The organism is Bacillus cereus group sp. BfR-BA-01350, from assembly GCF_022663775.1.
In the GTDB taxonomy this organism is placed as follows: Bacteria; Bacillota; Bacilli; order Bacillales; family Bacillaceae_G; genus Bacillus_A; species Bacillus_A paranthracis.
The window spans coordinates 346,029-681,892 of the sequence record NZ_JAKUGD010000002.1 but is presented as its reverse complement, the minus strand read 5'-3'; the positions used below and the strand labels follow the sequence as shown (position 1 = coordinate 681,892).

Sequence of the window (335,864 nt, the reverse complement as noted above, 5' to 3'; positions counted from 1 at the left end):
AGCAACGGGAGTAACAGGAGCAACAGGAGTAACGGGAGTAACAGGAGCAACAGGAGTAACGGGAGTAACAGGAGCAACAGGAGCAACAGGGTCAACAGGAGCAACAGGGTCAACGGGAGTAACAGGGACAACAGGAGCAACGGGAGTAACGGGAGTAACAGGAGTAACGGGAGTAACAGGGGCAACAGGAGCAACAGGAACAACAGGTCCAACTGGCGTTATCGGCCCCATAACAACAACTAATTTATTATTTTACACTTTTTCAGATGGAGAAAAACTTATATATACAGATTCAGATGGGCTAGCTCAATATGGTACAACTCACATATTATCTCCTAATGAGGTTTCGTACATTAATTTGTTTATTAATGGAATACTTCAACCACAGCCATTATATCAGGTTAGTACTGGCCAGCTAACTTTATTAGATAATCAACCACCATCACAAGGTTCTTCAATTATTTTACAATTTATCATTATTAATTAAAAAAGACAGATTCTTAAATAAGAAGGATCTGTCTTTTTGCTCTACATTAAAATAGTTAAAACTAAGTGACAATAAATTCGATTGTAATTGGAATTCCACCGTCTAATGCATCTCCGCCAGGAATTGTAATAGCACCAGTAGGTCCAGTAGTAACACTGGAGTTCACACTAGGTTGAAGAATGCCGTTTACATATAAGTTGTAATACGTAAAAGTCGGAAAAGCAGTTGCAGTAGTGCCAGCATCGTTTAAACAAGCTGTAGCAGCAATTGCAAAAGCTGCACCTGTTCCTGTACCAGCTCCTAATGTAGATGTGAATCTTCTAGATGCCATAAATGGTTGAATAATTGGCAATTATTTTTCACTCCCTAAATTATTTTTGAACAAAGTATGGGATAACTTGTCCAATATATTGTATGAAAGTTTTTGATAATAGAAACGGCTTCATGATAGTAGAGGGAACACAATTTTAGTAAAGGTATTGTTGTTACTTGGTGGTTATATGCTAATGCTTAGTTTTTATACTCAAGTTAAAATGTGCTTTTGGACCTAAGAGATAAACGTGGAAAAATAAAATAAACTCTTAAGTTTAGGTGTTTAATCTAAGCAGTCAATTATTAAAAACATATAATTAATATGTGAGTCATGAACATAATTAAATAATGTTTTCAAGCTTAATTATCGTTCATGTTTCCTATTTTAAGCGGAACAAATAACTCAATTACTTTTTTCGATTGGATCTTTTTTAACTCTTATAATAGGAAAACACTCAACTATAAAAATAAGTAAGGAGGAAATAAATGAAACATAATGATTGTTTTGGTCATAACAACTGCAATAATCCGATTGTTTTCACACCAGATTGTTGTAACAATCCACAAACAGTTCCAATTACTAGCGAACAATTAGGAAGATTAATAACTTTACTAAACTCTTTAATTGCGGCTATTGCAGCGTTTTTTGCAAATCCAAGTGATGCAAACAGATTAGCTTTACTCAATTTGTTTACTCAGCTATTGAACTTGCTAAATGAATTAGCACCTTCTCCAGAAGGAAATTTCTTAAAACAATTAATTCAAAGTATTATTAACTTACTTCAATCCCCTAATCCAAATCTAAGTCAATTACTTTCTTTATTACAACAATTCTTCAGTGCTCTTGCACCATTCTTCTTCTCTTTAATTCTTGATCCTGCAAGCTTACAACTTCTATTAAACTTATTAGTTCAACTAATTGGTGCTACTCCAGGAGGAGGAGCAACAGGTCCAACAGGTCCAACAGGTCCAGGAGGAGGAGCAACAGGTCCAACAGGTCCAACGGGTCCAGGAGGAGGAGCAACAGGTCCAACAGGTCCAACAGGTCCAACAGGAGCGACGGGTCCAGCAGGTACTGGTGGTGCAACAGGTTTAACAGGAGCAACAGGCCCAACGGGAGCAACAGGTCTAGCAGGAGCAACAGGTCCAACGGGAGCAACAGGTCTAGCAGGAGCAACAGGCCCGACAGGAGCAACAGGTCTAGCAGGAGCAACAGGCCCGACAGGAGCAACAGGCCTAACGGGAGCAACGGGAGCAACAGGAGCAACTGGTGGCGGAGCTATTATTCCATTCGCTTCGGGTACAACACCAGCTGCGTTAGTTAACGCGTTAATAGCTAATACAGGAACTCTACTTGGATTTGGATTTAGTCAGCCTGGTATAGGATTAGCTGGTGGAACAAGTATCACGTTAGCGTTAGGTGTAGGTGATTATGCATTTGTAGCACCACGCGCAGGTGTTATTACGTCATTAGCAGGTTTCTTTAGTGCAACAGCTGCATTATCTCCATTATCACCTGTTCAAGTGCAGATACAAATATTAACTGCACCAGCTGCAAGTAATACGTTTACAGTACAAGGCGCACCTCTATTATTAACACCAGCATTTGCTGCGATAGCAATTGGTTCTACAGCATCAGGGATCATACCTGAAGCTATTCCAGTAGCAGCTGGGGATAAAGTATTATTATATGTTTCCTTAACAGCAGCAAGTCCAATAGCTGCAGTAGCTGGATTTGTAAGTGCAGGTATTAATATCGTCTAGTTTACTGTAATGTCTGTTAGAAATTTGAACTGGCATTTGTATATAGCCCTTCCTAATTGTATTAGGAAGGGCTATATTTTATGGAAAGATAGGCGATAAATCAATTGAGAAAGTACTCTTTGTTAAAAAAATCAAAATTTATGATTTATAATCTATTGTTTATGGAATAAGTTATAGGATATGAAAAATTATCTATAAATAAAAAAGATGAATTCTATTAGAAATAGAATTCATCTTTTAAATAAAAGGGAAGTACATTATTTATCGTGAGCGTTGCAATGTTATTGTTCAAATTAATAATAAACTATTTGTTTTTATTACAGTTACATCCTTTTTTCTTTACATAGCCTTGCTCGGCTAAGTCTCTTTGTGATTGGGAATTGGAAGATTGAGAATTCGAAGACTGAGAGGATGTTGATGAACTACTATTTTTATTATGAGAGTAGTTTTTTCGATAGTTATAATTACTCATAGTACTATCACCTCCAATTAAATATATAAATATTATATGTATGTACTCTATTGATTGTTACGATAATAAATAGGAATGGGTATACAATAAAAAAATCTCCTACGTATTTCCCGAGGAGATAAATAATTGTCCCTTCACAATATGAATTAATATCCCCAGTAAAGAGGGAAATAATATGAATCTGGATAATATAAATTTTGTTGTGGATTAGGAGGCTGAGTTGCAGGGGGTATCGTTCCGCGGTTCTGATTACAATTTGCTGGAGGACCAATTACTGTAGTGGATTGAATAGGGGATACCGCTTGTTTCCATTGTTGTTCATCGAGACAGTAAGTATGAGCCATTATATTAGCGGGAGTTAATCTTAAAATATCAGAACCAAAAATAACTTCTGGTGTTGGGGCATCGAAAATTGCTAATAAATGAGTATTATCTGCTGTAGCAATTTCATAATGCCACCACGCTTGTGGAATGTTGGCAACTTGCCCTGGTTTTATCGGTAAGTTTAATATTTGATTCGTAAATGGATTCAGTAAAGAAACAACCGCAGATCCTGAAATACAGTAAACAAGTTCAGCTGCATTTTGATGAATATGTGGTTCTACAACATTACCTGAACTTAAATAAATATCTAATAAAGAAGTGTTTTCTAACGTATTTAATTGTTTCATGCCAAGTACGTTTATATAATTTTGAGCATCTTTCTGAAAAAAATTACTTTTATTTAAATCATAAGTGAAATTAGTTGAGGGGGAGGTGTAGTCGATATTAGAAGTCAATTGTATTACCTGCCTTTCTATTAGTAAGTAAGGTTATAAAATTAGGATATGTGTCTAGTATTTGTTATGTGCAGTTGTTGGTATCATAATAAATTTGCCTATTCCATAAAGAATATGGGTTGTATTTCGCATTTTGAATAACAGACCAATCCTTTTTCATAGAGGTATTGGTCTGTTATTCAAGATAGCTTTTGCTGAATAATTAATTGTGCTTTAGCGGTATTGGCGTAATTTAGCCACTCTAATGCCAAGTTTTGTTTTAAACCAAAATGGATTTCTATGATGTCAAAATGAGATACCTTTGTTTTAAGTGGAACAGGTATACCGTTTACTTTTGCATTTTTCATTTTATGTGCAATTTTTGGAAATGCAGAGAAAGTAAAATCAATAATTGTAGCACCATCTGGTAAATAAATAGGTTGTAAATCTGAAGTATAAGCCGTTATGGTATTTTCAAATAGTTCGTACGATACTAGATTGTGGAACGCAATTGGATCTGTAGTTAATAAATTGTTATGCACAATTGTATCATTCATTATTTTATAAGATATGGATTGGACATTTGCAGTTCTATTATTTAATAAAGAAAAAATGCCGTTATCTTTTAATGTTTTTGCTAATTGTGTTTGAATGATAATTGTTTGTTCATTACTATTCATATTGACTTTAGTTTTTAAATTGTTATTAAAATAGCTATTTTCAAGTGCTATATTGTCTTCGAAATAGTTTATAGTTGGATTGTATAATTGATGTATCATTCCAAGAATTTTATAGCAATCTAGTACACTTGTAGTTGTAATACAAATTTGCGAAACCTCTGATACGTTTTGTATTTCTTGTAATTGTGAGTAAGCAGTATAAATCGGAGGGAACTCATAGCTTATTTCAAATGAAAGGTTAGTATCAAAAAAAGAATGAATTCCTTTGCTTAAATCGGTTATATTTTTTTGAAGATGTGGAACATATCCCGTTAAGAATTTAAGTACCTTGCTATATCTTTCTTTATGTAAATATTGAAAAGCAAGATTTTCTAATTCATACTGGATTGTATATAATCCAAGTCGCTTTGCAAGTGGCGCAAAAAGTGTTAATGTTTCATTCGCATATGCTACTTGTTTCGCGGGTTTTTTAACATTCAAAGTTTTTATATTATGAAGGCGATCTATAACTTTAATAATGCCAACACGTATATCATGTTGAGAGGATAATAGTAGTTTTTTAAAATTAATTGCTTCGTATAATACTTTGTTTTGATCTTGTTGTTTTTTCCCTTTTGTTAATCCATTTACAATATATCGAATAGTCGCACCAAAATGTGATTCGATTTCTTCTAGAGAATATTCGGTATCTTCTACAACATCGTGTAATAAAGCAGCAATCAATGTTGTAATGTCAGCTTTATAATTTAGCAGTATTTCTGTAATTGCGAGAGGATGAATAATATATGGTTCTCCAGTTTGACGGTATTGTCCATCATGTGCTTGCTCTGCAAAATATATAGCTTTTTTCAAGAGTTTTAATTCATTAGATTGTAGATAATTTGCCTTTTGTAATAATACCTCGCTCATATAAATCCGTCCCTTAAAATTATTTTTAATAGTAATTCAATATAATAGAATAAATCCCCTTTGAAATTATTTTAATTATGTAAAAAATAAAGGTGTTGAGATGAAACTATATTCGTATATCCATTCATACTTTGGATTGATGGAAAAAAGTAAAGAACGTGTTAATTTAATATTACATCAATCATTAATAAGGGGTGAAGGTTCATGTCATTTAGTGAAATGATTAGAAATGAAGTGCTTGGCTGGGCAGGTGTCTCTGAAAAACCGCATCGATTTGGCGGCATTGAAATAAATTATGGCAAGAAAGAACTTGGTCATCTGCATGGAGATAAGTTAGTTGATTTACCATTTCCAAAGTTAAAGCGGGATGAATTAGTAAAACAAGGATTGGTCAAACCACATCACGTATTACCTGAATCAGGATGGATAAGTTATTATATAAAGAGTGAAGAGGATATACCATTTGCAATTGAGTTATTTCGTATGCAATATGACCGAATAAAAAATAATGAAATAAAATAGATGAGTAAAAATATATTTTTATGTCACATCCCTCCTTAATCGTTCGTCTTGTATGTAGAACGATAAGGAGGGATTTTATTATGAAGAAATTTGATGTAGCCATTGTTGGTGGTGGGCTTGCTGGATTAGTAGCATCTATATATTTAGCGAAAGCTGGAAAGAAAGTTATTGTATTAGAAAAGTCCAGTCACTTAGGTGGTCGAGGGATGACTATAAATAAAAATGGCATTTGTATGAACCTTGGTGCACATGCTTTATATAGAGGAGGGGAAGCGTTTATAACTTTTAATGAGTTAGGTATAAATCTTCCAGGTGGAATCCCATCTACAAAAACACACGGAATATGGAAAGGAGATATTTTCACCATCCCAACAGATTTTCGCTCAATTTTATCAACACCGTTACTTTCATGGTCTGCAAAAGTACAGTTCGCTCGGCTTATGATTCATTTAGGAAATTTAGATGTAGGAAAAGTTCCCCAAATGAGTCTAACTACATGGGCAGAAAATGAAATTAAAGATCCAATGGTTCGAAATATATTTTATGCATTATGCCGAACAACGACATATACGTATGCTCCTACAATACAATTAGCATCTTCAGTACTAAATCAGATACAGCTTTCTATGAAAGAAGGAGTACTTTATGTAGATGGTGGTTGGGAGACGATAATAACAACTTTAAGGGATATAGCGAATACGAATGGTGTGCAAATTCTAGCTAAAAAGCATGTTTTGAAAATAGAGCATTGTGAAGGGGAACAAAGAATATACTGTTTTGACGATGCAGTATTTGAAGCAGATGCAGTTATTGTAACAACCCCACCGAAAGAGGCTTGTAAAATGATAAAAGGTGCTGAAGGAACAAGTTTGCAAAGGTGGAGTGAACAATCAGTACCGGTTACCGTTGCTGCATTAGATATTGGTTTGAGACGATTACCTAATCCGACACATCAATTTGCATTAGGGTTAGATCAGCCTATATTTTTCACGAATCAATCAAGAGCAGCTAAATTAAGTGATGATGGATCAATTGCAGTGAGTTTAATTAAGTACCATAATCCTGTACTAGAGATGAAACATACTCATGAAGATAAAGAACTGTTAGAAAGTACAATGGATTTGCTACATCCAAATTGGAAAAGAGAAGTTGTTGCACAGCAATATTTACCGAAAATAACAGTAGTATATGATTTTCTTCATATAAACCGAGTTGAAAAACCAGGTCCTAATATACCTGAAATGCCAGGTGTTTATGTAGCAGGAGATTGGGTAGGGCATGATGAAATATTAGCTGATGCTGCAGTGGCAAGCGGAAAACGTGCAGCTTTACACATTTTAAAGCATTCCGAAAGTGAGGTAGTTCATCATGGAAACGGAGCAGTTATATGAAGCATATCAACCATTATTATTTTCATTAGCATACAGAATTCTTGGGAGTGTTATGGATGCTGAGGATATCGTTCATGACGTTTTTATCTCGTTAAATAAAATAGAGGACGTTCAATCTATAGAAAATATGAAAGCATATTTATGTAAAATGGTAACAAATCGATCCATTGATAAATTACGTTCAGCAGCACATAAACGGAACGTATATGTCGGAATGTGGTTACCAGAACCATTTGTGGAAGAGACTGATGACCCATCAGAGTCATTTGTAATGAAAGAATCAATTTCTACGGCATATTTATTACTTTTACAACAATTGTCTGAAGTAGAGAGGGTTGTTTTCATATTAAGAGAAGTTTTCGATTATGAGTACGAAGAAATCGCTTCGATTGTTGATAGGAGTAGTGCGAATTGCCGGAAAATCTTTCAACGTGCACGAAAAAGTATTTTAGATAAGCCGAAGCAGTCAAAGTTAAGTACGAAACAAATGGCTGCTTATGTGGAAAAGTTTGTATCATCATTACAATGTGGAGATGCGCAAGGCATGTTAGAAGTATTAAAAACAGATGCGATATTGAAAGCTGATGGTGGTGGCAAAGTTACAACTGCAATTCATCCAATCTATTCTGCAGATAGAATTATTCGTTTATTCTCTGGAATTAGAAGTAAGTTCCCATCAGCGTACAATGTTGATTATAAGATAGTAAATGGTGCCCCAGGTGTTATTGTTAAAGTGAAAAACAAAGTGACTTATGTACTTTCATTCACATTTGAGAATGAGAAAATCTCAAATATTTATATGATGGTTAATCCTGAAAAACTTATGCACTTAAATAGAATAGTATAAAAAAGACGCATTTCTTTAGAAGTGCGTCTTTTTATTATTTCTCTAACATTTCAAGGGGTACGTCTTTTTCGCCAGCTACCTCAAATTTAATTTCCCCGTCTTCTTCATAAATACGTGAAATAATCGGTATAGTAATCATTAATTTTTTATGCTGCTTTCGCTTTCGAGCGGCATCTAAGCTAATCACGTTCATTGTAAGCATCCTTTCTTCTAATAAATATATAAACAAAAGAAAATGCGTCCGGAAAGGGCGCTTAATTGAATTTGAAATACCGATTCATTTAAATGAGGTTTATATGATTTAACAACTGCAATTGAAATAAAAATAGTATGAATGGAATAATTGCACGTAGAAATTAACTTTACCAAAAAACGAAACAATATGCTATAAAAAATTTCAAATCTTTATCATATAACGAGAAAAAGGTTTTCGTTTCGCATATAATGAAAGTAGACGGGCAACGAGAGCTTTCTCATCATATTGCTTTGGAAAGGCGATGAAAAGAATGGATACGTTAGATTCATTATTACTTCAACTTGAACAATATGGAGAAGAGCATGATCGAAATAAAAAAACACGGGAAGAAAAATTACGGAATATTTCTCGTGAGATGGGGCAGTTTTTATCAATTTTAGTAAAAGGGTGTAGCGCAATAAACATTTTAGAAATTGGAACTTCTAATGGTTATTCTACATTGTGGTTAGCTAATGCGGTAGAAGAAACAAATGGAAATGTAACAACTGTGGAGCTTTCTTCAGAACGAGTTGGAGAGGCACTTGTCAATTTTGAAAAGGCAAACTTGTTGCAAAGGATTGATGTTCATAATCAAGAAGCAGGGGCATTTTTAGATGCGCAACTAGATCATTCATTTGATTTTATTTTCCTAGATTCAGAGCGTACGCAATACATGTGGTGGCTTGAGCATATAAAACGCATTTTACAACCAAAAGGTCTTCTTGTTGTCGATAATGCTACTTCTCATGCGAGTGAATTAGCTGAGTTTATAAAAATGATTGAAGAAGATAAAATGTTTGAAACAGTGTTATTGGCATTTCAAAATGGTGCATTTGTAGCGCGTAAGAAGCAATAGGATTGAACGCAATATAATTATCACATTGAAAAAGGGTGTATGTCAAAAGATTGAGTACAGTAGGATGGGAAGGACGTAATTTATATATGTAACATACGAAGAATCCGCCTTCAGCATGTCGGTCTCTAGGTCTTAAGTCTGAGGAAAATTATGTTGTTTACAGGTATACTTATAGTAAGAAACAGGGAATGACTGCATAAGCAGGTATTTCTTGAAAATTGATTTCATATAGGCTGTTTGCACATGAAATACAATATATTAGATGAAATATAGTGCACATAAATTCGCACATATAAATAAAGGAGCGATTTTGTTGACTGAACTCGAGAAAAAAGAACCCGTATCAATTGTGAAAGATAATAATGTAGAAGTAGTAGTTGATACAGTTATAAAAGATGAAGAACTTGATGAATTAAATAAAGAAGCCGATCTTTATGTACAAAAATTAAATAGCGAGCAAAATACAGATTTATCGAAAGTATTGTCTCAGCTAGGAGATTTAGGGGATAAAGAACAACAAGCAGCAGGACAAACGTTATCAGCATTAAAACGTCCTGTCACAGCGATGATGAACGGGAAAAATGAAGAAATCCCGAATACATTGTTAGAATTACGAAAAGTAGTATCAGAACTTGATCCAAATTCATTAAAAGCAAGTGGTATGAAGAAAATTATGTTTAAAGTATTCAAGAAAAATCCACTTGAAACATACGTGCATAAATACCAATCTATAGATAAGCAAATTGAGGAGATTATAAGATCGCTTCTAATTGGCCGTGACAACTTACAAGAAGATACTGTTGGCCTAGAGATGCTTAAGGAACAATCGCACGATAAAATTCATGCGCTCGATAAGCAAGTATACTTAGGAAAAAAACTGGCAGGCATGCTCGAAGCTGAGAAGCAAAATCCCGAACGTCAAAGAGACATTCCATTAATTAACGATGCATTAGAAAAGATTCTAGTGCGTACACGTAATATGCAGCAAGCGAAAAGTGTGTTATTACAATCTATCGCATCTGTAGACATTATTAAGAAAAATAATGAAAAGTTAACAGAGGCAATTCGTAATGCAATTACGATGACGCAAAACGTTGTAACGGTTTCCGCTGCGATTCAGCTAGCATTAACGAATCAACGTAAAACAATTGATGCAGTGAATGCAACAAATGAAGCAATTGAATCCATGGTATTAAGTAATTCCCAAGCGTTAAAACAAAATACAGAAGAAACAACAAAACTTCTTGAAAATCCTGCAATTAGCATGGATAAATTACGCGAATCATTCCAAAATGTATTTGCTGCAATTGAAGCTTCTGAAAAATCGTCAGAACGTATTATCGAGTCAAGTAAGAAGTTTGTTATTGAACTAGACACATTTAATGATGAAATGAAACAAAAACTCATTCAGCGTCCAAGGAAATAACAGACTTTTAGAGGAGGTGAAAAAATGAGTTTCATTCAAACCGTATTAGTACTATTGGGTACATTACTTTTAATCGCTTTTACTGTTGTTGTTTTAGTTGTATATTTCGGACGTAAACTGTATTTTTCATGGACGAAGCCATATAAAAGAGCGCATGATTCTTTAGATAAGTTATCGAATAAATCATTACCGTTTCTACAAGAATTTACACAACATCCCCTTTTTTATCGCTGGATTCGTACGGAAGGAAAGAAAGAACAACATATATTAAACACGCTTTTCTGTGCATCGGGTCAACGTACGAGAGAGCAAGTATTCTCAATGTTACCGAAAGAAAAACAGAAAAAAGTACATGTAATGGCAAAAACAACGAAAAAACTTACAAATGAAGATATTGATGTAGCGGCGATGAAAGTAAAAGATTTTTTAAGACAAGAAACGCAGCAAACAGTAAAACCGACAGATTTATCGTTTTATAAATTGTATTTTTATGATCGATATCCAGATGCATTAAATACAATTCAAGCGTATAAACGCTCAATAAATCCTTCATTACAACGAACGGTTGATGATATTACAATTTCAGTATTAAATGCTTTGCCATATTATCAAGAGCAGCGTATGTTTGAACAGCAACATAAACTTGAAACGTTCTTAATGAAAGATTTAATAGCGATGCTATCGTTAGTCGTACAATTACCACCTTCACAACGGCCAGAAAAAGAAGAAGAATTAAAAATCTACTTGCAAAATTTTCAAAAAGAAATGGAAGAAGTAGAGCGAGATATTCGTGACTCGATTGATCACGATTTGAATGTGAAGATGAGAGCAGCGACTGAGAAGTTTAAAAATAAATAAAAAAGGCGCCTTAAAGCTTTAATACTTAGCTTTAAGGCGTTTTTTATTAGCTGTTATTTTGCTTTAACGGTAGTATGACTAGATGCAACACTTTCATTATGCAATCGATCAACCGCAGTTACTACATACGTATATGTTTCTCCAGGAATAGCCGTTTTATCTACATAAATTTCTCCAGGCTTTGTCTTTCTTACAGTAGTAAGTAAATTTTTCGGATTTTCTATATTCACTTCACTTTTTCCATTCACGCGGTAAATAGCGTAATAAGCAGAATCATTCTCTCTATTATCAATGATACCTACAGCAATACCTTCATCTCTTGGAATAGCACCTTTTAAAGTCGGTTGTTTTGGTGGATCATGATCAAGCCAAGGCATAGAGGGGATTAATGCAGGATATTTATATATGTCTTTTGAGAGTCTATCTTTAATTCCTAGTGGATTGTTATTAATATCTTTCAAGCTAAAATGCATACTACCTTTTATTTCAGGATATAACCGATTTAATTCAATTTGTCTTGGGTATTCTTCTGGATCAGACCAAGCTGGGACAGAATTATTATTAATTTTATAGGCTGCCTGACCGATGTAGAGGTGAATCGGTTTATTATTTGTTTCTTTTACCCACCAATCTACTAAAATGTCATATGCAGCTGGTGTGAAACCAATATTCCAATAGATTTGCGGAGTAATGTAGTCAATATATCCTTTTTGTATCCACTCACGTGTATCAGCGTAAAGGTCATCATAGTTCCTTTGACCTGCAGTTGTGTTAGAGCCAGTTGGATCGTCAGCTATATTTCGCCATACGCCGAACGGACTTATGCCAAACTTTACATATGATTTTTCTTGTTTTATAGCAGTATTTAAATCTTTTACAAGTTCATTTACATTGTTACGTCGCCAATCCTCTATATTTGTAAATCTACCGTTATTATACGTTTCGTACGTTTTTTGATCGGGGAATTGTTCACCTGCTACTTTATATGGATAAAAATAATCATCCATATGCAGCGCATCAATGTCATAATTTTGCACGATTTCTAAAGCACCTTCAGTTATAAATTTTTTCACTTCTGGAATACCGGGATTGTAATATAACTTCCCGCCATAAGGTACAATCCAATCGGGGTGTTGTTTTGCAGGGTGATTATTTGATAATCGATTTATATCAGTGTGATTCATCGTTATTCGGTATGGGTTAATCCATGCGTGGAATTCTATATTTCTTTTATGTGCTTCATCGACCATAAATGCGAGTGGGTCATAACCAGGATCTTTTCCTTGTGTGCCCGTAATGTATTCAGACCAAGGACCGTAATTTGAAGGATAGAAAGCATCAGCGGTTGGTTTGATTTGTACAACGACTGCATTCATACCGGTTTTTTTTACATCGTCTAATAATCTAATAAACTCTTGTTTTTGATTTTCGATGGGTAAGCCGGTTTTTGAGGGCCAATCAATATTAAGAACAGATGCGATCCATACAGCACGTAATTCATGTTTTTTATACGTAGTATTAGCTTCAGCATAAGTAGAGTGAGGGGAAATGAAAGTGAAAGGAATAAAAAAGATGACGATACAACATATCATTAATAAACGTTTAACAATCATTTATACGCCTCCCTATTATGTGGTTAACTATTATGATATCCGAGATGAGGTTGTTCTTACAATTGAGAAAAATAAATATTGAAACATTAATTTAATAGGAAAAATATTTTTACTGAAATTTACTTTCATTATAACTAAATTCTTTCACTACTTCATATGCTTGTTAGTAAAGTGAAACTTCCTTTCATTTGAAGGGGAATAAATTATAAGTATAGGAGGATTCATAAATGAAGGTTTTGTTCGTTTGTTCTGGAGGAATGTCCAGCGCAATTGTTGTAAACGCTTTAAAAAAGGAGGCGGAGAAAAAGGGTATGAACATGGAAGTGCATGCGATTGGAACAAATGAGGTAGAGGAAGAAGTAAAGAATGGCTGGGACGTTGTAATGGTTGCACCTCAAGTTAGACATCGATTTGATTCTGTTAAAAAATTCGCAGAAGAGGAATCTATCCCGTGCGGTATTATACCGCCGCAAGCATATACACCTCTTGGTGGACCGACTTTATTAAAGACTGTAAATGATTTAATTCGTTAGGGGGAACCGTTATGAATAAGTTTGTCACGTTTCTCGATAAAAACTTATCTGGACCGATGGCAAGACTTTCTGAACAGAGACATTTACAAGCAATCCGTGATGGAGTTATTTCAGCATTACCATTTATCATCGTAGGAAGTTTCTTTTTAATCGTAGCATTTCCACCATTACCGAAAGATAGTTTCATATCTGTTTGGGCATTAAAAAATCAAACAAGTATATTAATACCATATCGCCTAACGATGTTTATTATGTCTTTATATATAGCATTTGGAATAGGATATAATTTGGCGAAAAGTTATAAATTAGATGCTTTATCGGGAGCTCAGCTAGCAGTATGTTCACTGCTATTAACATTAACTCCTGAATTAATTGATAAAAAAGGATTTATGCTTCCGATGACAAATCTCGGAGGTCATGGGTTATTCGTGACAATGATTGTTTCTATTTTATCAGTTGAGATTTTAAGATTTTGTAAGAAGAACAACGTAACGATCAAAATGCCAGAACAAGTACCGCCGTCAGTATCACGTTCGTTTGAAGCACTTATACCTGCTGCATTCGTTATTATTATTATGAGTCTTATTACAGTTGTTTTTAAAGTTGATGTACATTACGTAGTGGATAAATTAGCCGCACCGTTAGTCAAAGCTGGTGATAGTTATTTTGGCGTTATAATACCTGTATTTTTAATTACATTCTTCTGGTCCTTCGGAATACATGGTGTAGCGGTTGTAGGTACTGTGGCGAGACCGCTTTGGGATGTATATTTAGGGAAAAATGGTGAAGCTGTAGCAAGTGGTGCGAGTCAATTTCCATTCATTGCACCAGAACCGTTTTATCAATGGTTTATTTGGATTGGTGGTTCGGGTGCAACGTTAGGGCTTGTGTTAGCGATGATCGTATTTGGTCGATCAAAATATTCGAAGGCATTATCGAGAACTTGTATTGTGCCTGGGATTTTTAATATTAATGAACCAGTTATATTCGGCTTGCCGATTGTATTGAATCCAATTTTAATTATTCCTTTCGTCATTACGCCGCTAGTAACAGCGACTATCGCTTATGCTGCAACTGCAATGGGATTTGTAACGTCAACTCATATTATGCCGCCATGGACATTACCAGCTCCAATTGGTGCATATTTAGCTACAGGAGGAGATTGGCGTGCAATTGTATTAGTCTTAATAAATATAGCAATATCATTCCTTATTTATTTACCATTCTTTAAAATGTACGACAAAAATATGCTTGAAATTGAGAAGAATGGTGAAGGGGAATCTGTTAATCCATAATCTTTATGCTTTATTTTGTGAGTGATAGGCTTTTTGTCTATCACTTCTTTCACATTAAGTTGAGAGAGGGTGAATTGAATGAATATAAAATTTAGTTATAAAGGTGTATTTTTATTATTATTTGGAGTGATATGTGCGAATTTACTTTTTGTGCCTATATTAAGAATGCTACATCTATCACAAATGCATAGTATATGGCTCGTTACAAGCATTGCGGCAAGTATTTTGCTTACAGTAGTTGTTTCTTTCATTGATGGATCGTTTGCATCGAAAGCTCAGTTGTTTTTTAGATTTATATTGTTTTCGATCGGTTGTACATTTGTAACTTACATGATTGTTTTTTAGTAAATAGGAGGTCATGCATGTTATGTATATTGCAGGGGTAATGTCCGGTACTTCATTAGATGGAATAGATGTAGCGCTCGTTCGTATAGAAGGGAGTGGTGTAGAGTCTAAGGTCGAACTCATCCATTTTACTACAGTTCCATTTTGTAATGATATAAAAAGTGAAATACAACAAGCGTTATCAATAGAAAATTCAAATGTCGAACTCATATGTAGTTTGAATTTTAAGCTCGGTTTATGTTTTGCCAATGCTGTAAAGGAAGTTTGTAAAGAGGCCAATTTTTCTTTGGAACAATTAGATTTGATAGGTTCTCACGGACAAACGATTTATCATCAGCCGAAACAAGATGGTAATAGGATACCTTCCACATTGCAAATTGGGGAACCTGCAGTAATAGCATACGAAACGAACACGACGGTTATTTCAAATTTCCGAACGATGGACATGGCAGCAGGAGGACAAGGTGCACCACTTGTGCCATATTCAGAGGTCATTTTGTATCGTGATCCAAGTAAAAATAGACTACTACAAAATATTGGTGGGATTAGTAATGTTACAGTAATACCAAATCAACAAAGTGATCAGAACGTTATAGCTTTTGATACTGGTCCAGGGAATATGATAATTGATGAAGTATGTCAAAGGTTATTTCAGTTGCCATATGATCAAAATGGTGAAATTGCAAAACAGGGTAGAGTTGTAGATGAAATTTTGACATATTGTATGAGTCATCCATTTTTGAAAATGAATCCACCGAAATCAACAGGTAGAGAACAGTTTGGAGAAAAATTTGCAAGTGAATTATTGAAGCGGTTTGAAAAGCATAGTAAAGAAAATATATTGACGACTGTCACGATGTTTACTGCAAATTCAATTGTTCATCATTATAAGAAGTTTATCTTGCCGTATTATGAAATCGATGAGGTGATATTAGGCGGTGGTGGCAGTTATAATAGCACACTTGTTGAAATGTTGCGAAATGGATTGAAGGATGAAAACTGCGCAATATTCATTCAAGAAGATATAGGCTATTCTTCAGAGGCGAAAGAAGCTATCGCCTTTGCAATTTTAGCAAACGAAACGCATCATTGCAATCCGAGTAATGTGCCAAGCGCAACAGGTGCAAAGCAATCTGTAGTTTTAGGGAATATAACATTCCCTCCGGTATGAAGAAAATGAGGTGAACATATATGAAGTATATGATTGGAGTAGATGGTGGCGGAACGAAGACAGAAGCAATTGCCTTCGATCAAGACGGAAAGGAAATTATAAGTGGTAAGAGCGGTTTTGGAAATATATTAATAGATTTTGAAGAAGCTCTTGTGCATATTATGGAAGCGATTGATCAATGCCAGAAAAATGTAGTGAAAGGACATTGCGTTTGTATTTGTTTAGGATTAGCAGGTATAAGTGGCGCAAATATAAATGAATTAACATTACGTCTAAAACAGAAGTACGGAATACAAATTGAAGTTTTTAATGACGCAATGATAGCACATGCCGCTGCTTTAAAAGGGAAAGATGGAATATTAACCATTGGTGGTACAGGTGCAATTTGTATTGGAAAGAAAGGAAAAGTGTACGAGTATAGTGGGGGATGGGGACATATTTTAGGTGATGAAGGAAGTGGATATTGGATTGCATTACAAGCTTTAAAGAGAATGGCAAATCAATTTGATCAAGGCGTTACACTTTGTACATTAAGCTTAAGGATTCAAGATGAGTTTCAATTATTAACATCGTCTCATATAAAAAGACTAGTTTATAGTTCTTCAAAAGATAAAGTTGCAGCAATCGCACCATTAGTTATTCGGGAAGCTAGAAATGGGAATGATGCTGCACATGAAATTATGATGCAAGCTGGAAATGAATTAGGAAGGATTACGGTAAATGTTTATAACAAGATGCAGTTTGATTTATCAACTTCAATTGCAGTAAGTGGCAGCATATTACGTTTCATTCCTGAAATATATGATGAATTTAAGAAATGCTGTGAGAAAAGCATAGGAAAAGTTACATTTATATCACAATCACAATCTGCAGTGAAAGGAACATATTATTTAATGAAAAATACATATTTTAAAAAATAGCTGTATGAGAATTTTTGTATGATTTGTAAATATATGATGTTAAAATGTATAAAGGGATGTGGATAGAAACGTACAATATACATAGTTCTTGAATATTGTATAAGTACTCCTACGTAGAAAGTGAATGATTACATGATTAATAGTATGCAATTTTTGTATTTGGTCGCTTCTTATTTATTTGGAAACATATTGACTGCTTATATAGTAACGAAATGGAGACATAACGTTGATATTCGCGATGAAGGAAGTGGTAATCCTGGCGCAAGAAACATGGGGCGCGTATATGGAAAAGGGTATTTCGTTGCTACATTTTTAGGTGATGCGATCAAAGGGGCAATCGTAGTTTCTATTGCAAAATACCTTTTTGAAGATTCTACATTCGTAATGCTAACATTATTGGCTGTAATAATTGGACATATTTATCCAGTTTTATTTAAAGGTAAGGGCGGTAAAGGCATTTCAACATTTATCGGAGGACTAATCGCATTTGATTATTTGATAGCGCTTACCCTCGTTGCAGTTTTCATTATATTTTATTTAATCTTTAAAGGATTTACGAAGCCAGGACTAATTACAATTGCTTGTTTACCACTTTGCATGATTTTGTATTCTTACTCAATTGTTACGACTATTTTAAGTGCACTCATCATTGTACTTATTTTATATGTAAATCGCGAATGAAATAAACATTTAATAAGTGGGGTTAATCTCCACTTATCATTTTTTATTAAATAGATAAAGGAGATAGGGCATGGGGTTAATTTATAAAGTTGCTGATCAAGTTTGGGAATTTGAAAGTATACATAAATTGAATTATAAAACATTTGTAGAAGAAATTCCGCAACATGAAGAAACGAAAGATCGTGTTCGTATAGATCGTTTTCATGAAGAAAATACATATTTAATTTGTTTAGATGACGATAAGTTAGTAGGTATGGTTGCGTTGCGAGGAAAACGACCATTCTCGTTAGATTATAAAATTTCAAATCTAGATTTTTATTTGCAAGTACATGGAGAAAACGTATATGAAATTCGTTTACTTTCAGTAGAAAGTGAATATCGAAATGGAAGAGCGTTATTAGGTTTAATTCGCTTTTTACATCGTTATTTGCTTCTAAATGGATATGAATTGGCACTCATTTCTGCAACAACACGTGAACTACCTTTATATGAGCAAATGGGATTCAAAGCTTTCCATACGTTAGTTGGTACAGAAGCAGCAGCATTCCAGCCAATGTATGTTACCCCTGCTATGTTTGAAGCGTCGAGTGTTGGGGGAATTATGACGAAAGAGTATACGTTTTTACCCGGCCCAGTAGATATTGAAGAGAATGTTCGAAAGGCATTTTCTACTAAGCCTATTTCACACCGTTCTAAGTCATTTCAAGTGACGATGGATAATGTAAAGAAACGATTACTTCAAATGACAAAAGCAAAACGTGTGCAAATCATGTTAGGAACAGGGACATTAGCGAATGATGCCATTGCTTTACAGTTACGTTCTTTAAAAGGAAAGGGGCTCGTATTAACAAATGGGGAATTTGGTAATAGATTAGTCGGGCATGCAACACGCGCGCAATTACATTTTGATACGTATAAAAAAGAAATGGGGGAACCATTTCTTTATACAGAATTAGAAAAAGTAATGGAAAGTGGAATTTATGAATGGCTTTGGTTTGTTCACCATGAAACATCTACCGGAATGTTAAATGATTTAGACGAGCTAAATGCTCTAAGTAACAAGTATCAACTGAAACTATGTGTAGATTGTATCAGTTCGATTGGAGCAATACCGATAGATTTAAAGGATATATATTTTGCAAGCGGTGTTAGTGGAAAAGCGATTAAATCATATACAGGATTATCTTTTGTTTTTCATAACCATATTGTAAAAATAAATGAAGCAGTACCGGCCTATATGGACATTGGTATGTACGAAGAAAATGAAAGTATTCCATATTCTCATTCATGGAATTTAATTTATGCTTTGCAAGAAGCATTGAAGAGATTTGAAGATGAAACAGCATTTGTAAAAATAAAAGAGACATATGATTATATAGAAGAAGCTATTACGACTATAGGATTAAACCTTGTTTCACCTAAAGAACATGCCGCGCCAATTATACTTACGATTCAATTAAGCGAAGGCCAGTCCTCTAAAACGATAGGTGATGAGTTAGCATTACAAGGATATATTGTCCATTATGAATCAGCGTATTTACAAAAGAATAACTGGATCCAAATTGCATGCCTAAATCATTACAAAGAACGTGATATGAAAAGGATGTTGAATTGTTTACAAATGTGTGTATTACAGAGTGAGGTACATATATAAAGACTTTTTCTTAATATAGATGGTTTCGTATAAAGGAGTTGCTACATACGAAAAATTAGGAATAGAACATTGGAAGAGGTGTTAGTATGATAACTAAAAAACTACCATTACATATAGACGATATTAAAAAAGCTCAAAGCATTCTGGATAGAAATGCTCGTAAAACTCCATTAGTAAAATCATTTTATTTGACTAGTAAAACGGGTGGAGAAATTCACTTGAAATTAGAAAATATGCAATTAACAGGTTCGTTTAAATTCCGTGGTGCGTTTAATAAAATGTCACAGCTGACAGATCAAGAAAAAAAGAGAGGAGTAATTGCTTGTTCTGCTGGTAATCATGCGCAAGGAATTGCTTTATCTGCTCATTTACTCGATATTAAAAGTAAAATTGTAATGCCGATTTCTGCCCCTCAAGCGAAAGTTGATGCAACGAGAGGATATGGATCTGAAGTGGTTTTACATGGTGAAACCTTTGATGATGCGAAGGCAAAATGTGAGGAGATTATTAGAGAAACAGGTGAAACATACTTACATCCATATGACGATGTAGAAGTAATGGCTGGTCAAGGTACAATAGGATTAGATATTCTTGATGATATGTGGGATATTGATACGGTCATTGTACCAATTGGTGGAGGAGGAATTATTTCTGGAATTGCTGTTGCATTAAAATCTTTTAATCCGTCGATTCATATAATTGGTGTCCAAGCAGAAAATGTTCATGGGATGAAGGCGTCTTATGACAAAGGTACAATTATAGAACATTATGAGGCACCTACGATAGCAGATGGTTGCGCGGTAAAAATACCAGGAAATTTAACTTTTGAAGTTGTAAAAGAATTAGTAGATGATATTGTAACAGTATCAGAAAAAGAGCTGGAAGTAGCGATGAAAGACTTATTGCAACGCGGGAAAGCTGTTGTAGAAGGTGCAGGCGCATTAGCTACTGCTGCTCTACTTGCAGGGAAAGTGGATACATATATTAAAGAGAAAAAAGTAGTAGCAGTTATATCTGGTGGGAACGTAGACTTACAGCGCATATCGAGTGTTTGTGAACAATTTTTTGTGGCGAATGAAGTGAAATAGTTTTATGAAAAAGGAGCTAAATGAAATTATATTAGCTCCTTTTTCATTATGTTTGTGCGGGAGTAAATAATGACTCCATTTTTACTTTGCTCTTTTCTCGAATTTCAGCGTCTGCATGGCGCATCACGTATTTATGAGCTACAGCGATCGCCAAAACATCATCTAATAAGCCAATCCCAATAATAGCAGCTATATCTGGAATAAAGTCGATTGTTAATACGTAATAGGATAAAGCGGCTAATATGATGAACTTCGCTTTAGTAGGTAACCCTTTTTTTCTCATTGTGTAATATAAAATAATACTTTCATATACGCTAGATTTACCGAGGTTTGCTGAGCTTTTCTTGAATTTTTTCCAAAGTGTCTGTTTCTCCACATAAACACTCCTTTTACAAAAACATAGATTTTTTAAAAGGATAGACAAAGAAGTGAGGAAATAATCAATTTTATTGTTTTTCTTATTGTATATTTCCATGAAAATAGGGAATTACCTGTTCAAAATAATAGAATGTTGGGTATGTAACGACTCACAGTGTATATGTTCGTTCCAAGTAAAGGTACTACGTAGATAACGTTTTGTGGTAATACGTATTAAAGTTAATTTTTTACATTAATCTCTGCATTCGTACAATGTTAAATTACTTCTAAATAATCTATTGGTGAGAAATTTGGTAATTCTTGAATAGCCCCCTTTACTCGCTGGTGATTCATAAGCTTCTAATGTGATTCTGTTATTAATCGATTAGCCACTTCTTCTAGCATTTCAGGTGTTACTTTGTTTTGAATTATTTTTCCTCTCTTTTCTCCCATCTTCTTGAAAGTAGTCACTTCGGTGATGGCTTTTTTATTTTCTCAGATGAAGCCGATGAGTTTGAGTTTTAGAATTTTATCGTGGTATTATTTATGTAACAAGGGGATGTTGTAAGAAAAAATACAATTTGAGGGGAAGATGAGAATGGGAATTTATAACTATGAAGCGAAAGAGGATTTGCAAGTAGGGGAAGTTTGTTTAGAACGAGATATTTATGAAATTATTAATTTTTACAAGAAAGGATCAATAGTTTTATGTGATTCAGTATCTCGTTTCAGTGCGAATTCAGACAGAATGTTTGAAGTGATAAAAAGGATAGAAACATATATGCATAAAAATGAAGACTATACATATCAGGTTTCGGATAGGCCTAAGTTAATTTATGTAGTTGAGCAGGTAAGATAAGGAAAGCATTCATAACGGATGCTTTTTTCTTTGTTATATAGAAAGTACACATTAAACGTAAATTAGAACGAAATGTATGTAGATGATTTAGTTTTTATTAAACATTTATTAAGCGGTATGGGGGAAGAAAAATGAAAATAATAGAACTACCAATTGAATTCGAATTTAATGAGCAAAAACAATGTATTTATCCAAGTTTAATTATAATACATAATGAATTAACATTAGTCGATACAGGATATACAAATTTTTTACCTTTAATTGAAAATGCAATATTAAAACATGGGTATGAGCTGAAAAACTTAAAAAATATAATTATTACTCATTATGATGATGATCATATAGGATCTTTATATGATTTCAAAGTGAAATATCCTCAAGTTAATATTATTTCGAGTGAAATTGAATCCAGCTACATTAATGGTGATAGAAAATCAGAGAGATTAGTTCAAGCAGAAGAAATGTTAGAACGTATGCCAAATGAAGAAAAAGAATTTGGTAAATGGTTTATACAACAGTTAAAAAATATAGGACATATTTCCGTCGATGAAAAAGTACATGATGGCCAAATGATTTTGAATAATGAATGTCAAATAGTAGCGACTCCAGGACATACTTCGGGGCATATTTCATTATATTTCCCGAATTTAAACTGTGTAATTACAGGAGATGCGGCTGTTCAAGATAATCATGAATTAGTAATAGCTAACCCAAGTTTTTGTTTAGATTTAGAAAAAGCGGAAGAATCTCTAAAAAGAATTAAAAACCTTAAAGCAGCAACGTATTATTGTTATCATGGAGGAAAGCTCATGATATAAAATATTAAAAAGCTGATCTTTCTTATATCGAAAAAATCGGTTTTTTAATTCATAGATTCCGCAATTCTAATCAAATCATTAACATTGTAGTTCAATCCCTTCTGTTATATAGGACTGCATTAATTCTTTATCATTTTTGAGCAAAGCATGTTTGAATTCACTGATTACATCTGTTTGAGATTTTGCCGTTATAATTGTGGTGGATTGAAAATATAGTAAGTAAAATATGCAAAAGATCCTTATGAATGTAGTTGTCAATTTTATCACCCTATAACTATATTTCCGTAACATTGAAATATATATGTACAGGAGGGGGAGAAGATGAGTTTATTATTTGATGTAATAGCAGATATCATTTTATTTTTCCCTCAAAATGACATGAAATTAAAACATCATATTGCCAAATTAAGCGAATTTGAGTGGTTTCGAAAGTTACACGAAGATACAAAGTATACAAGATTAATTTGGAGTAATAGAAAAGTTAAGAAGTTCATTTTGTCTTCTACTAACATGGAAGCATTAATAAATTCTGAGAAAAAACAAAAAGAACTTGTCCAACTAGTACATGATGAATATAAAAAAAGAAGATAAGAATTTTTTTATTTTTCATATTTGGGGAAACAAATGGTACAATGAAAGCTAATGTGAAAAATAAGGAAAAGAAGTGGTCAATGTGAAAAACTTTTTAGAATTAGGAATTAGTGAAACGTTTAATCATACATTACGTGAAAATGGAATTACAGAAGCAACCCCAATTCAAGAGCAGGCAATTCCTGTTATACTGTCAGGTAAAGATATTATTGGGCAGGCGAAAACAGGAACGGGTAAAACGTTAGCATTTGTGTTACCGATTTTAGAAAAAATCGATCCAGAATGTAGCGATGTTCAGGCTTTAATTGTTGCACCAACTAGGGAACTAGCACTGCAAATTACAACTGAAATTAAAAAAATGCTTGTGCAAAGAGAAGATATTAATGTTCTAGCGATTTATGGTGGGCAAGATGTAGCGCAACAATTGAGAAAGTTAAAAGGTAATACACATATTGTTGTAGCGACACCAGGACGATTATTAGATCATATACGACGTGAAACAATTGATTTAAGTAATCTGTCAACGATTGTACTAGATGAAGCGGATCAAATGCTTTATTTCGGTTTCTTATATGATATTGAAGATATTTTAGATGAGACACCTGGCAGTAAACAAACGATGTTATTCTCAGCAACGATGCCAAAAGATATAAAAAAATTGGCGAAGCGTTATATGGATGAGCCGCAAATGATTCAAGTACAAAGTGAAGAAGTAACGGTAGATACAATTGAGCAGCGTGTCATTGAGACGACAGATCGTGCAAAGCCAGATGCACTTCGTTTTGTTATGGATCGTGATCAGCCATTTTTAGCAGTTATTTTCTGTCGTACAAAGGTTAGAGCGAGTAAGCTTTATGATAATTTAAAAGGACTAGGTTATAATTGTGCTGAACTTCATGGTGATATACCTCAAGCGAAACGTGAAAGAGTTATGAAGAGTTTCCGCGAAGCTAAAATTCAGTACCTAATCGCAACGGATGTAGCAGCTCGTGGACTTGATGTAGATGGTGTAACGCACGTATTTAACTATGATATCCCTGAAGATGTAGAGAGTTACATTCACCGCATTGGCCGAACAGGACGTGCAGGTGGATCAGGTCTTGCAATTACGTTCGTTGCAGCGAAAGATGAAAAACATTTAGAAGAAATTGAAAAAACGCTTGGCGCACCAATACAAAGAGAAATAATCGAACAACCGAAGATAAAACGTGTAGATGAAAATGGAAAACCGCTACCAAAGCCGGCTCCGAAGAAATCAGGCGAGTATCGTCAAAGAGATAGCCGTGAAGGTTCAAGAAGTGATTCAAGACGTGGTTCGAGAAATGGCTCAAGAAGTGATGCAAGAAATAGTTCAAGAAATGAAAACAACCGATCATTTAATAAGCCAAGTAATAAAAAAGGTAGTACAAAGCAAGGTCAGCAAAGACGTGGTCGTTAAATAGTTATAATTGTAAAGAGTCGCAAAATATTGTGGCTCTTTTTTTGTTTGTATAGAACAAGGATGATAGCAAGAAAAAAACGGAAATTTCATTCACCGTATTTAAAACTTACAAAGGAAAGTTTATAGTCCAAAACCAGTAGAACAAGGGTATTACAACCATGTCGTAATTCAAGAACAAGTGCAACTTACGTATGGACAATATTTAATCGAAAAAAATCGAGAGAAAGCAATTCGTACTAGCCCCTCTGATGATGATACGAATTATGAAAAAATCAATTGGTATAACGATATAAAAACATCTTTTGCAAACAAAGAATTGGCCGATTTGGTGAAAGAAATTTGTAACTTTGTTAGTTTTGTTCGATGGGAACTCGAGATGCACAACTGCCATCCTTATTGGGAAATTGCTTACTACGGCGATGAAGGTAATGTAGTGTGAAGTTAACAGAAGGGATAGTATGCGAAATAAGAAAAAGGACTAGCAGTCGTACCTGCTGTCCTTTAATAGGAGAAAAAATAATCTTGTTTAGAACTACGCATAAACAGAAAATCTGCTTGTGATTAGTTTTACCCTAAATATAAGTGTCTATACAAAAAAAGGGATAAGTAAAAAATACTTATCCCCGGAAGGGAAATCCCAAGCACCAAAATGGCTCGTATTGGTCTGCAGGTTCAAAAGTAGTATATGTAAAACAAAAAATCTCATACAAAAAGCAGACAACGATTTTGGTTGTCTGCCCGTGAGTTCAATGAGTTAGCTAATTGTGATAAATTGCATCCCCATTACGAGAAGAGTGAAGCTGCTAGTTCAAACAGCTTGTTGGTATTATTTTCGATTTCTTAAAAAATATACAGAGAAAGCAGATAAGTGAAGAACCTACCTGCTTCTGCTGTAACAAAAGAAAGAAGTATTAGCCGTGGACACGGCGGCTTGAAAATAGTATGTATTTTTATTTAAAAAATATTCAAGGGGTGAAGAAACATGTTTAATAAATGGTGTTGTGAAATTAATCAGCTAATTAGTAAAACAAAGAGAAAAACAATGAGCAAATATAACAATAAAAAGGTAAATGTTTAAAAGAGTGATGAGTATAAAGTGATACAAAATAGTTATATTAAAGCTTGATTTTCATAAAAAATAAAGCACACATATAAGTGTGCTCTTATGAACGCTTTAGATTTGTGTGACTACATAGTCACCATACAATAAAATATGCTTGTTTGATATAAATGTGTGTCAAATCTATAACATATATTTTGGGGTGTATAAGGAATATTAAATGTTAATTAGCCAAGCATATTGTTTTTATTAACGAATTTGTGCAACTGTTAAAGCGGCAGAACGAATATCTACTGTACCAATTACTTCAACGGGTACAATTTGAATTAAATCACCAGGGTTTAAGTTTATTAGAATGACACCGCTGGATACATCTACTTCACCAGTGCCAATGATATTAGAACGGACTGCGGTTCCTGATCCTGCAATAATATTAGTTGATGAGTTTAGTGTTAAGAAAAAGCGCGCTGCTTCCGGGGCTACTGGAACATTATCGAGGCTGATTGTTAATGTATAACTGATTTGATAAATACCAGCTACTTGAATTCTAATACCAGTTCCTGTACTAATTGTATCATTGATTACAGGGACAGTAATGTTTGGATTTGGGCCCGTACTAGGTAGTAGTAGTGGCGTGAATAGTGTGGCAAATTGAGGTGAAGTAGCATTAAAAGCAAAACCGAGAGCTGGTAGTGTACTGGGGGCTTGTGCTCTACAATTAAAGTTTGTGAGCTTACGACTAGATGATCGCATATTTTCACTCCTTTCTTTCATTTAGATTGCGTGAGTAACAACCTCACGTTTTGGACAAGCACAATACAATATATGAAAATTTATAGTGAATAGTGCAGAGGTGTACTGTTATGGGTAACACTAATTGCCTATTGTACAAAGGAGATACTACGCTTACAGAAATAGTTTGTAACCTAAAGTTGAAAAAATAGTATGAATAGAGTTGAAAATGCTATTTAGAAATGAAAGGAAACACAATAAAAAGGAACATACATATAAGCATGCTCTTTGACAAGAAAGGTAGAGTTTTATGAGTGGATTCCTCCATACAATAATATATGCTTGTCCGGTTAATAGTTGAGAAAGGGCGAATGCATATGGAACGAATAGAAGTGAATAACAAAATAAAAATTTCATTTTATAGAAAAGGAGAATGGATATATGGACTAATCGGGAAAGCGTAGTTAAAGACTTCTTTAAGAGGTAAGGACTGGATCAAAATAAAAGAGCAGCTAGCACAAGCTAACTGCTCAATACAAGGAGATACAGAGAAGACTACTTTACATGAATGTTGGCATACAGCCTACATTCAGTATTGACCGAATATTTATTTTAAATCCAATTTATTTAAAGTAAACATCCCAACAGATAAAATGGCTGCGCCTGCTACAGAACCTAGCCAGTCTCTCCAGCTTAATGTATTTAAAGATGCATCTGTTAAATCCATAATTAAGAAGATAGCAAACATTAATACACCAAATGCTAAGCATCCCCAAAATGTTTGCAAATATTTAATCATCTTATTTCGGAACTTGCTCATATAAATCACCCTTATTAATAATTTATATTTTTATAAATAAATTATCGCATGTGCAAAAATTAAAAGTATGAAATATGCAAAATTACATATTGGAACTTAACAAAATAATCCATTCATAAGTAAATAGATCGAACAGAGGGAAACCGTTTCGTATGAATCAATTGTCATTTTTTGAAGTCATCGATGAAAAGGAGATGCGTAGATTTGTGGTAAAGGAGCTGAAAAACTACAAAGTATTGTGCGTTTGAATGAAGAATCAAGAAAAATAGGATCAAGCGGGGGCATCGTTCTTTTCCTCAAATGAAAGGTGACGGTAAGAAACATGAGATACATTTTAAACAAATTAAACGGAAGTTAAAAAATAAAAATTTATAAAGGAAATAGAAAGTAGGGAGTTGTATATATACGATAATAGGAAACTTTTTACTAACTAAGCATATAATTTAAATAGACCGACAGTCGGTCTGATGGGAAGGGGAACTTGAATGCGAATAGTAAAGGAATATGAGGAGCGTAGAAAAGAAATTTTAGAAACGGCTGAACGTTTATTTATTACGAAAGGTTATACGAAAACAACAGTAAATGACATTTTAAAAGAGATAGGGATAGCAAAGGGGACTTTTTATCACTATTTTAAGTCAAAAGAGGAAGTAATGGATGAAATTATTATGAGGATTATTAAAGAAGATGTTGCTAAAGCGAAAGTAATCGTTTCTAATCCAAATATACCAGTATTAGAAAAGTTATTTCGAGTTTTAATGGAGCAATCTCCAAAATCAGGTGATATAAAAGATAAAATGATTGAGCAATTTCATCAACCAAATAATGCAGAAATGCATCAAAAAAGTTTAGTGCAATCTATTATTCATTTATCTCCTGTATTAACAGAAATTTTAGAACAAGGAATTGAAGAAGGGATATTTTCGACTTCATATCCACAAGAAACGATTGAACTATTACTATCTTCAGCGCAAGTCATATTTGATGATGGGTTATTCCAATGGAAGCCGGAAGAAATGATGAGGAGAGTGAAAGCTTATATTAAAATGATGGAAGTATCTGTTGGAGCGAAAGAAGGATCTTTTAATTATATGCTGGAGGTTTTAATGAAACAGAGGTGATAGTTTTTCTGTTTGTGTATTATAGACCGACAGTCGGTCTAAATTAAAGGAAGGGTGTGATTATGATATCTATTAGTATAAAACCTTCGATGCAAGATTTTTATTTAATGGTGAGTGGGCAAATTATTACTATTTTGGGTTCAACACTTTTACGTTTTGCTCTGTCATTATATGTGCTAGATTTAACAGGGCGTGCTGATATATTCGCAGGATTATATGCGATAACGAGTATTCCGTTTTTGCTAGCTCCTCTTGGCGGAGCGATAGCAGATCGTTTCAATCGCCGTAATTTAATGGTTATTTTTGATTTCATAAATACTGCGATTGTATTAAGCTTTATAGTTTTGTTATTTACTGGATCTGTATCTATTCTATTGATTGGAACAATTATGTTTTTACTAGCAATCGTTAATGCAATGTACGCACCAGTTGTAATGGCAAGTATTCCGCAATTAGTTCCAGAGAAAAAGTTAGAATAAGCGAACGGTATCATAAATGGTGTGCAAGCATTATCTAATATAGTTGCTCCTGTATTAGGAGGAATATTGTACGGCATAATTGGTTTGAAAATGCTCTTGATAATAAGTTGTCTTGCTTTCTTTTTATCTGCGATTTTAGAAATGTTTATTACAATACCTTTTATAAAGAGAGTGCAAGAAAGCCATATCATACCGACAATTGTAAAGGATATGAAAGAAGGGTTTATATATGTTTTAAAACAACCATTTATTTTGAAGGCTATGTTACTTGCAGCTTTACTAAACTTAATTTTGACACCGTTATTTATTGTTGGAGGACCTATTATTTTACGAGTAACTATGCAGATTAGCGATACGATGTATGGAATCGGGATGGGGTTAATTGATTTTGCCACCATATTAGGTGCATTGTCAATCGGTTTCTTTGCTAAAAAGTTACAGATGAAAACATTATATTATTGGATGCTTATTATAGCTCTATTAGTAATACCGGTGGCGCTATCGGTCACACCATTTATTCTTAATTTAGGACACTATCCACCATTTATCCTCTTTATACTTTCTTCTATTTTAATTGCAATGATCATGACAATTGTATCCATCTATGTGATTACTGTAGTTCAAAAGAAAACACCAAATGAGAACTTAGGAAAAGTAATGGCAATTATAACAGCGGTATCCCAATGCATGGCACCGATTGGGCAAGTCGTTTATGGTTTTATGTTTGAAGAATTCAGTATGAAAATTTATTTACCTATATTAGTTATTAGTTTCATAATGTTATTAATAGCAGTTGTGACGAAGAAAATACTATCGAATGAAGGGAACTAGCTTTATATGATTAGGAGAATGTTAAAAAGAAATTTCTCTCAAAATAAAATGATAATTACTATTTTATTTATGTTTATCATGTTATCAAGTCTTTTAATGGCTAGTGCTTCAAGTAATGTTATAAATCTATTGAACTCAATGGATCAATTGGTTAAAGTATCAAACGCACCGCACTTCGTACAAATGCATGCCGGAGAGGTAAATCAAAAGTCAATTGATTCCTTTGTAGAAAAAAATCCGTTTGTAAAAAAACAGCAAACGGCTGAGATGGTTCAAATAAATGGATCTAACATTTTTATTAAAAAGAAAAATCAAGCAGAACATAATAGTGTAATGGACATTAGTTTCGTGAAACAAAATAGTAAGTTTGATTTTTTATTAAATTTAAATAATGAAGTGGTCGATGTTAGGAAAGGGGAAATAGGTGTACCCATTTATTATATGCAAAAATATAATTTGCGTATGGGAGATAAAATATGGGTTATTAAAGATAATAATGAACTAGAATTTACGATTTCAGCATTTGTTCGTGATGTTCAAATGAACCCATCAATCGTTAGTTCAAAACGATTTGTAATAAGCAATAAGGATTTTGAAAGAATAAAAAGAAATTTTGGAGAAAGCGAATATCTTATTGAATTCCAGCTAACAGACGAAAATAAAATAAATGAATTTGAAAATCTATATAAGTCATCGAACTTACCACAAAAAGGTCCCTCTATTACGTATTCACTATTTAAAACACTCAATTCATTAACAGATGGAATAATAGCTGCAGTACTTATCATAATAAGTGGATTATTAATGTTAATTGCAATGTTATGTATTAGATTTACGATCATTACTTCGATGGAAGAAGATTATCGAGAAATTGGTGTTATGAAAGCAATTGGGATTCATAACAAAGATATTCAAAAATTATATATAACAAAATATATTGTGATTTCAGCTGGTGGATGTATATGTGGATATATACTCTCACTATTTGTTACAAAAATCTTCACTTCAAATATCACCCTTTATATGGGGGCGGCAAATAAAAGCATTTTACACAATATTGTGCCATTCATAATTACAATATTGTTATTTTTAGTCGTTATCCTGTTCTGTCGTATTATTTTGCGGAATTTTAGGGGGATTACAGCAATAGACGCTTTACAATCAAGAGATAAACTAGGAAAAAGAAAGATTAGAAAATCTTTTTCACTCAAACAAACTAAATTTACAAATGTAAATGTATTTATTGGTATACAAGATGTTATAAAAAGATTTAAGTTATATCGTGTATTAAGCATCGTATTAATAATAGCTGTGTTTATGATTGTTGTACCCGTTAACTTTTTGTATACGATTCAGTCACCGAATTTTGTAAATTATATGGGGACAGGAAAAAGTGATATTCGAATAGATTTACAGCAAACTGAAAATATAGAGAAACGTTTTAAGGGTGTTATTTCATATGTAAAAAATGATAAAGAAGTAGAAAAATATGCAACATTTGTTACGAGTACATTTAAAATGGTAAACGCTGATGGTACACATGAAAACTTACATGTAGAAGTGGGAGACTTCACTACATTTCCATTAGACTATATGCAAGGTAGGGAACCAAAAAATGAAAATGAAATTGCTCTTTCTTATATGAACGCAAATGAATTAAAAAAGAATGTAGGGGATCATATCGTTTTATTTGTTGATGGGAAAGAGAAAACACTAACGATTAGTGGTATGTATCAAGATGTAACGAATGGTGGGAAAACAGCTAAAGCTAGTTTTTCTAATAATAATGAAAATATATTATGGTATGTAGTAAATGTAGATATGAAGCCTAAAGTGGATTTGCAAGAAAAAGTGAAGGAGTATAAACAAAATTTTAGTTCTGTAAAAATAACAGATACAAATGATTATGTAACGCAAACTTTAGGAGAAACAATTAAACAATTAAGACTCGTGACACAAGTGGCTATTTTGATTGCGATATCGATATCAGTTTTAATTACTGCAATGTTTTTTAAAATGTTATTAGCAAAAGATTCTTCGCAAATTTTAATTATGAAAAATATCGGTTTTTCTAGTAAAGATATTCGTATACAGTATCTAACACGTTCTATTGTCATTGTATTATTAGGCATTGTGATAGGGACATGTATAGCTGCTACGTTTGGTGAAATGTTAGTAAGTTGGTTAGGGTCTTTTATGGGAGCTGCTCATATAAAGTTTGTCGTGAATCCTATCGTTTCTTATGTAATATGTCCAGCTATATTATGTATATGTGTGACTGCAACAACGCTTTTCAGTAGTTTTACTATGAAGCAAACAAACGATGTAAAGCCAAATGGGGAGTAGGGGTGTATCACTTGAAAAAAATTTTAGAAGTAAAGCAAGTAAACAAAACATATTCAATGGATGGAAATACAAATTATCACGTGTTAAAAAATATAGATTTAGAGATTTATGAGGGAGAATTTGTATCGGTCATGGGGCCTTCTGGTTCTGGGAAATCGACGTTACTATATAATATTAGTGGAATGGATCAAATGTCATCAGGAAGTGTAAAAATTGATAGTAAAGAATTATCATGTATGAAAGAAGAAGAGTTAGCAAAATTACGCCTTACCGAAATCGGATTTATTTTTCAGCAGAGCAACCTTCTTAGAAACTTGAACCTATTTGATAATATCATCTTGTCAGCATATTTAGCGAAATGTGAGAGTAAGAAAATAGTAAATAAACGTGCTCTAGAGCTAATGAAGAATATGGGGATAAGTGATATAGCATCTCATTATATAACCGAAGCATCTGGGGGGCAATTACAAAGAGTCTCTATTTGTAGAGCGCTCATTAATAATCCAAATATTATTTTTGCAGATGAGCCGACTGGTGCTTTAAATTTAAAATCAACAGAAGAAGTAATGCAAATATTATTAAATATTAATCGTGGTGGAACGACCATTATGTTAGTCACTCATGATGTGAAAGTAGCAGCAAAAACAGAAAGAGTGCTCTTTATGGCGGACGGAGAAATTGTTAGTGAGTTACAGTTAGGTAAGCTTAGGAATGATGATTTAAAAGGGCGAGAAGAGAAGTTGTTAAACTGGTTAGCTGTACTTGGATTTTAAAGAGAAAAACTCCTATTGAATGTAGGAGTTTTTTCTTTGTCTTAAAGTTCTAAAAGATATATAATAATTTTCTGAATATTAAAATTGGAGGGGTGCAAATGAAAAATGAAACGTTGCACACGCAAGAAGATATTATTAAAATGCTGGATTCATTATTAAGACCAGCAGAACCATTTTGGAATGAATTTTATGCGAATAGAGAAAAAGATGTTCCGTTTTTTGAAAATGTTCCAGATGAGAATCTAGTTTCGTATATACAAAAAAAACGGGTTTCAAAAGGGAAAGTACTGGAACTTGGATGTGGTCCGGGTAGAAACGCAATTTATCTAGCAAATGAAGGGTTTGATGTAACAGCAGTAGATTTATCTATAGAAGGCATTAACTGGGCGAAAGAGAGGGCGTTAGCAAAAGGAGTAGAAATTGAATTTATTTGTGATTCAATTTTCAATTTAGAGGTTCAAAATGAATTTGATTTTGTATACGATTCGGGCTGTTTGCATCATATTCCACCACATAGAAGAGTAAATTATGTGGATTTAATTAAAAACGCATTGAAATCAGGTGGTTATTTCGGATTAACGTGTTTCGCGGCAGGTGATTTAGATGAGCGAAATGGATCAGAAATAACAGATTGGGACGTATATAGAGGATGGAGTTTACAAGGAGGTCTTGCTTATTCGGAAGAAAAACTAAGAGAGATATTTAAAGGATTTGAAGTGATTGAAATTAGAAAGATGGAACAGATTGAACAACCAAATACTATGTTTGGAGAATCATTTCTTTGGACAGCATTATTTAAGAAGAATTAAGAAAGTAGATAATTGACAAACTCATCGTTTTTATGGACAATACATTTATGAGAATGTATGTTCGTTTTTGTTAACCGATGTATATTTTGCATAAATACATAGCAAGGGGTTGTCTCTAAATGAGTAACACAAATCAAAAAATTACTACGTTTTTAATGTTTGAAGGCAAAGCTGAGGAAGCGATGAACTTTTACACGTCGCTATTCGATCAATCAGAAATTGTAAATATCTCTCGCTACGATGAAAACGGACCTGGTAAAGAGGGTACTGTAATTCATGCAACGTTTACGCTAAATGGCCAAGAGTTTATGTGTATTGATAGTTATGTAAATCATAATTTTACGTTCACTCCAGCTATGTCTCTTTATGTAACTTGTGATACGGAAGAAGAAATTGAAACAGCTTTTAATAAACTAGCGGAGGATGGAGCAGTACTTATGCCTTTAGGTGCCTATCCGTTTAGCAAAAGATTTGGTTGGTTAAATGATAAGTATGGTGTGTCTTGGCAGTTAACGCTTGCGGAATAAATTGTAATTGATTTGTTTAATGGGTGTAGTTAAGAGGTTGAAAATTTAAATAACAAATAAAAAGGTGTTCCAACCGTCAACAAGTTTGGAATGCCTTTTTATTTGTTTAAATGAATTTGTGTTTTTTCTATTTAGAATATTTTATTTTTCTTACTACTTTTTATCTATTAATATAAATATAGAAAAATATGTATTAATTATTGGTTAGGTTAATAGAAAAAAAGCATAAATAGTAAATGATCTTACACTTAAAATGTAACAAGATAGCTAGGGGGAATAGTTATAATGGATACAACTTAACAAAACAGTAATGCATGGGATAAAAAGGTTGAAGAAGGTTCTAGATATACACAACCTGTAAGTAGCGAGGTTATTGAAAGAAGTAAAACAGGTGAATGGGAAATCACAGTTACCACAGAAAAATCAGTTCCTAGAGATTGGTTTCCAAAATCATTAGATGGATTAAAGATACTTTGCTTAGCGTCAGGTGGAGGGCAACAAGCACCTGTTCTAGCTGCTGCTGGGGCGGATGTAACAGTTACTGATATATCAAGAAAGCAGTTGGAACAAGATAAAAAGGTAGCAGAACGGGATGGGTTAACTTTAAAAACAGTTCAAGGAGATATGTCAGACCTTAGTGATTTTGAGGATGAATATTTTGATATTGTTGTAAATCCTGTTTCTAATTTATTTGTAAAAGATGTACATCTTGTATGGAATGAAGTTTCAAGGGTTTTAAAGAATAAAGGTATTCTCATTTCTGGATTTACAAATCCGTTACTATGGATTTTTGATGATAATCAAGAACAAAAAGGTATTCTTGATGTAAAACATTCAATCCCTTCATCGACATTGGATTATTTACCAAAGGATAAAGTTCAAGATTACATCGATTCAAATCAAACAATAGAATATGCGCATACACTGGAAGATCAAATCCAAGGCCAAATTGAAGCGGGTTTTATTATAACAGGTTTTTATGAGGATGATTTTGGTGGAACAAGGATATTAGATAAGCATATTAAAACATTTATTGCTACAAAAGCTATAAAGTTAAAGGTTGATTAAGAATTTTGACTTGTCACACGAGACGTTAGTCGAAGAAGGTTCTTAAAATAGTATATATAAAAAGAAAAGGGTGGAACTTTCCATCCTTTTCTTTTTATATAATTAGGTTATGCTTTTTATATTAAGAATTTTGTTGGCCGAATCTTTTCCCAAGTTTAGCTAGCAGTTCAGGCTGATCCCCTTGGCTCATTACAACTTCAACAAAGGTAAGTTGATCCTTATCATTACTTATTTTAGTTAAGACTTCTTGTAACTCTATTTCATTTTCCACTTTACATGTTAGGCTTTTTTCTTCTGTTCCGAATACGTTCGCTAGTTTTGTGTACTCCCACATTTGTATGTCATTATATGGTTCAATTTGACCATGAATTGCACGTTCAACAGTATAACCATTGTTATTAATTAAAAATATAATCGGTTTTAAATTTTGACGAAGCATGGTCGATAACTCTTGGACAGTTAATTGGAAAGAACCATCGCCAATAATTAAAATGTTGCGCCGCGATATATTAGCGAGCTGTGTACCAAGTAGAGCAGGTAATGTATAGCCAATCGATCCCCATAATGGTTGCGCTACATATGTAGTGTTGTTTGGTAAAGGGATAGCGGCACTACCAAAGAAAGGTGTTCCTTGCTCTGCAAGTAAGACGTCGTTTTCCTGTAAGAAATGGTACATTTGCTGCCAAAAGCGTTTTTGTGTAACCATTTGTGCTTTTGGATTGAACTCTTCTGTCATAGATAGCGATTCTGAAATAAATGGCTTAATATCAAGCGTTTCTTCATTTCCATGCTTAATTACATCACTTAACTGTTGTAAAACATCTTTCATTACAACTGGCCCGTATTTTTTATCTGTAATTTTCACAGTGTAGGGATGAATTTCAATAACTTGTTCTTTCGTAAAACCTTGTGTGAAGCCACCTGTAATAGTATCAGTTAACTTCACACCAATACTAATAATACAGTCAGATTCATCAATTCTTTTACGCAAGTATGGAGAACTTACATCACCAGTATAAATCCCTATAAATTGAGGGTGTTTTTCTGGAAATATTCCTTTTCCCATACTTAACGTTGCAATAGGAAACCCTGTTTTTTCTACAAATTGATATAAATATTCTTTAGCATGAAAACGATCCACTTCAAAATCAGCTAAAATAATAGGTTTCTTTGCACTATTTATTTTTGAAATGGCATGTAGAAGCATTTTATCCAGTGTTTCTTTATTACTTAAAATCGGTTTATGTAAAATTGGTTCTGTAGGTTTATTAATTGGTTTATTATACACATCAATCGGCAAATTAATATGAACAGGGCGTTTTTCATTCCAACATGCACGTAACACACGGTCAATTTCCTCAGCAGCATGTTCTGGGGTTAAATTAGTTTGTGCAACGGTAATTTCTCGATACATATTGGAAAAGTGATTAAACTTTCCGTCGCCTAACGTATGATGAACGAGCTCTCCATTTTCCATTACAGTTGTTGTTGGCGTACCTGTTATTTTTATAACGGGTACATTTTCAGCATATGAACCAGCAATTCCGTTAATGGCACTTAATTCCCCAACGCCAAAGGTGGTAATAAGAGCACCGATTCCTTTTATACGAGCATATCCATCTGCAGCATATGCCGCATTTAATTCATTACAATTACCAATCCACTCTACATTTTCATGTGCTATTACATCATCTAAAAAAGCCAAATTATAATCACCAGGGACACCAAAAATATGTTCAATTCCTAATTCGCTTAGTCGGTCTAATAAATAAGTACTAACAGTATATTGCGTTTTCAAGTGAATCATCTCCTCGTTGTTTTGCTGTCTTGTAATAAACGAAAGTAGCTCTAGAGTATGGATTTAAAAATTCATTACGAGAATGTGGTATAATTTACATACAGGGGGAAAGTAGATGACACAACATAAAGAAGAACAGATGAATGAAGCATTAGCCTTATTTTACTTTGCATATAAAACATTTACTGAAAAGCCAGATGAAATTATAAAAGAGTATGGTATTCAAAGAGTACATCATCGAATTTTATTTTTTATCGCACGCTTTCCAGGGATAAGTGTAAATGAGTTATTATCACTACTAGAAATAAGTAAACAAGCTCTTCACGGACCATTACGACAACTTGTGGAAAAGAGCTTAATTGAGAGTAATGAAGCTACACATGATCGCCGTGTGAAACAGTTATCTTTAACAGAAAAAGGTGCCGATTTAGAAAAGAAACTGAGTGATGTACAAAGACAACAAATGGGTGCCATTTTTTCAAAATTTGGTGAATCGTGTGAAGAAAATTGGCATCAAGTTATGAATGAAATGGCACATAGCCGATCAGGTTTTGATGCTTGGATATCGAAAAGGGAAGTTGCAATCGATCAAAAATAAAAAGAAATATATCTGTTTTTATAGTTTGAAAAAGAACAAATTTTATCCATACATTTGGCAACTATGGAGCTATCATAGAGTGAATGGATAAAAAGATACATTACTAGATACTTTATACGTGTACGCAATGGAACAATAAAATTCACATTTCCGAGAGGGGAATTATAATGATAAAACTTGTACTTATTCGTCACGGACAGAGTTTATGGAATCTTGAAAATCGTTTTACTGGATGGACAGATGTAGATTTATCAGAGAATGGATTAAGTGAAGCGAGAGAAGCAGGAGCGATATTAAAGAAAAATGGATATACTTTTGATGTAGCTTATACATCTGTATTAAAACGAGCAATTCGGACGTTATGGATTGTACTTCATGAAATGAATCTTGCCTGGGTACCAGTACATAAATCTTGGAAGCTAAATGAAAGACATTATGGTGCATTGCAAGGTTTGAATAAAGATGAAACCGCGCAAAAATATGGTGAGGAGCAAGTTCATATTTGGAGAAGGAGTATTGATGTAAGACCACCTGCTCTTACTGAAGATGATCCTAGGTATGAAATGAATGATCCAAGATATAAAGCACTGAAAAAAGGTGAGTTTCCATTGACAGAATGTTTAGTGGATACGGAGAAAAGAGTACTTGAGTATTGGCATTCAGAAATTGCGCCGAAATTAAAGAATGGTAACAAAGTAATCATTTCATCGCATGGTAACACAATTCGCTCGCTAGTAAAATATTTAGACAATCTTTCAAGTGATGGTGTTGTTTCATTAAATATTCCAACGAGTATTCCGCTCGTGTATGAATTAGACGAAAATTTACGTCCGATTCGCCATTATTACTTAAGTATGGATGGAGAAGTACCTGAAGGAGAAATTCCGAAACATATTACTTTTTAACATGAAAATTTGAAACCCATGCTTGTCTACATATACAATGTAGATTCAGGATAAAAGACGTGGCACCTTCTAATGTATATGCAATGTAGCTAAATTTAGAAGCTTGTCCACGTCTTTTGTCATAAAGAGAGTTGCTTGTGCATGTAATGATATCGTGAGTAGTTTTTGAATGGAGGGTGATGTCATTGGTGATCTCTAACATTCGAATCGGCTTATTTATTTTAGCAATCGTTTTTCTAGTACTTGTTTTCTTTTATTGGAAAAACGAAGAGTTGTACGAGGAGAAGAAGCAACGTATTAGAAAGACTTGGTATGGGTTGTTTATAATATCAGTCACCGTGTATTTCATGATAAAAGGAATTGATTTAACCCTCTGGAAAAATCTTTTAATGTTCACTGCAATGGTTATTTTCGTTGATATTGCATTTATTTTAACACCTAATATTTCAGAAATATGGGGAGCGAAATTTAGCGATATCGGCAAGACAGTTCAATCGATAAAACGGTCATTAATTGCTTCTAAAGCAAGAGGAGAAATATACACAACAATCATTCAAAATGTCAATCCAGCAGTGTTCGGTACGATGGAATGGCATACGGAGGAAGAATATACAAAAAGCTTAAACGCATTTTTAGATTCGTATGGGGAAAAGATTGGAGCAAAAATTGTTGTATTTGAAGCGGTAAAGGAATTAAATACAAACTTTCGCGGTATCCGTTCTCAATTTAGTACGATTATTCCATTAGAGTACATTGAGCAATTGAATGAGCAGAAAGCAGTACAAGTAGAAAATGTCGGAATTATACCAGCAAAAATAGTGAGTGATGTTTTCATTGTCATTGATGGGAAGAAAAATAACCTGCAAGATCGAGATTTTGAAAATGTATATAATTTAACAATACATCATAGTTATTTTAGTAAATAAGGACAGAAATTTTTTCTGTCCTTTTCACTTATACATAAAGGTAAAGCGAATTTAGACAAACTTGTATAAAATCGGACAATCATTCCTACACTAGCACGTAGAGGTGATTGTAGTGATAAAAAATAATGACAATGATTTTTTTAAAGAAGACAATGAAGATACAACGGATTTCTCGTTAATAAAAGGAGATACATTACAGCAAGTAGAAGATTTAGAAGAAGAATTAAAAAGAAAATGATACGTGTACAGGCTGTCTACATTTACGATATAATATAAATAGAAGGTTGTATCTTTTTGAAAAGGGGGAGAAGAGATGGCTGAGGTAAATGTACAAAAGTCTTCGTTTTTTAAAGAAAAAAAAGAAGAACCGAATACAGATTTCTCTCTTGTGAAAGGTGCATTAACGGAAAATATAAATCGATTAGAGAAACTGATGAATAATAGCAGTTCAAAATATATACGGGTGAAAAAAACAAAAGAAAATGCATAGAGCATTTTCTTTTGTTTTTTATTTAGCATTTAATTTTTCTTTTACTTTTGCAGGTAACTCAGCTTCCTGAACCTCTTCATATGACTTCACTTCAATTGATGAGATTTCATTTTTGCTCTTATCATCTTGATTTACATAAAGACATAAAAATGCATTTTCATTTAATTTCTGTTCGTTTGATGCTTTCTTACTTCTAAATGTAATTTGTTTTTTTACTCCGTCTTCGTCATAAGCAGGCAGTGTGTAGTTTCTTAAGTTTTTACCTTCAACTTTTTCGATAGTTCCCTCGCCTTGTATCTGTACGTAATATACATCTTTACCAATTCGATTTAGTGATTCTCTCTCACAGTCAATAGTAAAACTAGAAAATAATAAACATAGTGTAATAATTGCTACAAACTGTTTCATTTTCTTTATCTCCTTCAATTTGTTTCTTTACACAGTATATGATTATTGTGAAATGAGAAAAATCGATATAAATTACAACATCCTTACAATGTTGTAATAGTGTTGTACATAAAATGAACATCATATTAAAAGTTAAAAGAAAAGTAAAATTATGAATCATGGTATAATGATAAAAGACTTACATATTATTTTGTTATTTTGAGAGGAGCTTAAAAATGTATTCTACTTTAGAACAATTAACAAAGCACCCTGTATTTTATCATTTTGCAGAAATTTCAAAGATTCCTAGAGGATCAGGTAATGAAAAGGAAATTAGTGATTTTCTAGTTGGCTTTGCGAAAGAGCGTAATTTAGAAGTGATTCAAGATGAAGCATTAAATGTCATTATTAAAAAAGAAGCAACTGCTGGTTATGAAAATGTACCAGCTATTATCATTCAAGGTCATATGGATATGGTTTGCGAAAAAAATCAAGCAACCGTACATGATTTTGAAAAAGATCCAATTGAATTAAGAATTATCGGGGACATGTTATATGCAAATCAAACGACTTTAGGAGCTGATAATGGTATTGCAGTTGCATATGCATTAGCTTTATTAGATTCAAAAGACATTCCACATCCAGCACTAGAAGTAGTTATTACTACTGAAGAAGAAACGACAATGGGCGGAGCTTTCGCTGTTGATTCAAATCATTTTGAAGGAAAGATTTTTATTAATATTGATTCTGAAGAAGATCATAAATTACTTGTAAGTAGCGCAGGTGGAGCGAAAGCTGTTGAAACAATTCCAGTAATTTGGGATGAAGCTCCATCGAATACGGATGCATACCGATTATATGTTGGTGGTTTAAAAGGCGGACATTCGGGTATGGAAATTGATAAACAACGTGGTAATGCGAACAAAGTATTAGGACGAGTATTACATGATTTATCAGTAAATATTCAATTTGATATAAGTGAAGTTCACGGTGGATTAAAAACGAATGCAATTCCGCGTGAAAGTGTAGCTACAATCGTATTACGTACAGAAGATGTAGAGAAAGTAGAAGAAAAACTAGAATCATGGACACGAGTATTACAAGAAGAAATGCGTGCTGTTGATCCAGATGTTCATGTTACACTTACAAAATTAGATGAGAAAGTAGAAAAAGTATTTGCTAAAGAAACACAAAAGCAACTTATTTCATCATTATTCTTAATTCCGAACGGCATTCAAAGTATGAGCATGGATATTAAAGGTCTAGTAGAAAGCTCAACAAATTTAGGTGTTATTGAAACGTTGCAAGATGAAATTAAATTACGTAACGAAGTGAGAAGTTCTGTAAGTAGTTTAAAACAACATATTGCAGATGAGATTAAATGTATTGCCGAATTAGTTGGTGCAACATTTGAAATCGAGTCAGAGTATCCAGAATGGCCATACAATCCGAATTCACAAATTCGTAATTTATTTGAAAAAGTGCATCAAGAAAAATACAATAAAGATGTTGAAATCTTCGCTGTACACGCTGGGATTGAATGTAGTGTATTCGTTCAAAAGATGCCTGAATTAGATGCAATTTCATTCGGTCCAGATATATTCAACGTCCATACCCCAGATGAACATATTAGTATTTCTTCTGTTGTGAATAACTGGGGATTCTTCGTTGATGTAATGAAAGGTACGAAAGAATTAGCTAAGTAATAATGATGAAATGAAAAATAGCCTATAAAATTTTATAGGCTATTTTTTTGTATAGAGTTTTATTAGAAATTCGTTTTTATGTAAGTATTTCATTTTTGCTTTTATTTCTAAAAGAGATTGTAGCAAAGATTGCTCCGGATATCGCTCCGATTAAAGTCGTAAAAATTGCACTCCATGCTGCAAATGACATTATTACCACCAGTGTATATAGTAACATCGAATGTATCTCCATGCTTTAAGTCACCAATTGCTAACTCTTCTATAAAATCTGCATTATGATGTAATAAAAAATAGTTTTGCCACCGCCAAGTATCTAAAAATCGTGATTCTTTTTGTGTAGGTTGCGATTCAGCAGAGGCAGGTGGGAGCGTACCAATTGTATTTGAATATAAAAATCCTCCAACAGTCAATGCGCCAATAATGGTTGATTGCCTTAAAAATTTCATCTTTTAGACCTCCTAATTAATAAAGAATTTAGAAATCGTTTTTGTAAAAAACTAGCTGTGAAATCTAAAGGATGATAATATCTTCTATAATCATATTAACATTTATAGTAGAGATATGGTTCATAATAAAGGGGGAATACATATGTGGAAGCGATTTGTAGCGATTGGTGATAGTTTTACAGAGGGGATAGGGGATGAAGTTGAGGGTATAGCATTAAAAAGCTGGGTAGATCATTTTGTCCAACTGTGTGTAAACGATATAGAATATGCTAATTTTGCAAAGCGTGGGTTAGTAACGAAAGAAATTCGCTCGCAACAATTGGAAAAGGCGTTAACTTTTAATCCGGATTTGGTTAGCCTCATTGCAGGTGCAAACGACGTATTAAAAGGACGTTGGAATCATTATGCATATAAGGAAGATATGAAATGTATGATAGATACATTAAGTAAAACAGGTGCCGATATTATGATAGCAAACCTTCCAGATTTTACAGTCAGACTTCCATTTTCTACAGAAAAAAAACAAGTGTTAAAAGAACAATTATTAGAGGCAAATGAAGTTATACGTTCACTGAGTAGAGAGTATCAGCTTCATCATATTGACTTTTGGAATCATCATGTAGTTAATGACAATACGCTTTGGTCTAAGGATTTCATTCATCCAAACTCAAAAGGATATGTAAAAGTTGCTGAACTGATCTTTAGTAGTTTGCCTGTACATGATGCTTCTAAATAAGCTTTTGAATGAACTAATCCCTTGCGCGGGGGGGGGGGGTTCATATTTTCTGTTGCAGAACCCTTAGTATAAGGGTTCTTTTTGGTAACAAAAATCTAAAAAAGATACAATTGGAGAACTCGAACTAAATGGAACAAATGAAACTTGTATCTTGTCTATATATTGAAACCATAATAAAAGTGAGGGTAGTTTTATGTTTATTCAAATAAGTTTGAGGTGTGGAAATGGAACAGACGTTTATTGAAAAGTGTAATCATGATGAGCTGGACGATGTTATAAAAGATTATTGGCAAGATGTATGGAATTATTCATTTATTATTACGAAAGATCCACACTTATCAGATGATATTACGCAAGATGTATTTATAAAGGTATTTAAAAATTGGAATTCATTTCGAAAGGAGTCATCTATTAAAACGTGGATATTAAAAATCACAAGAAATACGGCAATAAACTATTTGAAATCATCTTATTTTAAAAGAATATCTTTAATAGGTTTTTTTAGTGACGATAAGCAATCCCAGTCGGCAGAACAAGAATTTTTTAAGCAAGAAGAAATGAATGATGTGTGGAAAGTTGTATTAAAGCTACCTAAAAAGCACCGTGAAATAATCATATTGGATGCAAAATATGAATTATCTTATGAAGAAATGGCTGAAACGTTAGGAGTATCCATTGGAACTGTAAAATCTAGATTAAGTAGAGCAAGAAGTAAGGTTTCAAAATTAATAGGGGAGGGTAGTAGTGATGAAAAGTAAAAAAAATCCTGACTGGTATAGTAAATTAAAGAACGGACCAATGGAACACCGTAAAGATGAAGAAGAATACGTTTATAAAATAAAGCAATCTATATATGAAAGTAATGAGGGAGGTTCTCCAAAACATACAAGACTGTTTCGTAAAAAAGCATTGCCAATTGTAGTGGTTTTAGCTTGTACATTTTTATTTTTTATTGTTCAACAACCTTGGCTTGATGATAATAAATCACCAGTACAAAGTAGTACACAAATTAAGCCTAAAACAAAAGATGAGTCTGCTCAAGATCCATCACTAAAACAATTTATGAATGAACTATATCAAAGTACGAACTCAAAAAATGAAAATGAGCTGTACAAAGCGTTAAATGATGAAGTTCTTTTTAAAGGGAAGAGTTATAAGAAGGATGAATTGAAGTTTGATGAAGATATTTTTCATGAGTTGCAAGTCGCTCTTACAATGGGAGGAGAATTTGCAAATGATACAAAACAAGTATACAGAGTACCAAGTGGATTGACAGAAAGTAACCAACCAAAGCAAGCACACTTTATATATGCAACTGTTACTGGAAATAAAACGAAAATTTTAGCTGAACCAAAGCGAGAATCTCAAGTTTTATATGAAGTATCTAATGAAATGGTAAAAGCTTGGATTCCAGAAAAAGTGCAGAATGATGAATATATAAAAATATCGACAATTAACGGTAATACTGGATATGTACAAAAAGAGTACGTTTTAACTGACATTAAATACTCATTTATGTTTGAAAAGAATAATGAAGGTGAATGGAAAATAATAAATATAGATTCTATTTGGTAAAAAAGGAAGGTTCACTTTAATGAACCTTCCTTTTTGTTTTTATTCTCTTTTTGAAGAGTATTCCAGGACTCTAAAATTTCTGATGTAACGAGAGCAGCAATGTTTTTTTCTGAATTACTACCAGGAATAACGACAGAAACGGCAATCTGTGGATCTTCGGTAGGAGCATATGCAATGAATAGAGAATGATTGATCATTCTTGCTTGCTCATTCGGAAAACCTGTAATACCTGTTTTACCAGCGACGTCGAAGGGCAACTTTTTAATCTCCTCTATATTTTGACTCATTCCACCTTGTACGACACTCCAAAATTTCGTCGGGTAACGATTTGAACTTTCTAAAATTGGTTTAAACTTTTTTGTTTCTTTACCATCTTGACCAATAATAGCACTTACAATTTGAGGTTTATATTTATCACCTTTACTTGCTAAAGTTGCTGCATATTGAGCGAGTTGAAGCGGAGTATGCACTTCGTTTCCGCCCCATGAAGCATTTAATAAAGCGGAGATTCCATTTTCAAACTTATTGGAAGGGTGGAATTCATATTGTCCGTCTTCTTCAAAGGGTAAATCAATCCCGGTTTTAGAACGTAGGCCGAATTGCATTAAATAATCTGTCCATATATGTGCCACTTTTTCTATATTGCCATTATGTTGGTTAAATAATGGAAGAGCTACTTTTGCTGTCATAAATGTGTTAGATGAATTAATGATAGCCTGCCTCGGTGTAATCTCACCTGTTGGTGTTCCGGGTGCATTTGTAATGTTATTTTGATTATCATACTCAAAAGTACCGTTATCTAAATACGTATCTTCAGGTTGAAAAAGCTTTTCGTTTAATCCAATTAAAATAGTAAGTGGCTTTATAGTAGAAGCCATATTTACATAAGATTCACCATATTTTAATTTTTGAATTGCTTTATTTTGCGAAAGTGATTTTATGTTATTTATTTTAGTTGTTACATGTGTATGTAATATATTTGGATCAAAAACTGCTGAGTTGGCCATAGTTAAAATCGCGCCAGTTTTTGCATCGCTCACTACAGCATAACCACCTTTAGCATCAGGTGTTTTCTTAATTTGAGATTTTAATGCCTCTTCCGTTTTTTGTTGCAACTTAAAATCTAAAGCTAGCCGGATATCTTTTCCGTTTTGTACTTTTCGAATGCTCCATAAGAACTCTTTATTATTCATTTTAAAAATAAGAGTTTTACCCGGTTTTCCTTTTAAATCATCTTCATATTGCAGCTCAATCCCACTTTTTCCAACCGGCATATGCTTTGAATTAAGGTTATTTTCTACATACCCAATTACCTGTGAACCAATTTCATGTTTAGGATAATATCGAATCCATTCATCTTTAATTATTACATTATTCGGTTTGTTTTTGTTTATGAATGCAAGTTCATTCTCAACTATATCAGAGTATAACGGTATATCATGCATAGTCTGTTTTTTACAAGATTGTTGTAATTGAGATTTTAGGCTCTCTGAAGAAATATCATGTTGAAACTTACTTGAAAATTGATCGAAAAAAGCTAATGTGTTTGATGTATCTTGTTTCGATAGCTTTTCATCATTAGAAGTACAATATAGAGACTTAACTTTCTTATTTGTAGCTAGTATTACACCATTTTGATCAAAGATTTTTCCTCTTTCGGCTGAAGAAGTTGCGATAGTAATTGAAATGAAGTTGATTTTAAATAGAATTAGTAAAATCAAACCTACAATAGAAAGAACCGCAAAAAATCCCCATTTTTTTATTTTTGTATGTAACATAAAATCCTCCCTTTTGTAGCCTACTTCATCTTATAGTTAATTATTTTTTTTGTAAATGTGGAACAACTTTATTATTTAGATTGTCTATTAAGTACTACAGCATGAAGAAAGGAATAATCAGTATGAAAAGTTACTAGTCAGCCTATGGGTAAATATATTATGAGTCACATTGCAAGCGACAAAAAACAAGTGAGAAAAAAGGAAGGGAGATGTATTAATTACGCGGCTATACAAAAAGGAATTAATACTTACAAAGATTTAGAAAAAAAGATAAGACACTATTCATAACCGAATAATGGTTTCAAATATATAGGGAACGTTTAAGTATTAGTGAGGAGTTTCGGAAGAATTATATGGAGGATTTATGAAAGAACAAAAAGGAAAGAAACAGAAGACATATATATCTATTCGGTTAAATATCATGTTCCTTTGCATATTTTTACTATTCTCAGCTATTATTATGCAGCTAGGGAAAGTACAAATTGTGGAGGGAGAGGCTTATAGGAACCAAGTGGAAAGTAGTCAAAATGCAATAACTAGTATTCCAGTTCCACGTGGACAAATTTTAGATCGAGAAGGGAAAACAGTCGTTAATAATAAACCTCTTCGCACAATTACGTATACAAGGGTAAAGGGGATTACGAGTGAAGCTATTTTAAAAACAGCAAAAGACTTGGCGGAAGTACTTAAAATGCCCGAACAAGACATAAATAAATTAACCGATATCGATAAAAAAGATTTTTGGATGCAGTTGAATTTGAAACGTGCGGAGACAAAGATTACTAAAAAAGATATAGAAACGTTTAAAGAAAAGGGTATAGAGGGAAAAGAGTTAGATAAAAAAATAGAAGACTTAAGGCGAGGTCGCGTTACAGAAGTAGAATTGGCAGAATTAACAGCACAAGATTTAAAGGTGTTAGCTATTAAAAGTAAAATGAGTTCGGGTTATCAACTAACACCACAAATTATTAAAAAGGATGTAACAGATGAAGAGTATGCGCGGATAAGTGAAAACCTTGCGAAATTTCCAGGAGTAGATGCGACGGTTGATTGGGAACGTAATTATGTAAACGGAAATTTATTTCGTTCTGTATTAGGAAATATTACGAGTAGCGAAGAAGGTTTGCCAAAAGAAAATTTAGATTCTTACTTAGTACGCGGATATAACCGGAATGATCGTGTCGGAAAAAGTTATATTGAACAGCGATATGAAGATGTATTACATGGTACAAAAGAAGAAGTGAAAAATGTTACTGATAAAGCAGGAAACATTATAAACACCGAAATAATCTCTAAAGGAAAAAGTGGTAACAGTATAACATTAACGATTGATATGGAATTACAAAAGAAAGTGGAAGAAAGTATAGAGAAAAATTTGAGAGCTTTTAAGAGTTCTGAGCCGCTGCTCGATCGAGCTTTTGTCGTCATGACGAATCCAAATAACGGACAGATTTTATCTATGGCAGGCAAAAAGATTGTAGAAAAAGAAGGGAAAACAGAGATTGAGGATTTGGCATTAGGCAATATGACAACTTCGTATGAGCTAGGTTCTGCTGTAAAAGGTGCTACTTTATTAACGGGATATGAGACAGGAGCAATACATTCAGGAGATCAATTTTATGATGCACCGATGAAATTTAAAGGTACACAAGCTAAGAAATCGTGGAATGTATCTGGATTTGGTAATATTAATGATTTACGAGCTTTACAAGTATCTTCGAATGTATACATGTTCCAGACAGCTTTAAAAATTGCGGGAGTTAATTACGTACCAAATGGCTCATTGGATATTAAACAAGGAGCATTTGATACGATGCGCTATTATTTCAAGCAATTTGGTTTAGGCGTCCCAACAGGTATCGATTTACCGAATGAAATAATTGGACAAACTAGAAAAGTAGATAGTCAACCTGGGTTTTTACTAGACTTTTCCATCGGTCAGTATGATACGTATACGCCGTTGCAATTGGCACAATATATTTCAACGATTGCTAATGGTGGATATAGAATGCAACCTCAAATTGTACAAGAAATACGAGAACAATCAATAAAAGACGAGGTTGGTAAAGTTATACGCTCTATAGAACCTGTCGTATTAAATCGAGTTGATATGAAGAAAGAACATATTGACCGGATAAAAGAAGGGTTTAGATGGGTATTCCAAGAAGGGGATGGAACTGGCGTAAAGTACTTCAAAAATGCGCCATATAAACCCGCTGGAAAGACAGGGACAGCCCAAACTGTATATGGCGGAGATGATCCAATTGGTAGAAATGCAAAAGGAGAACGTATGGAATGTTATAACTTAACGTTAGTCGGATATGCTCCATATGATAATCCAGAAGTAGCGTTTTCTGTAGTAGTCCCATGGCTTCATAATGACAAAAGTGGAATTAATTCTATAATTGGAAAGGAAGTTTTAGATGCATATTTTGATTTAAAACAGCAACGTATACATGGTGAGGGTGCTAGTACAGATAGTCCTAATCAAAATTAGTGAAATTTGATTACTTTTCTCAGGGGAAGAGACCCTATTTTATATAAAGCATTTATAAGTAAAAAGATGAGGTGTGAAATAAGGGGTAGCGTCGATCATAGTTGCTACTCTTTATTTTGTTAATAACACCGATATTAGTTATAAAGTTTTTTAAGATAATGGAACAAATTTATTTCGGTGATTGTCTATTATATGTAAGTAAAAAAAGTGTTAAGAACTTGAAAGGAATGATGATTTTGAAAAATAAGAGGATGCTAAAAATAGGAATATGCGTTGGTATATTAGGTATAAGTCTTACAGGTCTAGAAACTTTTAAAGGAGGAACATTGCAAGTTGAAGCGAAAGAAAAGACTGGACAAGTGAAACATAAAAATCAGGCGACACATAAAGAATTCTCTAAACTTGAGCAAAAATTTGATGCTCGATTAGGTGTATATGCGATTGATACTGGTTCAAATCAAACAATCTCTTATCGACCTAACGAAAGGTTTGCCTTTGCATCAACTTATAAGGCTTTAGCAGCAGGAGTATTACTACAGCAAAACTCTACTGAGAAATTAAATGAAGTTATTACTTATACGAAAGAAGACTTAGTGAATTATTCACCTGTTACAGAGAAATATGTAGATACTGGAATGACACTAGGAGAAATTGCGGAGGCTGCTGTTCGTTACAGTGATAATACTGCAGGGAATATTTTATTTAACAAAATAGGTGGACCGAAAGGGTATGAAAAAGCGCTTAGACAGATGGGGGACCGGGTTACTATGTCTGATCGTTTTGAAACAGAATTAAACGAGGCTATTCCAGGAGATATTCGTGATACTAGTACAGCGAAAGCAATTGCTACGAATCTTAAAGCTTTTACGGTCGGAAATGCACTTCCTGCTGAAAAACGTAAGATACTTACAGAGTGGATGAAAGGAAATGCGACAGGAGACAAACTTATTCGTGCAGGCGTGCCAACTGACTGGGTAGTTGCAGATAAATCAGGTGCTGGAAGTTACGGGACACGAAATGATATTGCGATCGTTTGGCCACCAAATAGAGCAGCTATTATCATCGCAATTTTATCTAGTAAAGATGAGAAAGAGGCTACCTATGATAATCAACTAATTAAAGAGGCGGCTGAAGTTGTAATCGATGCTATTAAATAATACTCTCTTAGTTATTTCAGTTCTTTACCATATGTTATTGGATGTATAAAATTAGAAAACGATTCTTTTTCGTATGAAAAGAATCGTTTTTGTGTTTTTATTATTAAGAGGATAAAGGTAAAATAAATATATATGACGTATCCGATGTGAAATTTCATGTACTGTACTATATTCAATAAAAATCAAAAATGTATCATATAATTCTGTTAACATAAAATAAGTGTTTTATGAAAATAAAAGGAGAGAATATGAAGAGAAATATTAATAGAATCATATTGTTTATTGGCATATTAGTAGCTTTTATTACTTTTTTATATTTACAGAACAATTTAATAGGTATAACTGAGGTTAAAATAACCTCTAGTAAAATACCCTCCTCTTTTAAAGGGTATAAAATTCTACAAATTTCAGACTTACACAATAAACAATTTGGCGATAAACAAGATGTGTTAATTCAAAAAATTGAAAGCATAGACCCAGATATTATTGCGATTACGGGTGATTTAATTGACAGTAAATCATACGATGCAGAAGTTAGTATGCAATTAATACGAGAAATTGTAAAGAAGTATCCTGTATATTTTGTGACAGGAAACCATGAACAATGGTCTGGAAAGTATAACCGTTTAGAAAAAGAGTTGAAGAAATATGATGTCAATGTTTTAAGGAATGAACATGTAAGCATTCGAAAGGGTGAGCAAGAAATAAACTTGCTAGGTATTGATGATCCAGAGTTTGGTACTGGAAACCGTGATGAAGGAAATATTATAATAGATGAAATTAAAAAAGCAAAAATTGAAATGCAGCCAGATAGATATAATGTATTATTATCCCACAGGCCTGAATTTATAAAGGAATATACGAATGAGAGGTTGGATTTGGTTTTATCGGGACATGCTCATGGAGGGCAAGTTAGATTGCCATTTATTGGCGGGTTAGTTGCTCCAAATCAAGGTGTTTTACCTAAATATACAGCAGGTTTATATGTAGAACAAAATACATCAATGGTAGTGAGTAGAGGATTAGGAAATAGTATCATTCCGCAAAGAATTTTGAATAGGCCAGAGATTGTAGTCGTGCAGCTAAATTAAGTTGTACGATTTTTTTATACAATAATGAGTAAAGGTGTTTTATGTATTTTGCAGGAGTTAACATTACAATTTTGTTAAAAATTTTCTACGTTACATAAAGTAACAAAATTTGACCCTGATTGTTTGTTATAGTGTAAATAATCAAAAAACTTAAAATTTGTCGAGTGAAAATTGTGATAAGTAATTCATGTAAAAAACTTAAAGGGGTGTACACATGCATAAAGAATACGAAATTGAAGAGTATACGGCGATTGAGGAACAAATACATTATTATTGTAAATGTTTATTAGTAACTCATCCTGATCAAATTATAAAGTATTTAGAAAAAAGATTAGAAAAATATGCAGAAACATTACAATATGCACATTTATATCCCGACACAGTTATATTACCGTTACAGCAATTAGTTATCGAATATTCTTTAGATGTTGCTAGAATTAGAAAGTATATGAATTTAAAAACGTAAAGTAAAATTTATAGTTTAAATGAAACAGAGTCGACTTTAGGAAATGAAATTCTAATGTCGACTCTGTTTCATTGTTTAATATCGTCGAGTGAAAATACATACTAATCAATGAAGTTTGACATATAATTACGCAAGAGTAAAATAAAAGTGAGTACTCACTCATTTTAGAGAAGGGGGAAGAATATGTGAAGCAACCTGCCATTATTTTACGGACTGTATCAAAAAGTTTTGGGAAAAAAGAAGTTTTACACAATCTTTCATTACAAGTTGAAAAAGCAGAGATATTTGGTTTAGTTGGGCCTTCAGGTTCAGGGAAAACGACTCTTATTAAATTGATTGCGGGTATTAATGAGGCAACGGAAGGTGAAGTGATTGTTAATCATACTAATATGCCTAATTTAAATGAAATGAAAAGAATTGGTTATATGGCTCAGGCTGATGCATTATACGAAGAATTATCAGCATATGAAAATGCAGATTTTATGGCAACGATGTATGGATTAAAGGGAAAGCATAAAAAAGAAAGAATTGAAGAGGTTTTTGATCTCGTACAATTATCACAACATATGAAAAAGCAAGTGCAGCATTTTTCAGGCGGGATGAAGAAGCGTTTATCATTAGCAATAGCACTCCTTCATGAACCAGAAATATTAATTTTAGATGAGCCAACAGTGGGGATAGATCCGCTTCTTAGAAAAACGATTTGGGAAAAATTTTATGATTTGAAAAAGAAAGGCACTACCATTATTGTAACAACACACATTATGGACGAAGCTGAATTTTGTGAACGCCTAGGGTTAATTAGAGAAGGAAAGCTAGTTGCGAATGGAACACCTGAAGAATTGAAAAAATGGGTATCATCAGGACGAATTGAAGATGTCTTTTTGCTGGAAGAGGTGACTCTATCATGAGAGTTACCGGTGTAATCATTCGTATTATTCGCCAATTTTTTCGAGATAAACGTTCGTTAGCGATGATGTTTGGGGCACCTATGTTATTACTTTGGTTATTGTCACTAGTGTTTACACAAAAAGACTATGTACCGCATATTGCTGTTGTTGATATGCCCGCTCAGTTAGTAAAAGTGATGAAAAATCAGGAAGCGTCAATTTATGAATATAATATAGAAAAGGCAATGTCTGAGCTGGAAAATCAAAAGGTAGATGCAGTCATTCGTTTAGAAAATGGAAAAATGAATATTGTATTAGAAGGTAGCGATTCGTCAAAAAATCGTGCTGTACTTCAAATATTACAAAAAAGTACAGAGAAGAACGATATATCGATTATGAAACCTGAAGTGAATTATTTACATGGCTCTAAAAACTTTACAATGTTTGATGGACTTGGTCCTGTATTAATCGGTTTCTTTACCTTTTTCTTTGTATTCATTTTATCAGGGGTGTCTTTCGTAAGAGAACGTTTAAGTGGTACTTTAGAAAGGTTATTATCAACTCCAATTAAAAGATGGGAAATAGTTGTAGGATATATTATTGGTTTTGGGATCTTTGCATTTATACAATCCATTATTATCGTAAGTTTTTCAGTTTACATTTTAGACTTGTATGTAGCTGGCTCCATATGGCTAACGCTACTTATTACATGTATGCTTTCTTTAACGGCATTAACTTTAGGGACGTTTTTATCGGCATACGCAAATAATGAATTTCAAATGATCCAGTTTATACCGCTTGTCATTGTGCCACAAATTTTCTTTTCTGGTTTGTTTCCAATTGAATCGATGAATAAGTGGCTTCAAATGTTAGGGAAATTATTTCCACTCACATATGGCGCTGACGCAATGAGACAGGTGATGATTCGAAATCAAGGATTTACAGAGATTGCATTAGATCTTACCGTATTATTACTTTTTTCAATATTATTTGCAGTAGGAAATGTATTTGCTTTAAAGAAACATCGCAAAATATAAAAATGACAAAAAGGGGCTTTATAAATGCAGAAAGATTGGTTGGAGGAATTAATAGCTGCAACTAACACAGATAAACGAAATGAACGTCAAATGCGTATATTAGAGGCGGCTGTTGATATGTTTGGAGAAAAAGGTTATGCTGCAACTTCAACAAGTGAAATTGCAAAACGGGCTGGTGTAGCGGAAGGAACAATCTTCCGCTACTATAAAACGAAAAAAGATTTATTATTAGCAGTCGTCATGCCGACATTAACAAAGTTTGCTGCACCATTTTTCGTACAAGCCTTCGCAAAGGAAATATTTAAATCGGAGTATGAATCGTATGAAGGGCTTCTAAGAGTTATTATTCATAATAGATTTGAATTTGCAAAAAAGCATTTTCCAATGATAAAAATATTAATTCAAGAAGTGCCATTTCAGCCAGAACTGAAAAATGAGATACAACAACTAGTAGAAACAGAGTTGCTTTCCCATTTTAAAAAGTTAATTGCAAAGTTTCAAGTAGAAGGGGAGATTATTGAGATGCCCCCATCTTCTGTTTTACGACTTACTTTATCAGCTGTATTAGGTTTATTATTAACACGGTTTTTATTATTGCCTGAAGAAAAATGGGATGATGAAACTGAAATTGAAAATACGATTCAGTTTATATTGTACGGATTAACGCCACGAAATTAATCGTCGAAGTATGAATTACATATGTTACATTTAAGTAAAATAATAAATCGCCTTTAAAAAGGCGATTTATATTTGTTATATTTTTGATAAATAAGTACTTGTTTACTAAAAACATTCTAAATTAACGTACTTCTTTGTCTCTTCTTCTAAGACCTAATAATCCTGCTAGTCCTAATAAACCGAGCCAAGCCCAATTATTATTTCTATCACGATTATCATTTAAATCATTTGTTGTATTTACATTTCGAGTTCTTACATCATTATTAACTCTGTCTAAGTTATTGTCATTCACTCGAGTTGAAATGTCAGTGTTATTAACTCTATTCATATTAGTTCCATCGTATTCAGCATGGGCAGATGTACCTAAAAACATAATAGAAAGTGCTAAAACACTTACAATAGATGATAATTTCTTCTTCATAACGATCCCTCCTTTCTTACGTGTTAATTTCTCCAGAGTATGTGTATATTATTCGTTTCACAGTATTTAAACCGTCATTATAGAGGGCGCATTTATAGAAAATAGAGTTGAATGATTGCAAATATATCATTTGCTATATTTGCAATTATAAAATTAAAGGAATCAAACTTTGCTTAAAATGTTAATATTAGTACAATTTATATTATACGGACTAGCACTAAGGAGGTAATGAAATGCGGCAATTTGCAAAACCTACAATCGTTGTAAGTAAATGTTTAGAGTTTGATGCTTGTCGTTATAATGGAGAGATGATTCCGGATGTAACAATACGAAATTTGCAGCCATTTGTTACATTTATACCTGTTTGTCCAGAAGTCGAGATTGGATTGGGGACTCCTCGTGAAACGATACGAATTGTAGAAGAAAACGGTTTGAATAGACTTGTGCAACCGTCGACACGAGAAGATGTAACTGAAAAAATGGAGCAGTTTTCAAATGACTTTTTACAAACGTTATCGGATGTGGATGGTTTTATTTTAAAAAATCGTTCGCCAAGTTGTGGTACGCGTGATGTGAAAATTTATTCTAGTTTTGAAAAAGCGCCAGCAAAGGGAAAAGGATCTGGCTTATTTGGCGGAGCAGTAGTAAAAAATTTTTCGCATCTTCCAATTGAAGAAGAAGGCAGATTGTCGAATTTTATTATTAGAGAGCATTTCTTTACAAGGTTATTTACAATCGCATATTACAAGATGATTAAACGTAATAAAAATATGAAAGACCTCGTATCGTTTCAGTCGGATAATAAATATTTATTTATGGCATATAATCAGGTGAAACAAAAGGAATTAGGGCGTATTATTGCAAATCAAAAAAATGAAACGATCGAAGTTGTATTTGAAAACTATGAGAAGAATTTATATGAATTATTTATGCGCACACCCCGCTATACATCAAATGTAAATGTATGTGAGCATATTTTTGGATACTTTAAAACAAAGCTGAAAAAACAAGAAAAAGATCATTTTTTAAATTTAATACAAAAGTATATAGAAAAGAAAATTCCGCTTAGTAGCTTACTTGCAATTTTAAAATCATGGGCTCTTCGATTTGATGAAAAGTATTTATTAAGACAAACATATTTCGAACCATATCCTGAAGCTTTAGTAGAGATTTCAGATTCAGGTAAAGGTAGAGATTATTAAACATAAAATTACATAATTCGACAAGGAAACTCCTATGTTGTTGTAGAACAATGTAGGAATTTTTTTGTGCATTAGTACAGAATCTGTTTTAAAATTAAATTATGACAGAATTATAACAATTATCTAACTAATGTTCTTGTCTTTTCATTCGTAATGTTTGTAGTAGAAACTCGCACGCTGTCGAAACTCAATATTCGATAAGGGGTGTGTAGCGGAATGGAATTTACTCTAACTCGCGAAAAACAAATGATTAAAGAAATGGTACGTGACTTTGCTGAAAAGGAAATCGCACCAAAAGCTGTGTATTATGACAAAACTGCAGAGTTTCCATATGAAACATTTCAAAAAATGGGCGAACTAGGATTATTAGGCATCCCATTCCCAGAAGAGTATGGAGGTTCAGGTGGCGATACAGTATCGTACGCGTTAGCAGTTGAAGAAATTGGTCGTGCTTGTGGTGGGACAGGATTAAGTTACGCTGCAACAATTTCATTAGGTGCTTCTCCAATTTATTATTTCGGTACAGAAGAACAAAAACAGAAATATTTAGTTCCAATGGCATCAGGCAAAACTTTAGGTGCTTTCGGATTAACTGAGCCGAATGCTGGATCTGATGCAGGTGGCACACAAACGAAAGCTATATTAGACGGAGACGAGTATGTTATTAGTGGTGAGAAGTGTTGGATTACAAATGCAGAGTATGCAAATACAATTATTGTAACCGCTGTCAACGGTGTTGAAGAGAATGGTAGAAAACGTATTTCTGCATTTATCGTACCGACTACTAGTGAAGGGTTAACGATTTCAAGCCCTTACGATAAGATGGGCGTACGTGCTTCTAATACTTGTGAAATCGTACTTGATGGTGTACGTGTGCCGAAAGAAAATATACTTGGTGATGTAAATAAAGGGTTTAAACAATTCTTATATACACTTGATGGAGGACGTATTTCAATCGCAGCATTAGCTGTTGGTATTGCACAATCTGCATTTGAACGTGCACTGCAATATGCGAAAGAACGTCAACAATTTGGAAAATCAATTTCTAATTTCCAAGCGATTCAATTTAAATTAGCTGATATGGCAACTGAAGTAGAGCTAGCGCGTAATTTAGTACATAAAGCAGCTTGGTTAAAAGATAACGATAAACCTTTCGGTAAAGAAGCGGCTATGGCAAAACTTTTCGCATCTGAAGCAGCAAGCCGTATTGCAAATCAAGCAGTACAAATTCACGGTGGATATGGCTATATGCGTGAATATGAAGTAGAACGACATATTCGTGATGCAAAACTATTAGAAATTGGTGAAGGAACTTCTGAAATTCAACGTCTCGTAATTGCTAGACATTTAGGATGTAGATAAAAAGGAGGAATCACTATGTTTCAAAAAATATTAATTGCTAATCGCGGGGAAATTGCAGTTCGTATTATGAAAACTTGTCAAAAACTTGGCATTCGCACTGTTGCTATTTATTCTGAGGCAGATGAAAATGCCTTGCATGTAAAAATGGCAAATGAAGCTTACTTAGTAGGTGGGCCACGTGTCCAAGAAAGCTATTTAAACCTTGAAAAAATTATTGAAATAGCTAAGAAGACAAATGCTGAAGCAATCCACCCAGGGTATGGATTATTATCTGAGAATCCATCTTTTCCGGTTCGTTGTAAAGAAGAAGGAATCGTATTTATCGGTCCATCAGAAGAAATCATTACGAAGATGGGAAGTAAAATCGAATCACGTATTGCGATGCAAGCTGCAGATGTGCCAGTAGTTCCGGGTATTACTACAAATATTGAAACTGCTGAAGAAGCAATTGAAATTGCTAAACAAATTGGTTACCCATTAATGTTGAAGGCATCCGCAGGCGGCGGAGGCATTGGAATGCAGTTGATGGAAACTGAGCAAACGCTCACCAAAGCATTTGAAAGCAACAAAACAAGAGCACAAAACTTCTTCGGTAACGGAGAAATGTATTTAGAGCGCTATATTGCAGATGCACATCATATTGAAATTCAGCTTTTAGCAGATACACATGGTAACACAGTGTATTTATGGGAGCGTGAATGTTCAGTACAGCGCCGAAATCAGAAAGTAATTGAAGAAGCACCTTCACCATTTTTAGATGAAGGTACACGAAAAGCGATGGGTGAAGTTGCTGTACAAGCTGCTAAAGCTTTAGGATATACAAATGCTGGTACAGTTGAGTTTCTAGTAGATAATCAGAAGAACTTCTATTTCTTAGAGATGAATACGAGATTACAAGTAGAGCATCCAGTTACAGAAGAAATTACTGGTTTAGATCTTGTAGAACAACAACTTCTAATTGCATGTGGTGAAAAATTATCGTTTACACAAGATGATATAAAACGTAGTGGTCATGCCATTGAGGCACGTATTTATGCAGAAGATCCGAAAACTTTCTTCCCATCACCTGGGAAAATTACAGATTTAACGCTTCCAACAAACGTACGTATTGATCACTTTTTGGAGAATCAAGTAACGATTACACCTTTCTATGATCCAATGATTGCGAAAGTCATTGCTCATGGTGAAACGCGTGAAGAAGCAATTTCAAAATTACATGATGCTTTAGAAGAATTAAAAGTAGAAGGTATTAAAACAAACACGCCAATGCTACTTCAAGTATTGGAAGATGATGTGTTCAAAAGTGGTATTTATACAACGGGTTTTGTAACGAAACAACTTGTTAAAAAATAAGATTTAACAATACTAAGGGGGAAAAAATGATGACGAAAGTATATGCATCGATGGCAGGAAATGTATGGAAGATTGTTGTAGGAGTAGGAGATACAGTAGAGGAAGAGCAAGATGTCGTCATTTTGGAATCTATGAAAATGGAAATTCCAATCGTTTCAGAAGAAGCTGGCACAGTTATGAAAATTAATGTGCAAGAAGGCGATTTTGTAAATGAAGGAGATGTATTACTAGAAATTGAATAGGGAGATATAGGGGGAAGCGAATTGAAACTACCTAATTTTGCTGTCATTAAAGAAGTCGGGCCACGTGATGGCTTACAAAATGAAAAAAAGATTGTTGGCACAAAAGATAAAGTAAAATGGATTCAACTACTTACAGAGGCTGGATTATCGTACGTTGAAGTTTCCTCATTCGTTCACCCTAAATGGGTCCCTGCATTAGCAGATGCAAATGATGTGTTTTCAGAGCTGAAAAGGGACCCAAATGTTACATATGCAGCGCTTGTTCCAAATCAAAATGGTTTGGAACGAGCTTTTTTGCAAAATGTAGATGAGGTGAATGTTTTTTTATCAGCAAGTGAATCTCATAATAAAAGTAATATTAATAAATCCATTAAAGAAGCATTAGTTGTAATTGAAGATATAACAAAACAGGCGTTATTTGAAGGTAAAAAGGTAAGAGGCTATGTTTCTACTGTATTTGGATGTCCTTATGAAGGGGATATAAGCGTCATAGCAGTTGACGAATTATGTGATCAACTATTTTCATACGGCATTTATGAAGTGTCTCTTGGTGACACAATCGGAGTAGCGAATCCGTTACAAGTAGAGCGAGTATTAGAGCATTTATTAAAGAAATATGATGCTTCGCAGTTTGCAATGCACTTCCATAATACGTACGGAATGGCTCTTGCGAATGTAGTAAAGTCTTTAGAATACGGTATTACAACATTTGATAGTTCTTGTGGTGGTCTTGGCGGCTGTCCATATGCACCCGGAGCATCGGGCAATGTTGCAACTGATGACTTAGTTCATATGCTCCATAAGTTAGGGGTCCAAACGAATATTGATGAAGAGAAGTTATTGAGAGCGAGTCAATTTATTCAAAGTAAGTTAAATATCCAATTACCGAGTCATGTGTATAGAGCGCTTCAACATAAAACGATAAGTAGGTGAGAAGATGCTACAATTACAAAATATTTCAGTTGATTATGTAACACCGCACGTTGTAAAGATTTCATTAAATCGTGAAAGACAAGCAAACTCATTATCTTTAGCGTTATTAGAAGAGTTACAAAACATATTAACTCAAATAAATGAAGAGGCAAATACTCGTGTAGTTATTCTAACAGGTGCTGGTGAAAAAGCGTTTTGTGCTGGTGCTGATTTAAAAGAACGTGCTGGCATGAATGATGAACAAGTTCGCCATGCTGTTAGTATGATTCGTACTACTATGGAAATGGTTGAACAATTACCACAGCCAGTTATTGCTGCTATAAATGGAATCGCACTTGGTGGTGGTACGGAATTAAGTTTAGCTTGTGATTTTAGAATTGCGGCTGAATCTGCAAGTCTTGGTCTTACTGAAACTACACTTGCAATTATACCAGGAGCAGGTGGTACGCAGCGTTTGCCAAGATTAATTGGTGTTGGTAGAGCAAAAGAATTAATTTATACAGGTAGACGTATTTCAGCACAAGAAGCGAAAGAATATGGTCTAGTAGAATTTGTTGTACCAGCTCATTTACTTGAAGAGAAAGCGATTGAAATAGCAGAGAAAATTGCTAGTAATGGTCCGATTGCTGTTCGATTAGCGAAAGAAGCAATTTCAAACGGTATTCAAGTTGATTTACATACCGGATTACAAATGGAAAAACAAGCGTATGAAGGTGTAATCCATACGAAAGATAGAATAGAAGGATTACAAGCATTCAAGGAAAAACGCACACCAATGTATAAGGGGGAGTAAATATGATAGATCAAAAAGAACAATCGAATACATTTGAAGAACGAGTTGAAACGATTAAACAAGGCGGCGCACCAAAATATCATGAACAAAACAAAGCGAAAGGTAAACTATTCGTTCGAGATCGCTTAGCTCTTTTATTTGATAATGGTGAATATGTAGAAGATGCATTATTTGCAAATTGTGAACAAACAGGATTACCTGCTGATGGTGTTATAACGGCAACGGGTAAAATACATGGTCGCACAGCATGCGTGATGGCAAATGATTCAACTGTAAAAGCAGGATCATGGGGCGCACGTACAGTTGAAAAGATTTTGCGTATTCAAGAAACGGCAGAGAAATTACGTGTTCCGTTATTTTATTTAGTTGACTCTGCTGGAGCGCGTATTACGGATCAAGTTGAAATGTTCCCAGGGCGCCGCGGCGCAGGAAGAATCTTCTATAATCAAGTGAAATTATCAGGTAAAGTTCCGCAAGTATGCTTATTATTTGGACCTTCTGCAGCTGGTGGCGCATATATTCCAGCCTTTTGTGACGTTGTTATGATGGTAGAAGGAAATGCTTCTATGTATTTAGGATCTCCTCGTATGGCTGAGATGGTTATCGGTGAGAAGGTAACTTTAGAAGAAATGGGCGGAGCTCGTATGCATTGCTCTGTATCAGGATGCGGAGATGTTTTATGTAAAACAGAAGAAGATGCAATTACACAAGCAAGACAATACATTTCATATTTTCCAAACAACTACTTAGAAAAGACTCCATTGGTTACACCTCAAGAACCGAAACAATTCGATAAAACGTTAGAAGAAATCATTCCAGAAAATCAAAATGCTCCTTTCAATATGAAAGATCTTATTAATAGAGTTATTGATGAAGGTTCTTTCTATGAAGTGAAAAAATTATTTGCTCAAGAACTCATTACAGGTTTAGCACGTATCGATGGTAAGCCAGTAGGTATTATTGCAAATCAACCGCGAATGAAAGGCGGCGTATTATTTCACGATTCAGCTGATAAAGCAGCGAAGTTTATTAATTTATGCGATGCATATCATATTCCATTATTATTCCTTGCAGATGTACCTGGATTTATGATTGGTACAAAAGTAGAACGTGCTGGTATTATTCGTCACGGTGCAAAAATGATTTCCGCAATGAGTGAAGCAACTGTACCGAAAATTTCTATCGTTGTTCGTAAAGCATATGGTGCTGGTTTATATGCGATGGCAGGTCCAGCCTTTGAGCCAGATTGCTGCCTAGCATTACCGACAGCTTCTATTGCGGTAATGGGTCCAGAAGCCGCGGTCAATGCTGTATATGCAAATAAGATTGCAGCTTTACCAGAAGAAGAGCGTGATAGCTTCATTGCTGAAAAACGCGAAGAGTATAAGAAAGATATTGATATTTACCATTTAGCATCAGAGATGGTCATTGATGGTATTGTTCATCCAAACAATTTAAGGGAAGAGTTAAAAGGACGATTCGAAATGTATATGAGTAAATATCAAGTATTTACGGATCGTAAACATCCTGTTTATCCAGTTTAAAAGCCCTATTTAGGGCTTTCTTGCTCAAAAAGTCAAGGAGGGGAAAACATTGAAACAAGCAGTTTGGTTTCCAACAGAAGAGTATAAAGAAAAAACGCGTTTATATGGTTGGATGAAATCATTAGGCTATGAAGATTATGAAACGTTTTATAAAAAGTCAATTGAAGAAACAGCTTGGTTTTGGGGAGAAGCTGAGAAAGCAGTTGGCTATCAATGGATGAAACCTTATACAGAAGTGCTAGATTTAGAAAATGGTACGCCGTTTGCACAGTGGTATAATGGCGGAACATGTAATGTTGTAGAATCGGTTTTATCACGCTGGCTTGCAGACGATGAAACAAGAACACAACCAGCACTTCAGTATGAAGGGGAAAATGGAACTTCAAAATCATTTACATATGAAGAGCTTGATAGCTGGGTAAGTCGTGTTGCAAACGGTTTGAAACATGCAGGTATTGAAAAAGGTGACCGTGTCACAATTTATATGCCGATGATTCCAGAAACAGTTGTTGCGATGCTAGCGGTTATGAAGATCGGAGCAATTATTTCACCAATATTCTCAGGATTTGCGTCTGATGCAGTCATGACACGTGTGCAAGCGGCAGGATCTAAAATGATTATTACTGCAGATGGTTTTTCACGCCGAGGTAAAGTTGTTTCATTAAAAGATGAAGTAGATAAAGCTTGTGAAAATTGCCCAACTGTTGAAAAAGTTGTTATTGTTCGCCATGCAGGAAATGATTTTACACCACATAATTATGATTTCTCATGGAGTACGTTAGAAAAAGAAAAGCCATTTGTACATGCTGAAGAAATGCATAGTGATGATCCATTAATGCTCATTTATACATCAGGTACTACTGGAAAACCGAAAGGGACAGTACACACTCATGCTGGTTTCCCTTTGAAAGCAGCATTTGATGCAGGGTTTGGGATGAATATAAAACAAGGCGACCGCGTATTATGGGTAACTGATATGGGATGGATGATGGGACCATTTTTACTATTTGGCTCTCTCATTAATGGGGCAACAATGGTTATGTACGAAGGCGTTCCGGATTTCCCAGAAGCAGATCGTTTATGGGAGACAGTTGATAAATATAAAATTACACATCTCGGTATATCACCAACATTAATTCGTGCGTTAATGGCAAAAGGTGATGAGTATGTAAATAAACATTCGCTTAAGAGTTTAGAAGTATTCGCCTCAACAGGTGAGCCTTGGAATCCAGATCCTTGGATGTGGCTATTTGAAACGGTTGGAAAAAGTAATGTACCAATTTGTAACTATTCAGGCGGGACTGAAATTTCTGGTGGGATTTTCGGAAACGTCCTCATTAAACCAATTGCACCGATTAGCTTTAACGCTTCTTTACCAGGAATGGCCGCGGTTGTGCTCGATGATCAAGGTAATCCAATTCGTGATGAAGTTGGAGAATTATGTTTAGAGAAACCTTGGGTTGGTATGACGAAAAGTTTCTGGGAAGACGATGAGCGTTATGTGAACACATATTGGTCACGTTTTGAAAATAAATGGGTTCATGGTGACTGGGTGGTTTATGATGGTGAGCAATATATTATTACAGGACGCTCAGATGATACGCTAAACATTGCTGGAAAACGCATTGGACCTGCTGAATATGAATCTATTCTTGTGAAACATAATGATGTCATAGAAGCTGCCGCGATTGGTGTACCAGATGATGTAAAAGGTGAAGTTTGTCATTGTTTTGTAGTATTAAGAGATCATGTAACATTCACAGGAGAATTAAGGAAAGAATTAATGAGTTTAGTAAACTCTCATATTGGAAAAGCATTATGTCCAAAAGATATTCACGTTGTAGAAGATTTACCGAAAACACGTAATTCTAAAGTAATGCGACGCGTCATTAAAGCCGCTTATTTAGGAAAAGAATTAGGCGATTTATCGTCACTTGTGAATCCTGAGGTAGTTCCTTTTATTCAGGGGTTGCAGTCTAGCAAACTATAAAACTAGGAATGAGCTCTATTTAATTAGAGCTCATTTTTTGTATTAAATAATTATAGGAGAAAAATAGAAGTTGAAAACAAGAAGGGAGAAAGTATTGAGGGAGAATAATGAAGAAGTAAAAGATAGACGTTAAACTATGATGCTGTTTATATAAATCTAATTATATAAGTATTTTGCACCTCTTAAATTGAAAAATATAAAGAGCAGTCCGATTCTCTTAATAATTTCTAAATTTAATTAAGGTTGAGTGATGTTCGTTGTAATGCAACTAGCTAAAAACTTATCATTAAATGTAAGTGAACCCTCAACAGTGAATGGCATTGTAATTGTTAGATTCTTACTCACATAATCAAATCCAATTTCTTGTTCACACTCGCCGCAATTAACTGAAGAAGATATTAGTGTGCCAGATAAAATATTATAAACAATGGTTAAGCAAACTGGCTGAGTTAATCCTGGTAAAACACAAGGCATTGTATTTTAACCTCCTTTTCTATTAACAGGAAATGTAACAGGTTCGATCTTTGGAAAGTATTAATAGATTAGATTATAGTGTAGAAATAAAAAATATTGTACAACAAGATTTAAAATGAAAATAAAGTGTATGTTTTTTATTAATTTAGGAAGGGGAGAGGGAAAATAGAAGTTATACTTTTATTTTCCCCTGAAAAATTACTTAGATTAAGGTTGTGTTAAATTCGTTGTAACGCAACTTGCCTGGAATTTGTCATTGAATATAAGAGTACCTTCACCAGTAAATGGCACTCTAATAACTAGATTCTTACTAGTATAATCGAATTCCGTTTCTAGAGTACAACGTCCACAATCAACAGTAGAAGATATTAGTATACCCGATGAAACATTATAAACAAGCGTTAAACAAAGAGGCTGAGTTAAACCTGTAACAATACAAGACATCTGTTTACACCTCCAATGCTACTTATTAATAATAGTAAATGTAAATAGGACAACTTTTGAAACGGTACATGCGGAAAAATTACAACAAATAGATAGAATATTTTTTGTAATAGAAAGAAAGTTTTGAAGTAGATTTAAATAGTAATTTGATAGATCTTTCTAAAAAAATAGCTGTAACTCATATTTTCTATAGATACATACTGGCGTCTAATTATTGGTGGCCAGTTTTAAATTTTTAAATACAATTACTAAAGAGAATTTTTTTTGGGTTTTACATATATGAAGGGTTTAAATTAAAGGTAGAAACGGTAATGGATTAGTTTTTAATTAAAATAAAAAGATTTAGTACAAAAGTTTGTTTTTTCTTTTCTATGTTTTTGCCTCGTACACTTTGAAGCTAGTGGACATACTATATTAATAGAAATGACTAGGGGGTGAGATTTTGGGATCTCGTTATAGTAATTCTAGAAAAAAGTGTTCATGTAAACAGTGTTCAGGCAAACAGGATGATTGTTGGGATGTTTTTGAAGAGTGTAAAAAAGAACATGAAGAGCAAAATAAGGCATGTGACTGTTGCTGTGTACAAGGAATTAGAGATGAGCTGAGAAAGTTAGTAAACAGATCAGTGCGTATTACAACAGGGACTAATAATTATGCAGGAACTGTTTCTTCCGTCACTTGTGATGTTGTAAAGCTTGCTAATAGTGCTGGCGTAGTTACAGTAATTATTTCAGTTTGTAAAATTGAAGCGATTGAACCATTGTTAACATAGGAAACATAGCATAATTAGGTTATGTTTTTTGTAAAGCCATTCTTATGAATGGCTTTATTTTCATTTCGTATAAAAGGAGAATATATTCTATATATAGAAATAAGTTTGAGGATATATAGAATGGTGTATGAAAGGAGAATGAAGTTGATTAAACTAGAACCCTTTAAACGATCCGATTTCAAACAATTAATAAATTGGATTGATTCCGAAGGTTTTTTAATACAATGGTCAGGAAATGCATTTACATATCCCCTACATGAACAACAATTAGAAAAATATATAGAAAGTGAAAATACACTTGCATTCAAAGTAATAGATGAAGAGACTAAAGAAGTAATTGGTCATATTTCACTTGGGCAAATAGACAATATAAATAAATCTGCAAGGATTGGTAAAGTACTAGTTGGTGATACGAGAATGAGAGGACGTTCCATAGGGAAGCATATGATGAAAGCAGTACTTCATATTGCATTTGATGAATTAAAACTACATAGAGTAACGCTTGGTGTTTATGATTTTAATACGTCCGCCATTTCTTGTTATGAAAAAATAGGATTTGTAAAAGAAGGTTTATTAAGAGAGTCAAAAAAAGTAGGGGAAACGTATTGGAATTTATGGGAAATGAGTATTTTAGAATATGAATGGAGAGCTAAAAAATAATTGTTTCCTATAATTATGTTATGTTAATTAAAAGGGGATTGGGGGAAAATGATGAATAAAAAGACGAAAATCATTACAATTGCAGCTGTTTCAGGAGGAGGTAAAACTACTGTTACAGAAGGGTTAACTCATAAGTTAATGAATTCAAAAGCACTATATTTTGATAGCTACAGCTTTGATAACTGTCCTGCAGATATTTGTAAATGGATTGATGATGGAGCAAATTATAATGAATGGGTACTCACACCATTAATTAAGGATATTCAGCATCTTATACGAGATAGTAATATAGATTATATTATTGTAGATTATCCTTTTGCATACTTAAATAGTGAAATGCGACAATTCATTGATGTAACTATATTTATCGATACGCCTTTAGATATTGCGATGGCTAGAAGAATTTTACGAGATTTTAAGGAAGAAACAATGAGTGAAATACATAATGATTTAAAGCATTATATAACATATGCTAGAAAAGGCTATTTGGAGGCGCTTCATACTGTAAAGCCAAATTCAGATATTGTTTTGGATGGATCTTTATCTGTAGATGAAATACTTAATCAAATTGAAGAGGAACTGAATCGAAGAGAAGTGATCGTCAATGGTTAAATGTATAGAGGGATATGTACAAGTTGATGATTTTAAAATGTATTCAAGTATTCAAAAAGATGAGCCGCAATATATAATAGATGCTGTAAAGTGGATAATCGAGGTAGGGGAGAGATAAATGTGTACACTTTATTTCGATACAATTGGCAAGTAAGAGATGATTGGTTTAAGTGGTGTGAGCAACTTTCAGAGGGAGAATTACTCCGCAAACGTGTTGGTGGTGTTGGAAGTATTTTAGAAACACTATTTCATATTGTTGATGTTGAGTATAGCTGGATTAATGCGCTTCAAGAAAAAGAAGATCGGGCACCGCAGTTTAAAGAGTATCAATCAATCCAGAAAGTGAAAGCGCTATCTAATTTATATAACAGAGAATTAGAAGAGTTTTTACAAGTATGGTCTGCTAACTTAGAAGGTAAAATATTAAAAGCTTCGTGGGCAGATAAAACATATACATATGGTGAGGTCTTAAGGCACGTAATTGTACATGAAATTCACCATATCGGTCAGCTATCTATATGGGCGAGGGAGTTAAATCTTCGGCCTGTTTCAGCGAATTTAATTGGGAGAGGACTATAGATTTATAAAACGGCTTGCACTGTAAATGCAAGCCGTTTTATATATATAAGAAGATTTCCTAGTTGAAATCCTCGGATTTTTTCTGACGTATATGTAAGAACATTAAAATTGTTATAATGAAGAAAATTAACAATGTTTGTATAATCAAATTTTTAAATTGAAGCAAAACTGCCCAAGATGTAACAGCATCTTTAAACGCTTGGAGTGCAGAGTATGAAGAAGGATCAAAGCCGTACTGAAGTAACTTTTTTGTTTCAATAAAAGTACTGTTTTCATTTTTGGCGTCTAATATTACTGAAATAAGTCGAGTATCTCCTCGTTTTGCTGTACTGACAAAACTATAATTACCATTAGTTGAAAAACTAGTTTGTAAGCCATCAACACCTTGGTGTTTAATGTTTTTATTAAGGGAATATATCATTTTATTGGTGTTGAAAACTTTCGTATCTTTGAAGGTGAACTGGTAAGAGGTTAGTTTTGTAACGTTCAGTACATCTGGAAAGTCTGTTACTAATTGTGTTGCTAGTTTAGCAACTTCAATTGCTGTTGTAGTTGAAAGTTTATTTGTATCGTTATTCATTCCAGTAGCGTTTAGAAACGGAGATGATTGTGATAACTTTAGGTGTTTTGCTTTTTCATTCATTAACTGTGTGAATTTATCTTCGTTTCCAGCGATGTGTTCTGCAAGAGCAAGTGCGGAACGATTATTTCCTGTCAATAACAGTGTATGAAGTAAATCACGAACCGTCGTTTTATCTTTCGAAGTTACTTGTATAGGACTCGTTTCTGTTCGGAAAACTTCGTTACTTATTTTTACTACTTCATCTAACTGTATAGTTCCTTCATTTAGTTGTTCCAGTGTGATATATTCAGTCATTAATTTAGATAAAGTAGCCGATTGTATAGGAGTTTCTTCATTTTTTGTATAAACAACTTCACCTGAATGAGCATCTATTAAAATAGCTGATTTAGCTTGAATAATTGGGCCATTTACATAAAGATAAAAATATAAAACGATAAGTGCAGTAATAACAAAAGATAATAATAAAATTGTGAATTTTTTTAAGAATTGCATAAGCGATCCTCCTATTATGACATCGATAATAATATTGTAAAAAGGAATGCTTAATTAGGAAGAAAGAAAAGGTAAAGAATTTCTAAAGAATTATAAAGGATTATTAAATTTTGGATGTTACTGGAAAATAAAAGGTCCAATTTCTTATATTGTAAGAAATTGGACCTAAAATTAAGCTGTATTAACATTTATATGGTTGTAGTTTTACAGTGAATGTTGTTTTTTTGTCATCACTATACACTTCAATTGTTCCTTTATGCAATTCGACAATACTCTTTGCAATTGCCAATCCGAGTCCAGATCCACCAGTGTTTGTAGAGCGCGATTTCTCAACGCGATAAAAACGTTCAAAAATATGGGGTAAATCGGTACTTGGAATAGGTTGGCCGTAATTGGTTATATCGATTGCAATCATATTATTACTTTCATAAGCAGTAATATCAATATAATCACCATCGTTACCGTAAGCGATAGCATTAATAATTAGATTTTCAAATACGCGCACTAATTTGTCTCCATCAGCTAATACCATTAACTTCTTTGATGGGAAAAAGGGGCGACAATCAATATTAGCCTCTTGAAGCTGTATTCGAAATTGAACGGTTAATTGTCCGAGAAGTTCTACAATATCAATAGGGACAGAATATAAACTTAATTCTTTATTTTGAACACGTGTATATTCAAACAAATCATTCATTAACGCATTAAGACGAGTTACTTTATCGTAAATGACTTGTATATAATGCCGTAATTCTACTTCATCTCTATAATTATCATGGTGGATTAAATTCACGTATCCAACTATAGAGGTAAGTGGAGTACGTAAATCATGCGATACATTTGTAATCAGTTCGCTTTTTGCTTGTTCTGCCTGTCTTTCTTCATCAATCGAGACTTTCAATTGTTCAACAATTTGATTAACCCCGCTTGCTAACTCTTCTAGATAATTATGGTTTACGATAGAAACTTTATGATTGAAGTTCCCATTTGCAATATAACGAATCTCTTCTATCATTTTTTTAATACAAGTTTCATAGTAAAGCTTTCTTTCATGACGATAAAAAATGTATAGGTAGGATGAGAAAATAGAAAATAAAAATAAATAAGAGACAATCATCATCCATAGAGATTCTTTTATTCCTTTATATTTTTCATAACCAAAAATTCTAATGAATTCTTTGCCAAGTTCGCTTAACGTAAGCGAACTCTCAATTACACTCGTAACGAGGCGATATATAATTAATTCAGTAATAGGAGTGAGTGTGATAGCTAATAAGAGCCAAAAAATAAGTTTCCATTTCGGGATATCTTTTAATATATCAAATGCTTCATTTCTCAATTTTATAGCCTACTCCCCAAACAGTATGAATAAATTTTTCTCCATTCATTCCTGTTTCAAGCTTATCTCGTAAATTACTAATGTGGACCATTACAGTTTTATTTGAACCATAACCATCTTCATTCCAAACACGTTCAAATATTTCTTCAGAACTAAATACTCTTCCTGTATTACTCGCAAGTAAATATAAAATATCAAATTCAATAGATGTAAGCTTAATATATTCGCCATTTACTTTAACGGTATGATTATGTTTGTGTATTTCAGCAGAACGAATGCGAATCATACCATCTTCATTCTTTTGGGAAGTGGCATTTTGGAAGGATGATCGTCGTAGCAAAGCTTTCACTCTAGCTACTAATTCTAATGGATTAAATGGTTTAATCATATAATCATCGGCGCCTGTCATAAGTCCTAATATTTTATCCATATCTTCTGCTTTTGCACTCAGCATAAGAATAGGTACAGTATTATTTTCACGAACTTCTTGGCAAACTTCTAATCCATTTCGTTTTGGCATCATAATATCCAAAATCATAAGGTCAACTTCATATGTAGAAATCATTTGTAATGCTTCATCGCCATCATATGCTTTATAAATGTTATAGCCTTCATTTCGCAAATAAACAGCAAGTAATTCAACAATTTCTTTATCGTCATCAATAATTAATATATTTTTATTCATTATGTAGTTCCTTTCCTTACAAATCATTAACATTACTATAATATCAAACATTTATGTACTTGTAGCGATGATTCTGTATAAAATTTCATGTAACGTATTAAAAAAGGGATTACAACATTTATAACGAATACAAAACACAAGGATATTAAGATTATATATTATATTGAAAGTTAGTTTTAAGGAGGATTTACTATGTTATATAAGGAGATATATTCATTTTCTCCAACTGGAAAAATAGAAAATGATATTAAAGATTTTTTATTAAAATACAATCAGAAGCCTACATATAAACATTCAATTCGTGTAGCAAATGAGGCGAGGAAAATTGCAAAAATGTTTTATGAAGATGAAGAAAAAGCAGCAATCGCGGGATATTTACATGATATTAGTGCAATTTTTCCAAATGAAGTACGGATTGTAGTTGCTGAAGGATTCGGAATAGAGACATTAGAAGAAGAACGAAAATTCCCAATGATTATTCATCAAAAACTTTCTAGAGTACTCGCAAAAGAGATATTTAAAGTGCATGATGAAGAGACTTTAAATGCAATTTGTTGCCATACCACACTGCGTAAACATGCAACGAAGATGGATTTAGTGTTATTTGTTGCTGATAAAATAGAATGGGATCAAAATGGGACACCACCATACTTAGTAGAAGTAAAAAAGGGGTTAGAAAAATCTTTAGAACATGCAGCTTTTGCATATATTTCATATTTGTGGGATAGAAAAGACACGTTGAAAGTTTTACACCCTTGGCTAGAAGATGCATATTGGCAGTTAAAAGAAATTGTAGAGTAGAAAGAATATAAAATACAGTTAAAAGAATATATGAATGAAATATTTACTGGGGTTACATTAGTACCATACATATAATAAACACTTATTTGAAGATATATTTTCAAAAGAAGATAAAGTGTTTTTAATAGCAAATGCTTATTGACTTAAAAAGGGAAATATAAAAAATCCACAGAAAATAAATATATAGTCTATTTATTCAAAAAGAGATTTAAAATATCATACAAGACAAGAAACAATACTTGTTTATTTGAAGATGAAGAAACTGACTTGTATTGTACATATCAATTTTCATTAAAATATTTCGCTGGTGATATAAAGTATAAACGACTTATTAAAGCGGCGAATCATGAAGATTTACCAGGTCTTTATCCTCGTTTAGGACGCAAAAAAAGAAATTTCTTATCCAGATGTATTTCTCATAAATGCAACAAAAGATATTATCATGTTTATGTATGATGATAGAGGAAGTGAAGTAATTTCGAAGAATAAAGAAACAATACGAAATTTATATGAGAAATATAAAGAGTGGATTCCAGATTATAAAAGAGAAAGCATAGATAAATTATTTAAATGACAGTGAGGGAAGTGAAGTTTGTAATGAAACGTATTGCAATCGTAGCCGCTTGGGAACCTGAACTTACGTATTTGCATCAATCTTATCCAAGTGAACGCATTGAAAAAAGAGCCGCTTGGGAATTTCATTTTCATACTATAAATGATCTGGAAATTATTTCAGTTATAACTGGTGTTGGGAAGGTAAGCTGTGCTAGTTGTGTACAATTATTAATTAGTGAGTTTCAGCCGGATGAGTTGTTTATGACAGGGATATGCGGGAGTTTATCAAATAAGGTGAAAAATGGTCATATTGTAGTGGCACTGAACGCAATACAACACGATGTCACTGCTGCTGGTTCGGGCGAAGATGTTTTTAACTTATATAACGGTAGAACAGCACCTATTGAAACAACAAAATCACTTGTAAGAAGAATAAAAAAAATACGATCTTATGACCCGATTCATTTCGGTACATTTTTATCTGGAGATCAACGTATTCGTAGTTCAGAAATGAGATATTTACTGCATACTGTATATGGAGCATTAGCGGTTGATCAAGAAGTGGCAGCTTTTGCTTATGTGTGCCAAATCAATAACAAACCTTTTCTATGTTTAAAAGCTGCTTCAGATCAAGCGAATGATAAAACGAAAGAGGAACAAAAAATCTTTAAAATGTTAGCATGTGAACGAGCGTGTGAGCATTTAATTGCTTTTTTACGTGTATATGAGATTAATGTAGTAAATCATAGATAGTAAGAGGGGTTAATATTGGAAAGTACAAATAAAATAGCTATTTTGGGTGCAAACGGAAAAGCGGGGAAATTCCTTGTAAAAGAAGCGCTAGATAAGGGGTATCAAGTAAAAATATTAACAAGAAATTCTAATAATATCAAAATAACAAATGAAAATATAGAGATCATTAATGGAGATGCACGTGATTTTGCTTCAATACGCAAATTACTTAAAGGGTGTGGAGCTGTAATTAATGCAGTAGGTCAACCTAAAAATGAATCTTATATTTTTAGCACAGTAACGAAGCATATTTTAGAAGCAATGAAGGAGTTTGAAATAAAAAGATATATTGTAATTTCCGGAGGCTCTTTAAATGTTACAGGAGATCAAAAGGGAATTGTAAATAAAATTGGAGCTACCTTATTTAAAGTTTTTTTATCAAAAATGATGCAAGATAAATATAAAGAATTACAAATTATCCAAAGTAGTAAAGTAGATTGGATAATTGTTAGATTACCATTTGTTATAGAGGGAAATGGTATTGGACGTATAAACGAGAGTTTAGTAGATATGCCAGGAATCAAAATTCAAAATAGTGATATTGCACCATTTGTTATAAAACAAATTAATAGTGATAGATATGTAGGGAAGTGCCCGTTTATTTCAAATTAAATGGTAGGATTAAAAATTAAAGAATGATGGGTAGAGTGGAGCTAGTACATTTTATGTATTTGTATGTTAAGTTTAACACGAGTAAGTGGGGGATAATTTTATATGATTCAATATAAAAGATGCAGTGAAGTAAATATAGATTTAGTGTATGAGGCTTTTAAGGATGGGTTTTCAGATTATATTATTAAGATGGAAGTCTCAAAAGAGGATTTTATAAAAAGATTTTTTGGAGCAGAAGGGAATTCGTTAGAACACTCGTTTCTTTCTTTAGATGGTGACAAACCAGTTGGTGTAATACTTAGTGGTATTAAGATTTATGAAAGTATAAAAACAATGCGTTGTGGAACATTAGCTATTCACCCTAGGTATCGCGGTATTGGTGTGAGTCAAAAGTTATTTGAACTGCATAAAGATGAAGCGATTCAAAACGGGTGTAAGCAACTTTTTCTTGAAGTCATTGTAGGTAATGACCGAGCGATTCGTTTTTATAATAAATTAGGCTATGAAAAAGTGTACGATCTATCTTATTATAATTTAAAAGATATGACTAAAATAATACATAAAGAATGTAAAGGAATTGAAGTAAAACAATTAGAATTTGCAGCTTTTAAAGTTGAAATTCAGAAATGGTTACACTTCCATATAAACTGGCAAAATGATATGGATTATATCGAAAAAACAAATCATACATTTTACGGTGCATATGTCAATAATGATTTAAAAGGTGCTATATGTATGAATGAACAAGGTAAAATTAGTTTTCTTTTCGTAGACAAAGATTATAGAAATCGTAGTATTGGATCAAAATTATTACAAGTAGCAAGAGATGAGTTGAATTTAGAAAGTTTATCAATTGGATTTCCAAATAACAATTTACTAGAAGGATTTTTAAAGAAAACCGGATTTGAAAAGAATCCTTTAGCACAATATGAAATGTATGTATTGATATAATAAGCGGGAGAATTTATTCTTTCGCTTTTTATTTTTGTACTATATTGATATTTTACTTTGTATAATATTCTTTTTTTATGTAGAATAGATAGGATGGGAGGGGATGAAATGAATAATGGATTAAAGTTTAAGATTTTTGAATTGCATTGTTTCGTTCAAAAGACTTATTCTGATATGAAAATAGCATGTGATATTGCTATTTATCAAGAAAACACTTCTAAATATTTAATTTCATTAGGTTTTTTAAATAAATCATACATGACTTATATAGAAACAAAAAGATTTTATCGTGAAAATGAAGAGCTTGTAAGTGTAGAATTTGATAATTTCTTTGATACATATGATATATTAGAACAGGAGTTAAAAAAAGTTATTTCAACTGAAGATAAGAATCCTTCATTGTTACATAGTAGATTTGATCAGTTTCAGCAGAAAGTTGAAAATATAAATGACCTAATAAAAGTAATGCAAAATGCTCGTTAATGAATGCTTTTTCTGTTTTATATAGAAATTATGCATTAAAAATATATTAGGGATATTACATATTGAAGAGGTGACTTTTGTTGATTACAGAAGTCATCTTTTTACATTAGAAATAGATTGTATAAATTTTAGTAATTTCATATTTTAGGAAATCATAAGAGGGAAATAACATGAAAAATAAAAAAGAAATAGCTATAGTTGCATTAACAACAGGATTAGCTTTAACAAGCATAGTACCATACGAAATAGGTTATGCGGAGGAAACGGATCAAATGCAAGTTGATATTCAAGAGGATTCGTTCCGTACAGGTGAACTTACAAAACCATCACAAAAAACGCCAGAGAACGTAGTGAAAGATGCACTTAAGGAAAAGACGGAACATGCTTTGTCACCAAAACAAGTGAGTGGAGACAAAGGGGTAGATTACGAAGTTGTTCAAAAACGTGGTTCTTATGATGGGACTACACTTGTTCGTATGCAACAAATATATGAAGGTAAAGAAGTATACGGACACCAATTGACTGCTCATGTAGATAAAAAGGGTATTATTAAAAGTGTTTCAGGGGAAAGTGCACAAAACTTAGAAAAAGAAGATTTAAAGAATCCTATTAATTTATCAAAAGAAGAAGCAAAACAATATATTTATACGAAGTACGGAAATGATATTCAATTTATTTCTGAGGCAGAAGTTAAGGAAGTTATTTTTGTTGATGAAAATCGTGGGCAAGCTACAAATGCATATCAAGTTACATTTGCAGCTGCCACACCAAACTATGTATCTGGAACTTATTTAGTGGATGCTCATAGTGGTGATATGTTGAAAAATATGGTGCAAGAGTCAGATTTAAAAGTGAATGAAGAGCGTGTTGAAGCTATTCAGGAGAGTAAAAAAAGTAATTTTAAATCATTAACCGGGACTGGAAAAGATGATTTAGGAATAACTCGTACATTCGGTATTTCTGAACAAAGTAACGGGAAATATGCGCTTGCTGATTATACAAGAGGGCAAGGAATTGAGACGTATGATGTAAATTATAGAGATATTACTTTTGAAGAAAAATATTATCCTGGTATATTAACAACTAGCACATCAACAACATTTAATGACCCAAAAGCGGTAAGTGCTCATTTCTTAGCGGCAAACGTATATGATTTTTATAAAGACAAATATAAGCGTAATAGTTTTGATAATAAAGGGAAAAAAGTAGTTTCAGTTGTACATGCATGGGATTCTGGAGAAACAGATGATCCTAAAAATTGGGGGAATGCATTTAGCGCTAATATTAACAATGTTAGTATGCTTATATATGGTGATCCAATGGTTAGATCGTTTGACATAGCGGGTCATGAATTTACACATGCGGTTACATCTAGTGAATCTAATCTTGAATTTTTTGGAGAATCTGGAGCAATTAACGAGGCGTTATCTGATATTATGGGAACGGCTATTGAGAAATATATAAATAATGGGGAATTTAATTGGACAATAGGAGAACAAAGTGGATCAGTTCTCCGTAATATGAAAAATCCATCTTCAGTCAAATTCTTTAATGGAGTACCGTATCCAGATGATTATAGCAAATACAGTGATTTAAACGGAGAGGATAATGAGGGCGTTCATTTCAACTCAAGTATTATTAATAAAGTCGCATATTTAATTGCACAAGGTGGCATTCATAACGGTGTAACTGTAAATGGTATTGGTGAAGATAAAATGTTTGATATTTTCTATTATGCAAATACTGATGAATTGAACATGACTTCTAATTTTTCTGAATTAAGATTAGCGTGTCTTAAAGTTGCAGCAAATAAATATGGGGCAAATTCCATTGAGGTTGAAACGGTCCAAAAAGCTTTTGATGCAGCAAAAATTAAAGGAACAGTGAAAGAAAACGAAAAAACTGAGGCAAACCAAGTCCCAGAGTTAACGGTACCGCCAACAATTACACTACGTGTCGGTGATAAGTTTGACCCAATGAGCAATATAAAAGCTATTGATAAAGAAGATGGTGATTTAACAAATCGAGTAGAACATAAAGGTGATGTAGACACTTCTAAACCAGGCAAATACATTGTGGATTACTCTGTCGTTGATTCTCAAGGTGGGAAAGTAACGGTAACACAGACTGTAATTGTAGAGGGAGATGGAGAAACATCAGATCTAAAACCTACATTAACAGTTCCTATTGCAACGACAATTACTGTAGGAGAATCATTCGATCCGATGGCAAAAGTAAAAGCTATTGATAAAGAAGACGGCGATCTTACTTCTAAAGTAAAAGTTGAGGGGGAAGTAGATACCTCTAAAGTCGGTACTTACATAGTAACGTATACAGTTACAAATTCTAAAGGCCATGAAGAAATTGCGAAACAAACTGTAACAGTCACAGGTAGAGAAGAAGTTAAGAATGACATACCAATACTAAAAGTACCTTTTACAACTACAATTACTAAGGGAGATGAATTCAATCCAATGGTAGGTGTATCAGCTACGGATAAAGAAGACGGTGATCTTACTTCTAAAGTAGTATATAAAGATATTGGAGATACCACTAAAGCTGGTACTTTTGAAATAATATATAGTGTCACAGATTCTGTAGGTAATAAGGTACATGCAATACAAAAAGTATTAGTGAAGGATACAGACGCTAGCAAAGCTAAAGTTAGTACTAATAACAGCAATAACGGTAATATCCAAAACAACAGTAATTCCGATAAAAAAGAATCTACATATAAAGAGCTTCCAAACACGGGGGGCAGTACAACTAATAGTACAACAATGGGCTTATGGATGGTTTTTGCAGGTATAGTGTTCACTTTAGTTCGCAAATTTAGAAAAATATAAAAGTAGATAGTACAGCTTATTCGTTTGAAGAATAGAGTACAAAAATAATTGTGCATCATGAATTGTTTCCATAACTCATTTTTGTTAAACCAATCACCATTTTTTCTTAATTTATTTTAGAAGGTAGAATAATAGTAAACATAGAATATATTAATAATTAAAATGTTTACGAAGTGAAGGTGATGGCAATAAAACAAGACGAAATTAAAGTAGTAGTCGGAGCAGGGGTGTTTAATAATAATCCTGGATGGATACAAACGCAAGAAGATGAACTTAATTTACTAGATAAAGCTACGTGGGAAGAAAGATTTGAATACAATTCTATTTCAGCTATCTTAGCTGAGCATGTATGGGAACACCTTACGTTTGAAGAAGGTGTAAGAGCTGCTGAAATTTGCTATGAATTTTTAAAGCAAGAGGGGCATATTCGGTGCGGTGTTCCTGATGCATTTTTCCGAGATGAGGCGTACCAAAAGATAGTTCAAATAGGTGGACCTGGCCCAAAAGATCACCCAGCAGCAAGTCATAAAATTGTTCATACCTATAAAACACTAACGAAAATGTTTGAAACTGCTGGATTTGAGGTAGTTTTACTTGAATATTGTGATGAAAATGGTCAGTTTTATTATAATGAATGGGATGCAAACGACGGTGTTATTTTCCGTTCGAAAAGGTATGATTCTAGAAATAAAGGTGATAAACTTGGTTTTCCATCGTTAATTGTTGATGCGATTAAACGATAAGTTTTTCAAGTAAGTAGATTTAGTACAATAATTGCATGAGTCATAGCGTTTCTTTATATGCTGTAATTCTATGTTCGATGAAAATGAGAACGCAACATAAGGGGAATTCCTTAAAGCTACATAATATGAATTAAATTGAGCATAAGAAATATAATACTAATTATAAAATTGGCAGAAAGTATTCTTTCTGCTTTTTATTTTGCAAAGGGGACGAATATAATATGCAACCTATAAAACAAGTGGCATTAACATGCATTACTCATGATCCAACAGGGAGCTTATTATCTACAATAAAAGAGCTAAAAGAGAAATTAATACATTTAAATTATCATAAAAAATATATAACAATTAGTAATGTAACACCTAAAGAAATTGTAAAAGAACTAGAGGAATGTAAATTCCATATAAATATAGTAGAAAAATCAGGGGTAGGGAACGCACGTAGGGATTGTTTGAATTTTGTTAGTGACTATGATCATGATTACTATCACTATTGTGATTTTGATCGTTTGCTAACTTGGATGAAAGAATATCCAGCTGAGCTCGATACGTTCATTCAGAATATAGTAGATGTAGATTACTTAATCATTGGCAGAACGGATCGAGCTTTTCAGACACATCCTGAAGAATGGCAAGTTACAGAAACAGTATCAAATAAAATTATGTCATTACAATTAGGGAAACAAGTAGATATTACAGCAGGTTCATGTGGGATTTCAAAACAAGCAGCTGATTACATAATAAAATATTCTAAATGCAGAATGACTGATGGTGAATGGCCGATGATTATAAAAGAATTTACCGATTTTAAAATCGGGTATATTGCAGCAGATGGTTTAAAATACGTCAATAGTCTTAATCAAGATAATATTACTGATCCAATAAAAGCATGGTCAACCAGATTAGAACTTGCATATACAATAAGTCAATCAATTATGAATATAACAAAAACTAATTAAACTAAGTGGGTGAATAGATATTTCTTTTTTTTATAAAATTGTGTAAAATAGAACATACATTCGTATTTGAAAGGGGATAATTAATAATGTTAGCTGTAATAGATAAACAAGATAATGAATACGTAGTACAATTTGATCGTCATTTTTCATATTCAATAGAAGAAGTTTGGTCAGTTTTAACAGAAAACAGTAAGTTAAAAAAATGGATGTCTAATTTGCAGATTGAAAGCCTTAAAACAAATGGTGTAATAAAGTTCGGCATGATGGATGGTTCATTTATAAATATTGATATTATAGAGTGCCAACAAAACTCAGTGCTTGAATTTACTTGGGATAAAGATCGGGTCCGATTTGAAATACATAAAGAGGAAAATGGTTCTCTTTTACTTCTTAAAGAATACATTCATGAATTAACTGATCATACACCGAAAGATATAGCAGGTTGGCATATTTGTTTAGATCTTTTTTCTGCCATTTTAGAAGGAGAAGAAAAAGAATTTTCTAAAGATAAATGGCAACAATGGTTTGAAATATATAAAGATAAGGTCCTTGAATTAAGAGCGTAATCAACTTAAAGGTTATATTCATTGTGTAATTATTATATTGCAAATATGATTTTAATGAGAAATAAGAATAGAGGTTAATATGAAAGTAAATCAATTAATTGCTAATAACATCAATAAATTAGATACAGTCATTCCATTTAATAAGTCGTTTGGAATTGCTGGTTTATCGGGATCGGGTAAAACAACTTTTTGTCAAACGATTGGTGAAGAATCAAAAAAACGATTAGTTTCTTTATTGCCAAAGGCTGAATATCAATATTTATTTCCTAATATCATGGAAACGAATTTTAGTGCGATTAAGATGGAGGATATGCCTTTAGTACTTTTTCTAGGAAAATCATCGATTTCTTCCAATCCACGTTCAACGATAGGTACACATACTGGTGTTTTCACTGAAATTCGCGAAAAACTTGCTGACGTATTTCATCTTTCTCCTGAGGTTTTTTCATTTAATAATCAGTTAGGTTGGTGTTCTGGTTGTAAAGGGCGAGGTACTACTAAAAATATTGAGTGTAAAAAATGTAAGGGAAAACGTTATAGTGAAGAAATTGAACAACATACTATAGATTTATTTGCTAAACCACATACCATTTCAAATATTAATGATTTAAGTGTTGAGTCTATTCTTTCGTTAGCGGAAGAGCTAAATATTAGTGAAGCGAAGCAACATATACTGCAAAATATAATTAATATGAACATTGGTTATTTAACATTAAATCGAATAATGGGTACATTGTCAGGTGGAGAGTTAACACGACTGTATTTGGCTGAATTTATGGCAGTAAGTGAAAATGCCGTAATTATTATTGATGAGATTTCAGTTGGACTTGATCATGAAACATTATTACAAATATTAGCGGAGATTAAGCAATTAGGATGTAAAAATCAAATTTGGCTCATTGATCACTCAGATACAGTACTGGATACAACAGATGAGCAATTGTTCTTTGGACCTGGTAGCGGAAAATATGGTGGACAAATTGTGAAAGAATCACCAAGGCCAAAACCAATACTGTGGGATTTAAATAAAGAATTTCCAACAGAATATTATACATTTCGAGAATTATATTGCCGTAATATCCAAATGGCGGAGTTTCAGATCCCTAAAAATAGGCTTGTAACAGTTACAGGAGAATCTGGTTGCGGGAAATCTACCCTTGTCAATGAATGTTTAGCTACAGATTTCTTGAAACGATATCCAAAAGATAGACTAGTTATGGTAGGGCAAGATCGCAATCAATCCATTACAAGTCGATCAACTGTAGCAACTTTTCTAGATATTAAAAAGAAACTAACAAAGTATAGTGAAGAAATTGATGATATTTTTGAGCGTTCGATTGAAGATATTATTGATGAACTTCCAAATGAAGATATTGCGTATAAACGCTTGAGCCTACTAATTAAATTAGGGCTTGGCTATTTAACATTAGAACGAAAAACACAAACATTATCAACAGGTGAGTTTCAATGTGTTCATTTAGTTTCGGAATTATTTGCAAAGACAAGAAATCCACATACATTATTTATTTTTGATGAGCCTTCAAAAGGTTTATCACAAAATATTTTAAATCAATTTATAGACAGTGTTAGAGGAATATTGCAAGATGAATCAGTCTCTATCATTATGATTGAGCATAATAGTTACATGTTAGAAAGCTCTGATTATATTGTAGACTTTGGGAAAAGACAGATTGAAGCTATCAATCATCTTGAAGTAGTAAGTCATGATGATTATTATCGTCAGAGAACCACTGTGAATAATGTTGAGCAAATCCATATTACTTCAACACTTAAGCCTAAAGAAGGCGTTCACTATTTAGAAGGAAATCATATTAACTATTTTAAAAATGCTGAAAATGTTTATAAGGGTGGTATTTTAAAAAGTTTATCATCAATGGCGCGTTTAATTTATGGTGAGTATGAATCTAATACAATTGCACCGGTTATTGCTATTGATCTTGAGAGACATTTATACAGTCAATATAGTTTTTTATATGAGGTTGGTGGAATAATTAATCATATTGTAGCTGCTCATCCAACTAATAAAGATACGAGAAGTTTTGATTTCTATTCACAGGACAATCATTGTCCATCTTGTTCTGGACGTCTTCAAATTGAAGTTTTCGATAAAGATATTACAATCCAAAATAAAAACGTTCCATTTTGGGACGGTTTATTCGATCCAGAAATCATGAAAGTATTAAAATTTTATCAATATGAGAAAATAGAGTTTCTATTCGAAGAAATTAAAAATGAACTTGGTCACGATTTGTCAAAGAGCTATAATGATATGTCAGAAGAAGAAAAGCATACGTTTTGGTATGGATATTTTGAAAAATCATTTTATGATAAAAAAGGAAAGACGCGCAGAACATGGGTAGGATTTAATACGATTATTGGTGGATATATTGTTATTTCAAAAGCACCTGTTAAAGAAGAAATTAAGGCTTCTAAAGAAATGGTAACATGTCCAATTTGCGAAGGGACGGTTTTAAACCATCATAAACCACTTAAATTTGGCAGCTCAGATATTCGTGAGATTATCAATCAACCAGTTAATGAAGTGTTGAAATTAGTCGGTGATTTACCTGAACTTCATAAATTGAAATCTATTGTTGGTGGCGATATGAGATTGACAGAAGATGTTTCTTTATTGCCAAGAAAAGCACAAGTTGCATTGAAAATGTTTGAGTTAGAACAGGCAAGCTTTTCAAACTATGAAATGGTGTTACAAAATGTCTTACCATTCTGGGATGAAATAAAAGGGAATATCGAATCCATTAGTGTTAATAATCTAGTGACTGTTTGTGATTTCCCAAATGTTTATGAAACGAGAGAAAACATGATAGATAAGTATTTCACAAATGGTAAATATAAAAAACTTACGTATGTATATGAAGCGTTTGGATACAAAAAGTTAGTTACCCAAATTAATAAAATTAAAAAAAGCAATCCATGTCCATTCTGTAAAGGAAAGAAAGTTATTACTGAAGATAATTTGCATGATGGTGTGTTTAAACTAACAATTCCATGTGTAACTTGTAATGCAAGTGGTATTAATGATGAAGGACTAAAAGAAGTTGTTGAGGGTGTGGATGTACAAACATGGTTAACTGGAAAAGTTAGTGATGTTGTGGATGAGAGCTTATTAACAGAAGCTGTTGCGCAAATACCAATTTTTAATCGTATTCGTGAGTTGGATAAACGAGATATGATGGCGGTTTATGAGTGTCTTGAGCGTAATCAGTAAAGTTTTATTAGCTTATGTATTATTAACATAACTTATATAAAATGTATATTCTTTATAATATATATTAACGCAGTATGATTAATACAAGGTAATGAAAGAAGATTCAATTTCTTAATGTTAAAATTAAGAAATTGAATCTTTTATTATTTTTATGTGCTGCATACAATGTTTTTTACTAAGGAAAGAATTATGGAAAGGAGGAGAGATGGAAAACTAAAAGGGATAAACAGTTGATATATTATGTAATTATTATATTATAAAAGTGATGAATAAGGTCGAAAACATTTCATAAGTTATAGTTGTTGCTTATTAATATTTTTGTTTTATTGTCTGATTTTTTAAATTTAACAGAAATATATACTTGAATGAAGTATATATTTCTGTTAAATTTATCCTATGGATAGAACAAGCTTAATTAAAGGTCATTTAGAAATGTGTGTATTATCTATTTTGTCGAAAAAGAAAAGTTATGGATATGAGATTATGAAAGAACTTGAAGTATACAATTTAAAATTGAAAGGAGTAGGAAGTATTTACCCCATTTTAACTAAGCTGAAAAATCAAGAGTGGGTTAATACTTATCAAGAAGTAACAGGCAGTGGTAAAGTTAGAATTTATTATGAGATTAATGAAAATGGAAAATTACGTCTTGAGAAGAAAATTAATGAGTGGTTAGAATTGCAATCGGACATTCAAGCACTATTAAAAAGCGGTTTGAAAGGAGACCTTCTGAAATGAGGAATAGATTGATAGGTAAAGAACAGCAATTTTTAACAGACGTACTAAAAGAATTAAAGAAATATGATATAAGTTTAGAAGAGAGGGAAAATATAAAGCGACAAATATTAGAACATATTCAAGAATGTCGTGAACACGGTGAAGATAGTATAGATGATTTAGGTACACCTCAATTATTTGTTCAAGATTTTTTAGAAATAAATGAAATTGATTTACAAGTTAAAATGAAACAACTTCAAAATGAAAAGGACAAATTCAACAAATTTATGTTACGTGGCATATTCATCTCAGTTATTACTTACCTCAGCTCGCAAAGTATATTTTCAATATTTTTAACTGAATCATTTAATCCAACTAATAGTAAAAATGCATTTCAGTATAATCTTTTATATCGCATATCAGAGAATCAATGGTGGAACGCATTATTAATAATGACTAGTTTGACACTCTCTGTAGTAGTATATATTAGCTTAGTAAGTTATAAAAAAAGAAAGCATCTAAAGTATAATGAAGAATGCGATCTATAAAGTCTTTCTAATTTGTATTCTTTGTAATGTATTTATGCTATGTATCACACATCCAAAAGTTTACGCTGAGCAAAATGTTAAAGTTACATTAGATAAGTATATTGAAAAATTTATAAAGGAACAGAATATTCCAGGAGCTGCTGTTGCAATTGTACATAATAAAGATGTATTCTTCACAAAAACGATGGGGGTTACTGGAGAATCTGAAAAAAAGGTAACTAGTAAAACGCCATTTGCAATCGGCTCAATAAGTAAATCTTTAACAGCTTTAGCTATCGTGAAATTAGTAGAAGATAAAAAAATAAAATTAGAGGATCCAGTTCAACGATACCTCCCCTGGTTTAAACTAAAAGATTCTCAAATATCCTCAACTATAACAATCCAACATCTACTAACTCATACAAGTGGAATAAGCACATATGAGGGCTTATTATTATCAGATAAGCAATCCAAAAGTTCTACAGCATTAAAAGAAAATGTAATGAAGCTTTCAAATGTAAAAGTAACTGCTCCACCAAGTGAAAAATATCAATATAGTAATGCGAATTATATGGTTTTAGGTGCACTTATTGAAGAAGTTACAAATGATACATATTCCTCATATATGGAAAAACATGTTTTTCAGCTATTAAATATGAATGGTGCGGCAGCAAGTAAAGAAATTGCATATGAAAAAGGCTATTTAAAAGGTTATCAGTCGTGGTTTGGCATACCAAGAAAAAGTGTAGTGTCCTATGATAATGCCGGGGCACCGTATGGCTATATTACTGCAAATTTAGAAGATATGATTCAATATATTATGTTTTTGAATCGTCCAGAGGATGCTCAATTATTAAAGCAAGAAAATATGCATCTTTATCTATCACCACTTTATAAAATAAATTCAGAAAAAAGTTATGGTTTTGGATTAAGAACAACAAATATAAATGAAAGTGAAACGATGATTTGGCATTCAGGATCAACGCCCGATGCTCGTGCAGAATTATTTACTTTAAAAGAAAGTGGCTGGAGTGGAGTAATTTTAACAAATAAAAATCATGTATTAGAAGAAACAGCACTATCAGTATTGAAAAAGGGGATTATTAGTATTTTGAATGGAGAAGAACCGGTTGATATCCCTAAAAAAATACCATTAACACAAATTATTTTGTTGGTAGTTACACTCATACTTTTCATAATATCAATTATGTTAATTAAAAAGTATAAACATATGAAAACTGTAAAAAAGGTAATTTGGTTATTCATAGGGAGTCTATCTCTACTATTATCTATTATTTTTATCCCACTGCTTACTTATAGTACGAGTTCACCTTGGCGTACGATTAAAATATTTGCGCCAGACGTAGCTTTATTTACAAGTATTAGTGTAACTTTATTAGCTGTTAACGGACTAATATCAATTTTTATAGCTTTAAGAAGGAAGTAAGTATAAGGGGAAAGAATGAAAGAAATATAAGTTAAGTGTTAGAAACAGTTGACTCTCACACAATGTCATTGTTTAAGATGAAGTTGAACTTCGAAGTAGATGTAATTTATAGGAGGAAATCATGTTTAAAATAGGAGACTTTTCAAAACTATCTTCCATTAGTATTCGGATGTTGAGACACTACGACAAAGTGGAATTATTACAACCAGTAAAAGTCGATGAGCTGAGTGGATATCGATTTTATTCAGCAGACCAATTAAAAAAAGTAAATCAAATTCAAACGTTAAAAAATATGGGATTTAATATCGCTACCATTAAAGAAATAATAGAATGCGATAATATAGATAGCATAAAAGAGCAATTTTTAAATCGTAGTGTTCAAATTAAAGAAGACATGTATAACCTCCAAAAACAATTACGTCTCCTCGAAGACTCAATGAAAACGATGAGAGAGGATGTTGTTGAGATGAATTATCATGTTTCAATAAAAGAAATTCCAGAAAGATATGTAGCCAGTGTTAGAAAGGTTATTCCATCATATAATTGTGAAGGCGATTTATGGACCATGTTAATGCAAGAAATTCATATGAAAAATATTAATATGGCCCATCCGAGTTATAGTATCGCTGTCTTCCATGATCAAGAATACAAAGAAAATGATGTAGATGTAGAAATACAGCTAAATATCTTAGGAAAGCATGAAAATACAAAAGATGTTTATTTTCAAAAAATAGAGCCAATCAAAGTAGCTTCTGTAACAGTAAGCGGAAGTTATGAACAAATGACAAACGTAAATGAAGCAGCCGCAAAATGGATTGAGACAGAAGGTTACGAATTAGCAGGCCCGATGTTTAATATTTATCATGTGAGTCCAGCAATGGAGTCGGATCCTAATAAGTGGGTTACAGAAGTTTGTTATCCAGTTAAATGATTGTAAAGAAAAAAGGCATATCATAATGCCTTTTTTCTTTATAAACTTATCCGTAATTGCAATTAACCAATCATAGTTATCTTTCCTTTCATCATAGTTTTCGTATTGGACTATATAGTGCAATAAAAACTTCAACTAGCTTCGTGAAAGCAGCTAAAACAAATACAAACACTGGATTATAAGCTGAAATAATGCCTCCCGCTAATGCTCCGAGTGGCATAGCTAATCGTGTAAGTACACGTGAAAATCCTAAAACTCTCCCTTGCATATTTGATGGAACTGTTTCCTGACGAATTGTGGCTACAATTGTATTCCATGCAATATTACAAGTCATTGCAACACCGAAAGCAATTCCGGGAGCGAGCCAATATGTGCTCCAAAGTGCAAAAGTTAAGCCAATTGCCCCAACAAATAAGAGTAAAGGGATCAGTATACCGCGCTGTAACCTCTTTTCTAAAGGAACTGCAATCAAGCTTCCTAAAAGACCACCTATTCCAATTAATGAATAATTCACCCCACTTTGTTCTGGGGTAAGTTGTAATGTGGATAATAAATAATACATGAATACACCTAAAACCGCACTTGCTCCAAAGTTTCCTATCATAGCTTGAAAAGATAAAGCTATATTTAAGCGATCATTTTTGAGCCATGTAAATCCATTAACCAAATCAGATAGTACATTTTGAAGTGTATTTTTATCTTCACATTTTTTATTTGTGGTTTTCATAGACGGTAATAACATCACAGCAACTAATGTTGCAATAAATGAAAGAACATTAATCCAAAGCAACTGAAAGCCGCCAAAAAAAGAAATGAAAACCCCAGCTATCATTGGACCAAATAAACTAGCCAATTGATTGACCATTTGATAGAAAGAATTGGCCTTCGTTAAGGATTCTCCAGCAATTTGCGGAATGACTGTAACAGTTGTTACATCAAAAAGCATGGACATAACTGCTAAAATAAAAGTAATTATGTACAAGTGCCATATTTCTAATAGATGTAATGAATGTAGTATTGGAACAAGACTAACTAAAATAATATTAGTAATATCCGCTACCAAAAGTAACTTTTTTCGATCATAACGATCAATTATTACACCAACTAAAGGGCCAAATAAAACGATTGGCAATACGTTAATAGCAAATAAAGAACTCATAATTACAGCTGAACCGGTTAATTGATAGGCAATCCAAGGTAACGCAAAAGTATACAATGAGTCTCCAATTCGTGAAATGAGTAAACCAAAAATAAAAATCTTGTATTCTTTAGAAAAAGTTGTCTTTACGGTAAGGCTACGTTCTTGTATAAATTTCACACTGTTTATACCACCTTTATTATAGAGGAATTTGAAAATAATCCGTCCAATACTTGTTATATATATAATTCTGTAATTTTTTTGTGAATCCTACTTTTTACATATATTTAAAGAAGGAAATAAAAATGAAGAATGTAAAAGCAGTCTGTACTGTTTTAGATAGTATGTGTAGGGGGATTTAGATTGTACAGATAAATAAACTATAAAAAAATTATGTAAACTAATTATGCGGATGAAGTAAAATTTTCTTATAATTTGTAATTTATAATATATAATGGAAATTAAGAACGGTTATTTGAAAGGAGTGATGTGTTATGAGCAAACAGAAGAAAATAAAATATGAGGTAAAAATAGTTTGAGAATACGTATCATGCCTCTATAAACTACGTACGCTCAAAGCTAGGAGTAGCGTATGATAAATATTAAAATTGGAAAAAATCAATACCCATTAACATTAGCTGAGGACCATAATTTTGATTGGTTAAAGGATGTAGAAGTGTTTACTGTTTTTGATCAGCAAGATTCAGGAAATATTAGTTTTGGTATTATTGAAAATGGAAAACGTTATTTTTTGAAGTATGCAGGTGCACGCAATTTAGAATATAAAGGAAAGGTAAAGGACGCGATTCAACGATTAATGAAGGCGAAAGAAGTGTATGAACAAATTCAACATCCTTTACTAGTTCCATATATTAATCCCATTCAAATGCAAAATGGATTTTGTTTAAGGTTTCATTGGATTGATGGGGAATGCATGCACAATCATTGGGGCTTTACACCGTTTGAAAAGCATCATGCACCAAACTCGCCTTTTGTTAAGCTAAGACAATTATCCGTTAAGGAGAGGCTTAACATATTGACACAAATTTTTGAGTTTGCGGCCTATGTGGAGTCATTAGGATATGTCATGGTTGATTTTTATGACGGTAGTATTTTATATAATTTTGAGCAATCAAAACTTACGATTTGTGATATTGATTTCTTTCAAAAAAAACCTGTATTCAATAAAGTTGGGGAGGATTTTTGGGGAGCAGGTCGTTTCAAAGCACCTGAAGAATATGAACTGCATGCACAAATTACAAGCGAAACGAATGTGTATGTGTTAGCCGGAATTGCTTTTGCTTTTATTGGCGGGAAAAATGATAAAAGCTATGAGAAATGGGAGAGCACACTAGAATTATATAATATGTGTAAAAAAGCTCTACATAAAGAAAAAAATAAAAGATATCGCACTGTTCAAGCGTTTTATGAAGATTGGCTGGCATATATTGGGGAAATTGATGGATCTTTTTCACAAAGAATCAATAGCATAAGCGTTAACAGAGGGGAAAATACAAAATGAACGAATTAGAGTACAAAAACTTTTATGATAAAGTAGGAAGAGTAAATGGATGGGATTTTAGTAAAATAAAATGTGAAACTGTAGGAGATACATGGGACTTTTATGGAGAAGTGAAAGAAAGATGTAAACTATCAGACACTCTACTTGATGTTGGTACAGGTGGAGGGGAAAATGTACTTAACATAGCATCTTCAGCTAAATTGCTAATTGGAATTGATAATTCTAATGGTATGATTGAAACAGCACATTCCAATTTTAAAAAATCAGGAGTACAAAATGTTGAGTTTTTTCAAATGAATTCTGAAGCGTTAACGTTTCCGCTTGCCCATTTTGATATCGCTTCTAGTTGTCACGCACCGTTTATAGCATCTGAGTTAGCAAAAGTAATGAAACAAGGTGCTTTTTTCTTAACACAACAAGTAAGCGAACATGATAAATTAAATCTTAAGGAAGCATTTGGGCGAGGACAATGCTTAGGTGAAAGAGATGGCACATTAAAAGAAAAGTATATGAGTGAACTTAATAGTGCAGGATTTGAACTCGTGCAAGTACGTGAATATGATGTGACTAATTATTACAGAACCCCTGAAGATCTTATTTTCTTATTAAAACATACGCCTATTATTCCTAATTTTGGAGAAGAGGCAGAAGATTTTACTATTTTACAAAGTTTCATTGATGTTAATAGTTCTGAAAAAGGGATTCGTACGAATTCCAAAAGATTTATGATTATTGCTGTAAAATCTTAATGTATTTTATTGTAAAAGCTGCTTTTCGTTTAAGGAAAGGCAGCTTTTTTGTATGGAAACAATGCAGGATAAACTTAAATATTCATACTAAAGATGTAGTTTTCATTTGAAAACTACATCCTTCCGTTTGATTCTATTTATTTATAAATGTAATACAATACGAATAGGTAATAAGAAACAAGGGGGTATGCAACGTGATTACACATATATCAGATATAAAACTACAAACGGTTTCGATAGAAGGGGTAAAACAAGTTTATAAGGACATATTATCTTTACCTATAAAAAAAGAAACAGCATCGTTTATTCAATTTGAAGTAACGCCATACACTACAATTAGTTTTCAAGAGGTATACGAACCAATCGCACCTGCGCATTTCGCTTTTGAGATTCCATATTCAAAATTTCATGAAACAGCAAGATGGCTAAAAGAGTCTGGATTACTTATTTCGAAATGGAAAGATGGTCATATAATTGATGAAGAGAGCGGTCGATTCAACTTATATTTCAGAGATGGAGATGGAAATCTTCTCGAAATTATCGCGCATAGTTATGTTAAAGAAGATGTATTAGTACCACATTCACCATTAAACGTTTTATATGTAAGAGAAATCGGTCTTCCTGTTAAAAGTGTACCTGTATTTACAGAATGGTTGAAATCAAATCTAAATATGAAAACGATGGAAGATGGGGATATTTTCAACTTTGTTATAGGGGGCACAGCATATATTGTTGCATCTTGGTGGCAGCGACCTTGGATTCCGATTGCGATGAAAGCTTTACCACCGAAAGTACATGTTTCTTTTGGAACACCAGATCAAGCATTTTTACAACGCATACAAAATAATTTGAAGAAAAATAGTGTTCCATATGAATGTAAACATAATGAAGTATCATTTATTCAGCAAGGGTATTCATTTACTATCTTGCATACACCAAATCTCCATGCTGATATTCCAAGTAAATTAAACTTACCGCTTTCTATTTAAGGATGGAAAGCGGTAAGTTTTTTTGTATAGTCGTGAAGAAGGTTTTAGCTAGGGTTATAGTGAATGTAAAGAGAAGTATAAGATGTTATTCTAATTTATGTTAAGGGGAGAAATGAAGTGGTTTTAGGTAATCCAATTGCAAAAGGGAATACAGCGGAAATTTATCTATATGATAATAAGATTGTGAAATTATTTAAAGAATATCTTCCAGATACAGAGTCTATGAATGAAGCAAAAAAACAAAAATATGCTTATTCATGCGGGCTGCCAGTTCCAAACGTATTTGAAGTGACAAAGATACAAAATAGACAAGCAATTATTATGGAATATGTAAAAGGGGAGAACATTGGTGATCTCCTGCTTAATAATTTGAATGAGGCAGAGCGTTATATCGGCCTTTGTGTAAATGAGCAAAAAAAGATCCATGCTATACGTGTGAATACAGATGAAATGGAGTTAATGAGGAAAAGGTTAGAACGTCAAATTAAATCTGTACATCAATTGGCTGAAAACAAAAAGAAGAATATATTACAAAAATTAGATTCTATTACATTTGATTTTAGGCTATGTCATGGAGATTTTCATCCATTTAATTTGATTTTGAGTAAGGAAGAGAAAGTGAAAGTTATAGACTGGGTAGATGCTAGTTCTGGTGATATTCGGGCAGATGTATTTCGAACATATTTATTGTATGCTCAGACTTCTTTAGAATTAGCTGAAATGTATTTACACTTATATTGCAAAAATACTAGTTTGTTAAGAGATGAGATTTTTCAATGGGCTCCTATTGGTATTGCAGCTAGATTTTCTGAAAAATTATCACCGCAAAATGAAGTGTATTTGAAAAGATTATTGAATCAGTATTTATAAGTCATAAAAAAGGTTGTTAGCTAATTAATAAACGCTGTTGTTTAACTAAAGTTTCCTTGTAGTTAAACAACAGCGTTTTTAAACATTAATATAGGCATATTTAGTTTCAATCTTCATCCTATAAAGGTTCATTATCCGTACTTGTTCCGCAGTTAATTCTTCTTTATCCCAATACATATGCATTAAGCTATATTCAAAAATCTCCTTTAATTTAATAAACAATGGAAACTTGTCTATCATCTCTTTTGGAAGTTCATTTTCTTCTTGATATCCTTCAAATATTGCTTTTGTAATAGAATGCTCATAGTCAACGATATTCCCATTTCCAACAAATGAATATTCTATCGCACTATAAATAGGAACTGCTAAATCAAATATGTAAAAATGTTTTTCACAGTCTTGAAAATCAATCATCGTTAAGTTTGAATTGTTTTCAACTAAAATGTTTTCTAACCATAAATCTCCGTGAATTAAGCCGTAATTTGAAGTGGATTTTTGTAGCTCTTTTATAGAAGTTAAAACGTCAGATGCAATTTCTCTTATAGCAGTTTCTTCTTGAGGGATATACTTAAGAAAATTATATTCTTCATTTCTATACCAATCGTTTATATGTTTAGCCGGTTTAGTCTTTTCAAAGCTTTTAGAAATACGATGTAATTTTCCAATTTGTTTACCAAGCTTTTTAAATATTTTAGAATCCCATTCATACTTTGGTAAATGTATACCAGGCGCAGCTTTATATAGTATGGCAAAAATCTCTTTATCTAATGTTAACTTTTCTACAAAATTCCCTTGCAATGAAGGGATGATTGGTGGAACAGCTAAACCGTTTTGGTATAAAAAATTCGTATATGTAACTTCTTCTAATTGTTCTTCATACGTTTTATAGTTTGTAATTCTAATGAAGTATGTACCTTGTTCTGTAAGACATTTATACATTTCATTTGTTATTGGTGTAATGTTAATAAAATTCAACGGATATAGTTCATTTATGAATTGAAGTATTTCTTTTTCTAGTTTGTTCATTGTAACTTCCTTTCTAAACTTTTATTTTTTTAATTAGAGAATTAAAAGAATCTTATTTTACAAAATTCGAGTTTAATTTTCGAAATCCTTTAAAATGAAATATGATGTAAATTGACCTTTAATAATTAGTTAGGTCTTGCCAGCATACGAATTAACACTAAATTGAAAAATGAATAGAAGGTATGTCAAAATAAGATAGATGAAAAAATAAAATCAATACTTATATATAAATTTTAAAGATATTACAGAAAGTCTTATGTTATCAAACACAAGAAATATCAAAAGAATGAAACGCACTTCTCTTATACTTTTATATAAGGAGTGAAGGAAATGAATGAACATATACAGCAGATGATTGATTGGATTGAGCACAATTTGAAAAAGGGATTTTCATTAGATGAATTATCTCGTTATATGGGGTATTCTTCTTATTATTGCTCTTTTAAATTTCATCAAGTAACGGGTTTCAGTATTAGACACTATATTCTTCTTAGAAGGTTGTATTTATCTACAGAAGATTTAAAGAATGGTAGGAAAATAATTGAGATCGCATTGGATTACGATTACTCTTCCCAAGAGGCTTATAGTAGAGCTTTCAAAAATGTTTTTGGAATCAATCCAAGAGAATACCAACTTAGCAAAATGCCTATTCAATCATTTGTTAAACTCAATTTAAATAAAGAAGGGGTGTTTCATATAAATATTTCTAGAAAAATAGAGGTTGATCAGTTACGAAATAGGAAAAGTGAGCTATTCGATAAAGAGGTACTTAACATATTAAATGGTCAAGTTATGTATGAAGAATTTAAAACGGATAAGCTAATGGGGGAGTCTGATTATGTGCCATTTAACGAAGCGATGTGTGTAAATCCCGCTACTAAACAAGTTTTTAATGAAGAGTTTATTAAAACAAGAGCAGAAGGACATAACAGTTCAATAGAAAGTTATACAAAAAAGGTTATAGATCCATTAGAAAAACTTTTTACGAAAAAGTATAAATGTATTGTTTTATGGTTTGGTGAAGATATGTTTTGCCAAATGAATCTACTTACAATACTTTCATACCTTGAACAGTCTTATTATGAAGGGAAAGTATATTTGAATAGCTTCAGAGAGAATGAATTTAAAGTAAGTCAAACTGAAATAAAGTTAGAAAACTATCACTCTGCATATAAAGAAGTGCTCGTGAATCATGAAAAACCATCTGTTGAAACATTGCCAGTAATGTATCAGGCTATAGACTTATTTTTAGAAATGCTAAAAGAAGATAATGCTGTAATGAAATTTATCTCTAAAAATAAAGATTTATCAACTCGTGAATTGTTAACAAAGTTGTTTCAACTTTTTCCAACAATCGGATATGGAGATACTCAGTATATAGAGCTGATTAATAAAATAAAGAAGAAAACTACACCTAAAATATAAGTGTAGTTTTCTTCTTATAATTGCTCAAGTAATTCTAATTCTTTTTCTACAAATAGCATTAATTCTTTAATTGTTTCACCAGAAAAATCAAAACGAATACCGGCTGCTTTATACACTTCTTTTATAGATTGCGAGCTTCCTAGTGATAATGCCTTTTTATAATTTTCTAGTGCTTGCTTGGGATCCTCTTTATATTGTTTATACATTTGTAATGCACCAAGTTGGGCGATCGCATATTCAATATAATAAAATGGTACTTCAAAAATATGGAGTACAGGTAACCAACTCGTTGCTATCCAGTTTTCGTAGCCATCAATGTGTATGACGTTAGACTGATAATGTTTTTGAAGTTGTAAGTATTTTTCATTTCTTTCTTCAGAAGTATGAGTTGGATTTTCATATAGCCAGTGTTGAAATTGATCGACAATAAGCATAACAGGTAAATATGAAATAACATCTTTAAAGAAGTTAATTTTTGCTTGTTTTAAATCTTTTTTATCTGTATAGAAGGTATCCCAATAATTAAGCGAGAATAACTCCATTGTCATACTAGCTAGTTCAGCTGTTTCAGCTGGAATTTCTATATACTGTCGTATTTCTAATGGTTTTATGAGTTCGTTATGAATACTATGACCCATTTCATGTATAAAAGTGATAATATCATCTTGTGTATAATTTAAGTTCATAAAAATAAATGATAATTGTGAAGTTGGTAAGTACTCACAAAAGCCTCCAGCTGCTTTTCCTTTGCGGCTTGTTAAATCAAGACAATCGTGTTTATACATTCGGTTTAATAGTGTTGAAAATTCAACATCTAGTTTATTAAAGATATGAGTGCTCTTTTCAATTAAATCATTTTCAGTTGCAATTGGTTTAAGTACTTTTTGATCTGGAGTTACAGCTGATACATCCCACGGGCGAAGCGCATCCACTTGCAGTTTCTCTTTTTTCTCTAGTAATATTTTATCTTTAAGAGGCACAACATACTTACGTATGGATTCAGCTAGTTCATAGCAATCTTTCGCTGAATAATCAAAACGCTCGTATTTTTTGAACATATAATCGCGATAATTCTCTAGTTGAATATTTTTTGCTTTTTGATGGCGAATTTCAATTAATTGATTTAATATGTTTTGGAGTTCTTTTTCAACAGATAAAAATTGTTCAGAAATAATGGTTTTTGCCTTTTTACGGATGTCACGATTTGAATCTTGTAAATAGGATTGTAATTCTGTTATCGTTTTTTCTTCTCCGTCCCAAATTCCAATTAATCCTCCAGTGATTTCAAAGTACTCTGTGACTAATTTGTCTTCCTTTACTTCTAATTCAATATTTTCCTCACAAAATAACTTTTGAGCATTTTTTATTTTTGCATCCAACAAACCATATACGTTAGAATCTAATTCCATTCGAAAAGGTGACTTTAAATATTTATTATCCAATAAATTTTGGTACCGCTTTAAAAGTGGCTTTACAAATTGTTGATCATGTTCAAAAGTATCTTTTATTTCTTCATCATCCGTATTACATTGAAAGGCAATATAATGTGATCTTAATTGTTCTTCGATTTCCCAAATCACTTTTGACTGCTCTTTTAACCAGTTTTCAAGTTCTAGTTTTGAAGAAATCACTTCATTTAATAAAGTAGAAAGAGTATTTTCTAATTCTAGAACGTTACTAATATCAATCGTATTTAAGCGCTGCATTACATATCCCTCACTTTTCATTTATTCATAGAGATATTCTATTTATTAATTGTAATTTCCTTGTTAAGAGGAGGGAATGTGAAATAATGTTAAAATTAAAAATGATAGAAAGGATGTATTTTTTACTTTATAATGACTGTGAGAATGAGGGGCCTTTTAAATACTTCTATAAGGGAGTGAAAGAATGTATAAGTATTTACATATTTTAAATGATATAGAAAAAATGATTCAACATGGAGAGATAAAAGAAGGACAAAAATTACCATCAATACGGTCACTCGTTGCGCAATATGAATGTAATAAGGCAACAGTTATACGTGCGCTTTATGAATTAGAAAAGCGTCACATTATATATTCTGTCCCTCAAAGTGGATACTACGTTGTTAAGAAATCTGGGAGTACTATAGAAAATAAAGAGATAATTGATTTCGCTTCTTCAGCACCAGATCCAGATGTTTTCCCATATTTAGATTTTCAGCATTGCATTAATAAGGCTATTGATACTTATAAAAATGATTTGTTCGTATACGGAACACCGAAAGGGTTACCATCTTTAATTCCAGTCATTCAAAAACAGTTGGCGAATTATCAAGTGTTCACGAAAGAAGACAATATTTTTATAACGTCAGGCGTGCAACAGGCACTTGCAATATTAACTTCTATCTCATTTCCAAATGAAAATGAAACAATATTAGTTGAACAGCCAACGTATCATTTATATATAGAATATCTAGAAATAAATAAAGTTCCAGTAATCGGTATTAAACGTACGAATGAAGGTATTGACTTAAATGAATTGGAACGTATTTTTCGAACAGGTAAAATAAAATTCTTTTATACAATACCAAGATATCATCATCCACTTGGAACCTCTTATTCTAAAGGTGAGAAAGAAAAAATCGTACTATTGGCTAAGAAATATAATGTATTTATAGTAGAAGATGATTATTTAGCAGATTTAGAAATAGATTCAAAAGCCGATCCGTTATATAGCTTGGATTATGGTAATCATGTTATATATTTAAAAAGTTATTCGAAGATTATTTTTCCAGGTTTACGGGTTGGAGTTGCGGTCATTCCACCGTCCATTGCAAATGCTTTCTATACATACAAAAAGATACTAGATATTGATAGCCCCATGATATCTCAAGCTGCTTTAGAAATTTATATAAAGAGTGGCATGTTCGAACGCCATAAAAATAAAATTAAATCTTCCTATGATAATAGATCTAAAAAACTAGCAGAAGCATTAGAAAGAATGCATAGTGAAAACCCGCTTTTATTCACACATAAAAAGCAAAATACAATTGGAATCCATACTTGTTTAGAAGTACATAAAACAAGTATTTCGGACATGTTGATACAAAGACTAAGTGAAATGCAAATCAGTATTGATACGATTGATAAGAATTATGTGAGAGGTTTTCCGAAACAAAGACTATTAAAGTTGAACGTATCGAATGTAAAGGAAGATAGGATTGAAGAAGGAATTCGTAAAATAATGGAGGAAATCAAACAAGTGGAACGTCTAAATTTTCAATTTAAAAAAGAATAAAATGAATAAGGAAGTTTGTTGTGAGACGCAAAGTAATTCTCTAGTTTGTGTGTATCGCTGTAATAATTGGAGCTATAGTTGTGACTAATTATGATAAAAAAGATGATCAATGCATTGCGGTTGGTAAGTATTCAAGAGGTATTATCATAGGTCAAAATAACGAACCTATATTTAATGTGAAAATTTATAAAGATTCTATTAAAGGTAAGAAACGCAGTATTTCAAATGCAGAAGGTGAATTTGAAATACTAGATGGGGTATGTGGTGAGATTGTTTTACAATTCGTTACTCCAGATGGAGAAATCTATACGAGGAAATATGATAGGAAGCATATACCAAAAGTTATAAAGCTTAATTAGAAACATAAAGGTGAATAAGATGAAACCATTACGGAGAAAAGTAGCAGTTGTGGTCGGAGCAATTATATATGTAACTGGATAATTATATATTTTTTAAGAGCACTCTTAGCAAAGGGTGCTCTTTTTCATCATAAATATTTACTTAGCATCTTTTTAAAGTGATTTTTATCATAATTTACATATTGTGTAGCTGTATTTCGTATTGGATCTCCCGCGTAAAATCTTTCGTATAATTCGTGTCTTGATCCTAATGGGCTTCCAATAATATCCCAGGCTAACTTAAATAATTTTGTGCGTTGCTCGGCATCTATATTTGTTCCTTTTAAGTGCTTTTTCAATAAATTAGCTATCGGACTCTGGAAATCAATCGAGCTTGAAGGAAGTTGAATGAAGCCACCTGCTCCAATTAATTGTAAAATTTCTATTGCACGGGGATAATATTTAGAACCAAGATTCCTTGCAGTTTCGATATATTTAAAGTTTGGTAAATAAGTTTTTGTTTCATTTGTAGTACCTTCAACTTCCGCAGCAATTAAAAGTGCGCGAATTGTTTCGATTTGCATAATTAATTCTCCAAGTTTTTCTTGAACATGCAAATAAGTGTGAGCTCCAATTGCTTCAGCAATTTCAAAAGCAATCGCAGTTATAAATTCTAGCTTTATTAGTAATCGTACTATAGCTTGATGATAAGCTAAACTACTAGAAGCTGTATCTGATTTTATAGCCCAAATTGCTTCTGGATTATTATAAAGTAAAACACGTTCCCAAGGGACAAATACATTATCAAAGATTAATAGTGCATCCATTTCATCATACTGTGAGCTAATAGGGGAATCAACTGTGCTTGAAGTTGTATTTGCATATGGTTCTCTACAAACCATATGTAATCCTGGAGAATTGGCTGCCACGATAAGAAAGTGAGCTAAATCTTTTTGAGTGTCAGTCAGTTTTGTTAATGGGTAGATTAATAAATCATTTGAATAAGGAGAAGCAGTTCCTATCATTTTCGCACCACTTAAATAAATTCCATCAGAAGTTTCTTTTGTAACTCTTAGCAACCCTAAGTCATTTGCATTTAACATTGATTCTGTTGAGCGATTTATTTGTGGATCACGTTGGACTACACTTAAAAACAAGTGATTATCCCTAGCTTTTTCATAATAAGATGCGATTTTATCTGGAAACTGTGCATCGAACTTTTTATAAAAATCTCTTGATACGTACCAGCCAGTAAGTCTCGATCTTGCGTAATCAGATAGTCTACTCATTACACCGTCTGTAGCATAACTCCATGTTTCAAATGCAGTTCTTCTCATTAATAATTCATTATAGGAATTGGGAACTAAAAATGATTTATGAACAAAGTCTTTCGTTTTTGGGCTCACATATCCAATAGAATCTCTCTGTTTGGGATCATCAAATAACGAAAATAAATTAGAAATAGTACATAGTGTCCCCGCAAAATTGTTGTCTGTAGTTACATCTACTTTTTTTCCATAGAGCCAAACATTTCGACCATCTTGTAAGCTCTTTATATAGTGATCCTTTAAATTTTGCATATTTCCTCCTTTTAAAGATTACTCATATATTTGTACATCTTTTAATGGTGGTGAATATACGTGGAATGTTATTGCTGTTGAATCTGTAGCATTATACATTTTATGCACAGTATCTTTTTTTACGGTGAAAATATTTCCCTCTGTAAACTCTTCAATCCGTTTGCTATTTTTTTCGTACGTAATATTTTGTAGCGTACCATTGACTATTAATATACATCCTATAGATATTCCGTGATCATGAATAAGAGTCTTTGCTTTGCTAGGGAAATTTAATACTAAAATCTCCACAAATTCAGACTTATAGATAACATTTCTTCCGTATTCAAGGTTAATTGGTGAAGTAATAAAAGGAGATATTTTATGAAGTGTAATATTTAATGATTGAATAGCGGATATTAGATTGGCCGTATCGTAGTCATATAAGTTATGAAACGCTTTTTTGATGTTATGAATCAATTGCATGTAAAACTTCCTCCTAAGCATGTACATTAAAAGAAAAAGTAATCTAATATTATATAGAGCGTAGTGAATTCCATAATATTGTATTGAAACATTAAAAAAAAGTGACTTCTTTTACTTAGGAAGATTATTTAATTTGAAAATTATGGTAATTAATTCCATTAACATGATATGCTTGAACTATATACTTTTTTATTGGAAAGGTGATGAAATAAATGGCAGTTCTTTTAGTGGAAAATTTATATCAAATGTCTATTGTTTTATTACTTCTATGTTCATTTTGTTTTTATAGATATTTAAAGAAAATAAAAAGGGAAAGAAAGCTTACAGATTTTGAAATTACGATGTATATCATGACGCAACTTGCGTATTTCATTTGGGCGGCAACAACTTTTCTTAAAATGTTATCAGAATAGTTAATTTATGGTTAATTGTTTATTAGGTGCTGGGCAGAAATGTACGGTAAATAAAGGAAAAGGACAAAGATAGGCTTATAGATTAGGTAAATAAATATAGTCGGTATCTAGATCGATTACAATATCACTTATAATGTCTTTACAAAAAGAGCGGGGAAGACATTCATAATTATGTCGAACACAAAACAGATCGATGACACCACCGTTAGAAATCCCCTCATGTTTTACATTCAAATACATCCTTTTTAATTTCGTAATTGAAACGCATTGTCCAGCTACATACTCATTTATACCATATCCATCAAATTCAATTATCATATTATCACTGTTGGGTGCTAGCCAACGTTATAGCTTAAATTTTAGATGAATTTATTATACATTGTTTGAAATGTAGTGAGAATATATTTTTATAAAATGTGAGGGTTATAAATGGAACAAAATAAATTAGTTTTAGAAGGACCAAAACGTCTTAAGTGGGAAACGCGCGAAATTAAGTCTATACAGAATGATGAAATTAACGTTAAAACAATTGCAGGTGCAATAAGTATTGGAGCAGAGTTACCACAGTATAAAGAATCGGATGTTTCAGATACAAATCCTATTTATCCAAGAAAAACTGGATATGAAAGTTATGGTGAAGTGATTCGAGTTGGTAATAAAGTAACGAATTTAAACATAGGCGATAAAGTAGTTTCTTTTTATGGACATGAAACGATAGGAATAGTTAAGGGACATAAAGTGATTCGAGTTCCTAATTCAATAAAACCTAAAGTTGCTTTATTATCTATTCTTTCGTGTGATGCTGCTAAAGGAGTATTAAAACTAAATATGCGACAGGATGAAAAAGTACTTATAACTGGAATGGGAGTTATTGGTTTACTCGCTTGTTATTTTTTAAAATACTATGTAGGTGTTAAGCATGTAGATGTTGTTGAACCTAATAAAAATAGAAGAGATTTTGCAAAGAATTTTGGTGCGAAAAACATATATGAATCAGAAGAACAAATAATAGAAACATATAATTACGGTTTCGAATGTTCTGCTACAAATATCGGATTTCATACATTACAAAAAGCACTTAACAGTAATAGTGAAATATGTATACTTTCTGATGGGAATTTAGAGGAACTAACATTAACCGCTGATTTTTATGAGAAAGAACTGCGGATCATTGGTTCAAGTGACGGATATAATTATCAACAACATGCAGATTGGTTTTTTAGTCAAATAAAACAAACACCATGGATAGAAGAGATTTTTCAACATGAAATACAACATACAGGACTCATTCAATGTTTTGAGGAATTAAGTCAAGGAATAATTACCCCTTTAAAAGTATTTGTCTCATATGAATAATGAACAAAATGACCAGGTACTTGTCACATAGCCCACATATGTTTAGACACTAATATGATAGCAGAGCGCGGAGTAACATGTACGTGGATTCTTTAATAGGTACAACGGGTTGTGAAAACAGAGAATGGTTTTTGCTCTTTCATTATGTACAAATAGTATATTATCTTTCTCAGTGTACATATTAAGTAAAGAGTTTAATATCAAACATAAAAGGGGGGATAATATGAATGAAAATAAGAAAAATGAAGAATTGATTAAATTTAAGAAACAATGGTTTAATGAAGATAATCAACCAGTAGCTGGAATAGAGTTAGCTTTACCGCCTGATATAGGCAGCATGTTAGACTCCAAATCAGTTGATGATGAAAGTGAAGAAAGTAATAATGAATAAGTTTAATCTATATGCATCCATTCGGGTGCTTTTTATTTTTTTGACAATGGAAGATGGAACATCAAATCCTTATTGAAAAAAGGTTGGTCAAAATAGATTCTTTTTCAGTATATGTAAGTTTGATTTTTACAAAAAAGTTTAATTAAAATACATTTAGAATGCAATATGAAATGGGAATGCTAGTAACATTCACCATTAAAGGATTGGGCTATTATGAATATGATTTTTGAAAGCATTATTTTAATTCTGACTGGGATTATTGCATTAAAAATGACAGGTAGTAAATCTGTTAGCCAAATGACAAGAGCTGAAATTATTATAGTAGTATCAATTGCACGTATTATTGTGGAGCCTGTATTAAGTCGGAAAGTAGGCCCATCTATATTTGCAGCTGTAATATTTGCAGGCGTCCTTCTTATCATTCATTTCTTTGAATTGAAATCAAAGAAGATGGAACAATTCCTAAATGGCAGTAGCATTATAGTAGTAGAAAATGGAGAGATTGTAAAAGAGAATTTGATGAAGGCGAAAATGTCGGAACAACAACTATATATGCAATTAAGAGAAAAAGGGATTCATGATTTAAAGAGTTTACAGCAAGTTACAGCTGAACCGAATGGGCGGATTGGTTACCAATTAATAGAGAAAGCTCAACCGATAACTTTAGAAATGTTAGAAAAAGTAATAGATCAGTACAATATAAAAAGATAATTTATCTTAAGAAAAATCAATGCTACAACGGAAGTATTGGTTTTTCTATTTTTTTACACACTAATATAGGGGAAATAATAAGCCAATCTTAAAATTAGATATAGGCTTATTATTATGCTATATTCAATGAACCTATAGTGAATGTGGTAAAAAATTAATTTGGCATAGGTAACCGCAGCACTAAAATTTATAAGTTTTTAATGTGATACTAAAAATAGGATTAGAACAAGGAGATAGAATCATAATGGAATTTTGGGAATCAAGCTTTATTGAGAAGCAAACAATGTGGGGGTTTGAACCTACAGAATCTGCAATTTTGACAAAAGATTTTTTTGTGGAAAACAATGTTAAAGACATATTAGTTCCGGGTATTGGCTATGGAAGAAACGCAAAGGTATTTATCGAAAATAGTATAAATGTAACAGGTATTGAAATTTCGAAAACAGCGATTGATTTAGCAAGAGAAAACGGACTAGAAGATGTTAGTATCTATCACGGTTCAGTAAACGAAATGCCTTTTGATAATAAACTGTATGATGGGATATTTAGTCATGCACTTCTTCATTTGTTGAATGAACAGGAAAGAGAGAAATTTATTAAAGATTGTTATAATCAGTTAAAACCTGGTGGATATATGGTTTTTACAACTGTTTCTAAAAAAGCTCCAATGTACGGAAAAGGAAAACAGTTGGAGCAAGACTATTATGAGATAATGGAAGGCGTAAAAATGTTCTTCTATGATTCTGAATCTATAAAACAAGATTTTAAAAAATATGGACTAGTACAAGTTTCGGAAATTGATGAACCAAATAAGAATATGGTCAATAAACCTTCAATCAATTTCTTAAAGATAACATGTCAGAAAGAACTATAACGAAAAGTTATTAAGAATGATTAAAGATGTTTATATATTGATTATGCACAAATAAAAAGGACAAGCATATAATAGAAATACCTATTAACTTTAAGTAACCGTAACTTTCGTTAATAGGGTATCTCAAAATCCCCAAAAGAGCACTTGCGGAAACAAGTGCTCTTTTATTTTTTGTTTATTTAAGATGAATAAATTTCGTTAAACCCGTATGGGGTTTTAAACCATTATTTTGTATAAAGTGGTAAAATAAATAGGGAAAATGTTTAAGGGGGCGGGACATTTGAAACTAAAAGAGCTGGCGAATTTGTTATTGATTAAAGAAACTATTGGCAATATGGATGTAGAAATTACGGGGTTAGAAATGGATTCTAGAAAGATAACTGATGGAGATCTATTTATATGTGTATCAGGTATCGATGGTTTTCTTGAAGATCGACATCAATTTGTTGAAGATGCAGTGAAGAATGGTGCTGTAGCGTTAATTGTAGAAAGGGATGTAAATATTGAGATACCTAAAATAATTGTTAAAGATGCTAGATATGCTATGGCAGTTATTGCGTCACACTTCTATGGTTATCCATCTAATAAAATGAAGCTAATTGGAATTACAGGTACAAATGGGAAAACAACTACTTCCTATTTACTTGAAAAAATTTTAAGTGATTATGGATATCACATGGGGCTCATGGGGAATAACGGAGTGAAAGTTGATTCAAAATGGTATCCTACTGATATTAATACGCAAGAACCTCCAACACTTCAACGGAATTTGCAAATGATGAAAAATCAAAATGCAGATTATTGTGTTATGGAAGTTACGTCACAAGGTTTACATATGGAAAGAGTGAAAGGATGTAACTTTAAAATAGCTGTTTTTACAAATTTAACGCAAGATCATTTGGATTATCATGGAACATTTCATGAATATAAGCATGTAAAAGGTCTTCTTTTTTCAAGATTAGGAAATGATTTATCTACTACGGATAAAAAAATAGCTGTTTTGAATGCAGATGATCCATCGGTAGAATACTTTAAAAAAATTACTTCAGCTGAGGTTATCACATATGGAATACATAATAGAGCAGATGTTCAAGCGAAGAACATAACTTTAAGCCCAAAAGGAATTCGTTTTTTAGTTTCGTCTTTTAATGGAGAAATAGAGGTTAGTCTTAATCTTGTAGGTCGTTTTAATGTTTATAATGCATTAGCAGCAATAACAGTTGCAATGGTTGAAGGTATTCCGCTTACAAACATTTGTGATAGCTTATCTAACTTAAAGAGTATTGAAGGTAGAATGGAAATTATAGATGAAAATCAAGATTTTCTTGTAATAGTGGACTATGCTCATACACCGGATGCGTTAGAAAATGTTCTCTCTACAATTAGCGAGTTTTCAACAGGTAAAGTTATCACTGTTTTCGGTTGTGGTGGAGATAGAGACACAAAAAAACGATCTATAATGGGCGGAATTGCTGGAAGTTATAGCGATTTTGTTTTTATTACTTCTGATAATCCACGTTCGGAAGATCCGCAGGCAATAATGAAAGATATTGAAAAAGGATTTTTGCAAAATAATAATTTGAATTATAAAGTAGAAGTAGATCGTGAACTTGCAATAACTCACGCAATAAACATGGCATCTTCTAATGATATCGTTTTGATTGCAGGCAAAGGGCATGAAACGTATCAAATTTTAAAAGGTTCAACTATTTATTTTGATGATAAAGAAAAAGCTCGACAAGCAATTATTAATAAATGAATGAATTCAATTAGTAGCTGAATAGTATTTCTAATAAAAATAATATTTTAGATGAAGCTAAAACTAATAACTGAGCAATTTTATGAAGAATTTATAATTGAAAGGTAAGGATATTTCTATGAATGTATGAGGGGAAAACCTTACCTTTTATAGTTTTATTTCTGAACAACAAACGTAATAGCATTTGTTTTTAATTGAATATGCCTTCCATCGCGAACAATAGCATAGACTAATTCTTTTATTTCAACTTTAATTTCTTTCCATTCCTTATAAATACTTTTTAATAGATGTATCATATCTTCAGTAGGAAGGTTAATTTCAATTAAAGCATCTAATTCTTCATCCGTATGTAAGTCAATTTCTTGTATGTTCGAGTTAATAATTAAACAATTAATACCGCCACTTTTTGTACCTTCTTTCATAGAATGGAGCACGTTTTTTAAATCTTCTTCTGATTGAACATGCTCTAAACTTGATACTGCAATGATATAATCATATGTATCAGGTTGGATGTAGTAGTTTTCAATTGCTGCTTGTTCGGTTTTAATATTATTAATTACACCATATTTTCTACTATAAGTTTGTAATTTTGTTAAAGCGGAATCAAGTAAGTCCACACATGTAATAGTGCCACTAGTATTTTGTATCTTTTGTGCAATGGGAATACTATTTCTTCCGACGCCAGAGCCGAGATCAAGTACTTGCAAGTTGTTTTGTCCTTCAAAGTGATCCATCAAGTCCATAACTGTTTTAACTGGTTTGTACAGCCAAGAGCCAGTTTCAAATAGTTTATATTGTTCATAACAAAGGTCGTGATATTTCTTTTCTGCTTGTCTTATGTAATTAATACGATTCATAGTGTTTCAGCTCCAATATTATTATTGCAAAATGAATGGGTAGGACAACCTTTTACATTTGTTTGAATTCGAAAAATACCACCAGCATGTGGATATTGCTTTAATTCGTCATCCGTCATTCTTGTTCTGGCTGTTGTAACATATAGGTCGGTTAAATTGGGCCCTCCAAATGTACAAGATGTTACATATAGCGCTGGAATCGGGATACTTAACATTTGTTTTCCAGTTGAAGGGTTCCATCTAGTAATCTTTGAACCTCCCCAATGAGCAATCCATAAGCAACCTTCCTCGTCAATTGTCATACCATCAGGTAGACCGTCATTTTCGGGGAAAATGATTACATCACTTGGATTACGAATTACTCCAGAGCATATATCATAATGAAAACGAACTACTTTTTTAGTAGGTGTATCGATATAGTAAAGGTATGTGTGGTCAGGTGACCAAGCTATGCCATTTGATGTATTTACATGTGAAACTTTTTTCTCTACCTTTAAATTATTATTTAAACAATACAAGGAACCAGCAGCATTAATACCGTATGTATCTGTAGTACCTGCCCAAAAACGTCCTGCCGGATCGCATTTTCCATCATTAAAACGATTATTAAATAAATGTGGTTCAGGGTCAAAAATATGTGTCAGTTTTTCTGTTTTTACATTAATAGAATAAAAGCCGTTTTCCATAGCTAGGAGCAGTACGTCATCTAAATATGGAACAACACAACCAATTTGTTGATTGAGAGCAATTACTCGGTTTGTATTAGCGGTAGGACTAAATATGCATAATTGTTTCTCCGCAATATCAACCCAGTATAAAAGTTGCTTTTTTTCATCCCAACATGGTCCTTCGGCTAAACTTGCTTTTGCATCTAAAATTAATTCTATATTACTGTCCAAGATGTTCACCTCGCTTTATAAGATATTTATATAATTCGATAAGAATAGAGGTAAACCTTTTAATCAGAAGATATTAAGATTTGTACCATGGAATAGTGATTTTCTTGAGTGATTAAAAAATGTATAAATATGGAGAGGAAAATGCATATGATGTTTTATGAAATTGTTTGCTTTTCTTGTAAAAATATATTTCGTGTTTATGAAGGTAGTGAAAAATATAAGCGATTTAAAGAGAAACCAAAAGGGGTATATTGTTGTGATGAGTGTAGCCACAAAATTCAATTAGAAGCGATAAAGAATTTTTTTAGATAATTATATAATTTTATTTCGGAAAAGTTTGACAATAATAGCGTTATAAATTATCATATGAAAAAACTAATATTTAAAATGGCATGGAAGAGAAGAGTAGTTAAGAAAGAATACGTACAGAGAGCTCTGGTAGCTGAGAAAGAGCAGTATACATCTTAATGAAAAAAGACTTGGAGCTGCGCAAGGAACTAATTTATTTAGGGATGGTGCGACGGGATCTCCCGTTATAGAGATAGGGTATAAGCATATTTTGCCGTACCTGAAGAGGTTAATATGGTGACATATTGACAAACTGAGGTGGTACCGCGAAGCTAACAACTCTCGTCCTCAAGATGAATAATCTTGGGGGTGGGAGTTTTTTTATTGTATAAAACTGAAAATCTGAAAACAAAAAACAATTGAGGTGAGTAACATATGCATTGGGCGTATGAAGTAGCACACGAATTAATTAGAAAACATCCAAACAAAGAAACTTTTGTTTGCGCATCTGGAATTAGTCCATCTGGTTCTGTTCATATTGGGAACTTTCGTGAAACCGTAACGACTTATTTTGTTGTAAGGGCGCTTCAAGATTTAGGGAAAAAGACTCGTTTTATATTTTCATGGGATGATTACGACAGATTTAGAAAAGTCCCTAAAAATGTTGATTCATCTTTTGTAAAGTATATCGGAATGCCATACTGTGATATACCAGATCCGTATGGATGTCATAATTCATATGCCGAGCATTTTGAAAAAGAGTTTGAGGAATCGCTTCAAGTATTTGGGATTGAAGTGGAATTCATATATCAACATGCTGAATATAGAAGTGGAAGATATAACAAAAACATATTGGAGGCTTTATATAAAAGAAAAGAAATATATGATATTTTAATGAGTTTTAAAACTGGAGAGTGTAGTGAAGAAGAGCGAGAGGGCTTTTATCCGGTTACATTATATTGTGAGAAATGCGGGAAAGATGCGACAACGATTACACATTTTGATGAAGTATTAAAAACAGTTCGGTATGAATGTGAATGCGGAAATCAAACTGAATTATCGGTATTAAATACAAATGAAATGAAACTGAATTGGAAAATCGATTGGCCGATGAGATGGATGATAGAGGATGTTGTTTTTGAGCCGGGCGGAAGAGATCATTCATCAGAAACGGGTAGTTATAATGTATCAAAAGAAATTGCGAGAAAAATATTCAATCGTGAAGCGCCTCATTACATTGCTTACGATTTTATTGGAATTAAAGGGCATCATGAAAAAATGTCTAGTTCCTCAGGGAATAGTATTACACCTAGCGAGTTGCTAAAAGTGTATTTGCCCGAAGTGATTCTATTTATGTTTGCAAAATATAGGCCAGACGCAGCGTTTCATATCGGTCTTGATGAAGATGTAATTCGCAATTATACAGAATATGAACGATTGAAAGATAGTTATGAGAATAAAATGCTCAAAAATGAAGATTTATTTGATGCAATTAAGCTTTCTAGAGTAGATAGCGGATTTAAAGAATATCCGAAATTTAATCAAGTAGCAGGAATATTGCCGCTATTAAATTTTAATTCACCCATTTTACAAGGTACATTAGAAGAAATAGATAGAAGTTATGCATTAGATGCTATGATTGCGATAAGTAATCGTGCAGAGCATTGGATAAGAAACTTTCAATCCGAAAAATTAATTGCGGTAAATCAGGAGAAAAATACAGAGTTTTATAACACATTAGAGGGAAAGCAGAAAAAATGGTTAGTAGAAGTTTGTAAAATATTGCGTTCAAATAAAGATTATTCAAACATAATGGAGCAATTTTATTCGATTTGTCATCATGAAAATAAAAAAATAATGAAAGGAAATCAAAAACAATTATTCACTATTATATATAAACTCATTATGAATCAATCAAATGGTCCTCGTATACCATTATTAATACATGTGGTAGGTATAGAAAAAACCATTGCATTATTAGATTTCTAAAACAAAGTTAAAAGTAACGCAAGTACCCAAAATTCTAAGTACTTGCGTTCCAAATTTTACTACCGTGAATACAATTTCGGACATTCATCACCACTAGGTTCATAAAAACAGTGACTTTTAAACTGTCCTACAAATGGCTGATTATACCATTCAGGCGGACAAGCTCCAACTGGACGGAAATACCAAAGAGCCCATCGTGCAGGCCAGCGCCACTCACCTTGTAAAACTTTTCGTGCGATTTCTTTTTCTGATTCACGAGCGCGTTGATAAAAATATCCGTATTGCACTGCTTCGAATCCACCAGGGCTTTGATATACAGCATCACGTACGGTACGGAGTTGTTTAAAATCTAAGCAATCACAAAATACACGATTTACTACTACGCAGCCAACAAGTTGTTCACCTTGTCGACCTTCGCCTTCAGCTTCAGCACGCATTAAACGAGCTAGTAAATCAACATCGCTTTCGTTATATGGAATAAGGGGCATAGTGATACCAACTTTCTTTACCTGTTATAGTAAAGAGTGTATGTATGAAAATAAGCTAAGTGCTTTTCTATATGTAAATTCATTAATTATTAAAAGGAGCTTTTATGAAAAAAGCTAATTAGTAATTGTAGACTAATATAAAGAGGAGAGATAATATGCATCGAATTCAGAAAGACCATATCATTTACGCAATGTCACCAGAAAATAAACCATGTATGGAAGTAGAAATTGGGAGTCGCCTTATATTTGAAACATATGATTGCTTTGAAAATCAAATTGATTCTGAAGATGTTGCGTTTCAAGAATTAGATTGGAACCGAATTAATCCGGCGACTGGACCTGTATATATCAGTGGTGCAGAGCCTGGTGACATATTAGCCGTAACGATTGAAAAGATTCAAATTGCAGAGCAAGGTGTTTTAACTACAGGTATGAATCTTGGTGTAATGGGTGAAGAGCTACATGAAAATACAGTGAAAATTGTCCCAATACATAATAAACATGTTTTGTTTTCGAATGAACTACAAATCCCAATTAATCCAATGATCGGTGTAATTGGAACTGCTCCAAAAGAAGAGAGTATTTCATGTGGCACACCGCATGATCACGGCGGGAATATGGACTGTAAAGAGATAAAAGAAGGGACAACATTATTATTACCTGTAAATGTTCCTGGTGCTCTATTAGCATTAGGTGATTTACACGCAGCGATGGGTGACGGTGAAATTGGTGTTAGTGGAGTAGAGGTTGCTGGTGAGGTGACGGTAACAGTTCATATTATAAAAGGAAAGAAATGGCCATTACCAATGGCTATTCAAAAAGAAAAAATAATGACGCTTGCTTCAGAGAAATTGCTAGATGATGCAGCGAATCGTGCTGTACGTAATATGGTGACATTTTTACATGAAGAATTAGAAATGTCTAAAGCTGATGCAACACTTTTATTATCAGCTGCCGGCGATTTAAAAGTTTGTCAAGTTGTGGACCCGCTTAAAACGGCACGAATGGAACTAAGTTTGGACTATGTGGAGAAGCTAGGTTTTAATTTGAGTAAATTTCATATTAAGTAAGAATAATAGAAGAAGGATGCTTTTGTATAAAAGTATCCTTTTTAAATTTACGAATTAAATAAAAAAAGGTATTATTTATTTTATATAATTGTATATACGATTGCGGATCGATAAAGGAGTAAATAATGGTTAAAATTATGATTGTAGAAGATGATATGAAAATAGCAGAATTATTATCAACACATGTTGCGAAATACGGGTATGAAGGAATTATTGTATCTGATTTTCAAAATGTATTAAATATTTTTTTAGAAGAACAACCAGAGTTAGTTTTATTAGATATTAATTTACCGAGTTTTGATGGGTACTATTGGTGTCGTCAAATTCGCGGAGTTTCCACGTGTCCGATATTATTTATTTCAGCTCGTGAAGGTACGATGGATCAAGTTATGGCGTTAGAAAACGGTGGTGATGATTTCATTTCAAAGCCATTCCATTACGAAGTTGTAATGGCTAAAATTCGAAGTCATTTAAGACGTGCTTACGGAGATTATGCACCGAAAGTAGAAGATCGGATGGTTGAGCAACAGGGACTTTGTTTATATCCCGAAAGGCTTGTATTGAAGCTTAGGAACCAAGAGATTGATATAACGAGAAACGAAGCTATTTTATTAGAAATGTTAATGAAAAATTATCCGCGTGTAGTGAGTAGAGAGGTGTTATTAAATAAATTATGGGATAGCGAATCCTATGTTGATGATAATACATTAAGTGTAAATACGACACGTGTGCGAAAGAAGTTAAAAACGTTACAGATTGAGGATGCGATTGAAACGATTCGTAGTGTTGGATATAGATTGCACATTACTTGGGATACGGGTGTGGAAAAATGATAAGGCTGTTTATACGTGATCATATACCACTTATTTGTTTTACAGCAATTCAACTACTATCCATATTTCTCGTATATTGGTTTGATGGACATAAGCATATTGCGACGGCATTGTATGCAATGTTTTTAGGTGCCTTTTTTATGGTAGGCTATTTAGTATTTCGTTACTTTACTCATCGTACTTTCTATGAACGATTAGCAAACCCGATGCAATCTTTAGATGAATCGGTTCAAACATCTGATTTTGCAGCTATATCTGCTGCTCTTCAACACTTGCTTGAGGTACAGTATCGCCATTATCAAAATCAGCTTCAAATACAAGAGAGAAAAAATAATGATCATTTAACCTTTATGAATCAGTGGATTCATCAAATGAAAACACCTTTATCTGTCATAGAATTAATTACACAAGATGAAGTTGATCCACGCTTCGAAAGTATAAATGAGGAAACAGATAGACTGAAAAAGGGGTTAGAGATGGCATTGTATGTTGCACGTTTAGAAGCATTTACACAAGATTTTTATGTAGAAAAAGTACAGCTACATAAAATAGTGAATGATTCTGTGCATGAACATAAACGTTTCTTTATCCGGAATTTTGTGTATCCAGAGCTTAAAGTTGAAAAAGATATTACTGTAGAAAGTGATGCAAAATGGTTACAATTTTTAATTGGACAAATACTATCGAATGCGATTAAATATTCATCTGGTAGTAGAGAGAAGATTAAAGTGAAAGCTTGTAAGGAAGGTAATACAGTCATACTTGAAATTGCTGATAACGGTGTAGGCATACCGAAGCAAGATTTACCTAGAGTATTCAAACCATTCTTTACAGGGGAAAATGGCAGAGATTTTAAAGAATCAACTGGAATGGGGCTATATCTTGTATATGAAATTACGAAACAATTAGGACATAGTGTAGAAATCCATTCAGAAGTTGGTAAAGGTACCGTTGTACGTATTAAATTTTTTAATGTGTAAAAATAAGTAATCTAGGCTAAAGAACTTTGGAGATAAGTTTTTTAGCCTTTTTGTATAGCGGTTATATGAAATGGTAAAACGTCATATTAGTATGTATAATGACACACTAATAAATACGATTGTTAAATTTGAAGGATTTAATAAAAAGCTGATAAATATTTTTGTAAGAAAAAAGCCACCCCTTTGAAAGAGATAGCTTCATGGATCTATCCTATGTATAAGTATAATGTTCGAATACGTGATATGTTTTGTGGATTATAATACAATTAGTCTTTTGTTTTTTCATGATACAGTATTGTAATTAAGTAAACAAACTTAATAATTTATACCCAATTAATCCTAAAATAGTGATAGGAATCATCATTAAGAAAGAAGACACACGATAAGCATTAGAGCGTTCTAATACAAGAATCAAGATAATTCCGACTATCACTTCCGTATATCCAACAGGTAACATGTGACTGTAATCTTCAAAGTTTAATAGAATGTGAAGTCCGTCCGTTACAAAAACTCCACTTAAAAGTGCGCTTCCGAATTTATGAAGTGAAGTTGTCGTATCTTTCCATAGAAAACCTGCAATTCCAAAGATAGTTCCTCCTATACATGCACATACAATCCATACAGATATAAAATAAATAGAGTGAGCTACATTTTTAATAACTATTGCATAACCATAATAGCCTAATACCATACCGAGTAGTGCAAGGATACCAGAAAGCATAGCTGTACGCTTAGAATAACTAAGGCTAGCCACGAAAAAGGATGGAACTAACCAAACGCTTCCTAAGTTAGCTAATGAATGCCAATTTCCTGGAAGTATACCTTGACCTAATTTAGTTAGTATACCAACAATTATCCCTACTACAATCGGGAGGAGAACGATTCTTAAAAATATATTTAATTTTGTGATTTTTAATGTCCTGTCCATAAATTCAATCCTTATATTAATATTTTCTGCAACTATATAATAGCTTATTAAAGGGTAGTAATCAATGATAATTTATTGAAAAACAATAAGTTATTATTGGGTAACGAATAATATTTTATTTTTATATAATAGAGAGTTTAGAAGTTTTTTACTGGGGAATTCTAAAGGACGTATTACAATCAATGTAATTTGTGCTTGTTCAATATGAAGTTAAAGAATGATAAATAAGCCTAAAAGAAAGCAATCTTTTTAACAGCACAAATAATTGCATTTACTCATACAGTATTAGTATGGTACAATATGGTTATTAATGACGGAAAGGAATGATGGGTGGACGATGATTAACTAATCTTATTTTTAAATGTTGAAATTCAATACATTTCAATTTCTAAAAAATAGGATTAGTCTGCCCAATTTCCAAACAACGGTATTGCTATTTATGTTGCGCAATAGCTTATTTGGGTATAAATAATGTAACGACTAATCCTGCCAAATTTATTTGGGAGGATTTTTTTATTCTCCCTTAATGAAAGGGATCGGTATTATGAAAGAACTATTAAAATTAAATGATGTTTATGTTGAAATAAAGGAAAATATGTTGTTAGAGAAAATGAATGTGACAGTAAAACAAGGGGATGTTATCGGATTAATTGGTAAAAACGGTGCTGGTAAATCAACGTTACTTCAATTAATAAATGGGAAGATTGAGCCTTCAAAAGGTACTGTTGAATGGATGCAAATGAACATGACAACAGCATATGTTGAACAAGAAAAAGAATCTTTTGTTAGTAAGGATATAATTGCAAAAGAAGCAGAGCTTCTTGCGAAATGGGGCGTCCCAACGAATGATTTTTTTACTTTAAGTGGTGGTGAAAAGCTAAAAGTTCGATTAGCAAAAGGATTTGCTGAAAATCCTAATGTCTTAATATTAGACGAACCGACAAATCATCTAGATGAGATGAGTACAGAATTTCTCATTAAGCAAATTAAAAATATGAAAGGTACAGTTATCGTCGTATCACATGATCGATATTTTTTAGATGTTGTCGCGACTAGAATATGGTCAATTGAGGATAAGAAATTAATTGACCATAGTGGTAATTATACAAGTTATATGAAAGCACGTGAGCACAAAAGAATGACACAGCAGCGTGAATATGAAAAACAACAAAAAAAGATAGAACAAGTAGAAACTCATATAAAAGAATTAAGCTCATGGTCACAAAAGGCACATGCGCAGTCCACAAAACAAGAAGGTGTGAAAGAGTTTTATCGTGTAAAGGCGAAGCGAATGGATGCGCAAGTAAAATCGAAACGAAAACGTCTTGAAAAAGAGCTTGAGAAAACGAAAGTTGAACGTGTGAAAGAAGATTATTCGGTTGAATTTTCTATTCAAGCGAATAAAAAAGTAGGGAAACGTTTTTTAGAAGTAAAACAATTACGGAAAGAATTTAATAATCGGATATTATTTGAAAACGTTAATTTTACAATTCAGCACGGTGAGAAGATTGCGATTGTTGGCCCAAACGGTAGCGGGAAAACAACTTTACTGAAGATGATTATGGGAAACGAAACTGCTGAAGGAGAAGTATGGATTTCACCTTCAGCAAACATCGGTTATTTAACACAAGAAGTATTTGATTTACCGCTGGAAAAAACACCAGAAGATTTATTTTTCAAAGAGACGTTTGAAGAAAGAGGAAAAGTCCAAAATTTAATGAAACATTTAGGGTTTGAATCTTCCCAATGGAAAGAGCCGATTCGATATATGAGTATGGGTGAACGAGTAAAATGTAAGCTAATGAATTATATTTTAGATGAAAAAGATGTACTTATTTTAGATGAACCTACGAATCACCTTGATCTTCCTTCACGTGAACAGCTTGAAAATACATTAGCTGAGTATAACGGAACACTCGTTATCGTTTCTCATGATCGATATTTTCTGGAGAAAACAACTAATACAAAGCTTGTGTTTGTAAACAATACAATACAAAAGCAGCTCGAAGAACCTACGAAAACAAGAGACGAAATCGAAGAGCTACGTTTAACATTAGAAACAGAGAGACAAGAAGTATTAGGGAAATTAAGCTTTTTAACTTCTAAAGACAAAGAATATAAAGCACTGGATGAACGATTTATGGAACTTACGAAGCAGATTAAGGAGCTTTAATGTAAGTAAGGAGGATTAACATGGGAGAAGAGAGTTTGACTAAGTTATTTAGAATAGATTGTGGAGATCTATACCTGCAAGAGTTTACGATTACAGATGCAGAGAGTATTTATAACATATCCAATCAACCGGAAATAGAAAAGTTTTTGCCAGACTGGAAATCAACAAAAGAACAAAGGATTAATTGGGTTGTAAATTATGAAATACCAGAAAATAAAGCGTTTCTTCATGCAGTGAGAACTACGACTAACATAGATGATCACATATTAAAACTAGGAATATTTAAGAAAACCACAAATGAATTTATTGGATGGTGCTGCACAGGTATGAAAGATGAACTCCCTGCACCGAACAGAGAAATTATGTATGCAGTTTCAAGTGAATATCATAATAATGGTTATGCAACGAAAGCAACGAAAGGACTGATTAACTATTTGTTTGAAAAAACGAATGTAGATCTCCTTAACGCAATTGCTTTAATTAACAATGTAGCATCAAATAAAGTTATTGAAAAATGTAGATTTACTTATTTGGGTCAACAGACGATAGAAAATCAAATGCATAACCATTATGTATTGAGTAAATCCGAATGGATAAAAAATAGTGCTCTGTAAAAGGAATTGAAACGAAATTATAAAAAAGCTTAGAGTTTTAACTCTAAGCTTTTTTACATTCATTTTATAGCTGTTAACATATGAAAGCTACAATTGAGATGACTTATTGATGGAATTGCTTTTCGCCAAAACAGTGGCATCAAGCTGTAAATGTGATAACCATAAAAAAATCATTTACGAAAAGGGGATTGGAATGTTTTGTCGAATGAATAAAATTATGGAAATACCAATTTTTTACTTTAATTATCCTGCAAGTGAATTTCTTTAAGCACAAGTAGAAGAATGCAAGGGGAGAGTGGGATGGTATAAGGAAGAATTCTATCTTAGTCAAAAAAATATATTGTGGTAAGTCTAGTGAGAAAGGGGCATATAAAACTTACGGTTGAGTGCTAGTGGGATAAAATGTTTAATCTATGAAATAGTCTAAATGAAGGAGGAGATGCATATCATTATTTGGTTTCGCCACTTACCACAGATAAGTATGGATTTTTCAGAATGGACGCCTTTTATACAGAGTAATTGGTACCGAAAACATTATATGCAGTTTGTATATTTACTTCAGATAATCATTTTTATGATACCTTATTTTTTTGAAACAGGTTTCACTCATATTAATATATTTTATCTTATCATAATAGGTATCTTTGTCTTCATCATTCACGAATGTCTACATATTTTTGTCATAAGTAAAAAAGGTGATGTTAGCTTAACATTTAGTGGAATATTCTTTTGGTTAAATACAAATGCAATCTTATCTAAAATGAGATTTTGGATCTTTATGAGCCTACCCATTGTTGTATTATCAGTAGTTCCTGCCGTGATGTCGTTCTTTGTATCAGGAAATATCAAATCAATCATGTTATTTATATGTTGGTTAAACACATTCATTTCGGCTTCAGATATTTACAATTCAATATTAATTGCAATTAAACCGAAGAACGCTGTTTTTTGCAATGGCTATTATCAAGTGAAATAGTATTTTATTTGTACCTAAAATATGCTTCAACTAAATACAATAGTTAAAAATATAATATTTGAAAGTAAAAAGGCCGATAAAGCAATCGGTCTTTTATTATTATAATAAAGATTAGAAAATAGCATTGTATTTCAAACCACTATGCAAATATTATAAAATAGTTATACATCGATTATAGTTTGAAATTAGTTTTATTATCAGTTTTTTCAGAAACCTTACAAGCGTGTAAGATAAATGAAAGACGAATCAATATGAGCTGTAAGACAATTCATTTACACTCTGTTATGAGACGTGCAAATGAAGGGAGAATATACATGGAAATTTTACATGCAAAAAGTATTAGTAAAGTATATAAAGGGAAAGTACCTTATAAGGCATTAGTTGATATTGATTTATCAATTCAAGAAGGTGAATTTGTAGGGATTATGGGGCCATCTGGTAGTGGGAAAACAACGTTATTAAATATGGTATCTACTATTGATTCTCCATCATCTGGAGAAATTTTAATAAATGGCACAAATCCTTTCCAATTATCATCAGAAGATTTAGCGTTATTCCGCAGAAAACAATTAGGATTTGTTTTTCAATCATTTAATCTTCTTAGCACACTTACTGTAAAAGAAAACATCGTATTGCCAATGACTTTAGATGGTGTTTCTGTGAAAGAAATGAACAAACGAGTGGAAGAAATTGCAGAGAAATTAAACATTACAGAAATATTAAATAAAAGAACGTTTGAAATATCAGGGGGACAAGCTCAAAGAACGGCAATCGCTCGCGCAATCGTTCATAAGCCGCAATTATTACTCGCAGATGAACCTACAGGGAATTTAGACTCTAAATCTTCAAATGATGTAATGGAGATGCTTGATACTCTAAATAAACAAGAAAAAGCTACGATGATGTTAGTTACTCATGATCCGTATGCAGCGAGTTTTTGCAGCCGAGTAATCTTTATTAAAGATGGTCAACTATATAATGAAATTTATTGTGGTGAAAGTAGGCAAGCATTTTATCAAAAGATTATGGATGTCCTTTCTTTGTTAGGAGGGAAAAGTCATGACTTTTCGTCAGTTCGCATTTAATAATATTTTTCGAAATAAGCGTACATATGCTGCTCATTTTTTAAGTAGTGCATTTTCTATTATGATTTTCTTTACATATGCTCTTTTATTATTTCATCCTGATTTACAAGGGGAATTAAAATCAACAAGTGCAACAATAAGTGCATATGGTACGATGGGATTTACAATTTCGCAAGGTTTGATTTTTGTATTTTCATTTTTCTTTATTCTATATTCAGTTAGTTCATTTTTAAAAACTCGTAAGAAAGAATTTGGTATATTAATGATGCAAGGTATGTCAATGAGACAATTTAAGAAATTATTATTAATTGAAAATATGTTGATTGGATTTGGTTCAATTTGTATAGGGATTTTCATTGGACTCATATTTTCTAAACTAGTCTTATTGATAAGCGCAAGTGTATTAATGATTAATAATGGTTTGCCTTTTTATACACCAGTGAAGGCTGTATTATTAACAATTATCACTTTTCTTTTCTTATTTTTCATTGTTTCACTATTTACATTTAAAATGGTAAAAATAACGGAACTTGTGGAACTTATTCGAGCAGAGGAAAAACCAAAACCTGAGCCGAAATCTTCAATTTTATTATCACTGCTTTCTTTAATTAGTATAGGATATGGATATTTCTCAGTATTTCGCTTCATTTCAAATTCCAGTTTTACTACACTCGGAATGGGTGTCCTACTAGTAATTATAGGAACGTACTTTTTATATACACAGTGTAGCGTGTATATATTACATCTTGCTAAAAGGAGAGAATCTTTCTTTTTAAAGAGAACAAATATATTAACGATTTCTGAATTAATTTACCGTATGAAAGATAATGCAACAATGTTTTTTATAGTTTCTATTGTTTCAGCAGTTGCATTTACAGCGATTGGTACAACAGCTGCAATTGGAAGTAAAGATTTAGTAAGGATGACAAATCCGTATACATTTTTATATGGGGATTTTGAAAACGACAAAGCATTAAATAAAAATCTTTCTATTATAAAAAAACATCTTGCTGATGCTAATATTCCATATCGAATGGCTTCAGCTTCATATATATACACAGAAAGTAATGTAATTGTAATGAAGTTAAGCGAATATAACGATCTTGCTAAAGCACTTGGATATCAACAAGAAACAATTGAAAATGAAGGTGAAATTTTATTAATTCCTGGAGTCGTATCACAAAAACACGAATTTAAAAATGGCGACTATAAAAAAAGTATAGAAGTCATTCAAGGTGAATGGACAAAGACATTTCAAGTGGAAAAAGCTGTAGAAAATTTAGTTTTACCACATGATACTAGAAAAATATATATCGCTGTTCAGGATCAAGTATATGATGAAATACCTATTACTAGTGATCCAAATAATATTCATATTCCATATCGTACTTACGGATTTGTTGTAGACGATTGGATAAAAACGAAGAGAATTTCAAACGAATTAATTAGTACATTCGCGAAAGAAGAAGGTAGTTTTCAATTTCGAGCTTTAACTCTAGATTTGTTAAGTGCGAAGCAAACGAATGGACTATTACTTATGGCAAGTGTTTTAGTCGGAATCGTCTTCTTTACATTCGCTGCTAGTTTTATCTATTTCCGATTATATACGGATTTGGATCGTGATCAACAGCAATATAAAATGATTTCGAAAATGGGATTAGGTAAACGAGAGCTAAAGAAAGTTGTAACGAGACAGTTATTATTAATGTTCTTCTTACCGATTATCATTGCAGTGATACATACCGTAGTCGCTTATATGGCATTACAACAATTACTCGATTTTTCTATTATGAATAGTTCTATCGTAATTTTAATTTCATTTATTTGTATACAAGTTTTATATTTCTTTATAACCCGTTGGCGTTACCTGCAAAAGCTTTATAAGGTTATGGATCAATAGAGTTTATTAGCTTGTAAGACTATATGAAAGTATGTGAAAAATCAATTGTATGATGAAAGGAAACGCGATGAAAAGAACTCTAACTATTTTTATGTTAATGATACTATTATTAATAAGTTTTAGTGCATGTTCTAAAAAGGAGAATCTATTTCCTGCAAACGGTATATTAATCATTGGAGATGAAAATAAAATTTCACCAATTATTAATCGTTATCAGGAAATTACGAAAGAAAATGAAGTGTTTTCTGTAAAAAAAGGTAAATTTGGAAATGGGCAGGTATTAATTTTAAATGAGTCTACAGCACAAGCATTGATTAAAGCTAAAGTTTTTCGTGAAAGAGACAATGGCTCTAATTATATACCTGTAAATACGTTACCAAAATTTCCAAAAGAGGGTTCGCTACTGTTTGCACAAGACGACGAAAAGACTTTGAAAAGTATTAAACTAGAAGGGAAAGAGATTCCTGTCATATACAATAGTGACGCTTGGATAGGTAACAAGCGTATTTATCCAGCACAATGGTATGTAATTGTATCGAAAAACAATGTATATGAGAAAATAAAAGCAAATGAAACAAAAATGCATCTTCTTCAATTTAAAAAATCTATAGGTGACGAAAAACCTAAAATGTCGACAGATAATGCATTGGTTAACGAAAATATCAAAGTAAAAAAGCTAATTAAAGGTTTGGAAGGAGAAGTATCTTTTCAGTTTGTAACGATTGGAGAAAAATCTTAAAAAAGAGTTCGAGCTTGATAGAAACTTTATCAAGCTTGAACTCTTTTTAGTTTATAGACTATTCATATAAAAAAGATTACATTACTTCATTTAATCGAGTCTCGTTTGTTTCCTCAATCGCATTAGTATTTTGAGCCGAATTATTTTGAGCTTCTTTTTCTTTACGAACTTTTTGTAGCATTTCAAGGATGATCCATAAAGGAACACCTTTATCTTTTAACATCTTCCATAAATCTAATTCGTTAAATTTATGCTCTGGCTGTTTCATTTCTTTTTCGGATGAACGAATATCGAACTTGATGGGATCAGTTACTTTCTTACTTTCAAGTTTAGTAGAAGAGATAGTATTATGCTCAAGATTAGATGGAGTTATTTTAGTAGGTTGAGACAATGTATGAATATTTGATCCGATTTTCATGATTTTTCCTCCTTTTGAAGCAATGAGATTAGTTTTCTTATGGTTTTTAAATCTTTTTAACATGAGGAAACTATATCTAATTATAAATTCAAATAAACAGATTTACAAGTTGTATTGTAAAAAGTAAATATTTATCAACATTTGTATATGTTTTCTATATATACAACGTATATAAAATACTTTACATTATGTTTAAGTTATTAAAGCATGCTGTATAGCAAAAAAATGTAAACGTTTTATTAGGGGGGAGAAAGTATGGGGAAGTTATTTTTTAAAATATGTTTTTTTGCATTAGTGGCTGTTTGTTCATTGGTAGCGAAAATAACATATGCTGAAGAGAGACAACAAAATAATTATCCGATCATATTAGTGAATGGATTTGCTGGATGGGGTAGAGAGGAAATGCTAGGGGTTAAATATTGGGGTGGTGTTCATGATATACAGGAAGATTTGAAACGCAATGGTTATACAGTTCATACCGCAGCTGTTGGGCCAGTTTCTAGTAACTGGGATCGTGCATGTGAATTATATGCCCAAATTAACGGTGGAATAGTAGACTACGGTGCCGCACATGCTGAGAAACATGGACATAATCGTTTTGGCAGAACTTATAGTGGTTTTGCGCCGAATTGGAGTGAAACAAATAAAGTTCATTTAGTTGGGCATAGCATGGGTGGACAAACGATTAGAACATTAGTACAGCTATTAAAAGAAGGCAGTTTTGAAGAAAAAAATTATGTGAAAAATCACCCAAACAACAAAATATCACCACTATTTGAGGGCGAGAAATCATATGTTCATAGTGTTACAACATTAGCAACTCCTCACAACGGTACAACACTTGCGGATGGTAGTCTTCTACTACCGTTCGTTAAAGATTTACTCATTACAGCTGCAAGTTTTGGAGGAAACGATAATTTATCACTATATGATTTTAAATTGGATCAATGGGGGTTAAAAAAGAATACTGGAGAGTCCTTTTTCCAATACAGTAATCGTATTCTAAATAGTTCAATTTGGAAAAATACAAAAGATATAAGTCAATGGGATTTAAGTACAGATGGTGCAAAGGAGTTAAATAATTGGGTAAAGACGCAACCGAATGTGTATTACTTATCCTATAGTGGACATGCATCACAAGCGGCACCTATAACGGGTTTACATTTTCCTCATATAACGATGAATAAAGTGTTAATGGGGAATGCATTTTTCTTAGGTTCCTATGCAAGGTATGAAGAAAATCGTCCATTAATTGATACTACTTGGTGGCAAAATGATGGTGTAGTAAATACAAGTTCTATGATTGCACCTTCTTCTAATGCTACTGTAAATAATAACGAGTCATTACAGATTGGGAAATGGAATCATATCGAAACGAAAGCAAATTGGGATCATCTCGACATGGTAGGACTTAGTGTTTCAGACACGTTAGGTTTTTCTAGCATTCAAGAGTTTTATAGAGCAATTGCTGAAAAGTTATCACGTTTACCGAAATAGGTAATAATAAAGCGCTCTCGATGGAATTCGAGGGCGCTTTATATTATATTGAAAGAGGGATTTGGTAGAAAAATATGGGGGGATATTATGAAAATTAAAGTTGTACTATCAGGATATGGAACAGTAGGAAGAGAGTTTATAAAATTACTACATGAAAAATGTTCATATATATATGAAACATATGGTATAGAGTTAGTTGTAAGTGGCGTATTAGGCAGAAATGTTGCAATACATAATGAAGATGGATTATCTATTCATCATTTATTAAGATATGGTGGTGGTAGCTGTGCAATTGAAAAATATATTGAACATCATCCAGAGGAACGTGCAACAGATAACATAAGTGGTACAGTGCTGGTAGAATCAACAGTTACAAACCTTAAAGATGGAAATCCAGGGAAGAGATATATAAAACAAGCGATTGAGAAAAAAATGGATATAGTAGCAATTTCAAAAGGTGCGCTAGTTACAAACTGGAGAGAAATAAATGAAGCTGCAAAAATCGCAAATGTACGAATTCGCTACAGTGGGGCAACTGCTGCGGCATTACCAACACTTGATATTGGTCAATTTAGTTTAGCTGGTTGCCATATTGAAAAAATAGAAGGAATATTAAACGGGACAACAAATTATATTCTTTCGAAAATGAATGAGGAAGATATTACATTTGAAGAAGCACTGAAAGAAGCGCAAAGTAAAGGAATTGCTGAAACGAACCCAATATTAGATGTAAGTGGTTCTGATAGTGCGTGTAAATTGTTACTTTTGACAAACAGTTTAATGGGAACAGAAAATACGCTTACCGATTTACATATAAAAGGAATCGAACATGTTACACAACAACAAATTCGAAATGCTAAAGAACATAATAAATATATTAAATTAATAGCTTCAGCATATAAGGATAAGGATGGTAAAGTGGTTCTTCATGTGGAACCACAAGAAATAAATAAAGATCATCCGCTAGCAAATGTAAATGGGACAGAAAAAGGGATTACGTTCTTTACAGATACGATGGGCCAAGTTACTACAATTGGTGGTGCATCAAATCCACGCGGAGCCGCAGCAGCAGCTTTAAAAGATATAATTAATTTATATCGTAAAGATTTGTCACGTATTAACGGGGAGTAAAGTTAATAATTGATTAAAGTTGTATTTTATAAAACCGTACCGCCCTTTATAAAAAATACCTATGCAGTGGACCTTTTGAGAATGAAATAAATATGCAAAAATAATTGCAGGGGGTAAGAATTTGTTTAAAGATTTTAAAGTTGTGAAAGATCGTCCCGTTTATATTCAATTAAAAGATTATTTAAAGAAGATGATTATGAAAGGGCATTTGCTTGGGAATCAAAAAATTCCCTCAACAAGGGAACTAAGTGAATTACTTAGTGTAAGCAGAAACACTGTACTCGCTGCTTATGCAGATTTAGAGCAAGAAGGGCTCATTTATGCAGTTAAAGGAAAAGGAAATTTTGTTGCGAAGGTTGATATATCGAACACTTCGTCTGTTGAAATAGATTGGAAAAATAAACTTAATACAGTTACCTTATTAGCTGATGAATTAGATTTAATGAAACATGGTGTTCGCTGGGAAAAAGGAATGATTGTTTTTAACAGCATCGCTCCGGATGAAAAGCTATTTGATGTGGAAAATTTCAAAAGAGCTTTTCTTACTCGTATGTCCATTGAAGGTGATGTCGTATTAAACTATGGATACGCAAAAGGTTATAGACCGTTAATGAATTATCTACTTCATTATATGGAAATGAAAGGTGTAGATATATCGAACAAAGATATTTTAATTACAAATGGATTTACAGAAGGATTAGACATTGTAATATCCTCGTTGTCAAAGAAATCAGGTCGAGTTATTTGTGAGAATCCAACTCACCATGCTGCGCTGAAGCTATTCCGCTTACACGGCCTTGAAGTTCATGGTATTGATATGAATGAAGATGGTATTGATACGAATCAAGTTGAAAAAAGCTTGCGTGAAAAAGAGTTTGATTTTGCGTATTTAATTCCTTCCTATCATAATCCAACCGGCATTGTGACGAGTTCAGAGAAAAGAACGGAATTGATGAGATTATTTTCAAAATATAAGATTCCTATTATAGAAGATGGATTTAATGAAGAGTTACGTTATTCAGGTTCACATTTAGCACCATTATTAACTTTTGCTGGTGCTGGTAATAATGTGATTTATATTAGTAGCTTTTCAAAGGTACTTTTCCCTGGCTTGCGTGTAGGCTGGATCATTGCAGATAAAGAACTAATTCATTATTTAGAAAGTGTGAAAAGAGCAAGAACGATTCACACATCTACTTTAGATCAAGCTGTTCTTTTTCAATATTTACATGAAGGATATTTTGAAAAATATTTAAAAAAGGCAAGGTCTGTTTATAAGAAAAAATATGAGTTAGCTGTTGGGGCGTGTAACGAGTACATTCCGTTTCAAAGAATGACCGGTGATGGTGGACTTCATTTATTTATAGAGTTAGAAGAAAAAATTCATGCCCGCACACTTTTGCAAAAGTGTTATGAGCAAGGGGTTACTTTTTCTCCTGGAGATGTGTTTTATTCTGATGGAGGAGGAGCGAACACGTTTCGATTAGGATTTTCACGTTTGAAAGAAGAAGAAATAGTTCGGGGAATCAAAATAATCGGTGATACAATAAAGTGAAACTTTAATCAGTGGGGGGGTCATCCCCCACCTAACTGCATTGCTTCCGCTGAATTTTGAGGTGGGGGTCTTACTGCCCGTTAATGCGGGATAAAAAACGAAATTTGGAGTTGAGGAAATGAGAATTGGCGTTATTATGGGAGGAGTATCCTCTGAAAAACAAGTATCCATTATGACTGGAAATGAAATGATTGCAAATTTAGATAAAAATAAATATGAAATAGTACCAATTACGTTAAATGAAAAAATGGATTTAATCGAAAAAGCGAAAGACATTGATTTTGCATTGCTCGCATTACACGGAAAATACGGAGAAGATGGGACAGTTCAAGGAACGCTTGAAAGTTTAGGTATTCCTTATAGCGGGAGCAATATGTTATCTAGCGGTATATGTATGGACAAAAACATGTCAAAAAAGATTTTACGTTATGAAGGAATAGAAACACCAGATTGGATTGAATTTACAAAAATGGAGGATCTAAATCTTGATGAATTAGATAAGTTAGGATTTCCATTAGTGGTAAAACCAAACTCTGGTGGTTCAAGTGTTGGGGTAAAGATTGTCTATGATAAAGACGAACTAATTTCAATGCTGGAAACTGTGTTCGAATGGGATTCTGAAGTAGTAATAGAAAAGTATATTAAAGGTGATGAGATTACATGTTCCATTTTTGATGGAAAACAGTTACCTATCATTTCAATTCGACATGCGGCTGAGTTCTTTGATTACAATGCGAAATATGATGATGCAGGTACTATTGAAGAAGTTATCGAACTTCCAGCTGAACTTAAGGAACGTGTAAACAAAGCGTCACTGGCTTGCTATAAAGCATTAAAATGTAGTGTTTATGCAAGGATTGATATGATGGTGAAGGACGGTATTCCATATGTAATGGAGGTTAATACATTACCAGGGATGACACAAGCAAGTTTACTACCAAAAAGTGCAGATGCAGCGGGAATTCATTATAGTAAACTATTAGATATGATTATTGAAACTTCATTAAGAGTAAGAAAAGAAGAAGGGTTTTAAGTAGCGGCATTATGAATACTTTTGACAGTAACAAGAAGTATGTTATGATGAATACGATACGAAAATAAAATATTTATCCACTAGGGGGGCCTATTATAGGCTGAGATCAAATTGGAATTTGAGACTCTTAGTACCTGATCTGGTTAATGCCAGCGTAGGGAAGTGGGAAAGACATTGCTGTTTCATGTATAAATATTGTCAATTTCACTTTCTTTACGTCTGTAAAGAAAGTTTTTTTGTTTTACAGATTTAATAATGGTGGGTAAATACTTAAATTTCATACATAATTGGAGGGATTTACATGACTTTTTCACAATCATTACGTAAAGAAGTAGACTCAATTTGGGAAGCTAGTTTTCATCATCCTTTTGTAAAAAAACTTGGTGAAGGAACGTTAGATTTAGCTAATTTTCGCTATTACGTGCTTCAAGATTCATATTATTTGAGTCACTTTGCTAGAGTACAAACATTAGGAGCTGCAAAAGCGCTTGAATTAGAAACGACTGCTCGCATGGCACATCATGCTCAAAATACATATGAGGCGGAATTATCTTTACATGAGAACTTTGCGAAGAAACTAGGGGTTACACAAGAAGAAAAAGATAATTTTATCCCTGCTCCAACTGCATATGCATATACTTCACATATGTATCGTGCTGCGTATGAAGGACATTTAGGCGATATTATTGCAGCAATTTTACCTTGCTATTGGTTGTATTATGAAATTGGTGAGCGTTTAAAAGAGTGTAAGCCAGAAGAGCCAATTTATAAGGAATGGATTTCTGCTTATGGATCCGATTGGTTCCGAACACTAGTTGAAGAGCAAATTACACGATTAGATGCAATAGCTGAAAAAGTAACAGAGGCAGACCGAAATCGAATGAGACAACATTTTATTATTAGTAGTCAATATGAATATTCATTTTGGGAAATGGCTTATACTTTAGAAAAGTGGCCAGTGAATACAGAAGTAAAAGATGTAATTGGATAAAGAATGGAAGTAATGTTATAGATAGGTAGGGATCATGCCTATCTATATATTTTTTCTTGTCAAATTTGCGTAAAGTCAATCGTGCTGTGGATATGACGAATTGGCATATCGATAAGTTAGCTAATTTAATTTTCTATGCATTAACTGGATAAATTTTTGCCACATTTATCCCACTTTAATGGGCAGTAAGACCCCCACCTCAAAATTCAGCGTAAGCAAAGAAGTTAGGTGAGGGATCAACTGCCCATAAAAGTCCGATTGGTGAGGGCTGATAATCAGTGTGGGATGAAGAAAACCCCCACTGATTAAAGTTTCGCTTTATTCTATACTCAAACACGTTAACATATTTTGTTACTAATCCAACTTCAGATGCATAACGTAATGGAATGAAATTCTACATTGAGCGTAAAGGATACGGCATCATGGTTATTGAGAATTGAATTGAACTTAGTAACCATGAAGATATAACACTAGAATTCAAATTCTATAATTTCTATTTATAAAAATGAGCCCATAGTAAAAATAGGTACATAAACAAGGTGCATCATCTAGTGATAAGTCATACTTTGTTGGTGTATGTATTGAACTTAGTTTATAGCGCTATTGCTACTTAGATTTAACGAACAGAAATATAGGAAACCATCTATGAGGTTGTATTTTATAAACGGAGGTTATGAAAATGAATCAGTTTCAACAAGAACTACAAACGTTAAGTCTTAATGATTACCGGTCTGGAGATATTATGTATTGGGATCAGCAAAACCAATATCCATATTACTATATTGAAGATGCTGCTCGTCGTTGTGGTGGCTGTGGTCGTTGTGGAGGTTGCGGCGGTCGTTGTGGTGGATTTCGTTGTGGTGGGTTCCGTTGCATTGGTTGCTTCGGTTGTTTTGGCTGTGGAGGTTGTGGCGGCTGTGGAGGTTGTTCTAATTGTTTTAATGGTACTTCTGATACTATTATAATATATGAATATTAACTACATTTATCCCACTTTAATGGGCAGTAAGACCCCCCCACTAATTAAATTTTCACTTTATTAATTAAAAAACATTAGATTTATACATGTACATGTCGACAAAGAATATAGCCATCGCTAATGGGTATGTTCAATTATTCAAGTGAAAGAGTAATAATAAGATATATATGTGTAAATCAAAATGAGATAGATAAAGCAATGACTAGATTTAAAATCGAATCATTGCTTTTTTCTTATGTTTTTACCATCAAAAATCTGTCTAATTAAGGGATCAATTGTGGATTGCTAAAGAAATTATTACAAATATGTAAGGTTAGTGTAATGTTAATCGATAGTAAATTAAGATACTTGAGTGTATTTTAAATAGGATTAAAAAGTACTGTTTATCTATAAAATATTGGGTAAATAATATTTAATTAGGAAGTGTATTAAAATGATTGAATTTAAATCTATTATCCATTCGTACAAACTAAAGAGAAAAATAGCTAAAGATTTATACGGAAACAGAGATGAATTGACAATGTTATTAAATGAACTTAATAACATGAAAAGTACTGTAACATCTGAAAAGAAGAAAAATAATATATTATCTCGTTTAGAATTAATTTATCAAAATATGAAATTAGATAAGCTGTATCCTCTTCCAGTTTCTATTAATAATAAATTATTCGAGCGAGTAGAAAAAGAATCTCTACATACTATTGAGGATGGTGTAAACTGTCTACATTACATGTTAGATATGAATTATGAGAAAATAAAACAATATGGATCGAATACAAGTAGGTCATTTGTTCCGTTATCGCAGTCTTCCATTTGTCTTGCTGATTGTATTTGTTTTACAGGATTTGTATTAGGTTTACTAGGAGCAATTTCATTTGGTGGATTCATGTTATCTATATGTTCAATTACATAGAGGCTGATATTTGTAAAGAAGAGCACCGAGTTAAGGTGTTCCTTTTTGTTTTTTTGTAAAATTATTGTAAATGATGAATACATTACATTATTTATATTATATAATTCGAATGTATTAAAATATAGTTTTTAATGAGTCTGTATATGATCATTACTTTTTATTTTTCAATGAGCTGTTTCAATAATATATGATTCAGAGAAATGTTTTTTACTTTTCTTTTAAATACTTGATTTAAATGGAGTAAAGTAAGCGCTAGTTTTTTTGACAATTAAGACAAATAAAGAGAGGAAGTAATCATTTTATGGACAAACTAAGACTGTTAACATTTGAAAATATAGTAGAACCTCTTTTAAACGAAAACGTATCATTTATATATTTTCCTATTGAATGGCTTGATATTGTAGAGATACATTATAAGACATTTTTATTAACGAGTAAGTTGAAACGATTAAATGAAAGATTGTATGATATGTTTTCTGATATATTATTTATTCAGCATAATCCATATGTATTAAATGAAAATACACCATGGATTGTATGTAAAGAGCCTATTAGAAAAGAACAACTTGATTATATTTTTCAAAGTTGGTATGAGATTATTCATGATTGGAAACCTAATAAATTAATAGAATCGCCAAAATATGAATGGCATTACGATTTAATTTCTAATTTAACAGTACTACATGATAAGGAAGTATATTCTAAATGGGTGCCCGCTTTAATTTCACATATTTTTTGTGAACGTCCTGTACAATTAGAAAATATAAATGAAGAAGATATATATTTTTCTCCTCTTAGATCACAAAATATTTGTGAGGCGATGTCAGAGCCTATTAAAGATGAAAAAACACAAGACTATTTCGCCTATGTATTTCGGTTCGAATATATAACGCGCGGAGGAGAGAACATTCCATTATTAAATGTTTCAATAGGAATTCGGAGATTTTATCAAGAATATAACCATCCAGACATTCCTTTGCTATTAAGACGAAAACGGGGCATGATATTAATTTCTACTCCAGAATTTGCATTGAATAATAAGAAATTACGATTTGTAAAACTAAAAGTTCAGCAGGCTACAAACGGCATCAAATGGATTAAGATATTTAGAAATTTAAAAGATGATTTTCGTATAGGTGGAGAAGTTGAATTAGATCATATTCTTCAATATCCGAAAGATTATATGCTAGGAGCAAATCTTAGAGTATTGCTTCCATACAATGAGAGAATATATAAAGTTCAAGGTACTAAAATAAAACAAGGTATAAAAGTAAAGGAAAGAGAGTATCTATTTAAAGCGTTTCAGCAAAAATTCGCTTATTTTACATTAATACCAGAATGTAAGAAACTAGAAATAAATAATGAAAACGAAATATTCCCTTTAATTGCTCCAAAAGGATTAGAGACTATAACGTTAGAAATATGGTCTGAAAAAATATCGATGGAAGTAGAGCAAGCGTTATTTGAAAGCGAAATGGTGTTAGCTCAAATCAGTGAGTCATCATATGTATTACATGCAGACTCTCCAGTATTGTTAAAAATAGTAAGATGTAATATTGAAAAAGTATTGCAAAATCCATATAAGATGCAATATTGCCAGAAGTATAAAACGGATTTAGTAGAGGATGTTATAAAAGCGGTTTATGCTACTGCAGGTAAGCGCAATGATGCGACATTGGCGTTAATTGCAATGAAAAATTGTGATGGACGTGAAAAAATTGATCCAAAGCAAATTGTTAGAGAAGGATTTGCACGAACAAACCGTATTTCAGCATTTATTAATTTATTTATAGGCCAAAGTGTATCTCGTAAAACGATTATAAATGGTATTTTTAGTTTATTAGAACAAAGAGGATTTTTAAAACGTAGTTGGAATAAGATAAATTTACCTTGTACATATGTTAATTTATCAATTGAACGAATCTCGAAATTTGATTTCTTACCCATTTTTTCACAAATAAAAGGAAAAGAAATTTCATATAAATTATATGGGAATACAGAGTGGCAAACGATTGATTATTTATTGTTAAATGTAAATAAACATAATGCCTTTTTACCGCAGCCTTCAAAAAGAAATGATATGGGCATTCAATTTAAACAATTTGTTTCTGAAACATTAACGGAAGTTTTACAACATGCAAAAGAACAAAATGAGCAAGTATACTTCATAATAGATGCGAATGTAAGAAAACATTGGATAAAAGATTTACAAAATGAAAAAATTGATATAGATACTTTCCCTGACATTGTTCCAGATGTGCTAAAGGTTCCAAACTTAAATGCTGTAAGAATAAATGCATCTTTTGATGTGCCAAAATACGGTGTGATAGAATGTGATGATGTACTGGATAGTACAAGTTTATATATAGATCAAAAAGGAATGTATTATAGCACTGGTGAGTATTCGTCTAATGGTAGTGAAACCTTACATCGATATATACTTGAAATATTCCCGCTAGGTGTAAAAGCTGTTGAAAGGAACTATATTGCCAAAATGGTACATTACATGTGCTGTAATTCAAGTATGCTTTTGAAAAAGAATATACACATGCCATATCCCATGCATATGGCGAAAGTAACAAAGAGCTATATGACGGATATAGATGCAAGAGAGTTTAAAGAGTTTGATGATGAATTGGATGTAGATATTATAAAAATAGAAAAGAAAGATTCAATTATTCGGATTTAAATAATAGTAGACAAATCCTGTTCATTATATCGGTCAGGATTTGTCATTTTTTCATGTAAATAAGGATATCTTTTGTCATGTATCTTTTCTTTTACATATTTACTTTATTTCCATACAGGATTAAGATGTTTTTTAGAAATAAAAAAACTACATCATACGGAAAAGCTATATGAATTGACTCAAAAGAAATTTGAAAGGAATGAGGAATTGTGAAGAAATTAGATGTGCTATTCATGCTATTGAGCGGCCTCTTTCCAGTTGCAGGAATTTTAAAGCAAATCCCACTAGAACAATCTTTATATATTGGAGGCCTTTTATTTTTTACTAGTTTCGGTAGTTATTTTGCGAAAAAAATATATTCACGTATATGTAGTTGGATAGCGTATGCGCCATTTATTACATTATTGTTAATCATTTGGCATCAAGATATTTCAACAAGTTCAATCATAGCGAATGCGAAAATCGCTGCTTGTATCGCTTTAATCCCATGTTTATTCCGTTTTCGTACATATGGGCTTACTTTCGGTTTATTCGCATTATGGGCCGCTTTACTATGGGATATTAAAGAAGTGCAATCGTTAGTCATACTTGAACGTATGTCGAGTTTAATGACAAGTAATTTCAAATATCTTATGCTTTTAGTTGGTGGACTTATATTAGGTGGATTAATTGCTATGTTATTACACCGTAAAGAAGAGGATTATAAAGAAAATATAACTTTATTTCAACAAAAAAAGAAACGTAAAAAGCAATCATTTCAGATTCCGATCCCAAGATTACCGAAATTTAAGTTAAAATTATTTAAGTTTGGTGGCAAAGTATCGAAACAAAAAACGCCTGAAGAAATACGTGAGCATAATTACGAAGAACCAACTGCAGTTGCAACATATGAAATGGCAGAGCAAATACCTCAATATAAAGAAGAGACTGCTCAAGGACAAACGAGGATGGAACGTCGTAGAAATCGGTATAATGCATAATAAAGTTTAAAAGCCCCTTAATGATTAATCAATTTTAAGAAAAATCATTAAGGGGTTTTATGTTATTAAAAATAGATTGCTAAGGTGAAATTTATAGCATACTCTAAAGTTGAGGGCTTAAATAAAATAATAGGAGGACAAAATGTTTATTATTACATATATTTCTGTCTGTATATTATTTTTAGTTAGCTTTTTACATGTTTATTGGGCTTTTGGAGGTAAGTGGGCGACAAATAGTGTCATTCCAACAAAAGCTGGAGAAAAGGCATTTACACCAGGTACAGGGATGACTTTGTTCATTGCGTTATTACTAAGTATGGCCGCAATAATTTTATTACAACAAACAAATATTATTCCTTTCGCATTTCCTAATATTATTGTTCAAATGGGATCCTGGGTTTGTATGGTTGTTTTTTTTTAAGAGTAATAGGTGAATTTCATTATTTTGGTATCTTCAAACGAAAAAAAGATACGCGTTTTGCTAGAATGGATACTGTTTTATTTATACCACTTTGTGCATTTCTATCTTTATCATTTTTACTAGCAATTATAATGTGAATAAAAAATAGTATCAGCTTTTTTCATATTAAATATAAACGTAAATTGGCAAGTGTAAAAGTGTAAAATCTAGTATTAAATAAAAAGGATGTAAGCGCCTTTTTATCGAATTATAGATTATTATGAAAGGCGGGTGCACGATGAAGTATGTAAAAGTCAGTATGAATGGCGGAAGTGAACATAAATTCTCGATGACTTTAGAACGGTTTGAAGAACTTATTACAACAGAGAATGGACTATTAGAAAATAAATTAGTTAGTATTGAAAATGTAATGATTAATCCTACTAATATATCTTCTGTAGTTGAAAAAATTGGTGTACCGGCTAAGTTTATGGAAGCTTAAAAATCGGTACATAAAAAAACATCCACGGGGGATGTTTTTTTATGTATAAATATGTTAATTGTACAAGGAATTTATGAGGAGAATTTATAGTGATACTTCGTACATGCACAAAAAATAAGTACAAGCATATATTAGATAGTGGGACAAGACCTTCGTGTCCTACTTAATACTCAGAAAAACCTCTATCACATGAGAGCATCTGATTGCAGGGTGCTCTTTTTTTATCCCACTTTATCCGGATCTTTAACTTTTAATTTTAAACATATCTTTGATGCTCATAAATATTAAAAATAAAATAATAGCAAAAATTAAGTTAGATAAATAGAAATCTTGATGAAATATTAATTCAAAGATGACATCAAAAGCAAATAAAAAGGCGATAGTAGGTAATATACAAATAAATATAAATCTCCAATTTTTTAGATAATGTTTATAATTAGGAAATACTTTCTCCATAAACATAGCTCCTATATTTTTATTTTCTATATAATTATACATTTAAATAAAAAGATTTACAAAAGGTTATTTAGCAATCTTTCTAATACATGATTTGACTAAAAAACTTTTAAAGATTAACACTTAAATGATACACTATAATCTACGTTATTTTTGAAATGAATAGAGGGGTTTACATGATAGATAAAATTAAAAATGCTGTAGAGGATATGCACGAAGATGAAGCAAAACACTTACTTCAAAGTATTCTAATCCAATTAAATTTATTAAAAGAAAACTATAGTGAAGATACTATTAAAAATTTGATGGATATTCCTAAGCAACTAACGAGTAATACATCTTATAAAAGAAATGTAAAAGAAGTCTCACACGTACATATTGCATTTGATGATTCAACAGCTGGATGTTTAAAGCATATGCTTGGTCAAGAAGAACGATTGGAAGAGATGGTTGTTGCTTTTTCTGAATTCTTTTCAATTGGGCCGATAAATAAGTTACATATGAATGAAGGGCAACTAGCAAGACAGGAATGGTTAGTAAACAACTTAAATGCTTATGAAAATTATTTTGAAGAAGAGTATTTACCAAGGTTTTTAGAAACTATGAAAGAACTATACGCTATTCCTAGTGAAACGCCTATTACAATTTGGAAAGCCGATAACGCACATGAACATGTAGGTCTATGTTTTGTAATGGCGCAATTAAAAGATAAGAAAAATATTCGCGTTATGAATACATCTGAAGCAAGTAAAGAAATATTAAAACTAGAGTATGTTATTCGTGGAACAGGAGAGTTACCACCTGAAAGTTTAGCTCTAATTCAAAAAAGTTTTGTAAAATTGCCGTATTTAACTGTAGAGAATCGTCTGCAGTTTGAACATGAGTGGGATAGTCTCTCGAAAAGTACGGGATTTTTAAGAGTTTGGACAGACAATGAAGTGCGTTCTGTACAAGAAAATTATTTTGATCAATTTATTATTGAATGTGCGAAAAGTATAGGTGCTGATCAAGAATTCCTAAAAGCTCCTAGAGTAATTGGTGAAGCACTTGGTCTTGTAGAGCAATCAGTTGGCGATACGTTTTTAGAATATCGCTTAAAGGAATTAATTAAACAAGAAGTATTTGAATTTGAAGGTTCATTAGATGAAATGCGTTTCTATAGTGTGAAATTAAGAAAATAATACATCTATTCCGTTTATGAAGAAGCTCGTATTTTTAAAATACGAGCTTTATTTTTGGTTGAATTTAGGCTATACATAAGCTTCCCATAGAGGACATATCACATATGAATGATAAAGGTAATGAAAAGAAGGTGATTTGTTAATATGTATAACCAACAAAATTATCCATATGATCAAGCGATGTATTATAATCCACAAAGCTACGGGTATGAATCTACAAATGAAGTGAGAGATATGGAACAAGAAGATTATAGACCAGATGATGCGGAAGATGCTCCAACGTCACCACCTCCGTCACAAGCGCCGTCGTTACCGTCTACATTTGCTTCTCCTGCACAACCAGGTAATATGAAATCATGGATGTGTAACTGTTTAGGAAGGTGGGGCTATTTACGTTTACATCGTCCTGGACCTTTCGGAAGAGACTTATGGTTCTTTCCGACTGAAGTGAGAAGAAACGGAGTATCAGGTTACACGTGGCAAGGTGGTCGTCGTCGTAAAGTAAGTTATCGCTATCAACAAATTAGTAATTTTATGTGCTTCGCATAAAGAGAAGTGAGGGAGTGAAACGATTTTACTTTCTCACTTTTTTATTTTTCAATATACGAAGTAAGGTTTTGATTAAAAAGTTACAATTTTCACGTTTTTATTAGCGTATAATGCATATGTTGGTTGTTTTTTTAAAACAAATGAGAGTGAGGGAATACAATGTCAATGAAAAATAAAGTTAGGCTAAGAATAGAGGATGGCATTAATTTAGCTTCAGCGCAGTTTAAAGAAGATGCATATGAAATTTATAAAGAATCCCGAAAAATGCAACCTATCTTATTTGTGAATAAAACAGAATTAGGTGCAGAGTGGCTTATAACAAGATATGAAGATGCTTTGCCGCTTTTAAAAGACAATCGCTTAAAAAAAGATCCTGCCAATGTATTTTCTCAAGAAACATTAAATGTGTTTCTTACTGTTGACAATAGTGATCATTTAACGACGCACATGTTAAATTCAGATCCACCTAACCACAATCGTCTGCGATCACTTGTGCAAAAAGTTTTCACACCGAAGATGATTGCACAACTGGGAGGAAGAATTCAGGATATTGCAGATGATTTATTGAACGAAGTTGAGCGAAAAGGTTCATTAAACCTTGTGGATGATTATTCATTTCCTTTACCAATCATTGTAATAAGTGAAATGCTCGGCATTCCAAAAGAAGATCAAGCGAAATTTAGAATTTGGTCGCATGCTGTCATTGCTTATCCAGAAACGCCAGAAGAAATAAAAGAAACTGAAAAGCAACTATCTGAGTTTATTACATACCTTCAATATTTAGTTGATATGAAACGAAAAGAACCGAAAGAGGACTTGGTTAGTGCTTTAATACTTGCAGAAAGTGAAGGACATAAACTTAACGCTCGGGAACTATATTCAATGATAATGTTACTAATTGTTGCAGGGCATGAGACAACGGTAAATTTAATAACAAATACGGTATTAGCACTTCTTGAAAATCCGGATCAATTACAGTTATTAAAAGAAAATCCAAAGTTAATTGATGCAGCAATTGAGGAAGGATTACGATATTATTCTCCGGTTGAGGTTACAACTTCAAGATGGGCAGATGAACCTTTTCAAATTCACGATCAAACAATTGAAAAAGGAGATATGGTTGTCATTGCCTTAGCTTCTGCAAACCGCGATGAAACCGTATTTGAGAATCCAGAAGTATTCGATATTACTCGCGAGAACAATCGTCATATTGCCTTTGGTCATGGTAGCCATTTCTGCCTAGGTGCTCCACTTGCTAGGTTGGAAGCAAAAATTGCTATTACTACGTTATTCAATCGGATGCCTAAACTACAAATAAAAGGGAATCGAGAAGAAATCAAATGGCAAGGTAATTATTTAATGCGTTCTTTAGAGGAATTACCATTAACATTCTAGAATATTTATTGTAAGACATGCATACATAGAAAATGATTTACATAGAGTATGTATGTGTAATTTAAATTCGAAACGGAAGGGTGAAAACATCCCAATGATCAACTAATTCTATTTGTAAGAGATCTTCGTTAAAAAACGAAATATTCTTCTGAATAGGATTAGTCTGTACATTTATAGAAAAGGGATGTATTTCGCTCTGCGAAAAATATAGTCTTTTCATATGATTTGTGCTGCCTCCTGTTCAGAACATGAAATAGGAGGCCTTTTTATGTCGATAAATGTAGAAATGAAACAAAATAATGGGGTATCACAAGTATTGAAGAATAGATTTGTACAGGGAATTTTAGCTTCAGCGTTATTTTTACAAATTGGAATATGGGTTCGGAACTTTGCGGTATTACTTTACGTAATGGAAATGACAAAAGGTGATGCTTTTGCTATTTCGATGATTTCAGTGGCGGAGTTTGCTCCAATTTTCATCTTTTCCTTTATTGGTGGAACGTTTGCTGATAGGTGGAAGCCGAAAAAGACAATGATATGGTGTGAAACGTTAAGTTCTATTTCAGTATTTGCTGTATTAATTACTCTAATGTTTGGAACGTGGAAAATCGTATTTTTTGTAACGCTTATTTCTGCAATCCTTTCGCAGTTTTCTCAACCATCTGGAATGAAATTATTTAAACAACATTTATCGGCAGAACAAATTCAATTAGCAATGTCTATTTATCAAACAATATTTGCGATATTTATGGTGTTAGGACCGATTCTTGGAACATTTATTTTTCATAGTTTTGGAATTTATATTTCAATCATTATTACAGGTATCGCTTTTTTACTTGCAGCAGTTGTGTTGTTATTTCTTCCGAAAGATCTTGAGAATGATAATGAGAAAAAAGAAATCACTTTATTACAGGAAATGCTTGATGGTATTAAATATGTGAAAAAGAAAAAAGCATTAACTTTGCTAGGGCTTTGTTTTATGGCAGCAGGACTAGGTATAGGTTTAATTCAGCCATTAGGCATATTTATCGTAACTGAGCAGTTAGGGCTGTCAAAAGAGAGTTTACAATGGTTATTAACAGTAAATGGTGCAGGAATGATTGTTGGCGGTGCTTTAGCGATGGTATTTGCAAAAAACGTTGCGCCGCAAAAAATGTTAATTATCGGTATGCTCGGTCAGGCCATTGGCATTGGTATTATAGGTTATTCGACAAATTTATGGGTAACACTTACAGCACAACTTTTTAGTGGGTTAGCTCTTCCATGTATCCAAATAGGTATTAATACGCTCATTATTCAAAATAGTGATACAGATTTTATTGGTCGTGTAAATGGCATTTTAAGTCCACTATTCACCGGTTCAATGGTAGTAACGATGAGTATTGCTGGCTCATTAAAGGAGATGTTTTCATTAAGTATGATGTATGAAGGAACGGCTTTCCTATTTATAATTGGATTATTGTTTATTTTACCTATATACAATTTAAAGCCAACGATAGCAATAGAAAGTGAAATAAGTGGTAAAGGAAGTGCTATACAAAATGAATCCTAATCCCAATGTTAAGTACCCTATTGAAGGAAATGAAAATGTCCAATTTATAAAAAATACAATAACAAAAGCTAATATACTCGTTGGAGACTATTCATATTATGATGCGAAAGATGGAGAAACATTTGAAGATCGAGTATTACATCATTATGAATTTCTTGGAGATCGCCTTATTATTGGAAAGTTTTGTTGTATTGCAAGTGGAGTTACCTTTATTATGAACGGAGCGAATCATCGGATGGATGGATTTTCGGCATATCCATTTAATATATTTGGAAATGGGTGGGAGAAGCATACACCTAGTTTGTCTGATCTACCTTACAAAGGGGATACAGTCATAGGTAATGATGTTTGGATTGGTATGGATGCAACAATTATGCCCGGAATCAAAATAGGAGATGGTGCAATCATTGCAGCTAAATCTGTTGTGACTAGAGACGTTGCACCATATACAATTGTTGGTGGAAACCCCGCGAATAAAATAAAGGAACGATTTACAAATACAATAATAGAGGAATTACTGCAAATTCAATGGTGGCATTTTGATATTGAAAAAATAACTGAAAATATAGATGCCATTGTACAAGGGCATATAGAGCCATTAAGAAAGCTAAAAATGGAATAAAAAATGCATAACAAAGAGTATCATACCTCCGAATTTTGTTAATGATAATAGAACGAGGAGGTGTGATACTATGGCACAAGACGTTTTATGTGAAGTAAACAATTGTAAATTTTGGGCTAACGGCAATAAATGTAGCGCAGACGCAATTTATGTAGTAAGTCATAAAGGAAAACAAGCATCGACTACAGAAGAAACAGATTGCAAAACTTTCGATCCGGAAGTATAAATTTTTGAAGGGTAGCCAAATCGTGGTTGCCCTTTTATTAATTATAGTATTGATAATAAATCTCATTTTCATTCATTGTTTTTAACTTTTCTTTTATTTTTTCATATTTTCTTCATAAGTGATGTAATCCAGAGCAATTCATGTTCGATACGTGATTTACTAAATTCAATGACTTCTGTAATAAAAGATGAGTTAGCATCTAGAGATTGAATAGCAGTAAGTTGTTTATGTAGTATGTCTTGGCGTATTGTTAAAATTTCTTTTCTAGCTTCATAATCAAGTTTTTCAAATAGCGCGATACGAACAAGAAATTCTATATTGTTTGTCGCAAGTTTTTCGGGAAACTCGCGCAACATTTCAGAAAAGATTTCTTCTCCTGTTTTAGTTATGTCATATATATTTCGGTTTGGTTTACCGACTTGTGTATGTACCTTTTTCGTTATAGCCCCCATATTCTCAAAACGTCGAAGAGAAGGATAAAGCATATTATGATTTAATTCAAAATTCTCTCCTAACCGATTTTGGATATTTTTCTTAATTTCATAGCCATATTTTGGCCCTGACGTCAATTCTGCCAGCAATAAAATATCAACATACATAAAAATCCCCCTTATTTATTTCTCAAGTTCTCCTAGGAAAAATCCCCTTTAGTATATGTTAAAATAACATATGTTAGATTATACAACTTTGAATTACCGACCTATCACTTTTATTGTAAAAGAAAAGGGAGGAAAGGACTATGGCTTCGCCTGAAAATGTGATTTTAGTTCATGAAATTTCAAAGCTGAAAACGAAAGAGGAATTGTGGAATCCGTATGAGTGGTATCAATTTATGAGGGATAATCACCCCGTACATTATGATGAAGAGCAAGATGTTTGGAATGTATTTTTGTATGAGGACGTAAATCGTGTTTTATCAGACTATCGCCTGTTTTCAAGTAGAAGGGAGCGAAGACAATTCTCAATCCCTCCTTTAGAAACTCGAATCAATATTAATTCTACTGATCCACCAGAACATCGCAATGTACGTTCTATCGTTTCTAAAGCATTTACTCCAAGAAGTTTAGAACAATGGAAACCTCGAATACAGGCTATCGCAGATGAACTTGTAAAAGATATTGAAAAGTTTAGTGAAGTTGATATCGTTGAACAGTTTGCTGCCTCTTTACCTGTTACCGTCATATCCGATTTATTAGGAGTGCCAACAACTGACCGTAAAAAAATTAAAGCATGGTCTGATATTTTATTTATGCCGTATAGTAAAGAAAAGTTTAATGATCTGGATGTAGAAAAGGGGATAGCACTAAATGAATTTAAAGCATATCTTCTACCAATCGTTCAGGAAAAGAGATACCATTTAACGGATGATATTATCTCAGATTTAATACGAGCTGAATATGAAGGCGAAAGATTAACTGATGAAGAAATTGTTACTTTTTCATTGGGTTTATTAGCGGCTGGCAATGAAACAACTACAAATTTAATTATTAATAGTTTTTACTGTTTCTTAGTGGATTCACCAGGAACATATAAAGAATTAAGAGAAGAACCTACATTAATTTCAAAAGCAATTGAGGAAGTATTACGCTATCGTTTTCCCATTACATTAGCTAGGAGAATTACAGAGGATACAAATATATTTGGCCCTTTAATGAAAAAGGATCAAATGGTGGTTGCGTGGGTAAGTGCAGCAAATTTAGATGAGAAAAAGTTCTCGCAAGCCTCTAAATTTAATATACACCGAATAGGAAATGAAAAGTATTTAACATTTGGTAAAGGTCCTCACTTTTGCTTAGGGGCACCACTTGCACGTTTAGAAGCTGAGATTGCATTAACTACCTTTATAAATGCTTTTGAAAAGATAGCATTATCTCCATCGTTCAATTTAGAACAATGTATATTGGAAAATGAACAAACTTTGAAATTCTTACCTATCTGCTTAAAAACTCAATAAACTGTTCAGCAAGGTACTACTGTACCTTGTTTTTTATTTCTCAATTGTAAAATTTTAGTGGGTTATTTAGTATGGAAGTGTGTGAATAAGAGTAGAGGAGGATGCTTATGTTAACATGTAATGGAAGTAAGACGTTCCAAACATTTATTAAAGCTGTAACGGATTTAGTAAATAGCAATTTATTAGAAGATCAAATTGTTTGTAGGATTGAAAAATTATTAGAAAAACTTTTAGAAAAGAAAACATGGCTTCCGTTAGAAAAACAGAAGGCGAATTCAGCTCAATATGCACGACACTTGCTATATGAAGATCCTTTAAATCGCTTTGAAGTATTAGCTCTTGTATGGAAAGATGGACAATCGACTCCTTTACATGATCATGATGGCACATGGGGAGTAGAAGGCGTATTTACAGGAAGAATAATGGTGCAGAACTTTATACAAACGAAGCAGCTTGAAAATTCACTTGTTTATTTAACTCATACAGGAAATCTTTATTTGGGAGAAGGAGAAACAGATAAAGTCATTCCACCAGCTGATTGTCATATTCTTGAAATAGCAGAAAATGAAAGCGTTGTCACTATTCATGTTTACGGAAAACGTTTAGAAAAGTTTAAAATATATGTCCCGACTGAAGAAAAGAATGTGTACATGTGTGAGACGAAATATATTAGTTATAGTTCATAGTTTAAAATCAGAAGCTTTTCTTTAAAAAGAAAAGCTTCTGATTTTATTTTTAATTATTTCTTGACCTGAAACGCTTTTCATAAATTATAAATAAGGAGTACTTCACGAAATCAGTATGAAAACGATACCTTTCGTTTAATATAAATTCGTGTATATATAGAAAGTGGTGAAGAAATAATGAAATTAATCGCAATTGATTTAGATGGAACCCTTCTTTCGGGGAATAAAATGATTAGTAAAGAGAATGCAGAAGCGATTCGAAAATGCCAGGAAGCGGGCCATGTTGTAGCAATTTGTACAGGACGTTCTATAGTTGACATTGAACGATTGTTGCTAGAAGTGAATTTAGAGTGTCCAATTATCGCTGAAAATGGTGCGCTTATATATAAAGATAAAAAAATGATGAAACGATATCCAATTCAAAATATGCAAGCACTTGAGATTGTGAACTATCTTGAAGAGAATGGTTTATATTATCAGCTTTATACTGACAAAGGTGTGTACGTACCAGATTATGGAGTAGAGAGTGTACGTAATGAAATCGATTATGTGAAAAATTCAAATGAAAATATCGATTTGAAAAAGTTGGAAACGATCGCAGCATTATACCTTGAACATACAGCGTTTCTTAGTGCAGAAAGTTGTAAACCAATTGTAGAAACTGATATACACGTGCATAAGCTTTTACCATTTTCTTATGACATGGAAAAATTAAAAAAGTTAAAAGAAACGTTTCTGCATAATACGGATTTAGCAATTACATCTTCATATTGGCATAATTTAGAGATTAATCACCGAGATGCTCAAAAAGGAAATGGATTATATACTTTAGCAGAACATCTAAATATTCCAGTTGAAAATACTGTAGCGATAGGTGATGGGCTGAACGATGTATCTATGATGGAAAAAGCAAATATATCAATTGCAATGGGAAATGCAGTTGAAGAAATAAAAGCGATGTGTCAATACGAAACATTGACTAATGAAGAACACGGTGTCGCACATGCTTTATATAAATATGTAATGTAATATAAAAAGAAAAAAAGAATCTAAATAGATTCTTTTTTTCTTTTTATTAGGGGTAAGGTATTCTATGAGGTTCATAGAAGCCTTATTACATTTTATTATATAGAATATATTGGAATAAATGTTTATATTTTTCATGCTAATTGTGAAAATTTTATGAACTTTATATTTAATGTATTTTTATACTGCTACTAGTGCGTATGAACCCATGTCAAAACTTAACGAATGAAAGGACGTTAAGGAGAGTTTTTGCAACAAAGAAGATCATGATTGAATCGAATAATAGTCAATCGGAGATGAATAAAACTTACTAATTAGAGTTTTAAATTGGACGGATATTCTTTTCTGATTTTAATTGAAAAATAAAATTTATTCGAATAATTATTCTTCAGCTATATACCTATAGGCACATTCTTCGTATAATGGAGAAGTATGAATTTTAAATTTGTATGAATTTTACATATTGAGGTGAAAAAGGAATGAATGCGCGGCTAATGGAACTTATTGATGTGAGTACAATAGAAACCATGGCAGAACAATTTTATCAATTAACCAACATATCACATCAACTTCTTGATGCTGAAAAAGAATGTATATTTTCATTTGGAATAAATGAAAAGAAAATATGTAAACTTCCCAAAATTGAAATCCCCATTTTTTTATACAATCAATATTTAGGATCTTTTGTTGTATGGTCTCAGAAAAGCGAAATTTTCAATTGCCAAAAATACTTTGAAATGCTTTCAAATCTAATTATAGATGGAGTAATGAAATGCTTTCAAAGTAAAAATACAACGTTACTTACTCGAAAAGAGGAGGAACTACATACAATTTTACAAAACATGCCTGTTATGGTTGATGCGCTTGATTATAATGGAGACTTTGTTTTGTGGAATCGCGAATGTGAAATTGTAACAGGATATACTGCGGAAGAGGTAATTGGAAATCCAAATGCACTTCGATTACTGTATCCTGATCATAATTATCGTCATGAGATACAAAAGAAATTTTTGACTCGTGGAAAGAATTTTAGAGATTGGGAAATGCGCTTAACATGTAAAAATGGTGAAATTAAAACGATAATGTGGTCCAATATATCAGAACAGTTTCCTGTAAGTGGATTTAGCTATTGGGCTGTTGGTGTAGATATTACACATTTAAAAGCAATAGAAGAGAAATTAAAACAACAAACGTCTGAATTGGAATTAATTTTTCAAGCTTTACCAGATTTATGTTTCTTAACAGAAGATGATGGAACAATTATTGATTATAAAGCAGGATCCCCCACAAAATTTTACGTACCCGCAGAAGCTTTTATGGGAAAAAAGTTTTACGAAGTATTACCATCTACAGTAGCACAAAAATTTCAAGAAGCAATTTGTCAAGTGAAAGAAAAAGGAACAAATGCAATTATTGAATATCCACTTACAATTAATGGAAGTATCGATTTCTTTGAAGCTAGATGTTTACCTTTATTGCATGATAAAATTATGATTATTGTACGGGATATTACAGAGCGAAAAAAGACAGAAGAATTGCTAAATAAATCAGATACACTTGCAGCAATCGGTCAATTAGCAGCTGGTGTAGCTCACGAAGTTAGGAATCCATTAACAGTCATTAAAGGGTTTATACAGTTATTCCAAATTAATAAAGAAGATCAAGAAAAATATTTTGATCTAATGCTTTCTGAAATTGAAAGAATAGAAGCGATTCTTCAAGAGTTTTTGTCGATTGCTAAAACAGACGAAATAAGTACCGAAAAGAAAAATATTTATCAAATATTTAAAAATGTCGTCTCATTAATAAATACAAAAGCAATTATGACAAATATTCAAGTTGAATTATATACAGATTCCAAAGATATAATCATTGAATGCTCAGAAAATCAACTGAAACAAGTATTTATTAACATTTTGCAAAATTCGATCGAAGCTATGCCAGATGGCGGAAGAATTTCAATTCACATAAAAGAAATAGGTAAAGATGGTATCATTATTAGTATAATTGATAAAGGAATAGGAATACCCGAAGAAAGAATTAAAAGATTAGGTGAACCGTTCTATAGTACGAAAGAAAAAGGTACCGGTATTGGATTGATGTTAAGTTATAAAATTATTGAAAGTCATCAAGGGAATATAAGTATTATGAGTGAGGTTGGTGTCGGGACAACAGTAACGATTTACTTGCCAAAAATTCAGAGTAAAAAGCCTTTATCAAATTATGATGATAGATTAGAATCAATACGTTCAATTATTAACTCTTAAATTATTAAATACCCAATAACGAAAAGTTAAGCTTTTTGTTATTGGGTATTTTTGTATTTAATTTAGAAAACTTTACCTTTTCTTTAGATTTGCTTTAATTTCTATTAAGTTTTTATCAATATATTAGTATTTGTGCAAGGTAATGTATAGAAAATGTGCATTACTTTTAATATATAGATTCAATTATTAATAGAAATACAGTAAGGAGGAGATTATGACAAGGTGAAAAAACAAGAGAAAAAAAGTGGTAGAGCAGTAACAATGCGTTTAAATATTCTATTTTTTTGTGTATTTATATTATTTTCTGCCATGATCATACAATTAGGTAAAGTACAAATTATCGATGGTGAGACGTATAAAAATGAAGTAGAGAAAAGAGAAAATGCAACCGTAAGCCTTTCTGTCCCGCGTGGAAAAATATTTGATCGAGAAGGGAATCCAGTAGTTGATAATAAATCTTTACGTACAATTACATATACAAAGATGAAAGGTGTAAAATCAGAAGAAATATTAAAAACAGCAAGACAACTTGCAGACATAATTGAAATACCACAAGAGGATATAGATAAACTAACTAAGACGGATAAGAAAGATTTTTGGATGCAATTAAACCCGACACTAACCGAAAAATTAGTATCTAAAAAAGAAATAAATAAGTTCAGAGATAAAGATATTACCGGGAAAAATTTAGATAAAAAAATTGAAGAGTTAAAAAGAAAACGAGTTACGGATAAAAATCTTCAGGATTTAACTGATAAAGATATAAAAGTGTTAGCTATTAAAAGTAAGATGACTTCTGGTTATCAAATGGCTCCTCAAATTATTAAAAAAGACGTTAGTGAAAAGGAATTTACTATAATTAGTGAAAGTTTGGCGAATCTCCCAGGTGTAGACGTGTCGGTTGATTGGGAGAGAGTGTATGTGAATGATGGATTATTCCGATCCGTTCTTGGAAATGTTTCTAATTCCGATGAAGGATTACCAAGTGAACGATTAGATTATTACTTGGTACGTGATTATAGCCGAAATGATAGGGTTGGAAAAAGTTATATCGAGCAGCAATATGAAGATGTACTTCATGGTACAAAAAAAGAAGTAAGAAGCGTTGCAGATAAACAAGGTACTACAATTAGAACGGAAACAATTTCTGAGGGAAAGAGCGGTAAGAACTTAACCTTAACAATAGATATGGAATTACAGAAAAAGGTAGAAGAAAGTATAGAAAAAATATTAAAGGCATATAAAGGATCAGAATCCATGTTGGACCGTGCTTTCGTTGTAATGATGAATCCGAAAAACGGACAAGTATTATCAATGGCTGGCAAAAGACTTATAGAAAAAGACGGGAAAACAGAAATTGAAGACTATGCATTAGGTACAATGACTAGTTCATATGAGCTGGGATCAACAGTTAAAGGTGCCACAGTTTTAACTGGATTTGAAACGAAAGCTATAACACCAGGTACTTATTTTTATGATGCACCTATGAAGTTTAAAGGTACTAGGGAGAAGAAGTCTTGGAAAGAGTTTGGAAATATTGATGATTTAAGAGCGTTACAAGTCTCTTCAAACGTTTATATGTTCCATACAGCATTAAAAATTGCAGGTGTGGATTATGTGAGAAATAGTTCATTAAATATTAAACAGGAATACTTTGATAAAATGAGGTACTATTTTAGACAATTCGGATTAGGTGTTCCAACGGGTATTGATTTACCGAATGAGACAGCTGGACAAATAGGTAAAAAAGATAATCAACCTGGTTTCTTATTAGATTACTCAATTGGCCAGTATGACACGTATACACCACTTCAGCTTGTACAGTATATTTCAACAATTGCAAACGGCGGATATCGAATGAAGCCACAAATTGTTCAAGAAATAAGAGAGCAAACTTCGCAAAAAGATGAGATTGGTAAAGTTGTGCATGCAGTAGAACCAATGGTTTTAAATAAAATAGATATGAAAGAGGAATATATAAATCAAGTAAAAGAAGGGTTTAGAAGGGTATTCCAAGAAGGGGATGGAACAGGAGTAAGGGCGTTCCAAAAAGCATCTTATAAACCAGCAGGTAAAACAGGAACAGCACAGACAGTTTACGGTGGAGAAAGTGATATTGGAAGAAATGAAAAGGGCGAGAGAAGAGAATGTTATAACTTAACGTTAGCAGGGTATGCGCCATATGATAATCCAGAAGTAGCATTCTCTGTAGTTGTGCCGTGGGTTATGAATGATAAATCTGGTATTAACTCTGATATTGGAAAAGAAGTTTTAGATGCTTATTTTGAATTGAAAAATAAGAGATTGAATGGAGAAACTTTACAAATAGATAGCTCTCAAGAAGGTTAAAACATATGAAATAATATAGAAACTAGAGTCGTTTAATTTAGGGATAGATTCAAAATGGGTGATAGAAAGGTAAAATCATTCTATCAATTGTTCACGTTTTATAAAAAAAATCATATATTGATAGCATAGGACAAGCTGAAAAGCTTATTCTAACCTCACAGAACACTCCTTATCACGGTTAGGCATCTACTTATGTAGATGCCTTTTTTAATTAAATAACTGACAATTATTTATCAATCTAAAGTAGCAAGTATATTAGGACTATTAGGGGAAGATTGACGGTAATCATTACAGTATGATTATTAAGAGCGTTGAAATGTAAGGAGTGAGAAAGAAGTGAGAAATATTTTAATGGTTAATTTTCCAGCAGAGGGACATGTAAACCCGACATTAAGTTTAGTCAAAGCCTTTACTGAACGGGGGGATCACGTACACTATATTACAACAGAACACTTTAAAGGCAGAATTGAAGATTTGGGAGCTACTGTATATACTCATCCAGATTTATTAAAGGATATTTCTATTGATACTGAAACTTCATATGGATTGAACTCTTTCTTTCATGTACATGTTCAAACTTCTTTATATATATTAGAAATTACGAAACAATTATGTGAAAGCATTAATTTTGATTTCGTAATTTATGATATATTTGGTGCTGGAGAGTTAGTAAAGGAGTATTTACAAATTCTAGGCGTAGTTTCTTCTCCTATATTTTTAATTCCTACTGAATTTTTGGAGATTTTACCTTTTCATCCTAATGCAGAAATACCATTCCAACCTGATGAAATTTCTGAACAGTTACTATATCGAATGGAACATGAATTTGGAGTAAAGCCTAAAAACAATCTTCAATTTATGCATAACAAGGGAGATATTACTCTTGTGTACACAAGTCGCTATTTTCAACCTAATAGCGATTTGTTTGGAGAAAATAACATTTTTATTGGACCAAGTATTTCAAAGCGTAAAACAAATGTAGAGTTTCCACTTGAATTGCTTAAAGATAAGAAAGTTATTTATATTTCAATGGGAACACTGCTTGAAGGGATCGAACCATTCTTTAATGCATGTATTGATGCTTTCTCAGATTTTAATGGATTAGTTGTAATGGCAATTGGCGATAGAAATGACCGTTCTAAAATTAAGGAAGCGCCAAACAATTTTATAATTGCTCCATACGTACCTCAATCAGAAGTATTAAGTGAAGCAGATGTTTTTATTACACATGGCGGTATGAACAGTGTACACGATGCTATTCATTTTAATGTCCCATTTGTCATCATTCCACACGATAAAGACCAGCCAATGATAGCACAAAGATTAACTGAGCTTGAAGCAGCGCATCGGTTATTGAAAGAGAATGCTAATGTGCAAACGTTAAAAGAAGCGGTAACCGATGTTCTTTCAAATGAAAAGTATAAGCATGGAATACGAAAACTGAAAGATAGTTTTTTAGATTGTGGTGGTTCAAATGAAGCAATCACAGTGATTACATCTCTTTTAAATAAATAGTGTGGGTAATATAAAAGCATAGAGGCGGCACCTTTATGCTTTTATATTATTATCCCGCAAACTGCACAGCAGTATTTGCATGTAAAAAAGCAGTATCAAAAACAGGAACAGTAAGGTCGTTTTGGGAAATGAGCAACGGTATTTCGGTGCAACCTAGTAGTATACCTTCTGCGCCATTTTGAATTAATGATTTTGTAATTTGTAATAGCTTTTCTTTTGATGTTTCTGAAATAATCCCTTTACTTAATTCATTTAAAATTACATGATGAATAAAATTTCTGTCCTCTTCATTTGGGATGATTGTCTCAATGTTATAGTTTGCTAGACGTGATTTATAGAAGTCTTGTTCCATCGTTTGTTTCGTACCCAATAGTCCGATACGCTTAATATTCTGTTCTACCATTTCTTTAGCACTTACATCACCAATATGAAGAAGCGGGATGGATATTGCACTTTCTACTTCTTCAGCAAATAAATGGACAGTATTAGAACACATTAATAAACAGTCAGCTCCAGATTTTTCAACTTTTTTTGCAACTGTGACTAATTCGTTTTTCACTTCTTCATATTGATGATTTTGTAATAAAGTAGTTACTTCACCAAAGTCCATGCTATATAAAACAAGCTTTGCATTTTGGTCATATTGAGAGAGTGTAAGTGTATTAATATGTTTATAATATAATGATGTAGATTCCCAACTTAGTCCGCCAATTAAACCGATTACTTTCATCGTACATTCCTCCCGTAACTATTTTAAATTCATTATTTCATAATTCCGATAAGAATACAATGATTTAAATGTACTGTTGAACAAAAAATAAAAATAATTAGAAAAGTGTTGAAATTTATACTTCTTAATGCCATAATACGAATTACAAATTAATACTTATCCAGAGAGGTGGAGGGAACGGCCCTATGAAACCTCAGCAACCCCTATGTCAATGTATAGGAAGGTGCTAATTCCGCAGAGAACACGTTGTGTTTTTTGGAAGATAAGAGGATTCTTGAACGTGAAAGAAAATGGCCTCTTATGTAAGAGGTCATTTTTTGTTGTATAGAAAGGGAGTGTCGATGCATAATTCATTTTCAAAATAAATATAGAGTAATAAAAGTTGACTATTAAGAGAGGGGAATTGTAATGAACAAATTATCAACAAAATTAGTAGTAGCAATCGGAATTGGATCCGCATTATACGGGATATTAGGACTTTGGGGATTTACTATTGCACCAAATACATTTATTAAACCTGCATTAGCTATTTTAACCGTTTTTGGAGCGTTATTTGGTCCAGTGGCAGGACTGTTAATAGGACTTATCGGTCATACCTTAACAGACACAATCGCTGGTTGGGGTATTTGGTGGGGATGGGTTATTAGTTCAGGCATTATTGGCTTTGCAATGGGGTTCATTCAAAAAAGAGTTGGCTTTAGTGTGAAAAACGGGACATATAATAAGGGGGATATTTCTTATTTAGCCATTACTGGCTTAATTGGAATTGTCATTGCTATTATATTTGCTGGGGCATTCGATATTATTGTGATGGGAGAACCGTTTGACAAAATTGTTATACAAGTGTTAGGTGCAACAATTGCTGACGTTATTGTATTTTTAGTTCTTGGATTGCCAATTACAATAGGCCTAGCTAAATCGAATAAGAAACATACACATTTAAAAATTGAAAAGTAGGGATATTAAAATGCAACCAATTATTTCTTTTGAACAATTCAACTTTCAATATAAGCATGCAGCGCAGCCTACTGTTAAAGACATTACATTTCATATATATCCTGGAGAAAAAGTGCTAATTGCTGGACGAAGTGGTTCAGGGAAATCAACGTTAGCTCATTGTATGAATGGGCTAATCCCATTTTCTTATGAAGGGACTAGTACTGGTAATATTTTAATTGCTGGAAAAGATCCGAGGAAAAAGAGTGTTTTTGAACTGAGTAAACATGTAGGCACAATTTTGCAAGATCAAGATGCACAATTTATTGGTCTTACAGTAGAAGAAGATGTAGCCTTTTATTTAGAAAATGAATGTGTAAATCAGGATGAGATGAAAAAGATTGTCTCGGAGTCATTAAAAAAGGTAGGGATGCATACTTTTCATAAACAAAGTCCGCATGAACTATCTGGAGGGCAAAAACAAACTGTTTCTTTAGCGGGTTTGTTAACAACAAATGCTCCTATATTATTGTTCGATGAACCGTTAGCAAATTTAGATCCAGCTAGCAGCTTACATACAATTGAACTTATTAAAAATATACATAAGCAATATAATAAAACAATTGTAATTATTGAACATCGAATAGAAGAAATGTTAAATCTGGATTTAGATAAGATCATTTTAATAGAGGAAGGGGAAATTGTTGCGATAGGGACACCAGATGAGATTTTAGCGTCAAATATATTACCCTCAATCGGATTAAGAGAACCTATGTACATAGAAGGATTAAAAAGATTACATTTTGATAGTAATAATGACGTAATATATCCACTTGAAAATCTTCATAAGGAAAGTATTAGTGGTGTAATAAAAGAGTGGATGGAGAAAAAAGCTTTTTGTAAAGATACTCCTACAAAAAAAGAATTATTGAAAGTAGAGAATTTATTATTTTCATATCCTAATAAACAAAAAGTATTAGAGAATGTAAATTTATCCATATATAAAGGAGAAATTGTAGCACTTTTGGGCCATAACGGAGCTGGAAAATCAACATTAGCTCATAGTCTTATAGGAATAAACAAAACAAAAAATGGCAGGATTTTAATTGATGGAGTAAATATCAATTCTTGGTCTATACGTAAACGCGGTGAGATTATATCTTATGTCATGCAAAATCCAAATCATATGATTACACAACCTACTGTTATAGAAGAGGTTTCATTCACATTAAAATTAAAAAAGGTTTCAAAGGAAGAAATTAAGTTTAGAGCGGAGGAAGCGTTAAAAATTTGTGGTTTGTATCCATTTCGAAATTGGCCAATTCAGGCGTTAAGTTATGGGCAAAAAAAGAGATTAACGATTGCATCTGTACTAACAACAAATCCAAAACTTATTATTTTAGATGAGCCCACAGCCGGACAAGATCATTATCATTATAAACAATTTATGACGTTTATTAGAAAACTAGCTGCAAAGGGAATGTCTTTTATTTTCATCACACACGATATGAATCTCGCATTGGAATATGCGGACAGGGCGATAGTTTTACACGAAGGGAGAATTATTGCGAATAATACCGCGTCTACTGTATTAGGGCATCCAGAAACATTAAAAAGAGCGAACTTAAAGGAGAGTTCTTTATTTAAACTCGCTAAATTTAGTGGTATTGCAGATCCTGAAAGATTTATGAAACTTTATTTTGATGATATTAGGAGGGAGGAAGGTGTATAATACATATTTTCATCGCATGGACGAGGCAGTGAAATTATTGTTATTTATTTTTTGTATGACACTTACTTTTTTATTTTTTGATTTTCGCATATTGCTATTCGTATTTATGATTGGATGTATCGGACTTCTCGTTGCTAAAATTCCATTTCGTAAAATTTTTATTGTTTTTACTGTTATATTTACATTTAGTTTATTAAATTCTGTCATGATCTTATTTATTACACCAACCCATGGATCGGAATTAACGGGATCGTATACTTCATTTGTGTATATTGGATATGCAACAATTACATACGAAACCTTATTTTATGCAGCTACACTTTCGTTAAAGTATTTTACGTTATTACCATTTACACTTATTTTTATTTATACGACTAATCCAAGCAAATTTGTGAGTAGCTTAAGTAAATTTCGAATTCATTATAAAATTACTTATGCGATAAATATCGCATTACGTTATATACCTGATATACAGTCCGAATATAAAGTTATTAAACATGCCCAAGAGGCGAGAGGAGTAGCTTTTGAAAAAGGAGAAGCAAGTTTATGGATTCGCATGCAAAACCGTGTCTTAATTTTCTGGCCTTTAATTATTCATTCTTTAGAGAGAATCGATACAGTTTCAAACGCAATGGATTTAAGAGGATTTGGAAAGAAGGATACACGTACGTGGTTCTATACAAATAAAGCGAAAAGTGGAGATTTCATTGCTTTATTTGTAGGTGTTTTTATTTTAATTGCTGCAGTATATTTAAAGTTACATGTATTTCAAAATTTTTGGTATCCATTTTAAAGCACTCTAAAATGAGTGCTTTTACTTATTTTTATATAGACATGCTCAAAAAAGGGATATTTACATAATGTATAATACGAACCAGTTAAAATGATCAACTACCTATTAGTTTTCAAACCAAAAGGAGGAGAAAATATGAGTTACGGTGGTTCTTGTGGTTTTGGTGGAGGTTTCGCTTTATTAGTTGTGTTATTTATTTTATTAATTATCGTTGGATGCAGCTGCTGGGGCGGAGGGTACTAATTTTTAATTAGTCTCCACAAATGTAAACTAAAAAAACATAGAAGATACTTCTGTATCGAAACAAATAAAAAAGGAGCGATTATGCTCCTTTTTTATTTGTTGTTAGATGAGTTTTTATTACATTTCGGGAATGTAATTGTCAAAGTAGTTCCTTTATTAATAACGCTTCGGATTTTTAAACTACCTTGCATCGTTTCAATGATTTTCACAGCAACCATTGTACCTAAACCTGTACCTTTCGTTTTTGTACTAAAATACGGTTCGCCAAATCGATTTATTTGCTCTTGTGACATACCAATTCCGCTATCTTCAATTCGTATGATAACTTTATTATTACTAATAGAAGAGGAGATATTTAAAGTACCGCCATTAGGCATTGCTTCAATACCATTTTTTAATAAGTTTAAAAAACATTGCTGAAAGTGCTGTTTATTACCAACTATTGTTGCCGTAGAGAAATTTTTTGTAATATGTATTGTATTCATATTACATAAAGGTAAGATCATATTAATAACTCGATTTAATTCTTGTTCTACTGAAATCTCATCTAATTTTTCTGAAGCAGGTTTGGCAAACGTTAAATAATCATCAATAATTCCTTGGGCGTGATGTAATTCTTCCAGTATATGCTTAATATACTCGTCTCTTGATTCTGGAGTTAAATTTGGTGTTTTTAAAAGTTGTGTAAATCCTTTTACAACAGTTAAGGGATTTCTTACTTCGTGCGATATACTAGCAGCGAGTTGGCTAACAATCTCCATTTTTTCCATTTTAATTAACTTCGATCGCATGCATACTGCATCTTTTAAAACTTCATTAAAATAAACTACAAACAACATTAAAACGGTTGGTAATATTATGAAATAAATGATGTACAAATTATTCACTTCAAAATCTGATAAAGTTAATACAATTACAGTTGTAAATATTGCTAAGAAAAATGTTAAAAACATTGCATAAGCTACTTTAATTTTTCTATTATACGTATTAAATTTTGCGGATGCGAATGCTGTAATGATAAACATTGTTCCATACACTACTATTGTTAACATACTAAATCCATAAAATGAAAATCTTGTAATTAATAAAATAGCAAACAATGTTATACCGACAGGGAAGCCACCATAAAGCGTACCTACTATAACCGGTATTTGTCTTAAATCATGAATACAATTTTCATCCATATAGATAGGATAGCGCATACATAAAATAAGAGGGATACTCGTACAAAGTATAATAAGTAGTTTTTTATATTTCTTCAAATTGCGCCCGCTATCATATATAAAATAAAAAATAAATATGCTACTTAAAATGTATAGAAGGTTATTTAACACGTGTTGATTGATATACACAAAGTTCATAATATTTGCCTCGTTATTTTTAATTTCCTTTTCATATATATTATCATGATAATAGTATAAACTATATATTTGTTTGAATAATATAGGTTTATATCTTTTTAGTATTTTACACGTTTACCCACTCTTCATAAAATTCTTTAACTGATGCATATCGTTCGGTTCGGTTTTCATTTACTGCGCGATACGCTATTTCATATAAATCCCTACTTGCTTCCCATTTTGTAAAGGAGCGATCTTTTCCACCACCTAAAATTGCGAAAGCCATTGCCCCCATATTAAATACATTTGTTCTCGAATCAATTATAGCGTTTAGCTCAAATTCTTCAGGAGACATAAAACGTGAGGAACCCCATAATCGTCCCATTTTATTCACAAATGGTTTTTTAGAATATAAATCAATATCACAAACCTTTGTCTTATTTGTATGGAAATCATATAAAATACTACCATCATAAAAATCTATCGCTACATAGTTTTTCTTTTCGACATATGTATGGAAAGAAAAAATGGAATTTAAAGATTGAATCCGTTTTATAACAGGTAAATGCTTAAATTTATAAAATGGAGAGTTTGGATTTTTATATTTGTCAGGAGGCGGGAAACTCCAATGCGAATGAAGACATTCACCATCAAACCAATCAAAAATTAATACATATCCAGATTGAACTGGAAAATGATCGATTAGTTTTATAAGTGAGTCATGCATTAATTCCTCGTATAGGGAAACTGAACTTTTTAATCGTTCAATAGCGTCTTTCATTGTTCCTTCATATGCAATTGTTCGTGCCCCTGCATATTTAATAAATTTCTTATGTCCGTCTCTTTCTACACCGAAAGATAGATTTCCTGAATCTTGTTGGTCAAAAACCGCAAATACGTTTCCTAATTTCAATAGCCAATCAAAATTATGATGTTCTTTTAACTGGAATGTAACTTGATTCAACTGAATTTCAACTGGAATATCTTTCATATTATACCTCGCATTTATTATAATTAAGTTATATCTTTCAGTATTCGACACATTTTGTAAAAATCCTATGTGAATCACATAAAATTTTGTGAATATAGTAATAAGCAATTATAAGAAGGTGGATAAAATGGAACAACAAATCGTTATTAAACCATATGAAAAAGAGTGGCACGAAGAGTATTTAATAGAAAAAGAGAAATTTATTTCTTTATTCGGGGAAGATTGTATTGCTATTGAACATATAGGGAGCACATCTGTACAAGGGCTAGGAGCGAAACCTTTAATTGATATGATGATTGGCGTAACAGATTTGCAAATTATCGAAAAGTGGATTGATGATCTATTAAAAATTGGATATGAGTATGTTCCAAAAGAAACATCTAATTGGCGTTTTTTTAGAAAGGGAAAATGGAGAGCGGGTACCCATCATTTACATGTTTATATTTATAATAGTGACGAATGGAAAAACAATCTTTTATTTCGAGACTTTCTAATAAAGCATGAATGGGCACGTAAAGAATATAGAGAACTAAAAGAGAGACTTGCAGCTACATATCCTTTTGATCGTGTTTCTTATACAAATGCAAAAGCACCGTTTATTCAAAAGATATTAGAATTAGCTAAAACTCAAAAGAATTAACATTACAGATTTTTTCTTTTGTCATAACGATATACATTATTTCTAATTATTGGAGACGGATTAGTTTATTTATTTCGATATTTCTAGTAAATTAAAAATATTAAGGGGGAATTAAACAATGAAAGCAATTGTACATCAATATAAAAAAGGGGTAGAGGGGTTACAAAATAAATTTTTATCTGAAACACATCCTAATGCCGGGGAAGTAAAAGTAAAGTTAAAAGCAGCAGGATTAAATCATAGGGATTTATTTATTATAAACAATAGAAAAGAAATGGATCTACCGTTAGTAATAGGGTCAGATGGTGCAGGTATTGTTACAGAAATAGGAGAAGGTGTTTCAGCTGATTTATTGCAAGCCGAGGTTATTATTAATCCTAGTATTGGATGGGAGAATATTGCCGAAGTACCAGAGTTACCAGAGGTGTTAGGGGGACCAAAAGATGGAACGTTTGCTGAATATGTAATAGTGCCCGCTGAAAATGTAGTGGAAAAACCGTCATATCTTACTTGGGAAGAGTCTGGCGTTTTGGCTTTATCGGCACTGACTGCATACAGAGCGCTTTTTACAAAGGGTAGATTGAAGTGTGGAGAACATGTTTTAATTCCAGGGATAGGCGGCGGTGTAGCGACATTTGCCATGTTATTTGCAAAAGCAATTGGCGCAAAAGTAAGTGTTACGTCAAGGGTAGAAAACAAAAGAAAGTTTGCCGAAACATATGGCGCAGACTCTTCTTTTAATAGTTCTGGAAATTGGGAAGAGAGTTTATACGGGGAAAAAGTAGATTTAATAATTGATAGTATAGGTCCAGCAACATTCTTAAAATATTTTGATGTATTGAAACCAAATGGGAGAATTGTTAATTTTGGTGCAAGTTCAGGAGATAAAATAGAATTGCCTTTAAGGGCGTTATTTTATAACCAAATTGATATTATGGGAACATCTATGGGTAGCCGTGAGGAATTTAATGAAATGATTAGGTTTATAGAGAAATATAAGATTAAACCAATTATGGATCAAGTATATTCGTTGGAAGAAGCGACTCAAGCGTTAAGACGTATGGAACAAGGCGAACAATTCGGTAATATTGCACTTCGTATGTATTAAAAATATGATTTCTTAACTAGTATATTGAAGTAACTATGTTATGTATTCTATACATAAAAAGCATATGATTCGTATTGTTTTAAAGGTTTTTCAGCTTTATACATAATTGGCCGTTATAATTAGTCTTAAGATTGTCAAATAAGTGATAGTAAAATGAGAATTTGATGAGAAAAGTTTCAGACCATTTTCATGTTGATGTTGTATACTGTGTAAATCAAGAAAGCTTTTATGCAAGGAGAGAGTATTATGAATTACACAGTATTTCAATGGTTTAATAATTTCGCTGGATCTTCCAAACTATTAGATTCGCTAATGATTGCTATTACAAATAGTGCTGCATATGTAGCGATTTTATTTATGTTTATCTTATGGTTTAACAATGGAAAGAAAATTAATGCAATAAAAAAACAATATACAGTGTTATATACGACACTTTCAGTCATTATCGCATTACTAGTAAATGTTGTGATACATGCGGTATATTACCATCCACGTCCGTTTGTATCACATGATGTACATCAATTAGTACCACATGCAGCAGACTCATCATTTGTTAGTGATCATTCAGTACTTGTATTTTCCATTGCATTTGTATTTTTGCTTAGAGGAGAAAAACTTAAATATGTCGCTCTTATTTGGGCAGTATTAGTCGGTGTTTCACGTATGTACGTAGGTGTTCATTATCCTTTAGATATACTGGGTGCTGCTTTCTTAACATTTATCACAAGTGGCTTAGTAGTGCAAAGTACACGTCCGTTTGAGCCGATAGCGAAATTTGTATTTAAAACGTACGCGTTGGTAACGAAACGTATTCCTTTTTTAGCGAAATATAATCATTTAGCTTAATTATTCATAAATAACTATAAGTAGGGTTGTTTAAAAGTTCTCCTTTGGAAATCCAGAGGAGAACTTTTTATTATGCATAAGATAAGGGCAATATGTATTAAAAGAGTGACAAAATAATACTGAGTTAGCATTAAAAGTCCTTATGGAATTTGTAATTTATAATAAAGCAACCATCCTGTAATGGAATATTCATAAATTTCACGCACCGTAATATAAATAAATAAAAAAATAGAAACAATAACTACTTCCAGACTGTTTTAAAGGAATTAAAAGGAAATGTTCGAAACATATAGTAGTGAAAGTAAAAACTACATATTTTGTAGCACATCTTTGTAGTAATTAATGGTGAAAGAAAGGAGCGAAATATGCATAAACTTCAAACGAATAAAGGCGCGCGCTATTTTATGATTGCTTTTATTGTTTTGTTTCTTATTATGCTTTTGCGTTTTTTCTATATTCAAGCAGTAGGGGTCGTGCATAATGTGAATGTAAAGGATCTTGCAACTGAACAACATAATAAAAATGGTATTTTGGAAGCAAATCGTGGCACAATATATGATCAAGCTGGAAAAGTGTTAGTTCAAGATTCCACAACGTATCGTATTGTTGTGAATTTGAAAGGTAATGGCAAATTGAAAAATAAAGATGAAACCGCAGCGCAATTAGCTGATGCGCTTGAAATTAATAAAGAAGATGTGTTAAAGAATTTCCATGAAGGGCGTACGCAAGTTGAAATCGGAAAAGTTGGTCGAAATTTAACGAGAGAAAAGAAAGAACAAATTAGAAAATTAAAAATCCCGGGTGTATCTTTTATGCCTGAGAAAGCAAGGGTGTATCCGAATGAAGATTTTGCATCTTATATACTTGGTTTTGCTAGACCAGACGATAAAGGAAATACAGAAGGGAAATTTGGACTTGAAAAAAGTTTGGATAAATATTTGCGCTCGACAAACGGGAATATAGAGTATGTGGGAGGGCGAGGAGGTATCCCGCTTACAAATGATATAGGAAAAATAGAACCTGCTAAACATGGAAATAACGTATATCTTACGCTTGATAAACAAATTAATAGTTTTTTAGAAGAAGCGATGAATAAGGCGCAAGATCACTATGATTCTTCTATGTTATTAGGTATCATAGCGGATCCAAAGACGGGGAAAGTGTTAGCTATGTCTAGTAAACCTAGTTTTAATCCTAATAAAGGGGATATTGAATATTTTTTAAATGATCCAATCGCCAATGCATATGAACCAGGTTCAACGATGAAAGTATTTACGTTAGCCGCAGCAATTAATGAAGGGGTATATAACGGAAAAGAATATTTCCAATCTGGAAAATATGCAGTTGGTTCATCTGATATAAAAGATCATAATGGTGGATTTGGATGGGGATCTATTACATTTGATGAAGGTTTTGAAAGATCATCAAACGTAGCTTTTTCTATTTTAGAAGATCAGTTATTAAAACCAAATAAATTTAAGCAATATATGAACAAATTTGGTTTCAATCAAAAAACTGGAATAGATTTACCTGGTGAAAGTAAAAATACTTTACTATTAAATACAAAAATTCAACAAGTAACAACTTCTTTCGGACAAGGTTCTACAGTAACTCCAATTCAATTAATCCAAGCCGCTACTGCTATAGCAAATGACGGGAAAATGATGCAACCCTATATCGTTGACAAAGTTGTAAATCCAACAAACAAGCAAGTTATTATGGAAAATCAACCGAAAGAAGTTGGCAATCCGATAAAAAAAGAGACTGCGGACAAGGTAAGAGACTTAATGGAGCGTGTTATTACGTCTTCAAAAGGTACAGGTACAATGTATAAAGTCGATGGTTACCCAATAGGAGGCAAGACAGGAACAGCCCAAATTCCGAACCCTGAAAATGGACGATATATGGAAGGTAAAGAAAATTATATTTTTTCATTTTTAGGTATGGCTCCAATTGATGACCCAGAGTTAATTGTATACTTAGCTATTAAGCAGCCGAAGTTAAAGGGAGATGAATATGGAGCTCAGCCACTCGCTGAAATATTTAAACCAGTTGTGAAAAATAGCCTTGAATATTTAAAGGTGAGACCATACACAGAAAAACAAATGGCCGATGCAACGAAAAAATCCCAATTAAAAGTACAAAACTATGTGAATCAATCAATGGGTACGGTAGAGAATAATGTAAAAAAAGAGAAGCTCCAACCAATAGCTTTAGGAGAAGGGAAAATAATAAAACAATATCCGCAGTCTGGCGAAGTAATGAGTGAAGGAGATCGAATATTTTTATTAGGAAACAATGCTACAATGCCCAATTTACAAGGTTGGTCCATGCGTGATGTGATGTATTTTTCCAAACTATTAAAATTAGATTTAAAAACTTCAGGTACGGGATATGTAACAAGTCAAAGTATCAAAAAAGGACAAGCTATACAAGAAGGCGATATATTAGAACTAGAATTAGAGCCACCGTTACAACCGTTAACAGAGGCAAATACAAATTAATTAGGATATGTGAAGAGTCTATATATAATAGACTCTTTTTTTATAGTTCAAGTAATTTCACGCACCGTAATTTTTATAAAAAATAATAAATAAGATTTTTAACAGTTACTAAAACAGAAAAACCTACATATATTGAAATTAGAACGACTGTTCAAATTTTTGTATGAAACGACGGAAGGAGTCTAAATTGAATAAAAGACGATACGATAGCGATTTAGCCAAAGAAATAATAGCAGAGAAGGCGACAGAATTATTTTCCTTAAAAGGATATACAAGAACTTCAATTGATAACATTGCAAAAGCCTCTGGTTATAGTAAAGGACATATATATTACCATTATAAAAATAAAGAAGAATTATTTGTTTATTTAGCTAAAGACAGTATGAGAAATTGGCACGATAAATGGGAAATAGCAGAAAAACAGTATACAAACGCTACTGGGAAATTATATGGGATAGCTAAATTTGTACTTTATAATTACAAAACGCCATTATTAAGAGCAGGACAAGAACTTGCCTCTGATCCGAGCGCGAACCCTTCTACAATTCAACAACTCTATGGTTTAGCTGTTATCCCTTTAAAAACATATCAAAAAATTTTGGATGAAGGTATACAAAGTGGTGAATTTTATATAGAAAATGTTGAGGATTCAAGTCTTTTATTAGGTTCATGGCTAGGTGGATTATGTCAATTCATTCATTCATTTGAAACAGAGAAATTAGAAGTTTTATTTAATGAAGCCATTACGATTTTTTTACTCTCTATTTCAAACAAACATGCGTAGCATTACAAGCGAATTAGAACGATTGTTCAAATCTTTACACTCGTCCGTTTTCATTATATGTATTAACAACAGGAGGTTTTTTATATGGATGAACAAAGAGTCGCAATTGTAACTGGCGGAGCTTCTGGTATCGGTAAAGCTTTAGCTATTCAATTAGCAAATAAAGATATATTTGTAATTATCGCAGATATTAATGAAACAAGTGGTCAAGAGCTTGTGAATAATATAAAAAATAATAATCAACTAGCTAGGTTTGAATATTTAGATGTTACTAACGCTGAATCCGTAGAGGAACTTATTATAAAAATAGTTAATGAGTTTGGTAGAATTGATTATATGTTTAATAATGCTGGAATTGCTATGTATGGAGAAGTATTCGATATGTCTTTAGATAATTGGAAACATATTATTGAAATAAATTTATTAGGAGTAATTTACGGGACACAATTGGCTTACCAATTCATGAAAAAACAAGGATTTGGTCATATCATTAATACTGCGTCTGCAACAGGTTTAGGACCTGCTCCACTTTGTACCGCGTACGCAACAACAAAACATGCTATCGTCGGTTTAACCACTTCATTACATTATGAGGCAGAAGAATATGGTGTAAATGTAAGTGTGCTTTGTCCAACTTTTGTAGATACACCCATATTTGAAAAATCAATTGCAATTAATATGAATAAGGGCCAAATTATAAAACAACTAAAAACAAATAAGCCGATTTCAGCAGACAAGTTTGCTGAAATTGCACTGAAAGCTATTCATAAAAATAAATTAGTTATATGTCCAATGCCGTTTAAAAAAACAATGGACGTATTCTTTACCTTATTTCCTTATCTTCATAAAAAGCTAATGCGTTTCATATGCCGAATTGGTCGAAAAGCAAAAATGACCCAACTATAAATATCTGATTATTTTTTATTTACAGTTAAATGCAAATGTGATAATATGGAAAAAATCAAATGCAGTGAAGAGAAGAGTAAATAAGATGAATTTTTCACAGAGAGCTCCATTTAGCTGAAAAGGAGTAAAAATTCTTTATTGAACCAAGCCTCTGAGCAGCGCATCGGAATCTATTAATAGAGGGTGGTGTGACGGGAGCTCCCGTTATAGAGCTATGGTATAAGCATGAATGAAAATGCAGTACCAGATAAGGTTAATATGGTGACATATTAACAAACTAGGGTGGCACCGCGATGGTAAATCTCGTCCCTAAGACTAAAAGTCTTGGGGGTGGGATTTTTTTATTGGTTTAAAACAATTTGGAAAGCGGGGGCCAAAAATGAAAAACTTACTTAAAGATTGGAAATATCCTTTATTACTACTGTCCGGAGTTGGTATTGCAAATTTAGGGGCATGGATTTACTTAATAGCACTGAATGTACTTGTCTATCATATGGGCGGTTCAGCCTTAGCTGTTGCTACTTTATATGTAATTCAACCATTGGCTGCTCTATTTACAAACGCTTGGTCAGGAAGTATGATTGATCGTTTAAATAAACGAAAATTAATGATCCACCTCGATATATATCGCGCGGTATGTATCGCTATTTTACCTTTACTTCCATCACTTTGGATCGTTTATGTATTTGTATTCTTTATTAGTATGGCAAATGCAATTTATGAGCCAACTGCGATGACGTATATGACGAAATTAATACCAGTGGAACAAAGACAACGTTTCAACTCATTGCGTAGTTTAATAGGGTCTGGGGCTTCTGTAATTGGTCCAGCGATAGCGGGGGCATTGTTAATAGTAAGTACACCAGAGTTTGCTATATATATGAATGCTATAGCATTTCTCTTATCAGGAGTAATTACATTGCTGCTACCTAATCTTGATAAAAAATCTGATAGTCATACATCAAATGACACATTATCTTTAGCTGTACTAAAAAAAGATTGGAACATCGTTTTAAATTTTAGTAAAAAATCTTTGTATATCGTTTTCGTGTACTTCTTATTCCAAGGGATGATGGTGTTAGCTGCCGCAAATGATTCACTTGAATTGTCATTTGCGAAAGAAGTTTTATTGTTAACAGATAGTGAATATGGCTTTTTAGTTAGTATTGCTGGAGCTGGATTTATTTTAGGAGCAATAACAAATACAATTTTATCAAAAAAACTAACACCTTCATTGTTAATTGGAATAGGATCATTATTCATCGCAATAGGTTATATCATTTATGCTTTTTCAAATGGGTTTTTAATAGCTGCTATCGGATTTTTTATTTTATCTTTCTCTATGGCATATGCAAATACAGGGTTTAATACCTTTTATCAAAATAATGTCCCTGTCCATATAATGGGACGGATTGGGAGCATATATGGATTATTTATTGCAGGTATCACCATTTTAATTACGATTTTGTTCGGAGTTGCCACTCAATTTATTTCTATACAATTTGTAGTTATTGTAGGGTCTTTAGTAATGCTACTTATTACTATCATATTGTGTGTGTTTACTTTATTGCCATCACATTCTAAAGTGCATTCTTCTGAATCAATACATTCGAAATAATTCTCTTAGTTTTGATTTAAATCTTACGATGTTCAATAGGAGGGTTATCCCTCCTATATATGGAAATATAAGAAAGGAGAACAATATTGATAAACGAGGGTGATTTTGTAATGAAAACTAAAGATCAAATAGATAACATTGTAAAAGAAACATATCGTCATATAGATTTCTCTGGAGTTATTTTAGTGAAAGAAAAAAAGGGCATAGTCTATCAAGAGGCGTTTGGTTATGCAAATCGAAATGAGTGTATAAACAATACGCTACAAACTAGGTTTGGAATTGCCTCTGGGTGTAAAATATTCACAGCTATCGGTATCTGTCAACTTGTTGAAAATGGGGTAATTACTTTTCAAACAAAGTTAAAAGAGTGTTTAAGTGTTAACTTTCCAAACTTTAATGAAGATATTACAATACATCACCTTTTGACGCATAGTTCCGGTATTCCAGATTATTTTGATGAAAGTATTATGGATAACTTCGAAGATCTTTGGAAACAAACACCTATGTATTTATTAAAAAGTTTAAAAGACTTTTTACCATTATTTCAAAACAGAGATATGATGTATGCACCAGGAAGTAAGTTTCACTACAACAATGCAGGTTTTATCATACTGGGATTAATAATCGAAGAACAGACAGGACTTAAATTTACGGAGTATATAGAAAAAAATATATTTAATCCAATTGGTATGAATCATTCGGGCTATTTTTCTTTAGATAGATTACCAAGGCAGACAGCTCTCGGATATATAAAAGATGAAATTAGCCAGACATGGAGAACAAATGCTTACTCTATTCCGATAAAAGGTGGTTCTGATGGTGGAGCTTTTATTACTGCGTCAGACATGCTGAAGTTTTGGGAAGCGTTATTTAACTATGAAATTATAAGCCAAGAATATACAAAAATACTTTTAACTCCTCACATCCAAGTAAATAATAATCAATCTTATGGCTATGGAATATGGATTGAAACAAGAGAAAACAAGGTATTCAAATATCATGTAATGGGATATGACCCAGGTGTCAGTTTTCGCTCGGCCGTATATCCAGACTTAGGGATTACATTAGTTATTCCGTCAAATAAAGGAGCAGGACCCGAAAAATTAATGATAGAAATAGAAGGAGCTTTTTAATTATATGGATATAGAAATTAGATCGTATAGAAAAGAGGATGAAACCGGTTGGATACGTTGCCGTGTGTTATCTTTTCTAGATACAGCATATTATGATAATGTACTTAGAGAGAAAGAAAAATATGAAAATCAAATTGTGGGTTTAATAGATATTGAATATGAATTAGAAGAACGTACATTTTGTTCAAGAGGAACTGGTCTTGGCGGTATGATTTGGCATATTGCAGTTCATCCGGATTTCCGTAGAATGAAGATTGGTAATCAACTATTAAATGAAGCAGAAAAGTTAGCAAAAGAACTTAACCTAAATCGCCTGGAAGCCTGGACTAGGGACGACCTATGGGTACATGGATGGTACGAAAATAACGGATTTGTAAACGTAAATTCATATTTACATGTATATTCCGATCATACAGATGAGATAAAAGGTGTAATAAAAAGTAATATAGATCAGTTATATCCAGTTCAAACATTTGCTCATTATACAGGTGAAAATAAAGAAGAAATAAGAAAACAATTTAAACGAGTTCATGATTGTTTTTGTTTTGAAAAGAATTTTAACTAACAATTTATAAGGGTTAAAGGATATATCTGTTTTAAATAAATATGACTGTTGCATGATGTGCCATAATAAATAGACAAGATATACTCAAAAAATATATAACGAATTAACAAAAACTGTAAATACATTCATTACTTGTTTATCGATGTTGTGAACGGTAATACTAAATAACATTGAACTTTTATAACAAGGGATGATAATATGATATTCATTTACACGGATTTCGGTGGAACGCATTCAACTGCACTTGCTGCAGCTTATCATTTAAATAAATTACCAACGGATCGTAAACTAACAAAAGAAGAAATATTAAATGTAGATTACTTTAATAAATTGAAAACCGAAGATATGGGGAAAATTATTTTTCATGGAATAGATGAAAATGGTAATCCGGTTTATACGATTGGATGCGGTGCATCAAAAGTCGTTGTACCTGCGATGAAACATTTAGGAGAGATTCTGCAAAAACATTATCAAAGTCATGAAAAGATTATTTTTTCTAATACATCACCAACAGTGCCTTTACCAATGACTTTTGGCGGTCTGTTTTCTAGAAGATTTCATATTGACTTTATCGGTGTACCACTACTTATATGGGGTGCAAAACTTAGTTGCGATAACGTACAAAGACTTGTTAGTTATACGAAAGAAGCCGGACGATTAACAAATGATTATGTTGTGATTTTAGATAATGAAACTTTTAAATAACGTAAGATAAAAAGAAAATCAAGCAAATTTCTTGATTTTCTTTTTAATTTGTGAAAAAGACAAGAAATATTCACATTTATCATCTATCTACTATAGCCAAAACAATAAAGTCCTGTTACTATTACAGGGATATTCTCTTTTCATAACATAAATATATAGAAAAATTAGAAAAGAGGAATTGAATTAAGGGAGGAACAACATGAAGCGTGTTGCTTGGATTACTGATAGTACAACTGCGAGTTTTACAACAGAAGGAGATAATTTTGTTATCCCAATTGAAGTTATTATTGATGGTGTGTCGTACAAAGATTGTGAAGAAGGTGTGCGTGAGCGCGTTTATAATGCTTTAAACGAAGGTAAAACTGTCACTACATCACAACCTAACATAGGGGAAATGGTAGAGTTATTTTCAAAATGCAAAGAAGAATATGAAGAGGGATTTGCAGTTGCTATTAGCGGAAAAGTAAGTGGAACCTATCAAAACATGAAGTTAGCTGCAGAAATGGCAGGTTTCCCATTAACGGTATTAGATAGTGAAACAACAAGTTATCCAATGGATGAACTAATTAGAAAAGCGAAATCGTTATACAATGATGGTATGACTTTACAAGATATACACAAAACATTAGTAGATGAAAAAAGAAGACCTTTCCATGTATTCCCGAAAAGTTTAAAAGGCCTTTATGCAAGTGGACGTGTAAAGGGAGTTCAATTTTTACTTGGAAGTTTATTAAGTGTCAACTTAATATTAGAAGTAAAAGGTGGAGAGCTTTTACTTGAAAAGAAAGTACGTAAAATCCAAAAATGTCGAGAATACATTAAAAATGAACTTGAAAAAGAATTACCAAAAGTACTTCACATGTTCCATGCTAACGATAAAGATGGAGCTGAAGAATGGATTGCAGATATTAGACAAGCATTCCCTGAAATGGATTTCAAATTATATCCATTACCAATTTCATTTGCGGTACATGCAGGTGAAGGTACAATAGCAATTAGTTATTAAGAAGAAAACCCGTGAATAATTCGCGGGTTTTTTTATTTGAAAATGTGGAAACACCACGTCTACATTAAACAAAAGAATTCATTTTATCGTTTCGAGGACTAACCGATCACTCGACTTGATTAAAAATATAAACCTTTGCCTACTGGCTGAACAGTTTCTAGTACGATTTCAACCATTTCTTCATTAATTAGAGTTCTTATAATCCAAGCTGAGAGTTCTTGAGCAGCAAAACAACCCGCAGCAGTTGAAATGTTTCCTTCTTTTACGAAACTTTTTTCAATAACGTCTACACCAAATTCTTTAAGTTGTTCTACTGCAGATGGATATGTAGTTGCTTTTTTGCCTGTTAGCAATTTTTTAGCTCCTAATAGTAGTGAACCAGAACACATAGATCCTATTAATTGTTTTTGAGGATCTATGTGAATGCTATTAATATATTGTTGATTTTTATATAAATCTTGTATACCTTTACCGCTTGCAAATATTACAGCGTCAGCAGAAGGAAGATCAGAGATACTTCCTGTCATGGGAATGCGCAAGCCAGACATGGATATATGAGTTTCTTCCGTTCCTAAAAGATGGACATCCCAATCAGAAATACCGCCGACTAAACGTACACGATTTAATAAATCCCATGGTAGAAAAACATCTATATCAGTAAAGTTATCGAAACAGACGATTGCAATTTTCATTTCCTAACCCTCCACTTATGTATATCATTTTATTTATAATATAAACATCTCCTTTTTATGTTCTATATCAAGTTATAAATCCCTGTATATTACACGCAGGTGAAGGAGAAGAGGTGTAGTGATTTTTTAACTCCTCTAAACATAAACAGGTATAATATCTTTTTCTTTGTTTCTATCGATTTTTTTGTACAAAACCAAGATCTGTAGTAATAACTAGTAAGGTATTTGGGATGAAAATCTTTAAAATTATCAAGGAAATAGGTGTAATTTATCACACATACAAATAGAAATAAAAACGTCATCCTTTCTTATATATAGATTAGCAGCAATCAATAAATTATATGATTTTTATAATTTCCGTAAAAAATTTTTGACGTATTTATTTTTTCAATATAAAATAATATCCATTCATCCAAATTTAACCAACATTATATAAAAGATATATCTTTTTAGTTTTAGGGGAAAGGTTAATATGGAAGCAAAGAAACTAGTTACGCTCGCAGTACTATTTATGTTATTACGCATGTCAGTTCAATTAACTAGAATTCTTCAAGGCAATTCCAGCAACTGAACGAAATCGGAATGGATATTATTTTTGAAGAAAAAGTTTCTGGAACAACAAAATTTAAACTTCTTAAAAGATATATGGTTGGATTTCTCAGAAGAACATCTCTACAGTCAATTCTTAATTACGGTTATGGCAGGTGTAAACCAATTAGAACGTGATCTTATCCGTATGTAGCAGCGTGAAGGAGTTGAACTGGCTAAGAAAGAAGGAAAGTTTAAATGTCGGTTAAAGAAGTACCATAAAAATCATGCAGGAATGAATTATGCAGTAAAGCTCTATAAAGAGGGGAATGGGACTGTATATCACATATGTGAAATTACAAATGTGTCTAGGTCCTAATGATATAGAAAGCCATTGGAAAGGAACAGTTGATGAGTTATACCAAAAATCAGAAATATATAATAGAAAATAAGTTTCATATAGAGGTGGAATTATATGCCTAAAATTGACAATATGCTAGCAATTCTATGGATGCTTCGTTCAGGTAAAAAAATTACTGCAAAGCAAATTTCAGAAAATTTAGAGATAAATATAAGGACTGTGTATCGTTATATTGATACAATTTCAACTAGTGGCGTACCTATAATTTCAGAACCAGGACATAACGGTGGATACACTTTATTGAACAATTTTATAGAGGCTCCTCTTTTTTTTGATTTTGAGGAGCAAACTTCACTATATCACGCTGCTGTTTTTGCAGAAGAAGCTGGATATTATGGAGGTGAAGCATTAAATAGGGCCATTTCAAAACTAAGTAAATACTCAAATGAAGAGCAGGAAACAAAGATAAACCAACATTTAACTAGTCTTGAAGTAATAAGTCAATTAAGTCCACTCTCTATAGAAACTTTTTTGAAGGAGTTGGAGCAGGCCGTAGCTGACGGGTACTCAGTAAAAATTCTTTACTATAAAAGTGGCGAAAAGCAATTAAATTATAGATTGGTCGATCCATACAGAATTATCTATTGGAATAATAAGTGGTATGTGATTGGATTTTGTCACCTTAGGAATGATATCCGTAGTTTTAGAGTAGATCGAATTGAAAGTCTAATGCTAACCGAAAATAAGTTTAACCAGCCAGAAAATTTTTCAGCAAGTGACTTTTTTATAAAAAGTCTTCTTCCAACTATAGAAGATAAGGAAAGTATTATTTCTTTGGTTATTAATGGGGATAAAAGTGTATTGGCTGATATTTGCCAACATTGGTTTTTAGGACATTATTTACAAGAACGGACTTCAAATCAAGCAGTTTTTCTTCTGGACAAAGATATGATACATAAATATGTACCTTATTTACTTTTACCGTACAATAAATCTATCAAAGTTATTGAGCCAATAAGTCTTAAGAATAGAATTATTGAAGTTCTATCTGAATTAATAAAATTTCACCAAGTATGATAACTTCCCTGACGTTAACTGTCAGGGAAGTTATATTATAATAGCTACATAAATTGAGATTGGAGTGTTATTGGATGCAAACAAAAAAAGCTTTTCTATATGTATTTAATACAATGTCAGACTGGGAATATGGATATTTAATTGCTGAACTAAACTCAGGAAGATATTTCAAAAAAGATTTAGCACCTTTAAAAGTAATTACAGTAGGAGCTAATAAAGAAATGATAACTACTATGGGAGGACTGAGCATAAAACCAGATATTTTCCTTGATGAATGTATTCTTGAGAGTAAAGATCTTTTAATTTTACCAGGAGGGACTACTTGGAGTGAAGAAATTCATCAACCTATCTTGGAAAAAATTGACCAAGCTTTAAAGCGTGGCACTATTGTTGCTGCGATTTGTGGTGCAACTGATGCTCTCGCAAATATGGGATACTTGGATACTAGAAAGCATACAAGTAATAACTTAGAATATACTAAAATGGTATGTCCTAACTATAAAGGAGAAAAGTTCTATGAGTTGGGATCTGCGGTATCTGATGCGAATTTAGTTACTGCATCAGGAATAGCTCCTCTGGAATTTGCAAGGGAGGTACTGAAAAAAATAGATGTATTTACACCAGATGCATTACATTCATGGTATAACCTAAATAAGACTCATAAACCTGAATACTTCTTCCAGTTAATGAATTCAATAAATAAATGAAATAACTAAAAAGCTCAATTTCTCTATTTTGGTTTGCAGAGAAGTTGGGCTTTTTAATTTGGAATTCCCTTATCGTTGTAAATCGGCATTTTCCTGACGCTACCCCAGCCCATCAAGCTAAGGTTTTGAAGTACCCCCAAACCGAAAAAATAAGTTGTTTTCGGGCAAAAATACACGGGGTTTTCATCTTGGGGGTGTAATTTCTTAAATTGATAGGCATGGGGCGGTACCCCTTGTAGCGTTCTTTCTCGTAATTCACCATGTTTTCCAAAGAAAATAGCGAAATGCAAGCCGATGAACAGATTTACAAAATGACGAGAAAAGTGACAAAACTGTAAGAATGCACGAATGTTTGTAAGAAAGTTCGATGTTTTCCTTTTTCTTTTTTTATTATAGTGAGAAAGAAGAAGGAGGGATTTGAAAATGTCTTTTTCTCAATTCAATAATGGTATTTTTCGAACAATTAATGATTTAGGTAAACAATAGGTCTCATTTTTTCAATTTCTAATTGGAATTTAATTGTAGTTTGTTTTATATAAATAAATAAACATAAAACAAACTATTTTCAAACTCCTTAGAAATTTAATTTAACCTTCGTGAAATATAATAAATATAAGGTGGTGTTTATATGAAATATATTGTTGAAACAAATAATCTAACTAAAAAATATAAAAAAAGTAGTGTAGTTAGTCGTGTAAATCTAAAAATTCCTGAAGGTGAAATTTATGGATTTTTAGGACCCAATGGTGCTGGAAAAACAACTAGTATTAGAATGTTATTAGGCTTAATTAAAGCGACTGAAGGTAATGTTACAATTTTTGGTAAAGATTTAAATAAAAATCGTTTATCTATTTTATCTGATGTTGGAGCACTAGTGGAAAATCCTTCTTATTATGCACATCTCAACGCAATTGAAAATTTAGAAGTTTATAGACTTTTAAGAAATATACCAAAAGAAAAACTACATTCTGTTTTAAAAACTGTCGGATTGCAGAATGCAGCACACCAAAAAGTTAAAGAATACTCTTTAGGCATGAAACAACGTCTTGGCCTTGCCATTGCATTACTTGGTGATCCTAGATTATTAATTTTAGATGAACCGACAAATGGACTTGATCCCCAAGGGATACATGAAATGCGTGAATTAATAAAGAGCCTTGCTAAGGAAAGAGGCATTACTATACTAGTATCAAGTCATTTATTAAGTGAAATAGACCAGATGGCTACATATGTTGGGATTATTTCAAAGGGACGGCTCATTTTCCAAGATAAAATTGAAATTTTACGACAACATTCACATAATTCAATTAAGATTTTAGTTAATAAACCTAAGGAAGCATGGAAAATCATTCTTGCTAGTGGTATACCGTCAGTGGTGGAGGAGGATAAAATTATTATTTCTAATACTGATAATACAGCTATAGCTAAGATTGTGAAAGCTTTAGTAGCAAATGACATATCTGTATTCCGTATTGAAGAAGAAAAAAATTCACTTGAAGATATTTTCCTAAACATCGTAAAGGAGGAACAAAACGATGTACAAATCCCTCTTAGCATCTGAATTTCTTAAATTAAAGCATAAGTGGGTTTGGTTTTTAATAATGATAGCCCCAATAGGTGTTATTATACTTCAAGCAATAAATTTTAGTTTAAGATACGATTATTTGATAGAAAAATATAAAAATGATTTGTGGGGAGGGCTACTTTCAAATGTTCAGTCTCTTTCCCTTCCAGCAATACTACTAGGGATTACAATTATTACTTCTATAATAGCCCATTTAGAACACAGCTCTACTTCTTGGAAACACCTTTTAATACTACCAATAGAAAAAAGAAAAATATTTATAGCTAAATTTATATTAAGTTTTATTTTATTATTTATATCTTGCTCCATTCTCTTTATAGGGAGTATTTTTTTAGGTATAGGATTAGATTTTGGATATTCTATTCCATGGTCAAAAGTAATAAAAATTAGTTTTTTCCCTTACTTTTCTGCCTTACCAGTTTTAGCATTACAATTATGGTTATCTATTGTTTATAAAAATCAAGGAATCACATTAATAGTGGGAGTTTTAGGTACAGTATTAGCACTATTCTCAGAATCCTTGCCAGATTGGATTATATGGAAATTACCCTTACTTGCAAGTAAATCAAATACAACTACACTGTTAGGGGCTACAGTTGGGGTTTTACTAATTTTAATAACAACATTTGATTTTGTAAGAAGGGATGTGGATAAATAATGCTAAATTTAAGATTATTTTTGGCTGAATTCCATAAGATTAAAAAGACAAAAATCTGGCTACTATTATTTATTAGTCCCCTTTTAACAGGGATGTTAACTTACCTAAAAGTGAGTGATACATTAGCATCTTTAGATAATTGGGAAATTATTTATTCATTTGCTTCAATAATACACGCTATGATCTTTCTCCCATTATTAACTGGAATTTTTACTGCTTTTATCTGCCGTCACGATCATTTACATGGTGGGTGGAAACAATTACTAGTTCAGCCTATAAAACGTTATCAACTTTACTGTACTAAAGCTATTTTTGTGCTATTTTCTATAATTATTACTCAACTTTTATTCCTTTTAGAAATAATTATAGTAGGTTCTATTTGCGGGATAACAGGCCCTTTTCCTACAACATATATATTTAAATCTTTAATAGGTGGAATATTTACAACATTACCTTTAATAGCACTTCAAATGTGGCTTTCCGCAATATGGTCCAGCTTTGCTGCTCCAATGGTAGTATGTGCTGGTCTAACGATACCTGGTATAATAATTAGTCAGTCTGAACGATTTGGTCCAATTTATCCATGGAGTCAACCCCTTTTAGCTATGTTACCTTCAGGTAGTGAAACAGGGCTATTATTTATTTCTACAAAAAGTATATTAATTGTATTGATTTGTTTTATTGTATTGTTCGCAGGGGGACTAATCAATTTCAATAAAAAAACATATTAATGTAAATACTAATGATTTTATATAATTACTTTAATATACAAAGATGATTACTAATGAAAATAATTACTTACCTTTTAGCTATATTAACTCTAATTGTTATGATTGCTACCATTATTTTCGATATTAATTTACCATATAAATTAATTCACTGGTTAAGTATTTTATTAGCTCTAATTGTTATTATATTAGGTTTCTATAGTAATAAAAATTCTAATTTTAATAAATAAATTAGAAGAAAAATATAAAAAGATTTCATCATAACGGATGAAATCTTTTTATATTTTTTCTCACTAAAATCTCCTATTACCATCAGGCTAAGAAATTCGTAGTTACATAAAACGAAATAACGAGCTAAATTCTTATAAATCACTAGCCTTAGAGAAGTAATTTTTTCGTTATGGGGGTATTTAAGAATCTTAGCTTGATAGCGATGGGGCGGTACCCCTAAATAAACATTTTCTTTTTATACACGTAGTTACTTTGGGAAGGTAGCTTATTTTTTCTTTTTGAGGTAGTTTCTTTTTCTTAAGCTGATGGATATGGAGTTTCCGCCCTAAGTTAAATAAATTTTGGCTTAAAAACAATTAATTTTAACAACGTTAGGAGTATTTCATGCAGCACAATGCTATTTGTGTTGTAATGCATGAAGAAAAATTACATTAGAAAAGAGCTAAAATTCATCCTTTTAAGGGTAAATAGACTCTTAAAAGGATGAAAAAAAGAAACACTGAAGTAAAAAACCTATGTGTTTCTTTTTGATTAATATATTTACTGAACTTTCCGGCACAGATGTTCCTTCAATCCTATTATAAAAACGATTTTGAAAGTAAGTAATTTGTAAGTAATGGGTAAGAAAAAAGAAATTTTCATTGTTTATGATAAAAATATAAAGAGGCATGAAAGGAGAAACAGGTATGACCTATTTATGAAAAATAAACCAGTAACAAGAGTTTTTTAAGGGAAAGAAGTAATTTCTAGGGTTAACATACAAGTGGAAAAAGAGAATTTTACCGTTTGTTAGAACACAACAGCATTTGTAAAAATAATACTGAGTAAGATAATTGCAAATCCACTCTTGTCCATTTGTCTTTAATTAAGATGAAAGTTGTGTGACTAGTTTAAAACAGTAAATAACTACCGATAAAATATGAATAGAAAAGAGGAACATCTTTATGAAAAAGCATTGGCAGATTACATCTACAGGTTTAGTCCTTTTGATGACTGGAAGTTCTTTGCTATATACAACACCAACTTCAATTGTAAAAGCAGAGCTCACTCAAAATGTATCTAGTTCGTTACAAACAAGTAATCAAAGCGATCGTACTTCCGTTAAGAAAGCAATGCGGAATTCACTCCAACTTGGATACCCTGGAATACTCGCTCAAATTTCTAAGGGTGGTAAAAATTGGAGCTATGCTGCCGGGATAGCGGACCTGAGAACCAAGAAGCAGATGAAAACAGATTTTCGCTTTCGCATTGGCAGTACGACGAAGACATTCATTGCAACAGTTCTACTTCAATTGGCTGGAGAGAACCGCTTGAATCTAGATGACTCCATCGAAAAATGGCTGCCTGGCGTCATTCAAGGAAACGGATATGATGCTAACCAGATTACGATTCGGCAAATATTGAATCATACAAGTGGGATTGCTGAATACTTAAAGTCAAAAGACTATGATATTATGGATACAAAAAAATTGTATACGGCTGAAGAATTAGTAAAGATGGGAATTTCTCTTCCACCAGACTTTGCTCCAGGTAAGGGCTGGTCTTATTCAAACACAGGATACGTAATACTGGGTATCCTTATTGAAAAAGTAACTGGAAACAGCTATGCGGAAGAGGTTGAAAATCGGATTGTTGAACCGCTCGAATTGTCGAATACATTCCTACCTGGTAATTCAACTGTTATTCCAGGTACCAAACATGCCCGTGGATATGAAAGATATGACGGAGAAAGTGAGCTAAAAGACGTTACTTATTCTTACCCAGGTAGTTCGGATGGAGATATGATTTCTACTGCTGACGACTTAAACAAATTCTTCTCTTACTTACTCAGTGGCAAATTACTGAAGGAACAGCAACTAAAACAAATGCTTACTACAGTTCCTACAGGAATTGCTGAAATCGGCAGATATGGTCTTGGAATCTATGAAACTAAACTTCCAAACGGTGTCTCGATATGGGGACACGCAGGTGCCTCTCCAGGGTTTTCTACTTTTGCTGGAGGCACACTTGGAGGCAAGCATACATTAGCCATCAATTTGAATGGCCATGAAACTAGTTATAGTCCTTCTGATCCTTTTAAAAATATTTTACTTGCTGAATTTAGCAAGTAGTCAAAAAGGAAAGTAAAGTAAATCTTTTTATAGATAAAAATATACCTTTTTGGTTCAAAAAAATAACCTCTTTTTAAAATTTTTTTGAAATTAAGGTGGTAAATGCTATCAAGCTAATATTTTAAAATATCCTCATAACGAAAATTTTCTTCGTTTTGGGGAACTACCAATTTCTTAAGTGGATGGGTATGTGGTACTACCCTGTGATTTGAACCATAACTTTGCCATTTTGGCAAGGTTATGGTTCTTTTTGTTTACGGCAAAGTTACAATTCCATTTTCTTTAGAAAATTAGATGAACCTCTTTATTCACTTCGTTGCCAGATTGAAATTTTGTTTAAAACGTGGAAATCATTTTTTGAAATTGATGAATGTAAAAATATTAAAAGAAAACGCCTAGAGTACCATTTATATGGACAACTCATCGGCATTCTCCTCTGTTCTTCTACGATGTTTCAATGCGACAGTTTTTGCTTGAAAAACAAAGCAGGAGCCGAGTGAATATTGAGGTTTAATATTTTTGATACTCATAATTTGACATACATAAAACCAAAAGTTGCATGTTATATTATTAGGCACAACAATATAAATAATACCATTTGTTCATTCCGTAAATAATGTTGATAAAAAAGGGGAAAGGATTTTTAAAGATAAAAATAGAAATCTATATAAAAAAATATTTAAATGGTAGGGATGTTATGAAAATCGGTAAGTTTGGAGAAGTAAATAACTTAAGTATTGATACAATTAGACATTATATGGATCTCAGTCTCATTATCCCTGAAAAAAAGGGGGGACACTATTTTTTTGATGAGTATTGTCAAACAGATTTAGAACTTATTTTATATTACAAAGACCTAGGATTTAGCTTGAATGAAATTAAAGAACTATTTTTTTATAAAAATTTAGCGAAATCTATGAATTACGAAAAAGATACTTTTTACCAATCTTTATTTAAACTGAAATATGACAAGATGGAACAGGAAATAGAACTTTTGGAGAAGAAACGGGATAAATTAAAGGGAGTGTTACATGATTTATTATTAACAAATGAAACTTCCAATACAATAATAGGGATAGATTTAAGTGTACTACATTTACTCACATGTTCTAAGTGTAGCAAAAAATTAATTCTTCAAGATGGAATTATTAATAACAATCAAATTATTGAAGGAAAGTTAATTTGTAATTGTGGAGAAGAATACATTATTACTTCAGGAATTATATCTGCTGGTAAATTATTTAAAACAAATGAGCAAACGTCACTTGAAAATATTATTTCGGATTATATTCATGAAACTGATAATGCATATTTGGAAAATATGCATAGAGAAGGGGAATGGGCGAAAAAGAAACTAATACATTTAGATTTAAATAACAAATTAATACTAGATATAGGATCAGGACTTGGGTTCTTTTTGAGGAGCATTTATGAAGAACTATCCGAAGATTGCCTATACATCGCAGTAGATAGAGATTTCAATAAACTTTTATTTTTAAAAGATGTATTAGCGAGAAAAAATCCGAGAAGAAATATTCTCTTTATCTGTGCGGATTTTTTGAACATCCCTATTCAAAATCGGTCAGTAGATATTGTAATTGATCACTCTGGTACGAGCAATTATAGTTTTGAGCATGAGGATTTTTTACTTCACGAATTAAACCCACTTTTTAAATCCGATTGTTATTTATTAAGTTTATTTATTTTATTTAAAAATTTCAGCTTAAATAGCCAAATTACAAATAACTTTCGAGCAAATTTTACACTTTCAAAAATAAAGAAAGAACTCCAAAATCTACAGTTTCAATCCATTGATGAAAGTACTTCAAATTATTTGAAACGAGGCGGAAAGTACGAGGATTTCTTTGTTCAAGGTGAAGAAATTTATACATATTCATTTTTCGGAAAAAGATGGGGTTAACCCCATCTTTTATTTATTTCCCCTTAAAATTATTCAAATCGTACATATTGCGATTGGGTTGACCCAAGAACTTACAATGTACGTAATACAAAATTAGACAGGGGGAAAAGTTATGGCAAGTTTACGGTTACATATAGAAAATAAAAAAAGAAACCAAGAACTAAGAAATATTTGTTTATATGCAATTGCAAAAACAGTATCAATATTCGGTAGCTCTATTTATAGTTTCGCATTAGGATTGTATGTATTACAAATAACCGGATCTGCTTTAAATTTCGCGATTACGCTTATTTTAGGAACGATTCCAATGATTGTTATGAATCCATTTGCCGGTGTAATTGCTGATAAGGTTGATAAAAAGAAACTCGTCGTTTGTATGGATGTACTAAGCGGATGCTTATTAATAACTGTTTATATATTAAGCAACTATTATGGGTTAAACTTATTCATCATTTATACTACTACCTTTCTGATGACAGTATTTACAACATTTTTTGTAATAGGTTTAGAGGCTGTAAAACCAAATATCGTCTCTAAAGAAAGACTAATGAGTCTTAACTCTATAAGTAAAATTATCGATTCTATATCTTTAATTCTAGGGCCTATGTTAGGGGGCATTGTTTTTGCAGTCTTTGAGATGAACACTTTTATAATCATTAACGGTATTTCATTTATCCTTTCGGCTATATCCATATTGTTTATCAACTTTAAATTGTGCGAGCAATACATAAATAAGGAATGTTCAATAAGGGAAATTAATTTTATGAAAGATATAAAGGAGGGATACTCTTACTTAATGGAGCGGGAGAGCTTAAAAAATACGTTTCGTATTTTAATTTCACTTAATTTTTTTCTAGGATTTTCTGTAACTGTTCCATTGCCATACATTATGAATACAGTTCTCAATATTAGTTCTAAACAATTTGGTTTGATCCAAGGGACTTTTCCAATAGGTATGATAGTTGGTGCAATAATAGTAAAAAAGATAACGAATCGTTTTTCTTATTCCTATCTATTGAAAAAAACAAGTTTTATGATGGCAATTTTTATGATAGTTTCAGGTGTACCTGTTCTATTCAAAAGTATTGAAGTGAATAAAATTGTATTTGTGACCATGTACTGCGCCATTATGTTCTTTTTAGGGTTAATGATAGCATTAATCGATATCCCTTTAATTTATTTTATGCAAAGAGAGATTCCAGATGAATATAGGGGCAGAGTGCTTAGTATTGGATTAAGTTTAGGTAAAATGATGCAACCGATAGCACTGGTATTATCAGGTCTATTATTAAATCATATTCCATCCTACACGCTTCCAATTGGAGGAGGAATCGTATTTCTTATTTTAAATCAGGCTTACTCAAATAAATTGAATTTAGAAATTCATTCAAAAGGGTATAGTGTTGAACGTAATTAAATAATATCGAAATAGCGCAGGATCATCATCCTGCGCTTATCTATCGTAATTCAGCTGTTTTTCTAATAACAATCTTATCAATATCGTCTTCTTCATCACCAATAAATAACCCGCGTTCTTTTAAATACGCCTCAAAATATAAATCTGCTTCTGCACGTTCATCATACGGTTTTATAGATAGAACGAAACCTAATTTGTTTTGTTCCTCTAAATGAGAAGTGGAAATGTATGCCGGTACATTGTGGCGTAAAAAAAGTTCTTTAACCGGAATAATCATATCTTTCATTAATTTCGTTAACATACCCATTTCAAACTCGAAATTAAAACGATCTATACTACATAAATCGGCGAATACTACACCAATAAAACCTGTATTATATACTTCTTGATATTCTACTTCCTCGTTACCGTAAAAATTCTTTTCGATTAAATAATTTATAAAGTAAGCAACACCGTCACTTTGTTCAAAAGGCTTCGTTGAAAGAACAAATCCGATTTTCTTTTGTTTATGTAAATATACACATGACATGTATGCTGAAATATTATGTTCTTTAAATAGAGAACTCGTTGCTCCAGAGAGACCATCTAGTACGTGATGCACAATTTGAAGTTTTTTACGAGCGAAATAATAGGATTTCTTTTGTAACTCCAATGTATCAATAAAGACAGAGCCGATAAAGCCTGTATTTGAAATGATAGGTGTTTGCTTTTTTCTTCCTCTGCGCTTTGTTTGAGCCATTGTAAAAATCATCCCTTCATGTACAATTAAAATAAAAAAGAACGTTTGTTCGTATATGTATATTTTACTATTAAAACGCTCTAAAGTAAAGGGTTTTTGAAGAAAAAACAACAAAAAAGACACCTGTAAAAGGTGCCTTAAACGTTGTAAGGAAGAGGGTTCATCCCAACTATTTATATTATGATACAGAAACAATCTCTTCAGTATCTTCTACATCTAAATGACAGTCCATTGTACGAACATCTTGATCTTCATGACTTCCGAAATAAATAGTAATTTTCATATGTATCGCTCCTTTATTCTAGGAATACCTAAAATAATTACTAGTAATGTTAATATTTATTATATACCACTTTTTTCATTCCGACAACGTTATATCGTTTTTTATTCTTTTAGGGCGCAAAGAGTAATGTAAAGAGATATTTTTATAGAAATAGGTACATTTCTTATATGTTATATTTAATACTGAAGTATTCAAATACAAATTTTATGAAAGGAGCAAAATGAATGAATTTTAAACAGTTATTAATAGATAATTTTACATATAAAACTTCATATATTCCGCGGCAGGCACTGGGAATGAATGTGAAAGAAACGAAGGATTACATCGCTGTCGACTGTGGTTTACCTGCAGATACATTTAATATCATTACTTTACTAAACAATAATGTAACGGAAGATATCGAGAAATTATATAAGGAGGTAGCGTACTATAATCAAAAGAAATATCCAATGAGTGTTTGGTTTTGGGATGATAGGTACGAGCAGACTATAAAAAGCGAATTAATAAAACTGGACTTAAAAGAAGCAGAACAGAATATTGCAATGGTCGCAGAATTAAATACAATTCATCCGACAATAAACATGCCAGTAGGTTTTACAATACAAAAAGCATCTTCACCAGAACAAATTAAAAAGTTTGGAGAAACGTTAGCTAATTTGTTTGGTTCATCAGAGGAAGGTATACATGTACAAGCATTCTACAATCAAGCTGCGTCTTTCGACTTATGGAATAGTGGGAATATGAACCTGTACTTAGGACTTTATAAAAATGAAGTCATATCGGTTGGTTCATTAGTATGTACAAAAGATAGTATTGGTATTTATGATATAGCAACGAAAGAAAGCATGAGGGGAAAAGGATTTGGCTCTACTATGTTTCATTACTTGCTGCAAGAAGCAAAGGAATTAAACGTTGCTCAATGCGTATTACAAGCTTCACCTGATGGGATTAATATTTATAAAAAAGCTGGTTTTCAATCTGTTGGACAAATGACTGTATTTGAAAATCGACATTTATTTGAATAAATTATCCAAGCCAAATTGCTTTCATGTAGGAGTCAATACATCATTATGAAAAAGATATATATCGTTACAATCATTTTCGCCTTTATAGCAATAGGTACTTTTGTTTATCATAAAGTAAATGAACTTAAGTACACGAAAGCTATTAATCAATCAAATCACATAAAAAATATTGCACATAGAGGCGCCTCTGCGTATGCGCCGGAACATACAATACCAGCTTATACATTAGGACAACAATTAAAAGCAGATTATATAGAAATAGATCTTCAAATGACAAAAGATGGACATTTAGTAGCTATGCATGATGAAACAGTAAATCGTACTACAAACGGTACAGGGCTAGTTAAGGAACATACATTAGAAGAATTAAAGCAATTAAAGGCAGGTTCTTCTTTTAATGAAAAACATCCAAATTTAGCAAAGAAAGAATATGAAAATGCTAAAGTTCCAACACTGGAAGAAGTAATTGAAGTGTTTGGGCATGACGCGAACTATTATATTGAAACCAAATCACCTGATGAATATCCAGGAATGGAAGAAAAGTTATTAGAAATTATCAATCACTATGAAATACAGGATAAAGTTATTATTCAATCATTTAGTGAAGAAAGTTTGCAAAAGTTACATAGTTTACATGTTAATATACCTCTAGTCCAATTACTATCTTACAAAAAGGCAGTTCAATTAACTGAATCAGAGATAAAAAAGTATAAAACATACTGCATCGGTCTTGGTATGAACTACAAATATATTGATGCAGCTTATGTAAAGAGAATAAAGAAACATGGATTAGAAGTTCATCCATTTACTGTAGATAATGAAACAGACATGAAAAAGCTAATTTTATGGGGAGTTGACGGGATGTTTACGAATTATCCGGATCGTTTACATTCATTATTAAAGTCTTAATTAAAGATATTATTTTTAATGTCATAGTTTATAGAGGTTTTCGAGTAATATATAATTAAATTAATTTAATTTAGTTAAACTAAAAAGGAGTGTAAGTAGGATGAATATATTAGCTGTTGTTCCACGCCTTTATGTTTCAGACTTACAAACTCATCTAGAATTTTACAAAATACTATTAAAGCAAGAAAAACCACACGAATTTCAAATGAACGGAACTCATGTGATTAGATTTACAAATTTACTTTTAATTGAAGAATTAAAAGTAACAGTTAAGAATCATGTTGCTGCAACGATTGTAATTGATGATCTCAACGAAGTAAAAGAACTAATCTTAAACTATAACGGCGTAATGATTACTGAACCAATACAAGTACCCACAGGTATGAAAATGATAATTCGTCATCCGGATGGTAATATTATTGAATACATAGAGCCTACATTAAAATGAAATTCGAAAAAGAATCCAATACTTTTATTGGATTCTTTTTATTTAGCTCTAAGTGACTAACTTAAAGCAATACGATTTTGAATTTATAAATAAAATATTACATTGAGTATGATTTTTCATAATAATCATCAGAAAGTAACAAAAATGTAATGAATTTTAACTACGCTTTTTATATTTTTTTGATACACTGGCTACGAGAGGAATACCGATTAATGTAGGTAAAAACCAAAACCATATAGGCGGCAATAAATTAATTATGGGAATATGAATACCTACGTTTACTAATAGTGCGGTAACGGCACCGATATAAGAGCCTAACATACCTCTAATATGGTGGTGAAGCCAATTTTTCCAACGTTTTTTTCGTGCAAGGTAGCCATAAATCGCAAAAGCATAAGAGAAAATTGCTACATAAAATAAATATGCGATTTTATCCCAGTTTATAATGGATAATATAATTGCAATAAGGGTGATCACAACATAGGATGCATGATATATTTCACCCCATTCCGTATGTTTTCCTTTCTTCTTTTGAGCAACCATCGCTACAATACCGGTAATTAAGCATATTGTTCCAAATAATATGTGGATGGTTAAAAGAATGTTAAAAATGCTCATAATAATTCCTCCTTTTTTATTTTTATAGTATTGCAGTATAGGAGAAAAGTTGAAAAACATCGTTTGTTCGTCTTAATATATTGAAATAAAGGTACTCTTAGAACAAATTTAAACGGACAAATTTTCTTGAATTTAGTGAAACACGTATTACGTGAAATGAAGGAGAGACTTCCATGTTTACATCTATTACATATTTACAATCAGGGAATGACAAGCAACAAAAAGTATATGATGTTTTAAATAAACTAAACATAATGGAGGATTTAGCTTTGTATAGCCCTGTTCTTTGCGGGACAATTCCTATAAGAATTGATACGCTTCAATCTGACTTAGATATAGTAATGGAAGTACATAACTTTGATGTTTTTGAACAAGAAATGAGATCTTTATATGGCTCTTATGAAGGGTTCAGAATAAAAAAGAAAAAAATTAAAAATACCGAATCGATAAAAGTAAATTTTGAATTTGAAGGTTTTGAATTTGAATTATTTGCTCAGCCTAAGCCAGTTCGTAACCAAAATGCATATAGACATATGATAGTAGAGCACATGTTATTAATGCAGCATCCCCATATAAGAGAAGAAATTCTTCGCTTAAAAGAGAATGGTTTAAAAACAGAACCTGCTTTTGCTCAAGTATTAAACATTAACGGGGATCCTTATGAAGGACTTATTGTGTTGGGGCAGGGAATGCATCTATGGTAAAAATAAAGAAGCTCCTCATTTAATGAGGAGCTTCTTTATTTTATTTTTCTTAGTTACAATTAGACGAACTATCATTATTACAACATATGCAAAAGGTATTTTGAATAAATAAGGTGAAAAAGATAGAAGCGTTCGGAGTACCATTTGTAACAATTAAACTTTTGAAATCTTCTACTTCATATAACTTTGTTTGTCCAGCAGTAATGACATCTGTTATTGGTTCGCGTATTGCCTGACTTTCAATTGAAATGAATAATGGACCATTTGGAGATGTACTGAGTGGAACAGATAATTGAATAAGAGAGTTGTTTGGAGTGTTTGTATAACTTTGATATAAAGTCACATTTTTTTCTCCTGCATTTAATAAATATTCTAAAGGCGTATTTTCTCCCGGTCCCCCTGCAATATGAGTTGAAATAAAACATTCTTTTTTTGCGATGCGAGAAGATTTATAGGAACTATTCATATATTTCTTTTCCTTTCTATATAGGTTGTCCATATATTATATGAATTATTAATAGTAATGTTTGGACAAATTAAATAACTAGCGGGACAAAAATATAGATTTATTCACATCGATCATAATTTCATTTTATAAGATTTTCAAGAGATTGTAATATCAGGTCGTTTTAGTGCCAAAAAGGTGATGAAAATATTTTGATATCTATTATTTGTTGTACTATTAGATAAAAATTGCTGAAGAACGTATTTGAAAATTACGAAAGACAAAATATAGAAGATAAAGAGTTAATTATTATCTCAAATAAAGATGATTTAGAATTTGAAGCTTGGGAATCAAGAGTATCCAATTACAAAAGTGTGCAGATCTATAGATTACCAAAATGTCTTACTTTAGGGGTATGTTTAAATTATGGAATATACAAAGTAAAATATGATGATTACTACTCGGAAGACTATCTAAATCATCTGTTTCTTTTTTTGAATATTTTTATATTGTAAATACCAGTGGGTTAATGGAACATCGTTAAAATATAAATCTCCATGAATTTAGCAGTTAATTTTTAGGGGAAATGTTCTTAATACAATTTTACGTTTTCATTAATAGATAAAACAATATTCTCATAAACTATATAATCCATTAAGTGTTCAATATTACCTTTAATTTGGCTTTTATATGCTGATAGTAAATTTAATTTTTTTCTAAGTAACTCATAGGGAAGCATTACATTGGACTTATTAAAAACGTATAAATTCTCAAAATTTTGCTCATGTAAAATTTTTGATAGAGATTTATGCTGACTATGTCCATACTCACCTTGAAGATTATGTGTAACAATACAATTATAAGTGTTTTTTCGCAAAACTTTGTTTAAGTCTTTTAATAATTGAGCTTTATCAAACTTTCCATCAAATTGATCAGGATAATCCCATATTTCACAAGACGCACCTACTAGCTTCATTGCTTTAAAAAATTCAAATGCTCTAAGGGGATAATTTCCGTTTGTCAAACAAATGACTTTCCATCCTAGTTCTTTCAATAGTGCAGCACCACCAAAAATTGATTCATCATCCGGATGGGCTACAATCATTAATTTATCTAGCATTCCCTATCGCTCCCATGTCTAATGGTTATTCACTATTAATAATTCTTTAAAAGCCAAAGGTTCTTAGCTTTAGTACTTAAAAATTCTCTGAAACGGAGTATACAAAAAATATTTTATTTAAAATTCAAATCAAAATATTCTTTGGCTTTCTTTGCAATATTTCCCCATGAAAAATAATTATTTACATGTTCTTGCCCTTGTAGTGAAATGGTTTCTAATTGATCTGTTTTTACTATTTCTTTATTTAGTATAGATGAGAAATTCTCATGGGTCGCGTGAACATAATGTTTTCCACTTTGAAGATACATTCCTTTAACACCAACAGCAGTCGATACTAATGGAATCCCAGCTGATAAAAACTCTAAAGTTTTAATTTTTGTTCCAGTTCCAAAAAATGCTGGATTAATAGCTATATCAGATTCCGAAAACAATTTTAGTTTCTGTTCTTCATTTACTTCGCCCATAATTTTTATATTTGGTAATGTACAATTAGAGAATTGTTTTCCGCATTGCCCCGCTATAATAAAATCAATCGTCTCACATTTTAGAGCTAAATGTGAGATTATAAAATTAACGATATCAATATTAGGTTCATGCATACTCCCGATAAAAAGTGCTGTTTTCCTAGAGCTGATACTATCAGCTTTCTTTCTTTTATACCATACATTAGGATTTACGCCATTCGGCACTAGTTTAATATTCTTCGGACTAACATTAAATGAATTAATAAAACTATTTTTGTCTTCCTCAGAAGTCGCAAAAACTAAATTTGCATTTTCAACAAGGTATTGTTCCATCCGTGTAACATATTGTATATACTTACGTGCATTTTTTCCGTGCCAAACTTCTTTAGCGAATATAGCTTCGTGATTATGGCTGTTGTATACTCTTGGTTTATCCCTTAAATCGAAATTTATATCATACTTAAGTGTAAAGGGTGATTCATGGATAATAATATCAGTGTTTTTGTAAAATCTATTATAATAATCAAGAAATATAGGTGGTGTCTTTTTTATTAATGCACAACTTAAAGCGGCATGCGTAGAAAATCTGGGCTCCATCTTTTCTGAAATTAATTGTTCATCGATTTTATGTTGTTCGTCATTGGTAGGAATTTTTACTTCTCGAAATGTAGGTGAGTATTCAATTTCTTCTACTTCAGGCATATATTTTTGTGACAATAAAGTCACGTCATAAAATTTACTTAGTTGATTATATATATGAAAGTATCGAAGTACTCCACCAGTATTAGGAGGAAGGATAGTCGGGAAGTGATTCAAAACTAATAGTTTCATTTTTATACACCTCTGGCAGTTTAACTATATGGATATTAAAAGTGACACATAGTATATATGGTATTTCAAAAGATTAATTTTGCTACATGAAATGCATCAGGAGAAGATATTAATCACTTTTTTTGTGTCCATTATTTTGGGAGCTACATAAACTGCAAATAACTGAATTTTTCAAGAGGTGATTAGAGTATGAATACTATCCCTGAAAATATCCAAGATCTATTCAACAACATTGTTCAAATACGAAAAGAAGAACAATATAAACCTATATCGGAACTATTAAAAATAGCAGAGTATAACAAAAAATTTTTACTTGGATTAAGAAAAAAATTTAGTAACAACTTCAAAGAAAATGTCTCCATTGTAACTTGCACAAATAAACCCCAATTTATAGAAAATATATTGTTGAACTACGCAAATCAAACGTGGCAAAATAAAGAGCTTATACTCATATTAAATAAAGATGATTTAGATATTAATTATTATCGAAAAAAAGCAAACCGGTTTGAAAATATTCACATATTCCAAATTCCTGAAGGGACATCTTTAGGGAATTGTTACAATCTTGCAGTAGATAAAGTGAATTATGATTTTATTGCTACATTTGATGATGATGATTATTATGCCCCTAATTATTTAACTGATTTGATGTGTGCTTTTCAGTATACGGATGCTGATATAGTGGGGAAATTAACATATTTTATATATTTTGAAGAAAAGGATATTCTGGCACTTCGCAACCCTTTTCAAGAATATAAATTTTTAAATAAAACCTCGTTTTTAGATGGTGGGAAGAAGATTGTTAAGAAAAAGGTTTTTGATTCGGTAAATTACCGCGATGTATCTTTATTAGAAGATGTTTATTTTTGTCAAGATAGTATGGAAAAAGGATTTAAAATTTTTTCGGCAGATAAATATAATCTTGCCTATTTAAGGAGAAGTAATAAAGACAATCATACTTGGAAAGAGCAAGATGAAACAATTTTAAAATGGTGTTCAATTATTTCAAAGACCCCGCCATATAGGCATAATATATTAGTATAAAAAGTTAAAATAGTTAGGAGAAGTTAATAATGAAAATTCGTAAAGCTGTAATTCCAGCCGCAGGACTAGGAACTAGATTCTTACCCGCGACTAAAGCTTTACCAAAGGAAATGCTTCCAATTGTTGATAAGCCAACAATTCAATATATCGTTGAAGAAGCTGTAGCATCTGGTATTGAAGATATTTTGATAATAAGCGGACGAGGAAAGCGTGCAATTGAAGATCATTTTGATAAATCATATGAACTTGAAGAAATATTGCTAAAGAGTGGGAGAGATGAAATTCTAGAAGATGTAAAAAGAATTTCTAGGCTTGCAAACATTTATTATATTCGTCAAAAAGAACCAAAAGGTCTGGGCGATGCAGTTTATTGTGCGCGTAGCTTTATTGCAAATGAACCATTTGCTGTATTATTAGGTGATGATATTATTCAGTCTAAAACTCCTTGTCTAAAACAATTAATGAATATTTATTTGAAATTAAAGTCTCCCATAATCGCTGTTCAAAAGGTTCCATTAAACGATGTTTCAAAATATGGAATAGTAGTACCAGAAAATAAAATTACCGAAAATCTTGTTCTAGTAGATACATTAATAGAAAAACCACCTTCCCATACATGTATCTCTAATTTAGCAATTATGGGAAGGTATATATTAACTCCTGACATTTTAGAAATAATTCCTAAGCTACCGCAGATTAATGGCATGGAAATCCAACTAACAGATGCGATCCGTATTATGGCTGAACAACAAAATGTTTATGCATATTATTTTGAAGGAGAAAGGTATGATATTGGAGATAAATTTGGATTTATTAAAGCAAATTTAGAGTATGCAATGCAAAGACCTAAATTAAAAGAAGAATTGATGGCGTACTTAAAAATATTAATGGGTAATAATTAATGAGAATAAAAAAAACTGGAAAAATCACAAAAAATATTAAGCTAATTCGTTATTAACTTTTTGTATATATTGATCAGGGACGGTCATGCCAGTAGTTACTAATTTTCCGTCTGGAGTAACATTATGATGGTAACTAATGATATACGGGTGCAAGGATTCCGCCCATGCTTGATATGAACCATTGATATGAATATTAAATTCAGCGGGTAATAAATCCACATTTATTTTTTGATCAGCAAGTGCTAAAGAAAGTGCAAATTGATCTGTATAATATTTATTTTGACCAATAATATTCCACTTTTCATTCGAGAAAAACAAATCAGTAATTATATTAGCGTAATGTATCCATGCATCTCTAAGTGGTTTTACATGTTTTCTAGGTATAAATAGTACAGCACTATTAGCATGTATCTCATTTTCAACTTTAGGTATAGTCAAGTTGAAATAGTTATATAAATATTTCCATTCATCAATAGTAAGGGGATCTAATAAAGAATCACAACGTCGAATACGAGAAGTATATATTTCAGATGAAAAATCACGTGTAATAACAGTATCACAATCTAAGGCTATTAAAACATCATAATCAGCTTCTATTTCTAACATTCTAATTTTATTACAATGACGTTGTAGTTTACTATTATATGGTTTCACTATTCTTACTTGTACACCCATCGTAATTAATTTCTTATAAACTGGCTCATCAACATTATCAACAAAGATTGCTAATAATTTTGCGTCTGCTAATTGACCACCAAATGCTTTTAATGTCTTAAATAAAGTTAAAATTCTAAAATGAAACATTTCATTATTTTCGCCTAAACATGTAACTAGAATTTTTGACAAAATAATCCCTCCTGCATTCGGAAAAATAAATTTACTTAAAATCGATTTTGATTGCGCCATATTATTACTATTCAGTAATAAATAAAAGCAGAACGTTATTAATAAAACAATTGGAGGAATATATATGCATATTATTTTGTTGTCAGGGGGAGCTGGAAAACGGTTATGGCCGTTGTCAAATAATGTTCGTTCAAAACAATTTTTAAAACTATTACCATCAAACCTTAAAGCTGACAACCGAATTTCTATGATCCAGCGAATATGGCAGCAACTATGTAAAGCAAATCTTTCCGAAAACGCAATAATAGCAACAAATAAATTGCAAGTGGAGATCATTCAAAATCAATTAGGAAATAATATCCCACTTGTAATTGAGCCAGAACGACGTGATACGTATCCTGCCATTTTATTATCCTCAATATATTTAAACTCTATAAAAAAAATTAGTCATGATGAAATTGTCATTGTAATACCTGTTGATTTTTATGTGAAAGATGATTTTTTTAAACTTATAAAATCTGTTTCATCTTATCTTAAAGATTCTAACGGAGATATTGCTTTAATTGGAATTAAGCCTATATTAAATGCTGATAGATATGGTTATATAATTCCAAAGCACCCTGCAGTAATTAAAAAAGAATATCAATTAGTTGATTCTTTTATAGAGAAACCAAATACAAAACAAGCTAAAGATTTAATTGATAAAGGTGCCTTTTGGAATTCTGGTATATTTGCATTTAAACTCGGATGTATTTTAGAACATATAAAACAAAAAAATTATCCTTTTGATTTTGATGAAATGGTTCAGTTTTATAATAAATTACCCAAAGACAGTTTTGATTATGAGTTTGTTGAAAAAAATCATAATATTATTGTTATACCTTACGATGGTGAGTGGAAGGATCTAGGGACATGGAAAAGTTTAACGGAAGAAGTAAATAGCCAAGTACTTGGAAAGGGACAAATAAGCTCTAACGCTGAAAATGTAAATATAATAAATGAATTAGAATTTCCAATTTCGGTTGTAGGGGTATCTAACATAGTTATAGCAGTGTGTTCTGATGGTATTCTTATAGCAAATAAAGAAGAAAGTGAGAAAATAAAAAGGGGATTTGGTCAGTTCGATTCACGTCCAATGTATGATGAGCGCCGGTGGGGATCGTATAGAGTATTAGATTATTTTACATCTCAAAATAAAAAGGAAGTATTAACAAAAAAAGTTTTTGTTGCGTCTGGAAAAAACATTAGTTATCAAAAACATTTTCACAGAGAAGAAATATGGACAATTGTGTGTGGAACAGGGCTAGTAGTGGTAGAAAAAGAAATTTGGTCCGTCAAACCTGGTGATGTGATCAAAATTCCTGTTGGCACTTTGCATAGTATAAAAGCAACTACCAATTTAGAGTTTATTGAAGTTCAAATGGGTTCGAAACTGAGTGAGGAAGATATATTCCGTCTTTTTTATGAATGGGATGAAGTTGAAAAATACTGTATGAATATCGAAGAATAGAAGTTTTATTTTAGATAAATCTATTATATTTATAATATATTGCATTGTATTAAAAGGTTTAAAGAAGGTGAGAATGTGAGAAGAAATCATGATTTTAGCGATTCAGGTAAAAAGCGGCTAGAAAAAGTCGAATCGATCTTTACTATCCATAAACCATTCCCACAGCAAGTTACTTATCCGGGAGTTGTGAAACCTAATCATATTAGCCAAGAAGAGCTAAATGAATCAGTAAAAAGTTATTATAATCATTGGAAAATGAGTTATTTAAAAAACGACCTATCCTCATTACCAGGTGGCTATTATGTAAAAGGTGAAATTACTGGGAATCCAGAGGGGTTTACTCCACTTGGAACCTCAGAAGGACAAGGATATGGGATGGTTATAACAGTTTTAATGGCGGGTTATGATTCTGCTGCACAGAGTATTTATAACGGCTTGTTTAAGACTGTAAAAACTTTTAAAAGCTCTAAAAATTCAAATTTAATGGGATGGATTGTTACTGATGATAAAAAAGCTTTTGGATATTTCCCTTCAGCTACAGATGGAGATTTAGATATCGCATACTCATTACTCCTGGCACATACTCAATGGGGATCTACAGGGGCAATAGATTATTTAAAAGAAGCTCAGCAGATGATTACAGAAGGAATAAAAAAGAGTCTTGTTACAATAAATAATCGTTTAAACTTAGGAGACTGGGATAAGGACACTACTCTAAATACAAGATCATCAGATTGGATGATGTCAAATTTTAGAGCGTTTTATGAATTCACAAATGATCAAATTTGGCTTAATACCATTGATAATTTGTACAACATATATGAAGAGTTTAGTACTAAATATTCTCCGAATACAGGACTTGTTTCAGATTTTGTAGTAGACAGCCCTCCGCAGCCAGCCTCTGAAAATTTTTTAAATGAATCAGAGTATACAGGGGCATATTATTATAACGCTAGCCGTGTACCTTTAAGAATAGTGATGGACTATGCAATGTACGGAGAAAAGAGAAGTAAAATCATTTCAGATAAAATTTCAACTTGGATTCGAAATCAAACAAGTGAAAATCCATCAAATATTGTAGATGGATACCAACTAAATGGATCTGTTATTGGTAGTTATGCAACTGCTGTATTTGTTTCTCCATTTATCGCCGCAAGTATTACAAATACCAGTAATCAAAATTGGATAAATAGCGGCTGGGATTGGATGGAAAATAAGAAAGAGAGTTATTATAGCGATAGTTATAATTTATTAACGATGCTGTTTATTTCAGGTAATTGGTGGAAGCCAGTACCAGAGAATAGGCAAATCTAGACTCTAATAATTAGGGATTTACTAATTGAAATAATAAGCATTTGAACTTTTTAGCAAAAAAGATACTCTTTTGTTGAGATTTATACTTTTGTAAAGGGAATTTTAGGATTGACAGAGATTCTTTTATGACGAACTTATTTTATTAGGATAGAACATGGGATTATGGAAAATAAGTTTATCAAAAACTCCCCTATAGATAAAAGAGGAGTTTTTATTATGTCATTAACTTACGAATTAATTCACTCAACAATTTAATCCCGTTAGTCATTTGCTCTGAAGAAGCATATCCATATGATAAACGAATATACCGGTCTGATTCTTCTTCATATATACGTCCTGGGTTTAAAAGAACTCCTTTTGATAGTGCCTCTGAAAATAATTTCTTCATCGGAATGCTAGGTATTACCTTTAGCCATATAAATAATCCACCACTAGGTATATCCCAGGTGGCAATATCTGCACAATACTTATGTAAAGCTCGTATCATTATTTGTCTTCTTTCTTTTAGTTTAATTCTTACGTTCGCTACATGTTCCTCATAAAACCCTTTATTTATCCATTCAGCAGCAACTCTTTGGGATAAGGAGCTTGATCCATAATCTGTTTGCATTTTTATATCTGATAATCTATCAATAACGGGTTCTGGACCGATAACCCATCCAATTCTAAGTCCTGGGGTAAGCGTCTTAGAGAGACTACCAATATATAATATATGTCCATGTTTATCCCTTGATTTTAAAGGATCTGGGGGCGGTGCATCAATCCATAACTCGCGGTAAATATCATCTTCAATAATAGGTAACTGTTCCTTTTCACATATTTTTAATATTTCTTTTCTCCGCTCTTTAGACATTAATATGCCTGTTGGATTTTGAAAACAAGGAATTGAATATAAAATGTTTTTCTTCTGACTGTATTTAATTCGTTTTAATAACTCGTTAGGTAATATACCGTGAGGATCCATAGATATACCAGATAGATTTATATTTGCTGATTGAAATACATGAAGTGAATATAAGTAAGAAGGTTGTTCAAGTAAAACGGTAGACTCTCTATGTAAAAGACCAATTGATATTAATTGCAATGCTTGTAATGCACCCGAGACGATTAATATGGAACCCGGTGATGCATGTATTCCAAATGATTTTACGTATTTACTTATTGCTTCACGTAACGGATAAAACCCTTTTTGTTCCTCATATCCAAAATAATCTAATTCCTCACTTACTTTTTTCATAATGGACTGCATCGTTTCTAACGGAAAAAGATGAGGAGCAAGTTCGCCTTTACTAAGATGGATAAGTTTGTTATTTGCTTCTGCTTCATTTATTTCTCGTACTATTAACTTGCTTGGTTTATGAATACCGGCTTTTACATATTCACTCCAATCGGGCGGGGGATTCGTCGCTAATAATGACCATGTATTATTCGTTACAATTGTTCCTGCTCCAATTTTCCCTTGAATCAATCCATCAGCCATAAGTTCATCTAGTGCAGTTATTACAGTGCTGCGATTTACTTGAAATAATTTCGCTAACTGCCTTTGACTAGGAATCTTACTTCCAATTGGCCATTCTCCATTTTCAATTTTTTCTTTCATATAGTCTACTATTTGCTGATACTTAGGCGTTTTTTTACTAGTTGTCATCAAAAAACTCCTTCGCTCACTTGAAAAATGCCAAGTGGTTGGTTTTTACGATAAAAAACTGGTTGAAGACATTGTATCAACTATTAAATATGATGGGAAGAAATAATTGGTAATTATAAAGTGGTTGGTTTGAAGGGGGAGAGAAAACATGAATTATAAAAAATGGGATTATCGAATTATATGTGCTCATTCTTTTACAATTTTAATTTGGGGAACCGCCTTTCCGGCAATTCGTATGGGTCTTGAATCTTACACACCTGAACATCTTACTTTACTTCGTTTGTTAATCGCTTCATTCATACTTCTTTTGTTTTCGTTTATATACAAACTACGATTACCTGATCTAAAAGATATTCCAGCGATTTTTTTATTTGGTGCTTTAGGATTTACTTTTTATCACATCGCATTAAACTATGGTGAAAAAACAGTAAATGCTGGATCGGCAAGTTTAATCGTTTCAGTTACTCCTATAGTAACGGCAATTCTTGCTTTTGTTTTTTTAAATGAAAAAATGAAAGCAAATGGATGGATCGGTGGTGTAATTAGCTTTATAGGAATTGCTTTCATATCATTTAGTCAAGGGGGGGCTATTCAATTTAATAGCGGGGGATTATTTATATTATTAGCAGCCGTTTCAGAAAGTCTATTTTTCGTTTTTCAAACATCGTACTTAAAAAAGTACGGCTTCTTGCCATTTACCATATATACAATTTTATCTAGTACGGTATGTATGCTTATTTTCTTACCGGGAATGTATCAAGAAATACTGGTGGCTCCTCTTGAAGTGAATTTGAGCGTTATATATTTAGGTTTATTTCCAACAGTACTCCCGTATATTGCATTGGCCTATATTATATCTTATACTGGTGCTTCCGAGGCAACAAGCTCTCTATATTTAACGCCAGTAATTGCTTGTTTTATAGCTTGGGTATGGTTAGGTGAAGTACCTACTTTTATTTCGGTAGTTGGTGGAGTAATTACTATACTTGGAGTTTTAATAGCGCATGTATCATTAAAGAAAGATATTCGAAGTGAAAAGTACAGCGATATAACTGGATAAATTCTATTTAGAAGTGATAATTCCCTGTTTTTTATAATTAAGAAACAGGGAATTTTTTCACTACGTTGAATATGTAAATATATTCTTAATAAAGGGGTTTAAAATATTGAATATCCAGTTAAAGGTTGTTACGAGAGAGAATTGGGAAGATGCTTTAAAGCTGCAAGTTAAAGATAATCAGACGAAATTTGTTCCATCTGTAGCAGTCTCACTTGCTAAAGTATATATAAAACCAGATGGTGAAAATGTAGAATACCAACCATTTGCGATATACAACGGCGATCTAATGGTTGGTTTTGTTATGCATGCTGTTGTAAAAGAAACAACTGATATGTATTGGATAAATGGATTTATTATCGATCAAAATCAGCAAGGGAATGGCTACGGAAAAGCGGCCTTACAGGAAAGTATCTATTTAATAAAAAATACGTTTAAGGCTTGTAAAGAAATTAGATTAACAGTACATAAAGATAATATCTCTACAAAGAAATTATATGAATATTATGGTTTTCGACCATTAGGGCATGATTATGATGGTGAGGAAGTTTATCGTTTATTCGTTTAACTATGATGTAGTAAAGGTGTGAAATGAATTATGCAATTTACTGAAGTGAAAATTGAAGTATTCATCCCTGAAGAATACATTGAAATGTTGAGGAATGAGTTAAATAAAATTGGTGCTTGTAAAACGGGAGAATATGATCATTGTCTGTCCTATAGTTCTGTGAAAGGATACTGGAGACCGTTAAAAGGCGCATCACCTTTTAACGGGGAAATTGGTCAGATTTGTGAAGGGCAAGAATGTAAAATTGAAATAAAGTGCAAACGGGATCTTGTAAAGGATGCACTTGAAGTTATTAACGAAATTCATCCGTATGAAACACCTATGATTTATATTATCCCGATATTAAATGACTATTTTAATCAAATATAAAATAAATGAATGGGAGGAATAGCAATTGAGCAATAAATTTCATCATATTGTACGAGCTGTTATGATAAAGGATAAAAAATTGTTAGTAGCTGAATATATTGGCCATCATTATTTTCTACCAGGTGGTCATGTTGAAGTTGGCGAATCAGCTGAGAGTGCATTAATAAGAGAACTAAGGGAAGAGCTCGGAGTAAATTGTAGTATAAAACAATTTTTAGGAGTCATAGAAAACCAATGGCAAGATAAAGAAATGCTTCATCATGAAATCAATCATATTTTTGAGATAGATTCAGAAGAATTACATATTGATTTCATACCAAAATCTAAAGAACCCCATTTAGCGTTTCACTGGATAGATTATAATCGAGACGCTTTACATACTTATAAAATCATGCCAGCACCTTCCGTTAAAGAGTTACTAGAAAGAAAATTAAGTGATGAACTACTAAACTGTTGGATTAGCAATTTTTAAATACCTCTATTAATAGTAAATCTGTCCAGCAAAAAGTGATTAAGAAAATAGGCTGAAAAACAAGGTACATCACCTAGTGTAAGTTCATATTTTGTTGATGTACGTATTCAAGTATATAGCCATTTGTTTCTACTTTGTTTATTGAAATTTATTAACTTCAATATGTGGACGGAATTTATATTTATAAATGGAGGGGTTTCATAATGAATCAGTTTCAACAAGAACTACAATCATTAAACCTTAATGATTATCAAACTGGTAATGTTGTGTATTGGGATCAACAACAAAGTCAATATCCATACTACTACATTCAAGACGATGCACGTCGTTGCGGCGGATGCGGAGGTTGTGGTGGACGCTGTGGCGGCAGATGTGGTGGTTGTGCAGGTCGTTGCGGCGGATGCATAGGATGCGCTGGATGTTTCGGTTGCTTTAATTGCTGGAACTGGTGGATCATTTAAGTATAGAACATCAAAAATATTTTGCTTGAAGGAAAGGTGTGAAAACTATTTTGCACTTTTCTTTCAAGCTGTAATTTTGTGTATATCAAGGGGGATTTATTTGTATACATATGATAAGTTAATTTCTTGGGTAGAAAATATAAAAGAACAAAACCATAGCTCTGCAGCAGCGCTTTGCATAATGAAAGATAACAAAATTGTACTGGAGCATTATAGTGGCTATCACTCAAATACATCTACAAGCAAGAAAGTAACAGCATCTTCACAATTTAACGTTGCTTCTGCTAGAAAAAGTTATTTAGGATTAATGATAGCGTATGCGCTTTACGAGGGGAAAATAAACTCTATTGATGATGAAGCGATAAAATATTTTAAAGACTTTGATCCTGTATTGCTTAGTAAAACGACGATAAGACATTTAGTAACACATTCGCACGGATTAGAAGAAACGAATGACGGGATAATTTTTCGTGAATTTGAACCGGGGCAAGGATGGGCGTATAGAGATATTAATGTAAGAATGATGACACATCTTATTTATCAGCTATATAGAAAAAGTTTTCCTGAATTGTTAAAAGAGCGTGTGTTTAAACCTGCTAATTTCCAAGAAACAGGATGGAGAATACAGCAAGATGACAATTTAGTTGCAGTTGTTGATGACCCAAATAAAGACGCAATTCGTGAAATTGGTACAGTAGATGACGGTACTGAAAAAAATCTGTTTGTCTCCGCTAGAGAATTTGCACAGTGGGGCAATCTTCATCTAAATCAAGGTATGATAGATGATAAACAAATTGTTCCAAAAGAAGTTATAAAAATCGCTACGAGTTTGCAGAGTCCAACATATGCAAATAAAGAGCTACCACAAAATGGCTTGTTTTGGTTCGTTCAAAATGAACCTGCACAATTAAGTGAACTAGGCGAACGTGTACCAAAAGGCTCGTATCAAATATTAGGAATTACGGGACCAACTATATTAGTAATACCTGAATATAATGTAGTTGTTGCGAAAATGTATAATAAAAGATACAACTACGGCGGTGATAATTATTTATATTATTTACGTGAATTTAGTAATTTAGTCGTTGATACATTTCGTAACAGTAATAGGGCATAATTACTCCTATATCGAAAAGGAGTGAAAGAAAATGAAAGATAAAATAAATAAAAATAAAAAGCAAAACATTAAGGATGTAAATACAGAACAAAATGCAATTTATAGCGATCCAAAAGATGCAGCTAATATGCAAACGGTACCGCAGCCGAAAGATTTTGATGAAATTGAATATTAATTTTTCGTTTATCCGACCATATGATGAATCAAAAATACATCTTAAGTCCCATCACATGATTGAAAACTTTTGGTACTCTATATACATAAGCATTTGAAAATGTCTTATCTTAACAAAGCTTTCTTTAAGTAAATCTAATATAACCTGCAGAAAGACACTTCATAATGGAGTGTCTTTTTGTGTACATGAATTCAATTTCCATTTTTCATGCAGTATCTTGCTTTTTATGATGGTTATACTAACTGTGAAAATTCATGTCACGATAAAAGAAGGGGACAGTTAGTATGAAACAAACTTCTATAAATCCGTTACTAATTGTTCTAGGTACAATCATTGTTCAAATTGGCCTTGGAACAATTTATACATGGAGTTTATTTAATCAGCCCCTTGTAAGTAAGTTTGGATGGAACCTTAATTCAGTTGCTATAACTTTCTCCATTACAAGCTTTTCTTTATCATTTTCAACATTATTTGCAGGAAAGTTACAGCAAAAATTAGGGCTTCGAAAACTCATCGCTACTGCAGGGATTGTGCTGGGACTCGGTTTAATACTAAGTTCACAAGTTTCCTCCTTACCATTACTATATTTATTAGCTGGTGTAGTAGTTGGTTATGCCGATGGAACTGCTTATATTACATCATTATCTAATTTAATTAAATGGTTTCCGAATCGGAAAGGGCTTATTTCAGGTATATCTGTATCAGCATATGGAATGGGCAGCTTAATCTTTAGATATATAAACGGAAATCTGATCGACAGCCTTGGTGTATCACAAGCCTTTTTATATTGGGGGATTATCGTCTTACTTTTAGTATTAATCGGATCGTTCTTCTTACGTGAAGCAATAGTAAGTAACACTGTAGCTGAGACTTTACACAATGATTATACACCTCGTGAAATGATGCGAACGAAACAAGTATATCTTTTGTTTTTTATGCTATTCACATCGTGTATGGGCGGTCTATATTTAATCGGTATGGTCAAAGATATCGGAGTGCAGCTCGTTGGACTTAGCGCAGCAACCGCTGCTAATGCCGTCGCCATGATTGCGATTTTTAACACTGTAGGTAGAATCGTTCTTGGAACGTTATCAGATAAAATAGGTCGAATGAAAATCGTTTCTGCAACGTTTATTATCATTGGATTGTCAGTCTTTACATTAAGTTTCATTCCGCTAAATTACGGCATATATTTCGCATGTGTAGCAAGTGTTGCCTTTTGCTTTGGCGGTAATATCACTATATTCCCAGCTATTGTTGGAGATTTCTTCGGATTAAAAAACCATAGTACAAATTATGGGATTGTATACCAAGGTTTCGGATTCGGTGCACTTGCAGGATCATTCATCGGGGCGCTTCTTGGAGGATTTGAACCAACCTTTATTATAATCGGCGTTCTTTCTGTTATCTCTTTCATTATATCTATTTTAATTCGTCCACCAAAAGCAGAAAAGAAAAAAGAAACACAACATTTATATCGAAAAGTAGCTTAAGTTTAAAAAGAGTCCTCATAAAGGGCTCTTTTTATATTACACAACATTTAATTTTCCCTTTTTAGCCATTGTGTAGGAAGAATACACTTACTTAATTTAAAATGAAATGATTTGAGAAGCAATAAAGTGGTTTATTTATTAACGAAACAAGTAGCAGATAAGTAAAATATTCATATTGTTTTATAAAAGAATCAAAATATTGATAAAAAACTACAGTTAATCCGCTTCGCTAGTAGGCATACATTTCATTATAAAGGTAGTTGGCTTATTTTGGTTACAACTATAATTTCTTCTTTTATTGCATTTACTTCAACAAATATTGATGATATTTTTATACTCCTTGTTTTATTTTCACAAGTAAAGACAGGAGTATGTAAGGAAGAAGATAGAACTTTCCAGGGAAAAACTAAGATAAAAGAACTTTATATTGTTATTGGACAATATTTGGGGTTTAGTGTAATTATTTTTCTAAGTATTATTGGTTCCTTAAGCTCTTTTTTCATTCCTATATCGTGGATCGGATTATTAGGATTCGTGCCAATTTATATGGGGATTAAAGGACTATTCTCACTTCGTTCTAACAAAAGTAATATTATCGTTCCAATCGTTCTAATTGGTTTAGGAATGTTCATTCTTTTTCGCAGTAATACAATAGAATTATTTTACTAATACGTTCAAACTAACGGAAGTTTTAATTAAAAAGAATCAAACGTGGTAAAAAGCCGTACTACAAATAAAATGTAGTACGGCTTTTTACAATTTTAGCGAAATGAAACAGTGCATTACGACTATTGAGTTAGACAGGATATTACGATTATTAAATTGAATAGATACTTTAAAAGGAGCGTGATGATTAAAATGAAAATAGTAAAACAATGGATCCAAGAAGATAGTGATTACATAAGAGAAAAAGTAATTGAATATAATCAAAAACATATTTCAGATGAAGAGAAAAAGCCTTCAGAAAAAATTAGTTTTATAGTGAAAAATGAAGATGAAGAAATAGTAGGTGGAATAACTGCAATTACATTTTGGCATCACGTACATGTTGATTTCCTGTGGGTTTCTGAAGAATATAGACACGAAGGTTATGGAACCAAGTTAATAAAACTTATTGAAGAATTTGCAATTGAAAAAGAGTGTAGGCTAATCAATTTAGATACTTTTAGCTTTCAGGCACCTGCTTTTTATAAAAAACATGGATATAAAGTAATTGGAGTAAGTGAAGATCACCCTAAAGGGCATAATCGATACTATTTTGAAAAAAGGTTAGAAAATATATAGAATCCCAAAATCAATCAAACCATAAAGAGCGTACGCTGAATAATTACTTTCAAAATACGCTCTTTTTTATTTAGAAATGAAGGGGTATCGATTATTACCTTTACTAAGGACAGATAAATGAAATACTCAATTAACTTTTTTATATTTTAAAACGAATAAATGGTAGAATGTAACAAAGATAGAAAATTCCCATTATTAGAGGTGGACTTAGATGAAGAAAGTAAATGTTACATATGCACTTTTATACGATAAAACAAACGAAAAGATCTTAATGGTTAAAAACAAAGGGAAGAATGGTTCTTATTACACACTACCAGGTGGCGCGGTTAAATTGGGAGAAACGTTAGAAGAGGCAGTCATTCGGGAAGTGAAAGAAGAAACTGGTCTACATATAACTGTAAAGGGTATTTGTTACATTAGCGAAGCTTTTTTCGAGGAGAGAGGACACCATGCAATATTCTTTAATTTTTTAGGTGAAATAATCGGCGGGAAAACAAATATAACAAGGCCAAAAGAAATTGAAGAGATTACTTGGATGGAATTACATAGAGCAGAACCGCATTTACGTATACCAGAACACTTATTAAATATATTACAAAGGAAAGAAACAGTACCTTACTTTTTTAACGGAACAATCATTCATCAATCTTCATAAAACTATCATTTCATGTAAGGCGGGGAAAAAATGGAGTTTATCGTTAATCATAAACATTTCACTCAAGCACTTTCAGAAGTAAGTAAAGCAATATCTACCAAAGCTATAATTCCTATACTATCCGGTATAAAAATAACTGCAGATCAATCTGGAATTACTTTAATCGCAAGTAATTCAAATATTTTCATCGAAAAATTCATCCCTAGTTCCATGGATGACGAACAAATTACGACTACCTTAAAAGCAGGAACAATTGTTGTACCTGCAAAATACTTCATTGAAATTATAAAGAAAATGCCAAGCGATATAGTAATAAAAAGTAAGAATGAGCAAACAATTACCATACAATCAGAAGAAATCACATTAAACTTAAATGGTTTTCCAGCGAATGAATTTCCTAACGTACCACAAATAGACGATCATGCAGAAATACAAATAGAAACAAAACAATTGATTGATGCGTTTAAACAAACAGTCTTTGCAGTAGCGAAAAATGAATCTAGACCCGTTCTTACCGGCGTACATATCGAGTTAGACCATAACAAATTAATATGCGCTGCAACTGACTCTCATAGACTAGCTATACGTGAAACACTAATTTCTACTAATATGAAAGCGAATTGTATTGTACCAAGTGCAACCATTAATGAGCTTTTAAAATTAATGAACAGCAATTTAGAATTCGTTTCTATTTATCTATCAGAAAGTCACATTATTTTTACATTCGGCACAACTACGTTATATTCACGACTAATTGAAGGGAAATATCCTAATATTTCTACTCTCATTCCAAATGAATTTCAAACCGTCATTAACATAGATAGACAAAGAATGTTACAAGGGGTAGATCGATCAAGCTTATTAGCAAGTGAATGGGCAAATAACAATGTTAACTTAGAAATTGTAAACGAATCTACCATTCAAATTTCTTCTAACGCTTCTCAGATTGGAAAAATATCTGAGACTCAACAGATAGATGTAATTCAAGGTAAAAAACAATTCAATATATCTTTCGATGGACGATTTATGTTGGATGCTTTAAGGGCAATAAAAGAAGAAACGGTTACTTTAAGTTTCAGCGGTTCTATGAGACCGATATTAGTTGAAGCAGGGACACACTCTGCAGCAATCCATCTTATATCTCCAGTAAGAGCTTATTAAAAACGGAGGAAGGAATCAAATTATGTACAAGCACACTTTATGTTTCATAAAAAGAAATGAAGAGATACTTATGCTAAATAGAAAATATGACCCTGTAAAAGGGTTATGGAATGGTGTAGGAGGAAAGATAGAAAAAGGAGAAACACCTCTAGAAAATGCAATTCGTGAAATAAAAGAAGAGACTAATATAAAAGTTACGCATGATCAAATTCAATTTAAAGGCATTATTAAATGGGAGAATTCTTCATATTCTGGCGGAATGTATGTTTATCTAGTAGAGTTACTTCATGAATTTATATATCACACTCCAAAAAAAGTCTCAGAAGGAATTCTAGATTGGAAAGAGATTTCTTGGATTCTTAGTGACTATAATTACGGCGTAGGAGAGATGATACCTAAATTTTTAGTTGAAGTGCTCCACAATGAATTAATATTAGAACATAATTTTATTTTATCTAATCATAAATTAATAAATTATAGGAATCAGAAATTGGTTAAGCAGGATAGGTTACTTACTTCTTTATATAATACTATTTGCTTATAAATAACAAACTAAGAGAAAATGAAAATTTCAGATAGGAGATTCGATATGTGGACAACAAATATTATCAAAACTCCAAGAGGAAAGTTTGAATATTTTCTAAAGGGAGAAGGACCTCCACTTTGCGTTACTCATTTGTATAGTGAGTATAATGATAATGGAAATACTTTTGCAAACCCATTTACTGACCATTATAGCGTATATTTAGTTAACTTAAAGGGATGTGGCAATTCAGATTCGGCTAAAAATGATTGTGAATATAGTATGACCGAAACGATTAAAGATTTAGAAGCGATTCGAGAAGCTTTATATATTAATAAGTGGGGGTTTGCTGGTCATTCGACAGGAGGGATGTTAGCTCTTGTATATGCGACTGAAGCACAAGAAAGTTTAACGAAAATAATTGTTGGTGGCGCAGCGGCGAGCAAGGAATATGCATCTCATAAAGATAGTATATACTGTAGTAAAAATGTAAAATTTAATAGAATCGTATCAATTATGAATGTATTAAATGATGATAGTACAGTACAAGAAGAAAGAAAAGCATTAAGTAGAGAGTGGGCACTTATGTCTTTTTATTCTGAAGAAAAGCTTGAAGAGGCATTAAAATTGCCGAATAGCGGAAAGACAGTTGGCAATCGGTTAAATTATTTTAGAGAAGTTGAATATAAAGATTATGATGTTCGTCAGAAACTTAAATTCATAAAAATTCCAAGCTTTATATACTGTGGTAAGCATGATGCACAATGTCCCTACATATTTTCCCGTGAAATAGCAAATTTGATCCCGAACGCAACATTAACTAAATTTGAAGAAAGTAATCATAATCCATTTGTTGAAGAAATAGACAAGTTTAATCAGTTTGTCAACGATACATTATAATCAATAAGTAAAAAGCGAATCTTTTATATAAGACAGATTCGCTTTTTATTATAATTAGACTTTTTGCCACCAAGCATACCTAGGATAGTCTGTAGATTTTAACGTAATAGATTCGCCAATTTGAGGTGTTGTAATATTTCAGAAAGAAAGTCTAAGTCTAGATCAATTAAAAGATCGAAAGCTAAAAGCTGCTGTTAAGCAGAGAAAACAAAATTTCCTTAAGGAATATATGAAAAATAAATGTATCGCTAAAACTTGTTCCATTTTAGAAATAAAGGAACCAACTTTTAAAAGTTGGTTAAAAAATGATAATCAATTTAAAAAAGACTATGAAAGAATTCATTCATTATAAAAATGTAAAAAACCTTAGTATATCTATGCTAAGGTTTTTAATTTGGGATTATTAGAGGACACTCATTTTCGTTTATAGAACTTAATAAATACATAGATTTTACAATGAATTTATTAGTAAGGGAGGGAATATGAAATGTTCACTAATAATAGTCCGGAGAATATATTACATACAGCTTATGAAGCAAAAATGATTTCGTCTGGAGATAATTCGCCATCTATAAAAATAAAAGGAACAAAACTTCAATATTTACTTGTATTGATTCATCTTGGTTTTGAGTCAAATGCTATAAAAATGATGTTAAATTGGACGAATGATGAATTTGAAAAGCGCGTTAATTTATTAGAAGCAGAGGGGCTATTGAAACAAATAGGAGGGAGGTACTATCCAACGTGTATGATTATAACAGCTTGTGAAGGAGAAAAGCTTTATAACCTTTGTGAACCTCTAATTAAACCAACACTTAAGATCTTTGAAAACTATTCAAGTCATATTGAAGATATTTCAAAAAGAATCGACACGTTTAATCATTTATCTAGAGAATCTTATAGTCTTTTATTGTATAGTGGTGTGTTATTAGATTTTGGACAAATAAATTACATTGAAGAAAACTATTTAAAAAAGAAACGACCTTTAAGAAATAAGAAACGATATTATTATGCTATTCAAGAACAAGAACTAACAGATATAGAGGCTTTCGGGATGTATGGTAATACGTATTTAGATTTAGGAGAAGTTCAAATTGGTCTTTATGGAAATTCTCGATATTCAACATTAAATTTAATAACAGCAAACAACGAAATATTTGAAGAATATTTTCAAAACACTAATACTGATATTAATTATAAGAAAAAACAATTAGTAAAAGGTTTCGTAGCAGCAGATAGACAAAAAAACTTACATTTAAACGTAGTTTACGAAAAATTAGGCTTATATCAAAATTCACAACCTGTTATCCCTGTATTTAAATCAACAGACTTATTTATACTTAACGAAATTGCAAACACAATCAGTGAAGATTTAGTCTTATTATTCAACGAAAACGATAAACCTTTAAAACAATACTTTGCCAGCAGCAGATACTCAAAAGAAATTACTTATGAAGAGTTTTTTTATCTGGTGGTATCACTTTTTCTATACAAAAGTAACTGAAGAATTAATAAAACAAGGTGTAATTAGAATCAGTTCTCATAAGAACCAGACATATATAATTTATTAAATTTGACCTTCATATAAGTAACAGGAGGGTAGGTATATGACTGTTGTATGCTTAATTAGACATGGTGAAACTGAATGGAATGCTGTTGGAAAGCTTCAAGGCCGTGAGAACATTGATCTAAATAAAAGCGGTAAGCAACAAGCCGAAAAATGCGGTTTGTATTTGCGCGAAAACCGATGGTAAGTAGCATCTATTATGATCAAGAACAATGGAAAATACATACATATAACAAAATTGATCATTTACAAACAGATAATCAATAAAAATATATAGAAAATACGATATAAAAGGAGAGAAGAATCTTGCAAAAGAAATTTATCAATCCAGAAACGATGCCACCAACTTTTGGATACTCACATGTAGTGGAAGTTAGTAACGCTAAACGAACGATTTACATATCTGGACAAGTAGCAATTAATACAGACGGTCAAATTGTTGGAATTAATGATTTAGCTACACAAACACGACAAGTATTTGAAAATATTAAAATCGCATTAGAAGCGTCAGACTTAAATTTCAATGATGTAGTAAAATTAACATTTTTCTTAACAGACATTTCTCAAATGGCCGTTGTTAGAGATATTCGAGATCAATACATTGACACTAATAATCCACCAGCAAGTTCAGCTGTAGAAGTTAGAAAGTTAATTAACGACAACTTATTAATTGAAATCGAAGCAATTGCTGTAGCAAACTAATTTTAAAAACGTATTCGCAATCATATCAATACAATTCGTTTAATGTGTTCATTTTAAACGAATTGTATTTTTTATTATTTAAAGTCTAATTTATATAGCGGATAACTACACAATCAATCACACATTACTAATTCGGTGAAAAAAGGGGAGCATAACACCCGATACTAATTTTTAATAAGTTTATTATTTTTAGTAAGTTAACATAATATATATTATAGGTAGTTATAAAACCAAAGCAATATCAGGTATCAAAACCCAAGTAAACTATACTTAATGAGACGAAACAGAGATTTTTAGTGAGATTCACATAAAATCTTCTTTAAACGCATTTATACAGTTTTTTATCTTTTTTTAGTTATAAATTCATCACAGCAAATCTTAATCGATTATTGATTAAGATTTAACGAATCAAAAACATTTTTGATCAGTAACAATTTTTTTATGCGGAAAAATCTTTTTACAAAATATAAATTAATAATTTTATTTTATGTTGTACTTTATAAATTTATTGCTATTTACACACGTTTTACAACTTTACATTATTTCTTGTTATTTCTGTTATTTACGCTTGACTTTTATTATTCGTATTATCTTACACTCTAGTTAACATAACGTTTATTTTTAACATAAAAAAATCTCCCTCACCTTCAGGAAGATTTTTTAGCTTGCTAGTATTTCATTTATATCTTTTTAGTAGCAATCCCAGTTGTAAATAACATTGGAAAAATTTAGATTTAACAAATCTTCTTTTTTAATAAAGAAATTAGCAACACCAGAATCTCCCCACATAATATTTAATGAGTCGTCTGTATCGATTTGTAGTAATAATATATCATGTTGTTGGTATTTTTCTTCCCATTCCCTTGGATCTGTCTGTGTGAAAAATGGATAACCACCAATTTTATGTCCGAAATCTTTACATAAATCATCATACAGTTCGCCTAATTCTGTATTATTTTCTTCATCAACAATTTCTTCCCAATCAATATCCTCACTAAACATCTTTTCAAATCGATAATCTCTAGATGTTATGGGTTGATAATCTAATTCAAATTGTAATTTTGCTGCTTCAGGTATGATAAAGTCTTCTATTTCTAAAATGTTTAAATAACTAAAATCAGTAATTACCTTATTTAAATCTTCAGTAATTGTAGAATGATAAATAATTCGAAAGTCTTTTTGGATTGTTGGGTGATCAAAATCTGCTCCATAAAGCTCATCATCAGTACTTACGAAAAACTGCAATATTCCTTTTTGGGGCATATATTCAATATGCGGAATTTCTTCAAAATTTAACTGCGCAAGTAACATCATAGGTTGTCCATTTGAATCTTTAGGATGCTCTTGATCTATAGGTAAATACGGATAACCACCAAACTTACTCTCAAAAAGAGTTGTCTCTGCTTTCGTTCCAGTCACTTTAATATACGGTTTTACACTTTCTTCTAAAATAGTACGATACTGTTCTAGTTCTTTCGGAATTTGAAGTTGATACGTATTTTTCATCACATTTGCCTCCCTTTCATAATGAATTGAAAATGCCTTACTTAATTATATAGCAAGAGATAGCTTCATTAAAAATTGTTAAAAGTCCGTTTTCACCCTCGTTTTTTGCGCACTTGGTGGACAAAGTAGATTATGTTCTAAAACTTTTTTATTAATAGTTCGAATTAAATTCGCTGCTTCTGCAGTATTTGTATTTTCTTTTAGTTTTTCTTTTAAGTCATCAATTTCCTTTGAAATCTCAATCCACCTAGGTAAAACATGATTATTTTTCAAAGTTCTATACAGTTGTTTTTCAGGATTGTACGAAAGATCTTTATCAAGATTCAGTGGTTTCCCTTTGCCAGGTAAATGATCAAAAGACCCTTTCTTTTCCGCTTCTTTAACGATAGAACTAATATGATCCTCATACGTATAGGACCAAACTTTCTCATCTTTTACTAAAATCTCTTGCTTTTTTAGTTTTTTATCTAGTTCTTCTTGATTCATAGATTCTCTCTCCTTTTTATTTTTTAGTGTCGTTTTTGTAAGTTCTAATGCCCTTAATCCATCGAATAGTTTTTCTCGCCATCACACGCTATCATGTCCGCCTTGGAACTCTTCATAAGTGGTTTGGTATCTATTTTCTTTTAAAGCTTTATATAGGCGTCTATTAGCCGTTAAAAGAGGTTCATTTTCAAGTTCACCTACTGCTATGTAAGAATATAGATGAGTCGCATTAGAATTTATTGATGAAATTTGATTTTCAATCCAAGGAATTGTATTTTCATAATCATCCTTTTTCCAATGTACGGATCCAGACATTGACAACACATTTCCGAAAATATATGGATTTTGAAGTGCTGCATAAAAAGCTGCTAGGCCACCAAGACTGAAACCTGCAATTGTTGTATGTTTTGCTTTTTGATACACATGATATTTAGTTTGAATCCATGGAAGTAATTCCTTCGTTAAAAATGTATTCATTTTATCGTTATAAGTTAGCTCTTCTAATCGATCAACAGGATCTATAGCAACAGCAATACACGATGGGATTTCTTTTTCATAAATTAAATAATTAAGTGTTTTTGTGATTGAAAGGTCATTAATGAATGAATTCCCATCAAATACAATGAGAAGTTCTTGAAGATGTGAAGTGTGAGAATAATCATGAGGCGTATAAATATGAAGTTTACGTGTGTTATTTAAAATTGAACTATAAAAAGAATATGTTTCAATCTTTCCGGATGGATAATGATTTGAAGGGAAACGACTGCTATACTGCACTTCTATATCTATTTTTAACACAGACGCTTTATTGGCACCTTCTCCAAATACATTTTCATTGAATCGGTCTAGTCGGTACTGTTCACTACGCTTTATCCAATCATTTTTGAAAAAATCATTTACTGTAAAATAATAAGTTGAAATGAACCTCTTATTCGTCCTAAACGTAACATACCAAATATCTGTCTGTAACAATCGTTGTAATTGATTTACAGACAGATCCCAACCAGGAAAACTACCGACTACATAAACATTTTCAGTATTTTGATCACCTAACCATATATACGTTATAAGTTTATACTGATTATCTATAGGACATTGTTCTACAAGTGGTGTATGATTTGACTTGATTTCATCCAAAAAAGTATAAAGAGCTTTTTCGTTTCCATTCTTTAATTGATTTTTAAGCTTCTCTAACGTAGGGCTGATTATTGTAGTCACCTCTCCTCCTCCTTTGTAGTATTCTATATGTAAGTTTTTTCATTAGAATCCCTATATAAAAGTAGTCGTAATTTATGTGTTTAGAGCAGTTATTGATTAGAAAAATGATCAATTGCTTGAATAGAAAGTTCCAATGATTTTATTCTTCTTTCTAAAAGAGTTCTTTGAGGACTCCCGAGCTTTGACTTAACATAAATCTTTTCAATTGATGGAAGCAAACCAATTAGAACATTTCGAGCGTCTGCTAAATCCTCTTGCGTGTAATGGTGGGTTTCTTGATTCCAAATACTTTCTAACATAGCTAAGCCGATACTAGCTGCTTTGAGTCTTTTTTTCACTAAAGTAGTGTTTGAGCCTTTTTGAGTCATCTGAGATAGCGCATTTTCAAGTTTACGGATTGTTGACTGTAAAGATTTAATTGATTCTACTTTATCTACATTTGATACGTTTTCCATATTAAACCTGTCCCTTCTTTGTTGCTAAATTAGTTTTCTTGATATTTGATCATACCATTAAGAAATGAATTTTACTCGAAATATTTGAGTTGGACATGAATTTAAAGGGAAACAACTAACAAACTTCTCTCTCCTCCCTCACACCTATTCTATATGTACTTCTTTTTTCTCGTTAAAATACCTACATGGATAAGTTGTAAATATTGTATATTTTATGAACAAAAAACGTACAAGCAGCATCACTTGTACGTTTTAATTTTTATTCAGTAAGATAATAAAGTAATAGCTTACGGGTCTTTTCATAATTCATGAAATCTCTATATAAAATGGGATACTTCATAATCTCTGTTTCTAGAAAACAATATTGTGGAAACCATTCAAAAAACGATTTCCTTAGCCATTTTATTTGATTGAACACAATCTCCTGTTCATTGTTATTAAGTACGTAACTTAAAGTACCTGCTGTATGCATCCAATAATAATTTAAATCAGCGCTTATACAATCATCTTCTGTAAACATATTATTAAAATCTTTTCGTATTTTTCGAATGTCACAATTCGGAAACGGTTTATACAGCAGACTAGGCATTTTCTGCAATTCATTAAAAATAACCCTTTTTCCTAACTTCAACTTTCCACCCCTTTATTTATCTATCCAATTTAGTAAGTTTTTATAATGATATTGAGCATCTGTATAGCCAAGATTATATAAATTAACGAGCTTTTCTTTACTTCTTTCTATTCCGCTTATTGGAAGCTGTACGCTAGGCTGAATAATATAAAAGTTGTCTTTTTGTTTTATTTGATTCATATAAGATATCGTCTCATTATAAAAACGATAATGTTCAACTAAAGATTCTGCGATATTCGGATATTTCCTATATAAAATTTTAGCTAGGCCAGAAAATTTATTTCGCTGTTTCTCATATCCTTCTGGTTTTGTCATAATTACAACGTTCTTTTCATAACCATCAGTTTGAGCTTTTAAAACTGGTATAGGATCTATAATCCCTCCATCTAGTAATTTGCGATTATCATATTCTACAGCAGGCGCTATAAACGGCACTGAGCTAGATGCACGAATGATTTTTAAAATGTCATTTCCGTGTTCTGCTTTATTATAATAAATAGCTTGTCCTGATTCGCAATCAGTCGTCCCTATAACAAACTGTTCATTTGAGTTTAAGAAAGTTTGAAAATCAAATGGGACAATTTTATTAGGTACTTCATCAAATAAAAAGTCCATTCCGAATAATTCACGTTTTCGAATCAAATTTCGATAAGATATATAACGGTGATCTGCAACTAACTCTGTATTTACTTTTTTATTTCTCCCTTTTTGACGTGACAAATACGTTGCTCCCATACAAGCTCCAGCGGATACGCCAACTACATAAGGAAAGAATAAGTTCTTTTCCATAAAATATTCGAGTACGCCTGCCGTATATAAACCTTTCATTCCTCCGCCTTCTAATACTAAACCGATATTTTTCATGCTATATCCCTCTGCTTCTTTTTTCTTACTTTCATATTAGCATAAGATATTAAGATGAGGTTATATAAATGAATTGCAATAATAACCAGAAACTACTAAAGTAATATCATAATTTCTTAGTAAATAGCATGGTACAATATAAGTAACACATTCCACAAATAATGGAGGAGGAATTTCCTATGGGTTTATTTAGCGGTATTTTAGGAAATGCATCAAATACGAGTACAGAAAGTGTAGAACGTGATTTAGAGAAGATTATGTTAGACGATGAGAAAGTTGAACATGCTTATAAATTAATTCGTGATTTAATTGTATTTACAAATCGTCGTCTTATTTTAGTAGATAAACAAGGAATATCAGGTAAAAAAACTGAGTATCATTCAATCCCTTATAAAAGCATTACACAATTTAGCATTGAAACAGCTGGGCATTTTGATTTAGATGCAGAACTTAAAATTTGGGTATCTAGTTTGAGTACACCAATTACGAAAGAATTTAAAGGTGACGATAGTGTTTTAAGCATTCAAAAAGCGTTAGTAACATATACGACGAAATAACGCTTTTCTGTATGTTTATTCATATATAAAATTACTAACCCGAGTATTTTGGAAGAATATTCATCGTTTTTGTATATTTAATCTAAAATAACATAAAAAGGTAAAGCGTATTTTAAACGCTTTACCTTTCTTTTTTGTAATAAATAAGTGTAGTTTTATCATTTAATTTCTTAGTTTCTTCTGTTCTTTTATATCCCATCTTTTCGTATAGAAAACAATTTCTTTCTTCTTCTAAAATCGTAGCAAGTTCAAAACTTCGTGCTTCTGGAAACATCTCTTCAATTAAAATAAGTACCTTCTGAGCAATTCCTTTCCCTTGATAGATTGGATGAATAAACATTGGACTAATCCAAAATTTATAAGGTAGTTCTTTTTGGGATATACATATCGCTCCAACAAGTCTCGAATCTATTATCATCTTATAAAAATTACTGCTGGGATTATTTATTCTAAAAATAGTTTTTTCAATAGATTCATTTGCTGGGTTTGTTTCGTAGTCTTTATATTTATGTAATAAAGAGCTAAATGAGTCTATTTGCATTTGAAATAAAACTGCTGCATCACTTTCTGTTGCCTTCTCTAATGTAATCTCCATCTACCAATTTAGTCGTTTTCTTAATGAAGTTATATGAGCTGTATGATGACGACCATGCCATGCATATAGTCCAATTGCAACAGCAAGTTTTGTTTCACCAGTCTCTGGATGATTAAATGTCTTTTCTAAATCTTCAAGTTCTAAAGAATATAAAAGGTTAACCCATCTTTTATGTAATGACTCTAACATTACTAGTGAAACATCTACTGGTAATTTAGAATCAGGTAATTCTGCCCACTTTTCTTCTTTATATGGTTTAATCGTTGGATTCTTTTCTGTTAGTGCTAATTTAAAGCGTATATAGCTATTCATGTGGCTGTCAACAACGTGATGGACTACTTGACGAACTGTCCATCCACCAACGCGGTACGGTGTGTCTAACTGCTTCTGATCTAAATCTTTAATAGCTTTCGTTAGTTCATTAGGTAAATCTTCAATTTCTTGAATCCATGTATCTATCATTTCTTCCGTTATAGGACGTTTGTATGTAAATTGCCCAATTGGATATCGTAAATCATTCATGAATAAGTCCCCCTTCTTATAAGCGCGAATTATTTCTCCAAATATAATGTACAAAATTCACCTGTTCCCCATTTAATTGTACAGATGTTGTATCTGCTTCGTTTTGATAAGAAGAAAATCCGCTTTTTTCTAGTACAATTTGTGATGCAAGATTATTAGAAGTTGTTTTAGCATGAACCTCATTAATTTTATTATTTTTCGCTACGTCTAAAATTAATTTTACGGCTGCTGTTGCAACTCCTTTTTTAGTAAATTTTTCTCCGACCCGATACCCTAGCGAGCTAATTCGAGTTTCTGTATCTATATCTACTAAATTTATTCGTCCTACAATTTCTTTTTCTTCATTACGAATTAAATAAAAATAAGAATTTCCATCTGCCTGTTCTATTAATAAATCGTCTAGTAGTTTTTGGAAATATTCAAATTCAAAATATTTTGAGCCACGATTTGGTACCATTGTTTCAAAAAAAGATTTATTCGTAAGTTCAAACGTAAATAAATCCTTAGCATCGTGTTTCTTTAATTGTTCTATGTATATTTTCATTTCGATTACCCCTTCTATATCTACTAACTGTTATATATTCTTTTTTAATCAACTATTTTCCTGCTATTTCTTTTGTTTTAGTAACACAGCAAGTAGTACTTTTGGATGAAATAGGTGAAATGGACTACGAATTAAATTCATCACTCGTACTAACCGAATATAAACATCAGAATTACTTGCGGATAGTCGATATATTTGTTTTGTATACCATAGCTGAAATTTTTGTTTTGTAGTTAATGCTCTCTGTAGCTGCGGGTGACGTGATATTTCCGTTGTTGTCATATCCCAAGGGGTTTCTATTATAGTAGCTGCCTTTTTATAAAATTGTTGTGTAAATGTTTTATCAAGTTGTTTTCTACCTTGCAGAAGCAATTGCAACTGGTGAGCTTCCATAGCAGCAACTGATACGCCTTGGCCGAAAACGGGATCAAAACGACAGTGTGCATCTCCAACGACTAATAATCCTTCTGGCATATTTGTAGTGAGATCAAATCTCCGACGTACTTGATAAGGAATTTTATACGTTTTGATATCTGAAATTGCCACAGCTTTGTTAAGAAAATCTGTAACATTAGAAATTGATAAGTTTTCAGCAAAATCATAAAACTCATCATCTGTTTGTGGTGCTTTCTCATTTGCGTATCCACTGAAAGTAACAAAATAACGATTATCTTCTATCGTTTGAATAAGAACGCCATAAGGATTATCAGGGAAACTCGGAGACATTAGCATATTACAGCAGTCTAATTTCTCATTTTCTTTAAGTTTGAACATTTTCGTTGCGTAAAATAAATCAATACGAACTTTCTCTTCTTGTATTTCAATTCCGTATTCTCGTAACCACTCTATACTTTTTGAGCCAAATCCACTCGCATCAACAACAAGATCTGCATGAACTTCTTCTTGTGTATCAGTCTCTAAATATTTAACTTTTACTCCACACATTTTGTTAAGCTTTCCATCTACCAATAACCCTTTAACTAATGTTTCATATTTAATAGTAATATTTGAAATTTGATGTATTCGTTTTTGAATATGCCATTCTAGCAAAGGACGACTCTGTTGAATCATATGTACTTCCCCTATGAATGGCTGTTTCCATAAACCAAATTGATGCCATTTTAAATCACGAGTAAAGTTATTTACGATACTACCTGCTTCTATTAATTCATCCGTAATATTAGGAAACAATTCTTCAATTGCGTTTTCTCCACCTTTTAATAACACATGAGGATGATTACTTTGTGGAACTCTTTTTCTCGAAGACTTTCCATCCCATCTTTCACCAGCTTCTATAATAATTACTTCTTTAAAAGAAGTTGATAATGCTTTTGCTGCGAACTTTCCTGCCATACTTCCACCAATAACGATAGCCTTATTAAACATGTTTTCCCCCTTAATAAAAAGAGACCCTGCCTTGTATGAATGAAACAGGATCTTAAACGAATTAACTTCTTTATCATTATACTTAAAATACATCAGTAAATTGCAACGTTAAAATTAAAATACCTAATCCCCATACGTAATACGCGAATACTTTTAAGGAGTGACGTTTTAAATATTGAATCATCCATGAAACGGCTATGTATCCAAAAAACGCTGCTGATAACGCTCCAATAATTAAAGATGTACTAGAAATAGATTCTGCTTTCCCTTGAAAAACATCTGCAAATTGCAAAATGATAGCTCCAACAATAGCTGGTGTCGACAGTAAAAAAGAAAAGTAAGCCGCAGTTTCGCGGTCTAACTTCCTCCATAATGCAGCGACGATTGTCATACCAGAACGAGAAATTGCCGGAAAAATAGCTGCCGCTTGAAATGAACCGATGATAAATGCGTCTTTATATGTTATGTCATCCATTTTTTTACGACCATTCTTTTGTTTATCTGCCATGTAGAGAAAGAATCCGGTCACTAAAAACTCCCAACCGATTGTGATTCCTGTTTTTGAAATATCTTCAAAGAAGTCTTTAAACAATAAACCAATTACAACTGCGGGTATCGTCCCAACAATAAGTAAAAACATCAGCTTTGAAAACGGATTTTTGATTAAATATATAAATTCTTTTTTGTAATAAATAAACACCGCAAGTAAAGTCCCGATATGCAGCATCGTATCTAAAAATAAGCCTGCTTCATCTAATTGAAACAAATGCCTTCCTAAATAAAGATGACCTGTACTACTTATCGGTAAAAACTCTGTTAAACCTTGTATGATCCCTAATATAAAAGCTTCTAACCAATTCATGATGGTCCCCTTTCTTGTTTGCTTGTACCAATATATGAAGGTTAAATTTTCGATATGAAAAAAACTGTATTTCTCTATGAATTTACTTTTAATTCATGGATATATATGTAAAAAGGGATAAGGAGGCTTACTATGTGGAAACATACAAAATTCGGCAATGTATTACTGTGGATAGGACCTATCCTTGTATTTGTAGGGTTATGTATGACAAATGTTATTTCTGATATTCCTTTCTTTTTTGGAAAACATAAAACAATTGGAATTGTACTTATATGTATAGGTGTAGTTTGTTTTATTGCTGCTAATCATTTAAAAAAAGGAGAAAAATATGAGGACTAAATCTAAATAAAAAACAATCCCAGTATATGTACTAGGATTGTTTTTTTATTACTTATTTATAGAATACTTTATCAACGTTATATTTCGCTTTGTATTCGTTAATGATATATGTTTCGTAAATTTCTCTTTCTGTTGGATCTTCTACGATACATGCATCAATGCGGTATACTTCATCACGGTGATTTTTAATTGGTGAAACATTGTCTTCGAAATGCTTCTTAATACGTTGTCTAATTTTACGAGCTTTACCTACGAAAAGAAGTTCGTCATTAATATTGTAAAACATAAAAATGCCGCCTTTATCTCTAGGGAACAAGTGGAAGTCGATAAAACCATTGATTGGCGTAATTCTTGGCTCGTCTCCTCTAATAACTTGTTTACGTTCAGTAATTGTAACATCAACTTCAGGGATACTAATTTTAATCAAGTTCATTCACGTCCTCTTTTATTATAAAGATAAATAATAGCATACATATGTAAGAAAAGCTACGTTCAGAGCCATATTTCATTTTATAATTCAAATATTATAGGTGTATCATATAAACTCTTCTTCCAAATCATATGATCACTTGATTCTCCCCAATAATCCTTCAGTACATAACTAGGCTCTCCAAACTTCTTCGTCCATATACTTTGCGCTTTTTTGTATCCACTATCTAAACAGTACTCTGTTATACCTTTGCTAAGTAACGTAAGAAATATTGCATTTAGTAGTAAACTCCCGATACCCTTTTTTTGATACTCCGGCAGTATAAAAACAGTTCCTATTTCATACAAATCCTTAAGTACACCGCCTGTACAACTATTAATCAATGTACTTGCTGGACCAACTTCGATTGTACCAATGATTTTATCGTTATTTGTATCTATTGCTAATAAAAAGTAACGTTTTTCTCCATTACTATCAAAATCTGTTTTCAAATATTGCTTTTTCATGTTAATTTCATTTTCTATGTCATCCAATAGTTGTGATAATCCTTCGTCTTTATATGTATTCGTAATAACTATACGGAAAAATAAGTGTAGTTCCTCTAAATCATCCGAATTTGGTCTCCTAATTGCAACGTTATACATGTTTTAAGTCTCCATTCTATACAAGTGTTAAAACCATACTCTATATACTCTATTCAACAATATTCTACAAAGCCCTGCATAGATCCAGCAGTATAGAAAGCTCAGTATAAATATTGATAAAATAATTTTTATATCCATAGTTGTATGAATAGTAGGACCAAGTACGGGAAAACGGAAAATATCGAGAACTATCATAATTCCTATAAGTAGACAAATTGCAGAAAAGGAAACAACCCAAATTCTCCTCTTGAATTGTATAAAGGAAAGCCCTAAGGCCATACCTAATAAACCTGTAGTAAAGGGAAAAACAATTAGTTCACTTGGCTCAATAATAAATAATAGGAGAATAGTAAGGAAATAAGAAAGTACTCCCTCACGAATAGAGTAGCAAATCGCCAAAAAAATTGGTAACGTCGCAAAAGGGCTAATAAATAACCCTATACCAGGAATTAAGTTACCTGCTGCTTGAAACATGGTGGCCAAAGCACTCATCAAAGCTGTAATGACTACTTTATTTGCTAGGGACAATTTTTTTATATGAACAAAGTCCCCATTATTCTTTATCATAAGTTGACACCAATAACGTACAAATCGATTCATCAAAATACCCCCTAAAGATATTTAATTCATCACTCTCTATTTTATTCATACACTATTGGTTTATGAGCTGTTTTCTACTTGTTTGTTATGAGTACTATACAATAAAGGGCTTTTAGGGGGAGAACTTGTACGTTTTAAAACAAAGTGAATTCCTTGTATGATTAAACTACGAGTGTATATCGTATTAAGGGATAATCTCAAAAATGGTACCTTTGTTAAAATCAGTTACTTTCATAGAACCGTAAACTCCTAAATATAACCTAGTTTGATCCAAATTTGTTCCTAAACTCATATAATAAGCTGCTTGCGCACCAAAATCATAATCAGTTTCAATAACATGAAAATCAGTATGTTTACCATCTGTACCTGCTCTAGTATATGCTAATACACCTTTAACTGGCGGCCGAGACTCTTCTTTCTTAGCAAGGTCGGTAAACACAACGCTACCATGTAAATTCGGGATTGCAGTTCCCATATATGGCTGAACTCCTGTTAGAGAAGTCCCGCCAAACTTATCTGGTCTCGGGTCTTTATGAAAATAACTAATGAGTGGCTGAATTCGCTTCACTGATGTTTCTATTGTTTCATTATAATAAGTCATTGTTCTTTCGTCTAAAGTAGGATTCTCTGTACAGTGCCTTATAAAAGAAGTAGGTAATTCTCCTTCCCATCCTCTCCAACCAAAATTAATAAATCTATGTTGATTGGAAGTGAGTCTCATTACATGCATTTGAACAAGTTCGGTAACCGGTATTGGTTTATATTGAACAAATGAAAAAATAGACTCTACAATATCTTGCCCGACATTACCGGCGTATTTGATATATTGATTATAAAATCTTTGGAATGAAATACCGGTTATATTACGAACACCTTTCGCAATTAATGTAAGTGTTTCTTGTATAGATAGAGGAAGTTCATTAAAGCGTGTAACGACTGGAGGATTATTTATGAATGTATTTTTACTTACATCGATTTCAATAATTTTACCTGCTATTTCTAAATCATCTTGGCTTAAATTGAACGGATCATAACCCGAGCCACCATCTCCATTTGTAAAGACAAGTTTCCCCGTCTCTGGAGAAAAGTTTAAAGTATTTACTCCATTATGATTAAAAAATGGGCGTTTTATATTAAGTAATGTTCTACGTTTTTGAGGGTGACCGTTTGATTGTAAAATCCATTCTTCAATTGTATCGATATGATCATATTTCGTATCTCTATTTAGCCATTTTAAATTTAAAGTTTTCGGGTCACAAGGATTCGGTTTAAATTGTTCAGAAAGTGCACCTGGTCCTTGGGTTCCAGCGACAGAATAATGAAGATAAAATAAACCGTTTTGATAAAATTGTGGATGAAATGCTAGTCCAAGCAATCCTCGTTCATCATAACCACTACTAGAAACGCCTTCTTCAGATGTACCTAAATTTATAATTCGTTGACGAATATTTAAAAATGTTTTTATGACACCATCTCCTATGTAGAAAACCTCTCCTAATTGCGTTGCGATAAATAGCCTTTCAGCCGATTCACCTGGAAGAATAGCTGTTTTTATTACTGTGGGTAAATTTATGTTATGAACAATGGGTCGTAAACGAACTTTAACTTTTGTCAATTAACTTTACACCCCTTTTTATTCTTTTTAATAGAAGAGTATGATTAGAGGGATCTTATTAGTATCAAAAAGAGAAATTCCTTTTTATTACAATTTTGTATATAATATAATTATAAATAAACTAGGAGGGCTACTTATGACACTTTTACTACAAATCATCTTACCGCTTATATTTGCACTATATTTATTTACCCTCTATCGTAATACAACTATTGGAAAAGCTGCTTTTCTTTTAGCGGTCATTATTGGGATTTTTGGATTAGAGAACATTTTTCAGCATGCTAATCTAACAGATCATACTATTTATCCATATTGGGGCAGTTTGAAGGCTGTTGTTATTATTTTATCAGTCGTATTTCTATTTAAAAAAGGTGGTTTAACAGGGAAATATTGATTTATAATGCTGTACATATTTTATTGTTAAACTGCTTTTAATTTATAAAAAAGAAATATTTATGTAAAAACACGAAGGGATGTGTTACATATGTCTATAAATATTATTTCTATAGTTTCTATAATAATATGGATTATGTTGATTACAGAACTTATAAAACCTTCAAAAGAACAGAATGGACGAAAAATAGTAATGTTATTAACTGCTGGTTGCGCATCAACATTTATTTTAACGGTTTCATTTATTCAAAATATCCCGTTTTGGAATTGATAGTGATCTAACTAATAAAAATATGTATACATAAAAAGATTAGGACCGTACATATTAGACATATCTAAAATGTACGGTCCTTTCGTTTGTTATTGGTTCAGTTATTAGTATGTAATCCTTTTACAATTTGAATTTCTTTTTAAGCTTCTTATATCTTCTATACGAACGTCTAACAATGTTTAACATAAAATACGGTATTTTAACAGGGAAAGGAAAGTTATAAATGAAAGGCAAATAAAATGTAAAATATGCCTTTTCTAAATCTTTCCACTTACTATCTTCTTTTGTTTTTAAGAAATCAGATACATCGACTACATATCCCCTTCCTTTTTCCATCATCACATTTTTCCCGTGAACATCGCAGGGGGTTAATCCTTGTTCTCTTGCATACTCTAAAGCTTTATTGATATCAAGGATCACCTGCTTAGGGATTTTAATCCCTTTATGAACAGCATCGTATAAGGTAATTTCTTTTAACCGTTTCAATACTATGAAATTTTCTCCTTTATAAATAAGCTTTGAATAAGAAGGATGATTTCCGATTCTGCGGTATACTTCTGATTCTTTTTCAATGCCTTCTCCTTCTCGTGCGTAAACTTTCACTACCCAATCTTTGTATTCTTTGTGCATGAATACTGCGGCATAATTACCTTTCCCTAAACACTTCCAAAGTATGGGAATATCTTTAACTACTACAGGCTCGGATTCATCCTCGCTTCTTATGCTTATCTCTTTTAATAATTCATTCTTTATCAATCCCACAAAACAATTTATACTCATCATTTCCACTCCGGTTTTGCTAAAAGTGGGCCTGCCCACATTTTAACGAAAATATACACTAAGCGAATTTTAGCATAAAACTGGTCATCTTTCTTCTTCAAATAAAAAGATGACTCGTTTTATTTGAACTGTTGAATACTTAATATGTATTCCGCTATACAGAGCCAAAAACCATACAATAAAAAAATATTTCTAACTATTTTTATTTTTCCAGGGGTAACTGTATAGAAAACAACTTGCTACATATGAAGAATAGCAAGTTTTTTAATTGTTCAATTCTTATTCCACTAACGTCTTTGCTAATATTTTTACTATTTTAATAGTCTTTTGTTTAATTCCCACAATGCTGTTTTGTTGCTATCCCATTTCAAAAACTTTACTGCCTCCTCAAAGCATAACCATTTATAATTTAAATGTTCTTTAGATAATGAGATGTTTTTGGTAGGTACTTTAACTCCAAAGGAAAATTCTTTTATTACATAAACCTCATCTCCCCAAAGAAATCCTCCAACTACATCCTCTACTGGTAGTGAAGACACAGAATCTAATTGTATATATGAACATTCTCTTGTAATACCAGCTTCTTCAAACGCTTCCCGTTTTGCTGATTCAATAGGAATCTCACCATCTTCTCCACCACCAGCTATCCCTTGCCAATAACCATAATCACTTCGGTTGAAAATCGCATATTGAATAGAATCGTCAGTTTTTATATAGGGGAATATTAATACTTGATATGGTGCTCTCATTGCTTAACCTCCTCTCCAAAAAAAGCTTTAAATAAATAGAAATAAAGAGCAAACATCACAATTCTACATTAATAATGCAAGTTTATGGTGTCGGCTCTTTATTTTTAAAGAATTTCATTTTTCGTAAACAGTCTTACTCTTAACGGAGAAAAAACTACTTATTTCCTATCGAATTTGCTTAGTGTATTTTTTCATACCCGATGTTATTCAATTGCGCCCGCAACGTCATAATCATTTAAATCTAACTCAATTGGTTGTCCCAGCGCTAACTTAGCAAGTTCTGAACCTAAATATGGACCTGCAGTTAAACCTGAAGCACCTAATCCGTTTGCAACGAGAATACCTTCAAAGTTAGGAAGTGGGCCAATTACAGGTAAGAACCCTGGAGTAAATGGTCTGAATCCAACTCTCGTTTCAAGCATAGTAGCATTTTCTAAGCCAGGTGCAACTGTTAATGCTTTATGGAATACTTCATGTAAACCACCAGCCGTAACACGATGATCGAAGTCAGTTTCATTTTCATGGGTAGCACCAATTACGACATGGCCATTGTCAAATGTTAAAATGTATTGATCATTTGGCGGCATAACAACGGGCATATTTTCTGTTGCTGTATTTTCCATTTGCAAATGAACAATTTGTCCTTTTTGGAATGTAACTAAGAAGTTAATTCCTAATGGGTTTAAGATTTCGTTCGCCCATGCACCTGCAGTTACAATAACCTTTTCTGCTAAAATTGTTTCATCGTTTACTTTAACTCCCGTAATTTGACTACCTTCACGGACTAATACTGCATTGCCTTTTATAAAAGTTGCACCATGTTTTTTCGCAGCACTTATTAATGCATTACGTAATAACCTTCCATTTACTCGTGCAGCACCACTAATATGAACAGAACTATATTCTTCTGATAATGCTGGGAATAATTTTTTCGTTTCTTCAGCTGATAAACGCGTAATTTCACCAATCTCTGGTGCATCTTCACGGCGCTTATAAGCTCGCTCTTCCATTTGATCTAGTTTTTTCTCATCAGTATGTAAACTAATTGCACCTACACGGTTATAACCTGTATCTGTTTCACCGTCTTCTTCTAATTGCTGAATTAACGAAGAATAGTAACGTGCACCGCCTTTAACGATTTTATACCATGCTTTATTACGACGTTGTGAAAGCCATGGACAGACAATACCTGCTGCAGCATCTGTTGCTTGACCTACTTGTTGACGATCCACGATAGTAACGTTTGCGCCAGCTTTAGCAAGATGGTAAGCAGTAGACGCTCCTAAAATACCAGCTCCAACTACAATATACGATTTCATTTCAAACACCTTTTCTCTTTTGCTAATTATTTAAATATAAGAACATACTTTAGTATACTGAAAGGAATCCTTTTTACAATGTGCCAAGCTCAATTAATTGTTGCATCATTGTGAATTACCTAGTTTTACTTTTTCTTTTTACGAAATAATTCAATTGTTTTATATCCTTGTGAAAGAACTTCGATCATTTTCTCAAGACGTTTTTCACGTGTTTTTTCTTGTTTTACAGAAAATAAATTACGTGCCCAATCTTTTTGATATCCAGGTGTTAAACTTTGATAAAACCTAAGTTCATTTGGATGATTTGCTAGCAATGCTTCGACATCTTGAATTCGATCTGCATAATCAGCTACACATTGGCTCATTGCAGGCGTTTTCGTCACTTTTTTCTTCTCGCGCTTTAAACCTACAACGGTAAAGATGTCATCCATACTTACCATTCGAGCAAATTTAATTTCGCTTTCGCCCACATATCCATCTTCTCCAACGTTTAATGCTGGAAACATCTCATCACGGTGAATAAAAGTACTGTAGCGAGAATTACCCTTTTTCGGATATGCGAAGAATATGTATCATTTTTCAATTAGTAATTCTTCATTACTAATAATAAAATTTGTTTGTTTCACCATTTCATCTAGTGTTTCTACAAAAATAAAAATAGCATCGTGTTCTTTTGAAAAAGTAGTTTCTTTCCCGGTAAAAATGTCATAATCACTTGGTTCATTAATTACGACCATATTTGTATACTTATTAAGCTTTAATTTATCGATTATTGACATAAAAATCTTCCTTTACATTTAAAATTCATTGTTTATCCTTTTTTATACTGTTCTAGTGTATTATATCTATTAAGAAAATCAAACTTTAATAATTGTTTTAAATTAAAATAACCGATTCTTCATAAGAACCGGCTAGCTATTTGTTTTATCATAACTCAATAGCAAATAAAGTATATAAAAGCTCTTTATATTGATCTTCTGTAATTTCACGTTTCGCTTTTTTACCATGAATCATTTCAGTTAAACTAGTATTTGTTAAAGAGACATGGCCAGAGTTCGTCAATTTGACTGCAATTGGTCCTTTATTGAAAATAGATTTCTCATCTTCTACTACTCTTTTTTGAACATCATTCACTACTACCTCATCAATGATACGATTATAAAAAGCGTGACATACTTTCCATTCACCGTTCGTATCTTTTCTTTCTAGAACGTAATTCCCTTTACTCGTATCTTTTCGTCTCACTCGATACGTACCATTTTTAGAAGAAACAGACTCACCAGTAAAAGGTACAGGGACTAGAGGTACTAGTGAAGCAATACCTACATCAATTACGTATCGTACTTTATCATAATTTAGAATAATAGTTATATGTCCATTCTCAAGTGCCCATGCGTTTATATCATTTTTATATACGGTACCTAATGCGAGTTGTACATCATAACCACAATCTTTTAAAAAGTAATAAAAAAGCGTATTTAATTCATAACAAAGTCCACCGCGGGATCTGCTTAAAATTTTATTCTGTAAATTTTCCATAGTAATTGTATTCGTGTTACTTGCTATAACATCTAAATTCTCAAATGGTATAGTGTGTGCAAATGCAAAAAGAATTGTATTTAATTCTTCAAACTTCACTTTAGTACGCTTTGCAAGATTCAATCTTGTAAAAAGCTTATGTTGTAGACTTGTCATAGTCAGCACCCCTTAAAATGTATAAGTTAAACTAGTATATGCTGATTGTAATTTTGATGGGGTACTGAAACAATGTACATTTCGTTTAACTGTACCGGTACAAAAAGTCTAACCAACAAGATTACTTAAGATAAGAAGCTACGAATACAAATGTAATAGTTTGTCTATAGGTAAATTATTATGATCGCTTAAATCAACAAAATACTGAAGTTGCCACATTTGGCTCTTTTTAGCTTGATTACTGACAGGATTATCCCATATAGGATAAATCCTCATAGCCATCTTGCCTTTTTGATTTTGTGTTCTCAAGATTTTTTCTTTAAGAAGAATATCTTTAGGGAAAATAAATTGTCCTAGTTTGTTATCATCTATACAAGTAATAACTAATAAGTCAGGAGCAGCGTCATAAGAGAATGCTTGATTTTGCATATTGTCATCTTTCTCCCAAAAAGAAACAAATTGTCCAATTTTATTAGGAGTAATTTTTGATTTTCTAAAACGAATGGTTTTGTTATTTAAGTGAAATAAACATCCTGCATATTCTGCGTTTTGCTTTTCTTCTTTTAGATTCGTAATTATTAAATTGTTAGGTTTGTAAATTATGTTGTTTAAGTTTTGTATCGTATCATTATAACTGTTCAAGAAAACTCCCCCTTTATTCATTTCTTAGTTTAACACAAACATCAGTTCTTATATGTTTTAAATAATAAGCCATATGAAAAAGAGGGGAATTTAACTGAGGTATTATTATTGCTTTAATGTACTTAGTTTTTCAATTGCTTGTTGCTCAGTTGATAAATAAAAAATATCATTTCCTTTATTACATTCATAAATGAAGTCTTGTAAACTTTTACTAGTGTACATGGAGAAATCTCCAATGATTGCGATCTTTACTTTGTAATTTATAAACTTTTGAAGAACATCACCCGCAAGGCGTGTTTTTAGATCGAAAAAATCTTCACTTATTAATGATTTATGGATGATAATATGTTTTGCATCTACCTTATATTGAACTGTTGCCATAGTATCTAATGCAGATTGAACATCGGATATTAACACCCTATCATGTCTTATGATCGCAATATTTATTCCGTCAACTACCACTTTCTTTATTTCCATAGTCTCACCCCTTTATAATTTACACAGTATAAGTAAAATTGTTTTACCAAACTTCGTATTAATCATAGATTATATTAGCCGCAGCTATTAAAATCGCCTCTATTTTTTATTACTAATACGGTCAATGAAATTAATTTTACTTGTTAAAAAAATATTGTGGCGTAACATAACTTAACAAGCTATCCAAAGTGTTAATCTCGGCATATGGTTGTATTTTGGTAGTATTCTTGATTTTCTGAGGGTTAAACCATACACCTTTTATATTTGCATTTTGAGGACCAGCAATATCCTTTTCTAAGTCATCTCCAATAAATAATACATCTTCTGGTTGCACATCAAGTTTATTTAATGCTAGTTCAAATATACGTTTATCCGGTTTACTCAATCCTACTTCTTCAGAAATAATGATCGTATCAAAGTAATTGTTTAAATTTGTGTTAATTATTTTAGCCTTTTGCCTTTGAGTTGAGCCATTTGTTATAATTCCAACTTCAAAGTGCTTCTTTATATGATTTAAGAAATGAATAGTATTTTGATCAAGTAAAAAACATTTAGGGAAATTATTATTCCAAAAATCTTGGATATAATTGCGTGGCAATCTATACTTCGGCGGAAATTCATCAAACAACGATTCTAAAACTATCGTTTTATCACTCATGCCATATTCTCTTTTATCATATTCTTTGAATTTCCGTAGCATATTGTTTTTAACTGTATCACTAACATCCTCATAACACTTTTCTAAAACAAATAAAAACAATGTATCTACTGCCATATCCCTATTAAGTAACGTATCATCTAAATCAAACAGCATAGCTTTATAACTCATCAAACAAATTCACAACCTTTCTATTTTTCCTAGTTATTATCAAAAGTAATAAAAAAGTAATTAATATCCAATTACTTGTAATAGAACAATATTCTAAGAGTTAAATCAAAACCCTTTTTCTGTTTGTTAATTGATGTGAAAGTACACGATTTCGACTAAAGTAGTAGATGGTTTTTTTGTTTTAATTTAGAACTTTCAGATTAATTCAAAACTATTTTGTGATAAGCTATACTTAAAGATTCAATATAAAGGATGATTCGTATGCAAATTAGACCAAAGGCAAGTGAATATAACTCCTATTATGCAACGTATGTTAACTTAGTATTAGACGGAAATATCATACAAATTTTAGCACAACAAATAGAGGAAACGAATCTTTTATTAAAAGAGATTTCTGATAGTGAGGGACTTTTTCGATATGCTCCTACTAAATGGAGTATAAAAGAAGTAATCGGCCATATTGCAGATACAGAACGTGTTATGGCGTATCGCTTGTTATCTATCGCTCGAGGCGAGACAGTAGAACTTCCAGGCTATAACGATGATATGTATGTTCTCAAAGCTACTTTTGATAAGCAATCTATGCAAGATCTTCTTGAGAATTTAATAGTTGTTCGCCAATCTACCTTGCATTTACTGAAAAGCTTAGATCAAGACACTTGGTTACAAAAAGGATATGCGAACAAATCTGAAGTTACAGTTCGTGCATTAGCATACATCATAGCTGGACATGAGCTTCATCATCTACAAATTATAAAAGAACGTTATCTAGGTTCTAATGCATATCCAGTAAGTTAATACTTGAAGAAAAAGAGTCCCATTTATATAGGACTCTTTTTCGCTATTTATAAAATTCACCACATAAGATACAAACTAGCCCTTATAAGGGTACCGTCGCATATCCATCAACTTAAGAATTCAGAATTACCCCAAAACAAAAAAATGCACTTTTTGTTACAAGTTAACACAAAATTCCGTTCTGAAGGTACTAAAAAATTTAGCTTGATAGTGATCGGATAGCGCCAGGATTTTGCGCTTTTACAAAGTTAAAGATAAAAAGTCTTTTGTATCAATGTTTTTTAGTTAGTTCCAATAGAGGAAAGCCTATTGAGACAAGGCTAATATAACGTGGAATAAGGCTTTTGAATGTCTCATATGACTCATTTCAAAATTCAATCCGCCTTTTCGGGACGGGACCCCATTCTGAAGAATGTCATTGAAATGTATCAATAGATTCTAGTGCAGCAAAATAAATTGTGCTATGATGTGAACAAATATAAAGCTATCTAACGGAGGGGTTCACATGCCGCATGTTGTGTTTCGTGGAATTACTACTGAACAATTAAAACACATAAGCAAGCCATTAGTAGAAGAGCTCGCAGAGATTTGTGAGTGTGGTACGGATAATTTTACATTGGAACTACCAAGTTCTACGTTTGTATTTAATGGAGAAGAAATAGAAGCGTTTCCTCTTATTGAAGTGAAATGGTTCGAGCGTGGACAGGAAATTCGTGATCGATTTGCCAAGGCCATTACTACATATGTAATGGATTTTGGACTTCCAGAAGTAGAGGTTGTTTTTACGGTTTTCACAGAATCAGCGTATTATATTAACGGGAAGCATTGTGCAAGTTAGATCTATTCGAAAGATTTTTGTAACCATTAAAAGGGGTAGAACCACATCACTATCAAGGTAATAAGACAAAATCTCCCCTAAAAAGAAAAAGGCGTTATTCTTTCTGAGAAATCATAGGAAAGGATAACGCCTTTATATCAATATGACGGTATCCTATATGAAAAATTAACATCGTTCCAAATTTATATATTGGGGTCACGCCACATGTCTATCAACTGAAGAAAATAAGTTACCTCAAAAACGATAAAAATACACGTCGGTGCTAACTAAATGTTTTGCGATATGGTCTTCATTGTTATCTAAATAGTAGGTAATAAACTGTTTTATTACCTAGACGTACTACCTATTCCTTTTCGTCTTCTTGGATGTAAATAAGTGTATTGATATCTCGGCCCATTCAGCTTGTGAAGAATAGTAATGAGGATGATAAAGGATTGTACTCACAATCCTTTTGATTTGTTTTTGGATGGTAAAACATGTTTCTCTACTCTTTCATATTGAGTAAGTAATTGCCTAATAAAAGATAATTTCGGTACTAACCAATGCGAAAATACCGCTGAAATACATCCTATTAAAGCCCCTACTGCAACATCAAAAGGATAATGAACCCCTACCCAAATCCGTGAGATCGCTACACAAAATGCAAGTATAAGCCATAACCATCCAGTTTTTTTACGAACAAGCCAAAACGAAAAACAAATCGAAAAAAAGAGAATTGTATGGTCACTAGGAAATGAATTATCTACAGCATGGTCGACAAGTTTATTAACATGAGGCAATACTGCAAACGGTTGATAATTCAGATGGAATTTCCCTGCTATTTTTCCAATCACCTCAGCAATTACAAAAGCAACCATCGCTTGAATAACCATCATTCTACTTTTTCTGGACCTAGTAAACCAATAAGCTAAAATAATTAAAGCAAACATATATACCATATATTCTGCCAAAAATACTATGGCTGGGTTTAGGAATGAATATTGTTTACCTAAATCATTAATGGCTCGAAAAATATCAATATTGAATTGAGAAAAAGACATTTTAAATCTCTCCTTTTAGTAAGGTGTTTTACTGAATGCCATATACTTTCATTACGTGAATAGTTTTGGTTATTGTACTCATCTAGAAATAAAAACTTCTTATGACATCGCTTTCTTCTTTTTCACTTTAATAAAAAAAGAAAAAGGAAAACATCGAATTTCCTTACAAATATTCGTGCATTCTTACAGTGTTGTCATTTTTTCGTCACTTTGTAAATAGGTTCATCGTCTTGCCTCTTGCTATATTCATAAACTCTTATATCTACAACTAAGGAAACGATAATTACACATAAAAAAGAGAAGAACCTTGATAAGTTCTTCTCTTTTTTTATTGAATTGTAATATAATTACAGTATGTGAAATTATACTATTTTAACTTTAAAAGCGAAGTGAAAACAACCTTCTTCACTCCGCTTTTGGCATTTATTTAATCGGTTTCCCTGTTTTTAAAACTAAAGAACTTAGCGCAGGAACTTTAATTTTATTATCATGGACAACATAAAGTGGTTTACTTCCCGCCTGCTTCCCGTCTACTAGTACTTTCCAAGGACCTTTCGATGGAAGTGAGATTTCAACGGATTCCCTATTTGCATTATGAGCCACCGTAAAGTATTCATTTTTATTCCCTTCTATTGTATAAGCTACAGTATTTTTCGGAGCATCAATAAATGATACATGTGTTTTTATTTGCTCTGCAGATGTCATTCGAAAAGCTGAGTACTTTTTGCGTAATTCTATTAAACCTTTCATATAATCTACTTCATTATTAAACGCTGCACGGCGCAACCAGTCCATCTGGTTAATTGAATCTGGAGATTTGTAACTGTTATGATCACCATATTTCGTGCGCATAAACTCTTGTCCCGCATGTAAAAACGGAATACCTTGTGATGTTAATAAAATTGAAGAAGATAATTTATGCATTTGTTTTCGCACTTCTTCACTGTCACCTGGATTAGTCAACTCAAGTTTATCCCATAATGTATGATTATCATGCGCTTCCACATAAGTTAGTACCTGCTCTGGATCTTGATAAGTCGACGTATTTCTATCATAGTCAATGCCTGCCATAATGCCTTTTTTAATACGGTCTTCCATGTTTTCCTTTCCATTTACAAATCCATTTTCTTTCTCTTCAAACACACTACCTTTCAATCCATCACGTATATTATCGTTAAAATGGGCAATTCCTTTCATTTTCGCTGCATTTTTTTGATTTGCTTTCAACTCAGCTGCAAGGGGTGTATTTAAATCCCAACCTTCTCCATGCAGTATAATAGAAGGGTCAATTTGATTAACAGCTTTACGTATTTCATTCATCGTTTCATAATCATGAATACCCATTAAATCAAAACGGAATCCATCTAAATTGTATTCTTTTGCCCAATATGTGACGGAATCTACCATGAATTTCCTCATCATTTTTCTTTCTGAAGCCGTATCATTTCCTACTCCAGTTCCATTTGCAAATGTTCCATCTTCATTGTAACGATAATAATAACCTGGAACCAACTTATGGAAATTAGATTCAGCAGCGTTATACATATGGTTATATACGACATCCATCACAACACGAAGATTATTATCATGTAGTGTTTGAATCATTTGTTTTAATTCAGTTATTCGAACAGTTGGCTCATATGGATTTGTAGAATAGGACCCCTCTGGAACGTTAAAGTTTTTTGGGTCATATCCCCAGTTATATTGTGGTTCGTTTATCTTCTCTTCATTTACTGAAGCATAATCAAATATCGGTAAAAGCTGAACGTGTGTAACACCAAGATCTTTCATATGATCAAGTCCCGTTTTCACACCTTCAGGCCCTTTTGTTCCTTTTTCTGTTACTCCTAAATATTTCCCTTTCTGCTTAATCCCACTTTCAGGTTGGATAGAAAGATCGCGTACATGCAATTCATAAATAATAGCATCTTCCGGATTTTTTAATTTAGGCTTTTTGTTAGTGTTCCATCTTTTCGGATTTGTTTCTTCTAAATCAACAACCGCACCTTTATCTCCATTTACAGAAGCAGCACGTGCATACGGATCAACGGCTTCTGTCCACTTATCACCAATTTTCACCTTATACGTATAATAGAGACCTTTTTGATTTCCTTTAAGTTCTGCTTTCCAGGTGCCCTTTTCACCTTGTTGCATATTTATTTCAGTACCTATTTTATCGTTCCATTTTTTATATATAACTAATTTTGCTTCACTCGCAGTAGGGGCCCATACACGGAATTTTGTATGTTGTGGTGTATATATATTACCTAAATCGTTGCCACCGTAATAAAATAATTTATCAAACTCCTCAGTACGAATTACTTTACCGATTTCAGTATTCGTATCAGCTAAGTTTTCTATTTTAACTTTGTATGTTTGTTTTAAATCAATTTTCTGGTCCGTAATTATTTTAACCTTATTCGTAATATCTCCACTGTTTATATCATAAGGACTAATACTCTTAATTTTAATGCCTTCCATTTCAATTTTCTTTTCCTTAATATGAAACGGGACATTCGTCGTTACAGTAATTTCATGGAAACTATCAATAGTTGCTTTTTGAATTGAGAGATCCGATGACGGCTTAGAATTATACACTTTTTCATCACCCGAAAGAATCCATACTTCAGCACGACCGTCTTTTATATTTTCAATCCAACGATCCCCACCATCTTTTTCCCACTCATTTGTACGAATGATAAATCCTAAACGGTTATAATCACCATCTATATTAATCTTTGCGTACTTTCCAAATTCATCTTCACCAGTAAATTCATATGATTTTCCATTTGCATTTTCTCCCCATATCCAAAGGTTCCAGTCTTTTGTATTTCCAGACTGCTCTTTGTAATGAATGATAACTTCAGTTGTTTTTGAATTTGAAACTGCCTTTACACTTTGAAAAGAGAAAACAGATGATAACATAACGATTATAGTAAGCAATAAAACTGATTTGTTAATTAATCTTTTTGTCATTTGCACCACATACACCCTTTCTTTAAATAGTATGAACGATTTATTATGCCTGTACTACATTACACAATTTAAATTAATCTAGAAATCTCTTTTGCTTCACCCCCGTATTAGTTATTTTCACATATGTATTTCAATGATCTTTTCGATACGAAAACGTTTGCATTAATTGTTAAAAAAATAGTTTATTTGTGTCTTCATATATTTGTAAATACGAAAAGGTCAGGGAAATTATTTTAAAGCAACCGTTTGTTATCGCTTTCATTTTATAGCACTTTCCATCAAGAGGTCAATATATTATTAATTTTCTGTTTTTATATACTATAAACCTTAAATCTTTGTCGCAACTTCTTAAAGGTAGAGTGCCTAATTATTGCTTAGTAAGTTTATTTTTCAAATACATTAGTATGAAAAAAACAGCTAATATCCTTAAAACGACATTAGCTGTTTTTCATAATGTAATAATATATGAATAAGAACTATATTTCTAACTTACTTAATTTTTGCTGCATCAAATGCCTTTTGTACCGCTTGAACTTCAGCTGAATTCGCACCATATTTATTAGTTGCCACTCGAATACATGCTGATCTCAATTCTTTGAAGTTAGAAGTCATGTTTAACTCATCTGTATTTGCATAATAGAAAATATCAAACATTTTATCTTCACCAATTCCTTTAACAGTTACTCCGTTATGAGTTCCGCCTTTTGCAATGAGATACGCAACTTTATTAATAATGCTTGAATTAAAATGAACGCCACCTTGATCCCATCCATTAAAATCATTGAATTCGCTGTAATCATCTGGATAAGGTACTCCAAGTGAAGATGGAACAGAAGCTGGGTTTTCCATATCACGGAAGACAGATCCAGTTTGTTCTCCCATCGTCCAATTAAAGCTTCCATTATTTACGTATTTCTCAATAGATGTTCCCATAATATCAGATAGTGCCTCATTAATCGCACCAGATTCACCGTAATATTCAAGATTAGATTCACTAGAAGTAACAGCATGTGTAAATTCATGCCCAGCTACATCATATGCTTTGACGATAGGATCCCCATATACAAGCATACTACCATTATTAGCACTTAACGCATTCTGCCAATTTTTCGGATCATTCGTATCTCCAGAATCCCAAGCATGTACAACTGAAACTACCTTTTGTCCCTTATTATCAAAGCTATTACGGTTGTATTTATCTTTATAAAAATCAAAAACTTTTGTTGCTAAGTAATGAGCACTTACTGCTTTTGGATCGTTAAATGTTGTTGAAGTACTAGTTGCTAATGTACCAGGATAATAGCTTTCTTCTTTCGTAATATCTCTGTAATTCACATCATATGTTTCAATCCCTTGCCCTCTTGTATAATCAGCCAGAGCATATTTGCCATTACTTTGTTTAGAAATACCAAATGAACGAGAGATCCCTAAATCATCTTTTCCAGTGCCCGTTAATGATGTAAGACTGCTTTTTTTACTTTTCTTTAAGGCTCCAACTAGTTTTTCGCTTGCTTTCAAGTTAGACTCTTGCACCATATTTTTTAACATATCACCATTTTGTGCATTTACTAAATATGTTCCAGAAACATAGTTTGGCGTGGCAGCTTCAAATGTAACCTGGTACGCATTGCTAGCTTGGCCATTATTTTCATCAACAAAAATAACTTCCTTAACTTCTGGCTCAGAAATAAAATTGATATCGTTCCCGTACTTCGTATAAATATATTGTTGTGCTTCATCTTTTGATAGATTGATAGGTTTTTTCAATTCTTCTTGTTTTAAATTTTGTGCGCTATCACCTGAAACACTTTTAATAACACCGTTATGATCTACGTGTGCAGTTAATTGATGGCCATATACTTCTTTTCCTTCATATGTTTGTTGTATACGTACAAGTGTAGTCCCATCATATGAATCACGTTTTTGAAGAACTTTATAATCTACTCCAGTTTCTCCATTGACTTGCTTTGAAGAAAGGGCTTGTTCTGTTTTCTCCTTAAGAGCATCTTTTACTACATTCTCTGGTGCCTTTTGTGACGGTTGTGTAAGTTCACCTGAACGGAATGATTCCTCCTGAATTTGAACTTGTAGTTGATCTGTTTCCTCTGCATGACCTACTCCGTATGGTGCTACTGCTGTTAAAGCTAAACCTGTTGTTAATGCTACCTTAGTTAACGTCTTTTTGTTTTTCATTTTTTCACCTCGTATAATTTTGAAATAGAAAGCTTGTACAAAGTATACTGCCTGCTCCTGTCGAAAAAAAGGGAAAATACACAATTTATGTAACATTATGCAAAATTACATAATGTAAGGGCGATAATACAAATAAAGAACAACTTATATATGTGCATGAATTTCAAAAAAAAGAGCACTTTAAGGTGCTCTTCAAATACGATTATAAATTATGCATTGTGTCATTTATTAGTATATGCTCGTCTCATTCAATTGTTTATTTGGTGATTTCGCTGCACAATAACTTATAAAAATTAGTTATCTCATACATTGAAATTCTTCGTTACTATTTGATTAGTAAATAAAAGAGATAGTTAAAATAATGTAAGAAATAAGCATTATAAAAGCAAACCAATAGATAAAGATATCACTCGACATGTATTGTGTTATTCTTTTTTTCATATAAATTTGTTTTACTTATTTACTTTTTCAGGATTAATTTGAAATTGACCTTTCCAAGATCCAGCTATTTTTCCTATTTTATTTATGTTTACATCTAATGTTAAAGGCTGTTTAAAGGAACCTTTTCCTTCAGGACCTTCAACAAATGTAATGACGCCTTCTGGTCTGTCTTTATCACGAATGCCTACATGCTCTAACTGTTTTCCTTCTGACAATAATTCAAATGGTGAATTGTCTTCACCTTGAATAAATGATAATTGTGAAAACATACCATTTCCTGTGTTATATTCAGGATTTTCTTCTTGTTGTCCATTTACTTTTCCATCGCTTTTTATATCTAATCCATTTGTATCAAATTCAAATGGCATTAGAGTTCCATCGGCTTTCTCCACTCTATAATGAACAGATATACGTGCATCTGCCACATATAATTCTTTAAAATGTACAGTTATCCCTTGATCTGTTATCTTTTCATCAATAGGTATAAACTGCCCGTTCAACATACCTTCTTGTTGTACACTGTTTTCATCTTTACTTCCTTCATTCACAACCGTATCATTTAATACTTCATTAGCAAAGTAAGAAGCAATATTAGTTGCTGCAACTTGAACTTGCGGAATCATAGCTATAGTAAAAATGCCTACCGCAGCAACCGACGTATACATGAACCGTTTTGATTTTTTATTCATATTTGAAAATACTCCCTGCTTTCTTTCTATTGTTTGATTTGTACTAAGTACATTATTAGTCTGGTTATAACCATTAAATGTTTGCCATGCTTTTTCGACATCAATATTTATTTCTGGAGTCTCATGAAGCTTCTCCTCGGCTAGTGTTGAATGTTCCCATTGATTTAATTCTGTTAGCTCAATTAATAAATTTTGACACTTCTTACATTTGTCTAAATGCTTTGTAAATTGTTTTCTTTCCTCACGCGAAAGTTCGCCATCAATATATGATTGAATGGATCCCATTTCATAACAAGTCATTTATTTCCCCTCCATTTGTTCAAAAGTTTTTCGGAACTTAAGTTTAGCTCGTGCCAACAATGTTCCAACAGACGAATTGTCAATCTGAAGTACTTGCGCGATTTCTTTATATCGAAACCCTGAAAATTTCATTAATAATATTGTTCGATCTTGTTCTTTCATTTTTTGCAACACCATTTGTACTTTTGTAATTTCTTCTTTTCTAATCCATTCATCATCTAGTGACGAATCAATTTGAACTTCTTGATACTGGGTTTCTTTATCGATTCTTGCCTGATGTCTCTTTTCAGAACGAATGTAGTTATAGGCGACATAAGTAGAAGACTTTATAAGCCAACCACGTAAATTTTCTATTGATTTCCAATCTGAATGATACAGTTGCAAAAACACCTCTTGCGCTAATTCCTCAGCAACTGTCTGTTCTTTAATGATCCATATTATTTGTTTAACAACATACGCATAGTTTTGTTTAAACAACGCTTCAAATGTTATATGTGAAACATTCCTCTCTTCACTTTTTATTGTTTGCATGTAAATAAAACCTCTCTCTCTTTTGATGCCTGCATTATAGAGAAACCAGAATGCTCATTTTTGTGACAAAAAAATAATATTTTTTATTATGTACTACTACGTACATTCATGATATAAACGAATATTCATATTAATTAAAGTAAAAATTTTTCTCAATAACAACATAAAACCCACTCTCAACTATTTTTAAGAGTGGGTTTAATACTATTAAAAAACAATTTTTTAATACCGCTTATAATTTATACTACTTATTATTTGTTCTTTTTTATTGGCACAAATAAATCAACCTTTAATTTTCCTTCTAGGTCTTCTGCAACATTGTTCATACAAAACTCTAAATTATCCCTATCATAATCTGCACTATATTCACTATTTGGTAAACACACTGCGTACATATATCGATACACTTCACTTAATTTATGAGGTTCATCATAGAATTGGTATAGAGCGTATAGACCTCCATCTACACTTTTAAATTGCACACCCTCATGTTGTTCTTTTTCAAAGTTTTCAGGTATGGTCACGCAAGCATCATGTCGGCACATATGGCTTGCAACAAGTTCAGGATTATCTAATGAGATTCCGATAAATGATTGCTCCGGTGGATAAAGCTTATTTTCAATAGACCAGTTCAATAACTTCCCCCAATGATCTTGTGGTTCAAAGTAACTACCAGTTCTTCTTATGAATGCCACTTCTAATGGTCGTAATTCTTTTACAACTACTTTCATCTATATCATCCCCTTATTAAGTATCTATTCAATTTATTTATCTTTCAATTTGATAAATCCCTTTTAAATAAACAAATTTCTTAATTGCATAAATCTTAATTGAAATAAGATTATTTACTACTAAAGTTGTATGTACTTTCATACTTTTACTCGATTCTATATTCTTTTTTAACAGCTATAGTAATGATAAGAAATTGTAAGAATAAAGGAGGATTTAAATTGATTAAAGGAATATACGAAGCACACTTACCGGTTAGCAATTTAAGAAACTCAATTGAATTTTATGAAAAACTAGGATTGAAGTTAGCTTGGAGCGATGAATCAACAGCATTCTTTTGGATTGAGGAAAGGAAAAGTTGGCTAGGATTATGGGCGGGCTCTGAATGTGAAACGAAATATCATCCTTCTTTACGTCATATTGCATTTAGAGTTTCATATGAGAATTTAAAAGAATCATTAAATTGGTTACACTCACTTCAAATTAAAGCTGTTCCGTTTGGGAGTAATGAATCTATTGAACCCTTTGTCCGTCCACATCAAGGTAATGCATCTGTTTATTTTATTGATCCAGATGGTAATAGCTTAGAACTTATTTGTCATATTGTTGTACCTAATGCACTAAAACATATAACTGATAAATTATCCTTTAAAGATTGGGAGACACTATTAGCTGACACATTTGAATGAATATTAACTATAAATCATAATGGATCACCCTTGTTTTATAACATGTATAACAATCCCGACTAATAATGTCCTATCAATTTATCATTAAATAAATGTAAAAAATGCCTCTATTCATTCATTTTTCATGCGTATGTATGTACATTTGTTAATTTATTCGATATATTATGTGTATTGAATGATTACGAAAAGCTTATAGGTCGCTAAAAAACACCTTATATTTTTATATCCATGAAAACTACAAAATGTATAAAATTCCATTTGTCAAATGAATTTAATGCGGAAGGAGGTTTGTGGTTACTTCATCGGGATATAATAATCAGTTTTAAACTGATAAAAATATAGGAGGCGACATTATGTTTCGTACGATTTCAAATTTCATGAGAGTAGCTGAGATAAGAAGGAAAATCCTTTTTACATTAGCGATGTTAATTGTTTTTCGAATTGGCACGTTTATTCCAGTTCCTCATACTAACGCAGAGGTATTAAAAGTACAAGATCAAGCTAACGTTTTAGGTATGCTAAACGTATTTGGCGGAGGAGCACTGCAACACTTCTCAATCTTTGCTGTAGGTATTACACCATATATTACAGCTTCCATCATAGTACAATTACTACAAATGGACGTTATACCTAAATTTTCGGAATGGGCAAAGCAAGGAGAAATGGGCCGTAAGAAATCAGCTCAATTCACTCGATACTTTACAATCATTCTCGCATTCATACAAGCCATTGGGATGTCTTATGGCTTTAATAATATAGCAGGTGGACAATTAATTACAGATCAAAGCTGGACTACATACTTATTTATTGCGACAGTTTTAACTGCAGGTACTGCATTTTTACTTTGGTTAGGCGAACAAATTACCGCTAATGGAGTAGGTAATGGTATTTCAATGATTATCTTCGCAGGACTTGTAGCAGCGATTCCAAATGTTGCGAATCAAATTTATTTACAACAATTTCAAAATGCAGGCGATCAATTATTTATGCACATCATAAAAATGGTTTTAATTGGTCTCGTAATTTTAGCGATCGTTGTTGGCGTTATCTACATACAACAAGCCGTACGTAAAATTCCAATTCAATATGCAAAAGCTGTTTCAGGAAACAATCAATATCAAGGAGCAAAAAACACTCATTTACCTCTTAAAGTAAATAGTGCTGGTGTAATTCCAGTCATCTTTGCTTCCGCATTTTTAATGACGCCGCGTACAATTGCGCAGCTCTTCCCTGATTCAAGCGTATCAAAATGGTTAGTTGCAAATCTTGATTTCGCACATCCAATTGGAATGACACTTTATGTCGGTCTTATCGTTGCTTTCACATACTTCTACGCATTTATTCAAGTAAATCCTGAACAAATGGCAGAGAATTTGAAGAAGCAAAATGGATATGTGCCTGGTATTCGTCCTGGTAAATCAACAGAACAGTATGTAACTAAAATTTTATACCGTTTAACATTTATCGGCGCGATTTTCTTAGGTGCAATTTCAATTTTACCACTCGTATTTACGAAAATTGCTACATTACCACCTTCTGCACAAATTGGTGGTACAAGCTTACTAATCATTGTCGGTGTAGCACTTGAAACAATGAAAACGTTAGAAAGTCAGCTTGTAAAACGTCATTATAAAGGGTTTATAAAAAAAGCGAATTAAGTAAAAAAACACAGTTGGTTATTTTTCCAACTGTGTTTTTAATTCTACTGCATCTAATTTTTCTACTAATGTACCAATGCCCTTTTCCAAGTTCATTATTTTTTCTTCTAACGCTCGAATACGTTTATTGCTCTCATCTACATCATTATATTTCAAACTGTTATTAGAGACTTTGAACTGCTCTCCTAATTCGGAAGTGATATCTTCAATTGTTGATTTTTCATTATTACTGGTTGTATTTGATTTTAATTCAAATTGAATTTCATATGTATTTCCAGTTAACTCTTTAGCTATTTGCGAAATTAAATCTTTATAAGACTTTTTAACCCACTCTTGTTGGAATTCGTTTTCAAAATAAATGATCAATGAATCTTCATTTATTCTAGCTGTCGTTTCTTTGACCCAAGTTTCATATGACGGTCTCGAAATTTTTAATTGCATTTTATCTTTTATTTTATTCCAAATTGTTTTTGATTCCTCTTGTCCGGAAGTACGTTGATTATTTTGCGCGTGATGGATCTGTACTTTAGAAGTAGCGCTTGATCCTATTTCGAACCAAATTTGATATTCTTCATTAGTAATTTTCTGTATGGTACTTGAAATTATATTTTTATACTCCCCTTCAAGCAAATCACGATGAAACGCATCTTCACAAAAGATTATTACTTTATTATCTTTTATCGTAGCGTTTGTATTTCTAATCCATGTCATAAATGTTTTCTCTGCTATTTTAGTTCTTAATGCTTTCTTTACTTCATCCCAGCTACTAAGCTTTTCTTTTTGGACATCTTTCAAGTTAGATGGTTCGCCATTACATAGATCAAACTGAATTTCAAACGTCGTATTAAACATTTCTCTTAATGTATTAAATACTAATTCTTTATAATGAGATTCTAACCAGTCACGTGCAAATTCATTTGGACAATAAATTGTTAATATATCATCCTCTAAATAAACAGTAGTATTAGTAAACCAAGTTTCATATGATGGTTTTGAAATTTGCGGTCGAATTTTTTCCTTTACTTCAGTCCAATTTATTTTCATAATAACTCCCCTCTTCTTACAGATCTCTTTCATATAGCTTAATAGTATTACGCCTTTCCAATAAATAAAGTCAATCCGTATCATGAATAAAATGAAAGCAGCCCTGTTATATGCAGGGCTGCTACTTTATACAACTACATTTCCTTCTCAAATAATCTTCCTTGTTTGAAATAAGACCGGAGTGTGGATCGATTAGCTAAAAATACACCAACCAAAATGAAACAAGCACCTATTCCCATTGTAGGGTTTAAAGGTTCTCCTAATATGATATATCCTACAATAATAGCAATTAATGGAGAGACATATAACCAAGTTGACGGGAATACAGGATTTGTTTTTGATAAGAGCCAATAATATAATCCGTGCCCACCAATTGATCCGATAAAGATAAGATATAAAATAGGCCATTGTACACTCCATGAAGTTAATATAGTTACATTTGGCTGTTCTACAATTATTGATACAATTAGTAGTAAAATCCCTCCATAAAACATTTGAATACCGTTAATAAGAAATGGTGATACACTTTGTAAATCCGAAAGTATTTCTTTTGAGCGAATAGAGCCTATTCCGTAAAAAAATTCTCCTATTATTAATACAAAACAAGCGATACTCCATATGAAACTTACTTCTTGGTGCATTCCTGGTAAAGAAACAAAAACAACGCCTATTAGTGCAATAATTAAAGCTAGCAGTTGCTCCTTTTGTAGTTTTGACTTATTTCGCTTCGCTTGTAATAACAAAATCATCATCGGTCCCGTAGCAGAAAGCACAGCAGCTAACCCTGAAGAAATATATTGTTCCGCCCAGTACAAAGTAGCGAATGTCATAAACGTTAAGCAAAAACCAGCATACATAATACGTTTTGAAAATACATGTGGCATAATTTCTTTTCGCTTTAACTTAAATATAATCATCAGAATTACACCTGCTAAAAAGAAACGAATTCCTGCTGAAAATAATGGGGGCGCTCCTGCTTCAATTCCGATTTTTATTGTTAAAAATGTTGTTCCGAAAATAATACATACTAAAATATAATTAAAAATGACCATTACTCTTCCTCCTTTTTACTCTTAACATGAGTATAGAAGGTATAGTGTATAACAGTGTATCTATGTATATAACAGTTGCCTAAAATTGTAGTTGATTCTCTTTATATTTTTCGCTTAAATTAAATAAAAACGAAAAAGGTGAAACCATGAAGATTGTACTGCGTAAAGAATCCAACATACCGTACTACAAGCAAATATATATGCAAATCGTTGAAAGAGTACAAAGTGGCATGCTTTCGCATGGTGACTCACTTCCATCTTTACGCTCTATGGCCGAAGATTTACAGATTAGCCTATTAACTGTTCGTAAGGCGTATAAACAGCTAGAAAAGAAAGAATATATACGCATTGAACAAGGTAAAGGTGCTTATATACATAAACATGTAAAGAAAGATTCCAAACCAATTCCGTATAAATGGCAACAAACGAAAACCATTAATGTTATGCGATCTCAATATGCAATGAATCAGCACCGGAAATATTACGATTTTTCACAAGCGATTTTATATCCACGTCTATTGCCAAATCCATTCTTGGCAGACGAAATGCATAAAATACTTAATAAAGACCAGATGATCCTAGCAACCTATGGGCCAGTTCAAGGTGATTATGAACTACGGGTTGAAATAACAAAATACTTACATGAACACCAGAAATTAGTGACAGACCCATCTCAATTATTAATTACAAGCGGAGCACAACAAGGAATTGATTTAATTGCTCAAACACTATTAAAACCTGGTGATATTGTGTTAGTGGAAAGTCCGTGTTATAGTGCTGCGCTTGATATTTTCATCAATAAAGGTGCTCAAATTATACCTGTTTCTCTAGATAATCATGGGGTTCGATCCGATTTAATCGATGATATTTGTCAAAGTAAAAATCCCGTTTTATTGTATACGAATCCAACTTTCCAGAACCCGACAGGTACAGTAATGAGTAAAGAACGAAGAATGGAACTTATAGAACTAGCGGAGCTATATGAGTTTTTTATAATTGAAGATGATTCTTTCGGAGAAATATATTTTGAAGATGCTATTGTTCCCCCTCCTATCAAAAATTTTGATACAAACGGTCACGTACTATATATAAAAGGATTTAGTAAAACGTTAGCACCAGGACTGCGTATCGCATCTCTTATTGCCGATGGCCCTATTTTCGAATGGTTATATGCTGTAAAAGGTTCGATGGATATCGGTAGCCCTTTATTAACACAAAAAGCACTTCTACCGTTTTTACGTGCAGAACGTATGAAACATCATTTAGAAAAATTACGTACAGCTTTACAAATTAGACGTGATATAACGATTGATATGTTATCACCACTTAAAGAAATACAATTTGAAATACCTGATGGCGGCTTTAATTTATGGATTACTCTTCCTAATTCGATAGATCCTTTTACTTTATTACAAAAAGCAAATGAAGTAGATGTTTCTTTTTTACCGGGAACAGCTTGTCTATTACATAACGATATAACTCATAACCAATTCAGGATTAGCTATTCTATGTTAAATGAAAAAGATATGTTGATTGGTTTAGAGAAATTACACGATACAATAAGAAACTATACACTTTAAAAGCATATGCACAATCCTTGTAAGCTAACAAGTAAATACCCCAAAATATTTTTATTTTGGGGTATAAAGAAATTTTGAAGTATGCTAAGTCATTACTATTCCACTTTCATTACCACCTTACTTCTAACATGTTTATCTTCACTCAAAATATAAGCTTCTCTAACGCCTTCTTCATTTTAATACCTCGTTATTCTTAACAACCAGTTTTAAAATTTGTCTTTCTTTTCATTCTTCAACACTACTATATTGATTTATAACAATTGCTTTCATGTCCTCTCCCTTGCTGTTTATTTTAATAACATACAATTATTTCTCAAAATTTTTCCCCTTAAATTATCATAAACTTATTTTTGGGGGTAATTATGAAAAAAACAAAGCAAATCTTATGCAACGTAGAGTCATTCAAAATTGTATTTTAAATTAAATTCAAAAGAAATGGAGAGAACTCTATGACCGAAAAGATATTTAAAATAAACGGGATTGATATATGTACAGAAAGTTTTGGGAATCCTAAAAACCCAGCTATTTTATTAATTATGGGTGCAACATGTTCAATGATTTATTGGGATGAAGAGTTTTGTGAATGGTTGGCTAACAGCGGTAAATTTGTTATTCGTTTTGATAACCGTGATGTGGGACGCTCTGTCGCATATGAACCTGGAACTTCTAATTATTCCGTTACGGATATGGCTGAAGATGCAATTGGGGTACTAGATGCTTATCATATTGACAAAGCGCATCTATTTGGTATGTCTTTAGGCGGTATGATCGCTCAAATTGCTGCTGTAAAACATCCCGAAAGAATATTAACATTAACATTACTAGCTACAAGTGTGATAGGCTCTGACAATAACACACTTGACTTACCCCCGATGGATGAAAGAATTTTAACACATCACGCAAATGGCACGCATTTAGATTGGACAAATGAAAATATTGTAGCAGAATATTTAGTTTCAGGGTCCCGTCTATTATGCGGGTCCAAACGCACATTTGATGAAAAAAGAGTCTATAATCAAGTAAAACAAGAAATTGAACGAGCTAACAATTTATTAAGCATGTTTAATCACGCTTTACTTCAAGGCGATGATGCATATGAAGGGGTGCTTCACTCCATACAAGCACCTACATTAGTCATTCACGGAACAGACGATACCGCACTCCCTTTTGAACATGGTCTCGCACTTATCGATGAGATTCCTAACTCAGCTCTATTAACTCTTGAAGGCGCTGGACATGAGATTCATCCTGATGACTGGGAAGACATCATTCATACTGTTACTGAACATACAGCTAAAATAATAGAAAAATAATGAATAGGAGGGGCACGCCGCAATTTGTGTCCCCCCTATCTTTACATGTAAAAACGCCCATCACTGTATCCGTATGTATAGTGATGGGCAATACTTATATTTTTCTATGTTTAAAAAAACGGACAATCTAATTGATCAACAGCTTCCCATGATTTTTTTTTTATATTATCGGTGGATTTATTTGCTTCTAGTGGTAAGCTTTTAAAAGGATTAACTTCTACTTTTAATAAAGATGATGGCTCAACGTATAACGAGAAAACATGGCTACTTGGTATAGCTTTTGACACATCAATATCTCCTACTTGTTTAAAAAGTTGCTGCGCTGCAAAGAAAAAGAAGTTGGTTGGATTTGATTGTTTATTCAGCCATGCAAGCATTTCAGGTGATACTGACTTATGAATATTAATTTTTACTCGGTCACCACGTTTATATCGCCTAGATCGCATACTTCCACCAACTAACTTATTGTTAAGTTTGTAAATCCTAACTCTTTTTGCTTATGCTCTCTATATTTTGGCGAACAAGTGTAGACTAATAATCCACGTGCATTTGTAAATAATGGATTATCTACAAAGATTACATTTGTTAAACGCCCTTTTTGTTTTAAAATCATTTTCAGGCTATTTTTTATGATAACTGCGCCCCCGCCATAAATAAAAACATATGGATCGTCTTTCATATCATCAATTTTGTTAATAATATCCGTTGCAACGCGCGCTGCTAAACCTAATAGTGCTGGTTGTGATTCCTCAACTAATAATGCATTTCTAGGGTGTTTATCATTTAAATAAATTTGATTAAATTCTGTAATACTATCAATTGTCTTTGTTGGATACTTCCGGTTCCATCTCGTAATAATTTGTAGTAACGTTTCTTTCACACCGTACGATAAACCCTTACTTAGTTGTGGTCTAAAGTTTACACCTAGTGAAACGACTTCTTCTGTCGTTCCTGCACCAATATCAAAAGATAATAATGTTTTATCAACAAAATCAATTTCTGACACTTTATTTTGTTCACATTCTATTTTATGTTTTACAACATTTCCTTCTTCATCATATACAATGCCCCACGTCCCAGAAGCACCCTCAGGTAGGCATTTGCAATATTCGATGGAAATATTAATTGTAACATCACGTCCGTTTGGATAATGGAACACAACCTTATGATTCCCCATATAACGTTTCGCATTTTCCGCCGCTATTTCTTGTGTAATAAGCTGCATAGGGAGAGCAACAGATAAATCATATCGAATGTTAATATGGCTAGAAGTTGGACTTTGACGCATAGCACTTACCGCTAAACCAGATAGAATCGTAATAACCATTAACTCATCAGTTGACTTATTCGATTTCTTCTCAACCTCAGTACCTTTTAATTGATCTTGAATGACTTTTTCTCCAACAATATACCGCACATTATTTAACATTAACGATGGAGAACTAATGGTCACGTCAATGTGATTTTCTAATTCAGATAATGAAACATCTCCCTCATCTAACAATCCTGTAGGCTCTCCTATATATAAAGCATATATACTCGGAATAAAAATAGGATCTTGCCCTTTCACCATTAACTTCAAACCGTTATTTCCTGCATCAGCACCAGCTTTTAAAAGAATAGACATAACTACCCCCTAAATTAATCTGACATCCCTTCCAAATATATGCGAGCCCATTCTTTTACATTCAAATGTAATGTAATTTTTTATTAATCTTAAAGACAAAATATTGTATTCTTAACCCCTGTATGTAAAAAACATTTGACAGAAAACCTTTCCAATTTTATACTATGAATGTAAAAAGTTTTTTACAAAAATGGAGGTGTCATTTCTAAATTGAACCATAAAAAATTTATTTTCATGATTACCGTTTTATCATTACTTGGAGTGCTTATACATGGAGTTTATAAATACATCACTGAAGGTGAAATTTTAGGTGGCACAATTTTCACTAGTGCTATAATAATTAGCTACCTTATCAATCATATTACATGGGGAGATCCCCACGGTGTATCAAAAGAAAGTCAGGATGAAATGGGACAACAAATTACATATAAAAGCTCTAAAATTGCATATTTTACGCTCGTAGTTGTAATGTTTCTTATATTACTCTTCTCTGAAGGGTTTTCTATGGGAGCTAATTTAGATGGGGTTAAAAACTTCCCTCTTTTTATTGCACTGTGCTCTTCATTCTTTATTTATCCTATCATTGAACTCATTGTAGCGAAACAATATAAATAAAAAGAAGAGGTTTTCTATAGACGGAAAACCTCTTCTTTTTATAGTTATATACTCTCTACAATCGCTTTTAATTTATTCACAGTCCGCCAATTTCTTACTGTAGCTGGTGTATGCAACTTCTGAAACTGGTTCATTAATTTAGAGTTTCGAATGCTAGTTTTGAAAAATAAATACACAACTTTTTCATGTATATAACAATCTTCATTCATATTTTTATATATAAGCAACTGATCTTTTTCTTTTTTAGAAAGTTCATGTGCTAAGAAGGCAATATGTATACTTTCGCCTTCTCGCAATGAATTGACTTCATAGAGGCATCTTTTTGTAATGTTTATAAATTCCTCATGTGTTCTTAACATAACCGGAACATCAAAACCAAAAACACTTTTAATTTCAGACTGTATTCGTTCCTTTAGAAATGTTATATCTTCCTCAGATTTAAATACGATATTCCCACTTTGAATATATGTTTTCACTTGTTTCAACCCTATTGATTCAAAAGCTTGTTTTAAATCAGCCATTTTGACTATCTTATGCCCGCCTACATTGATTCCTCTTAGTAATGCAATATAAATTGTCATATCAATCCTCCACATTTTAATGAACTGAGCAATTAAGTTGATTTTCACTCTCATATTTCTCGAATATTTGTTTTAATTCCTCTAACATATCATGTATAGATAATATCTCAAATAAAATGATAGATTCGCTTGAAAAATGATGATGATATTGATTCGGTTTACAATGTGCTAAATCATTTTTATTAGTCCAAAATTGCTTATCTAATTCATCAATCAGTTTAAAATGTTCCTTATCTATTTTTTCACAATGATTTCTTAATATAGAAATTATAGAATGAATTGTTCGTCGCAAAACTTCTTTTTCATTTTGTGACCAATCACATGTTTCAATTGGTGCTCGAGCTAAATTATCTATATGATAAATAATTTGCTGTAATAAATGAAGTTGCTTTTGTACAAGTAAAAAGCTTCTCATTTCTTTTTTTGTATGTCGATGGTATTTCCAATCTTTTTGCTCATATTGAACAAATTGTACTGCTTTATGTAATAATACAGTTAATTTAGAAAGATTATAGGTTGTCTCCTTTTTTATAACTTTCCCATCCATTAACGCAGTAAGCCATTCCTCCATAACATTTGCCGTTTTAACAAATAGCTCCTCTGTACATCCCGAAATTGTTTTAACATAGTGTGGTGGCAAAATAAAAAAATTGACTACAGTAGACACTATAATACCAGTAGATGTAGTAGCTAATCGAATTAAAAATGCAGTAAAATAATGATCTGCCGTAATGGGAATCATTGCAACAGCAGTTAAAGTTGCGACTAACGTTCCAGCGTGTAGCCTTAGTTTTTGACATGTAACGATTGTAAACATTGCCGCTAACGCATAAGAAAGAGCCTGATGACCTAGGAAAAATGTGAAAGTCATTGCATACGCCGATCCAATTGTTGAAGCTGGAAAACGAACTAGTCCTTTTTTTATAGAATCCGTTGCTGTTGGTTCAATCGTTACAATTGCCGTAATAACAGCAAAAATAGTTGGTATATTGAAAAATTCGCAAACTAGAACTGTAAGAAAAACCGCAATTCCTGTTTTTATCACCCTTCCACCAATAATATTCCATTTTCTAACTTGATTCATTTGTATTTCCTTCATTTCTATTTCGTTTATTTATATATTTTACAACATATATTGTTCTAAATAAAAAAACTTACTACTTTGCTATGCAAGAGTAAGTTTTTTTATTGTTATTTCATAATAGGTAAATGCATTATAATTTGTTGACCAATTGGTCCCATTCTTCTAAGCCCTTTATCTTGGAAACCAACTTTTTCATATAAATTTTGTGCTGGAATATTTTTTTCATTCACAGCAAGTACAACTTCATTTTTTATCGGAAAATAACGTTGTACAAACTCTTGTAATAATGCCAGTGATTTTTTAGCATAGCCTTTCCTTTGCCTATTGTGATTTATAGAAAACGAAGTTAAAAGTAAAGCGTTTTCATTTTCTGTGAATTCCTGTACTCTATCTCCTGTTTGCAATGCAAAAAGACCAACAGGTACCCCATTGTAATCTAAAATAACAATGACATTTTTTGTAGGATCATTTTTTGCTTTTTTCAATAATTCAGCTGGGTCCGACGTAAATTGAACTTGTTCACTTGGTAAAGTAAATGTTTCTATAACTTCTTTATATTCCTCTTTATACGGAACTAATTGAATCTCCCCTGTATGTATGTTCATGCTAAACTCTCCCATTTTCAACTTATTAACTTAAGCCTTGCTGCACTTTAGAATGTACTTTTCCATCTAAAAAGGTAATTTCAACTAATGCAGTTGGATTGCTACCCTTCCAAGCAAAAATTTGCTTAATTTGTGTAGAATGTTCTACACCTTCTTCTATGAGTAAATCCCCTTCAAAACCAATTAAATCTTTCACTTCTTTATAAGTCATTCCTTCATTTATATTTGAAAAATGATTTATATTGATATATTCTTTCTTCTGATTTTCCATCACAGTAGAAGAAGTCGCTGTTTGCTTTTTTACTTCTTTCTTCTGTTCACATGCTGTCATACTGAAACCTAAGCATAAACTACATAATATTAATGTGCTTTTTTTCATCATAACAGTTGTCCCTCCCATCATAATTAAACCATATATTCCCTTAAAAATAAACTGAATATTTAATATTATATTGAAAAACCCTGTACAATTTAGTACAGGGTTACTGTTAAATTTATTTATTTAAATGATTATTTGATTGGTCATTCTGTTCTTTTCTCAGTTCTTGCTCTTCATCTTTTGGTAATTGTTTATCATTATCTTTTATTGGATTCGTTTCTCGATTTTCAATCATGTCATTTGGAACTTGTGGCATTACTCGGCCAACAATTGCTGCTAACTCATCCAGTATACCTTCACCTGTTTTTCCTTTTTTAATTTGCTTTCCAATTTGTTTCAGTCTTTCATACGTATCAACATCTGCTACAACAACTGCATTAGCACCATCAGGATCGTTTTTCAAACTTTCTGCAACAGAGTATTTAATGGATTCAACACGAGTTCGATCAAGTTTCGCTTTTACATCAATTCCTACGATAGCATATTTCCCAACTACTACCGCTGTCGCATCATTCACACCTGGCACACTTGCTGCTAAAGATGCTAGATGGTCCGCCGCTTTTTCATTTGGCTTATTTGACTTGTTCGTATAATTAACATTTTTCATCGAAACATTTTTTTGCTCTGACTTTTCGTTTGGACTATCCTTTTTTCCAATACTACATCCAGTTATTAAAAAACAAACCATCAATATATATATTAAGATTTTCATTATTCTCACCACTTCACCATTAAAGTTTAATCATAAATTTTTTCAACAGCTTGCATTTTCTTCACTTTTTCTTCTGCTCCGCTATTTGCATTAATGAAGATTTGGTACGTATCTTTCCCTAACGTACCTACAAATTCATAGCAAAGTACTTCGTTATGCAAATCGTTTACTATCATTGCTTTTCGCTCTTCCATTACCTTTACATCAGGGTTTATTTTCTTTCTTGCTTCTGCTGCGGTTAGCTTTGCCGAAGGGATTGTTCGTTTTTGATGTGATGCTAAATATTCTTTCGCCGAAAATCCGACGATAGAACCGTCATCTAAAGCAATTTTCATTTGAATTGCCTCTGGATAAATTCGTACGCCATTCTCATTTACTACATACGTAAATACTCCAACATTATCATATTGTGAGCTATCATAAAGCTCCATATTATGAAACTTATGTTCCTTTAAGAATTTCAAACCTTTACTTCCTGCATCGTTTAAACTAATTTTCTGTTCTTTAATTTCTCGATTATTCATAACCCAAATTGGATATCCGCCTTTTCCGGTAATATCCATATAAAACTCATTATTAGTTGCCTCGTCTTTAATTTTCACACTATAGAAAGATTCTTTCGCACCTTTTCCGCTTTTCTCGACTTCTACTTTTTCATTTCCTTTTAAATTTAAAAACGATTTTGCAATTTTCGCCGCTTCATCTTTTGAAATTGCTTTTCCTTCTGCTGCAAATCCACCTTTTTTATTTTTTTGTGCACTTGTAAAGGTCGGTCCGAAGTTTGTAGATGAATACGATGTTACATTTTTTTCTACTGTCTTTAATCCGTCAATAATTGTATTGTCTGCAGGATCACGATTTGATGCGAGTGCCATCTCAACATCCATCCAACGTAAATTGTTTTTCAAAACAAGATGTTGCACTTTTCTTAGTTCATCTTGTATATTTCCGGCATTTGAGTATAAAGTTTGCAACGTTTTGTATTCTTGATCATTTAATGGTTCTTTTTCTAAATCACGAATGGCTGCACGGTAACTAAAATCACCGATATTCGCTAAAAATTCTTCCGTTTTATTAAAAGGCATTAATGTTAAAGGAAGTTGTCCTACATCCGAACGTGCTTCCGATGTTAATCTCCATACATCTGCTAATGCAGGCGATAAAGATGCGCGAGAATTCATCGCAAGCGTTGTTCCAATTTTATCGTGCAATAAATCAACCTCATACGCTAAATCATGAAACGCACGTTGATAGCTATTTTCTGCTCGAATTAATACTGCATTCTTTTCTTGGTGCTCTTTATAGCCCCAGTATCCAGTTCCAACTACACCAACTGTTAATAATACGATTATAATACCTCGTAACATAGTTCCACCTCCGCTCTATTTACAGAAAATATGTTTCCCGATCTTTTTAATTTGTGGACGAGTCCAAATCCATTTACTTGTTGCAGTATCTGGATTGAAATAATACAATGCGTTTCCTGTTGGATCCCATCCATTAATTGCATCTAATACAGCCTTTTTCGCGGTTTCATTTGGCGTTAAATATATTTGTCCGTCTGCTACCGCTGTAAATGCTCTTGGCTCAAAGATTACACCCGAAACGGTATTTGGAAATGATGCACTTGTAACACGATTTAAAATAACCGCAGCGACTGCAACTTGTCCTAAGTACGGCTCCCCACGAGACTCTCCATATACTGCGTTTGCCATGAGCTGAATGTCGTTTTGGGAATAACCATTTGGAACATTTGTCCCTTTATTTTGAGGTGGTTTATTTTCTTGTACTGTACCACCACTATTTCCTTTATTCGTTGTCGTTCCTTTATTAGCAGTTGACTTATCATACTTTGTTGCCTTCACGAGCATTTGCTTCGTTTTAGCTCCAGCTAAACCATCAACAGGTAAACCGAATTTCTCTTGAAAATTTCGAAGTGCCCAGTATGTACCCCAGCCGAAAACACCATCCACTTTTCCTGTATAAAATCCGTTATATTTCAAACGAGATTGCAGTTCAATGACATCTTCGCCAGATGCTCCCCTTTGAATGACTTGATTAGAAAAGGCTTCTACATTTTTTAGTTGTATACTACTGACCATGAAAGACAGTCCTATGAACGCAAGCAAAACTGCTATTTTAAAAACAGCTTTTTGGCGCATAATTTTCCCTCCTTAATTACGGAAATGATTTCTTGGTTATGTTTTGTAAAAGCCTCGCTTTTATGTAAAGACGACAAAAAAATCCAAACTAATATCGTAGAAAGAAAATGTAAACAATATAAAAAAGGATAAAAGGAGTTCATTATGAAGAATTTGTTAAAGCGTGTCGCACTCGTCCTTCTGTTCCTGACAACATGTTCAAATGTATATACAGGCTCATCAATTGTTCATGCACAGCCGCCATATGCAAAATGGGGTAAGCTTGCTGTAGAAAAGACGAAAGAACAATACCCGAAAGCTGATATAATTGATTATCTTCATATAGGTAGAAAACCGAAAACCGTTCAAATAACAGTTGAAAAATTTAAATTATGGCTACGTGAGGACGGAAAAGAATATGGTGTTTTTGTTGATGTAGAGTTTGAAACGAAGACAGAGAAATTTATTAAGGTATCGTTTCAGAAGACGAGTAGATAAAATAAAAACCTCACTGTTTACATTATAAACAGTGAGGTTTTTATTTCTAAATTACTTTCAATTGTGAAGAAATGAAACAATTGAAATGGATTGAATAGATCTACTTGTACCCTTATTGAAAATTGCAATTCTCTTGTATATGCTCAATAAATAACTTTAATGGAACGAGCCCACGTTTAGGCATATGACTACTTATTACAGCAATGACCTCTAACTGCGGAATGATAACGATGTATTGCCCTCCATATCCCATAGCAAAGTACATACAATACGGTATGTGAAATCTTTCGTTATTCAATACCCACCAGTGATATCCATATGCCCCGACATGTTCATACGTTTCAAATAGAGGTGTACTTGATTCTTCTAACCATTTCGATGATACAATTTCATTCCCCTGCCAAATTCCATTCTGCAAACATAATATTCCGAGTTTTAATAAATCTTTAGATTTCATTTTCATACCGAAACCACCGACATATATTCCCTGGGAATCTTGTTGCCACTTATATTCTGTAATCTCTAACGGATTAAATAAGTACCTTTTCGCAAACTGCTCTGTCGACATTCCAGTAGCTTTTTGGATAATGTAGCTAAGCAAATGCGAAGAACCTGAGTTATAATTCATTTTTGTAGCGGGTTCTTCAATTATTGGTTTTTCTAATATATATTGCACCCAGTTCGCTGATTCTACAAAGTCATTCGGGAATACTACTCCATTTCCAAACTCTTTCCACTCCTCACCAGTAGTCATTGTTAATAAGTGATAAAGCGTCAAATCATGTTTTCCCTCAGGTACATTTTCAATCCACTCTGTAATCGGTGTATGTATATCATTTATATAGCCTTTATCAATTGCAATACCAATTAATAAAGATACGATACTTTTTGTAATCGAATTTATTTTATATAAGTTATTTGCACACTCGGGTGTTTTATAATACTCAGTTGTTAATTCCCCTTTTTGATAAACAAGAAATGTATTTACTTTTTTCTTTTCAAATTTATTTTCTAGCTGCTTGAAATCCAATACTTTACCTCCAATTAAATCATTACCTAATTTATTATATCTTGTAGCTTTAATTAAAACATACTTGTGTTCAAATAAAAAAACAAACCTGCCAGTAATGAACTGACAGGTTTGTTTTTATAATTTCGTGCGAACATTCCAAAGCTCTGGGAAGAAACGTTGATCAAGTACTCGTTTTAAATAAGATACACCAGAAGAGCCGCCTGTTCCCATTTTATGTCCGATAATGCGTTCTACTGTTTTCATATGACGGAAACGCCATTGTTGTAGCCAATCTTCAATATCGATAAGTTTTTCAGCAAGCTGATATAAATTCCAATATTTTTTCACATCTGCATACACTTCTAACCATGCTGCTTCTACTGTTGCATCTTCTTCGTATGGCTGCGTAATATCACGATTTAACACGTCTTTATGAATTGGGAATCCTTCTTTTACAAGAGCTTGAATTGCGACATCATACAAACTTGGTGCATGTAGCGCTGTATGAAGTCGAGCGTGTAATTCTGGATCTTTTTCATAAATTTTCAATGCATGCGGCGTTTTATAACCAAGTGCATACTCAATCATACGATATTGATACGATTGAAAACCTGAAGCTTGACCGAGCGAGTCACGAAATTCAATGTACTCGGATGGTGTTAATGTCGCAAGAATATCCCAAGATTGAATAATTTGAGACTGAATTTTTGATACACGTGCTAACATTTTAAAAGCTGGTTGTAATTTATCTTGTTTAATAGATTCAATTGCTGCATGTAACTCATGTAAAATAAGCTTCATCCAAAGCTCACTTGCTTGGTGAATAACGATGAACAACATTTCATCATGGTGGTCTGACAATCTCTTTTGAGAAGATAGTAAACTATCTAATTGTAAATATTCCCCGTACGTCATATTCTCTTTAAAGTCCGTATGAATCCCTTTTTCCATAATTACCTTTTCATTTTCTTTCATATTAGCCAAACGCCCCTTTTATATATTTCTACTTATATTGGTCTAATAACTGCTCGAACTGGACTTCCATCTGCATCTGATAAGGCAAGTGGTAATGCGATTAGTTCGTAATCGCCATCTGCTACATGATCTAGTACGACATTTTCTAAAATGTGTATACCATGTTTAAACAATTGATGATGCGCTGCTAATTCTTTATCATCTAATGGATCAACTGATGGTACATCCACCCCAATTAAACGTATACCTTTTTCTGAAAGAAACGGTGCTATATCCGCACGTAAATGCGGGATTATATCTGGGAATTCATTCGCTTTACAATGTGAAGATGTGCGTAACAACAAGCGTTCTACGCCTTCTAAATGAAATTTCTCTAATTCCTTTTTCCCAATGCTTTCAAGATTAGAAACGTCAATGATTCGCGTAGGTCCGACATAAACTTGAATATCTAAATCTAACACTTTCTTTCCATCATTATCAAAATGAAACGGTGCATCAATATGAGTGCCTGTATGAATACTCATAGTTAACTTTCCGACATTTACTGAGCCACTCTCTTCTTTTGACCATGATACTTCATACGAGAACGGTGTATCCCCTGGCCAAGTAGCAATATCATTATTTAGCGGTTGTGAAATATCAATCCACTCTGATGTTTTCATACTTATGCCACAACCTCTCGCTTATTTTCAAATTGCTTATACTCTTCATCTTTCATAATTTTCTTTAAAATCATAACAGACTGCCATACTTCTTCGTACGTATTATATAAAGCAACTGGCGCAAGTCTCACTCCATTTGGCGCTCTAAAATCTGGAATTACTCCATTTGCTTTTAACGCTTTACATATACGTGCTGCTTCTGCATGCTCTAAATAAATATGCCCGCCTCGTTTTTCATCCTCAAATGGATTTCCAATTGTAAATCCGAAATTTTTTAATTCATGATCAATCAAATTAAGCATGTATCTTGTAATATGTAATGATTTTTCGCGTAAACGTTCTATACCAGCATCTTTAAAAATTTCAAGAGAACCGATTAAAGGTGCAGTACTTAATACATGTGGTGTACCAATTTGATAAGCACCTGCATGATCAGCAGCTGTTAATGTATGTTCCATATCAAACTGCTTATCTTTTCTAGAACTAAACCAACCTGATAATCCAGGAAGTCTATTAAAATGCTTTTTATTTACATAAAGCCCTGCAACGCCACCAGGTCCCGCATTTAAGTATTTATAATTACACCAAATCGCGAAATCAACATCCCACTCTTTGAAATGATGCGGAATAGAACCGATTGAGTGACATAAATCGAACCCGATATGAATACCACGCTTATGTGCTTCCGCTGTTAAACGTTTCATATCAAGAATTTGGCCGCTTCTATACAGTACAGAAGGCAATAAAATTAAAGCGACATCATCTGTCATCGCATGAATAATATCATCTTCAGAAAGTGTTCTACCGTCTCGGCTCTTCACTCGTACTAAATGCTCATCTGGATCTAGGCCCTTTAATCGAATTTGACTTTGAAGTGCATATATATCGGACGGGAATGTTAATTCATCAGCAAGAATTTTTGTCCGAATTCCTTTCGGCTCATAGAAAGTTGCGATTACTTGATGAATATTCGTTGTCGTGGAACCGGTTACAATAGTTTCTTCTGGTAAAGCTCCAATAAGAGGTGCAGTCAATTCACCTAATTTCTCCGAAAGGAAAAACCACGGATGCTCACCCTCGGTCCAGCCGTCAATGCCATACTCTTTCCATGAATCTAGCAAAGTAAGTAACGATTTCTCTGCTCTTTTTGAAAGTAGCCCTAATGAGTTTCCATCTAAATATATTGTTCCTTCTTTTTTATAAAATTCAGTTTGAAAATCTTTCAGTTCATCATGTTTATCACATTCAAGCGCATACTCATAAGTTGGTTGAAATGGTTCTTTATACATGGTGTCACCTTCTCTTAATTTTCTTTTTATTCTAACTAATTGAAATATATCACCTTAGTTGATATAACGTCAATGATATTATGTCAGTTGACTTTATATATGAATTTCTTTTACAATACAGTTATATTTTCAGATATTTCAGTATAAAGAGGTGATTCTTTGAAAAACACTACTCTTTCATCAAGAAAACACCGCTCCTTAGAAACAAAGAAGAAACTATTACACTCTGGTTACACTATTTTTATTCGTAACGGATTTCAAAAAACGACAATTACACAAATTATTAAATACGCTGAAACCGGTTATGGCACGGCATATGTATACTTTAAAAACAAAGATGATCTCCTCATCGTTTTAATGGAAGATGTTATGAATCAATTTTATAATATCGCTGAGCGCTCTTTTTCGCCTCAAACGACAGAAGAAGCACGTACAATGATTCAAAATCAAGTTAAAGCATTTCTACAATTAGCAGAGAAAGAACGAGCAATTTTACAAGTTGTAGAAGAAGCGATCGGGTTATCAAAAGAGATACGTCAAAAATGGGATGAGATTCGAGAAAGATTTATAAACAGTATTGCGCAGGATATTACGCACTCTCAAAAAAGTGGATTAGCACATACTGAATTAAATAAAGAAATTGTAGCGCGTGCTTGGTTCGCTATGAATGAGATGTTTCTTTGGACTATTGTGCAAAATGATAAAAAGATCGACTTAGAGGAGATTGTGCATACGTTAACTGAGATGTATACGACCGGGTTATATAAATAGCACACCTTCAATAAATAAGGTGTGCTATTTTACATCTATAAAAATATTTTATCAGGGTATGGTAGTGCTAAAGGAGGCTTTTCAGATAATGAGAAATATTGTAGTTTTAAAGATTCACCATCTATTGATTTCAGTTTCCCACTAGTAATTTCACATTCAAACACAACAACAATATATTCTACTTGATCGCCATTCGGATATGTATGGCGATACTCTTCTCCTCCAAACACCCCTTTTTGTTTTTTTACTTGCACTTTCAATCCTGTTTCTTCCCACACTTCACGAACTACCGCTTCTTCTGGAGTTTCTCCAGGCTCAATTGCTCCAGCTGGCAAGCTCCAGTATTCTCCGCCAGGATATTGAAATAAGATTTCCCCTTGCTCATTTTTAATAACAGCAGCTACACTCGGTATTAGAATTAGTTCATGGCCTAATTGTTCGCGAATCTTTCTATAATATAATGAGATTGACATATATTTCACCCCTTTTAAATCCAATTCGAAACAATACTGATTCATAGACTCCTGGCTAGGTGTTTTTAACTTTGCCAAAACGGTAGAAGTAATGATAAGAAAGAAGATGTTGCATAAAACACATAATTTTTTTCAACAAAACCAAATACAGTACTATAATTTATTTGAGTTTGCATTCGTGCAAACTTTATTTATAAGACTTCTACTATGCATAGAAAAGAGGATATTTGTTTCTAAATGAAATAAATAATCCTCTCTTTCTAAATGAAATAAATAATCCTCTCTTTCTAATACTTAAATTCACGTATAATATCTATATTTTGTAATTAAGCGTCTATTTTAGTAATAGCATTCTTCATTCGCTTTTTACCCCTAAGCCAGGTAATGGTGATAGAGGCAATAAGAATGAATCCAAGATAGCCCGTTATAGGATATATAGTTCCTACTAATTTAGTGAATCCGATAAAACTAGCACTAAATGCCACAATTCCAAATAGAACAACAAACATTTTAAATGTTGGTAATTCTGGTTTTATAACCCTTGCTGTGAAAGCATATAACATTCCTACTGCAGTATTGTAAATCATACCTAATAATACAATAGACATCAGCATGCCAAATATTGGAGAAATCTCATTAGCCAAAAATAGTATAGGCATATCTACGTCTGTAATTTTATTTAGTTTAGTGAGCATACCAAGATTAATAAGTAAAATAAGGATGCCTAATCCTATACCACCGAATATCCCTCCAAGTCCCGCTTTTTTTTCATCTTTTATCGTTCCTCCCATCACGATAAGCATAGCAGCACCTGCGGCAATGTTATATGAAACGTATAATAACGCTCCTAATCCCCAATTAGATGCAGCTGCGTTTTGTTTATCTGCAATTTGTTGCAATTCATTAAAACCCATATCCATTGTAATAAAAGAATAAACAGCAATGATGATAACAAGCACAAGTAAAAACGGTGTAACAAGCCCAATTATCGAAATAACCCTTTGAATATTAAAACAAACTGTTACAATAGTTAATACAGTCATAATGATATTACCGATAATACTTGGAATACCAAACTGCTGTTCAAAAATCGAACCTGCCCCAGCCATCATGACAGCTGTTACACCAAATAAGAAAAATGTTATGATTATATCAACAACTATACCGAGGTATGAGCCGCAAATGTAGTAAATCACATTTTTATGAGAATTTGTCTGTAAACGACTGCCCAGTTGAGTTAAATTCATTCCTAAAAATGCAAAAAGAATAGTTGCAACACATGCTCCCAGAATACTTACCCATCCGAAATTTGTGAAAAATTGTAAAACCTCCTGTCCTGAAGCAAATCCTGCTCCGACAATTAAACCAATAAATGCCCCTGCAATTCGAGTACTTTCCTTCATACTTACCTCCTTTTTAATCTGAATTTTCTGATAAATTAATGTGAATAAAGACCAGGAGGAACACGTCCTCCCTTTAGCTATATTAAATATATTTTTTTTCAAAAACTGTAAATCGCTTAATCATTTCTCGATCTGGTTCATAGCCAATCCCTGGTCGCTCTGGAATGATAATCATTCCATTTTCAACAACTACCTCAGGTTCTATAATGTCTTGCTCCCAATAGCGAGAAGATCCTGCAGTATCGCCAGGCATAATAAAGTTTGATAATGTTGTTAAAGCAATATTATGTGCTCTCCCTATACCCGATTCCAGCATACCACCGCACCAAACTGGAATACCTTGTTCCTGGCACAAATCATGTATTTGTTTAGACTCAGTTAGCCCTCCAACTCTTCCAATTTTTATATTGATAATCTTACAACTTCCTAGTTCAATTGCTTTTCTAGCATCCTCATAAGAATGAATACTCTCATCCAGACAAATTGGAGTTAAAAGTTCCCTTTGCAACTGCGCATGATCAACGATGTCATCTGAGGCTAAAGGTTGCTCAATCATCATTAAATCAAATTCATCAAGCTCTTTTAATCGTTCTATATCTTTTAGTCGATAGGCAGAATTGGCATCAGCCATCAATGGAACATTAGGAAACTGTTTCCGGACTTCCCTGATCACCTCGACATCCCAACCCGGTTTTATTTTTATTTTCATTCTTTTATATCCTTCATTAACATACTCATCAACCAATTGAAGTAAATCGTCAACCTTTTCCTGGATGCCAATACTAATCCCAACTTCTATTGCTTTCTTCTCTCCACCAAGGGCGAATGCGAGCGGAATTCCTTTTTGCTTTGCATATAAGTCCCAAATAGCACCCTCAATAGCAGCCTTTGCCATATTGTTCTTACGAATATATGATAGGCATTCAAATACTTCCTGTGGATGTTCAATTTCTTTATTGAGTATACTAGGAATAATAAAATCTTCTAACATATGCCAATTTGTCTTTAGAGTTTCTTCGTTATACCAGGGCGAATGAAATGCAACCGATTCTCCCCATCCGCTAATACCGTTTTCATCCTTCGCTTCAAGCAAGAGAAACTCTTTGTCTTGGAATGTTCCAAAACTTGTCGTGAACGGCGCTTTCAATTGCATTTTTATACGTCGTAAAATAATCTCTTTTACTATCATTTTTCATTTCCCCCTCTATATTTAGATAAGTATAAGTGTATTTTTATCCTCCGCTATTGAATCCTTCTCATAATTCCGTTCTTCTCTAAGTCTTGTTGCTTGACAAAAACATAATAGTGCACAAGTTCATTAGTATCTTTTATTAATGAAACAGCAACATACTGATATGAAAATAAAGTTTGAAAGATTTCCCTCGTTTTAAAACGCCAATCAATTGCAAGTTCATAATCTTTATTTTTCACTTGTTGAAAGCTAGATGGTACCGGTACTAATATAGGTTGATCCATAGTAGCAATACAATGTAGACCTTGCTCAATATTTATAAGTTTTGGCAAATGATTCTTCGATTGTATCCACTGAAAAATATGTTGCGCTTGTTTCATATAATCCTCTTGCCGTTTAGAAATATGAGAACTATTAATCCACCATTCAACTTTAAAACGATCCGAAGGAAGTCCCCGATTCAAGTTATCTTCCATTTCTCCATAGCAATTTTCCATATATGTAGAACAAAAAGCACGTAACTTCGATAAATTTAAATAAGCATTTCGTGTTTCAAGTGGATCATACGTCCATGTGATTAAGTTATATCCCTTTTCATAAGCAAGTTCTTTTTGAACTTGTTTTAGTCTAACTCCAACTCCTTTTCCTTGATGACTTGGATGAATACCAAGCATGTGGGAACATAGATAGTTTTGTCCTTCAAGAAAACCAGGAAAACTGTAGCAAAATCCAATCATTTCCTCATTTATAAAAGCTCCTAGTAAAAGACCTCCATTTTGGGAAGCTGTAATTGTTTGGTGAAGAGGAATTGGTTCCATATTCCATACATCTTTTTCAAGATTTTGCACAAACTTCATCTCGTGATAACTGTTTAATTCACGTATTTCAATTGGTGAATTCACGCTAACTCCCCCGTTTTATATGCTTTTATTGTATTTAATACTGTCCTTGCTAGAATTTCTATACCAGTATATATAGCATTTTGATTAAAGGTCATCTGCGGATGATGAAGTCCTGGCTGCAAATCGCACCCTAATCCCAACATAGTTGCTTTAACGGTTGGATTTTTTAACGTATAAAAATGAAAATCTTCCCCACCTGAAGTAATTATAGGCTCTCGAAGCAGTTGTTCACCTAAGGATTCCACAATCGCTTTTTTCATGAAATGCTGAGCTTCTTTATTTACCTCAGCGGCAGCTACACTCGCTTTTGTTTCTAGCTCAATTTCAACCCCATAAATCTTTTCCATACTCTTAACAATATTCTCGATTTTTTCGGTAAGTTCATTCATGACTCCATTTGTTTGCGCACGCAAATCTATACTAAATGATGCTTTACCTGGAATAATATTTCCTGCCTCACTCCCGGCATAGAACTTTGTCATTTTCGCGGTGTAAGGCACCATCGGGTCTAAATGAATGCTTTTCATTTCATTAATTATAGAAGCCCCAATTTCAATCGAATTTTGCCCCAGATGTGGTCGTGCTCCATGTGCATCTTCACCATGGATTTCACCTACTATAAATTTTGCTGCCCCATGATAAATTGCAGGTATAGCTTGACCATCTTGTAATTCTTGAATTGGTCTAAGGTGAACACCATATAAAAAATGCACATCATCCAACACGTTTTTTTCAATCATTTTTAATGCGCCTGTTCCCTTTTCTTCCGCAGGTTGAAAAATGAATTTAAGTTTAACAGTGGAAACATCTAACTTTTGAAATAAAAGCATTGTACCAAGAACTATGGCCATATGTGCATCGTGACCGCAAGAATGTTTCGCTTGAAATTGACCATCAACCTCTTGCCAGAGCGCATCCATATCTGTACGTAAAGCAATGCAAAAGTCTCCGGTTCCTACCTCACTGACAAGACCTGGACAATCATCAAAGGTTTGCACAATAAAGCCCCGTTCTTGTAAAAAACGTTGGATATATGCCGTTGTTTTATATTCCTTCCAACTAATTTCTGGATGATTATGTAAGTATTCGTAGACTGAATCAATCGTCGACTTAAGTTCTTGTATATATTCCTTCAATTTTTCTTCTCCTCACTTTATACAAAAAAGTAATCTCCATTCAGCTTTTCATATCGGTCCTTACGCTTTTCAAATCGCTCTTTATCTTTGATAGAAACACCGGCAACAATAGCATTCAAAAACGAAAACAGTACCGGAGTAGCATCAATCGTTGACCTCTCAGATGAATACATGGAAAAAATAGCATCTGCATATTCCCTAATTGGAGCAAGTGGTGAATCAGTAATTCCAATCACAAAAGCTCCTTGCTCCTTAGCCATCTCAGCCACTTTAATTGTTTCTTTCAAATAACGATGAAACGAAATAGTAATTAAAGTTGATCGATGATCCATCTCGCTTAAAGTACAAAGCAAATCGTTTGTTTCCGGATGAAGAATTTGAACATTTCCCCTCACTAAACCAAGAGTCATTGTAAGCCAATTAGCTGCAGAAAAAGAAGATTTTAACCCTAAAACATAGATTTTCTCCGTTTTTATTAATTGATCAACAACCTGTTCAATCTCATTTTCATCAATATTATTGATTGTTTGTTGTATATATTGACAATCTCGTTCCATGACTTTTGCATAAAAATGAGGTTGTTCAGCTAACTCGAGTTTGCTAGAAAAGTATTGTCCAAGACTGCTTTGCATTAAAAGCAGTTGCTCCCGAACCATTTTTTGAAGTTCAGAAAATCCCGATAGTTTTATAGAGTAACAAAAACGAATCACCGTTGTTTCACTGACTCCAACTTGCTCACCAATCTCACTTGCTAATTTAACAGCAAATTCGCCTGGTTGTTCTAATAAATATTTAGCAACTTTTTGTTGACCTTTAGAAAGTTGATTATATTCCTGTTGAATAATTTTTTTCAGATCCAAACATGTCATCCTTCCTAAATGAATTTAAAACTTCTATCAATCGAAAACACGAAGTCTAAACTTCACATTTGCGATTGATAGAAGATTAACACATATTACTAAAAAATTCAATAATAATTCTGAAAATTTAATCTTTTATAATAATCTCTCCTATTTTTTTATCATTACCTTAAGGGGTACCGCCACATTTCTATCAAGATAAGAAAGATAAATCCCCAATTACTGAAATATTTAACGAGAAATCTTCATAAAAATAAACCATTACCCAAAATGTTAAGTAATGGTTTATTCAATCGTTCCTTCATATGCGATTATAAAACGTTCTAGTGCTTCAATTGCATACACATCTAAAAAGTTAGTCGGTTTAAAATATGGTATTCTCCTAAAAACAATAAGCACAACTGAAGACGAATAGCTTCCTCTCCATTCAAACATTTCACACTCTTTAAGAGGTTTTCATGACGAAATTACATCGAGTGTAATACTGTAATCTATTTTAAGAAATCGCGGTATTGGTTCATCAGTTGTATATTGATAGCTCCTTAAATTACAGGTGCCAACTAGCGTACTTTTTCTTCATTCGGTCTACTTACAATTCCAAAAATAAATTTATATTCAATCCTCCTCTTTTTAACCTTTTTAAATCCTTCTTTCGTATCTAAAATTAAACACGTTTTCCGAAACCATATTCGTACATATAACGACTCAAAATAAATAGGTTTTATAATTCCTCGTTCTTCAAATTCAGTTCCATCTTTATTTTCAGTTTCTGTTCGAACGAACCACTTATTTCCGATGCCAATTTCAATATACTTCACATAAGTACCCCTTTCGGAAATTAATTTCTAACTATTCTATTATTTCCCCGGTAAGCGCACATTCCGACAGAACATGAGCCCATAAAGAAAAAGTAGATTACAAAAATCTACTTTATAACTTATATTTTTGCATCCGTTTATAAAATGTACTTCGAGGTACATCTAAAAGTTTTGCAGCTAACGAAACATTTCCATTCGTCTTTTCTAGCGCTTCAATCATACTATCACGCTGTATTTTTTCACGGAAATTCAATGTATTCTCTGTTTTATTTTCTGTTTGCAATTCAAGCTGATGTTGATTTCCCATCATTGTTTGTAATAAAAAAGAGATTTGTTTTTCGCATATTTCCCGTCCTTGCGACAAAATGTATATGCGTTCTAATACATTTAATAATTCCCGAATATTTCCGGGCCATGTATGCAGCGCAAATTGATTACAAATACTTTTTGGAAATACAATATTCCAATTCTTTCGTTCACAAAATTGTTGTATGAAGTACGGAATATCCTCTTTTCTTTCTATTAACGATGGAACATATAGTGGATAAACATGTAAACGATAATATAAATCTTGACGAAATTTCCCTTCTTCTACTAATCGCAATAAATCTTTATGTGTCGCAGTAATAATACGAATATTTACCGGTACCTCTTTTGAACTGCCAATTGGGGTTACTGTTCGTTCTTGTAAAACACGCAATAATGCGATTTGCATCTCTGGTGGCACTTCACCAATTTCATCTAAAAATATTGTTCCTCCGTCTGCTTGTTCGAATTTCCCTTTATATCCTTGGCGCCGTGCACCTGTAAATGCTCCTTCAGCATAACCGAACAATTCACTTTCCATTAATTCTTTCGGTAATGAACCGCAGTTAACAGCTATAAAAGGGCCATTTTTTCTTGGACTATTTTCATGAATCGCTCTCGCTACATATTCTTTTCCTACACCTGTTTCACCACAAACATATACACTTGCGTCAGTTGGTGATACAAGCTTAATTTCTTCTAATGTATGTTGAAATGCACTACTTGTCCCAATTACTCCAGGAAAAGTGATGCCATTTATAAATGGGGACGTCGAAAATGATTTTACTTGTTTATTTTCCTTTACATAAATACATTTCCCAATCATTCTATTATTACTGTATACTGGAACTTCTAATTTAGTTTTCAATCCATAGTGCATTAAATCTGCAAGTTTCATTCGTGACCAATTACATACTCGTTCCCGAACCCTCTTGCTCGCAGAAACGATAACATCACGATGATTACAAATTACAACTTGTTCATCACTATCAATTACATCTAAAAAACGATGGATTAAATGCAGTTCATTTTGATGTACTCGAATACTACATTCACGTTCAATCGCATGTGCAATCGAAGTTACCATTCCGAGCATATATGGATGCGAAAATTCAATTGGACAGGAGAAATCTAGAACACCAATTAATTTCCCATCATCGTTATGAATGGGAGCAGCCGCACAGCTCCAGCTATGAGATGCGACAGAATAATGCTCTGTACCACTTATCATAATAGCCTCTTCAATCTCAAGCGCTGTTCCTATCGCATTTGTACCAACAGCCGCTTCCGTCCATTTCACACCTTCAATGAAATTAATCTGTTTCGCTCGTTGCAACGTTTGTTTATTTCCACTTAACGATAGAACGTAACCGTCTGGATCGATTAATAATGCCATCATTTGCAGTTCATCAATGGTTTTTCTCATATTTTGTATTTGAGGTATCGCTATATCTAAGAAGATTTCACTCTTTTTCTTTTGGTCTTGAAAAATATCAGAAGACAAAATTTTCTGACCTTTATTCATATGAGGATTCACATTTGCTTGTTTACATCGATACCATGACTCTGAAATTCTTTCGTTTATACGGTTCGAATCAAGGACACCTTCATCAACAAACTTTTTCCATGTATGTAAGTAAAACGGTGAAGCTAACATTGTATCATCTCCCTACTTATTGTTTTGGAGATCTGTAAAAAACATACTTTTATTATAAAACTGAATAAAAGCGTTTTCAACAAAACTAGAAAGACGACACAAATATGTTAATAATTTGAATATCTTAATACGCTTCTTTATTCTTTTTTAGTAGCACTATGTTTTGTACAATGGACGCAAAGAAAATACATAACCAAAACCACATTTGTGGATTACCATTTATAAAGAAAATAATTACGGCTATTGCAAATAAAATAGTAGCTGCTACACTAAAATATAATTTTGTTTTCATTCCCACCATCTCTCACCTCTCTATCACTTTATAGTACATACTAACTCTTCATTTTTCATCTCTACTATGTACTCCTGTAAAACATATTCTCTTCCGCCATGCTTTTCATACCATTCATGTATTCTTCTAGCATGCTTCTCGTCATTTCTAATCTTTGATTCTATTTCTTTATACTGTTCATAACTATCATATTCCCATATGGCAAACACTTCGCTCGTACCATTCTTATTATCTTTCATCCAGCGTCCTATTAGCCTGGAACCATACTTTAACTGATTAGGTAAATTCGTGTTATTAAAATGCTCATTAAATATTTCTACAAATTCATTCTTTACTATATAGTACTTTCTTCTGTAAAACATATATTTTCACCTCTTTTATGAACAGACTCAAATACACCTTCCCATTACTACCGTATTATAATACTTCCCATCCGACAGCCTTTTATCATTTTTTAAAATACCTTCTACTTCAAAACCTAATTTTTTATATAGCTGAATGGCTTTTTCATTTGTCTCTAATACTTGTAATGATATCTTTTTAATCTCATTTTCATCAGCCCAATGAATAGATTGTTGCAATAGACTCTTACCTATTCCATATCCCCAAACCTCTTTTAAAATACAAACGCCAAATTCTACTTTATGAGATAATCTCTTCAAATTTGAGCCTTCGCATCTTGAAAATCCAACGATTCGATCATGTACTTCCGCAACTAAAAACAGGTTCTTACTCTCTTCACTATCTGTTTTTATTATGTTTTGGAATCCTATCTTATCTATAAATCCCTCTCCAGCTTCTCTATCCATATTTTCAGTTTCTCCATCGATCTGAACTCTAATTTCCGATAACTGTTCCGCATCTGTTTCAGCTGCAGAACGAATTGTATAAACTAATCCATTTATGTGAAACTCTTGCCTTTTTATAATCATGTTAAACTCCTTTTAAATGCAGTCTATTGATGCTATTATAATTTCTTTACCTTGTTTCTCAAATTCTTGAATCGTTTCTTTACTAGCCTCCGAATCTGTTATTATAAGGTCGATTTCAATCAGTGACTCTCCTTTTATAAAGTAGTCTATTCCAAGTTTATTATGAGGAGCTAAACAAATATTTCTTCTAGCAATCTTACTTACTGTTTTACTAAAAAAAGCAACTTCCGGTGTTGCAGTACTTATACCGTTTAATGAAATGCCACCACCTGTAGAGAAATTAAGATCAATAGAAAATCTACTTATCAACTCTGAGGCAAGTGTATCTGTCATATTTCCTGATGGTTTCACCATTCCACCAATTAAGTACGTATCAATGTTCTTATATTCCCGTAACGTACTAGCAATTTCTAAAGCATTCGTAATAACTGTAAATGATGTTTCAGGTAAATATTTTAACATGGCATAATGAATAGAAGCTCCACCAATAAAAACGGAATCTCCTTTTTGTATATAAGAAGCTGCGATTTTTGCAATTGCATCTTCATATACAGAACCATTACTATAACGTTTCAATGGCTTGGCAGCTAAATTCCTTACTCTAGCAAGTTCAATTGCACCTCCGTGTGTTCTTTTTAATAAGCCATCCTTCTCCATAATAGACAAATCTCTTCTTATTGAATCGATAGACATATCGAAACTTTCCGCAAGATCCTTTGCAATTACCCTTCCATTTTTCTTAAGTAACTCTAAAATTTTCTCTCTACGCTCTTCAGTAAACATGTGTTCACCGCCATTATTGAAGACTCTGAAATCTTATCCTTATTTTAATTATATGCATGTCTCTTCCGCTTTACAATATTTTCAATTCTTATTCACTCCGTTTTATTCAGCTTTTTCCCTCTTTCTATTCTCTTAACTGGATAACGAAATAAATGTATATTTACATATTCCACAAACACACTTCCATTTATCTTCCTATTGATGTAAAATTATTCCTATGTTTTACTTTTTAACACAGAAAGGAATTACTATGAAATCTATAATGAAAGTAACTTGTACAGCACTATTATTTACAGGACTAATGGCAGGATGTAATGGGAATACTGCACCAAAACAAGAAAAGGGCGCTCTTGAAAAGAATGCAATGCGTTATGGTGAAATAGTTAAAAACGAATACTATAGAGCAACTGTTGAAAATGCAAAGTTTGAAAAAATAGACAAAGAACGGCGCATTACTACTCGTGTTATGATTAATAATGTTCGAGACGATGGACAAACTATTGATCTTTCGGAAATAAAATATTTCATACAAGATGAAAAAACTGGTCAGAAATATGAAGGTGAAGCACATCCGATATATGACGAGCACTATAAAAATGTTCCACATGAATTCTCTTTAACTACTGACGTTGTATTTGAACTGAAAACTTCACCAAAAGATTTAAATAATATGTATCTATACATAGATAGCAAAGCTGCACCGTTAACAGATACATATTGGAAGCTGGATCATTTAGTATCTAAATAAAAAGACCAGTCTTAAATGACTGGTCTTTTTACACTCATGTATCTATTTTTCATTAACATTTACATTGATTTACTAATAACAACTTGAATTACATCAGCTAAACCAGTGTGCCCTTTCCCTTCAACTCGCTCTTGTTCCCCATTAAAGAAATGAATTACCTCATGTTCTTCACACCAAGTAAGAATATCAATTGGATCATACAGCATATCAATATCTTTTGGCCCACCAGTACCATAATTGATTTGTTTTTTGGAGTAAACTTCAAACATTATTAATCCACCAGGCCTTATCGTTTGTATCATTTTATCTAATATCATTTTTTGATGATCATTATGAAAATGTCCAAATACCATAATTGCCGCATCATATTCATTTACTGGCAAACTATCAGCTAATAAATCTACTTTTTGTGTGTGTACGTCTACGTTATGCTTCATAGCCAATTTTTTTGTCTTTTCTAATCCATCTTCCGAGTAATCAATAGCTGTCACTTTATGTCCTTGTCTTGCTAGAAATATAGCATTTCTACCTTCTCCCTCTGCGAAAGCTATTACTTTATTATGATTTGCTAAACGAAATGCTTGTTCTCTAATAAATGTATTAGGTTCTTCCCCGTAAAAATATTCATCTGATTTATATCGATCATTCCAAAAGTTATTCATCATCATCTCTCCTTCTTCATATCATTTTCTAGTTAGAACCGCTCATCTGTAATATCACTATTAATAGCTATTGCTGCTTTATTCCCATGTGATGCAGCAATAATTAATGAGGATGGTCCTTGAATCATTGTTTCTCCTGCTAAGTAAATATTTTTTTCTGAAGTACGTCCAAAATCATCAATTACAAAAGTTCCATTACTTTGCAACTCACAACCAAGTTGTTCTATAAATTGATTTGGTCTAAAGAAAGTAGGTACTATAAATCCTCCAGCCCTTTCAATCCGTAAACCTGAATAAAACTCTACTTCTTTTAAATAACCTTCTTCGCCTTGTAGTGCACGTATAGGTTCTGTAATAACAGGTATATTTTTATTAGACAGTTCATCCATAATAGCTTGACTTAGCTCATTACCATTTGTTGCGATTACCAAATCGGTAGACCAATTATAAACTAATTTTGTCATATGCAACGTATAATCTTCGTTTTCAGAAATAATAATGAGCGGTTGATCTTTTAATTCCCATCCATCACAATACGGACAGCTAAATAAACTTTTCCCATAGTATTCTCGAACATTAGGAATAGATGGGAATTCTTCCTGTATACCCGTCGCTAATAAAACTCTTTCTGCCAAATATTTCGTGTGATCTTTGGTCACAATTTCAAATAAACCAGTGGATTGTTTTGTTATCATTACAACTGCTTTTTCATAATAATGAACTGATGGATACTTCATCAATTCATTTAATCCTATTTCCTTAAACTCTTCAGGTTTAATCCCGTCACGCGTAATAAATCCGTGAGAATTTTGTGTTACACGATTCCTATTCGTTTTATTATCAAATAACGCTATTTGTTTACGAGCTCTTCCTAAAACTAAACTCGCATTAAGTCCGGCTGGTCCTGCACCTATTACTGCACAGTCTATATATTTCATAAGCAAATATCCTCCATGAATGAATAAATTTAACTATAATTAAAGATATTAAAGAGTTCTTTTATCTTTAATATCTTTAAAAATAAAAGCGGATTAAAAATCCACTTTTATTTTTTTCGCAAGATCTACAATTTTTTGATTTCGTAACTCTTCTTCCATTTTCTCTTCTGCTGCGAGCATTGCTTCATTAATTAAACATCCAGGTTTTTCATGTAAACAACATTCAAACAATGATGTTTTACCTTCAATCGCATGTATAATATCTAAAAATGAAATATCTTCCCAATTATGACTAAGCGAATAACCACCTTTTGGACCAGATGATGAATGTATCATCCCTTCCTTTGTTAACTTAGTTAGTATTTTAGACAAGTACGTTGATGAAACATTTTGCATTTCTGCTAATTGGTGAACGCTAACTAACTTATTGGGTGTTGCCTTTGCCAGAAAAAGCATTGTATGAAGAGCATAATTTGTAGCTTTAGAATATTTCATAGTACAGCTCCTATTGTAGACTTCATATATCTACAATAACTTTATTTCTGTATCCTGTCAAACATTTGTAATACTCCATGCAAAATTATCTCTCTTCAAGTAATACATCGGCTGCGCAAATCGTTACTTCTCTAAATGGATAGTCAAATAAAACCCCTAGTTCAAAACCCTCTCCAGCAAGATCTATTTCATGACTTAACCACCAAGAACCTTCAAAATTTTCCGGAATAGAACATTTCGTTACTCCTGTAAAAGTTACTTGTAGTTTATCAAATTCACTGAAAGTACCACTGCAATCTAAAGTTATAATTAGCGTAGATTCTGATTTTCTCTCCACTGATTTGACTACACTGTCATGTAGTGAGTATTCATGTAGTTGAACGACATTCTGCGCGAGCTTTTCTTTTATAGACTTATAATTATCTATATAGGCTTGCTCTAAATCATTCATTCTTTTCTCATAATCTTTTGTCCACTCAAGCATAAGTCTCTTTAATTTTTCCGTTGGGTATTCTGAATTAATTGTATTGTCATGAATGTATGGATGCAGTGATTTAGGGAGGAACTTTAATAAATCTTCTTTCTTTTCTTCCACGTCTTCTCTCAAACTTTGCTTATAATCTATTCCTACCTTTTCGCTCTCTCGCAACATCTCTTCCCATTCTTCTACTGTTTCTGAAAAAATTAAAAATCCAGACACTTGCATTTCTTTATACCAATCTTTATTGAAATATTTCAATAGCTTCCCTCCTAAAACATTTTAACATCCAACAAAAGCGATACATCTATTTATTATATCATTCCAATAACTATTTTTTCTAAAGAAAAAATGCAAAACTGTAAATATTCCGCCTTTTATTTCTAAAACTTCAGAATATTTACAATAGTAGATAATTAGAATACATTTTACTAGTACAAAGATTCACATGTACAAAATCTAAACAAAAAGGGATGGTTATATGTTGAAGAAATTAGTAGCAGGTACATTAGTAGCGGGATTTGCATTAACTGGAGGACTAGGGGTAGCAAGTGCTGAAGAAAAAGGTAACACAATTAAGTCTTTTGATTATTTAAAAGTGGATGAACAGAATGTTAATTCACTTACAAAATTAAGTGATCAGGATAAGAAAGATATCCAAATTACTATGGTATTACCAGAGCAAAATGAAAATGGAGATTGGCTAGCTTATGGTTTTACTAGCCGCGAAACATTAGATGCTTATATTGAAAAGGATAAAAAAGTACTTAAAAATAAAATTAATCCTTTAGGTAGCGGTGCTGGTAGTACTGATTTTTATGAACATAAAGATAAAGGTGGCCAATATATTTACTGGAGCAGCGGCTTTAAAAACTTACCATCTAGCTGGAACGACAGAATTTCCTCTGTAAGTACAGCATCACCTTCAGCAAGTTATTCAACGACACTTTGGGAGCATACTTCAACACAAGGCTATGGAAAAGGTGTTGTATTCAAACATGCGGATTGGTACGGTAAAACTGCTAATTTAGCTGCTGATTGGAACGATATTACTTCAGCGATTGACGTAAAAAAATAATAGGATATTCAATTTTTTCTGTAAAAATTCAAACCACTATTCTCTTATTCATTTAGAGAATAGTGGTTTATTATATTTCCATCTAAGCATGTACAGCATGTCCTACCGCTTGCAATAGCGCTTCATGAATCGCTTCAGATAAAGTAGGATGCGCTGCAATATAATCTCTCATAATATCGGCAGTAACTTCTGTATGAATCATTACAGTTCCTTGTCCAATCAGTTCGGTTGCACGTGGACCAATAATAGAAATCCCTACAATTTCTTGATATTTAGGTTCCACAATGACTTTTACTTTACCCGTTTGTTCTCCAATAATAAGCGCTTTTCCATTTGCTGTAAAAGGAAATTCTCCAATTTGTATGTCACCGTACTGCTCTCTTGCATCTTTTTCTGTTAAACCGACACTAGCAATTTCTGGAGCTGTATATATACAGCGAGGTACAGCATGGTAGTTTACTTTTACATCTTCTCCACTCGCGTGTAATGCTGCCGTAGTTCCTTCATGGAAGGCAACGTGAGCAAGCTGGATTCCACCAATCACATCGCCTGCTGCGTAAATATGTGATACATTGGTTTGCATATGTTCATTCACAGAAATTCCTTTATTTGAATATTGAATGCCTGCTTTTTCTAAATCTAATTGTTGTACACGTGGTTTTCGGCCGACAGAAACGAGAACAAATTCTGGATTAACTTCTTGGATACTTCCTTCATATTCAAATGAAGCCTGCTTCTTATAATTATTTAATCCTTTTAAAGCTGCTCCTGTAAATATTTCTACACCATCATTTTCTAGTTTCCCTCTTAAAATGTGTGCGATATCTTCATCTTCACCTGGTAATAATTGCGGCGCCATTTCAACAATCGTAACTTTTGTTCCAAGACGACTATAAATACTTGCAAACTCGCATCCTATTACACCACCGCCAACGATTAATAATGATTTTGGTATATAATCTATGGACATTGCATGGCTGCTATTTAAAATCCACTTTCCGTCAAATGGAGCAAAGGGTAATGCAGTCGGTTCTGAACCTGCCGCTATAATGAACTGTTCTCCATCTACTACATCTTCTTTATCACCGTATATAACTCGCACACGATGATCCGTTTCAAATTTCGCTTTACCTTGTATAACTTTTATTTTATTTTTCTTCATTAAATATTGAATTCCTTGAACGAGCTGCGTTACGATTTGTGATTTCCTCGCCTGCATTTGCTTCCAATCAATTGATATACTTCCATTATTGAGTGTAACTCCATAATGATTCGCTTTTCTCACAATGTCATGCACTTCTGCACTTTCTAACAATGATTTTGTAGGCATGCACCCAACATTCAAACAAGTCCCGCCAAGATCAGCTTCATCAATAAGAGTGACATCTTTTCCATTTTGAGCTGCGGTAATTGCCGCTACATAGCCAGCAGGTCCGCCACCAATAACGACTAGTTTACTCATTCTCTCACCTTCTCTTTATAAAAGAATTGTTACAGGTTCTTCTAAATAACGTTTAATTGTGCGTAAAAATGCAGCTGCTGGTACACCATCTAATACACGATGATCGAATGTTAAACTTAAAGGTAACATACTGCCTTTTTTTATTTTCTTCCCTTTATATACTGGAACATGTTCAATTGCACCTACACCTAAAATACCAGTTTCAGGTGTATTTAATACTGGCGTAAAATATTCAATACCGAAGCTACCTAAATTACTAATTGTAAAGGTTGTCCCTTGCATATCATCACTACTTAAACTACCTTCTCTTGCTTTTTGTGCAACGTTTTTAATTTGTTTAGATAACTCTACTAAAGATAGATTATTAGCAAAGCGAATAGCTGGAACGACTAATCCTTTTTCTAATGCGACTGCCATGCCTAAATGAACATGTTCAAATTGATAAATTGTATCATCCATATAAGCACTGTTCATTTCTTTATGCTCTCCAAGCGCTAATACAACAGCACGAGAAACGAAATCCGTAATAGTTAGTTTGTTATCGTATCGTTTTTGTACAACTGCCGCTATTTCTTTATGTAAAGCAACTAAATCTGTAACATCTACTTTCATCGTTAATGTTAATTGCGCACTATTTTGTAAACTTGCATGCATACGGTTTGCGATTGCTTTCCGCATACCAGTAACAGGAATTACTTTACTTTCTTCTTGTTCAAGTACTTCTGGAATTGTTACTCTTTCTTCAATCGCTTTTAATACGTCTACTTTTGTAATCCTTCCGCCAGGGCCTGTACCAACTAATGCTTTGATATCTAGATTTTCAGACTTTGCAATTTTCTTCGCTACAGGTGAAATTTTGATTCTTTGCTTCGCCACTTCTTTCGCATATGGTTCTGGATGTTGGACCTTTTTAGGCTCTAGATTAGGTGCTTTTTCTTCTACAACATTTATACTTTCATTGATTTCTACTTTTTCGTTCAGCTTACCGATATAGCAAATGACAGTGCCAGGTGGAACTCCCTCATCTTCACTTACAGCTATATCAAGTACAGTTCCATCAGCTGGTGCTTCTATCTCTGTTTCAATTTTTTCTGAATTAATACTAGCAATTAATTCTCCTTTTGCCACATTATCACCCGCTTTAATATTCCAGCTCGTAATAATACCCTCTTTCATCGCCATCCCTAACTTCGGCATTACAACTTCTACAGCCATATTTCTCTCTCCCTTCTCATCGTTTCATTACACATGTAATAAAGATTGGTCTCCGATCATTTCTGATACAGTTTCAATTACTTTCTCTGGCGTTGGTAAATATAACTTTTCAAGTGGTGGCGAGAACGGAACTGGTGTATGTGGTGCTGTAATTCGTTTAATAGGTGCATCTAACAAATCAAATCCTTTATCCGCTACAATTGCCGCAATATCTGTTGCGATACTACATCTAGGGTTTGCTTCATCAATAACAATCAGTCGATTTGTTTTTTCAACAGATGCTAAAATCGTATCTTCATCAAGTGGTGATAAAGAACGCGGATCAATCACTTCTACTTCAAGTCCTTTTTTCGCTAATTGCTCAGCAGCCGCAAGTGCTGTATGAACTTGTTTTCCAATGGCGACGATTGTTACGTCAGAACCTTCTCGTTTAATATCTGCTTTACCTAATGGAATTGTGTAATAACCTTCTGGCACTTCACCTTTCATATTGTAAAGTGTTTTATCTTCAAAGAAGATTACTGGGTCATCATCTTCAATTGCCGCTAATAATAAGCCTTTTGCGTCATATGGAGTAGAAGGAACGACAACTTTTATACCTGGAATGCTCGTAAATAACGCATACAAACTTTGTGAATGTTGTGCAGCTGCGCTAAAACCTGCACCATGCATCGTACGTACTGTAACTGGCACTTTCGCTTTACCACCGAACATATAGCGGAACTTTGCACCTTGGTTTAATACTTGATCAAGACAACTACCGATAAAATCATTAAACATTAATTCAGCAATCGGACGTAGTCCTGTTGCCGCAGCTGCCATTGCTGCTCCCATGTAACCCGCTTCTGAAATTGGTGTATCTAAAATACGATTTCGGCCAAATTCTTGTACAAGGCCTTTCGTAACACCAAGAACACCGCCCCATGCTTCATCATCTTGCAAGTGATCAACTTGTGCACCACCTGCAACGTCTTCTCCTATTAAAATTACGTTTTCATCACGACGCATTGAGATTTTCATCGCTTCATTAATTGCAGTTGACATACTTACTGTTCTAGTCATTATTTTTCACCCTCCTCTTATTTGTAAGAAACGTATACATCTTTTAATAACTCTTCATCCTCTGGATATGGACTATTTTCACTAAATTCAATTGATTTTTGAACCGCTTCATCTACTGCTTTTTCCATATCTACAAGCTCAGATTCAGTTAATAAAGCTTCATGAATTAAATGCTTACGGAAATTCACAATCGCATCTTTTTCATTTAAATGTTCTTCTTTTTCTTCTGAAGTTTTATACGTTTGTGCTTCACCTTCGAAATGACCGTAATTACGATATGTCATACATTCAATTATTGTTGGACCACCGCCATTACGCGCACGTTCTACTGCTTCTTCAGCAGCTTTATATACAGCTAGAAGATCCTTTCCATCTACTTGAACACCTGGAATGTTATAAGCTTTCGCACGATCCGCAATAGAATCACAACTTGAAGCATATTCAAATGTCGTTGCTTCACCGTAACCGTTATTTTCAGCGATAAAAATAACTGGTAACTTCCAAATCGCCGCTAAGTTAACCCCTTCATGAAACGTACCTTCATTATTTGCTCCATCACCGAAGAAACAAACACTTACATCTTTTGTTCCTTTATATTTAGCTGTTAATGCCGAGCCGCAAGCAAGCGGGAAACCACCGCCTACAATACCATTTGCACCAAGCATTCCTTTATCTAAATCAGCAATATGCATGGATCCGCCTTTACCTTTACATAATCCTGTCGCTTTCCCGAAAAGTTCAGCCATCATACCGTTTAAATCACAACCTTTTGCGATACAGTGTCCATGTCCTCTATGCGTACTTGTAATACTGTCACTATCCGTTAAGTGGGCACATACACCAACTGCTACAGCTTCTTCCCCAGCGTATAAATGGACGAAACCTGGCAGAACGCCTTGCGCGAATAATTCATGCACCTTATCTTCAAACTTACGAATCTCTAACATTTTTTCGTACATCCAGCGAGCTTGTTCTTTCGTAATTCCATTCCCTTTACTTTCAGTTGTTTTTAACATGTTCAGCCCTCCTATTTTCTTGTTCATCTTTTATATTGCAAGTACCGTGCCAATTTCCAATCCTTGATTTAATAGGTTTTCTCTCTATGTTGAAAATAAAAAAGTGGACAAAATGAGACATTAGTCTCGTTTTGTCCACTTTTGTTCACCTAATTTGAAAATTATTATCTTATTCACCATCAAAACTCTTCTGTAATTTTCGGATGTAAATAATTTGACCGATATGATATGCATTATGAGTAGTTACATTGGCTAGCACTTCCCACCACTTTGCAGAAACAGGAAATCCCACTACATCGCTTTCAACCTTTTCTTCATTTATGAGATTTTGCCATAGTAACAGTTTCTCTAGTAGTTTTTCTCGTAATTCATCGAAAGTTTGATTATTTGAAAGCATAAAACTTTTGTTATTATCTCCAATAGCGGGCACAGCATTCACATTCGATTCTTTATATCTAGTTTGCCACGTAGAATTCCAATACAGTAAATGTTGTACAATTTCAGCTATACTATTACTCTCTTCATTCGGTTTCCAGAAAGCTTCCCTCTCAGATAAACCCTTAACTGCATCTGAAAACGGAATATACCAACTAGGATCGTTCGCATTCGCTAATAACTGATCTGCTAATACATCTTTCACATGGGCCATCTCTCTTCCCTCATTTCATTATCATATTAATATACACTACTCTATATACGCTAATTTCCTATAATCCCCTTTTTTACATACAAATTGGTTTCATAATGCATGTAAGAAAAATAGATTTTCTTTTTATAACTCGTTATGATAAAAGAAAAAGAAAGCGAGCGACCAATGAATAAAAAAATCGCGGTTATTACAGGAGCTTCAAGTGGGTTCGGTCTTTTAACAACAATTGAACTTGCAAAAAAAGACTATTTAGTTATCGCTACAATGAGAAACCTTGAAAAACAAGTGAACTTACTATCTCAGGCCACTCAATTCAACTTACTGCAAAACATTAAAATTCAACAATTAGATGTAACCGATCAAAACTCTATACATAACTTTCAATTATTTTTAAAAAACATAAACAGAGTAGACCTCCTTATTAATAATGCAGGATATGCAAATGGTGGCTTTGTAGAAGAAATTCCAGTAGAAGAATACCGTAAACAATTTGAAACGAATCTTTTTGGTGCTATTTCAATCACTCAGCTTGTTTTACCATATATGAGAGAACAAAAAAGCGGAAAAATCATTAATATAAGCAGCATTAGTGGTCAAGTCGGATTCCCTGGTCTATCTCCTTACGTTTCTTCCAAATATGCATTAGAAGGATGGAGTGAATCCCTTCGTTTAGAAGTGAAATCTTGTGGAATAGATGTTGCTTTAGTGGAACCAGGTTCTTATAACACGAACATTTGGGAAGTTGGTAAACAATTAGCAGAAAATCAATCTGAAACTACTTCTCCATACAAAGAATATATGGGTAAAATACAAAAACATATTAATAGCGGCAGTGATACATTTGGTAATCCGATAGATGTTGCTAATAAAATTGTAGAAATTGCTGAGTCTAAGCGTACGAATTTACGTTATCCAATCGGTAAAGGTGTAAAATTTATGATCTTTGCAAAGAAAATTCTTCCTTGGAGATTGTGGGAATATCTTGTTTTGAGAAGCTTTAAGAAAATGTAATAGACTTAAAAAACATTTTGAATGAGGTGCGAATTAAATGTTAGGTTTACCATATGGAAAAGTGTTTTTAACTCCGTGGACTGAAGAATGGGAATTTGAGTTTATGAAAGAGAAACAATTCATTGAGAAACAAATTGGCGAACATATTTTAGCCATACACCATATTGGTAGTACTGCTATTCCACAATTAAGTGCAAAGCCAATTATTGATATTGCAATCGAATTAGAAGATTATAACGATGGTTTAAACTGTATTAACAAGTTAGAACTGCTAAACTATAAATATAGAAAAGATGTACTGCCTGAACGATATTATTTTAATAAAGGTGAACCAAGAACTCATCAAATTCATATGTATGAACAAGGGAATACATATTTAATAGAACAATTACAATTTCGAGATTACTTAATAGACAATAAAACTGCTCGTATACAGTATGAACAATTGAAGATTCAACTTTCACAAGCTAATCCTAATGATAAACATCAATATGCAGAGGATAAAACAAATTTTATTACATCGATATTAGCTAAAATACATGCTTAAATACATGCTTAAATACATGCTTAAATTAAATAAGAAACCATTTAGTAGTAAATGGTTTCTTATTTATTAGTTATCTCATTATTTGTACCATCAATAATAAAATCTGCAAATTCATGTGGCTTATGACTTTCTACATACATATCTTCAGCAACCATCCAATTGTTTTCCCACATATCACGCGTAGCTTCCCCGTCTCTAGCAATTCCTCTTTTTATACGTGTTTCACGAGGACAATTCACCCATATTTTTAAATCATACATTCCCGCTAGCTCCTGACGTGTTGCATATACACCTTCAATAATTACAATACCACCGGCAGGAACAATATGGGATCCAACTAAAGAATCCTTTTCCCAATCATAACGCTTATAACGCCCTTCTAGTCCATTACTAATCGGATTTAAAACTTCTTTTAAAAGGCGTTTCCAGTCAAAATCTGCACCAATTGATTTATTCGTAGGATTTTCATTTACAATCTTTGCAGATGGTAAATAAAAATCATCCATATGAACAATCGTTACAGTTGAAAAATTACTTTTTATTTTATTTGCTAACGTACTTTTACCTGCACCGCCACAGCCATCAATACCTATTATTAGTAGTGACTGTTCTGTACATTTTTCTTCAGCCCATTTTAAAATTAAGTCTAAATCCAAACTAACCCATCCCCTTATATCTCTTACATTCCGTTATTAAAGTTTTACGTTGCTGGTGGAACGAAATAAAATAGTATCGAGAGCATCAATATAAAAGAAACCATTCCCGTTATCGAAAGTATATATTCTTTTGATTTTCTATCATATTTCCATTCCATCCATGCTCTTAAAGTCCATGATATCCCTAAATAAGTGAACATGACATAAGCCATTTTAGCGTTTTCAAATTTAAACATATAATAACAACTACTTATTACATAAATAATAATAAGTCCTATTTCTAATTTTACATGTAAACTATTCACATGCTTATATCCAAAGAAGCCTCTTTTCTCAATATTTAATTTTCTTCTTAAAAACTGTTCTATAAAGTAACCACCTATGCCAAGTCCAATAATAATAAGCAAAATTGTAGAAATACCCATCGCTCCCCCTCCTATTACCTTATTTATCTTTAGTAATAAAGTGGACTATATTACGTTTATTCTCTTCTAAATAACTTACAATTCCTTCAGGGTATGTTGGTTTCTCCTTTAATTCCTCTATGCTCCTCCATATTAATATAATATCCTCATATTCTTTATGTCTTATTTCATTTGTAACTCTCTCTTTAACAGTTCCCCAATGTATCAATGTACAATGATGTCCTTTTTCGTTGTTTCACTCGAAAATATGCTCATTTACAACAGCTAGCTCTTGAACATCAATCTTCAAATCGTATTCTTCCATTAATTCTCTTATTATCGCTTCTTTTGCTGTTTCACCAAATTCAATAGAGCCTCCTGGAAAACGATAAAATGATTCATTTTCATCGCATTGAACGAGCACTTTTGAGTTATCTCCATTATCAATAATGACTTCTACACGCAATACAGATCTATTCATTATTTTCCTCCTTTAAATCTTTAATTGAAAATTTATTAAAGAAAGAAATATATAATTAATCCAGTTATTATTAGCCCTGTAACTGCAAATAATGAAATCAAGAACTCGCGCGATTCCTTATCATATTTCCACTCCATATATGATTGAAATCCATATAACGTGATAAAAAACAAAAGAGGTACATACCCCATAAATATACGGTTTGGAAAAAAAGCACTTATCGCAATAACAACTATATAAGAGAAAATAATAATTCTATTCCCCCATTTATGTGTTTTATTCACATATTGATTATCCCATCCCTTTTGTTTCGGGATGTTTAATCTTTTTCTTGCTATTTTTTCAAAAACGAATATACATAGTACCCATAAAATTAATAGAGTTATTTTGGTAATTGACAGAAAAACCTCTCCTTTTATTTTCTTACTTTTATTTTCTCCGGCTGATCACTCGGATACGTAGCACTCATTTTGTTCTCTATGTCCCAACTAATAATCGTCGCACTATCTCTTCCTAATTGCTGGTGAACGTGTTCTAAAATATTATGGATATTTACTTTAAGTACGTTATTATTTCTATTCATATCACTATACAGATTTACAGGAGTTTCATACCGACGTTCCCCGCATTCTAATACCCCATCTGTCACCATTACAATTCGATTGTTCCCAGTACGTAATTCACGAATTCCTGATGAATAGCAAGGAACAGGTAAATCAAAAGTATTTACGTTACCAATCCATTCGTAAAAATGACGTTGATTTAGTGCGTATTGTCCTAATTTGTGTAATTCATCATGAAATACATACACTAAACAGTCTCCGATAGATAACCACCATATGTAGTTTTCTTTTCTTACACATAGTAAGCAAGCTGTTTCACCTTTAATTCTTTTGCACTTTTCCTTAAATGAAGAAGATTGTAAGATTGTAAGAATATGATTTTCAATAGATCGAAATACTGTATCAATCGATTCATTCATCATTTCTTTTATATTTTCATATTCTTTTTGAATTGTATTTACTACTAAATCAACACTTTCTGCACTATTATGTCCATCTAATATAGCTGCAAATTCCCAATCACCATTTGACCAAACTAACGCACCATCTTCATTCTTTTTTGCTCCGGCACTAATATTCCCACCATATGTACCGAGCACGATATCACCATATTGTTTTACTGAAACTTCATCTAAACACATTTCACTACTTCCAACCCATAAATATTGTTTATTATTTGTTGTATGCATATTCACTCACCATATACTTTCGCAATCTTTCACATAGTTTTTTAATTTTTTCTGCGTCACCATAAGGCGCACCCATCCATTTCGCTACTTCAGTCGGTGACCAAAACTCTTTTGGTGTATTTGCATAACGCGGTATGATGTGCATATGCATATGTGGTACACCATTTCCTGAAACAAAAGTGTAAATATGTTCTGCACCTTCACTTTCTTTTAGTGCTTTACTTACTCTACTTGATATAAGTCCGAACCTTTTCGCTTCTTCATCTGTTAGTTCAGCAAGACCAGGTACATGTCTTTTTATATCTATCATTACATAACCAAGATACGTTTCTTCGCTATCCCAGTGGACATGTCCAACGTAAACGAGTTCATCTTCGTAAATAGCTCCACCTGGAACTGTAATATTTCCTTTATGTTTTTCACAAATGAAGCAATTTTGTTCTTCTTGATTATTTGTTGACATATCCATCACCATCCTTTTTATATATAATATCATAAAAAAAGGAAAAATAGGATTTATATTCCGAAAATTCATTCTTTTAATGCAACAATTTTGAATTGAATTTACAGCTCATTTTTTCTTCAAAACCACAACTCCAATTACAATCCCAATCACAATTCCGATTACTAAATTATTTGTAAAATAACCTTGGACTACACCGATTACAACCCCTATACCGACGCCTATTGCCAAGGTATCATTACTTTTTTTCTTTTTAGACAAAATAGCATCTCCTCTCATCATTTCTTCCAAAATAATATCTATTTACATGACGTCACTGTCTCCTAATATATTCGCTATTCCAATTAATAATTTCCAAAAAAATGTACTTTATTACTTATACTTTCCCACCACATAATCCTCTTCTTAAGAAGAGATTTTCAAGTCGCTATTATATTAAATAAACATATCGTTATTCATCGAAGAATTAAATCAATGAAATAACAACAAAACCAAGTTTTTGTATCAGCTGAAGGTAATCTATTCAAACAAAAAAACACACTTTGTATAATAAAGTGTGTTTTCCTTTTATCTTCTTTTTTGATGAAATCCTTGTGTAATGCGGTCTAATATAATCGCAATGACAACAATAGCTAGTCCGGCTTCAAATCCCATTCCGATATTAACTTGTGTTACAGAGCGGTATACATCAACCCCAAGACCTGGTGCTCCTACAAGAGATGCTGTTACTACCATAGATAAAGAAAGCATAATGCTTTGATTCACACCAGCCATGATCGTTCCAGTTGCGAGTGGTAATTGTACTTTAAATAATTTTTGTGATGCGGTTGAACCAAATGCATTCGCTGCTTCTATTAAATCTTCTGGAACTTGTCTAATTCCTAAATCAGTAAAACGAATTGTCGGTGGCATTGCAAAGATTACTGATGCAATAATCCCAGGTACTACTCCTACTCCGAAAAATGTAATCGCAGGAATCAGATATACGAAAGCCGGCATTGTCTGCATAAAATCTAATGTCGGTTTTAAAAATTTTGAGAAACGCTCATTTTGAGATGCTAATATCCCAATTGGAATTCCAACAATAATTGAAATAATAACGGAAGTAAGTACGAGTGCTAATGTTTGCATCGTCTGTGCCCAGTAGTTAATATTTAAAATAAATAATAATCCGATCAGTGTAAAAATAACTAAAGATACTTTTCTCGTTGTGTACCAAATGAGGAAACACAGTAAAATAATCATCAATATGGCCGGTATTATTATTAAAAAATTAGTGAGTAAATCAACGAATCCTCCAATAATATAAGAGAATCCTCGGAATAAGCCTTCAAAGTGCTCATATAAACTTGCAACAAATGAATCAACCCATTCCCCTAATGGAATACGCGGAATACTATTCATCGTCTTTCACCTCTTCCTCAATGTTTCCTGCAAGAGCTTGAATGACACTTTCACGTTTAATGATTCCTCTAAGTCTTTTCTTCTCATCAATTACGGGTAACGGATATTTCATCTCTGCCATTTTTGCATACGTTTCCTCTAGTAAAGTATCTAAATACACGTGCGGAATATCGTTAAGTAATAAATCGGCAATCGGCCACTGTTTTTGAACGGCTTTACTTGCATCATCCGCAGTTAATATACCTAAAAATTCATACTTTTTATTAACAACATACACAGTAGAAACCCCGGCGTTCCTCATAATTTGAAGTGCTACACGTGGTCCACGATCAATTAATAAAGTCTCTGGTCGTTTTAGTATAGATTCCGCTGTAATTACTTTTCCTAAATTCACATCCGCCACGAATTTCTCGACAAACTCATTGGCAGGACTCATCATAATTTCTTCTGGCGTTCCAATTTGGACAACTTCTCCGTCTTTCATCAATGCAATTCGATCACCAATTCGAAGGGCTTCATCTAAATCATGCGTAATAAAAATAATTGTTTTTTCCATTTTATCTTGTAATTCTAACAGTTCATCTTGCATTTCTTTTCGAATCAGTGGATCTAATGCACTAAATGACTCATCCATAAGTAAAACATCCGGATCATTCGTAAGCGCTCTCGCAATGCCGACACGCTGTTGCATACCACCACTCAGTTGGCTTGGATAATTATCTTTATGATGGTCTAATCCAACTAACTTCAAGGACTCTAACGCTTTTCTCTCTCGTTCCTCTACTGGAACTCCTTGTATTTCCAACCCATATGCAACATTTTGCAAAACGGTACGATGAGGGAATAGAGCGAATTTCTGAAATACCATGCTCATTTTCGTTCTTCTTACTCTCCGTAATTCTTCCTTGCCCATCGTCGCGATATCTTCACCATCTATGTATATATGGCCCGCTGTCGGTTTAATTAATTGATTTAACATACGAACTAACGTAGATTTCCCGCTACCTGACAAACCCATAATAACGAAAATTTCTCCAGAGTATACTTCAAACGTTGCTTTTTTCACACCAACGTTCATTCCTGTCTCTTTCAAAATTTCCGATTTGCTTTTTCCTTCTTTTAATAAGGTAAGCGCTCTTTGCGGATGTTTCCCGAATACTTTTGTTACGTTTTCAACACGTACCTTTGTATTATCCATGTCACTACTCCTTTTCTACCCATCTATTCACATAGTGTTGCGATTTTGCAAAGAAATATTACATAAAAATAACATTTATAAGATTTCTTTAAAATTCTTTTTTCCGTTCATAATAAGAATGCTTACTTATACATTTATTTAAAGAGGCAAACGTTTCTTAGGAGGTTTTCGATGCGAAAGAAAATTTGGTTTATATGCCTTGCATTATTTATTACTATGATTTTCACTTCATGTAATACAACAAATGCAAATTCGAAAGGAAAAATTAAACTTGGTGTAACAAGTTGGAAAGAAAATATTGCAACTGCAAACATGTGGAAGGTACTACTAGAACAAAAAGGCTACAAAGTTGAACTCATGTATTTAGAAAAAGCGGCAATTTGGACTGGTGTTGCTCGCGGTGATGTTGATGCTAATTTAGAAGTATGGCTACCCGTTACGGATAAACCACTAAATGATCGTTATAAAGATGATATTGTCTTAAAATCAAAATGGTATGAAGGAACCGGACTAGGTTTAGTTGTCCCTTCTTATGTGAAAAACATAAACAGCATTGAAGATCTAAATGCACATAAAGATGAACTAGATAATAAAATTGTCGGAATTGAACCTGGCAGCAGTCTTATGAACTTAACGAATAAAGCGATGAAGGAATATGATATAAAGCTAAAACTTGTCCAATCTTCTGAAGCTGCTTTGATGAGTGAACTAAAAAAAGCATATACGAAAAAGAAACCAATCGCTGTTACGCTTTGGAATCCACATTGGGGTTTTTCAGAATTTGACTTAAAATATTTAAAAGACCCTAAGAAAGTATATGGTGAAAAAGATGACATTTATTACTCCGTTCGTAAAGGTTTCGAAAAAGATCATCCGGATATCATAAAATACTTCGACAAATGGAAAATGAACGATGAACAACTTGGTACATTAATGGTCGAGTTAAATAAAACGAAAGATCCCGAAGAAGCGGCGCGAAAATGGATTAAAAAGAATCAAGCGTTAGTCGATGAATGGATAAAAGATTAATAAAACAGGCTAGAGAATATACTTTACTCTCTAGCCTGCTTTCTGCTATTTTTTCGTAACAACATCATCTACAATCCCATATGCCTTCGCTTCTTCTGCAGTCATAAAATAATCTCTTTCTGTATCATGTGCTACTCTTTCAATCGGTTGCCCTGTTTTTTCTGCAATCATTTTATTAATATCATGTTTTAACTTTAAAATTCTTTTTGCTGTGATTTCAATTTCCGTTGCTTGCCCTTGTGCGCCACCAAGCGGCTGATGAATCATAATTTCACTGTTAGGTAGCGCAAATCGTTTTCCTTTTGCACCTGATAATAATAACAATGCACCAAATGATGCTGCAAATCCCATGCATAGCGTTTGTACATCTGGTTTAATGAGATTCATCGTATCTAATATGGCAAAACCTGCTGTCGTTGATCCGCCTGGACTATTAATGTATAAAAATATATCTTTCTCTGCATCTTCTGCTTCTAAAAATAATAATTGAGCTACGACACTACTCGCTACTTGATCATTTATTTCTGAACCGATAATAACAATACGGTCTTTTAATAACCTTGAGTATATATCATAGGAACGTTCTCCTAATTTCGTTTGTTCTACAACATATGGAATTGCATTCATTTTAAATCCCTCCAATAATTGTTATGCAACGCAAAGCATACAACTGTAGGAAGAAGGTTGTTTCACATTAAATAATAAGACTGGCTGTTTAGATGGTAACTTAGTAAAATCTATTGTTGGAAGCAGTTTCGTTAATAATTCCGGTCTCTCTTCTCGAATAGACGTTACTACAACTTCCATATCATCTGTGAATTCAACTATCTCTATCCCTTCTTCACTTACAGTTTTCAACCTATTTCTACTCCGAAACAAAGAAGCTTTTACTGCCCCTTCCGATACGGAACATACTTTAGCAATATCAGCGATACTATATTGAAAAACATCTTTTAATAATAAAATTGCGGATTGCTGTACATTTAATGAAGATAATACTTTCCCTACCATTTCATGCAAATCTGCAATTTTTTCATGTGGTTCTTCAAAAGTAATTTGGTCTCTTATTTTTTCATGAACTGATTTTGACTTTATTTGATCTAACCAACGATTTCTAGCTATTTTATACACGAGCGTCATACAAATATCTTTATTACTATATTTTTGAAGCACTTTACAAACTGTTTCTTGGGCAAGATCTTCGCCATCCCATTTATTTTTCGTTAAAAATGTACAGTATCTTTTCAACTCTCCGTATTGCTCAATTAAAAAAGTTATATTTGAATGATTCATATCGATATGATTTTTCAAAATATGAGTTACTTTTGTGCACAAAATAACCACTCCTTTTCAGCGCTTACTTAATTAACGATTCAACAAATAAAAAAGTTACGGGGCATATAAAAAAATTATGTTTATGTTCAATAATTCGCGGTCATAAATATGTTATGTACAATTTTACGTGAGGAGGAACAAATTTGCCAAAATTAACAATTGAAGGTGCGGGAACTTTTGATGTAAAAGAAGGAACAAAGTTAGTATTAGCGATTGAAGATAACGGTGTAAACATACTCCATCGTTGCGGCGGAAAAGCACGTTGCACAACTTGTAGAGTAGAAATTATAGCCGGTGATTTTTGTGAAGCGAGTGCGAATGAAAAAAATGCGATGACAGAAAAAGGAATTGAAGATCATTTACGATTATCTTGTCAAATGCGTGTACATAAGGATATAGTAGTTCGTCCGGTACTTACAGTTGAAAATTCAGGCCTTGATGCTGGACCACGTCCGGCGGAGTAAAGCGATGGATTTAAAACAGATAGCTGGTGAATATGCTGCAACCTTCGTAAAAGATGGTATGAAGATTGGTCTTGGCACAGGATCAACTGCATACTGGACGATACAAAAATTAGGTCAACGTGTAAAAGAGGGATTATCAATTCAAGCTGTCCCGACATCAAAGGAAACGGAAGCATTGGCACAGCAGCTAAATATTCCGTTGATTTCGTTAAACGACGTACAAAGTCTTGATCTTACAATTGATGGAGCTGATGAAATTGATTCTAATTTACAGCTTATTAAAGGAGGCGGTGGTGCATTACTTCGCGAGAAAATTGTAGCCTCCTCCTCGAAAGAACTTATCATTATCGTTGATGAATCAAAAGTTGTGACAAGTTTAGGGACTTTTCCATTACCTATTGAAATCATACCTTTTGCATGGAAACAAACCGAACGTAAAATTCAATCTTTAGGATGTCAAACAACGTTACGCTTAAAAAATAATGAAACGTTTATCACCGATAATAATAACATGATTATCGATTGTATATTCCCTAATCATATACCTACTCCTTCCGATTTACACAAACGATTAAAAATGATTACTGGTGTAGTTGAAACCGGATTGTTTGTTAATATGACTAGTAAGGCGATTATTGGAACAAAAAACGGGATACAGGAATTATAATGAATGCTGACTCTTACAGTCAGCTTTTTTATATTTTCTCGTTATTACGTAACATTATGATATACTATGAAAACAAAAGTACATCACACTAGAAAGGATTGAACAATTTGCACTCCAAACTCATAACAGAACTTACAGATTTAGAAACTGCCTTTCATATTCGAAAAGAAGTATTTGTAAAAGAACAAAATGTCCCACTTGAAGATGAATTCGATATGTTTGATGAAATCGGGGAGGAATGTAAACATATTTTAGTTTATTATAACAATCTTCCTGTTGGTACAGGTCGTATCCGATTTGTTGATGGAATTGGAAAATTAGAACGTATTTGTATTTTAAAAGACTATCGTAAATACGGTTTAGGCAAAGTAATTATTCAAGCGTTAGAAGAAATTGCTCGTGAAAAAGAATCTACAAAAGTAAAACTACACGGTCAAACACAGGCTGAAGGATTTTATAAAAAACTAGGTTATCAAACCTCTTCTGATGTATTTATGGAAGATGGCATTCCGCATATACTTATGACGAAAATGTTATCATAATAAAAAAGGCAGTATATGAAACTACTTTATGTATTCATATACTGCCCTTTTTTATTTGTAGAAAAATGAATTCTCAAGATGTCCTTTTGCATCAAAGCCCATTATCTCTTAGTTCATACCAAGGTAAAGCTTACACTGTTTTCCATAATGATAAGGCATAAATCCAGTTTGGATCCCCATTTCCTTTATAACTTTGGACTGCTTCATATACTTTTCCCTCGTATAGAACTCTATCTCCCTTTTCATATGCTTTCTTTGCATCCCATTCTTCATATGAAACGCTTTCAGTTTTTGTAGTAATTATGAATATATCACTCTGTATAGATTCATTTCCAGCTACATCAACAGCTTTCACTACATATTTATAAGTAGTATTAGAGAGTAAATTTTTATCCATATAAGAAGTTGTATTAGATGTTGCAATCTTTTTCATTGCCCCTTCTGTTTCTCTATAAATATCATAATGGTCTACACCAATATTATCGTCAGATGGACTCCACATTAAATCCACACTTGACGCTGTCGTTCCCATACTATGTAATCCTTTTGGTTGTGTTGGTGCTTCTGTATCAGGAGCCTCAACTGCCGTTTTTACTGTAAGCTTTTCACTTTCTTTCGAAGCATTTCCAGCCGCGTCAATCGCTTTTACAGTATAAGAATATTCCGTACTTGGTTGTAATTTTTTATCAATATAATGAGTGCCCGGTACTGTGTCGATCATCTCTCCGTTACGGAAGATTTGATATCCTTTTACCCCTACATTATCCGTAGAAGTGGTCCATGCTAGTTCAATACTATGCGCTGTTACTTTTTGTGCCTGTATTCCATTTGGAATACTTGGAGCCTCTATATCTGGTTTTACGTCATTGATGAGATTAACATCAATAACATTATAGAACGCATTTGCTGTATCGGCTACATCCCATACTGCTAAAATCACATGATATCCACTACGATCAGTAGGTACATTGATTTTGTGAGTTAAATGATTTGAGGCTGCAGACCCATCATGTTGTACAGTTCCAATTGGTTCAAAATCTGCTCTTGTGAGCGCTTTATTTGGATTCCATCCTTTTTTTGTAATATAGTAATGCCATTTGCTCGTTAAGTGAGGCGCTGTATACTTCCAAGTAAATGTATTTTCCCCACCAGTGATTGTATTTTTAAACCAACGATCGGCTGTTTGTTGATCTAAAATACCACCAAATTTACCACCTGCAGAAGCGATTTTCCCATCAACTGGGCCACCTTGCGGGAAGCCTTTTGGAGCTTCTAAACTTTGTGGTTCATACATAACACTTCCACAATTTACATTTAGTGCACCATAGGCTGGACTACATAAAGCAGATCGGCTGCCAGGTTTTTCAACAAAACCATGCGCGTATGCATTTTGAGGAATAAGTGTCGTGCCAATAATTCCAGCTGTTAATGCAACAGCTCCTAGACTTTTTTTGTTCATTTTCATGTTTTGTAGTTGTTTTAATAATCGATTCTTCATATTTCTGTCCCCTTCTTGTTATAATTTGTAGTGTAATGTGGGCTTCGATGTAAAAGAATAACAAGAGACAATCTTGTATCGATGTATGTGTTAGTTATACATACACCGCAGTGAAAATATATTTCTTTTTATGTGAAATATTTCACTTAACGAATATATCATGACATAGAAATCACAAAAACATGTGCAGAAGTTGTGCAGAGACTGTGAAAGCATTACTAACTTGTAAAACTATGGCCTGAATTTTTAAAACTGAATATTCAACCTTTCAATAAAATTGATTCTTTGCAACATATAACAGAAGAGTGTCTATATCATTTCATATAGACACTCTTCTCATGTATAATCTTTCATTTATCACTGACCTATAAATGTAAAAATCTCATCAACAGCTTCCTTATAGCCACCAGATTTTTGGAAAGACTTCTTCAAATGCAATGCAGCTTCTTTATATGATGGATTATTTAATACAAGTTCTACACTTTCACGTAGTTGTTCCCCAGTTAATTCTTTCATAGATAACTTAATCCCAGCTCCTAGATTCTCTACTTGCTTTGCGATTACTGGCTGATCTGCACTTTGCGGAATTACAATGAGTGGAATCCCGTTATTTAATCCTTCATGTGTACTGTTCATTCCGCCATGTGTAATAAACAACTTTGTATATGCAAGGAGTTTAGTTTGTGGTACATAGTTTTTCACAATGAAGTTTTTAGGAATAGTACCTAAATCACTTATTTTCGTTTTATTACCAATAGACATCATAATAGTATGCTCACTATTTTCAAACGTCTTCATACAAAGTTTATAAAAATCAAGCGCTTCATTAAAAACAGTACCTAGTGAAATGTAAATCAAGCTTTTTTCTTCAATTGCAGTAAAATCAAAGGCTTCATTTTTCACTTGCGTAGAGATAGATGGACCTACAAATTTAAATGTTTCATCAAACATATCTCCAAAAGGTTGGAATTCCCTTATTGTATACACAATAGTAAGTGGCGCTGGATTACAGAAAACTTCATACGGTGATTTTATTTCAACACTATATTTTTCCGCAACCTCCTTAGTTAATCGTTCATAATCATTATGTATTTTATCTTGAACTTCCACTGGTATATTTTTAGACAAATGGTCTAACATTTGTTCAAATGATTTTTCATCCTGTGCAAAAGATGTACAAGAATTTATTGCTGGAAGCTTTAAAATTTGAGCAATTAAACGACCGCAGCCAAACATCGAATCATGAATCATATAATCAAAATGTTCCCCTTCAATTTGTTCAAGAACACTTGGTATAATAACATCTGCTGTATGTAGAAGGCCGTTTATTCTTTCCTGTAAATAATTTCGGCCACCGGAAAGAAATGCTTTTATAAACCTTTGGTCGTCAATTGTTCTTACAATAGCCCCTGTTTTTTCAATACGTTCTCTGAAAGCTTCTATTGAAAAATAAACTACCTCTTCCCCACGCGAAACTAATTCTTCTACAACTTGCAACGTTGGATTTATATGTCCTTCTGATCCAGCATTAATAAATAAAACACGTGCCACTTAAAACACTCCTTACTTTAAATCTTATCTATATTATTTTGCTCTTATAATTTTTCTAAATGGACTTAGCGAGCCTAAATCCAAGGTCATCTATGTAAATTACAACTGGTTTGTTTTTATCTTTGGATAAATTTGATGTATGATTCGTAATCGCATCATATAATTCCATCGTTACAACATACTTTGCAAGAAGAAACGAATTAACTTGGGCTTTCCATTCTTTCTTTATTCGATCATCTCTTAATTCTACTTTTCCTGCTGGAATTTTCACCATATTAGAATCAACTAGCCTAATAAATCTATCCAATTCTATACCCCCAGGTTATTTCTTTTTATAATCTAACCATTTATAGCACTGTACTTCTCTAAAAATAGTCTTACTTCATTTGTAGATTTTAAAATAATAACATCTTTTTCCTTACTCAATTGATTTAACCTTTTTAAAATTGAAGGTCATTTCGTTTTAGGATATTCCCATATCCATTTGAAAAATTGCAAGTCAAACCTTTCCTCACATCCAGCACCCATATCCGGTCTTGTTTTATTCCGATATTGTATAACTCTTTTAATAGCTCGATAAACACATATTGTTCTATGAATATCAAGAAAGATAATTGTATCAGCTGCGTTCATTCTTATGTCCATTGTCCCGCCATAATTCCCATCAATAATCCATTCATCTTCTTTAACTAATTCATTTTGAACCTTTCTTTGCTTCACTTTCGGTACACCTTCCCAATTCGGTTTCCAAAATAACGCATCAAGATGATGCACTTTTATACTTAATCTATTACTTAACTGCCTGGCTAATGTAGATTTTCCTGAACCACCAGAACCTATTAATATTATTTTTTTCATATTCATACACCCCTTTCTATTGATTCTTCAATAGCTTTTTTATTTAAAAAAATCCAGAAGAACATCTCTTCATTTAACTTTAATAAATCTTTTAACTGAACAAAATAAGTAATAAATATAACTTGAATAGAAAGCATAACATACCAAATGGATTGTAGTTCTTCTCTCGTTAAAATGTTTTGTTTATTATATCCTTCAAAGATTGTGCTGATAATATGTTGCCACTTCCCTCTTAATACTTCATCACTATATAACTCACTCAAAATACTCGTACAGCAATAGCATAAATCGAATACTCTTACATTACTTTCCAATATTTCAAAATCTATAAAACCTTGAAATTCATTATCTTTAAAGATTACATTTGATAAGTGCATATCGCGATGAATAATTTGTTTTCGTAATGGGTGAACTGTTTCCTTGAAATCTATATGTATTTGATTCATTTTTCGAATTACATCCTGATGAACATACTCATTCTTTTCTAAAATAGGTAAAGCCCATCCGTATACTACTTTATATAAATCTCTTTTTACTAACTCGTTATTATTATTCACCGAATTAAGCGCTTGATGTAGATTAGCTATTTCTACTCCAATTGTACTTCCTAGCTCTTTCAAATTTTCCGTATCTTTTATTTCAAGTACACTTCCAGCAACATATTCGTACAAACAATAATACTTCTCTCTATAAAATACATACTTTTCACTATTACTCGTTTCCACTAACTTTTGTACTTTAACCCCTTTTTCATCAAGCTGTTCTAATACATGTATTTCAACTAATAGCTGTTTTATCGATCCCTTTTCCTTCAAAATATAAGATTTATTATTACAATGAATCTTTGTTACGTTTGCTTTTATTTCAGTAGCTGTGACATCTTTATCTCCAAACCAAAAATTTGCAATTTCTAATATGTCCTCCATAAACAAATACCCCTTTTACAAATCTCTTATTTCCTCTGTAAAATAAACTCAAAAATAAACCCTACTCCAACACCAATTGTATAAGCAACTAAATCACTCCACAAAAATCCGTACCCTAACACAAGTCCACCTAAAGTCGTTGCACGAATATTATCTATCCATTCCGCGTGGTACAATTGGCTCATTTCAATCCCGTAGCAAAACATTAAACTAATAAAAGCCAATTTCTTCATTTCTATTTTAGGAAATAAAAATCCAAATCCAATGAAAATCATTAACGCCCATAAAGCATCACCTAAATAATCATTTAATAGAGCCGGCAGCGCAAAAGCAAATTTTCTTGAACTAAGCCCTAAAATAATAACAAGGATTGTAAACATTGCGTATAGTAATCTATTTCGTTTCGTATTCATTTCAAAACTCCTAATTCCTCATTTATAACTGCAAAATAGCTAGTAAAATATAATCATTTTACTAGCTATTTATTAACTGCTTTAACAATAAGAAAATGTGGATTTGTATTTAAATAGTAATAAGATTTTTCATTTACTTCTTTCATCTTTTCAACTGGCCTTGGTTCGACCATTTTTTCTAACATAAAATAATTTGTTGTTTCATTAATAATAGCTTGAAGTGACCTTCTAAAAAATTCAACTTCAATTGTAATGTTTGGTTTAACCCAAGTATCTACTAATAATTGTTTTTCGAAATAATTTTTACAAGTAAACTTTGTAAAGTCCATAAAAGGATGATGAATGGAGTATATAAATTCTCCACCTGGCTTCAGTACTCGACGAAACTCCTGAAATACTTGATTCCAATTTTCTAAATAATGAAGGGTTAACGAACTCACAATAACATCAAAAGTATTGTCTTCAAATGGTAATATTTCTTGTAAGTCATGACAAAGAAACGTTGCTTTATCACCTGTACATTCCTTTGCAGCTTTTACCATTTCAGAACTTACGTCAATTGCAGTTACATTTGCTCCTCTTTCTATAAATTGAGATGTATACCATCCAGCTGCACATCCAGCATCTAGTATACTCTTCCCGTCTAAATTCTTTGGAATCATCTCCATCATCGCTGGTCTTTCATAATAGCTGTTATATGGATTTGCCACATCTAGATTTTCTTTATATGTACTCGCTAATTTATCATATGTACCTTTTATCGTGTCTTTCAACACACCCACCCCTTATACATATTAATCTAATAACTCTTGCTGCTTTTTCTTTGAAAATGACTGCAGAACTAAATCATACGACCAATCAATCATCTTATTAATTTGCACTTGTTCTACATCTTTATGTATATACACTGTATTCCAATGTTTTTTATTCATCTGTACTTAATTAGTTTTTTTCCTTTGATTAATACCAATCCGTGGATGCATAATATATTTATTTTAGCACAAAAAAAAGGGAGCCTCGCCCCCTTTTTTGAAATTTATGGTAAACGAATTTCCATTTTTGAGAAATTCCCTTTAGAAATCAATTTTCCTTGTTTGATTAACTGCTGCACGCGGAAGTTTAAATAAGTATCGCCCATACGTTGTTCGTTTTTCACCATTACTTCTCCAACGATGACAACAGCTTGTTGGTACTCTTGGGTAACCTGTTCTAATATAGCTGTGTCATAATAATCTTCTGATTCCGTAACTATTTTTCCGTTTTCCAACACTCTCAGTAATCCGTTAGATTGCGAGTAGTTTTCCCAATCCTGCACTAATTCTTGAACCTGTTCTTGAGACAACTCTTTTTCCATTTGAATTGCACCTAGGATAAACTCGGACGGCACTTCTGCCAAACTTTTAAGCGTATGAGACAGTTCCTTGCCTTGTTCATCTTGAACTTTGTAATCAATGCGGCGGCTGAAATCTGTAACATTCACTTCTGAAAATTCTATGCCTTTGTCTTGAAGTAGTGCTACTACATAACTCACTCCAACAACGTCTGAAGCATTTTCTCCGTACCATAAAACTACCTTGCTATTACTTGGAACCTCTTCTATTTTTGGGTTTTGCTTTAGTTTTGCTTCCACCCATTCCACATAGTCTAAGTTTGATTCTTGCCCTGTTGATGTCAACACCTCTTTAAGCCATTTCTTCCTAGCTCGCATTCCGTCTGTAAAATTTAACGACCCTATTGAAAAATCATCATTCACGCAAATAATTTTTTCATTTCTTTGTTGGAAAGCGTGCTTTAAATTCCCAAATGCTGAATCTCCAAATACAATGTGTGTAACAGTCATAATGTCTAGTCTCCTTGCTCATTCAATGTGATTTTGTTTCCTTAATAACAGTATAAGCACGGCATTACAAAATAACTATCGTACTTTTATTACATTTTTGTAAGATAAAAATACACCGCCGTTCAATAGCGATGCATTTTTCGTTCTAATATTTTTACAAGTCTTCTGTTTTGAACTCCGTATAACCTTATTCATATGATACCCCGGAATGATTGTTTCTGGATACTCTTCTCTTACTCTTAGCGCAAGTTCTGGATCACATTTCAATGTAATTGCAGCTTTTTCTCCTTCTTCATGGTTTACTATTGCAAATATTTTATTATTAAGCCTCATACATGTTGCATTCCAACCATCAGGAGAATCTTCTGTCGCTTTTCTTTTCGATAAACAATACGCTCTTGTCGCAATCATTCTAATTGTCACCTCTTATTCTTTCACTATTTGATTACGGTGCATCACAATTTGTTTCGTCACTTGAAATTGCTGTTGACCATAAAACTTTATAAGTTTCTCTCCACAAAATAGGCTCACAATATTGATATGAGATATCTCTTCAAGCAACATTGTAAGCATCTTCTCACCAATACCTTTATTTCTTACACTTTCATGCACAACAACATCTTCTAGGTACGCTCGAAAAACACCATCTGAAACAACTCTAGCAAAACCGATTAACTCATTTTCTTTCCATACCCCAATTGCTATACTGTTTTTTAACATTTTTTGAATATCGATTTCTTTTCTTTCTGGCCACCAACCGACAGAATCATAAAGCCTCTTTAATTTTTCTGAACAGATTGGTTTCTCATCTTGTAATTTATATGTGTACATTTTCTTTCTCCCATTTAACATAATATAAATTATTATAAACGATTTTATAAATTTATATTATGGATTTTACAATACAAACAATTCTCTAATACCTTTCCTATCCCCTCTATTAAGTTAGATTATTTCAAATTAACGAATTTATGGAAATACAAAACAACTAATAAAATATTTACCTATTAAACTTTGAATCACTTGTAATAAATAGTAAAGTTAATAAGGTAAAAAATACATTAAGTGAGGCGATTTTTTGAAAAAGTTTAGTTTATTACTAACAGCATTTGTCATGATTTTAACATTGTTCATTCCAAATCTTACAAGTGCTAAAGCTTTCCCAGATGTCCAATCTAATCATTGGGCATTTAAGGAAATTAACTATTTATCAGATAAAGGTATCATTAAAGGCACACCAGAAGGAACTTTTAAACCGGGTGATGATGTAACTCGTGGACAAATGGCCTTAATGCTAGATTTATCATTAAAATTAGAAAAACCATCTAGCTATAATCATATTTTTTCCGATGTAGCCAAAGGTATCTATTACTATGATTCTGTACATAAGTTAGCACATAATAACATTGTACAACGTGAAACAAACTATTTCCCTGACCGTTCATTAACTCGTGCAGAAATGGCAGTAGTACTAGTTAAAACTTTTAATTTGAAACCTACAGGTGCAGACGTCAATTTCCCTGATGTTCCATCTAATCATTGGGGTTACAATTATGTCAAAATTTTAGCTCAAAATAATATTACAGCTGGATTTCCTGATGGTACATTTGGTCCAGGCGTAAAAGTAACTCGTGAACAGTTCGCTGCATTTTTAGCTCGTGTATTAGAACCTAGTTTCCGTCCGGCTCTTCCTAATCCTAAAGGCGAATTAGAAGTTCATTATATTGATGTAGGACAAGGTGATGCTACTTTTATTAAATCTCCAAGTGGCAAAACGATCCTTATTGACGGTGGTAACAACGGAAAAGGTAAAGTAGTAGCAAATTATTTAAAAGGATTAGGATTCCAAACTATCGATTATATGATTGCTACTCATCCTGATGCCGATCATGTAGGCGGATTGGATGAAGTACTTTATGCTATGAATGTAAAAAACGTTTACGCACCTAAAGTAAGCCATACGACACAAACGTTTAAAGACTTTTTAACTGCAGTAGCTAACAAAGGGTTAACTATTAAAGAAGCGAAGTCTGGAGTAACTTTACCAATAAATGGTTTAAACTCACAATTTTTAGCTCCTGTTAAAGAATACGGTAACGATCTAAATGAGTGGAGTGCTGTATTAAAAGTAACATATGGCAGCAAATCTTTCTTATTTACTGGTGATGCTGAATCTAAAAGTGAAAAAGATATGGTTGCAACATATGGTTCTAACCTAAAATCTGATGTATTAAAACCTGGTCACCATGGAAGTAAGACTTCTTCTTCTCAGCCATTTTTAGATGCAGTGAAACCAAGTATCGCTGTGATCAGTGCAGGTGCAGGTAACCAATATGGCCATCCCACACAGGAAACTTTAGCAAAGTTAAATGCAATGTCTGTTAAAGTATATAGAACTGATTTAAATGGAACTGTAATTATTAATAGTGATGGTTCTAACATTTCTGTAAGAACGGAGAGATAATTATGAAGAGAGGTATTATTGACCGTTTTGAAGGCGAACTAGCAGTTATTGAAGTGAATAACGTAACAATTGATGTACCTAAATCCAAACTCCCTTCCACTGCAAAAGAGGGTGACGTTCTTATAATAGAGGATGATACGTATACGATCGATAAGGACGAAACAGATAAAAGAAGACGTGAAATACAAGATTTAATGAATAAGCTATTTGAATAGTAAAAAAAGAAAATCCTTGTAATACGAATCGAACTATTTCTTCGCATAATTGCATCAGATTGATTAGTTTCTATAAACTAAAAAAAGCATCGCCTTATTGGCGATGCTTTTAAAATCCACTTTTTTGTAAAACACGAATACTATAACCTCTTCTCTAAAAAATGTTGGCTATGTCCTTTCGGATGATCTTCAACAACACCATATTCTCGGTAGCCATGCTTTTTATAAAACTCTGGCGCTTGAAAACTAAATGAATCTAATAATATTAATCTACAACCTTTTTCCTTCGCAATATCTTCAATTTTATGTAATAGTTGACTACCATAACCATCATGACGAACTGAATCATCAACCCATAAAAAATCTATATGAAGATGATAAAAATACATCGTTCCTGTTACACCGCCAAAGATTTTCCCAGCCTCATCTTTCAGAACAAAACTTACTTGTTCCATCGGCTGTTTTGCTTCATCTGTTAAAATAGACATGTTATATTGAATGACTTTATTCTTTATATATTCTCCTTCTATGCGAGTACCATTCTCTATGCGTTTCATATATCTCTTCCTTTCAACTTAGTAAGCTACCTCTCATTTTTACTTTTCCTTTTTAAAATACTAATAAATACGAAACCACCATAAATAACAAAGCATGAAAAGCCAATTATACCTGGTACAGAAACATAGCCTATTCTTATGTAACTTATAACTGCAAAACAAGCGATAGACAGTAAAATAGATGGCCAAAATAAAAGAGCTGTTTTTCTTCGTCTCTCTTCCTTCTCAGAAACACGTGTACCAAAAAGTAATACAATACAAATGAGGATCGCTGCAAAATAAATAGTATCTAATGACAAATTGTGATCGTATAGTGCGATACCCACTTCAAGAGCAATAATCGTTACAATTAACATAATGATTGTTGATGTCTTTAAGTTTCTTTTCAATTACTCACTCCTAGCATGCTTTCACTATATTCTTTGTATATGTACTTCAAAGCTACTGCAAAAGCTTCATCTACCTCTTTATTTTCACGTCGATTAGGTAAATCTTTTCCCCCAATAACATAAAGAAACGGGAATTTGTTAAATATTCCTAACGATTACTTTTTGCAGAATAAATAGCTATCCCAACATGATCAGATTGTATCTCTTTCATTTTTTGAATGACAGTTTCCATTTTCATTCCTCATTTCATATCGTTTTATCACTTTCAATAATTCAATATAGAATGTAAAAATCCTTTTTAGCAGATTATATCGGCTACTACAATAAGAAAAAGGTAGCATGAATTACTCCTTGCTACCTAAAAGATACATGTTTACGAAAAACCTCTATTCTTCTAAAGGATTTTTAGGACCATTAAGCTCCAATTGATAAAAAGCTAAATCTAGCCATTTATTAAACTTATAACCAGCCTTTTTAATCGTCCCTGCATGAACAAATCCATAGTTTTCATGTAAAGCAATACTTTTCTCATTTTCCGCATCAATTCCAGCAATTAAAGTCATATATTCTCTTTCCCGTGCAATCGCTATCAGTTCTTTCATTAAAGATGTCCCAATTCCTCTATTTCTATATTCCTTATTAACGTATACAGAATGTTCAATTGAATATTTATAGGCAGGCCAAGCTCTAAATGGGCCAAATGTCGCAAATCCTACTATTTTATTATCTAGTTCGTGTACTAAGATTGGATAAGCTTCAGCCTTTTTTTGTCCATACCAATCGATTCTATTTTCAAGGGTTACGGGTTTATACGTATATACAGCAGTTGTATTCAGTATTGCATCATTATAAATATCTAAAATGTATAGTACATCTTTTTCCGTTGCTTCCCTTATCATCGTTTTCTTCCTTTCATATACGTTCTCTTTTTAACTACCTATTTGTTACACGAACACTAGCTTTTCGAAAGCCATCATAAATGTTTAATGCAGCAGATAAAACGTAAATAAGAATACCCCCACCAATTAGCCACTTTTTTAGTTCTTCAGGAGAAATAGTGAACACATTTGCCACAAACGTAATAAATCCATCGGTAAATATGTGCGGATTTACTACAATTATAATGAATACTATCGTTCCAACTATTTGAAGAAGAGCATTCCCGATTGCCAATCTTTTTGTCCATTGTCCCTGTACTAATTTATAAAGAGATATCGCTATTTCAAAAACAATTATCATCACAACGATTGGCCAATACTGAAGTAACACATCTTGATTAAACGTTGGCGCGACAAACTTCAATCCACTTCCCGTACCACTGTATACGCCAACGAGATGATTCGCATAAAAATAAAGTGTACCCCATATTGCCGTCCACATTAACCCTCCAAAAACTTCAAACTTGGAGATTGCTTTTTTCTTCGGAATGTACGAAATGTTTTTCAAATCATCTGGCGTCCACTTTTTTAGACTTGTCGTCAACGGCTCGGTATCTTTGTTTTTATCCGTTCTTTCTAAAATAGCAAATACAAGTGTTAACCAGAAAAATACATGGAGGGCTACTTCAAAAATTTCTCCAATGCCTTTACCTATTAATTGTAAAATAACATTTAATACTGCTTGATCACCAGTATAACTTAAAAAATTTTCTGCAACCATTGTAATGAGTGCGATAACAACTGCAATTGGAATGATCATTTTTAATAATGTCGTATATACATCAAAATAACGCGGTCCAATTAAATGCATCGGTCTATCCAAATATCCATTAGCTAATGAAACCGGACTCCCCAATTTTTCAAGAACTCTTTTTTCATCATCTTCATTATAATCATCAGGCAACATATCCTCAATTGTTGACCGTAGCTCAAGAATAATATCTTCACGATTTTTTTCAGGTAATCTCTTCGCTACTTCCTCGACATAAATATCAATTAAATTCATTCTTGTCCTCCTCCTTTAATAAGTTATAAAGTTCTTTCGAATCCTTTATCCATTCCTTTTTCAACTGTTGGAATATCTCTAATCCGTATTCACTCAAAACATAGTACTTACGAGGCCTACTCTCTGTTTTATCCCAACTACTCGTCACTAGCTCTTGCTTTTCTAACCGGCGAAGTAGTGGATATAAAGTACTTTGATCAATTGCGATTCCTGATTTCTCTAATAATTGGACAAGTGAATACCCATACTGCGGCGTTCTTAATTGACTTAAAACCGCTAATGTTAATGTACCTCTTCTTAGTTCAGTAATTAATGAATTTAATAAAGCATCCATGTGTTCACCTCATTTCCATTACTATATGTCATACAGTATGTGTTTTATACTATGTATCGTACAGTATTAGTGTGAAAAAAACAACAATATTTTACCAAAAAACGGATAATAAAAAGCACAAACTATATGATTTGTGCTTTTCTAACTAAATTATTTACTTGTAACACGCTTACCTTTGTAACTCTGGTAATATAAATTCCCCTTTTCCCTTAGGGAATGGAACAACATCTATAATTGCATCTATATTAATTGCTCCGTAAACATGCGGATATTCTTGGCCGTTAGAAGCAAGTTCATATTTTATTTCTGCTTTTACAACGGCTGGATTAATTGTAAGTAATAAAACATCTTCTTCATGAACGAAATGTTTTTGAGCAACGTTTAAAGCTTGTTCTAAAAATGAACAGTGGATAAATCTCTCTTCTATTAGTGATTTTTCATTAATTTCTCCAGTTGTTTTTGCGATTTCCCAATTTCTTTTTGTTATTACTTTTGTAATCATTATCATGTCCCCTATATTTTTATAAAATAAGATGCTTCTCTATTAAAAAACCATTTGAATTTTTACTTCTTAATTAATGGAGATGCTTCCCCGCTATGGAAAATCCATAAATCATGAAGCGACCTTGTACATCCGACATATAATAACTTCGCATCGTGTTTCGTATTTTTATAATGTTCTTCATCGACATCAATGAGTAGAACAGCATCAAATTCTAACCCTTTCGCTAAGTATACAGGTACTACCGAAATGCCCCCTTCATATTTACTTTGATCTGCTTCAATGACGTTTACAGTCAATCCTGCATTCGTTAATTTCTCATACATATCGCGGCATTCATCGTCTGTTCTTCCGATTACCGCAATTGTTTTCACATCTGCATTTTGTAGCTGTTTTAATGTCTTCAAAATTTCAGTAAACTGATCTTCTGTATGAATTACTTTTACTTCTTCTCCACTACGGAAAACTGGCATTGCAAGCCCTACAGGGATTTCTGCATTTTTTATTATCTCATTTGCGAATTCAATAATTTCTTTTGTAGAACGATAACTTCTCGTCAGTTCATAATAACCGGTTTCTTGGAAGACTTCCTTAAACGCACTCCACTCTTCAATCCCTTGATAATCATAAATCGCTTGAGATAAATCACCTAATATAGTGAAAGAGTTACCTAGTGTAATTTCTTTTAATACATAAACTTGGAATGGCGAGAAATCTTGCGCTTCATCGATAACGACGTGATGAAACTTTTGTCCAATTTCAATACCTGTGATGCGGTGATGTATGTATATTAAAGCAGATAAATCTTCTACATACACTTCTTTTTTACGACAATTCTTTTCTGTTTCTTTAACAAGTTCTTCAGGTAATACTTCGAGTATTTCCTTACTTTTTAATATTGAACTATACAGTGAAAGAGCACTCATTTTCGGCCAAAACTTCATGTAAGTGTTCAGTCTTTTAGTTGCTTCTTTTTTGAGTAATTTTTTCTCGTTTGTTTCTCCATACTTTTTCAGTTCAATTTCAATCCAGCGTTTCATTCGGCCGACTAGACGTTCTCTTCTTTTCTTTAATGGATAGTGTTTATATTCCACTTGCATCCACTTTTTAATATCTTCCACTGGAATAACAGCTTTATCCCATGCCTCAAAATTAATTGTTGGTACTAGTTCTTTTTCAATTTGAACCATTTGCTCTTCAATAAAGGACTTAAATTCTAGCGTACCTTTCAATTTACCAAGCATAACCTTTCTTTCATCACGATTAATAGAAAATGCTTCTTTCAACTTTTCTTCTGTCTGCTTCAGTTTCACCGAATCATCTAATGTACGTAATGCCCAGTCCAGAAATGTTGTTTGACTAATATTCCCTACACCTAATTCAGGAAGTACACTCGAAATATAGTCTAAAAACAGACTATTCGGAGCGAAAACAATCATTCGCTCCGCTTCTAATTGCTCACGATATTCATAAATTAAAAAAGCAAGGCGATGTAAAGCGATTGTTGTTTTACCGCTTCCTGCAACCCCTTGAATAAGTAATGGTAAGTTTCTTTCCGCACGAATAATATCATTTTGCTCCGATTGTATCGTCGAAACAATATCCTTTAGTTTATTATCTTTATTCTCACCTAATCGATATAGAAGAAAATCATCGGCATGCGAGACATCTTCATTTCCTTTTACATATGTATCAACAACACGTTCTAATTCTCTTTTTCGAATAGAGATGTTTCGCTTTAAATAAACATCACCTTCTACTAATCCGTCTGGTGATTGATAAAACGCTAATTCATCACCGCCGGTAAATGAATAAAACATACTTGCGACAGGTGCCCGCCAATCAATTACAATTGGTTTCATCGTATCTTTATCTGAAACACCTACCTTACCGATGTAGATCGGCATAACTTCTTCCTTGCCATCCTCTTGAAAATCTAATCTTCCAAAGTACGGTTCTTGTACACCAATACGTAAGTTTTGTCTATTAGACTCCCTCATACTTTCAAGAATTTGCTCTTTAAAATCATCGCCATAATAAACTGGAATTTTTTCAAGCTGTTCTAATTGATCATCCATCGTACGTAATGTATCTTTCATTTTTTGTAACTCTTCTTCAAAAATGTTGTTCATTAGATGATTCCCTCCTGTCCGTTCTAATTTTTCAGTCGAAATATAATTGTATTAAAAATCCAATTATAAAGTCAAGGACTTAATTTGTTTTTTCTGAAAAAACTTACTTTTCACCTTTCTAATATTGAAATTCAAATGATATTTTTACATGATAAGAATATATAACATCTAAAACATACAACTACACATATAATAAAGTGATTTATACAAAAGCTGCTATTTTCTATTGATAAAAGGACTTTATACTATCTAACTAAGTTCCCCTTACATACTCTCCAGCTTCTTTTCTAGATATCTATTATTTCATTTATAAAATAACTAAAATCACAAAAACAAAAATAAAAGTAAAGGAGTCTATTCAAAATGACTGCTACCAAAAGAAAACCCATTAAGTTACATTTACTTATTTTTGTGTTCATTGTATTGGCAAGTGGCTGGATTGGCGTAATTCTAGATTCTTTTCTAACAGATCAGCCTGAAGGAAACTCTTTAGGCATGGGACTGTGGCTAATATTACCTTTCCTCTCATGTATTTTCCTTAGAGTTATTAGCCGAGATTGGAATGATTTTGGTATAAAACTAAATTTGAAGGCAAACTTTAAATGGTACTTCGTTGCGATACTAATTTATCCGTTCGTTACAGTAATAACGATAAGTTTAGCACTTATTTTTGGAGTAGCTAACATAACTAGTTTTGAAATATATTCGTTATTGTCACTCATATTCATGTCTACTATTGGTAACTTTATTAAAAATATTTTTGAAGAGTTTTCATGGCGCGGTTATTTAACTCCTAAGCTCATTGAACTAAAGTTAAACGATTGGTTTATTTATATTATTTCTGGTTTAGTTTGGGCTCTTTGGCATGCCGCTTATTATTTAGTCTTTTTACCAAATGAATATTTTGAATCTATTTCAAGGTTACATATGCTTTTATCAGGCTGTATACTTATGGTTTCTTGGTCTATTATGTATGTTGAAATATATAGACTTACAAAGTCAGTATGGCCATGCGTTATCATGCATGCAATTGAAGATGCCGTTCCTACTGTTTTAGTTACAATAACAGGGATCATTACACTTACTAACAGCAGTGATTTTTGGTTAAACCCTATTAGCGGAGTCGTTGCTACTATTATATTTCTTGGAATTGGGATCGTACTAAGATCTATGAGAATAAAAAAAGAACGACAATTAAATACGAAAGATAATCAATTATTCACACTATAGAAGCAAAAAGAGTAAGGAATTAATCCTTACTCTTTTTTACTTTTATTCGATATGATAAACATTCATTTAAAGACGCTTGCTCTTTATATTTCCTCTCTTCAAAGTCATACGCTCCTCCTGGGAAAATCCCAACTATACTGAAACGAGCCTCTGCACATAAATTACTAATCTCATCTATCGTATAGCAACGTAAAGATTGTGTCACGATATCATTTGAAGAATCCTTTTCCCACCAGTGGTCCAGCATCCTAGCATTTTCACTATCATATTCATATTTTCGCATTGCAGAATAAATCGGCATTTCTTGTCCATTTGCTTTTTCCCAATATAATGGTTGATAAATATCAATAAGTGCACACCCATCATCTTTCAACCAATTATGGATTCGCTTTAATAAAACCAATTGTTCTTCATCTGTTCCCACACCAAATCCGTCTAAATAACTAACAACATCAAACTTTTCTTCAAAGTTAATTTTATAAAAGTCAGCACAATGAATCACAATGTCGTTAGTAGAATGTTCTTTAGCAAACATAACTAACTCTGGTACAAGCTCAACAGTAGTCATTTTTACATTCAAATTAGACATCGCTCTTGCAAAACCACCATTTCCAGCTCCTAGTTCTAACATCGTTTGAAATGGATATCCAATTTGTTCTTGTACTTCTTTCGCAACTTCCTTTAACCAATTTTCATTTTTTATATCATAGCTTAGTAATTCAAATTGTTTTTTATAAAATTCTTTTACATTTAATTCGTTCATTATTATTCTCCTCCTGTACGTTATTTTTCTACTACAGGTGAGAAACTAAATTTCTGATACCCATGAAAAATCCTCCTTTTGATTTCCCTATATTTACATTTTATCTAAATAATAAGAATTTTTAAAGCACCAAAAATAAAGGAGCAGATAATGGAAAATTCCACTATCTGCTCTATGGCTGCTATTATTTCCCTTGTTGATACTTCAACCAATCACCAGAAATGATAACTTTCTTTAGCATATTTTTATCTTGAGCGATATACACATATGCCTCTATTTCCCTATCACCATCAAATACTATTTGTGTGATTCGTTCATATAAATCCGTCTCTGCATTACCTGTATATTCTTCTAGTTCGTCTAACTTACGCAATATGTCATCATTTACTTCATAAACTTCTCCATACACCTTTTCTTCATTCGAATAAGTCATCGCCGGATACCCTTCGTTTGTATCAAATAATTCCCCATACGTCCATGCTTTGTCTGCAATGCATATTGCACTTTGCATATAATGAGCATTCGTTTGCTTTTTTCTTAACGTGCCATATACAAAAACGTGATGCATTAATCCCTATCTCCTTTACATGTCACTACTTTCTAATTTGTAAATAAGCACGAATCATAAAGTAACTCACTTCATTCGGAAGTTGTTCCTTTATAGATTTCAAACCACCCTCAGCATTTTGCACAGCAGTTTCAATCAGTTGTTCGTATTCTGCAGGAACAAAACTGTTCCAGTCTACTTCCATTCCATCTTCAAAACAACGAATTAAATGATTTTCAATCGTTTGTCTTGATAAGCCACGTTCTTTCGCAATTTCATCTAGATCAATACCTTGTTTATACATTTCATACGTTTCCAAATGAGAATTTGCTGACGCTTTCCCTGATTTCTTCCGCTCTGTCACCACTTCTGTTTTAATAGTTTCAGCATAGTTTGGGTTTTCCTCAATAAAGTGCTGAACTGCTTGTAAGAAATGAGAACCATACTTCACAAGTTTGTGTTCACCAATCCCTTTCACAGTTAAAAGTTCAGAATCGCTTTGCGGCATTTTTGCACACATATCTTTCAACGTTTGGTCAGAGAAAATAACGAATGGAGGTACCCCTTCTCCTTGCGCAATTTCTTTACGTACTTCGCGAAGTACTTCAAATAAAGGATGATCTTGAACGATTTGTCTTGTCTCTACTCGTTCTTTACGTAAAACATTCTCTTTACCAAGTAACACTTCTTTCCCTTTTTCTGTTACTTTTAATGTCGGATACGTACCGTGTTCAACTGCGATTAACTCATCTGAAATTAAAAACTCAATAAATTCACTGACTTCTTTTACGCTACGATTTGATAGTAAGCCATATGTTGGTAAAGTATGAAAATTAAATTCAATCACTTTCTTATTTTTCGAGCCAGTTAAAACTTGGGCAATCATTTGTTTTCCAAATCGTTGGTTTGTCCTAATCATACAAGATAAAACCATTTGCGATTCTCTCGTCACATCGATACTTTCTCGGTCGTCTGTACAATTACCGCAGCGGCCACAATCTTCTTTTGGTTCTTCTCCAAAGTATTGCAAAATAAATGATTGTAAACATTGTTCTGTATGACAGTAGTCAGTCATATTTTGCAGTTTTTCAAGTTCATTTGAAAAACGAGACTCTCCTGTCGATTGATCAATTAAAAAGCGTTGTACTTGTACATCTTGAGAAGAATAAAGCAATATACATGCACTATCTAATCCGTCACGGCCAGCACGTCCTGCTTCTTGGTAATAACTTTCCATATTTTTTGGAAGTTGATAATGGATAACGTAACGAATATTCGATTTATCAATACCCATCCCAAACGCAGATGTGGCTACCATTACACTCACTTCATCACGTAAAAAGAGTTCTTGTTGCTCATTTCGATCGTTATCACTCATACCGGCATGATATTTTGATACAGAAACTCCCGCTTTCATTAAATCCTCATACAACTGATCAACTACTTTTCTAGTAGCTGCATATATAATCCCAGATTCCTTTTGATTTTGACGAATATAATCCGCTAAATATGCATTACGATCTTGTCCTTTAATAACAGAAAATGATAAGTTCTCGCGCTCAAACGTTGTCATAATCGTGTTTTCTTGATTAATTCCAAGCGTGTTGCAAATATCATCACGAACTTGTGGTGTTGCCGTAGCAGTTAATGCTAATACGATCGGCTTTTCTGGAAGATAATCTAATATACGGTGTATATGTAAATAACTCGGACGGAAATCATGTCCCCACTGCGAAATACAGTGCGCCTCATCAATGGCAATCATCGGGATTTTCATATCGATCAGTTGGTCAACAAACTCCATTGAATCAAGTCGCTCTGGCGCTACATAAAGTAACTTATAATGGCCCTGTTTCGCTAATTGAATTCGTTGATTCGCTTCTGTACTCGAAATAGAACTATTAATATATGTAGCTGAAATACCATTTTGTACTAATGTATCTACTTGGTCTTTCATAAGTGATATTAAAGGCGATATAACTAACGTTGTTCCTTCAAATACTAATGCGGGAATTTGATAACAAATTGACTTACCACCACCTGTAGGCATAATACAGACAGTATCTTTCCCATCTAATACATTTTTAATTGTTTCATCTTGTCCTCTTCGGAATGACGAATAACCGAAATAAGACGCTAAAAGTTCTTGTGCTTTTGTAAACAAAAAAGAGTCACCTGCTTTTCTTTATCTTTCATCTACTCCTATTATATCATCTCTTATGCATCATGAAAGTGATGAATACATGACTATCAGCCTGCTTTTTCATTACTTTATGCTTCTTTACGTTTTAGAGAATGATTAGTACTATAATAAATTTTAAAATAAATACACATTTTATTAATTCTCCTTGAATACTACTAATCTTATACATATGAATTCAGGAGGTTACTATATGAAGCACCATAATATTAGTTCCATCAAACAGAAAACAGTACCGAATAAACTCCAATTCTCAAATCATGATGCGTGGAAATATGAATCATATTATAAATACCAGCCTTTATTGTCTTATAGAAAACTTTTTCACTTTCTTTCTCAACTTTTTAAACGTTAATACGTGGGCGAAATGTATCCATTCACAAAAATTTTCTCAATATAAACCTTATAGACTTTATACAATACCGTTGATATCATATGAAATATTCTGTTGGATAAACCCCTTAAGTTGACCTGCTTATATAAGCAGGTCTTTTTTGATTATCTTATATTTCAGTACACTTTTTGTTGTGCTTCTAAATCTTTTCTCCATTTTATAACCATACTCCACTCACAACAAATGGTGATAATCACAAAAGTAAACTATAAATGCTCAATATTTAATTATTCAATTCTTTTTTTCTCAATACACAAAACGATTTTCAATTGTTATTATAAAAGTACTCCAGATGAGTTTTTGCTCATCGACATTATCTAGTGAAAGGGCTCTGCCGCGGGAAGCAGGTCCTTTCACTTTATTAAAGACTCACTTTCAATTGGACACATTTACCAGGTTTTTTTAATAGAATTTTATGATAATATTACGTAGTCGAGTCCGACATCTCGGCAATACCCTTTTGAGGCTCTGCAACTTCCCTTGCAGAGCCTCTTTTACTTTATATTCATTTTATTTATATATAACGCAATAAAATTACTCATCTTTTTCCATATCATTTTTTGAAATTAATCTAGGACACGTAACTAAAAATAAATTTTCATCATACTTTGAGTTATACATGTTCAAAGGAGTGTTACTATTTATGTATTCATATTGGCAATCGTATTACTCCCCCTATCATAATCCTTATGTAAACTTTGATGTATCTGTACGTAACTACCGAATTAGTAAAAACGAGAATTTTTTAAAAGGTTACATGCGTTCTTTATGGGAACAACATGTCGCTTGGACGAGATTAGCTATTATAAGTATTGTTTTCAATTTACCTGACGTAAACGTTACTGTTGGACGGCTTCTTCAAAATGCAACACATATGGGACTATCTCTTGAACCATTCTATGGTGAAGATGCAGTGAAAAAATATAGTGCATTAATTAAAGACCACTTAGTAATTGCAGCGGATCTTGTTAAAGCCGCAAAAGCTGGTGACCAAAACGCAGCTGCCGCTATAGAGAAAAAATGGTACGCTAACGGTGATGAAATTGTAGCGTTTCTTACTAGCATCAACCCATATATACAAAAAGAAGAATTTACACAAATGTTTTATGAACATCTAGCATTAACAAAAGCAGAAGCACTGGCATTTCTAAATAAAGATTATGAAGCAGGAGTAAAATTGTACGATAAAATTGAAAAAGAAGCTTTAGAAATGTCCGACATGATAACAAACGCAATCGTACAGCAATTCCCGCAAGTATTTCAATAACAACAAGCCGGTTTGAAAAAACAAATCGGCTTGTTAAGCTTTCTATTAAGGATATTTCACCATGCTCTTTACATTTAGCTTATATCGATATATTTTATTAATATCCGTTTTTTATAGGAGGAAATAGTTTGATTAACGCCATTGGTCTCGTATTTATACTTACAAATAAACATGAGAAAAAGAAGAAAGTATATCTGAATGAAAAATTTGCATTAATAGACATTATTGATTCTAAGGAAGTAATTGATGATGAAGGGTACCCGCTAGTAGAACTAACATGTAAATACAGTATATATTTAGATGAAAAATACTACTGTAAATCTCTTGATGATTATACTGGACAAGTCTTTCCATTCTTAAGTGCTAAAATAGGAAAAGGACTTCTAAGAAACTTAAACTACTACTTTTCTTATGTTGATGCCTATGATAAGAAACCACCAGTTAAAGAAATAAGACCACTTATGAAACAAGTAACTAACAGATAGCAAAAAAAAACAAAAAAAGAAAGCATCTAACTCTGGATGTTTTCTTTTTTATTGAAAACTCATTAAATTTCATCCTCTTCTAAAAGTATGTATCCAAGCATATTTTAAATTAAAAACATTGGAGGATTAGACTGAATGAAATACTCAGAAACTATTGTAAGTAAACGACTACGAATGCTTAAAATGACGGGTATGTTTTTCATGCTAGTGTTAATAGCATGGATTGGATATACAAAATTACTTTATGAAAAAGGCTTTCTTCAAGAAAAAAAGAATTCAGTAGAAGTAATGAACACTAGCATTACAGGAGAAATAGAGCAGCTTTTTCATATCAACTTACAAGGCTATCGAAAAACGAACCTTGATGCTGTTATAGAAGCAAGTAAAACAGATCCAAGCGAACTATCCCTAATTGAACTAGTCAACAAATCCTGCTCGCGAGATTGCATAGGCGAACCAGTCACATATGTAAACTCAAACAATGGATATATCTTTTATAAGGAATCTAATGGAACTAATGTAGCTATAACAGTTAAAAAGAAAGACACATGGATAATTGTAAAGAAATCTGTTCAAGATGGAATATAATCTCCCCCAAAAAGAGTACGTATCGTACTCTTTTTTATTATTAATACCCTTCCTCTTCATGCATACAATGGCATTTCGCTTTTGTTTTACAATGACATTTTTCACACTCACACTTTGGTTTCTCTTTGCAACAACACTCGTGAAAATCATTGCGTTTACATCTACATCTCCCAAACATCAAATCATCCCAAAATTTATTACAATCTTGAAAATGTCCACAATGACAAGTATTTCTCATAAATATGCTTCCTCCTTGATAGAATTCATCATATTCTATGTTTGAAAGTATACAAAGGCTTGTTTATTAGTCTATTTTCTCCATATTATAAGTAGAGTTAAAAGATTACATAAAAATAAAAAACCGTCACATGACGGCTTTTTATTTAGCAAACTATTCTTTTGTATAAAAATATTTAAGTCCTTTAGCATCTAACCACGCTGTCGCTCGATCTAATTCATTCCCTTGGCGATATGCTGTTTCAAATCTAACTAATCCTTGTTTATCTCCATATGAGATAATACGAGATTCATACCCAAGAGCATCCATCATTCCTAACATTTCTACTACTAACGCTGTACCAAATTCATACGTAACAACTTTACTAAATTTATTCACTATAATTCCAACTCCTTCTTGTTTTGTCGATTGTTCAACAGTTTGATTAGTAAACCAAACTAACGGCTTCTTTCCCACTAACTTATTTAAATCACATTTTCCTATGCCAGCTACATTCCCTGTTTCTGTGTATTGCCAAATATCACATGGGTAGGCTGGTTTGTTACCACCATAACGAGGAATCCATACAAAATCACAATTGACATTTGCCATTCCAAATGGATCATACATATGATGAGCAATATATAAACCAACCTTCTTAGCTCCTAATCTGCGTAATTCATCAATAAAAGCTTGTGCACCCGCTCTCATATCGTTCATTGTTTTTACTTCTACGTCAGCTACCCAAACTGTTGCATTTTTATCACCACGGTTCCAAAAGTCTCTCGCCTCTATCCGTGCATCCTCTACTGAAACGAAACGACAGAACGCATAATTACCAAACGGAATATTTTTTGCTTTCATTGCTTGTACATAATTTTTATATAAAGGATCTATATAATTTGAACCATCTTGCACACGTGCAATTACAAAATCTAATTGTGGTGCTGCAATATCCCAGTTAATGTCGCCATTCCATTTCGAAATATCTACAATATAACCCATTATTTCACATCCTCTTTTTCATTATTATATTCAAAGCTTGTTTTTTTGCTATTATCATCTAATAAATAGTATGAGAAGTATTGTATTATTTAGTAATAATTTAAAATTCGGCTTATGTATTGAGAAAATAAAATATTATTACGGGTTTAATAAGTAAAGACTTACAAAGCTCTAAACTATAATCAGTAGGAGGCCACAAGCAGTGCAATTCCCAGCTAATTTCTTAGCTTCATCCGAATTTTGAGGTATGAATTTTACTGCCCATTAAAGCGGGATACACAAAACCACCTTTCTGATAGGTGGTTTTGTGTACTACTTTACATATACATTATCCATATTTATAGTTACATAATTATTAATTACTTAATATACTTGTTAGCTAAAAATAAGACAATTTTTAGTTTTTAATCAAACTAATTTTCGTTTTATCTCAAATACTCATAGTACCATTTACGTGCATCTAACCAAGCTGTAAATTTATCGATATTTCCGGACGGATAGCCATTCGTTATAGCATAACCAATGCCATCTTTCTGAACGACAATTTGTCCATCAATACCCGCATCAACCATCGCCTGAGCCAAAGCTTGTAAATTGCTAAATGCTACACCACCAGTTTTTACTTTGAGCAAGTCCGTTGCACCTCCTCCAGTTTGTCCTGTAAGAGCAAATACAATAGAATTAGCGATTTTATCAACATTCCATTTTGCCATGTCGGATTCATTATCAATAAATCCTAATTCAATAAGAATAGCCGGTGCCTTCGTTCCATTTAATACCGCTAAATCTGTACGTTGTTTCGCACCTCGATCACGCCATCCAATATCTTTTGCTAGTTGAGCTGATATTTTAGCCGCCAAATCTTTCTGATCATAATACAAAACCTCAACACCCTGTCCATTTCCATCACTTGCATTAAGATGAAAAGAAATAACTAAATCCACAGCATGGGAATTGCTATTCCGAATGATATTATTTAAATTTTGTGATTGAGTTGTCCCTACCTCGTCCGTATCGTCATAAACCGTGTGTCCTAGGGATCTTAACTTAGCCGCCACAGCATCTTTAACTTGCCTATCTAGAACATGTTCTTTCCGATTCCCAAAATTAGCACCTTGAACAATACTATTGTGTCCTCCGTGCAAACTATATCTGGCCATTATTTATCAACATCTCCTTTCTTAATATCATATTCAAAACTTGTCTTATTGCTATTCCCACTTACAATCTTAACTGTACCCATACATCCTACATTTTCTAAAAGTGAAGGCAATTCGTTTTCGTTATAAAAAGTGGTGACACGAACAAAAAGCATCACCTTTTTGGCGATGCTTAAAAACTCTATTTTACGTTTTAGCTCCCTAAATACAGTTTAAGATCATGGTGACCGAAACTATACTTATATTTCCTCCTCTTCCTTCACTGCCCCTTTTAACCTCTGCAACATATACCCAATCCCTTTACATCCTTCTAACGGATATGTAATCATTTCTTCTGGATATAGCTTTGTTACTACTTTTTTATGCTTTTTCCCTGCAAGTAAGACGATTTCGTCAAACTGTAGTAAACTTTTATCTACCATCTGTTTTTGTAATTGCTCTATACTTATTACCTTATCGCTCTTTGAATCAAACGCAAGATCATAGTTTTCTAGTACAATATCATTTGGCCTTAAAAATCCATGCTTCGCCGATAATATAACCCAACTCTCAAAAAACATTGTTGCATATGCCTGACATGCTTTTCCGAACGGGCTAATATATACATCTTTTGCCTCCATCGGTCCGTAATCAGGATACTTATCCCAAATTTTCTTCTTTCCGCATGGAATTATGCATAACCTTCTCATCGTTTTTACTTACCTCACTTCTAACTTTTTAAATATAAAAATAGAGAATTCTCTACTTCTTCATACTCAGCTTCTATCTCTCCAATCCCCACTACGTTCCAACCATTTTTTGTTTCTATCGGTTTTTCATTCATTATAATATGAACTTGTGTCATATTTTTAAAATCTTCTTCAAATGATGCTAAAACAGGCTGATTTATCATATATGTTTTATTATGTATACTTACACTTAAAAATGTTTTATGTAATACTTTATTTCCGTTTAACTTTACATTCATTGGATTAAACGAATTTAATTTTATATCCCCTACAATATACAGATCATACCCTTCTTCACCATAGAATTGCTTAATCTCCTTATCTCTTTCGTTTTGAACAAAATGAAGGATTTGCTTCGTTTCTTTACTTATTGTAATTTCATTATTTAAACTCAAATCCACATTTATATTTTGTTTTAAAAAAGCATATAACGATTTATCACTATTAAAGAAACTTATTTTCCATTCAGGGAGGATTTCATCTAATAATAAACATAAAAGCATTCCTGAACTATAGCAGCTCTTTCTCATGTTACAATTAGCATCATATACATCTAAAATGAGGCCGCTATATTTTCGTAATGTGTCGCTTTCATCACTTTTACATACTGCATTGTAGGCATTCATTTCAACATACCAAGCAGGCCCCTCTATACTTTCAACCATATACTCATATGTTATAAAAGCTTCTCCCATAACACTAACTCTTTGCTCTCTTAATTCAATAAATTGCTTAATATAATTATTTTTCTCAGCTTGTGACTTGCAATGAACCGCATCATATAAACAAATTCGTTCTTTATTTCGCAATTGTATATTTTCTTCTATTATAGGATATTGAAATCCTAGAGATTCATTTGGAAATCTACTTTCTTTATTCAAATATTGATAGCAATGAAAAAGTTCATGCACCACAATCGCAAGTAAACTTGCATAATCTTTATATCTATTCATATTTACGATGGCAGTTGGATAATCTTTGAATAGAATGCAAGTATCACCTTTAAATTGTTCCTCCCACTTTAAAACTCTATACTCATCATTATCTTTCAAAAATAGAGGATGATGAAATACATACACATGTTCATCATCATATAATGCAAATGCAGCCCTCTTAAAACCAGGCCATAGCCCATTTAATAAATCCATATTTACTTCTTTTTTTATTTGGTTTAGTATATTGTTCATTATATGTAACACCCCTATATCATTCTACATACACCTATTCTATTCCACTTAAAAACAACCCTTTTATTTACATAATTATTAGAAAAACATATATTTTATCTCAAACTATAATGTATTATACAAATATACATGTGATGATTTTATGAAAAGGAGGTGAACAAATGAAAAATATAACCCCTGCACTAGTACTTTATATTATTGTTTGCATAATCGCTATGATTGCTCCATCATCCCAAGGCTATAATCATATTGGCTGGAAATTGTTTGTTGGGCAAGCGTATGCCCTACCTATTTTCCTAATTACAGCTATTATTACATTTTATATAAACAAGAAAAAATCTACGAATAAACAGTTATAAGGATAGCGAATGCTATCCTTATTTTAATTCATTGATTAAATCCAAAATAACACTTGCAGTACTTTCTATCCTTTCTTCCGAAAAATCAAACGTGACACCTGTTTTTTCATATATTTCTTGTATAGATAAATTCCAATCTGCACTCGCACCTTCTTTAAAGAAAGCAATCGCTTTTTCTGGGTCTTCCCGGTAAATTTGAAACAATTGCATTGCTCCTATTTGTGCAATTGCATATTCAATTTTATAAAAAGGAAACTGAACATAGTGAAATGACTCTATCCAACTTGCACCAATTTCATCCTCTAATCCTGCAATGTCGACTGTTGAATATTGATATCTTTTGCATATTTCGGCGTATTTCTTATCACGTTCTTCTGGTGTATGGTTTGGATTCTCATAGATCCAGTGCTGGAATACATCTCCCGCAATTGACGACATTAATAAAGACAAAACACGATATATTTGTACGCGTTGCACTTCTTTATATTCATCCTCTTGCTTATAAAAAACATTCAGCTTATCCATTACTAATAACTCAAGACTGAGGGAATAAAGTTCAGCCACCTCTTCGCGCAGATATCTTTCCTGCATACTACTATCGTTTTTAAATTGTTTATAAAAATGAAATGCATGCCCCACTTCATGTATAAGTGCATTAATTGCATAAAATGAAGGACTAAAATTAGAATACACAAAAACCTCTTTACTATGAGGCAAGGTAAAACAAATAGCTCCTGGTGCTTTATTTTCACGTTCTTCTACGTCAATGCATCCAGCTTTCCTTATATGAATAAATTTCTCATAAAAATATAAATCTGTCGTCCGAAACATTTCTTCCACCCCATCCAATAAATTAATAGCATTTTGGAATGGGGCTTTTGGTAAATTACATGGAGAAAGATCCCAAGGGCGATACGTTTTTACATCGAGATTCTTTTTAGAAATACTTCCTAACTGTTTCCAAATTGGTACAACATACTTTTCTATAGATTCATGGAGCTTATAGCAATCACTGTAATCTCTGTTTTTTTGTTTAAAAGCATATTCACTATAATTATTAAACCCTGCATTTAAAGCTATCTCATTCCGCAATTGTATAAGTTCATTCATAATACGATCCACTTCTGGTTTCACTACACTCCTTGCTTCACATAAAGCGTACCAAGCTTTTTCGCGAATAGCTCTATTTGGGTTATCTAGCTTTGCTTTAACGTGTGCATACGTCTTTTGCTCGCCTTCCCAATTAATTGTTATGTTAGACATTATTTCTCTATACTTCGTAATGCACTCTTGCCCTTTAATAGAAAGAGCAATGTTTTTTTCATTAAACATTTTACTCTTTACAAATCTTGCTTTTTTCATAAATCCATATTTTCGCTCGTCTAATAAGTCAGAAAACGGACACTCTATAAATTTTTGGTCAAACTTTGCATTGTATCTTTTTAAAAGTGGTTGAATTGTATTTTGATTATACATATGTAAATCACGCATATTTCTGTTATCTGTATCTCTATACGTGGCGATTAAACTACTTGTTATCTTCTCTTCTATTTCAGCGTTTACACGCAATTCATCGAAAAGCCAATTTTCTAATTCTAAAACAGAAGTAATATTTCGCTCTAAAAGTGACTGTAATTTACTCTCCAAATCATTAAACATACGCAACTCTCCTTTTAAAATTCTAATTTTCTGTTTTTTAGAGAAAGAAAAAGACAAGTAGCCAATCTGACTACTTGTCTTTTTGTTAAATCATACTCAATAATATTAAGCTTGGAATGCTTCTGTTAATACTGGTACGATTTGTTTTTTACGAGATACTACACCTTTTAATGTAGCAGTATTGTTTTCTAGGGATACATTGTATGCTTTCTCAACAACGTTTGCTGCTTTACCGATTGCAAGACCGACAGAATCGTTAGTTAAGATATCAGTTACAACAAATAAGAATAGGTCTAAACCTTTTTCTTCTACTACTGCAGAGATAACTTTTTCAAGTTCTGCTTGGTGTACAAGAACGTCGTTCGTATCAACAGCGTTTACTTGTGCAATTTCAACTTTCGCATTACCCATTTGGAATTCTTTAGCGTCAAGAGAGATTAATTGCTCCATTGTTTTTCCGCTTAAGTCAGCACCAGCTTTTAACATTTCTAAGCCGTATTTATCAGCATCTACACCAGCGATTTCCGCTAATTCACGAGCTGCTGCTACGTCTTGCTCTGTGCAAGTTGGAGATTTGAATAGTAAAGAATCTGAAATGATTGCAGATAACATTAAACCTGCAACTTCTTTACGAATTGTAATGCCGTTTTCTTTGTACATCTTGTTTAAAATTGTAGCTGTACAACCAACTGGCTCACAACGGTAGTAAATAGGATCGCTTGTTTCAAAGTTAGCAATACGGTGATGGTCAATAACTTCTAACACACGAACAGATTCGATATCGTTAGCACTTTGTTGACGCTCGTTATGGTCAACTAAAATAACGTTGTCCACTTCGTTTGCTACTGTCTCAACAAAACGCGGTCCTTCTACTTTAAAATAGTCTAACGCAAATTGAGTTTCACCGCTGATTTCGCCTAAACGTACAGGCTCAGCATTCATTCCTAATTCTTTTTTCAATTCTGCATAAGCAATTGCAGAACAAATTGCATCTGTATCTGGGTTTTTATGCCCGAAAACTAGTACTTTTTCCATGTTTTCCACCTCTTCATGAAAAGGATATCTTAAAGAAGCAAATATGACAATATTTAAAGCATAATTTTTTATAAATAATTGCACTTTCTTCTATATTTTTCATCGTTTTTTATAAAAAAGATCATCTAAAGTGAATTAGATGATCGAAATGTATACTTTATTTAAAATAATGTAGGAACTTGCACTACATGATTTAGCACGTTATTTGATGCTAAACCGTTATTTACAAGGTTAACATCTATAACTTGATAAAATGCATTTCCAGTATCCGCTATTTCCCACACAGCTAAAATAAGGTGATATCCATTTCTATCAGTGGGCACATTTGCTTCATGTGTTACAGAAGTTCCAGGTCTAGCTCCTCCATCATTTTTCACATAGAAAGGCACTAAATCTAAATCAGATCGTGATAGTGGTTTATTTGGATTCCAATCTTTTTTCGTAATATAATATTTCCATTCTTTCGTACTATGAGGTGCGGTTAGTTTCCACTTAAATGTATTCGTCCCGCCGTTTAACGTAACTTTTTTCCACCTATCAACTGTTTGAACGTCTAAAGCAGGGAAATGGCCAGCTCCTGCGATTTGTCCATCAGAAGGTCCTAATTGCGGGAATCCACCTATTCCTTCTACACTTTGCGGCTCATATTGAATCGGACCACAATTTACATTTACCCCTTGCTTACATAAATAAGAACGGCTCGCTGGTGATTCTACGTATCCATGAGCTGAAGCTTTTTCTGAAAAGCCGAATGTTAACAATCCTGTAAGTAATATCCCACCACTTAATATAACTTTCTTCACCTTCTGTAAACCTTTCGTTTTCATCTCGTCATCCCCTTTCCCATAATAAAGCGAAAATAACTATAGTTGCCTAGTCATCTTCTCTACATCCATTATAAGTCGAGGAACATTACGAAAAGAACCCTCTAAAAACTTTCTCAAATTCAATTCGTACATTAAACAAATTCAAATAGCACAGCTAGATAAATATAGTGGTGTTATTTGAATTTGAGCATAATAGCTATAAAATTTTATAATAAATAACTGTTGCATCTAAATTACCATTTGGAGAAATTGCGTATTCTGGTATTTTTCCAGCTTCTTGATAATCTAATGATCTATACAATTTATTCGAAGGATCTCCTTCTCTAGTATCTAGCACTAAAAGAGTCCTGTTTTCTTGCTTCGCTCGTTCCTCTGCTTTGCGCATAAGTGAACGTCCAATGCCATTACGTCTAAAGTTTGGATGAGTCATTAACTTACAAATTTCAGCTCTATGAATCCCATTAGGCTTTGTAACTAAATGTAATTGAATACTCCCTGCCACTTCATTATTTATTTTAGCAGCATATAAGATCACTTCTGGTGCTAAAACAGTTTCCCAATACTTCGCTGATTCTTTTTGTTCCAGTGGAGGTAAAAAACCAATTGACGCTCCATCATCTACAACCGTTTTCAAAAGGTTAGAAAGCTCTTCCATATCATCTTTTATTTGCTTAACCTCTTCAATTACTAAATTTTGCATTACTAATCCCCCTTTTGTTTCATTGTACCAATTTTTAAAGCAGGAATAATGATATACTAAGATGAAATTCTTTAAAACATGATTTTTTAGGGAAAGGATAACGATATGAAATATATAGTAGATAGAACATATGCAAAAGAAGTACTCGAATGGGCATATGAACAAAACCCCGGTCCTTGGTTTGAACATTCAATAAATGTTGCTCAGGCAACTGAAAACATAATTATAGAACTTATTAAAAATGGGTATAACCTAGATGCTGATATAGCATATAATGCTGCCCTTTTGCATGATATCGGAAGATACAAAGGTTTTACCAAATCGGTCATTCATTCCTATGATGGTTATATGTATATGAATGATTTAGGGTATACAGGAAACGCTGTTATTTGTGTTACACACTCATTCCCATGCAAAAATGAACATATAGATATCGCAGCGGAGTGGAGTCTCGTTCCTGACCATATGAGAATCCAGTTAGTTGAAATATTGAATGAACATTGTAACTACGATTTATACAATAAAGTAATTACTCTTTGTGATGCTCTTGCTGACGCGGATGGTTTTACTACACTGGAAAGAAGATTGATTTCCGTTGGTTTACGTCATGGTACAACGTCTCATACTACATCATTACATTGGAAAGGGTTTTATGCAATTAAGAAAGAATTAGAAGCTTTAATCGGTAAAAGCATATACACAGTTCTTCCTGATGTAGAGAATTCGATTTATGAAGATATAAAATATTAAAATGAATACAAATTTAACTTCACATAAAAAACGTTTTAAACATAAAGTTTAAAACGTTCTTTTCTATTCAATGCTTATGATTTTTCAGTTCTGTTAAACACTCTTGCACTAAAGTTACTGCTTGACTCATTGCAGCTCCACCAGCAAATGCTGCTGATACACCACACGCTTCCAGAATTTCTTTATCTGAACACCCTTGATCAAGACAACCTTTTGTATGATAAACGGTACAATATTCATCTTGCGTTGCTAGACTAATTCCTAATGCGATAAGTTGTTTTTCCCTTTTTGTTAAAGAACCCTCTTGAAAACAAGCTTGCGTGAAAGCATTATATGTTTCAGCAATTTCAGGAATTTGGTTTGTAAAACTACCGATTCCTTCTTTATAATGATGTAGAACGTCATTTACTGAACTATGATGTTGTTCGTGTTCCATCTTATTATTACCCCCATTCAAATTATCTGTACCTACTGTAGTATGTGATGAAAAGGAGGCAATATACCTCGTTAAATGGAATGAATATTCAGTTTATTTAAACTACAGTTTCAGACTATCATCCACTACCGCTTGTTCTTTAACGTTTTTTCTTTGAACCTCTTTACTTCTTTCTTCCCAAAATGTTAAACCTTCAATCCCTACATTTTTAGGATCAAATACTGGATCTTTCCCTTCTTTTTTCTGTGCTTCATAATCTTTTAACACTTTTAATGCGATTTTACTTAATAGTAGAATCGCAATTAAGTTTAACCATGCCATACTACCAATTCCTAAATCCCCAAGATTCCATAAAAGCGACGCTGATTCTATGCTACCGATGTAAACCATAATTAAAAATCCAATTTTCAAAACTGGTTTTAACCAGCTATATTTAAGCTCACGATCTAAATAAGTAAGTGTCGTTTCAGCGATATAGTAGTATGCGAGTAAAGTTGTAAATGCGAAGAAGAAGATTGCGATTGAAATGAATAATGGACCAAACCCAGTCATAACAGTTTCAACTGCTTGTTGTGTATAGATTGGACCAGCATCAACATTCCCTATATTTTTTACAATAGCGCTTTTCCCTTCCGGTATAACATTATACATACCTGTTATTAAAATCATAAGAGCTGTCGCTGTACATACGATAATTGTATCAATGTATACAGAAAAAGCTTGAACTAACCCTTGTTTTGCTGGGTGAGATACTTCAGCCGCAGCAGAGCTATACGTCGCTTCTCCAACGCCAGCTACATTTGAAAATACAGCGCGCTTTACGCCCCATGCGATTGCTGCACCAACGATTCCACCAAACATTTCATTTACACCGAAAGCACTTGAGAAAATTAAAGCGAACATACTTGGAATTTCTGTTACATTCGCAATTAATACGATACATGTAACAATTACATAACCAATTGCCATAAATGGAACGAGCATTTGAGAAACGCCTGCAATTCTCTTTACGCCACCAAAAATGATTGCTGCTAATAATATGACTAACAATATACCAGTTATATATTTGCTAATCCCATTAGAGTTTTCGAATCCAACTGCGATACTACTAGATTGAATACCTGGTAATAAAACACCATATGAAAGTGTTACAACGACCGCTACAATGACAGCAAACCATTTCATGTTTAAGCCTTTTTCAATGAAATACGGTGTACCACCGCGATATTCATTTCCAACTTTACATTTATATATTTGAGATAATGTTGATTCGACAAAGGCACTAGCTGCTCCTAAAAGAGCCATTACCCACATCCAAAATACAGCTCCAGGCCCGCCGAAAGCGATAGCTGTTGCGACCCCTGCAATATTACCTATTCCGACCCTACCTGATAAGGCTAAACAAAATGCTTGAAAGGATGAAATTCCCGTCTCCGAGCTCTTCCCTTCAAATAATAGTTTAATCATCTCTTTAAAATAACGAATTTGTAGAAAACGAGTTACAATAGTAAAATACACCCCTGCCCCTAATGCGAAAATAACTAGCCCTATACTCCATACTTGCCCTACTAACCACTCTACTAATTGCTCCATCCAAATCCCCCTTATCATTCTTTTGAAAACTATTTTATATATAAGAAAACGGACAACTATTATTAAATCTTCCAGTTGTCCGTATCTCTTATTATTTCATCCCTCTATTTATTAACAGTTAGATTCTCTATTACTTTATATTTACCCAAACACTCTTCACTTCTGTGTAATTATCAAGCGCATATGAACCTAACTCACGACCGATTCCAGATTGTTTAAACCCACCAAATGGTGCCGCTGCATTTTCTAAGTTATAATCATTAATCCATACTGTTCCTGCCTTTAACTTATTGGCAACTTGATGTCCTGTTTTAATATTTTGTGTCCATACGCCCGCAGCAAGCCCATATGACGAACGATTTGCTCTTTCGATTACTTCTTCCGTTGAATCAAATGAAAGTACAACGACAACAGGACCGAAGATTTCTTCCTTAACTATCGTCATATCGTCCGTAACATCTGTAAATACGGTTGGCTGTACAAAATAACCTTTTTCAAATGCACGTTCACCACCAGCAGCAACAGTCGCGCCTTCAGCTTTTCCTTGTTCAATGTAATGTAGTACACGCTCTTGTTGCTTTTTAGATACGAGTGGACCCATTTCCGTTTCCTTCTCCATACCTGCTCCAAGTTTCACGTTATTCGCCATTTTTACTAGTTCATTTACGACTGTTTCGTAATGTTTTCGATGAACGAACACGCGAGATCCAGCACTACAATTTTGGCCGTGATTATACATAATACCTTGGAATGCACCGTTAATCGCTTCTTCTAAATCAGCATCTTCTAAAATGATATTTGGCGATTTACCACCAAGTTCTAACGTTACATGTTTAATTGTTTCTGCAGATTGACGCATAATATATTTTCCTGTAACTGTTGAACCTGTGAAGGCTACCTTATCAATATCATGATGGTTTACAATTGCAGCTCCCGCTTCAGGGCCGAAACCTGGCACAAAGTTTACAACACCATCTGGAAAACCTGCTTCTTTAAAAAGTTTCGCTGTATATAATAACGATAAAGGAGTTTGCTCTGCTGGTTTTAATACGATCGTACAACCTGTTGCTAGTGCAGCTCCCATTTTCCAAGAAGACATAACGAGCGGAAAATTCCAAGGAATAATTTGACCTACAACGCCAACAGGTTCATGGCGTGTGTAATTTAAGTAATCTTTTGAAATCGGAATGGTTTGCCCGATAATTTTCGTAGCCCATCCCGCATAATAGCGATAATTTTCTACAGTCGCTGCAATATCATCATCCAGTGCTACTTGATATGGTTTCCCGTTATCTAAAGCTTCTAACTGCGCCAATTCTTCTCCATGCTCTTCAATTAAGTCTGCTAATTTATAAATAAGATGTGCTCTTTCAGCAGTAGTCATTTCTGCCCAAGGTCCTGATTCAAATGCAGATCTTGCCGCTTTTACTGCGACATCAATATCCTCTTCTTGTGCTTCGCATACGATAGCTAAAACATCTTCAGTTGCTGGATTGTATGTCTCAAATGTCTTTCCACTAATGGAAGGAACAAATTCACCATTAATAAACATTTTAATTTCTTCATTTAAAAACGCTTTCACTTTTGGTTTTAGTTCAATGTTTTTCGTTAACATTTATGCTCTCCTCCTTATTTAAACAGCTGCATGAGCTGCAATTTTTGAAATAATCGTTTGAAGTTTTTGATCTTCTTCTTCAGTTAATCCGAGTCTCGGATAACGTGAAGGTCCTCCAGCTTGCCCGTGTAATTCCATTGATCGTTTCACAATTTGCACATACTTTCCTGATCCTTCAAGAAACTCGCAAAGAGGTAAAATAGCGTCGTTTATTTCCCAAGCTTTTTCTAATTCACCATTATGAAAATGCTCATACATTTTCGTAACAAGTCCCGGTACGATATTACCTGCTACTGAAACCCAGCCCGTCGCACCAACTAAATAAGATTCCATAACTAAATCTTCAGATCCACAGAATACTTGAAACGCACCTTCGCCTTGTCTTACTAAATCTCTTGCTTTTCGAATATCTCCGCTAGATTCTTTAATATGTGTAACATTTTCACACTCTTTTCCAATACGTAGCATGAGTTCTGTACTCATATCAACACCAGATGTAAACGGATTATTGTATAACATAATTGGTATATTTACAGCGTTTGAGATTTCTTTAAAGTGAAAATAAATTTCCTCTTCTTTTGGCTTACAATAGTATGAGTTAATAATTAATGCGCAGTCCGCTCCGTGCGTTTCTGCATGTTTTGTAAATTCAATCGTTTCTTTCGTCGTTTCTGCTGCAGTTCCAACAATAACCGGAATACGGCCATTAACTTCTTTTAATACTGTTTCTACCATTTTAAATCGTTCTTCTTTTGACAAACTAACAAACTCTCCTGTGCTTCCGTTTATAATAATGCCAGCCACTTTTTGCTCAATAAAGTAGTTTACGTTTTGTTTTACACCGTTCCAATTAATTTCTTGAAACTCATCCATCGGTGTGATTAATACTGGAAATGCCCCTTTAATTGTTTTCATATTTATCTCTCCCCTTACCATTTTATTTTAATAAAAATCCTGCTGGAAATGGATCTGTAGGGTCTAGTAGAAATGTCTGCACCCCTGTAATAAAACCTCTACTTTCAAAACGGAAAATGTAACCCGTTTCTTCCCTTTTCACTTTTTCAACTGTTATAAAGCTATTAAATATACTTTTATTTATAAAAGGTTTATCCGCTATACTATCGTTTTTAAATAACGTATGAACAAATGACACAATAGTAGAGACAAACCCCGGCGAACGTACGATAAAGCTATCTTCATGAAAGGTAATCGACTTTATATGGTTCTTCTCTTTCTGCGAAGGCTCTACTAAAATAAGCCTTTTTATTAGCGACTGTTTTTGTATAGTTTGGAGTGTAGCTTCTCCCCATTTTTTCAACTCAGAAATGTTTTCAATACAAATTTCTGGAGAATACGCACCTTTTTCTACAACTGCGTATACTTTATCTGCCTGTATAAGAGAGTAACTTATATTACCAACCTGTAAATTTTTCTCAATCAAATAACATAGTTTACTTTCAAACGAAACAGATACAACTTCATCATTCTCTACATACGCATGGACTGAAAATATGCCAGATAACGTTTCGATTTTGTATTGATTCGTCTCTCTCTTTTTTAAATAGCCGCTTTCTAGTAACATCGTTATGACTGCGACAATACCTCCGTAATGGAGAGGAATTGACCCTTCATGATTAAAAAATAATACAGCTGCATCGACTTCCGGATGAATAGAAGGAACGACGATACATCCATTTAAACCGATAAAACCACGCGGTTCATTTAATAAAAGCTGCATTTCTTCTGCTAATTCACCTGAAAATTGTTCGTTTAATTGTTCTAAATTGTAGTAGTACTTGCATGGTACATCTTTGATTACACGGAATGCCTCTCCATTTACGTGTACGTCTACTGCTGTATACATTTTTTGAATGTTCATTTTACATCCTCCGTTTCATGTTCCATCGGCGGAATTAGCAAAAAGCCTTCTTTCAGTGGATCCTTTTCATTGTAAAAAAATCTATGCATCCCCATAAGCCAAGCTGAACCTGTAATTTTCGTTACGACAGCTTCAATATTTTCAACATTTGTCGTATTTATGACACAACCTTTAAATAAAGAGCCAACGATACTCTCGTGAACAAACTCTTCATCAATCTCAATTTTTTGGTTAGCATATAATACCGCTAACTTTGCTGATGTTCCTGTACCACATGGAGAACGATCAATTCCTCCAGGCGGAACGACAACTGTATTTTTCACATGCGCACTTTCATGTGTAGGATCTGTATAAAACTCCACATGGGTTAATCCTCTAATAAACGAATGCTCTGGATGAATGATTTCAAATTTCTCATTAATGATATTTCTTATATGAATTGCCTTATCTATGATTGTAGATGCGTTTTCTGGTACTAACTCTAACCCTACTGATTTCGCATCGATAATGGCATAAAAATTCCCTCCATACGCAATATCCGCCTCTACAGTTCCAATGTCTTCGACGTCTACAGTAATGTGTTTCAGTAAAAAAGCTGGTATGTTACAAAAGGAGACTTCTTTCGCTTTTCCATCTTGAACAAAGATATCCACTTCAACTAAGCCGGCTGGCGTGTCTAACTTTAACGAGGTAATCGGTTCAACTACCGGAATTAAACCTGATTCAATTAAAGCTGTACATACACCAATTGTATCGTGACCACACATCGGTAAATATCCACCTGTCTCTATGTAAATAACACCAATATCTGCTTCAGGATGACACGGATCTGTTAATAGTGCTCCGGACATTACATCATGACCACGCGGTTCATTCATTAACAATTTGCGAATCCAGTCATACTCCTTTTTCATATGTAACATCTTCTCTGCCATCGTCTCGCCTATTAACTTAGGCAGGCCGCTAATCAATGTTCTCGTTGGATTCCCACCCGTATGTGTATCAATCGTCGTAAAGACTCTTTGTGACCTCATCCGTTTAACACCCTTTCTGTAAAACGACTCAAACGAAGTGGTTCAATAGGAATGATTGTTTCTTTTTCGTTTAATAACTCTTCAATCACTTTTCCTGTAACTGCGGCAAGACTAATGCCATCCCCCTCATGCCCTGCTGCTATAAAGTAATTTGGGATATGTTCCACACGTGAAATAATCGGCAAATGATCTTCTGTCCACGGGCGTAATCCAGCATATGAACGAATCACCATCATATCCGCCATTTTCGGATAAAAATGTATTGCTCTGTTCGCAATACATTTAATAACCTCGTTATTTATCCTCGTATGAAACCCTACAAACTCTCTACTACTACCAATTAAAAAATTTTGGCTTTCTGTCGGCTCAAACACAAGAGCTACCCCATATTTTTCAGTTAAAGCATCCACTTTTCGTTTTCCGCCAAATTTAGAAATTAAATAACCAAATTCCATTACTTTACGGCAACCAACGTGTTGTTGCCTTGAAGCTACAATAATATGCCCTTTTCTCGGTTCAATTGGGATATTTACATCCAACATTTGTCCGATTTTCGGAGCCCACACACCCGCTGCGTTCACCACTTGCTTCGCAGTAAACGTCCCATTTGTCGTTTCTACAATAAAGGAACCGTCTTTATCTCTTTTCATTTCTTTTACTTCCGTATGATTAAAAGCCTTCGTACCATATTTCTTCGATTCTGCAAGAAGTGAAAAAGCAAGAAGATATGGATTTACAGTCGAATCTGTTGCGCATTCTAACCCGCCTAATAAATCATCTGCAAAAAATGGCGATTCCGCTCTTATATCTTGCCTATCAAGCATTCGAAACGGTAAACCCGCTTCTTTTTGACGATTCACCCATTGCTGCGCTGCTTCCATCTCTTCATCCGACTCACATACGAGAATACTTCCTGGTGCCCTATATTCAAATGAGTGCTCTAACTCTTCACTTAAATCCGTTACTAATTTTTGACTTACTAACGACATTTGACTATCAAATCCTGGGTCTTTATCAATAGCCAAAATATTTCCATCGCAGCGTGAAGACGTCCCGCTGACAAATTCTCCTTTTTCAATGATTGTTACGTCTCTTCCGTATTTTGAAGTGTAATAAGCGATCGAGCAGCCAATAATACCGCCGCCAATTATTAAAACGTCGCAGTGCCTCACAAAATACTCCTCCTTCCCCTAAAGCTCTCACTTTCTTTTATGCAATTGACGTGCCAACTGTACATATATACAATTTTTACAAATAATATTTTTACTTGTAAAAATATTTTAAATTTATCGCAAATAAGTGTATTATTTTTTTATCACTGTCAAAATTTTTATACATAATAGGAGGACAATATGGCATTCTCATTTCCCTCAATAAAAGAATTTCTAAAAATTTTATCCATTGATCATACATACTGCTTGCAACATATTGAGCAAATTAACGGAAAGTATTATTACCGCCCTTCTACTACAGAAAAATATAACTGCGCAGTAATATATGAAGATGAATCATTCACCGCTTTAATTGACGCGTTTTCCAATGAAATAGTCGTTATCATAATGAACGAAAATAAAGAGCCTATATGCTGTATAACAGCTCAGCAAATCATCCCGTTTCTTGTTAAGTCATACAATGAACTCCATTCTTTTTATAACACCGTAATACAAACAACGGATTCTTCCGTTACAGTCATCGATGATAAAGAACGCGTTTGCACCTGGACAGATGGCGCCGAGAAGATCTTTTCAGTCAAGCATAATGAAATTATTGGGCAACCTATCACTCGTTTTTTTGACTATAAAGATTTGGAAATTTTGCAATCATTACATGACGGAAAAAGTATAATCGCTCAGTTCCATCAACCTCGTCCAGATTTATTCGTATTAATTAACTCAAATCCAGTTTATTGTAACGGTGAAATTATAGGAGCAGTCGTTTCAGAAACTGACGTTACAAATCAAGTCGCATTAAATGAAAAACTATTCAATATGTCACATGAAATGCACCGTTTAGAACAAGAAGTAGCAAAGTATAAAGATGAATCAGATCCTTTTCTTGCGATGAATGGAAAGAGTCCTGTTATACAAAGAACAATACAATTAGCTAGAAAAGTTTGTTCGGTGAAATCAACTGTTTTAATACTCGGTGAAAGTGGTGTTGGAAAAGAAGTATTTGCGAAAGCAATTCATGAAGCTAGTGAGGCAGCGAAGGCACCTTTTATTTCGATTAACTGTGGTGCCATTCCAGAGGCGTTATTTGAAAGCGAATTATTCGGGTATGAGCGCGGGGCGTTTTCTGGTGCAAATAGTAAAGGTAAGAAAGGTAAAATAGAGCTCGCCCAAGGCGGCACATTATTTCTTGATGAAATAGGAGAAATGCCGCTCGATATGCAAGTGAAACTTTTGCGCGTACTACAAGAACGAAAATATTACCGAGTTGGTGGAGAAAAAGAGATTCATATTGACTTCCGTATTATCGCTGCTACCAATCGTGATTTACAAGAAGAAATGAGAAAAGGCACGTTCCGAGAAGATTTATACTATCGCCTAAATGTAGTTAGTTTGCATATTCCACCGCTGCGCGAAAGACGCGAAGATATTATTGAATTAACCTATTCTTTCCTAAACGATTTTTCAATAAACTATAACAGACCCATTCGCGACTTACCTTCAAGCATTATGCATGAACTGCTTCATTACAATTGGCCAGGTAATATTCGCGAGCTCCGTAACGTTATTGAAAGACTTGTCGTATTTGCGACTGACGGTATTATAAAACAAGAATATTTACCATTCCATACAACTGAAACGTTAGACGAACATTCGACTCATTCCCTATTACTCAGCAACAATAATACAATCCTCTCTTTACAAGAAGAGATGGAGGAACATGAGAAAAAAGTCATTGAGAGGGCTTTACGCATTTTGAATGGGAATAAATTAGAATGTGCGAAACAGCTTGGTGTTACGAGGGCTACTTTATATAACCGTTTAAAAAAACTTGGATTACAATAAACCTTCCCTCCTCTATATTGGCATAGTTTTTGCATTATATAATTTGTGCAAACCGAACTAGAGGAGGAATACATATGACGAATAAAGACCACTTAATTGTTTGTCGATGTGAAGAAGTTACATACGGTCAACTTCAATCGACAATTGCTGATTATAAATGCTCGGCAAGAGAATTAAAACTAAGAACACGTGCTGGCATGGGATTTTGCGGTGGCCGCACATGTAGAATGATGATAGATCGAATGATTGAACATGCAAATCCAGGCGTAACTACAAATGATATTCCATTGAAATATCAACCACCGGTACGAGCAGTTACTTTTGGATCGGTAGGTGAAAGTAAATGAGTAGAATTACACATCACCCTATTTTAGGAAGTTTACATAATAGTAATCGCATTACTTTTCAATTTAACGGTCAACAATATGAAGCATATGAACATGAAACGATTGCGGCCGCTTTACTTGCAAACGGAATAAGAACATTAAGAGTGCACGAAGATAACGGGACACCGCGAGGTATTTACTGTAATATCGGACATTGTTCTGAATGCCGTGTCACTGTAAACAATCAAGCAAACGTACGATCATGCTTAACTGTTGTAGAAAACGGTATGGTTGTTGATAGTGGTAAACAGCATCCAAATATCGTTAGAGAGATGGTGAAAAAGCGATGAATGATGTCATAATTATCGGAGCTGGACCAGCGGGTTTATCAGCCTCTATCTCTTGCGCTCGATTTGGACTGAATGTACTTGTTATTGATGAATTTATGAAGCCTGGCGGGAGATTGTTAGGACAATTACATCAAGAGCCTTCTGGAGAATGGTGGAACGGAATAGAAGAATCGAAGCGACTTCACGATGAAGCAAAATCACTTTCAGTTCATATTCGATGCGGTATTTCCGTCTATAATTTAGATAAAGATGAAAGTTGTTGGTTCGTACATACGAATATCGGTACGTTAGAAGCACCGTTCGTTTTACTTGCTACTGGCGCTGCTGAGTACTCCATTCCCCTTCCCGGTTGGACACTTCCAGGAGTCATGTCAATCGGGGCAGCCCAAGTAATGACAAATGTTCATCGCGTTCAAGTTGGGGAAAAAGGAATCATTATTGGTGCTAACATTTTGTCATTCGCTATTTTGAATGAATTACAATTAGCAGGCATCAAAGTTGAACATATCGTCCTTCCTGAAAAAAGTGAATTAAGTCAACAGGCTGGAGAACCGGAAGAAGTTTTAAATTCTCTATTACATGCTGCACACCTTGCCCCGTCACCTTTATTACGTATAGGTAGTAAATTGATGAAATATAATTGGGCTAAACAAGCTGGATTAACCTTCTATCCAAACAGCGGAATGAAAATAAACGGTACACCTCTTCACCTTCGAAAAGCAGCGCTTGAAATTATCGGAACAGATCAAGTTGAAGGTGTACGCATTGCTAATATTGATACGAAAGGAAATATCGTAACTGGATCGGAACAAATATATGAGGCAGACTTCGTTTGTATTGCCGGCGGCTTATATCCTCTTGCTGAACTAGCTGCTGTAGCTGG

338 protein-coding genes, 21 pseudogenes, 2 riboswitches and 2 other annotated features (1 of these 363 only partly in view) are annotated in these 335,864 nt (G+C 32.7%); of the genes and pseudogenes, 204 read left to right on the top strand and 155 right to left on the bottom strand.

What is annotated here, in order from left to right:
• The coding region (locus MR147_RS07695; protein ID WP_242303898.1) for a DUF4183 domain-containing protein at positions 1–487 on the top strand (487 nt) is incomplete at its 5' end.
• Positions 488–548: 61 nt separating this feature from the next.
• Here the strand turns inward: MR147_RS07695 and MR147_RS07690 are convergent.
• Positions 549–839 carry a DUF4183 domain-containing protein gene (locus MR147_RS07690; protein WP_001121647.1) on the bottom strand — a complete coding sequence of 97 codons (291 nt, stop codon included), beginning with the start codon at positions 837–839 and terminating at the stop codon, positions 549–551.
• A 446-nt stretch (positions 840–1,285) separates the two neighbouring features.
• Here MR147_RS07690 and MR147_RS07685 point away from each other — a divergent pair, with 446 nt between their 5' ends.
• On the top strand, positions 1,286–2,563 hold the full coding sequence (locus tag MR147_RS07685; RefSeq protein WP_074608355.1) for an exosporium glycoprotein BclB-related protein: 1,278 nt from the start codon (positions 1,286–1,288) through the stop codon (positions 2,561–2,563).
• A 618-nt stretch (positions 2,564–3,181) separates the two neighbouring features.
• Here MR147_RS07685 and MR147_RS07680 read toward each other — a convergent pair.
• Complete coding sequence (locus MR147_RS07680) at positions 3,182–3,814, bottom strand: cupin domain-containing protein (protein ID WP_074608357.1); 633 nt, start codon at positions 3,812–3,814, stop codon at positions 3,182–3,184.
• Positions 3,815–3,993: 179 nt separating this feature from the next.
• Entirely contained in the window at positions 3,994–5,382 is a 1,389-nt protein-coding gene (locus MR147_RS07675; RefSeq protein WP_074608358.1) for an HD domain-containing protein, read from the bottom strand.
• 204 nt (positions 5,383–5,586) lie between these two features.
• Between MR147_RS07675 and MR147_RS07670 the strand changes: the two genes are divergently transcribed.
• The 3 genes from MR147_RS07670 to MR147_RS07660 all read left to right on the top strand — a co-directional run bounded on the left by MR147_RS07670 (position 5,587) and on the right by MR147_RS07660 (position 8,142).
• Positions 5,587–5,904 (top strand): luciferase domain-containing protein, encoded by a 318-nt coding sequence (locus MR147_RS07670; protein ID WP_071679605.1) that lies wholly within the window; start codon positions 5,587–5,589, stop codon positions 5,902–5,904.
• 80 nt (positions 5,905–5,984) lie between these two features.
• Entirely contained in the window at positions 5,985–7,295 is a 1,311-nt protein-coding gene (locus MR147_RS07665) for a phytoene desaturase family protein (RefSeq protein WP_242303897.1), read from the top strand.
• Complete coding sequence (locus tag MR147_RS07660) at positions 7,273–8,142, top strand: sigma-70 family RNA polymerase sigma factor (RefSeq protein WP_070806012.1); 870 nt, start codon at positions 7,273–7,275, stop codon at positions 8,140–8,142. Before MR147_RS07665 ends, MR147_RS07660 begins: the two co-directional genes overlap by 23 nt.
• Positions 8,143–8,176: 34 nt before the next feature.
• On the opposite strand, the gene MR147_RS07655 is transcribed toward MR147_RS07660, so the two are convergent.
• Entirely contained in the window at positions 8,177–8,335 is a 159-nt protein-coding gene (locus tag MR147_RS07655; RefSeq protein ID WP_001100983.1) for a hypothetical protein, read from the bottom strand.
• A 304-nt stretch (positions 8,336–8,639) separates the two neighbouring features.
• Between MR147_RS07655 and MR147_RS07650 the strand changes: the two genes are divergently transcribed.
• The 3 genes from MR147_RS07650 to MR147_RS07640 all read left to right on the top strand — a co-directional run bounded on the left by MR147_RS07650 (position 8,640) and on the right by MR147_RS07640 (position 11,517).
• On the top strand, positions 8,640–9,233 hold the full coding sequence (locus tag MR147_RS07650) for an O-methyltransferase (RefSeq protein ID WP_074608364.1): 594 nt from the start codon (positions 8,640–8,642) through the stop codon (positions 9,231–9,233).
• Between the two features lie 313 nt (positions 9,234–9,546).
• Complete coding sequence (locus MR147_RS07645) at positions 9,547–10,659, top strand: toxic anion resistance protein (RefSeq protein ID WP_000137402.1); 1,113 nt, start codon at positions 9,547–9,549, stop codon at positions 10,657–10,659.
• Positions 10,660–10,683: 24 nt separating this feature from the next.
• A complete protein-coding gene (locus MR147_RS07640) occupies positions 10,684–11,517 on the top strand; it encodes a DUF3974 domain-containing protein (protein ID WP_074608366.1) in 834 nt (277 codons plus the stop codon).
• Positions 11,518–11,570: 53 nt separating this feature from the next.
• Here the strand turns inward: MR147_RS07640 and MR147_RS07635 are convergent, their stop codons facing one another.
• Complete coding sequence (locus MR147_RS07635; RefSeq protein WP_074608368.1) at positions 11,571–13,130, bottom strand: glycoside hydrolase family 10-like protein; 1,560 nt, start codon at positions 13,128–13,130, stop codon at positions 11,571–11,573.
• A 227-nt stretch (positions 13,131–13,357) separates the two neighbouring features.
• Here MR147_RS07635 and MR147_RS07630 point away from each other — a divergent pair, with 227 nt between their 5' ends.
• From MR147_RS07630 to tdcB, 8 genes are all read left to right on the top strand, one after another.
• Complete coding sequence (locus tag MR147_RS07630) at positions 13,358–13,663, top strand: PTS sugar transporter subunit IIB (protein WP_000865887.1); 306 nt, start codon at positions 13,358–13,360, stop codon at positions 13,661–13,663.
• An 11-nt stretch (positions 13,664–13,674) separates the two neighbouring features.
• Positions 13,675–14,958, top strand: coding sequence for a PTS sugar transporter subunit IIC (locus MR147_RS07625; RefSeq protein WP_242303896.1), 1,284 nt, complete (start codon positions 13,675–13,677; stop codon positions 14,956–14,958).
• A 78-nt stretch (positions 14,959–15,036) separates the two neighbouring features.
• Entirely contained in the window at positions 15,037–15,303 is a 267-nt protein-coding gene (locus tag MR147_RS07620; RefSeq protein WP_001021954.1) for a hypothetical protein, read from the top strand.
• 22 nt (positions 15,304–15,325) lie between these two features.
• Entirely contained in the window at positions 15,326–16,474 is a 1,149-nt protein-coding gene (gene anmK, locus MR147_RS07615) for an anhydro-N-acetylmuramic acid kinase AnmK (RefSeq protein WP_242303895.1), read from the top strand.
• A 20-nt stretch (positions 16,475–16,494) separates the two neighbouring features.
• Positions 16,495–17,394 (top strand): BadF/BadG/BcrA/BcrD ATPase family protein, encoded by a 900-nt coding sequence (locus MR147_RS07610; protein ID WP_074608374.1) that lies wholly within the window; start codon positions 16,495–16,497, stop codon positions 17,392–17,394.
• Positions 17,395–17,526: 132 nt separating this feature from the next.
• Positions 17,527–18,075 (top strand): glycerol-3-phosphate 1-O-acyltransferase PlsY, encoded by a 549-nt coding sequence (gene plsY / locus MR147_RS07605; protein WP_000610858.1) that lies wholly within the window; start codon positions 17,527–17,529, stop codon positions 18,073–18,075.
• 70 nt (positions 18,076–18,145) lie between these two features.
• Positions 18,146–19,729 carry an aminotransferase class V-fold PLP-dependent enzyme gene (locus MR147_RS07600; protein ID WP_074608376.1) on the top strand — a complete coding sequence of 528 codons (1,584 nt, stop codon included), beginning with the start codon at positions 18,146–18,148 and terminating at the stop codon, positions 19,727–19,729.
• 86 nt (positions 19,730–19,815) lie between these two features.
• A complete protein-coding gene (gene tdcB / locus MR147_RS07595) occupies positions 19,816–20,817 on the top strand; it encodes a bifunctional threonine ammonia-lyase/L-serine ammonia-lyase TdcB (protein ID WP_074608377.1) in 1,002 nt (333 codons plus the stop codon).
• A 46-nt stretch (positions 20,818–20,863) separates the two neighbouring features.
• On the opposite strand, the gene MR147_RS07590 is transcribed toward tdcB, so the two are convergent.
• On the bottom strand, positions 20,864–21,193 hold the full coding sequence (locus MR147_RS07590) for a YkvA family protein (RefSeq protein ID WP_000415077.1): 330 nt from the start codon (positions 21,191–21,193) through the stop codon (positions 20,864–20,866).
• A gap of 579 nt (positions 21,194–21,772) precedes the next feature.
• Here MR147_RS07590 and MR147_RS07585 point away from each other — a divergent pair.
• Together MR147_RS07585 and MR147_RS07580 are read left to right on the top strand one after the other, a co-directional pair.
• Positions 21,773–22,033, top strand: a complete 261-nt coding sequence (locus MR147_RS07585; RefSeq protein WP_139302805.1) for a hypothetical protein — start codon at positions 21,773–21,775, stop codon at positions 22,031–22,033.
• Between the two features lie 131 nt (positions 22,034–22,164).
• Entirely contained in the window at positions 22,165–22,851 is a 687-nt protein-coding gene (locus MR147_RS07580; protein WP_242303894.1) for an MBL fold metallo-hydrolase, read from the top strand.
• A gap of 87 nt (positions 22,852–22,938) precedes the next feature.
• Here the strand turns inward: MR147_RS07580 and MR147_RS07575 are convergent.
• Positions 22,939–23,142, bottom strand: a pseudogene (locus tag MR147_RS07575) (hypothetical protein); the annotation flags it as partial.
• Positions 23,143–23,172: 30 nt separating this feature from the next.
• Between MR147_RS07575 and MR147_RS07570 the strand changes: the two are divergent.
• From MR147_RS07570 to MR147_RS07560, 3 genes are all read left to right on the top strand, one after another.
• Complete coding sequence (locus MR147_RS07570; protein WP_074606342.1) at positions 23,173–23,442, top strand: hypothetical protein; 270 nt, start codon at positions 23,173–23,175, stop codon at positions 23,440–23,442.
• A 73-nt stretch (positions 23,443–23,515) separates the two neighbouring features.
• Positions 23,516–24,880, top strand: a complete 1,365-nt coding sequence (locus MR147_RS07565; protein WP_074606344.1) for a DEAD/DEAH box helicase — start codon at positions 23,516–23,518, stop codon at positions 24,878–24,880.
• Positions 24,881–25,061: 181 nt separating this feature from the next.
• Positions 25,062–25,322: a hypothetical protein gene (locus MR147_RS07560; RefSeq protein ID WP_074606346.1), complete on the top strand. Its 261-nt coding sequence runs from the start codon at positions 25,062–25,064 to the stop codon at positions 25,320–25,322.
• Positions 25,323–26,192: 870 nt separating this feature from the next.
• Here MR147_RS07560 and exsF read toward each other — a convergent pair.
• Together exsF and MR147_RS07550 are read right to left on the bottom strand one after the other, a co-directional pair.
• Entirely contained in the window at positions 26,193–26,696 is a 504-nt protein-coding gene (gene exsF / locus MR147_RS07555; protein ID WP_001257912.1) for an exosporium protein ExsF, read from the bottom strand.
• A 586-nt stretch (positions 26,697–27,282) separates the two neighbouring features.
• On the bottom strand, positions 27,283–27,495 hold the full coding sequence (locus MR147_RS07550) for a hypothetical protein (protein WP_000033167.1): 213 nt from the start codon (positions 27,493–27,495) through the stop codon (positions 27,283–27,285).
• Positions 27,496–27,980: 485 nt separating this feature from the next.
• Between MR147_RS07550 and MR147_RS07545 the strand changes: the two genes are divergently transcribed.
• The 7 genes and pseudogenes from MR147_RS07545 to MR147_RS07515 all read left to right on the top strand — a co-directional run bounded on the left by MR147_RS07545 (position 27,981) and on the right by MR147_RS07515 (position 35,449).
• Positions 27,981–28,616, top strand: coding sequence for a TetR/AcrR family transcriptional regulator (locus tag MR147_RS07545; RefSeq protein ID WP_074606348.1), 636 nt, complete (start codon positions 27,981–27,983; stop codon positions 28,614–28,616).
• Positions 28,617–28,678: 62 nt separating this feature from the next.
• Positions 28,679–29,926: pseudogene (locus MR147_RS07540) on the top strand (MFS transporter).
• A 6-nt stretch (positions 29,927–29,932) separates the two neighbouring features.
• Entirely contained in the window at positions 29,933–32,272 is a 2,340-nt protein-coding gene (locus MR147_RS07535; protein ID WP_074606350.1) for an ABC transporter permease, read from the top strand.
• Positions 32,273–32,283: 11 nt separating this feature from the next.
• Positions 32,284–33,045 (top strand): ABC transporter ATP-binding protein, encoded by a 762-nt coding sequence (locus MR147_RS07530; RefSeq protein ID WP_139302693.1) that lies wholly within the window; start codon positions 32,284–32,286, stop codon positions 33,043–33,045.
• Between the two features lie 98 nt (positions 33,046–33,143).
• The gene (locus MR147_RS07525) at positions 33,144–33,854 is read left to right on the top strand and encodes a class I SAM-dependent methyltransferase (RefSeq protein ID WP_000787476.1); all 711 of its coding nucleotides are present in this window, start codon (positions 33,144–33,146) and stop codon (positions 33,852–33,854) included.
• A 119-nt stretch (positions 33,855–33,973) separates the two neighbouring features.
• Positions 33,974–34,381 carry a VOC family protein gene (locus MR147_RS07520; RefSeq protein WP_044791804.1) on the top strand — a complete coding sequence of 136 codons (408 nt, stop codon included), beginning with the start codon at positions 33,974–33,976 and terminating at the stop codon, positions 34,379–34,381.
• Positions 34,382–34,753: 372 nt separating this feature from the next.
• Positions 34,754–35,449, top strand: coding sequence for a class I SAM-dependent methyltransferase (locus MR147_RS07515; protein WP_242303905.1), 696 nt, complete (start codon positions 34,754–34,756; stop codon positions 35,447–35,449).
• Positions 35,450–35,570: 121 nt separating this feature from the next.
• Here MR147_RS07515 and MR147_RS07510 read toward each other — a convergent pair whose 3' ends face one another.
• Positions 35,571–37,256 carry an alpha-keto acid decarboxylase family protein gene (locus MR147_RS07510; RefSeq protein WP_242303893.1) on the bottom strand — a complete coding sequence of 562 codons (1,686 nt, stop codon included), beginning with the start codon at positions 37,254–37,256 and terminating at the stop codon, positions 35,571–35,573.
• Positions 37,257–37,362: 106 nt separating this feature from the next.
• On the opposite strand from MR147_RS07510, the gene MR147_RS07505 reads away from it, so the two are divergent.
• From MR147_RS07505 to spoIISB, 5 genes are all read left to right on the top strand, one after another.
• Positions 37,363–37,845, top strand: coding sequence for a MarR family winged helix-turn-helix transcriptional regulator (locus MR147_RS07505; RefSeq protein ID WP_074606355.1), 483 nt, complete (start codon positions 37,363–37,365; stop codon positions 37,843–37,845).
• Between the two features lie 167 nt (positions 37,846–38,012).
• On the top strand, positions 38,013–38,750 hold the full coding sequence (gene gpmA / locus MR147_RS07500) for a 2,3-diphosphoglycerate-dependent phosphoglycerate mutase (protein WP_074606357.1): 738 nt from the start codon (positions 38,013–38,015) through the stop codon (positions 38,748–38,750).
• 188 nt (positions 38,751–38,938) lie between these two features.
• The gene (locus tag MR147_RS07495; RefSeq protein ID WP_139302696.1) at positions 38,939–39,676 is read left to right on the top strand and encodes a type II toxin-antitoxin system SpoIISA family toxin; all 738 of its coding nucleotides are present in this window, start codon (positions 38,939–38,941) and stop codon (positions 39,674–39,676) included.
• A 112-nt stretch (positions 39,677–39,788) separates the two neighbouring features.
• Positions 39,789–39,914 (top strand): D-alanyl-D-alanine carboxypeptidase, encoded by a 126-nt coding sequence (locus MR147_RS07490; protein WP_139302694.1) that lies wholly within the window; start codon positions 39,789–39,791, stop codon positions 39,912–39,914.
• A 75-nt stretch (positions 39,915–39,989) separates the two neighbouring features.
• Entirely contained in the window at positions 39,990–40,166 is a 177-nt protein-coding gene (gene spoIISB / locus MR147_RS07485; RefSeq protein WP_000852620.1) for a stage II sporulation protein SB, read from the top strand.
• Positions 40,167–40,184: 18 nt separating this feature from the next.
• On the opposite strand, the gene MR147_RS07480 is transcribed toward spoIISB, so the two are convergent.
• Entirely contained in the window at positions 40,185–40,574 is a 390-nt protein-coding gene (locus tag MR147_RS07480; RefSeq protein ID WP_074606363.1) for a YxeA family protein, read from the bottom strand.
• 215 nt (positions 40,575–40,789) lie between these two features.
• Between MR147_RS07480 and pepD the strand changes: the two genes are divergently transcribed.
• On the top strand, positions 40,790–42,259 hold the full coding sequence (pepD, locus tag MR147_RS07475) for a beta-Ala-His dipeptidase (RefSeq protein ID WP_048554381.1): 1,470 nt from the start codon (positions 40,790–40,792) through the stop codon (positions 42,257–42,259).
• A gap of 188 nt (positions 42,260–42,447) precedes the next feature.
• Here pepD and MR147_RS07470 read toward each other — a convergent pair.
• Positions 42,448–42,705 (bottom strand): annotated as a pseudogene (locus tag MR147_RS07470) (DUF5065 family protein); the annotation flags it as partial.
• Between the two features lie 142 nt (positions 42,706–42,847).
• On the opposite strand from MR147_RS07470, the gene MR147_RS07465 reads away from it, so the two are divergent.
• The 3 genes from MR147_RS07465 (at position 42,848) to MR147_RS07455 (ending at position 45,016) form a co-directional block, all read left to right on the top strand.
• Positions 42,848–43,441 carry an SGNH/GDSL hydrolase family protein gene (locus MR147_RS07465; RefSeq protein ID WP_242303892.1) on the top strand — a complete coding sequence of 198 codons (594 nt, stop codon included), beginning with the start codon at positions 42,848–42,850 and terminating at the stop codon, positions 43,439–43,441.
• Positions 43,442–43,665: 224 nt separating this feature from the next.
• Positions 43,666–44,199 carry an RNA polymerase sigma factor gene (locus tag MR147_RS07460; protein ID WP_000438317.1) on the top strand — a complete coding sequence of 178 codons (534 nt, stop codon included), beginning with the start codon at positions 43,666–43,668 and terminating at the stop codon, positions 44,197–44,199.
• Entirely contained in the window at positions 44,189–45,016 is an 828-nt protein-coding gene (locus MR147_RS07455) for an anti-sigma factor (RefSeq protein WP_074610992.1), read from the top strand. The genes MR147_RS07460 and MR147_RS07455 overlap by 11 nt, the downstream gene beginning before the upstream one ends.
• 11 nt (positions 45,017–45,027) lie before the next feature.
• Here MR147_RS07455 and MR147_RS07450 read toward each other — a convergent pair whose 3' ends face one another.
• On the bottom strand, positions 45,028–46,794 hold the full coding sequence (locus MR147_RS07450) for a peptidoglycan D,D-transpeptidase FtsI family protein (RefSeq protein WP_074610990.1): 1,767 nt from the start codon (positions 46,792–46,794) through the stop codon (positions 45,028–45,030).
• A 364-nt stretch (positions 46,795–47,158) separates the two neighbouring features.
• Between MR147_RS07450 and MR147_RS07445 the strand changes: the two genes are divergently transcribed.
• The 7 genes from MR147_RS07445 (at position 47,159) to MR147_RS07415 (ending at position 54,610) form a co-directional block, all read left to right on the top strand.
• Positions 47,159–49,291 (top strand): peptidoglycan D,D-transpeptidase FtsI family protein, encoded by a 2,133-nt coding sequence (locus MR147_RS07445; protein ID WP_074610988.1) that lies wholly within the window; start codon positions 47,159–47,161, stop codon positions 49,289–49,291.
• Positions 49,292–49,521: 230 nt separating this feature from the next.
• Positions 49,522–50,448 carry a class A beta-lactamase Bla1 gene (bla, locus tag MR147_RS07440; protein ID WP_396022879.1) on the top strand — a complete coding sequence of 309 codons (927 nt, stop codon included), beginning with the start codon at positions 49,522–49,524 and terminating at the stop codon, positions 50,446–50,448.
• 248 nt (positions 50,449–50,696) lie between these two features.
• Positions 50,697–51,539, top strand: a complete 843-nt coding sequence (locus tag MR147_RS07435) for a metallophosphoesterase (protein ID WP_074610376.1) — start codon at positions 50,697–50,699, stop codon at positions 51,537–51,539.
• A gap of 214 nt (positions 51,540–51,753) precedes the next feature.
• Complete coding sequence (locus tag MR147_RS07430; RefSeq protein WP_000548624.1) at positions 51,754–52,005, top strand: hypothetical protein; 252 nt, start codon at positions 51,754–51,756, stop codon at positions 52,003–52,005.
• A gap of 185 nt (positions 52,006–52,190) precedes the next feature.
• Positions 52,191–52,916, top strand: a complete 726-nt coding sequence (locus tag MR147_RS07425) for an ABC transporter ATP-binding protein (RefSeq protein ID WP_074610374.1) — start codon at positions 52,191–52,193, stop codon at positions 52,914–52,916.
• The gene (locus MR147_RS07420) at positions 52,913–53,932 is read left to right on the top strand and encodes an ABC transporter permease (protein ID WP_001266741.1); all 1,020 of its coding nucleotides are present in this window, start codon (positions 52,913–52,915) and stop codon (positions 53,930–53,932) included. The genes MR147_RS07425 and MR147_RS07420 overlap by 4 nt, the downstream gene beginning before the upstream one ends.
• Before the next feature lie 24 nt (positions 53,933–53,956).
• A complete protein-coding gene (locus MR147_RS07415) occupies positions 53,957–54,610 on the top strand; it encodes a TetR/AcrR family transcriptional regulator (protein WP_074610371.1) in 654 nt (217 codons plus the stop codon).
• Positions 54,611–54,731: 121 nt separating this feature from the next.
• Here MR147_RS07415 and MR147_RS07410 read toward each other — a convergent pair whose 3' ends face one another.
• Entirely contained in the window at positions 54,732–55,031 is a 300-nt protein-coding gene (locus tag MR147_RS07410; protein WP_000728162.1) for a WGxxGxxG family protein, read from the bottom strand.
• Positions 55,032–55,264: 233 nt separating this feature from the next.
• On the opposite strand from MR147_RS07410, the gene MR147_RS07405 reads away from it, so the two are divergent.
• The 8 genes from MR147_RS07405 to MR147_RS07370 all read left to right on the top strand — a co-directional run bounded on the left by MR147_RS07405 (position 55,265) and on the right by MR147_RS07370 (position 64,450).
• Positions 55,265–56,233, top strand: coding sequence for a YbgA family protein (locus tag MR147_RS07405; protein ID WP_074610369.1), 969 nt, complete (start codon positions 55,265–55,267; stop codon positions 56,231–56,233).
• 216 nt (positions 56,234–56,449) lie between these two features.
• Positions 56,450–57,595, top strand: coding sequence for an acyl-CoA dehydrogenase (locus MR147_RS07400; RefSeq protein WP_000397274.1), 1,146 nt, complete (start codon positions 56,450–56,452; stop codon positions 57,593–57,595).
• 15 nt (positions 57,596–57,610) lie between these two features.
• Entirely contained in the window at positions 57,611–58,948 is a 1,338-nt protein-coding gene (locus tag MR147_RS07395; RefSeq protein ID WP_242303891.1) for an acetyl-CoA carboxylase biotin carboxylase subunit, read from the top strand.
• 26 nt (positions 58,949–58,974) lie between these two features.
• Positions 58,975–59,190, top strand: a complete 216-nt coding sequence (locus MR147_RS07390; RefSeq protein WP_001985297.1) for an acetyl-CoA carboxylase biotin carboxyl carrier protein subunit — start codon at positions 58,975–58,977, stop codon at positions 59,188–59,190.
• Between the two features lie 21 nt (positions 59,191–59,211).
• Positions 59,212–60,123, top strand: a complete 912-nt coding sequence (gene mvaB / locus MR147_RS07385) for a hydroxymethylglutaryl-CoA lyase (protein WP_000775434.1) — start codon at positions 59,212–59,214, stop codon at positions 60,121–60,123.
• A 4-nt stretch (positions 60,124–60,127) separates the two neighbouring features.
• Positions 60,128–60,916, top strand: coding sequence for an enoyl-CoA hydratase (locus tag MR147_RS07380; RefSeq protein WP_242303890.1), 789 nt, complete (start codon positions 60,128–60,130; stop codon positions 60,914–60,916).
• A gap of 2 nt (positions 60,917–60,918) precedes the next feature.
• Entirely contained in the window at positions 60,919–62,460 is a 1,542-nt protein-coding gene (locus MR147_RS07375; RefSeq protein ID WP_000566937.1) for an acyl-CoA carboxylase subunit beta, read from the top strand.
• Positions 62,461–62,509: 49 nt separating this feature from the next.
• A complete protein-coding gene (locus MR147_RS07370) occupies positions 62,510–64,450 on the top strand; it encodes an AMP-binding protein (protein ID WP_074610363.1) in 1,941 nt (646 codons plus the stop codon).
• A 237-nt stretch (positions 64,451–64,687) separates the two neighbouring features.
• On the opposite strand, the gene MR147_RS07365 is transcribed toward MR147_RS07370, so the two are convergent.
• Positions 64,688–64,924 (bottom strand): hypothetical protein, encoded by a 237-nt coding sequence (locus tag MR147_RS07365; RefSeq protein WP_001112248.1) that lies wholly within the window; start codon positions 64,922–64,924, stop codon positions 64,688–64,690.
• Positions 64,925–65,810: 886 nt separating this feature from the next.
• Between MR147_RS07365 and exsK the strand changes: the two genes are divergently transcribed.
• The 5 genes and pseudogenes from exsK to MR147_RS07340 all read left to right on the top strand — a co-directional run bounded on the left by exsK (position 65,811) and on the right by MR147_RS07340 (position 67,991).
• Entirely contained in the window at positions 65,811–66,140 is a 330-nt protein-coding gene (gene exsK, locus MR147_RS07360; RefSeq protein WP_000535712.1) for an exosporium protein ExsK, read from the top strand.
• A 120-nt stretch (positions 66,141–66,260) separates the two neighbouring features.
• Positions 66,261–66,800 (top strand): GNAT family N-acetyltransferase, encoded by a 540-nt coding sequence (locus MR147_RS07355; RefSeq protein ID WP_242303889.1) that lies wholly within the window; start codon positions 66,261–66,263, stop codon positions 66,798–66,800.
• Positions 66,801–66,851: 51 nt separating this feature from the next.
• Positions 66,852–67,412, top strand: a complete 561-nt coding sequence (locus MR147_RS07350; protein ID WP_242303888.1) for a nucleoside/nucleotide kinase family protein — start codon at positions 66,852–66,854, stop codon at positions 67,410–67,412.
• A 49-nt stretch (positions 67,413–67,461) separates the two neighbouring features.
• Positions 67,462–67,530 (top strand): annotated as a pseudogene (locus MR147_RS07345) (alpha/beta hydrolase); the annotation flags it as partial.
• Positions 67,531–67,532: 2 nt separating this feature from the next.
• Positions 67,533–67,991, top strand: a complete 459-nt coding sequence (locus tag MR147_RS07340) for a DinB family protein (RefSeq protein WP_242303887.1) — start codon at positions 67,533–67,535, stop codon at positions 67,989–67,991.
• Positions 67,992–68,049: 58 nt separating this feature from the next.
• Here MR147_RS07340 and MR147_RS07335 read toward each other — a convergent pair whose 3' ends face one another.
• The 3 genes from MR147_RS07335 to MR147_RS07325 form a co-directional block, all read right to left on the bottom strand.
• Positions 68,050–69,066, bottom strand: a complete 1,017-nt coding sequence (locus MR147_RS07335) for a D-alanyl-D-alanine carboxypeptidase family protein (protein WP_242303886.1) — start codon at positions 69,064–69,066, stop codon at positions 68,050–68,052.
• Between the two features lie 181 nt (positions 69,067–69,247).
• Entirely contained in the window at positions 69,248–70,405 is a 1,158-nt protein-coding gene (locus tag MR147_RS07330; protein ID WP_001243301.1) for a sensor histidine kinase, read from the bottom strand.
• Positions 70,395–71,090, bottom strand: a complete 696-nt coding sequence (locus tag MR147_RS07325; protein ID WP_001038815.1) for a response regulator transcription factor — start codon at positions 71,088–71,090, stop codon at positions 70,395–70,397. Before MR147_RS07325 ends, MR147_RS07330 begins: the two co-directional genes overlap by 11 nt.
• 192 nt (positions 71,091–71,282) lie before the next feature.
• Here MR147_RS07325 and yqeK point away from each other — a divergent pair, with 192 nt between their 5' ends.
• The 15 genes and pseudogenes from yqeK (at position 71,283) to MR147_RS07250 (ending at position 87,270) form a co-directional block, all read left to right on the top strand.
• Entirely contained in the window at positions 71,283–71,891 is a 609-nt protein-coding gene (gene yqeK / locus MR147_RS07320) for a bis(5'-nucleosyl)-tetraphosphatase (symmetrical) YqeK (RefSeq protein WP_242303885.1), read from the top strand.
• Positions 71,892–71,903: 12 nt separating this feature from the next.
• A pseudogene (locus MR147_RS07315) lies at positions 71,904–72,465 on the top strand (DUF3885 domain-containing protein).
• Complete coding sequence (locus MR147_RS07310) at positions 72,462–73,199, top strand: phosphorylase family protein (RefSeq protein WP_000218304.1); 738 nt, start codon at positions 72,462–72,464, stop codon at positions 73,197–73,199. The pseudogene MR147_RS07315 and the gene MR147_RS07310 overlap by 4 nt, the downstream one beginning before the upstream one ends.
• A gap of 15 nt (positions 73,200–73,214) precedes the next feature.
• Positions 73,215–73,850 (top strand): SDR family oxidoreductase, encoded by a 636-nt coding sequence (locus MR147_RS07305; RefSeq protein WP_242303884.1) that lies wholly within the window; start codon positions 73,215–73,217, stop codon positions 73,848–73,850.
• 102 nt (positions 73,851–73,952) lie between these two features.
• Positions 73,953–74,801, top strand: coding sequence for a GNAT family N-acetyltransferase (locus MR147_RS07300; protein WP_242303883.1), 849 nt, complete (start codon positions 73,953–73,955; stop codon positions 74,799–74,801).
• A gap of 108 nt (positions 74,802–74,909) precedes the next feature.
• Complete coding sequence (locus MR147_RS07295) at positions 74,910–75,284, top strand: hypothetical protein (RefSeq protein WP_076873935.1); 375 nt, start codon at positions 74,910–74,912, stop codon at positions 75,282–75,284.
• Positions 75,285–75,454: 170 nt separating this feature from the next.
• Complete coding sequence (locus MR147_RS07290; protein WP_242303882.1) at positions 75,455–78,130, top strand: M4 family metallopeptidase; 2,676 nt, start codon at positions 75,455–75,457, stop codon at positions 78,128–78,130.
• A gap of 182 nt (positions 78,131–78,312) precedes the next feature.
• Positions 78,313–78,873, top strand: a complete 561-nt coding sequence (locus MR147_RS07285) for a class I SAM-dependent methyltransferase (protein WP_242303881.1) — start codon at positions 78,313–78,315, stop codon at positions 78,871–78,873.
• Between the two features lie 221 nt (positions 78,874–79,094).
• The gene (locus tag MR147_RS07280) at positions 79,095–79,832 is read left to right on the top strand and encodes a hypothetical protein (protein WP_074611004.1); all 738 of its coding nucleotides are present in this window, start codon (positions 79,095–79,097) and stop codon (positions 79,830–79,832) included.
• Between the two features lie 86 nt (positions 79,833–79,918).
• On the top strand, positions 79,919–80,398 hold the full coding sequence (locus MR147_RS07275; protein ID WP_074611006.1) for an SRPBCC family protein: 480 nt from the start codon (positions 79,919–79,921) through the stop codon (positions 80,396–80,398).
• A 79-nt stretch (positions 80,399–80,477) separates the two neighbouring features.
• Positions 80,478–83,648, top strand: a complete 3,171-nt coding sequence (locus tag MR147_RS07270) for an ATP-binding cassette domain-containing protein (protein ID WP_242303880.1) — start codon at positions 80,478–80,480, stop codon at positions 83,646–83,648.
• A 396-nt stretch (positions 83,649–84,044) separates the two neighbouring features.
• Entirely contained in the window at positions 84,045–84,386 is a 342-nt protein-coding gene (locus MR147_RS07265) for a PadR family transcriptional regulator (RefSeq protein WP_070171693.1), read from the top strand.
• Positions 84,383–84,913: a DUF1700 domain-containing protein gene (locus MR147_RS07260; protein ID WP_074608813.1), complete on the top strand. Its 531-nt coding sequence runs from the start codon at positions 84,383–84,385 to the stop codon at positions 84,911–84,913. Before MR147_RS07265 ends, MR147_RS07260 begins: the two co-directional genes overlap by 4 nt.
• On the top strand, positions 84,894–86,339 hold the full coding sequence (locus MR147_RS07255) for a serine hydrolase (RefSeq protein ID WP_074608812.1): 1,446 nt from the start codon (positions 84,894–84,896) through the stop codon (positions 86,337–86,339). Before MR147_RS07260 ends, MR147_RS07255 begins: the two co-directional genes overlap by 20 nt.
• Before the next feature lie 121 nt (positions 86,340–86,460).
• Positions 86,461–87,270 carry a MerR family transcriptional regulator gene (locus MR147_RS07250; RefSeq protein ID WP_074608810.1) on the top strand — a complete coding sequence of 270 codons (810 nt, stop codon included), beginning with the start codon at positions 86,461–86,463 and terminating at the stop codon, positions 87,268–87,270.
• Positions 87,271–87,361: 91 nt separating this feature from the next.
• On the opposite strand, the gene MR147_RS07245 is transcribed toward MR147_RS07250, so the two are convergent.
• Positions 87,362–88,588: an MFS transporter gene (locus MR147_RS07245; protein ID WP_074608808.1), complete on the bottom strand. Its 1,227-nt coding sequence runs from the start codon at positions 88,586–88,588 to the stop codon at positions 87,362–87,364.
• 412 nt (positions 88,589–89,000) lie between these two features.
• Here MR147_RS07245 and MR147_RS07240 point away from each other — a divergent pair, with 412 nt between their 5' ends.
• From MR147_RS07240 to MR147_RS07225, 4 genes are all read left to right on the top strand, one after another.
• Entirely contained in the window at positions 89,001–89,930 is a 930-nt protein-coding gene (locus MR147_RS07240; protein WP_242303879.1) for a serine/threonine protein kinase, read from the top strand.
• Complete coding sequence (locus tag MR147_RS07235; RefSeq protein ID WP_074608805.1) at positions 89,927–90,679, top strand: class I SAM-dependent methyltransferase; 753 nt, start codon at positions 89,927–89,929, stop codon at positions 90,677–90,679. The genes MR147_RS07240 and MR147_RS07235 overlap by 4 nt, the downstream gene beginning before the upstream one ends.
• 194 nt (positions 90,680–90,873) lie before the next feature.
• Positions 90,874–91,668: a VOC family protein gene (locus tag MR147_RS07230; RefSeq protein ID WP_074608803.1), complete on the top strand. Its 795-nt coding sequence runs from the start codon at positions 90,874–90,876 to the stop codon at positions 91,666–91,668.
• Between the two features lie 117 nt (positions 91,669–91,785).
• Positions 91,786–92,538: an aminoglycoside phosphotransferase family protein gene (locus tag MR147_RS07225; RefSeq protein WP_074608802.1), complete on the top strand. Its 753-nt coding sequence runs from the start codon at positions 91,786–91,788 to the stop codon at positions 92,536–92,538.
• Between the two features lie 78 nt (positions 92,539–92,616).
• Here the strand turns inward: MR147_RS07225 and MR147_RS07220 are convergent, their stop codons facing one another.
• Positions 92,617–93,564, bottom strand: coding sequence for a phosphotransferase enzyme family protein (locus MR147_RS07220; protein WP_242303878.1), 948 nt, complete (start codon positions 93,562–93,564; stop codon positions 92,617–92,619).
• Positions 93,565–93,894: 330 nt separating this feature from the next.
• Between MR147_RS07220 and MR147_RS07215 the strand changes: the two genes are divergently transcribed.
• Entirely contained in the window at positions 93,895–94,989 is a 1,095-nt protein-coding gene (locus MR147_RS07215; RefSeq protein ID WP_080493746.1) for a helix-turn-helix domain-containing protein, read from the top strand.
• Between the two features lie 14 nt (positions 94,990–95,003).
• On the opposite strand, the gene MR147_RS07210 is transcribed toward MR147_RS07215, so the two are convergent.
• Complete coding sequence (locus MR147_RS07210) at positions 95,004–96,695, bottom strand: M3 family oligoendopeptidase (protein WP_074608798.1); 1,692 nt, start codon at positions 96,693–96,695, stop codon at positions 95,004–95,006.
• 184 nt (positions 96,696–96,879) lie between these two features.
• Between MR147_RS07210 and MR147_RS07205 the strand changes: the two genes are divergently transcribed.
• Positions 96,880–98,250 (top strand): aminotransferase-like domain-containing protein, encoded by a 1,371-nt coding sequence (locus MR147_RS07205; protein WP_074608796.1) that lies wholly within the window; start codon positions 96,880–96,882, stop codon positions 98,248–98,250.
• Positions 98,251–98,297: 47 nt separating this feature from the next.
• Positions 98,298–98,609 carry a carboxypeptidase regulatory-like domain-containing protein gene (locus MR147_RS07200; protein WP_175574536.1) on the top strand — a complete coding sequence of 104 codons (312 nt, stop codon included), beginning with the start codon at positions 98,298–98,300 and terminating at the stop codon, positions 98,607–98,609.
• Positions 98,610–98,737: 128 nt separating this feature from the next.
• On the opposite strand, the gene MR147_RS07195 is transcribed toward MR147_RS07200, so the two are convergent.
• Both MR147_RS07195 and MR147_RS07190 read right to left on the bottom strand, forming a co-directional pair.
• Positions 98,738–100,168 carry a 4-hydroxyphenylacetate 3-hydroxylase family protein gene (locus tag MR147_RS07195; RefSeq protein ID WP_074608794.1) on the bottom strand — a complete coding sequence of 477 codons (1,431 nt, stop codon included), beginning with the start codon at positions 100,166–100,168 and terminating at the stop codon, positions 98,738–98,740.
• Positions 100,169–100,186: 18 nt separating this feature from the next.
• A complete protein-coding gene (locus tag MR147_RS07190) occupies positions 100,187–100,630 on the bottom strand; it encodes a cysteine dioxygenase (protein ID WP_074608793.1) in 444 nt (147 codons plus the stop codon).
• Between the two features lie 212 nt (positions 100,631–100,842).
• On the opposite strand from MR147_RS07190, the gene MR147_RS07185 reads away from it, so the two are divergent.
• Positions 100,843–101,043 (top strand): hypothetical protein, encoded by a 201-nt coding sequence (locus MR147_RS07185; protein WP_000279698.1) that lies wholly within the window; start codon positions 100,843–100,845, stop codon positions 101,041–101,043.
• 75 nt (positions 101,044–101,118) lie between these two features.
• Here the strand turns inward: MR147_RS07185 and MR147_RS07180 are convergent, their stop codons facing one another.
• The gene (locus tag MR147_RS07180; RefSeq protein ID WP_049111239.1) at positions 101,119–101,361 is read right to left on the bottom strand and encodes a hypothetical protein; all 243 of its coding nucleotides are present in this window, start codon (positions 101,359–101,361) and stop codon (positions 101,119–101,121) included.
• Between the two features lie 111 nt (positions 101,362–101,472).
• Between MR147_RS07180 and MR147_RS27345 the strand changes: the two genes are divergently transcribed.
• From MR147_RS27345 to MR147_RS07155, 5 genes are all read left to right on the top strand, one after another.
• Positions 101,473–102,399 (top strand): zinc-dependent alcohol dehydrogenase, encoded by a 927-nt coding sequence (locus MR147_RS27345; protein WP_074608792.1) that lies wholly within the window; start codon positions 101,473–101,475, stop codon positions 102,397–102,399.
• Positions 102,400–102,622: 223 nt separating this feature from the next.
• Entirely contained in the window at positions 102,623–102,790 is a 168-nt protein-coding gene (locus MR147_RS07170; RefSeq protein WP_014893697.1) for a hypothetical protein, read from the top strand.
• A gap of 213 nt (positions 102,791–103,003) precedes the next feature.
• Positions 103,004–103,501, top strand: a complete 498-nt coding sequence (locus tag MR147_RS07165) for a DUF421 domain-containing protein (RefSeq protein ID WP_001055958.1) — start codon at positions 103,004–103,006, stop codon at positions 103,499–103,501.
• Positions 103,502–103,745: 244 nt separating this feature from the next.
• Positions 103,746–104,375, top strand: a complete 630-nt coding sequence (locus MR147_RS07160; RefSeq protein WP_000397617.1) for a class I SAM-dependent methyltransferase — start codon at positions 103,746–103,748, stop codon at positions 104,373–104,375.
• Positions 104,376–104,634: 259 nt separating this feature from the next.
• On the top strand, positions 104,635–106,134 hold the full coding sequence (locus MR147_RS07155) for a UDP-N-acetylmuramoyl-L-alanyl-D-glutamate--2,6-diaminopimelate ligase (protein ID WP_242303876.1): 1,500 nt from the start codon (positions 104,635–104,637) through the stop codon (positions 106,132–106,134).
• A 155-nt stretch (positions 106,135–106,289) separates the two neighbouring features.
• On the opposite strand, the gene MR147_RS07150 is transcribed toward MR147_RS07155, so the two are convergent.
• On the bottom strand, positions 106,290–106,991 hold the full coding sequence (locus tag MR147_RS07150; protein WP_074608788.1) for a class I SAM-dependent methyltransferase: 702 nt from the start codon (positions 106,989–106,991) through the stop codon (positions 106,290–106,292).
• A complete protein-coding gene (locus MR147_RS07145) occupies positions 106,988–107,890 on the bottom strand; it encodes an SMP-30/gluconolactonase/LRE family protein (protein WP_139302823.1) in 903 nt (300 codons plus the stop codon). The genes MR147_RS07150 and MR147_RS07145 overlap by 4 nt, the downstream gene beginning before the upstream one ends.
• A gap of 141 nt (positions 107,891–108,031) precedes the next feature.
• Here MR147_RS07145 and MR147_RS07140 point away from each other — a divergent pair, with 141 nt between their 5' ends.
• Both MR147_RS07140 and lysS read left to right on the top strand, forming a co-directional pair.
• Entirely contained in the window at positions 108,032–108,202 is a 171-nt protein-coding gene (locus MR147_RS07140; protein WP_000551046.1) for a DUF2197 domain-containing protein, read from the top strand.
• A 72-nt stretch (positions 108,203–108,274) separates the two neighbouring features.
• Positions 108,275–108,531: a binding site (T-box leader), on the top strand.
• Between the two features lie 82 nt (positions 108,532–108,613).
• On the top strand, positions 108,614–110,167 hold the full coding sequence (gene lysS / locus MR147_RS07135) for a lysine--tRNA ligase (protein ID WP_074608785.1): 1,554 nt from the start codon (positions 108,614–108,616) through the stop codon (positions 110,165–110,167).
• Between the two features lie 59 nt (positions 110,168–110,226).
• Here the strand turns inward: lysS and MR147_RS07130 are convergent, their stop codons facing one another.
• The gene (locus MR147_RS07130; protein WP_001128419.1) at positions 110,227–110,655 is read right to left on the bottom strand and encodes a cell wall hydrolase; all 429 of its coding nucleotides are present in this window, start codon (positions 110,653–110,655) and stop codon (positions 110,227–110,229) included.
• A 155-nt stretch (positions 110,656–110,810) separates the two neighbouring features.
• Between MR147_RS07130 and MR147_RS07125 the strand changes: the two genes are divergently transcribed.
• The 3 genes from MR147_RS07125 to MR147_RS07115 all read left to right on the top strand — a co-directional run bounded on the left by MR147_RS07125 (position 110,811) and on the right by MR147_RS07115 (position 113,538).
• The gene (locus tag MR147_RS07125; RefSeq protein WP_242303875.1) at positions 110,811–111,725 is read left to right on the top strand and encodes an acetamidase/formamidase family protein; all 915 of its coding nucleotides are present in this window, start codon (positions 110,811–110,813) and stop codon (positions 111,723–111,725) included.
• Between the two features lie 125 nt (positions 111,726–111,850).
• Complete coding sequence (locus MR147_RS07120) at positions 111,851–112,558, top strand: response regulator transcription factor (RefSeq protein ID WP_074608781.1); 708 nt, start codon at positions 111,851–111,853, stop codon at positions 112,556–112,558.
• On the top strand, positions 112,555–113,538 hold the full coding sequence (locus tag MR147_RS07115) for a sensor histidine kinase (protein ID WP_074608779.1): 984 nt from the start codon (positions 112,555–112,557) through the stop codon (positions 113,536–113,538). The genes MR147_RS07120 and MR147_RS07115 overlap by 4 nt, the downstream gene beginning before the upstream one ends.
• Positions 113,539–113,839: 301 nt before the next feature.
• Here MR147_RS07115 and MR147_RS07110 read toward each other — a convergent pair whose 3' ends face one another.
• Positions 113,840–114,466 carry a DUF6518 family protein gene (locus tag MR147_RS07110; RefSeq protein ID WP_074608777.1) on the bottom strand — a complete coding sequence of 209 codons (627 nt, stop codon included), beginning with the start codon at positions 114,464–114,466 and terminating at the stop codon, positions 113,840–113,842.
• 544 nt (positions 114,467–115,010) lie between these two features.
• On the opposite strand from MR147_RS07110, the gene abc-f reads away from it, so the two are divergent.
• The 6 genes from abc-f (at position 115,011) to MR147_RS07080 (ending at position 121,953) form a co-directional block, all read left to right on the top strand.
• Positions 115,011–116,639, top strand: coding sequence for a ribosomal protection-like ABC-F family protein (abc-f, locus tag MR147_RS07105; protein ID WP_242303874.1), 1,629 nt, complete (start codon positions 115,011–115,013; stop codon positions 116,637–116,639).
• A 20-nt stretch (positions 116,640–116,659) separates the two neighbouring features.
• Positions 116,660–117,253 carry a GNAT family N-acetyltransferase gene (locus MR147_RS07100; RefSeq protein ID WP_242303873.1) on the top strand — a complete coding sequence of 198 codons (594 nt, stop codon included), beginning with the start codon at positions 116,660–116,662 and terminating at the stop codon, positions 117,251–117,253.
• Between the two features lie 439 nt (positions 117,254–117,692).
• Positions 117,693–118,229 (top strand): DUF3267 domain-containing protein, encoded by a 537-nt coding sequence (locus tag MR147_RS07095; RefSeq protein ID WP_000547457.1) that lies wholly within the window; start codon positions 117,693–117,695, stop codon positions 118,227–118,229.
• A gap of 314 nt (positions 118,230–118,543) precedes the next feature.
• Positions 118,544–119,314 (top strand): ABC transporter ATP-binding protein, encoded by a 771-nt coding sequence (locus MR147_RS07090; RefSeq protein WP_074608773.1) that lies wholly within the window; start codon positions 118,544–118,546, stop codon positions 119,312–119,314.
• A complete protein-coding gene (locus tag MR147_RS07085) occupies positions 119,289–121,214 on the top strand; it encodes an ABC transporter permease (protein WP_242303872.1) in 1,926 nt (641 codons plus the stop codon). The genes MR147_RS07090 and MR147_RS07085 overlap by 26 nt, the downstream gene beginning before the upstream one ends.
• A gap of 67 nt (positions 121,215–121,281) precedes the next feature.
• Positions 121,282–121,953 (top strand): lipoprotein BA_5634 family protein, encoded by a 672-nt coding sequence (locus MR147_RS07080; protein ID WP_074608819.1) that lies wholly within the window; start codon positions 121,282–121,284, stop codon positions 121,951–121,953.
• A gap of 76 nt (positions 121,954–122,029) precedes the next feature.
• Here MR147_RS07080 and MR147_RS07075 read toward each other — a convergent pair whose 3' ends face one another.
• Positions 122,030–122,371, bottom strand: a complete 342-nt coding sequence (locus MR147_RS07075; RefSeq protein ID WP_242303871.1) for a DUF3914 domain-containing protein — start codon at positions 122,369–122,371, stop codon at positions 122,030–122,032.
• Between the two features lie 255 nt (positions 122,372–122,626).
• On the opposite strand from MR147_RS07075, the gene MR147_RS07070 reads away from it, so the two are divergent.
• The 12 genes and pseudogenes from MR147_RS07070 (at position 122,627) to MR147_RS07015 (ending at position 135,041) form a co-directional block, all read left to right on the top strand.
• A complete protein-coding gene (locus MR147_RS07070; RefSeq protein WP_242303870.1) occupies positions 122,627–123,868 on the top strand; it encodes an esterase/lipase family protein in 1,242 nt (413 codons plus the stop codon).
• 87 nt (positions 123,869–123,955) lie between these two features.
• Positions 123,956–124,999 carry a homoserine dehydrogenase gene (locus MR147_RS07065; RefSeq protein WP_070172271.1) on the top strand — a complete coding sequence of 348 codons (1,044 nt, stop codon included), beginning with the start codon at positions 123,956–123,958 and terminating at the stop codon, positions 124,997–124,999.
• A 121-nt stretch (positions 125,000–125,120) separates the two neighbouring features.
• Positions 125,121–126,554 (top strand): MocR-like pyridoxine biosynthesis transcription factor PdxR, encoded by a 1,434-nt coding sequence (gene pdxR, locus MR147_RS07060; RefSeq protein ID WP_242303869.1) that lies wholly within the window; start codon positions 125,121–125,123, stop codon positions 126,552–126,554.
• A 118-nt stretch (positions 126,555–126,672) separates the two neighbouring features.
• On the top strand, positions 126,673–127,587 hold the full coding sequence (gene ddlB / locus MR147_RS07055; RefSeq protein WP_242303868.1) for a D-alanine--D-alanine ligase: 915 nt from the start codon (positions 126,673–126,675) through the stop codon (positions 127,585–127,587).
• 72 nt (positions 127,588–127,659) lie between these two features.
• Positions 127,660–127,765, top strand: a riboswitch (TPP riboswitch).
• 123 nt (positions 127,766–127,888) lie between these two features.
• Positions 127,889–128,578 (top strand): thiaminase II, encoded by a 690-nt coding sequence (tenA, locus tag MR147_RS07050; protein ID WP_242303867.1) that lies wholly within the window; start codon positions 127,889–127,891, stop codon positions 128,576–128,578.
• Between the two features lie 679 nt (positions 128,579–129,257).
• Entirely contained in the window at positions 129,258–129,557 is a 300-nt protein-coding gene (locus MR147_RS07045; RefSeq protein WP_001071397.1) for a heterocycloanthracin/sonorensin family bacteriocin, read from the top strand.
• A gap of 68 nt (positions 129,558–129,625) precedes the next feature.
• Positions 129,626–129,824 (top strand): annotated as a pseudogene (locus MR147_RS07040) (site-specific integrase); the annotation flags it as partial.
• Between the two features lie 166 nt (positions 129,825–129,990).
• Positions 129,991–130,470 (top strand): homoserine dehydrogenase, encoded by a 480-nt coding sequence (locus MR147_RS07035; RefSeq protein WP_175570699.1) that lies wholly within the window; start codon positions 129,991–129,993, stop codon positions 130,468–130,470.
• A 301-nt stretch (positions 130,471–130,771) separates the two neighbouring features.
• The gene (locus MR147_RS07030; protein WP_242303866.1) at positions 130,772–133,159 is read left to right on the top strand and encodes an RNaseH domain-containing protein; all 2,388 of its coding nucleotides are present in this window, start codon (positions 130,772–130,774) and stop codon (positions 133,157–133,159) included.
• Positions 133,160–133,368: 209 nt separating this feature from the next.
• Positions 133,369–134,139, top strand: a complete 771-nt coding sequence (locus MR147_RS07025; protein ID WP_242303865.1) for a DUF3959 family protein — start codon at positions 133,369–133,371, stop codon at positions 134,137–134,139.
• Positions 134,140–134,281: 142 nt separating this feature from the next.
• Positions 134,282–134,697, top strand: a pseudogene (locus MR147_RS07020) (DUF3995 domain-containing protein).
• A 140-nt stretch (positions 134,698–134,837) separates the two neighbouring features.
• A complete protein-coding gene (locus tag MR147_RS07015; RefSeq protein WP_000878375.1) occupies positions 134,838–135,041 on the top strand; it encodes a hypothetical protein in 204 nt (67 codons plus the stop codon).
• Positions 135,042–135,284: 243 nt separating this feature from the next.
• Here MR147_RS07015 and MR147_RS07010 read toward each other — a convergent pair whose 3' ends face one another.
• Positions 135,285–135,497 (bottom strand): hypothetical protein, encoded by a 213-nt coding sequence (locus MR147_RS07010; protein WP_000416564.1) that lies wholly within the window; start codon positions 135,495–135,497, stop codon positions 135,285–135,287.
• Between the two features lie 176 nt (positions 135,498–135,673).
• Between MR147_RS07010 and MR147_RS07005 the strand changes: the two genes are divergently transcribed.
• The 6 genes from MR147_RS07005 to MR147_RS06980 all read left to right on the top strand — a co-directional run bounded on the left by MR147_RS07005 (position 135,674) and on the right by MR147_RS06980 (position 141,022).
• A complete protein-coding gene (locus MR147_RS07005) occupies positions 135,674–136,678 on the top strand; it encodes a DUF1835 domain-containing protein (RefSeq protein WP_242303864.1) in 1,005 nt (334 codons plus the stop codon).
• Between the two features lie 144 nt (positions 136,679–136,822).
• Complete coding sequence (locus MR147_RS07000) at positions 136,823–137,227, top strand: hypothetical protein (RefSeq protein WP_242303863.1); 405 nt, start codon at positions 136,823–136,825, stop codon at positions 137,225–137,227.
• A gap of 159 nt (positions 137,228–137,386) precedes the next feature.
• Entirely contained in the window at positions 137,387–138,622 is a 1,236-nt protein-coding gene (gene cypA, locus MR147_RS06995) for a cytochrome P450 (protein WP_242303862.1), read from the top strand.
• Positions 138,623–138,890: 268 nt separating this feature from the next.
• Positions 138,891–140,174, top strand: coding sequence for an MFS transporter (locus MR147_RS06990; protein ID WP_242303861.1), 1,284 nt, complete (start codon positions 138,891–138,893; stop codon positions 140,172–140,174).
• Positions 140,164–140,796, top strand: a complete 633-nt coding sequence (locus MR147_RS06985) for a Vat family streptogramin A O-acetyltransferase (protein ID WP_074610343.1) — start codon at positions 140,164–140,166, stop codon at positions 140,794–140,796. Before MR147_RS06990 ends, MR147_RS06985 begins: the two co-directional genes overlap by 11 nt.
• Before the next feature lie 70 nt (positions 140,797–140,866).
• Positions 140,867–141,022 carry a DUF1540 domain-containing protein gene (locus MR147_RS06980; protein WP_000046091.1) on the top strand — a complete coding sequence of 52 codons (156 nt, stop codon included), beginning with the start codon at positions 140,867–140,869 and terminating at the stop codon, positions 141,020–141,022.
• A gap of 101 nt (positions 141,023–141,123) precedes the next feature.
• Here MR147_RS06980 and MR147_RS06975 read toward each other — a convergent pair whose 3' ends face one another.
• Positions 141,124–141,621, bottom strand: a complete 498-nt coding sequence (locus MR147_RS06975; protein WP_074610341.1) for a PadR family transcriptional regulator — start codon at positions 141,619–141,621, stop codon at positions 141,124–141,126.
• Positions 141,622–141,761: 140 nt separating this feature from the next.
• Here MR147_RS06975 and MR147_RS06970 point away from each other — a divergent pair, with 140 nt between their 5' ends.
• The 6 genes from MR147_RS06970 to MR147_RS06945 all read left to right on the top strand — a co-directional run bounded on the left by MR147_RS06970 (position 141,762) and on the right by MR147_RS06945 (position 150,819).
• Positions 141,762–142,976, top strand: a complete 1,215-nt coding sequence (locus MR147_RS06970) for a cytochrome P450 (protein ID WP_242303860.1) — start codon at positions 141,762–141,764, stop codon at positions 142,974–142,976.
• A gap of 107 nt (positions 142,977–143,083) precedes the next feature.
• A complete protein-coding gene (locus MR147_RS06965; RefSeq protein ID WP_074610336.1) occupies positions 143,084–143,662 on the top strand; it encodes a cysteine dioxygenase family protein in 579 nt (192 codons plus the stop codon).
• A 177-nt stretch (positions 143,663–143,839) separates the two neighbouring features.
• Positions 143,840–144,691 (top strand): Cof-type HAD-IIB family hydrolase, encoded by an 852-nt coding sequence (locus tag MR147_RS06960; RefSeq protein ID WP_242303859.1) that lies wholly within the window; start codon positions 143,840–143,842, stop codon positions 144,689–144,691.
• 476 nt (positions 144,692–145,167) lie between these two features.
• Positions 145,168–146,955 (top strand): PAS domain-containing sensor histidine kinase, encoded by a 1,788-nt coding sequence (locus MR147_RS06955; protein ID WP_074610851.1) that lies wholly within the window; start codon positions 145,168–145,170, stop codon positions 146,953–146,955.
• 222 nt (positions 146,956–147,177) lie between these two features.
• Positions 147,178–149,304 carry a peptidoglycan D,D-transpeptidase FtsI family protein gene (locus MR147_RS06950; protein WP_242303858.1) on the top strand — a complete coding sequence of 709 codons (2,127 nt, stop codon included), beginning with the start codon at positions 147,178–147,180 and terminating at the stop codon, positions 149,302–149,304.
• Between the two features lie 336 nt (positions 149,305–149,640).
• Entirely contained in the window at positions 149,641–150,819 is a 1,179-nt protein-coding gene (locus MR147_RS06945) for a macrolide family glycosyltransferase (protein WP_074610855.1), read from the top strand.
• Between the two features lie 49 nt (positions 150,820–150,868).
• Here the strand turns inward: MR147_RS06945 and MR147_RS06940 are convergent, their stop codons facing one another.
• A complete protein-coding gene (locus MR147_RS06940) occupies positions 150,869–151,549 on the bottom strand; it encodes an aspartate/glutamate racemase family protein (protein WP_074610856.1) in 681 nt (226 codons plus the stop codon).
• A 153-nt stretch (positions 151,550–151,702) separates the two neighbouring features.
• Positions 151,703–151,818: riboswitch (SAM riboswitch) on the top strand.
• Positions 151,819–151,957: 139 nt separating this feature from the next.
• On the opposite strand from MR147_RS06940, the gene MR147_RS06935 reads away from it, so the two are divergent.
• The 4 genes from MR147_RS06935 (at position 151,958) to MR147_RS06920 (ending at position 155,253) form a co-directional block, all read left to right on the top strand.
• The gene (locus MR147_RS06935; protein WP_074610858.1) at positions 151,958–152,506 is read left to right on the top strand and encodes an ECF-type riboflavin transporter substrate-binding protein; all 549 of its coding nucleotides are present in this window, start codon (positions 151,958–151,960) and stop codon (positions 152,504–152,506) included.
• A 10-nt stretch (positions 152,507–152,516) separates the two neighbouring features.
• On the top strand, positions 152,517–154,217 hold the full coding sequence (locus tag MR147_RS06930; RefSeq protein WP_242303857.1) for an ABC transporter ATP-binding protein: 1,701 nt from the start codon (positions 152,517–152,519) through the stop codon (positions 154,215–154,217).
• A complete protein-coding gene (locus MR147_RS06925; RefSeq protein ID WP_139302923.1) occupies positions 154,210–155,010 on the top strand; it encodes an energy-coupling factor transporter transmembrane component T family protein in 801 nt (266 codons plus the stop codon). Before MR147_RS06930 ends, MR147_RS06925 begins: the two co-directional genes overlap by 8 nt.
• Before the next feature lie 135 nt (positions 155,011–155,145).
• The gene (locus MR147_RS06920; RefSeq protein WP_000120182.1) at positions 155,146–155,253 is read left to right on the top strand and encodes a YjcZ family sporulation protein; all 108 of its coding nucleotides are present in this window, start codon (positions 155,146–155,148) and stop codon (positions 155,251–155,253) included.
• A 92-nt stretch (positions 155,254–155,345) separates the two neighbouring features.
• Here MR147_RS06920 and MR147_RS06915 read toward each other — a convergent pair whose 3' ends face one another.
• Both MR147_RS06915 and MR147_RS06910 read right to left on the bottom strand, forming a co-directional pair.
• A complete protein-coding gene (locus tag MR147_RS06915) occupies positions 155,346–156,614 on the bottom strand; it encodes a sensor histidine kinase (protein WP_242303856.1) in 1,269 nt (422 codons plus the stop codon).
• A 106-nt stretch (positions 156,615–156,720) separates the two neighbouring features.
• Entirely contained in the window at positions 156,721–157,584 is an 864-nt protein-coding gene (locus MR147_RS06910) for a serine/threonine protein kinase (RefSeq protein ID WP_074610864.1), read from the bottom strand.
• Positions 157,585–157,711: 127 nt separating this feature from the next.
• Between MR147_RS06910 and MR147_RS06905 the strand changes: the two genes are divergently transcribed.
• From MR147_RS06905 to MR147_RS06855, 11 genes are all read left to right on the top strand, one after another.
• The gene (locus MR147_RS06905; RefSeq protein ID WP_074610866.1) at positions 157,712–158,224 is read left to right on the top strand and encodes a GrpB family protein; all 513 of its coding nucleotides are present in this window, start codon (positions 157,712–157,714) and stop codon (positions 158,222–158,224) included.
• 118 nt (positions 158,225–158,342) lie between these two features.
• Positions 158,343–159,332 carry a zinc-binding dehydrogenase gene (locus MR147_RS06900; RefSeq protein ID WP_242303855.1) on the top strand — a complete coding sequence of 330 codons (990 nt, stop codon included), beginning with the start codon at positions 158,343–158,345 and terminating at the stop codon, positions 159,330–159,332.
• 246 nt (positions 159,333–159,578) lie between these two features.
• Positions 159,579–160,178 (top strand): undecaprenyl-diphosphatase, encoded by a 600-nt coding sequence (locus tag MR147_RS06895; RefSeq protein WP_076871259.1) that lies wholly within the window; start codon positions 159,579–159,581, stop codon positions 160,176–160,178.
• A 365-nt stretch (positions 160,179–160,543) separates the two neighbouring features.
• Complete coding sequence (locus MR147_RS06890) at positions 160,544–162,682, top strand: penicillin-binding protein (RefSeq protein WP_242303854.1); 2,139 nt, start codon at positions 160,544–160,546, stop codon at positions 162,680–162,682.
• A 187-nt stretch (positions 162,683–162,869) separates the two neighbouring features.
• On the top strand, positions 162,870–163,466 hold the full coding sequence (locus MR147_RS06885) for a TetR/AcrR family transcriptional regulator (protein ID WP_001042679.1): 597 nt from the start codon (positions 162,870–162,872) through the stop codon (positions 163,464–163,466).
• Positions 163,467–163,550: 84 nt separating this feature from the next.
• Entirely contained in the window at positions 163,551–164,372 is an 822-nt protein-coding gene (locus MR147_RS06880) for an SDR family NAD(P)-dependent oxidoreductase (RefSeq protein WP_074610870.1), read from the top strand.
• Positions 164,373–164,427: 55 nt separating this feature from the next.
• Positions 164,428–164,686, top strand: a binding site (T-box leader).
• 65 nt (positions 164,687–164,751) lie between these two features.
• Positions 164,752–165,990 carry an MFS transporter gene (locus MR147_RS06875; RefSeq protein WP_074610872.1) on the top strand — a complete coding sequence of 413 codons (1,239 nt, stop codon included), beginning with the start codon at positions 164,752–164,754 and terminating at the stop codon, positions 165,988–165,990.
• Between the two features lie 110 nt (positions 165,991–166,100).
• Positions 166,101–167,123, top strand: coding sequence for a serine hydrolase domain-containing protein (locus MR147_RS06870; protein WP_074610875.1), 1,023 nt, complete (start codon positions 166,101–166,103; stop codon positions 167,121–167,123).
• Between the two features lie 4 nt (positions 167,124–167,127).
• Positions 167,128–167,688, top strand: coding sequence for a GNAT family N-acetyltransferase (locus MR147_RS06865; RefSeq protein WP_242303853.1), 561 nt, complete (start codon positions 167,128–167,130; stop codon positions 167,686–167,688).
• Between the two features lie 198 nt (positions 167,689–167,886).
• A complete protein-coding gene (locus MR147_RS06860) occupies positions 167,887–168,393 on the top strand; it encodes a DUF3189 family protein (protein WP_000576325.1) in 507 nt (168 codons plus the stop codon).
• Positions 168,394–168,592: 199 nt separating this feature from the next.
• Positions 168,593–169,399, top strand: coding sequence for a DegV family protein (locus tag MR147_RS06855; RefSeq protein ID WP_000831945.1), 807 nt, complete (start codon positions 168,593–168,595; stop codon positions 169,397–169,399).
• Between the two features lie 119 nt (positions 169,400–169,518).
• Here MR147_RS06855 and MR147_RS06850 read toward each other — a convergent pair whose 3' ends face one another.
• A complete protein-coding gene (locus MR147_RS06850) occupies positions 169,519–170,091 on the bottom strand; it encodes a DJ-1/PfpI family protein (RefSeq protein ID WP_242303852.1) in 573 nt (190 codons plus the stop codon).
• 543 nt (positions 170,092–170,634) lie between these two features.
• Between MR147_RS06850 and MR147_RS06845 the strand changes: the two are divergent.
• From MR147_RS06845 to MR147_RS06800, 10 genes and pseudogenes are all read left to right on the top strand, one after another.
• A pseudogene (locus MR147_RS06845) lies at positions 170,635–170,998 on the top strand (recombinase family protein); the annotation flags it as partial.
• Between the two features lie 96 nt (positions 170,999–171,094).
• Complete coding sequence (locus MR147_RS06840) at positions 171,095–172,057, top strand: helix-turn-helix transcriptional regulator (protein WP_242303851.1); 963 nt, start codon at positions 171,095–171,097, stop codon at positions 172,055–172,057.
• Positions 172,058–172,131: 74 nt separating this feature from the next.
• Positions 172,132–172,764 (top strand): type 1 glutamine amidotransferase family protein, encoded by a 633-nt coding sequence (locus MR147_RS06835; protein WP_001193576.1) that lies wholly within the window; start codon positions 172,132–172,134, stop codon positions 172,762–172,764.
• A gap of 628 nt (positions 172,765–173,392) precedes the next feature.
• Positions 173,393–174,325, top strand: coding sequence for an ABC transporter ATP-binding protein (locus MR147_RS06830; protein ID WP_070172453.1), 933 nt, complete (start codon positions 173,393–173,395; stop codon positions 174,323–174,325).
• On the top strand, positions 174,300–175,007 hold the full coding sequence (locus MR147_RS06825) for an ABC transporter permease (RefSeq protein WP_074611014.1): 708 nt from the start codon (positions 174,300–174,302) through the stop codon (positions 175,005–175,007). Before MR147_RS06830 ends, MR147_RS06825 begins: the two co-directional genes overlap by 26 nt.
• Complete coding sequence (locus MR147_RS06820) at positions 175,007–175,738, top strand: ABC transporter permease (protein WP_078438517.1); 732 nt, start codon at positions 175,007–175,009, stop codon at positions 175,736–175,738. The genes MR147_RS06825 and MR147_RS06820 overlap by 1 nt, the downstream gene beginning before the upstream one ends.
• Before the next feature lie 1,172 nt (positions 175,739–176,910).
• Positions 176,911–178,077 carry a serine hydrolase domain-containing protein gene (locus tag MR147_RS06815; protein WP_074609431.1) on the top strand — a complete coding sequence of 389 codons (1,167 nt, stop codon included), beginning with the start codon at positions 176,911–176,913 and terminating at the stop codon, positions 178,075–178,077.
• A gap of 305 nt (positions 178,078–178,382) precedes the next feature.
• Positions 178,383–178,581: pseudogene (locus MR147_RS06810) on the top strand (IS4 family transposase); the annotation flags it as partial.
• Between the two features lie 193 nt (positions 178,582–178,774).
• Positions 178,775–179,998, top strand: a complete 1,224-nt coding sequence (locus tag MR147_RS06805; protein ID WP_242303850.1) for a methyltransferase domain-containing protein — start codon at positions 178,775–178,777, stop codon at positions 179,996–179,998.
• A 112-nt stretch (positions 179,999–180,110) separates the two neighbouring features.
• Positions 180,111–181,415, top strand: coding sequence for an MFS transporter (locus tag MR147_RS06800; RefSeq protein ID WP_242303849.1), 1,305 nt, complete (start codon positions 180,111–180,113; stop codon positions 181,413–181,415).
• 40 nt (positions 181,416–181,455) lie between these two features.
• On the opposite strand, the gene MR147_RS06795 is transcribed toward MR147_RS06800, so the two are convergent.
• The gene (locus tag MR147_RS06795; protein WP_000079437.1) at positions 181,456–182,154 is read right to left on the bottom strand and encodes a hypothetical protein; all 699 of its coding nucleotides are present in this window, start codon (positions 182,152–182,154) and stop codon (positions 181,456–181,458) included.
• Positions 182,155–182,661: 507 nt separating this feature from the next.
• On the opposite strand from MR147_RS06795, the gene MR147_RS06790 reads away from it, so the two are divergent.
• The 3 genes from MR147_RS06790 to MR147_RS06780 all read left to right on the top strand — a co-directional run bounded on the left by MR147_RS06790 (position 182,662) and on the right by MR147_RS06780 (position 184,819).
• On the top strand, positions 182,662–183,462 hold the full coding sequence (locus MR147_RS06790) for a GNAT family N-acetyltransferase (RefSeq protein WP_242303848.1): 801 nt from the start codon (positions 182,662–182,664) through the stop codon (positions 183,460–183,462).
• Between the two features lie 45 nt (positions 183,463–183,507).
• Entirely contained in the window at positions 183,508–184,371 is an 864-nt protein-coding gene (locus MR147_RS06785) for a glycerophosphodiester phosphodiesterase (protein ID WP_242303847.1), read from the top strand.
• Between the two features lie 100 nt (positions 184,372–184,471).
• Positions 184,472–184,819, top strand: coding sequence for a VOC family protein (locus MR147_RS06780; RefSeq protein ID WP_242303846.1), 348 nt, complete (start codon positions 184,472–184,474; stop codon positions 184,817–184,819).
• Between the two features lie 156 nt (positions 184,820–184,975).
• Here MR147_RS06780 and MR147_RS06775 read toward each other — a convergent pair whose 3' ends face one another.
• On the bottom strand, positions 184,976–185,437 hold the full coding sequence (locus MR147_RS06775; protein ID WP_242303845.1) for a DUF2306 domain-containing protein: 462 nt from the start codon (positions 185,435–185,437) through the stop codon (positions 184,976–184,978).
• Between the two features lie 173 nt (positions 185,438–185,610).
• Between MR147_RS06775 and MR147_RS06770 the strand changes: the two genes are divergently transcribed.
• The gene (locus tag MR147_RS06770) at positions 185,611–186,141 is read left to right on the top strand and encodes a DUF4269 domain-containing protein (protein WP_242303844.1); all 531 of its coding nucleotides are present in this window, start codon (positions 185,611–185,613) and stop codon (positions 186,139–186,141) included.
• A gap of 49 nt (positions 186,142–186,190) precedes the next feature.
• On the opposite strand, the gene MR147_RS06765 is transcribed toward MR147_RS06770, so the two are convergent.
• From MR147_RS06765 to MR147_RS06755, 3 genes are all read right to left on the bottom strand, one after another.
• Positions 186,191–186,607 (bottom strand): hypothetical protein, encoded by a 417-nt coding sequence (locus tag MR147_RS06765; RefSeq protein WP_242303843.1) that lies wholly within the window; start codon positions 186,605–186,607, stop codon positions 186,191–186,193.
• A gap of 571 nt (positions 186,608–187,178) precedes the next feature.
• A complete protein-coding gene (locus MR147_RS06760; RefSeq protein WP_242303842.1) occupies positions 187,179–187,706 on the bottom strand; it encodes a PIG-L family deacetylase in 528 nt (175 codons plus the stop codon).
• A gap of 113 nt (positions 187,707–187,819) precedes the next feature.
• Positions 187,820–189,001: a glycosyltransferase family 4 protein gene (locus MR147_RS06755; protein WP_242303841.1), complete on the bottom strand. Its 1,182-nt coding sequence runs from the start codon at positions 188,999–189,001 to the stop codon at positions 187,820–187,822.
• A gap of 189 nt (positions 189,002–189,190) precedes the next feature.
• Between MR147_RS06755 and MR147_RS06750 the strand changes: the two genes are divergently transcribed.
• On the top strand, positions 189,191–190,045 hold the full coding sequence (locus tag MR147_RS06750; protein WP_242303840.1) for a glycosyltransferase family 2 protein: 855 nt from the start codon (positions 189,191–189,193) through the stop codon (positions 190,043–190,045).
• 29 nt (positions 190,046–190,074) lie between these two features.
• On the top strand, positions 190,075–190,947 hold the full coding sequence (galU, locus tag MR147_RS06745) for a UTP--glucose-1-phosphate uridylyltransferase GalU (RefSeq protein ID WP_270699570.1): 873 nt from the start codon (positions 190,075–190,077) through the stop codon (positions 190,945–190,947).
• Positions 190,948–190,983: 36 nt separating this feature from the next.
• Here galU and MR147_RS06740 read toward each other — a convergent pair whose 3' ends face one another.
• Positions 190,984–191,793 carry a hypothetical protein gene (locus MR147_RS06740; protein WP_242303839.1) on the bottom strand — a complete coding sequence of 270 codons (810 nt, stop codon included), beginning with the start codon at positions 191,791–191,793 and terminating at the stop codon, positions 190,984–190,986.
• 124 nt (positions 191,794–191,917) lie between these two features.
• On the opposite strand from MR147_RS06740, the gene MR147_RS06735 reads away from it, so the two are divergent.
• A complete protein-coding gene (locus MR147_RS06735) occupies positions 191,918–193,303 on the top strand; it encodes a sugar phosphate nucleotidyltransferase (protein ID WP_242303838.1) in 1,386 nt (461 codons plus the stop codon).
• Between the two features lie 135 nt (positions 193,304–193,438).
• Positions 193,439–194,617, top strand: coding sequence for a family 8 glycosyl hydrolase (locus MR147_RS06730; RefSeq protein WP_396022878.1), 1,179 nt, complete (start codon positions 193,439–193,441; stop codon positions 194,615–194,617).
• Between the two features lie 214 nt (positions 194,618–194,831).
• Here the strand turns inward: MR147_RS06730 and norG are convergent, their stop codons facing one another.
• Positions 194,832–196,268, bottom strand: a complete 1,437-nt coding sequence (gene norG / locus MR147_RS06725; RefSeq protein WP_472927053.1) for an efflux pump transcription regulator NorG — start codon at positions 196,266–196,268, stop codon at positions 194,832–194,834.
• A 145-nt stretch (positions 196,269–196,413) separates the two neighbouring features.
• Between norG and MR147_RS06720 the strand changes: the two genes are divergently transcribed.
• From MR147_RS06720 to MR147_RS06635, 18 genes and pseudogenes are all read left to right on the top strand, one after another.
• Positions 196,414–197,325: a DMT family transporter gene (locus MR147_RS06720; protein WP_242303835.1), complete on the top strand. Its 912-nt coding sequence runs from the start codon at positions 196,414–196,416 to the stop codon at positions 197,323–197,325.
• A 106-nt stretch (positions 197,326–197,431) separates the two neighbouring features.
• The gene (locus tag MR147_RS06715; RefSeq protein ID WP_242303834.1) at positions 197,432–197,890 is read left to right on the top strand and encodes a GNAT family N-acetyltransferase; all 459 of its coding nucleotides are present in this window, start codon (positions 197,432–197,434) and stop codon (positions 197,888–197,890) included.
• A gap of 30 nt (positions 197,891–197,920) precedes the next feature.
• Positions 197,921–198,259 (top strand): divalent cation tolerance protein CutA, encoded by a 339-nt coding sequence (gene cutA / locus MR147_RS06710; RefSeq protein WP_001160783.1) that lies wholly within the window; start codon positions 197,921–197,923, stop codon positions 198,257–198,259.
• A gap of 25 nt (positions 198,260–198,284) precedes the next feature.
• A complete protein-coding gene (locus tag MR147_RS06705; protein ID WP_242303833.1) occupies positions 198,285–198,731 on the top strand; it encodes an NUDIX domain-containing protein in 447 nt (148 codons plus the stop codon).
• Between the two features lie 203 nt (positions 198,732–198,934).
• Complete coding sequence (locus MR147_RS06700) at positions 198,935–199,192, top strand: heterocycloanthracin/sonorensin family bacteriocin (protein ID WP_076874565.1); 258 nt, start codon at positions 198,935–198,937, stop codon at positions 199,190–199,192.
• Between the two features lie 100 nt (positions 199,193–199,292).
• Positions 199,293–200,309, top strand: coding sequence for a serine hydrolase domain-containing protein (locus tag MR147_RS06695; protein ID WP_242303832.1), 1,017 nt, complete (start codon positions 199,293–199,295; stop codon positions 200,307–200,309).
• A gap of 31 nt (positions 200,310–200,340) precedes the next feature.
• Complete coding sequence (locus tag MR147_RS06690) at positions 200,341–200,484, top strand: hypothetical protein (protein WP_000653324.1); 144 nt, start codon at positions 200,341–200,343, stop codon at positions 200,482–200,484.
• A 284-nt stretch (positions 200,485–200,768) separates the two neighbouring features.
• Positions 200,769–201,977, top strand: coding sequence for an L-lactate MFS transporter (locus MR147_RS06685; protein WP_000815154.1), 1,209 nt, complete (start codon positions 200,769–200,771; stop codon positions 201,975–201,977).
• Between the two features lie 270 nt (positions 201,978–202,247).
• On the top strand, positions 202,248–202,646 hold the full coding sequence (locus MR147_RS06680) for a cadmium resistance transporter (protein ID WP_242303831.1): 399 nt from the start codon (positions 202,248–202,250) through the stop codon (positions 202,644–202,646).
• Positions 202,647–202,835: 189 nt separating this feature from the next.
• On the top strand, positions 202,836–203,261 hold the full coding sequence (locus tag MR147_RS06675) for a GNAT family N-acetyltransferase (protein WP_242303830.1): 426 nt from the start codon (positions 202,836–202,838) through the stop codon (positions 203,259–203,261).
• Positions 203,262–203,472: 211 nt separating this feature from the next.
• On the top strand, positions 203,473–203,916 hold the full coding sequence (locus tag MR147_RS06670) for an NUDIX hydrolase (protein ID WP_074609454.1): 444 nt from the start codon (positions 203,473–203,475) through the stop codon (positions 203,914–203,916).
• Positions 203,917–203,946: 30 nt separating this feature from the next.
• Positions 203,947–205,077 carry a DNA polymerase III subunit beta gene (gene dnaN, locus MR147_RS06665; protein WP_074609456.1) on the top strand — a complete coding sequence of 377 codons (1,131 nt, stop codon included), beginning with the start codon at positions 203,947–203,949 and terminating at the stop codon, positions 205,075–205,077.
• 22 nt (positions 205,078–205,099) lie between these two features.
• Positions 205,100–205,621, top strand: a complete 522-nt coding sequence (locus tag MR147_RS06660) for an NUDIX hydrolase (RefSeq protein ID WP_242303829.1) — start codon at positions 205,100–205,102, stop codon at positions 205,619–205,621.
• A 45-nt stretch (positions 205,622–205,666) separates the two neighbouring features.
• A complete protein-coding gene (locus MR147_RS06655) occupies positions 205,667–206,500 on the top strand; it encodes an alpha/beta fold hydrolase (RefSeq protein WP_242303828.1) in 834 nt (277 codons plus the stop codon).
• 136 nt (positions 206,501–206,636) lie between these two features.
• Positions 206,637–206,852: pseudogene (locus tag MR147_RS06650) on the top strand (endonuclease); the annotation flags it as partial.
• A 135-nt stretch (positions 206,853–206,987) separates the two neighbouring features.
• A pseudogene (locus MR147_RS06645) lies at positions 206,988–208,071 on the top strand (hypothetical protein).
• Between the two features lie 36 nt (positions 208,072–208,107).
• Positions 208,108–208,251 (top strand): annotated as a pseudogene (locus MR147_RS06640) (histidine phosphatase family protein); the annotation flags it as partial.
• A gap of 122 nt (positions 208,252–208,373) precedes the next feature.
• A complete protein-coding gene (locus MR147_RS06635; RefSeq protein ID WP_074609468.1) occupies positions 208,374–208,769 on the top strand; it encodes a RidA family protein in 396 nt (131 codons plus the stop codon).
• 690 nt (positions 208,770–209,459) lie between these two features.
• On the opposite strand, the gene MR147_RS06630 is transcribed toward MR147_RS06635, so the two are convergent.
• From MR147_RS06630 to MR147_RS06605, 5 genes and pseudogenes are all read right to left on the bottom strand, one after another.
• Positions 209,460–210,275 (bottom strand): YwqG family protein, encoded by an 816-nt coding sequence (locus MR147_RS06630; RefSeq protein WP_242303827.1) that lies wholly within the window; start codon positions 210,273–210,275, stop codon positions 209,460–209,462.
• Positions 210,276–210,353: 78 nt separating this feature from the next.
• A pseudogene (locus tag MR147_RS27145) lies at positions 210,354–211,979 on the bottom strand (DnaJ family domain-containing protein).
• An 89-nt stretch (positions 211,980–212,068) separates the two neighbouring features.
• Entirely contained in the window at positions 212,069–212,434 is a 366-nt protein-coding gene (locus MR147_RS06615) for a hypothetical protein (RefSeq protein WP_000432681.1), read from the bottom strand.
• A gap of 259 nt (positions 212,435–212,693) precedes the next feature.
• The gene (locus tag MR147_RS06610) at positions 212,694–213,065 is read right to left on the bottom strand and encodes a YxiJ-like family protein (protein ID WP_242303825.1); all 372 of its coding nucleotides are present in this window, start codon (positions 213,063–213,065) and stop codon (positions 212,694–212,696) included.
• Positions 213,066–213,077: 12 nt separating this feature from the next.
• On the bottom strand, positions 213,078–213,929 hold the full coding sequence (locus MR147_RS06605; protein ID WP_074568999.1) for a patatin-like phospholipase family protein: 852 nt from the start codon (positions 213,927–213,929) through the stop codon (positions 213,078–213,080).
• Between the two features lie 179 nt (positions 213,930–214,108).
• On the opposite strand from MR147_RS06605, the gene MR147_RS06600 reads away from it, so the two are divergent.
• Entirely contained in the window at positions 214,109–214,486 is a 378-nt protein-coding gene (locus MR147_RS06600; RefSeq protein ID WP_000522480.1) for a PH domain-containing protein, read from the top strand.
• A 121-nt stretch (positions 214,487–214,607) separates the two neighbouring features.
• Here MR147_RS06600 and MR147_RS06595 read toward each other — a convergent pair.
• From MR147_RS06595 to MR147_RS06575, 5 genes and pseudogenes are all read right to left on the bottom strand, one after another.
• Positions 214,608–215,081, bottom strand: a pseudogene (locus tag MR147_RS06595) (GNAT family N-acetyltransferase); the annotation flags it as partial.
• Entirely contained in the window at positions 215,082–215,603 is a 522-nt protein-coding gene (locus tag MR147_RS06590; RefSeq protein WP_000999078.1) for a YfiT family bacillithiol transferase, read from the bottom strand. It lies immediately after the preceding pseudogene.
• Positions 215,604–215,619: 16 nt separating this feature from the next.
• Positions 215,620–216,147 carry a GNAT family N-acetyltransferase gene (locus MR147_RS06585; RefSeq protein WP_242303824.1) on the bottom strand — a complete coding sequence of 176 codons (528 nt, stop codon included), beginning with the start codon at positions 216,145–216,147 and terminating at the stop codon, positions 215,620–215,622.
• A 63-nt stretch (positions 216,148–216,210) separates the two neighbouring features.
• Positions 216,211–217,533 (bottom strand): FAD-dependent oxidoreductase, encoded by a 1,323-nt coding sequence (locus MR147_RS06580; protein ID WP_242303823.1) that lies wholly within the window; start codon positions 217,531–217,533, stop codon positions 216,211–216,213.
• A gap of 82 nt (positions 217,534–217,615) precedes the next feature.
• On the bottom strand, positions 217,616–218,395 hold the full coding sequence (locus MR147_RS06575; protein WP_242303822.1) for an undecaprenyl-diphosphate phosphatase: 780 nt from the start codon (positions 218,393–218,395) through the stop codon (positions 217,616–217,618).
• Positions 218,396–218,527: 132 nt separating this feature from the next.
• Between MR147_RS06575 and MR147_RS06570 the strand changes: the two genes are divergently transcribed.
• On the top strand, positions 218,528–218,734 hold the full coding sequence (locus MR147_RS06570; protein ID WP_074610899.1) for a hypothetical protein: 207 nt from the start codon (positions 218,528–218,530) through the stop codon (positions 218,732–218,734).
• 52 nt (positions 218,735–218,786) lie between these two features.
• Here the strand turns inward: MR147_RS06570 and MR147_RS06565 are convergent, their stop codons facing one another.
• From MR147_RS06565 to MR147_RS06550, 4 genes are all read right to left on the bottom strand, one after another.
• A complete protein-coding gene (locus MR147_RS06565) occupies positions 218,787–219,167 on the bottom strand; it encodes a nucleotide excision repair endonuclease (RefSeq protein WP_001048949.1) in 381 nt (126 codons plus the stop codon).
• Between the two features lie 77 nt (positions 219,168–219,244).
• Positions 219,245–219,808 (bottom strand): GNAT family N-acetyltransferase, encoded by a 564-nt coding sequence (locus MR147_RS06560; protein ID WP_242303821.1) that lies wholly within the window; start codon positions 219,806–219,808, stop codon positions 219,245–219,247.
• Positions 219,809–219,835: 27 nt separating this feature from the next.
• The gene (locus tag MR147_RS06555; protein ID WP_242303820.1) at positions 219,836–220,408 is read right to left on the bottom strand and encodes a YybS family protein; all 573 of its coding nucleotides are present in this window, start codon (positions 220,406–220,408) and stop codon (positions 219,836–219,838) included.
• A gap of 184 nt (positions 220,409–220,592) precedes the next feature.
• Complete coding sequence (locus tag MR147_RS06550) at positions 220,593–222,023, bottom strand: PQQ-dependent sugar dehydrogenase (RefSeq protein WP_242303819.1); 1,431 nt, start codon at positions 222,021–222,023, stop codon at positions 220,593–220,595.
• A 136-nt stretch (positions 222,024–222,159) separates the two neighbouring features.
• Between MR147_RS06550 and MR147_RS06545 the strand changes: the two genes are divergently transcribed.
• Together MR147_RS06545 and MR147_RS06540 are read left to right on the top strand one after the other, a co-directional pair.
• On the top strand, positions 222,160–222,417 hold the full coding sequence (locus MR147_RS06545; protein WP_074610906.1) for a hypothetical protein: 258 nt from the start codon (positions 222,160–222,162) through the stop codon (positions 222,415–222,417).
• Positions 222,418–222,507: 90 nt separating this feature from the next.
• The gene (locus MR147_RS06540; protein ID WP_074610907.1) at positions 222,508–222,687 is read left to right on the top strand and encodes a hypothetical protein; all 180 of its coding nucleotides are present in this window, start codon (positions 222,508–222,510) and stop codon (positions 222,685–222,687) included.
• 120 nt (positions 222,688–222,807) lie between these two features.
• Here MR147_RS06540 and MR147_RS06535 read toward each other — a convergent pair whose 3' ends face one another.
• The 8 genes and pseudogenes from MR147_RS06535 to MR147_RS06500 all read right to left on the bottom strand — a co-directional run bounded on the left by MR147_RS06535 (position 222,808) and on the right by MR147_RS06500 (position 229,178).
• A complete protein-coding gene (locus tag MR147_RS06535) occupies positions 222,808–223,470 on the bottom strand; it encodes a serine/threonine protein kinase (protein ID WP_175574546.1) in 663 nt (220 codons plus the stop codon).
• Positions 223,471–223,778: 308 nt separating this feature from the next.
• Positions 223,779–224,216, bottom strand: coding sequence for an NUDIX hydrolase (locus tag MR147_RS06530; protein ID WP_074610911.1), 438 nt, complete (start codon positions 224,214–224,216; stop codon positions 223,779–223,781).
• A 203-nt stretch (positions 224,217–224,419) separates the two neighbouring features.
• Positions 224,420–225,535: an NAD(P)/FAD-dependent oxidoreductase gene (locus tag MR147_RS06525; protein WP_074610912.1), complete on the bottom strand. Its 1,116-nt coding sequence runs from the start codon at positions 225,533–225,535 to the stop codon at positions 224,420–224,422.
• 125 nt (positions 225,536–225,660) lie between these two features.
• Positions 225,661–226,314, bottom strand: a pseudogene (locus MR147_RS06520) (YdeI/OmpD-associated family protein).
• 148 nt (positions 226,315–226,462) lie between these two features.
• Positions 226,463–227,230 carry an arylamine N-acetyltransferase family protein gene (locus tag MR147_RS06515; RefSeq protein WP_074610916.1) on the bottom strand — a complete coding sequence of 256 codons (768 nt, stop codon included), beginning with the start codon at positions 227,228–227,230 and terminating at the stop codon, positions 226,463–226,465.
• 138 nt (positions 227,231–227,368) lie between these two features.
• Complete coding sequence (locus tag MR147_RS06510) at positions 227,369–227,872, bottom strand: MepB family protein (protein WP_175574547.1); 504 nt, start codon at positions 227,870–227,872, stop codon at positions 227,369–227,371.
• A 105-nt stretch (positions 227,873–227,977) separates the two neighbouring features.
• Complete coding sequence (locus MR147_RS06505; protein ID WP_074610919.1) at positions 227,978–228,349, bottom strand: DUF4180 domain-containing protein; 372 nt, start codon at positions 228,347–228,349, stop codon at positions 227,978–227,980.
• Between the two features lie 136 nt (positions 228,350–228,485).
• Positions 228,486–229,178 (bottom strand): HAD family hydrolase, encoded by a 693-nt coding sequence (locus tag MR147_RS06500; protein ID WP_139302926.1) that lies wholly within the window; start codon positions 229,176–229,178, stop codon positions 228,486–228,488.
• 261 nt (positions 229,179–229,439) lie between these two features.
• Between MR147_RS06500 and MR147_RS06495 the strand changes: the two genes are divergently transcribed.
• Together MR147_RS06495 and MR147_RS06490 are read left to right on the top strand one after the other, a co-directional pair.
• The gene (locus MR147_RS06495; RefSeq protein WP_074610923.1) at positions 229,440–229,976 is read left to right on the top strand and encodes a DinB family protein; all 537 of its coding nucleotides are present in this window, start codon (positions 229,440–229,442) and stop codon (positions 229,974–229,976) included.
• Between the two features lie 505 nt (positions 229,977–230,481).
• Positions 230,482–230,814 (top strand): DUF1904 family protein, encoded by a 333-nt coding sequence (locus MR147_RS06490; RefSeq protein ID WP_001120954.1) that lies wholly within the window; start codon positions 230,482–230,484, stop codon positions 230,812–230,814.
• Between the two features lie 440 nt (positions 230,815–231,254).
• Here MR147_RS06490 and MR147_RS06485 read toward each other — a convergent pair whose 3' ends face one another.
• The 6 genes from MR147_RS06485 to MR147_RS06460 all read right to left on the bottom strand — a co-directional run bounded on the left by MR147_RS06485 (position 231,255) and on the right by MR147_RS06460 (position 239,715).
• Complete coding sequence (locus MR147_RS06485) at positions 231,255–231,854, bottom strand: undecaprenyl-diphosphatase (protein WP_000010584.1); 600 nt, start codon at positions 231,852–231,854, stop codon at positions 231,255–231,257.
• Between the two features lie 423 nt (positions 231,855–232,277).
• Positions 232,278–234,836, bottom strand: coding sequence for a type I pullulanase (gene pulA, locus MR147_RS06480; RefSeq protein WP_074610926.1), 2,559 nt, complete (start codon positions 234,834–234,836; stop codon positions 232,278–232,280).
• Positions 234,837–235,319: 483 nt separating this feature from the next.
• The gene (locus tag MR147_RS06475; RefSeq protein WP_242303818.1) at positions 235,320–237,023 is read right to left on the bottom strand and encodes a M4 family metallopeptidase; all 1,704 of its coding nucleotides are present in this window, start codon (positions 237,021–237,023) and stop codon (positions 235,320–235,322) included.
• Between the two features lie 452 nt (positions 237,024–237,475).
• Positions 237,476–238,453: a DUF4179 domain-containing protein gene (locus MR147_RS06470; RefSeq protein ID WP_074610986.1), complete on the bottom strand. Its 978-nt coding sequence runs from the start codon at positions 238,451–238,453 to the stop codon at positions 237,476–237,478.
• On the bottom strand, positions 238,454–238,984 hold the full coding sequence (locus MR147_RS06465; protein WP_074610985.1) for an RNA polymerase sigma factor SigX: 531 nt from the start codon (positions 238,982–238,984) through the stop codon (positions 238,454–238,456). It abuts the gene before it with no gap.
• Positions 238,985–239,235: 251 nt separating this feature from the next.
• Complete coding sequence (locus tag MR147_RS06460; RefSeq protein WP_242303817.1) at positions 239,236–239,715, bottom strand: AraC family transcriptional regulator; 480 nt, start codon at positions 239,713–239,715, stop codon at positions 239,236–239,238.
• A gap of 219 nt (positions 239,716–239,934) precedes the next feature.
• On the opposite strand from MR147_RS06460, the gene MR147_RS06455 reads away from it, so the two are divergent.
• Complete coding sequence (locus MR147_RS06455) at positions 239,935–240,402, top strand: VOC family protein (protein WP_074611000.1); 468 nt, start codon at positions 239,935–239,937, stop codon at positions 240,400–240,402.
• Positions 240,403–240,755: 353 nt separating this feature from the next.
• Entirely contained in the window at positions 240,756–242,060 is a 1,305-nt protein-coding gene (gene secY / locus MR147_RS06450) for a preprotein translocase subunit SecY (RefSeq protein ID WP_078438494.1), read from the top strand.
• 18 nt (positions 242,061–242,078) lie between these two features.
• Here secY and MR147_RS06445 read toward each other — a convergent pair whose 3' ends face one another.
• Both MR147_RS06445 and MR147_RS06440 read right to left on the bottom strand, forming a co-directional pair.
• Entirely contained in the window at positions 242,079–243,104 is a 1,026-nt protein-coding gene (locus MR147_RS06445) for a DnaA N-terminal domain-containing protein (RefSeq protein ID WP_242303816.1), read from the bottom strand.
• A gap of 134 nt (positions 243,105–243,238) precedes the next feature.
• Complete coding sequence (locus MR147_RS06440) at positions 243,239–244,156, bottom strand: DMT family transporter (protein ID WP_000234361.1); 918 nt, start codon at positions 244,154–244,156, stop codon at positions 243,239–243,241.
• Positions 244,157–244,302: 146 nt separating this feature from the next.
• Between MR147_RS06440 and pdxR (MR147_RS06435) the strand changes: the two genes are divergently transcribed.
• Entirely contained in the window at positions 244,303–245,736 is a 1,434-nt protein-coding gene (pdxR, locus tag MR147_RS06435) for a MocR-like pyridoxine biosynthesis transcription factor PdxR (RefSeq protein ID WP_074610826.1), read from the top strand.
• A gap of 449 nt (positions 245,737–246,185) precedes the next feature.
• Positions 246,186–247,049 (top strand): BCA family alpha/beta fold macrolide esterase, encoded by an 864-nt coding sequence (gene mle / locus MR147_RS06430; RefSeq protein WP_074610828.1) that lies wholly within the window; start codon positions 246,186–246,188, stop codon positions 247,047–247,049.
• A 110-nt stretch (positions 247,050–247,159) separates the two neighbouring features.
• Here the strand turns inward: mle and MR147_RS06425 are convergent, their stop codons facing one another.
• Entirely contained in the window at positions 247,160–247,495 is a 336-nt protein-coding gene (locus MR147_RS06425; protein WP_001257754.1) for a hypothetical protein, read from the bottom strand.
• Positions 247,496–247,506: 11 nt separating this feature from the next.
• Entirely contained in the window at positions 247,507–248,676 is a 1,170-nt protein-coding gene (locus MR147_RS06420) for a ParM/StbA family protein (RefSeq protein ID WP_000025611.1), read from the bottom strand.
• 210 nt (positions 248,677–248,886) lie between these two features.
• On the opposite strand from MR147_RS06420, the gene MR147_RS06415 reads away from it, so the two are divergent.
• On the top strand, positions 248,887–249,291 hold the full coding sequence (locus MR147_RS06415; protein WP_071735896.1) for a hypothetical protein: 405 nt from the start codon (positions 248,887–248,889) through the stop codon (positions 249,289–249,291).
• A 44-nt stretch (positions 249,292–249,335) separates the two neighbouring features.
• Here MR147_RS06415 and MR147_RS06410 read toward each other — a convergent pair whose 3' ends face one another.
• The 7 genes from MR147_RS06410 to sleB all read right to left on the bottom strand — a co-directional run bounded on the left by MR147_RS06410 (position 249,336) and on the right by sleB (position 254,814).
• Complete coding sequence (locus tag MR147_RS06410; RefSeq protein WP_074611048.1) at positions 249,336–249,872, bottom strand: DUF1697 domain-containing protein; 537 nt, start codon at positions 249,870–249,872, stop codon at positions 249,336–249,338.
• Between the two features lie 16 nt (positions 249,873–249,888).
• Entirely contained in the window at positions 249,889–250,956 is a 1,068-nt protein-coding gene (locus MR147_RS06405) for an aromatic acid exporter family protein (protein WP_242303815.1), read from the bottom strand.
• 107 nt (positions 250,957–251,063) lie between these two features.
• Positions 251,064–251,561, bottom strand: a complete 498-nt coding sequence (locus tag MR147_RS06400; protein WP_074611027.1) for a GNAT family N-acetyltransferase — start codon at positions 251,559–251,561, stop codon at positions 251,064–251,066.
• 25 nt (positions 251,562–251,586) lie between these two features.
• A complete protein-coding gene (locus MR147_RS06395; protein ID WP_074611029.1) occupies positions 251,587–251,943 on the bottom strand; it encodes a hypothetical protein in 357 nt (118 codons plus the stop codon).
• A 112-nt stretch (positions 251,944–252,055) separates the two neighbouring features.
• Positions 252,056–252,652, bottom strand: a complete 597-nt coding sequence (locus tag MR147_RS06390; protein ID WP_074611031.1) for a YhcN/YlaJ family sporulation lipoprotein — start codon at positions 252,650–252,652, stop codon at positions 252,056–252,058.
• A gap of 26 nt (positions 252,653–252,678) precedes the next feature.
• Positions 252,679–254,019 carry a germination protein YpeB gene (gene ypeB, locus MR147_RS06385; protein ID WP_074611033.1) on the bottom strand — a complete coding sequence of 447 codons (1,341 nt, stop codon included), beginning with the start codon at positions 254,017–254,019 and terminating at the stop codon, positions 252,679–252,681.
• Positions 254,020–254,034: 15 nt separating this feature from the next.
• Positions 254,035–254,814, bottom strand: coding sequence for a spore cortex-lytic enzyme (sleB, locus tag MR147_RS06380; RefSeq protein ID WP_242303814.1), 780 nt, complete (start codon positions 254,812–254,814; stop codon positions 254,035–254,037).
• Positions 254,815–254,958: 144 nt separating this feature from the next.
• Here sleB and MR147_RS06375 point away from each other — a divergent pair, with 144 nt between their 5' ends.
• Positions 254,959–255,291: a YqzG/YhdC family protein gene (locus tag MR147_RS06375; RefSeq protein ID WP_074611035.1), complete on the top strand. Its 333-nt coding sequence runs from the start codon at positions 254,959–254,961 to the stop codon at positions 255,289–255,291.
• Positions 255,292–255,403: 112 nt separating this feature from the next.
• Here MR147_RS06375 and MR147_RS06370 read toward each other — a convergent pair whose 3' ends face one another.
• The 4 genes from MR147_RS06370 to kynU all read right to left on the bottom strand — a co-directional run bounded on the left by MR147_RS06370 (position 255,404) and on the right by kynU (position 259,229).
• Positions 255,404–256,321 carry a serine hydrolase domain-containing protein gene (locus tag MR147_RS06370; protein ID WP_074608711.1) on the bottom strand — a complete coding sequence of 306 codons (918 nt, stop codon included), beginning with the start codon at positions 256,319–256,321 and terminating at the stop codon, positions 255,404–255,406.
• Between the two features lie 117 nt (positions 256,322–256,438).
• The gene (kynA, locus tag MR147_RS06365) at positions 256,439–257,278 is read right to left on the bottom strand and encodes a tryptophan 2,3-dioxygenase (RefSeq protein ID WP_074608709.1); all 840 of its coding nucleotides are present in this window, start codon (positions 257,276–257,278) and stop codon (positions 256,439–256,441) included.
• Positions 257,279–257,310: 32 nt separating this feature from the next.
• Entirely contained in the window at positions 257,311–257,940 is a 630-nt protein-coding gene (gene kynB, locus MR147_RS06360) for an arylformamidase (RefSeq protein ID WP_074608708.1), read from the bottom strand.
• Between the two features lie 2 nt (positions 257,941–257,942).
• A complete protein-coding gene (gene kynU, locus MR147_RS06355; RefSeq protein WP_074608706.1) occupies positions 257,943–259,229 on the bottom strand; it encodes a kynureninase in 1,287 nt (428 codons plus the stop codon).
• A 159-nt stretch (positions 259,230–259,388) separates the two neighbouring features.
• On the opposite strand from kynU, the gene MR147_RS06350 reads away from it, so the two are divergent.
• A complete protein-coding gene (locus MR147_RS06350; protein ID WP_074608705.1) occupies positions 259,389–260,000 on the top strand; it encodes a TetR/AcrR family transcriptional regulator in 612 nt (203 codons plus the stop codon).
• A gap of 35 nt (positions 260,001–260,035) precedes the next feature.
• On the opposite strand, the gene MR147_RS06345 is transcribed toward MR147_RS06350, so the two are convergent.
• The 13 genes and pseudogenes from MR147_RS06345 to MR147_RS06285 all read right to left on the bottom strand — a co-directional run bounded on the left by MR147_RS06345 (position 260,036) and on the right by MR147_RS06285 (position 270,754).
• Positions 260,036–260,473, bottom strand: coding sequence for an NUDIX hydrolase (locus MR147_RS06345; protein WP_074608703.1), 438 nt, complete (start codon positions 260,471–260,473; stop codon positions 260,036–260,038).
• Positions 260,474–260,799: 326 nt separating this feature from the next.
• Positions 260,800–261,876, bottom strand: a complete 1,077-nt coding sequence (locus MR147_RS06340; RefSeq protein WP_074608701.1) for a YkvI family membrane protein — start codon at positions 261,874–261,876, stop codon at positions 260,800–260,802.
• Positions 261,877–261,958: 82 nt separating this feature from the next.
• A complete protein-coding gene (menC, locus tag MR147_RS06335) occupies positions 261,959–263,065 on the bottom strand; it encodes an o-succinylbenzoate synthase (RefSeq protein WP_074608700.1) in 1,107 nt (368 codons plus the stop codon).
• Between the two features lie 53 nt (positions 263,066–263,118).
• Complete coding sequence (locus tag MR147_RS06330; protein WP_074608715.1) at positions 263,119–263,925, bottom strand: GNAT family N-acetyltransferase; 807 nt, start codon at positions 263,923–263,925, stop codon at positions 263,119–263,121.
• Between the two features lie 41 nt (positions 263,926–263,966).
• Positions 263,967–265,106: a M20 peptidase aminoacylase family protein gene (locus MR147_RS06325; RefSeq protein ID WP_074608698.1), complete on the bottom strand. Its 1,140-nt coding sequence runs from the start codon at positions 265,104–265,106 to the stop codon at positions 263,967–263,969.
• Positions 265,107–265,123: 17 nt separating this feature from the next.
• The gene (locus tag MR147_RS06320) at positions 265,124–265,966 is read right to left on the bottom strand and encodes a MurR/RpiR family transcriptional regulator (RefSeq protein ID WP_000364407.1); all 843 of its coding nucleotides are present in this window, start codon (positions 265,964–265,966) and stop codon (positions 265,124–265,126) included.
• A 291-nt stretch (positions 265,967–266,257) separates the two neighbouring features.
• A pseudogene (locus MR147_RS27140) lies at positions 266,258–266,421 on the bottom strand (ABC-F type ribosomal protection protein); the annotation flags it as partial.
• Between the two features lie 105 nt (positions 266,422–266,526).
• Positions 266,527–266,784 carry a DUF3977 family protein gene (locus tag MR147_RS06310; RefSeq protein WP_074608696.1) on the bottom strand — a complete coding sequence of 86 codons (258 nt, stop codon included), beginning with the start codon at positions 266,782–266,784 and terminating at the stop codon, positions 266,527–266,529.
• Positions 266,785–266,896: 112 nt separating this feature from the next.
• Positions 266,897–268,747 carry a sigma-54-dependent Fis family transcriptional regulator gene (locus MR147_RS06305; protein ID WP_074608695.1) on the bottom strand — a complete coding sequence of 617 codons (1,851 nt, stop codon included), beginning with the start codon at positions 268,745–268,747 and terminating at the stop codon, positions 266,897–266,899.
• A gap of 124 nt (positions 268,748–268,871) precedes the next feature.
• Positions 268,872–269,039 carry a hypothetical protein gene (locus tag MR147_RS06300; RefSeq protein WP_242303907.1) on the bottom strand — a complete coding sequence of 56 codons (168 nt, stop codon included), beginning with the start codon at positions 269,037–269,039 and terminating at the stop codon, positions 268,872–268,874.
• A 23-nt stretch (positions 269,040–269,062) separates the two neighbouring features.
• Complete coding sequence (locus MR147_RS06295) at positions 269,063–269,401, bottom strand: NIPSNAP family protein (protein ID WP_071728964.1); 339 nt, start codon at positions 269,399–269,401, stop codon at positions 269,063–269,065.
• Positions 269,402–269,428: 27 nt separating this feature from the next.
• A complete protein-coding gene (locus MR147_RS06290) occupies positions 269,429–269,971 on the bottom strand; it encodes a GNAT family N-acetyltransferase (RefSeq protein ID WP_074608693.1) in 543 nt (180 codons plus the stop codon).
• A gap of 12 nt (positions 269,972–269,983) precedes the next feature.
• Positions 269,984–270,754, bottom strand: a complete 771-nt coding sequence (locus MR147_RS06285) for a DeoR/GlpR family DNA-binding transcription regulator (RefSeq protein WP_074608691.1) — start codon at positions 270,752–270,754, stop codon at positions 269,984–269,986.
• A 250-nt stretch (positions 270,755–271,004) separates the two neighbouring features.
• On the opposite strand from MR147_RS06285, the gene MR147_RS06280 reads away from it, so the two are divergent.
• On the top strand, positions 271,005–271,502 hold the full coding sequence (locus MR147_RS06280; protein WP_074608689.1) for a hypothetical protein: 498 nt from the start codon (positions 271,005–271,007) through the stop codon (positions 271,500–271,502).
• 59 nt (positions 271,503–271,561) lie between these two features.
• On the opposite strand, the gene MR147_RS06275 is transcribed toward MR147_RS06280, so the two are convergent.
• The 4 genes from MR147_RS06275 to MR147_RS06260 all read right to left on the bottom strand — a co-directional run bounded on the left by MR147_RS06275 (position 271,562) and on the right by MR147_RS06260 (position 274,336).
• Entirely contained in the window at positions 271,562–272,167 is a 606-nt protein-coding gene (locus tag MR147_RS06275) for a class I SAM-dependent methyltransferase (protein ID WP_074608687.1), read from the bottom strand.
• 29 nt (positions 272,168–272,196) lie between these two features.
• The gene (locus MR147_RS06270; protein ID WP_242303813.1) at positions 272,197–273,102 is read right to left on the bottom strand and encodes an NAD(P)/FAD-dependent oxidoreductase; all 906 of its coding nucleotides are present in this window, start codon (positions 273,100–273,102) and stop codon (positions 272,197–272,199) included.
• A gap of 93 nt (positions 273,103–273,195) precedes the next feature.
• Positions 273,196–273,597, bottom strand: a complete 402-nt coding sequence (locus MR147_RS06265; RefSeq protein WP_074608684.1) for an Rrf2 family transcriptional regulator — start codon at positions 273,595–273,597, stop codon at positions 273,196–273,198.
• Positions 273,598–273,682: 85 nt separating this feature from the next.
• A complete protein-coding gene (locus MR147_RS06260) occupies positions 273,683–274,336 on the bottom strand; it encodes a DUF4085 family protein (RefSeq protein WP_242303812.1) in 654 nt (217 codons plus the stop codon).
• 220 nt (positions 274,337–274,556) lie between these two features.
• Here MR147_RS06260 and MR147_RS06255 point away from each other — a divergent pair, with 220 nt between their 5' ends.
• Positions 274,557–275,153 carry a hypothetical protein gene (locus tag MR147_RS06255; RefSeq protein ID WP_000914447.1) on the top strand — a complete coding sequence of 199 codons (597 nt, stop codon included), beginning with the start codon at positions 274,557–274,559 and terminating at the stop codon, positions 275,151–275,153.
• Between the two features lie 82 nt (positions 275,154–275,235).
• Here MR147_RS06255 and lpdA read toward each other — a convergent pair whose 3' ends face one another.
• From lpdA to MR147_RS06230, 5 genes are all read right to left on the bottom strand, one after another.
• The gene (gene lpdA / locus MR147_RS06250) at positions 275,236–276,615 is read right to left on the bottom strand and encodes a dihydrolipoyl dehydrogenase (protein ID WP_074608680.1); all 1,380 of its coding nucleotides are present in this window, start codon (positions 276,613–276,615) and stop codon (positions 275,236–275,238) included.
• A gap of 15 nt (positions 276,616–276,630) precedes the next feature.
• A complete protein-coding gene (locus MR147_RS06245; RefSeq protein ID WP_242303811.1) occupies positions 276,631–277,830 on the bottom strand; it encodes a dihydrolipoamide acetyltransferase family protein in 1,200 nt (399 codons plus the stop codon).
• Positions 277,831–277,857: 27 nt separating this feature from the next.
• Positions 277,858–278,892 (bottom strand): acetoin:2,6-dichlorophenolindophenol oxidoreductase subunit beta, encoded by a 1,035-nt coding sequence (gene acoB, locus MR147_RS06240; RefSeq protein ID WP_074608677.1) that lies wholly within the window; start codon positions 278,890–278,892, stop codon positions 277,858–277,860.
• Between the two features lie 17 nt (positions 278,893–278,909).
• Entirely contained in the window at positions 278,910–279,908 is a 999-nt protein-coding gene (acoA, locus tag MR147_RS06235; RefSeq protein ID WP_000921306.1) for an acetoin:2,6-dichlorophenolindophenol oxidoreductase subunit alpha, read from the bottom strand.
• A 169-nt stretch (positions 279,909–280,077) separates the two neighbouring features.
• Positions 280,078–280,557, bottom strand: a complete 480-nt coding sequence (locus MR147_RS06230; protein ID WP_000951609.1) for a DinB family protein — start codon at positions 280,555–280,557, stop codon at positions 280,078–280,080.
• Between the two features lie 165 nt (positions 280,558–280,722).
• Between MR147_RS06230 and MR147_RS06225 the strand changes: the two genes are divergently transcribed.
• Together MR147_RS06225 and MR147_RS06220 are read left to right on the top strand one after the other, a co-directional pair.
• On the top strand, positions 280,723–281,568 hold the full coding sequence (locus tag MR147_RS06225) for an oxidoreductase (RefSeq protein WP_217695697.1): 846 nt from the start codon (positions 280,723–280,725) through the stop codon (positions 281,566–281,568).
• A 37-nt stretch (positions 281,569–281,605) separates the two neighbouring features.
• Positions 281,606–282,115 carry a GrpB family protein gene (locus MR147_RS06220; protein ID WP_074608673.1) on the top strand — a complete coding sequence of 170 codons (510 nt, stop codon included), beginning with the start codon at positions 281,606–281,608 and terminating at the stop codon, positions 282,113–282,115.
• A gap of 59 nt (positions 282,116–282,174) precedes the next feature.
• On the opposite strand, the gene MR147_RS06215 is transcribed toward MR147_RS06220, so the two are convergent.
• From MR147_RS06215 to MR147_RS06175, 9 genes and pseudogenes are all read right to left on the bottom strand, one after another.
• Positions 282,175–282,771 carry a uridine kinase family protein gene (locus MR147_RS06215; protein ID WP_242303810.1) on the bottom strand — a complete coding sequence of 199 codons (597 nt, stop codon included), beginning with the start codon at positions 282,769–282,771 and terminating at the stop codon, positions 282,175–282,177.
• Between the two features lie 44 nt (positions 282,772–282,815).
• Positions 282,816–283,196, bottom strand: a complete 381-nt coding sequence (locus tag MR147_RS06210; protein WP_016717673.1) for a DUF4181 domain-containing protein — start codon at positions 283,194–283,196, stop codon at positions 282,816–282,818.
• Between the two features lie 19 nt (positions 283,197–283,215).
• A pseudogene (locus tag MR147_RS06205) lies at positions 283,216–283,656 on the bottom strand (NUDIX domain-containing protein).
• A 35-nt stretch (positions 283,657–283,691) separates the two neighbouring features.
• Positions 283,692–284,030 (bottom strand): DUF4181 domain-containing protein, encoded by a 339-nt coding sequence (locus MR147_RS06200; protein ID WP_242303903.1) that lies wholly within the window; start codon positions 284,028–284,030, stop codon positions 283,692–283,694.
• 41 nt (positions 284,031–284,071) lie between these two features.
• Entirely contained in the window at positions 284,072–284,908 is an 837-nt protein-coding gene (locus MR147_RS06195; protein WP_242303809.1) for a PP2C family serine/threonine-protein phosphatase, read from the bottom strand.
• A complete protein-coding gene (locus tag MR147_RS06190) occupies positions 284,892–285,377 on the bottom strand; it encodes an HIT family protein (protein WP_139302818.1) in 486 nt (161 codons plus the stop codon). The genes MR147_RS06195 and MR147_RS06190 overlap by 17 nt, the downstream gene beginning before the upstream one ends.
• Positions 285,378–285,479: 102 nt before the next feature.
• A complete protein-coding gene (locus tag MR147_RS06185; RefSeq protein ID WP_429672398.1) occupies positions 285,480–285,650 on the bottom strand; it encodes a glycine zipper domain-containing protein in 171 nt (56 codons plus the stop codon).
• A 288-nt stretch (positions 285,651–285,938) separates the two neighbouring features.
• Positions 285,939–286,775, bottom strand: a complete 837-nt coding sequence (locus MR147_RS06180) for an ABC transporter permease (RefSeq protein WP_001084757.1) — start codon at positions 286,773–286,775, stop codon at positions 285,939–285,941.
• On the bottom strand, positions 286,768–287,973 hold the full coding sequence (locus MR147_RS06175) for a quaternary amine ABC transporter ATP-binding protein (RefSeq protein ID WP_074608663.1): 1,206 nt from the start codon (positions 287,971–287,973) through the stop codon (positions 286,768–286,770). The genes MR147_RS06180 and MR147_RS06175 overlap by 8 nt, the downstream gene beginning before the upstream one ends.
• 171 nt (positions 287,974–288,144) lie before the next feature.
• Between MR147_RS06175 and MR147_RS06170 the strand changes: the two genes are divergently transcribed.
• Positions 288,145–289,002: a glycine betaine ABC transporter substrate-binding protein gene (locus tag MR147_RS06170; protein WP_242303808.1), complete on the top strand. Its 858-nt coding sequence runs from the start codon at positions 288,145–288,147 to the stop codon at positions 289,000–289,002.
• 45 nt (positions 289,003–289,047) lie between these two features.
• Here the strand turns inward: MR147_RS06170 and clpP are convergent, their stop codons facing one another.
• Positions 289,048–289,629 (bottom strand): ATP-dependent Clp endopeptidase proteolytic subunit ClpP, encoded by a 582-nt coding sequence (clpP, locus tag MR147_RS06165; protein WP_000991625.1) that lies wholly within the window; start codon positions 289,627–289,629, stop codon positions 289,048–289,050.
• A gap of 21 nt (positions 289,630–289,650) precedes the next feature.
• Positions 289,651–290,337: an RNA polymerase subunit sigma-70 gene (locus MR147_RS06160; RefSeq protein WP_000337493.1), complete on the bottom strand. Its 687-nt coding sequence runs from the start codon at positions 290,335–290,337 to the stop codon at positions 289,651–289,653.
• A 143-nt stretch (positions 290,338–290,480) separates the two neighbouring features.
• On the opposite strand from MR147_RS06160, the gene MR147_RS06155 reads away from it, so the two are divergent.
• From MR147_RS06155 to MR147_RS06145, 3 genes are all read left to right on the top strand, one after another.
• Positions 290,481–290,801, top strand: coding sequence for a 2Fe-2S iron-sulfur cluster-binding protein (locus MR147_RS06155; RefSeq protein ID WP_001125378.1), 321 nt, complete (start codon positions 290,481–290,483; stop codon positions 290,799–290,801).
• A gap of 4 nt (positions 290,802–290,805) precedes the next feature.
• Complete coding sequence (rpiA, locus tag MR147_RS06150; RefSeq protein ID WP_074608660.1) at positions 290,806–291,468, top strand: ribose 5-phosphate isomerase A; 663 nt, start codon at positions 290,806–290,808, stop codon at positions 291,466–291,468.
• 107 nt (positions 291,469–291,575) lie between these two features.
• Positions 291,576–292,010, top strand: a complete 435-nt coding sequence (locus MR147_RS06145; RefSeq protein ID WP_242303807.1) for a GNAT family N-acetyltransferase — start codon at positions 291,576–291,578, stop codon at positions 292,008–292,010.
• Between the two features lie 130 nt (positions 292,011–292,140).
• On the opposite strand, the gene MR147_RS06140 is transcribed toward MR147_RS06145, so the two are convergent.
• From MR147_RS06140 to MR147_RS06090, 11 genes and pseudogenes are all read right to left on the bottom strand, one after another.
• Positions 292,141–293,508, bottom strand: coding sequence for a lytic polysaccharide monooxygenase (locus tag MR147_RS06140; protein WP_242303806.1), 1,368 nt, complete (start codon positions 293,506–293,508; stop codon positions 292,141–292,143).
• Between the two features lie 357 nt (positions 293,509–293,865).
• Positions 293,866–295,059: a macrolide family glycosyltransferase gene (locus MR147_RS06135; RefSeq protein WP_074608655.1), complete on the bottom strand. Its 1,194-nt coding sequence runs from the start codon at positions 295,057–295,059 to the stop codon at positions 293,866–293,868.
• Between the two features lie 100 nt (positions 295,060–295,159).
• Positions 295,160–295,366: pseudogene (locus MR147_RS06130) on the bottom strand (hypothetical protein); the annotation flags it as partial.
• Positions 295,367–295,398: 32 nt separating this feature from the next.
• Positions 295,399–295,917: pseudogene (locus MR147_RS06125) on the bottom strand (DNA topology modulation protein).
• A 2-nt stretch (positions 295,918–295,919) separates the two neighbouring features.
• Complete coding sequence (locus MR147_RS06120; RefSeq protein ID WP_242303805.1) at positions 295,920–296,843, bottom strand: phosphotransferase enzyme family protein; 924 nt, start codon at positions 296,841–296,843, stop codon at positions 295,920–295,922.
• 26 nt (positions 296,844–296,869) lie between these two features.
• Entirely contained in the window at positions 296,870–297,256 is a 387-nt protein-coding gene (locus MR147_RS06115; RefSeq protein WP_242303804.1) for a ribosomal maturation YjgA family protein, read from the bottom strand.
• A 65-nt stretch (positions 297,257–297,321) separates the two neighbouring features.
• A complete protein-coding gene (locus MR147_RS06110) occupies positions 297,322–298,029 on the bottom strand; it encodes a class I SAM-dependent methyltransferase (RefSeq protein ID WP_242303803.1) in 708 nt (235 codons plus the stop codon).
• 21 nt (positions 298,030–298,050) lie between these two features.
• Positions 298,051–298,188: pseudogene (locus MR147_RS06105) on the bottom strand (MmcQ/YjbR family DNA-binding protein); the annotation flags it as partial.
• 104 nt (positions 298,189–298,292) lie between these two features.
• On the bottom strand, positions 298,293–299,096 hold the full coding sequence (locus MR147_RS06100) for a DUF1835 domain-containing protein (RefSeq protein ID WP_074608635.1): 804 nt from the start codon (positions 299,094–299,096) through the stop codon (positions 298,293–298,295).
• A gap of 75 nt (positions 299,097–299,171) precedes the next feature.
• The gene (locus tag MR147_RS06095) at positions 299,172–299,507 is read right to left on the bottom strand and encodes an MmcQ/YjbR family DNA-binding protein (RefSeq protein ID WP_074608633.1); all 336 of its coding nucleotides are present in this window, start codon (positions 299,505–299,507) and stop codon (positions 299,172–299,174) included.
• A 15-nt stretch (positions 299,508–299,522) separates the two neighbouring features.
• Entirely contained in the window at positions 299,523–299,927 is a 405-nt protein-coding gene (locus MR147_RS06090; protein WP_000288943.1) for a GNAT family N-acetyltransferase, read from the bottom strand.
• Between the two features lie 247 nt (positions 299,928–300,174).
• Here MR147_RS06090 and MR147_RS06085 point away from each other — a divergent pair, with 247 nt between their 5' ends.
• A complete protein-coding gene (locus tag MR147_RS06085) occupies positions 300,175–301,560 on the top strand; it encodes an S-layer homology domain-containing protein (RefSeq protein WP_242303802.1) in 1,386 nt (461 codons plus the stop codon).
• A gap of 2 nt (positions 301,561–301,562) precedes the next feature.
• On the top strand, positions 301,563–301,775 hold the full coding sequence (locus tag MR147_RS06080) for a DUF3006 domain-containing protein (protein WP_000820164.1): 213 nt from the start codon (positions 301,563–301,565) through the stop codon (positions 301,773–301,775).
• 140 nt (positions 301,776–301,915) lie between these two features.
• Here MR147_RS06080 and MR147_RS06075 read toward each other — a convergent pair whose 3' ends face one another.
• The 8 genes and pseudogenes from MR147_RS06075 to MR147_RS06045 form a co-directional block, all read right to left on the bottom strand.
• On the bottom strand, positions 301,916–302,332 hold the full coding sequence (locus MR147_RS06075) for a GNAT family N-acetyltransferase (protein ID WP_044792169.1): 417 nt from the start codon (positions 302,330–302,332) through the stop codon (positions 301,916–301,918).
• Positions 302,333–302,358: 26 nt separating this feature from the next.
• Positions 302,359–302,721, bottom strand: a complete 363-nt coding sequence (locus tag MR147_RS06070) for a hypothetical protein (protein ID WP_242303801.1) — start codon at positions 302,719–302,721, stop codon at positions 302,359–302,361.
• Positions 302,718–302,873, bottom strand: a pseudogene (locus MR147_RS27340) (serine hydrolase); the annotation flags it as partial. The pseudogene MR147_RS27340 and the gene MR147_RS06070, both read right to left, overlap by 4 nt.
• Positions 302,874–303,107: 234 nt before the next feature.
• The gene (locus MR147_RS06065; protein WP_242303800.1) at positions 303,108–303,620 is read right to left on the bottom strand and encodes a GNAT family N-acetyltransferase; all 513 of its coding nucleotides are present in this window, start codon (positions 303,618–303,620) and stop codon (positions 303,108–303,110) included.
• Positions 303,621–303,654: 34 nt separating this feature from the next.
• Positions 303,655–304,665, bottom strand: a complete 1,011-nt coding sequence (locus MR147_RS06060; RefSeq protein WP_242303799.1) for an HAAS signaling domain-containing protein — start codon at positions 304,663–304,665, stop codon at positions 303,655–303,657.
• The gene (locus MR147_RS06055; RefSeq protein WP_074608623.1) at positions 304,652–304,999 is read right to left on the bottom strand and encodes a PadR family transcriptional regulator; all 348 of its coding nucleotides are present in this window, start codon (positions 304,997–304,999) and stop codon (positions 304,652–304,654) included. The genes MR147_RS06060 and MR147_RS06055 overlap by 14 nt, the downstream gene beginning before the upstream one ends.
• A 169-nt stretch (positions 305,000–305,168) precedes the next feature.
• Positions 305,169–305,501, bottom strand: a complete 333-nt coding sequence (locus MR147_RS06050) for a DUF952 domain-containing protein (RefSeq protein WP_242303798.1) — start codon at positions 305,499–305,501, stop codon at positions 305,169–305,171.
• A 62-nt stretch (positions 305,502–305,563) separates the two neighbouring features.
• Positions 305,564–307,633 (bottom strand): HelD family protein, encoded by a 2,070-nt coding sequence (locus MR147_RS06045; RefSeq protein ID WP_074608620.1) that lies wholly within the window; start codon positions 307,631–307,633, stop codon positions 305,564–305,566.
• A 363-nt stretch (positions 307,634–307,996) separates the two neighbouring features.
• Here MR147_RS06045 and MR147_RS06040 point away from each other — a divergent pair, with 363 nt between their 5' ends.
• Positions 307,997–308,863, top strand: a complete 867-nt coding sequence (locus tag MR147_RS06040; RefSeq protein ID WP_074608618.1) for a CPBP family glutamic-type intramembrane protease — start codon at positions 307,997–307,999, stop codon at positions 308,861–308,863.
• Between the two features lie 19 nt (positions 308,864–308,882).
• On the opposite strand, the gene MR147_RS06035 is transcribed toward MR147_RS06040, so the two are convergent.
• The 3 genes from MR147_RS06035 to recQ all read right to left on the bottom strand — a co-directional run bounded on the left by MR147_RS06035 (position 308,883) and on the right by recQ (position 312,337).
• A complete protein-coding gene (locus MR147_RS06035) occupies positions 308,883–309,626 on the bottom strand; it encodes a class I SAM-dependent methyltransferase (protein WP_001004298.1) in 744 nt (247 codons plus the stop codon).
• Between the two features lie 184 nt (positions 309,627–309,810).
• Positions 309,811–310,194 carry a gamma-glutamylcyclotransferase family protein gene (locus MR147_RS06030; protein WP_076870772.1) on the bottom strand — a complete coding sequence of 128 codons (384 nt, stop codon included), beginning with the start codon at positions 310,192–310,194 and terminating at the stop codon, positions 309,811–309,813.
• Positions 310,195–310,219: 25 nt separating this feature from the next.
• Positions 310,220–312,337, bottom strand: coding sequence for a DNA helicase RecQ (gene recQ / locus MR147_RS06025; protein WP_242303797.1), 2,118 nt, complete (start codon positions 312,335–312,337; stop codon positions 310,220–310,222).
• 1,073 nt (positions 312,338–313,410) lie between these two features.
• Between recQ and MR147_RS06020 the strand changes: the two genes are divergently transcribed.
• From MR147_RS06020 to MR147_RS06010, 3 genes are all read left to right on the top strand, one after another.
• Complete coding sequence (locus MR147_RS06020) at positions 313,411–314,034, top strand: acetylglutamate kinase (protein ID WP_242303796.1); 624 nt, start codon at positions 313,411–313,413, stop codon at positions 314,032–314,034.
• Between the two features lie 128 nt (positions 314,035–314,162).
• A complete protein-coding gene (locus MR147_RS06015) occupies positions 314,163–314,519 on the top strand; it encodes a cytoplasmic protein (RefSeq protein ID WP_242303795.1) in 357 nt (118 codons plus the stop codon).
• A gap of 135 nt (positions 314,520–314,654) precedes the next feature.
• Positions 314,655–315,107, top strand: coding sequence for a hypothetical protein (locus MR147_RS06010; protein ID WP_074608608.1), 453 nt, complete (start codon positions 314,655–314,657; stop codon positions 315,105–315,107).
• A gap of 391 nt (positions 315,108–315,498) precedes the next feature.
• On the opposite strand, the gene MR147_RS06000 is transcribed toward MR147_RS06010, so the two are convergent.
• From MR147_RS06000 to MR147_RS05985, 4 genes are all read right to left on the bottom strand, one after another.
• Entirely contained in the window at positions 315,499–316,329 is an 831-nt protein-coding gene (locus tag MR147_RS06000; RefSeq protein ID WP_242303793.1) for a GH25 family lysozyme, read from the bottom strand.
• A gap of 425 nt (positions 316,330–316,754) precedes the next feature.
• The gene (locus tag MR147_RS05995; RefSeq protein WP_000135293.1) at positions 316,755–317,489 is read right to left on the bottom strand and encodes an N-acetylmuramoyl-L-alanine amidase; all 735 of its coding nucleotides are present in this window, start codon (positions 317,487–317,489) and stop codon (positions 316,755–316,757) included.
• Between the two features lie 239 nt (positions 317,490–317,728).
• Positions 317,729–318,178, bottom strand: a complete 450-nt coding sequence (locus tag MR147_RS05990) for a DUF6884 domain-containing protein (protein WP_074608604.1) — start codon at positions 318,176–318,178, stop codon at positions 317,729–317,731.
• A gap of 20 nt (positions 318,179–318,198) precedes the next feature.
• Complete coding sequence (locus tag MR147_RS05985) at positions 318,199–319,404, bottom strand: peptide ABC transporter permease (RefSeq protein WP_242303792.1); 1,206 nt, start codon at positions 319,402–319,404, stop codon at positions 318,199–318,201.
• Positions 319,405–319,565: 161 nt separating this feature from the next.
• Here MR147_RS05985 and MR147_RS05980 point away from each other — a divergent pair, with 161 nt between their 5' ends.
• Positions 319,566–319,763, top strand: coding sequence for a DUF4017 family protein (locus MR147_RS05980; protein WP_000790449.1), 198 nt, complete (start codon positions 319,566–319,568; stop codon positions 319,761–319,763).
• Positions 319,764–319,781: 18 nt separating this feature from the next.
• On the opposite strand, the gene MR147_RS05975 is transcribed toward MR147_RS05980, so the two are convergent.
• The 4 genes from MR147_RS05975 to MR147_RS05960 form a co-directional block, all read right to left on the bottom strand.
• Positions 319,782–321,422, bottom strand: a complete 1,641-nt coding sequence (locus MR147_RS05975; RefSeq protein WP_242303791.1) for a M3 family oligoendopeptidase — start codon at positions 321,420–321,422, stop codon at positions 319,782–319,784.
• Positions 321,423–321,527: 105 nt separating this feature from the next.
• Positions 321,528–322,457 (bottom strand): manganese-dependent inorganic pyrophosphatase, encoded by a 930-nt coding sequence (gene ppaC, locus MR147_RS05970; RefSeq protein ID WP_000416844.1) that lies wholly within the window; start codon positions 322,455–322,457, stop codon positions 321,528–321,530.
• Positions 322,458–322,618: 161 nt separating this feature from the next.
• Positions 322,619–323,284 (bottom strand): lytic polysaccharide monooxygenase, encoded by a 666-nt coding sequence (locus MR147_RS05965; protein ID WP_000850061.1) that lies wholly within the window; start codon positions 323,282–323,284, stop codon positions 322,619–322,621.
• Positions 323,285–323,480: 196 nt separating this feature from the next.
• Positions 323,481–323,984: a GNAT family N-acetyltransferase gene (locus MR147_RS05960; RefSeq protein WP_242303790.1), complete on the bottom strand. Its 504-nt coding sequence runs from the start codon at positions 323,982–323,984 to the stop codon at positions 323,481–323,483.
• A 105-nt stretch (positions 323,985–324,089) separates the two neighbouring features.
• On the opposite strand from MR147_RS05960, the gene MR147_RS05955 reads away from it, so the two are divergent.
• The gene (locus tag MR147_RS05955; protein ID WP_242303789.1) at positions 324,090–324,734 is read left to right on the top strand and encodes an HD domain-containing protein; all 645 of its coding nucleotides are present in this window, start codon (positions 324,090–324,092) and stop codon (positions 324,732–324,734) included.
• Positions 324,735–324,801: 67 nt separating this feature from the next.
• On the opposite strand, the gene MR147_RS05950 is transcribed toward MR147_RS05955, so the two are convergent.
• The 7 genes from MR147_RS05950 to MR147_RS05920 form a co-directional block, all read right to left on the bottom strand.
• Positions 324,802–325,170, bottom strand: coding sequence for a carboxymuconolactone decarboxylase family protein (locus tag MR147_RS05950; RefSeq protein WP_000399705.1), 369 nt, complete (start codon positions 325,168–325,170; stop codon positions 324,802–324,804).
• Positions 325,171–325,272: 102 nt separating this feature from the next.
• Positions 325,273–326,763 (bottom strand): alanine/glycine:cation symporter family protein, encoded by a 1,491-nt coding sequence (locus tag MR147_RS05945; protein WP_242303788.1) that lies wholly within the window; start codon positions 326,761–326,763, stop codon positions 325,273–325,275.
• 130 nt (positions 326,764–326,893) lie between these two features.
• A complete protein-coding gene (locus MR147_RS05940; RefSeq protein WP_242303787.1) occupies positions 326,894–328,378 on the bottom strand; it encodes an aldehyde dehydrogenase family protein in 1,485 nt (494 codons plus the stop codon).
• Positions 328,379–328,396: 18 nt separating this feature from the next.
• Complete coding sequence (dapA, locus tag MR147_RS05935) at positions 328,397–329,293, bottom strand: 4-hydroxy-tetrahydrodipicolinate synthase (protein WP_074608596.1); 897 nt, start codon at positions 329,291–329,293, stop codon at positions 328,397–328,399.
• Positions 329,294–329,315: 22 nt separating this feature from the next.
• Positions 329,316–330,257: a proline racemase family protein gene (locus tag MR147_RS05930; protein WP_242303786.1), complete on the bottom strand. Its 942-nt coding sequence runs from the start codon at positions 330,255–330,257 to the stop codon at positions 329,316–329,318.
• A complete protein-coding gene (locus MR147_RS05925) occupies positions 330,254–331,291 on the bottom strand; it encodes a proline racemase family protein (RefSeq protein ID WP_001257530.1) in 1,038 nt (345 codons plus the stop codon). Before MR147_RS05925 ends, MR147_RS05930 begins: the two co-directional genes overlap by 4 nt.
• Positions 331,288–332,463, bottom strand: a complete 1,176-nt coding sequence (locus MR147_RS05920; RefSeq protein WP_242303785.1) for an NAD(P)/FAD-dependent oxidoreductase — start codon at positions 332,461–332,463, stop codon at positions 331,288–331,290. Before MR147_RS05920 ends, MR147_RS05925 begins: the two co-directional genes overlap by 4 nt.
• 180 nt (positions 332,464–332,643) lie before the next feature.
• On the opposite strand from MR147_RS05920, the gene MR147_RS05915 reads away from it, so the two are divergent.
• From MR147_RS05915 to MR147_RS05900, 4 genes are all read left to right on the top strand, one after another.
• Complete coding sequence (locus tag MR147_RS05915) at positions 332,644–334,305, top strand: sigma-54 interaction domain-containing protein (RefSeq protein WP_242303784.1); 1,662 nt, start codon at positions 332,644–332,646, stop codon at positions 334,303–334,305.
• 74 nt (positions 334,306–334,379) lie between these two features.
• Positions 334,380–334,652 (top strand): (2Fe-2S)-binding protein, encoded by a 273-nt coding sequence (locus MR147_RS05910; RefSeq protein WP_000182232.1) that lies wholly within the window; start codon positions 334,380–334,382, stop codon positions 334,650–334,652.
• Positions 334,649–334,981 carry a (2Fe-2S)-binding protein gene (locus MR147_RS05905; protein WP_074608588.1) on the top strand — a complete coding sequence of 111 codons (333 nt, stop codon included), beginning with the start codon at positions 334,649–334,651 and terminating at the stop codon, positions 334,979–334,981. The genes MR147_RS05910 and MR147_RS05905 overlap by 4 nt, the downstream gene beginning before the upstream one ends.
• Positions 334,978–335,864, top strand: partial view of an NAD(P)/FAD-dependent oxidoreductase gene (locus tag MR147_RS05900; protein ID WP_074608587.1) — the 5' portion only. It continues 349 nt past the right edge of the window; the window shows 887 of its 1,236 coding nt (coding positions 1–887); it begins with the start codon at positions 334,978–334,980; its stop codon lies beyond the right edge, outside the window. The genes MR147_RS05905 and MR147_RS05900 overlap by 4 nt, the downstream gene beginning before the upstream one ends.

Bases quoted from the DNA above. Each gene is read 5' to 3' on its own strand.
- MR147_RS07685 (WP_074608355.1), top strand. From the start codon at position 1,286: ATGAAACATAATGATTGTTTTGGTCATAACAACTGCAATAATCCGATT.
- MR147_RS07675 (WP_074608358.1), bottom strand. From the start codon at position 5,382: ATGAGCGAGGTATTATTACAAAAGGCAAATTATCTACAATCTAATGAA.
- MR147_RS07670 (WP_071679605.1), top strand. From the start codon at position 5,587: ATGTCATTTAGTGAAATGATTAGAAATGAAGTGCTTGGCTGGGCAGGT.
- MR147_RS07665 (WP_242303897.1), top strand. From the start codon at position 5,985: ATGAAGAAATTTGATGTAGCCATTGTTGGTGGTGGGCTTGCTGGATTA.
- MR147_RS07660 (WP_070806012.1), top strand. From the start codon at position 7,273: ATGGAAACGGAGCAGTTATATGAAGCATATCAACCATTATTATTTTCA.
- MR147_RS07655 (WP_001100983.1), bottom strand. From the start codon at position 8,335: ATGAACGTGATTAGCTTAGATGCCGCTCGAAAGCGAAAGCAGCATAAA.
- MR147_RS07650 (WP_074608364.1), top strand. From the start codon at position 8,640: ATGAAAAGAATGGATACGTTAGATTCATTATTACTTCAACTTGAACAA.
- MR147_RS07640 (WP_074608366.1), top strand. From the start codon at position 10,684: ATGAGTTTCATTCAAACCGTATTAGTACTATTGGGTACATTACTTTTA.
- MR147_RS07635 (WP_074608368.1), bottom strand. From the start codon at position 13,130: ATGATTGTTAAACGTTTATTAATGATATGTTGTATCGTCATCTTTTTT.
- MR147_RS07630 (WP_000865887.1), top strand. From the start codon at position 13,358: ATGAAGGTTTTGTTCGTTTGTTCTGGAGGAATGTCCAGCGCAATTGTT.
- MR147_RS07625 (WP_242303896.1), top strand. From the start codon at position 13,675: ATGAATAAGTTTGTCACGTTTCTCGATAAAAACTTATCTGGACCGATG.
- MR147_RS07620 (WP_001021954.1), top strand. From the start codon at position 15,037: ATGAATATAAAATTTAGTTATAAAGGTGTATTTTTATTATTATTTGGA.
- anmK (WP_242303895.1), top strand. From the start codon at position 15,326: ATGTATATTGCAGGGGTAATGTCCGGTACTTCATTAGATGGAATAGAT.
- MR147_RS07610 (WP_074608374.1), top strand. From the start codon at position 16,495: ATGAAGTATATGATTGGAGTAGATGGTGGCGGAACGAAGACAGAAGCA.
- plsY (WP_000610858.1), top strand. From the start codon at position 17,527: ATGATTAATAGTATGCAATTTTTGTATTTGGTCGCTTCTTATTTATTT.
- MR147_RS07600 (WP_074608376.1), top strand. From the start codon at position 18,146: ATGGGGTTAATTTATAAAGTTGCTGATCAAGTTTGGGAATTTGAAAGT.
- tdcB (WP_074608377.1), top strand. From the start codon at position 19,816: ATGATAACTAAAAAACTACCATTACATATAGACGATATTAAAAAAGCT.
- MR147_RS07585 (WP_139302805.1), top strand. From the start codon at position 21,773: ATGGGAATTTATAACTATGAAGCGAAAGAGGATTTGCAAGTAGGGGAA.
- MR147_RS07580 (WP_242303894.1), top strand. From the start codon at position 22,165: ATGAAAATAATAGAACTACCAATTGAATTCGAATTTAATGAGCAAAAA.
- MR147_RS07570 (WP_074606342.1), top strand. From the start codon at position 23,173: ATGAGTTTATTATTTGATGTAATAGCAGATATCATTTTATTTTTCCCT.
- exsF (WP_001257912.1), bottom strand. From the start codon at position 26,696: ATGCGATCATCTAGTCGTAAGCTCACAAACTTTAATTGTAGAGCACAA.
- MR147_RS07550 (WP_000033167.1), bottom strand. From the start codon at position 27,495: ATGAGCAAGTTCCGAAATAAGATGATTAAATATTTGCAAACATTTTGG.
- MR147_RS07545 (WP_074606348.1), top strand. From the start codon at position 27,981: ATGCGAATAGTAAAGGAATATGAGGAGCGTAGAAAAGAAATTTTAGAA.
- MR147_RS07535 (WP_074606350.1), top strand. From the start codon at position 29,933: ATGATTAGGAGAATGTTAAAAAGAAATTTCTCTCAAAATAAAATGATA.
- MR147_RS07525 (WP_000787476.1), top strand. From the start codon at position 33,144: ATGAAAAATGAAACGTTGCACACGCAAGAAGATATTATTAAAATGCTG.
- MR147_RS07520 (WP_044791804.1), top strand. From the start codon at position 33,974: ATGAGTAACACAAATCAAAAAATTACTACGTTTTTAATGTTTGAAGGC.
- MR147_RS07510 (WP_242303893.1), bottom strand. From the start codon at position 37,256: ATGATTCACTTGAAAACGCAATATACTGTTAGTACTTATTTATTAGAC.
- MR147_RS07505 (WP_074606355.1), top strand. From the start codon at position 37,363: ATGACACAACATAAAGAAGAACAGATGAATGAAGCATTAGCCTTATTT.
- gpmA (WP_074606357.1), top strand. From the start codon at position 38,013: ATGATAAAACTTGTACTTATTCGTCACGGACAGAGTTTATGGAATCTT.
- spoIISB (WP_000852620.1), top strand. From the start codon at position 39,990: ATGGCTGAGGTAAATGTACAAAAGTCTTCGTTTTTTAAAGAAAAAAAA.
- MR147_RS07480 (WP_074606363.1), bottom strand. From the start codon at position 40,574: ATGAAACAGTTTGTAGCAATTATTACACTATGTTTATTATTTTCTAGT.
- pepD (WP_048554381.1), top strand. From the start codon at position 40,790: ATGTATTCTACTTTAGAACAATTAACAAAGCACCCTGTATTTTATCAT.
- MR147_RS07465 (WP_242303892.1), top strand. From the start codon at position 42,848: ATGTGGAAGCGATTTGTAGCGATTGGTGATAGTTTTACAGAGGGGATA.
- MR147_RS07460 (WP_000438317.1), top strand. From the start codon at position 43,666: ATGGAACAGACGTTTATTGAAAAGTGTAATCATGATGAGCTGGACGAT.
- MR147_RS07455 (WP_074610992.1), top strand. From the start codon at position 44,189: ATGAAAAGTAAAAAAAATCCTGACTGGTATAGTAAATTAAAGAACGGA.
- MR147_RS07450 (WP_074610990.1), bottom strand. From the start codon at position 46,794: ATGTTACATACAAAAATAAAAAAATGGGGATTTTTTGCGGTTCTTTCT.
- MR147_RS07445 (WP_074610988.1), top strand. From the start codon at position 47,159: ATGAAAGAACAAAAAGGAAAGAAACAGAAGACATATATATCTATTCGG.
- bla (WP_396022879.1), top strand. From the start codon at position 49,522: ATGATTTTGAAAAATAAGAGGATGCTAAAAATAGGAATATGCGTTGGT.
- MR147_RS07435 (WP_074610376.1), top strand. From the start codon at position 50,697: ATGAAGAGAAATATTAATAGAATCATATTGTTTATTGGCATATTAGTA.
- MR147_RS07430 (WP_000548624.1), top strand. From the start codon at position 51,754: ATGCATAAAGAATACGAAATTGAAGAGTATACGGCGATTGAGGAACAA.
- MR147_RS07420 (WP_001266741.1), top strand. From the start codon at position 52,913: ATGAGAGTTACCGGTGTAATCATTCGTATTATTCGCCAATTTTTTCGA.
- MR147_RS07415 (WP_074610371.1), top strand. From the start codon at position 53,957: ATGCAGAAAGATTGGTTGGAGGAATTAATAGCTGCAACTAACACAGAT.
- MR147_RS07410 (WP_000728162.1), bottom strand. From the start codon at position 55,031: ATGAAGAAGAAATTATCATCTATTGTAAGTGTTTTAGCACTTTCTATT.
- MR147_RS07405 (WP_074610369.1), top strand. From the start codon at position 55,265: ATGCGGCAATTTGCAAAACCTACAATCGTTGTAAGTAAATGTTTAGAG.
- MR147_RS07400 (WP_000397274.1), top strand. From the start codon at position 56,450: ATGGAATTTACTCTAACTCGCGAAAAACAAATGATTAAAGAAATGGTA.
- MR147_RS07395 (WP_242303891.1), top strand. From the start codon at position 57,611: ATGTTTCAAAAAATATTAATTGCTAATCGCGGGGAAATTGCAGTTCGT.
- MR147_RS07390 (WP_001985297.1), top strand. From the start codon at position 58,975: ATGATGACGAAAGTATATGCATCGATGGCAGGAAATGTATGGAAGATT.
- MR147_RS07380 (WP_242303890.1), top strand. From the start codon at position 60,128: ATGCTACAATTACAAAATATTTCAGTTGATTATGTAACACCGCACGTT.
- MR147_RS07375 (WP_000566937.1), top strand. From the start codon at position 60,919: ATGATAGATCAAAAAGAACAATCGAATACATTTGAAGAACGAGTTGAA.
- MR147_RS07365 (WP_001112248.1), bottom strand. From the start codon at position 64,924: ATGCCTTGTGTTTTACCAGGATTAACTCAGCCAGTTTGCTTAACCATT.
- MR147_RS07355 (WP_242303889.1), top strand. From the start codon at position 66,261: ATGGTGTATGAAAGGAGAATGAAGTTGATTAAACTAGAACCCTTTAAA.
- MR147_RS07350 (WP_242303888.1), top strand. From the start codon at position 66,852: ATGAATAAAAAGACGAAAATCATTACAATTGCAGCTGTTTCAGGAGGA.
- MR147_RS07335 (WP_242303886.1), bottom strand. From the start codon at position 69,066: ATGCAATTCTTAAAAAAATTCACAATTTTATTATTATCTTTTGTTATT.
- MR147_RS07325 (WP_001038815.1), bottom strand. From the start codon at position 71,090: ATGAATAAAAATATATTAATTATTGATGACGATAAAGAAATTGTTGAA.
- yqeK (WP_242303885.1), top strand. From the start codon at position 71,283: ATGTTATATAAGGAGATATATTCATTTTCTCCAACTGGAAAAATAGAA.
- MR147_RS07310 (WP_000218304.1), top strand. From the start codon at position 72,462: ATGACAGTGAGGGAAGTGAAGTTTGTAATGAAACGTATTGCAATCGTA.
- MR147_RS07300 (WP_242303883.1), top strand. From the start codon at position 73,953: ATGATTCAATATAAAAGATGCAGTGAAGTAAATATAGATTTAGTGTAT.
- MR147_RS07295 (WP_076873935.1), top strand. From the start codon at position 74,910: ATGAATAATGGATTAAAGTTTAAGATTTTTGAATTGCATTGTTTCGTT.
- MR147_RS07290 (WP_242303882.1), top strand. From the start codon at position 75,455: ATGAAAAATAAAAAAGAAATAGCTATAGTTGCATTAACAACAGGATTA.
- MR147_RS07285 (WP_242303881.1), top strand. From the start codon at position 78,313: ATGGCAATAAAACAAGACGAAATTAAAGTAGTAGTCGGAGCAGGGGTG.
- MR147_RS07280 (WP_074611004.1), top strand. From the start codon at position 79,095: ATGCAACCTATAAAACAAGTGGCATTAACATGCATTACTCATGATCCA.
- MR147_RS07275 (WP_074611006.1), top strand. From the start codon at position 79,919: ATGTTAGCTGTAATAGATAAACAAGATAATGAATACGTAGTACAATTT.
- MR147_RS07270 (WP_242303880.1), top strand. From the start codon at position 80,478: ATGAAAGTAAATCAATTAATTGCTAATAACATCAATAAATTAGATACA.
- MR147_RS07265 (WP_070171693.1), top strand. From the start codon at position 84,045: ATGGATAGAACAAGCTTAATTAAAGGTCATTTAGAAATGTGTGTATTA.
- MR147_RS07260 (WP_074608813.1), top strand. From the start codon at position 84,383: ATGAGGAATAGATTGATAGGTAAAGAACAGCAATTTTTAACAGACGTA.
- MR147_RS07255 (WP_074608812.1), top strand. From the start codon at position 84,894: ATGAAGAATGCGATCTATAAAGTCTTTCTAATTTGTATTCTTTGTAAT.
- MR147_RS07250 (WP_074608810.1), top strand. From the start codon at position 86,461: ATGTTTAAAATAGGAGACTTTTCAAAACTATCTTCCATTAGTATTCGG.
- MR147_RS07240 (WP_242303879.1), top strand. From the start codon at position 89,001: ATGATAAATATTAAAATTGGAAAAAATCAATACCCATTAACATTAGCT.
- MR147_RS07235 (WP_074608805.1), top strand. From the start codon at position 89,927: ATGAACGAATTAGAGTACAAAAACTTTTATGATAAAGTAGGAAGAGTA.
- MR147_RS07220 (WP_242303878.1), bottom strand. From the start codon at position 93,564: ATGAACAAACTAGAAAAAGAAATACTTCAATTCATAAATGAACTATAT.
- MR147_RS07215 (WP_080493746.1), top strand. From the start codon at position 93,895: ATGAATGAACATATACAGCAGATGATTGATTGGATTGAGCACAATTTG.
- MR147_RS07210 (WP_074608798.1), bottom strand. From the start codon at position 96,695: ATGCAGCGCTTAAATACGATTGATATTAGTAACGTTCTAGAATTAGAA.
- MR147_RS07205 (WP_074608796.1), top strand. From the start codon at position 96,880: ATGTATAAGTATTTACATATTTTAAATGATATAGAAAAAATGATTCAA.
- MR147_RS07195 (WP_074608794.1), bottom strand. From the start codon at position 100,168: ATGCAAAATTTAAAGGATCACTATATAAAGAGCTTACAAGATGGTCGA.
- MR147_RS07190 (WP_074608793.1), bottom strand. From the start codon at position 100,630: ATGCAATTGATTCATAACATCAAAAAAGCGTTTCATAACTTATATGAC.
- MR147_RS07185 (WP_000279698.1), top strand. From the start codon at position 100,843: ATGGCAGTTCTTTTAGTGGAAAATTTATATCAAATGTCTATTGTTTTA.
- MR147_RS07180 (WP_049111239.1), bottom strand. From the start codon at position 101,361: ATGATAATTGAATTTGATGGATATGGTATAAATGAGTATGTAGCTGGA.
- MR147_RS27345 (WP_074608792.1), top strand. From the start codon at position 101,473: ATGGAACAAAATAAATTAGTTTTAGAAGGACCAAAACGTCTTAAGTGG.
- MR147_RS07170 (WP_014893697.1), top strand. From the start codon at position 102,623: ATGAATGAAAATAAGAAAAATGAAGAATTGATTAAATTTAAGAAACAA.
- MR147_RS07165 (WP_001055958.1), top strand. From the start codon at position 103,004: ATGAATATGATTTTTGAAAGCATTATTTTAATTCTGACTGGGATTATT.
- MR147_RS07160 (WP_000397617.1), top strand. From the start codon at position 103,746: ATGGAATTTTGGGAATCAAGCTTTATTGAGAAGCAAACAATGTGGGGG.
- MR147_RS07155 (WP_242303876.1), top strand. From the start codon at position 104,635: ATGTTTAAGGGGGCGGGACATTTGAAACTAAAAGAGCTGGCGAATTTG.
- MR147_RS07150 (WP_074608788.1), bottom strand. From the start codon at position 106,991: ATGAATCGTATTAATTACATAAGACAAGCAGAAAAGAAATATCACGAC.
- MR147_RS07140 (WP_000551046.1), top strand. From the start codon at position 108,032: ATGCATATGATGTTTTATGAAATTGTTTGCTTTTCTTGTAAAAATATA.
- lysS (WP_074608785.1), top strand. From the start codon at position 108,614: ATGCATTGGGCGTATGAAGTAGCACACGAATTAATTAGAAAACATCCA.
- MR147_RS07130 (WP_001128419.1), bottom strand. From the start codon at position 110,655: ATGCCCCTTATTCCATATAACGAAAGCGATGTTGATTTACTAGCTCGT.
- MR147_RS07125 (WP_242303875.1), top strand. From the start codon at position 110,811: ATGCATCGAATTCAGAAAGACCATATCATTTACGCAATGTCACCAGAA.
- MR147_RS07120 (WP_074608781.1), top strand. From the start codon at position 111,851: ATGGTTAAAATTATGATTGTAGAAGATGATATGAAAATAGCAGAATTA.
- MR147_RS07115 (WP_074608779.1), top strand. From the start codon at position 112,555: ATGATAAGGCTGTTTATACGTGATCATATACCACTTATTTGTTTTACA.
- MR147_RS07110 (WP_074608777.1), bottom strand. From the start codon at position 114,466: ATGGACAGGACATTAAAAATCACAAAATTAAATATATTTTTAAGAATC.
- abc-f (WP_242303874.1), top strand. From the start codon at position 115,011: ATGAAAGAACTATTAAAATTAAATGATGTTTATGTTGAAATAAAGGAA.
- MR147_RS07100 (WP_242303873.1), top strand. From the start codon at position 116,660: ATGGGAGAAGAGAGTTTGACTAAGTTATTTAGAATAGATTGTGGAGAT.
- MR147_RS07095 (WP_000547457.1), top strand. From the start codon at position 117,693: ATGCATATCATTATTTGGTTTCGCCACTTACCACAGATAAGTATGGAT.
- MR147_RS07090 (WP_074608773.1), top strand. From the start codon at position 118,544: ATGGAAATTTTACATGCAAAAAGTATTAGTAAAGTATATAAAGGGAAA.
- MR147_RS07085 (WP_242303872.1), top strand. From the start codon at position 119,289: ATGACTTTTCGTCAGTTCGCATTTAATAATATTTTTCGAAATAAGCGT.
- MR147_RS07080 (WP_074608819.1), top strand. From the start codon at position 121,282: ATGAAAAGAACTCTAACTATTTTTATGTTAATGATACTATTATTAATA.
- MR147_RS07075 (WP_242303871.1), bottom strand. From the start codon at position 122,371: ATGAAAATCGGATCAAATATTCATACATTGTCTCAACCTACTAAAATA.
- MR147_RS07070 (WP_242303870.1), top strand. From the start codon at position 122,627: ATGGGGAAGTTATTTTTTAAAATATGTTTTTTTGCATTAGTGGCTGTT.
- MR147_RS07065 (WP_070172271.1), top strand. From the start codon at position 123,956: ATGAAAATTAAAGTTGTACTATCAGGATATGGAACAGTAGGAAGAGAG.
- ddlB (WP_242303868.1), top strand. From the start codon at position 126,673: ATGAGAATTGGCGTTATTATGGGAGGAGTATCCTCTGAAAAACAAGTA.
- tenA (WP_242303867.1), top strand. From the start codon at position 127,889: ATGACTTTTTCACAATCATTACGTAAAGAAGTAGACTCAATTTGGGAA.
- MR147_RS07045 (WP_001071397.1), top strand. From the start codon at position 129,258: ATGAATCAGTTTCAACAAGAACTACAAACGTTAAGTCTTAATGATTAC.
- MR147_RS07035 (WP_175570699.1), top strand. From the start codon at position 129,991: ATGATTGAATTTAAATCTATTATCCATTCGTACAAACTAAAGAGAAAA.
- MR147_RS07030 (WP_242303866.1), top strand. From the start codon at position 130,772: ATGGACAAACTAAGACTGTTAACATTTGAAAATATAGTAGAACCTCTT.
- MR147_RS07015 (WP_000878375.1), top strand. From the start codon at position 134,838: ATGAAGTATGTAAAAGTCAGTATGAATGGCGGAAGTGAACATAAATTC.
- MR147_RS07010 (WP_000416564.1), bottom strand. From the start codon at position 135,497: ATGGAGAAAGTATTTCCTAATTATAAACATTATCTAAAAAATTGGAGA.
- MR147_RS07005 (WP_242303864.1), top strand. From the start codon at position 135,674: ATGATAGATAAAATTAAAAATGCTGTAGAGGATATGCACGAAGATGAA.
- MR147_RS07000 (WP_242303863.1), top strand. From the start codon at position 136,823: ATGTATAACCAACAAAATTATCCATATGATCAAGCGATGTATTATAAT.
- cypA (WP_242303862.1), top strand. From the start codon at position 137,387: ATGTCAATGAAAAATAAAGTTAGGCTAAGAATAGAGGATGGCATTAAT.
- MR147_RS06990 (WP_242303861.1), top strand. From the start codon at position 138,891: ATGTCGATAAATGTAGAAATGAAACAAAATAATGGGGTATCACAAGTA.
- MR147_RS06985 (WP_074610343.1), top strand. From the start codon at position 140,164: ATGAATCCTAATCCCAATGTTAAGTACCCTATTGAAGGAAATGAAAAT.
- MR147_RS06980 (WP_000046091.1), top strand. From the start codon at position 140,867: ATGGCACAAGACGTTTTATGTGAAGTAAACAATTGTAAATTTTGGGCT.
- MR147_RS06975 (WP_074610341.1), bottom strand. From the start codon at position 141,621: ATGTATGTTGATATTTTATTGCTGGCAGAATTGACGTCAGGGCCAAAA.
- MR147_RS06970 (WP_242303860.1), top strand. From the start codon at position 141,762: ATGGCTTCGCCTGAAAATGTGATTTTAGTTCATGAAATTTCAAAGCTG.
- MR147_RS06965 (WP_074610336.1), top strand. From the start codon at position 143,084: ATGTTAACATGTAATGGAAGTAAGACGTTCCAAACATTTATTAAAGCT.
- MR147_RS06960 (WP_242303859.1), top strand. From the start codon at position 143,840: ATGAAATTAATCGCAATTGATTTAGATGGAACCCTTCTTTCGGGGAAT.
- MR147_RS06955 (WP_074610851.1), top strand. From the start codon at position 145,168: ATGAATGCGCGGCTAATGGAACTTATTGATGTGAGTACAATAGAAACC.
- MR147_RS06940 (WP_074610856.1), bottom strand. From the start codon at position 151,549: ATGAAAGTAATCGGTTTAATTGGCGGACTAAGTTGGGAATCTACATCA.
- MR147_RS06935 (WP_074610858.1), top strand. From the start codon at position 151,958: ATGAACAAATTATCAACAAAATTAGTAGTAGCAATCGGAATTGGATCC.
- MR147_RS06930 (WP_242303857.1), top strand. From the start codon at position 152,517: ATGCAACCAATTATTTCTTTTGAACAATTCAACTTTCAATATAAGCAT.
- MR147_RS06920 (WP_000120182.1), top strand. From the start codon at position 155,146: ATGAGTTACGGTGGTTCTTGTGGTTTTGGTGGAGGTTTCGCTTTATTA.
- MR147_RS06915 (WP_242303856.1), bottom strand. From the start codon at position 156,614: ATGAACTTTGTGTATATCAATCAACACGTGTTAAATAACCTTCTATAC.
- MR147_RS06910 (WP_074610864.1), bottom strand. From the start codon at position 157,584: ATGAAAGATATTCCAGTTGAAATTCAGTTGAATCAAGTTACATTCCAG.
- MR147_RS06905 (WP_074610866.1), top strand. From the start codon at position 157,712: ATGGAACAACAAATCGTTATTAAACCATATGAAAAAGAGTGGCACGAA.
- MR147_RS06900 (WP_242303855.1), top strand. From the start codon at position 158,343: ATGAAAGCAATTGTACATCAATATAAAAAAGGGGTAGAGGGGTTACAA.
- MR147_RS06895 (WP_076871259.1), top strand. From the start codon at position 159,579: ATGAATTACACAGTATTTCAATGGTTTAATAATTTCGCTGGATCTTCC.
- MR147_RS06890 (WP_242303854.1), top strand. From the start codon at position 160,544: ATGCATAAACTTCAAACGAATAAAGGCGCGCGCTATTTTATGATTGCT.
- MR147_RS06880 (WP_074610870.1), top strand. From the start codon at position 163,551: ATGGATGAACAAAGAGTCGCAATTGTAACTGGCGGAGCTTCTGGTATC.
- MR147_RS06875 (WP_074610872.1), top strand. From the start codon at position 164,752: ATGAAAAACTTACTTAAAGATTGGAAATATCCTTTATTACTACTGTCC.
- MR147_RS06870 (WP_074610875.1), top strand. From the start codon at position 166,101: ATGAAAACTAAAGATCAAATAGATAACATTGTAAAAGAAACATATCGT.
- MR147_RS06865 (WP_242303853.1), top strand. From the start codon at position 167,128: ATGGATATAGAAATTAGATCGTATAGAAAAGAGGATGAAACCGGTTGG.
- MR147_RS06860 (WP_000576325.1), top strand. From the start codon at position 167,887: ATGATATTCATTTACACGGATTTCGGTGGAACGCATTCAACTGCACTT.
- MR147_RS06855 (WP_000831945.1), top strand. From the start codon at position 168,593: ATGAAGCGTGTTGCTTGGATTACTGATAGTACAACTGCGAGTTTTACA.
- MR147_RS06850 (WP_242303852.1), bottom strand. From the start codon at position 170,091: ATGAAAATTGCAATCGTCTGTTTCGATAACTTTACTGATATAGATGTT.
- MR147_RS06840 (WP_242303851.1), top strand. From the start codon at position 171,095: ATGCCTAAAATTGACAATATGCTAGCAATTCTATGGATGCTTCGTTCA.
- MR147_RS06835 (WP_001193576.1), top strand. From the start codon at position 172,132: ATGCAAACAAAAAAAGCTTTTCTATATGTATTTAATACAATGTCAGAC.
- MR147_RS06830 (WP_070172453.1), top strand. From the start codon at position 173,393: ATGAAATATATTGTTGAAACAAATAATCTAACTAAAAAATATAAAAAA.
- MR147_RS06825 (WP_074611014.1), top strand. From the start codon at position 174,300: ATGTACAAATCCCTCTTAGCATCTGAATTTCTTAAATTAAAGCATAAG.
- MR147_RS06820 (WP_078438517.1), top strand. From the start codon at position 175,007: ATGCTAAATTTAAGATTATTTTTGGCTGAATTCCATAAGATTAAAAAG.
- MR147_RS06815 (WP_074609431.1), top strand. From the start codon at position 176,911: ATGAAAAAGCATTGGCAGATTACATCTACAGGTTTAGTCCTTTTGATG.
- MR147_RS06805 (WP_242303850.1), top strand. From the start codon at position 178,775: ATGAAAATCGGTAAGTTTGGAGAAGTAAATAACTTAAGTATTGATACA.
- MR147_RS06800 (WP_242303849.1), top strand. From the start codon at position 180,111: ATGGCAAGTTTACGGTTACATATAGAAAATAAAAAAAGAAACCAAGAA.
- MR147_RS06795 (WP_000079437.1), bottom strand. From the start codon at position 182,154: ATGGCTCAAACAAAGCGCAGAGGAAGAAAAAAGCAAACACCTATCATT.
- MR147_RS06790 (WP_242303848.1), top strand. From the start codon at position 182,662: ATGAATTTTAAACAGTTATTAATAGATAATTTTACATATAAAACTTCA.
- MR147_RS06785 (WP_242303847.1), top strand. From the start codon at position 183,508: ATGAAAAAGATATATATCGTTACAATCATTTTCGCCTTTATAGCAATA.
- MR147_RS06780 (WP_242303846.1), top strand. From the start codon at position 184,472: ATGAATATATTAGCTGTTGTTCCACGCCTTTATGTTTCAGACTTACAA.
- MR147_RS06775 (WP_242303845.1), bottom strand. From the start codon at position 185,437: ATGAGCATTTTTAACATTCTTTTAACCATCCACATATTATTTGGAACA.
- MR147_RS06770 (WP_242303844.1), top strand. From the start codon at position 185,611: ATGTTTACATCTATTACATATTTACAATCAGGGAATGACAAGCAACAA.
- MR147_RS06765 (WP_242303843.1), bottom strand. From the start codon at position 186,607: ATGAATAGTTCCTATAAATCTTCTCGCATCGCAAAAAAAGAATGTTTT.
- MR147_RS06760 (WP_242303842.1), bottom strand. From the start codon at position 187,706: ATGCTAGATAAATTAATGATTGTAGCCCATCCGGATGATGAATCAATT.
- MR147_RS06755 (WP_242303841.1), bottom strand. From the start codon at position 189,001: ATGAAACTATTAGTTTTGAATCACTTCCCGACTATCCTTCCTCCTAAT.
- MR147_RS06750 (WP_242303840.1), top strand. From the start codon at position 189,191: ATGAATACTATCCCTGAAAATATCCAAGATCTATTCAACAACATTGTT.
- galU (WP_270699570.1), top strand. From the start codon at position 190,075: ATGAAAATTCGTAAAGCTGTAATTCCAGCCGCAGGACTAGGAACTAGA.
- MR147_RS06735 (WP_242303838.1), top strand. From the start codon at position 191,918: ATGCATATTATTTTGTTGTCAGGGGGAGCTGGAAAACGGTTATGGCCG.
- MR147_RS06720 (WP_242303835.1), top strand. From the start codon at position 196,414: ATGAATTATAAAAAATGGGATTATCGAATTATATGTGCTCATTCTTTT.
- cutA (WP_001160783.1), top strand. From the start codon at position 197,921: ATGCAATTTACTGAAGTGAAAATTGAAGTATTCATCCCTGAAGAATAC.
- MR147_RS06700 (WP_076874565.1), top strand. From the start codon at position 198,935: ATGAATCAGTTTCAACAAGAACTACAATCATTAAACCTTAATGATTAT.
- MR147_RS06690 (WP_000653324.1), top strand. From the start codon at position 200,341: ATGAAAGATAAAATAAATAAAAATAAAAAGCAAAACATTAAGGATGTA.
- MR147_RS06685 (WP_000815154.1), top strand. From the start codon at position 200,769: ATGAAACAAACTTCTATAAATCCGTTACTAATTGTTCTAGGTACAATC.
- MR147_RS06675 (WP_242303830.1), top strand. From the start codon at position 202,836: ATGAAAATAGTAAAACAATGGATCCAAGAAGATAGTGATTACATAAGA.
- MR147_RS06670 (WP_074609454.1), top strand. From the start codon at position 203,473: ATGAAGAAAGTAAATGTTACATATGCACTTTTATACGATAAAACAAAC.
- dnaN (WP_074609456.1), top strand. From the start codon at position 203,947: ATGGAGTTTATCGTTAATCATAAACATTTCACTCAAGCACTTTCAGAA.
- MR147_RS06660 (WP_242303829.1), top strand. From the start codon at position 205,100: ATGTACAAGCACACTTTATGTTTCATAAAAAGAAATGAAGAGATACTT.
- MR147_RS06655 (WP_242303828.1), top strand. From the start codon at position 205,667: ATGTGGACAACAAATATTATCAAAACTCCAAGAGGAAAGTTTGAATAT.
- MR147_RS06630 (WP_242303827.1), bottom strand. From the start codon at position 210,275: ATGAAAAATACGTATCAACTTCAAATTCCGAAAGAACTAGAACAGTAT.
- MR147_RS06615 (WP_000432681.1), bottom strand. From the start codon at position 212,434: ATGGAAAACGTATCAAATGTAGATAAAGTAGAATCAATTAAATCTTTA.
- MR147_RS06605 (WP_074568999.1), bottom strand. From the start codon at position 213,929: ATGAAAAATATCGGTTTAGTATTAGAAGGCGGAGGAATGAAAGGTTTA.
- MR147_RS06600 (WP_000522480.1), top strand. From the start codon at position 214,109: ATGGGTTTATTTAGCGGTATTTTAGGAAATGCATCAAATACGAGTACA.
- MR147_RS06590 (WP_000999078.1), bottom strand. From the start codon at position 215,603: ATGAATGATTTACGATATCCAATTGGGCAATTTACATACAAACGTCCT.
- MR147_RS06585 (WP_242303824.1), bottom strand. From the start codon at position 216,147: ATGAAAATATACATAGAACAATTAAAGAAACACGATGCTAAGGATTTA.
- MR147_RS06580 (WP_242303823.1), bottom strand. From the start codon at position 217,533: ATGTTTAATAAGGCTATCGTTATTGGTGGAAGTATGGCAGGAAAGTTC.
- MR147_RS06575 (WP_242303822.1), bottom strand. From the start codon at position 218,395: ATGAATTGGTTAGAAGCTTTTATATTAGGGATCATACAAGGTTTAACA.
- MR147_RS06570 (WP_074610899.1), top strand. From the start codon at position 218,528: ATGTGGAAACATACAAAATTCGGCAATGTATTACTGTGGATAGGACCT.
- MR147_RS06565 (WP_001048949.1), bottom strand. From the start codon at position 219,167: ATGAACTTGATTAAAATTAGTATCCCTGAAGTTGATGTTACAATTACT.
- MR147_RS06560 (WP_242303821.1), bottom strand. From the start codon at position 219,808: ATGTATAACGTTGCAATTAGGAGACCAAATTCGGATGATTTAGAGGAA.
- MR147_RS06555 (WP_242303820.1), bottom strand. From the start codon at position 220,408: ATGAATCGATTTGTACGTTATTGGTGTCAACTTATGATAAAGAATAAT.
- MR147_RS06545 (WP_074610906.1), top strand. From the start codon at position 222,160: ATGACACTTTTACTACAAATCATCTTACCGCTTATATTTGCACTATAT.
- MR147_RS06540 (WP_074610907.1), top strand. From the start codon at position 222,508: ATGTCTATAAATATTATTTCTATAGTTTCTATAATAATATGGATTATG.
- MR147_RS06535 (WP_175574546.1), bottom strand. From the start codon at position 223,470: ATGATGAGTATAAATTGTTTTGTGGGATTGATAAAGAATGAATTATTA.
- MR147_RS06530 (WP_074610911.1), bottom strand. From the start codon at position 224,216: ATGAGAGCACCATATCAAGTATTAATATTCCCCTATATAAAAACTGAC.
- MR147_RS06525 (WP_074610912.1), bottom strand. From the start codon at position 225,535: ATGAAATCGTATATTGTAGTTGGAGCTGGTATTTTAGGAGCGTCTACT.
- MR147_RS06515 (WP_074610916.1), bottom strand. From the start codon at position 227,230: ATGACAAGTCTACAACATAAGCTTTTTACAAGATTGAATCTTGCAAAG.
- MR147_RS06505 (WP_074610919.1), bottom strand. From the start codon at position 228,349: ATGGAAATAAAGAAAGTGGTAGTTGACGGAATAAATATTGCGATCATA.
- MR147_RS06500 (WP_139302926.1), bottom strand. From the start codon at position 229,178: ATGAGTTATAAAGCTATGCTGTTTGATTTAGATGATACGTTACTTAAT.
- MR147_RS06495 (WP_074610923.1), top strand. From the start codon at position 229,440: ATGCAAATTAGACCAAAGGCAAGTGAATATAACTCCTATTATGCAACG.
- MR147_RS06490 (WP_001120954.1), top strand. From the start codon at position 230,482: ATGCCGCATGTTGTGTTTCGTGGAATTACTACTGAACAATTAAAACAC.
- MR147_RS06485 (WP_000010584.1), bottom strand. From the start codon at position 231,854: ATGTCTTTTTCTCAATTCAATATTGATATTTTTCGAGCCATTAATGAT.
- MR147_RS06475 (WP_242303818.1), bottom strand. From the start codon at position 237,023: ATGAAAAACAAAAAGACGTTAACTAAGGTAGCATTAACAACAGGTTTA.
- MR147_RS06470 (WP_074610986.1), bottom strand. From the start codon at position 238,453: ATGACTTGTTATGAAATGGGATCCATTCAATCATATATTGATGGCGAA.
- MR147_RS06465 (WP_074610985.1), bottom strand. From the start codon at position 238,984: ATGCAAACAATAAAAAGTGAAGAGAGGAATGTTTCACATATAACATTT.
- MR147_RS06460 (WP_242303817.1), bottom strand. From the start codon at position 239,715: ATGAAAGTAGTTGTAAAAGAATTACGACCATTAGAAGTGGCATTCATA.
- secY (WP_078438494.1), top strand. From the start codon at position 240,756: ATGTTTCGTACGATTTCAAATTTCATGAGAGTAGCTGAGATAAGAAGG.
- MR147_RS06445 (WP_242303816.1), bottom strand. From the start codon at position 243,104: ATGAAAATAAATTGGACTGAAGTAAAGGAAAAAATTCGACCGCAAATT.
- MR147_RS06440 (WP_000234361.1), bottom strand. From the start codon at position 244,156: ATGGTCATTTTTAATTATATTTTAGTATGTATTATTTTCGGAACAACA.
- pdxR (WP_074610826.1), top strand. From the start codon at position 244,303: ATGAAGATTGTACTGCGTAAAGAATCCAACATACCGTACTACAAGCAA.
- mle (WP_074610828.1), top strand. From the start codon at position 246,186: ATGACCGAAAAGATATTTAAAATAAACGGGATTGATATATGTACAGAA.
- MR147_RS06425 (WP_001257754.1), bottom strand. From the start codon at position 247,495: ATGCGATCTAGGCGATATAAACGTGGTGACCGAGTAAAAATTAATATT.
- MR147_RS06420 (WP_000025611.1), bottom strand. From the start codon at position 248,676: ATGTCTATTCTTTTAAAAGCTGGTGCTGATGCAGGAAATAACGGTTTG.
- MR147_RS06410 (WP_074611048.1), bottom strand. From the start codon at position 249,872: ATGACAATTTATATTGCATTACTAAGAGGAATCAATGTAGGCGGGCAT.
- MR147_RS06405 (WP_242303815.1), bottom strand. From the start codon at position 250,956: ATGAATCAAGTTAGAAAATGGAATATTATTGGTGGAAGGGTGATAAAA.
- MR147_RS06400 (WP_074611027.1), bottom strand. From the start codon at position 251,561: ATGAACATACATACAGGGGAGATTCAATTAGTTCCGTATAAAGAGGAA.
- MR147_RS06395 (WP_074611029.1), bottom strand. From the start codon at position 251,943: ATGATGAAAAAAAGCACATTAATATTATGTAGTTTATGCTTAGGTTTC.
- MR147_RS06390 (WP_074611031.1), bottom strand. From the start codon at position 252,652: ATGAAAATCTTAATATATATATTGATGGTTTGTTTTTTAATAACTGGA.
- ypeB (WP_074611033.1), bottom strand. From the start codon at position 254,019: ATGTTACGAGGTATTATAATCGTATTATTAACAGTTGGTGTAGTTGGA.
- sleB (WP_242303814.1), bottom strand. From the start codon at position 254,814: ATGCGCCAAAAAGCTGTTTTTAAAATAGCAGTTTTGCTTGCGTTCATA.
- MR147_RS06375 (WP_074611035.1), top strand. From the start codon at position 254,959: ATGAAGAATTTGTTAAAGCGTGTCGCACTCGTCCTTCTGTTCCTGACA.
- kynA (WP_074608709.1), bottom strand. From the start codon at position 257,278: ATGAAAGAAAATGAAAAGGTAATTATGGAAAAAGGGATTCATACGGAC.
- kynB (WP_074608708.1), bottom strand. From the start codon at position 257,940: ATGAAAACATCAGAGTGGATTGATATTTCACAACCGCTAAATAATGAT.
- kynU (WP_074608706.1), bottom strand. From the start codon at position 259,229: ATGTATAAAGAACCATTTCAACCAACTTATGAGTATGCGCTTGAATGT.
- MR147_RS06345 (WP_074608703.1), bottom strand. From the start codon at position 260,473: ATGTCAATCTCATTATATTATAGAAAGATTCGCGAACAATTAGGCCAT.
- MR147_RS06340 (WP_074608701.1), bottom strand. From the start codon at position 261,876: ATGAAGGAAAGTACTCGAATTGCAGGGGCATTTATTGGTTTAATTGTC.
- menC (WP_074608700.1), bottom strand. From the start codon at position 263,065: ATGATAGTAAAAGAGATTATTTTACGACGTATAAAAATGCAATTGAAA.
- MR147_RS06330 (WP_074608715.1), bottom strand. From the start codon at position 263,925: ATGAAGTTTGTGCAAAATCTTGAAAAAGATGTATGGAATATGGAACCA.
- MR147_RS06305 (WP_074608695.1), bottom strand. From the start codon at position 268,747: ATGTTAGCTTCACCGTTTTACTTACATACATGGAAAAAGTTTGTTGAT.
- MR147_RS06300 (WP_242303907.1), bottom strand. From the start codon at position 269,039: ATGAAAACAAAATTATATTTTAGTGTAGCAGCTACTATTTTATTTGCA.
- MR147_RS06295 (WP_071728964.1), bottom strand. From the start codon at position 269,401: ATGTTTTACAGAAGAAAGTACTATATAGTAAAGAATGAATTTGTAGAA.
- MR147_RS06290 (WP_074608693.1), bottom strand. From the start codon at position 269,971: ATGATTATAAAAAGGCAAGAGTTTCACATAAATGGATTAGTTTATACA.
- MR147_RS06285 (WP_074608691.1), bottom strand. From the start codon at position 270,754: ATGTTTACTGAAGAGCGTAGAGAGAAAATTTTAGAGTTACTTAAGAAA.
- MR147_RS06280 (WP_074608689.1), top strand. From the start codon at position 271,005: ATGAAATCTATAATGAAAGTAACTTGTACAGCACTATTATTTACAGGA.
- MR147_RS06275 (WP_074608687.1), bottom strand. From the start codon at position 272,167: ATGATGAATAACTTTTGGAATGATCGATATAAATCAGATGAATATTTT.
- MR147_RS06270 (WP_242303813.1), bottom strand. From the start codon at position 273,102: ATGAAATATATAGACTGTGCAGTAATAGGTGCAGGACCAGCCGGACTT.
- MR147_RS06265 (WP_074608684.1), bottom strand. From the start codon at position 273,597: ATGAAATATTCTAAAGCTACAAATTATGCTCTTCATACAATGCTTTTT.
- MR147_RS06255 (WP_000914447.1), top strand. From the start codon at position 274,557: ATGTTGAAGAAATTAGTAGCAGGTACATTAGTAGCGGGATTTGCATTA.
- lpdA (WP_074608680.1), bottom strand. From the start codon at position 276,615: ATGAGTAAACTAGTCGTTATTGGTGGCGGACCTGCTGGCTATGTAGCG.
- MR147_RS06245 (WP_242303811.1), bottom strand. From the start codon at position 277,830: ATGGCTGTAGAAGTTGTAATGCCGAAGTTAGGGATGGCGATGAAAGAG.
- acoB (WP_074608677.1), bottom strand. From the start codon at position 278,892: ATGACTAGAACAGTAAGTATGTCAACTGCAATTAATGAAGCGATGAAA.
- acoA (WP_000921306.1), bottom strand. From the start codon at position 279,908: ATGTTAAAAACAACTGAAAGTAAAGGGAATGGAATTACGAAAGAACAA.
- MR147_RS06230 (WP_000951609.1), bottom strand. From the start codon at position 280,557: ATGGCCCATGTGAAAGATGTATTAGCAGATCAGTTATTAGCGAATGCG.
- MR147_RS06225 (WP_217695697.1), top strand. From the start codon at position 280,723: ATGAATAAAAAAATCGCGGTTATTACAGGAGCTTCAAGTGGGTTCGGT.
- MR147_RS06220 (WP_074608673.1), top strand. From the start codon at position 281,606: ATGTTAGGTTTACCATATGGAAAAGTGTTTTTAACTCCGTGGACTGAA.
- MR147_RS06210 (WP_016717673.1), bottom strand. From the start codon at position 283,196: ATGGGTATTTCTACAATTTTGCTTATTATTATTGGACTTGGCATAGGT.
- MR147_RS06195 (WP_242303809.1), bottom strand. From the start codon at position 284,908: ATGCATACAACAAATAATAAACAATATTTATGGGTTGGAAGTAGTGAA.
- MR147_RS06190 (WP_139302818.1), bottom strand. From the start codon at position 285,377: ATGGATATGTCAACAAATAATCAAGAAGAACAAAATTGCTTCATTTGT.
- MR147_RS06185 (WP_429672398.1), bottom strand. From the start codon at position 285,650: ATGAGAGGAGATGCTATTTTGTCTAAAAAGAAAAAAAGTAATGATACC.
- MR147_RS06180 (WP_001084757.1), bottom strand. From the start codon at position 286,775: ATGAATAGTATTCCGCGTATTCCATTAGGGGAATGGGTTGATTCATTT.
- MR147_RS06175 (WP_074608663.1), bottom strand. From the start codon at position 287,973: ATGGATAATACAAAGGTACGTGTTGAAAACGTAACAAAAGTATTCGGG.
- MR147_RS06170 (WP_242303808.1), top strand. From the start codon at position 288,145: ATGCGAAAGAAAATTTGGTTTATATGCCTTGCATTATTTATTACTATG.
- clpP (WP_000991625.1), bottom strand. From the start codon at position 289,629: ATGAATGCAATTCCATATGTTGTAGAACAAACGAAATTAGGAGAACGT.
- rpiA (WP_074608660.1), top strand. From the start codon at position 290,806: ATGGATTTAAAACAGATAGCTGGTGAATATGCTGCAACCTTCGTAAAA.
- MR147_RS06140 (WP_242303806.1), bottom strand. From the start codon at position 293,508: ATGAAGAATCGATTATTAAAACAACTACAAAACATGAAAATGAACAAA.
- MR147_RS06120 (WP_242303805.1), bottom strand. From the start codon at position 296,843: ATGGAGGACATATTAGAAATTGCAAATTTTTGGTTTGGAGATAAAGAT.
- MR147_RS06115 (WP_242303804.1), bottom strand. From the start codon at position 297,256: ATGAATACGAAACGAAATAGATTACTATACGCAATGTTTACAATCCTT.
- MR147_RS06100 (WP_074608635.1), bottom strand. From the start codon at position 299,096: ATGACTGTTACACACATTGTATTTGGAGATTCAGCATTTGGGAATTTA.
- MR147_RS06095 (WP_074608633.1), bottom strand. From the start codon at position 299,507: ATGATTGCGACAAGAGCGTATTGTTTATCGAAAAGAAAAGCGACAGAA.
- MR147_RS06090 (WP_000288943.1), bottom strand. From the start codon at position 299,927: ATGTACACATATAAATTACAAGATGAGAAACCAATCTGTTCAGAAAAA.
- MR147_RS06080 (WP_000820164.1), top strand. From the start codon at position 301,563: ATGAAGAGAGGTATTATTGACCGTTTTGAAGGCGAACTAGCAGTTATT.
- MR147_RS06075 (WP_044792169.1), bottom strand. From the start codon at position 302,332: ATGAAACGCATAGAGAATGGTACTCGCATAGAAGGAGAATATATAAAG.
- MR147_RS06065 (WP_242303800.1), bottom strand. From the start codon at position 303,620: ATGATAAGGGAAGCAACGGAAAAAGATGTACTATACATTTTAGATATT.
- MR147_RS06060 (WP_242303799.1), bottom strand. From the start codon at position 304,665: ATGAATTTAATTGATATTTATGTCGAGGAAGTAGCGAAGAGATTACCT.
- MR147_RS06055 (WP_074608623.1), bottom strand. From the start codon at position 304,999: ATGGATGCTTTATTAAATTCATTAATTACTGAACTAAGAAGAGGTACA.
- MR147_RS06050 (WP_242303798.1), bottom strand. From the start codon at position 305,501: ATGATTACAAAAGTAATAACAAAAAGAAATTGGGAAATCGCAAAAACA.
- MR147_RS06045 (WP_074608620.1), bottom strand. From the start codon at position 307,633: ATGAACAACATTTTTGAAGAAGAGTTACAAAAAATGAAAGATACATTA.
- MR147_RS06040 (WP_074608618.1), top strand. From the start codon at position 307,997: ATGACTGCTACCAAAAGAAAACCCATTAAGTTACATTTACTTATTTTT.
- MR147_RS06035 (WP_001004298.1), bottom strand. From the start codon at position 309,626: ATGAACGAATTAAATGTAAAAGAATTTTATAAAAAACAATTTGAATTA.
- MR147_RS06030 (WP_076870772.1), bottom strand. From the start codon at position 310,194: ATGCATCACGTTTTTGTATATGGCACGTTAAGAAAAAAGCAAACGAAT.
- MR147_RS06020 (WP_242303796.1), top strand. From the start codon at position 313,411: ATGTATTCATATTGGCAATCGTATTACTCCCCCTATCATAATCCTTAT.
- MR147_RS06010 (WP_074608608.1), top strand. From the start codon at position 314,655: ATGAAATACTCAGAAACTATTGTAAGTAAACGACTACGAATGCTTAAA.
- MR147_RS06000 (WP_242303793.1), bottom strand. From the start codon at position 316,329: ATGGGTTATATTGTAGATATTTCGAAATGGAATGGCGACATTAACTGG.
- MR147_RS05995 (WP_000135293.1), bottom strand. From the start codon at position 317,489: ATGGCCAGATATAGTTTGCACGGAGGACACAATAGTATTGTTCAAGGT.
- MR147_RS05990 (WP_074608604.1), bottom strand. From the start codon at position 318,178: ATGAGAAGGTTATGCATAATTCCATGCGGAAAGAAGAAAATTTGGGAT.
- MR147_RS05985 (WP_242303792.1), bottom strand. From the start codon at position 319,404: ATGAACAATATACTAAACCAAATAAAAAAAGAAGTAAATATGGATTTA.
- MR147_RS05980 (WP_000790449.1), top strand. From the start codon at position 319,566: ATGAAAAATATAACCCCTGCACTAGTACTTTATATTATTGTTTGCATA.
- MR147_RS05975 (WP_242303791.1), bottom strand. From the start codon at position 321,422: ATGTTTAATGATTTGGAGAGTAAATTACAGTCACTTTTAGAGCGAAAT.
- ppaC (WP_000416844.1), bottom strand. From the start codon at position 322,457: ATGGAAAAAGTACTAGTTTTCGGGCATAAAAACCCAGATACAGATGCA.
- MR147_RS05965 (WP_000850061.1), bottom strand. From the start codon at position 323,284: ATGAAAACGAAAGGTTTACAGAAGGTGAAGAAAGTTATATTAAGTGGT.
- MR147_RS05960 (WP_242303790.1), bottom strand. From the start codon at position 323,984: ATGCAAAATTTAGTAATTGAAGAGGTTAAGCAAATAAAAGATGATATG.
- MR147_RS05955 (WP_242303789.1), top strand. From the start codon at position 324,090: ATGAAATATATAGTAGATAGAACATATGCAAAAGAAGTACTCGAATGG.
- MR147_RS05950 (WP_000399705.1), bottom strand. From the start codon at position 325,170: ATGGAACACGAACAACATCATAGTTCAGTAAATGACGTTCTACATCAT.
- MR147_RS05945 (WP_242303788.1), bottom strand. From the start codon at position 326,763: ATGGAGCAATTAGTAGAGTGGTTAGTAGGGCAAGTATGGAGTATAGGG.
- MR147_RS05940 (WP_242303787.1), bottom strand. From the start codon at position 328,378: ATGTTAACGAAAAACATTGAACTAAAACCAAAAGTGAAAGCGTTTTTA.
- dapA (WP_074608596.1), bottom strand. From the start codon at position 329,293: ATGAAAACAATTAAAGGGGCATTTCCAGTATTAATCACACCGATGGAT.
- MR147_RS05930 (WP_242303786.1), bottom strand. From the start codon at position 330,257: ATGAACATTCAAAAAATGTATACAGCAGTAGACGTACACGTAAATGGA.
- MR147_RS05925 (WP_001257530.1), bottom strand. From the start codon at position 331,291: ATGAGGTCACAAAGAGTCTTTACGACGATTGATACACATACGGGTGGG.
- MR147_RS05915 (WP_242303784.1), top strand. From the start codon at position 332,644: ATGGCATTCTCATTTCCCTCAATAAAAGAATTTCTAAAAATTTTATCC.
- MR147_RS05910 (WP_000182232.1), top strand. From the start codon at position 334,380: ATGACGAATAAAGACCACTTAATTGTTTGTCGATGTGAAGAAGTTACA.
- MR147_RS05905 (WP_074608588.1), top strand. From the start codon at position 334,649: ATGAGTAGAATTACACATCACCCTATTTTAGGAAGTTTACATAATAGT.